The organism is Microbacterium sp. SL62, assembly GCF_026672635.1.
Classification (GTDB): domain Bacteria; phylum Actinomycetota; class Actinomycetes; order Actinomycetales; family Microbacteriaceae; genus Microbacterium; species Microbacterium testaceum_A.
The window spans coordinates 342,309-795,530 of the sequence record NZ_JAPPRM010000001.1 but is presented as its reverse complement, the minus strand read 5'-3'; the positions used below and the strand labels follow the sequence as shown (position 1 = coordinate 795,530).

At 70.0% G+C, this 453,222-nt stretch carries 443 protein-coding genes, 3 tRNA genes and 2 pseudogenes (2 of these 448 running past the window's edge); 258 read left to right on the top strand and 190 right to left on the bottom strand.

Translation table 11 applies throughout. The features are described 5' to 3' along the window. A protein-coding gene (gene nhaA / locus OVA26_RS03725; protein ID WP_268103050.1) for a Na+/H+ antiporter NhaA crosses the window boundary here: on the top strand, positions 1-868 show its 3' portion. It extends 464 nt beyond the left edge of the window; 868 of the gene's 1,332 nt are visible here — the last part of the coding sequence; the start codon falls outside the window, past its left edge; the stop codon is at positions 866-868. A 149-nt stretch (positions 869-1,017) separates the two neighbouring features. Beyond that, a complete protein-coding gene (locus tag OVA26_RS03720; RefSeq protein WP_268103048.1) occupies positions 1,018-1,821 on the top strand; it encodes a MerR family transcriptional regulator in 804 nt (267 codons plus the stop codon). Positions 1,822-1,840: 19 nt separating this feature from the next. Here the strand turns inward: OVA26_RS03720 and OVA26_RS03715 are convergent, their stop codons facing one another. Both OVA26_RS03715 and OVA26_RS03710 read right to left on the bottom strand, forming a co-directional pair. Continuing rightward, entirely contained in the window at positions 1,841-2,431 is a 591-nt protein-coding gene (locus OVA26_RS03715; RefSeq protein WP_268103047.1) for a hypothetical protein, read from the bottom strand. A gap of 173 nt (positions 2,432-2,604) precedes the next feature. Beyond that, on the bottom strand, positions 2,605-5,013 hold the full coding sequence (locus OVA26_RS03710) for a bifunctional lysylphosphatidylglycerol flippase/synthetase MprF (RefSeq protein ID WP_268103045.1): 2,409 nt from the start codon (positions 5,011-5,013) through the stop codon (positions 2,605-2,607). Between the two features lie 273 nt (positions 5,014-5,286). On the opposite strand from OVA26_RS03710, the gene OVA26_RS03705 reads away from it, so the two are divergent. After that, entirely contained in the window at positions 5,287-5,961 is a 675-nt protein-coding gene (locus OVA26_RS03705) for a response regulator (protein ID WP_074696114.1), read from the top strand. Then, positions 5,958-7,043 (top strand): sensor histidine kinase, encoded by a 1,086-nt coding sequence (locus OVA26_RS03700; RefSeq protein WP_056225695.1) that lies wholly within the window; start codon positions 5,958-5,960, stop codon positions 7,041-7,043. Before OVA26_RS03705 ends, OVA26_RS03700 begins: the two co-directional genes overlap by 4 nt. An 8-nt stretch (positions 7,044-7,051) precedes the next feature. Here OVA26_RS03700 and OVA26_RS03695 read toward each other — a convergent pair whose 3' ends face one another. From OVA26_RS03695 to OVA26_RS03670, 6 genes are all read right to left on the bottom strand, one after another. Beyond that, positions 7,052-8,065, bottom strand: coding sequence for a LacI family DNA-binding transcriptional regulator (locus OVA26_RS03695; protein ID WP_074696118.1), 1,014 nt, complete (start codon positions 8,063-8,065; stop codon positions 7,052-7,054). A 259-nt stretch (positions 8,066-8,324) separates the two neighbouring features. Then, positions 8,325-9,932, bottom strand: a complete 1,608-nt coding sequence (locus OVA26_RS03690) for an HNH endonuclease signature motif containing protein (RefSeq protein WP_268103043.1) — start codon at positions 9,930-9,932, stop codon at positions 8,325-8,327. 318 nt (positions 9,933-10,250) lie between these two features. Then, the gene (locus OVA26_RS03685) at positions 10,251-11,705 is read right to left on the bottom strand and encodes a GH1 family beta-glucosidase (protein ID WP_268103041.1); all 1,455 of its coding nucleotides are present in this window, start codon (positions 11,703-11,705) and stop codon (positions 10,251-10,253) included. A gap of 29 nt (positions 11,706-11,734) precedes the next feature. Beyond that, a complete protein-coding gene (locus tag OVA26_RS03680; RefSeq protein WP_268103039.1) occupies positions 11,735-12,640 on the bottom strand; it encodes a carbohydrate ABC transporter permease in 906 nt (301 codons plus the stop codon). After that, positions 12,637-13,722, bottom strand: coding sequence for a carbohydrate ABC transporter permease (locus tag OVA26_RS03675; protein WP_268103037.1), 1,086 nt, complete (start codon positions 13,720-13,722; stop codon positions 12,637-12,639). The genes OVA26_RS03680 and OVA26_RS03675 overlap by 4 nt, the downstream gene beginning before the upstream one ends. Positions 13,723-13,798: 76 nt before the next feature. Beyond that, entirely contained in the window at positions 13,799-15,073 is a 1,275-nt protein-coding gene (locus OVA26_RS03670; protein WP_268103035.1) for an ABC transporter substrate-binding protein, read from the bottom strand. A 243-nt stretch (positions 15,074-15,316) separates the two neighbouring features. Here OVA26_RS03670 and purS point away from each other — a divergent pair, with 243 nt between their 5' ends. The 6 genes from purS (at position 15,317) to OVA26_RS03640 (ending at position 20,093) form a co-directional block, all read left to right on the top strand. Further along, positions 15,317-15,565, top strand: a complete 249-nt coding sequence (gene purS, locus OVA26_RS03665) for a phosphoribosylformylglycinamidine synthase subunit PurS (RefSeq protein WP_243497100.1) — start codon at positions 15,317-15,319, stop codon at positions 15,563-15,565. Next, positions 15,562-16,269, top strand: a complete 708-nt coding sequence (gene purQ / locus OVA26_RS03660) for a phosphoribosylformylglycinamidine synthase subunit PurQ (RefSeq protein ID WP_268103034.1) — start codon at positions 15,562-15,564, stop codon at positions 16,267-16,269. The genes purS and purQ overlap by 4 nt, the downstream gene beginning before the upstream one ends. Positions 16,270-16,391: 122 nt before the next feature. Continuing rightward, complete coding sequence (locus tag OVA26_RS03655; RefSeq protein WP_056225667.1) at positions 16,392-17,096, top strand: GntR family transcriptional regulator; 705 nt, start codon at positions 16,392-16,394, stop codon at positions 17,094-17,096. Positions 17,097-17,197: 101 nt separating this feature from the next. Beyond that, complete coding sequence (locus tag OVA26_RS03650) at positions 17,198-17,692, top strand: ureidoglycolate lyase (RefSeq protein ID WP_268103033.1); 495 nt, start codon at positions 17,198-17,200, stop codon at positions 17,690-17,692. Beyond that, positions 17,689-19,167 carry an FAD-dependent oxidoreductase gene (locus OVA26_RS03645; RefSeq protein ID WP_268103032.1) on the top strand — a complete coding sequence of 493 codons (1,479 nt, stop codon included), beginning with the start codon at positions 17,689-17,691 and terminating at the stop codon, positions 19,165-19,167. The genes OVA26_RS03650 and OVA26_RS03645 overlap by 4 nt, the downstream gene beginning before the upstream one ends. Further along, the gene (locus OVA26_RS03640; protein ID WP_268103031.1) at positions 19,164-20,093 is read left to right on the top strand and encodes a 2-hydroxyacid dehydrogenase; all 930 of its coding nucleotides are present in this window, start codon (positions 19,164-19,166) and stop codon (positions 20,091-20,093) included. The genes OVA26_RS03645 and OVA26_RS03640 overlap by 4 nt, the downstream gene beginning before the upstream one ends. 37 nt (positions 20,094-20,130) lie before the next feature. On the opposite strand, the gene OVA26_RS03635 is transcribed toward OVA26_RS03640, so the two are convergent. From OVA26_RS03635 to OVA26_RS03600, 8 genes are all read right to left on the bottom strand, one after another. After that, on the bottom strand, positions 20,131-20,916 hold the full coding sequence (locus OVA26_RS03635; RefSeq protein WP_268103030.1) for a lytic transglycosylase domain-containing protein: 786 nt from the start codon (positions 20,914-20,916) through the stop codon (positions 20,131-20,133). A 100-nt stretch (positions 20,917-21,016) separates the two neighbouring features. Beyond that, positions 21,017-22,228, bottom strand: a complete 1,212-nt coding sequence (locus OVA26_RS03630; RefSeq protein WP_056225652.1) for an ROK family protein — start codon at positions 22,226-22,228, stop codon at positions 21,017-21,019. A gap of 116 nt (positions 22,229-22,344) precedes the next feature. Then, complete coding sequence (gene mmsB, locus OVA26_RS03625; RefSeq protein ID WP_056225649.1) at positions 22,345-23,565, bottom strand: multiple monosaccharide ABC transporter permease; 1,221 nt, start codon at positions 23,563-23,565, stop codon at positions 22,345-22,347. A 5-nt stretch (positions 23,566-23,570) separates the two neighbouring features. Beyond that, the gene (gene mmsA / locus OVA26_RS03620) at positions 23,571-25,100 is read right to left on the bottom strand and encodes a multiple monosaccharide ABC transporter ATP-binding protein (protein WP_268103029.1); all 1,530 of its coding nucleotides are present in this window, start codon (positions 25,098-25,100) and stop codon (positions 23,571-23,573) included. A 132-nt stretch (positions 25,101-25,232) separates the two neighbouring features. Next, complete coding sequence (gene chvE, locus OVA26_RS03615) at positions 25,233-26,354, bottom strand: multiple monosaccharide ABC transporter substrate-binding protein (RefSeq protein ID WP_268103028.1); 1,122 nt, start codon at positions 26,352-26,354, stop codon at positions 25,233-25,235. Positions 26,355-26,616: 262 nt separating this feature from the next. Continuing rightward, positions 26,617-28,146 (bottom strand): tripartite tricarboxylate transporter permease, encoded by a 1,530-nt coding sequence (locus tag OVA26_RS03610; RefSeq protein WP_268103027.1) that lies wholly within the window; start codon positions 28,144-28,146, stop codon positions 26,617-26,619. 1 nt (position 28,147) lies between these two features. Then, positions 28,148-28,711: a tripartite tricarboxylate transporter TctB family protein gene (locus OVA26_RS03605; protein WP_268103026.1), complete on the bottom strand. Its 564-nt coding sequence runs from the start codon at positions 28,709-28,711 to the stop codon at positions 28,148-28,150. Beyond that, entirely contained in the window at positions 28,711-29,772 is a 1,062-nt protein-coding gene (locus OVA26_RS03600) for a tripartite tricarboxylate transporter substrate binding protein (RefSeq protein WP_268103025.1), read from the bottom strand. The genes OVA26_RS03605 and OVA26_RS03600 overlap by 1 nt, the downstream gene beginning before the upstream one ends. A 119-nt stretch (positions 29,773-29,891) precedes the next feature. On the opposite strand from OVA26_RS03600, the gene OVA26_RS03595 reads away from it, so the two are divergent. Both OVA26_RS03595 and OVA26_RS03590 read left to right on the top strand, forming a co-directional pair. After that, entirely contained in the window at positions 29,892-31,172 is a 1,281-nt protein-coding gene (locus OVA26_RS03595; RefSeq protein ID WP_268103024.1) for an ATP-binding protein, read from the top strand. Then, positions 31,169-31,885 (top strand): response regulator, encoded by a 717-nt coding sequence (locus tag OVA26_RS03590; protein WP_268103023.1) that lies wholly within the window; start codon positions 31,169-31,171, stop codon positions 31,883-31,885. Before OVA26_RS03595 ends, OVA26_RS03590 begins: the two co-directional genes overlap by 4 nt. Before the next feature lie 7 nt (positions 31,886-31,892). Here the strand turns inward: OVA26_RS03590 and OVA26_RS03585 are convergent. After that, a pseudogene (locus tag OVA26_RS03585) lies at positions 31,893-32,354 on the bottom strand (nucleotidyltransferase family protein); the annotation flags it as partial. A 158-nt stretch (positions 32,355-32,512) separates the two neighbouring features. Between OVA26_RS03585 and OVA26_RS03580 the strand changes: the two are divergent. Genes OVA26_RS03580 through OVA26_RS03555 form a run of 6 tightly spaced genes read left to right on the top strand, consistent with a single transcriptional unit; the run spans position 32,513 to position 36,912 of the window. Further along, positions 32,513-33,478 carry an XdhC family protein gene (locus OVA26_RS03580; protein WP_268103022.1) on the top strand — a complete coding sequence of 322 codons (966 nt, stop codon included), beginning with the start codon at positions 32,513-32,515 and terminating at the stop codon, positions 33,476-33,478. Then, positions 33,475-34,773 carry an amidohydrolase family protein gene (locus tag OVA26_RS03575; RefSeq protein ID WP_268103021.1) on the top strand — a complete coding sequence of 433 codons (1,299 nt, stop codon included), beginning with the start codon at positions 33,475-33,477 and terminating at the stop codon, positions 34,771-34,773. The genes OVA26_RS03580 and OVA26_RS03575 overlap by 4 nt, the downstream gene beginning before the upstream one ends. Further along, positions 34,770-35,393 carry a helix-turn-helix domain-containing protein gene (locus OVA26_RS03570; protein WP_268103020.1) on the top strand — a complete coding sequence of 208 codons (624 nt, stop codon included), beginning with the start codon at positions 34,770-34,772 and terminating at the stop codon, positions 35,391-35,393. The genes OVA26_RS03575 and OVA26_RS03570 overlap by 4 nt, the downstream gene beginning before the upstream one ends. Then, a complete protein-coding gene (locus OVA26_RS03565) occupies positions 35,390-36,337 on the top strand; it encodes a PDR/VanB family oxidoreductase (RefSeq protein WP_268103019.1) in 948 nt (315 codons plus the stop codon). The genes OVA26_RS03570 and OVA26_RS03565 overlap by 4 nt, the downstream gene beginning before the upstream one ends. Positions 36,338-36,394: 57 nt before the next feature. Further along, a complete protein-coding gene (locus tag OVA26_RS03560; protein WP_268103018.1) occupies positions 36,395-36,658 on the top strand; it encodes a type II toxin-antitoxin system Phd/YefM family antitoxin in 264 nt (87 codons plus the stop codon). Next, a complete protein-coding gene (locus tag OVA26_RS03555; RefSeq protein ID WP_268103017.1) occupies positions 36,655-36,912 on the top strand; it encodes a type II toxin-antitoxin system RelE family toxin in 258 nt (85 codons plus the stop codon). The genes OVA26_RS03560 and OVA26_RS03555 overlap by 4 nt, the downstream gene beginning before the upstream one ends. Before the next feature lie 6 nt (positions 36,913-36,918). Here the strand turns inward: OVA26_RS03555 and OVA26_RS03550 are convergent, their stop codons facing one another. Beyond that, positions 36,919-38,178, bottom strand: coding sequence for an MFS transporter (locus OVA26_RS03550; protein WP_268103016.1), 1,260 nt, complete (start codon positions 38,176-38,178; stop codon positions 36,919-36,921). A 290-nt stretch (positions 38,179-38,468) separates the two neighbouring features. Here OVA26_RS03550 and OVA26_RS03545 point away from each other — a divergent pair, with 290 nt between their 5' ends. The 7 genes from OVA26_RS03545 to OVA26_RS03515 all read left to right on the top strand — a co-directional run bounded on the left by OVA26_RS03545 (position 38,469) and on the right by OVA26_RS03515 (position 46,458). Then, positions 38,469-39,719: an amidohydrolase family protein gene (locus OVA26_RS03545; protein WP_268103015.1), complete on the top strand. Its 1,251-nt coding sequence runs from the start codon at positions 38,469-38,471 to the stop codon at positions 39,717-39,719. A gap of 27 nt (positions 39,720-39,746) precedes the next feature. Continuing rightward, on the top strand, positions 39,747-40,523 hold the full coding sequence (locus tag OVA26_RS03540) for an ABC transporter ATP-binding protein (protein WP_200914124.1): 777 nt from the start codon (positions 39,747-39,749) through the stop codon (positions 40,521-40,523). Beyond that, positions 40,520-41,410 carry an ABC transporter permease gene (locus OVA26_RS03535; RefSeq protein ID WP_268103014.1) on the top strand — a complete coding sequence of 297 codons (891 nt, stop codon included), beginning with the start codon at positions 40,520-40,522 and terminating at the stop codon, positions 41,408-41,410. The genes OVA26_RS03540 and OVA26_RS03535 overlap by 4 nt, the downstream gene beginning before the upstream one ends. A 122-nt stretch (positions 41,411-41,532) precedes the next feature. Then, positions 41,533-42,708: a hypothetical protein gene (locus tag OVA26_RS03530; protein WP_056225608.1), complete on the top strand. Its 1,176-nt coding sequence runs from the start codon at positions 41,533-41,535 to the stop codon at positions 42,706-42,708. 234 nt (positions 42,709-42,942) lie between these two features. Further along, a complete protein-coding gene (locus OVA26_RS03525; RefSeq protein WP_268103013.1) occupies positions 42,943-44,274 on the top strand; it encodes an FAD-binding oxidoreductase in 1,332 nt (443 codons plus the stop codon). Beyond that, entirely contained in the window at positions 44,271-45,050 is a 780-nt protein-coding gene (locus OVA26_RS03520) for a creatininase family protein (RefSeq protein WP_268103012.1), read from the top strand. The genes OVA26_RS03525 and OVA26_RS03520 overlap by 4 nt, the downstream gene beginning before the upstream one ends. Positions 45,051-45,243: 193 nt before the next feature. Then, positions 45,244-46,458: an MFS transporter gene (locus OVA26_RS03515; RefSeq protein ID WP_268103011.1), complete on the top strand. Its 1,215-nt coding sequence runs from the start codon at positions 45,244-45,246 to the stop codon at positions 46,456-46,458. Between the two features lie 15 nt (positions 46,459-46,473). Here OVA26_RS03515 and OVA26_RS03510 read toward each other — a convergent pair whose 3' ends face one another. The 3 genes from OVA26_RS03510 to OVA26_RS03500 all read right to left on the bottom strand — a co-directional run bounded on the left by OVA26_RS03510 (position 46,474) and on the right by OVA26_RS03500 (position 49,974). Next, on the bottom strand, positions 46,474-47,268 hold the full coding sequence (locus OVA26_RS03510; RefSeq protein WP_268103010.1) for an alpha/beta fold hydrolase: 795 nt from the start codon (positions 47,266-47,268) through the stop codon (positions 46,474-46,476). Between the two features lie 218 nt (positions 47,269-47,486). Continuing rightward, the gene (locus OVA26_RS03505) at positions 47,487-48,863 is read right to left on the bottom strand and encodes an amidohydrolase family protein (protein WP_268103009.1); all 1,377 of its coding nucleotides are present in this window, start codon (positions 48,861-48,863) and stop codon (positions 47,487-47,489) included. Between the two features lie 166 nt (positions 48,864-49,029). Beyond that, on the bottom strand, positions 49,030-49,974 hold the full coding sequence (locus OVA26_RS03500) for an alpha/beta hydrolase (protein WP_268103008.1): 945 nt from the start codon (positions 49,972-49,974) through the stop codon (positions 49,030-49,032). A gap of 173 nt (positions 49,975-50,147) precedes the next feature. On the opposite strand from OVA26_RS03500, the gene OVA26_RS03495 reads away from it, so the two are divergent. Beyond that, positions 50,148-50,855, top strand: a complete 708-nt coding sequence (locus OVA26_RS03495) for an SDR family NAD(P)-dependent oxidoreductase (RefSeq protein WP_268103007.1) — start codon at positions 50,148-50,150, stop codon at positions 50,853-50,855. Between the two features lie 146 nt (positions 50,856-51,001). Here the strand turns inward: OVA26_RS03495 and OVA26_RS03490 are convergent, their stop codons facing one another. Next, positions 51,002-52,024, bottom strand: coding sequence for a methylenetetrahydrofolate reductase C-terminal domain-containing protein (locus OVA26_RS03490; protein ID WP_268103006.1), 1,023 nt, complete (start codon positions 52,022-52,024; stop codon positions 51,002-51,004). Positions 52,025-52,133: 109 nt separating this feature from the next. On the opposite strand from OVA26_RS03490, the gene OVA26_RS03485 reads away from it, so the two are divergent. Genes OVA26_RS03485 through OVA26_RS03470 form a run of 4 tightly spaced genes read left to right on the top strand, consistent with a single transcriptional unit; the run spans position 52,134 to position 56,828 of the window. Then, positions 52,134-52,748, top strand: coding sequence for a pyridoxine/pyridoxamine 5'-phosphate oxidase (locus OVA26_RS03485; protein WP_268103005.1), 615 nt, complete (start codon positions 52,134-52,136; stop codon positions 52,746-52,748). Between the two features lie 3 nt (positions 52,749-52,751). Continuing rightward, positions 52,752-53,585 (top strand): FAD binding domain-containing protein, encoded by an 834-nt coding sequence (locus tag OVA26_RS03480; protein ID WP_268103004.1) that lies wholly within the window; start codon positions 52,752-52,754, stop codon positions 53,583-53,585. Then, a complete protein-coding gene (locus OVA26_RS03475; RefSeq protein WP_268103003.1) occupies positions 53,582-56,461 on the top strand; it encodes a molybdopterin-dependent oxidoreductase in 2,880 nt (959 codons plus the stop codon). The genes OVA26_RS03480 and OVA26_RS03475 overlap by 4 nt, the downstream gene beginning before the upstream one ends. 10 nt (positions 56,462-56,471) lie before the next feature. Next, positions 56,472-56,828, top strand: coding sequence for a DUF6188 family protein (locus OVA26_RS03470; protein WP_268103002.1), 357 nt, complete (start codon positions 56,472-56,474; stop codon positions 56,826-56,828). Between the two features lie 225 nt (positions 56,829-57,053). Here the strand turns inward: OVA26_RS03470 and OVA26_RS03465 are convergent, their stop codons facing one another. The 7 genes from OVA26_RS03465 to OVA26_RS03435 form a co-directional block, all read right to left on the bottom strand. Further along, on the bottom strand, positions 57,054-58,337 hold the full coding sequence (locus tag OVA26_RS03465) for an allantoate amidohydrolase (RefSeq protein WP_268103001.1): 1,284 nt from the start codon (positions 58,335-58,337) through the stop codon (positions 57,054-57,056). A 58-nt stretch (positions 58,338-58,395) separates the two neighbouring features. Further along, positions 58,396-59,628 (bottom strand): pyridoxal-phosphate-dependent aminotransferase family protein, encoded by a 1,233-nt coding sequence (locus tag OVA26_RS03460; protein ID WP_268103000.1) that lies wholly within the window; start codon positions 59,626-59,628, stop codon positions 58,396-58,398. Then, positions 59,628-61,370: an AtzH-like domain-containing protein gene (locus tag OVA26_RS03455; RefSeq protein ID WP_268102999.1), complete on the bottom strand. Its 1,743-nt coding sequence runs from the start codon at positions 61,368-61,370 to the stop codon at positions 59,628-59,630. The genes OVA26_RS03460 and OVA26_RS03455 overlap by 1 nt, the downstream gene beginning before the upstream one ends. A gap of 160 nt (positions 61,371-61,530) precedes the next feature. Then, positions 61,531-62,760 (bottom strand): acetamidase/formamidase family protein, encoded by a 1,230-nt coding sequence (locus OVA26_RS03450; RefSeq protein ID WP_268102998.1) that lies wholly within the window; start codon positions 62,758-62,760, stop codon positions 61,531-61,533. 2 nt (positions 62,761-62,762) lie between these two features. Then, positions 62,763-64,097, bottom strand: a complete 1,335-nt coding sequence (allB, locus tag OVA26_RS03445; protein ID WP_268102997.1) for an allantoinase AllB — start codon at positions 64,095-64,097, stop codon at positions 62,763-62,765. Positions 64,098-64,147: 50 nt separating this feature from the next. Beyond that, entirely contained in the window at positions 64,148-64,918 is a 771-nt protein-coding gene (locus tag OVA26_RS03440) for an aspartate/glutamate racemase family protein (protein ID WP_268102996.1), read from the bottom strand. Continuing rightward, on the bottom strand, positions 64,915-66,570 hold the full coding sequence (locus OVA26_RS03435; RefSeq protein ID WP_268102995.1) for an NCS1 family nucleobase:cation symporter-1: 1,656 nt from the start codon (positions 66,568-66,570) through the stop codon (positions 64,915-64,917). Before OVA26_RS03435 ends, OVA26_RS03440 begins: the two co-directional genes overlap by 4 nt. 159 nt (positions 66,571-66,729) lie before the next feature. Here OVA26_RS03435 and OVA26_RS03430 point away from each other — a divergent pair, with 159 nt between their 5' ends. From OVA26_RS03430 to OVA26_RS03360, 15 genes are all read left to right on the top strand, one after another. Then, a complete protein-coding gene (locus tag OVA26_RS03430) occupies positions 66,730-67,341 on the top strand; it encodes a helix-turn-helix domain-containing protein (RefSeq protein WP_268102994.1) in 612 nt (203 codons plus the stop codon). Between the two features lie 409 nt (positions 67,342-67,750). Continuing rightward, entirely contained in the window at positions 67,751-68,278 is a 528-nt protein-coding gene (gene uraD / locus OVA26_RS03425; RefSeq protein WP_268102993.1) for a 2-oxo-4-hydroxy-4-carboxy-5-ureidoimidazoline decarboxylase, read from the top strand. Further along, the gene (gene uraH / locus OVA26_RS03420) at positions 68,275-68,595 is read left to right on the top strand and encodes a hydroxyisourate hydrolase (RefSeq protein WP_268102992.1); all 321 of its coding nucleotides are present in this window, start codon (positions 68,275-68,277) and stop codon (positions 68,593-68,595) included. The genes uraD and uraH overlap by 4 nt, the downstream gene beginning before the upstream one ends. A gap of 8 nt (positions 68,596-68,603) precedes the next feature. After that, positions 68,604-69,788, top strand: a complete 1,185-nt coding sequence (hpxO, locus tag OVA26_RS03415) for an FAD-dependent urate hydroxylase HpxO (RefSeq protein ID WP_268102991.1) — start codon at positions 68,604-68,606, stop codon at positions 69,786-69,788. Positions 69,789-69,945: 157 nt separating this feature from the next. Further along, the gene (locus OVA26_RS03410; RefSeq protein ID WP_268102990.1) at positions 69,946-70,227 is read left to right on the top strand and encodes a hypothetical protein; all 282 of its coding nucleotides are present in this window, start codon (positions 69,946-69,948) and stop codon (positions 70,225-70,227) included. Continuing rightward, positions 70,224-70,727 carry a putative T7SS-secreted protein gene (locus OVA26_RS03405; RefSeq protein WP_268102989.1) on the top strand — a complete coding sequence of 168 codons (504 nt, stop codon included), beginning with the start codon at positions 70,224-70,226 and terminating at the stop codon, positions 70,725-70,727. Before OVA26_RS03410 ends, OVA26_RS03405 begins: the two co-directional genes overlap by 4 nt. Then, complete coding sequence (locus OVA26_RS03400) at positions 70,724-71,491, top strand: hypothetical protein (RefSeq protein WP_268102988.1); 768 nt, start codon at positions 70,724-70,726, stop codon at positions 71,489-71,491. Before OVA26_RS03405 ends, OVA26_RS03400 begins: the two co-directional genes overlap by 4 nt. A gap of 227 nt (positions 71,492-71,718) precedes the next feature. After that, positions 71,719-71,979: a hypothetical protein gene (locus tag OVA26_RS03395; RefSeq protein ID WP_268102987.1), complete on the top strand. Its 261-nt coding sequence runs from the start codon at positions 71,719-71,721 to the stop codon at positions 71,977-71,979. Continuing rightward, entirely contained in the window at positions 71,976-72,260 is a 285-nt protein-coding gene (locus OVA26_RS03390; protein ID WP_268102986.1) for a WXG100 family type VII secretion target, read from the top strand. The genes OVA26_RS03395 and OVA26_RS03390 overlap by 4 nt, the downstream gene beginning before the upstream one ends. A 165-nt stretch (positions 72,261-72,425) precedes the next feature. Further along, positions 72,426-72,776, top strand: coding sequence for a carboxymuconolactone decarboxylase family protein (locus OVA26_RS03385; RefSeq protein ID WP_056225526.1), 351 nt, complete (start codon positions 72,426-72,428; stop codon positions 72,774-72,776). A 4-nt stretch (positions 72,777-72,780) separates the two neighbouring features. Then, the gene (locus tag OVA26_RS03380; RefSeq protein WP_268102985.1) at positions 72,781-74,124 is read left to right on the top strand and encodes a M20/M25/M40 family metallo-hydrolase; all 1,344 of its coding nucleotides are present in this window, start codon (positions 72,781-72,783) and stop codon (positions 74,122-74,124) included. Between the two features lie 200 nt (positions 74,125-74,324). Continuing rightward, entirely contained in the window at positions 74,325-75,407 is a 1,083-nt protein-coding gene (locus OVA26_RS03375; protein WP_268102984.1) for an amino acid ABC transporter permease, read from the top strand. Beyond that, positions 75,364-76,146 (top strand): amino acid ABC transporter ATP-binding protein, encoded by a 783-nt coding sequence (locus OVA26_RS03370; protein ID WP_268102983.1) that lies wholly within the window; start codon positions 75,364-75,366, stop codon positions 76,144-76,146. Before OVA26_RS03375 ends, OVA26_RS03370 begins: the two co-directional genes overlap by 44 nt. Before the next feature lie 157 nt (positions 76,147-76,303). Then, complete coding sequence (locus OVA26_RS03365; RefSeq protein WP_268102982.1) at positions 76,304-77,284, top strand: ABC transporter substrate-binding protein; 981 nt, start codon at positions 76,304-76,306, stop codon at positions 77,282-77,284. 59 nt (positions 77,285-77,343) lie between these two features. Further along, entirely contained in the window at positions 77,344-77,847 is a 504-nt protein-coding gene (locus OVA26_RS03360; protein WP_268102981.1) for a GNAT family N-acetyltransferase, read from the top strand. A gap of 198 nt (positions 77,848-78,045) precedes the next feature. On the opposite strand, the gene OVA26_RS03355 is transcribed toward OVA26_RS03360, so the two are convergent. Both OVA26_RS03355 and OVA26_RS03350 read right to left on the bottom strand, forming a co-directional pair. Next, complete coding sequence (locus OVA26_RS03355; protein WP_268102980.1) at positions 78,046-78,555, bottom strand: GNAT family N-acetyltransferase; 510 nt, start codon at positions 78,553-78,555, stop codon at positions 78,046-78,048. Then, entirely contained in the window at positions 78,552-79,388 is an 837-nt protein-coding gene (locus OVA26_RS03350; protein WP_268102979.1) for a DUF1684 domain-containing protein, read from the bottom strand. Before OVA26_RS03350 ends, OVA26_RS03355 begins: the two co-directional genes overlap by 4 nt. 139 nt (positions 79,389-79,527) lie before the next feature. Between OVA26_RS03350 and OVA26_RS03345 the strand changes: the two genes are divergently transcribed. Beyond that, positions 79,528-80,544, top strand: a complete 1,017-nt coding sequence (locus OVA26_RS03345; RefSeq protein WP_268102978.1) for an LLM class flavin-dependent oxidoreductase — start codon at positions 79,528-79,530, stop codon at positions 80,542-80,544. Between the two features lie 210 nt (positions 80,545-80,754). Here OVA26_RS03345 and OVA26_RS03340 read toward each other — a convergent pair whose 3' ends face one another. From OVA26_RS03340 to OVA26_RS03315, 6 genes are all read right to left on the bottom strand, one after another. After that, positions 80,755-81,951: an aminotransferase-like domain-containing protein gene (locus OVA26_RS03340; RefSeq protein WP_268102977.1), complete on the bottom strand. Its 1,197-nt coding sequence runs from the start codon at positions 81,949-81,951 to the stop codon at positions 80,755-80,757. Beyond that, complete coding sequence (locus OVA26_RS03335; RefSeq protein WP_268102976.1) at positions 81,948-83,588, bottom strand: dipeptide ABC transporter ATP-binding protein; 1,641 nt, start codon at positions 83,586-83,588, stop codon at positions 81,948-81,950. Before OVA26_RS03335 ends, OVA26_RS03340 begins: the two co-directional genes overlap by 4 nt. Further along, positions 83,585-84,481 (bottom strand): ABC transporter permease, encoded by an 897-nt coding sequence (locus OVA26_RS03330; protein ID WP_268102975.1) that lies wholly within the window; start codon positions 84,479-84,481, stop codon positions 83,585-83,587. The genes OVA26_RS03335 and OVA26_RS03330 overlap by 4 nt, the downstream gene beginning before the upstream one ends. Continuing rightward, a complete protein-coding gene (locus tag OVA26_RS03325; RefSeq protein WP_268102974.1) occupies positions 84,478-85,494 on the bottom strand; it encodes an ABC transporter permease in 1,017 nt (338 codons plus the stop codon). Before OVA26_RS03325 ends, OVA26_RS03330 begins: the two co-directional genes overlap by 4 nt. A gap of 65 nt (positions 85,495-85,559) precedes the next feature. Then, entirely contained in the window at positions 85,560-87,212 is a 1,653-nt protein-coding gene (locus OVA26_RS03320) for an ABC transporter substrate-binding protein (protein ID WP_268102973.1), read from the bottom strand. Positions 87,213-87,238: 26 nt separating this feature from the next. Continuing rightward, the gene (locus OVA26_RS03315; RefSeq protein ID WP_268102972.1) at positions 87,239-88,654 is read right to left on the bottom strand and encodes an FAD-binding oxidoreductase; all 1,416 of its coding nucleotides are present in this window, start codon (positions 88,652-88,654) and stop codon (positions 87,239-87,241) included. Between the two features lie 272 nt (positions 88,655-88,926). Here OVA26_RS03315 and OVA26_RS03310 point away from each other — a divergent pair, with 272 nt between their 5' ends. From OVA26_RS03310 to OVA26_RS03295, 4 genes are all read left to right on the top strand, one after another. After that, positions 88,927-90,108, top strand: a complete 1,182-nt coding sequence (locus tag OVA26_RS03310; RefSeq protein ID WP_268102971.1) for an LLM class flavin-dependent oxidoreductase — start codon at positions 88,927-88,929, stop codon at positions 90,106-90,108. Further along, positions 90,105-91,457 carry an NtaA/DmoA family FMN-dependent monooxygenase gene (locus OVA26_RS03305; RefSeq protein WP_268102970.1) on the top strand — a complete coding sequence of 451 codons (1,353 nt, stop codon included), beginning with the start codon at positions 90,105-90,107 and terminating at the stop codon, positions 91,455-91,457. The genes OVA26_RS03310 and OVA26_RS03305 overlap by 4 nt, the downstream gene beginning before the upstream one ends. Then, a complete protein-coding gene (locus OVA26_RS03300) occupies positions 91,454-93,331 on the top strand; it encodes an FAD/NAD(P)-binding protein (RefSeq protein WP_268102969.1) in 1,878 nt (625 codons plus the stop codon). Before OVA26_RS03305 ends, OVA26_RS03300 begins: the two co-directional genes overlap by 4 nt. Before the next feature lie 66 nt (positions 93,332-93,397). Next, entirely contained in the window at positions 93,398-94,114 is a 717-nt protein-coding gene (locus OVA26_RS03295) for a GNAT family N-acetyltransferase (RefSeq protein WP_268102968.1), read from the top strand. Positions 94,115-94,120: 6 nt separating this feature from the next. Here OVA26_RS03295 and OVA26_RS03290 read toward each other — a convergent pair whose 3' ends face one another. Together OVA26_RS03290 and OVA26_RS03285 are read right to left on the bottom strand one after the other, a co-directional pair. Beyond that, entirely contained in the window at positions 94,121-94,978 is an 858-nt protein-coding gene (locus OVA26_RS03290) for a PhzF family phenazine biosynthesis protein (protein WP_268102967.1), read from the bottom strand. Further along, positions 94,975-95,490 carry a MarR family winged helix-turn-helix transcriptional regulator gene (locus OVA26_RS03285; protein WP_268102966.1) on the bottom strand — a complete coding sequence of 172 codons (516 nt, stop codon included), beginning with the start codon at positions 95,488-95,490 and terminating at the stop codon, positions 94,975-94,977. The genes OVA26_RS03290 and OVA26_RS03285 overlap by 4 nt, the downstream gene beginning before the upstream one ends. A 64-nt stretch (positions 95,491-95,554) precedes the next feature. Here OVA26_RS03285 and OVA26_RS03280 point away from each other — a divergent pair, with 64 nt between their 5' ends. Beyond that, complete coding sequence (locus OVA26_RS03280; RefSeq protein ID WP_268102965.1) at positions 95,555-96,778, top strand: FAD-dependent monooxygenase; 1,224 nt, start codon at positions 95,555-95,557, stop codon at positions 96,776-96,778. 165 nt (positions 96,779-96,943) lie between these two features. Here OVA26_RS03280 and OVA26_RS03275 read toward each other — a convergent pair whose 3' ends face one another. Beyond that, positions 96,944-97,468 (bottom strand): adenine phosphoribosyltransferase, encoded by a 525-nt coding sequence (locus tag OVA26_RS03275; protein ID WP_268102964.1) that lies wholly within the window; start codon positions 97,466-97,468, stop codon positions 96,944-96,946. 225 nt (positions 97,469-97,693) lie between these two features. Between OVA26_RS03275 and OVA26_RS03270 the strand changes: the two genes are divergently transcribed. Both OVA26_RS03270 and OVA26_RS03265 read left to right on the top strand, forming a co-directional pair. Continuing rightward, positions 97,694-99,373: a glycoside hydrolase family 13 protein gene (locus OVA26_RS03270; protein ID WP_268102963.1), complete on the top strand. Its 1,680-nt coding sequence runs from the start codon at positions 97,694-97,696 to the stop codon at positions 99,371-99,373. Positions 99,374-99,399: 26 nt separating this feature from the next. After that, a complete protein-coding gene (locus OVA26_RS03265; protein WP_268102962.1) occupies positions 99,400-100,404 on the top strand; it encodes a LacI family DNA-binding transcriptional regulator in 1,005 nt (334 codons plus the stop codon). Between the two features lie 85 nt (positions 100,405-100,489). Here the strand turns inward: OVA26_RS03265 and OVA26_RS03260 are convergent, their stop codons facing one another. The 4 genes from OVA26_RS03260 to OVA26_RS03245 form a co-directional block, all read right to left on the bottom strand. Continuing rightward, positions 100,490-101,092: a hypothetical protein gene (locus OVA26_RS03260; RefSeq protein ID WP_268102961.1), complete on the bottom strand. Its 603-nt coding sequence runs from the start codon at positions 101,090-101,092 to the stop codon at positions 100,490-100,492. Between the two features lie 152 nt (positions 101,093-101,244). Next, positions 101,245-103,224 (bottom strand): putative Ig domain-containing protein, encoded by a 1,980-nt coding sequence (locus OVA26_RS03255; protein ID WP_268102960.1) that lies wholly within the window; start codon positions 103,222-103,224, stop codon positions 101,245-101,247. A 74-nt stretch (positions 103,225-103,298) separates the two neighbouring features. Then, positions 103,299-105,080 carry a beta strand repeat-containing protein gene (locus OVA26_RS03250; RefSeq protein ID WP_268102959.1) on the bottom strand — a complete coding sequence of 594 codons (1,782 nt, stop codon included), beginning with the start codon at positions 105,078-105,080 and terminating at the stop codon, positions 103,299-103,301. Between the two features lie 102 nt (positions 105,081-105,182). Then, positions 105,183-106,478, bottom strand: coding sequence for a sigma-70 family RNA polymerase sigma factor (locus OVA26_RS03245; RefSeq protein WP_268102958.1), 1,296 nt, complete (start codon positions 106,476-106,478; stop codon positions 105,183-105,185). Between the two features lie 138 nt (positions 106,479-106,616). On the opposite strand from OVA26_RS03245, the gene OVA26_RS03240 reads away from it, so the two are divergent. Beyond that, the gene (locus OVA26_RS03240; RefSeq protein WP_268102957.1) at positions 106,617-107,042 is read left to right on the top strand and encodes a hypothetical protein; all 426 of its coding nucleotides are present in this window, start codon (positions 106,617-106,619) and stop codon (positions 107,040-107,042) included. A gap of 233 nt (positions 107,043-107,275) precedes the next feature. Further along, positions 107,276-107,521 carry a hypothetical protein gene (locus OVA26_RS03235; RefSeq protein WP_268102956.1) on the top strand — a complete coding sequence of 82 codons (246 nt, stop codon included), beginning with the start codon at positions 107,276-107,278 and terminating at the stop codon, positions 107,519-107,521. Between the two features lie 42 nt (positions 107,522-107,563). Here the strand turns inward: OVA26_RS03235 and OVA26_RS03230 are convergent, their stop codons facing one another. Together OVA26_RS03230 and OVA26_RS03225 are read right to left on the bottom strand one after the other, a co-directional pair. After that, on the bottom strand, positions 107,564-107,902 hold the full coding sequence (locus OVA26_RS03230) for a histone-like nucleoid-structuring protein Lsr2 (RefSeq protein ID WP_268102955.1): 339 nt from the start codon (positions 107,900-107,902) through the stop codon (positions 107,564-107,566). A gap of 126 nt (positions 107,903-108,028) precedes the next feature. Then, the gene (locus OVA26_RS03225; protein ID WP_268102954.1) at positions 108,029-109,228 is read right to left on the bottom strand and encodes a sensor histidine kinase; all 1,200 of its coding nucleotides are present in this window, start codon (positions 109,226-109,228) and stop codon (positions 108,029-108,031) included. A 260-nt stretch (positions 109,229-109,488) separates the two neighbouring features. On the opposite strand from OVA26_RS03225, the gene OVA26_RS03220 reads away from it, so the two are divergent. After that, positions 109,489-110,100, top strand: coding sequence for a response regulator transcription factor (locus OVA26_RS03220; RefSeq protein WP_268102953.1), 612 nt, complete (start codon positions 109,489-109,491; stop codon positions 110,098-110,100). Between the two features lie 446 nt (positions 110,101-110,546). Here OVA26_RS03220 and OVA26_RS03215 read toward each other — a convergent pair whose 3' ends face one another. Together OVA26_RS03215 and OVA26_RS03210 are read right to left on the bottom strand one after the other, a co-directional pair. Continuing rightward, on the bottom strand, positions 110,547-111,800 hold the full coding sequence (locus OVA26_RS03215; RefSeq protein ID WP_268102952.1) for a DUF4190 domain-containing protein: 1,254 nt from the start codon (positions 111,798-111,800) through the stop codon (positions 110,547-110,549). Positions 111,801-111,940: 140 nt separating this feature from the next. After that, on the bottom strand, positions 111,941-113,134 hold the full coding sequence (locus OVA26_RS03210; RefSeq protein ID WP_268102951.1) for an NAD(P)/FAD-dependent oxidoreductase: 1,194 nt from the start codon (positions 113,132-113,134) through the stop codon (positions 111,941-111,943). 90 nt (positions 113,135-113,224) lie between these two features. Here OVA26_RS03210 and OVA26_RS03205 point away from each other — a divergent pair, with 90 nt between their 5' ends. From OVA26_RS03205 to ypfJ, 3 genes are all read left to right on the top strand, one after another. Then, entirely contained in the window at positions 113,225-114,439 is a 1,215-nt protein-coding gene (locus tag OVA26_RS03205) for an amidohydrolase (protein ID WP_268102950.1), read from the top strand. A gap of 100 nt (positions 114,440-114,539) precedes the next feature. After that, positions 114,540-115,034: a hypothetical protein gene (locus OVA26_RS03200; protein WP_268102949.1), complete on the top strand. Its 495-nt coding sequence runs from the start codon at positions 114,540-114,542 to the stop codon at positions 115,032-115,034. Positions 115,035-115,161: 127 nt separating this feature from the next. Beyond that, positions 115,162-116,034, top strand: a complete 873-nt coding sequence (ypfJ, locus tag OVA26_RS03195; protein ID WP_268102948.1) for a KPN_02809 family neutral zinc metallopeptidase — start codon at positions 115,162-115,164, stop codon at positions 116,032-116,034. A gap of 153 nt (positions 116,035-116,187) precedes the next feature. Here ypfJ and OVA26_RS03190 read toward each other — a convergent pair whose 3' ends face one another. The 3 genes from OVA26_RS03190 to OVA26_RS03180 all read right to left on the bottom strand — a co-directional run bounded on the left by OVA26_RS03190 (position 116,188) and on the right by OVA26_RS03180 (position 118,204). Then, complete coding sequence (locus OVA26_RS03190; RefSeq protein ID WP_268102947.1) at positions 116,188-116,796, bottom strand: copper resistance CopC family protein; 609 nt, start codon at positions 116,794-116,796, stop codon at positions 116,188-116,190. Between the two features lie 2 nt (positions 116,797-116,798). Then, entirely contained in the window at positions 116,799-117,542 is a 744-nt protein-coding gene (locus OVA26_RS03185; RefSeq protein ID WP_268102946.1) for a YcnI family copper-binding membrane protein, read from the bottom strand. A gap of 71 nt (positions 117,543-117,613) precedes the next feature. Then, positions 117,614-118,204 (bottom strand): hypothetical protein, encoded by a 591-nt coding sequence (locus OVA26_RS03180; RefSeq protein WP_268102945.1) that lies wholly within the window; start codon positions 118,202-118,204, stop codon positions 117,614-117,616. Positions 118,205-118,587: 383 nt separating this feature from the next. Between OVA26_RS03180 and OVA26_RS03175 the strand changes: the two genes are divergently transcribed. Next, positions 118,588-119,133: a hypothetical protein gene (locus OVA26_RS03175; RefSeq protein WP_268102944.1), complete on the top strand. Its 546-nt coding sequence runs from the start codon at positions 118,588-118,590 to the stop codon at positions 119,131-119,133. A gap of 146 nt (positions 119,134-119,279) precedes the next feature. Further along, positions 119,280-119,864, top strand: coding sequence for a GNAT family N-acetyltransferase (locus OVA26_RS03170; RefSeq protein WP_268102943.1), 585 nt, complete (start codon positions 119,280-119,282; stop codon positions 119,862-119,864). An 8-nt stretch (positions 119,865-119,872) separates the two neighbouring features. On the opposite strand, the gene OVA26_RS03165 is transcribed toward OVA26_RS03170, so the two are convergent. From OVA26_RS03165 to OVA26_RS03155, 3 genes are all read right to left on the bottom strand, one after another. Then, the gene (locus tag OVA26_RS03165; RefSeq protein ID WP_268102942.1) at positions 119,873-120,187 is read right to left on the bottom strand and encodes a type II toxin-antitoxin system RelE/ParE family toxin; all 315 of its coding nucleotides are present in this window, start codon (positions 120,185-120,187) and stop codon (positions 119,873-119,875) included. Positions 120,188-120,295: 108 nt separating this feature from the next. Next, complete coding sequence (locus OVA26_RS03160; RefSeq protein WP_268102941.1) at positions 120,296-120,646, bottom strand: DUF4190 domain-containing protein; 351 nt, start codon at positions 120,644-120,646, stop codon at positions 120,296-120,298. A gap of 210 nt (positions 120,647-120,856) precedes the next feature. After that, a complete protein-coding gene (locus OVA26_RS03155; protein WP_268102940.1) occupies positions 120,857-121,948 on the bottom strand; it encodes a VanZ family protein in 1,092 nt (363 codons plus the stop codon). Between the two features lie 241 nt (positions 121,949-122,189). Here OVA26_RS03155 and OVA26_RS03150 point away from each other — a divergent pair, with 241 nt between their 5' ends. Then, positions 122,190-124,283: an APC family permease gene (locus tag OVA26_RS03150; RefSeq protein WP_056225395.1), complete on the top strand. Its 2,094-nt coding sequence runs from the start codon at positions 122,190-122,192 to the stop codon at positions 124,281-124,283. A 210-nt stretch (positions 124,284-124,493) separates the two neighbouring features. Then, positions 124,494-124,859, top strand: coding sequence for a PLD nuclease N-terminal domain-containing protein (locus OVA26_RS03145; RefSeq protein ID WP_268102939.1), 366 nt, complete (start codon positions 124,494-124,496; stop codon positions 124,857-124,859). Positions 124,860-124,910: 51 nt separating this feature from the next. On the opposite strand, the gene arfB is transcribed toward OVA26_RS03145, so the two are convergent. Continuing rightward, positions 124,911-125,330: an alternative ribosome rescue aminoacyl-tRNA hydrolase ArfB gene (gene arfB, locus OVA26_RS03140; protein ID WP_268104857.1), complete on the bottom strand. Its 420-nt coding sequence runs from the start codon at positions 125,328-125,330 to the stop codon at positions 124,911-124,913. A gap of 404 nt (positions 125,331-125,734) precedes the next feature. On the opposite strand from arfB, the gene OVA26_RS03135 reads away from it, so the two are divergent. The 7 genes from OVA26_RS03135 to OVA26_RS03105 all read left to right on the top strand — a co-directional run bounded on the left by OVA26_RS03135 (position 125,735) and on the right by OVA26_RS03105 (position 133,737). Continuing rightward, the gene (locus OVA26_RS03135; protein ID WP_200914118.1) at positions 125,735-125,875 is read left to right on the top strand and encodes a hypothetical protein; all 141 of its coding nucleotides are present in this window, start codon (positions 125,735-125,737) and stop codon (positions 125,873-125,875) included. Next, positions 125,872-125,961 (top strand): K(+)-transporting ATPase subunit F, encoded by a 90-nt coding sequence (gene kdpF, locus OVA26_RS03130; protein WP_103211052.1) that lies wholly within the window; start codon positions 125,872-125,874, stop codon positions 125,959-125,961. The genes OVA26_RS03135 and kdpF overlap by 4 nt, the downstream gene beginning before the upstream one ends. Before the next feature lie 13 nt (positions 125,962-125,974). Continuing rightward, positions 125,975-127,648 (top strand): potassium-transporting ATPase subunit KdpA, encoded by a 1,674-nt coding sequence (kdpA, locus tag OVA26_RS03125; RefSeq protein WP_442786068.1) that lies wholly within the window; start codon positions 125,975-125,977, stop codon positions 127,646-127,648. Next, the gene (kdpB, locus tag OVA26_RS03120; protein WP_268102937.1) at positions 127,648-129,786 is read left to right on the top strand and encodes a potassium-transporting ATPase subunit KdpB; all 2,139 of its coding nucleotides are present in this window, start codon (positions 127,648-127,650) and stop codon (positions 129,784-129,786) included. The genes kdpA and kdpB overlap by 1 nt, the downstream gene beginning before the upstream one ends. Before the next feature lie 11 nt (positions 129,787-129,797). Then, on the top strand, positions 129,798-130,388 hold the full coding sequence (gene kdpC / locus OVA26_RS03115) for a K(+)-transporting ATPase subunit C (RefSeq protein ID WP_268102936.1): 591 nt from the start codon (positions 129,798-129,800) through the stop codon (positions 130,386-130,388). A gap of 158 nt (positions 130,389-130,546) precedes the next feature. Continuing rightward, positions 130,547-133,069: a DUF4118 domain-containing protein gene (locus tag OVA26_RS03110; RefSeq protein WP_268102935.1), complete on the top strand. Its 2,523-nt coding sequence runs from the start codon at positions 130,547-130,549 to the stop codon at positions 133,067-133,069. Beyond that, on the top strand, positions 133,066-133,737 hold the full coding sequence (locus OVA26_RS03105) for a response regulator (RefSeq protein WP_056225375.1): 672 nt from the start codon (positions 133,066-133,068) through the stop codon (positions 133,735-133,737). Before OVA26_RS03110 ends, OVA26_RS03105 begins: the two co-directional genes overlap by 4 nt. Positions 133,738-134,093: 356 nt before the next feature. Here OVA26_RS03105 and OVA26_RS03100 read toward each other — a convergent pair whose 3' ends face one another. Then, positions 134,094-134,570, bottom strand: a complete 477-nt coding sequence (locus OVA26_RS03100) for a hypothetical protein (RefSeq protein ID WP_268102934.1) — start codon at positions 134,568-134,570, stop codon at positions 134,094-134,096. Between the two features lie 176 nt (positions 134,571-134,746). Between OVA26_RS03100 and OVA26_RS03095 the strand changes: the two genes are divergently transcribed. The 3 genes from OVA26_RS03095 (at position 134,747) to OVA26_RS03085 (ending at position 137,025) form a co-directional block, all read left to right on the top strand. Continuing rightward, positions 134,747-135,988, top strand: coding sequence for an aminotransferase class V-fold PLP-dependent enzyme (locus tag OVA26_RS03095; protein ID WP_268102933.1), 1,242 nt, complete (start codon positions 134,747-134,749; stop codon positions 135,986-135,988). Then, positions 135,985-136,440: a Fe-S cluster assembly sulfur transfer protein SufU gene (gene sufU, locus OVA26_RS03090; protein WP_268102932.1), complete on the top strand. Its 456-nt coding sequence runs from the start codon at positions 135,985-135,987 to the stop codon at positions 136,438-136,440. Before OVA26_RS03095 ends, sufU begins: the two co-directional genes overlap by 4 nt. A 141-nt stretch (positions 136,441-136,581) precedes the next feature. Then, positions 136,582-137,025, top strand: a complete 444-nt coding sequence (locus tag OVA26_RS03085) for a hypothetical protein (RefSeq protein ID WP_268102931.1) — start codon at positions 136,582-136,584, stop codon at positions 137,023-137,025. Between the two features lie 19 nt (positions 137,026-137,044). Here the strand turns inward: OVA26_RS03085 and OVA26_RS03080 are convergent, their stop codons facing one another. Genes OVA26_RS03080 through OVA26_RS03070 form a run of 3 tightly spaced genes read right to left on the bottom strand, consistent with a single transcriptional unit; the run spans position 137,045 to position 138,730 of the window. Continuing rightward, on the bottom strand, positions 137,045-138,022 hold the full coding sequence (locus OVA26_RS03080; protein WP_268102930.1) for an SRPBCC family protein: 978 nt from the start codon (positions 138,020-138,022) through the stop codon (positions 137,045-137,047). Positions 138,023-138,040: 18 nt separating this feature from the next. Then, entirely contained in the window at positions 138,041-138,415 is a 375-nt protein-coding gene (locus tag OVA26_RS03075) for an ArsR/SmtB family transcription factor (protein ID WP_268102929.1), read from the bottom strand. 42 nt (positions 138,416-138,457) lie between these two features. Further along, entirely contained in the window at positions 138,458-138,730 is a 273-nt protein-coding gene (locus OVA26_RS03070; protein WP_056225357.1) for a helix-turn-helix transcriptional regulator, read from the bottom strand. Between the two features lie 98 nt (positions 138,731-138,828). Here OVA26_RS03070 and OVA26_RS03065 point away from each other — a divergent pair, with 98 nt between their 5' ends. From OVA26_RS03065 to OVA26_RS03050, 5 genes and pseudogenes are all read left to right on the top strand, one after another. Further along, entirely contained in the window at positions 138,829-140,304 is a 1,476-nt protein-coding gene (locus tag OVA26_RS03065; RefSeq protein ID WP_268102928.1) for a proton-conducting transporter transmembrane domain-containing protein, read from the top strand. Continuing rightward, positions 140,304-141,278 (top strand): annotated as a pseudogene (locus OVA26_RS17415) (putative inorganic carbon transporter subunit DabA); the annotation flags it as partial. The gene OVA26_RS03065 and the pseudogene OVA26_RS17415, both read left to right, overlap by 1 nt. Then, positions 141,254-142,849, top strand: a complete 1,596-nt coding sequence (locus tag OVA26_RS03060; protein WP_442786067.1) for a putative inorganic carbon transporter subunit DabA — start codon at positions 141,254-141,256, stop codon at positions 142,847-142,849. The pseudogene OVA26_RS17415 and the gene OVA26_RS03060, both read left to right, overlap by 25 nt. Beyond that, entirely contained in the window at positions 142,849-143,172 is a 324-nt protein-coding gene (locus tag OVA26_RS03055) for a P-II family nitrogen regulator (protein ID WP_268102926.1), read from the top strand. The genes OVA26_RS03060 and OVA26_RS03055 overlap by 1 nt, the downstream gene beginning before the upstream one ends. Before the next feature lie 235 nt (positions 143,173-143,407). Next, positions 143,408-144,004, top strand: coding sequence for a DUF6671 family protein (locus OVA26_RS03050; RefSeq protein WP_268102925.1), 597 nt, complete (start codon positions 143,408-143,410; stop codon positions 144,002-144,004). A gap of 703 nt (positions 144,005-144,707) precedes the next feature. On the opposite strand, the gene OVA26_RS03045 is transcribed toward OVA26_RS03050, so the two are convergent. After that, the gene (locus tag OVA26_RS03045) at positions 144,708-145,781 is read right to left on the bottom strand and encodes a DUF4241 domain-containing protein (protein ID WP_268102924.1); all 1,074 of its coding nucleotides are present in this window, start codon (positions 145,779-145,781) and stop codon (positions 144,708-144,710) included. A gap of 596 nt (positions 145,782-146,377) precedes the next feature. Here OVA26_RS03045 and OVA26_RS03040 point away from each other — a divergent pair. Next, the gene (locus tag OVA26_RS03040) at positions 146,378-151,432 is read left to right on the top strand and encodes a DUF7507 domain-containing protein (protein ID WP_268102923.1); all 5,055 of its coding nucleotides are present in this window, start codon (positions 146,378-146,380) and stop codon (positions 151,430-151,432) included. 260 nt (positions 151,433-151,692) lie between these two features. Here OVA26_RS03040 and OVA26_RS03035 read toward each other — a convergent pair whose 3' ends face one another. Continuing rightward, positions 151,693-152,442, bottom strand: coding sequence for a DUF429 domain-containing protein (locus tag OVA26_RS03035; protein WP_268102922.1), 750 nt, complete (start codon positions 152,440-152,442; stop codon positions 151,693-151,695). A gap of 81 nt (positions 152,443-152,523) precedes the next feature. On the opposite strand from OVA26_RS03035, the gene OVA26_RS03030 reads away from it, so the two are divergent. Continuing rightward, positions 152,524-152,895: a hypothetical protein gene (locus tag OVA26_RS03030; RefSeq protein ID WP_056225328.1), complete on the top strand. Its 372-nt coding sequence runs from the start codon at positions 152,524-152,526 to the stop codon at positions 152,893-152,895. A gap of 4 nt (positions 152,896-152,899) precedes the next feature. On the opposite strand, the gene OVA26_RS03025 is transcribed toward OVA26_RS03030, so the two are convergent. Beyond that, on the bottom strand, positions 152,900-153,982 hold the full coding sequence (locus tag OVA26_RS03025) for a citrate synthase (protein WP_268102921.1): 1,083 nt from the start codon (positions 153,980-153,982) through the stop codon (positions 152,900-152,902). A 52-nt stretch (positions 153,983-154,034) separates the two neighbouring features. On the opposite strand from OVA26_RS03025, the gene OVA26_RS03020 reads away from it, so the two are divergent. Together OVA26_RS03020 and OVA26_RS03015 are read left to right on the top strand one after the other, a co-directional pair. Continuing rightward, a complete protein-coding gene (locus OVA26_RS03020) occupies positions 154,035-155,216 on the top strand; it encodes a citrate/2-methylcitrate synthase (RefSeq protein WP_268102920.1) in 1,182 nt (393 codons plus the stop codon). Between the two features lie 39 nt (positions 155,217-155,255). Continuing rightward, a complete protein-coding gene (locus tag OVA26_RS03015; RefSeq protein ID WP_268102919.1) occupies positions 155,256-155,717 on the top strand; it encodes a hypothetical protein in 462 nt (153 codons plus the stop codon). A gap of 3 nt (positions 155,718-155,720) precedes the next feature. Here OVA26_RS03015 and OVA26_RS03010 read toward each other — a convergent pair whose 3' ends face one another. Genes OVA26_RS03010 through OVA26_RS03000 form a run of 3 tightly spaced genes read right to left on the bottom strand, consistent with a single transcriptional unit; the run spans position 155,721 to position 158,168 of the window. Continuing rightward, positions 155,721-156,140, bottom strand: coding sequence for a YkvA family protein (locus OVA26_RS03010; RefSeq protein ID WP_268102918.1), 420 nt, complete (start codon positions 156,138-156,140; stop codon positions 155,721-155,723). A gap of 7 nt (positions 156,141-156,147) precedes the next feature. Continuing rightward, complete coding sequence (locus OVA26_RS03005; protein ID WP_268102917.1) at positions 156,148-156,978, bottom strand: DUF6457 domain-containing protein; 831 nt, start codon at positions 156,976-156,978, stop codon at positions 156,148-156,150. Further along, the gene (locus OVA26_RS03000; protein WP_268102916.1) at positions 156,972-158,168 is read right to left on the bottom strand and encodes a molybdopterin molybdotransferase MoeA; all 1,197 of its coding nucleotides are present in this window, start codon (positions 158,166-158,168) and stop codon (positions 156,972-156,974) included. Before OVA26_RS03000 ends, OVA26_RS03005 begins: the two co-directional genes overlap by 7 nt. A gap of 286 nt (positions 158,169-158,454) precedes the next feature. Between OVA26_RS03000 and OVA26_RS02995 the strand changes: the two genes are divergently transcribed. After that, positions 158,455-158,700 (top strand): hypothetical protein, encoded by a 246-nt coding sequence (locus tag OVA26_RS02995; RefSeq protein WP_268102915.1) that lies wholly within the window; start codon positions 158,455-158,457, stop codon positions 158,698-158,700. Between the two features lie 22 nt (positions 158,701-158,722). Further along, on the top strand, positions 158,723-159,217 hold the full coding sequence (locus OVA26_RS02990) for a DUF1990 family protein (RefSeq protein ID WP_268102914.1): 495 nt from the start codon (positions 158,723-158,725) through the stop codon (positions 159,215-159,217). Between the two features lie 201 nt (positions 159,218-159,418). On the opposite strand, the gene OVA26_RS02985 is transcribed toward OVA26_RS02990, so the two are convergent. From OVA26_RS02985 to OVA26_RS02960, 6 genes are read right to left on the bottom strand one after another with little or no spacing between them, the layout of a single operon-like run. Beyond that, positions 159,419-160,306, bottom strand: a complete 888-nt coding sequence (locus OVA26_RS02985; RefSeq protein WP_268102913.1) for an Asp23/Gls24 family envelope stress response protein — start codon at positions 160,304-160,306, stop codon at positions 159,419-159,421. A 20-nt stretch (positions 160,307-160,326) separates the two neighbouring features. After that, entirely contained in the window at positions 160,327-160,914 is a 588-nt protein-coding gene (locus tag OVA26_RS02980; protein WP_056225284.1) for a hypothetical protein, read from the bottom strand. Next, the gene (locus OVA26_RS02975) at positions 160,914-161,492 is read right to left on the bottom strand and encodes a DUF6286 domain-containing protein (RefSeq protein WP_268102912.1); all 579 of its coding nucleotides are present in this window, start codon (positions 161,490-161,492) and stop codon (positions 160,914-160,916) included. Before OVA26_RS02975 ends, OVA26_RS02980 begins: the two co-directional genes overlap by 1 nt. Next, positions 161,492-161,884 carry a hypothetical protein gene (locus OVA26_RS02970; RefSeq protein WP_268102911.1) on the bottom strand — a complete coding sequence of 131 codons (393 nt, stop codon included), beginning with the start codon at positions 161,882-161,884 and terminating at the stop codon, positions 161,492-161,494. Before OVA26_RS02970 ends, OVA26_RS02975 begins: the two co-directional genes overlap by 1 nt. Then, entirely contained in the window at positions 161,881-162,069 is a 189-nt protein-coding gene (locus OVA26_RS02965) for a DUF2273 domain-containing protein (protein ID WP_056225276.1), read from the bottom strand. Before OVA26_RS02965 ends, OVA26_RS02970 begins: the two co-directional genes overlap by 4 nt. Beyond that, positions 162,066-162,545 carry an Asp23/Gls24 family envelope stress response protein gene (locus OVA26_RS02960; protein ID WP_056225274.1) on the bottom strand — a complete coding sequence of 160 codons (480 nt, stop codon included), beginning with the start codon at positions 162,543-162,545 and terminating at the stop codon, positions 162,066-162,068. The genes OVA26_RS02965 and OVA26_RS02960 overlap by 4 nt, the downstream gene beginning before the upstream one ends. A 301-nt stretch (positions 162,546-162,846) precedes the next feature. Between OVA26_RS02960 and fdhD the strand changes: the two genes are divergently transcribed. Further along, positions 162,847-163,725: a formate dehydrogenase accessory sulfurtransferase FdhD gene (gene fdhD, locus OVA26_RS02955; RefSeq protein ID WP_268102910.1), complete on the top strand. Its 879-nt coding sequence runs from the start codon at positions 162,847-162,849 to the stop codon at positions 163,723-163,725. Between the two features lie 61 nt (positions 163,726-163,786). Then, positions 163,787-166,108, top strand: coding sequence for an FdhF/YdeP family oxidoreductase (locus OVA26_RS02950; RefSeq protein ID WP_268102909.1), 2,322 nt, complete (start codon positions 163,787-163,789; stop codon positions 166,106-166,108). A 40-nt stretch (positions 166,109-166,148) separates the two neighbouring features. Here the strand turns inward: OVA26_RS02950 and OVA26_RS02945 are convergent, their stop codons facing one another. Further along, positions 166,149-167,144, bottom strand: a complete 996-nt coding sequence (locus OVA26_RS02945) for a glycerate kinase (RefSeq protein ID WP_268102908.1) — start codon at positions 167,142-167,144, stop codon at positions 166,149-166,151. Between the two features lie 225 nt (positions 167,145-167,369). Here OVA26_RS02945 and purL point away from each other — a divergent pair, with 225 nt between their 5' ends. Beyond that, positions 167,370-169,709 (top strand): phosphoribosylformylglycinamidine synthase subunit PurL, encoded by a 2,340-nt coding sequence (gene purL / locus OVA26_RS02940; protein WP_268102907.1) that lies wholly within the window; start codon positions 167,370-167,372, stop codon positions 169,707-169,709. A 54-nt stretch (positions 169,710-169,763) separates the two neighbouring features. Further along, complete coding sequence (locus OVA26_RS02935; protein WP_164481587.1) at positions 169,764-169,901, top strand: hypothetical protein; 138 nt, start codon at positions 169,764-169,766, stop codon at positions 169,899-169,901. A gap of 71 nt (positions 169,902-169,972) precedes the next feature. Here the strand turns inward: OVA26_RS02935 and OVA26_RS02930 are convergent, their stop codons facing one another. Continuing rightward, positions 169,973-171,043, bottom strand: a complete 1,071-nt coding sequence (locus tag OVA26_RS02930; RefSeq protein ID WP_268102906.1) for an epoxide hydrolase family protein — start codon at positions 171,041-171,043, stop codon at positions 169,973-169,975. Positions 171,044-171,184: 141 nt separating this feature from the next. Here OVA26_RS02930 and OVA26_RS02925 point away from each other — a divergent pair, with 141 nt between their 5' ends. Both OVA26_RS02925 and OVA26_RS02920 read left to right on the top strand, forming a co-directional pair. Then, positions 171,185-172,177 (top strand): hypothetical protein, encoded by a 993-nt coding sequence (locus OVA26_RS02925; protein ID WP_268102905.1) that lies wholly within the window; start codon positions 171,185-171,187, stop codon positions 172,175-172,177. Between the two features lie 33 nt (positions 172,178-172,210). Then, positions 172,211-172,957 (top strand): hypothetical protein, encoded by a 747-nt coding sequence (locus tag OVA26_RS02920; protein WP_268102904.1) that lies wholly within the window; start codon positions 172,211-172,213, stop codon positions 172,955-172,957. 83 nt (positions 172,958-173,040) lie between these two features. Here OVA26_RS02920 and OVA26_RS02915 read toward each other — a convergent pair whose 3' ends face one another. Beyond that, on the bottom strand, positions 173,041-173,268 hold the full coding sequence (locus OVA26_RS02915) for a DUF3253 domain-containing protein (RefSeq protein ID WP_235556924.1): 228 nt from the start codon (positions 173,266-173,268) through the stop codon (positions 173,041-173,043). Between the two features lie 80 nt (positions 173,269-173,348). Here OVA26_RS02915 and OVA26_RS02910 point away from each other — a divergent pair, with 80 nt between their 5' ends. After that, positions 173,349-174,080, top strand: coding sequence for a YqjF family protein (locus OVA26_RS02910; protein WP_268102903.1), 732 nt, complete (start codon positions 173,349-173,351; stop codon positions 174,078-174,080). Between the two features lie 52 nt (positions 174,081-174,132). Here OVA26_RS02910 and OVA26_RS02905 read toward each other — a convergent pair whose 3' ends face one another. From OVA26_RS02905 to OVA26_RS02890, 4 genes are all read right to left on the bottom strand, one after another. Continuing rightward, positions 174,133-175,038, bottom strand: coding sequence for a glycine betaine ABC transporter substrate-binding protein (locus OVA26_RS02905; protein ID WP_268102902.1), 906 nt, complete (start codon positions 175,036-175,038; stop codon positions 174,133-174,135). Positions 175,039-175,170: 132 nt separating this feature from the next. Beyond that, entirely contained in the window at positions 175,171-176,175 is a 1,005-nt protein-coding gene (locus tag OVA26_RS02900) for an ABC transporter permease (protein ID WP_268102901.1), read from the bottom strand. Beyond that, entirely contained in the window at positions 176,172-177,497 is a 1,326-nt protein-coding gene (locus tag OVA26_RS02895) for a quaternary amine ABC transporter ATP-binding protein (RefSeq protein WP_268102900.1), read from the bottom strand. Before OVA26_RS02895 ends, OVA26_RS02900 begins: the two co-directional genes overlap by 4 nt. Before the next feature lie 387 nt (positions 177,498-177,884). Then, positions 177,885-178,190: a chorismate mutase gene (locus OVA26_RS02890; RefSeq protein ID WP_074694465.1), complete on the bottom strand. Its 306-nt coding sequence runs from the start codon at positions 178,188-178,190 to the stop codon at positions 177,885-177,887. An 80-nt stretch (positions 178,191-178,270) separates the two neighbouring features. On the opposite strand from OVA26_RS02890, the gene OVA26_RS02885 reads away from it, so the two are divergent. Then, the gene (locus tag OVA26_RS02885) at positions 178,271-179,395 is read left to right on the top strand and encodes an AI-2E family transporter (protein WP_268102899.1); all 1,125 of its coding nucleotides are present in this window, start codon (positions 178,271-178,273) and stop codon (positions 179,393-179,395) included. Positions 179,396-179,408: 13 nt separating this feature from the next. On the opposite strand, the gene OVA26_RS02880 is transcribed toward OVA26_RS02885, so the two are convergent. The 3 genes from OVA26_RS02880 to OVA26_RS02870 all read right to left on the bottom strand — a co-directional run bounded on the left by OVA26_RS02880 (position 179,409) and on the right by OVA26_RS02870 (position 182,756). After that, complete coding sequence (locus tag OVA26_RS02880) at positions 179,409-180,611, bottom strand: lactonase family protein (protein WP_268102898.1); 1,203 nt, start codon at positions 180,609-180,611, stop codon at positions 179,409-179,411. Then, positions 180,611-181,897: an adenylosuccinate synthase gene (locus tag OVA26_RS02875; protein ID WP_150954110.1), complete on the bottom strand. Its 1,287-nt coding sequence runs from the start codon at positions 181,895-181,897 to the stop codon at positions 180,611-180,613. The genes OVA26_RS02880 and OVA26_RS02875 overlap by 1 nt, the downstream gene beginning before the upstream one ends. A gap of 73 nt (positions 181,898-181,970) precedes the next feature. Beyond that, on the bottom strand, positions 181,971-182,756 hold the full coding sequence (locus OVA26_RS02870) for a hypothetical protein (RefSeq protein WP_268102897.1): 786 nt from the start codon (positions 182,754-182,756) through the stop codon (positions 181,971-181,973). A gap of 103 nt (positions 182,757-182,859) precedes the next feature. Between OVA26_RS02870 and OVA26_RS02865 the strand changes: the two genes are divergently transcribed. The 6 genes from OVA26_RS02865 to OVA26_RS02840 all read left to right on the top strand — a co-directional run bounded on the left by OVA26_RS02865 (position 182,860) and on the right by OVA26_RS02840 (position 189,238). After that, on the top strand, positions 182,860-183,585 hold the full coding sequence (locus tag OVA26_RS02865) for a Pr6Pr family membrane protein (protein WP_056225206.1): 726 nt from the start codon (positions 182,860-182,862) through the stop codon (positions 183,583-183,585). Positions 183,586-183,617: 32 nt separating this feature from the next. Further along, entirely contained in the window at positions 183,618-184,295 is a 678-nt protein-coding gene (locus tag OVA26_RS02860) for a peptidylprolyl isomerase (protein WP_268102896.1), read from the top strand. Positions 184,296-184,376: 81 nt separating this feature from the next. After that, on the top strand, positions 184,377-185,819 hold the full coding sequence (gene argG / locus OVA26_RS02855; protein ID WP_268102895.1) for an argininosuccinate synthase: 1,443 nt from the start codon (positions 184,377-184,379) through the stop codon (positions 185,817-185,819). Positions 185,820-186,087: 268 nt separating this feature from the next. After that, on the top strand, positions 186,088-186,693 hold the full coding sequence (locus tag OVA26_RS02850; protein WP_056225198.1) for a TetR/AcrR family transcriptional regulator: 606 nt from the start codon (positions 186,088-186,090) through the stop codon (positions 186,691-186,693). Beyond that, positions 186,690-187,304, top strand: coding sequence for a hypothetical protein (locus OVA26_RS02845; RefSeq protein WP_268102894.1), 615 nt, complete (start codon positions 186,690-186,692; stop codon positions 187,302-187,304). Before OVA26_RS02850 ends, OVA26_RS02845 begins: the two co-directional genes overlap by 4 nt. Further along, entirely contained in the window at positions 187,301-189,238 is a 1,938-nt protein-coding gene (locus OVA26_RS02840; RefSeq protein WP_268102893.1) for a YhgE/Pip domain-containing protein, read from the top strand. Before OVA26_RS02845 ends, OVA26_RS02840 begins: the two co-directional genes overlap by 4 nt. A gap of 105 nt (positions 189,239-189,343) precedes the next feature. Here OVA26_RS02840 and OVA26_RS02835 read toward each other — a convergent pair whose 3' ends face one another. Further along, complete coding sequence (locus OVA26_RS02835; RefSeq protein ID WP_268102892.1) at positions 189,344-190,780, bottom strand: sensor histidine kinase; 1,437 nt, start codon at positions 190,778-190,780, stop codon at positions 189,344-189,346. After that, positions 190,777-191,499, bottom strand: coding sequence for a response regulator transcription factor (locus tag OVA26_RS02830; RefSeq protein WP_268102891.1), 723 nt, complete (start codon positions 191,497-191,499; stop codon positions 190,777-190,779). The genes OVA26_RS02835 and OVA26_RS02830 overlap by 4 nt, the downstream gene beginning before the upstream one ends. Positions 191,500-191,632: 133 nt before the next feature. On the opposite strand from OVA26_RS02830, the gene OVA26_RS02825 reads away from it, so the two are divergent. The 3 genes from OVA26_RS02825 to OVA26_RS02815 all read left to right on the top strand — a co-directional run bounded on the left by OVA26_RS02825 (position 191,633) and on the right by OVA26_RS02815 (position 194,569). After that, a complete protein-coding gene (locus OVA26_RS02825) occupies positions 191,633-193,096 on the top strand; it encodes an ABC transporter permease (RefSeq protein ID WP_268102890.1) in 1,464 nt (487 codons plus the stop codon). Positions 193,097-193,127: 31 nt separating this feature from the next. After that, the gene (locus tag OVA26_RS02820) at positions 193,128-193,835 is read left to right on the top strand and encodes an ABC transporter ATP-binding protein (RefSeq protein WP_268102889.1); all 708 of its coding nucleotides are present in this window, start codon (positions 193,128-193,130) and stop codon (positions 193,833-193,835) included. 191 nt (positions 193,836-194,026) lie between these two features. Then, complete coding sequence (locus tag OVA26_RS02815) at positions 194,027-194,569, top strand: SRPBCC family protein (RefSeq protein ID WP_268102888.1); 543 nt, start codon at positions 194,027-194,029, stop codon at positions 194,567-194,569. Positions 194,570-194,576: 7 nt separating this feature from the next. On the opposite strand, the gene mnhG is transcribed toward OVA26_RS02815, so the two are convergent. The 7 genes from mnhG to OVA26_RS02780 all read right to left on the bottom strand — a co-directional run bounded on the left by mnhG (position 194,577) and on the right by OVA26_RS02780 (position 202,046). Next, positions 194,577-194,957: a monovalent cation/H(+) antiporter subunit G gene (mnhG, locus tag OVA26_RS02810; RefSeq protein ID WP_056225180.1), complete on the bottom strand. Its 381-nt coding sequence runs from the start codon at positions 194,955-194,957 to the stop codon at positions 194,577-194,579. Then, a complete protein-coding gene (locus OVA26_RS02805; RefSeq protein WP_144783553.1) occupies positions 194,954-195,223 on the bottom strand; it encodes a monovalent cation/H+ antiporter complex subunit F in 270 nt (89 codons plus the stop codon). Before OVA26_RS02805 ends, mnhG begins: the two co-directional genes overlap by 4 nt. Beyond that, positions 195,220-195,834 (bottom strand): Na+/H+ antiporter subunit E, encoded by a 615-nt coding sequence (locus tag OVA26_RS02800; RefSeq protein WP_056225174.1) that lies wholly within the window; start codon positions 195,832-195,834, stop codon positions 195,220-195,222. The genes OVA26_RS02805 and OVA26_RS02800 overlap by 4 nt, the downstream gene beginning before the upstream one ends. Then, complete coding sequence (locus OVA26_RS02795; RefSeq protein WP_056225171.1) at positions 195,831-197,387, bottom strand: Na+/H+ antiporter subunit D; 1,557 nt, start codon at positions 197,385-197,387, stop codon at positions 195,831-195,833. The genes OVA26_RS02800 and OVA26_RS02795 overlap by 4 nt, the downstream gene beginning before the upstream one ends. Then, positions 197,384-197,977, bottom strand: a complete 594-nt coding sequence (locus OVA26_RS02790; RefSeq protein ID WP_268102887.1) for a Na(+)/H(+) antiporter subunit C — start codon at positions 197,975-197,977, stop codon at positions 197,384-197,386. The genes OVA26_RS02795 and OVA26_RS02790 overlap by 4 nt, the downstream gene beginning before the upstream one ends. Next, entirely contained in the window at positions 197,974-200,901 is a 2,928-nt protein-coding gene (locus OVA26_RS02785) for a Na+/H+ antiporter subunit A (protein WP_268102886.1), read from the bottom strand. The genes OVA26_RS02790 and OVA26_RS02785 overlap by 4 nt, the downstream gene beginning before the upstream one ends. A 95-nt stretch (positions 200,902-200,996) precedes the next feature. Further along, positions 200,997-202,046: a LacI family DNA-binding transcriptional regulator gene (locus OVA26_RS02780; protein ID WP_268102885.1), complete on the bottom strand. Its 1,050-nt coding sequence runs from the start codon at positions 202,044-202,046 to the stop codon at positions 200,997-200,999. Between the two features lie 78 nt (positions 202,047-202,124). Between OVA26_RS02780 and OVA26_RS02775 the strand changes: the two genes are divergently transcribed. Genes OVA26_RS02775 through OVA26_RS02755 form a run of 5 tightly spaced genes read left to right on the top strand, consistent with a single transcriptional unit; the run spans position 202,125 to position 208,152 of the window. Then, positions 202,125-203,381: an MFS transporter gene (locus tag OVA26_RS02775; RefSeq protein ID WP_268102884.1), complete on the top strand. Its 1,257-nt coding sequence runs from the start codon at positions 202,125-202,127 to the stop codon at positions 203,379-203,381. Between the two features lie 9 nt (positions 203,382-203,390). After that, positions 203,391-204,089, top strand: coding sequence for an endonuclease NucS (gene nucS / locus OVA26_RS02770; protein WP_074694487.1), 699 nt, complete (start codon positions 203,391-203,393; stop codon positions 204,087-204,089). Positions 204,090-204,136: 47 nt separating this feature from the next. Continuing rightward, entirely contained in the window at positions 204,137-204,841 is a 705-nt protein-coding gene (locus OVA26_RS02765) for an HAD hydrolase-like protein (protein ID WP_268102883.1), read from the top strand. Continuing rightward, the gene (locus tag OVA26_RS02760; RefSeq protein WP_268102882.1) at positions 204,834-206,222 is read left to right on the top strand and encodes a hypothetical protein; all 1,389 of its coding nucleotides are present in this window, start codon (positions 204,834-204,836) and stop codon (positions 206,220-206,222) included. Before OVA26_RS02765 ends, OVA26_RS02760 begins: the two co-directional genes overlap by 8 nt. Then, a complete protein-coding gene (locus OVA26_RS02755; RefSeq protein WP_268104855.1) occupies positions 206,170-208,152 on the top strand; it encodes a bifunctional lysylphosphatidylglycerol flippase/synthetase MprF in 1,983 nt (660 codons plus the stop codon). The genes OVA26_RS02760 and OVA26_RS02755 overlap by 53 nt, the downstream gene beginning before the upstream one ends. Positions 208,153-208,212: 60 nt before the next feature. On the opposite strand, the gene OVA26_RS02750 is transcribed toward OVA26_RS02755, so the two are convergent. Continuing rightward, positions 208,213-208,419 carry a cold-shock protein gene (locus tag OVA26_RS02750; protein ID WP_056225145.1) on the bottom strand — a complete coding sequence of 69 codons (207 nt, stop codon included), beginning with the start codon at positions 208,417-208,419 and terminating at the stop codon, positions 208,213-208,215. Positions 208,420-208,727: 308 nt separating this feature from the next. Between OVA26_RS02750 and OVA26_RS02745 the strand changes: the two genes are divergently transcribed. The 3 genes from OVA26_RS02745 to OVA26_RS02735 all read left to right on the top strand — a co-directional run bounded on the left by OVA26_RS02745 (position 208,728) and on the right by OVA26_RS02735 (position 210,313). Continuing rightward, the gene (locus tag OVA26_RS02745) at positions 208,728-209,336 is read left to right on the top strand and encodes a GntR family transcriptional regulator (protein ID WP_268102881.1); all 609 of its coding nucleotides are present in this window, start codon (positions 208,728-208,730) and stop codon (positions 209,334-209,336) included. Between the two features lie 48 nt (positions 209,337-209,384). Next, the gene (locus tag OVA26_RS02740; RefSeq protein ID WP_268102880.1) at positions 209,385-209,813 is read left to right on the top strand and encodes a GNAT family N-acetyltransferase; all 429 of its coding nucleotides are present in this window, start codon (positions 209,385-209,387) and stop codon (positions 209,811-209,813) included. Positions 209,814-209,983: 170 nt separating this feature from the next. Next, the gene (locus tag OVA26_RS02735) at positions 209,984-210,313 is read left to right on the top strand and encodes a hypothetical protein (protein ID WP_074694493.1); all 330 of its coding nucleotides are present in this window, start codon (positions 209,984-209,986) and stop codon (positions 210,311-210,313) included. A 4-nt stretch (positions 210,314-210,317) separates the two neighbouring features. On the opposite strand, the gene OVA26_RS02730 is transcribed toward OVA26_RS02735, so the two are convergent. Both OVA26_RS02730 and OVA26_RS02725 read right to left on the bottom strand, forming a co-directional pair. Continuing rightward, complete coding sequence (locus OVA26_RS02730) at positions 210,318-211,316, bottom strand: endonuclease/exonuclease/phosphatase family protein (protein WP_268102879.1); 999 nt, start codon at positions 211,314-211,316, stop codon at positions 210,318-210,320. An 83-nt stretch (positions 211,317-211,399) separates the two neighbouring features. Continuing rightward, complete coding sequence (locus OVA26_RS02725; RefSeq protein ID WP_056225127.1) at positions 211,400-211,666, bottom strand: GlsB/YeaQ/YmgE family stress response membrane protein; 267 nt, start codon at positions 211,664-211,666, stop codon at positions 211,400-211,402. Positions 211,667-211,842: 176 nt separating this feature from the next. On the opposite strand from OVA26_RS02725, the gene OVA26_RS02720 reads away from it, so the two are divergent. Both OVA26_RS02720 and OVA26_RS02715 read left to right on the top strand, forming a co-directional pair. After that, positions 211,843-212,766 (top strand): DUF368 domain-containing protein, encoded by a 924-nt coding sequence (locus tag OVA26_RS02720; RefSeq protein WP_268102878.1) that lies wholly within the window; start codon positions 211,843-211,845, stop codon positions 212,764-212,766. A gap of 76 nt (positions 212,767-212,842) precedes the next feature. Continuing rightward, positions 212,843-214,255 (top strand): ferredoxin reductase family protein, encoded by a 1,413-nt coding sequence (locus OVA26_RS02715; protein ID WP_268102877.1) that lies wholly within the window; start codon positions 212,843-212,845, stop codon positions 214,253-214,255. Positions 214,256-214,742: 487 nt separating this feature from the next. Here the strand turns inward: OVA26_RS02715 and OVA26_RS02710 are convergent, their stop codons facing one another. Beyond that, on the bottom strand, positions 214,743-215,534 hold the full coding sequence (locus OVA26_RS02710) for a hypothetical protein (protein WP_268102876.1): 792 nt from the start codon (positions 215,532-215,534) through the stop codon (positions 214,743-214,745). Between the two features lie 177 nt (positions 215,535-215,711). On the opposite strand from OVA26_RS02710, the gene OVA26_RS02705 reads away from it, so the two are divergent. Beyond that, positions 215,712-216,761, top strand: coding sequence for a DUF3800 domain-containing protein (locus OVA26_RS02705; protein ID WP_268102875.1), 1,050 nt, complete (start codon positions 215,712-215,714; stop codon positions 216,759-216,761). 97 nt (positions 216,762-216,858) lie between these two features. On the opposite strand, the gene OVA26_RS02700 is transcribed toward OVA26_RS02705, so the two are convergent. Both OVA26_RS02700 and OVA26_RS17410 read right to left on the bottom strand, forming a co-directional pair. Continuing rightward, positions 216,859-217,098: a hypothetical protein gene (locus tag OVA26_RS02700; RefSeq protein WP_210075596.1), complete on the bottom strand. Its 240-nt coding sequence runs from the start codon at positions 217,096-217,098 to the stop codon at positions 216,859-216,861. Between the two features lie 480 nt (positions 217,099-217,578). Then, complete coding sequence (locus OVA26_RS17410; protein WP_442786066.1) at positions 217,579-217,863, bottom strand: helix-turn-helix domain-containing protein; 285 nt, start codon at positions 217,861-217,863, stop codon at positions 217,579-217,581. 85 nt (positions 217,864-217,948) lie between these two features. On the opposite strand from OVA26_RS17410, the gene OVA26_RS02695 reads away from it, so the two are divergent. From OVA26_RS02695 to OVA26_RS02685, 3 genes are all read left to right on the top strand, one after another. Next, a complete protein-coding gene (locus tag OVA26_RS02695; RefSeq protein WP_268102874.1) occupies positions 217,949-218,917 on the top strand; it encodes an AAA family ATPase in 969 nt (322 codons plus the stop codon). Positions 218,918-218,952: 35 nt separating this feature from the next. After that, positions 218,953-221,340 carry a S8 family serine peptidase gene (locus OVA26_RS02690; protein ID WP_268102873.1) on the top strand — a complete coding sequence of 796 codons (2,388 nt, stop codon included), beginning with the start codon at positions 218,953-218,955 and terminating at the stop codon, positions 221,338-221,340. 316 nt (positions 221,341-221,656) lie between these two features. Beyond that, a complete protein-coding gene (locus OVA26_RS02685; protein WP_268102872.1) occupies positions 221,657-222,160 on the top strand; it encodes a hypothetical protein in 504 nt (167 codons plus the stop codon). 397 nt (positions 222,161-222,557) lie between these two features. On the opposite strand, the gene OVA26_RS02680 is transcribed toward OVA26_RS02685, so the two are convergent. Beyond that, positions 222,558-222,644: transfer RNA gene (locus OVA26_RS02680), tRNA-Leu, on the bottom strand. Positions 222,645-222,796: 152 nt separating this feature from the next. Between OVA26_RS02680 and OVA26_RS02675 the strand changes: the two genes are divergently transcribed. Genes OVA26_RS02675 through pknB form a run of 7 tightly spaced genes read left to right on the top strand, consistent with a single transcriptional unit; the run spans position 222,797 to position 231,728 of the window. Continuing rightward, entirely contained in the window at positions 222,797-223,534 is a 738-nt protein-coding gene (locus OVA26_RS02675) for an FhaA domain-containing protein (RefSeq protein WP_268102871.1), read from the top strand. Next, a complete protein-coding gene (locus tag OVA26_RS02670; RefSeq protein WP_074694498.1) occupies positions 223,531-224,070 on the top strand; it encodes an FHA domain-containing protein FhaB/FipA in 540 nt (179 codons plus the stop codon). The genes OVA26_RS02675 and OVA26_RS02670 overlap by 4 nt, the downstream gene beginning before the upstream one ends. Before the next feature lie 9 nt (positions 224,071-224,079). Further along, a complete protein-coding gene (locus OVA26_RS02665) occupies positions 224,080-225,318 on the top strand; it encodes a PP2C family protein-serine/threonine phosphatase (protein WP_074694499.1) in 1,239 nt (412 codons plus the stop codon). Continuing rightward, entirely contained in the window at positions 225,315-226,718 is a 1,404-nt protein-coding gene (locus OVA26_RS02660) for an FtsW/RodA/SpoVE family cell cycle protein (RefSeq protein WP_144783604.1), read from the top strand. The genes OVA26_RS02665 and OVA26_RS02660 overlap by 4 nt, the downstream gene beginning before the upstream one ends. Positions 226,719-226,767: 49 nt before the next feature. After that, a complete protein-coding gene (locus OVA26_RS02655; protein ID WP_268102870.1) occupies positions 226,768-228,222 on the top strand; it encodes a peptidoglycan D,D-transpeptidase FtsI family protein in 1,455 nt (484 codons plus the stop codon). Next, positions 228,219-229,997: a serine/threonine-protein kinase gene (locus OVA26_RS02650; protein ID WP_268102869.1), complete on the top strand. Its 1,779-nt coding sequence runs from the start codon at positions 228,219-228,221 to the stop codon at positions 229,995-229,997. Before OVA26_RS02655 ends, OVA26_RS02650 begins: the two co-directional genes overlap by 4 nt. Positions 229,998-230,027: 30 nt before the next feature. Further along, entirely contained in the window at positions 230,028-231,728 is a 1,701-nt protein-coding gene (gene pknB, locus OVA26_RS02645; RefSeq protein WP_056225100.1) for a Stk1 family PASTA domain-containing Ser/Thr kinase, read from the top strand. On the opposite strand, the gene OVA26_RS02640 is transcribed toward pknB, so the two are convergent. Genes OVA26_RS02640 through OVA26_RS02630 form a run of 3 tightly spaced genes read right to left on the bottom strand, consistent with a single transcriptional unit; the run spans position 231,700 to position 233,302 of the window. Continuing rightward, a complete protein-coding gene (locus OVA26_RS02640; protein ID WP_268102868.1) occupies positions 231,700-232,356 on the bottom strand; it encodes an anthranilate synthase component II in 657 nt (218 codons plus the stop codon). The genes pknB and OVA26_RS02640 overlap by 29 nt on opposite strands. Then, positions 232,353-232,508 (bottom strand): hypothetical protein, encoded by a 156-nt coding sequence (locus OVA26_RS02635; RefSeq protein ID WP_164481586.1) that lies wholly within the window; start codon positions 232,506-232,508, stop codon positions 232,353-232,355. The genes OVA26_RS02640 and OVA26_RS02635 overlap by 4 nt, the downstream gene beginning before the upstream one ends. After that, positions 232,508-233,302: a class E sortase gene (locus tag OVA26_RS02630; protein WP_268102867.1), complete on the bottom strand. Its 795-nt coding sequence runs from the start codon at positions 233,300-233,302 to the stop codon at positions 232,508-232,510. The genes OVA26_RS02635 and OVA26_RS02630 overlap by 1 nt, the downstream gene beginning before the upstream one ends. 54 nt (positions 233,303-233,356) lie before the next feature. Here OVA26_RS02630 and OVA26_RS02625 point away from each other — a divergent pair, with 54 nt between their 5' ends. Then, entirely contained in the window at positions 233,357-233,596 is a 240-nt protein-coding gene (locus OVA26_RS02625; RefSeq protein ID WP_094735171.1) for a cell division protein CrgA, read from the top strand. A gap of 51 nt (positions 233,597-233,647) precedes the next feature. On the opposite strand, the gene OVA26_RS02620 is transcribed toward OVA26_RS02625, so the two are convergent. Together OVA26_RS02620 and OVA26_RS02615 are read right to left on the bottom strand one after the other, a co-directional pair. Beyond that, positions 233,648-234,574: a rhomboid family intramembrane serine protease gene (locus tag OVA26_RS02620; protein ID WP_268102866.1), complete on the bottom strand. Its 927-nt coding sequence runs from the start codon at positions 234,572-234,574 to the stop codon at positions 233,648-233,650. 18 nt (positions 234,575-234,592) lie between these two features. Beyond that, a complete protein-coding gene (locus OVA26_RS02615; RefSeq protein WP_056225086.1) occupies positions 234,593-235,150 on the bottom strand; it encodes a peptidylprolyl isomerase in 558 nt (185 codons plus the stop codon). A 100-nt stretch (positions 235,151-235,250) separates the two neighbouring features. On the opposite strand from OVA26_RS02615, the gene OVA26_RS02610 reads away from it, so the two are divergent. Then, complete coding sequence (locus OVA26_RS02610; RefSeq protein ID WP_056225083.1) at positions 235,251-235,823, top strand: hypothetical protein; 573 nt, start codon at positions 235,251-235,253, stop codon at positions 235,821-235,823. Further along, positions 235,820-236,293 carry an aminoacyl-tRNA deacylase gene (locus tag OVA26_RS02605; protein WP_268102865.1) on the top strand — a complete coding sequence of 158 codons (474 nt, stop codon included), beginning with the start codon at positions 235,820-235,822 and terminating at the stop codon, positions 236,291-236,293. Before OVA26_RS02610 ends, OVA26_RS02605 begins: the two co-directional genes overlap by 4 nt. A 3-nt stretch (positions 236,294-236,296) precedes the next feature. Here the strand turns inward: OVA26_RS02605 and OVA26_RS02600 are convergent, their stop codons facing one another. Beyond that, complete coding sequence (locus tag OVA26_RS02600) at positions 236,297-236,728, bottom strand: NUDIX hydrolase (RefSeq protein ID WP_074694506.1); 432 nt, start codon at positions 236,726-236,728, stop codon at positions 236,297-236,299. 76 nt (positions 236,729-236,804) lie between these two features. Here OVA26_RS02600 and OVA26_RS02595 point away from each other — a divergent pair, with 76 nt between their 5' ends. Continuing rightward, on the top strand, positions 236,805-238,067 hold the full coding sequence (locus OVA26_RS02595) for an acyltransferase family protein (protein ID WP_268102864.1): 1,263 nt from the start codon (positions 236,805-236,807) through the stop codon (positions 238,065-238,067). 57 nt (positions 238,068-238,124) lie between these two features. Here OVA26_RS02595 and OVA26_RS02590 read toward each other — a convergent pair. The 9 genes from OVA26_RS02590 to dnaA form a co-directional block, all read right to left on the bottom strand. Continuing rightward, a tRNA-Ala gene (locus OVA26_RS02590) sits at positions 238,125-238,197 on the bottom strand. A 13-nt stretch (positions 238,198-238,210) separates the two neighbouring features. Next, positions 238,211-238,284 (bottom strand) — tRNA-Ile (locus OVA26_RS02585). 65 nt (positions 238,285-238,349) lie between these two features. After that, positions 238,350-238,751, bottom strand: a complete 402-nt coding sequence (locus OVA26_RS02580; protein WP_056225075.1) for a DUF3566 domain-containing protein — start codon at positions 238,749-238,751, stop codon at positions 238,350-238,352. Continuing rightward, on the bottom strand, positions 238,748-241,378 hold the full coding sequence (gyrA, locus tag OVA26_RS02575; RefSeq protein ID WP_268102863.1) for a DNA gyrase subunit A: 2,631 nt from the start codon (positions 241,376-241,378) through the stop codon (positions 238,748-238,750). Before gyrA ends, OVA26_RS02580 begins: the two co-directional genes overlap by 4 nt. 47 nt (positions 241,379-241,425) lie before the next feature. Continuing rightward, on the bottom strand, positions 241,426-243,459 hold the full coding sequence (gyrB, locus tag OVA26_RS02570; protein WP_056225069.1) for a DNA topoisomerase (ATP-hydrolyzing) subunit B: 2,034 nt from the start codon (positions 243,457-243,459) through the stop codon (positions 241,426-241,428). A 119-nt stretch (positions 243,460-243,578) separates the two neighbouring features. Beyond that, a complete protein-coding gene (locus tag OVA26_RS02565) occupies positions 243,579-244,067 on the bottom strand; it encodes a DUF721 domain-containing protein (RefSeq protein WP_144783625.1) in 489 nt (162 codons plus the stop codon). Then, positions 244,060-245,214, bottom strand: coding sequence for a DNA replication/repair protein RecF (gene recF, locus OVA26_RS02560; RefSeq protein ID WP_268102862.1), 1,155 nt, complete (start codon positions 245,212-245,214; stop codon positions 244,060-244,062). Before recF ends, OVA26_RS02565 begins: the two co-directional genes overlap by 8 nt. A gap of 45 nt (positions 245,215-245,259) precedes the next feature. Further along, complete coding sequence (gene dnaN / locus OVA26_RS02555) at positions 245,260-246,411, bottom strand: DNA polymerase III subunit beta (protein ID WP_268102861.1); 1,152 nt, start codon at positions 246,409-246,411, stop codon at positions 245,260-245,262. A gap of 451 nt (positions 246,412-246,862) precedes the next feature. Beyond that, complete coding sequence (gene dnaA / locus OVA26_RS02550; RefSeq protein WP_268102860.1) at positions 246,863-248,287, bottom strand: chromosomal replication initiator protein DnaA; 1,425 nt, start codon at positions 248,285-248,287, stop codon at positions 246,863-246,865. A 295-nt stretch (positions 248,288-248,582) separates the two neighbouring features. Here dnaA and rpmH point away from each other — a divergent pair, with 295 nt between their 5' ends. From rpmH to rsmG, 6 genes are read left to right on the top strand one after another with little or no spacing between them, the layout of a single operon-like run. Beyond that, entirely contained in the window at positions 248,583-248,720 is a 138-nt protein-coding gene (gene rpmH / locus OVA26_RS02545; protein ID WP_013584598.1) for a 50S ribosomal protein L34, read from the top strand. A gap of 8 nt (positions 248,721-248,728) precedes the next feature. Continuing rightward, entirely contained in the window at positions 248,729-249,067 is a 339-nt protein-coding gene (rnpA, locus tag OVA26_RS02540) for a ribonuclease P protein component (RefSeq protein WP_056225054.1), read from the top strand. Further along, positions 249,064-249,420 (top strand): membrane protein insertion efficiency factor YidD, encoded by a 357-nt coding sequence (gene yidD / locus OVA26_RS02535; RefSeq protein WP_268102859.1) that lies wholly within the window; start codon positions 249,064-249,066, stop codon positions 249,418-249,420. Before rnpA ends, yidD begins: the two co-directional genes overlap by 4 nt. A gap of 2 nt (positions 249,421-249,422) precedes the next feature. After that, positions 249,423-250,496 carry a membrane protein insertase YidC gene (gene yidC, locus OVA26_RS02530; protein WP_268102858.1) on the top strand — a complete coding sequence of 358 codons (1,074 nt, stop codon included), beginning with the start codon at positions 249,423-249,425 and terminating at the stop codon, positions 250,494-250,496. A gap of 15 nt (positions 250,497-250,511) precedes the next feature. Beyond that, complete coding sequence (locus OVA26_RS02525) at positions 250,512-251,015, top strand: Jag family protein (protein ID WP_268102857.1); 504 nt, start codon at positions 250,512-250,514, stop codon at positions 251,013-251,015. An 8-nt stretch (positions 251,016-251,023) separates the two neighbouring features. Continuing rightward, the gene (gene rsmG / locus OVA26_RS02520; protein WP_268102856.1) at positions 251,024-251,653 is read left to right on the top strand and encodes a 16S rRNA (guanine(527)-N(7))-methyltransferase RsmG; all 630 of its coding nucleotides are present in this window, start codon (positions 251,024-251,026) and stop codon (positions 251,651-251,653) included. A 123-nt stretch (positions 251,654-251,776) separates the two neighbouring features. Here rsmG and OVA26_RS02515 read toward each other — a convergent pair whose 3' ends face one another. Then, entirely contained in the window at positions 251,777-252,355 is a 579-nt protein-coding gene (locus tag OVA26_RS02515; RefSeq protein WP_268102855.1) for a TetR/AcrR family transcriptional regulator, read from the bottom strand. A 325-nt stretch (positions 252,356-252,680) separates the two neighbouring features. Next, complete coding sequence (locus OVA26_RS02510) at positions 252,681-252,878, bottom strand: hypothetical protein (protein ID WP_268102854.1); 198 nt, start codon at positions 252,876-252,878, stop codon at positions 252,681-252,683. A 3,650-nt stretch (positions 252,879-256,528) separates the two neighbouring features. Between OVA26_RS02510 and OVA26_RS02505 the strand changes: the two genes are divergently transcribed. The 3 genes from OVA26_RS02505 (at position 256,529) to OVA26_RS02495 (ending at position 258,860) form a co-directional block, all read left to right on the top strand. Next, positions 256,529-257,455 carry a ParA family protein gene (locus OVA26_RS02505; protein WP_442786049.1) on the top strand — a complete coding sequence of 309 codons (927 nt, stop codon included), beginning with the start codon at positions 256,529-256,531 and terminating at the stop codon, positions 257,453-257,455. Further along, positions 257,455-258,429: a ParB/RepB/Spo0J family partition protein gene (locus OVA26_RS02500; protein WP_268102853.1), complete on the top strand. Its 975-nt coding sequence runs from the start codon at positions 257,455-257,457 to the stop codon at positions 258,427-258,429. The genes OVA26_RS02505 and OVA26_RS02500 overlap by 1 nt, the downstream gene beginning before the upstream one ends. An 83-nt stretch (positions 258,430-258,512) precedes the next feature. Continuing rightward, on the top strand, positions 258,513-258,860 hold the full coding sequence (locus OVA26_RS02495; protein ID WP_268102852.1) for a tryptophan synthase subunit alpha: 348 nt from the start codon (positions 258,513-258,515) through the stop codon (positions 258,858-258,860). A 251-nt stretch (positions 258,861-259,111) separates the two neighbouring features. Here OVA26_RS02495 and trxA read toward each other — a convergent pair whose 3' ends face one another. From trxA to OVA26_RS02475, 4 genes are all read right to left on the bottom strand, one after another. Beyond that, the gene (gene trxA / locus OVA26_RS02490; protein ID WP_056225032.1) at positions 259,112-259,435 is read right to left on the bottom strand and encodes a thioredoxin; all 324 of its coding nucleotides are present in this window, start codon (positions 259,433-259,435) and stop codon (positions 259,112-259,114) included. 61 nt (positions 259,436-259,496) lie between these two features. Further along, positions 259,497-260,483 carry a thioredoxin-disulfide reductase gene (gene trxB / locus OVA26_RS02485; protein WP_074694511.1) on the bottom strand — a complete coding sequence of 329 codons (987 nt, stop codon included), beginning with the start codon at positions 260,481-260,483 and terminating at the stop codon, positions 259,497-259,499. 74 nt (positions 260,484-260,557) lie between these two features. Then, positions 260,558-262,156, bottom strand: a complete 1,599-nt coding sequence (gene murJ, locus OVA26_RS02480; RefSeq protein WP_268102851.1) for a murein biosynthesis integral membrane protein MurJ — start codon at positions 262,154-262,156, stop codon at positions 260,558-260,560. After that, complete coding sequence (locus OVA26_RS02475) at positions 262,153-264,399, bottom strand: DUF6049 family protein (protein WP_268102850.1); 2,247 nt, start codon at positions 264,397-264,399, stop codon at positions 262,153-262,155. The genes murJ and OVA26_RS02475 overlap by 4 nt, the downstream gene beginning before the upstream one ends. Before the next feature lie 107 nt (positions 264,400-264,506). Between OVA26_RS02475 and OVA26_RS02470 the strand changes: the two genes are divergently transcribed. Both OVA26_RS02470 and OVA26_RS02465 read left to right on the top strand, forming a co-directional pair. Beyond that, on the top strand, positions 264,507-266,021 hold the full coding sequence (locus tag OVA26_RS02470; protein ID WP_268102849.1) for a DUF7059 domain-containing protein: 1,515 nt from the start codon (positions 264,507-264,509) through the stop codon (positions 266,019-266,021). A gap of 53 nt (positions 266,022-266,074) precedes the next feature. Next, positions 266,075-267,526, top strand: coding sequence for a CCA tRNA nucleotidyltransferase (locus OVA26_RS02465; protein ID WP_268102848.1), 1,452 nt, complete (start codon positions 266,075-266,077; stop codon positions 267,524-267,526). Between the two features lie 198 nt (positions 267,527-267,724). On the opposite strand, the gene OVA26_RS02460 is transcribed toward OVA26_RS02465, so the two are convergent. Further along, positions 267,725-268,759, bottom strand: a complete 1,035-nt coding sequence (locus OVA26_RS02460) for an NAD(P)-dependent alcohol dehydrogenase (RefSeq protein ID WP_268102847.1) — start codon at positions 268,757-268,759, stop codon at positions 267,725-267,727. Between the two features lie 165 nt (positions 268,760-268,924). On the opposite strand from OVA26_RS02460, the gene OVA26_RS02455 reads away from it, so the two are divergent. From OVA26_RS02455 to OVA26_RS02440, 4 genes are all read left to right on the top strand, one after another. Continuing rightward, positions 268,925-270,211 carry a GAF domain-containing protein gene (locus OVA26_RS02455; protein ID WP_268102846.1) on the top strand — a complete coding sequence of 429 codons (1,287 nt, stop codon included), beginning with the start codon at positions 268,925-268,927 and terminating at the stop codon, positions 270,209-270,211. Positions 270,212-270,290: 79 nt separating this feature from the next. Further along, a complete protein-coding gene (locus OVA26_RS02450) occupies positions 270,291-270,815 on the top strand; it encodes a hypothetical protein (protein WP_268102845.1) in 525 nt (174 codons plus the stop codon). Between the two features lie 300 nt (positions 270,816-271,115). Beyond that, positions 271,116-272,666 carry an acetaldehyde dehydrogenase ExaC gene (gene exaC, locus OVA26_RS02445; RefSeq protein WP_268102844.1) on the top strand — a complete coding sequence of 517 codons (1,551 nt, stop codon included), beginning with the start codon at positions 271,116-271,118 and terminating at the stop codon, positions 272,664-272,666. 111 nt (positions 272,667-272,777) lie between these two features. After that, on the top strand, positions 272,778-273,167 hold the full coding sequence (locus OVA26_RS02440) for a DUF779 domain-containing protein (protein WP_056225001.1): 390 nt from the start codon (positions 272,778-272,780) through the stop codon (positions 273,165-273,167). A 3-nt stretch (positions 273,168-273,170) separates the two neighbouring features. On the opposite strand, the gene OVA26_RS02435 is transcribed toward OVA26_RS02440, so the two are convergent. The 5 genes from OVA26_RS02435 to OVA26_RS02415 form a co-directional block, all read right to left on the bottom strand. Continuing rightward, positions 273,171-273,776, bottom strand: coding sequence for a response regulator transcription factor (locus OVA26_RS02435; RefSeq protein WP_268102843.1), 606 nt, complete (start codon positions 273,774-273,776; stop codon positions 273,171-273,173). Continuing rightward, positions 273,773-274,882, bottom strand: a complete 1,110-nt coding sequence (locus OVA26_RS02430) for a sensor histidine kinase (protein WP_268102842.1) — start codon at positions 274,880-274,882, stop codon at positions 273,773-273,775. Before OVA26_RS02430 ends, OVA26_RS02435 begins: the two co-directional genes overlap by 4 nt. Before the next feature lie 19 nt (positions 274,883-274,901). Further along, complete coding sequence (locus OVA26_RS02425; protein WP_268102841.1) at positions 274,902-275,699, bottom strand: ABC transporter permease; 798 nt, start codon at positions 275,697-275,699, stop codon at positions 274,902-274,904. Continuing rightward, positions 275,696-276,631, bottom strand: a complete 936-nt coding sequence (locus OVA26_RS02420) for an ABC transporter ATP-binding protein (RefSeq protein ID WP_268102840.1) — start codon at positions 276,629-276,631, stop codon at positions 275,696-275,698. Before OVA26_RS02420 ends, OVA26_RS02425 begins: the two co-directional genes overlap by 4 nt. Before the next feature lie 83 nt (positions 276,632-276,714). Beyond that, positions 276,715-277,545: a class I SAM-dependent methyltransferase gene (locus tag OVA26_RS02415; protein WP_268102839.1), complete on the bottom strand. Its 831-nt coding sequence runs from the start codon at positions 277,543-277,545 to the stop codon at positions 276,715-276,717. A gap of 101 nt (positions 277,546-277,646) precedes the next feature. Between OVA26_RS02415 and OVA26_RS02410 the strand changes: the two genes are divergently transcribed. Together OVA26_RS02410 and OVA26_RS02405 are read left to right on the top strand one after the other, a co-directional pair. After that, complete coding sequence (locus tag OVA26_RS02410; protein ID WP_268102838.1) at positions 277,647-278,588, top strand: ATP-grasp domain-containing protein; 942 nt, start codon at positions 277,647-277,649, stop codon at positions 278,586-278,588. Further along, positions 278,581-279,894 (top strand): O-acetylhomoserine aminocarboxypropyltransferase/cysteine synthase family protein, encoded by a 1,314-nt coding sequence (locus OVA26_RS02405; RefSeq protein ID WP_268102837.1) that lies wholly within the window; start codon positions 278,581-278,583, stop codon positions 279,892-279,894. Before OVA26_RS02410 ends, OVA26_RS02405 begins: the two co-directional genes overlap by 8 nt. Positions 279,895-279,934: 40 nt before the next feature. Here the strand turns inward: OVA26_RS02405 and OVA26_RS02400 are convergent, their stop codons facing one another. After that, positions 279,935-280,996 (bottom strand): LLM class flavin-dependent oxidoreductase, encoded by a 1,062-nt coding sequence (locus tag OVA26_RS02400; RefSeq protein WP_268102836.1) that lies wholly within the window; start codon positions 280,994-280,996, stop codon positions 279,935-279,937. Positions 280,997-281,119: 123 nt separating this feature from the next. Between OVA26_RS02400 and sfnG the strand changes: the two genes are divergently transcribed. Together sfnG and OVA26_RS02390 are read left to right on the top strand one after the other, a co-directional pair. Then, entirely contained in the window at positions 281,120-282,253 is a 1,134-nt protein-coding gene (sfnG, locus tag OVA26_RS02395; RefSeq protein ID WP_268102835.1) for a dimethylsulfone monooxygenase SfnG, read from the top strand. Between the two features lie 129 nt (positions 282,254-282,382). Continuing rightward, entirely contained in the window at positions 282,383-283,414 is a 1,032-nt protein-coding gene (locus tag OVA26_RS02390) for a putative FMN-dependent luciferase-like monooxygenase (RefSeq protein ID WP_268102834.1), read from the top strand. A gap of 7 nt (positions 283,415-283,421) precedes the next feature. Here OVA26_RS02390 and OVA26_RS02385 read toward each other — a convergent pair whose 3' ends face one another. After that, the gene (locus tag OVA26_RS02385; protein ID WP_268102833.1) at positions 283,422-284,327 is read right to left on the bottom strand and encodes a LysR family transcriptional regulator; all 906 of its coding nucleotides are present in this window, start codon (positions 284,325-284,327) and stop codon (positions 283,422-283,424) included. 104 nt (positions 284,328-284,431) lie between these two features. On the opposite strand from OVA26_RS02385, the gene OVA26_RS02380 reads away from it, so the two are divergent. From OVA26_RS02380 to OVA26_RS02355, 6 genes are all read left to right on the top strand, one after another. Then, complete coding sequence (locus OVA26_RS02380; protein WP_268102832.1) at positions 284,432-285,826, top strand: MFS transporter; 1,395 nt, start codon at positions 284,432-284,434, stop codon at positions 285,824-285,826. After that, complete coding sequence (locus tag OVA26_RS02375) at positions 285,823-286,572, top strand: 3-hydroxybutyrate dehydrogenase (RefSeq protein ID WP_268102831.1); 750 nt, start codon at positions 285,823-285,825, stop codon at positions 286,570-286,572. The genes OVA26_RS02380 and OVA26_RS02375 overlap by 4 nt, the downstream gene beginning before the upstream one ends. A gap of 266 nt (positions 286,573-286,838) precedes the next feature. Then, positions 286,839-288,470 carry an ABC transporter substrate-binding protein gene (locus OVA26_RS02370; RefSeq protein WP_268102830.1) on the top strand — a complete coding sequence of 544 codons (1,632 nt, stop codon included), beginning with the start codon at positions 286,839-286,841 and terminating at the stop codon, positions 288,468-288,470. 121 nt (positions 288,471-288,591) lie between these two features. Further along, positions 288,592-289,665, top strand: a complete 1,074-nt coding sequence (locus OVA26_RS02365; RefSeq protein ID WP_144783721.1) for an ABC transporter permease — start codon at positions 288,592-288,594, stop codon at positions 289,663-289,665. A gap of 13 nt (positions 289,666-289,678) precedes the next feature. Continuing rightward, a complete protein-coding gene (locus OVA26_RS02360) occupies positions 289,679-290,749 on the top strand; it encodes an ABC transporter permease (protein WP_056228129.1) in 1,071 nt (356 codons plus the stop codon). Then, positions 290,746-292,437 (top strand): dipeptide ABC transporter ATP-binding protein, encoded by a 1,692-nt coding sequence (locus OVA26_RS02355; RefSeq protein WP_268102829.1) that lies wholly within the window; start codon positions 290,746-290,748, stop codon positions 292,435-292,437. The genes OVA26_RS02360 and OVA26_RS02355 overlap by 4 nt, the downstream gene beginning before the upstream one ends. Before the next feature lie 113 nt (positions 292,438-292,550). On the opposite strand, the gene OVA26_RS02350 is transcribed toward OVA26_RS02355, so the two are convergent. Further along, positions 292,551-293,645, bottom strand: a complete 1,095-nt coding sequence (locus tag OVA26_RS02350) for a hypothetical protein (protein WP_268102828.1) — start codon at positions 293,643-293,645, stop codon at positions 292,551-292,553. Positions 293,646-293,647: 2 nt separating this feature from the next. Further along, on the bottom strand, positions 293,648-294,775 hold the full coding sequence (locus OVA26_RS02345; RefSeq protein ID WP_268102827.1) for a hypothetical protein: 1,128 nt from the start codon (positions 294,773-294,775) through the stop codon (positions 293,648-293,650). 223 nt (positions 294,776-294,998) lie between these two features. Between OVA26_RS02345 and rpsF the strand changes: the two genes are divergently transcribed. From rpsF to OVA26_RS02305, 8 genes are all read left to right on the top strand, one after another. Further along, positions 294,999-295,391, top strand: a complete 393-nt coding sequence (gene rpsF, locus OVA26_RS02340; RefSeq protein WP_056224969.1) for a 30S ribosomal protein S6 — start codon at positions 294,999-295,001, stop codon at positions 295,389-295,391. 5 nt (positions 295,392-295,396) lie between these two features. Next, positions 295,397-295,924 carry a single-stranded DNA-binding protein gene (locus OVA26_RS02335; protein ID WP_056224967.1) on the top strand — a complete coding sequence of 176 codons (528 nt, stop codon included), beginning with the start codon at positions 295,397-295,399 and terminating at the stop codon, positions 295,922-295,924. A 101-nt stretch (positions 295,925-296,025) separates the two neighbouring features. Continuing rightward, positions 296,026-296,280: a 30S ribosomal protein S18 gene (gene rpsR, locus OVA26_RS02330; protein ID WP_055832386.1), complete on the top strand. Its 255-nt coding sequence runs from the start codon at positions 296,026-296,028 to the stop codon at positions 296,278-296,280. A gap of 10 nt (positions 296,281-296,290) precedes the next feature. Next, positions 296,291-296,743 carry a 50S ribosomal protein L9 gene (gene rplI / locus OVA26_RS02325; RefSeq protein ID WP_056224965.1) on the top strand — a complete coding sequence of 151 codons (453 nt, stop codon included), beginning with the start codon at positions 296,291-296,293 and terminating at the stop codon, positions 296,741-296,743. 192 nt (positions 296,744-296,935) lie between these two features. Next, a complete protein-coding gene (locus OVA26_RS02320; protein WP_268102826.1) occupies positions 296,936-298,306 on the top strand; it encodes an adenosylhomocysteinase in 1,371 nt (456 codons plus the stop codon). Next, the gene (locus OVA26_RS02315) at positions 298,303-299,607 is read left to right on the top strand and encodes an amidohydrolase family protein (RefSeq protein WP_268102825.1); all 1,305 of its coding nucleotides are present in this window, start codon (positions 298,303-298,305) and stop codon (positions 299,605-299,607) included. Before OVA26_RS02320 ends, OVA26_RS02315 begins: the two co-directional genes overlap by 4 nt. Then, a complete protein-coding gene (locus OVA26_RS02310; RefSeq protein WP_267788756.1) occupies positions 299,597-300,028 on the top strand; it encodes a cupin domain-containing protein in 432 nt (143 codons plus the stop codon). Before OVA26_RS02315 ends, OVA26_RS02310 begins: the two co-directional genes overlap by 11 nt. Before the next feature lie 114 nt (positions 300,029-300,142). Beyond that, positions 300,143-301,009: an ABC transporter substrate-binding protein gene (locus OVA26_RS02305; protein WP_268102824.1), complete on the top strand. Its 867-nt coding sequence runs from the start codon at positions 300,143-300,145 to the stop codon at positions 301,007-301,009. A 75-nt stretch (positions 301,010-301,084) separates the two neighbouring features. Here OVA26_RS02305 and OVA26_RS17345 read toward each other — a convergent pair whose 3' ends face one another. Further along, positions 301,085-301,321 carry a hypothetical protein gene (locus OVA26_RS17345; protein WP_326493349.1) on the bottom strand — a complete coding sequence of 79 codons (237 nt, stop codon included), beginning with the start codon at positions 301,319-301,321 and terminating at the stop codon, positions 301,085-301,087. 32 nt (positions 301,322-301,353) lie between these two features. On the opposite strand from OVA26_RS17345, the gene OVA26_RS17340 reads away from it, so the two are divergent. Both OVA26_RS17340 and OVA26_RS02295 read left to right on the top strand, forming a co-directional pair. Further along, on the top strand, positions 301,354-301,881 hold the full coding sequence (locus OVA26_RS17340; RefSeq protein WP_326493376.1) for an amino acid ABC transporter permease: 528 nt from the start codon (positions 301,354-301,356) through the stop codon (positions 301,879-301,881). Beyond that, complete coding sequence (locus OVA26_RS02295; protein ID WP_268102823.1) at positions 301,878-302,621, top strand: amino acid ABC transporter ATP-binding protein; 744 nt, start codon at positions 301,878-301,880, stop codon at positions 302,619-302,621. Before OVA26_RS17340 ends, OVA26_RS02295 begins: the two co-directional genes overlap by 4 nt. Positions 302,622-303,011: 390 nt before the next feature. On the opposite strand, the gene OVA26_RS02290 is transcribed toward OVA26_RS02295, so the two are convergent. Both OVA26_RS02290 and OVA26_RS02285 read right to left on the bottom strand, forming a co-directional pair. Then, positions 303,012-304,583 carry a chaplin family protein gene (locus tag OVA26_RS02290; RefSeq protein ID WP_268102822.1) on the bottom strand — a complete coding sequence of 524 codons (1,572 nt, stop codon included), beginning with the start codon at positions 304,581-304,583 and terminating at the stop codon, positions 303,012-303,014. A 78-nt stretch (positions 304,584-304,661) separates the two neighbouring features. Next, the gene (locus OVA26_RS02285; RefSeq protein WP_268102821.1) at positions 304,662-305,693 is read right to left on the bottom strand and encodes a hypothetical protein; all 1,032 of its coding nucleotides are present in this window, start codon (positions 305,691-305,693) and stop codon (positions 304,662-304,664) included. 696 nt (positions 305,694-306,389) lie between these two features. On the opposite strand from OVA26_RS02285, the gene dnaB reads away from it, so the two are divergent. After that, positions 306,390-307,685 (top strand): replicative DNA helicase, encoded by a 1,296-nt coding sequence (dnaB, locus tag OVA26_RS02280; protein ID WP_371129313.1) that lies wholly within the window; start codon positions 306,390-306,392, stop codon positions 307,683-307,685. A gap of 1,832 nt (positions 307,686-309,517) precedes the next feature. Here the strand turns inward: dnaB and OVA26_RS02275 are convergent. Together OVA26_RS02275 and OVA26_RS02270 are read right to left on the bottom strand one after the other, a co-directional pair. Beyond that, entirely contained in the window at positions 309,518-309,862 is a 345-nt protein-coding gene (locus tag OVA26_RS02275) for a histone-like nucleoid-structuring protein Lsr2 (protein ID WP_113576077.1), read from the bottom strand. 447 nt (positions 309,863-310,309) lie between these two features. Next, positions 310,310-310,720 carry a hypothetical protein gene (locus OVA26_RS02270; RefSeq protein WP_268102820.1) on the bottom strand — a complete coding sequence of 137 codons (411 nt, stop codon included), beginning with the start codon at positions 310,718-310,720 and terminating at the stop codon, positions 310,310-310,312. Between the two features lie 314 nt (positions 310,721-311,034). Between OVA26_RS02270 and OVA26_RS17405 the strand changes: the two genes are divergently transcribed. The 4 genes from OVA26_RS17405 (at position 311,035) to OVA26_RS02250 (ending at position 313,399) form a co-directional block, all read left to right on the top strand. After that, positions 311,035-311,634 (top strand): RNA polymerase sigma factor, encoded by a 600-nt coding sequence (locus tag OVA26_RS17405; protein WP_369363747.1) that lies wholly within the window; start codon positions 311,035-311,037, stop codon positions 311,632-311,634. 204 nt (positions 311,635-311,838) lie between these two features. Beyond that, the gene (locus OVA26_RS02260; RefSeq protein WP_268102818.1) at positions 311,839-312,003 is read left to right on the top strand and encodes a hypothetical protein; all 165 of its coding nucleotides are present in this window, start codon (positions 311,839-311,841) and stop codon (positions 312,001-312,003) included. Between the two features lie 207 nt (positions 312,004-312,210). Further along, on the top strand, positions 312,211-312,543 hold the full coding sequence (locus tag OVA26_RS02255) for a hypothetical protein (protein ID WP_268102817.1): 333 nt from the start codon (positions 312,211-312,213) through the stop codon (positions 312,541-312,543). A 538-nt stretch (positions 312,544-313,081) separates the two neighbouring features. Then, positions 313,082-313,399, top strand: a complete 318-nt coding sequence (locus tag OVA26_RS02250; RefSeq protein WP_268102816.1) for a hypothetical protein — start codon at positions 313,082-313,084, stop codon at positions 313,397-313,399. Positions 313,400-313,409: 10 nt separating this feature from the next. Here the strand turns inward: OVA26_RS02250 and OVA26_RS02245 are convergent, their stop codons facing one another. Next, positions 313,410-314,243, bottom strand: coding sequence for a GAF and ANTAR domain-containing protein (locus tag OVA26_RS02245; RefSeq protein WP_268102815.1), 834 nt, complete (start codon positions 314,241-314,243; stop codon positions 313,410-313,412). Positions 314,244-314,272: 29 nt separating this feature from the next. Continuing rightward, a complete protein-coding gene (locus OVA26_RS02240) occupies positions 314,273-314,908 on the bottom strand; it encodes a GAF and ANTAR domain-containing protein (RefSeq protein ID WP_268102814.1) in 636 nt (211 codons plus the stop codon). A gap of 207 nt (positions 314,909-315,115) precedes the next feature. Between OVA26_RS02240 and OVA26_RS02235 the strand changes: the two genes are divergently transcribed. Further along, a complete protein-coding gene (locus OVA26_RS02235) occupies positions 315,116-315,466 on the top strand; it encodes a DUF7882 family protein (protein WP_268102813.1) in 351 nt (116 codons plus the stop codon). Positions 315,467-316,292: 826 nt separating this feature from the next. Here OVA26_RS02235 and OVA26_RS02230 read toward each other — a convergent pair. Together OVA26_RS02230 and OVA26_RS02225 are read right to left on the bottom strand one after the other, a co-directional pair. Next, positions 316,293-316,421, bottom strand: a complete 129-nt coding sequence (locus tag OVA26_RS02230; protein WP_268102812.1) for a hypothetical protein — start codon at positions 316,419-316,421, stop codon at positions 316,293-316,295. A gap of 112 nt (positions 316,422-316,533) precedes the next feature. Next, positions 316,534-316,989 carry a VOC family protein gene (locus OVA26_RS02225; protein ID WP_268102811.1) on the bottom strand — a complete coding sequence of 152 codons (456 nt, stop codon included), beginning with the start codon at positions 316,987-316,989 and terminating at the stop codon, positions 316,534-316,536. A 98-nt stretch (positions 316,990-317,087) separates the two neighbouring features. Here OVA26_RS02225 and OVA26_RS02220 point away from each other — a divergent pair, with 98 nt between their 5' ends. Both OVA26_RS02220 and OVA26_RS02215 read left to right on the top strand, forming a co-directional pair. Beyond that, on the top strand, positions 317,088-318,083 hold the full coding sequence (locus OVA26_RS02220; RefSeq protein ID WP_268102810.1) for a helix-turn-helix transcriptional regulator: 996 nt from the start codon (positions 317,088-317,090) through the stop codon (positions 318,081-318,083). A gap of 4 nt (positions 318,084-318,087) precedes the next feature. Continuing rightward, positions 318,088-318,648, top strand: a complete 561-nt coding sequence (locus tag OVA26_RS02215) for a dihydrofolate reductase family protein (protein ID WP_268102809.1) — start codon at positions 318,088-318,090, stop codon at positions 318,646-318,648. Between the two features lie 53 nt (positions 318,649-318,701). On the opposite strand, the gene OVA26_RS02210 is transcribed toward OVA26_RS02215, so the two are convergent. Then, positions 318,702-319,778 (bottom strand): alkene reductase, encoded by a 1,077-nt coding sequence (locus OVA26_RS02210; protein ID WP_268102808.1) that lies wholly within the window; start codon positions 319,776-319,778, stop codon positions 318,702-318,704. A 300-nt stretch (positions 319,779-320,078) separates the two neighbouring features. Between OVA26_RS02210 and OVA26_RS02205 the strand changes: the two genes are divergently transcribed. Both OVA26_RS02205 and OVA26_RS02200 read left to right on the top strand, forming a co-directional pair. Beyond that, a complete protein-coding gene (locus tag OVA26_RS02205; protein WP_268102807.1) occupies positions 320,079-320,465 on the top strand; it encodes a hypothetical protein in 387 nt (128 codons plus the stop codon). 1 nt (position 320,466) lies between these two features. Beyond that, positions 320,467-320,688, top strand: a complete 222-nt coding sequence (locus OVA26_RS02200; RefSeq protein ID WP_268102806.1) for a helix-turn-helix transcriptional regulator — start codon at positions 320,467-320,469, stop codon at positions 320,686-320,688. A 39-nt stretch (positions 320,689-320,727) separates the two neighbouring features. On the opposite strand, the gene OVA26_RS02195 is transcribed toward OVA26_RS02200, so the two are convergent. The 6 genes from OVA26_RS02195 to OVA26_RS02170 all read right to left on the bottom strand — a co-directional run bounded on the left by OVA26_RS02195 (position 320,728) and on the right by OVA26_RS02170 (position 326,474). Further along, positions 320,728-321,342, bottom strand: a complete 615-nt coding sequence (locus OVA26_RS02195) for a hypothetical protein (protein WP_268102805.1) — start codon at positions 321,340-321,342, stop codon at positions 320,728-320,730. A gap of 279 nt (positions 321,343-321,621) precedes the next feature. Next, positions 321,622-323,178 (bottom strand): gamma-glutamyltransferase family protein, encoded by a 1,557-nt coding sequence (locus OVA26_RS02190; protein WP_268102804.1) that lies wholly within the window; start codon positions 323,176-323,178, stop codon positions 321,622-321,624. A 50-nt stretch (positions 323,179-323,228) separates the two neighbouring features. Continuing rightward, on the bottom strand, positions 323,229-323,996 hold the full coding sequence (locus tag OVA26_RS02185; RefSeq protein ID WP_268102803.1) for an amino acid ABC transporter ATP-binding protein: 768 nt from the start codon (positions 323,994-323,996) through the stop codon (positions 323,229-323,231). Then, complete coding sequence (locus OVA26_RS02180; RefSeq protein ID WP_268102802.1) at positions 323,993-324,799, bottom strand: amino acid ABC transporter permease; 807 nt, start codon at positions 324,797-324,799, stop codon at positions 323,993-323,995. Before OVA26_RS02180 ends, OVA26_RS02185 begins: the two co-directional genes overlap by 4 nt. Positions 324,800-324,801: 2 nt before the next feature. Beyond that, positions 324,802-325,668, bottom strand: a complete 867-nt coding sequence (locus tag OVA26_RS02175; RefSeq protein ID WP_268102801.1) for an ABC transporter substrate-binding protein — start codon at positions 325,666-325,668, stop codon at positions 324,802-324,804. 164 nt (positions 325,669-325,832) lie between these two features. Continuing rightward, on the bottom strand, positions 325,833-326,474 hold the full coding sequence (locus tag OVA26_RS02170; RefSeq protein WP_268102800.1) for a TetR/AcrR family transcriptional regulator: 642 nt from the start codon (positions 326,472-326,474) through the stop codon (positions 325,833-325,835). 139 nt (positions 326,475-326,613) lie between these two features. Here OVA26_RS02170 and pdxH point away from each other — a divergent pair, with 139 nt between their 5' ends. Both pdxH and OVA26_RS02160 read left to right on the top strand, forming a co-directional pair. Next, complete coding sequence (pdxH, locus tag OVA26_RS02165) at positions 326,614-327,255, top strand: pyridoxamine 5'-phosphate oxidase (RefSeq protein ID WP_268102799.1); 642 nt, start codon at positions 326,614-326,616, stop codon at positions 327,253-327,255. 122 nt (positions 327,256-327,377) lie between these two features. Next, positions 327,378-328,535: a GTPase family protein gene (locus tag OVA26_RS02160; protein WP_268102798.1), complete on the top strand. Its 1,158-nt coding sequence runs from the start codon at positions 327,378-327,380 to the stop codon at positions 328,533-328,535. 46 nt (positions 328,536-328,581) lie between these two features. Here OVA26_RS02160 and OVA26_RS02155 read toward each other — a convergent pair whose 3' ends face one another. Both OVA26_RS02155 and OVA26_RS02150 read right to left on the bottom strand, forming a co-directional pair. Further along, on the bottom strand, positions 328,582-329,517 hold the full coding sequence (locus OVA26_RS02155; RefSeq protein ID WP_268102797.1) for a nuclear transport factor 2 family protein: 936 nt from the start codon (positions 329,515-329,517) through the stop codon (positions 328,582-328,584). A 236-nt stretch (positions 329,518-329,753) separates the two neighbouring features. Beyond that, positions 329,754-330,107 (bottom strand): SdpI family protein, encoded by a 354-nt coding sequence (locus tag OVA26_RS02150; RefSeq protein ID WP_268102796.1) that lies wholly within the window; start codon positions 330,105-330,107, stop codon positions 329,754-329,756. Positions 330,108-330,155: 48 nt separating this feature from the next. Here OVA26_RS02150 and OVA26_RS02145 point away from each other — a divergent pair, with 48 nt between their 5' ends. Further along, positions 330,156-330,683 carry a hypothetical protein gene (locus tag OVA26_RS02145; RefSeq protein WP_268102795.1) on the top strand — a complete coding sequence of 176 codons (528 nt, stop codon included), beginning with the start codon at positions 330,156-330,158 and terminating at the stop codon, positions 330,681-330,683. A gap of 56 nt (positions 330,684-330,739) precedes the next feature. Further along, on the top strand, positions 330,740-331,399 hold the full coding sequence (locus OVA26_RS02140) for a HEAT repeat domain-containing protein (RefSeq protein WP_268102794.1): 660 nt from the start codon (positions 330,740-330,742) through the stop codon (positions 331,397-331,399). Between the two features lie 7 nt (positions 331,400-331,406). Here the strand turns inward: OVA26_RS02140 and OVA26_RS02135 are convergent, their stop codons facing one another. Both OVA26_RS02135 and OVA26_RS02130 read right to left on the bottom strand, forming a co-directional pair. Then, a complete protein-coding gene (locus tag OVA26_RS02135; protein WP_268102793.1) occupies positions 331,407-332,423 on the bottom strand; it encodes a serine/threonine-protein kinase in 1,017 nt (338 codons plus the stop codon). Between the two features lie 53 nt (positions 332,424-332,476). Beyond that, positions 332,477-332,740: a DUF6458 family protein gene (locus tag OVA26_RS02130; protein WP_056224881.1), complete on the bottom strand. Its 264-nt coding sequence runs from the start codon at positions 332,738-332,740 to the stop codon at positions 332,477-332,479. Between the two features lie 138 nt (positions 332,741-332,878). On the opposite strand from OVA26_RS02130, the gene OVA26_RS02125 reads away from it, so the two are divergent. Beyond that, complete coding sequence (locus OVA26_RS02125) at positions 332,879-333,541, top strand: arsenate reductase/protein-tyrosine-phosphatase family protein (protein ID WP_268102792.1); 663 nt, start codon at positions 332,879-332,881, stop codon at positions 333,539-333,541. A 12-nt stretch (positions 333,542-333,553) separates the two neighbouring features. Here the strand turns inward: OVA26_RS02125 and OVA26_RS02120 are convergent, their stop codons facing one another. The 3 genes from OVA26_RS02120 to OVA26_RS02110 all read right to left on the bottom strand — a co-directional run bounded on the left by OVA26_RS02120 (position 333,554) and on the right by OVA26_RS02110 (position 336,796). Continuing rightward, positions 333,554-334,474 carry a DUF1295 domain-containing protein gene (locus tag OVA26_RS02120; RefSeq protein ID WP_268102791.1) on the bottom strand — a complete coding sequence of 307 codons (921 nt, stop codon included), beginning with the start codon at positions 334,472-334,474 and terminating at the stop codon, positions 333,554-333,556. Then, positions 334,471-336,306, bottom strand: coding sequence for an AMP-dependent synthetase/ligase (locus OVA26_RS02115; RefSeq protein ID WP_268102790.1), 1,836 nt, complete (start codon positions 336,304-336,306; stop codon positions 334,471-334,473). Before OVA26_RS02115 ends, OVA26_RS02120 begins: the two co-directional genes overlap by 4 nt. A 94-nt stretch (positions 336,307-336,400) precedes the next feature. Further along, positions 336,401-336,796, bottom strand: a complete 396-nt coding sequence (locus OVA26_RS02110; protein WP_268102789.1) for a hypothetical protein — start codon at positions 336,794-336,796, stop codon at positions 336,401-336,403. A gap of 251 nt (positions 336,797-337,047) precedes the next feature. Here OVA26_RS02110 and OVA26_RS02105 point away from each other — a divergent pair, with 251 nt between their 5' ends. From OVA26_RS02105 to OVA26_RS02085, 5 genes are all read left to right on the top strand, one after another. After that, positions 337,048-338,241 carry an acyltransferase family protein gene (locus OVA26_RS02105; protein ID WP_268102788.1) on the top strand — a complete coding sequence of 398 codons (1,194 nt, stop codon included), beginning with the start codon at positions 337,048-337,050 and terminating at the stop codon, positions 338,239-338,241. 9 nt (positions 338,242-338,250) lie between these two features. Beyond that, positions 338,251-338,397: a hypothetical protein gene (locus OVA26_RS02100; RefSeq protein WP_186316574.1), complete on the top strand. Its 147-nt coding sequence runs from the start codon at positions 338,251-338,253 to the stop codon at positions 338,395-338,397. A gap of 76 nt (positions 338,398-338,473) precedes the next feature. Then, positions 338,474-339,100 carry a nucleotidyltransferase family protein gene (locus tag OVA26_RS02095; protein WP_268102787.1) on the top strand — a complete coding sequence of 209 codons (627 nt, stop codon included), beginning with the start codon at positions 338,474-338,476 and terminating at the stop codon, positions 339,098-339,100. Then, a complete protein-coding gene (locus tag OVA26_RS02090; RefSeq protein ID WP_268102786.1) occupies positions 339,094-339,510 on the top strand; it encodes a hypothetical protein in 417 nt (138 codons plus the stop codon). Before OVA26_RS02095 ends, OVA26_RS02090 begins: the two co-directional genes overlap by 7 nt. A gap of 58 nt (positions 339,511-339,568) precedes the next feature. Beyond that, positions 339,569-341,056, top strand: coding sequence for an SDR family oxidoreductase (locus OVA26_RS02085; RefSeq protein ID WP_268102785.1), 1,488 nt, complete (start codon positions 339,569-339,571; stop codon positions 341,054-341,056). 36 nt (positions 341,057-341,092) lie between these two features. Here OVA26_RS02085 and OVA26_RS02080 read toward each other — a convergent pair whose 3' ends face one another. The 5 genes from OVA26_RS02080 to OVA26_RS02060 all read right to left on the bottom strand — a co-directional run bounded on the left by OVA26_RS02080 (position 341,093) and on the right by OVA26_RS02060 (position 344,554). Then, positions 341,093-341,503 (bottom strand): NUDIX hydrolase, encoded by a 411-nt coding sequence (locus tag OVA26_RS02080; RefSeq protein WP_056224856.1) that lies wholly within the window; start codon positions 341,501-341,503, stop codon positions 341,093-341,095. A 119-nt stretch (positions 341,504-341,622) separates the two neighbouring features. After that, a complete protein-coding gene (locus tag OVA26_RS02075) occupies positions 341,623-342,951 on the bottom strand; it encodes an FtsX-like permease family protein (protein WP_268102783.1) in 1,329 nt (442 codons plus the stop codon). After that, positions 342,948-343,778, bottom strand: coding sequence for an ABC transporter ATP-binding protein (locus OVA26_RS02070; protein WP_268102782.1), 831 nt, complete (start codon positions 343,776-343,778; stop codon positions 342,948-342,950). Before OVA26_RS02070 ends, OVA26_RS02075 begins: the two co-directional genes overlap by 4 nt. 204 nt (positions 343,779-343,982) lie before the next feature. Further along, the gene (locus OVA26_RS02065) at positions 343,983-344,354 is read right to left on the bottom strand and encodes a type II toxin-antitoxin system death-on-curing family toxin (protein WP_268102780.1); all 372 of its coding nucleotides are present in this window, start codon (positions 344,352-344,354) and stop codon (positions 343,983-343,985) included. After that, positions 344,351-344,554 carry a ribbon-helix-helix protein, CopG family gene (locus tag OVA26_RS02060; RefSeq protein WP_074694575.1) on the bottom strand — a complete coding sequence of 68 codons (204 nt, stop codon included), beginning with the start codon at positions 344,552-344,554 and terminating at the stop codon, positions 344,351-344,353. The genes OVA26_RS02065 and OVA26_RS02060 overlap by 4 nt, the downstream gene beginning before the upstream one ends. 191 nt (positions 344,555-344,745) lie before the next feature. Between OVA26_RS02060 and OVA26_RS02055 the strand changes: the two genes are divergently transcribed. Then, positions 344,746-345,048 carry an LPXTG cell wall anchor domain-containing protein gene (locus OVA26_RS02055; protein ID WP_074694576.1) on the top strand — a complete coding sequence of 101 codons (303 nt, stop codon included), beginning with the start codon at positions 344,746-344,748 and terminating at the stop codon, positions 345,046-345,048. Between the two features lie 265 nt (positions 345,049-345,313). Here the strand turns inward: OVA26_RS02055 and OVA26_RS02050 are convergent, their stop codons facing one another. Next, positions 345,314-345,970, bottom strand: a complete 657-nt coding sequence (locus OVA26_RS02050; protein WP_268102778.1) for a hypothetical protein — start codon at positions 345,968-345,970, stop codon at positions 345,314-345,316. Between the two features lie 124 nt (positions 345,971-346,094). Between OVA26_RS02050 and OVA26_RS02045 the strand changes: the two genes are divergently transcribed. From OVA26_RS02045 to OVA26_RS02035, 3 genes are all read left to right on the top strand, one after another. Next, positions 346,095-347,312, top strand: a complete 1,218-nt coding sequence (locus OVA26_RS02045) for a HupE/UreJ family protein (RefSeq protein WP_268102776.1) — start codon at positions 346,095-346,097, stop codon at positions 347,310-347,312. A gap of 131 nt (positions 347,313-347,443) precedes the next feature. Further along, positions 347,444-349,435, top strand: a complete 1,992-nt coding sequence (locus tag OVA26_RS02040) for a purple acid phosphatase family protein (protein WP_268102774.1) — start codon at positions 347,444-347,446, stop codon at positions 349,433-349,435. 64 nt (positions 349,436-349,499) lie between these two features. After that, positions 349,500-350,561, top strand: coding sequence for a WxL protein peptidoglycan domain-containing protein (locus tag OVA26_RS02035; protein WP_268102772.1), 1,062 nt, complete (start codon positions 349,500-349,502; stop codon positions 350,559-350,561). 272 nt (positions 350,562-350,833) lie between these two features. Here OVA26_RS02035 and OVA26_RS02030 read toward each other — a convergent pair whose 3' ends face one another. Together OVA26_RS02030 and OVA26_RS02025 are read right to left on the bottom strand one after the other, a co-directional pair. Then, positions 350,834-351,019, bottom strand: coding sequence for a hypothetical protein (locus tag OVA26_RS02030; RefSeq protein WP_268102770.1), 186 nt, complete (start codon positions 351,017-351,019; stop codon positions 350,834-350,836). An 85-nt stretch (positions 351,020-351,104) separates the two neighbouring features. Beyond that, positions 351,105-351,740 (bottom strand): TetR/AcrR family transcriptional regulator, encoded by a 636-nt coding sequence (locus OVA26_RS02025; RefSeq protein WP_268102769.1) that lies wholly within the window; start codon positions 351,738-351,740, stop codon positions 351,105-351,107. 74 nt (positions 351,741-351,814) lie between these two features. Here OVA26_RS02025 and OVA26_RS02020 point away from each other — a divergent pair, with 74 nt between their 5' ends. The 3 genes from OVA26_RS02020 to OVA26_RS02010 all read left to right on the top strand — a co-directional run bounded on the left by OVA26_RS02020 (position 351,815) and on the right by OVA26_RS02010 (position 353,546). Next, positions 351,815-352,447, top strand: a complete 633-nt coding sequence (locus OVA26_RS02020) for a GNAT family N-acetyltransferase (protein ID WP_268102768.1) — start codon at positions 351,815-351,817, stop codon at positions 352,445-352,447. A gap of 104 nt (positions 352,448-352,551) precedes the next feature. Beyond that, positions 352,552-353,184: an acyl-CoA synthetase gene (locus tag OVA26_RS02015; protein WP_082450295.1), complete on the top strand. Its 633-nt coding sequence runs from the start codon at positions 352,552-352,554 to the stop codon at positions 353,182-353,184. Next, the gene (locus OVA26_RS02010; RefSeq protein WP_268102766.1) at positions 353,181-353,546 is read left to right on the top strand and encodes an amino acid transporter; all 366 of its coding nucleotides are present in this window, start codon (positions 353,181-353,183) and stop codon (positions 353,544-353,546) included. The genes OVA26_RS02015 and OVA26_RS02010 overlap by 4 nt, the downstream gene beginning before the upstream one ends. Before the next feature lie 21 nt (positions 353,547-353,567). Here the strand turns inward: OVA26_RS02010 and OVA26_RS02005 are convergent, their stop codons facing one another. The 5 genes from OVA26_RS02005 to OVA26_RS01985 all read right to left on the bottom strand — a co-directional run bounded on the left by OVA26_RS02005 (position 353,568) and on the right by OVA26_RS01985 (position 360,746). Then, entirely contained in the window at positions 353,568-354,605 is a 1,038-nt protein-coding gene (locus OVA26_RS02005; protein ID WP_268102765.1) for a zinc-dependent alcohol dehydrogenase family protein, read from the bottom strand. A 151-nt stretch (positions 354,606-354,756) separates the two neighbouring features. Beyond that, positions 354,757-358,068, bottom strand: a complete 3,312-nt coding sequence (locus tag OVA26_RS02000; RefSeq protein WP_268102764.1) for an OmpL47-type beta-barrel domain-containing protein — start codon at positions 358,066-358,068, stop codon at positions 354,757-354,759. A gap of 325 nt (positions 358,069-358,393) precedes the next feature. Further along, positions 358,394-359,773 (bottom strand): adenylosuccinate lyase, encoded by a 1,380-nt coding sequence (gene purB / locus OVA26_RS01995; RefSeq protein ID WP_268102763.1) that lies wholly within the window; start codon positions 359,771-359,773, stop codon positions 358,394-358,396. 27 nt (positions 359,774-359,800) lie between these two features. Then, complete coding sequence (locus OVA26_RS01990) at positions 359,801-360,307, bottom strand: low molecular weight protein-tyrosine-phosphatase (RefSeq protein ID WP_074694583.1); 507 nt, start codon at positions 360,305-360,307, stop codon at positions 359,801-359,803. 34 nt (positions 360,308-360,341) lie between these two features. Continuing rightward, complete coding sequence (locus OVA26_RS01985) at positions 360,342-360,746, bottom strand: phage holin family protein (RefSeq protein WP_268102762.1); 405 nt, start codon at positions 360,744-360,746, stop codon at positions 360,342-360,344. A gap of 146 nt (positions 360,747-360,892) precedes the next feature. Between OVA26_RS01985 and OVA26_RS01980 the strand changes: the two genes are divergently transcribed. The 4 genes from OVA26_RS01980 to OVA26_RS01965 all read left to right on the top strand — a co-directional run bounded on the left by OVA26_RS01980 (position 360,893) and on the right by OVA26_RS01965 (position 365,613). Beyond that, positions 360,893-361,969: a histidinol-phosphate transaminase gene (locus OVA26_RS01980; protein WP_268102761.1), complete on the top strand. Its 1,077-nt coding sequence runs from the start codon at positions 360,893-360,895 to the stop codon at positions 361,967-361,969. A gap of 98 nt (positions 361,970-362,067) precedes the next feature. Next, on the top strand, positions 362,068-363,198 hold the full coding sequence (locus OVA26_RS01975) for a thiamine pyrophosphate-dependent enzyme (RefSeq protein WP_268102759.1): 1,131 nt from the start codon (positions 362,068-362,070) through the stop codon (positions 363,196-363,198). An 8-nt stretch (positions 363,199-363,206) separates the two neighbouring features. Continuing rightward, entirely contained in the window at positions 363,207-364,172 is a 966-nt protein-coding gene (locus OVA26_RS01970; RefSeq protein WP_268104852.1) for an alpha-ketoacid dehydrogenase subunit beta, read from the top strand. 112 nt (positions 364,173-364,284) lie between these two features. Continuing rightward, positions 364,285-365,613 (top strand): dihydrolipoamide acetyltransferase family protein, encoded by a 1,329-nt coding sequence (locus OVA26_RS01965; RefSeq protein WP_268102758.1) that lies wholly within the window; start codon positions 364,285-364,287, stop codon positions 365,611-365,613. Between the two features lie 32 nt (positions 365,614-365,645). Here OVA26_RS01965 and OVA26_RS01960 read toward each other — a convergent pair whose 3' ends face one another. Further along, entirely contained in the window at positions 365,646-367,085 is a 1,440-nt protein-coding gene (locus OVA26_RS01960; protein WP_268102756.1) for an MFS transporter, read from the bottom strand. A 163-nt stretch (positions 367,086-367,248) separates the two neighbouring features. On the opposite strand from OVA26_RS01960, the gene OVA26_RS01955 reads away from it, so the two are divergent. The 5 genes from OVA26_RS01955 (at position 367,249) to OVA26_RS01935 (ending at position 371,906) form a co-directional block, all read left to right on the top strand. Further along, positions 367,249-368,151, top strand: a complete 903-nt coding sequence (locus OVA26_RS01955; protein WP_268102754.1) for a MetQ/NlpA family ABC transporter substrate-binding protein — start codon at positions 367,249-367,251, stop codon at positions 368,149-368,151. Next, positions 368,148-369,173, top strand: coding sequence for a methionine ABC transporter ATP-binding protein (locus OVA26_RS01950; protein ID WP_268102753.1), 1,026 nt, complete (start codon positions 368,148-368,150; stop codon positions 369,171-369,173). The genes OVA26_RS01955 and OVA26_RS01950 overlap by 4 nt, the downstream gene beginning before the upstream one ends. After that, positions 369,170-369,829, top strand: a complete 660-nt coding sequence (locus OVA26_RS01945) for a methionine ABC transporter permease (protein ID WP_143017828.1) — start codon at positions 369,170-369,172, stop codon at positions 369,827-369,829. Before OVA26_RS01950 ends, OVA26_RS01945 begins: the two co-directional genes overlap by 4 nt. Positions 369,830-369,900: 71 nt before the next feature. Next, positions 369,901-370,311, top strand: a complete 411-nt coding sequence (locus OVA26_RS01940) for a DoxX family protein (RefSeq protein ID WP_268102752.1) — start codon at positions 369,901-369,903, stop codon at positions 370,309-370,311. 209 nt (positions 370,312-370,520) lie between these two features. After that, positions 370,521-371,906, top strand: a complete 1,386-nt coding sequence (locus OVA26_RS01935) for a GmrSD restriction endonuclease domain-containing protein (protein WP_268102751.1) — start codon at positions 370,521-370,523, stop codon at positions 371,904-371,906. A 130-nt stretch (positions 371,907-372,036) separates the two neighbouring features. On the opposite strand, the gene OVA26_RS01930 is transcribed toward OVA26_RS01935, so the two are convergent. Together OVA26_RS01930 and OVA26_RS01925 are read right to left on the bottom strand one after the other, a co-directional pair. Next, the gene (locus OVA26_RS01930; RefSeq protein WP_200914111.1) at positions 372,037-372,666 is read right to left on the bottom strand and encodes a TetR/AcrR family transcriptional regulator; all 630 of its coding nucleotides are present in this window, start codon (positions 372,664-372,666) and stop codon (positions 372,037-372,039) included. Positions 372,667-372,676: 10 nt separating this feature from the next. Continuing rightward, positions 372,677-373,438 (bottom strand): acetoacetate decarboxylase, encoded by a 762-nt coding sequence (locus OVA26_RS01925; RefSeq protein WP_268102750.1) that lies wholly within the window; start codon positions 373,436-373,438, stop codon positions 372,677-372,679. A 95-nt stretch (positions 373,439-373,533) separates the two neighbouring features. Here OVA26_RS01925 and OVA26_RS01920 point away from each other — a divergent pair, with 95 nt between their 5' ends. After that, on the top strand, positions 373,534-374,412 hold the full coding sequence (locus OVA26_RS01920; RefSeq protein WP_268102749.1) for a 3-hydroxyacyl-CoA dehydrogenase family protein: 879 nt from the start codon (positions 373,534-373,536) through the stop codon (positions 374,410-374,412). 11 nt (positions 374,413-374,423) lie between these two features. On the opposite strand, the gene OVA26_RS01915 is transcribed toward OVA26_RS01920, so the two are convergent. After that, complete coding sequence (locus tag OVA26_RS01915; protein WP_268102748.1) at positions 374,424-375,749, bottom strand: aspartate aminotransferase family protein; 1,326 nt, start codon at positions 375,747-375,749, stop codon at positions 374,424-374,426. Between the two features lie 84 nt (positions 375,750-375,833). On the opposite strand from OVA26_RS01915, the gene OVA26_RS01910 reads away from it, so the two are divergent. Further along, complete coding sequence (locus tag OVA26_RS01910) at positions 375,834-377,354, top strand: PucR family transcriptional regulator (RefSeq protein WP_268102746.1); 1,521 nt, start codon at positions 375,834-375,836, stop codon at positions 377,352-377,354. Between the two features lie 228 nt (positions 377,355-377,582). Here OVA26_RS01910 and OVA26_RS01905 read toward each other — a convergent pair whose 3' ends face one another. Further along, positions 377,583-379,097: a CoA-acylating methylmalonate-semialdehyde dehydrogenase gene (locus tag OVA26_RS01905; protein WP_268102745.1), complete on the bottom strand. Its 1,515-nt coding sequence runs from the start codon at positions 379,095-379,097 to the stop codon at positions 377,583-377,585. A 159-nt stretch (positions 379,098-379,256) separates the two neighbouring features. Between OVA26_RS01905 and OVA26_RS01900 the strand changes: the two genes are divergently transcribed. Genes OVA26_RS01900 through OVA26_RS01890 form a run of 3 tightly spaced genes read left to right on the top strand, consistent with a single transcriptional unit; the run spans position 379,257 to position 381,927 of the window. Further along, positions 379,257-380,258, top strand: coding sequence for a metal ABC transporter solute-binding protein, Zn/Mn family (locus OVA26_RS01900; RefSeq protein WP_268102744.1), 1,002 nt, complete (start codon positions 379,257-379,259; stop codon positions 380,256-380,258). Further along, entirely contained in the window at positions 380,255-381,070 is an 816-nt protein-coding gene (locus OVA26_RS01895; RefSeq protein WP_268102743.1) for a metal ABC transporter ATP-binding protein, read from the top strand. The genes OVA26_RS01900 and OVA26_RS01895 overlap by 4 nt, the downstream gene beginning before the upstream one ends. Continuing rightward, positions 381,067-381,927 (top strand): metal ABC transporter permease, encoded by an 861-nt coding sequence (locus tag OVA26_RS01890; protein WP_056224793.1) that lies wholly within the window; start codon positions 381,067-381,069, stop codon positions 381,925-381,927. Before OVA26_RS01895 ends, OVA26_RS01890 begins: the two co-directional genes overlap by 4 nt. Before the next feature lie 70 nt (positions 381,928-381,997). Here the strand turns inward: OVA26_RS01890 and OVA26_RS01885 are convergent, their stop codons facing one another. The 4 genes from OVA26_RS01885 to OVA26_RS01870 are packed head-to-tail and all read right to left on the bottom strand — an operon-like array spanning position 381,998 to position 383,912. Then, positions 381,998-382,492: a hypothetical protein gene (locus tag OVA26_RS01885; RefSeq protein ID WP_268102742.1), complete on the bottom strand. Its 495-nt coding sequence runs from the start codon at positions 382,490-382,492 to the stop codon at positions 381,998-382,000. 9 nt (positions 382,493-382,501) lie between these two features. Continuing rightward, positions 382,502-382,918 carry a hypothetical protein gene (locus tag OVA26_RS01880; RefSeq protein ID WP_268102741.1) on the bottom strand — a complete coding sequence of 139 codons (417 nt, stop codon included), beginning with the start codon at positions 382,916-382,918 and terminating at the stop codon, positions 382,502-382,504. After that, complete coding sequence (locus tag OVA26_RS01875; RefSeq protein WP_268102740.1) at positions 382,915-383,703, bottom strand: WXG100 family type VII secretion target; 789 nt, start codon at positions 383,701-383,703, stop codon at positions 382,915-382,917. The genes OVA26_RS01880 and OVA26_RS01875 overlap by 4 nt, the downstream gene beginning before the upstream one ends. Beyond that, positions 383,700-383,912: a hypothetical protein gene (locus OVA26_RS01870; RefSeq protein WP_268102739.1), complete on the bottom strand. Its 213-nt coding sequence runs from the start codon at positions 383,910-383,912 to the stop codon at positions 383,700-383,702. The genes OVA26_RS01875 and OVA26_RS01870 overlap by 4 nt, the downstream gene beginning before the upstream one ends. Positions 383,913-384,154: 242 nt before the next feature. On the opposite strand from OVA26_RS01870, the gene OVA26_RS01865 reads away from it, so the two are divergent. The 8 genes from OVA26_RS01865 to rpsN all read left to right on the top strand — a co-directional run bounded on the left by OVA26_RS01865 (position 384,155) and on the right by rpsN (position 389,472). Then, on the top strand, positions 384,155-384,568 hold the full coding sequence (locus OVA26_RS01865) for a Fur family transcriptional regulator (RefSeq protein WP_056224791.1): 414 nt from the start codon (positions 384,155-384,157) through the stop codon (positions 384,566-384,568). Beyond that, positions 384,549-385,583 (top strand): permease, encoded by a 1,035-nt coding sequence (locus OVA26_RS01860; RefSeq protein ID WP_442786048.1) that lies wholly within the window; start codon positions 384,549-384,551, stop codon positions 385,581-385,583. The genes OVA26_RS01865 and OVA26_RS01860 overlap by 20 nt, the downstream gene beginning before the upstream one ends. Continuing rightward, entirely contained in the window at positions 385,576-386,433 is an 858-nt protein-coding gene (locus tag OVA26_RS01855) for a TIGR03943 family putative permease subunit (protein ID WP_268102737.1), read from the top strand. Before OVA26_RS01860 ends, OVA26_RS01855 begins: the two co-directional genes overlap by 8 nt. Further along, positions 386,423-387,847 carry a hypothetical protein gene (locus OVA26_RS01850; RefSeq protein WP_268102735.1) on the top strand — a complete coding sequence of 475 codons (1,425 nt, stop codon included), beginning with the start codon at positions 386,423-386,425 and terminating at the stop codon, positions 387,845-387,847. Before OVA26_RS01855 ends, OVA26_RS01850 begins: the two co-directional genes overlap by 11 nt. Then, on the top strand, positions 387,847-388,527 hold the full coding sequence (locus tag OVA26_RS01845) for a DNA-3-methyladenine glycosylase (protein WP_268102733.1): 681 nt from the start codon (positions 387,847-387,849) through the stop codon (positions 388,525-388,527). The genes OVA26_RS01850 and OVA26_RS01845 overlap by 1 nt, the downstream gene beginning before the upstream one ends. Positions 388,528-388,755: 228 nt before the next feature. Beyond that, entirely contained in the window at positions 388,756-388,992 is a 237-nt protein-coding gene (gene rpmB, locus OVA26_RS01840; protein ID WP_055832508.1) for a 50S ribosomal protein L28, read from the top strand. Further along, positions 388,992-389,162, top strand: a complete 171-nt coding sequence (gene rpmG / locus OVA26_RS01835) for a 50S ribosomal protein L33 (RefSeq protein WP_013584775.1) — start codon at positions 388,992-388,994, stop codon at positions 389,160-389,162. The genes rpmB and rpmG overlap by 1 nt, the downstream gene beginning before the upstream one ends. Positions 389,163-389,166: 4 nt before the next feature. Beyond that, positions 389,167-389,472 carry a 30S ribosomal protein S14 gene (gene rpsN / locus OVA26_RS01830; RefSeq protein WP_022878196.1) on the top strand — a complete coding sequence of 102 codons (306 nt, stop codon included), beginning with the start codon at positions 389,167-389,169 and terminating at the stop codon, positions 389,470-389,472. 114 nt (positions 389,473-389,586) lie between these two features. On the opposite strand, the gene OVA26_RS01825 is transcribed toward rpsN, so the two are convergent. After that, entirely contained in the window at positions 389,587-391,038 is a 1,452-nt protein-coding gene (locus OVA26_RS01825) for a helix-turn-helix domain-containing protein (RefSeq protein WP_268102731.1), read from the bottom strand. A 413-nt stretch (positions 391,039-391,451) separates the two neighbouring features. On the opposite strand from OVA26_RS01825, the gene OVA26_RS01820 reads away from it, so the two are divergent. Together OVA26_RS01820 and OVA26_RS01815 are read left to right on the top strand one after the other, a co-directional pair. Next, a complete protein-coding gene (locus OVA26_RS01820) occupies positions 391,452-391,739 on the top strand; it encodes an HU family DNA-binding protein (protein WP_013584778.1) in 288 nt (95 codons plus the stop codon). Positions 391,740-391,816: 77 nt separating this feature from the next. After that, entirely contained in the window at positions 391,817-393,799 is a 1,983-nt protein-coding gene (locus OVA26_RS01815) for a cytochrome c oxidase assembly protein (protein ID WP_268102730.1), read from the top strand. 7 nt (positions 393,800-393,806) lie between these two features. Here OVA26_RS01815 and OVA26_RS01810 read toward each other — a convergent pair whose 3' ends face one another. Continuing rightward, a complete protein-coding gene (locus OVA26_RS01810) occupies positions 393,807-394,886 on the bottom strand; it encodes a hypothetical protein (RefSeq protein WP_268102728.1) in 1,080 nt (359 codons plus the stop codon). A gap of 42 nt (positions 394,887-394,928) precedes the next feature. Continuing rightward, positions 394,929-395,762, bottom strand: a complete 834-nt coding sequence (locus OVA26_RS01805) for an NAD(P)/FAD-dependent oxidoreductase (protein ID WP_268102726.1) — start codon at positions 395,760-395,762, stop codon at positions 394,929-394,931. A 51-nt stretch (positions 395,763-395,813) separates the two neighbouring features. Between OVA26_RS01805 and OVA26_RS01800 the strand changes: the two genes are divergently transcribed. Beyond that, the gene (locus tag OVA26_RS01800) at positions 395,814-396,299 is read left to right on the top strand and encodes a helix-turn-helix domain-containing protein (RefSeq protein WP_268102725.1); all 486 of its coding nucleotides are present in this window, start codon (positions 395,814-395,816) and stop codon (positions 396,297-396,299) included. A gap of 9 nt (positions 396,300-396,308) precedes the next feature. Then, positions 396,309-397,682, top strand: coding sequence for an ATP-dependent DNA helicase (locus tag OVA26_RS01795; protein ID WP_268102724.1), 1,374 nt, complete (start codon positions 396,309-396,311; stop codon positions 397,680-397,682). 3 nt (positions 397,683-397,685) lie between these two features. On the opposite strand, the gene OVA26_RS01790 is transcribed toward OVA26_RS01795, so the two are convergent. Continuing rightward, a complete protein-coding gene (locus tag OVA26_RS01790) occupies positions 397,686-398,339 on the bottom strand; it encodes a biliverdin-producing heme oxygenase (protein WP_268102722.1) in 654 nt (217 codons plus the stop codon). Between the two features lie 188 nt (positions 398,340-398,527). Between OVA26_RS01790 and OVA26_RS01785 the strand changes: the two genes are divergently transcribed. The 5 genes from OVA26_RS01785 (at position 398,528) to OVA26_RS01765 (ending at position 403,785) form a co-directional block, all read left to right on the top strand. Beyond that, a complete protein-coding gene (locus OVA26_RS01785; protein ID WP_268102720.1) occupies positions 398,528-399,799 on the top strand; it encodes a serine hydrolase domain-containing protein in 1,272 nt (423 codons plus the stop codon). Positions 399,800-399,806: 7 nt separating this feature from the next. Then, positions 399,807-400,715: an EamA family transporter gene (locus OVA26_RS01780; RefSeq protein WP_268102718.1), complete on the top strand. Its 909-nt coding sequence runs from the start codon at positions 399,807-399,809 to the stop codon at positions 400,713-400,715. A 70-nt stretch (positions 400,716-400,785) separates the two neighbouring features. Then, positions 400,786-401,112 carry a DUF3140 domain-containing protein gene (locus OVA26_RS01775; RefSeq protein WP_268102716.1) on the top strand — a complete coding sequence of 109 codons (327 nt, stop codon included), beginning with the start codon at positions 400,786-400,788 and terminating at the stop codon, positions 401,110-401,112. Between the two features lie 71 nt (positions 401,113-401,183). Beyond that, positions 401,184-402,182: a magnesium/cobalt transporter CorA gene (gene corA, locus OVA26_RS01770; protein ID WP_268102715.1), complete on the top strand. Its 999-nt coding sequence runs from the start codon at positions 401,184-401,186 to the stop codon at positions 402,180-402,182. A 151-nt stretch (positions 402,183-402,333) separates the two neighbouring features. Continuing rightward, on the top strand, positions 402,334-403,785 hold the full coding sequence (locus OVA26_RS01765; protein ID WP_056228097.1) for an amino acid permease: 1,452 nt from the start codon (positions 402,334-402,336) through the stop codon (positions 403,783-403,785). 52 nt (positions 403,786-403,837) lie between these two features. On the opposite strand, the gene OVA26_RS01760 is transcribed toward OVA26_RS01765, so the two are convergent. Continuing rightward, a complete protein-coding gene (locus tag OVA26_RS01760) occupies positions 403,838-405,019 on the bottom strand; it encodes a 4-hydroxybenzoate 3-monooxygenase (RefSeq protein WP_268102713.1) in 1,182 nt (393 codons plus the stop codon). 182 nt (positions 405,020-405,201) lie between these two features. Beyond that, complete coding sequence (locus OVA26_RS01755) at positions 405,202-405,954, bottom strand: IclR family transcriptional regulator (RefSeq protein ID WP_268102712.1); 753 nt, start codon at positions 405,952-405,954, stop codon at positions 405,202-405,204. Positions 405,955-406,044: 90 nt separating this feature from the next. Between OVA26_RS01755 and pcaH the strand changes: the two genes are divergently transcribed. The 7 genes from pcaH (at position 406,045) to OVA26_RS01720 (ending at position 413,002) form a co-directional block, all read left to right on the top strand. Beyond that, positions 406,045-406,857 (top strand): protocatechuate 3,4-dioxygenase subunit beta, encoded by an 813-nt coding sequence (pcaH, locus tag OVA26_RS01750; protein ID WP_268102711.1) that lies wholly within the window; start codon positions 406,045-406,047, stop codon positions 406,855-406,857. Continuing rightward, a complete protein-coding gene (gene pcaG, locus OVA26_RS01745; protein WP_268102710.1) occupies positions 406,854-407,411 on the top strand; it encodes a protocatechuate 3,4-dioxygenase subunit alpha in 558 nt (185 codons plus the stop codon). The genes pcaH and pcaG overlap by 4 nt, the downstream gene beginning before the upstream one ends. Continuing rightward, positions 407,401-408,771, top strand: a complete 1,371-nt coding sequence (locus tag OVA26_RS01740; protein WP_268102709.1) for a lyase family protein — start codon at positions 407,401-407,403, stop codon at positions 408,769-408,771. The genes pcaG and OVA26_RS01740 overlap by 11 nt, the downstream gene beginning before the upstream one ends. Continuing rightward, positions 408,768-409,556, top strand: a complete 789-nt coding sequence (locus tag OVA26_RS01735) for an alpha/beta fold hydrolase (protein ID WP_268102708.1) — start codon at positions 408,768-408,770, stop codon at positions 409,554-409,556. The genes OVA26_RS01740 and OVA26_RS01735 overlap by 4 nt, the downstream gene beginning before the upstream one ends. Continuing rightward, positions 409,556-409,945, top strand: coding sequence for a 4-carboxymuconolactone decarboxylase (gene pcaC, locus OVA26_RS01730; protein ID WP_268102707.1), 390 nt, complete (start codon positions 409,556-409,558; stop codon positions 409,943-409,945). The genes OVA26_RS01735 and pcaC overlap by 1 nt, the downstream gene beginning before the upstream one ends. Before the next feature lie 266 nt (positions 409,946-410,211). Continuing rightward, positions 410,212-411,513, top strand: a complete 1,302-nt coding sequence (locus tag OVA26_RS01725; protein WP_268102706.1) for a C-glycoside deglycosidase beta subunit domain-containing protein — start codon at positions 410,212-410,214, stop codon at positions 411,511-411,513. 10 nt (positions 411,514-411,523) lie between these two features. Beyond that, complete coding sequence (locus tag OVA26_RS01720) at positions 411,524-413,002, top strand: C-glycoside deglycosidase beta subunit domain-containing protein (protein ID WP_268102704.1); 1,479 nt, start codon at positions 411,524-411,526, stop codon at positions 413,000-413,002. Between the two features lie 90 nt (positions 413,003-413,092). Here the strand turns inward: OVA26_RS01720 and OVA26_RS01715 are convergent, their stop codons facing one another. The 4 genes from OVA26_RS01715 to OVA26_RS01700 all read right to left on the bottom strand — a co-directional run bounded on the left by OVA26_RS01715 (position 413,093) and on the right by OVA26_RS01700 (position 417,517). Next, positions 413,093-413,743: a TetR/AcrR family transcriptional regulator gene (locus tag OVA26_RS01715; protein ID WP_268102703.1), complete on the bottom strand. Its 651-nt coding sequence runs from the start codon at positions 413,741-413,743 to the stop codon at positions 413,093-413,095. 34 nt (positions 413,744-413,777) lie between these two features. Further along, positions 413,778-415,217, bottom strand: a complete 1,440-nt coding sequence (locus OVA26_RS01710) for a GH39 family glycosyl hydrolase (RefSeq protein ID WP_268102701.1) — start codon at positions 415,215-415,217, stop codon at positions 413,778-413,780. A 17-nt stretch (positions 415,218-415,234) separates the two neighbouring features. Beyond that, a complete protein-coding gene (locus OVA26_RS01705) occupies positions 415,235-416,398 on the bottom strand; it encodes an FAD-dependent monooxygenase (RefSeq protein WP_268102699.1) in 1,164 nt (387 codons plus the stop codon). Positions 416,399-416,578: 180 nt separating this feature from the next. Beyond that, positions 416,579-417,517, bottom strand: coding sequence for a LysR family transcriptional regulator (locus tag OVA26_RS01700; RefSeq protein ID WP_268104849.1), 939 nt, complete (start codon positions 417,515-417,517; stop codon positions 416,579-416,581). A gap of 227 nt (positions 417,518-417,744) precedes the next feature. Here OVA26_RS01700 and OVA26_RS01695 point away from each other — a divergent pair, with 227 nt between their 5' ends. The 17 genes from OVA26_RS01695 (at position 417,745) to OVA26_RS01615 (ending at position 432,582) form a co-directional block, all read left to right on the top strand. Next, positions 417,745-419,034: an ABC transporter substrate-binding protein gene (locus tag OVA26_RS01695; RefSeq protein ID WP_268102698.1), complete on the top strand. Its 1,290-nt coding sequence runs from the start codon at positions 417,745-417,747 to the stop codon at positions 419,032-419,034. Between the two features lie 69 nt (positions 419,035-419,103). Beyond that, complete coding sequence (locus OVA26_RS01690) at positions 419,104-420,078, top strand: carbohydrate ABC transporter permease (protein WP_268102697.1); 975 nt, start codon at positions 419,104-419,106, stop codon at positions 420,076-420,078. A 1-nt stretch (position 420,079) separates the two neighbouring features. Beyond that, positions 420,080-420,916 carry a carbohydrate ABC transporter permease gene (locus tag OVA26_RS01685; RefSeq protein ID WP_268102696.1) on the top strand — a complete coding sequence of 279 codons (837 nt, stop codon included), beginning with the start codon at positions 420,080-420,082 and terminating at the stop codon, positions 420,914-420,916. A 117-nt stretch (positions 420,917-421,033) separates the two neighbouring features. Beyond that, the gene (locus OVA26_RS01680) at positions 421,034-421,828 is read left to right on the top strand and encodes a TIM barrel protein (RefSeq protein ID WP_268102695.1); all 795 of its coding nucleotides are present in this window, start codon (positions 421,034-421,036) and stop codon (positions 421,826-421,828) included. Next, positions 421,825-423,372, top strand: a complete 1,548-nt coding sequence (locus OVA26_RS01675; protein ID WP_268102694.1) for a GMC oxidoreductase — start codon at positions 421,825-421,827, stop codon at positions 423,370-423,372. Before OVA26_RS01680 ends, OVA26_RS01675 begins: the two co-directional genes overlap by 4 nt. 90 nt (positions 423,373-423,462) lie before the next feature. Then, a complete protein-coding gene (locus OVA26_RS01670) occupies positions 423,463-423,870 on the top strand; it encodes a C-glycoside deglycosidase beta subunit domain-containing protein (RefSeq protein WP_268102693.1) in 408 nt (135 codons plus the stop codon). Further along, positions 423,867-424,976 carry a sugar phosphate isomerase/epimerase family protein gene (locus tag OVA26_RS01665; RefSeq protein ID WP_268102692.1) on the top strand — a complete coding sequence of 370 codons (1,110 nt, stop codon included), beginning with the start codon at positions 423,867-423,869 and terminating at the stop codon, positions 424,974-424,976. Before OVA26_RS01670 ends, OVA26_RS01665 begins: the two co-directional genes overlap by 4 nt. A gap of 18 nt (positions 424,977-424,994) precedes the next feature. Further along, positions 424,995-426,047, top strand: a complete 1,053-nt coding sequence (locus OVA26_RS01660) for a sugar phosphate isomerase/epimerase family protein (RefSeq protein ID WP_268102691.1) — start codon at positions 424,995-424,997, stop codon at positions 426,045-426,047. Positions 426,048-426,072: 25 nt separating this feature from the next. Next, positions 426,073-426,855, top strand: coding sequence for a nuclear transport factor 2 family protein (locus tag OVA26_RS01655; protein ID WP_268102690.1), 783 nt, complete (start codon positions 426,073-426,075; stop codon positions 426,853-426,855). An 8-nt stretch (positions 426,856-426,863) separates the two neighbouring features. Beyond that, a complete protein-coding gene (locus tag OVA26_RS01650) occupies positions 426,864-427,280 on the top strand; it encodes a C-glycoside deglycosidase beta subunit domain-containing protein (protein WP_268102688.1) in 417 nt (138 codons plus the stop codon). Further along, positions 427,277-428,476, top strand: coding sequence for a Gfo/Idh/MocA family protein (locus OVA26_RS01645; protein WP_268102686.1), 1,200 nt, complete (start codon positions 427,277-427,279; stop codon positions 428,474-428,476). The genes OVA26_RS01650 and OVA26_RS01645 overlap by 4 nt, the downstream gene beginning before the upstream one ends. A 14-nt stretch (positions 428,477-428,490) precedes the next feature. Beyond that, the gene (locus OVA26_RS01640) at positions 428,491-429,495 is read left to right on the top strand and encodes a sugar phosphate isomerase/epimerase family protein (RefSeq protein WP_268102685.1); all 1,005 of its coding nucleotides are present in this window, start codon (positions 428,491-428,493) and stop codon (positions 429,493-429,495) included. 3 nt (positions 429,496-429,498) lie between these two features. Beyond that, positions 429,499-430,362, top strand: coding sequence for a ThuA domain-containing protein (locus OVA26_RS01635; RefSeq protein WP_268102684.1), 864 nt, complete (start codon positions 429,499-429,501; stop codon positions 430,360-430,362). Positions 430,363-430,486: 124 nt separating this feature from the next. Continuing rightward, the gene (locus OVA26_RS01630; protein WP_268102683.1) at positions 430,487-431,473 is read left to right on the top strand and encodes a Gfo/Idh/MocA family protein; all 987 of its coding nucleotides are present in this window, start codon (positions 430,487-430,489) and stop codon (positions 431,471-431,473) included. 154 nt (positions 431,474-431,627) lie between these two features. Continuing rightward, positions 431,628-431,891: a type II toxin-antitoxin system prevent-host-death family antitoxin gene (locus tag OVA26_RS01625; RefSeq protein ID WP_268102681.1), complete on the top strand. Its 264-nt coding sequence runs from the start codon at positions 431,628-431,630 to the stop codon at positions 431,889-431,891. Next, entirely contained in the window at positions 431,888-432,148 is a 261-nt protein-coding gene (locus OVA26_RS01620) for a type II toxin-antitoxin system RelE family toxin (protein WP_268102679.1), read from the top strand. The genes OVA26_RS01625 and OVA26_RS01620 overlap by 4 nt, the downstream gene beginning before the upstream one ends. Beyond that, the gene (locus OVA26_RS01615) at positions 432,145-432,582 is read left to right on the top strand and encodes a GNAT family N-acetyltransferase (protein WP_268102678.1); all 438 of its coding nucleotides are present in this window, start codon (positions 432,145-432,147) and stop codon (positions 432,580-432,582) included. Before OVA26_RS01620 ends, OVA26_RS01615 begins: the two co-directional genes overlap by 4 nt. Positions 432,583-432,748: 166 nt before the next feature. On the opposite strand, the gene OVA26_RS01610 is transcribed toward OVA26_RS01615, so the two are convergent. From OVA26_RS01610 to OVA26_RS01590, 5 genes are all read right to left on the bottom strand, one after another. Then, positions 432,749-433,738, bottom strand: coding sequence for a sugar phosphate isomerase/epimerase family protein (locus OVA26_RS01610; RefSeq protein ID WP_268102676.1), 990 nt, complete (start codon positions 433,736-433,738; stop codon positions 432,749-432,751). Next, positions 433,735-434,694: a sugar phosphate isomerase/epimerase family protein gene (locus OVA26_RS01605; RefSeq protein ID WP_268102674.1), complete on the bottom strand. Its 960-nt coding sequence runs from the start codon at positions 434,692-434,694 to the stop codon at positions 433,735-433,737. Before OVA26_RS01605 ends, OVA26_RS01610 begins: the two co-directional genes overlap by 4 nt. Further along, complete coding sequence (locus tag OVA26_RS01600) at positions 434,691-435,701, bottom strand: restriction endonuclease subunit R (protein ID WP_268102673.1); 1,011 nt, start codon at positions 435,699-435,701, stop codon at positions 434,691-434,693. Before OVA26_RS01600 ends, OVA26_RS01605 begins: the two co-directional genes overlap by 4 nt. Then, positions 435,698-436,111 carry a hypothetical protein gene (locus OVA26_RS01595; RefSeq protein ID WP_268102672.1) on the bottom strand — a complete coding sequence of 138 codons (414 nt, stop codon included), beginning with the start codon at positions 436,109-436,111 and terminating at the stop codon, positions 435,698-435,700. Before OVA26_RS01595 ends, OVA26_RS01600 begins: the two co-directional genes overlap by 4 nt. An 83-nt stretch (positions 436,112-436,194) precedes the next feature. Further along, a complete protein-coding gene (locus OVA26_RS01590) occupies positions 436,195-437,463 on the bottom strand; it encodes an ROK family protein (RefSeq protein ID WP_268102671.1) in 1,269 nt (422 codons plus the stop codon). 109 nt (positions 437,464-437,572) lie between these two features. Between OVA26_RS01590 and OVA26_RS01585 the strand changes: the two genes are divergently transcribed. The 11 genes from OVA26_RS01585 to OVA26_RS01535 all read left to right on the top strand — a co-directional run bounded on the left by OVA26_RS01585 (position 437,573) and on the right by OVA26_RS01535 (position 449,815). Continuing rightward, entirely contained in the window at positions 437,573-438,661 is a 1,089-nt protein-coding gene (locus OVA26_RS01585; RefSeq protein WP_268102670.1) for a Gfo/Idh/MocA family protein, read from the top strand. Continuing rightward, complete coding sequence (locus tag OVA26_RS01580) at positions 438,658-439,392, top strand: hypothetical protein (protein WP_268102669.1); 735 nt, start codon at positions 438,658-438,660, stop codon at positions 439,390-439,392. Before OVA26_RS01585 ends, OVA26_RS01580 begins: the two co-directional genes overlap by 4 nt. Positions 439,393-439,667: 275 nt before the next feature. After that, positions 439,668-440,684 carry a VOC family protein gene (locus OVA26_RS01575; protein WP_268102668.1) on the top strand — a complete coding sequence of 339 codons (1,017 nt, stop codon included), beginning with the start codon at positions 439,668-439,670 and terminating at the stop codon, positions 440,682-440,684. Between the two features lie 34 nt (positions 440,685-440,718). Next, on the top strand, positions 440,719-441,675 hold the full coding sequence (locus tag OVA26_RS01570; protein ID WP_268102666.1) for a fumarylacetoacetate hydrolase family protein: 957 nt from the start codon (positions 440,719-440,721) through the stop codon (positions 441,673-441,675). Further along, positions 441,672-442,661, top strand: a complete 990-nt coding sequence (locus OVA26_RS01565; RefSeq protein ID WP_268102665.1) for a cyclase family protein — start codon at positions 441,672-441,674, stop codon at positions 442,659-442,661. Before OVA26_RS01570 ends, OVA26_RS01565 begins: the two co-directional genes overlap by 4 nt. 35 nt (positions 442,662-442,696) lie before the next feature. After that, entirely contained in the window at positions 442,697-443,830 is a 1,134-nt protein-coding gene (locus OVA26_RS01560; protein WP_268102664.1) for an FAD-dependent monooxygenase, read from the top strand. After that, positions 443,827-444,864: an amidohydrolase family protein gene (locus tag OVA26_RS01555; protein WP_268102663.1), complete on the top strand. Its 1,038-nt coding sequence runs from the start codon at positions 443,827-443,829 to the stop codon at positions 444,862-444,864. Before OVA26_RS01560 ends, OVA26_RS01555 begins: the two co-directional genes overlap by 4 nt. Then, a complete protein-coding gene (locus OVA26_RS01550) occupies positions 444,861-445,832 on the top strand; it encodes a fumarylacetoacetate hydrolase family protein (RefSeq protein ID WP_268102662.1) in 972 nt (323 codons plus the stop codon). Before OVA26_RS01555 ends, OVA26_RS01550 begins: the two co-directional genes overlap by 4 nt. Next, positions 445,829-446,581: an SDR family NAD(P)-dependent oxidoreductase gene (locus OVA26_RS01545; protein ID WP_268102660.1), complete on the top strand. Its 753-nt coding sequence runs from the start codon at positions 445,829-445,831 to the stop codon at positions 446,579-446,581. The genes OVA26_RS01550 and OVA26_RS01545 overlap by 4 nt, the downstream gene beginning before the upstream one ends. A 129-nt stretch (positions 446,582-446,710) precedes the next feature. After that, positions 446,711-448,204 carry an MDR family MFS transporter gene (locus OVA26_RS01540; RefSeq protein ID WP_268102659.1) on the top strand — a complete coding sequence of 498 codons (1,494 nt, stop codon included), beginning with the start codon at positions 446,711-446,713 and terminating at the stop codon, positions 448,202-448,204. Between the two features lie 21 nt (positions 448,205-448,225). Continuing rightward, a complete protein-coding gene (locus tag OVA26_RS01535) occupies positions 448,226-449,815 on the top strand; it encodes a GMC oxidoreductase (protein ID WP_268102657.1) in 1,590 nt (529 codons plus the stop codon). A gap of 4 nt (positions 449,816-449,819) precedes the next feature. Here OVA26_RS01535 and OVA26_RS01530 read toward each other — a convergent pair whose 3' ends face one another. Together OVA26_RS01530 and OVA26_RS01525 are read right to left on the bottom strand one after the other, a co-directional pair. Continuing rightward, entirely contained in the window at positions 449,820-450,905 is a 1,086-nt protein-coding gene (locus tag OVA26_RS01530; RefSeq protein WP_268102655.1) for a Gfo/Idh/MocA family protein, read from the bottom strand. After that, positions 450,878-451,585, bottom strand: a complete 708-nt coding sequence (locus OVA26_RS01525) for a ThuA domain-containing protein (RefSeq protein WP_268102654.1) — start codon at positions 451,583-451,585, stop codon at positions 450,878-450,880. The genes OVA26_RS01530 and OVA26_RS01525 overlap by 28 nt, the downstream gene beginning before the upstream one ends. A gap of 131 nt (positions 451,586-451,716) precedes the next feature. Here OVA26_RS01525 and OVA26_RS01520 point away from each other — a divergent pair, with 131 nt between their 5' ends. From OVA26_RS01520 to OVA26_RS01505, 4 genes are all read left to right on the top strand, one after another. Then, a complete protein-coding gene (locus tag OVA26_RS01520) occupies positions 451,717-452,106 on the top strand; it encodes an ester cyclase (protein WP_268102652.1) in 390 nt (129 codons plus the stop codon). A gap of 121 nt (positions 452,107-452,227) precedes the next feature. Further along, positions 452,228-452,512, top strand: a complete 285-nt coding sequence (locus OVA26_RS01515; RefSeq protein WP_268102651.1) for a hypothetical protein — start codon at positions 452,228-452,230, stop codon at positions 452,510-452,512. Next, positions 452,509-452,946, top strand: coding sequence for a BLUF domain-containing protein (locus OVA26_RS01510; RefSeq protein WP_268102650.1), 438 nt, complete (start codon positions 452,509-452,511; stop codon positions 452,944-452,946). Before OVA26_RS01515 ends, OVA26_RS01510 begins: the two co-directional genes overlap by 4 nt. 40 nt (positions 452,947-452,986) lie before the next feature. Continuing rightward, positions 452,987-453,222, top strand: partial view of a Pr6Pr family membrane protein gene (locus tag OVA26_RS01505; protein ID WP_268102648.1) — the 5' end (the start) only. The gene runs 397 nt beyond the window's last position; 236 of the gene's 633 nt are visible here — the first part of the coding sequence; it begins with the start codon at positions 452,987-452,989; its stop codon lies off the right edge, out of view.

Here is a 453,222-nt window from a genome sequence, read left to right as displayed (position 1 = left end):
CCTCGTCGGCTCGCACCTGCCCGGGCCCCTGCGCATCTTCCTGCTGACCCTCGCGGTGGTCGACGACCTCATCGCCATCGCGATCATCGCGATCTTCTACACCAGCGACATCTCGCTGCTTCCCCTGGCCGTCTTCGCGGTGCTCGTGGCGATCTACGGCGTCATCGCGCACCGGGCGCGGGCGTGGTTCTCGCGCCACGCGTGGGGCGCGTGGGTCGTGCTGCTGCCCATCGGCTTCGCCGCGTGGGCCTTCCTGCATGCGTCGGGCGTGCACGCCACGATCGCCGGTGTCGCCCTCGCCTTCACCATTCCCGTCGCCGCCTCGCGCCGCCGGCCCGAGCACCACGGCATGGATCTCGCCGAGCAGTTCGAGCACCGTTTCCGGCCGCTGTCGAGCGGCATCGCGGTGCCGATCTTCGCGTTCTTCGCCGCGGGGGTCGCCGTCGGCGGGGGTGAGGGCATCGTGCGAGCGCTCACCGACCCCGTGACCATCGGCGTCGTCGCCGGCCTCGTTTTCGGAAAGCCGATCGGCATCCTGCTCGGTGTGCGCATCCTGACCCTCGTGACGAAGGTGCGCCTCGACCCGGCGCTGAAGTGGATCGACCTCGCCGGGGTCGGCCTGCTCGCCGGCATCGGATTCACCGTGTCGCTGCTGATCGCCGAGCTGAGCTTCCCCGAGGGCTCCCCGCACACCGACGACGCGAAGATCGCGATCATGGCGGCCTCGCTCCTGGCATCCGTCCTCGCCTCCGCCGTGCTGCTGGTGCGCAACCGCCGCTACAAGCAGCTCGAGCAGGACGAAGAGGTGGATGCCGATGGCGACGACGTCCCCGACGTGTATCAGCAGCCGCTGCCCGACGGGCGCTGAGAGGCGTCTACACCGGACGACGTCACGAGAGCAGGCTTCGCGACCGGAACAGGACGATTTCGGCCGGAACGGCCTGTCCTCGTGACATCTCCTGTTCTCGTGACAGGCGACTTGACCCTGACGCGACGTGAGGGCGCAGCCTTGTCGGCATGATGAACGACATGACACACCAGGGGCTGCCGGTCGGCGAGACCGCCGCGCAGCTCGGCCTCACCGTCCGGACCCTGCACCACTGGGACGAGATCGGCCTGGCCCGACCGGCCGCGCGCTCGGCCGCCGGTTATCGCCTGTACACGGATGCCGACCTCGAGCGCCTGCGCCGCATCGTCGTCTACCGCGAGCTGGGCCTTGATCTCGAGGCCATTCGCGCGGTGCTCGACGAGCCCGGCGACGACGTCTCGGCGCAGTTGCGGGTGCAGCGGGCGCAGCTCGCACAGCGGATCGACCAACTGCGCGAACTCGACGACGACCTCGGACGCATGATCGAGGCTCAGGAGCGCGGCGTGCTGCTCTCGCCCGACGAGCAGAGGACCGTCTTCGGTCCCGACTGGAACACCGACTGTCCGGCCGAGGCGCGCGATGCGCACGGCTCGTCGCCGCAGTGGCAGCAGGCGGCCGAACGGTCCGCCTCGCGCGGTGCTGAAGACTGGGCCGCGGTCACGTCGACGCTGGCCGGGGTGGAGGGCGAGCTGGGTGCGGCGATGGGCGCCGGCATCCGTCCCGATGAGGCGATGGCGGCGGCCCTCGTCGAGCGTCACCGCGAGGCCCTGTCGGCGTTCTACCCGGTCTCGCGGCAGATGCACGTGCACCTCGGGCGCATGTACGTCAGCGACGAGCGTTTCACGGCTCACTACGACCGCGTGCGCCCGGGCCTGGCCACCTGGCTGCGCGACGCGATCGAGGCGAGCGCCCGCGCGCACGGTATCGACCCCGACACCGCCGAGTGGGCGTGACCGCCGTCGACGGAGCCGGTCAGTCCAAGCCCATGCTCGCGAGGACGTTCGTGTGCGTCCGGGTGAACGCGTGCACCTCCGCGTCGCCGTAGCTCTTGTCCGAGGTGGCCGAGAACTCCTCGCTGCGCACTCGTTCACCGAAGAGCGACTCGACAGCGGTCGAGAGCTCAGCGCTGACCAGGCCTCCGTACTCGTTCTTCTGATATCCGGAGACCACGACGACATCCACGCGCTGACTCTCCGCGACCGGAACCACGGCGATCAGCGTCTCGCGCAGCACCTCCTCGGGCACCCATCGGTCGGGATCATCGACGTCGGCGGGCTCGACGCGCACCGCGACGTAGAGATTGCACGGGCCCTCGCAGTTGTCGCTCGCGGACTCCGCCACCAGGTGCCAGCGGTCACCACCGGCACCACTGTCGTCGAGCGCCGCCTGGATCGGGGGGATCGCCTTGTCGATGTCGCTCTCGCTCGAGCCGAAGGGGTCGTCGAACGGGGATCGCCCGTCGACGAGGGGGATCATGAAGCAGCCCGACAGGACGACGGCCATCGTCGCGGCGAGCACTGCGGCGAACGCCCCTCTGATCGGCGCGCGCCCTCTGGTCGGCATCGATGCTCTGTGCACGGCGAGTCCCCCCTCTGAGAAGCGACGGCACCCCCGCGCCGCCCGTTCATTCCGCCCTCAATGTATCGCCGCTCTCCCGTCGCCTCACGCCCCGGCGAGCCCCACCGCGCGGCCTGTTCTCGTGGCATCCCCCTGTCCTCGTGACGAGACGGACAGGGTCATCGCGAGGCGGCCTCCCGCGGCCGACGCAGCTGCGCGGCGAACGAGGCGGCGGAGCGGAGGGTGAGTCCCGGGATGTAGCAGCGGACCAGCGCGATGGCGATGGCGGGGATCTGCGTGGCATCCGGATAGATCATCCACAGCGGCGCGAAGTCGGGCTGGAACTTCTTCTTGAAGTTCGCGAGCGAGCGGAATCCGTACGCCGGCTCGAGGAGGGCGCTGATCACGTCCAACCCGCGGTCGAGGGGGCCGCGCGCACCCTCGTCGCCGACCGAGTGCCGAGCGAGGGGAGAGCCCGACAGGCTCATCACGGTCATGCCGTCCTCGCGCAGTCGTTCGACGGCGTTGCCGATGAGGAATTCCATGACCCCGGGCATGGCGTCGTCGCGTCGACGCATGACGTCGAGGGCGTATCCGGCGATCGCCCCGTCGCGGTGGATCGGGATCCAGCTCGTGAACGCCGTGATGCGCCCCGATCCGTCGCGCGCGACCAGCAGGCGCACCTCGGGGTCGTCGAGCTGGTCCGTCGAGCCGAGAGTGAAGCCCATCTCCGGGATCGTCTTGTCCGAGACCCACGCCTCGGAGATGGCGCGGATCTGCCCGCGGTCGAAGAACGACAGCTCGCTCCACAGCGCCCACCGCGCCGTCAGTCCCTCACGCGCGGCGCGGTTGGTCGCCGTGCGCACGTCCTGACGCTTCTTGCCTGCGGGCGTCCACGTCTGCGGGTCGAGGAAGGCTTCCTCGGCCACCTGCAGCGCCGACCAACCGAGGGGAGCGACCCGCTCGCGCTCGGCGTCGTCGACGCTGTAGAACACCGGCGTCCAGCCCTGCTCTTCGCAGAAGGCGACGAACCCCGCACCGACGGAGGGGTCGTCCCGGTCGGGTCCGAAGGCCCCGCCGAGGGTCACGGCGAACCCTCCGCGTACCCGGTAGGCGATCGCCGCCTCGGCCTCAGCGGCGAACCAGTACACGTTGCCGTCCCAGAGGGTCATATGACCGAGGGTGTCGCCCGAGCCCGCGGCGAGAAGCGCTCGCGCGCGCTCGCGATCCGGAGTGGCCTCGGCAGCACCCGAGCGCACGATGAAGCGCGCGGTCGCGGCGACCGCACTCCCCCAGAACAGCAGCGGCGGCAGGTACCAGACGGCCTGCGCGAAGCCCGTCATGGGCACGAAGACGAGCGCCTCGGGCGGGAGGAGCGAGGGCGGAACGAGGCGCAGAGGCAGCGTCGCGAGCACCGTCGTCACGTTCGGCCACGGACGGAAGTCGGCGGATGCCACGAGGATCCCGACCAGCGCCACGGCCAGGGCCCCGAGGCCGGCGACAGCGACGGACCGCACGAACCCCCGACGCACGGCGGGCGTCGAGCGCACCTGCACGGCCGAGCGGAAACGGATGAGCAACGCGGCGACGAGGAGCGGGAGGGCGGCGCCCACGACCATGCCGACGACCGTCTGCCAGACGTCGGCGACGTCGTAGGCGGCGCGCACGGTCGCGAGCTGCTCGAGCGTGTCGGTCTCGCTCAGCATGAGCAGGATGCTCATCGCGACGAAGGTGAGGGCGTTGACCGCCACGGCCAGGTGGAGGGCACCCCGCCGCCCCCGCAGGATCCCCCAGGCCGCGATCAGCAGCACCAGCTGGGGAAGCGCGGCGATCCACCCCGAGGCGGGCTGGAGCTCGGTGTACGTCGCGACGAAGCTCGGGCACGGGGCGCCCGTCGAACCGATCGCGCAGACGAGCCCGTCGGCCACGTTCAGGGGGTCGTACGACAGCCAGCTGTAGACCGACAGCACGCCGGCCCCCGAACCCCAGAGGGTCGCGACGACCGGTCCGATCGCGGTGATGGCGGTGAGCGCGGCGAGCAGCACGCGCTTCTCGCGGAGAGAGCTGCGCGGGATGCCGACGGCCCGCGTCCCGCCGAGCACGAGGCCGGTCGCCATGCCCACGGGCAAGGCGATGAGCGTGTACAGGTCCGACGCCGACGCGGCGTAGAGGAACATCGTCACGGCGAGGACGGCCCCGCCGATGCGGATGCGACGGCGCCACAGCGGCGAGGCGAAGCAGCTCGCGGCGATCGCGACGCACAGCAGCGCCGCGATGGGCGGCGCTCCGGTGTCGGGGGTGACGTTCAGCGAGACCTCGGGGATGACAGTGTCTTCGAACCACCCGCTGACCTCGCCGATCGCGCAGACGAGAAGGCCGCCGCCCACGAAGGCGGCGAGCAGTCGACGCGTGCCCATCAGCCCCTCGGCCAGACCGCAGACGACGAGGGTCAGCACGACGGTCGCGAGGAGCACGAGCGGGTCGTCGACGCGCACCAGGGCGAGCAGCATGTCGCGCAGGTCGAACGGGCCCGCCTCGAACGTGCTCTGCGTGACGATGGTGATCACGCTGACGACGAGGATCGCCATGGCGACTCCGAGCGTTCCGACACGACGGCGCAGGAGCCCGGGGATGTCCCACCGGGACGCGCTGCGCTCCGGCCGCGGGGACCGAGCCGTCTCTGGCGCCGTCTGCACCTTGTCCATCACCGCGACCATCGGTCCTCCCCGAGCGTGCGCACGCCGACCACCGGCATCCTCTCCATGCTCGCGAGACCCCGTGTGCGGCACATCAGCCGGTCGGCCCCGGCGGCGGGCCGATCGGGTGATCCGGGCGGCCCCCGGAGTGCCTAGCCTGGTCGCATGGCATCAACCGCCTCTCCGGTCATCCGCGTCGCCGTCATCGACGACGAGGCGCTCATCCGCTCGGGCTTCTCGCACATCCTCAGCGCCGCCGGCGACATCGAGGTCGTGGCGACCGCCGACGGCGTCCACGCCATGGAGGTCCTCGCCGAGGCCCGCCCCGATGTGGTCCTGCTCGACATCCGGATGCCGGGACGGAACGGCCTCGACGTGCTCCGCGACATCCGCTCGGCCGGGTGGGACATGACGGTGGCGATCCTGACCACCTTCGACTCCGACGACCACATCGCCTCGGCTCTCGACGCGGGCGCGGCCGGGTTCCTGGTGAAGGACACCGATCCGCGTCAGCTCCCCCAGCTCGTGCGCACCCTCCACGGCGGCGGCGTGGTGTTCTCGCCCACCGTGAGTCGCGCGGTGGTGGCCGGGTATCTCCGTCCCGAGCCCGCCGCCGACACCCACCTGATCGACGCGCTGAGTCCGCGCGAGCGTCAGATCCTCGTGCAGCTGGGTCGGGGGCTGTCGAACATCCAGATCGGGGCGGCGATGTTCCTCAGCCCCGCCACCGTCAAGGCGCACATCAGCACGATCCTGGGCAAGCTCGACGTCGACGGTCGCGTGCAGGCGGCCCTCGTGGCGGAGCGCGCGGGGCTGCTCCGCGACGAGGAGGCGCGATGAAGCGCCGCGATGTGCTGATCGACCTGGGGCTCGTCGCCGTCGCCGCGCTCGACGGGGTGCTCGGGCTCTACACCACCGACATGCTCGAGCTGGTGCTGACGCTCGTGGGGGCCGCGGGCCTGCTGCTGCGCCGGCGGCTGCCGCTGCTCTCGCTCGCCCTGGCCCTGCCCGCCCTCTTCCTCACCGGAGGGCCGATCGCCTCGGTCATCGCCCTGTACACCGTCGCCAGCGCGGCGACGGGGATGATCTGGCTCGTCGCCGCGACCGCCATCACCTTCTTGGGCCTGGGTCTGTCGTGGGACACCTTCACCTCGGTCAACGACCATGTCCTCGCGATCGTCTACGCCACGATGACGTCGGGCGGCGCCGTGGCGCTCGGCCGACTGCGTCGGAACCAGAGTCGGCTTTCCGCCAGCCTCGACGAACTCCGCCGCGCTCGGGCCGACGAGAACCGGCGCGTCGCCCGCGAGGCGGTCGCTGAGGAGCGCGCACACCTCGCGCGCGAGATGCACGACGTCGTCTCGCACCAGGTGAGCCTGATCACCGTGCAGGCGGGCGCTCTGATGGTGCGCGCCGACGATCCCGAGGTAGCCGAGACGGCCGACACGATCCGCACCCTCGCTTCCACGACCCTCGCGGAGTTGCGCCAGATGCTGCTCGTGCTCCGCGCCGACGGCCCGGAGGCCGCCCCGCTCGGGCCGCAGCCGACGCTGCGTCACCTCGACGAGATCTTGCATCCCGTCGATCTCGAGGTCGACGCACGCATCGACCTGCGCGAGGGTCTGCCTCCGGCGACGCAGCGCGCGGTCTACCGCACGATCCAGGAGGGCCTCACGAACGTGCGAAAGCACGCCCCCGGGGCGCGCGTCGAGGTCACAGCCACCAGCACCGACACGGGCGCCGTGCACGTCGCCCTCCGTAACGCCGCCTCTCCCGAGCCCCACCCCGACCCGGCTCCGACGGCGCGGCTCGGACACCTGGGGCTCTCCGAGCGTGCGCACATGCTCGGCGGGTCCTTCCGCGCGGGCCCCCTCGCCGACGGCGGGTACGAGATCGACCTGCGCCTGCCCGCCGCGCACTGATCGCGTCCTCAGGCCGAGGCGCGCTCCACGACCTCGATCGGGAGGATCGTCGCGTGAGCCGCGGGACGCCCGGCGAGGATGTCGAGCAGAACGGATGCCATGTGCCGGCCCTGCGTCAGAGAGGGCTGCCGGACCGTGGTCAGCGCCGGGGTGACGGCGGTCGAGACCGCGGAGTCGTCGAAACCGACGACGGCGACGTCGCGGCCGGGTTCGAGGCCGTTGTCGCGCAGGACGCCGTAGACGCCGCGTGCCATGAGGTCGCTCGCGACGAAGACCGCCTCGGGGACGACCCCGCTCGACAGAATCCGCGTCATCGCGAGGGCGCCTCCCATCTCGGTGAAGTCGCCGTTCTCCACGGCCGCCGGTTCGATGCCCGCCTCCGCCATCGCGTTGCGGAACCCCTGCAGGCGGTCGATGCCCGCGGGCATGTCGGACGGGCCCGAAACCGTCGCCACGCGCCGATGACCGCGCGCGAGCAGGTACGCCGTGGCCACGCGCCCGCCTTCGACGTTGTCGACGTCGACGTAGTAGTCGTCGGCGCGGATACGGGCGGGCCGACCGCCGTAGACGACGGGGACGACGTCGGCCACCCGGTCGAGGAAGGTGTCGCTCGTGTGGTGCGAAGCGACGATCGCCCCGTCGACGCTCCCGCCGCGAAGGTAGCCGAGCGCCTTGGCGCTGGCGTCGTCGCTCGCGATGAGCATGTTCATGATGTAGTCGGACTCCCCGATCACCTCGCCGATGCCCGCGACGATCGAGGCGAAGAACGGGTCGCCGAAGAAGCGATCGGTCTGCTCCGGAATCACCAGGGCGATGGCGCGGGTCTGCCTGCTGGCGAGAGACCGTGCCGCACGATTGGGCACGTACTGCAGCTCGTCGATCGCCCGGCGCACGGACTCGAGGGCGGAGGGCGAGACGGCGGTGGAGCCGTTGACGACACGCGACACCGTCGATCGCGATACTCCGGCACGCGCCGCGACCTCTTCGATCGTGGCGGCACCGCGCACGGATGCGAGATCCATCGCTCCCCTCCTTCGGGACGGCGGTGTTGCACCGCGCTTCGGGTGGCCAGGTGCGCTGCGCGCTGCTGCGAGCGTACTGCGGGCGCTGCGGGCGCACGAGTTCATCGTCGCCCGACCAGGTGCATCGGCGGGTGAATCCCAGGAGCCCACTGCGTCTTTCGATGGGGGCCAAGAGCGGCCGCGCACCCGTTCCCGCCCGGTGGCGGGGAGGGGAGAGGACGAGTCGGTCCCTCACGCGCGGAGCGGGGAGGGCTGCGCTTCAGAAGGGTGGTGGGTCGGTGTTATAGCTGCCGCCGAGAGGAGATATCCAGGCGGTGTCGCCGTCCGGGTGATCGTCGATGTCCCAGCGACTCTCATGTCGGAGGCGGTGGTGATGGCGACACTTGGGGTCGAGATTGTCGTCGTCGGTGGTGCCGCCGTCGGCCCAGGCGGTGAGGTGATCGATGTCGCAGTCGCGTGCGGCGCGGTTGCAGCCGGGGAAGACGCAGGTGGGTGAGGTGATGCCCAGCCACCGCCGCAGGGCGACGGGCACCCGATACGTTCTGCGGTCGAGCACGAGCGGCGCGCCGGTCACGGGGTGGGTGAGCAGCCGGATCCACGAGGTCGCGGTGCCGGCCAGGCGCCGGGCGGTGTCGAGGTCGATCGGTCCGTAGCCCTCGAGGGCGGCGGGTTCGGCGTCGTGGCCGAGGAGGGTGAGGTCCGGGATCGTGACGACGACGGTCGCCGGTGGGGCGGTGCGGAAAGTACGTGGGGTGTCGGGGGTGGACGTGGTCGGCGCGGCGGGCGGGGCGCCTGCGGGCTGGGCCGTCGTCGCCTCTACCGGGACGTCGGTCATCGTCACGAGGTCGGCGAACGCGTCGGCGCGGAGCTGGCCGAGGGTGCGTTCTTCGTCGGGCGCGGCGCGCAGGTGCCGGGCGGCTTTGTCGAGACGCGACATGACGGCCCGAGCCCGGTCAGCGGGGAGCAGCGCGTGGAGGGAGGCCATGCCATCCAGCTCCGCTCTCATCCACACCCCCCGATCCACCGCGGCGCGGCGATGGCGGGCCTCGATCGATTCAGCGTGCACACGTTCGCGGATCGCGCGCGCCGCGACAGCGAGCTTCGCCGGGGTCAGCACCAGCGCCGGCGGGCACGCCTCGTCGTCGAAACGCTCGAACGCGTCGGCGTCACCGGCGGGAAGCGTCGACGCCAACCGGGCCGCGTCGACCGCGTGCTTCTCGGAGAGACGCCCCTCACCGAACGCGGCCCACAGCTTCGGGCACCCCACCGCCAAGGTCTGCGCGTGCGCCGCGCGCGTGCGGACCGTCTGCTCCGACAGGTGAAGCCGCACCGCGATCTCGGCGACCGCGGCGCGTTCGGCGAGATCGACTCGATCCCGCCGCACCGCACTCGGAGTGCGACCCCGGGGGTCATGCCAGGCGCGATCGACCGTGGGGTCGGGCCCGACCCACGGTGTCGGGTCGAACGCGGCGTCCTCGAGGATCGCCAGGATCAGGCGGTACTCCTCAGCGGTGGCACGTTGCCGCTCGGCGACCACGTTCTCCAGGTGACCCACCCGCGCATCGACCTCCGACGCCGCCAGAAACGCGCTGTCGAGCGGTAGTGCGAGAAAGTCCTCCTCCCACCCGTCGACGTCACCGGCACCGTCACGCGGTACAGACTCGCGCGACTCCCCCGTCACAGGAGCGAACGGTCCTTCGCCGGGCGCCGAGGTCTCGGCATCCGTCCCCCATTCGACATCACCGCTCTCACGGAAAGCCGCCCACTCCGCCTCGAACTCGAGCTCGTCATCGCTCGGCCACGGCGCCCCGTCGTACTCTCGCAACACCGGCGTCGGCCGGCGCGCGGAGGGTGCGTTGCGGGTCATGGCAGAACGCTATCGTCGACCTCCGACATCGGATCGGGGGCGATATCGAGGGCAAGCCGTTCGCCAAGGCTCACGCATGATCGAGCCGTCGTCCACGGCTCGGCGACCTCGGCGAGGCCCATCGGACCCCATCACCTGTCCCACCGTTGCGCACGCTCTGAGCCACTCCGCTCACGCTCCTCCGTCCCGGTGGACTCGGCGGGGCGCGCACAGCAGAAGCCGCATGCCCGGTGAGGGGCATGCGGCTTCCGACGCCGCGTGAGGCGTCGCGCAGGGGCAGCTCCGTGACCGGCCCGCGCACTCGAGAAGCGGTGAATGTCAGCCGACGGTCGCCGACTCCAGTGCGCGGTCCGCGATCACCCGCGCGTACGCGAGCCCCGAGTCCTTGATCGTCCGCTCCTGCGTGGCGTAGTCGACGTAGACGATGCCGAAGCGCTTCTCGTAGCCCCAGGCCCACTCGAAGTTGTCCATGAGCGACCAGTAGAAGTAGCCGCGCACGTCGACGCCCTCGTCCACGGCATCCAGAACCGCTCCGAGGTGCGCTTCGACGAACTCCACGCGCTCGACGTCGTGCACGCGGGCCTCGCCGCCGTCGGTGACCAGCTCGTCGTCGTACGACGCGCCGTTCTCGGTGACGTACAGCGCCACGCCCGCGTCGGCCGAGTAGTCCTCGCTCACCCGCTCGAGAAGGCGGGTCAGCCCCTCGGGCTGCACCTCCCAGTGCATGTTGGTGCGGGCGAGGCCGCGGTCGTGCCAGTACAGGTTCTCGTGGGCCGGGAAGGGCTTGCCGACCGGGCGCGGGGTGGGCGCATCCCCCGCGGGCGGGTCGACCTCGGGCGCCGTGCCGCCGACGAACTCGCCGTGGTAGTAGTTCACGCCGAGCGAGTCGATGGGAGTCGAGATGACGTCGAGGTCGCCGGGCTGCACGGCCTCCTGCCAGCGCGCCACCGCCTCGGCATCCGTCTTGCGGAAGTCCTTGATGATGTCGGCCGGGTACTCCCCGCGGAACACCGGGTCGAGGAACCACCGGTTGAACTGCCCGTCGATGCGACGCGCGGCGTCGAGGTCGGCGGGATTCGCCGGGTCGACGGGATCCGCGACCGTGAGGTTCAGGGTGAGTCCGAGGTTGAGCGACGAGTCGCGCGCGCGCAGCTCGCGCACGGTCTGGCCGTGGCCGAGCAGCAGGTGGTGAGCGGCGAGCATGCCCTCGGCCTGCGAGTAGTGGCCCGGGGCGTGGATCCCCGCGGTGTAGCTGAGGAACGACGAGCACCACGGCTCGTTCAGGGTGGTCCACACGTCGACGCGGTCGCCGAGGGCGTCGTGCATGTCGAGCGCGTACTCCGTGAAGCGGTCGCTCGTCTCGCGCACGGTCCACCCGCCCTTGTCCTGCAGCGCCTGCGGAAGGTCCCAGTGATACAGGGTGAGCCAGGGCAGGATGCCGGCATCCAGCAGCTCGTCGACGAGGCGCTTGTAGAAGTCGACGCCCTTCGCGTTGAGCTCTCCCCCGTCGGGGCGCACGCGCGACCACGAGGTCGAGAAGCGGTACGTCTGCAGGCCGAGCTTCTTCATCAGCTGCACGTCACCGGCGTAGCGGTGATAGTGATCGCACGCGACATCACCGTTGTCGGCGTTGATCACCGCATCGGGCACGCGGCTGAACGCGTCCCAGATCGAGGCCGTGCGGCCGTCTTCGAAGGCCGCCCCCTCGATCTGGTAGGCCGCGGTGGCGGCGCCGAAGAGGAAGCCTTCGGGGAACGAACGGGAGTGGGACATGGATCGGGTTCCTTCCGTGGGCGCGAGGGTCATCCCTTGACCGCCCCTTGCATGATGCCACTGACCAGCTGCTTGCCCGCGAAGACGAACAGCACCAGCAGCGGGATCGTCGACAACAGCACGCCCGCGAGGACCTTCGAGTAGTCGACGAAGTAGTTGGACTGCAGGAGCGACAGGGCCACCGGCAGCGTCGGATTCTGGCGATCGAGCACGATGAACGGCCAGAAGAAGTTGTTCCACGCGCTCACGAAGGTGAACAGTCCGAGCATCGCGGCGGCCGGGCGCGCGGCGGGCACGCCCACCGTGAGGAACGTGCGGAACGAGGTCGCCCCGTCGACGCGCGCGGCCTCGATGAGCTCGTCGGGGACGGCCTGGCGCAGGTACTGCGTCATCCAGAACACCCCGAACGCGCTCGTGAGCGCCGGAACGATGATGGCCCCGAGCTGACCGGTCCACCCGAGCTCGCTGAAGAGGATGTACAGCGGCACCACGCCCAGCTGCATGGGCACCGCCATCGTGCCGACCACGAACAGCAGCAGCCACGGGCCGCCGCGGAAGGTCAGCTTCGCGAAGGCCCACCCGGCCAGCGTCGAGAAGAAGACGACGGATGCCGCGATGATCCCGGAACTGATCACCGAGTTCATCAGCGCGGGCCAGAAGTTGACCGCCGGGTCGCCCATGACGGCCGCGGCGTTGGCGAGGAAGTTCCCACCCGGGATCCACGACATGTTCGGGTCGCGGACGGTGGAGGCGTCGCCCGAGCCGATCAGCAGCGACCAGTAGAACGGGAACACGCTGGCTAGCAGCACGGCGCCGAGGGCGGCGTAGACGAACCAGCCGGGGCGCGATCCGCGCACGGCACGCGGACGGCGGCGCCCACGGGCGGGCAGGTCGCGATCGATCACGGGCACGGGGGCCGGGGTCACGGCGGTCATCGACGCGCCTCCTTCGTGGGGGTGGACAGGCGGGCGGCGTCCGCCTCGAGACGTTGCTTTGCGGCGCGCGCCTGTGCGCGTCGCTCTCGACGGGACCGCTGGTCGCGGCCGCCTTCGTCGCGGACGAGCGAGCGGGTCACGAGCATGTTGATCGCGCCGATGACGAGGATGATCAGGAAGAGGATCCACGCGAGCGCAGCCGCCCGGCCGAAGTTCCACTCGCCCCATCCGATGTTGTAGAGCCAGAGCGTCACGGTCAGCCATTGGTTGTCGGCGCCGCCCGTGCCGTACTGGTCGTACATGCGGGGCTCGTCGAAGATCTGCAGTCCGCCGATGGTGGAGGTGATGATGACGAAGATGAGCGTCGGCTTGAGGCTGGGCAGGGTGATCGAGAAGAACTGACGAACCTTGCCGGCACCGTCGACGGTGGCCGCCTCGTAGAACTCCCGAGGAATGGCCTGCATCGCCGCGAGGAGGATCAGGGTGTTGTACCCGGTCCAGCGGAAGTTCACCATCGTCGCGATCGCGACGTGACTCGCGAGCGCGTCGGAGTGCCAGGGCACCGCGGGAAGACCGAGGTTCTGCAGGGTGGTGTTCACGACGCCGTACTGGTCGCCGAACATGTTGCTGAAGATGAGGGCGACGGCGACAGGTGCCATCACGTAGGGGATGAGCACGCTCATGCGCCAGAACGTCTTGGCGCGGATGTTCTGGTCGAGCATCGCCGCGATGAAGATCGCGAGGATCAGCTGCGGAACGCTCGAGAGCAGGAAGATGCTGAAGGTGTTGCGCAGAGCGACCCAGAACTTGGGCTGCGAGAGCACCCACGCGTACTGGTCGAAGCCGATGAAGTGGCCGGAATTGCGGACCAGGTCCCAGTCCATGAACGAGATCACGGCCGTGTACGCGATGGGGAAGAGGCCCGTGATCGCGAACAAAATGAAGAACGGCGAGATGTAGAGGTACGGCGAGAACTTCAGGTCCCACGCGCTGCGGCGCTGGCCGAAGCCGATGCGTCGCGGCTGCCGCGCGCCGGCGGGCGCCGGCGCCGACCGGGTGGGCCGTTCGAGTGTGCTTGTCACGGTGGTGTCTCCTCCTCGAGACGAGGGGCGGATGCCGGGGGCCGGTGCTGCGACCCCCGGTATCCGCCCGCGTCGGTCACTTCAGGGCGTCGACCTCGGTCACCCACTGCTGCCACGAGGTGGCGGCATCCTGGGTTCCGTCTTCCACTCGTGTGAGCGCCTTCTGCATGGCGTCGTTGATCTGGAAGTAGAACGTGCCCTTGTACGGCGACACCTTCACGGCCTCGGCGCGATCGGTGAGGATCTGACCGACCGGGGCGTTGTTGAAGTAGGCGTTGGTGTTGCTCAGGAGCGTGTCGTTCTTGAGCGCGTCGGTCTGGCTGGGGAAGGTCCCCGCGTTCTCGAACGCCTTGATCTGGGTGTCGGGGCTGGTCAGCCAGTCCGCGAGCTCCTGCGCCGCGGCGACGTTCTTGCCGTTCGAGGGGACGGTCAGATACGAGCCGCCCCAGTTGCCGCCGCCGCCGGGGAAGGCGTTGGCGATGTCCCAGCCCTTGACCTCGGGCGCGTTGCCCTCGATGACTCCGAGCATCCAGCCCGGGCAGAGCATGGTCGCGAAGGCGCCGTTGGACAGCCCCGCCATCCAGTCGTCGGACCACTGGCCGAGGTGCGCCGACTGCGTGGCGCTGGCCTTGAGAACCTGGTCGTAGATCTTCTTGACCTCGGGGTTCTTGGTGGCGGTGATCTCGCCGGTGTCGGGGTTCTCGTAGGCGTCCTCGACCTGGTTGATGGCCCCCTGGTAGGTGCCTCCGGCCGAGTCGAAGAACGGCTTGCCGGTCGCGGCGACGTACTTGTCGCCCGCGGCGAAGTACGTCGACCAGTCGCCCTGGAGCATCTTGGCGACCTCTTCGCGGTCGGTGGGCAGGCCCGCGGCGGCGAACAGGTCGGAGCGGTAGCAGACGCCCTCGGGGCCGATGTCAGTGCCGTAGCCGATGAGGTTGCCTTCGGAGCTCGTCGCGGCCTTGACCTTGTAGTCGAGCCAGCGGCTCTTCAGGTCGTCGGGGACGGGGGCGAGCAGGTCGGCGTACTCCATGACCTCGGGGAGCCAGTCGACCTCGATGGCCTCGATGTCGGCGAGGCCGGTCTTCCCGAGCTTCTGGAAGTAGTTGGCACGGGCATCGTTGCTCGTCGCGGCCTTGTTGTGCACGATCTTCACGTTCGGGTGCGCGTCCATGTACTCCTTGAGGAGTGCGTCGGTGTACCCGAAGTCGTTGAAGGTGGCGACGGTGAGCGTCACCGGTCCGTCACCGCCCGAGGCGGAGCCCCCGCCGCCGGAGCAGCCGGCGAGCACGAGGGCGGAGGTGGAGGCGACGGCGGCGACGAGGGCCACACGACGCAGGGCGCGGTTTTTCACAGATCACTCCTTTGTGGTGGGTGCTGACCGGCGCTGCGGAGAACTCCCCCGACATGGCGTGGGAGCGCTCTCACCGATCGGGGTAGACGTTATGGGATCGCTCCCACAAGGTCAAGGAAAAGCATCCGGATCGTTACCTCACGTCACCCGGGGCATCGCCAGAGCCCCGACAGACAGGGCGGAGACGGAGGCGGGCCTCCCGTAGACTGGCCTTCACCACGCCACCCGACTCCTGGAGCTGCAATGCCCACCATCGTCGTCGACGTCATGCCCAAGGCCGAGCTCCTCGACCCCCAGGGAAAGGCCGTGGCCGGCGCCCTCTCGCGCCTGGGTGAGCACCGCTTCTCCGACGTGCGCATCGGCAAGCGCTTCGAGCTCACCGTCGAGGGCGAGGTCGACGAGGCGACTCTCGCCCGCGTCCGCGAGCTCGCGGACGAGATGCTCTCGAACGCCGTCATCGAGGACGTCGTCAACATCGAGGTGGTCGAGTGACCGCTCGCATCGGGGTCATCACCTTCCCCGGTTCCCTCGACGACCGCGACGCCCAGCGCGCCATCCGCCTCGCCGGCGGCGAGCCCGTCGCCCTCTGGCACGGCGAGCACGATCTGAAGGGCGTCGACGCTCTGGTCCTGCCCGGCGGCTTCAGCTACGGGGATTACCTGCGCGCCGGCGCCATCGCGGCCTTCGCGCCGATCATGGCCGAGGTCAAGGACGCCGCGGACAAGGGCATGCCGGTCCTCGGCATCTGCAACGGCTTCCAGATGCTCGTCGAGGCGCACCTGCTGCCCGGCGGCCTCATCCGCAACGCCCACCAGCAGTTCATCCGTCGCGACCAGCGCCTGCGCGTCGAGAACGCCTCGACCGCGTGGACGAGCGACTTCGCCGAGGGTGACGAGATCGTCATCCCGCTGAAGAACGCCGACGGCGGATACATCGCGGATGCCGAGACCCTGGCGCGCGTGAACGGCGAGGGGCTCGTGACCTTCCGGTACGTCGGCGTGAACCCGAACGGTTCGCTCGACGACATCGCGGGGCTGACCAACGAGCGGGGCAACGTCGTGGGCCTCATGCCGCACCCCGAGCACGCCGTCGAGCCCGGCTTCGGCCCGGGAACAACCGCGGCCATGCGTTCGGGTATCGACGGCCTGGGCTTCTTCACCTCGGCGATCGCCGCCGTGGTGGGCGCCGCGGCCTGACGTCACCCGCGACCTCGCCCCCGCACGGGGGCCGGGGATCGTCGCCGGAGGACGGCGCCCCCTCGGACTCCCGCGACGCGCGGGCAGTGATGGACACGGGGTCGATCAGGGAGGATGAGTCCGTGCGCGTACCCGATCCCGACCCGATCATCGAGGGCATCCTGGCCCTCTGGAGCAGCGAGGGGGCGCCCCTCCCCTCCGAACCGCGTCTCGCCGAGATGCTCGGGGCGAGCCGCAACTCGGTGCGCGAGGCGCTGATCCGACTCGAGGAGCGGGGTTACGTCCACCGCACCCAGGGGGCGCGGACCACGTCGAACCGTCGACTCGCGGGCGTCGGCCGCCGCATCGACCAGCAGTTCGATCATTCGCTCTCGATCCGCTCCGCGGGGTACGAGGCGTCTCTCGACCTCGTCTCGTCCGAGCGCCTCGACCTCGCCCCGGGTGCGCACCGCTTCGACGATCTCCCCGACGGCACCCGCGTACTGCGGACGGTGAAGATGTGGCGCGCGGACGGCGCCCCCTACGCCCTGGCGGAAGATCTCGTCCCCGTGGCACGTGACGCCGCGCTCGACCCTCATCGCCCGGTCTTCGATCTCGCCGAGGCGGCGAACGGCGTCCGCGTGGCCTGGGAGACGCTGTGGATGGAGGCGGTCGGATTGGACGCCGAGAGGGCGGGGATCCTGTCGAGCGCACCCGGTACGCCCGTGATCGAGATGACCTACTGCGGGTACGGCGCCGACGACGCGATCGGGTACTGGTCGCGCGAGGTGCAGCTGGCCGCCCCGACGGGCCTGCGCAACGCGCTGATCCGTCGGGTGCGATCGTGAGCGTTTCCCCCGCGTAACAGCGTGGTGAACATGTCGGACAAGTGACATCACCGCTTGTTGGACAAGCGTACGGTCGAGGGAGCCGACGAAAGCGAGCTCCCGTGTCCGACACCCTCACCGTCCACCGCCTCACCGCCGAAACCGTCACCCCCGCGACCTTCGACCCCTTCGGGGTCATCCTGACCCCCATGGAGGACGGCACCCCGTTCACGGCCGAAGAGGCCGTACTCGACGTGTCGAACGGCATCCCCCGCTTCTACCTCATGCACCTCGACGACAAGGCCCCCGAGTTCGTGCGCGTGACGCGCCACCTCGAGACCACCCAGACCCTCATGGCGGTCGGCGACGTCGAGTGGACCATCGCCGTGGCCGCCCCGGGCATCGACGCCCCCGCTCTCGACGACCTGCGCGCGTTCCGCATCCCGCCGCGCACCGCCATCACGATGCGCAAGGGCACGTGGCACGCCGGTCCCTTCTTCGCCGAGCCGAGCATGGACTTCGTCAACCTCGAGCTCGACGACACCAACGTCACCGACCACCACAACCACCGCTTCGACGACACCCTCGGCGTCCGCGTCGTGGTCGACGGGGAATGACCGTGCTGACCCCGCTCCCCGACGCGGCGGCCCGACTCGCCGCGCTCGAACGGGAGGCCGCGCACCAGAGCGCCCTCAGCGCCGGCGACGGACGCTCGTGGGTCGGCCAGCGAGACGGCATCCGTCCCGTGGTCATCGTCGGGGCAGGTCAAGCCGGACTCGTCCTGGCGCGCGGACTGCGTCGGCGCGGGATCGACGACGTCGTGGTGATCGACGCCGCGCCCGCCGATGCGACCGGCCCCTGGAGCACCTACGCGCGCATGCACACGCTGCGCACACCCAAGGACATCGCCTGGCCGACCTGGGGAACGCCCGCGGTGAGCCCGCGCGCCTGGTTCGAGGCCGTCTACGGAACCGACGCGTGGGACGCGATCGAGTACTTCCCCACCGTCGCCTGGCAGGGCTTCCTGCGGTGGTACCGCGAGGTGTCCGCCCTCACGGTCGTCCCCTCCACGCGCGTGCGGTCGCTCACCCCGACCGGAGGGGACGGGCCGATCGAGGTGCACCTCGAGGGCCCGGACGGCGAATGGATGCTGCCCGCTCGGCACGTCGTCCTCGCCACCGGGATCGAGGGAGCCGGGGGGCGGCATGTCCCCGCCCTTCTGCAGGGGCTCCCCGCCGGCCGCGTGCACCACACGCACGACGACATCGACTTCTCCTCCCTCGCGGGTCTGCGCATCGGCGTGCTGGGCGCGGGGACGGGGGCGTTCGACAACGCCGCCACCGCGCTCGAGCACGGCGCCGCGAGCGTCGAGGTGCACATGCGGCGCCCCGCCATGCCCCAGGTCAGCCCCTACCGCTGGATGGAGTTCGCCGGTCTCATCGAGAACTACGGCGCCTTCAGCGACACGCAGAAGTGGGCCTTCAACGTGCACCTGTCGGCGGTCGACCAGCCCGCCACGCAGAACGCCCTCTGGCGCGCCCACGCGTTCGACGCCTTCCGCTTCTTCACGTCGTCGCCGTGGCAGCACGTGCAGTGGACGGGCAGCGACATCGCGGTGACCACGCCGCACGGCATCCATCACTACGACGCCGTCCTGTCGGCGACCGGGATCGTGGCCGACCTGGAGCGGAGGCCGGAGCTGTCGGCCATCGCCGCGGATGCCACGCTGTGGAGCGACCGCCTCACTCCGGAGGCCGCGGCGCAGAACCCCGGGCTCGCCGCGTTCCCCTACCTCGACGACGACTTCGGTCTCGTCAGCCGGAGCGCTCCCGACGCCTCGGCGCTGTCGCGGATCCACATGTTCAACCACGGCGCGCGCCTCAGCCAGGGGATGCTGAGCCACCAGATCCCCGGGCTCGTCGGCGGAGCGACCAAGCTGGCCGCCGCCCTCTCTCGGCGACTGTTCGAGCACGGTTCCGACGAACTGATGCGGGAGTACCTCGCCTACGACGTGCCCGTCGGTGTGCACATCGGGCGCCGCCCGCAACCTCCGCAGCCCGCCGAGGCGACCGGAGTAGCGTCTCTCCGGTGACCACCCCGACCCCCCTCATCGTGTCCGTGCCCACCGACGAACTCCGTGACGACCTCGGCGATCTGCCCGAGGGCGTCGAGGTGGTCGTCTGGGATATGACGGGACCGGCCCCGCGCGACAGGTTCGACATGATCGTCCCGCCGTACATGTCGATGAACGACGTCATCGGGCGCCTCTCCGAGATCGAGGTCGGCCTCGTGCAGGGCCAGTCGATCGGCTACGACAACGTCGAGGGGCGCCTGCCCGAGGGGATCGTCTTCTCCAACGCCTCGAGCGTCCACGAGACCGCCACCTCGGAGCTCGCCGTGGCCCTGGCCCTCGCGGCGCAGCGGCACCTGCCGGACTTCGTCCGCGCGCAGGATCGCGGCGAGTGGACGGGCGGCATGACCCCCGGGCTCGCCGACGCCCGCGTGACCCTTCTCGGTTTCGGCGGCGTCGGCCGCGCGATCGCCGCCCGCCTCGCGCCGTTCGAGGTGACGCTGCGCGCCGTCGCCTCGCACGGACGACTGCAGGACGACGTGGAGGTGTTCCCCCTCGGCAAGCTCGAGGAGGTGCTCGCCGACACCGACATCCTGATCGCGTCCCTTCCCGGCGGCGACGCGACCCGCCACCTCATTGACGACCGCGCGCTCTCGGCGCTCCCCGACGGCGCGCTCGTCGTGAACGTCGGCCGGGGTCCGCTCATCGACACCGACGCCCTCGTCGATCACGTGCGCCGTGGCCGCATCCGCGCGGCCCTCGACGTCACCGACCCCGAGCCCCTCCCCGCGGACCACCCGCTGTGGGCTCTCGACGGGGTGCTCATCGCTCCGCACGTGGGAGGGGCGACGGATGCCATGCGCCCGCGCATCGCCCGACTCGTGCGGCGGCAGATCGAGCGCGTGCACCGCGGCGAGGAGCCGCTGAACGTGGTGCTGGGCGGCTGATCGCCCCCGCTTTCCGCCCGCGCGCCGCGACCCGACGTCAGCCGGCGAGGCGCGCGTAGGCGTTCGCGGTGGCGGCGACGTCGTCGACGTAGCTGTCGAGGTGGTTGTACGAGAAGACGGCCCGCCGCCACCCCGCGGGGCTCGTCATCTCGCCCGCGGCGCACAGGTACCGACCGGCCGCGAGGGCCGCGTCGTCGATCTGATTCGGATCGGCGATTCCGTCGCCGTTCGCGTCGGCACCCCATCGTTCCCAGGTCGCCGGGATGAACTGCAGCGGTCCGACGGCCCGGTCCCAGGTCGCGTCGCCGTCGAAACGGCCGCCGTCGGTGTCGGGGATCACCGCGCTCTGCGATCCGTCGAGCGCGATCCCGCGGATCGGGGGATCCGGGTAGCCCTCCGCATCCAGAGTCCCGCCGGAATGCGTGCCGTGGCCCGACTCGATCGCCCCGAGCCCGGCGAGGGTGTTCCAGCCCAGACCGCACGAGGGCTGCTCCCGCTGGACGGTGAGGGCCGCCGACGCGTACGCCCGCAGAGCCCGTTCCGGGATGCCGATGCGCCCCGCGACCGTGATGCTCCACTGCGCGTCGACCGCGACCGCGGTCGGCGTCCGTCGCTCGGTCTGCGCAGGAACCGCCGGAGCCGCGTCGGCCTCGCTCGACGAGAGGGACGCGGGAGCCGGCCACGGTGCCGCCACGCCGCCGCGCTCGGCGACGCGCGCCATCGCCTGCGCCTGAGTGAACAGGACGCCGACGGCCACCAGCGCCACGAGCAGGGCGAGCACCCACGGCCAGAACGGCCGGCGCGGAGCCTGATCGAGGTCCACGGACACCTCCCGACGCCCGTCGGGTCGAGCGCACCCCGCGACGGTAGACGCGCGCGGCGACGTCGCGGTGAACGGGCGGGATACGACGCGGGGCGCCGCGTCAGCCGCGGAAGCCGGCGGGGTTCGCCAGCAGGTCGGCGAACGCGAGCTCGGCCGGGCCCACGAGCATGAGGCGCGAGCGCAGATGCGCCCTCTCGAGGCGGATCGTGCGCCCCTCGGCACCGAGCGGGTGCACGCGCACCGCGTCGGCGAGGCGCTCGCGACTCACCGACAGCAGGGCTCCGAGATAGCCCGAGAGCACCACGGTCTCGGGCGCGAAGGCGTTGACGAAGTTCGTCAGGGCGAGCGAGAGCATCTCGACCTGGCGGGTCACCTCGGTCATGACCCGGGGGTTGCGGGCGACGCCGAGCTCGACGTCGAGTTCGTCCTCGTCGAGCTTGCGCCGCCCCAGGAGCGGTTCGATCAGGTCGAGGCTGACCTCGGCTTCGAGACACCCGCGCCGCCCGCACACGCACGGCCGGCCGCGGGGGTCGACGACGGTGTGGCCGAGCTCGCCGGCGTAGCCAGACGTCCCGCGCAGGAGCGTGCCGTCGATGATCAGTCCCCCGCCGATGCTGTGCATCGCACCGCCGAGGTACAGCAGATTGCCCACGCCGACACCCACGCCGAACCGCGACTCCGCGAGGGCGCCGATGCTGGCGTCGTTGCCCGCGGCCACCGGCATCCCGAGCTCATCGCTCAGGCGCGCGGCGACGGGATCGCGCTTCCAGCCGAGGGTCGGCGAGACGAGGACGGAGCCGTTGGCGTTGACGAGACCGGGGACCGCGAGGCCCGCCCCGACCACCCGGTAGTGCCGATCGATGTCGGCGCGCATCGCCTCGACCGACGAGGCGACGATCTGCACGAAACGCTTCGGCGACGGAGCGGTCGCGGTGTCGTGGCGGAGTCGCGCGTGGACCACCCCGCCGAGGCCCACGAGAGCCACCGTGACCGCGTGCGGTTCGGCGCGGACGCTGAGCGCGGCCACGTGGTCTTCGGGCTCGAGGTCGAGGGTGGGGCGACCCACCTTGCCCGTGCGCTCCCCGCTCGGCGCTTCGCGGACGAGGCCGAGCTCGGTCAGCTCCATCACGAGACCCGTGACGGTGGAGCGGTTCAGTCCCGTCGTCGCGCCCAATTGCGCGCGCGAGAGGGCACCCCGGGAGTGGAGGAGCGACAGGACGGACGAGAGGTTCTGCTGACGGATCAGATCGTTCGTCGTACGGCCAGCCGGCGGCGCGAGCGGGGTTGCAGGCTCGAACACGGCAGGGGTCATGAGAGGCGCACCTCCCCCATCATCGCATCACGACGCGGCGGGGCCGAAAGCGTGGATCGCGGGTGAAGAAGCGGAGCGGATGGGGAGCGGGCCCCGGGGCCGCGCTCCCCATCCGATCACGCACCGCCGTTGCGCCTCTTGTTGAAGATGTCGAACGCGACCGCCAGGAGCAGCACGATGCCCTTGATGGCCATCTGCCAGGCGGCATCGACGCTGAGGATCGACAGACCCATGTTCAGCACGCCCATGACCAGACCACCGACGACCGCGCCGACGACGGTTCCGATGCCACCCTGGACCGCCGCACCGCCGATGAACACCGCCGCGATGGCATCCAGCTCGTAGTTCTGGCCGGCCGAGGCCACCGCGCCACCGGCGCGGGCGGTGCTGACCACGGCGGCGAGACCGGCGAGAGCACCCATGTTGACGAAGATGAAGAAGTTGACCCACTTCGTCTTCACGCCGCTCATCACGGCCGCGAAGAGGTTGCCGCCCATGGCGTAGATGTGACGACCGAACGTCGTGCGATTCAGCACGAACGTGTAGGCCAGCACGAGCACCGCGAGGATGATCAGCACGATCGGCGTGCCGTTGTACGCGGCGATCGTGAACGCGGTGGCCATGATCGCGATGACCGCGACGAGGTTCTTGGCCCAGAACGACCAGGCGACCTCGCGCGGCAGCTCGAGGCGGCGCAGCGTCGCGCGGGTGCGCAGCTGCTGCACGACCAGCAGCACGCTGGCGATGGCACCGAGCGCGAGCGTCAGGGCGTCCCAGTTGCCGAGGTAGCCGAGGAACGGCGGCAGCCAGCCCGCGCCGATCGCGGTGAAGCCGTCGGGCAGACCGCTGATGGTGCCGCCGGTGAGCAGAACGAGCGTGAGACCGCGGAACAGCAGCATGCCCGCCAGCGTCACGATGAACGCGGGTATGCCGACGAAGGCGACCCAGAAGCCCTGCCAGGCACCGACCACGGCGCCGACGACGAGCGACAGCAGGACCGCCACGTACCAGGGCAGACCCCACTGGTTCATGGCGATCGCCGCGATCGCGCCCACCATCGCCACCACCGAACCGACCGACAGGTCGATGTGTCCGGCGATGATGACCATGACCATGCCGATCGCGAGGATCAGCACGTACGCGTTCTGCTGGATGAGGTTGTTGACGTTTCCGGGCATCAACAGGCGACCGCCGGTGAGCACCTGGAACAGCACGATGATGATGACCAGGGCGGCGAGGATGCCGAACTGCCGGAAGTTGATGCGCGACAGGATGCCGCGACGTCGCGGCCCCGGCTGGGTCGGCGCCTCGACCGTCTGGGTGGATGCGGTGGCCATTGCTGTCAGTTCCTTCCGGCGGTCATGTGCCGCATGAGGTTCTCCTGCGTGGCGTCGTCGCGGCTGACCTCGGCCGTGATGCGTCCCTCGGAGATCGTGTAGATACGGTCGGAGAGGCCGATGACCTCGGGCAGCTCCGACGAGATGACGATGACGGCCTTACCCTGGGCCGCGAGTTCGTTGATGATGCCGTAGATCTCGTACTTCGCCCCCACGTCGATGCCGCGGGTCGGCTCGTCGAGGATCAGCACGTCGGGTCCGGTGAACATCCACTTCGACAGGACGACCTTCTGCTGGTTGCCCCCGGACAGTCGCCCGGTGATCGCGGCGACGCTGGGCGCCTTGATGTTCATCTTGTAGCGGTACGAGTCGGCGACCTTGTACTCGCGGTAGCGGTCGACCACGCCCAGCCGCGCGAGACGGGCGAGGGCGGACGCCGAGACGTTGACCTGGATGTCGCCGATGAGGTTCAGACCGTATTTCTTGCGGTCCTCGGTGGCGTACGCGATGCCGTGCTTGATGGCGGCGTCGACGGTGCGGACGTCGATCTGCTGCCCGTTCTTGTAGACCTCGCCCGAGATGCCGGTGCCGTACATGCGGCCGAAGATGCTCATCGCGAGCTCGGTGCGACCGGCACCCATGAGACCGGCGAAGCCGACGATCTCGCCGGCGCGCACCATGAACGAGGCGTCGTCGATGACCACGCGCTCAGTGTCGACGGGGTGATGCACGGTCCAGTTCTCGACGCGGAAGAGTTCTTCGCCGATGTCGGGTTCGCGCGGCGGGAAGAGGCTGTTGAGATCGCGACCGACCATGGCGCGAATGATGCGCCCTTCGTCGGTGTCGGCGTCGGAGCGGTGCATCGTCTCGATCGTGCGACCGTCGCGGATGATCGTGATGCGGTCCGAGATGCGCAGCACCTCTTTGAGCTTGTGGCTGATGATGATGCAGGTGATGCCCTGGGTGCGCAGCTGGTCGATGAGGTCGAGCAGGTGGGCGGAGTCGTCGTCGTTCAGCGCGGCCGTGGGCTCGTCGAGGATGAGGAGCTTCACCTCTTTCGCGAGGGCCTTGGCGATCTCGACGAGCTGCTGCTTGCCGACGCCGAGCTCGAAGATCTTCGTCGCGGGGTTCTCGCGCAGCCCCACCCGCTTGAGCAGCTCGGCTGCCGCGGTGTTGGTGGCATTCCAGTCGATGACGCCGCGACGCGACTTCTCGTTGCCCAGGAAGATGTTCTCGGCGATCGAGAGGTACGGGCTCAGCGCCAACTCCTGGTGGATGATGACGATGCCGGCGGCCTCGCTGTCGTTGATCGAACGGAACGCCATCTGCTCGCCCTCGAGGGTGATGCTCCCCTCGAAGCTCCCGGCGGGATAGACGCCGCTGAGGACCTTCATCAAGGTCGACTTGCCGGCGCCGTTCTCGCCGCAGATCGCGTGGACCTCGCCGCGGTAGACGTCGATCGACACGTCAGCCAGAGCGGGAACCCCGTTGAACGACTTCGAGATCCCCGACATGCGCAGGATCGGTTCGGTCATGTGTGCTTGTCCCTCCGCCGCCCGTGGGGCGGCATTGTGGCTCCGCCGCCCGCCGGGCGGCATTTCGGCTCGGCCGCCCGGGGCGGCACGTGGAGCGGCGGGGCGGGCGAACCCGCCCCGCCGCAGGGTGGATCAGAGTCCGACGTCGGACGCCTTCAGGAAGCCCGAGTCGATGAGCTTCGACTGCACGTCGCCCTTGGTGACCACCTCGGGGGTCAGCAGGTACGAGGGGACGACCTTCTTGCCGTTGTCGTAGGTCTTCGTGTCGTTGACCTCGACGTCCTTGCCGTCCTTGATCTCCTGGATCATCGTGAAGACGCGGTCACCGAGGGCACGGGTGTCCTTCCAGACCGTCATCGCCTGGGCGCCGTCGAGGATCGCCTTGACGTTGGCCTTGTCGGCGTCCTGACCCGTGATGATCGGGTAGTCGGCGCCGGGGGTGTAGCCGGCCGACTTCAGCGACGCCTCGATACCGATGGCGAGGCTGTCGTTGGGCGAGAGCACCACGTTGACCTTCTTACCGTCGCCGTAGAACGACGAGAGGCGGTTGTCCATCTCGGACTGTGCCTTGTCGGACGCCCAGCCCTGGATGCCGATCGACGCCCATGCGTCGTCGTTGGCGGGCGACTTGCCGCTGGGGACGACCAGCTTGCCGCTGTCGACGTAGGGCTTGAGCACGTCCCAGGCACCGGCGAAGAAGAACTTCGCGTTGTTGTCGTCGGGGCTGCCGGCGAAGGGCTCGAGGTTGAAGGGACCCTTGCCGTCCTTCAGGCCGAGCTGCGACTCGATGTACTGACCCTGCAGGGTGCCGACCTTGTAGTTGTCGAACGTGGCGTAGTAGTCGACGTTCTCGCTGCCGTTGATGAGGCGGTCGTAGGCGATGACCTTGGCGTTCTGCGCCTTGGCCTCCTGCAGCACCGGGCCGAGGGTCGAACCGTCGATCGCGGCGATGACGAGGATCTTCGCGCCACCCGAGATCTGGTTCTGGATCTGGCTGATCTGCTGGTCGGTCTTGTTGTCGGCGTACTGCAGGTCGACGGTGCACCCGGCATCCTGGAGCTTCTTCTGCAGCTGCTCGCCGTCGTTGATCCAGCGCTCGAGGCTGCGGGTGGGCATCGCGATGCCGACGTTGCACTCGGTCGAGCCACCGCCCGCGGCGTCTCCACCGCCGTCTGCCGGACGCGTGGAGCTGCACGCCCCGAGACCGACGGCGAGTGCGGCGATGGCCGCACCGGTCAGGATTTTCTTCAGCATGTGATCTGCGTTCCTCTCTGAACAGCAGGGATCCTCGGATCCGTACCCGCGCCCTCCCCGGCGTCGGATCGGGTACGTCTTCGTTCCCGGCACTCTGGTCCGTCGAATTATGACGGCTCCGAAAAAATATCCATCCGAGAGGGTTTTGTCTATAGCCGCGTCAAAATTACGCACACCGTGACCGGAGCGTGATTTTCCACCCCCCGGGCGCACGAGAACGGGCGGGCCGCCGAAGCGCCCCGCCCGTCACCGACCCCGTCGATCAGACCCCGACGGTCTCTCTCTGCGTCGCCTTCGCCCGGCGACGCGCCACCACGCGATTGCGCCCGGCCGCGACCAGCACCACGAGCAGCACCGCGTAGATGGCGATGACGATCGGCCCCTGGAAGAGCGTCGTCAGGTCGCCGTTCGCGCTCATCGCGGCATCGCGCAGGCTGGTCTCGGCCAGCGGCCCGAGCACCATGCCGATGATGAGCGGTGCCAGCGGGTAGTCGTGCGCCCGCATCACGAAGCCGAGCAGACCGACCGCGAGCAGCAGCACGAGATCGAACGTCGCACCCGAGGTGGCGTAGATGCCGAGCCCGCAGAACACCGCGATCGCGGCGTACAGGTACGGGCGCGGGATGACCAGGAGCTTGGCCCACAGCATCGCGAACGGCAGGTTGAGGATCAGCAGCACGACCATCGCGATGAAGAAGCTCGCGATGAGGGCCCAGACCAGATCGGGTGCCCGCTCGAACAGCAGGGGTCCGGGCTGCAGACCGTACTGGCGGAAGGCGGCGAGCATGATGGCCGCCGTCGCCGACACCGGGAGGCCGAGCGCCAAAAGCGACCCCATCGCCATGCCCGTGGTCGCGTTGCCCGCGGCCTCGGGGGCGGCGAGGCCCCGGATGGCGCCGGTGCCGAAGCGCGGCTTCTTGCGCCGCCCGTCGAGGCGCTTCTCGATGCCGTAGGCGAGGAACGTGGGGATCTCGGAGCCGCCGGCGGGGATCACGCCGAACGGCAGACCGATCGCCGTTCCGCGGAGCCACGCCGGGGTGGCCTCGGCGAACTCGCGGCGGGTCAGCCACGGTCGGCCGGTCGGACGGATCATCTGCTTGTTGCTGATGTGCCGCTCCAGGCACGCGACGTAGATGACCTCGCCGAGGGCCAGGATGCCGACGGTCACGGTGATCAACGAGATGCCATCGAACAGGTTGGGCGAGTCCATCGTGAAGCGCGGGGCGCCGGTGACGCCGTCGATGCCGATCACCGCGATGCCGAGCCCCAGCAGCAGGGACGCGAGGCCCTTGCCCGCGTCATCGGTCACGACCGACGAGGTCGCCGCGAACGCGAAGATCGCGAGCGCGAAGAACTCCGCCGGTCCGAAGCTGCTCGACAGCCCCGCGAGCACGGGCGCGAAGAACACCAGCAGGATGGCGGCGATGATGCCGCCGATGAAGGCGCCGATTGCCGCGGTGGCGAGCGCCTGCGCGGCGCGTCCGTTGAGCGCCATCTTGTGGCCCTCGAAGGTCGACGCGATTGCCGACGCCTGGCCGGGCGTGTTCAGCAGGATGCCGGTGATCGAGTCGCCGAACAGCCCGCCGAAGTACACACCCGAGAACATGATGAACGCGGCGGTCGGGTCGAGCGAGAAGGTCACCGGCAGAAGCAGTGCGACCGCCATCGAGGAGCCGAGGCCGGGCATGACGCCGACCGCGGTTCCGAGCACGCAGCCCACGAGCACCCAGATCAGGTTCTGGGGGGTCAGGGCGCCGGCGAATCCCTCGCCGAGGAGAACGAGAACGTCCATGTCAGAAGGCCCATCCGAGGATTCCGGAGGGCAGGGACAGACCCAACCCCATGTCGAAGGCGATGTAGCTGAGCGAGCTGATGGTCAGCCCGACCAGGAGGGCGAACAGCACCTTGCGCTGGCCGAACCCGCGGGCGATGCCCGTGAACAGCAGGGCAGCGGCGATGATCCAGCCCAGGATGCCGAGCAGGAACGCGAACGCGAGGAACGAGCCCGCGACCCAGGCGAACGAGCGCCAGTCGACGCCCACCGCGCGCTCGCCGGCCTCCTCCTCTTCGACCGAGGGGGTGACCAGCGCCGCGCGCACCGCCTGGATGCCGAGGATGATGGCGAACGTGTAGAGCCCTGCCGCGATGATGCCGGGGAAGAACTGCGGGCCCGGGAAGGCCGCGCTAGGCGGCACCTTCATCACGACGATGCCGTACAGCAGGTACGTCGCGAAGGCGGCGAGGATCGCGGGCATGATCAGCGCCTTCGCGATGCCGCGGGGGCCACTCCCCCGCTGGAACCGCAGGCGGTTGCCGACAGTCGCCGAGACGGAGGTGGGGTTGTTGTTCGACGGCATCACAGGCCCATCTCCTCGTACAGGCGCTCGATGCGCTCGCGCTCGTCGGCGAGGAACACGTCGAGCTCATCGCCGGTGATGACGCGCTCGGTCCAGTGGTAGCGGGCGCGGGCGTCGGCCCACTCGGGCGTCGCGATCGAGTCGAGGACGAGCTCGGTCAGCCCGTCGACCTGCTCGTCGTCGAGCCCGCTCGGGGCGGCCAGCATGCGCCAGTTGGTCAGGCCCACCCGGTAGCCCTGGTCGACCGCGGTGGGGATGTCGATGCCCTCGATCGGCTCGGCCGCGACGAGGGCGAGGGCGCGCAGGCGCCCCGACTCGATCTGGTCGATGTTATCGGGGTAGCCGCCCGCTGCCGCCCGGGCGGTGCCGTTGAGCAGGGCCTGGATGGCCTCGCCGCCACCGTCGGACGAGATGTAGGTCATGTCGACCGGCGCGATGCCCGCGGCGAGCGCGAGCTCGGCCACGACGAGCTGGTCGAACGAGCCGCCGCCGGTCCAGGGCAGGGCGCGCGGGTCCTGCTTCCAGGCCTGCACGAGGTCGTCGAGGCTCTGGTAGGGCGAGTCGGCCGGGACCACGATGACGTCGTACTCCTCGACCATGACGGCCAGCGGAGTGACGTCGTCGAGGGTCGCGGCCGAGTTGAACTGCACGGTCGCGGCGAGGAGCCCCGTGCCGCCGACCAGGAGGTTTCCGGCCTGCCCGTTGAGCACCGAGACATTGCCGAGGGCGATGGTGCCGCCGGCGCCGGGCATGTTGACCACCTGCACGTTGTTGACCAGGCCGTTGGCCTTCTGCGCCTGCTGCAGCTCGCGGGCGACGCCGTCCCAGCCGCCGCCGGCGGCGGCGGGCGCGATGATCGTCATCGACGCGTGGATGTCGTCGCCGGCGGATGCCGAGGTGATCGAGCCGTACGAAGCGACGGCGATCGCGGTTACGGCGACCGCTCCCCCCGCGAGGCGGCCGATCCAACGGCGCCGCGGCCGGTCGACCGGTGCGCTGTCGGTCCGGGCACTGCCGGCCGGCGGATAGTCGGGGACAGATGAAGGCGTAGGCTCCGTCATCACAGCTCCTCCTCGCGGACGTCGTCGTTCCGCGGAATGTGAAGACGCTCCCAGGAGGGGTGGCACGGCGCAGCCCCCGCGCGCTTTGTGCTCATATTGCGTGCGACAGGAAGCCCACCATGCGCGAGTACTCCCCGGCGCTCACCCCGCGAGCGGTGAGGCGCGTGCTCGTGGTACTGCCGAGCGTCATCGTTCTGTTCGCCGTGGGGCTGACCACCGTGATCGCCGCCTCGGTGCAGGAGCGCCGCATCCGCGACGACACCGTGGAGCGCGTGTACGACGTGGCCTCCGGGCTCGCCGAGCTCGACGACGTGCGCCTGGCCGCGGCATCCGTGTCGCGCGCCGGAACGGCGGATGATCTCGCGGATGCCGGAGACCTCTCGCCCGCGACGGGGGTGCTGCAACCGCTGGCCGATCTCGTCGAGCGCACGACCGGGGTGTTCTACGTCGTCATCACCGACGACGAGGGCGTGCGCATCACCCACCCCGAGGTCACGCAACGCGGCGTGCTCGTCGAGACCGCCAACGCGAGCGTGCTGGCGGGGACGCCGTTCGTCGGCATCGAGACGGGACCCTCGGGCAGCACGGTGCGCGCGAAGGTCCCCATCAGCTTCGACGGCACGATCGTCGGCATGGTCGCGGTGGGGGTGCTCGAATCGCGCATGCTGGCGGACCGCGACGAGGCCCTCGGTGCCCTGCTGCCCTGGGCGCTGGGGGCGCTCGTGGCTGGAACCCTGGCGTCGTCGCTGCTGGCCGCCGCGATCGAACGGCGCTTCCGGCAGGCCGACGCGCTCGCAGCGGAGCAGGAGCAGAGCACCCGGACGATGGCGGCCCTGCGCGAGCAGGCGCATGAGTTCGGCACGCGGCTGCACGTGCTGCACGGTCTGGTCTCGCACGGAGACACGCGCGACGCACTGGCCTACATCGCCGACGCCGCCCCGACGCTCACCGCCCGCCCGGCCTCGGACACCCGGCTCGGCCCGTCGGTGGTGGGGGCGAGTCTCGAGGCGCTGCGCGCGGAGGTCGCGGCCCTCGGGGCGCACCTCGAGGTGCAGGTCGACCGCGACCTACCCGTCGATGAAACGGTGCTGGTCGTCCTCGCCAACCTGTGTCGCAACGCCGCCGAGGCGGGTGCCTCGCGCGTGCGCTGCACGCTCTCGCAGATCGGCGACCGGCTGCACGGAGCGGTCGACGATGACGGTCCGGGGCTCGACGCGAACGACGTCGAGCGCGCGTTCTCGATGGGCCACTCCTCGAAGCCCGACGTCACCGGCACCGGGCGCGGACTCGGACTCGGGCTCGTCCGTCGCGCCGTCGCCGAGCGCGGGGGCGAGGTCACCGTCAGCCGATCGGCGTGGGGCGGCGCGAGCTTCTCGTTCGAGATGGCGGTGCCGCGATGACCGACGGTCCGGTGCGGGTGCTCGTCGTCGACGACGACGGCGCGGCGCGCGCGCTGCACGGCCGCTTCGTCGACGAGACACCGGGCTTCCGCGTGATCGGCTCGGCGGCGACCGGGATCGCGGCCGTCGAACGCGCGCGACAGGACGTCGACCTGGTGCTGCTCGACATGCGACTGCCCGACATCAGCGGGGTCGAGGTGCTGCACCGCCTGCGGACGCGGGGGGCCGAGGGGCTCGACGTGCTCGTCATCAGCTCGTCGCAGGACCAGGTGACCGTGCGGCAGGCGCTCGCCGCACACGTCGTGGGCTACCTCGTGAAGCCGTTCACGCAGGAGATGCTGCAGCGTCGCCTCGACACGTACCGCCGCGAGCGGCAGGCGCGCGCCGAGGCCGACCGCGATCGCGCTCTGACGCAGGGCGACATCGATCGCCTGCTCGGAACGGGCACGGTGCGCGTGCCCGAACGCTCGTCTCCGGCGCCGCTGCCGAAGGGCCTCGCCCAGGTCACCCTCGACGGGGTGCGGGCGAGTCTCGACCCGGTCGCCTTCGTCTCGGCATCCGACGTCGCCTCCGCCTGCGGCCTGTCGCGGGCCACGGCTCAGCGCTACCTCGAGCACCTGGTGTCGACAGGGGTCATCGACCTCGCGCACCGGTACGGTGCCCGCGGGCGCCCGCGCATCCTCTACCGACTGGCCCCGTCGCCGCCCGGCTGAGCCCGCGTCAGCGCGCGTCGCGGTCGGCTCCCGACCAGAGGTCGCCGCACTCCACGAGGTCGGCTTCCTGGGCGATGAGGTACGGGCGGGCCCCGATGTCACCCGTCACCGCCGCCGAGATCCCCGCCCAGTGCGCGCGGCCGAGCAGCACCGGGTGACCGGGCGCGCCGTCGTAGGTGGCCTGCGCGAGGGCGCCGGGCTCCACTCGGCGGGCGAGGCGGGCGACGGCTGTCGCCGGGACGTCGGGGGTGTCGACGGGCAGCACCACGACGGCGTCGGAGGACCCGGATGCCACGACCTCGAGCCCCGCGCGCAGCGATGCGGCCACGCCGGTGGCCCACTCGTCGACGCGCACGATCGCCGTACCCGCCGGGACGAGACCCGCGGCCTCGTCGAAGCCGGCGCCGAGCGCGACCGCGACGTCGCGGCATCCCCCCTCCCGCAGGGCCCGAACGGCGAGGGCGAGCCACGGGGTGCCGGCGGAGGTGCGCGCGAGGGCCTTGGGCCCCCGAACCGACGCCCCGCGCCCGCGGCCAGCACGAGACCCGACACGGTTCCGGGAAGGGCGGCGGGCATGGTCACGACAGCGTAGCGTGCGCGAAACACGCCCCGATTACGGTCGCATCCATGCTCGAACTGGCCGCCGACCTGGTGCCGCTGATCGACGCGGGCGTACCCGTGGCAGCCGTCACCGTCACGGCCGTCGTGCGCAGCGCCCCCCGCGGCGTGGGCGCGACGTTGGCCGTCACGCGGGACGCGCGGGTGATCGGATCGATCTCGGGTGGCTGCGTCGAGAGCGACGCGGTCATGCTCGGTCTCGACGCGCTGCGCACCGGGACCGTGCGCCGAGCGCGCTTCGGCTTCGGCGACGACGACGCGATCGCGCCGATCGCCGCCGGGCTCGCGTGCGGCGGAGCCGTCGACGTCGTCGCCTACCGGGTCGACGCCGCGCACCGCGACGCGCTGATCGCGGCGCGAGACGGTCTTGAGGCGTCGCTGCGCCTCGAGCTCGACGGCGAGCCGCTGGTGCTCCACCGCCCCGCTCCCCCGCGGCTGATCATCCTCGGCGCCGGCGAGCACGCCGCGGCCCTGTGCCGAGTGGGCGCGGCGGCCGGCTTCGCGGTGACCGTATGCGACGACTGGGCGCTGCTCGTGACGCGGGACCGCTTCCCCGACGCCACCGACCTCGTCGTCGGAGCACCCCACGAGGTCCTCGCCGCTCTCCCCGCCCCCGACGAACGGACGGCGGTGTGCGTCCTCACCCACGACGAACGCCTCGACGTCCCCGCGATCCGCGTGGCGCTGCGCCTGCCGGTGGGCTTCGTCGGTGCCATGGGAGCCCGAGCCACCGTCTCGCGCCGCGCCGGGCTGCTCCGCGCCGCCGGAGTGACGGATGCCGAGCTCTCCCGCCTCCACTCCCCCCTCGGGCTCGACCTGGGTGGACGCTCCCCCGAAGAGACGGCCCTGTCGGTGATCGCCGAGATCGTGGCATCCCGGAACGCGGCCGACGCCCGCCCGCTCCGCGACGCCGGCGAACGCCGCCTGCACGCGATCGCGGGCGGCAGCGCGTCCTGCGCGGTGAGGAGCGCGTGAGCGTCGTCGTCGTCCGCGGAGCGGTCGCCGTCGTGGAGGGACCCGGTCGCGTGCGCACGGGCGACGTCGTCCTCGTCGACGGGATGGTCGTCGAGGCAGCGGACACGACGGATGCCGAGATCATCGACGCCACCGGCTGCGTCGTCGCACCGGGTCTGGTCAACGCCCACCATCACCTCCTGCAGACGGCGTTCCGGACGTTGCCGGGAACCCGCGGCATCCCGATGCGCGAATGGCTCCCGGCCATGGCCGGGGCCTACGCCGAGGCGCGAGTCGATCCCGAACTGACCGGGCTCGCCGCCCGCGCCGGCCTCGCCGAAGCGCTGCTGAGCGGAGTGACGACCGTCGCCGACCACCACCTGACCTGGCCCGCCGAGGCGGACGGCGTCGGGATGGCCCGAGCGGCGGCCCGCGCGGCGACCGACCTCGGCGCCCGCCTGGTGTTCGTGCGAGGAGCGGCGCGCGACGACCCGCAGACCGCGGCCGCGTCAGCGGAGGCGATCGTCTCGGCCCTCGTCCCCGGCCACCCCGGCGGGATCTCGGCCGACGGCATGCTCCAGGTCGCCGTGGGCCCGGCCGGTGTGCACAGCGACCCCCGCGAGACCTTCACCCTGCTCGGCGAGGTCGCTCGGCGCCACGGGCTCCGTCGGCGCACGCAGGCCAACGAGGTCGTCGACGTCGAGATCGCCCTCGAGCGCTACGGCAGGCGTCCCCTCGATCTGCTCGACGACTGGGGCTGGCTCGCCCCCGACGTCACCCTCGCCCACCTGTGCGACATCTCGGACGACGAGATCGCCCGGGTCGCGGCATCCGGAGCCTCCGCCACCCATGCGCCCGGCTGCGACGTGCCCATGGGGTGGGGGATCGCGCCGGTGCGGCGTCTCCTCGACGCCGGCGTCGCCGTCGGACTCGGGACGAGCGGAGGGGGCAGCAACGATGCGGGGCACCTGCTCGCCGACGCGCGCCTGGCGATGCAGGTGTCGGCCCTCGTCGGTCCGCAGCTCGCGGCATCCGACGTCCTGGCCATGGCCGGCGCGGGCTCGGCCGACGGGCTCGGGCGACCCGAGCTCGGCCGCCTCGTCGCGGGCTCGGCCGCAGACCTCTGCGTGTGGGACGTGTCGGGTGTCGCCGACGCCGGCGTAGCCGATCCGGTCGCGGGGCTGCTCTGGGCGTCACCCGGTCGTCGCCCTCGCACGGTCGTCGTCGGTGGACGCACGGTCGTCAACGACGGGCGACTCGTGCGCGCCGACGAGCGCGAGATCGTCGGCGCACTGTTCGAGAGGGTGGGACGATGACGACCATGGCTCCCGTGATGGACACCCCGAGCAGCGACGAACGCCTGGGCGCGCACCTGCGCGGTCTGCGCAAGGCGCGCGGACTCACCCTCACCCAGCTCGCCGAGGCGGCGACCCTGTCGCACCCCTTCCTCAGCCAGTTGGAGCGGGGCCTGGCCCGGCCCAGCATGGCGAGCCTGGAACGGCTCGCCCGGGCGCTCGGGACCAGCCGCGTCGAGCTGCTCGCGGGATCGGAGCCGCCGCGCGCCGACCACGACGCCGAACCCTCGTTCGTCGCCGCCGACGAGGGCGTCATCGGACCGTACGCCGAGGGCACCGCCCGGCTCCTCGCCGAGGGGCCGCGCCGTTTCGAACCCCTCGAGTTCACCGGATCGAACGCCGCGGCCGGCGACCATTACGTGCACGACGAAGACGAGTTCCTCACGGTCCTCGAGGGGTCGATCGTCATCTCGTTCGGCGGTTTCGGCGAGCGCATTCTGCGCGTCGGCGACTCGGTCTACTGCCGCTCGGGCACCCCGCACCGCTGGCACTCGCCCGACGGTTCGACGTACCGACTGCTCATCGTGAAAGAGCTCGTGCACGGCGGGGCCGACGACCTGATCGAACAGGAGAACACGTGAGCGCAGGCGTCACCTTCGAAGCCGTCGTGCGCCGGCGGCGCGATGCCGCGGACGGTGTCGTCGTCCTCGATCTCGAGCGGTCGACCGGCGCCCTGCCGCACTGGTCGCCCGGGGCGCACATCGACGTCGTCCTGCCCGGCGGGATCGAACGGCAGTACTCGTTGTGCGGCTCGCCGACCGAGCGCGGCACCTGGCGGATCGGCGTCCTGCGGGAGCGCGAGGGATCGGTCTGGCTGCACGAGAACGCCCACGTCGGGTCGGCCCTGCGCGTGCGCGGGCCCGCCAACCACTTCCTGTTCGCCCCCACCGCGGGGCGCTCGTACGTCTTCGTCGCGGGAGGCATCGGCATCACCCCGATCGTGCCGATGATCGAGGCCGCCGCGGCCGCGGGCGCCGAGTGGACCCTGCTCTACGTCGGGCGGTCGCGTTCCACCATGGCCTTCGTCGACGAGCTCGAGGCGCAGTACGGCCCGCGGGTCGAGGTGTACGCCGCGGACGAGGGCCGCCGCCTCGACCTCGCCGCCCGTTTCGAGACGCCCGTGACACGCGCCGTCGTGTACGCGTGCGGACCCGCGCGCCTTCTCGAGGGACTGGATGCCGCGATGTCGGGCTGGCCCCGCGGGAGTCTCCACGTCGAGCGGTTCGAGGCGAAGGTGCTCGGCCCTCCCGTGTGGCAGGAACCGTTCGAGGTCGACCTCATGATGTCGGGACTGACGGTGACGGTGCCGCCTGAGCGGTCGGTGCTCGACGTGATCGAGGAGCAGGGCATCGTCGTCCCCTCGAGCTGCCGCGTGGGCACCTGCGGCACGTGCGAGGTCGCCGTGATCGACGGCGACATCGAGCACCGCGATTCGGTGCTCTCCCCCGAGGAGCAGGATGCCAACCGCTCGATGATGCCGTGCGTCTCGCGCGCCGCCTGCCCGCGGATCACGCTCGAGCTGTAGGCGCTCGCGAGTGAGTACATTCTGTACAATTTGCACATTCGAGACTATGCTGTCGTCATGAGTCAGATCGCCGTGACAGACGCCCGTGCTCGCCTGTCGGCGATCATCGACGACGCCCGTGACGAGCCGGTCTATCTCACTCGTCACAACCGTCCCGTCGCCGCGATCGTCGACGCGGCTCAGTTGGAGCAACTGCTCGAGGACGCCGAAGAACTGGCCGACATCCGGGCCGTGGACGCCGCGTGGGACGAGACGGACCGGCTCGCCGAGACTCCCGTTCCCTGGGATGAGGTCAAACGCGACCTCGGCCTCCTCCCGTGACGTATCGGATCGACGTCCTCCCCGCCGCTGTCCGCGCAATCCGGAAACTGCCGCCCGAGGCGAAGCGGCGCACCCAGGCCGTCATCGACGTCTTGGCCGAAGAGCCCCGGCCGCCCGCGGCGAAGAAGGTGACCGCGCGGCCGGAATGGCGAGTGCGAACAGGTGACTGTCGGGTGCTGTACCGGGTCGAAGACGAGGTGCTGACGATCGTGGTCGTCCACGCCGGTCATCGCCGAGACGTTTACGAGAAGTAGCCACCCTCAGCACCCACCCGCCTCGTTCTCGTCGCCTGACGCCCGCGCCGCGGAGGCCGCGACCGGAGGGGCCCAGACGGCGGCGACCACGAGCGGGACGGCGAGCAGTAGCCAGGCCGCGGCCGGAACCGCGGTCCAGCCGAGCAGCGCGCCGACCGCGACGTTGCCGATGAGCACGGCCACGCCGCCGCACGTCGAGAGCAGACCGAAGAACGACCCCGTCGGCAGCGCCCCGGCGAAGCGGGGGACGAGACCCTGCGCGGTGGGGTTCGTCGTCAGATGCCCGACGATGACGAGACCCGCGGCCGCGAACACGGCGGCGATACGCGCGGGGGCGGCGAGCGGCAGGACGGCACTGACGGCGACCACGACGAATCCGGTGGCCGAAAGTCCGTACCCCACCCGCAGAGCACGGGCCGCGCCCACGCACTGGCACCAGCGCGACACCGGCAGCTGCAGCACGAGCGTGAGGGCTGAGACCCACGCGAACATCGCCGCGACGACCCCCGGGCCCGCGTCCGCCCGCGCGAGCTGGAGGGGAAGCGCGAGGTAGAGCTGATTGAAGGCCAGCAGGTCGGCCGAATGCAGGGCCGAGAACGCCACGAACCGTCGGTCGCGGAGCGACCACCAGCGTCCGTGGATCCCCCGCTCCGTCGCCGCGGGCGTCCGACGCGGCAGAGCGTGGGCGAGGAACACGGCGATCAGCACGAAGAGGGCGGCCCCGGCCAGAGCCACCACCACGAACCCCCACCCGAGCAGAGCGGCTCCCAGCAGCGGGCCGAGCACCGCCCCGAACTCACCCGCGACACTCAACCATGCGAACAGCGAGGCGCGGGACCTCGCATCCGCGCGGGCGCGGCGCTGCTCGGCATCCGCCACGAGGATGTTGACCCCCGGCGAGAAGAGGGCGCCGCCGAGACCCGTGAGCACGGTCCCCCCGATGAAGAGGGCGAGGTGAGGGGTCGGAGCCAGCAGCGACAGGGCGAGCGTGGCGAAGCCGAGCACGCGCACGGCACACCCCGCGAGGATCGTCCGCCGCGCGCCGAAGCGGTCGGCGAGCACCCCGCCGACCAGGAACATGCCCTGCTGCGCGAAGGTGCGCACCCCCAGGATCAGACCGATCGCGGCGGCGGTCAGGCCGAAGTCATCGGTGAGCACGAGCGCGAGGAACGGGACGACGGCGAAGAAGCCGACGTTGAACATCAGCTGGGTTCCCAGCAGCACGGGCGTGCGGGCGGCACGGGGCGGGGCGGGAATGACGGGCACGGCGATCTCCGGGGGTGGGGGCGGTGACCGCCCGGACGATCCTGCCATCCCCGCGGGCATGCTCGCGAACGTGGACGATGAGAACGCACCTCCCGTGAGACCGCAGCCTGTCCGACAACTTTGTCGAGAGGGTCACGCGGGGGAAATACAGCGGAAACGCGCGGTTCCTAGCATCGGAACATCGCCGGATGTTGGTCACACCAACACTGACGCCGCCGCCTCGAGCGGCTCGCCCCGCTGCTGTGGCTCCCGTCTCGACGCCTGTCTTCTCGACTCCTCCGGAGGCCCTCGTGTCTGCCGCTCCACCTGTCTCGATCGCCGCACTGCGCGGCGTGCGCCTGGCCTCGGGCGCCCTCGTCGACATCGCGATCGACGGCGACGAGGTGCTCGCCGTGGTGCCGGCCGGCAGCCCCCTTCCCGAGACCGACGGAGAGATCCTCGACCTCGACGGGTACGTCGTCACGGCCGCGGGAGCGGAACCGCACGCGCACCTCGACAAGTCCCAGACCTGGGATGCCATCGACCCCCCGTTCGGCGACCTCGAGCGCGCGATCGAGAGCTGGCATGCCTTCGCCCTGACCCTCGACGAGGACGACACGCTCGAGCGGGCGCGCGCCACGGCATTGCGGATGCTGGCATCGGGCATCACCGCGATCCGGACGCACGTCGATCTCCTGCGCGGAGAAGACGCGCTGACCGGCGTGCGCGCCCTCGTCCGCCTGAGCGCCGAGCTCGACGGGATCATGGATCTCGAACTCGTCGCCCTCGGCGGACCGACGGTGGCCGACGAGGTCTTCGACGCCGCACTGGACGCGGGAATCGACCTGGTGGGCGGAGCTCCGCACCTCGCCGAGGACCCGATCGCCGATCTCGAACGACTCATCGCCCTGGCTCGCCGCCGCGACGTCGGGCTCGACCTGCACACCGACGAGAGCCTCGCCGGAGCCGACACCCTCGCCGCCTACGCGAGCGCGGTCACCGGGTGGCATCGCCCTCGCACCGCGGGCCACTGCGTGCGCCTGAGCATGATGCCCGCGACCGACCTCGAACCCCTCGCGGCCGCCGTCAGCGCCGCCGACATCGGCATCATCGCCCTCCCCATCACGAACCTTTACCTCCAGGGCTGGGGCGCCGACCACGCCACCCCTCGCGGTATCGCTCCGATCCGCCGCCTCAAAGACGCGGGAGTGCGCGTCGCGGCCGGCGCCGACAACGTGCGCGACCCGTTCAACCCCGTTGGACGGTGCGACCACCTCGAGACCGCCTCCCTGCTGGTCAGCGCCGGTCACCTCGCCCCCGCGGACGCCCTCGACGCCGTGACCGTCGGCGCCCGAGACGTGATGAACCTCCCCTTCGCCGGGCCCGTGGCCGGCGCCCGTGCCGACCTCGTCGCGGTGAAGGCCGACTCGCTCGGCGACACCGTGGCCTTCGCCAGCGCCGACCGCGTGGTGCTGCACCGGGGTCGGCTCGTGAGCCGCACCACGGTATCGACCCGAACCGCCGTCCCCACCCCGACCGCCGCGCCCGCGACGGCCTCCTGACCACCCGAACGGAAAGCGAGCGCCCCCGTGACATTGGCCTCTCCCGCTCCCGCAGACGTCGCGGCATCCACCGCTCCTCTGCTGGACTTCCGCAACGTCGCCATGACGTTCCCCAACGGCACCACCGCGCTCTCCGGCGTCGACCTCACCGTCCAGCGCGGCGAGTTCGTCAGCGTCGTCGGCCCCTCCGGCTGCGGCAAGTCGACCCTGCTGCGCATCGCCTCCGGCCTCGAGACGGCGAGCGAAGGCACCGCCACCGTCGCCACCGACCGCATCGGCTACGTCTTCCAGGACGCGACCCTGCTGCCGTGGCGCGATGTGCGCTCCAACGTCGAGCTGCTCGCCGAGCTCAACTGGCAGCCCAAGCGCGTCCGCGCACCGAAAGCGCAGTGGGCGATCGACCTCGTCGGCCTCAACGGCTTCGAGAAGCACCTGCCCAAGCAGATGTCGGGCGGCATGAAGATGCGCACCTCGCTCGCCCGCTCCCTGACGCTCGACCCCGAACTGTTCCTCTTCGACGAGCCGTTCGGCGCGCTCGACGAGATCACCCGCGAACGCCTGAACGATGAACTGCTGAAGATCTTCGTCGCGCAGAAGTTCGGGGGGCTGTTCATCACCCACTCGGTCTCCGAGGCCGTCTACCTCTCCACCAAGGTCGTCGTGATGTCGGGCCGCCCCGGTCACCTCGTCGACACCTTCGAGGTCCCCTTCGACATGCCCCGCGATCCCGAGATCCGCTACACCGGCGAATTCGCGAAGCTCGTCGGCGAGGTCTCCCACGCCCTCCGGGAAGGACACTCATGAGCACCACCTCCGCAGAGCCCGTCGTCTCCGACACGGCCGAGTCCTCGGCATCCGTTCCCCCCGTCGAGCCGCCCCGCCCCCGCGTGGCGAAGGCCCGACGCGGGTTCGGGGCCCGGGCCGCGCTCCTGGGCCCGCCCCTCGGCGTCCTCGTCGTGCTGCTGGGCATCTGGTACGCGATCTCGCTCACCCTGAGCGCCTCGGGCAAGGGCTTCCTCATGCCCATGCCGCACGAGATGTTCACCTCGGGCTTCTTCGACCCGCAGGTGAGCAGCGACATCTGGGTCGCCCTGTTCCGCACCACGGGTGTCGCCCTCGCCGGCCTCGGCATCGCGATGATCATCGGCATCGGATGGGCCATCGCGATGTCGCTCGCCCGGTGGATCGAGCGCTCCACGTACGCCTACGCGGTGGTGCTCCAGTGCATCCCGATCCTCGCACTCGTGCCCCTGGTGGGCTTCTGGTTCGGCTACGAGTTCCTCGCCCGCGTGATCGTCTGCGTCCTGATCGCCCTGTTCCCGATGGTCTCGAACACGCTCTTCGGTCTGCAGTCGGTCGACAAGTCGCAGCGCGAACTCTTCCGCCTGCAGAAGGCCGACAAGTGGACCGTGCTCACCAAGCTCACCCTCCCGGCCGCGCTCCCCTCGATCTTCGTCGGCATGCGCACCTCCGCGGGACTGTCGGTCATCGGCGCGATCGTCGGCGACTACTTCTTCCGCCGCGGCGAGCCGGGCATCGGCTCGCTCATCGCCAACTACCAGTCGCGCCTGCAGAGCGCCGAACTGTTCGCGGCGATCCTGGCCGCCTGCCTGCTGGGCGTTGCGATCTTCGCCTTCTTCGGCTGGTTGTCGAAGGTGGCCGTCGGTCGCTGGTACGACAGCACCCTCTGACCAGACCATCCGACCTCCGGATGCCACGCCCTCCACTCGCGCCACAGCGCGGGTGGCGGCATCCGGCGTACCCGAAACACCCCGCACCCGAGAGCTCCACCCGTCACAGAAAGCGAACCAGCATGCAGCGCTCCACCCTTCTTCGCGGCACCGCCGTCACCGGCGCCGTCGCGATCGCCCTCACGCTCAGCTCCTGCGCCGGCAGCGCCGCGGAGACCGCTCCCTCGACCGACCTGAAGATCGGCTCCGTCGACCTCTCGGCCGACTGCCCCTCGACGGTCGTCATCCAGACCGACTGGAATCCCGAGGCCGAACACGGTCACCTCTACGAGATGATCAAGGACGACTACACGATCGACGCCAACACCAAGGCGGTCACCGGGCCGCTGATGTCGGACGGCGAGTACACGGGCGTGAACCTCGAGATCCGCGCGGGCGGCCCCGCGATCGGCTTCCAGACGGTCTCGGCGCAGATGTACCAGGACGACAAGATCACCCTCGGCTACGTCAGCACCGACGAGGCGATCCAGCTCTCGGGAACCACGCCCACCAAGGCCGTCTTCGCCCCGCTGGACATCAGCCCGACCATGGTCATGTGGGACCCGGCAACCTACCCCGACGTCAAGACCATCCAGGACGTCAAGCCCGCCCTCGAGAAGAACAAGGGCGTGTGGCGCTACTTCGACGGCTCGGCCTACATCGAGTACCTCAAGAGCTCCGGCCTCGCGTCGTCGGACGTGCTCGACGGTTCGTACGACGGCACCCCGTCGAACTTCGTCGCCGCCGGCGGCAAGGACATGCAGCAGGGCTTCGCCTCGGCCGAGCCGTACGTCTACCAGAACGAGGTCTCGGCCTGGGGCAAGCCGGTGAAGTTCGCCCTCATCCACGACTCCGGATGGCAGACATACCAGTCGTCGGTGTCGGTCAAGGCGGACAAGTTCGACGAGCTCTCGCCCTGCCTGTCGAAGCTGGTCCCCGTCCTGCAGAAGGCCGGCGTCGCGTATTACAAGGACCCGAAGGCCGCGAACGACCTGATCCTCAAGCTCGTCGACGAGTACGCCACCGGCTGGACCTACACGCAGGGCGTGGCGGACTACTCCGACAAGACGCAGGTCGACCTCGGCCTGGTGGGCAACGGCCCCGACTCGACCTACGGCAACTTCGACGACAGCCGCTTCTCGGACTTCTTCACCAAGGCGAGCAAGGTCTACACCGACCTGGGCACCCCGCCCGCGTCGGGCTACACCCCGGCCGACCTCTACACGAACGAGTTCATCGACAAGAGCATCTCGTTCTGACCGACCGGCCCGGTCCGCCTCGTGCGGGCCGGGCCGCTGGGGGCGGTCCGGCCGCACCCGCGCCCCGAAACCCGGTCACCGCTCCGTCGCGGACACAACGCAGGAGATCCGCTGCCCCGCGCCGACTGACACGCGAAATCGGGCCAGCCGGTCGGAGCACTCCTGCGTTGTGCACCGCTGCTCGGCGCCCCCAGCGGCACCCACCCCCGCCCGTTCCACCCGGAGACACACCCCATGAGCGACACCGCCACCCGCGTCCTCTCCCTCGAGGACGAACTGCTCGACCTGCTCGGCCCCGCCGCCGTCAGCACCGAACCGCGCGTGCGTGAACGCGCCAGCGTCGACGGTTCGCCGATGTCGCCGATCATCGCCGCGAAGCTCCCGCTGGGTCTGGCCGACCTCGTCGTCTTCGCCGCGGATGCCGAGCAGATCGCCACGGCCGTCGCCGCGGCATCCCGTCACGGTGTTCCGATCACGGTGCGCGGCAAGGGCACCGGCAACTACGGACAGGGCATTCCGATGCAGGGCGGCCTCGTCATCGACACCACGCGGGCCAAGGCGATCGTCGAGGTCGGCGACGGCTTCATCACCGCCGAGGCCGGCACCCCCATGGTCATGCTCGAGCAGGCCGCGTGGGCGAGCGGCCAGGCGCTGTGGATGTATCCCTCGACCGCGCAGTCGACGATCGGCGGGTTCCTCTCCGGCGGATCCGGGGGCACCGGATCGATCGAGCACGGCTCGAACGACCGCGGTTTCGTCGCCGCCCTCGACGTCGTCCACGCCGACGGCAGCGCCGAGATCCTCCACGTCGAGGGCGACGAGGCCCAGAAGTACGTGCACAACTACGGCACCGCGGGCGTGATCGTGCGCGCGACCGTGCGCCTCGAACCGTTGCGCGAGTGGCGGGGACTCTGGGCGAGCTTCCCCGACTTCGCCGGGACCCTCTCCGTCGTGCAGACGATCGGCAACCTCACCCCCACCCCGCGCCTGGTTTCGGGCGACGGCGTCGAGATCTCGGCGGCCCTCCCCTCCGACGAGGCGATCCCCGAGGGGCGCTCGAGCCTGCGCGCGATCATCGACGCCTCGCTCATCGACGAGGTCACCGCGGTCATCGAGGGTGCGGGCGGCCGCGTCGAAGCGGTGCGGGAGGGCCCGCAGGCGAGCATCCGCCTGTCGATGCTCAGCTACAACCACCCGATCGAGTGGTACCAGAAGAGCCAGGCGCACGAGGTGTTCCACCTCGAGGTCGCGGGCGCCCCGCTGGCCGACGACATCGAAGCCGTCGAGTCGGTGTTCGCGGGCGGCAAGCTCCACATCGAGTCGACGAAGGCGTTCCCCATCGGCATGCTCGCCGCGCCCTACGTGAGCGAAGAGGACGTGTACCGCGGCATCACCGCGCTCAACGCGATCGGCGTCGGCGTGCACAACCCGCACCAGTGGAACGTCGACTTCAACGTCGAGCAGACCGCCGAGACCGCCGCCGTCACCGACCCGAACGGCCTGTTGAACCCCGGAAAGCTCAACCCCGACTACACCGGAGCGCGCAAGGGAGCGATCATCTCATGACCCGTCTGCTGGCCGAACTGAGCGGCCCCGCGGCCGCCGAGGCCCTCACCGAGACCTCCATCCTCGTGCTGCCCACCGGCGCGATCGAGCACCACGGCCCGCACCTGCCCCTCGCGACCGACGCGATCGTCGCCGAGGCCTCCGCTACCGTCGCGGTCGCGCGCGCCGCCGCGCTGGGCCTCGACGTGTGGCAGCTGCCGACCCTGTCGATCACGAAGTCCGACGAGCACTCGTGGGCGCCGGGAACCCTGTGGCTCACCCCCGAGACGATGATGCAGACGATCGTCGACATCGGCCGGTCGCTCTTGACCACCCGGGCCCGCACGCTGGTGTTCCTCAACGGCCACGGCGGAAACGTCGCCCTGCTCAACGTCGCCAACCGCGAGCTGCGTCGCCGCTTCGGCCTGCGGACGTTCTTCATGCCCGCCGCCCGCGTGCCCTCGTTCGACGGCACCGACGGCGGACCCGACGAGCACGGCACCGGCATCCACGCCGGACACGGCGAGACGAGCATGATCATGCACCTGCGGCCCGAGCTCGTGGATGCCACGACGTTCGAGGCCACCGTGCCTGCCCACATCGGCGACTTCCGCCACATCGGCTTCAACGGCAAACCGGTGACCTTCGGGTGGCTGTCGAACGACTTCGGTCCCACCGGCGTGCTCGGCGACCCGACCGGAGCGAACGCCGCGCACGGCGCGCAGCTGTTCGAGGACAGCGTGTCGTTCGTCGTCGAGGCGCTCGAGGAGATCAGCCGATTCGACTACACCGCGTGAGAGCCGAGACAGGGGCTCCCGCTGTAACCGGGCTCGGAGGACGAACGCTCGACGAGCGGGTCATACCGGCGATCCCGGCACAACGCAGGAAGTTCGCTCCTTCACCACCGCCGGCGCGCCGGGCCCCGCGGCTCAGCGGCGACGGACATCGGATGCTCCTGCGTTGTGCCGGCGACCGGCGGGCGGTGCGCGCGTGAGCGTCGCCGCCGAGACGGGCCAGGGCGTCCGCGCCTACGGCCGGGTGCTGCGCCTGCCCGGGGCCCGCAGCTTCGTCGCCGCCGGCATCCTCGCGCGCTTCCCCCGGGCGACGCTGTCGCTCGGCATCATCCTGCTCGTGTCGGCCGCGACCGGCAGCTTCGCCTCGGCCGGGCTGGTCGTCGCGCCCCTCGTCGGGGGCATGGCTATCGCTGCGCCCCTGTGGTCGTCGCGCATGGACCGCCATGGCCAGGCGCGCGTGATCCCGGTGTCTCTCGCGTGCCTCGTGCTCGCGGCATCCGGACTGCTCGCCCTCGTGCTCACGGGTGCACCGTTCTGGACGTGGCTCGTGGCCGCGTTCGTCACGGGGGCGGCGACCCCCGACCTCACCTCGGCCGTCCGCGCGCGGTGGACCGTGCTGGCACCGCCGGCGCAGCGCACCCCCGCTCTGGCTCTCGAGACGATCGCCGACCAGATGGTGTTCATCTCGGGGCCGCCCGCCATCACCGCGGTGGCCGCTGCCCTCGACCCCGCGGTGGCGGTCCTCGGCTCGCTCGGGCTCGGAGTGATCGGCGGCGTGTGGCTCGCATCGCAGCGCGCGACGCAGCCCGCTCCGACACCGCGCCGGCCGCGCCGAGGCCTCGTCCTGCCTCCCGCCGGGGTGATCCCCATCGCGGTGGCCTGCATCGCCTTCGGCGGAGTGTTCGGCGCCTTCGACGTGAGCCTCGTCGGCTGGGCCGAGCTGAGCGAGCGGCCGTGGCTCGCGGGCCCGGCGTTCAGCGCCTTGGCCGTGGCCATCGCGATCGGCTCGGTCATCACCGGAGCGCGGACGTGGAAGCTCTCCCCCGCCGCGCGATACATCCTCTTCGCCGTGCTCGCCTGCGCGGTCGCCCTCGCCCTACCGTTCGCGCAGGGGTCCGCTCCCCTCCTGTTCGGGGTGATCCTCATCCTCGGGCTCGCGCTGTCGCCGGTGATGGTGTCGGGCATCCTGGTGGCATCCGCCCGCGCCCCCGAGGGGCGCGTAACCGAGACCCTCGCCTACCCGACCGCGGCGATGTCACTCGGCGTGCCGATCGGCGGAGTGATCGCCGGAGCCGCCTTGGACTCCACCGGCCCCGCGGCAGCTCTCGTCACCATCGCGGTCTCGCTGGCGTGCGCGGCGGCGATCGCCGCGGTCGGCGAAGCGCTGCTTCGGATCACGCGGCGTCGCTGACGTCTCGCGCGTCGGTCAACGGGAGAGCGCTGCACCCAGGTGGCGCAGCACCGAGATGTGACCGTCGTCGGCGTGCAGGTCGAGCGTCGCGTGCGGGAGGGCGGCCTTGAGCATCCGAGCGTGAGCGGGAGGGATGACGCGATCGCACTCGCCCTGGACGAGCAGAACGGATGCCGACACCTCGCCGAGCGCGAAACCCCAGGGGCGGGTGAAGGCGAGGTCGTCGTCGATGAGCCCCTCGGGTCCGTCGGCTCCGGCCGCGCCGGCGTCGGCTCCGAGAGACGCCCACTCGCCCTCGAGCGCCGCGAAGTCGGCATCCGTGAACTGCTCGGGATCGAACTCGTCGGTCTCGGCGAAGCGGCGACGTGACACTTCTCCGTCGACGGCCGACCGCAGCCCGCCCGGCGCCTGCATTCCTGTGAACCAGGCGTCGTCGCCGGTGAACGGCGCGGGGCTCGCGAAGGTCACGACGCTGCGGACCAGCTCCGGCATCTCCGCCGCGCACGCGAGAGCGTGAGGCCCGCCGCCAGAGGCGCCGACCGAGACGACGGATGCCGCGCCAAGGGCGTCGAGCACCGCAACGAGCCCCGCGGCGACGTCCGCGACGGTGCGGCCCGGCTGTCGCGGCGACCCGGCGTAGGCGGGGCGGGCGACGGAGACCACGGCGAGACCGTGGGCATCGGCCGCACTCTGGACCGGAGCAAGGATCGCCCCGGTCTGCGGCGACCCGTGGTGCCACAACAGCACGTCGCGCCCCGCGACCTCGTCGACGGAGGTGTGGACGTCGAGTTCCGCGATGCGTCTGCGCATGCCTTCACGCTGTCATGGAGTCCCGTCGCGCGCGAGGGCGGGCCGGGATAGCGGGCGCTCTCGAGTCCGTGAGCGTCCAAGAAACCCGGATGATCGCGGCATCCCGTCCGGGTGTTTTGGACACTCAATAGGGATGGGGCCGCGCAGGTTGAGCGTCCGGGAGACGCCACCCCGGCGCGCGGGACGCGGAGTGGACGCTCAGCAGGAAAGACGCGGGGTCAGAGGATGACGCCGAACTCCTCGGCCAACGCCGGGAGCTCCTCGTGCAGCACGCGCGAGGCCTCGACCGCGAGCGGGTTCGTCGAGACGCCCCGGTCGTTTACGAGCTCTCCGCCGACGTAGACCTGCTGCAGATTGCGCAGGCCGCACGCGAGCACGTAGCTGCGCACGGGGTTCCACAGCGGTCCGATGTCGGGCGTGCGCGGGTCGACGACCATGAAGTCGGCGAACTTGCCCACCTCGAGGCTGCCGACGCGGTCGTCGACGCCCATGATCTCGGCCCCGCCGAGGGTATGGAGGCGCAGGACGCGCTCGGGCATCATCGACAGCGGGTCGTGGGTGCGGGCGCGCTGCATGAACATGCCCATGCGCATGTTCTGCCACGGGTCGGCGACGTCGGTGCAGGCCTGGTCGTCGAGGCCCATGCCGACCTTCATGCCCTGCTCGAGCATCTCGGGCACGTGGGCGATGCCCGACGCCAGACGCCCGTTCGACGCGGGCTGCCACGACATGGATGCGCCGCCGGCGGCGGCATCCGCGATGATCTCGGGCGTCGTCTGGATGAAGTGGCCGAACATCATGCCGGGGCGCAGGGCGCCGGCGTTCTTGTACAGCTGGAACTTCGTCTGCTGGTGCTCGATCGCCTCGTACGTCTCGAGGAAGTGCGCCTGGTTGGTGACGCCGAAGCGGTCCATGACCGCGACCTCGATCTCGGCGGCATCCGGACGCGTCGACCACTGCACCTGGCCCATGATCGAGGCCCCGAGGGCGATGTCGGGATCCATCGCGAGCACGTGATCGAGCGAGGCCTCGAAGCGCGCGAAGATCTCTTCGTCGGTACCGACGGTGGCATCGAGGGCGATCGAGTCGACGAAGCGGAGCCCCGCGTCATGGCATCCATCGGCCTGTCGGGTGTGCCAGGCGTGATCGCGCAGGATGCCGCCGCCGTCGGAGCGCTTGCCCTCGACCATCGGCTCCCAGGGCAGGAGCGGGTCGGTGAAGTTGTACGCCGTCGTCACACCGTTGGCGAGGAAGTCGAGCGAGCCGTGCAGCGTCGCCCAATAGATCTGGTCGGGCGAGGCGTTGTTGAGCACGCTGAACATCGACGTGCACCAGCCGTAGAGCGTCTGGTCGACGCCGAGTCCGCGCGACCCGCTCGTGAAGAGGTGGCTGTGACTCGACACGAAGCCGGGGGCGACGAACTTGCCGTCGACGTCGAGGGTCTCGTCGGCGGTCAGGCCCGGATCGGGGTCGCCCGCGCCGATCGCGGCGATGCGGCCGTCGCGGACGAGCATGTATCCGCGCTCGATGTAGCCGGGGTCGTCGGTGCCCGCGGGGACCGTGATGAGACGTGCGTTCGTGACCAGGAGCGACATGTTGATGACGGTAACAATGGCGTGTTTCCGCGGTGTTCCGGGCGTGGGGCCAGTTGTTTGCGGGGCGGCGGGGGCGTATCCATGTCCCAAAAATGGTCACCTGCACGGGTCGCAGACCGCACAAAGTGGGACATGACCCCACCGAAAGTGGGACGAGGTCAGGCCCTCACGCGAACGCCGCGCGCACGGCCGGCGCGATCTGCGCGAGCACCTCGTCGCGCGCGGGCGTCGAGGGGAAGACCAGGAAGAGGTGCGGCACGCCCTCGCGGCGCACGAAGGTCGTCGGAACGTCCGAGGCCGTGAGGCGATCGGCGTACTCCTCCGCTTCGTCCGACAGCGGATCCACCGCCGCGGCGACGATCACGGCGGGGGCCGACCCCGCCACCTCGGGGGCGCGCAGCGGCGCCGCCTCGAGGGGCACCGCGGCCGCGGCATCCGGAACGTAGAGACCCCAGTACCACTCCATTCCGCGCGCGGTCAGCGGCAGGTCGTCGGTGTGCGCGCGATAGCTGGGGCGTGACGGATCGGGGGCGTCGAGCACCGGGCAGAGCAGAACCTGACACCGGATGCCGGGAGCCCGGCCGTCCCGCGCGCGCAGCGCGAGCGCGGCGGCGAGGTTGCCGCCCGCGCTGTGCCCGGCGACACCGAGCAGCGACGGGTCGATGAGCCCGTCGGCACCCGACGCGGCGAAGCGCAGCGCGCGGTCGAGGTCGTCGAGACCCGCCGGGAAGGGGTGCTCGGGCGCGAGGCGGTAGTCGACGCTGAGCACCTGGGTACCGGTGGCGAGAGCGAGGGCACGGCACAGAGCGTCGTTGTTGTCGAGGTTCCCGGCGACCCACCCGCCGCCGTGGGCGAACACGAGGGTTCCCCGGTGCCCGGCGCGCGGGCGGTACAGACGCAGGCCCCGGCCCGCGGCATCCAGGTCGATCGACTCGAGGGTCTCGTCGTCGGGCATTCGGACCCACGACGGGTTCGCGCGCAGCTCGGCGATCCGCGCGGCGTCGTCGCCCTCGGCATCCGTCGCCCCCGAGGGGATCGTGCCGGCCCGCGCCGCGAGTCGTTCGAGGTGCGCGCGCACGGCGGGGTCGGTGATGGCGGGGTGAACGGGCACGTCTCTCCTGGGGCTTCGGGCCGGCGATGAGCCGAGCGTACGACCCCGGATGCCGCCGACCCGGCGCGACCGCAGAAGCGTTACGCCGCGGAAACACGGGCGTCTCCGGAGGGTGCACCCGCCGGGCGTACGGTGCCGCCGAGGGCGACCCGACGCCCCACGGAAGGAGCCTCATGTCTCAGCGCGTGATCGTCACGGGCGGGTCCGGCGGCATCGGCGCCGCCATCGTCGAGCGGTTCGTCTCGGACGGCGCCCGGGTCGCGGTGCTCGATCGTCGTGCTCCCGCCGGGGATACGGCATCCCTCTTCTTCTCCGTCGACCTGCGCGACCCGCTCGACACGCGCCGCGCGGCCGGAGAGGCGATCGAGGCACTCGGGGGCGTCGACGTGCTCGTGAATTGCGCGGGGGTGTTCCAGCACGTCTCGCTGCTCGACATCTCGGTCGACGACTGGGATCTCGTGCTCGACATCAACGCGCGCGCGACGCTCGTGACGATGCAGGCCGTCGCCCCGGTCATGCTCGAGGCGCGCGCGGGCTCGATCGTCAACATCGCCAGCATGGCCGCCAAGCAGGGCGGCGGCGGCGAGGGCCACTACGCCGCGTCGAAGGCCGCTGTCGTCGCGCTCACGCGCGCGGGGGCGCAGGAATGGGGATGCCACGGTGTCCGCGTCAACGCCGTGTGCCCCGGGTACGTGCTCACCGACATGGGCGCCGACACCCGATCCGAGGACGACGTGCGCACGTGGAGCGCGAAGTCGCCGCTCGGGCGACTGGGCGCGCCGGAGGACGTGGCGGGGGTGACGCACTTCCTCGCGTCGCCCGCGGGCGGCTACCTGACCGGTCAGGCGATCAACGTCACCGGCGGGATGATCATGCACTGAGGCGCGCACGGTGATCCACCCGGGGCGCGCGAAACTCCTGAGAAACGCCGGCCGCGCCGGCTCGAGCCGCGGGGACTCGGCGCGCCGAGGCACCCGAACGGCGGAAGCTCAGGAGTACGGCCCGCTCGAGACCCACGGCCGGACCGTCACCGCAGGCGCCGCGCCACCTCGGCGAGCGCCTCGGCGTACGAGTCTTCGGCACCGTCGCGCCCGCCCGAGAGGTTGACGCCGACGACCCCGGGCAGCGCGAGCATCTCCTCTGCGAGAGCGACGGCGAGGGCGATCCCCTCGGCCCGTGGGTCTCGCGCCCCGCGCACGCGCTCGAGGAAACCCTCGGGCAGCACCAGGGTGGTGAACGACTCGAGCAGGTCGGCCGAGGCGTGGTCGACGACGACGGGGACACATGGGATGAACCGGACGACGTCGCCCACCTCGTCGATGAACCGGCGCACGGGCTCGGCACCCCCGGCGTGGTTCACGAAGCAGACGTCGGCCCCGGCCCGCACCTTCTCGCGCAGGCGCGCGGCGCGGCGGTCGACCGGCGGCGCCGCCGGTGAGGCGGCGACCGAGACGACGTGGCCGGCGGCGCGGGCGAGGGCTGTGGCCTCGGTCGAGTCCAGGTCGAAGACGGGCGCGGCGTCGGGGCGGTGACCGGTGCGCGTGTGGTCACCGGTGACGCAGTGCACGCCCGCCACCCCCTCGACCGCGAGAGCGGCGAGCTCCCCCTCGATCGCGACACGGTTGCGGTCGCGCATGTTCAGGCCGGTCCACACGCGCAGCCCTCGCCGCTGCAGCAGGTGTGCGCGGTACGAGGGAGGGAACTGGACCCGCGCGCTTCCCGCGTCGCCGGCGAGGACGGCATCCACTTCTCCGGCGAGGATCTCCGCGCACGTGTCGATCGACGAGACGCTGAGGGCGCGCGCGGGCAGGTCCGCCACCACCCAGGGCCGGGTGTCGAGGGCCGCGAGGGTCTGCGCTGCCGCGGTCGTCCGCGGCGACGGCGCCGGAACCGCCGCACGGTCGACCCCCGCCCACGGCACGGTCGGTCGGTGCAGGAACGCGCAGCGGCGCGTCGCGTCGATCTCGCACGACCCGTCGAAGCCGACCCCGCCGCAGGGTCCGTACTCCATCCGTTTGGGGCAGGCGTCGATCAGCGGCAGCGGGGTCATGACCGGAGTGTAGAAAGCGCGTGTTTCAGCGAATGTTCATGACGGCAACATCGCCGAAACGCGCCGTCCCTACGCTCGGCCCTACCCGCTGCAGCCCCCGGAGGTGGCCATGATCACGGCCGGCACCACGTTCGGTTCCGACGTCGCCGACATCGACGTGCTCGTCGACGACCCGCTCGCGCTGATGCAACGCTGGCTCCCTCCCCACGACGGCGAACTGCGGCCCCTCGCGGCCCTGTCGACCATCGGGCTGGACGGCATCCCCTCGCTCCGTCACGTGCTCATCAGCGACAGGGATGCCGCGGGCCTCACGTTCCACACCGATTCGGCCAGCGCGAAGGTTGCCGAGATCGCCGCGAACCCGGTCGCCGCGATGGCGGTGGCGTGGCCCGAGATCGGTCGACAGCTCGTCGTGCGCGGGATCGTGGAGCGGGTGAGCGCCGCCGAGGCTGCGGCCGTCTATCGCGAACGGTCCCGTTATCTGCAGCTGCTCGCGTGGCTGAACACGCACGAGAACGCCCACCTTCCGCTCGACGCGCGGCACCACCTGTGGGCGGAGTTCTCCGACGCCCACCCCGCGCTCGACCCGCCCGAGCGGTGGGTCGGGTTCCGGCTGCGTCCGGTGACACTGACGTTCTGGCGCGGCGACCCGATCGGGCAGAGCACGCGCCAGCACTACACGCTCGCCGACGGCCGCTGGTCGGGCCGGATCCTGGCGGGCTGAGTCGTGGACATCACCACCGTCACCTCGTACCGCGCCGCGCGGACGCGCTCCGACCTGGCGCTCGCGCCCGGTGAGGTCGTCATCGCCGGCGGCACCTGGATCATGAGCGAGCCGCAGCCCGGCACCACCGGCTTCGTCGACCTGACCACGCTCGGGTGGCCCGACCTCGAGATCACCGACGAGGGCCTGCGGATCGGCGCCACCTGCACGATCGCGCGCCTGCTCGCGTGGGTCGAGACCGAGGCTCCGCCCGCGTGGACCTCGCTCGCTCTCGCCCGCCCCTCGGCCGACGCCCTGCTCGCGTCGTTCAAGATCTGGAACACCGCCACCGTCGGCGGCAACGTCTGCCAGGCCTTCGCGGCCGGCGCGATGATCGCCCTGCTGTCGACCCTGGATGCCACGGCCCTGGTGTGGACGCCCGATGGCGGCGAACGGCGCATCGCGGTCGCGGAGCTCGTCATCGACAACGCCGCGACCTCCCTCGCGCCCGGCGAGGTCGTGCGCGCCCTCGACATTCCCGCGCGGGCCCTGGAGGCGCGGGTCGGGCTGCAGAAGATCGCCCTGGCCGAACTCGGCCGCTCCGGCGCCGTGGTCACGGCCCGGGTCGACCCCGACGGCACCGCGGTGTTCGTCGTGACGGCCGCGGTGCGTCGGCCCCGCGTGCTGCGCTTTCCGCACGTGCCGGGGGCGGGAGAGCTGCGGGATGCCGTGGCCGCCGCTAGCGACTTCTACACCGACCCGCTCGGAAGCGCCGACTGGCGTCGGGGTGTGAGTGTCGTGCTCGCGGAGCGCCTGCGGGCGCGCTTCGTCCGGGAACTGCAGGAAGGCGCGGCGTGAGGTTCGAGGTCAACGGAACCGCCGTCGAGGCCGACCCCCGCCCCGGTCAGAGTGCGCGCACGCTGCTGCGCGAGGCGGGCCACGCCGAGGTGAAGAAGGGGTGCGACGCGGGCGACTGCGGCGCGTGCTCGGTGCTGCTCGACGGCACGCCGACGCACTCGTGCCTCATCCCCGCGATGCGGCTCGAGGGCCGTGCGATCACGACCGCCGCGGGTCTCGCTCCCGGCGACGACCTCCACCCCGTGCAGGAAGCCCTCGCGACCGGCTTCGGCTTCCAGTGCGGGTTCTGCACGCCCGGCATGAGCGTGACGGCCTCGACCCTGACCCCCGACGACCTCGGCGACCTCGACCGGCGTATGAAGGGCAACCTCTGCCGGTGCACGGGATACCGCCCGATCCGCGAGGCGATCCGGGCGTCGGTGCGGGGGCCCGTGCGTGAGACCGGGTCGGCAGCGCCGGCCGCGGCCTCCGCCGGCTGCGGCGGTGCCTGCGCGGGGCACGACACACCCCCTGCAGATCCGTCCCTCACGGCTGCCTCGACGCCCACGCCTGCCGATCTGCAGGAGGTGTGCACACCGACCGGGGCGGCGGCATCCGTCACCGGCCGCGTCGGCACCTCCGCCATCCCCGAGGCCGCACGGCGCATCGTCCAGGGTCGTGAACCGTTCACCTTCGACGAGCCCGTGCCCGGCGGCCCGCCGCTCATCCTGCGGGTCGTGACGTCGCCGCATGCCCACGCCCGAGTCGCGTCGATCGACACCGCGGCCGCGCGGGCGGTACCGGGCGTCGTCGCCGTGTTCACCCACGACGATGTGCCCGACGTGCGCTATTCGACCGGCCGCCACGAGCACCGCACCGACGACCCCGACGACACGCGCATGCTGGACGACGTCGTACGTCACGTCGGTCAGCGGGTCGCCGCGGTCGTCGCCGAGACGGCTGAGGCGGCGGATGCCGGATGTCGTGCCGTGCAGGTCGAGTACGACGTGCTGCCCGCGGTGTTCGATCCCGAAGAGGCGCGCCGGCCCGGAGCCCCGCTGCTGCACCCCGACCGCACGCCCGACGAACGCGTGATGGACGCCGGCCGCAACGTCGTGGCGGGCTTCCACGTCGGCCACGGCGGCGACATCGACGCGGCCCTCGCCGCGAGCCACACCACGATCACGGGCGAGTGGAGCTCGTCGCGCGTGACCCACGCGGCGCTCGAGACGCACGGCGCCGTCGGCTGGATCGATGAGGGCGGTCGCCTCGTGATCCGCTCGTCGACGCAAGTGCCCTTCCTCGTGCGCAACGAGCTCGCGCACGTGTTCGACCTCGAACGAGATCGCGTGCGGGTGTACGCGGCCCGCGTGGGCGGCGGCTTCGGCGGCAAGCAGGAACTCTTCACCGAAGACCTCACCGCGCTCGCGGTGCTGCGCCTCGGCCGGCCCGTCGCCTACGAGTTCTCGCGCACCGACCAGTTCGTCCGGGCTTCTCTGCGGCATCCGATGCGCGTCCGCACGACGCTGGGGGCGGATGCCGACGGCACCCTCACCGCGATGAAGCTCGACGTGTTGAGCGACACCGGCGCCTACGGCAACCACGCGATCGGCGTGCTGTTCCACTCGTGCGCCGAGTCGACGACGCTGTACCGCGTGCCGACGAAGTGGATCGACGCCGAGGCGGTCTATACGAACAACCCGCCCTCTGGGGCGTTCCGCGGATACGGGCTCGGGCAGGTGGTCTTCGCCGTCGAGTCGGCGATGGACGCCCTCGCGCAGGAACTCGACATCGACCCCTTCGACTTGCGCCGCATCAACGCCGTGCGCGAGGGCGACTCCCTGCACCCCGACGACGGCGAGGAGCCCCACGAGGAAGACCTGATCTGGGGCAGCTACGGCCTCGACCAGTGCCTCGACCTCGCGCAGGACGCGCTGCGGCGCGGCAACGACGCCGAGGCCCCGGCGGGCTGGCTCGTCGGAGAGGGCATGGCTGCCGCGATGATCGCGACCATGGCGCCGCGCGGGCACATCGCCCACACCAGCGCGACGCTTCGGCCCGACGGCACGTACCTCCTGCGCGTCGGCACCGCCGAGTTCGGCAACGGCACCGCGACCGTGCACCGCCAGATCGCGGCGACGGTCCTCGACGCCACCCCCGACCGTCTCGAGCTGTGGGCCGCCGACACCGACGCGGTGCGCCACGACACCGGAGCCTTCGCCTCGGCGGGGACGGTCGTCGCCGGCAAGGCGCTGTACGGCGCCTGCCTCTCGCTGAAGCGCCGCATGATCGCCATCGCCGCCGAGCTGTCGCGGGCGGATGCCGCGGGGGCCGAGGTCACGGCATCCGGAATCTCGTTCGCGGGCGAGACCGTGACGTGGGCGCGCATCGTCGAGGCCGGGGGCGCCGACGGCCTCACCGCCGATGGGGCGGAGTTCGGCGAGGTCCGCTCGCTCGCGTTCAACGTGCACGCGGTGCGCGTGGCCGTCGACCCCGAGACGGGGACGGTGAAGGTGCTGCAGTCGGTCCAGTCGGCCGACGCGGGCGTCGTCATCAACCCCGCCCAGTGCCGCGGCCAGATCGAGGGCGGCGCCGCGCAGGCGCTCGGCGGTGCGCTGTACGAAGAGGTGTACCTCGAGGACGGCGTCGTGCAGAACCCGGTGTTCCGCACGTACCGCGTGCCACAGTTCGCCGACGTTCCCGACACCGAGGTGTACTTCGCCGAGACCGACGACACCCTCGGACCCTTCGGCGCCAAGTCGATGAGCGAGTCGCCGTACAACCCGGTGGGCGCGGCGATCGGCAACGCCGTCTCGCGCGCCCTCGGCCGCCGCGGGTACGAGCTGCCGTTCTCGCGCGACCGCGTGTGGAGGCTCGCCGGCGGGGGTGCCGCGTAGGCTGACCGCCGTGTACGGGATCACCGCGGGCGAGACGTTCGGCTTCTTCGAGGGACGGCGCCTGGATGCCGTGACCTACGGCCGCTACAAGGTGTCGCTGTTCTTCGACGAGGGCGTGGGTCTCGACGTCGAGGGGGTGCTCGCCGTGACCGTCACGGGAGGCGACGAGAGATCGGCCGAAGATGCCCGCGACCTCGCCGCGCCGCTCCTCGATCTGCTCTCGCTGACCGTGACGGCGGTGCGAGTCGACGCGCCCTCGAGCCTCGCGCTGGAGTTCGAGAACGGCACGGTCGTCCGCGCGATCGACGACCTCGGCCCGTACGAGTGCTTCGACGTGCACCACGGCGAGCACATCTGGATCATGTGAGGCGCGGCCCGGGCGGCGCCGGTTCGCCGCTGTCACGGTCGCGGTTCGGGCGGTGCGTCAGCCCCTGACCGTTCGTGGCCCCGGGGTCACGAAGCTCGCCCCGGGGCCACGACCGACGCCCCACCTCCGACCGCGCCCGCGCGCACCGCGCCCCGGGGCCACGACCGGCGCCCCGAGACGCCGCGCACCGGGCGGCGGCGTCAGCGTCAACTCCGCGCCCGCGCCTCAGCGCGGCTCAGCGCCCAGGTGCAGCACGGCCTCGGCCAGGGCGCGGATGCCCGCGGCCACATCCGCCCCCGCGACGGCCTCGGCGGGGTGGTGGCTGATGCCGTCGGGGTTGCGCAGGAACAGCATGCCGACGTCGGTGATGGCGCCGATCGCCATGGCGTCGTGTCCGGCGCGGCTGAAGAGCGTGGGGGCGTCGCCGCCGATGCCCGCGCGGACGACGTCCTGCAGCAGCGGAGCGCAGAACACGGCGGGCGCGCTGTGAACCTCGCGAGCGTGCCAGCGCAGGCTCCGGCGCCCCATGATCGCGTCGAGCTCGCGTGAGATCTCGTCCCACACGTGGTCGCGCGTGGCGTCGAACTCCCCGCGCAGGTCGAGCGAGAGGTGCGCCTCGCCGGGCACGACGTTGACCGCGCCGGGGAAGGCCTCGAGCTGACCGACGGTGCCGACGATGTGGTGCTCGCCGCGACAGATGCGCTCGACCGCGAGCGCCGCCTCGCTCGCCCCGAGCAGGGCGTCGCGCCGCATGTCGTAGGGCGTGCCGCCCGCGTGCCGCGCCTCACCCTCGACGACGAGCTGGAACCGCCGCGCCGACGCGATCGACGACACCGCGGCGAGAGCCTGTCCGCTGCGGTGCAGCTCGGGCCCCTGCTCGATGTGCGCCTCGAGATACGCCACGAGCTGGTCGGGCCGACGGGCGGCCTCGCCCACGCGGCCCGGGTCGAGCCCGAAGTCGCGGAAGGCTTCGCGCAGGGTGAGCCCGTCGGCATCCGTCAGATCCCACCACGCGGGATCCCACTGACCGGCCACGGCCGACGAGCCCAGCAGGGCCTTGCCGAACCGCGTGCCCTCCTCATCGCTGAAGGCGATGACCTCGAGGGCGAAGGGGAAGGGGCTGAATGCCGTGCCCTCATCGTCGACGCGGCGCAGCAGCCGCACGACCTCGAGCGCCATCAGCACCCCGACGATGCCGTCGAAGCGTCCCGCGTCGGGCACCGTGTCGAGGTGCGAGCCGAGCAGCAGGGCGGGAGCATCGGGCATCCCGGCCGGAGCGAGGCGCCCGACCTGATTGCCCGCGGCGTCTTGCCGGGTGGTCATGCCGAGCTCGCGCATCCATTCGGCCGCCAGGCGGTTCACCCGCGCGTGCTCGGGCGAGAGGTAGACGCGGGTGATCGAGCCGGGCGTCGAGGTGACGCGCGCGAGCTCTTCGCAGCGACCCATCACGCGGCGCGCCGCCGAGGCGATGCGCTCCTCCGAGACCTGGAGGCGAGTGGATGCCGTCACGCGCGGGCCCCGCCGCCGCCGCAACCCGTCGCAGGGCCGCGCCCGGCGCCGGTCGCCCTCACGCCCTCGCCCCCGCGTACACGCCCTGCGCGGCCTCGACCCCGCCGCCGGACGCGACCGCGGCACCGTGGCGGCGCAGCACCGCCTCGAGGGCGGCGAGGGTGGTGACCACCGCGTCTTTCCGCGCGTTGTAGCCCATCGTGCCGATGCGCCACACGCGGCCGTGCAGCGGTCCGAACGACGTGCCGATCTCGATGCCGAAGTCGCTCAGCAGCTCGCTGCGCACGGCGTCGCCCACGACGGCATCCGGAATCTCCACCGCCACCACGTTCGTCATCTTGTGCGCGATATCGCCGAACACGGTCAGGCCGAGGCCCTCGACCCCCGCGAGCATCGCGTCGCCGTGCAGCCGGTGACGCGCGATGACCTCGTCGCGACCCTCGAGCAGCAGCACTCGGGCGCACTCGCGCGCGCCGTAGAGCATGGTCGTCGCCTCGGTGTGGTGGTTGAGGCGGCGAGGCCCCCAGTAGTCGAGGATCATCGCGAGGTCGAAGTAGTTCGAGCGGATGAAGTCGGATGCCGAGGCGTCGCCCTCTTCGCGGATCCCGGCCTCGACGCGGGCGCGCGAACGCACCACCTCGACGGCGCGGTCCGAGAGGCTCAGCGGCGCGGATCCCGACGGCCCGCCGAGGCATTTCTGCAGGCCGGCGGTCGCGGCATCCAGTCCCCAGGCGTCCATCTCGAAGGGGTTTCCGCCGAGAGAGGCGGTGGCGTCGGTGTAGAACAGGGCGCCGTGCGCGCGGCAGATCTCGCCGATCTCCTCCAGCGGCTGGAGCATCGTGGTCGAGGTGTCGCCCTGCACGCACGCGACGAGGTGCGGCTTCACCCGCTCGATCGCCTCGCGGATCGTCGACACCGGGAACACCTGTCCCCACGGCACCTCGATCGTGTGCACCTCGGCGAGCGCGCGCTCGGCGATCTCGGCCAGCAAGTGGCCGAAGCGGCCGAACACCGGCACGAGCACCCGATCGCCCGGGCGGATAAGCGAGACCATTGCGGCCTCGATGCCCGCGCGCGAGGTGCCGTCGATCAGCAGGGTCGCGTCGTTCTCGGTGCCCCAGACCTGGCGGTACAGCTCTTGCGTCTCGGTCATGGTCGCCGTCATGAACGGGTCGTACTGGCCGACCAGCGGGGCGCCCATGGCGCGCAGGACGCTCGGGTAGGCCGAGATGGGGCCGGGGCCCATCAGCAGGCGCGCGGGCGGGTCGATCGGGCCGGGGAGGTGGGACATCAGGACTCCGTGGTGCGGGGGCGGGTGGATGCGAGCGCGGCGAAGCGCCGAGCCAGACGGACGAGGGCGATGTCGGTGCCGGCGCGCGAGACGAGGCAGACGCCGACCGGGGCGCCGCCGACCCGCAGCAGCGGGACCGACACCGCGGGGAGCCCGCCGATCGCCGCGGGTGCCGTCATGCGCAGGGTCGCGGCGCGCACGGCATCCACGTCTGCCGTGCGCTGGGGAGCGGGACCGGGCACGGTCGGGAAGATCATCACGGCGCCGTCGACGAGTTCGGCGAGATGAGCGGCGATCGGCTCAAGGTGTTCGCGCGCGGCGGCTTCGTCGGTCGCCGTGATGCGCGAGGCGATCTCGAAGCGCTCCGCCACGGCCGGGCCGACGGCGCCGGGGTGCGCCCGCAGCCATTCCCCGTCGTTGCGCCACGCCTCGGCGCCCTGCACCGTGCGGAACGCCGTGAACGCGGCATCCAGGTCTCCGCTCGACACGGCCCGGAAGGGCGGCGGATCATCGGATGCCGCGAGAGCCGCGAGCAGTCGGCTGAATGCCTCACGGGTCGCCGGTTCCACGCAGTCGAGCACCTCTTCGGGCACGACGAAGCGCCACGGCAGGTCGTCTCCCGAGGCGCCGTAGACGTTCTCGGTGGACGTCGAGCCGTCGTAGCTGAGGCACCAATCCGCGACGCGTTGCAGGGTCTCGCCGTCGCGCGTGAGCCAGCCGATCGTGTCGAAGGACTGCGCGAGCGGCAGCATGCCCTGCCGCGGTACGAGGTCGTGGGTCGTGCGCAGGCCCCAGAGACCCTGGTACGACGCCGGCACGCGGATGGAACCGGCGGTGTCGGTGGCGAGCCCGATGTCGGCGTGGCCGAGGGCGACGGCCGAGGCGGGTCCGCTCGATGACCCGCCGGGGAGGGCGCCCACCACCGCACCGTTGGGCGGGGTGCCGTAGTGCACGTTGTCGCCGGCGATCGAGTAGGCGAACTCGTCGGTCCGCGCGATGCCGCGCAGTGACGCTCCCGCGCGCAGCAGGTCGGCGACGGCCGGGGCCGTGGCCTTCTCGGGCCGCGCCTCTTCGAGGTAGGTCGGATTGCCCGCGCCGACGCGGAACCCAGCGATCGCGAACAGGTCCTTCACGGCGACGGTGAGCCCTGCCAGCGGCCCCTCCCACGATCCCTGCAGGAACGGGTCGCCGACGCTGCGCCAGATGGTGCGGTCGAGCGGGGCTGTGCGCGGGGCGACGTGGGCGGCGGTGATGAGCCACCGACCGTCGAGGCGTTGCCACACCTGCGTCTGCAGGCCGCGGCCTCCGCCGTGGAAGCGCGAGACCGACATGAGCAGGGCGGCATCCGGCGAGAGCGGCCGGTAGTGCACCTCGGCGATGTCGCGCGGGGGCACGCCTCCGCGCAGCGAGCGGAACCCGCTGATCGCGTCGTGCCCGACGAGCAGTCCCGCCGGGTCGCCGCGCAGGGTGTCGGGCCCGGGCGCGAAGAAGGCGTCGAGCGCGTCGAGGTCGTTCGCGACGATGGCCCGCTCGTAGGCGTCGAACGCCGCGCGCAGGTCGGCGGGGATCGCCGGGGCGTCCGTCGGCGCCGCGGTGGCGGGCGTGGGCACCGCGGGGGCCGGCATAGCGGGCTCGGGCATTGCGGGCTCGGGAGTTGCGGGCTCGGGCGTCGCCCCCGTGGCATCCGTCATGATCGGCGCCCCTCTCCGCGCTGCGCTGAGCGTCCAAGACACGCGGACCATCCGAGAAATCGTCCGCGTGTTGTGGACACTCGACGGGGAGGGGTCCCCTCGGGAGCGAGCGGCGCACTCGAGGCGTCGGCATCGACGGCCAGACCGAAATCGAAGGCCAGTCCGGCGTCGGCGGCCTCGGCACGGGCCAGTGCGGCGGCGAGGACGGGGCTCATGCGGCGTCTCCTTCTTCGTGCGTCGCCGAACCGTCGACGAGCTCGGGTTCCGCGGCAGCGTCGGGGGCGGATGCCAGCGGCACGGGCTCCATGGCTGCGATCCCCGCGAAGTCGGCCTCGCGGATGCGCGCGTGCACCCCCGAGACGATGTCGACGACCTGCGAGATGTCGAAGTCCGTCGCGGCGGATAGATAGGCGTAAGCGAGGTGCTCGTCCATGCCCCAGCGCCCATTCAGCAGCGCCAGCGACGAGCGCACGCACGCGCGCATCGCGGCGTCGAGGTCGGGGTCCATCCCGGTCGGCACGAGGTAGTCGGGGGTCCGCACCAACGGGCCGGTGACCTCACCGAATGCGGCGCGAGCGGCGTCGGCGGGGATGACCTCGAACCGCAGGGTCGCTCGCAGCGATGCCTCGAGCGCGGTGAGCGCGACCTCGCCGTCGCCCTGGGCGAAGTGCGGGTCGCCGATGTAGGCGAGCGCCCCCTCGACCTGCACGGGGAGGAAGAGGGTCGCGCCCTCGATGAGAAGGTTGATGTCGATGTTGCCGCCGTGGGGGCCCGGCGGGACGGAGTGCGGACGCTCGTCGCCGGCGACGGCCACCCCCATCGTGCCGAGGAACGGCGCGAGCGGGAACGACACCACGGCATCCCCTCCCTCGACGAGGGGAAGCGTGCCGTGCAGGATGCCGTCGCGCTCGGCGACCGCGGCGAACACGCTGACGTTGTGCTCGCCTCGGGGCAGCTCGCCGACCAGGGCGCCCTTGCCGTGGCGGTTCGAGATCACGCCGTACGGCACACGCGGCACGAGGGTCTCGACCGTGATCTTGAGCAGGTCGCCGGGGTGCGCTCCGCGCACGTGCACGGGTCCGACAACCACGTGGGGGCCGTCGGCGAAGGGGTCTCGGGGGGCGGATGCCGCGATTTCGACCGCATCCTCGAGCACCTGCTCGGCGGGCACGCCGTGGTCCGCGAAGAACGCGCGCGGATCCTTGCCCTGGTCGTCGAGGATGCCCTCGTGACTCACGGTGTCGAAGGTGACGCTCTCGCCCGAGGAGATCTCGATCGCGGGGGTGTCGGCCGCGCACGGGAGGCGCCCCCACAGGACGGTGTCGAGGGTCGCGGCGACGTAGCGATCCCCGGGGATCGGCCCGGCGTGGGGCTGCAGGATCGGGAACGGGCGGGTGTCGGCCCCTTCGATGGGCTCAGGAACCTCGACGGGCTCGACCACGCTCACGCCTCCACCACCGCTGTCGCGCGCAGCAGCTCTCGACCCTCGCGCTCGGTGACCGGGGCTCCGCGTCGGTAGACGGATTCTCCGCGGAGCCACGTCTCGCGGACGACGCCGGTGAGGGTCTGCCCGTGCCACGGCGACACGGGGTTGCGATACTCCAGGGCCGCAGCATCCACCGTGAACTGCTCGTCGGGGGCAAAGGCCACCAGGTGCGCGGGGGCCCCCACCTCGATCACACCCAGCCCCTCGAGACCCGCGACGCGAGCGGGGCCGGTCGTCATCAGGGGCAGCAGCGACTCGAACGCGAGGCCCCGCTCGCGGGCCGTGGAGTGGATCGCCGAGAGACCGGTCTGCAGCCCCGCGATTCCGCCCCACGCGAGACCGAAGTCGGGGTCGCCCTTCAACTCGACGGTCGCGGGCGAGTGGTCGCTGACGATCGCATCGATCGTGCCGTCGACGACCCCGGCCCACAGCAGGTCGCGATTGTCTCCCCCGCGGATCGGCGGGCAGCACTTGAACGCCCCCGCGCCATCGGGCACCGCCGAGGCGTCGAGCGTGAGGTAGTGGGGGCACGTCTCGACCGTGAGGCGCACGCCCTCGGCCTTGGCGGCGCGCACCGCGTCGAGCGCTCCCCCGTCGGACACGTGGACGATGTGCGCCCGAGCGCCCGTGCGGCGAGCCGTATCGATGACCCGTTCGATCGCGGCACGCTCGCTCAGCGGCGGACGACTGGCCTCGAAGTCGCGGTAGCGCGGGCCGAGCGCGCCGTCGGCGTGCAGATGGGCCGGGTCTTCGGCATGGACGATGAGCAGTCCGTCGAACGCCGCGAGCTCGGCGAGGCATCGCTTCAGATGCTCGGCGTCGAGGTGGCCGAACTCGTCGATCCCGCTCGGCGACAGGAAGCACTTGAACCCCACGACCCCGGCGTCAGCGAGCTCTCGCAGCGATCCGAGGTTCTCGGGCACCGCGCCGCCCCAGTAGGCGACGTCGACGGCGAGCTTTCCCACGGCGGCCCGGCGCTTGGCATCCAGAGCCTCGACGCTCGTCGTGACCGGGAGGCTGTTCAGGGGCATGTCGACGACGGTCGTCACGCCCCCCGCGGCCGCCGCGGCCGTGCCCGTGGCGAAGCCCTCCCACTCGGTGCGGCCGGGCTCGTCGAGGTGCACGTGCGAGTCCACGAGGCCCGGAAGCAGCACCGCGTCGGCGGGGAGCACCGTGTCGGCCGAGGCGTCGAAGGGCTCGAGCGCGGCGATCACCCCCTCCTCGATGACGACCGTGGCGGGAGCGAAGGCCCCGTCGATGTAGACGCGGCGGGCGGCGATCCGGGTGGTCATGGCGTCACGGTAGGACGCTCGCGTTTCGCGAATGTAACCGTCATCAACATTCATGCGAACACCTCGGCGCCGCGAGCTACGTCGTCGCGGTGGAGGGCGTGACCGGCGGCCGCGGCCGCGAAGTCCCGCGGCGGCCGCGCGTACTCGTCGCGTTTGCTCGTGCCCAGGCCCATTCTCACCATCCCGGATGCCATGCCCACCGCGGCCGCGACCCCGTCGACGACCGGCACCCCGACGCGTGCCGTGAGCTCGGCGCACAGGTCGGCCATGCCCGCGCAGCCGAGCACGATGACGTCGGCGCCGGACGCTGCGGCATCCGCACTGAGTTCGGCGATGGTGGTGACGGCGGCGGATGCCGTGTCCTCGAGGTCGAGCACCGGAATGCCCGTCGCCGCGAGCGAGACGCACGCCCGCTCCATGCCGTACCGCGCGACGAGATCGTGCGCCCGCCCGAGCGTGCGGCTGAGCGTCGTGACGACCCCGAAGTGCCGCCCCGACACCGCCGCCAGGTGCATCGCCGCCTCCGCGATCCCGACCACGGGCACCTCGACCAGCTCACGGGCCGCATCGAGCCCCGGGTCGCCGAAGCACGCGATCACGTAGGCATCCGCCGGGTCGGAGCCGTCACGGTCGGCGGCGATCAGCTCGACCACGGCCGCGGCGGCCGCGATCTCGTCGACGTGGCTCTCGATCGCGGCAGCACCGGCAGAAGGGCATACGGCGTCGATGACGACGTCGGGCCCCGCCACCCCCCGGGCGGCGTCCGCGATCTTCGCGGTCATCGCCCGGGAGGTGTTGGGGTTGATGAGCAGGATCCTCACGCGAGCGCCTCGCGCGGGGGTGCGGCCGGGGTCTCGGCATCCCGAGCCTTCTGAGCGAGCACGGGAACCTGCTCGACGACCGGGGCCTCGGCGACCGCGTCGACCGTGCCGTCGGAGATGCCCTCGGTCTCACCATCGAAGGTCGGGACGCGGGGATCGAGACGCTCGAAGAGCAGGAAGAGCACGTAGCCCAGACCGCATCCGATGAACCAGCTGTAGTCGCTGACCCACGAGACGTTGAACAGCCCCAGGTCGGCGAAGAGCTTCGGGAACACGGCGATCAGCACGGTCGGAACCCCCGCGGCGATGACGGCCTTGACCGCGTTCGGGTTGAAGCCGTTGCGGTACCAGTAAGGCCCGGCGGCATCCATCGTGAACATCGCATCGACCTTCACGCGTTGACGGGCCGCGATGTAGTAGCCGGCGATCAGGATGCCGAAAAGCGGGCCGATCAGCGCGCCCAGCACGCCGAGCGAGTAGTGGATGGCGTCGCTGTTGGAGTACCAGTTCCAGGGCATGAGGAAGGTGGAGCCGACGGCGGCGATCATTCCGCCCGCGCGCCACGAGATCTTCTTCGGGGCGACATTGGAGAAGTCGAACGCCGGCGAGATGAAGTTGGCGACGATGTTGATGCCGACGGTGGCCGTGACGAAGGTGAGCCCGCCCAACAGGATGGCGAAGGGCGTGTCGATCTGCTCGACCGTCTTGATCGGGTCGGTGATGAGGGATCCGAACACGGGGACCGTGGCCGAGGCGGTGATGACGGTGAGCAGCGAGAAGAAGACGAAGTTGATCGGCAGGCCCCAGAGGTTGCCCTTCTTGACCGCGGCGAAGCTCTTGCCGTAGCGGGCGAAGTCGCCGAAGTTCAGCATCGGTCCCGAGAAGTACGACACGACCAGGGCGATCGCGGCGAACATCACCGGGATCGAGGCCCAGAAGTCGAGCTGCACCGTCGACAGGGTGAACGAGATGTTCTGGATACCGGCCTGAGACACGAGGTACACGGCGAGCACGATCATGACGAGGTAGACGGCGGGGCCGGCCCAGTCGATGAAGCGGCGGATGACCTCCATGCCGTTCCAGAAGAGCAGGAACTGCGCGGTCCACAGGATGGCGTACGAGATCCAGCCCAGCGCCGATAGCCCGGCGAACGACACGTCGAGGAGAGCTGCGGAACCCGGGATGAACTTGAGGAACACGATGTTCAGCGACTCGGCCGCGAGGAAGGTCTGCACCCCGTACCAGGCGATCGCGATGAGCCCGCGGATGATCGCGGGGATGTTCGCGCCTCGGATGCCGAAGACCACGCGGTTGATGACAGGGAAGGGCACGCCCGTCTTCTGGCTCGGCTTGGCGACCATGTTGGCGAAGACCTGCACGATGACGATGCCGGCGATCAGCGCCACGAGCACCTGCCACGACTGCAGGCCCAGAGCGAAGAGCGATCCGGCCGTGACGTAGCCGCCGACGGAGTGCACGTCGCTCATCCAGAACGCGAAGATGTTGTAGCTCGACCACTTCTGCTTCCGCAGGGGAGCCAGGTCTTCGTTGGCGAGACGGTCGTCGTAGTGCGGCTTCATGTTGCCGCCCCCGTGCGGGTGGCCGGCGGCCTCCACGAGATCGTGGGGACCGGTGAGCGGGGTGGAAGTCATGTCATTCCTCTCAGGACGATGGATGCCACGACGTGGAGTCCGCGGCCGGAGTGGAGCTCTGATGTGAAGTTATGGGTTCACGCAACGTCGCTGGTTTCGCTCGTGTAACGAGCGTGTGAAGTCGCTCCTTCACGCTTTCCGCCTCCCTAGACTCGGGACATGTCGCAGCCGCCCGTCACCGAAGCCACCGCCGTCGAGCCGGGGTCGGTCGGGGTCGGAGCTCGCATCCGCGACCTGCGCCAGGCGCGCGGCATCTCCGCCCGGGCGCTCGCGAAATCGCTCGGCATCTCCCCCAGCGCCGTGTCGCAGATCGAGCGCGGAGTGATGCAACCGAGCGTCTCGCGCCTGATCGCCATCACCGACGCCCTGGGCGTCCCGCTCGTGGCGGCCTTCGACCCGGCATCCGACCGTCCGATCGAACCCGTCGGGCCCTCGGGCTTCACGCTGCAGCGCGCCGGGCAATCGCCCGACATCGTGCTCGACAGCGGGGTGTCGTTCCGCCGGCTCACCCCCGGTACCTCTCCCGGCGTCGACTACTTCGAGTCGATCTACCCGCCCGGGGCCTCGGCCCACGGCGCCGACGGGCTGTTCCACCACGAGGGCTACGAGGTCGGCACGGTCGTCGCGGGCGAGCTCACGATCGACTTCGAGGCCGAGCGGGTGATCCTGCGGGCGGGCGACGCGATCAGCTACCCCTGCTCGGTGCCCCACCGCCTGCACAACACGGGCGAGGCGGATGCCGTCGCGCACTGGCTGATCGTGCACGCCTGACGCGCAGCGGTTCCGCGCGATCGGCGGACACGACGCAGGAGCTCTGTGCGCAATCGGCTTGCTCGCGCCTCTTCCGGCGCCAGCGCCGGGATGTCTCCTGCGTTGTGTCCTCCGCCGGTGGCGGAAGTGGTGGCGGGACACCCCGCTGCGCGCCCGGCCCAGCTCGGCCCTCCCGCGCGTGGCCGAAGCGGCCCGGACACCGCGCAGGACAAAAGCGGCTCCGCTCGGCGTCGCCCCCGTCACCCCGTCCGCGCCGCCCCACAGGCGCGGGGTTCTCCTGCGTTGTGTCGCAGATCCCGTCGGCAGTCGAGCCCGGCGCCGAAACCGGCGCCGCCGAATGTTCCCCACAGCAACACCGCCGACACATCCCGCCACAGCCCCGTAACGCGGTGCGCTTAGCCTGACCGGCATGCACCTGTACGACTTCAACGCGGCCTCGACGGCGGATTCTGGGGCGGTCGCCCGCGTGTGGGCCGACGTCCCCGGCTGGGTCGACGCGGTCGTCGCCGGCCGGCCCTACGCCGACGTCGACGCCCTCGCCGCGTACGCGGGAGACCTCGCCTCGGCCTGGTCGCCGGACGACCTCGAGGCCGCCCTGCACGCGCACCCGCGCATCGGGGCGAAGGTCGCGGGCGACGGCGCCGAGGCTGCGGCATCCCGTCGTGAGCAGGGATCGATGGCCTCCGCCGCGGACGACGACGTGGCGGCCATCGCGGCCGGCAACGCCGCCTACGAGGAGCGGTTCGGCCGCGTCTTCCTCATCCGCGCGGCGGGCCGCACACCCGGCGAGATGCGCGCCGAGCTCGAACGGCGCCTGTCGAACGACCCCGACAGCGAGACCATCGAGGCCACCCGCCAGCTCGCCGAGATCGCGCTGCTGCGCCTGCGTACGACCTTCGCCGACGACGCTCCCGCCGAACCGGAGGCCGCGGAATGACGCACCTCACCACCCACGTCCTGGATGCCACGGCCGGCGCGCCCGCGGCCGGGGTCACCGTGACACTGGCCCATCTCGACGGCGCGACCATCGACTCGGCGGTCACCGATGCCGACGGGCGTCTCGCCCTCGGACCCGATCTGCTCGCCGACGGGGACTACGCCCTGACGTTCGCGACGGGCGCGTACTTCCGGTCTCGCGGGATCGCCTCGTTCCACCCGGTGGCAACGGTCGCTTTCTCCGTCTCGGGCGAGGCGCACCTGCACGTGCCGCTGCTGCTGAGCCCCTTCGCCTATTCGACCTACCGCGGCAGCTGAGGAGCGACATGAAGGTCATCGTCATCGGCGCGGGAGTCGGCGGCACCTCCGCCGCCCTGGCCCTGCAGAAGCTCGGCCACGAGGTCGTCGTGTACGACCGCATGCGCGAGAACCGCCCGGTCGGCGCGGCGCTGTCGCTGTGGTCGAACGGCGTGAAGGTGCTCAACTGGCTGGGCCTCGGCCCGCAGGTCGCCGCCCTCGGCGGTCGCATGGACGACATGGCCTACTACGACGGACACACCGGCGAGGAGCTCTGCCGCTTCAGCCTCGCCCCTGTGACCGCGCAGACCGGCCAGCGTCCCTACCCCGTGGCGCGAGCCGACCTGCAGCAGCTCATGATGGATGCCGTGGGCACCGAGAACCTCAGGCTCGGGATGCCGCTGACCTCGGTGTCCGAGACCGACGGGGTGGTCACCGCCACCTTCGCCGACGGGTCCGTCGACACCGCCGACCTGCTGATCGGAGCCGACGGCGCCCGGTCGCTCGTGCGGGATTACGTCACCGAGCCCACCGGCATCCGCCCCGAACGTGCCTACTCGGGATACGTCAACTACAACGGCCTGGTGGCTGCCGACGAGCGGATCGGACCGCTCGATCAGTGGACCACCTACGTCGGCGACGGCAAGCGCTGCGCCGTCATGCCCGTTGCGGGCAAGCGTTTCTACTTCTTCGTCGACGTGCCCGGACCATCGGGGGTGGTCGAGGACCGCATGGCGGCTCTCGAGCACGCGTTCGGGTCGTGGGGCGCTCCCGGGGTGCGTGCGCTGCTCGACGGCATCGACCCCGACGAGTCGCTCAACCGCGTCGAGATCTGGGACATCGACCCCTTCGACACCTGGGTGCGGGGGCGCGTGGCGATCCTGGGAGATGCGGCGCACAACACCGCCCCCGACATCGGGCAGGGCGCGTGCTCCGCGCTCGAGGACAGCTTCGCGCTCGGCATCGTGTTCGCGACCTCGACCCTCGGCGTCGAGGACTCGCTGAAGCGCTACGAGCGCATCCGCACCGAGCGGGCGGGCGACCTGGTGCTGCGCGCCCGCAAGCGCGCGCACGAGACGCACGCCTTCGACGTCGCCGCGACCCAGGCCTGGTACGACGGCCTGCGCCGCGAGGACGGGACGGGCGTGATCCGCGGCATCGTCGGCAACATCGAGGGCAGTCCGGTCGAGCTGGGTGCGAGCGTGCTGCGCTGACGGCCTCCGGGGCCGCGATGCCGTTCCGATGGCGGGCCTGGGATGAGGCTGCCCCGGGCGGGAGGGGAGGGGCGCGTTTCACCCGGGTGAATTTCGGAACGAAGAGTCCAAGCACTCCCGCTGACGGCGCTACCCTCATCGGCGAGAGGGGGCTCTCGTGTCGAAATTCTCCGTCGATCCCGAGGCGCTGCGGACGACCGCCGCACACCTCGAGGGCGTGCGCGACTCCGCTGGCGCGTTCATGGAGACGTGTCCGGCAGACGTGGGCCACGCCGACGTGGCACGGTCGGTCTCGCGTCTTGCGGTGGACACGGCGGATTCGTGGAAAAGCGCGGTCGAAGATCTCGCCCATCTCGTCGAGCGGCTCCGACAGAGCGCCGATCTCTACGAGAGGACGGATCGAGATGTCGTCGTGCCCGGCGGGGCGGTCCCGAAGTGAGTGAACTCGGGCAGACGTCCGACCCCGTCGACCTCATCCCCGGATCGGTGAGCGGTCTCGATGAGTTCGTGTGGCAGTGGCGTGAGCGCGCTCGTACTGCTGGCGAGATAGCCGCCCAGCTTACGAGACTCCCCGCGCCGGAAGGCTGGGAAGGGACTGCCGCGGAGGGCTTTGCAGCCCGCCTCCCCGATGTCAGCAGTCAATGGCAACAACTCGGGAAGTCATTGAACACGGCAGCCGACGCGCTCGATGAATACGCAACCGTACTCGGGTGGGCACAGCAGAAGGCGGGCGATGCCATCGCCATGTGGCAGGCCGCGCAAGCGCAAACGGCCGAGGGAATCGAGAGCTACCGGCAGGCAGAACGCCAGGCGGGCGCGACAGGCATCGTTCCTTTTATACAGACGCCGGCGCAGCAACCCGAAGTGACGCGCAAAGCCTGCTCGCCTACGCCCGGTCTGAGGTACGAGACGCGGGCGACACCGCCGCGCATGCGGTGACCGCCATCACGCCGCCGGAAGCTCTCACGTGGGAAGGGGCCGGCGCGCTCTTCTTAGGAGCGCTCGTCGTTCAAGGCCAGATTCACTGGGACCTCCTGGCGAATCTGGTGAACGGTACCGCCTCGGTCGGCAATGCCATCTTGCGCAATCCAGACGCACTCCTCGCTCTCCTGGGTGGCGGGGCGATGATAGTCGGCGGCGGTGCGACAGCTCTCGGTGGTGGAGGGCTGGCCGCGACCGGGGTGGGAAGCGTTCCGGGCGGGGCTGCGGTCGTCGGTGGCGTCGCCGTCGCGGGGACCGGCGGCGCGTTGGCGGCCGCGGGCGCCTCGAAGCTGGCCGGTGAGGCAACCGGCAGCGCCGGTGTCATGCTGATGGAGAAGCAGCGTGGGGTCGACCGTGGCGATGGGCGCGACGATTACGGACACTTCGCGCCCGGGCAAGGCAATAAGCCGTGGGTGGATAAGGAGAAGCAGGGGCTGGACGAGATCGAGAACGAGCTTGGCGAGAAAATTGTCAGGTTGAAGGCTCGCAGTTCTCTCGAGGGGTCTCCCCAGCAGCGATACTTTGACGGCTACTACAAGAACGCTGACGGCAGCTATACGGCCGTCGAAGTCAAGAGCGGCAGCGCGTTGGATAAATATCTGCGAAACGAGGGGAATCAGAAAGCATTTGACGAGGCAATCTCCCCGGAGAACCCGGCGAGCGTGACGTTGAATGGCGAACGAGTCTCAATCACAAACGTGCGCGTGCAGAGAGTGGAGTGAATACGATGGGCTTTTACTACACAGTGGATGGTCAACGCTCGGGCGAATTCGTAGCGGACGTCAGGCCTCCGAGAGCGATGCTCGAGCGGTTGCTGAGCTTGATGAAACCCGGGGGGCGATCGACACTCCTCTTAGCCCCAATCCCTGACGGGAATGACTTCCTCACGTATTTGCATAAGCAGGGCGGCAGTCCCGTCTACCTGCAGTGCGCGGGAACCTCCGACGCTATGACGATCGAATGGCACAAAATCGACGAAGACGGCCAGGACAGGCACTACATCGTTGGCCACGGCGGCGACCACTCCAGAGAGCCCTCCGTCGACATCCCCTTCTTCGACGGCACACGCAAGGCCACCGTGTACCCCGACGAGGTCTTCGCACTCGACGAAGCGACCGACATCTTCTTCCACTACTACGAGACCGGTGAGATCCCGTCCGGCTACGAGCTGCGCTGGTACGACCTCACCTGGCCGAAACCACAGCCATGACCATCCGATTCGATGGCGACCGCCATGCCCAACTCGTCGAGGTGCTTCGCGACGCGACCGAGTCCATCGGACGTCACCTCGAGAGTCTCGACGCAATTGTCGCGGCGGGAAGAGACGAGTGGACCGGGGACGCGAGGACGGCGTACGACACCGCCCATCGACAATGGTCGCAAGCGCTCGAGCGCATGAATGCGAACCTAGACGATGCCGCGTCGGGTATGGACGCGGCGCGCTCGGCGTTTGAGACCGCGGAAGCCTTGGTTACTCGCCTCTGGGGATGAGCATGACGACCGTGCGGGCTGCCCTCCCCGTCCGTCACCTCGGCGAAACCGCCACCCTGAGCGCGACGGTATGTCACCGTGTGACGCGCCCCCGCCTTCCCCGGCGACCCCGCGTGGCACCGTGGAGGCGACGCATCCGTACCGCTCACGCCGCCGGGAGGCCCCATGTCCGAGTATTTCGACCGCACCGCCGACAAGACCTTCACCAAGGTCTATAAGGCGGAGACGCCCGACATCCTCGCCGCGTTCGCCGCGTTCGACCAGGCCGTGTTCGCCCCCGAGGGGCGCGCGATCCCGCTGAAGTACCGCGAGCTCATCGCCCTGGCCGTCGGCATCACGACCCAGTGCGTGTACTGCATCGACGGGCACTCGCAGAACGCCGTGAAGGCGGGAGCCACCGAAGCCGAGCTCGCCGAGGCCGCCTGGGTCGCGACCGCCATCCGCGCGGGCGGCGGCTACGCGCACGGACGCCTGGCGTTCAAGCTCGCCGACGACGCCCGCCCCCACGAGCACTGACCCCGTGACGGAAACGCCGTCGCCCCGGGCCGCCGCGACCGGAGCATCGCAGCCCGGTCCCCTCGAGATCGAGGCGCTCGAGCACATCCGCGCCCTGATCCGCATCGACAGCGTCAACACGGGTGAGGCGGCGACCATCGGCGACGGCGAGACGCGCGCCGCGCTCTACGTCAAGGAGCACCTCGACGAGGTCGGCTACGAGACGGTTCTGGTCGAGCCCCGCCCGGGGCGCGCGAGCGTGGTCGCCCGGTTGGCCGGTTCGGATCCGGATGCCGGAGCCCTCGTCGCCCACGCGCACCTCGACGTCGTGCCGGTCGACGCCGAGGACTGGACGCACCCGCCCTTCGGCGCCGAGATCCACGATGGCCTGCTATACGGTCGCGGGGCCGTCGACATGAAGGACTTCGCCGGCATGCTGCTAGCCATCGCCAGGGTGTTCCGCCGCGACGGGGTCGTGCCGCGGCGCGACCTGATCTTCGCGTTCTTCGCCGACGAAGAAGCCGGGGGCGTCTGGGGCGCGCGATGGCTCGTCGAGAACCGCCCCGAGCTCTTCGCCGGGGCCACCGAGGCGCTCAGCGAGGTCGGCGGCTTCTCGATCCCCCTGCCCGACGACCGCCGCGCGTACCTCGTCGCCACCGCGGAGAAGGGCGTGACGGTCGCCACGCTGACCGCCCGCGGAGCCGCGTCGCACGGCTCCCGCCCCACCGCCGACAACGCAGTCGTGCGCCTCGCGCGGGCCGTGGCCGCGGTCGGCGAGCATCGCTTCCCCGTCGTGCGGACCGCGACGCTCGAGCGCTTCCTCGAGGTCTACGGACGCGCCAGCGGTGACCCCCTCGACGGCGACGATCTGTCTCGCCTGGGGTTCTCGGCATCCGTCATCGATGCGGGAGCACGCAACACGGTCTCGCCGACCGTGCTCACGGCCGGGGGCAAGATCAACGTCATCCCCGCCTCGGCGAGCGCGACGCTCGACGTGCGGGTCGTGCCCGGGCAGGCGGACGCGCTGCGCGAAGAGCTCGCGGACGTCGTCGGCGACGACATCGAGATCGCGTGGTCGCGGTACATCCCGGCGATCGAGGCTCCGGCTGAGGGGCGGCTGGTGGACGTGCTGCAGGATGCCGTGACCGCCGAAGACCCCGACGGCACCGTCGTGCCGTACCTGCTGCCCGCCAGCACCGACAACAAGCACCTCAGTCGTCTCGGCATCCGGGGCTACGGTTTCGTGCCGCTGCGCGTGCCGGCCGACTTCGACGTGTTCGGGCAGTTCCACACGGCCGACGAATGCGTGCCGGTGGAGGCCCTGTTCTTCGGGACGCGCGTGACGGCGCGGATCCTGCGCGACGCCTAGGGCCGGCGTCCGCAACCGGCGACCGTACCGCCCCGAGGGCGTCGACCGCCGACGTGTTACCCCGCGCGGCGGTGGGTTTCGGTGCGTGGCGGGGCGTTTCGACGTGTGAATCGGCGCCTCGCGGGCCGTTCGACCCCGTCATAGCGTTTCGGTCACCCACCGGCACCCCGTGCCGTTTCGGAAAGCCCGAGGAGCACGTCATGACCACCACCGCGCCGGCCCCCGCCGACCGCTCGACAGCGCCCGCGACGGTGCCCGGGTCGACCGCCAAGGTCGATCTCGGCACCATCGCCGTCGTGCCCACCCGTCACTGGTGGCGCTGGATCCTCAGCGCCCTGCTGTTGTTCGTCGTCGCCCAGTTCGCCTGGAGCCTCGTGACGAACGACCGCTACATGTGGGGGACGTTCGCGCAGTACTTCTTCTCGGAGCCGGTGCTGATCGGCATCGGCTACACGCTCTCGCTCACCGTGATCTCGGCCGTCGTCGGCTTCTCGCTCGGCACGCTGCTGGCCCTCGGCCGCCTGTCGGCGTCGCCGCTGCTGGCATCGGTGGCGTGGGGCTACATCTGGTTCTTCCGCTCGGTGCCGCTCGTCGTGCAGATCATCGTCTGGTACAACCTCGGCTACCTCTACCCGACGCTGGGACTCGGCACCCCCTTCACCACCGACTTCTGGATCGTGGAGTTCCCCACGGTCCAGCTCGTCAGCGCGTTCGCCGCCGCGATCCTCGGACTCGGGCTGCACCAGGCCGCGTACTCGGCCGAGATCATCCGCGGCGGGCTCGTCTCGGTCGACCCCGGTCAGCACGAGGCGGCGGCGGCGCTCGGGATCCCGGCATCCCGTCGTCTTTTCCGCATCATCCTGCCGCAGGCGATGCGCTCGATCGTGCCCAACGCCACCAACGAGATCATCGGGCTCGTGAAGGGCGCGTCGGTCGTCTTCGTCATCGCCATCCCCGAGCTGTTCTACGCCGTGCAGGTGATCTACAACCGCAACAGCCGCGTGATCCCGCTGCTGCTGGTCGCGGTGGTCTGGTACACGCTCATCACGACGATCCTGAGCATCGCGCAGTACTACATCGAACGGTATTACGCCCGCGGCTCGGCCCGGGCTCTGCCGCCGACTCCGGCGCAGCGTGCACGCACCTGGGTCAGCACGCAGTGGGCGCGGCTCGGCGACTCGCCCGCTCCCCGAGAGGGCCGGATGCCGAGACCCCCGCCGCCCCGAAGGGAGGCCGGGCATGAGCGCGGTCACCGCCACCCGCGGACTCGTCGAGGTGCATAACGTGCGCAAGAGCTTCCACGGCGTCGAGGTGCTGAAGGGCATCGACCTCACCGTCGAGCCGGGCGAGGTCGTGGCCCTGCTGGGCCCGAGCGGCTCGGGCAAGTCGACGCTGCTGCGCACCATCAACCACCTCGAGACCGTGGATGCCGGCTCGGTCACGGTCGACGGCGAATTCATCGGCTACGAGTTGCGCCACGGGAAGCTGCACGAGCTGCGCGAGCGCGAGATCCTGCAGCGGCGGACCCAGGTGGGGATCGTGTTCCAGAACTTCCACCTCTTTCCGCACCTCACCTCCCTCGAGAACATCACCGAGGCACCGCTCGCGCTCAAGCGCCTGAGCAAGGCCGAGGCCCGCGAGCTCGCCCTCGGCCTGCTCGACCGGGTGGGCCTCGCCGAGAAGGCCGACGCCTACCCTCGCCAACTTTCGGGCGGTCAGCAGCAACGCGTCGCGATCGCCCGCGCCCTCGCGCTGCAGCCGAAGGTGCTGCTGTTCGACGAACCGACGAGCGCCCTCGACCCCGAGCTGGTGGGCGAGGTGCTCGACGTGATCCGCGACCTCGCGAAGCTCGGCACCACGCTGGTCATCGTCACGCACGAGATCGGCTTCGCCCGCGAGGTCGCCGACCGCGTGGTCTTCCTCGACGAGGGCCGCATCGTCGAGGAGGGCACGCCCGACGAGGTGCTCACCCGACCGCGGCACGCGCGCACCCGCGAGTTCGTCGCAAAGGTTCTCGGCTGACGCGTCGGCTCCCCCGGTGGCTTCGACAGGCTCGGCCACCTCGCCACCCAGGTCCCTGAGCCGTCGAAGGGACCGGAACCCGCAGCGCACCGACCCACCAGACCCCGCGACGCGACACCGGCGACGCGGCATCCACACCCTCACAAGGAGACACAGCATGGCACTCAGCAAGAAGCAGGGCATCGCCCTCGGCGTGATCGCCGCAGCCCTCGTCGCCGTCGTCGGCGTCGGCGTCACCATCGGCCTCAATCGACCGGCCGATGCGGTCGCGGCGCCCGAGCCCTCGGCATCCGCCACGAACACCCCTGCGGAATGGGTGCACACCGACGCCGTGCCCGACGCCGTCGCTGCCTTGAAGGCGAGCGGCTTCACCCCCATCGAGCCGGGCAAGCTGACGGTCGCGGTGGGCGCCTTCACCCCGCCGCTCAGCTACGTGCCCGAGGGCGAGACGTTGCCGTCGGGCACCGAGCCCAATATCGGTTCGCTCATCGCCGAGGGCCTCGGCCTCGAGTACAACCCGGTCGTGGTGGCGTGGGCGGACTGGCCCCTCGGCATCCAGTCGGGAAAATACGACCTGATCACCGCCAACGTCACGGTGACCGAGGAGCGCAAGGAGCTGTACGACTTCGCGAGCTACCGGCAGGACCTGCTGGGCTTCGCCGTGCGCGCCGACAGCTCGATCGCGAAGATCGAGACCGCCGACGACATCTCGGGGCTGAAGATCGTGGTCGGCTCGGGCACCAACCAAGAGAAGGTGCTGCTGAGCTGGAACCAGGAGCTCTCCGCCGCCGGCAAGACCCCCGCCGACCTGCAGTACTACGACGACAACGCCGCAGCGACCCTCGCCCTGCTCTCGGGCCGCGTCGACGCGACGTTCGGGCCGAACGCGACCGCCGCGTGGGCGGCGCGCGACACCGGTGAGACGAGGGTCGTCGGCGTGGTTCCGGGCGGGTACCCGCTGCAGGCCGACATCGCCGCGGGTACCAAAAAGGGCAACGGCCTCGTCAAGCCCGTGCAGATCGTGCTGAACGGCCTGATCACGAGCGGAAAGTACGCCGAGGTGCTCAAGGCCTGGAACCTCGACTCCGAGGGCATCTCGACCTCGCAGATCAACCCGCCGGGACTCCCGAAGTCCTGACTCGCCGGGGCCCGGTCTTTCGAGGCCGGGCCCCTCGCACGCCTGATGGAATGGATGCCATGACAACAACCCTCACCGTCCGACTCGTGGCCCCGCACGAGTACGCGGAGGCCGGGCGGATCACCGCCGAGGCCTACCGCGCCAGCTACGACGGGCTGTCGGAGGCGTACCTCGCCTCGCTCGCCGACGTCTCCGGCCGGGTGGAGCAGGGCGAGGTATGGGTCGCGCTCGACGGGGACGGGATCGTCGGCACGGTGTGGACCCCGCGGCCCGGCGAGCGGCTCTCGCCCCTGGCCCGCGAGGGTGAGCTCGACTTCCGCCAGCTCGCGGTGGCACCGTCGGCGCGCGGCCGCGGCGTCGGCGAGCTGCTCACGCGGCACGTGCTCGACCTCGCGCGCGAGCGTGGCGCGACCCGCGTGGTGATGAACATCGGCCCCGAGATGCTCGGCGCGCACGCGCTCTACGCGAAGCTCGGCTTCCGTCGCTTGAGCGAGCGCGAGTATCCGGTCGAGGTGGAGCCCGGGCGGTTCCTCGACCTGCGGGCGTTCGGGTTCGACCTGTAGAGCGCGGCGCACAACCTCCGCGATCTGCACAGACTCCGCCGCCATCCCCCCGATCGGGCTGAGGTTGCGCGGATCGCTGAGCGAGCAAGGGCCCGCGACGCGCGGCGCCGGGCGCGCAACCTCAGCGATCCGCGCACACTCCGTCGGCATCCCCCGATGGAACTGAGGATGCGGGATCGCTGCGCGAGCGCGCGCGGCTCAGTCCGTCAGCACCTTCTCGAAGCACCGAGAGGCCGGGAACCGCAGATATGGCGGATAGATGTCGATCGGGCGGTACCCGAGCCTCACGTACAGGGCGATGGCCTCGGGCTGCCGGTTGCCCGTCTGCAGGATGAGCCGCGCCGCGCCGCGCTCCCGACCGAGGCGTTCGAGCTCGCTCATGAGCGCCTGGCTCGCACCGCGACCGCGCGCGCGGGGGTCGACGAAGACGCGCTTGACCTCAAGCTCGTCGCCGAGCTGACGCAGCGCAGCATGACCGACCGCGACGCCCTCGGCATCCCGGACGAGGATCACCTCGACCATCGTGACCGGGTCGACGGCGAAGTCCTCGGCCAGCAGGGCGCGCGTCTCGTCGTCGAAGGCCGCGTACACCTCGGCGTAGCGCGGGCTGATCTCTTCGTCCATCGCCGCGCGCAGGGCCACGGCCCGCTCGTCCTCCCACGGGACGTTCTCGATCGCCCATGCGCCGATCGTCGTTCGACCCGTCATGAGCGGGCCGCCTGGATGCCGGCATCCGTCGCCACTCCCTCAGCGCGGGACAGCGGCGTCTTCTCGCCCGCCTCGACGGCGAACGGCAGACGGTTCTCGGCCGGCGGCAGGGGGCAGGTCGCGAAGTCGGTGTAGGCGCAGGGGAGGTTCGTCGCGCGGGTGAAGTCGATGACGGTGCGGCCCTCGGCGTCCGGTGCGGTGACCGTGACCGACCGGTTCGCCGCGTACGTCGTGACGCCGCTGGTGGCGTCGGTGAAGAGGACGAGGAGCTCGCCCGGTCGATGACCGGGAAAGGCGACGAGGCGATGAGAGACGCCGTCGAACTCGAAGGCGAGCTCTCCCGGCGCGTCGTAGACGTGCGTCAGACCGTCGACGGCCGCTCCGACTTCGTACGCCCGTGGGTGGGCGTACGCCTCGAACCGCACGTCGATACGCCAGCGGGGATCGGCCGGATAGGCGGGAGTCCCCGCGTACCGCGACAGGTAGGCCGCGTCCGGCCGGCGGGGTCGGAGGAGGTCGCGGCCACCCCGGCGGGCCACCTCGATCACCCCGCCATCGAAGCCGACGGTCACGTCGCCGCGCTCGTCCAGGGGACCGAACGCGAACCGGCCGCGCAGCGTCCCACCCTCGACCTCGAGGGATTCCCCCTCCGCGAGATCGACGACGGGCCCGTCTTCCCCGGTGTGCCAGATGCCCGGAAGGCCCGGGATGCCGGCGGGCCGCTCGCCCAGCCAGTACAGGCCCGTGATGGCCAGGAATCCGTGGGGGTCGGCACGGCGACGCTCGTGCGCCTCGTGCCAAGCGGTCCACTGCTCGGCGAAGTTCTCGGTCATCGTTCTCCCTCGAGGACGGGTCCCCTCCAGCATGCATCGCGACGCCCGTCTCGGGCGCGCGGGGGGAAACGCGGCGTCACCCGCTGTCACGCTTCGTCGCGGTCGCGCCCGGCGTGGCCCGCGGGTCTAGCGTGACGGTGTGACTCGCCCGCTGCGCTCCCTCGGCTTCCTCACCATCGGCCTCTTCGATCGCGACGACCCGCGCACCGGCCACGAGACGACGCTGTCGATCATCGAGCGCGGCGAGCGGCTCGGCTTCGACAGCGCGTGGCTGCGCGATCGGCACCTGCAGTACGGCATCTCCTCCCCCGTCGCGGTGCTCTCCGCGGCCTCGCAACGTACGAGCCGCATCCGTTTGGGGACCGCGGTGATCCCGCTCGGATGGGAGAACCCGCTGCGCCTCGCGGAAGACCTCGCGACCGTCGACGTGCTCTCGGGCGGGCGCCTCGAGCCCGGCTTCTCGGTCGGACCGCCCCGACGTCTCGACGAGATCGCCCCCGCGCTCTACCCCGACACCGCCGACCACGAGGACTTCGGGTACGAGCGGCTGGCCCGACTGCGCCGTCTTCTCGCCGGAGAGCGAGTCAGTCCCTTCGCCGGCAGAGAGGGGATCGAGGAGTACTCCGAGCGGGTCGAGCCGCACTCCGCGGGTCTTGCCGATCGGCTCTGGTACGGCGCAGGAAGTCCCACCTCGACGACCTGGGCGGCCGCGAACGGCTTCCACCTGCTCACCAGCAGCGTCATCCAGTCGGTGCACTCGACCGACTTCGACGCCGAGCAGGACGCGCAGATCCGCCTCTACCGCGAGACGCACCCCCACGGGGAGAACGCGCGGGTGTCGCAGGGGCTCGTCGTGGTACCGACCGACACCGCCACGCCCGAACAGCGCCGACGCTATGAGGCGTACGCCGAGTCGCGGCGCGGGAGGGTCGGCATCCCTCAGGGGCCGCGCGGGCTGCTGTTCGCGGAGGACCTCATCGGCACGTCGGAGCAGATCGCTGAGCGGCTGCTGTCGTCGCGGTCCTTTCCGCAGGTCGACGAGGTCGCGTTCGCGCTGCCGTTCGATTTCGCTGCGGCTGACTACGAGCAGATCCTCGAGGACATCGCGGGGCGCCTCGGGCCGCTGTTGGGGTGGTCGCCGGCGGCCGCGTCATAAACTCAGCGATCTGCGCCGGCTCCGTCGGCACCGTTCGACGGGGCTGACGGGGTGAGGAACGCGGAGGGTATGGGGCGGCGGGCGCGGCGGCAGGGTTCGCGCGCACAAGCTCAGTCATCTGCACAACCTCAGTCACCAAGGCCCCGACTCGACTGAGGTTGCGCGAATCGCGGAGGTTGCGCGAACCGCGGACGAGAGACGCGCCCGGCGTCAGCGCTGCCGCGCCACCGCCCGCCCCAGCCGCGCTGCCGCCTCGCGCAGCCGCTCCTCGGATGTGTCGCCGTATGCCAGGCGCAGGTGGCGGTTGGCATCGGTGCCGGGGCCGGAGGGGAAGAACGAGCCCCTTTGATACTCCACGCCCTCAGCGCTCGCGTCGGCGGCCAGGCGGTCGGGGTCGATGCGGTCGTCGCGCAGGCGTGGCCAGAGGAACAACCCGCCCTCGGGCACGGTGACCTCGAACTCCCCGGGGGCTTCGGCCTCGAGCGCCTCGGCCAATGCGCCGGCGCGGGTCCCGTACAGCGACCGTGCGCGCCCGAGCACGCGGTCGAAGAGCCCCGCGTCGCTGGTCAGCACCTCGGCGATGACGGCCTGCACGAACGTCGATGAGTGCGAATCCTGGCGACTGCGGAGGGCCACGGCATCCGGGATCAAACGCTCCGGCAGCACGACCCAGCCCAACCGCAGGCCGGGGCCGAGGGTCTTGGTGAAGGTGTTGACGTGGATGACGTGATCGGACTCGTGGAACGGCGTGAGCGATCCGGGCTCGCCGGCGAAGCGGAGCTCGCGGTACGGGTCATCGGCGAACACGACGAACCCGTACCGCTCGGCAAGGTCGACCAGCTGGCGCCGACGCGCGGTGGGCAGCGACGACTGCGAAGGGTTGTGGAACTCGGGCACCGTGTAGACCGCGGCCGGGCGCGCACCGGCGCGCAGCTCGGCGGCCAGCGCGTCGACGTCGAGACCCTCGGCACCGACGGGAATGGGCAGCACCCGCGCATCGGCCAACTGCAGACCGCGCAGGAACAGCGGGAACACGGGATTGTCGACCGCGACGAGGTCCCCCCGCTCGAGCACCGCCTGCACGGCGATCGCCAGACCGTGGAAGCCGCCGTTGGTGATGAGCACCCGCTCGACGGCGACCCCCTCGCGCGCGGCGATCCACTCGCGCAGCGCCGGAATGCCCTCGGTCCGCGAGTACTGCAGCGCGGGCGCCCCCGGCTGCGCGAGCACGCGGGCGGTCGCCTCGGCGAGTTCCGCGGTGGGCAGGACGGAAGGATCCGGGATGCCACCGAGCAGCTCGATCGCGTCGGGTCGGCGATCGCGCAGGGTCTGGTCGCCGAATCCGCTCGGGGCGGTGAACGCCTCGATCAGCGCGGGGCGGGCACGGGTCGGGGAGAGCAGGGTCATCGGGGGCTCCGGGGGTGGGGGGACGGGATGGCGTCGACCAGCGCGCGCGTGTCGTCCTCACGCGGGTGCGAGAGCACGTCGGCAACGCGGCCGGCCTCGAGGACACGGCCGTCCTTGAGCACCGAAACGGTGTCGGCGATTTGGCGGACCAGCGCCAGGTCGTGCGAGACGAAGAGGTAGGTGAGGCCGCGCTCGCGCTGCAGCCGGAGGAGCACGTCGAACACCCCCGCCTGCACGGTGACGTCGAGGGCCGAGGTCGGCTCGTCGAGCACGATGACGTCGGGTTCGAGCACGAGGGCGCGGGCGATCGCGACGCGCTGACGCTGGCCGCCCGACAGCGCGTCCGGGCGACGGCGGGCCAGGTGGAGCGGCAAGCCGACGGCATCCAGAGCCTCCGCCACTTTCGCCGCCCGGTCGGCGCGCGTGCCGATCCGGTACTGGTCGAGCGGCTCGCGCACGATCCGCCCCACCCTCCACGAGGGATCGAGTGAGGTGAAGGGGTTCTGGTAGACGAGTTGGAGGTGGCGACGGATGCCGCGGAGCTCAGCGGCCGTGCGCCCGGCGATCTCCGCTCCGTCGATGAGGATCTGCCCACTGTCGGGGGTCTCGAGCCCCAGGAGCACCCGCACCGTCGTGGTCTTGCCGGAGCCCGACTCCCCCACGAGGGCGTGCGTCGTGCCGGCGGGGATGCGGAAGGAGACGTCGGCCACCGCCGGGCGGGCGGCATCGTCGAAGGACTTCGACACCCCGCGCACCTCGATCCGGGACGAGGTGGTGTCGGTGGTCCACGCGTCGACGCCGCGCTCGTCGGCGTCGCGGCGATAGCGATCCGGGTTCAGCGCCGGCGCGTCGGCCTGCAGCTGCCGTGTGTACGCCGAGGCCGGAGCAGCGAACACCGCTCGGGTGGCGCCGGCCTCCTGGATCCGTCCCTCCTTGAGCACCACGATCTCGTCGGTGCGTTCGGCCGCGATCGCGAGGTCGTGCGTGATGAGCAGCAGGCCGATACCGAGTTCTCCGCGCAGCTCGTCGAGGAGGTCGAGGATGCGCTTCTGGATCGTCACGTCGAGGGCGCTCGTCGGCTCGTCCGCGACGAGCAGCTCGGGGCGCGGCAGCACCGCGAGCCCGATCAGCACGCGCTGGAGCATGCCACCCGAGAGCTGATGCGGGTACGAGTCGTACACCCGGACCGGACCGGGCAGACCCACTCGGGCGAAGACGTCGAGGACGGCCGCGCGGCGGTCGGGGGCGTCGGTCAGCGCGGCCGCCTCGAGCGCCTGCGAGCCGACGGTGCGCACCGGGTTGAGCGCGTGCGAGGGGTCCTGCGGCACGAAGCCGATGCGGCGCCCGCGGAACGGGCGGAACCGCGCCTCCGACAGGCCCAGCAGCTCCTGCCCGTCGAACGCGACGCGACCCTGCGCCTTCCCCGCGCCGCGGGGCAGCAACCGCAGCACCGACCGCGCGATCGTCGACTTGCCCGAACCCGACTCGCCGATGAGCGCAAGACTGCCGCCGCGGGGGATCGCGAACGAGACCTCGTGCACCACGGGGGTGCGACCGTACGCGACGGAGAGATCCTCGACCCGCAAGAGGGAGGTCGCCGTCGGAGCGTCGGGGAGCGAGGGAACGGCGAGGGTCATGACGTCCTCCGGAGCCAGCGGCTGATGCGGTTGATTGAGAGCACGGTCGCCACCGCGACCAGCGCGGGCCAGACGACGAGCCACGGCGCGCGCGGGTAGTCCTTGCCCGCCGAGATGAGCAGACCCCAGTCGGATGCCGGGGGCGGATCGCCGTAGCCGAGGAAGGCGAGCCCCGCGATCACGAGGATCGACAGCCCGAACTGCAGCACCGCGAGCGGGATCAGCGAGCGCGAGGCGTTGGGAAGCACGTGCCGGAACAGCACGTGAAGGGTCGACCCGCCCTGGAGACGTGCCGCTTCGACGAACACCGAGGAGCGCACGCGCAGCACCTCTGACCGCATCACGCGGGCGAACACCGCCACGGCCGAGACGCCCGTCGCGATCGCGGCGTTGATGGTCTGGAACCCGAGCGAACTGACGATCACGACCGCGAGCAGGAACGCCGGGATCGCGAGCAGCACGTCGACGAAGCGCGCGAGCACGACGTCGGTCCAGGATCCGAGGTAGCCCGCGAGAAGGCCGATGAGGCCGCCGACGACCACCCCGATCCCCACCGCGACGAGAGCGCTCGTGACCGAGGATTGGGCGCCGAACACGATGCGCGCGAACAGGTCGCGACCGAGGTGATCGGTGCCGAGCAGGTGCGCCGCGCTCGGCGGTTGCAGCTTGTCGGCCGGCACGCCCTGCGCGGGGTTCTGCGACGTGAAGAGGGTCGGTGCGAGAGAGAAGGCCAGCACCACGGCGACCACGGCGAACGACACGAGGACGCTGACCGGAACGGCGAGACGGATGCCGCGGGCCCGGGCGAGCAGTCCCCCCGGGGCGGATCGCGGCGGAGAACTCGGCGGGGCGGGGCGCTCCGTGCGTGCGGCGGCGAGGGGCGCGGAGGTCATACGATGCTCACTTCCTCGCGCAGCAGCGGCGCGGGATCGTCGCGGGGCCCCGCGGTGGCCGTGCGTCCTCGCGCGCCGATCGACACGCGGGGGTCCAGAAGGGGGTAGGCCAGGTCGGCGAGGAGGTTCACGATCACGAACACGATGGCCGCGAGCGAGACCACCGCCTGCAGCACCGGGAGATCCTGTCCCGCCACGGCCTGCTCCACGAGGGTGCCGAGGCCGACCCGACCGAAGATCGCCTCGGTGATGAGAGCGCCACCGAGCAGCTCACCGACGATCAGCGCCAGCACCGTCACCGTCGGCAGCGACGAGGGCTTCACCAGGTGCCGCGCGAACAGCGCGCCCTGGCGCAGGCCGCGCGAGCGGGCGACCGCGACGTACTCCTGCCGCGACTCGTGATCGAGGGAGGCGATCAGCACCTCGGCGAGCTGAGCGGACACCGGGATGCCGAGAGCCACCGCCGCGAAGAAGGTGCCCCACGGCGTCTCGGTGTCGATCATGCTGAACAGCCCGAGACCGAAGGCGAACACGTGGATCAGCAGGAGGCCGATCACGAAGTTCGGCACGGACAGGAACAGCGACGGTAGCGAGCGCAGCACGCCCTGACCGAACCGCGGCGGCAGGAACTGCGTGCCGTAGGCGATCACGACGGCCAGTACGACGGCGACGAGCAGCGCCACCGCCGCGAGGCTGAGCGTGGACCCCAGCGCATCGAACACGAGTGTGCTCACCGGCAGGTTCGACCGCAGCGACACGCCGAGGTCGCCGACCAGGAAGCGCCCGAGCGACGACCCGAGCTGCACCCACCAGGGCTGGTCCAGCCCGTAGTACGCGACGATGCGCGCGATGTCGTCTTCGGTGAAGCCGTTGTCGGGATTGCGCAGGGTGCTCGTGATGGGGTCGCCGGGCAGGATGCTGATCACGACGAACGTGAACAGGTACGCCAGCAGCACGACGACGATCGCCTGACCGGTGCGCCGCAGCGCGAAGCGGCCGTAGGTGCGGAGCATGCTCTCTCCTTTCGTTGACGAGGGCCGGGAGGGATGGATGCCGCGCACCCACCCCTCCTCGGACGTCAGCCGTTGAGCCAGGCGTCCAGGTAGTACGCGTACGCGAGGCCGTTGTAGCTGACGCCGCTCACCTCCGGGGCCTGCACGTACACGCGCTGCACGATCTGCGTCAGCGGGACGAAGTAGGCCTGGTCGAACACGTACGTCTGCAGTTCGTCGGCGACCTTCGCGCGGGCGTCGCGGTCGGTGGCCGTGGCGATGCGCGTCGACAGGTCGTTGAGGGTGGCATCCGAGGTGCCGAGCTTGAACCAGTCCTCGTCGCCCTTCTTCTGTGAGGTGAGGACACCGGCGACGGTTCCGACGTCGACGAAGCTGCGGGTGATCTCGGTCGCCGGCACGGTCGCGTTGCCGATGACCTTCTGGCCGTAGGTGGGGACGTCGTAGGTCTCGAGGTTCACCTCGAAACCCAGGGCGGTGAGCTGCTGGTCGACGAGCTCATCGACCGACTGCGAGGCCTGTAGGTAGGGGTTCGGGTACAGCGTAAACGACAGCTTCTGGCCGTCTTTGGTGCGCACGCCGTCGGCGCCCTTCACCCAGCCGGCATCATCGAGCAGGGCGGCGGCCTTCTCGGGGTCGTACGCGAAATCGGCGGTGTGATCGGTCGCCTCGGGCACGGTGCTCTGGAAGAACGACTCGGCCGCGTGCCAGTCCGAGGTGTAGACGGTCGAGAGGATCTCGTCGCGGTCGATGCCGTGCTGCACCGCTTTCCGCACCTTGATGTCGTCGAACGGGGCGACGGAGGTGTTCAGGGCGTAGCCGTTGACGAATCCGAGGTAGCGGGGCGTCTCGACGGTCAACCCCTCCTGCTTGAGCGCCTCCAGATCCTGCGGACTGGCGTTGTACGCCACCTGGGCCTGGCCCGACTCGACCGAGGCGGTGCGCAGCGTCGGCTCGGCGACCTGCTTGTACGTGATCGTGTCGAGGTAGGCGGCGCCCTCGTGTCCGACGGCTTCGGGGCCCCAGTTGTAGTCGTCGCGCTTCTTCAGGACGACGCTGTCGCCCTCGGCGACCTTCTCGACGACGAACGGGCCGCTGCCGATGTCCTTCGTGAGGTCGGCCTGCTGATCGGCGGGGAGCGCCAGGGTCTCGGGCGAGAGCAGGATCGAGCCGTGGTACGCCAGCGTCGGGATGAAGCTGAGCGTCGGGGCCGAGAACGAGACCGTGACCGTCGTGGCATCCACCGCCTCCGCTCCCTGATAGTTGGCGGAGGGGAACAGACCGATGCGGTTGATGCCCTCGTCGGGGCGTCCCTTCGCCCAGATGTCGAGATTCGCGACGACCGCGGCGGCATCGAGCGGCGTGCCGTCCGAGAACGTGACGCCCGACTTCAGGTGGAGGGTGAACTGCGTCTTGTCGGCGTTCTCGTCCCAGCTCTCGGCGATCCAGGGGCTGAGGTTCCCCTCGGCGTCGACGTAGACGAGCTTGTCGGTGACGTTGCCCCAGATCTGGCCCTGGTAGCTCGAGATCGAGCTGTTGTTCGGGATCCAGGTGGCGCCGAGAGAGTCGATGAGGAAGACGAGGTCGCCGCCGGTCTTCGGCTCGGCGTCGGCGGGAGCTGCTGTCGACGCGGCACCGCATCCGCTGAGCAGGACGGCGCCGACGGTGAGGGCGGAGGCGAGGCCGAGAAGGCGTCGGCGGGGACGGCGGGCGAAGGTCATGGGAATCCTCGGGCTGTGGGGACGGGTTACAGGGCTTTGCCGGGGTTGAACAGACCGGCGGGATCGAGCGCGTTCTTAACGGCGAGCTGCGCCTCGCGCACGCGCACGGAGAGCTCCTCCGCGGCGAGGGCGCGCTTGACGGTGCCGATGCCGTGCTCACCGCTCACGGTGCCGCCAACGGCGAGCGCCGCGCGCACGACCGCGTCGGCGGCGTCGTGGACGGCGGCCGGCACGGCGGTGGGATCGACGCCCGCGGGGATGGGCAGCGAGATGACCGGGTGGAGGTTGCCGTCGCCCGCGTGCGCGACGGCGCTCACGTCGACCCCGAACCGGTCGGCGATCGCGGGGAACCTCGCGAACACCTCCGCGATGCGCGACTTGGGCACGGCGACGTCGCCCCCGGCGAACCACGTGTCCGCGTCGAAACGTCGGCCCGAGCGTCGCAGTTCCCAGAGGGTCTCGGCATCCGTCTCGCTCTCGACCTCGACCCGTGCGCCGGCCGCGACGAGCGCAGCGGTCAGCTCGGCGGTCTGCTCGTCGATGCCGAAGCCGTCGAGTTCGATCAGCAGGAGGGCGGCGCCCCGGGCGCGCAGGCCCGAGTTCTGCGCGGCGTCGATGCCGTCGAGGGTGATCTCATCGAGGAACTCGATGACGCTCGGACGAACGCGCGAGGCCGTGATCGCCCCGATGGCCGCGGCACCCGCGGCCGTGGAATCGAAGAACGCCGTGAGCGTCCGGCGCGCCACCGGGAGCGGGCGGATGCGCACGGTCGCCCCCACAACGATGCCGAGCACCCCCTCGGACCCGACGAACAGCGAGACGAGGTCGAGCCCCGTGACGCCCTTGATCGAGCGGTGTCCGACCGAGACCAGGCTGCCGTCGGCGAGCACGACGTCGAGGGCGAGAACCGACTCGCGCGTGACGCCGTACTTGGCGCACCGCAGGCCCCCGGCGTTGGTCGCGATGTTGCCGCCGATGGTCGAGATACGCCAGCTCGCCGGGTCGGGGGCGTAGAACAGGCCGAGGGGGGCCAGTCGCTCGTTGAGCGAGGCGTTGAGAACGCCGGGTTCGACGACGGCGACCTCGTCGGCGGGCGACACCTCGACGATGCGGTTCAGCCGTTCGGTCGAGACGACGAGCTGCTCGGCACGGGCGGTCGCGCCGCCCGAGAGACCCGTGCCGGCCCCGCGCGGCACGATGCTGACGCCGTGGCGGGCGGCGAGACGCACGAGCTGCCGAACCTCGGTCACCGAGGTGGGGAACGCCACCGCGGGGCCGTCCGTCACGGGGGCGCCCGTTCGTGGAGCGGTGCCGGCGTCGAACGAGAACTCCGCCGTCACCGCGGAGGGTGGGCGAACCTCGATGCCGGGCGCCTCGTCACGCAGATCGTCGAGCAGGGCGAGCACGCCCGTGAACGGGGCGATCGCGGTGGGGACGCTCATGGCAGCACCTTTCAGACGGGACGGGAGTGCAGCCGAAGCTAGGCGGAACCGGACGAGCGCTCATCCCGAGCGACACCGTCCGTCGCGAGACGTCACCGATCGACATCGTGTGTCGCGCGGCGTCACAGTCGAACGATCGGTGAGGCGCGGCCGGTATGTTCCGCCCCCGTCGTCGGTTCATGACGATTCGAGGCGTTTCGTTACGTCACGCATTGAGCCGTGTCGCGGTCCGGGCGACAGTGAGCAGCACTCGCCTGACCGAAGGAGCCCCGATGCCCGACCGCATCCACCTCGCCGTCGCCCTGGACGGGGCCGGCTGGCACCCGGCTGCGTGGCGCGAGCCCACGGCCCGGCCCACCGAGCTGACCTCGGCCGCCTACTGGCGCGCCCTGGCCCGTAGGGCCGACGGAGCGGGACTCGTCCTCGCGACGATCGAAGACGCGCTGAGCCTGGGCGGACGATCGTTCGAGCCGGATGCCGAGACCCGCCGCGACCGCGCCCGCGGGCGTCTCGATGCGGTGCTGCTGGCGTCGTTCCTGGCCCCGGCCACACGCCGGATCGGTCTCGTCCCCACCGCGACGACGACCCACCCCGAGCCCTTCCACCTGGCGACGGGCCTGCAGACGCTCGACCACGTGAGCGGCGGCCGCGCGGGTGTCCGACTCGTCGCGGGCTCGACCGCGCAGGAGCGCCGGAACTTCGGGCGCCGCACCGACGGACCGGCCAGGTTGCCGGCATCCGGTCGCGTCGAAGACGACCCCGCGCTTCTCGCCGCCTTCCGCGAGGCGGGGGAGGTCGCCGACGTCATCCGGCGTCTGGCCGACTCGTGGGAGGACGACGCGATCGTCCGCGACCTCGAGTCGGGGAAGTTCCTCGACCGCGAGCGGGTGCACAACGTCGAGTTCGAGGGGGAGTTCTTCTCGATCACGGGCGCGTCGATCGTGCCGCGGTCGCCGCAGGGACAACCCCTCATCACCGCTCTCGCGCACCAGACGGTCCCCTACCGTTTCGCGGCGGAGCACGCCGACCTCGTGTTCATCACTCCCGCCGACGCGACCGCGGTGGGGGGCATCCTCGGCGACCTCGACGGGGGCGACGACCTGCGCGTCTTCGCCGACCTGCTCGTGCTCGTCGAGGACTCGCGCGCCGAGGCCGAAGCCGTGTGGGCCCGCCTGCAGGAGCGCGCACCGCTCACGACCGACGCCCGGGTGGTGGTGGGGACCGCCGTCGACGTCGTGGGCGAGATCAGGGCCCTCGCCGCGGCCGGCGTCGACGGGGTCCGCCTACGACCGGCCCGGCTTCCGGCCGACCTCGACGCGATAGCCGACCGGGTCGTCCCCGCGGCGGCGGCCGCCGGCATCCTGCTCCCCGACGAGGGGGCGCCCACGCTCCGCGAACGTCTCGGACTCCCCCGTCTCGCCAGTCGCTACGCCCGTCAGGAGGTCGGCGCATGACCCGTCGGCAGATCCACCTCGCCGCGCACTTCCCGGGTGTGAACAACACCACCGTGTGGACCGACCCGAGCGCGGGCAGCCAGATCGACTTCTCGTCGTTCGAGCACTTCGCGCGCACGGCCGAGCGCGGCTTCTTCGACTACCTCTTCCTCGCCGAGGGGTTGCGGCTGCGCGAGCACCGCGGGCAGCTGCACGACCTCGACGTCGCGGGACGCCCGAACACCCTCGCGATCCTCACGGCCCTGGCCGCCGTCACCGAGCACATCGGCCTGGTCGGCACGCTCAACACGACCTTCAACGAGCCGTACGAGCTGGCGCGGCAGCTCGGCACCCTCGACCTCTTGTCGAACGGCCGCGCGGGGTGGAACGCCGTGACCAGTTCGGACGCGTTCCACGGCGCGAACTTCCGCCGCGGCGGCTACCTCGATCACGCCGACCGGTACGTGCGGGCCGCGGAGTTCGCCGCCCTGTCGAAGGCGCTGTGGTCGTCGTGGCGCGACGATGCCATCGAGGCGGATGCCGAGACGGGTGAGTTCCTGCGCGCGGACGCCATCGAGCGCGTCCGGCACGAGTCGCGGTTGTTCGACGTCGACGCGGTGTTCGACGTGCCGCGCTCCCCGCAGGGGCGACCGGTCATCGTGCAGGCGGGCGACTCCCCCGACGGCCGGGACTTCGCCACGCAGCACGCCGACGTGATCTTCTCGCTGCACACCGCGTTCGACGACGCGCAGCAGTTCTACCGCGACGTGAAGGGCCGGCTCGCCGCGAACGGTCGCGACGAGGACTCGCTCAAGATCCTGCCGGCCGCGACCTTCGTGCTCGGCGACACCGCCGACGAGGCCCGCGAGCGCTCGCGGGAGATCGCCCTTGCCCAGGTGCGGCCGCAGACGGCGATCACCTACCTCGAGCAGATCTGGAACCGCGACCTGAGCGGCTACGACCCCGACGGCCCACTCCCCGACCTCGAGCCCGACACGGGCGTCGAGACGGCGCAGGGCTTCGCCGGTCGTCACGCGGCGGTCCGCACCCGCGTGGGTACGCTGCGCGCGCAGGCCGCGGCCGAGGGCCTCAGCATCCGCGAGCTCGTCATCCGCCTGACCGCGACGCACACCTTCGTCGGGACACCGGAGCACGTGGCATCCGAGATCGACCGCTACGTGCAGGAACGCGCCACCGACGGGTTCACCGTCGTCGGTCACGTCACCCCGCACGGCCTCGACGAGTTCACCGACAAGGTCGTGCCGCTGCTGCAGGAGCGCGGGTCGTTCCGCCGTTCGTACGACGAGGGCGCCACGCTGCACGACCTGCTCGGCCTGCCCCCGGTCCCCGCGAACGCCGGGGTGCGATGACCGAGCTCGTGATCGTCGGGGCGGGACCGCGCGCGGTCATGCTCGTCGAGCGCCTGCTCGCGCGGCGGGCACTCGGCCCGCTGCGCATCACCCTCGTCGATCCGTTCCCCCCGGGGGCGGGGCGCATCTGGCGGCGCGAGCAGTCGCCCCTGTTGAAGCTGAACTCGATGGCGCGCGACGTGACCGTCTTCACCGACGAGTCCTGCACGATCGCCGGGCCGATCCGTTCGGGGCCGTCGCTCATCGAGTGGGCCGAGCGGGTGCGCGCGGGCACCCTCCCCGACGTCGCGATCGACGATCCGGAGGTGGATGCCGAGCTGCGCAGCCTCCGCCTCGACTCCTTCCCCACGCGACGACTGCAGAGCGCGTACCTCGACTGGTTCTGGCGTCGTACGGTCGCGATCGCCCCGCCCGGGGTCGAGGTGCGGTGGCACGAGGGGACCGTGCAGTGGGTCGACGACACCCTCGACGGGTATGAGGTCGCTCTCGCCGACGGCATCCGCCTGCCCGCCGACGTGCTCGTCTACGCGATGGGCCACAACGCGCGCGAGCCCGAGGACGCGGTGGTCGTCCTTCGGGACGCCGCCGTGGGCGCGGGGCTGACCTACGTCCCGCCGGCGTTCACCGCCGACGCCGACCTCTCCGTCTTCGCCCCCGGCGACGACGTGATCGTCCGCGGAATGGGATTGGCCGCTGTCGACGCCGTGGTGTTGCTCACCGCCGGCCGGGGCGGGGTCTTCACCCGGCACGCGGACGGACGGCTGCACTACGAACCGTCGGGACTCGAGCCGCGGCTGCACCTCGGATCCCGCCGCGGCGTGCCCTATCGCTCGAAGGTATCGTCGCAGCTGCAGGGCGACCCGCCCGTGCGCGAGGTGCTGACCCCCGCCGCGGTCGCGGAGCTGCTCGCCCGCCCGGGCACCATCGACTTCCTCGACGACGTGTGGCCGCTCATCGCCCGCGAGCTCGTGTGGGGCCACTACCGGGAGCTGTTCACCGGCCACCCCGAGCGCGTCGCCACGACCTGGGAGGTGTTCCGCGAAACCCTTCGAAAGGTGGATGCCGACACCGCGGCCCTCCGCCGCGCCGCGGCCGCGGTGGTACCCGATCCCCTCGACCGCTTCGACGTGCGGGCGCTGGACGTGCCGCTCGGCGACGAGAGCTTCGCGGGTCCCGCCGAGGTGCACGAGAGGGTGCTCCGGCACATCGTCGACGATCTACACCTGCGCACGACCCAGGAGCGCAGTGCGGCGCAGGCGCTGTTCCTCACGATCCTGTCGTCGTTCCTGGGGCTCTCGGACATCCCCACCGAACGGTGGAGCGCGCGGTCCCGCGCCATCGACCTGCCGGTGACCTGGCACGCCTTCTTCAGCTACGTCGCCTCGGGGCCGCCCGCGCACCGGCTGGAAGAGTTCCTCGCTCTCGCCGAGGCCGGGATCGTGCGCTTCCTCGGGCCCGACATCACCGTGCACGTCGACGCGGACCGGGGCTTCGTCGCGTCGTCACCGCGGACCGCGGGTGAGGTGAGCGCGCGCGGACTGATCGACGCGTGGCTGCCCGCGGCCACCGCCTCGGCGAGCGAGAACCCCGCGCTTCGCGAGCTCGCGAGCCGCCACGGCCGCGAGGTGCACGTGTCGGACGAGACGTTCACCGGCTCGCTGGGGCGCATCGACGTCGACGCCGACGGCCGCGTCGTCGCACGGGACGGGCACGCGCGCGCGGCGATGTTCGCGATCGGACCCTTCACCTCGTCGATGGAGGCCGGGGCTTTCACCCGCCCGCGCTCCGACTCGCTGTCGCTGCGACAGACCGACCGGATCGCCGGGGCCGTCGCCGCCGCCCTCGCCGCGCGGGCCCCCGCCGGGGTGCGCTGAGGCCCCGCGGAATGCGCAGCGCCTGACGCTGTTGTCTTACGTGCACCTCCCCCAGAACGGATGCCCATGACCACCACCTCCGCCCTCCCCGTTCCGCACGCCGACGCCACCGTGCTCGACAACGCCGCGTGGCATGCCCTCGCCGGTCCGCACGCGCACTTCGCGATCGGCGGCGACCTCGTCAAGCGCTATCCCGAGGACGTCGCCCCCTTCGTGGCCGTACGCACCTGGGACGATCCGGACGTGTGGGAGGCCCTGCGCGACCTCGTCGGGCCCGGCGCCGACGTGGGCCTCTCGGGCTTCGAGGGCGAGATCCCGACCGGCTGGGAGTGGGTCGGTGGCGGCGAGGGTGTGCAGCTCGTCGAGACGGACGCCCTTCGCACCCGTCCCGACGATGAAGCGATCGAGCTGGGAGCCGACGCCGCCGCCGAGATGATCGACATCGTCGCGCGGAACCAGCCCGGCCCCTTCCGCCCCCGCACCTACGAGCTCGGCCGCTACATCGGCATCCGCCGCGAGGGTCGTCTCGTCGCGATGGCGGGCGAGCGCCTGCACCCCGCCGGCTGGACCGAGATCAGCGCGGTCGCCGTCGACGCCGACCACCGCCGCCAGGGGCTCGCCTCGCGGCTCGTCCTCGACGTCGCGTTCCACATCCAGCAGCGGGGAGACCGCGCGATGATGCACGCCGCCGCGAGCAACGTCGGTGCGATCGCCGCGTACGAGCGTCTGGGCTTCGCCCTGCGTCGGCGCAACCGCTTCGCGGCGGTGCGCACGCCGGCGTGATCGACGTCAGTGCTCGAGCGGCGTCGCCGTCCCGCTGACGCGCACGCCGCCGCTCGCCGGGACGTCGACGCGCAGTTCGCTCGGCCGTCCCACGTGCCGCCCCTGTCGGACGGTGAACGAGAAGGGCGCCGTGCGCCCCACGCGGTCGCGCAGGTACGCCCCGAGCGAGGCCGCCGCCGACCCCGTCGCCGGGTCCTCGGTGATTTCGCCCACGGGGAACAGATTGCGGGCCTCGAACGCCTCGGCATCCGGGCTCTCCGCGTGCACGACCATCACGGTGCCCGCCCATCCGCGTTCGTCCATCAGCGCCCGCAGGGCCGCCGGGTCGAAGTCGAACGAGTCGAAGCGCTCGCGCGAGGCCACCGCTACGACCGGATGCGTGTTGCCCGCGAAAGACTGCGCCAGCGGCAGGCGCACGTCGAGATCGTCCGCGGAGAGATTCAGGATGCCGAGCAGCCGCCGCCCCACCTCGGCATCGAGCTCGCTCTGCACCGGGTCGACGCTCGTGAAGCCGGCCGTCACGCGACCGTCGGCGTCGACAGTGGTCTCGAGGGCGATCTCGCCGGCCGCGGTGTCGAAGACGAAGGGACCGGGGCCCTCCGCCTCGGCCAGGGCCACGGCGGTGGCGATCGTCGCGTGCCCGCAGAACGGCACCTCGGCGCCGGGCGAGAAGTATCGCACCCGCGCGCGCCGATCGTCGCGCGCGGTGATGAAGGCCGTCTCGGGGTAGGCGAGGTCGGTCGCGATCTGCTGCATGCGCGGCTCGTCGAGGCCCGTGGCATCGAGGACGACTCCCGCCGGGTTCCCGCCGCCGGGCTCCGCGGCGAAGGCGAGCAGGTGCAGGATGCCGGGGCGGGTCGTCATGTGTCGATTCTGGTCGATACGGGTTCTTCACGAAGGCGCGTGTTGGCGGCGGCCGCGGCGTGCACCATGCGCCGGAGGAAGGCGTGGATCACGCGCAGCTCGTCGTCGGGCGTCTCGCGGACGGCAGCAGCGATCTCGGCGCCGGCGAAGTCGAGGAAGCGCTCGGTCCCGGCCAGCGCCGCCGCGGTGGGGCGCACGATGACGCGACGGCGGTCGTCGCCCTCCCGATGGCGGGTGACGTACCCGGCGCGCTCGAGACGGTCGATGAGCACGGACACCGCCCCCGACGTCATGCCGATCTGCCGGGCCAGTGAAGCGGGAGACAGCGGGCTGTCGGACTGCGCGGCCCACACGATCTGCCCGAGGGCCTCGGCGTCCGAGACGGGAAGCCCCATCCAGGTCGAGAGGTGCCTGTTGAGCTCGTCGGACGCCATCGTCCAGTCGCGGAGGCCGTGCATGACGCCGACCTCGACATCGGACCAGGACAGGGAGAGAGAGTTCGACGCGGCCACGCAATGACTTTACAGTCAAGTGACTTTGCCGTAAAGGTATATCTACCGACTTCGAGGAGACCCCATGACCGCACCGCACGCCCTCATCACCGGCGCCAGCATCGCCGGGCTCTCCGCCGCCTGGTGGCTGCGTCGGATCGGCTGGGACGTCACCGTCGTCGAGAGAGCACCGGCATTCCGAGACGGCGGTCAGAACGTCGACGTGCGCGGCGTCGCTCGCGCGGTTCTCGAGCGCATGGGCCTGACCGAGGCGATCCGTTCGAAGAACACGACCGAGACCGGCACGGTGATCGTCGACACGAACGACAAGGTGATCGCCGAGCTCCCCTCCAACGGACCCGACGGCGCGACCGCCGAGCTCGAAGTGCTGCGCGGCGACTTCGCGCGCGCGATCCTCGAGGCTCTTCCCGCCGGTGTGCGGTTCGTCTACGGCGAGTCCGTGACCGAGGTCGACGAGTCTCGGCCCGATTGCGTGACGGTCGTCACGACCGCCGGCGACCGTCTCGACGCCGACCTGCTCGTTGTCGCCGAGGGCGTCCGATCCGCCACGCGCGACCTGCTCTTCGCAGAATCCGAGGTGGATGCCGATCCCCTCGGCGTCACGATGGCCTTCGGCACGATCCCGCGGACGGACGACGACGATGATCGGTGGCGGTGGTACAACGCGGTCGGCGGCCGCCAGGTGCACCTACGGCCCGACCCGTACGGCACCACGCGCGCGATCCTGTCGTACGCGGGCGAGGACGACCTGGTGGGACGCGATCGCGACGATGCCCTGCGCGTCCTACGCGAGCGTTACGCCGACGCCGGGTGGCAGGCGGAACGCGTCCTCGACGGCTTCGACTCGTCCGACGACGTGTACATCGACGAACTCACGCAGATCCGGATGCCGGGATGGCACCGCGGTCGCGTGTGCGTGATCGGCGACGCCGCGTGGTGCGTGACACCGATGGGAGGGGGCGGGGCATCTTTGGCCCTGACCGGCGGATACGTGTTGGCGGCGTACCTCTCGCAGGCCGAGGGGCACCCCGACCGCGACCGACTCGATGAGGCCCTCGCCTCTTTCGACGCGTGGATGCGGCCCCTGGTCGACGAGATCCAGGGCTTCCCACGCGGAATGCTGAAGCTCGCGTACCCGCACTCGCGGCTCGGTCTCGCCGCGCGCAACGTGGTCACGAAAGCGATGACCGCGCCGCCACTGTCACACCTCATGGCGAAGATGACGCAGGTCGCGGACACCGATCAGCGGCTGCCGGAGCTGAGAGAGCCGGCGCTCGGCGAGGCGTGACACGTCGTTCCGCGGGGCGGCGACGTGCCGGGATCCGCAAGTTCACGGCATCCGCGCAGCACGGGCTGGGGGCGGCGGGGCTCCGATAAGGCCCCGGATTACCTCTCCTGACGCGACGCACGCCGCGGGAGTCGACGCTGGGTGAGGTCGACCCGGCGGGCCGCGTCAGACGTGAAAGACGGAGTGCAGGTCGCCGCCGAGGGCCTCGCGGCCACCCAGGCCGTCGATCTCGAGCAGCGTCGCGATGCCCACGACCTCGCTGCCCACGGCCTCGAGCAGCTCGCGACCCGCGCCGAGGGTTCCGCCGGTGGCGAGGACGTCGTCGAGCAGCAGCACGCGGGCGCCCTCCGCGGCGTCGTCGTGCATCTCGATCTGCGCCGAGCCGTACTCGAGGTCGTACGAGACGGTGGCCGCGGGGCGGGGAAGCTTGCCGGCCTTGCGGATCGGCATGAGTCCCACGTTCGCGACGATGGCAGCGGCTCCGGCGAGCAGGAAGCCGCGCGCCTCGACTCCGGCGACGGCATCGAAACGGCCGGCGAACGGTTCGATCAGCGCCTCGACCACGTCGCGGAGCGCCGCGGCGTCGGCGAGCAGCGGCGTGATGTCGCGGAACACGATCCCGGGCTTGGGGTAGTCGGGGATGCTCGTGATGAGCGATTCAGCGCGGGCGAGGGCGGAGGCGTCGGGCACCGACCCAGCCTAATCGCGCAGACTCCGCCGCCGGGGGCGGCACGGGAACTCGGAAAGTTCGGCACGGGATCGCCGCGGCGTGCACAGCGGCGGATGTTCCGGCCGACGCGCCGAGGCCGCTCGGATACGACGGGCGTGTCGGCGGAACGCCCCGCAGGTGCGCTCGCGTCCACCGCCGGCACGCCTGTCGACCGAAGTGCAAGCGCTTGCAGTAAGGTCGACGCCATGACTTTCACGCAGGAAGACGCGCGCGCCGATCTCGTCGCCGCTCCCGGCTCGGAGTGGTGGCGCACCGCCGTCATTTACCAGATCTATCCCCGCTCGTTCGCCGATGCCTCGGGCGACGGCCTCGGCGACCTGCCGGGCGTGACCGCCCACCTCGACGACCTGAAGGACCTCGGGGTGGATGCCATCTGGCTGAGCCCCTTCCAGCGCTCCCCGCAGAAGGACGCGGGCTACGACGTCGCCGACTACCGCGACGTCGACCCGATCTTCGGCACGCTCGCCGACTTCGACGCGATGCTCGCGGGCGCGCACGATCGCGGCATCCGGGTCATCGTCGACCTCGTCCCCAACCACTCCAGCGATCAGCACGTGTGGTTCCAGGAGGCGCTGAAGGCCGCTCCCGGCAGCCCCGAGCGCGCGCGGTACATCTTCCGCGACGGCAAAGGTGAGAACGGCGAGCTGCCCCCGAACAACTGGGAGAGCGTCTTCGGCGGCGGCATGTGGAAGCGCGTGACCGAGGCCGACGGCACGCCCGGCCAGTGGTACCTCCACATCTTCGACGAGACCCAGCCCGACTTCGACTGGACCAACGACGAGGTGCGCGCGGAGTTCCGCGACATCCTGCGTTTCTGGCTCGACCGCGGGGTCGACGGATTCCGCGTCGATGTGGCGCACGGCCTCATCAAGGCCGAGGGGCTGCCCGACTTCACGCCCGACCCCGAGGGCGGCTCGATGGGCGGCGACGCCGAAGAGGTGCCGTACTGGGGCCAGCCCGGTGTGCACGAGGTGTGGCGCGAGTGGCACGAGGTGCTCGCCGCGTACGACGGCGACCGCGCCCTCTGCGCCGAGGCGTGGCTGCCCACCGTCGCGCAGACCGCCCTGTGGGTGCGGCCCGACGAGATGCACCAGGCGTTCAACTTCCACTACCTCGAGACCGCCTGGGATGCCGCTGCCCTCCGCGACGTGATCGGCGAGTCGCTCGCCGAGTACGCCGCCGTCGGCGCCCCGAGCACCTGGGTGCTGTCGAACCACGACGTCGTGCGCCATGCCTCGCGCCTCGCACTGACGGCCGAGAACCCGCAGGGTGCGGGCATCGGCCCGAAGACGCCCGGCAAGCCCGACCCCGTGAAGGGTCTGCACCGCGCCCGCGCCGCCACCTCGCTCATGCTGGCCCTGCCGGGCTCGTCGTATCTGTACCAGGGCGAGGAGCTGGGCCTGCCCGAGGTCATCGACCTGCCCGACGACGCACGTCAGGACCCGACCTGGTTCCGCACGAACGGCGAGCGGTACGGGCGCGACGGCTGCCGCGTGCCCATCCCGTGGACCGCCGACGCCCCCGCTTACGGCTTCAACACGACGGGTGAGTCGTGGCTGCCGCAGCCCGCGGAGTGGGCCGACCTCGCTCGCGACGTGCAGGTCGACGACCCCTCGTCGACGCTGACGCTGTACCGGTCGCTGCTCGCCGAGCGCCGCGCACGCAACCTGGGCGCGGGAGAGCTCGAGTGGCTCGACGGCTTCGGCGACGACGTGGTGGCGTTCCGCAACGGCTCGCTGCTGGTGATCGCCAACCTCGGCGACGGCGCGGTCGAGCTGCCCGCGGGCGAGGTTCTCATCGCGAGCGGCCCGCTCGACGGCGAGCGCCTGCCGACCGACACGACCGTCTGGATCGCGGCGGCCTGAGCCGCGGCATCCGGAATCGCGAGACCGTGGCCGGTATCGACGACGTCGCGCGCGCGGCGGGTGTGTCGACGGCCACGGTCTCGCGCGCGTTGAGCGGGCGCGGACCCGTCTCGACCGCCACGCGCGACCGGGTGCTGGCCGCGGCCGACCGGCTCGGCTACGTCGTGTCGGCGGCGGCATCGAGTCTGGCAACCGGGCGGGCGCGCGCGGTGGGCGTGGTGGTGCCGTTCCTCGACCGGTGGTTCTTCAGCACGGTCCTCGCCGGCATCTCCGACGCCCTCGTCCGCGAGGGCTACGACATCACGCTCTACAGCGTCAGCGCCGACCCCGCTGAGCGCCGACGCGTGTTCGACGACCACCTGCGCCGCCGCCGCATCGACGCCGTCATCACGGTCGCCCTCGAATTGGATGCCGAGGAGTCGACGTCCCTGCGCGGCCTCGACGTTCCCATCGTGGCGATCGCCGGCCCGAACCCGCTGTTGACGACTCTGACGGTCGACGATCTCGCCGTGGGCCGCGCGGCCACCGAGCATCTGCTGGGGCTCGGCCACCGCCGCCTGGCTCACATCGGTGCGGACGCCGCGACCGCCGCGGGCTCGACGGTGCCGGGGCTGCGCCGTCGGGGCTTCCTGGAGCAGCTGGCGGCAGCGGGCATCGCGGATGCCGTGGTGGAACCGGCCGACTTCACGATCGAGGGAGGCTCGGCGGCGGCGACCCGGCTGCTCACGGCAGAGCACCGGCCGACCGCGCTGTTCGCCGCGTCAGACGAGATGGCGATCGGTGCGATCCTCGCCGCCCGGGAGCTCGGCCTGCGGGTTCCCGACAACGTCTCGATCATCGGGGTCGACGGCCACGAGCTCGGCCGATGGTTCTCGTTGACCACCATCGACCAGTTCGCGCGGGGTCAGGGGGCGCGTGCAGCCGAGGCCGTTCTCGCCGCTCTCGACGGTGCCGAGCCGGGCCGGGGCCTGGGCACCCTGCCGTTCGAGGTCGTCGACCGGGGCTCGACCGCGGCTCCGCCGCCGCGCTGACGTGCGGGTCGCGGTGATGCTTTCTCAGACCCCCGGGTCCGCATCCTGCTCGAGGATTCTCCCGACCCGGTGTGCACGGGCCGCCCTACAGGGTGAGGAGGCTCACGACCGAGAGAACGAGTCCGAGTCCGAGCGAGACCGCCCATGCGACGGCCGCCGCGCCGTGCCAGGTCTGCCGCTCCTGCCAGCGGAGACGCCGCGGGTCCTGAGCGTCCATGCGCCGGAGGGCGTACCCCGTCACGAAGAGTGCGGGCGCGGCCAGAATGAGACTTACGAGCGTGAGGGCGAGCTGAAACAGGATGCCGTCCCCTCGCGGGCCCACGGACACCGCACCCCAGACACCGGTCACTGCGACGACGATGTCGCGCGGAGCGCACAGGACCATGATCCCGACGCCACCGCAGATCACGAGGAGCGCCCGCAGAAAGCTGTCTCCGCGCGTCGGTCTGGGCGCCGGGACCGGACTCTGGCGGCTCCACATCTCGCGTCGGAGTCGGCGGAGCGCGAGAGGCCACACGACGGTTGCGATGAGGAGGGCGAGAAGCCCCGAGAAGATCTGCTCCGACGACACGGCGAGCCCGAGCCGATCGGCGAGCACGACCCCGCCGATCCACGCGAGCAGCGCGATCGGGACTCCCCCGGCGATCACCAGGACGGCGATGACTGCTCGCAATCGCGCACGGGGCACAGCAGATGGATCCCTTCTCTCTCGTGGTGTTCCGACGGTGCGGGAGGGCACCAGCAGGCGTCCCGCGCGCAAGACCGCGACAGCCGACGCGCCCGGTTCGGTCCGCCCGCCTCGAGGGTGGGCACGGACCGAACCGGACGTGATGTGAGGATTTAGAGCCGACGCCGTCGCGCGCGGGCCAGAGCCCATGAGCCGAGCGCCACGAGTAGGAGCGCACCGCCGAGGAGGACGGGTGCCATCGCGCCGTTCCCGCCGGTGACGGCGAGCTTGCTGCTCCCCGCACCCGCCGCCGTCGTCGGCGTCGCGGACGGGGCGACGGTCACCGGTGCGGCTGCGACCGCCAGCGTGTAGGCGCGCGCGTCGGATCCGGCGGCATTGGCGGCGGCGACGGTGAAGGAGAAGGATCCCGAGACCGTCGGCGTTCCGGAGATGACCCCGGTGGAGGAGTCGAGGGTCAGACCGGCAGGAAGCGCACCGGAGCTGACGGTGAAGGTGATGGGCCCGGAGCCCGACGCGGTGACGGTGTGCGAATAAGCCGTGCCGGCGGTCGCTGCCGGGGGCGTCGGGGAGGTGATGACCGGCGCCGCGAGGACCTGCATCGAATAGTCGGCCGTGTCCGTTCCGTCGGCGTTCGTCGCCGTGACCTGGAAGGAAGACGAGCCCGCCGTGGTCGGGGTGCCGCTGATCACACCGGTGGCCGCGTCGAGGGTCAGGCCCGCCGGCAGCGCTCCGGAGCTGATGGCGTAGAAGATGGGGCCGTTGCCGGTGGCGGCGATCGTCGCGGTGTACGCCGTCCCGCTCGTGCCGTTCGGGACGGCGGTGGTCGTGATGACCGGCGGCTGGGCCACGTAAACCGTGTACGCCTGCGAGTCCGCGCCGGCGACGTTGGTTGCCGTCACCGTGAAGGTGTGGGTCCCTCCCGCCGTGGGGGTGCCGGTGATCGCGCCGGTGGCGCTGTTCAGTGACAGGCCTGGGGGGAGCGCTCCGGCGGAGACCGCGAAGGTCCGCGGCAGCGAGCCGGCGGCATCGATCGTGGCGGAGTACGGAACGCCTGCGGATGCGGCTGGCACGGTGGTGGTGAGGATGTCGACGGCGGTGGCCAGGACGGTGACCTGGCTGTTGGTTGTTCCCGCGTTGTAGATGTACCCGTTTACCTGGTCCACGGCGATGCCACGGTTCAAACCGGTGGGGGCGGCGGCGATCTGGGCCACGGTACCTGCGTTGAGATCGATCAGACGGGGCTTGCTCGCGCTGAGGAAGCCCACGACGAGGTAGTTGGAGCTGTCGATGTAAGAGAGCGCTGCAGCCGAAGTCGACCCGAGTGGGTAGGTGGCCACGGTCGCCAACGTGGACGCGTCGAAAGCTGTCACCTCGCTGCTGCCGCTGCCGGTGGTGACGAAGACCCGGCCACGGGCGCTGTCGATGGCCACGCCATTGGAGTTGTTCCCCCCGGAGGCGAGGGTGGACGCCGTCGCAACGACGACGAAGTCCGAGGTGCGCATGGCTGTAAGCACCCCGTTCGCAGTGCCGTAGAGGAGCCCGCGTGTGGCGTCGACGGCGATCTGCGTGTACGACACGGCCGCTGTCGGATGCTGCGCGATGATCGCACCCGATGCGGGATCCAGTTCGACGATGGAAGAACCGGCGCTGTCCGTAGCGGACACGAACAAGTGACCCGTGGACGGGTCGTACGCCGTGGACGAGAAGGTGGTGCCGGCCGGAGCGGGCCAGAAGACCGACGCCGTCGAGGGGTTCAGCACGTCGAAGACGTCGATACCCGCGGTAGACGTGACGTAGAGCCGCGACCCGTCCGTCTTCTCATCGAGCTCACGGTTGCTCCCGCCCTGACCTGCACGGAGGACCCGCTGCGTGGTGGACGGCGGCGACGCCGACAAGTCGGTGACGTTGAGATTGCCCCCGCCCCCGTTCGCCGAGTAGAGGACGTTGCCCGCGCTCGGCTTCAGAAGAAGGAAGGCGCCGTTCGTGGTGGAGAACTGGTCGACCACCACGGGCGGCGAAGAAACCGCTGAGGCCTGCAGCGCGGGCGCCATCACGAGCGCACCGGCCAGCAGCGCGGCCCCGAGGACCTTCGGGTACCAGCGGCGGGCCGACGGACGGTGAGAGGGAGACATGGACGACTTCTTTCTGAACGGTGCGCGCGGCGCGCAATCGGGAAGGCGGGATGTTCGAGTTTGCGGTGAGCCGCTCAGGACTGATGGCGTCGGCGTGCGCGGATGACGACTCCGGCACCGACGGCGAGGAGCAGCACACCACCGCCCACGAGAACGGGAGCGAGCGCTCCGTCCATGCCGGTGACGGCGAGCTTGCTGCTCCCCGCACCCGCCGCCGTCGTCGGCGTCGCGGACGGGGCGACGGTGACCGGCGCGGCTGCGACCGCCATCGTGTACACGCGAGAGGCGGTCCCGATGGCATTGGTGGCCGTGATCGTGAAGGTGAACGCCCCCGACGCGGCCGGTGTCCCGGAGATGACGCCGGTCGTCGAGTCCAGGGAGAGTCCCGCGGGGAGGGTGGACCCGGCGGCGAGAGCGAAGGTGATCGGGCCGGTTCCGGTGGCGGTGATCGCCTGCGAGTACGGGGCGCCGGCGACCGCGTCGGGAACGCTGTCCGTGGTGATCATCGGCGCCGCAGCGACAGCCATGGAGTAGGTCTTGGTGTCGGAGCCCATGATGTTGGTGGCGCTGACCTGGAACGAGAACGTCCCCGCCGCTGTGGGCGTTCCGCTGATGACGCCGGTGGCGGGGTCCAGGGCGAGACCGGCCGGCAGGCTCGTGCCGTTCGCGAGAGCGAAGGTGATCGGGCCGGTCCCGGATGCCGCGATCGCCTGCGAATACGCGGTCCCCACTGTCCCGTCGACCACGCTCGTCGTGGTGATCTGTGGCGCAACCGCCACCGTGAACACGATCCGCGTCCACGGCCCCTGAGTGGCGGAGCCATCTCGGGTGGTCTGCGTGAATGTCACACCGACCGGGCCGGGCTGCACCGTCTCCGTCGGAGACAGTGCGGCCCCGTTCGCCCCGGACGTGGGAGTGGGGGTTCCCGCACCGATCAGTGTCAGGGTACCGGGGGCGGTGCCTGAGGCCCACTGCGTTCCGATCGCTGCGCCTGCACCCGTGCCGACGCCGTTCACTGCGGCGGACGCGGTCACATCTCCCCCGGAGATGGTGACGTTGGCCCCGCTGCGCCCGCCGCCGATGCCTGCTCCCTGCGTCGACGTCGCGACGACCGTACCGGCCGTGATGGTGACGAATGCCGCGCCCACCATGTCGCTCGAGCCGCCGATACCCGCGGCACTACACGATCCTGTCGCGGTGACCTTGCCTCCGTTGATGGTCACGTTCGTCGGGTCGCTGGCGTTGTCAGCGGCGCCGATACCCGCGCCGCAGTTCGTGGTGAATGCGGTCACATCGCCACCGTTGATCGTCACCGATCCCGTGCCCGACCCGTATTGACCGCCGCCGATGCCAGGACCGTCGTATCCGGTCGAAGCGGTGATCGTGCCGCCGTTGATGATGATCGTCCCGGCGCCTCCGCCTTGAGCGCCGCCGATCGCTGCGGCGCCCGTATCGGTGTACACGGCGAGGCTTCCCCCTCCGGTGGCCTCGATAGTGAGCGTCCTCCCTGTGCTGACGTCGATGACCGCCCGTCCCGGAATGCTGGTGAGACCGTCGGTGGTGGCGGCGCTGAGACGGTGACCGTTCAGGTCGAAGGTGATGTTCGAACCGGCAGGGGAGATAAGCGGGTCGGCCGGCGAGCCCTCGCACGCATGGGTGATGTCGGCACCGAGGCAGATCACACCGCCGCTCGCCGGCGCCGTGGCGAACGCGGCCTGCAGGTCGGGCCAGGTCGTGGGTGTCACCGTGCAGGTCGCGGCCTGGGCGGGCGACGCTGCCAGCGCCCCGAGAGCGACCGGGGAGATGCTCGCTCCGAGCGCGGCGGCTCGTCGGGCGATGGAACGGGTCGAAGGCATGTCGTGGTCCCCCCAAGGGCGCACAGAGATCGTCCCCGGGCCGGGACGTTCCCTGCACAGTAGATGTGGACGAATGCACTCACTCGCCCCGCGAAAGGGTTGTCAACTTTCGGTGACAGACCCGGCGCCAGGCGGAAAATCGCCAGTAGCGGTCCCCTCGAAATCGAACTGGCCCGCCCGCGCATGAACGACGACACGGTAGGCGGGTGAGGCCGTCGTGCCGTCGGAGACGACGGTGAGGACGGCGTCTATCGGTCCCGGGCCGGGGTCGCACACCACAGTGTCGGCACGCGTCTCGCACCTCCATGCGGGAGGCATCTCGCCGAGGCGCCCGCCCTCGATCGTGAGGGCGATTGAGTCGGCCCGCCAGGTCTCCGCGTCGACGGCGAAAGAGAGCGACAGGGTGGTCGATGAGATCGCTTCGGCGGTGAAGTGCGCGGGAGGTTCGGTGGCCGAGGTGAGGAAGAGCGTGACGAGTCCGACCGCGGCCAAGGTCGAGCCGGCAGCGGCGGTCAGCGCACCCGGCGTGAGCCCCGTGAGCGCCCGCGAGATCACGCTCCTCCCGCGCTCCACCACCTGGTCACGACTCCCGCGTTGAGCGGGCGAGAGAGCCGCGGCAGCAGGGGGCTCGCTCACGGATGACGCGACGAGGACGGTCGTGACGCCGAGCGCCGACGTCAGGGTCGCCCACCGCCGCCAGTTGTCTTGGCACGTGCGGCAGCCGCCGATGTGCGCCAGCCCCGGTGCATCGGGTTCGTGCGCCCGCCACTCCGGCTGCGGAGTCCGCGGAATGTGCGCGGCGTTGGCGGCGCAGTCGGCGTGCCCCCGGCGCAGTGTCGACACGAGAGTGGCGCGGCGGAGGGCGAGTTTGGCTCGTCGGAGCAGATTCGAGACGGCGGCGGCGTTTCGACCGAGTTCGCTGGTCAGCTCGGAGGGCTTCCGTCCATGAACGGTGACGGCGTCGAGAACCTTCCGCTGGTCCTCGGGGAGGCTGCGGAAGGCTTCCCGGATGAGCGTGAACTCGCCATCCAGCTCGATTTCGCGCAACGACTCGTCGACCGATTCGTCCGTGGGCGTCCCCTCGAGGCCGAGGGGAACATCTCGGGAACGCGATGCACGGTATTCGTCGACGACGATGTTCCGCATCGTTCGGATGACATACGTGTGCGCGTGGGATCGGGGTCCGGTGCCCTGGTTCCATTTCTGCAGAAGCCGGGAAAGGGCTTCGCTGAGGACGTCGTCGGGGTCGAGGGGCGCCGAGGTGACATGGTTCGCCATCCGTCTCAGGTAGGGAAGCACACTCTGCAAGTACCGGGCCGCCGCGGCTCGGTCTCCGGCGGCCGCACGAGCGGCGAGGCGGTCCGCGTCCCCCGCCGTCGTACTCTCCTCAGCTCTCATCGGCATCCCCTCCTCGAAGGAGCGGAGTTCGCCCGCAGGGGTCGGCGATAGATTCCTGCGCCCCGGGCGTCAACCGATGGAAGGAGTTTCGTTTCCCGCGCTGTCTCATGCGCGGGGCCCGCACATGAAGGAGTCCCGATGAACATCTCCCCCTCCACTCCCGCCGACAGAGGGCCGGCCGTGAAACCCCTGCGGCGCGCGGTGCACGACGCTCTCACCGGACCGCACCGTGTCGTGATCATCACGGGAGCGACGAAACGCCTGCGATCGACCATCGTCGCGGATGCCGTGGAGCAGACGTCCGAGTGGATACGACTGACGGCCCCGACAGCGACCGCCGTCCGCACGGCACTGGATCTGATGCCGTCCGGTGTGGTGTTCGCCGACGACGTCGCCCTGGTCGACCTGTGGGACGTGCTGGCGGAGGCATCGCGCGTCGCGCGAAACGACACTCAGCGCGTCATCATCACCTGGCGGTTCCACCCCGAGATCGCCCAGCTCGCGGCCGCGACCAGCGGAGCACATCACCTCGCTCTCCCGCATCATGGCGGTTCCTCTCACTAGGCCGATGCCCGCTTGTTCCTCGCCGGCGCGGCCGAGCCCGCGCTGGATCTGGTGAGCGGCGGACGAGCCCGCCCCTCTCCGTCGGAGAGTGCCTGGGGCGCGACGCAGGGTGCGATCGGTGGTCAGAAGTTGACAAACGGCGTCGGCGCGCGCCGGGGCCGAGGTGGGCGTTCCTACAGTGATGCGATCACCGGGCATCCCGGGCCCGGCGACCTGATCCCGAGGTGATCGCGATGCCGACATTCTCTGCCCCCGCCGCGCTCCGCGCGTCTCAACGCTCCGCCGGAGCACACCCTCACCCGCTGCGATCGGACGACCCGCCCGGCGACCCGACGATGACGTCGGAGAGTGCGAACGGCCGCGACGCGGGCCGGGCCGAGTCGCTGTCGTTCTTCCGGGGGGCTCTCATCGCCGCTCTTCTCGTCATCCCCGTGTGGGGCGGTGTGATTGCCGTCGTGGCCCTCGCCCTCTCGCGGTAGGCGAACGGCGAGCGCGCCGCCCGTCGTCGGGCGGAGGAACGCTCAGTCCCGGGATGAGGAGTGATTCGCCGCCCGGTAGGCCTCGAGGACGGTATTCGACATCCTGCCCTTGTCACTGACCGCGAAGCCGTTCGCGGTCGCCCATCTCCGGATGGCCTCGACGTCACGGGTCGACGCCGCGCGTCGCGTGCGGGCGGGACCCCCGGAGCGGCGGCCGGCGGCCACGTAAGGGGCGAGAATGTCACGAAGGGTCTGGGCGTTCCGTCTCGAAAGATCCACCTCGTACACACGACCGTCGATCGAGAAGTGGACCGTCTCGCCGTCTTCGATGACTGCCCCGTCGAGGTCGTCGACCATCTGGATGATTTTCCGCTGCGCCACTTGGGAGGCCTTTCGTCTTCTCCGATGCGGCGACAAACGCCGCAATGCGTGCGAATCTAACGACCCGCTGACACGGCTGCGGAGCAATCCCGGTGGGAGATCAACTTTCGGCCACGAGAGCGCGCGCTATTCCGCGGAATGTCCCGACCGGTGGGCCGCGTCCGTCATTTGGTGACCACCGACTTCGTCTAAATCGATGGGCAACATGAGAGTCAAGTACGCACGGGCGTCGTCTGTTGCGAAGGTCACCACTCCCCCGACGGGAACGGCATCTGCCTGGAGGCTTCGAATGCCATTCCCGCTCGAGATGGGGTGTCCCGCCTCATGTTCCTCTGCGCGTGGACTCGCGATGGTGAAGGTCACCGTCGCTGATCGCTCGTCGAACGCGGAAGTGACGTCCGCCCGAGCAGGCCGCGCGTATTTCACGGCGTTCGTCAGTCCCTCGCGGACGGTGCGTACGACGAAGTCGGAATGAGCACCGCTGAGCGGGAGGTCGTCGACGACGTCGATCGACACGGCGAGCCCCGCGCGCTCGACTTCGCGGACGATATCGGCAAGCCTGTCTTCCAGCACAGCCCTGCTCGACGTGGACGTGAGGTCGGTGACGGTATTCGCGAGCGCCCGCGCAGCCGCCCGGTTCTGATCGCGGATGGTGCTGAGCGCTTCTCTGATCTCGCTGTCGGTCAGCCGGGCGGTCTCGATGCTGCTGACGAAAAGGTTGATGAGCGCCAGATTGTGACCGAGTTCGTCGTGGAGCAGGCGGGCGATGCGTGAGCGCTCCGTCTGCGTCGCCTGCTCGGAGATACGAGGCGCCTGCTTCATCGCGTCGAGGAAGAGGTCGGTCACCTCGGCGTTCCGCCGACGCTGGTGGCCGGCAACAATTCCCGCGAAGCCCGCGCCGGCGGTGGTGAGGATCGAGAACACCGCGATGAGAGCGGCGAGGCCGGCGTTGGAGGTATTCGCCCAGCGAATGAGGTAAAGCACGAAAAGTCCGGCGCTCGATGTCATCCCCGCGATGACGAAGCAGATGGTCACCCGTGGGGTGTACCGGAGCCCGAGGAGGAACATCATCGCCCACCCGGCGGGGGCGGCGATGGGTGTCAGGGCGGCGGTGGCGAGGACGATCCCGGCGACGAGACGCGTGCGCTTGTGATTCCAGAGGAGAGCGGTCACCCCGACGGACCCGATCGCGAGGGTGACGAGCAGATTCCACATTTGCAGAGGCGGGGCGGCCAATGCGAAGAGGCCCAACCCGATCGCTCCTGCACCCACAGCGAGTAGTGCGTTTCGCCGATACGACTGGAAGTAGTCGAGGTTGTCTTTCACCAATGCGTCCTCCGCACGGTCGGGTGCTGCATCGCGGCACAACGAGCGGTCCGCCCAACGCCGATCGGGTTCAACGTGAGTGCGTTTCCCGTCTCTCGACGGATTGGACACCGACAGTACCGGATACCGCCCGCCCTCAAGATGCTCCGTGTCAACCGATGTTGATAGTTGTGCTGCATCTCGCCCAGGGAGGACGGAGGTCGGGTGATACGTTTCGTCTCCGGCGCCTGGGGGTGCTCGCGAGGGAGAATCCGATGAACGTGTCTAGCAAGCCGGCTCGCGTGATGGTGATCGATGATGATCCGCTGGTGCGCACCGGCATCAGGCTCCTGTTGCGCGGGAATACGAGCGTCTCGATCGTGGGTGAATTCGCCGGCCATCGGGGGCTCCTGGAGGCCGTGAAAGACCTGCAACCCGACGTTCTTCTCATGGACCTCTTCATGCCCGAGGAATCAGGTCTCTCCGTCGCGCGCCGGGTCCGTCTCATTTACCCGGACCTGCGCATGGTCCTCATGTCGTCGATTGACAACCCGGCGCTGTACGCGGACGCACGCAACGTCGGCGTCAACGCTTTCGTCGCCAAGACGGCTCCCGCAGCCGACTTCATCACGGCGCTCGTCGGCGCAGACTCCTCATCGAAGACCAGCACCACCGTGCTCTCCGACAGAGAGATCCAAGTCGTCGAATTGCTGGCGATGGGGGCGAGCAACGAAGAGATCTCCGCGGCCCTGCATTTGAGTCAGAACACGGTCAAGACGTACGTGTCCCGCGCGATGGACAAAACCGACACCACGAACAGAGTCCAATTGTCCAATTGGTTTCACGGTCTCACCGAGTCACATCTGCTCGGTGATCGGGTGGATACGCCATAACTGCGCGAGCGTCACCTGAAGTGGACAAATTCGCGCTCGGCCCTCCTGGCGGGCGGGTACACGGTCAGGATGTTGTCCGCGCGAGATAGCTCCTCGCGTGGTCAGAGCCTGTGGTGGGCCGCTCGGGGCGGGTGTGGAAGTTCGAGATTCACGCCCGCCTCATCCCACCTTCGACTTGAGCAACCTGTTCTCCCCCTAGAGACTCCCCCGGTTGCTCAAGCGCCGAATGTACCCGATTCGGCGTCGGGCGGGGGGACGCGGCCCACTCTGCGTCTCCCCGCTCACCCCTCCGTGTGCTCCTCCGCCGGTGGGCACGTGCCCACCGTCAGGACACAGACGACTCTCATGGCGCCGTCGGCGAACTCACCACCGTCGCACCCGGCGCGGGGCACCTCCCGCCCCGCGCGCCAAGCAGCGCCTCGCATGGGCTCCGTTCGCGCCCGGCGTCAGCGCGCCGAGCCCACCAGCGACCCGGTGGTCTCCTCGACGGCCGGGTCGTACAGCAGGCACGAGATCTCGCGATCGCCGTCGGCCCACGTACTCTCGGTCGGAGCGACGAACTGGTAATTCAGAGCCGACTGGTCGAAGGGGATGCCGACGAACGACGGGAATGCGGCGTCGCAGCCCTCCTGGGCCGCGGTCGCGATCGCGTCGTCGCCCGGGAACGTCCCCTCCGGCAGGAGGAAGCTGCTGAACACCTCGTACGTGTGCGGGACCGCGCAGTCGACGAGGTTGGACGAGCTGATGAAGCCGCCCGGAACGTCGTCGAGGCAGGCGCCGATGGGCAGCGTGAACGTGTCGCCGTCGCCCGGGGCCGCCTCGCTCGGGCCCACGGTGACGCCGCCGTCCTGCGGGTAGTCCGGGATGTCGAAGGGGTCCGACGAGGACGCCTGCGAACCGACCGCGATCGAGAAGATCACGAGACCGATCACGGCGATGATCGCCAGGACGCTGATGACCGCGCCCGCGACGATGCCGGTGATGGCGAGGCCGCGTCCCTTCTCGCCGGTGCGCTTGATCTGGGCGAGGGCCACGGCACCCGCGATGATGCCGCCGACGGGGAACACGAAGCCGAGGATGATCGCGAGGATCGAGATGCCGTTCGTCTTTCCCGGAGCGGCGGGAGCGGTGCCGTAGGGCGAGGCGCCGTACGCGGGTGCACCCGTCCGGGGGTACTCCGGCGTCGCACCGGAGGCGGGGGCGGCGCTCGAGCCGTCCGCGGCGGCAGCGGCCGCGCCCGGGTACCCGGGCGGCGCCGGCGGAACCGGAGGTGCCCACGTGCCGTCGGTCGCGACCGGCTGCTGCGCGGCGCCCGCGTCGGACGGGGCCGCCGGCACGCCGCCGACGAGCAGGCCCTGCTGAGCCAGGCGCTCACCGGTGAGATGAGCCGCTTGTCGCACGACATCGCCGGCCTTGGCCGCGCCGATCGCGCCGCCCTTGAAGAACCCGCCGACCGCGGAGTGCTCGAACGACGCGAGCGCCCCCTCGGCAGCCTGAGAGAAGTGCACGTCGAAGCGGACGTGCATGTCTTGACCCGCGAAGGCTCCGGCGACGAGGGTGGTGCCCATGCTGCCGCGCGAGACGTCGAGGGAGCCGGATGCCGTCGGTTGCACCGAGAAGCCCTGCTCGGCGAGGGCGTAGCCGACCGCGTCGCGGGCTCGATCGACGGGGACGGACAATCGGAGTTCAGCGGTGGCCATCGGGCGCTCCTGGGGGTCTCTCGCGCCGAAGACTGTCAGCGCGCGTCCAGGTTAGTGCCGCGGAGCCGTCCGCACGAGCGCGGAGCCCGGCGCACGGCGAGGGGCGAGGCCGTCCGCACCTCGCGCCCTCGCCCGCACCGTCAGCGGATTCGCCCGACGAGGTCGTCGCGCGTCAGGGTGTCCGCCTCGGCGAGCACCGCGCGGGCGGCATCCCGCGCCTCTTCGACGTTCCAGAGCAGGACGCCGACGACCCGATCGTCGTCGAGGTAGTAGACGACGCCGCGCTCGGTGTCGATCCAGTCCTCGACCGTCTCGAGAGAGGAGTCGAGGGTTCCGACCGCCTCGTACCGGATGCCGAAGACCGCCGAGTAGTAGTACGGCGTGTGCGTGTAGGGCTCGGCGGCGCCCGCGAGATTGCGTCCGGCCGCCTTGCCCTGCTCGTTGGCGTTGTCGACATGCTCGACGCGGCGGCGCCCGAGCAGGCGGTCGGGGTAGCTGGCGACGTCGCCCGCGGCGTACACGTCGTCGGCCGACGCCCGCAGCTGCGCGTCGACGTGCACGCCGTCGTCCACCGTCAGCCCGGCGTCCTCCGCCAGGTCGGTGGCGACCTCGATACCGAGACCGCTCACGACGGCATCCGCGCGGACCTCGTCACCGTTCTCGAGGTCGAGGCGGGCGCCCGCGGCATCCACTTCTCCTCCCGAGACCTTCGAACCGGCGACGATCTCGACGCCGGCATCACGGAAGAGCTTCTCGAACCGCTCCGCGAGCGCCGGCGGGAACACCGCGTCACCGAGCACCGCACCGGTGTGGATCAGCACGGTCTCGACGTCGTTCTGCACGAGGGCTGCGGCGAGCTCCGAGCCGATGTAGCCCCCGCCGACCACGGCGATGCGGTCGACGTCCTTCGAGAGGGCGCGCAGGCGGCGGTAGTCCTCGGCCGTGCGGAAGGTCAGTGCGCGCTCTCCGTTCGAGCGGTCGTCGACGGGGAGGGGGACGGGCTTGCCGCCGGTGGCGAGCAGGAGCTTGCCGTACGAGAACGTCTGGTCTCCGGCGTCCACTTCGTGCTCGTCGGGGCGGATCGCCGCGGCGCGCGTGCGCAGCCGGATGTCGGCGCCGGTGTCGTCGGCGGTGCCGAGGGGCACCTTCTCCCACGTGAACTCGTCATCGGTCCACAGCTTCTTGCTCAGGGCGGGGCGCGTGTACGGCTCGTCGACGTCGTCGCTCAGGATCCCGATGGATCCGTCGGCGTCGATCTCGCGGATGCCGCGGGCGGCGGTGTCGGCGACCATTCCGCCGCCGACGATGAGGTAGTCGAAGTGTGTGGTGGTCATGGCGCCAGCGTCGCCGCTCAACCTGACCGAAGCGGATGGGTTGCGGGGGTGAGCGGCATCCGGTAGCGCCCCGCTGACTAGGCTCGGGGCATGAGCGTCGACCTCGAAAGCCTCTACACCGACCTGCACGCCCACCCCGAGCTGTCGTTCCAGGAGACGAGAACGGCCGGTGTCATCGCCCGCCACCTCGCCGATCTCGGGCTCGACGTCGAAGAGGGCGTCGGCCGCACCGGCCTCGTCACGACCATCGCCAACGGCGAGGGTCCCGTCGTGTGGTTGCGCGCCGACATGGACGGCCTTCCCGTCGAGGAGCAGACGGGCCTCGCGTACGCCAGCACCGCGCGCGGCACCGACCCGGCCGGCAACGCCGTCCCCGTGATGCACGCGTGCGGCCACGACATGCACGTCACCGCCCTGATCGGCGCCCTCGAGCGCCTCGTCGCCACTCGCCACGAGTGGGCGGGGACGGTCGTCGCCGTCTTCCAGCCCGCCGAGGAGTACGGGGCGGGCTCGAAGGCGATGATCGCCGACGGCGTGCTCGACCGGTACCCGAAGCCCGACATCGTGCTCGGCCAGCACGTCACGCCCCTTCCCGCCGGCATGATCGGCGTGCGATCGGGCACGCAGATGGCGGCATCCGACGGCCTCACCGTCGTGCTCCACGGCCGCGGGGGTCACGGCTCGCGCCCGCACTCCACGATCGACCCCGTCGTCATGGCCGCCGCCACCGTCATGCGCCTGCAGACCGTCGTCTCGCGCGAGGTCGACCCCCGCGACGTCGCCGTCGTGACCGTCGGATCGATCCACGCCGGGCTGAAGAACAACATCATCCCCGCCGAGGCCAGGCTCGAGCTGAGCCTGCGCTACCCCGACGACGCCGCGCGCGAGCGCGTGATGACGAAGGTCGAGCGCATCATCCGCGCCGAGGCCGAGGCATCGGGGGCCGAGCAGACGCCCACCATCACCACCGATCACACCCTGCCGCCGACCATCAACGACACGGATGCCACGGCCCGCCTCACCTCGGCGTTCCAGCGCTCGTTCGGTGAGGGCTCGGTCGTCGACCCCGGTATGTTCACCGGGAGCGAGGACGTGTCGTGGTTCGCGCGCGAGTCGGGCGCCCCCCTGGTGTTCTGGTTCTGGGGCGGTGTCGATCCCGAGACGTTCCAGAAGGCCTTCGCGGGAGGCACCATCGAGCGCGACATCCCGACGAACCACTCGCCGTACTTCGCCCCGGTGATGCAGCCGACGATCGACCGCGGCGTGGAGAATCTCGTCGTGGCGGCGCGGGAGTTCTTGGGCTGAGGGCGTCCTGCCTCCGGCAGGAACCGCGAGGCCGGTAGCCCTCGCGCCTCGCCGCGATCCGTGTGAGGGTGGGATCTCGCCCCTTCCCCCGGAGGACGCTGTGACCACGACAGAGAACACGACGCCGCTCCTTCCCGGAGCGGCGCTCCTCGTCGGCATCCGCTCCCTGCTCGTCTGGGCCATCGTCGCGTCGGCCGTGTCGGCGATGTTCCTCCGCGGCACGCACCAGAGCTGCTCGGGCGGCCTCGCCGCGAACGGACAGGGGTTCATCGATGCCGGCGGCGCTCCGACCGCCATCGAGCCGCGGTGCGGGTTGATCGAGTTGAGTCCGAGCCCCCTCCTTTTCGCCCTCCTCGCGGTGGTCGTGATCGGAACGATCACCCGCATCCTCCGCCGAGCCGGTGACGAAGATCACGCCTTCCGCATGCTGAACAACGCGCGGATGGCGATCGTCGTCCTCACGCTGGTGGCCCTGGCCGTCGGCTGGATCGCGATCATGACAGTGCACGTCGACGACTGGAGCTCGTTCTCGCTGTACTCGCCGTTGCCGTTCGGGCAGTTCGACATCGAGACGTGGCCGATCACACAGCGGTAACCGGGGACGGGACACGGAGCAGAGTCACACCGCGGGGTGTGCCGACGGACGACGCCGACGCGAACCCCTCCCTCACGCGAAGTCCAGCCCCTCGGCGACGGTCCGGTCGGCGCGTAGCGTGATCGCCGTGACGTTCAACGACAATGCCCGCGTCGGCGGCAACTCGGCCAAGCGCCGAGGAGGAACCGTGGCGGCCGTCGGCGGTGGGGCAGTGGGCCTCGGCGCCGTGGTGGTGCTGCTCATCTCGATGTTCACCGGGACCGACCTCACCGGCCTGCTCGGCTCGGGCGGCGGTGCGGCACCCGGCAGCGGCGGCGAACAGGTCGCAAGCTGCGAGACGGGTCGGGATGCCAACACCGACGACGCCTGCCGCCTGGCCGCGGCATCGCTCGACATCGACCAGTTCTGGGCGGAACGCCTCGACGGCTACCGCAAGCCCCAGCTCGTCATCGTCGACCAGCAGACGGGGAGCTCGTGCGGCACGGCCTCGAACGCGACCGGTCCGTTCTACTGCCCGCCCGACGAGACCGTGTTCGTCGACCCGACCTTCTTCTCGATCCTGCGCGCGCAATACGACACCACCGCGGGCCCTCTCGCCCAGCTCTACGTGCTCGCGCACGAGTACGGCCACCACGTCCAGAACCTCACCGGCGTGATGGAGCGGTACCCGAACAACGGAACCGGAGCCGACAGCAACGGCGTCCGCACCGAATTGCAGGCGGACTGCTTCGCGGGGGCCTGGGTCGCCGCAGCCTCCGAGCAGGTGGACGAGAACGGCACCCCCTACCTGCAGCCTCCGACCGAGCAGCAGATCCTCGACGCCCTGTCGGCCGCGTCCGCCGTGGGCGACGACCACATCCAGGCCGAGGCGGGTCAGATCTCGAACCCCGACAGCTTCACGCACGGATCGAGCGCGCAGCGCACCCGGTGGTTCGACGAGGGCCGCCAGGGCGGCGTCAACGCCTGCGACACGTTCTCGGTGCCCGGCGGCAGCCTCTAGGCCTCCGCCGGCGCCGCCTCGCGAGAGTCGATCAGCGTCGTCCCCCGCCTCCCAGGACTGCCCGTTCGACTCGGGATGCCGAAACCCGGCGCACCCACCCCGACCCCGCGGAACGGGACTCGGGGTGGACGCGCCGGGTCATGGCATCCGGAATCACTCGGTGTCGGGCGACTCCTGTTCTTCGCGGGGACGGCGGCTGAGGATGACGACGACGATCACGCCGACGAGCACGACCGCTCCGCCACCCACGAGCAGGCCCACGGTCAGGCCCGACATCCCGCCCGAGGTCGAGGGTGCGGCCACCGGGGTCTCCGCCGGGGCGGCGCCCTGAGCGCTCACGCACGGGGAGGCGTCGGCACCGGGCGACATGCTCTCACCCGTGTACGTGAACGGGATCTCACCCGAGACGGGATGCCCGTCGGACGAGACCGCTCGCCACTCCACCGTGTACCCACCGGGCGCTCCGAGAGCCACCGGGAGGGTCAGGGTCGGCCCCGCGAGGGCCACGCACTCGCTCTCGTAGTGCTTGCCGTCGGGCCCGATCACGATGATGATGTTCCCCCCGTCGTAGCCGAGCAGGTTGGCGCTGAAATCGAGGGTGACCTCCGACAGCGACGAGACGCTTCCGCCCTCGGCGGGCGTCGACGACACGAGGCTGTCGTGCGCAGAGGCCGCCGACGCCCCGCCGAGGGCGGCGGTCATCGCCGCAGCGACGACCACCGCTCCGACCAGGGCCCGGCGCAGAGCGTTCCGGGAGCCCATGCTCAGCTGCGCTTCGGGCGACGCGACACGGCGATGGCGCCGAGAACGGCGCCGGCGATCGCGATCACGAGAGCGGCGATGCTGACACCCAGCGACAGTCCCGAGGAGTCGCTCGACTGAGCCGCGGCCTCCATCGAGTGGTCGTCCATCGTCGGCGCGGCCGATGCCCCGCCGTGACCGCCGTGGCCGCTCGCGGGCGGGGTGTCGTTGATGTACAGCACGGGTGCGGGCTCAAGCGTGTCGTCAGCCGCGACCTGCTCGGGGGTGTTCGTCCAGTCGACGACAGAGCCGTCCGAGTACGTCTGCACGGCGGGGAGCACGAGGTGACCCGTGTCGGGGATCGGCCCGAGGACCGCCGAGAAGATCTGGAACTGGTCCTGACCGATGCCCACACCGGGGTCGGCCTGCCACACGATCTTGAGCGGGCCGTCCGAGATGGTGTTGCCGTCGACCTCGACGGGGGCGGGCAGGGCCCCCTTCTCGACGGTGGCGGTCCAGCCCGGGACGGGCTCGACGAGAACCGAGGTCAGCGGGGTGTCGGTCGGCAGAGTCACCTCGACCTTGACGGTCGACGCGGTCTTCGACTCGGTGGGGACGCGGAAGTTCACGGTGGCGTAGCTGCCGGCCGTGGCGGTGTTGGGGTTGACGGTGACGTGGGCCGACGCCGCGAGGGGGACGGCGATCGCCAGGGCCGCGCCGGCGGCGAGGCCGACGAGAGCACGACGAAGAGTGGTCTTTCGAGACATGGTGCTGCTTTCTGAGAAGTGCGCACGCCGATGAGGCGTTTCTGTCGCGCGAAGGATGAGGGGGGTCGGGATCAGGCCGCGAGCGGCGGACCCCGGTGCCTCATCGACGACAGCACGGTCATCGCCGTCGTCAGCAGCAGCGGCTCGGGCGCCGAGAGAACGGCATCCGTCCGCGGAGGAAGACCACGCACGGGGCGCAGCACGGAGAGCACCGCGACGAAGAACCGGGCGATCGCCTGCACCGCTCGCTCGCCACGGCCGAGCGCGACGACCGTCACCAGAGCGGCGACGGCGTGTGCCGCCCACATCCACGGCGACTCCGTGCCGTGAGCGGATGCGCTGTGCGCTCCGGCGGCGCTGAAGACGGATGCCGCGCCGTGGTGAGCGACCGGGACGAACCCGCCCTGCAGATCGAGCACGAGCAACGCGTGGAACAGCGCCTGGCTGAGCACGACCGCGAGCGACAGTCGCGTCCACGACAGCGCGCGGCCCGCGAGCAGGACGCAGACGGGAGCCGCGAGACACAGGGCCAGCACGATGTTGACGACGGGCGGTCGCTCGGCTGACACGGCCGAGTGCGACAGGGTCGCCACGAACGTCGCGACCGCGGCTGCGGCCATGCCGCGCCCCGCTCGCTGCGCGCGCCCTGCTCTCGACGACATCGAATCCTCCGGGTCAAGCCTAGGCGGCGGGGCTGCAGGGAGCGGCGAGGGGTGGTCCGGCGTCGAGACACCGGGCTCGGTCCGCGCAGGTGCAGCCGGCGCCGCGCGCCGCACGACGGGACCGGAGGCGCACGGCCCTCGACGCGCCGACGGCGATCTTGTACGGTGCAGGGGTGAAGAGGGCGGCGGCGATCACAACGGGGATCTCGATCCTGGTGGTCGGCGGTCTCGTGGCCCTCGCCGCGCCGGCCGTAGCCGGGGCGTACACGCAGGTGTCGTCCTGGCGGCTCCCAGAAGCGTCACCCGCCGCTGCTTCCGACGCGGAGCCCGCCGCGACGGCATCCGAAGCTTCATCGACCTCGCCGCCCGACGATCACGTCGACGTGGGCGACGGCGTCTCGATCCACGCAAACGATCCCGAGGGCTGCGACAAGCCCGCATCGCTGCATCTCGGGCGGGCGAGCGCGGTTCTGAGCCGAGATCTCGTCGACCGAGGTCCTCGCGATTTTGCGGAAGGCACAGTGGGCCGCGACGGCCAGGGGCGCGTCGTGACGTACACCGTCGCGGCGGGTGATGCCCTTGACGCGATCGGCGATCGGTTCTGCCTGGCGAACCCCACAGTCGTCGCGACCTTGAACCACACGCGGGTGATTCAGCCCGGTGAGCTGCTGCTCCTGCGACCGGACAGCACGCTCCCCTGGATTCCCTACTTCAATCCGAACAGCGCGACGCAGGGGTACCTTCAGATCCCCTATCAGCGCGCCGTCGAGAAGATGAGCGCCGCCGCCCACGCGGGCGACCTGGATGCTCTCCGCTCGATCTTCGCGAACGACCTCGAGGCGCTGTTCCCCGATCCCGCCGAGGCCGATGTCATTCGTGACGCCCTCGCAGCCGGCGATCTCACGGCGCTGCGTCAGATGTTCGCCTGAGACCGATCACGATGCCGCGCCGGGGCTGCCGGCTTCACGCGGATCCCGCGCGCAGCGCCTCCCACGGCGTCGTGCGCGGCGTCGGCGAACGGCTCGTTCGTTCCGCGACGGTGGCGGGCGCGGCTGTCTTGGGTAGCGTCGGGGACATGGCCGACGACGCGATCCACGACACCGACACCGCCCTGGCATACGGTTCCGCCCTGCTGGGCGGCGAGCGCGTGCGGCTCCGCGCGCTGACCGACGCCGACCTCGACCCGCTCGTCGACTGGTGGCTGCGGAGCGACAGCGCCGTGCTGCAGCAGAACAGCGTGAGCCCGCGCCCGGCGGCATCCGTTCGCGAGATGTTTCAGGCGTGGAGCCGCAATGACTCCCCCGGCGGGGCGGGCTTCAGCATCGACGACGAGACCGGGCAGCTCATCGGTCACGCCACGATGTGGGGAGCCGCCCTCCCGGCCCGCATCGCGACCTTCGCGATCATCCTCGGCCCGGATGCCGTCGGCCGCGGATACGGCGCGGATGCCACGCGCACCATGCTGCGGTTCGCCTTCGACGAGCTCGGGGTGCACAAGGTCGAGCTCCGCGTGTGGGCCTTCAACGACCGCGCCATCCGGGCCTACGAGAAGGCGGGATTCCTGCGCGAGGGCGTGAGACGCGCGGTGGCGTTCCACGGCGGGCGGTTCCACGACGAGGTCCTCATGGGCGTGCTCGCCGAGGAGTTCCGCGCGGGCTGACCGGCGCCTCAGCCGGCGAAGGCGCCCCCCACATCGCGGCGCGCGTGCAGCACGCGGTGAACCCGGACGACATCGTCATCGTGCGTATACAGGAGCTGATACGGGAACCTCTCGACCGCCAGACTGCAGAGTCCCAGGATTCCGGTGAGGGCTTCGGCCGACATCGATCCCACCGAGGGCAAGGCCGCGATGCGGCGAACGCACTGTTCGATCGCGTCGACGAACCGCTCGGCCGTCGCCGCGTCGGCGGTCTGTCGGTAGACCTCCACGGCGTCGGTGAGGTCATCGTCGGCGGCGTGGGAGGAGACGACGCGGCGCGTCACCGGGATTCGGTGCCGCGCGCCCGCAGTCGATCGAGGTAGGCGGCATCCATTTCCGAACCGTCGCCCGAACGGATGCCGTCGAGGACGGCGTCGCGGAGGCTGCGGAGGTCAGCGGCCGCTGTAGAGAAGTCCGGTGCCGAGAACACCGGCGAAGCTGAGGAGCAGGAAGAGGCCGATAGCGATGGCACCGACGAGCACAAGACCGTTCAGGATGACACCCGCGATGGCCATGCCGTGTCCGGAGGGCTCCTTTCGGAAACCGACGAATCCGAGGATGAGACCGGTGAGGGGGACGATGAAGGTGAAGCCGAAGAAGATCGACACGATTCCCAGGACCATGCTGGCCACGCTGAGCCCGCGCGGAGGAGCGGGCTGATAGCCGACGTACACCTGCGTGGGCGGCGTCCCGGAGGGCTGCGCGGGGGCGTGGTCACGGTAGGGCTGCTGCGGGTTGGTCATAACGGTGTCCCTTTCACTGACGAGACGAGGATCCCCCGATCTGCGGGAGTCTTCCTCGGTCGGGGCTGGCTCGGCTCCACCGTAGCGAGGGCCCGATTGCGGAGATGACACCCAGAGTGGACTGTGCGAACTGACCTGCTCACCCGCGAACGCCCGCGGCGCATCCGGCTCGTGGCCACGAGCGAAGGTCACTCCCTCCGGCAGTCCGTGTCATCGGGCTCGAGCGCCCCGGTCCACCGTCGGGCTGACCACCCCCGCACGGTCGTCGACAAGGCGGCGCCGGCCGATCCACCCGGTGAGCCCGCGACCGTCGGGCCACACGAGCAGAAGGGCCGCGGTGGCCAGCGCCAGGAGGAACGCCGTCAGCGACCACGGCGTCGGAAGCTCGGCGAGGACCGTGTACATCCCGGCTCCGGTCGCGAAGCGCAGGGGTCGTGCAACCCAGGCCGGCAGCGCGCCGTTCGTGAACCGCACGCGCGTGGCCAGGTCGCCGATCGAGCGACCCGTCGTCAGGATCACCGCGAGCCAGAGCCCCGCCGCCGCGACCACGCCCGCGAGCGAGGCGACGCGATCGGTCGAGAACGACGACGTCTCGCGAACGAGCAGTACGAGCACGGCCTGCGCCACCACGGCGACGGCGACGCCGACCAGCCAGACGCCCACGACGTCGCACACCAGCCCCAGCAGGCGGCGGCGACGGGTCACGGGGCGCGGGGTCTCGACATCCGGAGCCCTCTCCACCCCGCGGTGCTGCGCCGGGACGACGAACGCGAGGATCGACCCGAGCAGCGCACCACTCGTGTTCGCGAGAAGGTCGTCGACGTCGAAGACGCGGTACGCGCAGGGGAAGATCCCCCACGCACCGGTCAGTTGCGTGGTCTCGATGATCCCCGAGGTCGCGAAGCCGACGAGACCCGCGATCAGGATGCCGCGACCTCCGAGCACGCGCAGGAAGAAGCCGAGAGGCGCGAACAACAGCACGTTCAACGCCACCTGCAGGACCACGGGGTCGGTGAGGTAGCGCCCCGACACGGCGACGGCGGCGCGCACCTCGTCGACGAAGGCGAAGGGATGCAGGTTGACGCCCGCGCAGCGGTAGACCTCGGAGTCGGGGAGCGGGATGAGCGTGTACGTCCAGATCGCCCAGAAGTACACGGCCGCCGCCGCCCACAGCAGGGCGCGTCCGAGCGTGAGTCGGCCGCGGCGCCGGTAGCTGACCGCGACGAACGGCACGAAGGCGAGGACGGCGACCAGCGCCCCCGCGACGACGGCCAACAGCCCCGAGCGCACGATGTTGTCCACCTCGCGAGCCTAGGCGGCCCGCGGCGAGACCATCGGGCCGCTCAAGACGTGCGTCGGTGGCATCATCGCGACGGTGACCTCGCACGATCACGAGGGGGCGGAAATCATCGGGAATATCGCGTCGCCGCGAGCGTTTCCTGCCCTGCAGGAATCATTTCCCCCGCCACCACCAGGTCACGGTCCGGCGACCATGCGCTGAACGGTGTGCGCGTCAGATTGCGCATGGCGTCCAGTGCGCGTAATGTCGCGCGCCGTGACTGACGAAAGTCGCGTTGACGGCGAAGAGACGCCGATCGCGAAACGCATCCTGATCGGCGAGCCCCTCACGTCGGAGAAACTCGACGAGCAGCTCCTCCCGAAGAAGATGGCGCTGCCGATCTTCGCCTCCGACGCGCTCTCCTCCGTGGCCTACGCCCCGCAGGAGCTGCTGATGATCCTGCTCATCGGCGGAACGGCCCTGCTGACCCTCAGCCCGTGGGTCGCGGTCGCGGTCGTGACACTCCTGGTCGTGGTCGTGCTGAGCTACCGCCAGCTCATCAAGGCGTACCCCTCGGGCGGCGGTGACTATGAGGTCGCGAGCAAGAATCTGGGCGAGGTGCCCGGGGTGGTCGTCGCCGCAGCTCTCCTGGTGGACTACGTGCTCACGGTCGCCGTGTCAGTGGCATCCGGAGTCGACAACATCATCTCGGCATTGCCCGAATTGAATCCTTTCCGCGTCGAGATCGCGGTCGGGTTCGTGATCCTCATCGTGATCGTCAATCTCCGCGGCGTGCGCGAGGCGTCGAGCGTCTTCGCGATCCCGACGTACCTCTTCATCGGCTCGGTCGGCGTCATGATCGTCGTGGGTCTCGGGCGCACGCTCCTCGGCGATGCCCCCGTCGCCGAGAGCGCCCAGTACGCCGTGCAGGCCGAGTCGCTCACGCAAGCGGCGCTCATCCTGCTCGTGCTGCGCGCCTTCTCGAGCGGCTGCTCGGCCCTCACGGGCGTCGAGGCCGTGTCCAACGGCGTGCCCGCGTTCCGCATGCCGAAGATTCGCAACGCGCAGACGACGCTCACCATGATGGGCGGCATCGCCATCGTGCTGTTCGCCGGTCTGACGATCCTCGCCCTCATCTCGGGCGTGCACTACGCCGAGAACCCCTGCCACCTGATCGGCTTCGACTGCGCCAACAACCCGCAGCCGAGCCTCATGGCCCAGGTCGCCGCCGCCACCTTCGGCATGGGAAGCATCCCGTTCTTCATCATCCAGGCCGCCACCGCGTGCGTGCTGCTGCTGGCCGCCAACACCGCCTTCAACGGCTTCCCCCTGCTGGGTGCCGTGCTCGCCCGCGACGGCTACGCCCCGAAGGCCCTGAACACCCGCGGCGACCGCCTCGTGTACTCGAACGGCATGATCATCCTCGGCATCGTCGCCATCGGCGTGCTGATCGTCTACCAGGCCAACCTCACGACGCTGATCCAGCTCTACATCATCGGTGTGTTCGTCTCGTTCTCGCTCGGTCAGATCGGCATGGTCAGGCACTGGCGCCGCGCACTGCGCGGGCTGAAGGACCTGCCGCCCGAGGCGGCGAAGCAGCAGTCGGCCGCGATCGAGCGCCGCTCGGCGATCTCGGGCCTGTGGATCAACTCCGTCGGCGCGGCGATGACCGTCCTCGTGCTGTTGATCGTCACGATCACGAAGTTCACCCACGGCGCGTGGCTCGTGTTCATCGCGATCCCGATCCTCGCGGTGCTGATGATCGGCGTGAACCGCTACTACCGCGACGTCGAGCACGAGATCCGCATGGACGACACCGTGCACTTCGGCTCGTCGGGAGACGTCGCGATCGTCCTCGTGAACCGCCTGCAGAAGCCCGTCATGAAGGCGATCGACTACGCCCTCGCGGCCAACCATCAGAAGACCCTCGCGGTCCATGTCGCCATCACCGACGAAGACGCGGCGAGACTGCAGAAGGAATGGGCCGACCACGAGATGCCCATTCCGCTGGTCATCATCGACTCGCCGTACCGCACGTACACCTCGCCGGTGTCGGCCTTCATCAAGAAGTACCGCGAGAACAACGGCTCCGCCGTCGTGACCGTGTACCTCCCCCAGTTCATCGTCGGACACTGGTGGGAGTCGATCCTGCACAACCGCCGCTCGCGCCGTCTCGCGCACCAGCTGATGCTCGTGCACGGCGTCTCGATCACCCTCGTGCCGTGGCTGCTCGACTCGTCCGAGGTGATCTACGGCCGCCGGTCGCGTCCGCTCCCCGGTCAGCAGCGCGGTGGTCAGCCCGTGGCCGAGGCCCCGGCCCACAAGGCGCGGAAGACGCCCACCGACTCGGCATCCTGAGCCCCTCTCGAACGCCCCCGCCCCTCCGGCGGGGGCGTTCGGCGTTTCGGCGCGCGACGGGCGGGCGGCGGCGGGCCGAACTCCTGATGAACGCGCGGTTCAGCCGGTGGAATCAGCCCCGCAGACGCCGCGCGCGCGAAGAGGCAGGAGTTCGGCCCGCTCGCGAAGCGGCGGTGGACGCCGCCGGGAGTCTCCGCCAGGGTGGATGCCATGCCCGTCCTCGCCCTGCTGACCCTCGTCGTGATGGTGATCGCCCTCATCGATGCCATCACCCGCCGCGAGGACCAGGTGAAGCACCTGCCGAAGTTCGCGTGGATCTTCTTCATCGTGCTGCTGCCGCTGATCGGCTCGATCCTGTGGTTCGCCCTCGGCCGCGAGTACGAGGCACGGTCGACCCCGATGTCGTTCGGCGACCCACGGCGCTGGCAGAAGGACGCGCAGCCCGCTCCCCCACCCGCCCCGCGCGAGAGCCGCACCACCGAGCAGCAGATCGCCGACCTCGAGCGCGAGATGCACCTCGCCGACCTCGAGGAGCAGGTGCGCCGCCGCCGGGCCGAGGGCGGCGCGACCAGCTGACTCCCCGCGCCGCCGTCGCCATGTTGAGTGACGGGACCGGACGGTCCTGCGTCAGTCGGTCGGGCGCCGACGCATCTTCTTCACGTCGGTGCGGCGCTGCTTGGCCTGCAGGCGGCGCTCCTTCGACCCGCGCGTGGGTTTCGTCGCGCGGCGGGGCGGGGCGGGCGGGCGAACCGCCTCGGCGACGAGGGCCGCGAGCCGGGCGCGCGCGGCGTCGCGATTGCGCAGCTGCGCCCGATGCTCCGAGGCCGCGATCGTCAGCACCCCGTCGACCAGCCGGTCGCCGAGCCGCTCGAGCACGCGCTCACGCTGAACCCGTGAGAGAACGGCGGATGCCGTGGCATCCCACATCACCTCCGCCCGGGAGTCGGCGGTGTTCACGCCCTGACCGCCCGGGCCCGACGAGCGTGAGAACCGCCACGACAGCTCGGCCGCCGGGATGGTGAGCCCCGCGGTCACGCGCACGTCCATGTCGGCCATGCCTCCATCATGCGTCGGTGGGCCCTGTGAAGAGGTAGCCCTCGTGACACAACGCAGGACATTCGGCCCTTACGGTCCCGATCCCGCACGGCCGACGGCATCCGACGGCCGATACTCCTGCGTTGTGTCGTCCCCTCCGCGGCGAACCATCCCGGACGGCTCCGGCATCCGGGACAGCGCTCCGGCTCCGTTGCGTCCACCTCACCCCGTACGAGTAAGCACCCCGTGCGCGTGAGAGCTCCTTCCCCGTAAGCACCCCGTATGCGTCCGTCAGGGACCCGTAGGGAAAGCGTTAGGACGCCGGGATGCCGCGGGCTCGAGGAGTTGTATCGACAGACGTGCCGCCCCGCGGCGCCCGCGGCCCGCCCGCGGTCAGACCCGAATCTGGAGTCGTCGTGCTCGATGTCGTCTTCCTCGCCGTGACCGTCGCGATCTTCGCGCTGGTCGCGCTCGTCGCCAAGGGGGTCGAGAAGATGGGCCCCGAGGCCCGCCCCTCGTCCGCCCGTCCCACCGGTCGAGGCGGTGAGCGCTCGTGATCGTCTTCTCGATCCTGGCCGCCGTGCTCGCGGTCGCCGCCGTCGTGTACCTCGTGGTCGCGCTCGTCCGACCGGAGAAGTTCTGAGATGGATTCCGGCATGATCTGGTCGATCGTCCTGACCAGCCTCACCCTCATCGTCGCCCTGGGCTTGGCGTATCGCCCCCTCGGTGACTACATCGCCCGCATCTACACCGGCGAGCGCGATCTCGCGGTCGAGCGCGGCACCTACCGCCTGATCGGCGTCGACCCCCGCAGCGCCCAGACCTGGCAGGCCTACCTGCGCTCGGTGCTGCTGTTCTCGTTCGTCGGCGTCGTGTTCGTGTACGCGATCATGCGCCTGCAGGCGGTGCTGCCGCTGTCGCTCGGCTTCGATTCCCCCGGCGAGGCACTGTCGTTCAACACGGCGGTGTCGTTCGTGACGAACACCAACTGGCAGTCGTACTCGGGTGAGCTGACCCTCGGGTACACCGTGCAGTTCGCCGCCCTCACCGTGCAGAACTTCGTGTCGGCCGCCGTCGGCATCGCGGTGGCCGTGGCGCTCGTCCGCGGCTTCGCCTATCGCCGCAGCGGTGTGATCGGCAACTTCTGGGTCGACCTCGTGCGCGGCACCTACCGTCTGCTGCTGCCCATCGCGATCATCGCGGCGATCGTGCTGCTCGCCGGTGGCGTCATCCAGAACCTCTCGGGATTCACGGATGCCACAACGGTGGCGGGCGCCGCCCAGTCGATCCCCGGCGGGCCGGTCGCCTCGCAGGAAGCCATCAAGCTGCTCGGCACTAACGGTGGCGGGTTCTTCAACACGAACTCGGCTCACCCCTTCGAGAACCCCACGCCGTGGACGAACCTCTTCGAGATCTTCCTCATGCTGGTGATCCCGTTCTCGCTCCCCCGCGCCTTCGGTCGGATCGTCGGTGACAACCGCCAGGGCTACACGATCCTCGGTGTGATGGGCGCGATCTTCGTGGCATCCGCGGCCCTTCTGACCTGGGCCGAGGTGGCCGGCAACGGCACGGCTCCGATGCTCGCGGGCGGCGCGATGGAGGGCAAGGAGGTGCGCTTCGGCATCTTCGGGTCGACCCTCTTCAGCACCACCAGCACCCTCACCTCGACCGGTGCCGTCAACTCCATGCACGACAGCTACACCGCTCTCGGCGGCATGATGCCGATGATCAACATGATGCTCGGCGAGATCGCCCCCGGCGGTGTCGGATCGGGCCTCTACGGCATGCTGATCCTCGCCGTGATCGCGGTCTTCGTCGGTGGTCTGCTGATCGGCCGCACGCCCGAATACCTCGGCAAGAAGATCGGGCCGAAGGAGATCAAGCTCGCGAGCCTGTACATCCTCGTCACCCCGACCCTCGTGCTGGCCGGGACCGCGTTGAGCTTCGGCGTCCCCGCGATCCGCTCCGATGTCGAGACCACCTCGATCTGGAATCCGGGCGTCCACGGCCTGAGCGAAGTGCTCTACGCCTTCACCTCGGCCGCGAACAACAACGGTTCGGCGTTCGCGGGCCTCACCGCCAACACCCCGTGGTTCAACACCGCACTCGGTGTGGCGATGCTGCTCGGCCGGTTCCTGCCGATCGTGTTCGTGCTGGCCCTCGCCGGTTCGCTCGCTGCTCAGGATGCCGTGCCCTCCACCGCCGGCACCCTGCCGACGCACCGCCCGCAGTTCGCCGGCCTCCTGGGCGGCGTCGCGGTGATCGTGACGGCCCTCACCTATTTCCCGGTCCTCACCCTCGGACCCCTCGCTGAAGGACTTACCCGCTGATGTCCACCCTCACCCACGCCCCGGCCCCCGAAGCCGAACCGGCGGCGACCGCCCCGCGCCGCGCGTTCAGCGCCGCGCAGGTCGTGGCCGCCCTGCCGGGCGCGGCCAAGAAGCTCAACCCCGCCGCGCAGTGGCGCAACCCCGTGATGTTCCTCGTCTGGGTGGGTGCCGCCTTGACGACGCTCATCGCGATCGCCGAGCCCTTCCTCGGCGGCAGCGACGACAGCCTCCCCTTCGGCTTCACCTGGGGCATCGCCGTCTGGCTATGGCTCACGGTGTTCTTCGCGAACATCGCCGAGTCGGTCGCCGAGGGCCGCGGCAAGGCCCAGGCCGCGACCCTGCGCAAGACGCGCACGACGACCTCGGCCCGCCGCGTCGTCTCGTACGACGAGAAGGCCGACCCCTCGGCATCCGGTGCCACCACCGAAGACGTCCCCTCGGGCGACCTCCGCGTCGGCGACATCGTGCTGGTCGAGACCGGGGAGCTCATCCCCGGCGACGGCGACATCGTGTCGGGCATCGCGACGGTCGACGAGTCGGCCATCACGGGCGAGTCCGCCCCGGTCGTGCGCGAGTCGGGTGGTGACCGCAGCGCCGTCACCGGCGGCACGCGCGTGCTCAGCGACCGCATCGTGGTGAAGATCACCTCGAAGCCGGGCGAGACGTTCGTCGACCGCATGATCGCCCTGGTCGAGGGCGCGTCGCGTCAGCGCACGCCCAACGAGATCGCGCTGAACATCCTGCTCGCGAGCCTGTCGATCGTCTTCGTCGTCGTGGTGCTCGTGCTCAACCCGATCGCCTCGTACGCGGCATCGCCCGTCTCGATCCCCGTGCTGGTCGCGCTGCTCGTCTGCCTGATCCCGACGACCATCGGTGCCCTGCTCAGCGCGATCGGCATCGCGGGCATGGACCGTCTCGTGCAGCGCAACGTGCTCGCGATGTCGGGTCGCGCGGTCGAGGCCGCGGGAGATGTCACCACCCTGCTGCTGGATAAGACCGGCACCATCACCTACGGCAACCGTCGCGCGTCGGCCTTCGTGCCGATGAAGGGCGTCGGGAGCCCCGAGCTCGCCGAGTACGCCTCGCTGTCGTCGCAGGCCGACCCCACACCCGAGGGCGTCTCGGTGGTCGAGCTGGCCGCAGCTCAAGGCATCGTCGCCGACATGCCGCGCGGTGCCGAGCCCGTACCGTTCACCGCCCAGACCCGCATGAGCGGCCTCGACCTCGTCGATGGCACGCAGGTGCGCAAGGGCGCGAGCGCGGCCGTGCTCGCGTGGCTCGAGGCCTCGGGCAGCCCGGTCGCCCCGGCGCTGCGCGCGCAGCTGATGAGCGAGACGGATGCCATCGCCCAGTCCGGCGGCACGCCCCTGGTCGTCGCGACCCTGTCGAAGGGCGCGGGTCAGGTGCTCGGCGTCATCCACCTCAAGGACGTCGTCAAGGACGGCCTGCGCGAGCGCTTCGGCGAGCTGCGCGCGATGGGGATCCGCACCGTCATGATCACGGGCGACAACCCCCTCACCGCCAAGGCCATCGCCGCCGAGGCGGGTGTCGACGACTTCCTCGCCGAGGCCACGCCCGAAGACAAGCTCGCCCTCATCCAGCGCGAGCAGGAGGGCGGCAACCTCGTCGCGATGACCGGTGACGGCACGAACGACGCCCCCGCCCTGGCGCAGGCCGACGTGGGTGTCGCGATGAACACGGGCACCTCGGCCGCGAAAGAGGCCGGCAACATGGTCGACCTCGATTCCGACCCGACCAAGCTGATCGACATCGTCCGCATCGGAAAGCAGCTGCTCATCACGCGCGGCGCCCTGACCACGTTCTCGCTCGCCAACGACATCGCGAAGTACTTCGCGATCATCCCGGCGATGTTCATGGGCGTGTTCCCGGGCCTCGCGGCGCTGAACATCATGGGTCTGCACTCCCCGGCATCCGCCGTGACGAGCGCGATCATCTTCAACGCGATCGTCATCATCGTGCTGATCCCCCTGGCCCTGCGCGGAGTGAAGTACCGCGCGGCGAGCGCGTCGAGCATCCTCAGCCGCAACCTGCTCGTCTACGGGCTCGGCGGCGTCATCGTCCCCTTCATCGGCATCAAGCTCATCGACCTCGTCGTGAGCCTGCTCCCCGGCTTCTGAAAGGCCCCGTCATGCGCACCACCCTGCGTACCACCGGCGTCGCCGTCCGCGCGATGGTCGTCTTCACCCTCCTCCTCGGCGTGGCCTACATGCTGCTGATCACCGCGGTCGGCCAGGTCGCCCTGCCGTTCCAGGCGAACGGTTCACTGATCACGACTGCCGACGGGCAGGTCTCGGGCTCGCAGCTGATCGGGCAGTCCTTCGCGGATGCCGATGGCAACGCGCTCCCGCAGTACTTCCAGTCCCGTCCCTCGGCCGCGGGCGACGGCTACGACTCCACCGCGTCGAGCGGATCGAACTGGGGCCCTGAGAACGAAGACCTGATCGCCGCGATCGAGGAGCGCAAGGCCGCCTCGGTCGAGCTCGACGGGTCGGGGCAGATCTCCGCCGACGCGCTCACCGCCTCGGCCTCCGGCCTCGACCCCGACATCTCGGTGGAGAACGCCGAGCGACAGGTCGCCCGCGTCGCTGAGGCCCGCGGCATCTCGGCATCCGAGGTCGAATCCCTCGTCAGCGCGCACACCATCCCGCGCGACCTGGGGTACCTCGGCGACCCGCGCGTGAACGTGGTCGAACTCAATCGCGCGCTCGACGCCCTCTGAGAGACGAGAATCAGGGACATGCCTCTGTCACCCGCCGCCGCCGCGCCTCTCGCGCGGCGGCGGCGCCGTGCGTTCGAGCGAGCGGTCGCTGAGCCCGTCGAGGCGTACGCGCGGGTCCCTTCGACAAGCGCAGCGACCTGGGCTCCGAGGAGCGCCTCGTGAAGCGCGGACGCCTGCGCGTGCTGCTGGGCATGGCGCCCGGTGTCGGCAAGACGTACGAGATGCTCGAAGAGGGCCGGCGCCTGCGCGACGAGGGCCATGACGTCATCATCGCGATCGTCGAGACCCACGGCCGCGTCGCGACCGCAGCGCAAGCCGAGGGCCTCGAGGTGATCCCCCGCCGCGCCGTCGCCCACCGGGGGGTCGCGCTCGACGAGATGGACCTCGATGCGGTGCTCGAACGGCATCCGCGCATCGCCCTCGTCGACGAGCTCGCGCACACGAACGTCCCGGGCTCGCGCAACGAGAAGCGCTGGACCGATGTCGAAGAGTTGCTCGACGCCGGCATCGACGTGATCACGACCGTGAACGTCCAGCACATCGAATCTCTCAACGACGTGGTCGAGAAGATCACGGGGGTCGTCCAGCGGGAGACGGTTCCGGATGCCGTCGTCCGCTCCGCCGATCAGATCGAGGTCGTCGACCTGGCACCGCAGTCTCTGCGTGATCGCCTCGCCGCAGGTTCGGTGTACCCCGCCGAGCGCATCGACGCGGCCCTGTCGAACTACTTCCGCCTCGGCAACCTGACGGCGCTGCGCGAGCTCGCTCTGCTGTGGCTGGCCGACGAGGTCGACTCGGCCCTGCAGCGCTACCGCACCGAGCACGGCATCGAGGGTTCGTGGCAGGCGCGCGAGCGCGTGGTCGTCGCCCTCACCGGCGGCCCCGAGGGCGAGACGCTCCTGCGCCGCGGAGCCCGGATCGCGGCCCGCTCGGCCGGCGGCGAACTGCTCGCCGTGCACGTGTCGAGCCAGGACGGCCTGCGCACGAGCGCCCCGGCCACCCTCGCCGAGCAGCGCGCCCTCGTCGAGTCGCTGGGCGGGTCGTACCACCAGGTGGTGGGCGACGATCCCGCCACCGCCCTCGTCGACTTCGCGCGATCGGTCAACGCCTCGCAGCTGGTCATCGGCGTGAGCCGTCGCGGCCGTCTCGCCGCCGCCCTCACCGGCCCCGGCATCGGCGCGACCGTCATCCGCCTCTCGGGCGACATCGACGTGCACATCGTCAGTCACGCGCGCGCGGGCGGGCGGTTCGCCCTCCCCCGCCTCAGCGGCCCCGCGCTGAGCGCGAAGCGTCGCATCCTGGGCTTCGTCGTCGCCGTCCTCGGGGGACCGCTGATCTCGCTGCTGCTGATCTCGACGGGCTCCGACGACTCGATCGCCGCCGACGTGCTCGTCTACCAGCTGCTCGTCGTGGTCGTGGCGCTGATCGGTGGGATCTGGCCGGCCCTGTTCGCTGCGGTGCTGTCGGGCTTCACGCTCAACTTCCTGTTCATCGAGCCGCTGTACACCGTGACCATCAGCAACCCCGCGAACACGATCGCGCTGGTGTTGTACGTGGTCATCGCGATGCTCGTGAGCACCGTCGTCGACCAGGCTGCCCGTCGGGCCCGCTCCGCCCGCCGCGCCACGGCTGAGGCCGAGCTGCTCGCCACGGTCGCGGGCAGCGTGCTCCGCGGCGAGAGCACGGTGCCCGCCCTGGTCACCCGTGCCCGAGAAGCCTTCGGCCTGGCCGGGGTGCGTCTCGTCGCCGCGGACGGCGCGGTTCTCGCCACCGACGGCGAGCCCGTGCGCGACGGTCGCTCGGTCTCGGTCCCGGTCGGCGACGGTCGCGCGACCCTCGAGCTGCACGGCGGCGATCTCGACGCCTCGGAGCGTCGCCTGCTCGACGTCGTCGTCGCGCAGCTCGCGGCCGCCCTCGAGCGCACCGATCTCGCCGAGACGGCCGCCGAGGCCGGAGCCCTCGCCGAGACCGACCAGGTGCGCAGCGCCCTGCTCTCGGCGGTCAGCCACGACCTGCGCCGACCCCTCGCCGCCGCCGTCGCCTCGCTCGGGGGCCTCCGCGCCGCGGGCGACCAGCTGTCCGACGACGATCGCCGCGAGCTGCTCGAGACCGCCGACGAGAGCCTCGCGACCCTGTCGGTGCTCGTCACCGACCTGCTCGATGTCAGTCGCGTGCAGGCGGGGGTGCTCGCCGTCTCGCTCACGCCGACCGATGCCGCGGGCGTCGTGCTCATGGCCCTCGACGAGCTCGACCTGGGGCCCGACGACGTCGAGCTCGCCCTCGACCCCGACCTGCCGATGCTCAACGCCGACCCGGTGCTGCTGCAGCGCGTGCTCGTCAATGTGCTCACCAACGCCCAGCGGTACACGCCCGACGGCGAGCGCGTCCGCATCGCCACGAGCCGCCTCGGCGGCACCGCCGAGATCCGCGTGATCGATCACGGGCCGGGCATCGCCGCCGAGCGTCGCGAAGACATGTTCTCGCCGTTCCAACGCCTCGGCGACACCGACAACACCGCGGGTCTCGGCCTCGGGCTCGCGCTCTCGCGCGGCTTCGCCGAGGGCATGGGCGGCACTCTCACCCCCGAAGACACCCCCGGCGGCGGGCTCACCATGGTCGTGGCGCTTCCCGTCGCGGGCGCGGATGCCGTGGCATCCGGAATCTCCAGGAGGACGCCGTGAAGGTACTCATCGCCGACGACGACCCGCAGCTGGTCCGCGCTCTGCGGATCACGCTCGCCGCCCACGGTTACGACGTGGTGGCCGCGGCCGACGGCGCCGCAGCGATCACGCTCGCCGCCCAAGCCCATCCCGACATCGTGCTGCTCGATCTCGGGATGCCGCACCTCGACGGCGTGCAGGTGATCCACGCGTTGCGCGGGTGGACGACCGCGCCGATCATCGTCGTCTCGGGCCGCACGGGTTCCGCCGACAAGGTGGAGGCGCTCGATGCCGGCGCCGACGACTTCGTGACCAAGCCCTTCCAGATCGACGAGCTGCTCGCGCGTCTGCGCGTGCACGCCCGACGTTCGGTGCCCTCGGCGGGCGACGCCGTCGTGCGCTTCGGCGAGATCGAGGTCGACCTGTCGGCCAAGGCGGTACTGCGCGCGGGCACCCGCGTGCACCTCACCCCGACCGAGTGGCGGATGCTCGAGTTCCTCGCCCGCAACCCCGGCTCGCTCGTCACGCGCCAGACGCTGCTGAAGGAGATCTGGGCGAGCGAGCAGGTCGCTGACAGCGGCTACCTGCGGCTGTACATGTCGCAGCTGCGCAAGAAGCTCGAGGCCGACCCGTCGAACCCCGTGCACCTGCTGACGGAGCAGGGGATGGGGTATCGGCTGGTCGTGTGATCGGCCCTCGGCGTGCACAACGCAGGAGTTCCGGGGGGAGCATGGCCATCTGGTCCCTCCTGCGTCGCGTCGCCGGGTGGTCCTCCTGCGTCGCGTCAGCACCCCGGGCAGCGCCCTCGGCACGTTTCCCGTCGGGGTGTGCGGACAGGGCGAACGGACACAACGCAGGACGCCGGCCCGTTCACACGCGATCCGACCGGCGTGGACCACCGCCAGACCCCGATCTCCTGCGTCCTGTCCGCCCGGACGCGGTCACTCGGCGCCGGACGGGTCCTCATCCGCCTCAGACTCCGCCGCCACGTATTCGGCGTGCACCCGGGCGCAGCGCGAGGCGAAGACGATCGAGTGGAGCAGCATCAGCGCAGTTCCCCGACCGTGTGGCATCCGGGACAGGGGAAGGCGATGCGGTCGCCCGCGCGGACGTCACCAGGGAGCACGACGGTTGCGCACGAATCCTCCCCGTGGGCGTCGAAGACGGCGAAGGGTTCGTCGTAGGCGTGCGAGACGCGTCCGATGAGCCGGGCTTCGCGCCAGACGGCCTCGAGTCCCGCGACGCACGCGTCGAGGCGCAGGGTGTCGGGCGTGGCCTCGGTCACCGTCGCCACCACGACGGTCGTCGACAGAATCGCGGATGCCACCCCGCCCGACGCCGGGATTACCGCAGGCCCCGTGCAGACGCAGGGTGTGCCGCAGATGTCGGCGTAGCGGCCGACCGACATCGCCCGCACCGTGACGTCGTCGAGCGTGGGTGCCGAGCCGGCGGGCCACGCCGCGGCGTCGAAGGGCGCCGGGATGCTGGCGCGGAGGGTGGGGAGCAGGGCCGTGAGGGTCATGGCATCCGGTCTACGCCGCGTCGGGCGGCGGATCCGCGGCCCTCACGGTTCGCGAACGGGCGTCGGCGCTTTCCTCACTCTTCGCTCGCGGGGCGGGGGCGCCGCGGCTCTCGCGCGTCGAGACTGCATCTCGCTGACACGGCACCCATTCACCCGGCGCGACGTAGCCTGGAGGGGTGAGCCTCCCCTTCGACGTCGCCGCCGTGCGCGCCGACTTCCCGATCCTCGAGACCGAGATCGACGGTCGCCCCCTCGTGTACCTCGACTCCGGAGCGACGAGCCAGAAGCCTCGTGCCGTGCTCGACGCCGAACGTGAGTTCCTCGAGCGGGCGAACTCCGCCGTACACCGCGGCGCTCACACCCTCGCGGCCGAGGCCACCGAACTGTTCGAAGACGCGCGCGTCACCGTCGCCGAGTACGTGGGCGCCGAGCCCGAACAGCTCGTGTGGACAAGCGGCGCGACGGCCGGTCTCAACCTCGTGGCGGGTTCGCTCGGCTACGCCGGGCGCCTGCGCGAGGGCGACGAGATCGTCGTCACCGAGGCCGAGCACCACGCGAACCTCATCCCCTGGCAGGAGCTCGCCGCCCGCACCGGGGCGCGCCTGCGTCACATCCCCGTGCTCGACGACGGCGTGCTCGACCTGCACGCCGCAGCCGACCTCATCGGCGAGCGCACCAAGGTCGTCGCCTTCCCGCACGTGTCGAACGTGCTCGGCATCGTGAACCCCGTCGCGAAGCTCGTCACCCTCGCCCGCGGCGTCGGCGCGCTGACCGTGCTCGACGCGTGCCAGTCGGCACCTCATCTGCGCCTTGACCTGCCGGCCTCCGGAGTCGACCTCGCCGTCTTCTCGGGCCACAAGGTCTACGGGCCCTACGGCATCGGAGCGCTCTGGGGGCGCGACGAGGTGCTCGAGTCGCTGCCGCCGTTCACGACGGGTGGCTCGATGATCACCACCGTCACGCTCGACACGGCCGAGTACCTGCCCCCGCCGCAGCGCTTCGAGCCCGGCACGCAGCCGGTGTCGCAGGCCGTCGCCCTCGCCGCCGCCGTCCGCTGGCTCGGCGAGCACGATCTCGCCGCCGCGCACGCGCACGAGGCCGCGCTCGAGAAGCGCATGCGTGAGGGGCTCCGCTCGATCGACGGCATCCGGCTGCTCGGAGACACGGATGCCGCGGAGCGCGTCGCCCTGCAGGCCTTCGAGGTGCAGGGCGTGCACGCGCACGACGTGGGCCAGTTCCTCGACTCGCGCGGCGTCGCCGTGCGCGTCGGACACCACTGCGCACAGCCCCTGCACCGCCGCTTCGGGATGACGGCGTCGGTGCGCGCGAGCGCCGCGATCCACACCACGGAGGACGAGATCGACACCTTCCTCGACGCCGTCTCGGGCGTGCGCGGCTTCTTCGGTGCCGGCGCATGAGCGGGCTCGAGTCGCTGTACCAGGAGCTCATCCTCGACCACGCGAAGAACCGCCGCGGCTTCGGACTGGCCGCCCCCGGCGCGCGCAGCGCCACCGTGCACCAGCGCAACCCCATCTGCGGCGACGAGATCACCCTGCGCGTCTCCGTCGACGGTGACCGTGTCAGCTCCGTCACCTGGGAGGGAGCGGGCTGCTCGATCTCGCAGTCGTCCGCGTCGATGCTCGTCGCCCTGCTGCAGGAAGACGGCGGCGACGAGGGCATGGCGAAGGCCGACGTTGACGCGCTGATCGCGCAGTTCCGCGAGGCGCTACGCTCCCGCGGCAAGATCCCCCTCGACGAGGAGACCTTCGCCGACGCCGCCGCCCTCTCCGGGGTCTCGAAGTTCACCGCGCGCGTGAAATGCGCGATGCTCGCGTGGGTCGCGCTCGAAGAGGGGCTGCGGCAGGCCTGAGCGCCTCGGCGCGCAAGCTCGGCGATACGCGCAAGCTCAGTCGGCATCCGCCGATTCGGGCTGAGAATGCGCGGATCGCGGAGGATACGACCGGGCCGACGCGCGCTAGCCTTCCGTCAGACGAACGAGAGGGCGGATGCCATGGCCACCGGCGGAGCAGGATTCAGCGACGAAGAACGCGCGGCGATCAAGCAGCGCGCCGAAGAGCTCAAGGCCATGAAGGGCCTGAAGGGCGCGGCGAAGCTCGAGAAGGAGAACGAGGCCTGCCTCGAGGCGATCGACAAGCTCGAGGGCGTCGACCGGGCGGTGGCCGAGCGCCTGCACGTCATCGTGCTCGAAGAGGCCGCGCACCTGAACCCGAAGACGTTCTACGGCTTCCCGGCGTACGCGAAGGACGGCAAGGTCGTCGTCTTCTACCAGCCGGCGTCGAAGTTCAAGACGCGCTACGGCACGGTGAGCTTCGACGACAGCGCGCAGCTCGACGACGGCCCCATGTGGCCGGTGTCGTTCGCGGTCGTCGAGGTGACGGACGCGGTCGAGCAGCGCATTCGCGAGGCCGTGCGCCGGGCGGCGCCCGCGGCCTGAGCCGGCGCCACCCGCCCCCTCACCCGAGGACGACCCGCTCCATCCGCCGGAAGCTCTGCTCCATCCCCTCGACCATCCCCGTGGCGAGCACGGCGTCGCGGGTCTCGGCATCCGGATACTCGATCAGCAGGGTGACCAGCGTCGCCCCGTCCTCTTCGTAGAGGGACAGGTCGTTGATCGTCGAGGGGTAGTCGGTGCCGGTCATGTGCTCGGTCTGCACCATGCGGCGCGGCTCGTCGAGCAGCAGGATCTCGCCGTCGAATCCGAAGGGCTCCCCCTCGGTGCCAGGTTCGGGCTCCCACGCGATGCGGTACGCGCCGCCCTCGCGCCGGTCGACCTCGCGGTGGGTCATGCGCCATCCGTCGGGCCCGAGCATCCACTGTCGCATCAGCTCGGGGTCGACGTGGGCCCGCCAGACGAGCTCGCGCGGCCCGTCGATGAGCCGCGTGATGCGCACGTGCTGGTCGTCGAGGATCTCGAGCTGCGTGCCCTTGCCCTGCGCGAACTCCCGTAGCCCCTGCAGCACCGCGTCGAGCTGGTTGATGGCGAGGGTCGACCCCTCGACGGCGCCCATGGCGAGCACCGTTTCGAGACCCTCGAGGGAGTCGAAGTACGTCACGTTCGTCAGCCGCGAGCCGCCCTCGGTCTCGTCGAACGCGAAGGTCATGCGCATCGCGGGCATGCCGGGGATCGCCTCGCCGTTCTCGTCGACGAACGAGTCGACGACCTCGAAGCCGCGCGGAGCGTCGATGCCGAGGAACTCCCAGCTCCCGCGTGCGATCTCGCCGCTCGCGCTGGCCATCGCGTATCGGGCGCGACCGCCGACCTCGAAGGCGAACGATGCGAACGTCGCCGGCCATCCGGGGGGACCCCAGAAGCGTTCGAGCTGCCGCGGGTCGGTGAAGACCGTCCATAACCGTTCGGCGCCCACGGGGAAGTCGGCGACCAGGGTCATGGTGAGCGCTTCGGCGTCGCTCTCGACGGATGTGACGGGCATGACGACTCCTTCGTCGGTTCAGTTCTCGGCGGGTTCGGAGGGCGGGAGGGATGCCGGCACCCCGGCGTCTTCGAGCAGGATCGCGTCGAGTCGGTCGATGCGTCCCCGCCAGAGGTCTTCGTACGAGCGCAGCAGGTCCTGCGCCCGGGCGAGCGCGGTGGGGTCGGCGGACACGAGTCGCACCCTCCCCTCCGCGCGTTTGGTGATGAGCCGCGCGTCGGCGAGCACGGCGATGTGCTTCGACACGGCGGCGAACGACATCGCGTAGGCCGCGGCGAGCTGCGTCACCGACTGCTCGGCGACGAGCGTGCGCCGCACGATGTCGCGACGGGTCGCGTCGGCGAGGGCGTGGAAGACCCGGTCGATGTCGGCGTCGCTCTGTTGTTCAACCATTTGGTTGCACGTTAGCGCGAAGGGCCGTGACCCGCAAGGGTGTCAGCCGCGCAACGCCTGCAGCAACGCGCCGACCGGGTGGTCGCTCTCGATCGGATGACGCAGCGGCAGGTCCTCGACACACTCGTAGCGGTTGCGTCGACCCTCCTTCTCGCGCTTGAGATAGCCGGCATCGACGAGATCGGCCAGGATGCCGTGCGCCGTGCGCTCGGTGATGCCCACGGCATCCGCGATCTCGCGCACGCGGGCCCCGGGGTCGCGGGAGACGTAGATGAACACGTGGGCGTGATTCGTGAGGAACGTCCAGGTGGTCATCGCCACAGCATAGTGACCCGAGGTACCGGAATCCAAGTACCGGTTATTCGTTACCTGCGTTTTGACACACGCAATTTGTTGCATGTAACGTGCTGCGCATGTCGCTTCTCGCCCCGCTCACGATCGCCGCGCTGCTCGCCGCGGTCGTCGCCGCCCTCCTCCCGGATGTCGCGCGTCGGCGCACCCCGGGCTCTCTCGCCGTGTGGCCCGCCGGCGCCGCCACGGTCCTCGCCACGGTCGCTCTGGCCTCGACCCTCGCCGCCGGCGACGATGTGGCAGGTGCCGCGCTGTCGCTGCTCGTGGTCGCCCTCACCGTGGTCGTGCAGTCCTACGCCAGCCGCAACCTGCGCGGCGACCCGCGTTCGCGCAGCTTCTTCGCGTTATCGTCGCTCGCGGCCGTCGGGACGACCACCGCCATTGCGGCCGGGGACGTCGTCTTCCTCGCCGCGGGGTGGACGCTCGGCACGGTCAGCATGATCGCGCTCATCGGCACGGGCGGCGCGGGTCCGCAGACGCGCGTTGCCGTGTCGCGGAGCGCGGTGGCCCTGCTGCTCGGAGACGCGGCGCTCTGGACGGCCGTCATCATCGCGGTCGCCTCGACCGGATCGGTGTCGCTGGCCGCTCTCGGGAGCGTCGACGCGATCTCGGCGGCGGTGGTGAGCGCGCTCGTCGCCCTCGCGGCGGTCGCCCGCGCCGGCGCCTTCCCCCTGCACGGGTGGCTCCCCGCCACCGCGGCCACGACCACTCCCGTGTCGGCCCTGCTGCACGCGGGCTTCGTGAACGCCGGCGCCCTGCTCCTCCTCCGTTACGCGGCCGTCCCCTCCGTCGTGGGCCCCTGGATCGTGGCCGCCGCCGGTGCGATCACGATGATCGTCGCGGGGCTCGCGATGCTCACGCGCCCCGACGTGAAGGGCCGCCTCGTGCAGTCCACGGCCGCGCAGATGGGCTTCCTCCTCTTGGCCTGCGGTCTCGGCGCCTTCGGCGTCGCCCTGGTCCACGCGATCGGTCACGCGCTCTACAAGGCGAGCCTTTTCCTCGGCGCCGGCTCCGCGGTCGAGCACGCGCTGAAGGCGCGGGGCGTCGCGCACCCGGCTCGGTCGACCACGGGAGCGATCGTGGGCGCGGTGATCATCCTCCTGACCGGGGTCGCGGCGATCGCGGCATCCGGCGCGTGGGAGCACAGCGCGGCAGTCCTCCTGCTCTTCGCCGGGGCCACCGCGGTGGTCGCCGGGGCGCGGATCGGCGCAAGCTCCCGGTCGGTCGCCGCGCGCGCGGCCCAGCTCGCGGGCCTGGCCGCCCTCACGGCCGCCTACCTCGCGGTGGTCTTCCCCGCGGCCGAGGCCCTCGCGCCGGTCACGGCGGCAGACCCGGTCCCCGCCGTGTTCGCGGTGGCCGTCTTCGTCCTCGCCGCCGCCTCGGGCCTGGCCGCCCGCGGCTCCGGTCCCCTCGCGGATCGACTGTTCGCCTCCGCCTTCTCGTGGGGCCGACCGCCCCTCCCTCCGACCGCATCCCGCATCGACACGCCCTGGACCCCGGCACCCGCCGACGGCCCCCTCGAGTACCGGAGATTCTGATGACCACCCCCGCCTCCCCTCCCTCTCCCGCCGTCATCCGGGGCTGGATCGCCGCCGCCGGCCGCGCCATCTCGCCCCACTTCCCCCTCGAGACCTTCATCGCCCGCAACCCCGTCGCCGGGTACGAGAATCTCGACTGGGAAGAGGCGATCGGACTGATCGCCCGGGATCACGGCGTCCTGCTCTCCCTTCCGGAACAGCGCTTCCGCGACCTGTACGCGCAGGGGCGGATCAGCCCCGCCGACCTGCAGGCGGCCCTGCGGTTCACCGTGCCCGAGGCGGGCGCCCCGCGCTCTCTCGACATCGGCGGCACGCGCGTCACCGTGGGCGAGATCCTCGGCCACGACCTGCTCGTCGCTCCCCCGCTGACCGCGGCCGCGCCCGAACCCACCCCCGCCGCACGGCTGTCGCCGCGGATCCACGCGCGCATCGACGACCTCACCGCACGCTGGATCGCCGCATCGCTCGGGACCGCCCCGTGGTCGCCGACGAACGACGAGAGCATGTGGGTGGCGTGGCGGCGCCTGACCGCGCTCGACCCGACCCTGTCGCGGAAGGTGCGCAGCGGCATCCGGCATTCCTCCGACGACCCGGCCGCGGCCATCGGCGACGCGCTCGCCCGGTGGGAGCTCGACGGGCCGGCCGCGGAATCGTTCCTCCGCGCCCACGTGCTCGCGTTGCCGGGGTGGGCGGCGCTCGTCCGGCACACGGTCGCGACCGGCGTCGATCTGACCTCGCTCGTCGCGATCCGCGCGACGCTCGAACGGCTCCTTCTACCCGCCGACGTCGCCCTGCCGGCGGCACCCCCGGCCGAGAAGGGCCTGGCCGAGGAGGCCGCGCGGATCGGCACGGTCGCCCTCGCTCTCGGCGTCGACCCCGCCGACGCGGCGGTGCGGACCGCCCTTCGCCCCGTGCTCTCGCTGATCGCCCCGGCCGCGCGGCTCGCGGTCTGGCAGGAGGCGTACGAGCGGGGATCGCGCGCGAACTCGCCCCCGCGACCGCACCTGTCCTCCGCGAGAGCACGGCGCCGCAGCGGCCGCTCGCGCAGGCGGTCTTCTGCATCGACACGCGGTCCGAGAGCTTCCGCCGGCACCTCGAGGCCGCCGGAGCCGTCGAGACCCTCGGTTTCGCGGGATTCTTCGCGGCGCCCATCTCGTTCCGGCCCGCCGACGGGTCGGCCGAGGTCGCCTCGTGCCCGGTGCTTCTCACGCCCCGCGTGGCGATCACCGAGTCGTCCGTGGAGCGCGACGCGATCGCGCGGTGGAAGCGTCAGCACGAGACGAGCGTGGAGCGGGATGCCACCATCGACGCACTCAAGGAGTCCGCCGTGGCCCCCTACGCCTTCGCCGAGACAGCCGGGTGGGTGCTGGGAGCGGCGAGCGCCGCGCGGACCCTCGCGCCGGAGGCCTGGCGGACGACGGTGTCGCGCATGCGGCCGAGCAAGCCGTCCACGCACGTCGATGCGAACGTCGTCTTCACGCTCGAGGAGCGCGTGCTGTACGCCGAGACCGCGCTGCGCATGATGGGCCTGGTCGAGGGATTCGCCCCGATCGTGCTGCTGTGCGGTCACGGCGCCACCGTCGCCAACAACCCCTTCGCATCGTCGCTGCAGTGCGGCGCGTGCGGCGGCCACGAGGGCGAACCGAACGCGCGGGCGGCGGCGATGATCTTCAACGACCCCGAGACGCGCGACGCCCTGGCCGGGCGGGGGATCTCGATCCCCGCCGACACGCTCTTCGTCGCGGCGCAGATGGACACCGTCACCGACGAGGTCACCCTGCTCGAGCCCTGGGCCATTCCGGCGACGCACGAAACCGTCGCGCTCGAGGTGACCCGGCTGCTCGAGACCGCGCGCGCGGCGAACGCCGCCGAGCGCAGCGCGAGCCTGCCCGGGTCGGGAGGGCGGCACGGCGCCGTCTGCGACACCGAGCGCCGGTCCGCGGACTGGGCCGAGTCGTACGCGGAGTGGGGTCTCGTCGGCAACGCCGCGTTCATCGTGGGTCCACGCTCGATCACCGCGGGCACCGACCTCGGTCGCCGCGCCTTCCTGCACAGCTACGACGCCGCCGCCGACCCCGACGGCGCGGGCCTCGAGACGATCCTGACCGCGCCGATGATCGTGGCGCAGTGGATCAACGCGCAGTACTCGGCCTCGACCGTCGCCCCCGACCGGTTCGGCGCCGGCCCCAAGCCCCTGCACAACGTGGTCGGCACCGTCGGCGTGCTGTCGGGCTACGGCGGCGACCTGCGGCTCGGCCTGCCCTGGCAGTCCGTGGGCGTCGGCCGCGCGAGTCGGCACGAGCCGATCCGGCTGCAGGTGTTCGTCGAGGCCCCGCTCGCGCGGGTGAACGACATCATCGACGCCTCCGAGGCCGTCCGCACCCTGGTCGCCAACCGGTGGATCACCCTCCGCGTCCGCGAGCACGACAGCGCCCGCTGGATGCGGTGGGGACGCTACGGCTGGCAGGCCGACGACCTGGACACCCCCGCCCCCACCGGCATCCCCGCCGCCACCGAAGAATCCACCACGAAGGAGAACCGCTGATGAGCCCGTCCGAACTGACCCCCATGACCAAGATCGAGGTGGTCGTCGCGAGCGACGACGTCGCCGAGGTGTCCGCCCTCATGCAATCCCTCGGCGCGCGCGGGTACACCGCGATCACCGGCGTGGCCGGGGTGGGCCACCACGGCCCCCGCGGCGGCCGCCTGCTCTTCAACGACCACGACACCCTGACCCTCCTCGTGACGGTCGTGGCGCCCGAGAAAGCGGACGCGATCATCGCCGGCATCCGTCCGGTCCTCGACCACGCCTCGGGCGTGATGTTCGTCTCGCCGACCTCGGTCAGCCGCGCGGACTACTTCGCCTGATGACCATCGTGACGAGTCACTCGGGGTCGCCCTACGCCGGCGAGACGACCGCCGTCGGCACCCTGCACGGCAAGGAGGCCGCGTTCGCCCCGGCCTTCGCCCGATGGCTCGACGCGGGCGTCGCGCCGACGGCGCAGCTCGACACAGACTCCCTCGGCACGTTCACCCGCGACGTGCCGAGGGCGGGCACCGCCGAGCACGCGGCCACGGCCAAGGCCCGGGGGCGGCGCTCGAGTTGGGGACGGCCACCGGTCTGGCCACCGAAGCGTCGTACGCCCCGGCGCTGGGCGGCTTCGGACCCATGGTGCACGAGGAGCTCGCCGTCTTCATCGACCTCGAGCGCGGCATCCGCGTACGTCACGGCATCCGCCAGTACACGCACGTCGCCCCGGCTCGCACCGTGCGAACGTCGGCAGAAGCACGGCGCTACCTCGCCCGCGCCGGATTTCCGCACCACGGCGTCGTCGCACGCACCGCCGACGGTGTGCAGAAGGGCATCCAGGATGCCGCGGTCATCGACGCCCTGCTGCGCCGCGGCCCCGTCGAGCTCGAGCCCGACCTCCGCGCGCACATGAACCCCACCCGGCGGCGGGTCCTGCGCCGCCTGTCGTGGCTGCTCGCCGCCCGACTCACCCAGCTGTGCCCGGGGTGCGGATGTCCGGGTTTCGGGGCGGTGGGCGTGGTGCGGGGTCTCCCGTGCGCAGCGTGCGGCAACGCGACCTCGCAGGTGCGTCTCGACGTCGACGGCTGCCCCGCCTGCGACGAGCAGCGCGAGCGCCCGCGGCCCGAGCGGGAGGCCGATCCGGCGACGTGTGACGCCTGCAACCCGTAAGGCTGCCGCGAGGAGGGGGAGGAGAAAAGGACGCGCCGCGGTTGTGCCGCCCGCCGCAACCGACCGTGGCGCGTCGGCCTCGGCCTGGACACGACACGATCCGCCTGGACTTTCTTCGCCGCGACCGAACGGGTGATTTTCACGCACCACCGGGGTGAAACTCATCGGTGCGCTCAGCGGGTGCGCAACAGCGGCGAGTGTGGCCGCTGTGGACGAGACCCTGGACGTGTACGGCGCGAAGGCGGTCGCGCAGTCGATGGAGAACGAGCTAGGGCATCCTCCTGAGTTGCGGCCCTGACGGCGTGTACCAATGGACGGGACACAACTACCTGCCCCTTTCTCGTCCGGTCGATGTGCAGCAGCTAGTGGACGAAATAGTGCAGACGTACGAACATAGAGCGTCTTTTGCGGCGCGAGTCGAGATGACGCAGGACGGTGTACCTCGGGCACGGGTGGTCGGCCCGGCGGGCTCTTCTTATTCGCTCACTCTCAGCGTTGATCGCTCCCGCATCGAGATCTTCTCGTTCTCGCCGTGCTTCCGGCTGCCCGATGACATGAGCCGGCGCGCAGACTACTGATCCGGAAGATCCTCAGGGGCTCTGCGATGAGGCCATCAGTACCGGCACCCTCACTCCACCCGGCCCCGAGGACCATACACTGACGGCCGCGCAGAGCGCCCACCCGCAGGATCACGGCCCTGATGTCACAGGTGCCGCCAGTTCCCCTCGTCATCCGCGGTGACGAGCACCAGGAAGTCGACGACGAGCTGGGCGACCGCACCCGTCTCGTCGAGCCCCCAGTACACCGGGTACTGGCCGTCGCCGTACCCGGATTCCGCGACGATCCCCACGTCGCGGGCACCGAGCGCGACCTCCTGCACGCTCGGTGACGGCGCGTACATGTAGTCCGTGAACGCCGCGGCCTTGGCCCGGCGGCTCATCGTCGCGTACGCGGGCAGGTCGACGATGCAGGCGGAGCCGGCGTCGACGCCGAAGAAGTGCCCCGGTCCGGACGGCAGATCGGCGGGATGCCAGGTCACCGGCATCCGTTCGCTGAAAAGCACCCGCAGGGCGGCGTTGCGACCGAAACCGGTCACGCGTTCGACCGGATACGACCCCGGAGCCACGCGGCGGGCGAGCGGACGCGCGTCGCCGTTGTCGTAGCCGAAATCGAGCACCGCGATGACTCCCGACGAGGTGACCAGCGTCCCCGCCGGCGAGACGCGCACCTCCGACGACTCCCCGCTGCGGCGGTGCACGACCGTGCGCTCGGTGAAGTTGCGGACCTCGTCGAGGCCGCGCTGCTCGTCGGGCACGTCGTCGAGGCGAGCGTCCGGCATCGCGTCGGCGGCGAGGGCGCGTGCCTGCTCCGCACCCGAGAACGGGGCCCGCGGATCGTCGAAGTGCTGCTCGATCGCGGTGATCCTCCACCCGCGCCCATCGCGCTCGAGAACGTATTCGTGCTTCTTGCGCGTCTGCGATTCGAACACCTCGGTCAGCACGAACGCGCGGTCGCCCTCGACCTCCGGCCGCACGATCCGTTCGACGGCCACCCCGTACTGCGGCGGCGTCCCGAACGACGAGTCCAGCCGAGCGTGGTCTCCCGCGACGTGATCTCGCATCAGGGGAATCGTGAGATCCCGCCACTCGGCGAACGCATCGCGCCCCGTGCCACGGTCCTCGAAAGCGGGCGCCGCCCGCCGCCACTGCGCGTCGTAATCCTCGAGGAAACGCTGCACGCGCTTCTCGGCCGCCTTCGCCCCGCGATCGCCCCACATGCCGCCAGCCTTACGAGTTGAAACTGAAGGTCGAGGGCGCCAAGAGCGGCCTCGAGAGAGGTTTTGCCACACTCTCCTGTCGGGCTCCGGTGCACGGGCTCTCTCTCAATTTGAACCCGTAGCCAGAAGTTGATCCTTTTCCGTTTCTCATGATGAAGACCGCTGGCCGCGCCAATGATCAGCTCTGGGCGCATCATCCGAGAACTCCCTATTCTCGCAGCCCCCGCCTTCCAGCAGCCGGACAGCTTGCTCCTCCGAAAGGTCAGCGCATGCGTGCATCCCTCCGTCCTCGTACCCGACGCCGCCGTCTCGCGATGGTGATTGCCGCTGCCGTCACGGTAGGGGCGCTTCTGACCGCCCCTCTTACGAATGCCGTGGCCGCTACCGCCGCGACGCCCGACCCCGGGGTATCTGATACCACCGTGCCTGCATCTCCCAGCGCCGGGCAGCCGATCGCGCCCGCAGCGCCGTCGACGCAGTCAGACGTATCGGCCCTGTCAGCGACATCGAACACAGCCGTCTCGATTTCGCAGCTCACACCCGCGTCGCAGCAATCCGGCAATGCGTTTCAGTATCAGATCGCGTACTCGTGTTCCGTGACCTCCGCGACCTCGTGCGGAACCGGACCGACCATTCGAATCCCCCTGGGAGCCGCCGCGACCTTCCCGTACACGATCGCCCAGAGCGCTGCGGTGATCGGCTCTCAGATCGTCAACGGTGACCTCGTCATCACTCTCGCCGACTTCACCCAGTCCACCTCGGGCACCATCGGGCTGAGCCTGACAGCGCCGAACGGAACCACCGTGAACGGCACCACCTGGACACTGCAGCCCACCCTGACCTTCAGCGACGGCGTGACGCCGTCCGCGACCGCGCCCGCGGCCGTGACGAGCACTGCAACGTCTTCTACCTTCCTCAACGCCCTCAACAAGTCCGCCGACAAGGACTTCTACCGCGTGGGCGAGACAGTGAAGTACTCGATCTACTACGCCTGCTTCCAGCTCGGCACCGGATTCCAGAACGCGGAATTGGTCACCATCGTCGACACCCTCCCCGCGGGCCTCACGTACGTCTCGAGCACCCCGGCCGCCGTCGTGAACGGGAACACGGTCACGTGGACGCTGACCGGCAACGACATCGGCTTCTACTGCAAGGTTCGCGGACCCGGCCCGTCGACGCTGACGGTCAACGCCACCGTCGACAACGGTGTCGCTTCGGGAACACGGCTGACCAACACCGTCAACGCGACCGTCGACCCGATCGGTAACGACCCGGTCTCCACCGGCACGACCTCGATGGATGTCACCGTCACCGACCAGCAGATCCCGATGGGATCCGTGGGAAAGACCGCGACGGGCCCTCTGCGCGGCGGCTCCGCCACCTCGACCGACGGCACCTATCCGGGGCCGTGGACTTCCGGGACCCCCAGCGTCCCGGCGGACGTTCTTGCCGGAGCCGGCACCGGACTCCTCGCCGCCGCCTATCGGGTCGAGATCCGAAACCCCGTCCAGGGCATGCAGTGGACAGCGATCGATCCGATGCCGTGCAACAGCAATGCCTCCGGCGTCCAGTACGACAGCTACTCCTCCTCGAGCGGGACACTCTGCACCAACCCCGCCTTCAACCCCACGTACGTCACGGTCGGCACCAGCCCCATCAACTCGAGCGATACCGCCGTCGGAGTACCGAGCGGATTCGTGCCCTCCGCCCGCCTCATCGATGGCACCACCGTGCCACTGACCGTGGTGTCGAACGACGGGACGCCGCTCGCGAACGGGCCGCGGGCGGTGCTGTACCAGGTCCCCACCGCTGTCGTCGGGCAGGTCGCCGAGCTGATCTTCCCCCGCACGGCAGGGATGGACTCTCGCTTCACCGCGATCGACATCGGGGGATACGTCTCCGACTCCCGTGCCGGAGGCGACATTCTCCGCAACCGTGCGAATGTGGCGTTCTTCGCGCCGGGCAGTGACCCGAGATCCGCAAGCATCGGAGCAACCGATTCGCCCTTTGCGGCGCTGTACGTCAAGGGCGAAGCTCAGATCGGCGTCCGCAAGAGCGTCAACTACGCCGCCATCGGCAACATCACGTGGGGCGTTCAGGGCTCCCTCGCGACGCGGGCCCCCATCGGGGGTGGCTATTCCATCACCGACACCTTCCCTGCCGACCTGCCTAACCTGACGATCCAGAACGTGACCATCACCCGTCCCGGTCAAGCCAGCACAACCCTGCCTTACACGGTCACCGCCGGCACCAACCCCGTCACGGGTCAGCAGACTCGCACCGTCACGTTCACCGCTGCGGACATCAACTCCCTTCTCACCGCCCGCGGCGGTCGCCTCACCGTCGCGTTCACCGTCGCCGGCGCACCCGACTACGCCGGCACCTATACCAACACCGTCGCAGCCTCCCTGGCGGGAACCCCCGTGGACAACGGGGTCTGCCTGGACGGCGCGACGCCCAGGACCGGCAACCCGTACTCCTGCGTCACCTCCGCCACCGCCACCATTCAGCCGCCGCTGACCTCCGACGCGGTGCAGCTGACCAAGGCGGTGCAGGGCAGCTCCGACACCGTCTTCAAGACCTACCCCGCGATCGGCGTGGTGCCCGCCACGGGCGGAACAGCGACCTACAGGCTGAACTGGACGAACAAGAGCGCGTCCCCTATGGCCGGCGTCACTCTCTACGACCTCCTCCCGCGCCCGGGTGACCACGGCACCCTCGCCTCGAACGCCACCGCACCCCGGGGCAGCAGCTTCCAGCCTGCCCTCACCGCCATCGGCGCCATCCCGACCGGCGTGACCCTGTCCTACTCGACCGCGACGAACCCCTGCCGCGACGAGGTCTTCCCCGACGCGCAGAACAGCGGCTGCGTCAACGACTGGTCCACCACCGCGCCCGCCAATCTCGCCGACGTCACCGCCCTGAAGCTGGCGTCTTCTGCCAGTTACAACTTCACCGAGGGCATCGAGTTCACCTACGACGTGACCACCCCGATGATCACGCCCACCCAGATCGCCTGGAACACGGTCGCGTCCGCGCAGACCAACCAGCGCACTGGCTCCACCGTCGCCCCGATCGAGTCCTCCAAAGTCGGGGTCGCTCAGGCCGGGCTCACGCACCTCCGCATCAATAAGACCCTCAACACCGCACCCGAGGCCGTCGTGCCCAACGGGGTCCTCGACTACACCGTCACGGTCACCAACGACGGCACCACCGACCTCCACGACGTGGTCGCCACCGACACGATTCCCGCGGGCACCACCATCTGGTACGTGCCGCAGGCGACCTCGACGACAGCGACCACCGCGACCTGGAACGTGGGCACCCTCGCCGTGGGTCAGCAGGTCAGCTACGACATCCAGGTGCAGCTCCCCGTCGGACCTCAGGTCAAGACTGGCGACACGTACGTCAACCGACTCGCCGTCGTCAGCAGCGACAACCCGCCGACCGACGCCGGAAACCCCTGCCCGGACAATTCCAGCCAATCCTGTGTCCCCGCCGTGATCACGCCCCATCCGCAACTGGTGCACACGAAGACCGTCGACAAGGCCACCGCGCTGCCCGGCGACACCCTCACCTACACAATCGCCGTCACCAACATCGGCGACGCCCCCGGCGGGTTCAATCGCGGTACCGACACACTCCCCGTCGGCGTCACGTTCGTCTCCGGAAGTTCGGACAGTCCGACCGGGTTCGTCTCCGGCGGTCCTCTCAATCGCAATGTCGTCTATTCCGGCGCGTCCGGTTCGAGCGCGATCCAGCCTGGCCAGTCGATCCACTACACGATCGTGGTGAAGGTCAACGCCGACGCGTGGGGCAAGCGCCTGATCAACTACGAGCGCATGCTTGGCGCAGCCAACTTCTCCGCCAAGCCGTGCACGGACGAGCAGCGGGTCGCCTCCGGCAGCACCGCGACCTCCGCGATCTTCACCACCTACTTCTCGTGTGCAGAAACCGTGATCCCTGTCGCCCAGCCCGGCATCGGGCTCGTCAAGACCGCGTCCGCGCCCGCCAACGGGCAGGGCTTCGTCGCGGGCGAGAAGGTCACGTACACGTTCCGGGCCACGAACACCGGCAACACGCCCCTCGCCAGCGTCACCGTCACCGACACCGCCTTCACCAACGGTGCCGGCACCACGGTCCAGCTGGACGGTGCCCCCACGGCACCAGTCGGCTTCGACGGCACGCTCACTCCGGGAGGAAGCGTCGACTTCACCGCCACCTATACGGTGACTGCCACCGACGCGCAAGCGGGCGGAACACTGACCAACACGGCCACGGCCACCGCCACCGTGCCCCGCAGTGTCAACTACGCAGGAGCCCCACCGACGGCGACGTCTTCCAGCCAGGCGCCGGTCGGGAAGGCACAGATCAGCCTGGTGAAGACCGCATCGCCGGTCGCCGGCGCGAAGGCGGGCGACGTCGTCACCTACCGGTTCGTCGCCACCAACACCGGCAACCTGACGCTGACGGACGTCGCCCTCACCGAGCGCTCGTTCACCAACGGAGCCGGTGACGTCCTCCACCTCGACGCCGCACCCACCGTCGAGACGCCGGCGGGATGGAACGGAAGCCTCACCCCGGGCCAGAGCGTGACCTGGACCGCGCCCTACACCGTCACCACCGCCGATGTCCGAGCCGCGGGCAGCATTCAGAACCTCGCTGAGGTCTCGGGCAATCCGCCGCGCCGAAACCCGACCGATCCGGTCACGCCCGTGACCGGGCAGGACGTCGCCATCATCACGCCCGCCGCGGCGGTCCCTTCCATCGCTCTGGAGAAGACGGTCTCTCTTCCCGCCAACGGTGAGGCCTTCGTCGAGGGAGAGACTGCGTCGTTCTCCTTCCGGGTCACCAACACCGGAGACACGATGTTGACCGGTGTGAACGTGCGCGAGAAGGAGTTCACGGACGCCAACGGCCGTGCGCTGACCCTCACCACGGGACCGACGGCTCCCTCCAGGTTCTCAGGGAGCCTGAACCCGGGTGAGAGCGTGACCTTCACCGGCACCTACCTGATCACCGCGGCCGACCTCGGCGCGGGGCCCCTGACCAACATCGCAACCGCGACCGGCACACCCCCTACCGGGCCCGACGTCCGCAGCGACGGAGACGTCAGCGTCCCCACCGCTGCACCCCGGCTGGCGTTGCTGAAGACCAGTGACGTCGCCACGGCTCAGCCCGGACAAGTCGTCACGTACACCTTCGCGATCACCAACACCGGGAACATCACGGCCACAGACGTGACGGTCAGCGAGGACTCCTTCATCGACGCGAGCGGACACGCGATCGCGCTGGACACGCCCCCGCTTGCCACCGACGCCGACCGTGCCGCAACCCTCAGGCCGGGACAGACGGTGACGTTCCTCGGCCGACACACCGTCGCTGCCCAGGAGGCCACCGGGGCCCTCATCAACACCGCGACAGCTCGGGCCACCCTTGGTGGACGTCCTGTCAGCTCTCCGCCGAGTTCGGCCGTAGTGACCGTGAATCCCCTGCCGTCACCAGCTGACAATCCGGTCGCGCAGGTCTGGCTCGCGGTGACAGGCACCCCGGGTATTCCCCTCGCGGTAGCCGGTGTGGGTACCCTCCTGTTCAGTCTCGGGATCGCGCTCCTCTTCTGGCGACGCCGAACCGCCCGTCTCCGCAGCTGAGACCCGTGGGCGGGGCGGACGCCGTCCCGCCCACGGGGGAGCGAGAAGGGGCAACGCGGACAGCTGACGTGCGCACGGTGCCCGCACCCGCGATATCTCGCAGCTCGCCCGGGAGTGATCCGATGTCGGACCACGACCGGGGTCACCTCCAGGGACCGCGCGCGCGGGACAACACAGAGAGACTCCGACCGGCCGACGCCACGGCACCGAACCGGCCGTGCCGCGATGTCGTTCACGCCTAGCCTGTAGACGCGCACGGACTAGGTCGCCGCAAGCGCCTCGAAAGGTCCGTCCGGCAACACGACCCAGCCCTCGCGTCGGGCGACGGAGAGCTTCGCGGGTGCCGGGCGCGCGAACGACCCGAGCGCTCCGGCGCGCGTGGCGAGGGCGGCGATGACGGCGTCGAAAGCGTCGGCCTTCGCAATGGCGAGGTCTTCGAACCCGCCGAGGTCGAGCCACGCCGCGCGCCGGGTCAGTGCGTCGAGCAGGACGGCCCGGCGGGTGGCATCCACTCGGTATCCGCTCGTGTCGAAGCCCCACAGGCGCAGCGACCCACCGGGGTAGACCTCGAACAGGCGCCCCTCAGCGGCGCGGTCGACGGGGAATCCCGCTGCGGCCAGGCGGCGCAGCAGACCCGCGCCACGCAGAGCGGTGACCCCCAACCGGTCGGTCGAGACGCTCAGCGGCCAGCGGCCGATGCGCTCGCGCACGACGTGGTCGGTGTGGCGGTAGACGAGCGTGCGACGCCAGTCGGCTCCCCCGTCGACCGGCCCGAGCCGCGGGTCGACATCGGCGTGGTGGGCCTGCACGAAATCGACGAACGCGTCGGGCCAGCCGAGCGGACAGTCCACCCCGAGCCACGCCTCGCCTGCCGAGACGGACGCCACGATGTCGGCATCCTGCATCCCGATCTCGAGCCGCGTCAGCCGCGCCGTACCGCCCGACCAGACGATCTCGGCGAGGGCGGTGCCGGGGGCTCCCGCGGCAAGGTCGACTCCGACGGTTCTCACCCCACGAGCCTAGGTGTGGTGGCGGGACGCGCGGCCCGTCAAGACCTGCCGAATGCAGCCGCGACCTGGGAGGATCGAGGCATGGCAGATGACGACCTCCCCGATTCGCTCGAACCGGCCGTCGACATCCCGCCGCGCGAAGAGCCGCCGGCACCCCCGACGCCGAAGGGCGATCTCCGCGCCGTGTCGATCGTCGCGATCGTCACCGGCGTGATCGTCATCGCCTGGTACCTCTTCATCGCCACGGCGAGCGCGATCGCCGAGATCGACAACCTCCCGTTCATCCAGATCGGCATGTGGGTGCTCGCGGTGGTCTCGTTCGTGTGCGGAATCCTGAGCCTGAACGCGCGCATGGCGCGCGAGCTCGCCGCCGCGGGGTTCATCGCCGGGGTCGCCGCGGGTCTGCTGTCGGTGACGATCGGTCTGTTCAGCGGTCTCGAGCTGCTGGGCTGACGGCTCAGCCCCCGAACAACGGCCCCACGTACCGTGCGGCCGGGCGGATGATCTTCGGGTCGACCGCCTGCTCGAGCACGTGCGCGGTCCAGCCGATCGTGCGGGCGAGGGCGAAGGTGGGTGTGAACATCGCGCGCGGGATGCCGCACTGCTCCATCACCACGGCCGCGTAGAACTCGACGTTGGCGTGCAGCGGGCGCTCGGGGCGTCGCTCCGCGAGGTGCCGCTCCGCCTCGCGTTGGAAAGCGAGCGCCTGGGCGACGCGGTCTCCTCCGAGTCGTTCGGCAACGCCGCGGAGCAGCTCGGAGCGCGGGTCGCTCGTGCGGTACACCGCGTGCCCGAAGCCCATCAGACGGCGACCTGCGGCGAGCTCCCCCGCGATCCAGGCGGCCGGGTCGTCGCCGGCGCGGTCGAGGCTGTCGAGGGCGCGGGCCGGAGCCCCGCCGTGCAGGGGCCCCGCCAGCGCCCCGAGCGCGCCGGACAGGCATGAGGCCATGTCGGCCCCGGTCGAGGCGATCACGCGGGCCGTGAAGGTTGAGGCGTTGAAACCGTGGTCCATCGCCGCGACGAGGTAGGCCGACAGCGCCCGCACGTGCTCCTCGCCGGGCTCGCGGCCGGTCACCCGCTCGAGGTAGTCGGCGACGACCCCCCGGCCGCTCGGACTCCCGGGAGCCAACGCGAGCGGCGCCACCGCGGCGAACGTGATCGCCTCGTCGAGCCGCCCGGCGGGAGCGAGGTCGTACAGCGGCGCGGAAGAGCGGGCGGATGCCGCGAGCGTCCACACCGCGCGCAGCGCCGCGAGGGGCTGGTCGGTGCGGGCCGTAACCGCGGCGACCAGCTCGGGCAGGGTCGGATCGGCCTGGGCGGATGAGACGCGCGCGGCGAAGGCGGCCCGGGTCACGGCATCCGGGAGCTCTCCGACGACCAGTAGGTGCCAGACATCCTCGAACGACCGGGTGCGCGCGAGGTCGACGGCGGAGAATCCTCGGTAGTGGTAGACGCCGGCGTCGCCGTCGACGTCGCTGATGGTCGTCTCGGCCGCGACGACGCCGTTCAGGCCGCGCGGCACATCGATCAGGTCGCTCATGCGCTCAGTGTGCGAACATGACGACGACAGCGTCAACGTTGATCGGATCAAGATGAGCGCGCCTCTCCCCCGTCTTTCCGCCGCTCAGGTGGCCGCCCGGCTCGGCGTCAAACCCGAGACCGTGTACGCCTACGTGTCGCGCGGCCTCCTCACCCGCGAGCGCGACGCCCGCGGCTCGACCTTCGACGCGCTCGAGGTGGAGGCCTTCGCCGCCGGTCGCCGTCGCGCGGCCGTCCGGACGCCCACCCACCCCACGACCGGCATGCCCCTCGGGGTCGTGCAGACCGACGTGGCCGATATCGAAGACGACGAGCTGCTCTACCGCGGGCGCCGCGCCCGCGACCTGATCCCTCAGCCGTTCGCCGAGGTCGTCGCCTGGCTGTGGAACGCGGAGCGCATCGACGCCCCGGACCCCGCGATCGGCAGCGCCCGCGCGATGGTCGAGGCGCTCCCGCTCCCGGCCGGATCGATGGATCGCCTACGCGCCGCCCTCACCGGATTCGCCGCCGACGACCCTCTGCGTTACGACGCCTCGGCGGACACCGCCCACCGCATCGGCTGGACCCTTCTCACGGGCCTGCCCGTCGCCCTCGGCGGGCGCCCGCACCCCGATCTCGCGCGTTCGCTCGCGAGCACGTGGACTGCGACCGCCGACGACGCGACGATCACCGCCGTCAACGCCGCGCTGGTCCTCGCCATCGACCACGACCTGGCGGTCTCGACGTTCGCCGCGCGTGTCGCGGCCTCGGCGCGCGCCGACGGTTACGCCGCCGTCAGCGCTGCGCTCGGTGCGGCCGACTCCCCGCTGCACATCTCCGCCGCGACCCGCACAGCGCGACTGCTCACGCGCGTGAACCGCGGTCAGGAACCCGAGCGGGCACTGACCGACGCGCTTCAGGAGGGCAACGGCATCCCGGGCTTCGGTCATCCGCTCTACACCGGGGGCGACGACCGGGCCACGGCGCTGTTCCCCCTTCTGTCCGCGCTGCCCGACGGAGACCGGACGATGGATGCCGTACGTCGGTTGTCCGAGGTCGTCGCCGCCCGGACGGGGTTGCTGCCCAACGTGGACCTCGCGCTGGCGGCGCTGGTTTCGGGCGCCCGCCTGCCCGACGATGCCGCGAGCACGATCTTCGTGCTGGGGCGGATCGCGGGATGGATCGCGCACATCGCCGCGGAGTACGCCGAACCCGCGATGCGACTGCGCCCGCGCGGGGAGTACGTGGGGCCGTGAGGGGTGAACCTCGCCATGTTTCTGGCTAGGGTGCACGGCATGATGCGCCGCACCGCAGCCCTCGTCATCGCCGCCCTCTGCGTCTCGCTCTCCGCTTGCTCCGCCCCCGCGCCCGAGCCGCCGACCGCGGCGAAGCACAGCGACGGGCGCCTCCGCACCGACCTCGCCCCCCTCGCCGAGAGATTCCCGCAGCTCGCGGCCGCTGAGTCGGTCGAGTGGATGGGCGGCACGCTCGGCTCGAGCGATGTCGGCCCCTCGACGTACTGGGTCGACGCGATCGCGGTCATGCCGGAGTCCGAGATCGACGTCTACCGATCGACCGCGGACCTCGTGAAGGTCGATCCGCCCACCCTCGTCGAAGACCTCGCGCCGAAGCTCCCGACCGGTCCGTTCGAAGGAAGCCCGGAGCTCGACGACCTGTTCTCGTCGGGCGGTCACGGGGCGACGGTCGTCATCGATCCGCAAGCGCGCACGGTGGTGCTGTCGGGGGTCTTCGGCTGACCCTCAGTCCCTCGCCGCGCCGACGAGCGTGAGGACGCTGCTCAACCCCTCGGGCGTTCCCGGCCAGTGGCGCTCGATGGCCGGCATCCCGGCATGACGGATGGCGAAGCGCAGCGCGATCGCGACCACGATCGCGTCGTCGGCGTAGCCGATCACCGGCAGGAAGTCGGGCACGAGGTCGATCGGCGAGATCAGGTAGGCGAGTAACCCGATCAGCCACCACCGCGTCGCCCGCGGCACGGCCGGATCGACGGCGAGGCGGCGCACCAGGCGGATCACATCGGGCGCCAGGCGCAGCACGGCCCGCCAGTCGACGTCGCCACCCGAACGCCGTTGCTGCCACCGCAGCACGGCGATGAGCGCCCCCCACACGAGCACGAAGCCCGCCCCGACGCCCAGGGCGACGATCAACCACTCGGGCATGGCCCGCTCAGTCGTTCTTCCACCCGCGGGCCATCTCGACGACCGCGGCGACAGCGGCCTCGGTGTCGGCGGGTGAGCCACCGGCACGACCGGCGACCAGACCTGCGACGAACGCGCTGAGCGGAGCGGCTGGACGGGCGACCCCGTTCGCGACGTCGCGCGCGAGGTCGAGGATCAGCGAGATGGGGATGTCGCCCTCCGCCAGGCCGAAGCGTTCGGCGAGCGCGGCGCTCCAGTCGTTCAGCGCCTCGGGCGGCAGGGTGCGGGAATCGGTCATGGCTCCTCCTCGGGCTATCCGGAGATCGTCCCACGTGTCGATGTCGCGCGTCAGGGACGCGTCCGCGGCGATCGCCCTCACCCGCAGCCCGCCCAGCAGTGCGCGCATCGAGGCGTCGCGCCCTTTCTCGCGGAGGCCGGATGCTGCTGCCCGCAGCGCCGCGGCACGGTAGCGACCGATGAGCCACTGTCGGCGGCCATCGTCCAGGCAGGCGCCGTCGATGTCCACGGCCAGTTCGTCGGGCAAGAGACCGACCGCAGCGCGAGCGGTCAGCAGGTCGCTCGCGAGCACGAAGACCTCGTCGGCGCGTACGCGGGTCAGGGCGGCGACGATGGCCGCGACCGGTCCACCGAAGGGCGGGTCTTCGCGCACCCACTCGACGTCGAGGTCGTCGGCGAGCGCGGGTGCGGCCACGACGATCCGTTGCGCACCACGGGAGCGCACGGCCCCGATCGCCGCGTCCAGCAGGGTGATTCCGTGCACCTCGAACAACGGCTTCGTCGCCCCGTCGACGCGCGAGGCGCGTCCACCGGCGAGCAGGATCGCGTCCACGCTCACCACAGCAGCACCTCGACGGGATCTCCCGAGCCGGTCGCGCGCGTCCCCGGGGGGATCACGGCGAGGCCGTTCGCGTCGCCGAAGCCGCGCGTGCCACGCTCGACCGGCTCGGCCACCGGGTGCGCGGGGTCGGACCAGTCGATCCGAACAGGCACGTACTGCGTCCGCTCGGGCCGCGAGCGCCAGTCGACGGCGAACGGCACGACGGCCTTCTCACGGCCGAGCTCGCGGTCGCCCTCGAGCGCGCGCAGGGCGGGACGCACGAAGAGCTCGAACGACACCGCCGCGCTCACCGGGTTGCCCGGCAGCCCGAACAGCAGCGTCCCCGCCTCGGAACGACCGAAGCCCTGCGGCTTGCCCGGCTGCATGCGCACGGGCTCGAACCGCATGAGATCGCCGAGGGTGTTCTTGACGACCTCGTATGCGCCCGCGCTCACCCCGCCCGAGAACACGACGACGTCGGCGCCCGCGGCTTCGGCGGCGGCGATCGCCCGGCGCGGGCCGTCGCCACTGTCGTCGACGCTGGAGCGCAGCACGACCTCTGCCCCCGCCTCTTCGGCGAGCCCGGCCAGCAGCACGCTGTTCGACTCGGGGATCTGCCCGCGTCGCAGCGGCGTTCCGGCGGGTCGCAGTTCGGACCCCGTCGACACGATCGCGACCCGTGCGGCGCGAGCGACGGAGACGGTCCCGACCCCGGATGCCGCGATCGCACCGACCCGCCCGGCGGTGAGCCGTACACCGGCGGCGACGACGAGGGACCCCTCCCGCACGTCGGACCCGCGACGACGGATATGCGCGCCGGGTCCGCGGGGCACCGTGAGCACCGTCACCGGACCGAGTCCGCCCGCGAGCCCGTCGGCGGTGTCTTCGAACGGCACCACGGCGTTCGCGTGCGTCGGCACGGGGGCTCCGGTCATGATGCGCACCGCCTCGCCAGCCGCGATCGGCGGGTCGAGGTCAGCGCCGGCGGGCAGGTCGGCGACCACGCGCAGGGTCGTCGGCACCCCCGTGACGTCCTCGGCACGCACGGCGAAGCCGTCCATCGCGGAGCAATCGAACCCCGGCACGTCGACAGCGGCGTGCACGGCGACGGGCAGCACCCGGCCGCGCGCGGCCGCGACGTCACGCGGCTCGGGCTCGAGCGGCACGACCGCCTCGAGGATCGCGGCGAGGTGCTCGGCGACGTCGATCACGCGAGCGGACCGGGGACTGTCGACACCATGCCCTCAGCGTAAGCGCGCGTCAGAGGTCGTAGCGGTGCGGGATCGCGCCGTCCGTCTCCCGGTAGGGGACGAAGCCCGTCGCCCGGTAGGAGGCCAGGGCGGGCTCGCTGTCGGCGCCGATCGTGGCATCGATGTGCCGCAGCCCCGCGTCGTGCGCCGCGGCGACCGATCGCGCGAAGAGGCTCCGCGGTCCTGGACCCCGCCTGCGGGCCGCGCAGGAGGAAGTCCGCGAGACCCCTTCATCTCATTCAGTCGAATGGGTACCCTCGTTGTCGATCCCGAGTTTTCCCGCGTCGGTTGTGTGGAGGAGCACGAGAACGTGATGAAAACGTACGTCGCCAGAGCCGTGGACAAAGTCTTGAGCGAGAGGCCCCACGTCGAGGTCAGATTCACGTCGGCAATCCACCCGGCGTGCCACTTCGAGAGCCCGACCGCCCTCTACCTGCACCCTGCTCACCGGGAGCTGATCGTCGGGATCCGCAAGACCTACCCACCGCACTGACGGCCCCCGATAGCGTGAGGCCATGGGCGAGCTGACGTACGACGAGGTCGGCGCGACCGCCGGGCAGATGCCCGCGGGCTACCACCACGTGCGCGCCCGTCGCGTGATCGGTCGGGGCCCCGAGGACTTCGCCAGGGCAGCCGACGCCCTGCTCGCGGGAGAAGCGCAGCGCCGCGCCGGTGCGCGGATCGACCTGTCCGACACCCCGATGCGCACGGGCACGCGCGTGACGATGCGCCTGGGTATCGGCATCCTGAGCTTCCGCATTCCGTGTCTGGTGGTGTGGGCCGACCGCACCGAGACCCTCGCGGGTTTCGCCTATGGCACCCTGCCCGGTCACCCCGAACGCGGGGAAGAGCGGTTCACCCTGACCCTCACGCCATCTGGTGAGGTGGTGTTCGACATCGCCGCGTTCTCCTCGCCCGGGCGCTGGTTCACGCGTCTCGGTGCTCCCGTCGGCCGGCGGGTGCAGTCCTGGATGACGCGGCGGTACCTCCGCGCACTCGACGGGCGCTGACGCCGCGTGATCGACTCCGGCTCACGGGCACCGAAGGGAAATGCTGCCCATCATGCAGGCATGTCGCTTCTCGGGGTGGGATACCTGCCCGAGCGACAACTTCCGGTGACGTGTCCGGGACGTGTCGGGTGGGGTGCGTCTGCCGCGGCACGCGAGAGGGCGCCCCGGCCGAAGCCGGGGCGCCCTCTCGAATCTCGCGGTTCAGGCGCGGGGGCGCTCGTCCTCCACGACCGACTGCACACTGTCGGTCGCCGGGGTCTTGTCGTCGGCGCGCACCTCGTCGGCGGCGATCGCGATGTCGATCGCAGCGTCTTCGAGCGCCTCGGCGACGACGTCGCTCACGTCTCCACGATCATCCGCGGCGGGCGACGTGCGCTCGGGCTCCAGGCCCTCGGTCACGCGATCCGCGGCGTCGATGTCGGACTCCGCGTCGGCCGCGACCACGCGCTCGCGTGCCTGACGAACGGTCTCGTCCTCGGCAGCCGCTGCGCCGGCGGCGACGTCCTTCGTCCTGGAGACGGCGGTGTCGATCGTCTCCGAGGCGCTGGCCGCGAGGTCCTTCGACCGCGACCGCACATCATCGGCCACCTCCGAGGCCCGGGACTTCGCGTCGTCGGCCACGGCCGATGCCCGGTCCGCGACGTCCTTCGCCTTGGCCTTCGCGACGTCGGTCACCTCGGATGCGCGGGCGGCGACGGCATCCGCCCGCTCTTCGGCCTCGGCCACGACGTCACGGTCGAACGGTCCGAACACGCCCGTCACCACCACGTCGACGTCGACCCGACCGCGGCCCAGCGGCTCGAGCGCGGTGCGCACGGCCCGGCGGACCTCGTCCGACACCTCGCGCAGTTTGTGCGGGTAGTCGACGACGAGCGAGATGGTCGCGGTGACCGCGTCGGCCCGATCGGTGTCGATCTTCACGCCCGGAGCGGTGCTTGCGAGACCGACACGCTCGCGCACGGCATCCGACGCCCGTCCGATCAGGCTGCCGAGCGCGTGAACGCCCGGGACGGCGCCTGCGGCGGTCGCCGCCAGGGTCGCCGCGGCGTCGAGGTCGGGCGGGTCGATGGTCGCATCGATGGTGGACATCACGTCTCCTCGTGGGGGTGTCAGTGGACGCGGGTGTTGTCGCGTGCGAGCTTCGCGCGCAGACCCGAGTGGATGGAGATGTAGGCGCGCAGGTTCTGACCCGTGAGAGCGGCCAGGTTGGTGACCAGCGTGTCGACGTGCTCGGCGACGTCGCGGGGCGAGGTGTTCTGGCGCGGGGTAACGGCCACGTGCAGGACCGACTCCTTGCCGACCTCGCCGGCGCTGACGCGGGACGAGAGGATCTCGTCGCGCTCGCCCAGGGCGTTCTTGAGGGCTTCGGACGCGAACCCGTCGGTGACGGTGATGCGTCCTTCGTCGTTCGCACTGCCGGTCGACTGCAGCGGAGCCTGGCGGCGCCCGCGCACGGCGGCCGAGGCGATCAGGATCAGGATGATCGCCAGGACCACGATGGCCGCGACGGCGCCCCAGCCGGCGGACTCACGGCCCAGCGACTCGAGCCAGCCCTGGAAGCCGCCCATGACGGAGGTCCAGGTGTCGGTCCCGCCCGGGAGCAGACCCACGGCGAGCGCAAGGGCTCCCAGGCCCAGCAGCACCACGGCCACCAGGAAGAGGAGGAAGCGGTTCAGACCGCGTCGCGTCGCGTTCATCAGGACTCCTTGGTGTCGGGACGCTGTACGCGCAGGTGGGTGCGCACGGCGGGCGAGAGCTTGTACGAGCTGACTTCCTCATCGACGATGCGGCGCAGCTGCGCCTCGTCGACGGGGATGCCGACCGGGGGCCGCACCGTCACGTCGACGGAGCGGTGGGCGACGCCCACGACGATGTCCTCCCGAGCGATCCCCGACTCGTTGCTGAGGTGCTGGGCGAGGGCGGATGCCACGACGCCGTTGTCCACGACGACGGCCCGCTCCCCCCACGACATCTCGTGGCGCGAGAGGCGGCCGGGCTTGAGGGCCAGGACCAGGACGATGAGCCCGACGATGGCGAGCACGACCCCGCCGACGACGAAGGCGACCGGCATGAGAGCGGTGGGCGCCGCGACGACGGCATTGAGGGCCTCGCCCGGGGCGACCAGCAACGGCTGAGCTCCGGACAGGTCGAGGATGATCTCGACCGCGGCGTACGCGAGGGCGAGCAGCAGCAGCACGACCACGACGAGCATGGCCACGGTGCGGGGCGAGTGGGTCTCGCGACGCACGACGGTGCGGAGCACGGTGTCAGTCATCACAGCACTCGCTTTCGCTGAGGGGCGGTGGCGCCCGAGATGGTGAGGTCGACGCGCGAGATCTCGCGGCCGAACAGACGGGTCAGACGCGAGCGCAGCTCGGTCTGGGCGACGCGCGCGGCCTCCAGCACGGGAGTCGCGGCGTGCACGGCCTCGGTGTCGTCGAGGCGGGGGACGGGGAACGCGGTCGTCACACGCACGGCGGCGGTCTGACGGGCCGAGACGATCTCGACGCGGACGCTCTTGGCATCCACTCCGATGATGTCGGCGGCGGCCCGCTCCGCCGTCTTCTGCAGCACGCGGTCCGAGATGGTCACCCGGCCGGCGGGGAGGCCGGGGCCGGCAACCGTGGTGCGGTTGCCGACCCCGGGGGAAGCGGTGACGGTGGTCACGATGTGCTCCGACCCTTGAAGGCGTTGACGATGTTGCCGAAGTCGAGTTCACCCGCCGTGATGCGGGCGACGACCACGCCGATCGCCATGAAGAGGGCGACGAGGATGAATCCCCAGAAACCGAAGATCAGGGCGCTGAGGGCCAGGACGAGGCCGACCAGGGCGCCCTTCGTGGTGGCGCTCACTGGACGCGCTTCTCGGACTCGGCGTCGTTGTTCTCGTCGCCCGGGATGTGGACGTCGTTCACGTCGACGTTGACCTCGACGACCTCGAGGCCGACGAGACGGTTGATGGCACCGGCCACGCGGGCGCGGACCTGGTCGGCGACCTCCTGGATGGGGGCGCCGTACTCGACGACGATGGTGACGTCGGCGGCGGCCTGGGTCTCGCCGACCTCGACCTTGACGCCCTGCGTCAGGTCGGTGGCGTTGATGGCGTCGCGGATGGCACCGAGGGCGCGGGCTCCGCCGCCGCCGAGGGCGTAGACGCCGTTGACCTCGCGGGCCGCGATGCCGGCGACCTTCGCGACGACGCCTTCGGCGATCGTGGTCTTGCCCTCGGTGTGGGCTTCCTGACCGCGACCGGCGAGGGGACGGTTCACGCGCGACGCCGCCTGGGGGACGTTCTGCGCAGCGGGGGTGGTGGGGGCGTTCTCAGCCATGTCCGTGCCTTTCGAATGTCTGGACCCGGGTGTCCGGGGTGGGCGCTTCGGCCTACAGGACTAAGACGTACCGGGTGGGGGAATCGTCACGTCGGACTTGAAAAACTTCTGCGGATCTGTATTCGCATGAATGCGGATGGCCGGAAACCGCAGAATTTCGCGACTGTGCACGTTCCCATGGCGACCGGGTGTCGGCATCCCCTCGATCGGTCACTTCGTCGCGGAAGAGCGCGCCGCGGTGTCGGAGGCCCGGCGTACGCTCGACCCATGTCCCCCTCCAGCTCTCGGATTCGGTCCTGACATGGGCCGCCTGACCGCGTCGCGTCGCGTGACGCGCCTCACCCTCGACGGCGTGAACAGACAGCGGCCGGATGCCGTGGCCGTCGAAGAACCGCTCGAGATCCGCGTCGCCGGTACGCCCCTGTCGGTGACGATGCGCACCCCCGGGCACGACGTCGAGCTGGCGGCCGGCTTCCTCGTGTCGGAGGGCGTCATCAGTCGCGGCGACGAGTTCGCCCGGGCGATCCACTGCGGCGGTCCCGGAACGGGCGGAGCCGACGGCAACACCTACAACGTGCTCGACCTCACGCTCGCACCCGGCGTGGAACTCCCCTCCCCCGACATCGCGCGCTCCTTCTACACGACGAGCTCGTGCGGAGTGTGCGGAACGGCGTCGATCGACGCGGTCGAGAAGGTGTCGAGCTACGACGTCGCCTCCGACGGCATCCAGGTCTCGGCGCACGACCTCGCCGCCTTCCCCGATCGTCTGCGCGAGCAGCAGAAAACCTTCGATAAGACCGGCGGTCTGCACGGCGCAGCGCTCTTCGATGTCGCCAGCGGCGATCTTCTCGTCGCCCGCGAAGACGTCGGCCGGCACAACGCCGTCGACAAGGTCGTCGGCTGGGCCCTGCTGAACGACCGACTGCCCCTGCGCGGCACCGTGCTGCAGGTGTCGGGCCGCGTGAGCTTCGAGCTCGTGCAGAAGGCCGTGATGGCCGGCATCCCGATGCTCTCCGCCGTGTCGGCGCCCTCATCGCTCGCGATCGAGCTCGCCGAGCGCGCGGGTCTCACCCTCGCCGCCTTCGTGCGGGGCAACAGCATGAACCTGTACACGCGGACGGATCGCATCATCGCGCCGTCCACAACCCCCGCGACGACCGATCTCGCGAGCGTACGCTGACGACCGAGTGCAGGGCGTGTGGATGCCACCACCCCTGCGCCGCAATCCACGGAGGGTGAACATGGGTGAATCGTTCGGGCTGATGACCGAGGAACCGCGACAGGGAGGCCTCGGCCCGCAGGTCGAGGGAGAGTGGTCGAGCACCGGCCCCTACGAGCACCCCGCCGCCGGCTGGGGCGCCGCCCTCACCGTCGGCAAGGTGCTCTACCAGCAGCGCCAGCCGGTCGCCGGCACCAGGGCGATGTTCACGATGAACCACCCGAAGAGCGGTTTCGACTGCCCCGGGTGCGCCTGGCCCGACGACAAGGGCGTCACCCTCGACATCTGCGAGAACGGCATCAAGCACGTCACGTGGGAGATGACGCACAAGAGGGTCGGCAAGGAGTTCTTCGCCGAGCACTCGGTGACCGAGCTGTCGCGATGGAGCGACTTCGAGCTCGAGGACGCCGGCCGTCTCGTCGGCCCGATGGTCTACGACGCCGAGACCGACCACTACGTGCCGATCTCGTGGAACGACGCGTTCCGCACGATCGCGCAGCACCTCACCGCGCTCGACTCCCCCGACCAGGCCGCCTTCTACACCTCGGGCCGCCTCAGCAACGAGGCGTCGTTCCTCTACCAGCTGTTCGCGCGCGAGCTCGGGACCAACAACCTCCCCGACTGCTCGAACATGTGCCACGAGGGCTCCGGCCGTGGACTCACGGCATCCCTCGCCACCGGCAAGGGCACCGCCGACCTCGAGGACTGGGAGAACGCCGACGCGCTGTTCATCCTCGGCGTCAACGCGGCTTCGAACGCGCCGCGCATGCTCACCAGCCTCGCCGAGGCGATCGACCGCGGCGCCCAGGTCGTGCACGTGAACCCGCTGCGAGAGGTCGCCGGCACCCGCACGATCGTGCCGCACGAGATCGTCGACATGGCGACCTTCCACTCCACCCCGACCAGCACGATGAACCTGCAGGTGCGCCCCGGCGGCGACCTCGCCCTCATCCGCGGCATGGCCAAGGTGGTCTTCGAAGCCTCGATGACCGACCCCACCGCGATCGATCAGGCGTTCCTCGACCAGTACACCAGCGGACTCGACGAGTACCGCGCGATGGTCGAGGCGACGACGTGGGCCGAGCTGGTCGAGCAGGCGGGACTGACCGAGGCCGAGATCCGCGGAGCCGCGGCGGTGTACCTCGCCTCGGAGCGCTGCGTCATCAGTTGGTGCCTCGGCGTCAGCCAGCACCAGCACGGCGTCGACACCGTGCGCGAGATCGTCAACCTGCTGCTGCTGCGTGGAAACGTCGGGCGCAAGGGCACCGGCCCCTCGCCCGTGCGCGGACACAGCAACGTGCAGGGCAACCGCACGTGCGGCATCAACCACAAGCCCACCGAGGACTGGCTCGCGAAGCTCGACGAGGTCTGCGGCATCACCTCGCCCCGCGAGCCCGGCCTCGACACCGTGCACACGGTGGCGGCGCTGCACCGCGGCGACCTCAAGGTCTTCCTCGGCATGGGCGGCAACTTCGTGCGGGCCGCTCCCGACACCACGCTCACCGCCGAGGGCATGGGCCGGTGCGAGCTGACGGTGCACGTGAGCACCAAGCTCAACCGCAGCCACCTCACCCACGGCAAGCAGGCGCTGATCCTCCCGTGCATCGGCCGCACCGAGCGCGACGAGCAGGAGTCGGGACCTCAGTCGATCTCGACCGAAGACGCCATGAGCTCGGTCATGCTCTCGCTGGGGTCGCGCAAACCCGCCTCGCCGCACCTGCTCAGCGAGCCCGAGATCATCGCGCGCATCGCCCGGGCCACCATGCCCGAGTCGGCGACGCCGTGGGAGTGGTACGTCGGCGACTACGACCGCATCCGCGACACGATGGCGAAGGTGCTGCCCGGCTTCGAGGACTTCAACCAGCTCGTGCGCCAGCACTACGGCTTCCGCATCCCGCAGCCCGCGCGCGAGCGCGACTTCCAGACACCGTCGGGCAAGGCCGAGTTCTCGCACGCCGATCTGCCCAACGTCATCCCCGAAGAGGCCGACGTGCTCGTGCTGCAGACCATGCGTTCGCACGACCAGTGGAACACCACGATCTACTCGGCCGACGACCGCTACCGCGGCGTGCGCAATATCCGCGAGCTCGTCTTCATGAACCGGCGCGACATGAAGCAGCGCGGCATCGCCGAGGGCGACCTCGTCGACATCGTGGCCACCTCGCGCGACGGTTCGGTGCGCAGCGTCACGGCGTTCCGCGCCCTGGAGTACGACACCCCGCGCGGCAGCGCCGCGGGCTACTTCCCCGAGCTGAACGTGCTGCTCGGCCCCGACGACTACAGCCGTCAGAGCGACCAGCCGCTGATGAAGGACATCCGGGTGCGCATCGCGAAGACGGCCTGACGCCGGGAAGAGTCGAGACCCCCACGGAGGCGGCGACCCCTCAGAGGTCGAGCTGCCAGAGGGCCTGCGTCGTCGTGACGCGCAGGGCGTCGGCGGCGTCGGCGAGTGCGCGCTCGGCGCCCACGACCTCGCTCATCGAGAAGACGCGCGAGCCGACGGCGTCGGCGGCGACGATCCCCGCGATGACGACCGCCGGCACCCGGTGGCGCGCGGCGACCGAGAGCACGTGCCCCGGCCCCTTGCCCGCGAGGCTCGTGGCGTCGAACGCGCCCTCCCCGGTGAGGACCAGATCCGACTCGGCGAGCGCCTCGCTCAGCTCGAGCGCCTGCGCGACGTAGGCCGCGCCGTCGACCACCTCGGCGCCGGCCGCGAGCAACGCGCCGGAGAGACCACCGGCGGCGCCCGATCTCGGCATGACCAAGACGTCGAGCCCGAAGCGCTCGGCCCAGTCCGCGGCATCCGCCCGCAGGCGCTCCGTCAGGCGCTCGACAAGCTCGGCGTCGGCGCCCTTCTGCGGACCGAACACCTCGGCCGCGTGGATGAACGTCGTGGTCGTGTCGGTGAGCACCGTCACCTGCCCGGGAGCGAACGGCACGTGGGCGCCGAGCGCCTCGATCGCCCCGCGTCCACCGTCGGTCGCGGCGACGCCGCCGGTGCCCACCACGATGCGGACCGATCCCGAGTCGAGGGCGAGTCCGATGAGCTCGCCGACGCCCCGTGTCGTCGCGTCCCAGGGGTCGTTGGCCTCCGCTCCCCCGGCGAGGACGAGTCCGGATGCCGCTGCCGACTCGATCACGGCGGCTCGACCGTCGAGGCGCCAGGCCGCGCGCACGGGTGCGCCGAGCGGTCCCGTCACCTCGTCGTGCACGTTGGCCCCGCCGAGGGCGTCGAGCGTTCCGTCTCCGCCGTCGGCCATCGGCACGATGGCGATCTCGGCGCCCGGCCATCGGTCGCGCACGGCCAGGGCCATGGCACCCGCCGCCTCCCGCGCGGTCAGGGTGCCCTTGAACTTGTCGGGGGCGATGACGATGCGCAAGCTTCTCCCTCCGCGGACTGCGGACGGCGCCGCACCGACCATCTTGCCCCGAGCCGCCGCACGGGCACGGCGATCCGCACATCCTCAGCCCGGATGCCGGGAACCCGGCCGACGTTCCGCGGATCACCGAGGTTGCGCTCTCACGCTGTCGTCGACCCCGGGCATGTCGGCGCGCCCAACTAGACTGACTGGCGTCCGGCCCCTGCGATCTTGGAGCTCAGCCGCGTGACCACCCCGAACCCCGCCGCCCGTACCGCTCTTGCGGACACCGTCGACAACGCGATCGCCACTCCCGAGAAGGAGCAGCCGTACGGCGCCCTCGGTCTCAAGAGCGACGAGTACGCGAAGATCCGCGAGATCCTCGGCCGCCGCCCCACCAGCGGCGAGCTGGCGATGTACTCGGTCATGTGGAGCGAGCACTGCTCCTACAAGTCGAGCAAGATCTATCTCCGTCAGTTCGGCCAGAAGGTCAGCGACGAGATGAAGACGCGCCTCATGGTCGGCATGGGCCAGAACGCCGGCGTGGTCGACGTGGGCGACGGCTGGGCGGTCACCTTCAAGGTCGAGTCGCACAACCACCCGAGCTACATCGAGCCCTTCCAGGGCGCGGCCACCGGCGTCGGCGGCATCGTGCGCGACATCATCTCGATGGGCGCGCGCCCGGTCGCGGTCATGGACCAGCTGCGCTTCGGCGCGATCGACCACCCCGACACCCCGCGCGTCGTGCACGGCGTCACCAGCGGCATCTCGTTCTACGGCAACTGCCTGGGCCTGCCGAACATCGGCGGCGAGACCGTGTTCGACGCGGTCTACCAGGGCAACCCGCTCGTCAACGCCCTCGCGGTGGGCGTCATGCGCCACGAAGACATCAAGCTCGCCAACGCCACCGGCGTGGGCAACAAGGTCGTGCTGTTCGGCGCCCGCACGGGTGGCGACGGCATCGGTGGCGCGAGCATCCTGGCATCCGACACCTTCGCCGACGGCGGACCCACCAAGCGCCCCGCGGTTCAGGTGGGAGACCCGTTCGCCGAGAAGGTGCTCATCGAGTGCTGCCTCGAGCTGTACCGCGACGACCTCGTCGAGGCCATTCAAGACCTCGGGGCCGCCGGCATCTCGTGCGCCACGAGCGAGCTCGCCGCCAACGGCGACAGCGGCATGAAGGTCGAACTGTCGAAGGTGCTGCTGCGCGACCCCTCGCTGACGCCCGAAGAGATCCTCATGTCGGAGTCGCAGGAGCGCATGATGGCGATCGTCGCGCCCGAGAAGCTCGACGCGTTCCTCGCCGTCGTCGGCAAGTGGGACGTCGAGACCAGCGTCCTCGGCGAGGTCACCGGAGACGGCCGCCTCGTCATCGACTGGTACGGCGAGCGCATCGTCGACGTCGACCCCTCGACCGTCGCGGTCGACGGCCCCGTCTACGAGCGCCCTGTCGCGTACCCCACGTGGATCGACGCCCTTCAGGCCGACTCCGCAACGAAACTGCCTCGCACGACCGACAACGACGTGTTGCGCGACCAGTTCACGACCCTCGTCGCGAGCCCGAACCTCGCCGACACCTCGTGGATCACCAACCAATACGACTACTACGTGCTCGGCAACACGGCGCTGAGCTTCCCCGACGACGCCGGCATGATCCGCGTCGACGAGGAGACCGGCCTCGGCTTCGCGATCGCGACCGACTGCAATGGCCGCTACAACCAGCTCGATCCCTACAACGGTGCGAAGCTCGCCCTCGCGGAGGCGTACCGCAACGTCGCCGTCACGGGAGCGGTGCCCACGGCCGTCACCGACTGCCTCAACTTCGGCAGCCCCGAGAACCCCGAGGTCATGTGGCAGTTCAGTCAGGCCGTCGAGGGTCTGAGCGACGGCTGCCTCGAACTCGGCATCCCGGTCACGGGCGGCAACGTCTCGTTCTACAACCAGACCGGCGACCAGCCGATCCACCCGACCCCGGTCGTGGGCGTTCTGGGCATCATCGACGACGTCGCCGCCCGCATCCCCAGCGGATGGCAGGACGCCGGCGAGAACCTGTACCTGCTCGGCGTCACGGCCGATGAGCTCGACGGCTCGCAGTGGGCCGGCACGATCCACGACCACCTCGGCGGCCGCCCGCCGAAGGTCGACCTCGGCATGGAGCGCAAGCTCGCCGAGCTGCTGCAGGCCGCAGGCTCCCAGTCGCTCGTCTCGAGCGCGCACGACCTGTCGTCGGGTGGTCTCGCGCAGACCCTCGCCGAGGGGGTCATGCGCTTCGGCGTCGGCGCGCGCGTCTGGCTGACCGAGCTCATGGAGCGCGACGGCGTGGATGCCACGGCCGCCCTGTTCAGCGAGTCGACCGGCCGCGTGCTGGTGAGCGTGCCCCGCGAAGAAGACGTGAAGTTCCGCGGACTCTGCGACGGTCGCGGCTACCCGGTGCTGCGCATCGGCGTGACCGACGTCGAGCCCGGCACCGAGGCCACCCTCGAGATCCAGGACGTCTTCACCGTCCCCGTCTCGGAGCTGCGCCGCCTGTCGAACGAGACGCTGCCCGCGGTCTTCGGGCCGACCGTCTCGGAGCCGGTGGCCTGAGGCCCGGGCTCCGGCCCCGCACCGCACCCCCGCACCGACGAGAGGAGACGCGCGATGACCGATGAAGACGACGACATGACCGTGTTCAGCGACAAGCGTCAGAAGCGCGTCAAGATCACCGCGTGGGTCGTGATCGGCGCGCTCGTGCTCACCGGCGGCGGTGCGACGGTCATCTCGCTGATCCTCGGCTGAACCCCGCGATCCCCGCGTGAAGGGTCATCTCCTGTCGCCTGGCGAGCGCCTCGGCGACAGAAGATGACCCCTCATGCGTTCTCGAGCAGGGCGCGGAGGTCGGCGGCGAGCATCGCCGGGTGCTCCATCGCGCCGAAATGCCCGCCCGACGGGAAGCGCGTGAACCGCACGGTCGGGTACCAGCGGCGGGCGAACGACTCGACCCCGTGGTCGAGGTCGTGGGGGAAGAGCCCGAACGCCGTCGGCACGCTCACCCGGCCGGTCGGTGGGAAGCGCCGCCGGTCGAAGTACACGCGGGCGGCGCTGCCGGCCGTGCGGGTGAACCAGTGCAGCGACAGGTTCTCGAGGATCAGCTCGAGGGGGATGCGCCCGAACACGTCGCCCTCGCCCCAGGCCTGGAACTTCTCGAAGTACCAGCTCGCGAGTCCCGCCGGTGAGTCCGTCAGCGCGGCGGCCAGCGTCTGGGGCTTGGTGCGCTGCTCGGCGGCGTAGGCACCCTCCGCGACCTCCCAGGCGGCAGCGGCATCCGCCCATTCCTTCTCTTCGACCGACAGATCGTCGTCGTCGATCGTGTGCCAGAGCGGCACGTCCGAGAGGTGCAGGGCCGTCACGCGCTCGGGGGCGAGCGTGGCGATCTGATCGGCGATGGCGGTGCCCAGGTCGCCGCCGTTCACCGCGAAGGACCGCACGCCGATCTCTTCGAGCGCGGCGAGGAGGCGCGCGGCGTTCCATCGCGGACCGCCCTCGTCGCGCCCCGCCGGGTCACTGAACCCGAACCCCGGGATGCTGGGCACGATCACATCGAGGTCCGCCAGGTGCTCGGCCACTCCGCGAAAGCGCACGAAGCTGTCGGGCCACCCGTGGATGAGCACGATCGCGGGAGCACCGGGCGTGCCGGAGCGCCACAGGTGCACGCGGCGGCCCGGGTCGCCCACGAGCAGGTGCTGCTCGTCGCGCAGCCGCCGCTCGACGCGGCTCCAGTCGAACTCCGCCCAGGCATCGAGCACGCGACGAAGCGCCGAGGGACGTGTCCCGCGCGACCAGTCGTCGCCCACGTCGTCGGGCCACCGCGTCGCGGCGATGCGCCGTCGCAGGTCGTCGATCTCGTCAGCCGAGGTGCGCGGGTCGAGGCGGGTGATCATGGGGTCCACCCTGGCACGGCAGCCGCCGGTGCCGCAGAGGGAGGAACAGGGTCCGTGAGGGCTGCGCCCGCAGGTGCCGCGGCTGCGGATTCCGGCTCGACACCCAGCCGCGTGTCGGACCCCCGGCATAGCATGGGGACCGTGGAACCGCTGATGGCCCTTCTGGTCGACTGGTGGTGGATCGGCCCGGCTGCGGCCGGTGCGGGCACCGTCGGCTGGCTCGGCGTGCGTCGTTCCCGCCACCGGGCTCTTCCGGCGGGCAGCACGACCACCACAGATCGCGCCGTTCGCGCCTGGTCGTCACGCCCCCTCGGCAAGGCGGCCGCACGCCGCCTCGAGCTCGACGCCGCCGTGCTCGATCTCCAGACCGCGCGCCATGCCGTCACCCGCGGCCGCGCCGATGTGAAGGTCGCCGACGCCGAAGTCGTGCGCGCCCAGGCCGAGCGGGCGGCATCCCGCCTCCCGTCCGACGCGGTCGCGGCCGCGCGGGGGCGGTTGACCGACGCCCAGCGCGACCTTCGCGCCGCCCTGGCCGAGGTGCGCGCACGCCGCGCCGGGGTGAAGGCCGCGAAGGCGATGCTCCCCGCGATCCGCTCGGGCAGCGCGCCGTTGCCGGTCGCCCGCCTGCTGGCGGAGCACGACGCGATCCTCGCGCGCTGGATGGCCTACGAGACCGACCCCGGGCTCGCGATCGACTACCCGCAGATGAGCGACTCCCGCTCCCCCCTGCTCGCGGAGTTCCTCCGCGCGCACGAGAAAGCGCAGTGGCTGCGGCCGTCCTCGGTGCAGACGCGCCTCTCTCCCGCCGATTTCCTCGCCTACCGCGACGCCGTGCGCCGCACCGCTCACGCCTTCGACCGCGCCGAGCGGGCGGCCCGCCGCGGTGCCGGCGAGCATCCGAGCGTCGAGGGCAACGACGCGTGGAGCCGTGTGGCATCCGACCTCGCCGAAACCGCCCAGCGCGCCCTCGCCCGCTCGATGGAGTCGGTGGGGCGTGCTGCCGCCCGCAACTGGAGCGAGCGGGGCGCGAAGCGTGCCCAGAAGAAGGCCCCGGATGCCGGGAGCCCGCCGCCGCCGAGCGGTCCGGTCTGGCCGCCGCCCGCACGCGACCGGCCGCCGACGTCGTCTTCCTGAGGACCGCTTGAGGCAGCGGCGTAGCATGACGCTGTGACGGAGCTGTTGAACTTCCTCGGCCACTACTGGTGGTTGGCCTTCCCCGTGTTCGGGATGACGATGGGAGCCGTCAACGCGCGCGTGAAGCGTCGGGAGCTCGCCGCCCGCCGTCGCCACCGTGAGCAGCTCGAGCTGATCCGCGCTCAGGGTGGTTCGATCGAGACATCGGGTGCGGCGCCGATGCCCCTCGCCGCACCGACCGACGGTCAGCAGCGTCTGATCGCCGCGCAGGACGCCGTCACGCACCGCTGGCTCGAGTACGAACTCGACGCGACGAAGCTCATCACCTATCCCGCGATGAGCGATGGCCGCCAGCCGCTCACCGCCGCGTTCCTTCGGGCGAAGAAAGCCGCCGACAACCTGCGCCCGGCCGAGGGCGAGACTCTTTCGCCCGAGCGACTGCGGGAGTACCGCGACGCGGTCACCGACTACGAGGTCGCCTTCGACGTGGCCGAGCGCGACGCGCGACGCGTGAAGGACGCGGCGTTCACGGCCGACGAGCGCAAGCGCCTCGACACCGCCAAGCAGTTGCTGACCGTCGCGACCGATCAGGCTGCCACCCCGAACGAGCGCCAGCTCGCCTACAGGCGGGTCCGGGAGGAGCTCGACGGGCTGATCCTGCTGTCGGATGAAGCCGTCGATGTGCTCGAGAAGAAGGTCGCGCTCGAGCTTCCCCGCGAGCGCACCGCACCTCCGGCATCCGGGCCCTCTGCCGAGGCGGCGCCCGGCTCCGCCGCCTGACCGCGCGGGCTCCGTAGGATCCGACTCAGGAAGCCCTCCGCGAGCCCACCCAGCCCCGGTTCACCGGCTGAACACGCGCGCCTTCAGCCCACCCGACGGATGCGCACCGGCCCGCGGGCGGTGGTCACATCGACCACCTCGCCCCTCTGCGTCACCTCGACCTCGCCCCGCTCGACCAGCGCGTGCGCGGCGTCGCGTGCGGGCTGCATGAGGTCGCGCCAGTCGTCGCCGCCGACCGCGCGCGCGGCCTCGGAGGGGCAGATCGTCTTTCCGGCGTCGCGCGCCGCGAGCAGCTCGCGAATGGATGCCACGAGCCGAGGGTCTGCACCAGATGACGGGGCCATCTGTCCAGTGTCCCTCCGCGCCGAGGCGACGGGGCCAGAATGACCCGGTGATCACCGAGCGACACGCCCCCGACCTCCCTGGACGAGCCGTCATCGCGCAGCGATGGAACCGCGCGGTCTTCGTGCATTGGCGCGTCGACCCCGCCGAGGTCGCTCCGCTGCTTCCCCGGGGTACGCGTCCCGACGTGCATGACGGCTCCGCCTGGGTGGGGCTGGTGCCGTTCGTGCTGAGCGAGTTCCGGTTCCTGCCGTTGCCGCCGGTGCCGCTGCTGGGCACCTTCACCGAGATCAACGTGCGCACGTACGCCGTCGACGATGAGGGGCGCCGTGGGGTCGTCTTCCGCACGCTCGAGGCCGAGCACCTCGCCCCGGTGCTTGCGGCGCAGGCTCTGTTCGGACTCCCCTACCGCTGGGCGCGCGCCGGGGTGCGCACCGACGGCGCGCGGATCGAGTTCCGGTCGCGGCGCCACGGGGGTCGACATCCGGGCACTCACGTGCGCGCCACGCTCGGTACGACACCGGTCGATACCCCGCTGTCGCGGTTCTTGACGGCGCGCTGGGGCTTCCACGAGCACCACCTCGGTCGCACGATCTGGGCGGCGAACGCGCACGAGCCATGGCCGCTCGTGAGCGCGGAGCTCGATGCACTCGACGACGACCTGGTCGCCGACTCCGGCTTTCCCCAACTCGCCGGTCGCACGCCCGACTCCGTGCTGGCGATGCCCGCCGATCACCCCGGTTTCATCACACGTTTCACGGGCGCGCACGCGATCGCCTGACACGACGAAGCCCCCTCCGCGCGGCGGCGGAGAGGGCTTCGGGCGAAACGCGTCAGTCGCGCTGCGTCGAGAACGCCGAAGGGTTCTTCTCGAGCCAGGCGTCCACGGCCTCGGCCTCGCGGCCCTCGCCGTACTCGTTCACCACGAGGTCCTCGAGCGAGCCGTACTGCTCGTCGTCGAGCTGGATACCCTTGATGAGCTCAGCGGCATCCGGGTGCTTCTCGGCGAAGCCGGACGTACCGAGGAAGTGCAGCGCCTCGGGGTCGCCCATCAGACCCTGGGGGTCTTCAAGGTCCTTCACGTCGTAGGTGTCGTTGGCCCAGAACGGACGCCACAGCGTGACGGCGATGTCCTTCTGCGCCGCGATGGCGTTGTCGAGCTCGGTGAGCATCGCCGCGGTCGAAGAGGTGACGAGCTCGAAATCGCCGTCCAGCCCGTAGCCGGGCATCATGGTCTCCTGCGTCTGCTTGGTGAGACCGGCGCCCGGCTCGATGCCGTAGATGCGACCGTCGAACCGCGCGGCGTTGGCCTTGAGCTCTTCAATGGAGTCGATGTCGACGTAGCTGGGGACCGCGATGGTCAGCTTGGCGTTGTCGTAGTAGGCGCCGAGGTCTTCGATCTTGTCGCCGTAGCGGTCCATGTACGACTTGTGCGTCAGCTCGGGCCAGGCCGAGGGGTAGATGTCGACATCGCCCTGAGCGAGGCCCGTGTAGAGGGGACCCGCCTCGGTGAGCGTCTGCATCTCGACGTTGTAGCCGAGCTTCTCGAGCTGGTCTTCGAGGAGGTACGCCGTGCTGAGGCCGTCCGTCCACGAGGGCAGGAAGCCGAGCGTGATCGTGCCCTTGTCGCCGCCGCCGCCGTTGCCGCCTTCGGCCTGGTTGCCGCTGGCGCAGCCGGCGAGGGCGAGGGCGCCCACGGCGCCGAGGGCGAGGGCAGAGGTGAGGTGTCGCGTGTTCATTGCTGTGTTCTCTTCCTTTTCGTATGTGATTCCGTAGGTGCCTTCCCGCGGGAGGGGTCGATTTGTGGCGCCTGGCGCGAGCCGGAGCGACCGGAAGCGACCCTCACGCGGAGGAGGGAGGGATGCCGGGACTCAGCGCCCCGTCGACACCGGCGCTCGACGCGGCGAGGCCTTCTCGCGCTCGGCCTCGCTCGCGGCATCCGACGAAGACGTGTCGGCGTGCGGCGCAGCGGTGGATCCGGCCGTGACGGCGGTCGCGGAGCGCGCGGCGCGGCGACGCGAGAGCAGGCCCAGCAGCGAACCGCGGTTGTCGGCACGGTTGCCGAGGGCCGCGGTCAACCGGTCGAGGTAGACGGCGAGCACCACGACACTCAGACCCGCCTCGACGCCCTTGGGCAGGTTGACGGTCGAGATCGACTGCACGACCTCCTTGCCCAGGCCGTCCGCGCCGACGATGCCGGCGACGACCGCCATCGACAGTGCGAGCATGATGACCTGGTTGACGCCCGCCATGATCGTGGGCATCGCGAGCGGCAGCTGGATGCCGCGGAGGATCTGACCGGGGGTCGCACCGAACGCGTGCCCGGCTTCGACCGTCTCGGAGTCCACCCCGCGGATGCCGAGCTCGGTCAGTCGCACACCCGGCGGCAGCGCGAAGATGACGGTCGAGACGACACCGGGAACGACGCCGATGGAGAAGAAGGTGATCGCCGGGATCAGGTAGACGAAGGCCGGCATCGTCTGCATGAAGTCGAGGATCGGCTTGAGGATCGCGCGGACCGTGGGGTTGCGAGCCGACCAGATGCCGAGAGGCACCGAGATGGCGACCGCCACGATGGTCGCCACGAGCACCAGGGCGAGAGTCTGCATCGCGGTGACCCACTGGCCCATCGCCAGGATCAACGCGAAGCCGATGACCGTGCCGAGCGCGAGCTTCCACGAACGCAGCAGCCACGCGAGGGCGGCCGCGACCACGATGACCACGATGATGGGCGCTGCCAGCAGCACGTCGCTGAGGCCGCCGACGAGGAAGCGCACCACGAGGGCGATCACGTCGAACAAGCCGGAGAGGTTGTCGCGGAGCCAGTCGACTCCGGAGTCGACCCAGACGCCGACGGGAATGCGGAAACCGTTCATCGAGCCACCTCCTGGTTGTCGAGCGACGTGGCATCCGAAGCATCGAGGGCCGCGTCGATCTCGGCGGAGGGAAGGGGCTGGGGCAACACGGTGAGCTCCTCGGTCGCGGTGGGGCCGGGGCCGAGAGCCGCGAGCAGGGTCACGCGAGGGATGACCCCGGCGAGGCGCCCGTCGGCGTCGAGGACGGCGAGGGGAAGGGGCGATTCGACCGACGGCACGAAGAGGTTCATCAGCACGTCGTCGACGCCCACGCTCTGCGGCAGCGGCCTGAGCGTGCCGAGCAGCGAGTTCTCGCCGGCGCGCACGAGCTTGATGGCATCCCGATCGGTGATGATGCCGAGCGGCTTGCGATCGCGGTCGGTCACGTAGACCGCGGACATGTAGGCGTCGCGCATCTGACGGAGCGCGGTGCGGGGACCGGCGGAGGCGTCGACGCGGGGACGCGCACGCTCCATGACGTTGCCGGCGGTGAGCACGCGGGCGCGGTCGACGTCCTGCACGAACTGCTCGACGTAGTCGTTCGCCGGGTCGGTGAGGATGTCCTCGGGGGTGCCGATCTGCACGATGCGACCGTCGCGCATGACGGCGATGCGGTCACCGAGGAACATGGCCTCGTTGAGGTCGTGGGTGATGAAGACGATGGTCTTCTTCAGGGTGCGCTGGAGTTCCAGCAGCTGCTCCTGCATCTCGCGACGGATGAGCGGATCGAGGGCGCTGAACGCCTCGTCCATCAGCAGGATGTCGGTGTCGGCAGCGAGGGCGCGGGCGATGCCGACGCGCTGCTGCATGCCGCCCGAGAGGGCAGAGGGGAGCTTGTCGCCCCACCCGTCGAGACCGACGAGGGCGAGGATCTCGTTCGCTTTCGCGAGGCGCTCGGTTTTGCCGACGCCGCGGAGCTCGAGCGGGTACGCGACGTTCGCCGCGACCGTGCGGTGCGGGAGGAGCGCGAAGTGCTGGAAGACCATCGCGAGGCGATCGCGGCGCAGGGACCGCAGGCGCGCGGCGCCGACGCCGGTGAGGGCGTCGCCCTTCACCTCGACGGTGCCGGCGGTCGCCTCGTGCAGGCCGTTCAGCATGCGGATGATGGTGGACTTGCCCGAGCCGGAGAGGCCCATGATGACGAAGATCTCGCCGGGCTGGACGTCGAAGCTGGCATCGATGACGGCGGCGGTTCCGTCGTCGGCCACGTCTTCGCGTCGGGCACCGGAGCGGAGCTTGTCGACGGCGGCCTGAGGGGCGCGGCCGAAGACCTTGAACAGGTTCTTGGCGGAGAGAGCGGGCGCCGCGGTTGCGGGCGGCGCGGAGGCAGGCGGATGGGTCACTGTGTGCACCTCGGCGGCCTTCGGGTGGCCGCAGCGGTCACGCCCGGGTGGCAGCCGTCGGCGCTCTCCGGGGGTGGAGCGCGTCAGCGCCGGATATCGGATCCGGCGCTCAGGCCGCCGACCGTACGCTCACCGGCTCGACTCCCCCGAGTCGTCACCGGCGACCGCGGACTGGTCGGGTGGGCGGCCCGAGAACGGGCCTCCACAAAGGTTTCACGCTGATGGAATCCCTGGCAAATCGCCCACGGCCTTGCGATCCCGGATGCCGTGTGTGACGCGTGCGCGTGTGGATGAGGTGCCCGCGCAGCCGTCTCCGACCACATCGCCGATGTCAGCCCGGGCGTGTCGCCGCCCCCGTGCGCGGGAACGGGACGGTGTGGCGACGCCTCAGTCGACGGCGGGTTGCGCCGCGGCGGAGCGGTGGTGACGGATGACCTCGGCCACGACGAAGTTGAACCACTTCTCCGCGAAAGCCGGATCGAGGTCGGCCTGCTCGGCGAGCTGCATGAGCCGGGCGATCTGCTGCTCTTCGCGCGAGGGGTCGGATGCCGGCATCCCGTGCTTCGCCTTGAGCACGCCCACCTGCTTGGTACAGCGGAAACGTTCTGCCAGCAGGAAGATCAGGGCGGCGTCGATGTTGTCGATGCTGCCTCGGAGCCCCTGCAGAATCGTCGAAGGATCGGCCTCGGTCATGTGTCCTCCTCAATCGCTCCGACCCTACCGGTCGAGGCCGACGCCCGAGCACGACTCTCAGCGAGTCCTACAGTGTGAGCATGAGCCGATCCACGCGCCCCGACCCCACCGCCGAAGGCGCAGACGCCGGGGCCACCACCTCGCGCGACAAGCCGGTCTGGTCCGCCCTGGCCCGCCCGTATGCGGCCGGGTTCTTCCTCACCCTGGGCGGACTCACGGCGATCCTGCTCGCGCTCGCTCTGTCGAACCTCTCGACGGTGCTCATCTACATCGCCATCGCGCTGTTCATCGCGCTCGCCCTCGACCCCCTCGTGCGTCTGCTCGTGCGGCGCGGGCTCTCCCGCGCGTGGTCGATCGTCATCGTGTTCGGCGGGCTCGCGGTGATCCTCGCCGGCGCCCTGTGGCTGCTCATCCCTCCGGTGGTGCGCCAGATCGAACAGTTCGTCGGCGACATCCCGACGTTCGTGAACGACCTCATCGACAGCGAGGCCGTGCGCTGGGTCGAGACGAACTTCGGCGACAGCCTCGGCGACGTGCTGAAAGAGGTGCAGGGCTTCGTCACCAACCCCGCCAACATCGCCGCGATCGGCGGCGGGCTGCTCCAGGTGGGAATCAGCATCGGCACCTTCATCTCGGGCGCGATCATCGTGCTCGTCCTGAGCTTGTACTTCTTGGCATCCCTGCCGAAGATGAAGAACTCGCTCGTGCGCCTCACCCCCGCCCGCAGCCGCGAGACCGTCGCCGACATGACGGGCCAGATCACCGACTCGGTCGGCGGCTATCTGGCTGGAATGGTCGTGCTGGCCCTGTGCAACGCGGTCTTCGCGTTCATCGTGCTGACGATCCTGCAGCAGCCGTTCGCCGCGCTGCTCGCCGCGCTCGCGTTCGGCATCACCCTCATCCCGCTGGTCGGATCAGTGCTGTTCTGGGCGACCGCGACGGTGTTCACGCTTATCGTCAGCCCGAGCGCCGGCCTGATCTTTGCGATCGTCTACCTCGTCTACATGCAGATCGAGGCATACGTCCTGACGCCTCGGGTGATGAACCGCACGATCTCGGTCCCCGGCGCTCTCGTCGTCATCGGCGCACTGGTCGGCGGCACGCTCCTCGGCCTTCTCGGAGCGCTCGTGGCGATCCCCGTGACCGCGTCGGTGCTGCTGATCGTCAAGCAGGTCGTGATCCCGCGACAGGATGCCAAGAAGTAGGGCCCGAGGCGTTTCAGCGCATCGGCAGCAGGCGCGTCGGAGACGGAGACGGGGTGCGGTGGCGCACCTTGCCGGGGATGCCGGTGCGGCCATCGAGCGGCAGCGAGACGATCTCGTGCGCCAGCTGACCCGCGACGAGCAGAGTGTCGTCGACGACGACGTGATGTCGCGGCCAACGGGTGCCCGTCTCGGCGAGAGCGAGCAGCTGCAGCTCTTCGCCGTGCCCGCGCACCGAGAGCACGCCCACGGTGTCGCTGCCGCGCACGCCGGCGTACAGCGTCGACCCGTCGCGACTGCTCGACAGCTCGGCGGCGGCGTCGGTGTCGAGGGTGCCGAGCAGCGGCTGACCCGAGACGAGGTGCCACCGTCCCGCGCGGTCGGGCGCGAGGACGAAGACCTCGCAGCTCAGCTCGGTCACCACGTAGAGATGACCCGAGGGATGCCACAGACCGTGGCGCGGTCCGCTGCCCTGGGGGAGGGCGACCTCTTGCGTGAGCCGCAGCTTGCCCTCGTGCGTGCGCCAGAACCGCACGAGGTCGAAGCCCATGTCGGTCGTCGCGATCAGGCCGCCGGGCAGGAACACCGCCTGGTGAGCACGCGACACGCGGGCTCCCGCGACGGCCTCTTCCGACTCGGCGTCGGTGACGGGGACATCGTCGTACGCGGGCACGAGGTGGGAGTACTCCTCCCCGGCTGCGTCGCGAAGAGCCCGTGCCGCGGCGGCCAGGTCGGGCACCACCGCGCCCGAGACTCGGGCGCCGGTCGAGACGGTGCCCTCATCCGAGGCCGCCCCGTACGGGTCCGCGGCCTCGGCGGCGACGACCGGGCGCGACGGCCGACCCTGGGCGTCGAGCGCGATGCGGACGATCCGGCCGTCCCCCCAGCAGCTCGCCACGAGGAACGAGGCGTCGGACGCGACCGCGATGTGGCAGACGGCACCACCCGCCTCGACGGGCGGTGCGAGAGGTGTCAGGCGGGTCTCGGCGGTCCGTCGGAACGCCTGCACCGTCCCGTCGAACTCGACAGCGGCGTAGACGATGTCGTCGTTCGACGGGTGCGCGGCCACCCACGAGGCGGAGCCCGGCACGGCGGCGGCGGTCGCGACCATGCCGAGGGGGCCGCCGGCCCCGAGCGAGTCGGGCTCGCCCGCCTGCAGGATGCCGATGCCCTCGGCCGCCCCGGTGTCGGGGGCGTAGGCGCCGACCCAGAAACGCATCAGTCGATCAGGTCGTGGCGCACGATCACCTGATCGCGGGCCGGGCCCACGCCGATGACCGAGATCCGCGTGCCACTCATCTTCTCGAGCGCGAGCACGTAATCCTGTGCGTTCTGGGGCAGGTCCTCGAAGGTCCGCGCGGTCGAGATGTCCTCGCTCCAGCCCGGGTAGTACTCGAGGATCGGCTTCGCGTGGTGGAAGTCCGTCTGGTTGACGGGCAGGTCGTCGAAGCGCTCACCGTCGACGTCGTAGGCGACGCAGACGGGGATCTGCTCGAGCCCGCCGAGGATGTCGAGCTTGGTCAGCACGAGGTCGGTGATGCCGTTGATCCGCGTCGCGTACCGCGTGATGGGCGCGTCGTACCAGCCGACGCGACGGGGGCGTCCGGTGGTCGTGCCGAACTCGAAGCCGCGCGAGCGCAGCCAATCGCCGCTCTCGTCGAACAGCTCGGTCGGGAAGGGACCCGAGCCGACGCGCGTCGTGTACGCCTTGACGATGCCGACGATGCGGTCGAGACGGTTGGGACCGACGCCCGAACCCGTCGAGGCGCCGCCGGCCGTCGCCGACGACGACGTCACGAACGGGTAGGTGCCGTGGTCGACGTCGAGCATGGTGGCCTGGCCGCCCTCGAAGACGACGACGTCGCCGGCCTCGAGCGCGTCGTTCAGCAGGAGCGAGGTGTCGGCGACCATCGGGCGCACGCGCTCGGCGTACGAAAGCAGGTCGTCGACGATCTCGTCGGCCGTGATGGAGCGGCGGTTGAAGATCTTCACCAGCAGGTGGTTCTTCTGGTCGAGGGCACCCTCGACCTTCTGGCGCAGGATGTTCTCGTCGAAAAGGTCCTGCACGCGGATGCCGACGCGGTTGATCTTGTCGGCGTAGGCCGGGCCGATGCCGCGACCGGTGGTGCCGATCATGCGCTTTCCGAGGAAGCGCTCGGTGACCTTGTCGAGCGTGCGGTGGTACTGCGTGATGATGTGCGCGTTGGCGCTGATCTTGAGGCGGCTCGTGTCGAGGCCACGGGCGTTGAGGGCCTCGAGCTCGTTGAAGAGCACCTCGAGGTCGACCACGACGCCGTTGCCGATCACGGGGGTGACCCCCGGAGACAGGATGCCGCTGGGCAGCAGGTGCAGCGCGTACTTCTCGTCGCCGATGACGACGGTGTGCCCGGCGTTGTTGCCGCCGTTGAACTTCACCACCCAGTCGGTGCGCTCACCGAGCAAGTCGGTGGCCTTGCCCTTGCCTTCGTCGCCCCACTGGACGCCGACGATCACGATTCCGGGCATGTGCGCTCCTCGCGTCTGATTCCGGCGGTACACCCCATCCTATCGAGCGGGTCCGATACGGCCCGCGCGCGCCCTATGAGCCGAACGTGCTCGTGATGTCGTGCCAGGCGATCGACGCCGGGACGCTCGCGCCCTGCGCCGATGCGAGCACCAGGGTCACGGCATCCGGAGCCGACAGGACCTCGTTCGGCAGGACGCGGAACGAGCGCGTCGCGCCCGTGAGATCGACGAGGTCGCCCGCGGTGCTGGCCGAGGTGGCGGCGACCGTGTGCCGAAACCCGGGCGGGGTGGCTGCTGGCGTGCGCCTCTCCACGGTGAGACCGTCGCGCCCACCCGCGTACTGGACGTAGTCGTCCTCGCCGAGGGTGAGGATCGCGAATGCAGGCCCGCGGTGGTCGGCGATCCAGTCGACCGACGCCGCCAGCAGCGCGGGGCTCGGATCGGCATGGGTTCCCCCGTTCTCGACCGTCAGGCTCGCTCCCACCAGGGGGGTGGGATCGACCCGGCGCTCCGGATCCGGACGCCAGAGCATTCCGTCCCTCACGCTGACGTCGTCGAAGCCCCATCCGTGCTCCGTGGCAAGACGGTGGACGACGGCGGTGAGGTCTTCGGCGTCGTACCACGGCGCTGAGAGGGACAGGAGCGCACCCTCAGGTGCGTAGTCGGCGAAGTGCTCCCCCTTCGTCAGGGTGTCAGGGGCCTCGGACAGGGGCCGATAGAACTGCTGCAGGACACCGACGGCCCGGGTGATGAGCGCGCTGGGCTGCTCGTCGCGGGCGGGTCCAGCGAGCCATGCCCGCAGCGCCTCTCGTCCGATGGGGGCGGCGGCGGGGTCGAACACGCGGATGTCGTAGCTCACGGCGCACTCCTGGATCGGGGTGCGACCACCATAGCGGCCCGCTCGCACGAGCCGCCCGCCGCAACCCCTGCCCCCGCGTGCGGCCACTCACTAGCCTGGGGCGATGCAGACATCGCGCGGGTGGACGACCGGGTGGAACGCGGCACGCGTGGCGATCGCGGTGCTCATCCTCGTCGCGGTGGGGGCGCAGTTCTCGTCGTCGGTGGCCGAGGCGGTGGCACGCGACCGCGACGTGGCGACCGTGACCGCGAACTTCTTCAGCTTCTTCACGATCCTGTCCAACGTCTCGTCGGCCGTCGTGCTGGTGCTTCTGGGCGTGCGGTTCTTCGCACGCGGCCGCCGGGTCGAGGTCGATCCGCCGGCCCTCGCGACCGCTCTCGCCTTCGTCTCCACGTACATGATCGTGACCGGCATCGTCTACAACCTGCTGCTGCGCGGCATCCCCCTCCAGCCTGAGACTGTGCCCTGGTCGAACGAGATCATGCACGTCTGGGGTCCGCTCTTCCTCCTGCTCGACGTGCTGCTCGGGCCGACGCGACGCCGCTTGCCCTGGTCGGCGGCGTTCGCCGCGGCGATCTTCCCCATCGTGTGGATCGTCTACACGCTCCTGCGCGCGCCCCTGATCACGAACCCGACCACGGGGGCGCCGTTCTGGTACCCGTACCCCTTCCTCGACCCGAACACCGGCGGGTGGGGCAGCGTCGCGGTCTACATCGTCGTCATCGCCGTGGCCATCATCGCCCTCGCGGTCGGTGTCGTCGCGATCGGTCGGGCACGTGGCATCCGGATGCCGATCGACCCGACGCCCGCGACGCGCGCACGGCCCTGACGAGTCGACGTCGACGCCCTACCCTGGAACCCGTGCGCACTCGACTGATGTCTGCGGCCCTCGCCGCTTCCGCCCTGCTCCTGCTCGCCGGCTGCGCCGGTGGCACGTCGTCCGCCCCCGCCCCCGCGGCGAGCGCATCGAGCGCGAGCACCGCCGCGGGCGAGTGTTCGTACCCCGCCTCGGGACAGCCGTCCGTCGACGTGACTCCCCCCGCGGCGGGCACCGAGCGTCCCACGGGCACCGTCGACGCGACGCTCGAGACCTCGGCAGGGGCAATCCCGATGACCCTCAGCGGCGAGCGCACCCCCTGCACGGTCGAGAGCTTCGTCTCGCTGGCCCAGCAGCAGTACTTCAGCAACACCGAGTGCCACCGCCTCACCACCCAGGGCATCTTCGTTCTGCAGTGCGGCGACCCGACCGGCACGGGCCGCGGTGGCCCCGGGTACCGCTTCGCCGACGAGCTCGACGGCAGCGAGACCTACCCCGCGGGCACGGTCGCGATGGCGAACGCGGGCCCCGGCACGAACGGCTCGCAGTTCTTCCTGGTTTACGCCGACTCCCAGCTGCCCCCGGACTACACGGTGTTCGGAACGATGTCGCCCGAGGGGCTGCAGGTCGTGAAGAACATCGCCGCGGCGGGTACGGCCGGCGGCTCGCCCGACGGCGCCCCCGCCACCCCGGTGACGATCAGCGCCGTGACGATCGGCTGACGCTCCTCCCCATCCCCTCGCGGGCGCCCGATCCTCCCCCGGAGTCGGGGCTCCGCATCCCTCCGCTCTAGAATCGAGGGCATGTCCAAGGTCTTGCAGTCCCTTCCCATCGGCGAGCGCGTCGGCATCGCCTTCTCGGGTGGTCTCGATACTTCGGTGGCCGTCGCGTGGATGCGCGACAAGGGCGCCGTCCCCTGCACATACACGGGCGACCTCGGGCAGTACGACGAAGACGACATCGCCTCGATCCCGGGCCGCGCGACGCAGTACGGCGCCGAGGTCTCGCGCCTGGTCGACTGCAAGACGGCGCTCGTCGAAGAGGGCTTCGTCGCCCTCGCGTGCGGCGCGTTCCACATCCGCTCGGGCGGACGCACCTACTTCAACACCACGCCGCTCGGTCGCGCCGTCACCGGCACCCTGCTCGTGCGCGCGATGAAAGAAGACGGCGTCGACATCTGGGGCGACGGCTCCACCTACAAGGGCAACGACATCGAGCGGTTCTACCGCTACGGCCTGCTCGCCAACCCCGCGCTGCGCATCTACAAGCCCTGGCTCGACGCCGACTTCGTCACCGAGCTGGGCGGGCGCAAAGAGATGAGCGAGTGGCTCGTCGCGCACGACTTCCCCTACCGCGACAGCGTCGAGAAGGCGTACTCGACGGATGCCAACATCTGGGGCGCCACGCACGAGGCCAAGACCCTCGAGCACCTCGACGTCTCGCTCGAGATCGTCGAGCCCATCATGGGCGTGCGCTTCTGGGACCCCGAGGTCGAGATCGAGACCGAAGACGTCACCGTCGAGTTCGAGGCCGGTCGCCCCGTCGCCGTCAACGGCACGCGCTTCGCCGACCCCGTCGAGCTCGTGCGCGAGGTCAACACCATCGGTGGCCGCCACGGCCTGGGCATGAGCGACCAGATCGAGAACCGCATCATCGAGGCGAAGTCGCGCGGCGTCTACGAGGCCCCGGGCATGGCCCTGCTGTTCCTGACCTACGAGCGCCTGGTCAACAGCATCCTGAACGAAGACACCCTCGCCACGTACCACGAGCAGGGTCGCCGCCTCGGTCGCCTCATGTACGAGGGCCGTTGGCTCGAGCCGCAGTCGCTCATGCTGCGCGAGTCGATCCAGAAGTGGGTCGGGTCGACCATCACCGGGTCGGTCACCGTGCGCCTGCGCCGCGGTGAGGACTACACGATCCTGAACACCGTGGCATCCGGAATGTCGTACTCGCCCGAGAAGCTCTCGATGGAGCGCGTGGGCGACGCCGCGTTCGGCCCGGTCGACCGCATCGGTCAGCTCACCATGCGCAACCTCGACATCGCCGACTCGCGCGCGCGCCTCGAGCAGTACGCCGCGATGGGCCTGCTCGGCGGACCGACCGGCGAGCTCGTCGGCGACGTCGCCGCCGGTGGCGCGCAGGACATCATCGAGTCGGCCTCGCCGCTCGACGCCGCGGGCGAGCGCCTCGCCGACGCGACGGATGCCGCGGGCGAGGGCGCCGCGTTCGACGCCGGCACCGACTGACGCTTCCTTCGACGAGAGCCCGCGACGCCCCTCCGGCGCCGCGGGCTCCGTCGTTGCGCGGCGCACGCTCTCCCGCGCGCGCCCCGCACCCGCGCGCCCCTCTCCCGCGCCGCCGCCTCTCCCGCGCTCCGCGCGCGCGTGAGTCGCCACTTTCTGTCGCTTGCCGCGGTCTCGAAGCGACAATTCCTGGCGACTCACACGCGACGAGGTCGACGGGACGGCAAGAAGTTGCACACAAGCGTGCACTTTCGGCGTACACTGGTCACCCGTGAGTACCCCCACCCGCCGCGACGCCGTCGAGAACCGCGCCGGCATCCTCGACGCCGCCACCGCGGCCATCGGCCACGACCCGCGCGCCTCGATCGACACGATCGCCCGCCGCGCCGGCCTCTCGCGCCGCGCCCTCTACGGCCACTTCGACGACCGCAACGCCATCGTGCGCGAGGTCATCGCCGCCGGAGCGACCCGCTTCAACGCCATCGCCGCCCGCGTCGACGACCAGGACTCCCGCGTCGCGCTCGCCCGCCTGGCATCCGAACTCTGGCGCGAAGCCGCCCACGTGCAGGCCGCCGCCGCGCTCGCCCTCGACGATGCGCACCTCGCCGAGACCTCCGACGCGCTCGCCCCGCTCCGCCGCCGCATCGACCAGATCGTACGCCGCGGGCAAGAAGCGGGAGAGCTACGGACGGACCTTCCCGCGCCGACCCTCGCCCGCCTGCTCGAAGAGACCGGCCGCATGGTCGTCGCCCGAGTGGATGCCGGCTCCTCGACGGCCCGATCGATCGCGGTGTGCGCGGTTCTGAGCATCGCCGGCCTGTCGTGGATCGAAGCGCGAGCCCTGCTGGAACAGCACCCCGACCTGGAGGCTCAGTGAGAATCGTCCTGAACGCCGTCGCCAAGGGCCGCGCGCAGAGCGCCCTGCCCGAGACGTCCACCGCGTATGAAACCGGCGGCGCGACCCTGGTGGTCGCCGAGACCGAGCAGCGTCCTACGGTGCTGGGCCTGGTGGCATCCGGTCGCATGAAAGTCGACAGCGGAACGGTCACGATCGACGGCCGCGCCGACGCGTCGGCCATCCGTCGACGTGTCGCCCTCGTGGACGCCCCTGTCGTGTCGGAGCCCGAGTCGAACGTCACCGTGACCGGTGTCGTCGCCGAAGAGCTGATGTTCGCCGGCCACGCCCCCAACCCGTTCGCCGCCGCGCGTTGGCTCGAGGGCGTCGGGCTCGAGTCGCTCGCCACCACGGCGATCGGCAACGTCGAGCCGGCCGCCCGCGTGCGTCTGCTGCTCGAGCTCGCGGCGCTCCGAAAGGACGTCGAGGGGCTCGTCCTGGTCGCCCCCGATCGCCACGGCGGAGAACCCCTCGCCTGGTGGCGGATCGCGCAGGAGTTCGCCGAGCGCGGCTACGCGGTGCTGGTGATCGCCGGCCACGCGTCGAAGACGACGATCGACGCCCTCGACGAGACGGTGGAGGCCGCCCGATGAAGATCCCGCAGATGATCACGGCCGAACTGCGCCGACTCACCTCGACGCGCATGTCGGTGATCGCGTTGATCGCGCTGCTCGCCGTGCCGATCCTGTACGGCGGCCTGTACCTCTGGGCCAACCAGGACCCCTACGGCAACCTCTCGAGCGTGCCGGTCGCTCTCGTGGTCGACGACCAGGGCGCCGACGTGAACGGTCAACAACGCAACCTCGGAGACGAAGCCGCCGAGCAGCTTCTCGACAGCGACACCTTCGAGTGGCACCGAGTCTCGTCCGACCAGGCCGACGCCGGTCTGCAGGCGGGCGACTTCGACTTCATCGTGACGCTGCCGGCCGACTTCTCCGAGGCCGTCGCGACGCTGTCGAGCAACGCTCCTCGCCAGGCCGACATCGAGCTGCGTACCAACGACGCGAACAACTACCTCGCCTCGACGATCGGCACGCAGGCGGTGGCGAAGATCCAGGAGTCGGTGGCGAAGAAGGTCGTCAACGAGGCGGGTCTGTCGCTTCTCGACGCCCTGCACACCATCCGCGTGAAGCTCGTGGATGCCACGAACGGGGCGACCCAGCTCGTCGACGGCCTCGCGACCGCGAAGAACGGGTCGTCGCAGCTCGCGAGCGGCTCGACCACCCTCGCCGACGGCGCCGCGACCCTCGCCGACGGCAACGCGCGACTGGCGGCGGGCGCCGATCAATTGCGCGACGGAACCGCTCAGCTCCGCGACGGCTCGGCCCGTGTGGCTGACGGCGCCCAGCAGGTCGCCGGTGGCGTGGACCGCCTCGACGCCGCGGCCCGTCAGGTGGGCTCGGTCGCGGGCGATGCCGCATCGCAGCTACCGCAGGCCCGAACGGACATCGCGAAGGCGCTGGCCGACGCCGGACTCGACCAGTCCCGCATCGACGAGATCCTCTCGCGCCTCGACCCGGTGGGCGAGCGCCTCACGACCGCGAACTCGCGCGTGCAGGACACGGTGAAGCAGATCGATCAGCTCGACGACGGCGCCCGCCAGGTCGCCTCGGGAAGCGCCGCCCTGGCCACCGGCGCCGCCACCGCGGCCGATGGCGCATCGGCCCTCGCCGACGGCGCCGCCACCGCGGCATCCGGGGCCTTCCAGCTCCGCGACGGATCCGCTCAGCTGCGCGACGGAGCGACCCAGCTGGATGACGGCATCGGGCAGCTCTCGACCGGCGCCACCCAGCTGCGCGACGGTCTCAGCGCGGGCGTCCAGCAGATCCCCGACTCCGACGACGCCACGCGCCAGGCGCAGGCCTCGGCCATCTCGGACCCCGTCGCCGTGGGCACGAGTTCGGTCACGAAGGCGCAGAACTACGGCGCGGGGCTGGCCCCGTTCTTCGCCGCGCTGGCCGGATGGATCGGCATCTACGCGCTGTTCCTCATCGTCAAGCCGGTGTCGAAGCGCGCCGTGACGGCGCTGCGCTCGCCCTTCCGCGTCACCCTCGCCGGGTGGCTCACGCCCGCGGGCCTGGGGGCCCTGCAGATGGTGGGGCTGTTCACGATCCTCGCGTTCGCGCTGCAGTTCTCGTTCGCGAACCCGTGGGCAGCGCTCGGCATCCTGCTCTTCGCCTCGGCGACGTACGCGGCGATCGTCCTCGCGCTGAACGTCTGGCTCGGCTCGGTGGGTCAGTTCCTCGGCCTCGTGCTGATGGTGCTCCAGCTCGTCACCGCCGGGGGCACCTTCCCCTGGCAGACCCTGCCCGGGCCCCTCGCGGCGCTGCACCACGTGCTGCCCATGGGTTACGTGGTGGATGCCATGCGCCAGGTCATGTACGGCGGAGACGTCTCGAGGGTCGGTCAGGACCTGCTGGTGCTGGGCGCGTGGATGGTCGGCGGCGTGCTGGTCGCGGCGATCGGCGTGACGCGCATGACGCACCACCGCACCCTGCGCGACCTGCAGCCGAGCCTGATCGGCTGAGGCGGCATCCACGAGTCGCGTGAGTCGCCAAGAACTGTCGCTTCAGGCAGGCCGGAAGCGACAGTTCTTGGCGACTCATGCAGCAGGCGCCCGCCGGGGCGCCCCTCACGCCGGCAGCCGCACCTCGAACACTGTCCGCCCCGGCACGCTGTCGACCGTGATCGAACCGCCATGGGCGGTCACGATCGCCTGGGCGATCGAGAGGCCGAGGCCCGTGCTGCCCTCGTCGCGGTTGCGCGCGTCGTCGGCGCGGGCGAAGCCATCGAACAGGCGCTCTGCGACGCCGGGGTCGATCCCGGGTCCGGTGTCGGTCACCCGCAGCACGGCCTCGGCGCCGTCGCGCGCGAGCGAGAGCGTCACCCTGGTGCCGGGCGGGGTGTGCACCTGGGCGTTCCGCAGCAGGTTGGCGACGACCTGGCGCAGGCGGTTCTCATCGCCCGTGACCGAGATGAGGTCCTCGCTGACGTCGAGCCGCCACTCATGCGCCGTCGCCGCCGCCTGCCCGTCGCTCACGGCGTCGACGGCGAGCAGCGTCAGCTCGACCTCTTCGCGGCGCAGGGGCTGACCGGCATCCAGGCGGGCCAGCAACAGCAGATCGTCGACGAGCGAGGCCATCCGTTGCGCCTCGGACTCGATGCGGTCGAACGAACGCGCCTGGGTCGGCGTCATCGGGGCGTCCTCGCCCAGCGAGAGCTGCGCGTAGCCGCGGATGCTGGCCAGGGGCGTGCGCAACTCGTGACTGGCGTCCGCGATGAAGCGTCGCAGTCGATCCTCACTGTGCTGACGCGCGGCGAGCGAGGACTGCACGTGCCCGAGCAGGTCGTTGAGCGATGACCCGACCCTCCCCACCTCGGTGTCGGGATCGGTGTCGACGGTCGCGACCCGATCGGGGATCTCGACGGCCCCCGCCCCGAGCGAGAGGGTCGACACGCGCCCGGCGACGGCGGCGACGCGGTCGAGGGGGCGAAGACTCCTGCGGACGAACACCGACAACCCGACCACCGCGGCGAGCAGGACGAGAGCGCCGACTCCCGCCAGGATGACCGTGAGCGCGGTCGTCGTGGCGCTGACATCGGCCTCGGACTCCCCTGCGAACACGGTCGTGCCGGAGTTCTCGGCGGCGGCCACGCGGAAGACGCCGAGGTCGCCGCCCAGATCGACCGTGGTCGGCTGCCGGTCGGTCGACACCGAGGAGCGCAGCAGGGCGGTCTGGTCGGTCGAGAGCGACACCTGCGTGCCGTCGGAGCGCGTGTATCCCGAGCGCTGCACCGACCCGTCACCGGCGAGGACGAGCTGCAACGACCCGATCCGCCCCGCCGGACGATCGGTGTTCGACCCCGGAGGGCGCGTGGCGCCGCCGTCGCGCCCGGCGAATCCCGCCGAGAAGCTCAGGCCCTCGCGCACCTGGGCGTCGAGTCGGTCGAGAGCGAACGAGCGCAGGGCGACGATCGTGACGATGCTCATGACGACGAAGGCCAGCGCCACCAGCACGCTCGTGCCGACGACCAGGGTGCGACGTAGCGTCCACCGCCCGCGGGTCATGACGCCTTGATCGAGTAGCCCACGCCCCGCACCGTGTGGATCAGCGGATCACCGAGGGTGTCGACCTTCTTGCGCAGGTACGAGATGTAGATCTCGACGACACTGCCGTCGCCCCCGAAGTCGTAGCTCCACACCTGGTCGAGGATCTGCGCCTTGCTGAGCACGCGGCGCGGGTTCTGCATCAGATAGCGGAGCAGCTCGAACTCCCTCGCGGTGAGTTTGATGGGGATGCCGCCGCGCTCGACCTCGTACGACTCCTCGTCGAGCGTGAGGTCGCCCACGCGCAGACGGGGGTCGGCGTCGGCGGCCGCGGCGACGTGGCGGCGGGCCATCCCGCGCAGCCGGACGACGACCTCCTCGAGGTTGAAGGGCTTGGTCACGTAGTCGTCGGCTCCGGCGGAGATCCCGGCGATGCGGTCCTCCACGGCATCCTTCGCCGTGAGGAACAGCACGGGGGCGTCGTTGCCGGCCTCGCGGATGCGGGTCAGCAGTTCCATGCCGTCGAGCCCGGGCATCATGATGTCGAGCACGAGCAGGTCGGGACCGAACTCGCGGATGGCTCCCAGAGCCTCGTACCCGTTGGCGGCGGTGCGGGCCTCCCACCCCTCGTTCTGCAGGGCCATGCGCAGCAGGTCGCTCAGGTTGGCCTCGTCGTCGACGATGAGCGCGCGGACGGGGGAGCCGTCGGGGCGGGTGAGGGGGGCGGGGCGGGATGCCATGACAGCCAGCATGCCCTGTCGATGAGGCGCCCGTCACCCGGCATACACGCTTCATAGGAACGGTGAGGGAGCGGTGAGGGTGCCGTTCCTACGGTCGGTCCGACGGCCGCACCCCGCGTCCGGAAGGAGAAGCATGTACGGCACCTACCTGCGGCGCGAACTCGCCGGCCGCACCAAACAGACCGTGATCGTCGCGGTCGGCCTCGCGATCGCCATCGCGCTCGTGATCGTCGTGAACGCCCTCTCGACCGGGGTGCGCGATGCGCAGTCGCAGGCGCTGTCGTCGGTCTACGGCGTCGGCACCGACCTGACCGTGACCGGCGCGCAGACCGAACCCGGACAGGGCGGCGGCGCGCGCTTCGACTTCGGCGCGGAAGACGGAGCGACCCAGGACGGCACGACCTCGCTCAGCCAGTCGCGGCTTATGACCGACATGCGACGCGGCACGCTCGAGGCGTCGACCGTCTCGACGATCGCGGGCCTCGACGGCGTGACCGCCGCGACCGGCGCGCTGTCGCTGACGAACACGACCTTCTCGGGCGAGGTCCCGGATCGCAGCGCTCAGTCCGGCACGGGCGAGGGCGGGCAGATGGGAGAGCCGCCGGCCGGCGGCGGCGGTCCCGGCGGAGACGGCGGAAGCGCCTTCGGCGTCGACTCGTTCACCGTCCTCGGCGTCGACCCCTCGGCATCCGTCGGTCCCCTCTCGTCCGTCACCGTCAGCGAGGGACGCGCCCTCACCGCGTCGGACGCCGGCACGGATGTCGCCGTCATCGACGCGACCTACGCGACGAGCGCTTCCCTCGCGGTCGGGGGCACGCTCGACGTGGGCGGCACCGCGATGCAGATCGTCGGGATCGTCGCCTCGACGTCGTCCGACGCCGACACCGCCGCGAACGTCTACCTCCCCCTCGATACCGCTCAGACCCTCGCGGGAGTGGGCAGCGTGGTCTCCACGGTCTACGTCCAGGCCGATTCCGCGGATGCCATCGGCTCCGTGCAGAGCGAGATCACGGCCGCGCTTCCGGACGCCACCGTCAGCTCGCAGTCCGAGCTCGCCTCCACCGTGTCGGGTTCGCTCTCGAGCGCCTCGGCGTTGATCTCGAACCTCGGGACCTGGCTCTCGGCGGTCGTGCTGCTGGTGGCACTCTCGCTCGCGGTCCTCTTCACGATCTCGGGCGTCGCACGCCGCACCCGCGAGTTCGGCACCCTCAAGGCCATCGGCTGGTCGAACGGTCGCATCGTGCGCCAGGTCGCGGGCGAGTCGCTGACGCAAGGGCTTCTCGGCGGGGTCGCGGGGCTGGTCCTCGGGCTCGGCGGCATCCTGCTCGTCAACGTCATCTCGCCGACGGTCTCGGTCAGCAGCGGGGCTTCGGGCCGTGGCGAGGGCGGTCCCAGTGGGGGCGGCATGGGCGGCCCGGGCGGATTCGGCCAGGCCGCCGCCCAGGCCACCGACATCGTGCTGCACGCACCGGTGACCCCCGTGATCATCGTCGCCGCGGTCGGGATCGCCGTCCTCGGCGGGGTCCTCGCGGGTGCCTTCGGCGGGTGGCGTGCCGCTCGTCTCAGCCCGGCCGCCGCCCTCCGTTCCGTCGCGTGAGCGGCATCCCCCATCCTCCGAAGGAGACATCATGACCCTCACCGCTCCCCCGTCCGCCACCACCGCGTACCGCCTCGAGGGCGTCACCCGCACTTACCGCCAGCGCGACCGCACGGTCCAGGCGTTGGCGGGCGTCGACCTCGAGATCGCCGCGGGCGACTTCGTCACCATCCAGGGCCCGACCGGCGGCGGCAAATCGACGCTGCTGCAGATGCTCGGCGCCCTCGACCGCCCGTCCGCCGGGTCGGTGGTGCTGGGTGACCTCGATGTCGCCCGGGCCTCGAACGCGCAGCTCGCCCGGCTGCGCGCCGAGGAGATCGGCTTCGTCTTTCAAGGGTTCAACCTCATCCCCACCCTGACCGCCGCCGAGAACGTCGACATGGGGCTCGAACCCCTCGGACTGGACCGCGACGAACGCCGCCGCCGGGTGACCGAGGCGCTCACCCGCGTCGGGCTCGCCGACCGCGCCGACCACCGACCCGGCGAGCTCTCGGGCGGACAGCAGCAGCGCGTCGCGATCGCCCGCGCCGTCGCCAAGCAACCGCGGGTACTGCTCGCCGACGAGCCCACCGGAAACCTCGACGAACGCATGCGCGACGAGATCCTCGACGTGCTCGAGGCGCTGAACACCGAGGGGCTCACCCTCATCGTGGTCACCCACGATTCGGCGGTGGCGCGCCGCGCGCGCCGTCGCCTGCGCCTCGACAAGGGGATCGTGACCGACATCACCCGCGGCTGAGCGGGTGCCTCCCGCCCGCTCCGGGCCGTGCGTGGCGCCACACGCGTGAGGGGTCAGTTTCTGTCGCCTCGGGCACCTCCCAGGCGTCATTTCTCGACCCCTCACGCGAGGAGGAGGGGCAGTGCGTCAAGGGGCGCGGGCGGGATCGAGGCCGCGGAATAGGGTCGGAGCACGCCGACCGGAGGGATGCCATGGCCGCCCGCAACACGAGACTGATGCGCTGCACGCCCGACGACCTGTTCGCCGTCCTCTCGGACGGGTGGCTCTACCCGGTCTGGGTGGTCGGTGCGGCGCGCATGCGCGACGTCGACGAGCAGTGGCCGCGAGAGGGCTCGCGCATCCACCACTCCCTCGGTGTGTGGCCCGTGATGATCCACGACGAGACCGAGATCGTCGAGTGGGATCCCCCGCGCCGGATGCGGCTGAGGCCCGAGGCCGGCATCCTGGGTCGCGGCGTGATCCGCATCGACGCCCGCCCCCACGCCGGCGGCACGGCGGTCACGATCGTCGAAGAACCGGTCTCGGGAGCCGCCTCGCTTCTGCCCCGACTGGCCTGGAAGCCGATGCTCGTGGCCCGCAACCACGAGTGCCTGAACCGCCTGGCCTTCCTCGCAGAGGGGCGACGGGAAGAACGCGAAGCACGCGAACTCGACCACCGGACCTCGACACCCGACCCGGCCGAGGGCACCGCCTCACCGCAGGCGCAGGAGGACGTGCGCGAAGCGGGGATCTGAGCGCGGGTCAGCTCTCGGGTCGCGACTGCGCCCCGGTGGAGCCGGGTTGCTCGGTGCTGTGGTGGAGTTCGTCGATGAAGAGGTTCTCTTCGTCGGTCGTCCGGTTGCGGTACGCGGCCCGCCCGACCATGTGCGCGGCGAGCGGCGCGGTCGCGAACTGGATGAGGATGATCGGGATGCCGAAGGCCAGGGCCTCCCACGTGCGCGTCGACAGCGCGACCGCCGCGACGATGAGCAGCACACCCAGCACCTGCGGCTTGGTCGCCGCGTGCAGGCGAGTGGGCACGTCCCGCCACCGGAGCAGTCCGATCGTCGCGGTCAGGCAGAGGATCGCGCCGAGCAGGACGAGCACGAGCGCGACCGTGTCGAGAACGTCGTCGAGGGTCATCTCGGGTTCTCCTTCCGCGCGACGAAGCGGGCCACGGCGATCGAGCCGAACACCCCGACGGCGGCGATGATGAGCATCGCCGGCAACGAGCGCGTGTGGTGGTTGATGACCATGTCGGCGCCGAGGATGCAGAGCACCTCGGTGAGCAGCACGTCGGCGGCCACGGCGCGGTCGAGGATCGAGGGGCCGATGACCAGACGGATCAGGGCCAGCACGGCGGCGACGGCGAAGACGACAAGGATGACGGCGACGAGGGCGGTGTTCACAGCAGGGTCCTCCCGTCGCGCGGCGTCTCGGCGCCGTGACGTGCATCGGCGTCGGACTCGGCGATCTTGGCCCGCAGCTCCTGCAACTCTTCCTTCGAGCCCACGGCACGCGTGATGCGGGCTTCCCACCCGAGCACGACGCGGCGCTGGTGTTCGGCATCCGCGTCGCTTCTGACGCCGATGGTGTGCAGGAACAGGGTGCGGTTCTCGCGGTCGACGTCGACGATGAGCGATCCCGGAATGAGGGATGCCGTGACGGCGGTGTGCGCCATGATCACGTCGTCGTCGACGCGCAGCGGGACGGCGATGATGGCGGCGCCGGGCTGACGGCGGACGTCGATCACCTGCCACGCGACGATGAGCGATCCCTTGATGACTGCGCCCAGGAAGGTGACGACGAACACGAGGCCGTACCAGAGGTTGATGCGACCCGAGAGTTCGACCGGCGGCAGGCGGAAGACGCGCGTGACGAAGACCGCCATGACCAGACCGGTGAGGAACGCCAGCCAGGTGAACTGGCCCCACAGCAGCATCCACAGAGCGACCAGCCACACCAGGAACGGCAGCTGGTGCAAGAACAGCGACACCTGCGATCGGCGGGAGGGGCTCATCCTTGACCCGCCTGTTCCTGGATCTGCACGAGGCTCACGCCGTCGGTGATGTCGACGCCCGCCCGCAGGCACATGTCGAGCAGGGGTCCCGCGAACACGGTGAGCGACACCGTGACGGCCACCATGCCGACGGTGGCGAGCGTCATGATCTTCGGCGTCGTGCGACGCTCGGTCGAGATGGTCGCGGCCGGGGCGTTGCCGAGGTAGGCGATGCGCTCGGTCGTCTCGGCGGAGTCGTCGTCTTCGCGCCAGAACGACAGGTTCCACGCGCGCATCAGGGCGTAGAGCGTGAGGATCGAGGTGACGACGCCGCCGACGATCAGCACCATCATCACGGGGGTGCCCACCTGCGCCGCCGCGTCGAACAGGGCGTACTTGCCGATGAAGCCCGAGAACGGGGGCAGACCGCCGAGGTTGATCGCCGGGATGAAGTACAGCACCGCGAGCAGGGGCGCCGCGCGCATGAGGCCCTTCACCTTGAGGATCGAGGTGCTGCCCGCTCGGCGCTCGATGAGACCGACGGCCAGGAACAGGGTCGTCTGCACGATGATGTGGTGGACGATGTAGTAGATCGTCGCCCCCACCGCGAGCGGCGTGTTGATCGCCAGCCCGAAGATCATGTAGCCGATGTGGCTCACCAGCGTGAACGACAGGATGCGCTTGAGCTCGGCCTGCGCGACGGCACCCAGGATGCCGACGATCATCGTCGACAGAGCGACCATCATCAGAAGGAAGTTGAGGTCGTTGGCGACGAAGAGCTGCGTCTCGGTGCGGATGATCGCGTAGACGCCGACCTTGGTCAGCAGACCCGCGAACACCGCCGTGACGGGTGCGGGAGCCGTCGGATACGAGTCGGGCAGCCAGAACGACAGCGGGAACACCGCCGCCTTGATCGCGAAGGCGAGCAGCAGCATGAGGTGCAGGATCGTCTGCGTGTCCTGCGGGAGCAGGGCCATCCGTTCGCTGATCTGGACCATGTTGACCGTGCCGAGCGCCCCATAGACCATGGCGATCGCCGCGAGGAACAGGATCGACGACACCAGCGAGACGACGATGTAGACGACGCCGGTGCGGATGCGCGACTCGGTGCCGCCCAGGGTGATCAGCACGTACGAGGCGACGAGCAGGATCTCGAAGCCCACGTAGAGGTTGAAGAGGTCACCGGCGATGAAGGCGTTGAAGATGCCCGCGCCCAGGATCAGGTACGCCGGGTAGAAGATCGAGACCGGGGTGTCCTCATCGTTGTCGGCCGCGCCCTGCCCGATCGAGAAGAGCAGGACCGCGAGTAGCACGATGCTCGTGACGACGACGAGAAGAGCCGCGAGCACGTCGACGTAGAGCACGATGCCGAACGGGATGTCCCACGCGGCGATCGCCACCGCGATGGGCCCACTCGTGTCGACGGTGACGAGAAGGATCGCGCCCAGCACGAGCACAGCGGCGAGGGAGGCGACCGACACGACGATCTGCGTCTTCTTGCGCCGACCGAAGATGAGGTTGATCGCGGCACCGATGAGAGGGATGCCGACGAGCAGGGGCACGAGGGCGCTCACGAGCGATCACCGTCCTGGGGGTCGCGGGGGGCGTCGGTGTCGTCGTCACGCTCCGGGTCGGACTCGCGCGAGACGGCGACGCGATCGACCGGGGCGTCGTCGACGAGCTGCGACAGGTCGCCCTGGTGCAGCACGCGGATGGGCGAGGCGACGTCGCCGACGAAGTCGGTGGTGACGTCCTCGTCGTCGGAGCGGGACTCTTCGTCCATCGCGTCCTCCGGCTCGTTCGCCGTGCGGGCGCGCAGCGCCACGTCGTCCGCGTCGTCGATGACCGTGTCGGCCTGACCGAGCTGCCAGGAGCGGTAGATGAGGGCGAGCAGGAACGCCGAGATGCCGAACGTGATGACGATCGCGGTGAGCGTCAGGGCCTGGGGAAGAGCGTCGGACATGTCCGCGGCATCCGTCTGCCCTCCGTCGTAGAACGGGGCCCGACCGGGCGCGCCCATGACGATGAGGAGCAGCAGGTTGGCGGCGTTCCCGAGCAGAAGGAAGCCGATCAGCACGCGGGTGAGACTGCGCTCGAGCATGGCGTAGACACCGCAGGCGAAGAGGATCGCCATGACGATCACGAGGACGAGGGAGATGGTCATGAGGCCGCCATCTCCGCATCTTCGGGGTGCAGCGACTGGCGGTCGACCTCGGCGCCGAGGCTGCGCAGCACGTCGAGCACGAGACCGATCACCACGAGATAGACGCCGACGTCGAAGATCGTGCTCGTGACGAACTCCCAGTGACCGATGAGGGGCAGTTCGCCCTCGAAGGTGAAGCTCTGCAGCGGCGCGAAGCCGAAGAACATCGGTACCAGGGCACACAGCACCGCGATCGCCATGCCCGCGCCGAGCAGGCGACCCGCATCGGTGGGTGCTGCGGCGCCGAGCTCCCAGCGGCCGCCCGCGATGTAGCGCATGACCAGGCCCATCCCGGCGACCAGGCCACCGGCGAACCCTCCGCCGGGCAGGTTGTGGCCCGCGAAAAGCAGGTAGAGCGAGACGATCATGATCGAGTGGAACAGCACCCGGATGATGATCTCGAGGAGGATCGAGCGATTCTCGGGCTGCACCTTCGAGCCCGAGATGAGCCAGGCGCGCGGAGCGTCGGTCTCGCCCACGCGCTGCGCGCGCACGCCACTGTCGGTCTCGACGAGGGGCCGGCGACGGCCGAGTCCCACCCGTGCGCGGGCGGTGCCCGACCGACGTGCGAGGTTGTCACTGCGATTGGTGATGAAGACGAGGGATGCCACGCCGGTGGCGGCGAGGACCAGCACCGAGAGCTCGCCCATGGTGTCCCAGCCGCGGAGGTCGACGAGAGCGACGTTGACGACGTTGCGACCGTGACCGATCTCGTAGGCGAGGGGCGGCCACTCGAGCGAGACGGGGAGGTCCTGCCGCGCGCCGGTCGCCACGATCGCCACGAGGGCCATCGTGAGGCCCACGCCCGCGCCGAGCACGGCACGCGCGAGAGGGGCGACCGACTCGTTCTGCTCGCCCATGCGGGCCGGCAGACGCCGGAGCACCAGCGCGAACACCACGAGGGTCACGGTCTCGATGAGCACCTGCGTGAGGGCGAGGTCGGGCGCGCCGCTGGTGGCGAAGAGCACCACCATGCCCAGGCCCGTCACCGAGACGAGGGCGACACCGGTGTACCGCTTGCGGGCGCGGACGGCCAGGATGCCGGCGGCGATCATGATCGGTGCCGAGATCAGCTGCGCCGGCGACTGCCACGCGGCGAGCTGGGCGCGCCACGCGCTCGAGGCGAGCAGCGCCGTGCCTTCGGCGACGACGAGCACGACGAAGATCGTTCCGACGTAGAACGGCAGAGAACCGCGCTGGAAGCGGGCGGTCACCCACTCGGACGAGTGGTCGATCCCGCGCAGGGCCACGTTGTAGGCGTCGTTCGCGGTGAAGGGAAGGACACGACGACGCTTGTGCAGCTGCGTCTTGCGCACGACCCAGAAGATGCCGGCGCCGAGTGCGAGCGTGCCGAGCGAGATGAACAGCGCCGGCTCGAGACCGTGCCAGAGCGCCAGGTGGTACGGGTATGCGGGAGCGGAGACGCCCGAGGTCGCTTCGGGCAGGCCGTCCGCGTAGGGCGCGAGCCAGTGGTCGACGATCGGGGCGAGGAATCCGAGCCCCAGTGACGTCGCCGCGAGGAGCACCGGCGCCGACAGGAAGCCGATCGGCGGGTCGGGCCACTCGGTGGTCTCGACGTCGCGCTTGGTCCAATACGCCCCCCACAGGAAGCGGATGCCGTACGCCGCCGTCAGCGCCGAGCCCAGCACGACGCCGACCAGGGCGACCCATCCCCACGCCGCTCCGCCTTCGGCTTCATGCAGCAGGGCCGTCAGCGCGGTCTCTTTCGCGACGAAACCGAGGGTGGGGATGACCCCCGCCATCGAGAAGATCGCGATGAACGACGCGGTGGCCATGACCGGCGCCTGTCGGCCGAGGCCGGAGAGCTGACCGATGTCACGGGTGTTCAGCTGACGGTCGATCACACCGACGACGAGGAAGAGACACGACTTGAACAGCGCGTGGCTGAGCAGGAGCGCGACGCCGGCGAGAGCGGCATCCCTCGTCCCGTATCCGAGCATCACGGTGAGGAAGCCGAGCTGGCTCACCGTGCCGAAGGCGAGGATGCGCTTGAGGTCGCGCTCGCGCAGAGCCTGGAACCCGCCGAGCAGCATCGTGAAGACACCGAGGGCGATGAGGGTAGGCCGCCAGAACGGCGTATCGGCGAAGCCGGGGGCGAGGCGGGCGACCAGGTAGATTCCGGCCTTGACCATCGCAGCGGCGTGCAGGTACGCACTGACCGGGGTGGGGGCGGCCATGGCCCCGGGAAGCCAGAAGTGGAACGGGAAGATCGCCGACTTGCTGAGCGCTCCCACCAGCAGCAGCAGGACGGCGATGTCGACGATGGCGCCAGTGGGCGGGTCGGCGAGGATCGTCGACAGGCTCGAGGTGCCCGCCTGGACGACGAGCAGAACCACGCCGATGAGCATGACGAGTCCGCCGAGCGTGGTGACGAGCAGCGCCTGCAGGGCGGCTCGGCGGCTCGCGGAACGGCTGTGGTAGTACCCGATGAGCAGGTACGACAGCACGCTCGTCGCTTCCCACAGCATGACGAGGACGACGATGTCGTCGGTGAGGACGAGGCCGTACATGGCGCCAGCGAAGCCGAGCAGCACGGCGGAGAACTGCCCGACCCCGGCCGTCTTGCCGCGGAAGTACCACCGGCAGTAGAGCATCACCAGCGCACCGACGCCGGTCACGACGAGGGTGAGCAACCAGCCGAGCACGTCCATGCGCATCGACAGCGAGACGTTGATCGCCGGAATCCAGCGATATTCCTCGAAGGGAATGTCCCCCGCGAACACCGCAGGGGCGAGGACGATGGCGTGCGCGAAAGCGAGAGCCGGGAGCACCGCCGCCACGTAGAAGGCGCGGGCACCGATGCGCGAGACGAGCCACGGCAGAAGAAGGGGCACGGCCGCGAAGGCGCCGAGGAAGATCAGCACGGTCGGGCCTCCTCGGGGTCGACGGGCGGGTGCCCGGGCTCTCGGGGTGTCGTCCCTATTCTATGCGGAGCATGAGAGTCCCAGCACCCGTCGACTCATGTGGTACGCGGCGGAGCGGTCGTGGTCCCCTCGCGGAAGGTGCACCGCAGGTCGAGCCCCGAGGGCGTCTCGTCCTCGAGCATCGCGGCGACCGCCTCACCGGCCGCCCGACCCTTGGCGGTGGCGGGTTGGACGAGCGTGGTCAGCACGTGCGGGGCGAGGCCGTCGACGACCACGCCGTCGAATCCGGTGACGCTCACGTCGTCCGGGACGCGGAGCCCCGCCTCTTCGGCCGCACGGATCACCCCGGCCGCGAGCAGATCGCTCTGGGCGATGACGGCGGTCGGGCGGTGGTCGGGATCGGCGAAGATCGCCCGACCGGCGATGGTGCCCTCGTCGATAGAACTGGACGCGGCGGCCACCGCGGGCGCGTCGGGGAACACCGCGCGGGCTCCGGACAGACGGTCGGCGGTCACGTCGACGCGAACCTCGGCGTCGTCGGTGATCCAGCCGCGGCGACGAGCGGTGTCGGTGGGGAGGGTGACGATGACGACGTCGTGATGGCCGAGCGCCGACAGGTGACGCGCGGCCGCGCGCTGGGCCGCGGTGTTGTCGAGCAGCACCTGCGGCACGCCCTCACCCGCGTCGCCCTCCACGACCACGACCGGGATGCCGCGACCTCGGACGATCTCGAGCGAATCGCGCATGCGCGGGCTGCAGCCGATCAGCACGGCGGCATCGATGGGGGCGGTGTGCAACGACGGTTCGCTCACCGTTTCGCCGTCGTCGCGCAGCAGCAGGAGCGCGGCACCCAGGCGCGAGACGCCGTCGGCCAGTCCGTCCATCATGTGGGTGGTCACGGGATCGAGGAACGCGGTCCCGAGGTGCTGGTCGAAGACCACGCCGACGATGCCCGAGCGTCCGCGACGCAGCGAGGCCGCGCGCGGATCCGGTCCGGTGTAGCCCAGGCTCTCGGCGGCGGCCAGCACGCGGGCCCGGGTCGCCTGCGAGGTGGGCGTCTTGCCGCTGAACACCACCGAGGCGGTCGACGCCGAGACGCCGGCCTCACGGGCGACATCGCTGATGGTCGCGCGACGGGTGCTCACGGGCCGATCGTACCTGCCGACCGGGCGCCTTGCCGAATCGATTCGATATGCGTCGAATCGATTCGGTACAGTGTCGACATGCACTCGACGCTCACCCGATCCCAGCTCGTCCGCTGGCACATCGCGATCTGCGCCATCTTCCTCGCGAGCGGGCTCAGCATCTCCACCTGGGCGTCGCGGGTGCCCGCGATCCGCGAATCGCTCGGCATCGAGAACTCCGGCGTCGGGCTCCTGCTGTTGGGCATGGGCGTGGCATCCATCATCGGCCTGTCGATCGCCCCGGCCGTGATGGCGCGCATCGGCGCGCGCCGCGGAATGCTCGTGGCCCTGCTGCTCGTCGGCATCGGGCTCATGATCATCGGCTTCGGGGCGGACTCCCTGCAGCTGTTCGCCGTCGCCCTGGTGGGCCTCGCGCTCTTCGGATTCGGCAACGGCGCCGTCGACGTGATGATGAACGTCGAGGGAGCGGCACTCGAGAAGGCCACCGGGCGCACGATCATGCCCTTGCTGCACGCCTTCTTCAGCTTCGGCACCGTCATCGGAGCGGGCCTCGGCTTCGTCGCGGTAAGCCTCGGCATCCCGGTGATCGCCCACTGTGTCGCGATGGGGGTCGTGATCATCGTCGTCGCCTTCGTGTCGGTCGCGAACGTGCCGCGGGCAGAGGTCGCGATGGACGCCCCCGCCGACGAGGAGCGCGCCCACTGGCGCGAGCGCCTCTCGGTGTCGTTGCAGGCCTGGCGCGAGCCGCGCACCTACACGCTCGGCGTCATCATGCTCGGCATGGCCTTCGCCGAGGGCAGCGCGAACGACTGGCTGCCCTCGGCGGTCGTCTACGGCCACGGCGCGCCCGAAGAGGCGGGGCCGGCGGTCCTGGCGGTGTTCTCCGTCGCCATGACGGTAGGCCGCATCGCGGGCGGTCCCGTCGTCGATCGCCTCGGGCGCGTGCTCGTCCTGCGGGTGCTCGCCGGCACCGCCGCCGCGGGCCTGCTGCTGTTCATCCTCGCTCCGTACGGCCCGCTCGTCTTCGTGGGCGCCGCCCTGTGGGGCCTCGGCGCCTCGCTCGGCTTCCCGATCGGCATGTCCGCCGCCGCCGACGACCCCGCCAAGGCCGCCTCCCGCGTGGCCGCGGCCGCCACCATCGGCTACGTCGCCTTCCTCTGCGGTCCCCCGATCCTCGGATGGATCGGCGACCACATCGGCCTGCTCAACACCCTGCTCATCGTGGTCGGCCTGATCGTGGCATCCGGACTCTTCTCCGGCGCGGCCAAGCCGCTGGTCGCCGCCGAGAAGGCGGAGGCCGAGCCCGCGCGACGCGACGCGGCGGGGCGCAATTAGGCTGAGTGGGTGCGTCTCGTCATCGCCCGTTGCTCCGTCGATTACACCGGCCGCCTCAACGCGCATCTCCCCCTCGCCACCCGCCTGCTCGTCCACAAGAACGACGGCAGTCTGCTGGTGCACTCCGACGGCGGCTCGTACAAGCCGCTGAACTGGATGAGCCCGCCGTGCTCGCTCACCCTCGAGCAGCCCGACGAGGTCGACGTCGAAGACGGCGTGATCGAGCGGTGGCGCGTCACCCACGCGAAAACAGGTGATGCGCTTCTCGTGCGCATCCACGAGGTCATCCACGACACCGCCCACGACCTCGGCGTCGACCCGGGCCTGATCAAGGACGGCGTCGAGGCCGACCTGCAGCGGCTGCTGGCCGAACAGGTCTCGGTCGTCGGCGAGAACCTCACCCTCGTGCGCCGCGAGTACCCCACCGCGATCGGACCCGTCGACCTGCTCTTGCGCAACGACGACGGCAAGGGAACGGTGGCGATCGAGGTCAAGCGTCGCGGCGACATCGACGGCGTCGAGCAGCTCACGCGCTACCTCGAACTCCTCAACCGCGACCCCCTGCTGGCACCCGTCACGGGCGTCTACGCCGCGCAGGAGATCAAGCCGCAGGCCCGCGTCCTCGCCACCGATCGCGGCATCCGGTGCCTGGTCCTCGACTACGACGAGATGAAGGGCGTGCAGTCGGGCGCTCCGCGCCTGTTCTGACCGCGCCGGATCGAGCCGGGCGGATGCCGCGCCGGTAGCGTGGACGCATGTCTGCACGCTCTCCCTTCTCCTGCGTCCTGTGGGACGTCGACGGAACCCTCGTCGACGCATCGGAGGGCATCCTCCGCCGATTGACGATCACGCTGGAGCACTTCGGGCGGACGCCCCCGGTGCGCGGAGAGCTGTCGCGCTGGATCGGTCCGCCGATGTACGAGTCGTTCCAGGTGAACGTGGGCATGACACCCGAGCAGGCGACCGAGGCCGTCACCTTCTATCGCGGGCTGAACAAGAGCGAGGGCTACACGGTCAGCGCGCGCCTGTATCCGGGTGTCGGCGATCTGGTGCACGAGCTGCACGCGGCGGGCATCCCGCAGTCGACGGCGAGCTCGAAGCCCGAGGTGCAGGTCGTCGCCCTCATGGACCACTTCGGTCTCGCCCCCTCCCTCGAGGCCATGGTCGGCGCCACCCTCGACGAGCGCACCCTGAGCACCAAGGCCGACGTCGTGCGCGAGGCGCTGCGTCGCCTCGAGGCCGCCGGGGCCGACACCTCGCGCCCCATCCTCATCGGCGATCGACACCACGACGTCGAGGGAGGGGCGGATGCCGGGGTGCCGGTGATCTTCGTGCGCTGGGGCTTCAGCTGGCCCCACGAGGCGGACGGCGCTCAGGCCGCCGTCGACGACGTCGACCAGCTCCGCGCCCTTCTGCTGATCGACGACTCGTCGGAATCGGACGCCCCCGCCGGTGTCTGAGCTCGAGGGGGTGATCCCCGCGGCGGTCGCCCTGCTCGTGGCGGCCCTGATCGTCGCGGTGATCGTGACCGCCGCGCGGTTCTCTCGTCGCTCCCCGCGGGCTCGCGCGACGGCTGCGCGGGCCGTGACCGCAGCGGGCGAGGGGCTCCTGCGCCTGGATGACGCTGTGTCCCGGCTCGACGTGGCCTTCCGGGCCGTCGATGCGATGGATGCCGCGGACGAGCCGGCCGATCTCCGCCGAGCCCGCGCGGCGGCCGTCCGGGCGCGCGACCGTGGATTCGCCGACCTCTCGCGGCTCGAGGGCGACACGGGCGTCGCGGCCCGGCGTGCCGACGACGCGCGCAGACTGCGCGTCGGGTTCGACGATCAGATCCGACGAGTCGAGCGCACTCGGGAGCAGCTGCAGGAGTGGGCGCGGGCGCACCGTACCCCGGCCGACCTCCTGGAGCTCACCCGCCGTCGACGGGACGAGCTGATCGAGACGACGGGCGACCCCGAGCCGTTGGTGGCCGCTCTGCGCGATCGCTTCACGCGCGAAGACCGGGACGATGCCGAGACGGCCGCGCGGGCGGCATCCGACGCCCTCCGTGAGGTCGACGACGCCCTCGGGCGCGCGGCGTCCGAGCCCGATGAGGGCCACCTCGTCGTGGCCACCGCCGCGCTCCTGCGCGCCGAACGGCAGCTGCGCGCCGTCGAAGACGCGCATCGCATCGCCCTGCAGGCGGCCGAGAACGCGGACGCCGAACTCGTTGCCGCGCGGGCCGAGATCGAGGCGGCTACAGCGTCGGCATCCCGCCGCCCGGCCGAAGCGGCACCCGACGCCCTCGACCGTCTGCGCGCCGCGGCGCGCGACCTCGACCTGGCCGCGGCGGAAGCCGCCCGTCGGCCGCGGTGGGCGATCGCGACCGTCGCCCGGGTCCGCGAGACGCGCGACGACGCCCTCGGCGACGCGATGAGCCCCCGCGAGCGTCTCGAGGCCGCTCGTGCCGCCCTCCCCGGCACCCTCGCGTGCGCGCGCGCCGCTCGCCGCCGCCGAGGCCCGCGGGTCCACCGCCGCGATCGGCGAACGCCTGCGCCTCGAGGACGCGCGTCGGCAGTTGGCCGCGGCTCGGGCGGCGACCGATGCGGAGCAGGCCCTCGCCCACGCGCGTGCCGGGTGGCACGCCGTCTCCGATCCCGTGGCCTGAGCCGCCGCCCGCCGCACCTGCTCCCCGCGGGCGCAACGACCGTGCCCTATCGTGAGCGGCATGGCGGAGAACTCGACGTTCCGACGGGCGACGCAGCTCGCGCGCCGACTACCGGCCACGCTCGTCCTGGTCGGCGTCCTCGTGGTCGTCGGCGTCGCCACCGGCGCCCTGTGGAGCCCGTTCACGGCCTCTGACGCCTTCGCCTTGCTCGCCTACGGTCTTCCCGCCCTCGAGGCCGGTCGCTGGTGGACGCCGGTCACCGGCACGTTCGTGGTCGGTGCGCCCTGGCTGTACCTCGTCGGCATCCCGACGCTCGTGGGGATGGGCTTCCTCGAGGTGCGCCGCGGCACCCGCGTCGCCGCCGCGTACTTCACCGTGGGGCAGCTCTTCTCGATCCTCGCGGCGTCGCTGCTCCTCTGGGTGGCGGCCTTCCTGCCGTGGCCGTGGGCTCAGCAGCAGGCCATGGCCCTCGACGTCGGTCCGTCCGGCGGCGTCTTCGCGTGTCTCGCCGCGGCTCTCGCCCTGCTCCCCTCTCCGTGGCGGCTGCGCGCTTGGACGGTCCTGATCGCGGGCCTGGCCCTCACCTTCCTCTACTACGGCTCGCTTCCCGACCTCGAGCGCGTCCTCGCCGTCGCCCTCGTGCTCGGTGTCGACCGGTCGTTGCGACCTCAGCGCGTGAGCGTCCGCGAGCAGCGCCTGATCGCTTTCGTGGTGCTGTGCGCCCTCGGCGCGTTCGAGATCCTCGGATACGTCGCCCCGATGACCGGTCCGTTCGGCTCGTCGGCGGCGACCTCGGGCTCGTGGATCGACGTCGCCGTCAACACGCTCGTCGTTCTCGTGGTGGCAACCGCTCTGCGCCGCGGCCGCCGCTGGGCGTGGGTCGTCGTGATGCTCTACAGCGCCCTGAACCTCCTGCTCGTGGTCCTCCTCTGCGCCGTCCTGCTCCTGGTGGGCCTCACCGGGATCGAAGCGGATCTGGATGCCGATTTCACCAGCGTTCTGGCCTCGTCGGCGCTGTGGCTCGTGGCATCCGTGTACTTCTTCCTGGTGCGGGCCGCGTTCCGCGCCCGGCCGCGCGCGGCGCTCGGGGAAACGCCTGCGCCGACCGTGGAGGACGTGAAGAAAGAGCTGCACGCGAGCGGCGGGGGCACACTGTCGTGGATGACGACGTGGGACGGCATGTCGTACGCCCGCTTCGGCCGCGGGATTGTGGCCTACCAGCGACGCTCCGGGGTGGCCCTGGCGCTCGGGGATCCGCTCGGTCCCCCGTCCTCCCGCGATCGGACCGTCCGCTCGTTCATCGACGCCGCCGAGGCCGCGGGTCTCGCGCCGTGCTTCTTCAGCGCCGGAGACGCGACGGCCGACGCCGTCCCGGGCGACTGGCGGCGCATCGTCGTCGCCGACGACACCGTGGTCGATCTTCCGGGATTGCAGTTCACCGGAAAGGCGTGGGGCGCGGTGCGCACCTCGCTCAACCGCGGCGAGCGCGAGGGCATGACCTTCCGCCTGTCGAGACTCTCCGACGAGACCTGGGGCGTGCGCCAGCAGCTTCGCGCGATCTCCGAGAGCTGGGTGGGCGATAAGGGGCTGCCCGAGATGGGCTTCACCCTGGGCACGCTGCAGGAGGCGGCCGATCCCGAGGTGCGCCTCGCGTTGGCGGTGTCGCCGCAGGGCGACGTCGACGGTTTCCTGTCGTGGCTCCCGATCTACGGCGAGGGCGGGATCCGCGGGTGGACGCTCGACCTGATGCGCCGGCGCGACGGCGGTTTCGGGCCCGTGATGGAGTTCCTGATCGGTGCGTCCGCCCGGGAGTTCTCCGCGGAGGGGGCGCAGATCATGTCCCTGTCGGGTGCTCCGCTGGCCCATGAGTACCCCGCGGATGCTGGCGCCATCGCCGATCTGCAGGAGCGTATGGCCGCGATGCTCGAGCCCGTCTACGGCTTCGCCTCGCTGCACCGGTTCAAGCAGAAGTTCCACCCGCGCTACGAGACGATGTACCTGCTCTACCGCGACGAGGTGGATCTGACCCGCATCGGCGCCGCCCTCACGCGAGCGTTCCTTCCGCACGCGACGCTGGGCCAGTTCGCCGCTGCGGGGGTCGACCTCGTGCGCCACGAACGCTGAAAGCCCCGGCCGACGCGAAGAACGCGCGACCGGGGCCCGACCGGCCGGAGCCGGAGAAGATCAGAGGGGGCGGATGTTCTCCGCCTGCAGGCCCTTGGGGCCCTGGGCGACCTCGAACTCGACGCGCTGGTTCTCTTCGAGCGAGCGGTAACCGCCCGACTGGATCGCGCTGTAGTGCGCGAAGACGTCCTGGCTGCCGTCATCGGGGGCGATGAAGCCGAAGCCCTTTTCGGAGTTGAACCACTTGACCGTGCCCTGCGTGCTCATTCGTTGTGCCGTTTTCCGCTTGAGCCGGCGCCGAGCGCGCCGGTCTGTGCCTTCACGGTAACGGCCGGACTCTTCTCGCGCACGGGTCCGTGACACAAACGTTGCGCGGCGTCATACGCCGTAAGCCCATACGACGCCCGGGCTGAGCAAGCTCGAAGCCCGGGCGTCGACGGATCCCCCCGGATATGTCACGCGAGGCGTGACGGCGATCACTTTACCGGCGCAGAGGCCCGCGCGCGACACGAAAACGAAGAATCAGCAAGTTCTGGCCATGTGCTGTGGTAACCGAGGGCCGTAAAATCCGGCTGATGGATAGTCGTCGGCGTGCTTCCGCCCTCGTCGACGAGGCCTATAGGGCCCTCGGCGAGGCGATCGTCGACGGTCGGCTCCAGGCGGGTGACCGGTTGCGGGATGTCGAACTGGCAACGCTCATGGGCATTTCCCGCACTCCGGTGCGCGAGGCCCTGCAGAGGCTGGAGCGCATCGGGCTGGTCGAAGTCGCGGCGAACCGGTACACCCGCGTGGCCGCCCTGACCGATCGCGCTCGCAACGACATGCGCGAGTACGCCGCGCACACGATCGCCGCCGTCCTGCACGTGGCCCTGCCACGCTGCTCCGACGACGAACTCGTCGAAACGGCGCGCATCGTCGAAGAGCTGCATTCCGCCGAGAACTCACCCGACTACGTGAGCGCGATGATGGCCCTGGCTTCGCACCTCGTGGCCATTTCGCGCAATGTCGTCTTCCAGAAGACCTTCGTGCAGATCGATCTCGTGCTGCGTCGCAATCTCGAGGGCTGGATGAGCGTCGACGACGGCACGCGCGACACCCTGTTCCGCCATCTGCACGAGCAGATCGCCCGTCGCGACACGAACGGCGCCACGTGGACCTTCCTCGCCCTGCACGGTTTCGCCTGAGCGCACAAGGGCGGTGGCCCGCTCCCCCGCTCCCGTTAGCGTGACGCCATGCCCCACATCGAGCTGCGAGCCCTTCAGGACGACGACCGGGATCCCGCTTTTCGCGCGGTGTCGGCGAGCACCTCCGCGTGGCCGCGCGCCACGTTCGACGATCGGGCGGCCTTCGACCGCTGGAGCGACGACGCGAAGGTCGACGCGCACGTCATCGTCGAGGACGACGCCGTGGTCGGGCTCGCCGCCGCTCTCGACGTCGACGGCGAGCGCGAGATCCTGCTCGCGGTCTCGCCCTCAGCGCACGACGACGCCCCGACCGAAGCGCTGCGGCTGCTCACGTCGCACGAAGCGGAGCGGCCCCTCTACGCGTGCGTCTCCGTCGACGATCAGCCCTCGCACGCGGTCCTGGCCCGCATCGGTTTCGTCGAGCACGAGCGCGACGGCGACGACGTGGTCTACGTGTTGCCGCCGACGTTGGAGTGACGCGGTGCCGACGAGTGACGAAGAACCGACCCCCCGCACGGCGGATGCCGAGGGTTTCACCCGCATCCTGAGCCGTCCGCGCGGGGTCGGGGTATGGCGGGCGGCCCCGCGCGGCAGGCGCCCGCGGCTGCCCGGTTGACCGCTCTGATCATCCGTGTTGGGCTGAGGGCATGACGAGCGAATGGGCGTGGAGCATTCTCGTCGTCATCGGCGCCGCGCTCTGGTTCTGGTCGATCCGTCTAACGCTGCGGGCTTATGCCGGTGAGCGCCTGCCGATGTGGGCGAATCCGCGTAAAGCGCCGGGCCGCGCCGTCGCCGCCCGCGCGTTCGGTATCGGCGCGGCGATCCTCGGCGTCGGCATGACGAGCAGGGCCATCGACAGCGAGCCCTGGATAGCTGCGGTCGTCTCGGCGACCGTGATCGCCGCGGTCTTCTTCGTGCCGTTGATCGTGTCCGTCGCAGCGCACAACGCTCGCGTCGACATCACCCGCACGACCTGACTTGTCAGTTGCGGCTGAGCGTCGCGACGATGGGGCGGTGATCGCTGCCCGCAGCGTCGTAACCGTCGAGCACGGCGAAGCCGTTCACGCGCCACGCGGAGCCGACCAGCACGTGGTCGATCGGCGATGCCAGCCCCACGGGCATCCGGACGGGCCAGGTCCCCGCGGCGGCCGAGCCCGCGTCGGCGGCGGCGTCGCGGCATCCGCCGATCTGCCCTCCCCCGCGTCCGAGGCCGCTGAAGTGATCGACCGTGGAGTTGAGGTCGCCCGCGACGATGACCTGGCTCTCGGCGCAGCGTCCGGCGATCCACTCGAGCCCGAGTTCCCAGCGGTCGGTGACGCCCGGGAGCGGCGGCAGGGGGTGCGCGGCCACGAGGATCGGTCCTGAGCCGTCGACCGGTCTCCACACGCCGCTCGGGAGGCCGACGGTCGAACCGATCCCGGCGTCGAGTGCGTAGTCGCCGAGTTCGCGCGAGATGAGGATCGACGTCGGGATGGACTCGCCGTCCGGCGCGGCGGCCACGGTGTCGTGAGTCATCGGAATGCCCTCCCGATCCAGGATGCCGACGACCTCGGCCGCCGCGATCGCATCGGTCTCGGGAAGGCTGACGACATCGGCCTCGGTCTCGCGCACCATCCGGGCGATCGTCTCGGGAGAGACCGATCCTCCGTACGTGTTCCAGGCGGCGATCGTGAGCTCACCCGGCTGCACGGGCGCTCCCCCTCCGCGGGTCAGCAGCACGGCGCCGTTGCCCACGGATGCCGCGGCGAGCGCGAGCGCGAGAGCCGCGGCCACTCCCCATCGGCGGCGCCACACGGCCACACCGGCGACCAGTAGCGCGAGAACCCCGAATCCGAGGGCCAGCAGCGCACGGAGCGAGATCGCATTCGCGATGAGGGGAAGACGATGGATGCCGACACCTTGCGGCCACACCACGAGGAACGCCGCCACCGATCCCCCCGCGAGAACGAGGAGGAAACGGAGGCGGCGGTGTTTCGGCATCCTGCCCAGTAAAGCGGGTGAACGACCGAAGACAGGGAAAGGCCCGGGACGCGGTCCAATCGCCCCGGGCCTTCCGTCGTCGATCAGCGCGCGGCGCGACGACCCACGATGAGGCCGTAGATCAGCAGAACGATGATCGAACCACCGATGGCGAGGAGCCAGGTCTGGAGCGAGAAGAAGTCCTGCAGCGGAGCGTTGAACAGGACACTGCCGAGGAATCCGCCGAGCAGAGCGCCGACGACGCCGAGCACCAGCGTGATGAGCCAGCCGCCACCCTGCTTTCCGGGGAGGATCAGCTTGGCGATGGCGCCGGCGATGAGGCCGAGGAGAAGAAATCCGAAGAATCCCATGATGTGTTCCTTTCGCGAGTGTGAACCGATGCCCGCTCGAGGCGGGACTCTCGTTGCATCCAGCTTCCTCTCAGGAACGACATTTGCGGGGTGGGTTGCATAAGCCGCTCATTTCTGGTGCGATCACGCGTCCGCGCGAATCGCATTCCCGAGCGGTCTCGCATAGCGTTGTCCGAATGGCCGACACCCTTGCCGACCGACGTTCACCTCTGCGCCCCCTGGGAAACCTCGTGCGCGGCACGCTGATCGGGGCGGTGGAAGTCGTCCCCGGGGTCAGCGGCGGCACGGTCGCCCTCACCGTCGGGGTGTACGCGACGTTGATCGACGCGGCCAGCCACATCGTGCGCGGGCTCGTCGCGAGCGCCGACGTCGTGCGCGGTCGAGGCATGACACGAACCGCCGCGCACTTCCGGGCCGTGCGCTGGAGTGTCGTCGCCCCGGTGCTGCTCGGAATGGTGGTCGCCGTCGTCGTGGGGGCCCGGGTCCTGGCGCCGCTGGTGTCCGCGTATCCGACCGAGACGAGAGCCGTGTTCGGCGGGATGATCGCGGCATCCCTCCTCATCCCCGTCCGTATGCTCGGCCGAGGCTGGACGTGGCGTCTCGGTCTCATCGCGCTCGTCGCGAGCGCCGCGGCGTTCGCCCTGACCGGTCTGCCGACGGCCACCGTCGCGGAGCCGCCGCTGGTGATCGTCGCCCTCGCGGCCTCGGTCGCGGTGTGCGCCCTCGTCCTGCCCGGCCTGTCGGGCGCTTTCCTTCTGCTGGTGTTCGGCCTCTACGAGACGACACTCGTGGCCCTCAATGAACGCGACCTGCCGTACATCGCGGCCTTCGCCCTGGGCGCCGTCGTGGGCCTCAGCCTCTTCGTCAACCTGCTTCGCGTGATGCTGCGCCGGTACCACGCCCTCATGCTCGCGCTGATGACCGGGCTCATGTTGGGCTCGCTCCGCGCGCTCTGGCCCTGGCAGGACGAGTTCGGTCAGGCGTCCGCTCCGGGCGCCGACGCCGGTGCGATCGCCCTTCTCGCGGCGGCCGGGGCGGCGGTCGTTCTTTTTGTCGTGGCGCTGCAGGCGGGGGTGGCGCGCGGTCGTCGCGCGACCTGACGAGCCGGGTCCCGCCCGGGCGGGGGTGCGAAACTGGGAGAGGCCCGCTCCACGTCTGCGGGTTGAAGGGCATCCCGTGAGCAGCACGATCCGATCGAACGGCCCCTCGCCGTCCGTGCGCGAGGCGACCGCGCAACGGGATCGCGTTCGTTCCCTCCGCCGACGAGAACGGGCCGAGGTCGTCCTGGTCGCGGCCTGCTGGGTCTCGGTGATCGTGGCGGTGATGCTGTTCCTGACGTCGGGGCGACCGGCTCAGATCACCGACCTCGCCAGCGCAGTCACCGCCGCAGGGATTGTGACGGGCCTCGTCGGCTCCGACTTCCTGCTGCTGATGCTCGTGCTCGCCGCGCGAATCCCGTGGGTGGATCGCACATTCGGCCAGGACGCTGCGATCCGGCTTCACCGGCGCCTCGGCAAACCCGCGGTGTATCTCATCCTGGGTCACGGCGCCCTGATCATCGTCGGATACTCCCTGCGAGACGGTCTGTCACTCTGGCACCAGACACTGTCGTTGTTCTCCGGCGCCGACATGCTGCTCGCGTGGCTGGGTACGGGTCTGCTGGTCGTCGTCGTCGTGACCTCTCTCGTCGTCTTGCGTCGCCGTCTCGCCCATGAGGTGTGGCACGCGATCCATCTGCTCAGTTACGTCGCTGTTCTCGTCGCCATTCCGCATCAGCTCTCGGCGGGGCAGGTGCTCTCCGGCAGCACACCGCAGACCTTCTACTGGATCTGTCTCTACGTCCTGGCATTCGGATCGATCGCGTGGTTCCGCTTCGCCGCGCCGCTGCTCGCCACCGACGAACACCAGCTCCGCGTGACCGCTGTCGAGCCGCTGAGCCCCGGTGTGTTCTCGATCCACCTCTCGGGCCGCGACCTGTCGCGCCTCGGTGTGCGCGGGGGCCAGTACGCGATCTGGCGGTTCTGGAGTCGCCGCACCTGGTGGCACGCGCACCCGATCTCGTTCTCCGCGGTGCCGACCGACACGGAGGCCCGCCTCACTGTGCGCGCACTCGGTGCGGGAACGGAGCGTCTTGCGCGACTGAAGCCAGGAGCGAAGGTCTCGTTCGCGGGCCCCTACGGGATCTTCACGGATGCCGTGCGCGCGGCGCCGCACCTCTCCGTCGTCGCAGCCGGGGTCGGTGTCGCCCCCGCGCGGGCCCTGCTGGAGGACAGCGACCTGCGCCCGGGCGAAGCCACCGTCGTCCTGCGCGCGAGCGACCCCTCGCAGACCGCCCTGTGGGGCGAGACGAAAGACCTGGTCGGGGACGGTGCGGTGATCGAGATGATCGGTCGTCGGCCCACCGAGAAGACGTCATGGATGACGGAGGAGGCGGTCGCCCGCGGGGCGACGATCGGCTCCGTCCTGCCCGACCTGCTCGACTCGGACCTTTTCGTCTGCGGTCCCGAGGAGTGGATCGACCTCGTCGTCCGCGATGCGAGGGCCGCGGGCCTTCCCGACCGACGGATCCACGTCGAGAGGTTCGTGTGACGGCAAGACCCGCCCGGTCTGCGAGGCTTCCCCTTGCGGGAAACGACAAAGACCCCCGGGATGCACCCGGGGGTCTTTGTCACCTGTGCGCCTCCTGCGTTCCCACTGCAATCGAGAGCGGGCGACAACGCACCTGAGCAAACTGCGAACGCGAGCGCGCGCTGAGCGCGCGTCTCGGCCTTCGACAACCGTTCACGTGGGCAGTCCGTCACCGAAGCGGTTGAGCGTGGAAGTCAACGCAGCCATCGTCGCCGACTACTCTGCCAAGATGTCGGCCCGGGCCATCGCTCGGAAATACGGCGTCAACGAGGGCACGGTCCACCACAGGCTGAAGCGGGCAGGTGTCACGAAGCGTCCGTCTTCGATCCAACTGGACAGGATCGAAGAGATACTGCGCCTTCACGCCAAGGGACGCACAAACGTCGCCAGCGCCCACTCAGTGAGCGTCTCAGAGTCATCTGTCCACAACGTGCTCAGGAGGCATGACCTACAGCTGTAGGCGGCCTGCGGGGAACCCTTTGAGCGGCAGCGGAGCTTTCGCTCTCACGGCGAGGAGATACGGGTTGGTCTTCCCGCCGTAGTCGAACGGAAACGCGGCTTTGGCTACGGCGCCGACCTGGTCCGCGATGACGTCAAGGATACGAAGAGTGTGCAGCTGGGTCAGCCGCACTCCTCGAGTCATGTACGGCGCATCAGTGACGAGACCGAGGGCTGCCTCGTCGGGTGTCGCGGGGGCGTCGATACCGAGACGAGTGACGTACGCCTGAAACTCGCTCTCCCCGGCGGGCGTCCGAAGGTCTCCGCGAAGGTGCGTTAGTTTGTTCCTAATCCAAAGCACCGCCCTGATGTCCGGTGGGGCGACATCGATGCCGATGTAGTGACGGTAGAACAGCTCACACTCCGGCCACTTCCAAGAGTTCTCGGTTCCGCGGGAACTAAGGGAAGCGCCGAAGCGCCGAAGAACCGCATTCGCCATGGCGTCCAGGAAGACCTCGTAGAGCGCGCAGGCATCCTTGATGACAGCGCTGGACAGCTGCCAAAAGTACTCGTCGGGCCACACACCGACGGCTTCCTGGAAGAGTTCAGCTACCAGCCCCTCATCGTGCTGCTCGGGGTCGAAGATCGCAACAGCACGCGCATCGGCCGCAGCCCACTGAGCGTCGAGCCACTCGCTCATACCGTGGTTCGTAGCAATCAGGAACGCTCGAACCTCCTCCTCCGGCATTCGCCACATGGAGTACTCCGCGGAGACGTCGTGCGAGGGGATGTACGTGACCATGACAGGCAGCGTACGTCTCGGCTGTGATCCCGCGCAGCTATTGTCGCGGTACGCACCTCGAGCCTGCTCCCCGGGGTCATCAACGTCAGGGCCCACGACTCCGGCCCGACGTACCCGCATGGGCAAGCTACCAAGCTGGAGCAGCGCTCGGATCATCATCCGACCATGATGAGTGGCATGGATCAGTCATCGCAGACCACCGTCATCGCGTGTGACGAGTCCGGTTCCGAAGGGGACAATCTACTCGACGCTCGTGATCCCGCTTTCGTGCTGGCGAGCACCAGTCTGAGCATCGCTGACGCAGACGCACTCATGGATCGACTGCGTTACGATATGCCGAGCCAGGCGCCCGAGTTCAAGTCGAAGATCGCATTGCGCCAGAGGCACAGACCCGCACTCCTAAACGCCCTCGACAGTCTGGCTGACGCAGGGAACATCCATCTGGTGGACAAGTCCTACTTCGTCACTGCAAAGCTCGCTGATGTTCTGCTCGCAGGTGACTTCGTGGACATCGGCCTGCATGGCCGCGCACGCGCCGACTATCTAGCCAGCAACGCTGCGGTCGCAGTGGGTAGTCAACGCTGGTATGCCCTGCTCGGGTCGTTCGCGACGCTGCTAAGAGGCTATCGGCGCGCTGGGAGGGAACGGCCAGCGCCGGATACGTTCTTCACCGCCCTACATGACGCACGCGCGAATTGCCAGGACGGAACGACCGGCGTGATGCTGCATCGCATGTGGGCCGGCTGCCACAAGGTTGTCGAGCTGGCTGCCGCGCCTGCCTCAGCGATGAGAGAGATCGATCCCATGTGGCCCTCATTGGTAGCCGTCGCCCAGACCTGGACGGTCCGTCTTGGGGATGTGCCGCTTGAGTTCGTCGCCGACAATTGCGGCAGCATCGGCCCGGACTCAGTTGACGAGCTGATAGCTGCTGCTGGGCGCCCGTTCCCGGTGCTCGGTCTTTGGCATCCCGGAGCAGAGTTGCGCGGCATCAGGTTCGTCGACTCGCGGAGCGATTCACGAGTGCAGGTCGCAGACATACTCGCCGGCGTAGGAGGGGAGATTTCCCGACTAGCATTTGCCGGCGTGTTTGACGATCCGCTGCAGATCCACGCGCACCCACTCTTGGACGCGAACTTAATGTGCGCCACTGGCTCACCCATCGACGCGCTATCTGAGCGCCGAGATTTCCCCTACCTGGAACAGTACCTGCGCCAGAGGGGAGGCTAGTGAAGGTCGATACCTACGGCTGAAATCCCAGATGCTCTAGGAAGTTTCTCTTCCACACCACCATCGCCGCGGACGCTCGGACGGTCTCGAAGCTGGCCTATTCCTCGACTTCCACGATCTCGTACTCGGGATCTTCCTCTCCGTCTTGCGGGTAGTCACCGGGGTTAGAAAGGTGGAGAACTTCGGCGCCGGTGTGGAAGTTGTTGAGCTGGTCGGCAGCGTAGGCCTCAGCTTCGGCCTCCGTCTCAAAGATGGCGTCCTCGTCATCGAAGCCGTCATCGTCCCATTGAACCCTGAAGCCCATCTGACACCCTCCAGTCCTCAGCGAAGACGACATGCGTTATGCGTTGCCATCCTCACGTCAACGTAGGGCCCCGAGACAGGCCACAGCAACTGGCGGCAGTTTCACACAGCTTGCTCCATCAGGATCCGGGTCTGCTGCACGGATAGGTGACATCTGATCTGGCTTGCCTGGGAATGCGGGCCTGGAAGGATGCGATCGTGCCCAAAGCCTTTCGAAGGAGCGCCGCGACGACGTAGTGCGCGTCGCGGAGAACCGTGAGCCCGGCGTGACAATCGAGCGGATCGCCGCCGTGCAACAGACCCACACTCCGGCGCATGTATTCGGCCTGCTCCGGATGGCGCGTCAGCAGGCTGACCGCCCAGCCAGGACGAGTCCGCGCCGCTGATCCTGATCAGTTGCGCGAGCGTCTCGGACGTCTGGCAGGTCACGCGGCTCGGATCCGTCGCGGCCAGCACAGACGTCACCACCCCGAACTAATCGGGGCTATCCGCGGAGGCAAGGCGCCAGGGTCCCTCACCGAGCGTCCGGGTCCGACTTCGGTTCAACCGAACTCAATCTCGCCGTCCTCAGGCGACCCGTCCGACGACGGACGACGTCGCTGATGTCAAGGTCGAGGGCTACGGCCAAGGCCGCGACCGTGAAGACGCCTGGGTTGGCGCTGCGTCCGTCCTCGATCTTCTGGATGGTCGACGCGTTCACCCCGGACCGCGCCGCCAGTTCCGCACGGGATAATTTGGCTTGCTCGCGTGCTCTGCGCAGTGCCGCACATAGATGCTCCGAGCGATGCAAATTGAGCATCTCTTCACGTCGAAGGCGGCCGGACACGTACGCAATATTAGTACTTTTTTCCCATACGGTGAACCAAAAGTGTTAGACTGCAAGCATGGCTGGGCGTCACCTGAGGGACATGATCTCCGCATATGGGGAGAGGGACGATCTAAAGTTCCGTCGCGCCGCCCAGGCGATAATTCAGGAAGAGGAAGCCAAGCGGCACAACGTCCTCGCCCGAGAGCTGCGAGGGATCCTCGCAGCCAACAGCGCGCTAGCCGTCACCGAAGAACCGGCACTTCCTGAGGTACCCGTCGACCGCGATTCATCACTGCCACTCGCCTACACCAGCCGGCCGGACGCCATGCTGACTGACCTCGTCCTCGGTGATCAGCCAGCAACATCGCTGAAGGCGCTTCTGAACGAGGTACGACAGTGGTCTCGGCTAGACAAGATGGGCCTCCCTCGCCGAAACCGTCTTCTGCTGTCGGGGCCGCCGGGCTGCGGGAAGACAAGCACGGTCGAGGCGCTCGCGGGTGAACTCGGTCGCCCACTCGTCACCGCGCGTGTAGAAGGGCTCATCTCCAGCTACCTCGGCGAGACCGCAGCCAACCTCAACAACCTGTTCGAGTTCGCCAGCTCCGGCCCGTACGTTCTCTTCCTGGATGAGTTCGACAGTCTGGGCAAGCGACGCGACGACCCGAGCGACCACGGCGAACTTCGCCGCGTCGTGAATGCAGTCCTGCAACAGATTGACCGTTACGCCGGTCCGTCACTAATTGTGGCGGCCACGAACCATTCCGGCGTCCTCGACTCGGCCCTGTGGCGGCGATTTGACACCATCGTCGAACTTCCTCTGCCCACCGCAACTGAGATCACCGAGCTACTCAGCCGGCTCCTCCCCGAGCTGCCCTTCGACGAAATACGCGGATTGGCGAACGAGTTGAACGGCCGTCCTCATGCTGCGGTCGAGTACTTCGCGTACTGGGTCCGCCGTTCTGCCGCCCTTGACGATGCAAGCACCCCCGACCCCGTGCACCTCCACCGCGCCCTATCTGAAACGCTTTCGCGGCCGTGGATGTAACCCACGGCGACCGAGGGATGCCATAGCATCCTGGCGTGGCCGACCATCTCCCGCTTCCTCCTCCGCTGACCCTCGACGGTGCCAAACGCCGCGAGGGCTTCCCTGACGGCGGCGGAGACTTGAGCCGCCGCGGACAGGCCACGACCCTGCGAGGAATCCTCGAGGGGCTCGAGTCACATTCGCCGGGGCTGTTCTCATTGAGCACCGATGACGATGTCGAAGACGACGGTATCGACGCTGACGATCTCGGCCGCCACGTGTTCAAGATCACCGGCAAGATGCCGTTCTCGACATCCGGGCTCGGAGGATGGGAGCACAAGTTCGTACAACTTGCCTTTGCCCACGACCGCGCCTTCTTCGCACTGAGCGATGCGGACTCCCGCGCGATACTCCGCACACTCATCGAGGGATACAACGAGGACCCCGAAGACTTCACCACGTCCTCCAAGGCGTGGCTGGACGCACTGGACAACATCACCGGCATCGAGCTGTACGGACGCGAAGACCGTACCGCGCCAGACCTTCGCTTCCCCGAGGTCGACGACGTGACCACCGTCGACGTCAGCATCTGGCCCACGTCCGTCGCCTCCCGTGGAGCACTGAAGGTCGCCAAAGAGCGCCTCGACGAGGTCGAGGCGCTGATCACCTCCGACACCGACGGACGCGTCCGCGTACTGCTCAGCGACGCGTCGAACCCGGATCGGATCCATCTGCGCGCGCAGGTGGATCGGGCGACCCTGGACGCTCTGCTTAATCACCCGCTCGTCGAGCGCGTCCGAGGCCCATTGGCCATCGACGTGCGCGCGGAAGATCTCAGCGCGGCGCCCCGCCCGACGGACAGCATCACCCCCGCCGGGGCGCCCATCGGCGTGATCGACGACCTCGTGTCGACCGCGAACCCCTGGATGCACAATGTCGTGCGGGCGACCCGTGACTTCCCTTCCTCAGGCGCGCTCGGCACCCCGACCACCCACGGCACGCACGTCGCTGCCATTGCCGCATGGGGACGGGTGGCCGACCTCCTCGGTGGCACCGTGGACCGTGACCCGCGACCGATCTATGCAGCCCGGGTAGCTCACAGCAACGCGCAGGGACAAGCGGAACTCGCCGACGAGCCGACCCTGCAAGTCGAAAGTGCCATGCGCTGGCTCGCCTCCGAGAACGTACGCATTGTGGTCTTCGCGTACGCGCAGGCGTACGCCGACTCAGGGGCACTCCCGGCGGACCTCTCCGCAGTCATCGACATGCTCGCCCGAGAGCTCGACATGGTGGTCATCGTCAGCGCCGGCAACCTCACCGCACTGCCCTCTGGGACGCACTGGAAGACCGACTACCCCCAGTACCTGGAAGACGAGAACGCGCGTATCGCCGCGCCGGGAACGGCCGCGCTGGCGCTTACGGTCGGGTCGATTGCCCACACTGACCAGGTCGACGTGTCGCGCTTCCCGGGCGGCGTCGGCATTGCCCCCGCAGGGAAGGGCGCACCCTTCTCCCGCACCGGGCCTACCGGCACAGGCCAGCAGAAACCTGAGTTCGGCGGGTACGGCGGCAGCTGGGCATGGAACCACGACACCGACGCCCTCCTCATCAACGACGCAAACGTCTCCGCCATCTCGCTTACGCCCGCCAGTGGAGGCCGCCTCTTCAGCACCGTGGCGGGCACGAGTTACGCTGCGCCGCACGTTGCGAACGAGGTCGCGAAGATCGCCACGCGCTATCCGGCGGCCGGAGCCAATCTGTTGAGGGCGCTGACCGCTCTCTCCGCCGAGCCGCCGCACCACATGCCCAACGTGCAGCACGCCGCGTACGGTGTCCCGCGCGCGGAGAACGTGCTCGAAAGCGAGGGCAGTCGCGCAATCCTCGTGCACGAAGGAATCATCGACGGAAACACCTACCAAGTGATCGAGCTGCCCGTCCCGGAGCAGTTCGCGTCGGGTGCCTGGGAACGGGAGCTGCGGGTGGCGCTCGCCTTCGACCCCGCGGTCCGCCGCAGCCGACGCGAGTACATCTCGTGCCACATCGACGTCGATTTCGTGCGCAACATCTCCCTCGATGAGATCAAGGAGATTTGGCGCCGCCAACCCACACGCGCGGATCGCCTGCGAGGTGCGGCGTTCCGAGACCTGCCCACGGGCCGGGAGCGACCAGGCCTTCTGCCCGGGGTGCAGTCAGTCAACTCCGATACCGTCTTCTGTCGCAGGTACCGTACGGTGGGGAACGCGTGGAGTGTGGACGACGAGACGTACTACCTCGTGTTGAGCCATACCTACAGTCCCTGGACGGAAGCTCAGAAGAAGGAGTACCCGACACAGGACTACGCCCTCGCGGTCGAGTTCCTGGCCGTCGGACAGCCACATCTGGACTTGCACTCCCTGACGCAGGCTCAGCTGAACGCGCGAGTGCGGGGACGGGCTCGCTCTTGACTCATCAGGCCACCCCCTGGGGCTCGGATCCGTCCGCGTCCTTCAACGATCACACCGCAGGCGACTATTCGGTGAGGGAGAGTGCCCGAGGTAAGCGGCTCACCTTCCGCGGGACGTGCCCGTGGTGCGCTGGCTCCGTCGAGTGCCCCGTCGATCTTCAGCTGGTCCCGTCCAACGACGCCGGAGCATTCGTCGCTCAGGGTGCGAGCGAGTTGGTCCTCGTGATCGAATGCACGTGCACCGAACCCCACCCAGGACGACCCGATGGGCAGACGGGCTGTGGGCAGAGCTGGAGCGTCGTGGTGGAGAAGGCAGCATGACCTATCGGGTGGTCAACGTGCGCCGCGCTACCGCAGATGAACTGGCCGCACGGAAACGGCTGAAGGAGATGGCGGCTAACCAGTTGCCGTCCGTCCGCAGCGCCGCCGAGAAGTGGCGTAACGGTGTCGGACTATCCGGCGGAGCCATCACATTCGCGGGACTGATAGCTGCGCCTGAGATCGTGAAGGACGCCACCGCAACGCAACTGCAGCAAGGCGTCTGGCTCCTCGGCGCCGCCGTCGGCCTCGTGTTGGTGGCGATGGCGTGCGGCCTGCGTGCCTCATTCGGGTGGCCGGCGTTGCGCAACATCGCCACCGCCGACGCGTTACGAGAGTGGGAGCTCCGCGAGGTCACACGAAGTATCTGGTATCTGCGTGCCTCGATGATCGTCATTATCGGGGCGGTGGTGGTGATCGCTCTTGCGGGCGCCGTCCTGCTGTTCGGTCTGGACTTGGCGACCTTCCACCTCACCGAGCCGGCTCCTGCACCAACGCCCTAACTCATCAGACCTGATGAAGTTTGGTCACGTGTTCTCGTGAGTGAACGCGGTGAGTCAGCGAGGTGAGACCTCCGGTCAACTCAGCGAGTGTCCATGCCTCTTCTATGCCTATCGCGAGTTCATCGATCGAGTCGAATTCGTCGCACTCCCACGCATCAGCGAGTCTCGCCGGCAGATCGTTCCTTCCGAGGGTGCCTCTGATCTCACCCCACGTGGGCATTGGCGCTACAAGCCGGACCGAGCCTCGAAACGGCGCTGGTTGGGGCAAGAGTCGAACAGGCCCGCAAAAGCCCGGACACAGCCGAAAAGGCCACCCCGAAGGGTGACCTTTTCGTTGGAGCCGTAGGTGACTTACTTACCGCCCTGCAAAGCCAGGGTGATTGCAGTAAGCCTCCTATGGTGCGCGAGGGGGGACTTGAACCCCCACGCCCTTGCGGGCACTGGCACCTGAAGCCAGCGCGTCTACCTATTCCGCCACTCGCGCGTTGCGTGACACAGGATGCCACGCGACCAACTTCCCGAGAATATCACGGCCGCGACCGCGTCACGAAACGCGGCTCCGAAGCCCGCGTCCATGACCTCCCCAGCCGCGCTGACTACGATGTGCCTACTGGTCTGCCTGCCTGAAGGAGTCTCGTGGGGCTACTCGACAGTTTCGAGAAGGGTCTCGAACGCGCCGTCAACGGTGCGTTCGCGAAGACCTTCCGCAGTGGCATCCAGCCGGTGGAGATCGCGTCCGCTCTGCGCAGCGAACTCGACAAGAAAGCCGTGGTCGTCACGCGTGAGCGCATCCTCGCGCCGAACACGTTCGCGGTGCGCCTCTCGCCCGCCGACGACGAGAAGATGAGCGCGCTGGGCTCGACCCTGGTGTCCGAGCTCGACACCCTGGTCAAGAAGCACGCCCGTACGCAGGGCTACTCCTTCGCCGGTCCGGTCGCTATCACGATCGAACGCGACGGGTCGCTGTCGACAGGCACGCTCCGTGTCGACTCGCAGACCACCGAGGGGCAGGTCGCGTGGCGCGGGGTCGTCGACATCGACGGCACTCGTCACCCTCTGACCGCTGCCCGCACGGTGATCGGCCGCGGCAGCGACGCCGACATCACCATCCCCGACGCCGGCACGAGCCGCAAGCACGTCGAGATCCTGTGGGACGGCGAGCGCGCGATGGTCCGCGACCTCGGTTCGACCAACGGCACCACCCTCAACGGCCGCAAGGTCTCGGAGGCCGCTCTTCCGCCCGATTCGACGATCTCGATCGGCCGCACCAATATCGTGTTCCGTGTGGTCGCCCAGGCGCAGCCGCCGCGACGCCCTTCGGCGTCCGACGCCACGAGCATCTTCGACGTCCGGGAACGGGGACCCCTCTCATGAGTCAGCTGACTCTCCTTCTTCTTCAGGGCGGCTTCCTCGTCCTGCTGTGGTTTTTCGTGTTCGGTGTCGTCTATTCGCTGCGCGCCGACCTGTTCGGCGTCAAGGTGCGCAAGCTCCCCGAGCCCACGGCATCCCCCGCTCCGGCGGCAGCCGCCCCCACCTCATCGCCCGACGCCGTGACCACGCAGGTCAAGCGCCCCGCCCCTCCGGCCCCGGCGCCCGCGGGGGGTCTGGCGACCACGTCGGCCGTCTCGCGCATCGTCATCACGAGCGGTCCCAAGGCCGGCCTCGAGCTGCCCCTGGGCACCGAGCCGCTGACGATCGGTCGCTCCAGCGAGTCGGGTCTGGTCATCCGCGATGACTACACCTCGAGCCACCACGCCCGACTCGTCCTCTGGGGCGAGCAGTGGATGCTGCAGGACCTCGACTCCACGAACGGCACCTCGCACGACGGCGTCCGCGTCGCCGCACCGGTTCAGGTCAAGGTGGGGGCTCCGATCAAGGTCGGCGCGACGACGTTCGAGTTGAGGAAGTAGCCCTCCTCCATGGTCTTCCAGGGCTCGAGCGCCGCCATCTCCCACACGGGCAAGGTGCGCTCCAACAACCAGGACTCCGGCTACGCCGGGTCCAACTTGTTCGTGGTCGCCGACGGCATGGGCGGGCACGCGGGCGGTGACGTCGCCTCGAGCCTGGCGATCCGCCGCCTCACCGAGCTCGACCAGCCCTTCGGCTCCCCCGCCCAGGCCGAGCACGCCATCCGCGACTCCCTCGCCGACACGGCGGCGGAGCTCATCGACACCGTGGCCCGCCGCCCCGAGCTGGCCGGCATGGGAACGACGGTGAGCGCTCTCGTCATGGTCGACGACTACGCCGTCATCGGCCACATCGGCGACTCGCGCATCTACCTGTACCGCGACGACACGCTCACGCAGATCACCGCCGACCACACGTTCGTCCAGCGTCTGGTCGACTCGGGCCGCATCACGCCCGAAGAGGCCCGGTACCACCCGCGGCGCTCGGTGCTCATGCGAGTACTCGGCGACATGGATCCCGACCCCGAGGTCGACAGCTTCATCATGCCGACGCAGGACGGCGACCGCTGGCTGCTGTGCTCCGACGGCCTCTCGGGCGTCGTCGACGACGCCCACACCGCCAAGACGCTGGCCCTCGGCATGCCCCCGGCGCGCACGGCCGACGCTCTGCTCAAGCAGGCGCTCGACGGCGGCGCTCCCGACAACGTGACGGTCGTGCTCGTCGACGTCGGCGGCCAGCACCCGGTCTTCATCGGAACCCCCACGATCGTCGGCTCCGCGTCCACCCCCAGCGGCGTGGTCGTGCCCGCCGCCCGTCCCAGCCGGTCGGGGTGGCTGCACCACGCCCGCCAGGTCGCGAACGAGCCCACCCACTTCGAGCCGGCGGCCGAGTTCCTCGAGGAGCTCATCGAAGAAGACCGTCGCCGCGCCCGCCGCCGCCGCTTCGGCTGGCTCGCCGCGCTGATCCTGGTACTTGCCGGCATCGGCGTCGGCCTGTTCGCCGGCTACAACTGGACGCAGACGCTCTACTACGTCGGCGCCGACAGCGACTCGGTCGTGATCTACCGCGGCATCCAGCAGTCCATCGGTCCGATCTCGCTGTCGACGGTCTACCAGGACACGAACATCCCCCTGTCCGAGCTGTCCGATTTCGATCGGCAGACCGTCCAGGCCACCATCTCCGCGCCGTCGTTGAACGACGCGGAGAAGATCGTCGAACGCCTGCGTCCCGCGGCGGAGGGAAGCGGATGACCGACCAGAAGCTCACCCGATCGGGCGACGCCGTGTCCACCGACACGGCTGTGATGCGCGCGCTCAAGAAGATCCGCGTCCCCGCGAAGCAGCGCAACCGCGAGCTCGGCCTGCTCCTGTTCGCGATCGCCGTCTACGGCGGCGCCATCGTCCTCGTGCAGCTCGGCGTGAACAACACCGTCGAAGCCGGTTACCTCTCGGTCGCCGCAATCCCGGCGGTCCTCGCGCTGATCATGCACGTGGTGCTGCGCCTGCGCGCCCGCGATGCCGACCCGTTCGTGCTTCCCATCGCCACCGTCCTCACGGGCCTGGGCATCGCGATGATCTATCGCATCGACCTCGCTGACAAGGCGAGCGGATGGGATGCCACGGGCAACCGCCAGATCGCCTGGGCGGCCATCGCGATGGTCGCAGCCCTCGCCGTGCTGATCTTCGTGCGCAATTACCGGGTGCTCTTCCGCTACACGTACCTGTTCGGCCTCGTCGGCATCCTGCTGCTCCTGCTGCCCTTCGTCCCGGGCCTTGGAACCGACCAGAACGCCGACGTGTGGGTGTCGCTGGGCTTCGTGTCGTTCCAGCCCGGTGAGCTCGCCAAGATCTGTTTGGCGATCTTCTTCGCCGGCTATCTGGTCCGCACCCGAGAGAGCCTCACCTCGACCGGCACGCGGTTCCTGTTCATGACGTGGCCGCGCGCCCGTGAACTCGGCCCGGTGCTGATCATCTGGCTCGTCTCGCTCGGCATCATCGTGCTGCAGCGCGACCTCGGCACGGGCCTGCTGATCTTCGGCATGTTCGTCGCGATGCTCTACGTCGCCACCGGCAAGACGAGCTGGGTGCTCATCGGCCTGGTGCTGGTCGCGAGCGGTGCCTTCTTGGCATCCCGGGTCCTCCCCTACGTCAACGGGCGCTTCGCCAACTGGCTGAGCGCCTTCGACCCCGAGGTCATCAACCGCGACGGCGGCAGCTACCAGCTGGTGCAGGGCATCTTCGGCCTCGCGCACGGCGGCCTCTTCGGCACCGGTCTCGGTCAGGGACGGCCGTACATCACCCCGCTATCGCAGAGCGACTACATCGTGCCGAGCCTCGGCGAAGAGCTCGGTCTCGTGGGCCTGTTCGCGATCCTCGCGCTCTACATGGTCTTCACCAGCCGTGGCATCCGCATCGGTCTCGCGGGGCAGGACGACTTCGGCAAGCTGCTCGCGACGGGCTTCTCGTTCACGATCGCCCTGCAGGTGTTCATCATGGTCGGCGGCGTCACTCGCGTGATCCCGCTGACCGGCCTCACCACCCCGTTCCTCGCGGCCGGTGGATCGTCGCTCATCGCGAACTGGATCATCGTCGCGTTCCTGCTGCGGATCTCCGACGCGGTGCGCAGCCGCCCCCGGGTGGTGATCGGCTGATGACCCGCCAATTCGCCCCCGTCGACGCCCCGATTCCCGAGGAGGCACCGTGACCAAAGAGCTCCGACGCCTCAGCATCGTCATGCTGGCGATGTTCCTGGCCCTGTTCGCCTCGACGAGCATCATCCAGGTCGCCCAGGCCAACTCGTTGACCAACACCACCGGCAACACGCGTGCGCTGTACGACTCGTACCAGATCCAGCGCGGATCGATCATCGCCGGCGGCACCGCGATCGCCTCATCGGTTCCCTCGAACGACGTCTACAGCTGGCAGCGTCAGTACACGGATGCCGACATGTGGGCGCCCGTGACCGGTTACATGAACCCGGTGCTCGACGCGAAGACCCAGATCGAGGCCGCCGAGAACAGCGTGCTGAGCGGGTCCGATTCGAACCAGTTTTTCTCGCGCATCGACCGCGCCATCACGGGCCAGGCGCCGCGGGGTTCGAACGTCGAGCTCTCGGTCGACCCGAATGTGCAGAAAGCCGCGTGGGACGCCCTCGGCGACCTGCAGGGCGCCGTCGTGGCGATCGAGCCCTCGACCGGGCGCATCCTGGCGATGGTGTCCAAGCCCAGCTACGACACCAACATCCTCGCCTCACACGACACGGATGCCGTCAACGCGGCGTACGACCAGCTGATCGCCGACCCGTCGAAGCCGATGGACAACCGCGCGATCGGCGGCAACCTCAACCCTCCGGGCTCGACCTTCAAGCTCGTCGTCGCCTCGGCGGCGCTGGCATCCGGTCGTTACACGCCGGACTCGGCCTTCCCGAACCTCGCCGCGTACACGCTGCCCCAGTCCACGAACGTCGTGAGCAACGCCGGCGGCGGCACCTGCGGCGGCGGCGACACCGTGACCATCGCGACGGCGCTGCGGCTGAGCTGCAACATCCCGATGGCCGAGCTCGCGGTCGAGCTCGGCGACGACGCGATCCGCGCCGAGGCCGAGAAGTACGGGTTCAACACCTCGTTCAGCCTGCCGCTCGAGTCCACGCCCTCGATCTACCCGACCTCGCCGAACGCTCCGCAGACCGCCCTCAGCGGCTTCGGTCAGGGCGACGTCCGCGCGACCCCGCTGCAGATGGCGATGGTGTCGGCCGGCATCGCGAACGATGGCGTGGTGATGAACCCGCGGATGGTCGATCGGGTGATCGAGCCCAACCTCTCGGTGAAGGACGAGGCGAGCAGCAGCGAGTTCGGACGTGCTCTGGACTCCTCGATCGCCGCCCAGATGGTCACCATGATGACGGCGAACGTCCAGGACGGCGCAGCATCGAATGCAAGAATAGACGGGGTCGCGGTGGCGGGTAAGACCGGCACGGCGGAGAACGATTCCCGTCCCTACACTCTCTGGTTCACCGGCTTCGCACCGGCGGAAGACCCCAAGGTCGCCGTCGCCGTGGTCGTCGAAAACGGTGGAGGCCAGGGGCAGAACGGGAGCGGCAACGAGATCGCCGCCCCGATAGCGAAGAAGGTCATGGAGGCGGTGCTGGGTAAATGAGACCGACGCAAGGTGTGACCTTCGGAGGACGCTACGAGCTCGATTCGCGGATCGCGATCGGCGGTATGGGCGAGGTCTGGGAGGCGACGGATCACGTCATCGGACGAACCGTTGCCATCAAGATCCTCAAAGACGAGTACATGGGCGACCCGGGCTTCCTCGAGCGCTTCCGCGCCGAGGCGCGCCACGCCGCCCTCGTCAACCACGAAGGCATCGCCAGCGTGTTCGACTACGGCGAGGAGGACGGCAGCGCCTTCCTCGTGATGGAGCTCGTCCCGGGTGAAGCCCTGTCGACGATCCTCGAGCGCGACGGGTCGCTCTCCACCGACAAGACCCTCGACATCGTCGCCCAGACGGCCGCCGCGCTCCAGGCGGCGCACGCCGCGGGCCTCGTGCACCGCGACATCAAGCCGGGCAACTTGCTGATCACGCCCGACGGTCGCGTCAAGATCACCGACTTCGGCATCGCCCGTATCGCCGACCAGGTGCCGCTGACCGCGACCGGTCAGGTCATGGGAACGGTGCAGTACCTCTCGCCCGAGCAGGCGTCGGGTCACCCCGCGTCGCCCGCGACCGACACCTACTCGCTCGGCATCGTCGCGTACGAGTGCCTGGCCGGCAAGCGTCCCTTCACGGGCGAGTCGCAGGTCGCGATCGCCATGGCGCAGATCAACGAGCAGCCCGCTCCCCTGCCCCCCACGGTGGCGCAGCCCGTCCAGAACCTCGTGATGGCGATGATCGCCAAGAAGCCCGACGACCGTCCGGCCTCGTCGGCCGCCGTCTCGCGCGCCGCAACCGCTCTGCGTCGCGGCGACCTCGCGGCCGCGGCCGCCGCCGTCCCCGCGATCGCGGCGGGTGCCGCTCTCGCCGATGACGCGACCCAGCTGCTCACGGCCGGCGGGCAGACCTCGGCCACCACGCGACTCATGCCGACTCCGGCGGCGGCGACCTCGCTCCTCACCGAGGAGCACACCGAAGAAGACCCCGCGCCGCAGAAGAAGAAGCGCAGTCCCTGGACCTGGCCGCTCATCGCGCTGATCGCCCTGCTCGCGCTGGTGCTGATCGGCACGCTCGTCACGCTGCTGACGAACCAGGGCGACTCGAACGCGGCTCCCGCGAGCCCCTCCGCGTCCTCGTCGACGCCGGCTCCGGCGCCGTCCTCGCCGTCACCCGTCCCGACCCCGTCTAACACCCTCGTCGACGTCGATGCGCTCAACCTCATCGGAAAGACCTGCGACGAAGCGCGCTCCGCCCTCCGCACCGCGAACCTCGGCGCCACCTGCACCACCGGGAACGCGGCCGCCAGCGCCGACCAGGTCGGCAAGGTCTACGTCGTCAATCCGACGGGAAGCAACCCGCGGGGGACGAACATCGAGGTCACGGTCTACGGCGAAGAGACGCCGCTCTCGACGCCCGGCACGCCGACCCTCCCCGGCACCTCGGTGACGGCGGGCAGCGACATCCAGGTCTCGTGGCAGCAGTACTCGTGCCCCTCGGGCACCGGGTCGGTCACGTCGTACAACTTCACCGCCACCAATGGCACCTTCGACGCCACGGGACAGTCGACCGCGGTGTTCGCGCCCGACGCGCGCAACGCGAAGCTGACGGTCAACAACGCCGCCGGTCAGACCCTGCGGGTGACGTACACCGTCAGCTGCTCGGGCGCCGGCGACCGGACGGCCGGTCCCTCGGGCGAGGCGTCGGCGACGATCACGGGCGGCAGCTCGTCTTCGCCGTCGGCGACGCCCGCGGCGGTTCCCACCGTCAAGCCCTGATCCCCATCCCCCACGCCAGGAGCTCCACCCGTGACCACTGAGACGCGCGTCCTTTCCGGGCGCTACCGCGTCGACGACCTCATCGGTCGCGGCGGCATGGCCAGCGTCTATCGCGGGTACGACCAGACGCTCGGGCGCACGGTCGCGATCAAGGTCCTGAAGGCCGATCTGGCGGGCGACGCCGCTTTCCGCACGCGGTTCCGGCTCGAGGCGCAGGCGGCCTCGCGCATGGCCCACCCCACGATCGTGCGGGTCTTCGACGCGGGTGAGGACGTCGAGACGGGCGTCGACGGCCACGAGCGCCCGGTTCCGTACATCGTCATGGAACTCGTGCACGGCCGTCTGCTCAAGGACGTCATCGCCGAGGGGCCCGTGCCCACCGATGACGCGCTGCGGTACGTCGACGGCATCCTGGAGGCTCTGGAGTACTCGCACCGTGCCGGCGTCGTGCACCGCGACATCAAGCCCGGAAACGTGATGATCACCGACTCCGGACGCGTCAAGGTGATGGACTTCGGCATCGCCCGCGCGGTGTCCGACTCCTCGTCCACGGTCGCCGAGACCACGGCCATCGTCGGCACGGCGGCGTACTTCTCGCCCGAGCAGGCCAAGGGCGAGTCCGTCGACGCCCGCGCCGACCTCTACTCCACGGGCGTCGTGCTGTACGAGCTCCTCACGGGTCGACCCCCGTTCCGCGGCGACACCCCCGTGGCCGTCGCCTACCAGCACGTCAGCGAGGCCCCGGTCCCGCCCAGCGAGATCGTCGAGACGGTACCTCGCGCGCTCGACGCCATCGTCCTCCGCGCCCTCGCGAAGGACCCGTTCCAGCGCCCGCAGGACGCCGCGAGTTTCCGCGAAGCCCTCGACGAGACCGTCGACGGCAAGGGCCCCACCAAGCGCCAGATGTCGGCGCTGTCGAACGAACTGTACGGTCCGAACCCGCGTCAAGCGGCTGAGACCGCGCGTTCGCTGCGGCAGCTCAGCACCGACACCACGATGCGCCGCACGCAGCCCGGCCCCCCGGTGGCCTGGATCTGGGCGGGCGTGACCGTGCTCGCCGTGCTCCTCGTGGCCGTCCTCATCTGGGTCATGCAGATCCAGCCGAGCAACGACGTGCCCACCAGCGCATACACGGTCCCCAACGTCGTCGACATGTCGTACGACCGCGCGGTCGAGACGCTCGAGGGCCAGCAGCTGACCACCAGTCGCGTGAACGAGTCCGACGAGAAGGTCGCCGCCGGAAATGTCGTGAGCACGGTCCCCGAGGCCGGGACGAATGTCACCGCCGGGCAGAGGATCACGGTCTACGTCTCGACCGGACCCGATACGGCCACGGTTCCGACCCTCGACGGGATCACCGAGAGCGAGGCGCGGACAGCGCTGCAGAACGCGGGACTGTCGGTCGGCTCGATCCGCCGCCAGGATGATCCCGCTCTCGCCGCCGGAACGATCATCTCCTCGAGCGTCGAGTCGGGTGCCGAGGTCGCGAAGGGCACCACGGTGAACCTCGTGGTCGCCAGCGGACAGGTGGTCATCGTCGACTACACCGGCTACACCCTCGAGGCGGCCCAGCGCGAGCTGGAGTCCGACGCGAAGCAATTGACGGTCAAGACGCAGCAGGATCCCGGCTGCAAGGCCGCGACGCCCCCGACGGTCAAGACGCAGTCTCTCGCCCCGGGTGAGGTCCCGGTGCACAGCGAGATCACGCTGACGGTGTGTTCGGGCGCCTGACACCGCGCGGGTGAAGTCGGGAGCCGCGTGCAGCGGCGCCCGAAAGTCCGGCGTTCTCGAGCCAGCGGCCGAGCAGCACATGTCCGCCCTCGGTCAGCACGCTCTCGGGGTGGAATTGCACGCCCTCGATCGGCGCGGTCCGGTGCCGGAGGCCCATCACCACTCCTGCGTCGGTCCGCGCCGTCACCTCCAGCTCCGCCGGGAGCGACTCCGCGTCGACGGAGAGCGAGTGGTAGCGGGTGGCGACGAAGCCGTCGGGAAGATCGGCGAACACCCCGTCTCCCCCGTGCCGGATGACGCTCGTGATCCCGTGCAGCAGTTCCGGCGCGTGTCCGACGCGTCCGCCGAACGCCGTCGCGATGGCCTGATGTCCGAGACAAACTCCCAGGAGAGGGATGCCGGCACCCAGCGCCGCGTGCACCACGGCGACCGAGTGCCCGGCGTCGTCGGGGTGACCGGGGCCGGGTGAGACGAGGATCGCCTGTGCGTCACGCACGGCGAGATCCGGCAGCCCGGGATCGTCCGCTTCGATCAGGACGGTATCGGCTCCGAGGTCTCGGACGTAGCCGGCGAGGGTGTGGACGAAGCTGTCGCGATTGTCGACGACGACGACGCGCCAGGGACTCACTCGACCGTGACCTCTTGGGGATAGACGAGGTCGCTCACCCAGGGGAAGACGTAGAAGAACAGACCGTACAGAACGGCCGCGAGCAGCACCAGGACGATCAGCAGACGCACCCACCACGGACCGGGGAGGACGCGCCACAGGGCTCCGTACATCAGGCTGCTCCAGAGGTCAGAGACGTCGGCGGACCGGCGTCGGTCCGCGGGGTGAAGGACTCGAACACGCCGTAGCCGATCGCTCTCTCCGAGAAGCCGTAGCGCGGGCTGCAGGTGGTCATCGTGATGACGCGGTCCGTCGCCTCGATCTGCGGCTGCTGGGGTGTCGGCAGGAGGACGTTCACGCCGTCGGGACGCACGTATTCGATGTTGCGGAACCGGTAGGTGTACCACCCGCCCTCGGTCTCGACGACGATGGCATCGCCGATGCGCAACGACGGCAGGTCCGCGAACGGCGCCCCGTGGCTGCCGCGGTGGCCGGCGATGGCGAAATTGCCCACCTGCCCGGGCATGGCGGAGTCAGGGTAGTGACCGAGGCCGATCGGATCGAGGGTGCGGGACGAGCTGACTCCCCCGGCGACCGGGAAGTGGTAGTCAGGGCCGAGGCGCGGGATGTAGACGACGCCGAAGATCTGCGCGTCTTCCGCTTGCTCGAGGGCGGGCGGGTCGGCCGTGGGGGGTGCCGCCGGCTGAGCGGGAGCGGTCGTCGTGGGCAGGGGCGCCGACGGCGGCGGATTGGTGGCCCACTGCTCGCTGATCTCTCTGCCCTGATCCTTGAACTGCGCGCCGATGATGGCGTCGCCGATCCAGAGCTGCCAGACGACGAAGAGCAGGACGAGAACGCCCGCGGTGACCAGCAGATCACCGATGACCCCGATCACGGACACCCGCCGGCGCGGAGCGCGACCGCGCCGTGATCCCCGGCGGGTCTGCGGCTGGTCGACGGTCTGCACGGGGGCAGTCTAGTTCCGCGGGATCACGCGCACCTGACCGTTAGACTGTCCGGCATGGCTCGAACTGGCAAAGGCGAAGACCCGATCGCTGAGCGCAACGAAGGCGGATCGGCTCCGAACCCGGTGTGGTTCCTGCCCATCATGATCGGCCTCATGCTCATCGGCCTCGTGTGGGTGTTGGTGTTCTATCTCAGCAACTCGCAGTTCCCGATCCCCGGCATCGGTCCGTGGAACCTCGTGATCGGCTTCGGCATCGCGTTCGTCGGGTTCCTCATGACCACGAAATGGCGCTGACTTACACCCGTGTAATTCATCCCCACCTGTGGATGAGGCTGTGGATAACTCTCAGACGTAGAACACAGCCGGGATCGCGAGCAGTGCGATCAGGAGCACGCTGATAACGACGAGCAGGACGATCTGCACCCGCTTCTGCGTCGCCGCGCGCGTTCGCGCGTAGATCAGCCCGACGCCGGCGCCGGTGATCAGTCCGCCCAGGTGCGCCTGCCACGAGATCCCCACCGCGGCGAGCGAGCCCGCGAAGTCGCCCGACCCGATCGCGTTGATGCCGGCGATCGCGAACGGCCACGCGAAGTTGATGGTGATCAGCACGGCGATGACGCGGATGTCCGCGCCGATGTGGCGTCCGATCACGAGCAGGGCACCGAAGAGCGCGAAGATCGCGCCGGACGCACCCACGGTCCACACCCCGGGGGCGAGGAGCGCGACGGCGACCGAGCCGCCGAGGGCACCGATCAGGTAGAGCGCCAGGAACCGCGCGCGACCGAGGAGCGGCTCGAGGCTGCGCCCGATGAACCAGAGCGCGAGCATGTTCAGGCCCACATGGAAGAACCCGCTGTGGACGAGGGCCACGGTGAACAAGCGCCACGGCTCGATGAAACCGGCCTGCGGCAGCACGTAGAGGCTGTTGAACGCGAGCAGGTTCGATACGACGCCGCCCACGCCCGGGATGAGCCCGATGATGTAGACCAGGCCCGTGACGGCGATGATGCCGAGGGTCATCTGCGGTCGGCCGGACGAGACGACCGACATGGGACGAGAGGCCCAGCGGCGCTGAGCTTTCTTCTGCGCCGGGGTCTGCGCGGCACGTTGCTGCGCCATGCACTCCGGGCAGATGACGCCGACGGCGGCGGGTGTGCGGCACTCCGAACACACGGTGCGCATGCACCGCTGGCACAGCACGAAGCTCTGCCGGTCGGGATGCCGGTAACAGAAGTTGTCGCTGTTGCGACGGAATTCCTCAGTCGTGGACACCCGCCGCCGCCTGAGAGGTCAGACCGAGACGACGTCGACCGACTGGAGCACGACGGGCTCGATCGGACGGTCGCCCGCGGCGGTGGGGACGGAGGCGATCTTGTCGACGACGGCCTTGGACGCGTCGTCGGCGACCTCGCCGAAGATCGTGTGCTTGCCCTGGAGCCACGGGGTCGGATCGGTCGTGATGAAGAACTGCGAGCCGTTGGTGCCCTCGGCCTGGCCGGTGATGGCGTTGCGGCGCAGACCGGCGTTGGCCATGGCCAGCTTGTAGGGCTGGGTGAAGTCGAGCTCGGGGCTGATCTCGTCGTTGAAGTTGTATCCGGGGCCACCGATGCCCTGACCGAGGGGGTCGCCGCCCTGGATCATGAAGTTGGGGATGATGCGGTGGAAGATGACGTCCTTGTACAGAGGACCCTCACCCTTGGCGCCCGTAGCCGGGTTCGTCCACTCCTGGGTTCCGTCGGAGAGCCCGACGAAGTTACGGACGGTGCGCGGAGCGTGGTCTCCGAACAGGTTGACGACGATGTCGCCGTGGTTGGTGTGCAGGGTCGCGACGGCGGTGTGGTTGGCCATGAGTACATTCTCTCAGAGTTATCTGCAAGGGTCGGCGGCGTCAGCGACCCGTTCTGGCAAGATGAACGAACGTACATCCCATCGACAGGGAGGATGAGCCGTGGGCCTCAGCCGCAAGAGCAAGAAGGAACTGCGCAAGCTCCAGAAGCACGCCGCGAAGGTGTGGGAGTCGCAGCAGGTGCTGCTGGGCGAGAGCGGGAAGGTCGCTCGTGAAGCCGGCCACCAGCTCGGTCGCTTCAGCCGCGAAGACCTCGTCCCCGCCGTGCAGGACGGGTACAACAAGTACGCCGCTCCGTACGTCGACAAGAGCGTGAAGTACAGCAACCGCTTCCTCAGCCACAAGGTGGTCCCCGCGGCCGGTGCCGTGGTCGGCGGAGCGATGTCGGTGTGGGACGCCGCGGGCGACACCCGTGACCGTCTCGCCAAGGGTCGCGGCTTCGAGCTCGACACCCACAAGTACGCCAAGCGTGCCGAGAAGTACGGCAAGCAGGCGTCGAAGCGTCTCGCCAAGAAGCTTCCCTCGCAGCACGACGGCATCGGCGCCGGCGGCGTCATCGCCATCATCCTGGGCGTGGTCGCCGCTGCCGGCGTCGCGTACGCCGCGTGGCAGACGCTGCGCGCCGACGACGAGCTGTGGGTGGCGGACGACCCGCTGCGCGCGCCGGACGCGTGAGCGATCCCACCATAAGAGTCAGAGAGGCCGCGCGAGAGCGCGGCCTCTCCGTCGATGTGCGCGAGCGTCGCGCGGCGTCGAGCCTCGACGAGGCGGCCGAGTTGCTCGGCATCCCCTCTGCCTCGATCGTGAAGACGCTGGTCGTCAAGCGTTCGGACGACACCTATCTGTTCGCGCTGGTCCCGGGCGATCGCGCCATCTCGTGGCCGAAGCTGCGCGCGGTGGTCGGCGTGAACAAGCTGCGCCTGCCCGAGCCCGAGCTGGCCCTCGCCGCGACGGGTTATGAACGGGGCACCATCGTTCCGATCGGCAGCTCGACCAACTGGCCCGTGTACGCCGACGAACGCATCGTCGGGTCGCGGATCGCCATGGGCGCGGGAGCGCACGGATACAGCTTGTTCGTCGACGCGGACGATCTGATCGCCGCCTACGGCGCGACGGTCGCCGACATCACCGCAGAACGCGCCTGAGGCTCACGAGCCGAGGATGCCGGCCATCCGCAGAGCCACGTCGACGAGCTGAACCCGCCGCAGCTTGCGGGTCGCGGCGAGGGTGAACCACTCCGCGCGATCGGTCGAACCGTCCTTCTCGAACCGCAGGCGACCGCCCACGACGCGAGCCCGATAGACGATCCGGAGCGCGTGCAGAGGGCCTGTGGCGCCGTCGGCGAGCCGCGCCTCGGCGGGGATGACCCGGGAGTGGATGCCGAGCAGCTCGTCGACCACGACACGGAACCCCGTCTCCTCGCGCACCTCCCGGCGCACCGCCTGGGCGGGGTCTTCACCGTCCTCGAGGCCGCCACCCGGCAGGGTCCACGCTCCCCGTCGTCCGTCGATCCAGTGGGCGAGCAGCACGCGGTCGTCTGCGTCGGTCACGACGGCGTACGCGGCCACGCGCATGTCCATGACCGAACTCTAGCGACGGGTTTCACCCGCGTGTCGGAGGTGACGACAGACGTCCGGGTCGCGCCACGATGGTCCCATGCGCACTGAGCTCTCTCCGTCGACGCCCGACGTCTCGCGCCGCGACCTCACGCTGGATCTCGCCCGCGTCACGGCCGTGTGCTTCGTGGTCGTCGTGCACCTGCTCCAGGTGGGCGTCGGTCGGGGTCCCGACGGCGCCATCGTGACCTCGCGACCCGCCGAGATGCAGCCGTGGTTCGACACCGCGACCTGGTTCGGGCAGATCATGCCGCTCTTCTTCGTCGTGGGCGGTTTCGCCTCCGCCGCCGGCTGGGCGACGTGGACGAGTCGGGGTGGCGACGCGCGCGGCTTCATCCGCTCCCGCGCTCTGCGCCTCGCGCAACCGGCGCTTCCGCTGTTCCTCGTCGTCGCGGCCGTCCTCGTGGTGGCCGCCCTCGTCGGGGTGGATCCGTCGCTCGTCGATGCCGCGGTGGTGGGAGTGGGGATGCCGCTGTGGTTCCTCGCGGCGTACCTGCTCTGCCAGGCCGTGGTTCCTCTCACGACGCACTGGCACGAGGTCGCGCCCCGCCGCACGCTCATGGCCTTTCTGGTCGCGGTGATCGCGGTCGACGCGCTGCGCTTCGCCTCGGGGGTCCAAGAGCTGGGGTACGCGAACCTGTTGTTCGTCTGGCCCCTGATCCAACAGCTGGGCTACTGGTACCGGGACGGATGGTTCGACCGCCGTTCGTCGCTGTCTCTTCTCGGTCTCGCGGCCGGCAGTTATCTCGTCGTCGGTGCCATCGTGGTCTGGGGGCCCTACTCGAACAACATGCTCGCCAACCTCAACCCGCCGACGCTCCCGCTCGTGCTGTTCGGTCTCGCGCAGGCCTGCCTGCTGCGTCTGGCCAAGCCCGTTCTCACCGCCCTGATGCGCACGAGGGTCGCCCAGGCAGTCGTGTTCGTGATCGGCTCCCGGCTGATGACGGTGTACCTGTGGCACCTGCCCGTCATCCTCATCGTCTCGGGTGTGGCCCTGCTGATCCCCGGCGCCGCACCGACCCCGGCGAGCCCGGAGTGGTGGGCGACCCGCCCTCTCGTCTTCGTCGCGACGGCCGTGGTGCTGTGGCTGCTCTCGCTGGTCCTCGTGCGGTTCGAGGCACTGGGGGAGCTGCCCCCGCCTCCGGGCGCTGTGTTGCTCGCGATCGCGTGGGTGTGTGCGTTCCTCCCGCCGTTCGCCGTCACGCTGGAGGGCATGAACACGGTGCTGGCGGTATCGGGAGCCGTGCTCTACGCGGTATCGGTGACTCTTCTCCGTGCCGGGCGACGTCGCGCCGCCGGCTGAGCCACGGGGGAAAGGCGAAGAGCCGGTCCTGAGGGACCGGCTCTTCGTTCTCGATTGTGGAGCCTAGGAGATTCGAACTCCTGACATCCTGCTTGCAAAGCAGGCGCTCTACCAGCTGAGCTAAGGCCCCGCGAGGGAAGGGGTGGGGCTACCAGGACTTGAACCTGGGACCTCTTCATTATCAGTGAAGCGCTCTAACCGCCTGAGCTATAGCCCCGTCTCGCTGACGTGATGTCAACCTCGAAGACTTTACCGGACTCGCGAGGTTTTGACGAATCGGCGTCAGTTCGAGGTGAACCCGACGAGAAGGCCACCGGTGACCTTCACCGCCAGGTTGTAGATACCCGCCATCACGGCGCCGAGCACGGTGACGATGACGAGGTTGAGGATGGCGACGATGGCGGCGAACGCCATCACCTGCGGCAGGCCCACGTACTGCGACAGGGTCGCCCCACCGTCGGTGAAGCTCGTGAAGAACTCATCGAGCTTCGTCAGCAGCGTCGCCGAGACGACGAGGTAGATGAGGAAGTACGACACGACGGTGACGATGGCCAGAGCGACCGCCGCCAGGAACGACAGCTTCACCGCCGACCAGAAGTCGATGTACACCAGACGCAGGCGGACCTGCTTGGCGGGGGTCTTGTGAGTCGACTTCTTGGCGAGCTTGTCGGCTACCGTGCTCATGCGTCAGTACTTTCCTCGGGGGTCTCGGAAGAGGAGGCGTCGGCCTCATCCGCGGAAGAAGCGGTGGGCTCCGTGATCGTCTCCGTCGTCTCGGTCAGGTTCCGCTCTGCGTTGCGGGCGATGGCGATGATCCTGTCATCACCTCCGGCTCGTGCGAACACGACACCCATGGTGTCGCGCCCCTTGGCGGGGACCTCGGCCACGGCAGAGCGTACCACCTTGCCGCTGGCAAGAACCACGAGGACCTCGTCGCCCTCCGACACCATCATTCCGCCCGCGAGCACCCCGCGGTCGTCGGTCAGACGGGCCACCTTGATGCCCAGACCGCCGCGATTCTGCATCCGGTATTCGGTGACGGCGGTGCGCTTGGCATAGCCTCCCTCGGTCACGACGAACACGAACTCGTCGTCCTTGGCGACGGATGCCGAGAGCAGGCTGTCGCCCTCGCGGAAGTCCATACCCTTCACGCCCGACGTCGACCGGCCCATGGGGCGCAACGCGCTGTCGGTGGCGGAGAAGCGCAGCGACTGCCCCAGGCGACTGATCAGGAGGATGTCGTCGCCCTCGTCGACCAGCATCGCGCTGACCAGCTCGTCGGCACCGCCCTGCTCGGCGTCGTCTGCGTCGTCCGCGACCTGGCCGCGGAGCTTGATGGCGATGACGCCGCCCTGGCGGTTCGTGTCGTACTCGTCGAGGCGGGTCTTCTTGACCAGACCGTTGCGCGTGGCGAGCACGAGGTACGTGGCGACGCTGTAGTCGCGGATGTCGAGGATCTGCGCGATCTCTTCGTCGGGCTGCAGCGCAAGCAGGTTCGCGACGTGCTGACCCTTCGCATCGCGCCCGGCCTCGGGGACCTCGTACGCCTTGGAGCGGTACACGCGGCCCTTGTTCGTGAAGAACAGCAGCCAGTGGTGGGTCGTGGTGACGAAGAAGTGCTCGACCACGTCGTCGGCGCGCAGCTGCGCACCCTTCACGCCCTTGCCGCCGCGGTGCTGCGAGCGATAGTTGTCGCTGCGCGTGCGCTTGATGTAGCCGTCGCGGGTGACGGTGACGACCATCTCTTCTTCGGCGATGAGGTCTTCGATCGAGACGTCGCCGTCGAACCCGTGCAGGATCTCGGTGCGACGGTCGTCGCCGAACCGGTCGACGATCGCCGTGAGCTCGTCGCGGATGATGGTGCGCTGGCGGGCGGGCGTGGCGAGGATGTCGTTGTAGTCCGCGATGCGGGCTTCGAGCTCGGTCGCCTCGTCGACGATCTTCTGGCGCTCGAGGGCGGCGAGACGACGCAGCTGCATGTCGAGGATCGCCTGCGCCTGGATGTCGTCGATGTCGAGGAGCTTCTGCAGCCCCTCGTTGGCATCCTGAGCAGTCGGCGAGCGACGGATGAGCGCGATGACCTCGTCGAGCGCGTCGAGCGCCTTGAGGTAGCCGCGCAGGATGTGCATGCGTTCTTCGGCCTTGCGCAGGCGGTAACGCGTGCGGCGGACGATGACTTCGACCTGGTGGTCGATCCACAGGCTGATGAAGCCGTCGAGCGAGAGCGTGCGCGGCACGCCGTCGACGATCGCCAGCATGTTGGCGCCGAAGTTCTCCTGCAGCTGGGTGTGCTTGTAGAGGTTGTTCAGCACGACCTTCGCGACCGCATCGCGCTTGAGCACGACGACCAGGCGCTGACCGGTGCGACCCGAGCTCTCGTCGCGGATGTCGGCGACGCCCGTGATCTTGCCCTCGCGGGCGAGGTCGCCGATCTTGACGGCGACGTTGTCGGGGTTGACCTGGTAGGGCAGCTCGGTGATCACGAGGCACGTGCGGCCCTGGATCTCTTCGATGTTGACCACGGCGCGCATCGTGATCGAGCCGCGCCCGGTGCGGTACGCGTCCTTGATGCCACGGGTACCGAGGATCTGGGCGTGCGTGGGGAAGTCGGGGCCGGGGATGCGCTCCATGAGCGCCTCGAGCAGCTCTTCGCGCGTGGCATCCGGGTTCTCGAGGGCCCAGAGGGCGCCGGCCGCGACCTCGCGCAGGTTGTGCGGCGGGATGTTCGTGGCCATGCCGACGGCGATGCCGACCGAGCCGTTGACCAGCAGGTTCGGGAAGCGCGCCGGCAGGACCGTGGGCTCCTGCGTCTGGCCGTCGTAGTTGTCCTCGAAGTCGACGGTCTCTTCTTCGATGTCGCGCACCATCTCGAGCGCGAGGGGGGCCATCTTGGTCTCGGTGTAACGCGGGGCGGCCGCGCCCTGGTTGCCGGGTGAGCCGAAGTTGCCCTGGCCGAGGGCCAGCGGGTAGCGCAGCGACCACGGTTGCACGAGACGCACGAGGGCGTCGTAGATCGGCGCGTCACCGTGCGGGTGGTAGTGCCCCATGACCTCGCCGACCACACGGGCGCACTTCGAGAACGACTTGTCGGGGCGGAAACCCCCGTCGTACATGCCGTAGATCACACGGCGGTGCACCGGCTTCAGACCGTCGCGGACGTCGGGAAGCGCGCGCCCGACGATGACGCTCATCGCGTAGTCGAGGTAGCTCCGCTGCATCTCGAGCTGCAGGTCGACCTGGTCGATCTTGCCGTGGTTGTGAGCGCTTTCTTCGCGCGCGTCGGCGGGCCCGGGAGTGGTGTCGTCAGCCATGTCTTCTCAGTTTCGTGAATACGTCGGAGCGAGATCTGTCGTGCGGATCAGATGTCGAGGAAGCGGACGTCTTTGGCGTTGCGCTGGATGAAGCTGCGACGCGACTCGACGTCTTCTCCCATCAGCACCGAGAAGATCTCGTCGGCCGATGCGGCGTCGTCGATGGTGACCTGCTTCAGCGTGCGGGTCTCGGGGTCCATCGTGGTCTCCCACAGCTCGTGATCGTTCATCTCGCCGAGACCCTTGTAGCGCTGGATGCCGTTGTCCTTGGGGATGCGGCGTCCGGAGGCCTGACCGTCGACGAGCATCGCGTCGCGCTCGCGGTCGCTGTACGCGTACTCGTGCGGGTGGTTCGACCACTTCAGGCGGTACAGCGGGGGTTGCGCGAGATAGACGAAGCCCGCCTCGATGAGTCCGCGCATGTAGCGGAAGAGCAGGGTCAGCAGCAGCGTGGTGATGTGCTGGCCGTCGACGTCGGCATCGGCCATGAGCACGATCTTGTGGTACCGGGCCTTGGCCATGTCGAAGTCTTCGCCGATGCCCGTGCCGAAGGCCTGGATCATCGCCTGCACTTCTTTGTTGCCCAGTGCGCGGTCGAGGCGCGCGCGCTCGACGTTGAGGATCTTGCCGCGCAGCGCCAGGATCGCCTGCGTGTGCGGGTCGCGACCCTGCACGGCGGAGCCGCCGGCCGAGTCACCCTCGACGAGGAAGATCTCGCTGATCGAGGGGTCTTTCGAGGTGCAGTCCTTGAGCTTGTCGGGCATCGCGGCCGACTCGAAGACGCTCTTGCGACGAGCGGTCTCGCGCGCTTTACGGGCGGCGAGGCGAGCCGTGGCGGCGTCGATCGCCTTGCGGATGATGTTCTTCGCCTGCGCCGGGTTGCGGTCGAACCAGTCGCCGAGCTTGTCGCCGACGACCTTCTGCACGTAGGCGCGGGCCTCGGTGTTGCCGAGCTTGGTCTTGGTCTGGCCCTCGAACTGCGGCTCCGACAGCTTCACCGAGATGACGGCGGTGAGACCTTCGCGGATGTCGTCGCCGGTGAGGTTGTCGTCTTTCTCTTTGAGTAGGTTGTTCGCGCGCGCGTAGCGGTTGACGAGAGTCGTCAGCGCGGCGCGGAAGCCCTCTTCGTGCGTTCCACCCTCGTGGGTGTTGATGGTGTTCGCGTAGGTGAAGACGTTCTCGGTGTACGCCGTCGTCCACTGCATGGCCAGCTCGAGCGCGATCTTGCGCTCGGTGTCCTCGGACTCGACCTCGATGATCTCGTCGTTGACCACGTCGGCCTTGCGCACGCGGTTGAGGTGCTCGACGTAGTCGACGAGGCCGCGCTCGTAGAGGAACGTGTCGTGGCGGGCGTCGGTGACCTCTTCACCCGGCTCGCCCTCGGTGATCAGCGACTGGGGGCGCTCGTCGCGCAGGCTGATGCGCAGACCCTTGTTGAGGAAGGCCATCTGCTGGAAGCGCGTGCGCAGCGTGTCGTAGTCGAAGTCGATGGTGTCGAAGATCGTGGCATCCGGCCAGAAGGTGATCGTCGTGCCGGTCGCGTCGCTCTCTTCGCCCTGCGCGAGGGGAGCGAGGGGCACGCCGCCGTCGCGGAACGACTGACGCCACACGTGACCCTGACGCTTGACCTCGACCTCGAGGCGCGTCGAGAGGGCGTTGACGACGGACGAGCCGACACCGTGCAGACCGCCCGAGACCGCGTAGCCGCCGCCGCCGAACTTGCCGCCGGCGTGCAGGACGGTGAGGACGACCTCGACGGTCGACTTGCCCTCGGTGCGGTGCATGTCAACCGGGATGCCGCGACCGTTGTCGACCACGCGCACAGCGCCATCGCTGAGGATCGTCACCTCGATGGTGTCGCAGTAGCCGGCGAGGGCCTCGTCGACGGAGTTGTCGACGATCTCCTGCACGAGGTGGTGCAGGCCGCGCTCACCGGTGGAGCCGATGTACATGCCCGGTCGCTTGCGGACCGCCTCGAGACCTTCGAGCACCTGGATGGCGTCTGCCCCGTACTCGTTGGGAACCTTCTTGCTGGTCGCTTCGGGTTCCTCGGAAACGCTGTCGGGGTTTTCGGACGTCATGGGTACGCGCGCTCCAGATCGGTTCGTCGGAACCTCCATCCTATCGCGGAAGGGCCTTCGAAATGGCTTGTACGCCCCAATGCGGGGATAAATCACGTCAAGCCGGGATCGACCATGGCTCAGCCGTAGGTATCGCGCGGACCGCGGCCTGGAACGGCTCTGGGCCCCCATTTCCAAGAGGGGACGTCGGGGCCCACGAACCGGATCGCCTCGACACCGGCATCGGGGAAGCGGCGGAGGATCTCCGAGAGGATCTGCGCGCGCATGAACTGCAGTTGCTTGGCCCACGCCGTGGAATCGGCCTGGACGGTGAGGGTTCCGCCGTCCAGGGCGACGGGACGTGTGTGCGCCGCGGTGTCGGCTCCGGCGACTTCGTCCCACGTGCGCACGAGGTCTTCGCGCGAGAGCTGGGGGTCCCATCCAGCGGACTTGGTGAGCGAGGACAGCACATCGCCCAACCCGCGCGGGTCCCGCCCCGGGGTGAACGGGGCGTTCTCGCCGTCGTCGGCGCGGCGTCGACGCTTCTTCTTGCGATACGGCGACGGCTCGAGACCGCGCAGACGCAGATACGTCGACATGGTCTCGGGGATCTCGGCGTCGTCACTCATCGTCGATGTCCCGAATGCGCCCGGCGTCGACGCGCACGACATGGGCGCGCAGCCCGTCGGGGACGTCTTCTTCGACGGCGGCGGTCACGATGACCTGCTCGTACCCGCCGGCGAGCTCCGCCAATCGCGTCCGGCGTCCGGCGTCGAGCTCGGCGAAGACGTCGTCGAGGATGAGGACGGGGTCTCCCAGCCGCGACTCCGCGCGCAGGATCTCAGCCGAGGCCAACCGCAGCGCGAGCGCGACGGACCACGATTCGCCGTGCGAGGCGTACCCCTTCACCGGTAGACCGCGCACGCGCAGCACGAGATCGTCGCGGTGGGGTCCGACCAGCGTGAGTCCGCGCTCGAGCTCGGCCGGTCGCTTCGCGGCAAGGGCCGCGCGGAACTGGTCGGCCAGCGGCTCGCTCGAGCCCGCACCATCGACCGCGTCGCCCTCTTCGGGGTCGCCCCCGCCGACCGAGAGCACCCACGACAGGCGCGGTTCGTGATCGGCGCCGGCGATCGCGGCGTACGCCCGGGCGACAGGATCGGAGAGATCGGATGCCAACGCGCTCCGCGCCTCGATCACCTCGGTGCCGAGGGTGACCAGCTTGTCGTCCCACACGTCGAGGGTGCTGAGCGCGTCACCGCGAAGACCGCGGGCGCGCGCCGACTTGAGCAGGGCGCTGCGCTGGCGCAGGACCCGCTCGTAGTCGCCGAGGACGGCGGCCATGCGCGGGGTGCGCTGCACGATCAGCTGATCCGCGAAGCGACGACGAGCGGACGGATCTCCGCGGACGATCTGCAGGTCCTCGGGAGCGAACAGGACCACCTGCGCGTAGCGGGGAAGCTCCGATGTGCGCACAGTGACGCCGTTGACCCGCGCCTTGTTGGCGCCCTGGCGATTGAGCTGCAGCTCCAGGAGCACGCTCCGCTCGCCGTGGGCCAGTCGCGCGCGCACGATCGCGGCATCCGTTCCGTCTTTGACGAGGGGCGCGTCGTTCGAGACGCGATGCGAGCCGAGGGTGGCCAGATACGCGACAGCTTCGACGAGATTCGTCTTGCCCTGACCGTTGCGACCGACGAAGACGTTCGCTCCCGGAGAGAGCGAGACGTCGGCTTCCGCGTAATTGCGGAAGTCCTTCAGTCCCAGCTGCTCCACGATCACCGAGTCAGACTACCCGCCACCTCCGACACGGCAGCGAGACGCAGCTCAGCGGAGGAGGAGGTTGGGCTGCAGGAGGTACTTGAAGGTCCCCTCGCCGCCCTTCTCGACCGACGTCTGCGGAGTGACCAGCACGGGACTGAGCTTGTTCGCGTTGTCGCTCGAGGTGAAGGTGATGCGCGTGAACTCGCTGCGCACGGCACCCAGCGACTCGATCAGGTACTGCGGGTTGAGACCGAGGGTGACCTCGTCGCCGACGAGCGTCGCGTCGACCGACTCGGTGGCGCGAGCCTGCTCGGTGCCGGACGCATCCATCGAGACGCCGTCGGGACCGAACGTGAAGCGCAGCGGCGCAGAGCGGTCGAGAACGAGCGCGACGCGACGGACGGCTTCGATCAGCTCCGCGGTGTTGACCACGCTGTGGTGCTCGGTCTGCGCGGGGAACAGGCGACGGACCGGCGGGAAGTTGCCCTTGATCAGCAGCGAGGTGACGGTCTTGTTGCCCGACGAGAAGGCGATGATCTCGCGATCTCCCGAACCCGAGAACGCGATCGAGATGTCGCCACCGTGGGCGAAGGTCTTACCGACCTCCTGGAGAGTACGGGCCGGCACGAGGGCCGAGGTGGGCTCCTCGGATGCCGCGGCACCGCCGTCCCACGGGATCTCGCGCAGGGCGACGCGGTAGCGGTCGGTCGCGACCAGGCTCAGCCGCGTGCCGGAGACCTCGAGCTGCACACCCGTGAGGACGGGCGTGACGTCGTCGCGCGACGCCGCGAAGGCGACCTGGGCGATGGCCGTGGCGAACTCGTCGGCCGGCACGAGGCCGGATTCTCCGGTGACCTCGGGGATGGCGGGGTATTCCTGCACCGGCATGGAGGCGAGCGTGAATCGCGCCGATCCGCACGTGAGCAGGATGCCACCGTCGTCGTCGACGGCGATCTGGATGGGTGCGTTCGGCAGACGGCTGGCGATGTCGCTGAGGAGGCGGCCGTGGACCAGGATCGTGCCCGGCTCGTCGACGGTCGCTTCGATCGTCGTCCGCGCGGATGCTTCGTAGTCGAAGGCGGCGAGGGTGAGGCCCTGCTCGTTGGCCTCGATCAGCACACCGGCCAGGATCGGCTGCGGATTGCGCTGCGGCAGGAGCTTGACCACGAACGAGACGGCTTCGCTGAACACATCGCGATTGACGTGGAACTTCACGGGTGCTCCCTTGACGGCGGGTATGGCTTACCCATGCTAGTGCCCACGTCCGACCGAGCCTGTCGACCGACGTCTCCACGGCGAGGTCATCGAATCTCTCTTAACAATGATTTGGAATCTTCATCTTGTTAACAGCTGTGGAGAGTGTGGATAACTCTCGACACGCCTGTTAACAGCAGGGATGTCGGGCTCTGTTAACTGTGGAGGAGCTGCGGACAGCCTGGGCACTTAACGCGTCGGGGTCGCGGGGGCGGTCGCCCGTCTTCCACAGTGTTAACAGCGCAGTGCACAGATCATCCCGAGGAAAACAGAGTTATCCACAGGTTTTCCACACTGTGCAGAACCTCGGTGAAAACTGCCGCTGAGCACCCTGCAGGACCTGATCAGGGGCCGAAAAAGAGAAAGGGGCCCGAACCACGATCGTGGTCGGACCCCTTCCGCAGACGGGCGCTCAGCGCATGCGTCCGAGTTGACTCGTGATCTCGGACACCTGGTTGAAGATCGATCGGCGCTCCTTCATGAGGTCGCTGATCTTCTTGTAGGCGTACATCACGGTCGTGTGGTCGCGGTTGCCGAAGAGCTGACCGATCTTCGGCAGTGACAGGCTCGTGCGCTCGCGGCACAGGTACATGGCGATCTGGCGGGCGGTGGCCACGGCCTGGGAGCGGCTCGATCCGTACAGGTCGTCCACCGACAGCTTGAAGTACTGAGCGGTCGCCGTGATGATGTCGGTCGGCGAGATCACGTTCGCGTCGTCCTGATCGATGATGTCGCGCAGCACCGTCTGCGCCAGGGACATGTCGAGCGTCGAGCGGTTGAGGCTCGCGAACGCCGAGACACGGATGAGGGCGCCCTCGAGTTCACGGATGTTCGACGACACCACCGTGGCGATGTATTCGAGCACGTCGTCCGGGATCAGCAGGCGCTCGCTCTGGGCCTTCTTACGCAGGATCGCGATGCGGGTCTCGAGGTCGGGTGCCTGCACGTCGGTGATCAGGCCCCACTCGAAGCGACTCCGCATGCGGTCTTCGAAGCCGGTGAGCTGCTTCGGCGGGAGGTCGCTGGTGATGACGACCTGCTTGTCGTGATCGTGCAGCGTGTTGAAGGTGTGGAAGAACGCTTCCTGCGTCTCGGCGCGACCCTGCAGGAACTGGATGTCGTCGATCAGGAGGATGTCGACGTCGCGGTAGCGCGCTTGGAACGCAGAGCCTCGGTTGTTGGCGATCGAGTTGATGAAGTCGTTCGTGAACTCCTCGCTCGACACGTAGCGGACACGGATGCCGGCATACATGCTCGCGGCGTAGTCGCCGATTGCGTGGAGGAGGTGGGTCTTGCCGAGCCCGGAGTCCCCGTAGATGAACAGCGGGTTGTACGCCTTCGCCGGAGCCTCGGCCACGGCGACCGCGGCGGCGTGGGCGAAGCGGTTGGACTGGCCGATGACGAAATTGTCGAAGGTGTACTTCGGGTTGAGGCGCGTGTCGTTGCGGGACGCGGGAACGATCGGCTCGGGTGCCTGCTCTGTGAGGGCGGCGTGCGTGGGGGCGGCCGGTATCGCGCGCTCTTCACTCGGCGCCGCCGACGAGCTGCGCTGGGTCTCGATGACGTCGGGGTTGACGACGACTCGGAACGTGCCGATCTGCGGGTCGTCTCCCTGTACTTGGGCGAGCGCCTCGAGGATGGGGGCGCGCATGCGTTTGTTGAACTGCGCCGCGGTCAGATCGTTCGGCACGTCGAGATAGAGCGTCCCGCCCATCACACCCTGCGGAACGGCGAGGTTCAAGAAGCCGTGGAGTTGCGGGGTGACGCGATCATCGGTGAGAAGCTGGTCCAGCACGGACGACCAGACGGGCACATCCGGTGCTTCGTGCAGAGACATATCCCCTCCGGGATCTTGACGCGACGGGAGATCGACGTGTCGCGTCGAACCTGTGGATAACTTCCGGGGCCACGCTAGTTCGCGGCTCAGTCGGAGCAAAATCCACTGTAGGACTCGGTCGCGTGTCTTTGCCACGCTTGTGGACAACGCCTGGGGATAATGGGCGGTCGCGTTCTCGGTTTGAGTTAACGCCGCTCGCGACGTAGCCTTAGTCGGTTGACTTATGCCTATACGGCAGTCCCGACCCCCGTCCCCGGCAGAAGAGCATCGGGCGACATCACCTCCGGAGTGACCCATGAGCAAGCGCACCTTCCAGCCCAACAACCGCCGCCGCGCCAAGAAGCACGGCTTCCGCGCCCGTATGCGTACGCGCGCCGGCCGTGGCATCCTCGCGGCCCGTCGCGCCAAGGGCCGCACCGAGCTCTCGGCCTGACAGCCCCGGTGCTCGCGAAGCCGAACCGACTCACCCGCGGATCGGACTACAAAGCCACGGTCCGACGGGGCACTCGCTGTGCCGGAGCGCACACCGTGACCTACGTCGGAACCTCGGCCGAAAGTGGTTCGCCCCGGTTCGGCTTCATCGTGAGCCGCCAGGTCGGCTCCGCGGTCACCCGCAACACCATTCGCCGCCGCCTCAAGGCGGTGTGCGCCGAGGCGCTCCCGTCTGTTCGCGGGGGCGCCTCGATTGTCATCCGTGCGCTGCCTTCGGCGGCGACCGTCGACTATCCGACGCTTCGCGCCGATGTGGTGCGGTGCCTCGAACGAAAAGCATCGGTATGAGCGCTTCGACTCTCCCGACCTCCGCCACGGGGGCTGGCCGTCTCTCGGCCGACGGTGTCGTGGCATCCATCCCGCTCCTCCCCCGCAACGCGGGGCTGGCGTTGTTGCACGCGTATCGAGCGACCATCTCGCACGTCTACGGCGACGTGTGCAAGTACTACCCGTCCTGCTCCGCCTATTCGGTGGGCGCCGTGCAGCAGCATGGACTCGTGAAGGGCATCGCGTTCACCGCGGCCCGTCTCGCACGCTGCCATCCCTGGGCTCAGGGTGGCATCGACGACGTCCGTCCTCATCGGGCCTTCCGCCACGAACTCACTCGGCACGGATTCGTCGTGCCCTCCCGAAAGGACTGATCGTGCAATTCGATCTCATTGGGACCATCCTCTGGCCATTGAAATGGATGGTCGAACTCGTGCTGGTCGGATGGCACGCGCTCTTCACCGCGCTGGGCATGGCCCCGGCTGCGGGTCTGACCTGGGTGTTGTCGATCATCGGCCTGGTGCTGATCGTGCGCGCCGCCCTGATTCCGCTGTTCGTGAAGCAGATCAAGAGCCAGCGCAAGATGATGGAGATCGCTCCGGAGCTGCGCAAGGTCCAGGAGAAGTACAAGGGCAAGCGCGACCAGCTCTCTCGCGAGGCCATGAGCCGCGAGACGATGGCGCTGTACAAGAAGCACGGGACGACGCCCGTCTCGAGCTGCCTCCCGCTGCTCGTGCAGATGCCGATCTTCTTCGCCCTCTTCAGCGTGCTGAACGACGTCTCGAAGCACGCGGCGAGCGGTATCGGTGGCGTGGGCCTGCTCACGCCCGAGCTCACGACCGAGTTCTACGACGCGCGCCTGTTCGACGTGGCATCCATGCACGTCAACCTCGTCACGGCGTGGAGCCAGCCCGACGGGCAGGTCACCGTCGCGATCCTGCTCACGCTCGTCGTGCTCATGATCGGTTCGCAGTTCTTCACGCAGTTGCAGATCATCTCGAAGAACCTGTCGCCCGAGGCCAAGACCGGTCAGGCGTACCAGATGCAGAAGATCATGCTCTACATCCTGCCGCTGGCATTCATCTTCTCGGGCGTCTTCTTCCCGCTCGGTGTCGTCATCTACTGGTTCGTCAGCAACCTGTGGACGATGGTGCAGCAGTTCGTGGTCATCCGTGAGATGCCGACGCCCGGTTCCGACGCCGCCAAGGCTCGCGAGGAGCGCTTGGCGCGCAAGGGCAAGGCCATCGACTCGTCGGGCAAGGTCGTCCCGGTCGAGAAGTATCGCGCCGAGCAGGAGCGCCTCCTCGAAGAGGCCGAGAAGGCTCGCGCAGCCCAGCCGAAGCGTCAGCAGCCGGTCGGAAAGCAGCGCGCGAAGAAGCAGCAGTCCACCAAGAACACCGGTGCCGCGGGTGGATCCGCCGGCAACGCCGGCTCCGCACCCGCCTCCTGAGAACCGGAGATCACGATGACGACGTCCGATCAGATCGCCCCCGACCAGACCGCCGCCACCGAGGAGCAGCTCGAGCAGGAGGGCGACATCGCGGCCGACTACCTCGAGGGTCTCCTGGACATCGCCGACATCGACGGCGACCTCGCCATGGACGTACGCGCCGGCCGCGCGTACGTCTCGGTGGAGGCCGAGGATGCCACGGCGCTGTCCACCCTGTCGCACCCTGACACCGTTCAGGCGCTGCAGGAGCTGACGCGTCTGGCCGTGCAGAACTCGACGGGACGGTTCTCGCGCCTGATCCTCGACATCGGCGGATCGCGCGACGCCCGTCAGCGGCAGCTCGAGAACCTCGTCGACCGGGCCATCGCCCGTCTCGACGAGGGAGCCTCGCAGGCGTCGCTGCCGGCCATGTCGAGCTACGAGCGCAAGCTGGTCCACGACATCGCCGCCGACCGCGGGTTCACCTCCGAGTCGTTCGGTGAGGGTGCCGACCGCCACACCGTGATCCGTCGCGGCTGAGTGATCGGATGCCGGAACAGCTCGAGGCCGAGCCGAGCGCGGCGCTGACGCTGTTCGGCGATCACATCGAGAATGCCCGTCGTTTCACGCGGAATCTCGCCGTTCACGGGGAGGAACGCGGGCTCATCGGCCCGCTCGAGGTGCCGCGACTGTGGACACGCCACATTCTGAACAGCGCGATCGCCGCACCGTACTTCTCGGGGCGCGCCGTCGACGTGGGATCGGGTGCGGGTCTGCCGGGTCTCGTGCTCGCGATCGCTCGTCCGGACGTGGAGTGGACGCTCATCGAGCCGATGGAGCGCCGTACCGCGTGGCTGTCGGAGCAGGTTGCGGAGCTCGAACTTGAAAATGTGACCGTCGCGCGTATGCGTGGCGAGGAGTGGTCCGAGGGACGGGTGTTCGACGTGGCGACGGCCCGGGCGGTCAGCGCTCTGCGCACGCTTCTGCCGTTCACCGCTCCCCTGGTTCGACCAGGTGGCAGACTCGTCTTCTTGAAGGGCGCCAATGTGGGCGCCGAGGTAGACGCGGCAGCGAAGCAGGTGCGGAAGTTCGGGTTGACGGACGTCGCGATCGAGGTCGTCGGCGAGGGAGTGCTCGACGAACCCACGCGCGTGTTCGTGGCCACTGTTTCGCGCTGAGAGACCTGCGCGTCGCACTGACGGTCGCGAGCGAGCCGGATCACACGGCATCCCGATCTCACGGGTCGTCGTCGACGAGCGCGCGAGGTCCTCGTGGACTGCCGGGCGGGGTGTCCGTGCGAGCTACGGTTGATGCGGGCGTGACACCTCGGGTGCACCCGGGTCGATGCTTCGGAGGAACATGGTGAAGGCCTGATCGACGCGGCGGAAGTCCGCCGTCGCATCCAGGTCCATGATCAATCCGCGGATGACGGCGAGGACCAGCGATGCGGACGGTGGCGGGTCGATCGTCGACAGACCCTGGGTGAGCAGCGGGAGCCAGTCGGTGGTCGCTCGTGCGCGAAAGCCCGGCCACAGCGAGTTCTCGCGCTGCTCACGGAGCTGCGTGAACATCCGCAAGAAGGACTGGCCCTCGGGTTCGGTCATGCCCACCCAGGCTGTGGCCAGCGTGTGCGTGTAGCTCGTCCCCGGGACGACGCGGAGGAGCTCGCCGAAGGATGCGAGGTGCATCTCGCGTGCTCGACGCAGCACGGCGCGGAACAATTCGTCGCGGGTGCCGAAGTGGTAAAGCAGCATTCGTGCGGATGTGCCCGTCGCCTGGGCGAACGGCTCGAGTCGATCGGGGAGCCCGTGCGCGAGGGCATGTTCGGCGCACTGATCCAGCAGGTCTTCTGCGATTACTGGCTGCCTCTGTCTTCCCACGGCGTGATCATTTCATGTAATTGTTGTTACGTCTAACCTTGACGGGTCAGCACGAAAGGCCGTGGCCGTGGAGGTCGTATTTGCGCACGGAGCATTGGTGCGGGATGGCGCGTGGTGGTGGAAACCGACGGCTGATCTCCTACGGGACCGGACCGGGATCGTGAGCCGCGCTGTCGCGCTTCCTTCGTGCGGTGAGACGGCTGAGCCCGCGTCTGGAGGTCTGGTGGCGGATGCCGCGGCCCTGCGTCTCGCCCTGGATCGGGCGGCGACTCCTGCAAGACGCCGATGCCGCCCTCCAGTCCGAAGCCTGGGGCCGAGATACGTTTCAATCCACGGCGGCTTTCGCGACCCCGGTCTCGTGCGCGGGCTGGCACGGGGTGGATTCGGCGTACATCGGGTGCCAAGAGGACCGCAGTGCGCCTGTCGTCCTGCACGCGTTCATGCTGCTCGCGCGCGATGGTTCGGCGAGCTTCGGACCGGCCACCATCCCTTCGTCTCGCGTCCCGATCTCGTCGTCGATCATCTCGAGCTGCTGCTGTGAGACGCGAACGTGAAGCCTTCCCAATCGGCAGGATCGAGCGCGCGTACCTTGCAGTGGTGGGACGGTGAGCACCAAGGAACGAGACGCGGGCGTTTCACGTGAAACGGGCGCTGAGCAAGGCCGGTGGGGAGGTTGTCGCGACGTGGCGGTTGTGTGGAGCGAACCGGGATCCAGGTGCCCGCGCCTGGTCATTGGGTAGGCCCTCGCGTCGGGCGGGGTGGGCTGGCCTTCGCGCTGAGAGTGGTCCGCGTTAGCTCGGCGTTCCATGGGTATGGATCTCGTGCGCTCTCTTATGGCGGTGATCGAACGACTGTCCTGGTCCGCGTGGGTGTTTTAGGCGATCGGGGACACTACTTTTCGGCTGGGCTCGGGGAGGACGTTACGTGTCCCGAGCCTTTCAGCGAGCCGCCAGTGGGCCGCTCGTGGTTTCGTCGTCGATGGGTATGTGTCGGCCTCGGGTGGGGTGTGATGCCGGGCTTTGGTCGCACAACGAATGCTGCTCTCCCCCGGCCGGCGGCAGTGCGAACGCCCCGCTGCTATCGCAATGTTTCACGTGAAACCTTTGACGCTCGCGGATGGTGCGGGAGCTGGGCGTCCTGCAGAGGATCTCGAGCTTGTCGAGTGGCGGAGATCATCCTGGCGCCGTGGGTCTGCCAGCTCGGTCTGTGTGGAGAGGTGTGGAAAGAGTGGATCGCCTTCGCGACGGGTGATCTGTTCTGCTCCGCCGGCCTTCGCGCTCGTTCGCGGCCACCCAGCGCCTATCGGTGGGCCGATTTCGTCGTCTTCCGAGCTCTGGCGCGATGCCATCCGCGACGGCGGCACGAGGCCCTCCTTGGGGCTGGGCTGGGTCTCGAAGGGCGGACTAGCTAGCGTTTGGCGGTCCGATGCGTCCTCGAATGTCGAGGGCGCTGCGTCAGAGCTCGGAATCATCTCTGGTCGCTGTGCTCGTGTTCGGTTGGCGAGCGCGGGGTGTCGCAGTGGTGCCGTCCTCTTCCCTGAAGTTCTGTCCGCCACGGAGGAGCGACACAGACCGCGCTCTTACTCGAGCGCGCAGCCCCTCCCCCACATCGCTTCGTGTAGCCCTCGAGCCGCCACCTGAAGACGACCGCTCCCGCCGTGGACGCCATGCACTGAGAAGCGGGAATCCCCTCCCCCGGAACCCGTCGTGATGGAGTGGGTGTCACGACCGGGCGCTGGAGCCGTGCGCGATTGATCACGCAGAGCCGGTAATTTTGCAGCGCCAGAAGGTCAGCCATGACCCACCTGGTTGCTTGGTGCGGAACGTGCGGGGATATGTTTCACGTGAAACATGTCGCTGGTGATGTCTCGCGGGACGAGCCGAAAGGCAGCAAGACCCTCTTCTCTTGACAACATGAACCGCGGCTTAATCGCGGTCCGGTTACACCCACGAATATGACCGCGCCCGTCGGGATGGCACCACGGTGAAAGGCGCGCCCGGTAGTCTCGCGCCTGTTTCCAGGGGTGGAGCGATCTGGACTGGTGACCAGCACCTCTTTGGGAGCCGGCTCCGCGCAGACGGAGCGCGTGCGGTTGCTCTCCTTCGGGTGTCGGCATGCAATGGGTGTGACAAAGCCATTGCGCGCTGGCGGTCGATCTCCTCTCGCTCCTGCACTGGTCCTTCTGGGCACGGAACAGGGCTGCTGGTGTGCGAGCGCGAGGCGCACGGCCTGATTCTGTCGAGGACCGGGAAGTGCAGGGCACGCCGGACTAGCGGACCATTCGACTGCCAACGCGTGGAAGAAGGCCGACCCCTGCATGGGATCAACTCACCCGACGTTTCACGTGAAACATCCCACCGCGCGGGTCGCGCGTAAAGCTGGCAGGCCCACGTCGGACGCGCGTGCCTATACCGACGCGTCGCGCTGTGGCCACATGGTGGCGGAGCTCGGCGCCTGGATGGCCGTGCACATAACCCCTGAGTACCCCGCGCTGACGTGAACGCCCCAGGTGTCATCCGAACGCGCATGTATCGCGGACGGTACGACAATCGAGCGAAGCTGTCGCGCCGCAGTCTGGCGGCTCTGCCGGTGAGTCTCCGGTATCCACCGAATCGAGCCTGGAAACCGGTGAGATCGCAAGGCTTCTGGCTCGTCTCGAGAGTGGCCTCAGTCCCCGGCCAAAGGACGAAGGTGACTCAGGTCTGCCATTGCCCGTCTGCGTGAGGTGCGCGCGTCCGATCACCGCGCAGGCCTCGCGGACGGACTGGTGGCGGGCGCGACCGGCGGAGTGCGCTCTACGCACGGCGGCCGCGGATTCATGCCGTTGTGGTGCGAACTCTTCTCCCCCGCCGCCCATCGCTCACGTCGGCATTGAGCGACTCGCTGTTATTGCTGGCTGGCGGTCGTTTTGTGGCGGTGCTGCCCACGCGTCCTCATACCGGTCCGCTCCCCTGCGTCGTGCCCTGGCATTACGCCGGCGTGACTCGCACCGGACTCGCGGTCGTCGTCTGACGGAACTGCTCAACCCCGCGTGGTTTCGGTCCACCCCTGTGCCGCGCGCGGCTCTTACGAAGGCGTGGCTCGCACCGGATCGGTGCTCGTCGTTGGACGGAGCTGCTCAACTCGGCGGGATTCCGGCCGACCCCCCGGGCCGTGCCCGGCTCTTGCGGAGGCGTGGATCCCATCGGACTGGCGCCCGCCGTCTGGAACTGCCCAACTCCGTCTGATTCCGGTCCGATCCCCTTCGCCGTGCGTGATGCCCGCGGCGGCGCGGCTCGCATCGCACGTGCTGAATCCGCTGCCGTGTGATCTACCAGGGCGATCACCGGTTCGGAGGTCCGAGGACGTGCGCCGCCAGCAGCCGTATGAGTGCTCTCGGGCGATTGCATCGCGCGCACCGATGCGTCACACGCCCAGGTTGTGAGGCCAGCCCGAAGACTTTGCCCTGGCGCGAGTGACAAGAACGTGAACGCCTCCCGGAGACGCGGGCTGGCTGGTCGCGCTCGCGACAAGACTCGGAGTTCCCTGTTGTCACCAGGAGTGGGCGTCATCCTGTATGGCTGAGGCGTGTCGACATTGGCTGACGATAGCGGTCAGTTTTTCGCGCCGCGATGGGCTACGTCCTCCCCCGTCCTGGGTGGGGTGGCTGCAGAAATCGCGAGACTGCTTAACCTCTCGAGGTTAGTCGCGGAAACATTAGCTCCCCATCCGAACGAACGCATGGCCGCGCTCAAGGCGTCGGCGCTAAGTCGACCCAGCGTAAGGAGGCGAAGAGCAAGCCGCGGCACGGCATGTTTCACGTGAAACATCCTGCCGCTCAGCTCGAGCAGACAACAGCTGCTATCGCAAAGCGCCATACGCTCGAAATCGGTTGCGTAGCGACCTTCTTCTGCGCATTTTCGCCAGGACCTCAATTCTCCGCATACGTTTCACGTGAAACATCCCCCACAGGCCGACTAGTGCTCAACTCGGCGGCGCGAGATGAGGACCGCCCCACAGTCAGATCAGAACCGGACGTTTCACGTGAAACGAACACAGAGGTCCTGTCCGGGGGTGCGACCCCTTGTGAGTCGGGCTGGGCCCCCGGCCCTCAGTTGCACGTGATCGAATGCATCCGCCCATCAGGAATGTCAGCACCCGCGGGTAGACTGATCGGGTTGGCGACGGGAAGGTGTGTTTCACGTGAAACAGTCCGATGAGGCAGCCACGCCGTCATCCTTCGAGGACTCCCCCATTGCACGTGAGATCGCGAATCTCTCGGCGCGGAGGCGTGTGCTCGACGAGACCACCGTCGAGTTGTCCGGTCGAACCCGTGTCTTCACGGTGTCTAACCAGAAGGGCGGAGTGGGGAAGACCACGACCGCTGTTAACATCGCTGCCGCACTCGTCTCGGTCGGTGCTCGCGTCCTCGTCATCGATCTCGACCCCCAGGGAAATGCGTCGACCGCCCTGGGTGTCCCCCACAACGCTGATACATCCAGCGTCTACGACGTGCTCATCGATGAGTTCCCTCTCGCGGATATCGTGCAGATCAGCCCCGAATCCCCCAACCTGCTCTGTGCTCCGAGCACCATCCACCTGGCCGGCGCCGAGATTGAACTGGTGTCGCAGGTCGCGCGTGAACATCGGCTTCGGGGGGCGCTGCGGGATTACCTCGCGATCGAGGGCAATCACCTCGATTTCGTCATCATCGACTGCCCTCCCTCGCTGGGACTGCTGACGATCAACGCGTTCACCGCGGCCGACGAGGTCATGATCCCCATCCAGTGCGAGTACTACGCGCTCGAGGGGCTGAGCCAGTTGCTCGGCAGTGTGCAGATGATCCAGAAGCACCTGAACCCCGGTCTTCACGTATCGACGATCCTCTTGACCATGTACGACGGGCGTACGCGTCTCGCACAGCAGGTCGCGGAGGAGGTTCGTTCGCACTTCACGGACGAGGTGCTCGACACCGTCATTCCTCGATCCGTCCGTGTGTCCGAGGCGCCGAGCTTCGGGCAGACCGTCATCGCGTACGATGGCCAGTCAGCGGGCGCCATCGCCTACCGCGAGGCAGCAGTAGAGATCGTCGCTCGCGACACCACCAAGAAGGGCTCCTGATGGCCAAGAGGACCGGTCTGGGGCGCGGTATCGGCGCCCTCATCCCCACGATGGAGCCGTCGGAGGCACGTCCCGTCGATGTCTTCTTCCCCGACGGGGTCGCGGCGGCGAAGGACGCGGCGGCGAAGACCGAGGCGGATCGCGCCGATGACGACGCGGCGCTGGTGACGGTGCCGGGTGCACGCCTCGTGCACATCGACCCGAAGACCATCGTCCCCAACCCTCGTCAGCCTCGTATGCACTTCGATGCGGATGACCTCGCAGAGCTCGTCCACTCGGTCCGCGAGTTCGGTGTCCTTCAGCCCGTGGTCGTTCGCGACAAGGGCGACGGCACCTACGAGCTGATCATGGGTGAGCGACGCACGCGTGCCTCCCGCGAGGCCGGGCTCGAGAGCATCCCGGCGGTGGTCCGCGAGACCGATGACGAGTACCTCCTTCGCGACGCGCTGCTCGAGAACCTTCATCGTTCTCAGCTGAACCCCCTCGAAGAGGCATCCGCGTATCAGCAGCTGCTCGAGGACTTCGGCATCACTCAGGAAGAGTTGGCGACGCGCATCGGTCGCTCGCGTCCGCAGATCAGCAACACGATCCGCCTGCTGAAGCTGCCCGTCCCGGTGCAACAGCGCGTTGCTGCCGGCGTTCTCAGCGCCGGGCATGCTCGCGCGATCCTCTCTCTGGACGACCCCAAAGAGATGCAGAAGCTCGCGGACAAGATCGTCAACGAGGATCTGTCGGTTCGCGCTGCTGAGGCTGCCGCCAAGATGCCGGGTGTCGCCCCGGTTCGTCAGAAGCCGAAGGCCGGATCGCGCCGGTCGGGACTCGACGACATCGCGGATCGTCTCGGCGACAGGTTCGACACCAAGGTCCGCGTGTCTCTCAACGCCAAAAAAGGCCAGATCAGCATAGATTTTGCCAGCATCCAGGACCTCAATCGCATCCTCGCGACGCTGGGTGAAGAGGGCTACACCGGCTGAAGCGGGACCGCCGGCAAGCTGATCTCGCGGCGATCGAACGCGGCCCCGCGCCCGGTGTCGGTAGGTCGACGTACGCTGGAACGGTGACAGCGAACGACGATACCCCGCGCCGTCGCGCCAGCCTCGAGCTCTTGCGCGCGGAAGCCTCCGACGAACTCGCGGTCCTCGTTCACGAACGTCTGCGCGGCGGTGAAGATCCGTGGGACTTCATGGAAGACCTGCCCAGTGTCGACGAACTCGTCGTCCTCACTCTGCGCGCCGACAACATCTTCGAGAACGGTGGAGTTCGCCCCAACCGCTCGCGCAACTACCGCGTGCTTCGCCAGATCGCGCTCGACTACCCCCCGCTCACGAAAGCCGTGTGGAGGATCCTGGGCGAGGAAGAACCCCACCGCCGGTGGGACGCCAACGTCAGGCTCGACGCCTCCTGAGTCCCTCGGTCGCCCCCCGGGCACTCCGGGGTCGAAACAGCGTCGAACGGCCCTCAGATCGCCGGTGAGCGCTCGCACGGCGGGCGTCTGTGTGATCGACGCCGTCTTGCGCCTCGTCAATCAGATCCGTCGTCAGCGCCGTCGCCGGGAGTGATGGCATCCTGAGTCGGCTTTTCTGCCTCAGCGGGGCTCGCCCGCACATGCGAACGTCCCCGGCGCCCTGAGGCACCGGGGACGTTTCGTGAGAGGTCTCAGCCGAGGAACGCGGCGAGGTCCTGCTCGAGCGCGTACTTGGGCTTCGCGCCGATGATGGTCGTCTTGACCTCACCGCCCTGGAAGACCTTCATCGCGGGGATGGAGGTGATCTGGTACTTCATCGCGAGGTCCGGGTTCTCGTCGACGTTGAGCTTGAGGACGGTGATCTTTCCCGCGTTCTCGTTCTGGATCTCGTCGAGGACGGGGGCGACCATGCGACACGGTCCGCACCACTCAGCCCAGAAGTCCACGAGAACGGGTCCGTCGGCCTGCAGGACGTCCTGCTCGAACGTTGCGGAGGTCGTCGCCTTGGCAGTCATTGCATTTCTCCTTAGTGAAAGCGTCAATTGATGAAAACGCCGGTGAACCGGGTTTTGTTCCTCAGACGACCGCGGCGTCGGGGAGGCCCTCGATGGGGCTCTCGGCGACAGCGGGCTCGCCGGCCTCGCCGCGGGCGGCGAGGAAGTGCTCCACGTCGAGGGCGGCGACGGTTCCACTGCCCGCGGCCGTGATGGCCTGGCGGTAGGTGGGGTCGATGACGTCACCGGCGGCGAAGACACCCTCCACCGACGTGCGCGACGAACGGCCGTCGACCCAGATGGTGCCCTGGTCGGTCAGCTGCAGCTTGTCGTGGACGAGGTGCGTGCGGGGGTCGTTGCCGATCGCCACGAACAGACCGTCCAGCGGCAGTTCACGCGTCGAGTCGTCGACCGTGGAGCGCAGGCGTACACCGTTCACGGCCTCGTCTCCGAGGATCTCGTCGACGGCGCTGTTCCAGATGAACTCGATCTTCGGGTTCGCGAAGGCGCGCTCCTGCATGATCTTCGACGCGCGGAGCGAGTCCTTGCGGTGGATGATGTAGACCTTCGACGCGAACTTGGTGAGGAAGTTCGCCTCTTCCATCGCGGAGTCGCCGCCGCCGACCACGGCGATCGTGCGGTCGCGGAAGAAGAAGCCGTCGCACGTCGCGCACCACGAGACACCGCGGCCGGACAGGCGCTCCTCGCCCTCGAGACCGAGCTTGCGGTAGGCGGAACCGGTCGCGTAGATGACCGAGACGGCCTCTTCGACCTTCCCGCTTCCGAGCGTGACCTTCTTGACGGGACCGTCGAGCTCCAGCGACACGACGTCGTCGTAGAGCACCTGGGCGCCGAAGCGCTCGGCCTGGGCCTGCATCTTGGCCATGAGGTCGGGTCCCTGGATGCCGTCGGGGAACCCGGGGAAGTTCTCGACCTCGGTCGTGTTCATGAGGTCGCCACCGGCTTCGACGGAGCTCGCGACGACGAGGGGCTCGAGGTTGGCTCGGGCAGCGTAGATGGCGGCCGTGTATCCAGCCGGGCCCGATCCGATGATGATGACGTGACGCACGTTTGCGCCTCCCTCTCGTTGATTCCGTCGGATGAAACCCATGGTAGCCGCGGGGTATTCCACGGCCCCGGGGGCTAGCGCTGGGGGAGGAACCGCCGGCCGAGCGCGAGCGCCGGGGCGAGTTCGGGAGTACGGAACAGGGCCAGGATGCCGATGTACACGGCGAGGACGACCAGACCCAGCACCGCGGCACCGGCGATCCCGGCCGCGACGCTGCTCGTCATCCATCCTTCGGGGCCGCCCAGCAGGATCAGGACGCCCCACCCGGCCGCGGCGGCGGGGATCGCGGCGAGGGCGAAACGTCCGAGTGCCGACAGCCAGGAGCCCGTGCCGATGCCGGAGAGGCGGCGGCGCAGCAGCACCGTCGCCACGACCACCTGCACGATGCTCGCGAACGACTGGGTCAGGGCGACGCCGGCGGCCAGGTCGGACCGATCGACGAACGCGCCGGCCGCGATGGCCCCTCCTGCGACGAGCGCGCACTGCAGCAGGGTGAAGAAGAAGGGGGTGCGAGTGTCGTTGTAGGCGTAGAAGGTGCGCTGGATGACGAAGAGCACGGCGAGGGGCACGAGGCAGACCAGGAAGCACCACAGGACGGGAGCGGCGGCGAGGGCCTGCTCCGATCCGTTCGTGAAGATCCGGCTGGCGGGGACGGCGGCCACGGCGAGGGCGGCGGTGGCCGCGACGATGAAGAACCCCAGGGTGCGGATGCTGCGAGCGATGTCGGCTCGTACCTCGTCGTCGCGTCCCGCGGCGGCGTGCTCGCTGAGCTGCGTGAAGTAGGGCGTTCCGATCGACAGCACGATGATCGAGTACGGCAGCATGAACAGCAGCCAGGCGTTCTGCGAGGCGAAGATCGCGGGATCGTTGCCGGAGGCGCCCGAGAGCACGTTCGACTGCACGATTCCGGCGAGCTGGCCGGCGACGACCATCAGGAAGGTCCAGCCCGCGAGGCGGCTGATGTGTCGGAGCCCCACGCCTCGCCATTGGAAGTCGGGACGCAGGGTCAGTCCCGCGCGGCGCCAGAAGAACATCAGCACCGCCGTCTGCACGACGATACCGCCGGTCGCGGTGGCGGCGAGAACGGCGATCATCGAGGGCGTCCACGCGTCGACGCGCACCTGCTGTCCCCCGAAGAGCAGGATGAACGCACCGAAGCCCGCGATCGACACGATGTTGTTGACGATCGGCGCCCACGTGTACGGACCGAAGACGCGACGGGCGTTGAGGATCTCGCCGAGCAGGGCGTAGAGACCGTAGAAGAAGATCTGCGGCAGGCACCAGTAGGCGAATGCGGTGGAGAGGGCCAGCTGATCGTCGGTGAACTTGCCCGCGTACACATGCACCAGGAGTGGTGCGGCGATCATCGCGAGAGCGGTGGCCCCGAGCAGGCCCACCGTGCCGAGGGTGAACAGCTTCGAGATGAACGCCTGTCCCCCGTCCGCGTGCGCGGCGGCCTTCACGATCTGCGGGACGACGACGGCGGTCAGCAGGCCGGTCGAGATGATCGCGTAGATGTTGTTCGGCAACTGGTTGGCGACGGCGAAGGCGTCACCCGCGCTGCTGATTGACCCGATGGCGGCCACGAGCACGATGGTGCGCAGCACCCCGCTGACGCGCGACACGATGGTCCCGGCCCCGATGAGCACACTGGCCCGTCCGATGCTGCTCACGGGCGTGTCTCCTGCTCGATGTCCGAAGGGTTCTCGTGGGGGGCGTGCTCGTCGGTGAGGGGATCGTCGGCGTCCTCGGCGGGGCTGCGCCCGTCGGCATCCGGATCCTTCACGCCGATCCCATCCACGGGCTCGTCGTCATCGGAGACCGGGGACGACGCCTCCTCGGCGCGCAGCCGGCGACGGCGCGCGACCGTGCGGACGACCCCGAGGCTCAGGAAGCCCACGATGAGGGCGATGACGACGACGATGCCGATGTTCTCCCACTCCGCGCGCACCTCGACGTCGACCGCCTGGGGTGATCCGATCGGCACGCCCGAGGGGCTGTACAGCTGCAGGTCGACGCTGACCTCGCCGTTGGCGATACGCGCCTCGACGGGCACCTCGACGCGTGTGTTGGCCGAGGCCTGGGCATCGATCGTAGTGCGGTCCTGTACGCGCAGGCGGACGTCGTTGGTGCGGACGGACATCACGACGGTCACCGGCCACGGCAGGTCGTTGCGCACCCACGGGCGCAGCGGCGCGCTCGAACTGACCAGACGGAAGTCTGATGACAGGATGCCGACGGAGTCGAGCGTCGTGCGCGTGGCGGCGCGGTGGTCGGCGACGGCCTGGCGGGCGGCATCCCCCGTCCACGACACGTTCGTGACCTGGAGGAGCTCCGCGCGTTCGCGTCCGGTGAGCAGCTCGGGCTGATCGAGGATCGACGCGAACCGATCGACGTTCTGTTCGTCGCTCACGAGGTTGCGGACCTCGTCGACGCGAGCCGCGTCGACGTCGGGAGCCTCGAGCGAGATGTCGGATGCCGGCACCGAGGCGACGGCGCGCAGGGTCGACGCCGTGTACCCCGGCGCGGTGGCGGCGAGGCCGAGGGTCGCGCGCAGGCTCACGCGCGAACGATCGGTGCCCCGGTCGAGGACGGCGAGGACCGGCTGGTCGGCGGTGACGGTGCGGGCGATGGAGAGGTAGGCCTGGGCGGCCGCCAGCGAGGCTCCGCGACGGGTGCTGTCGTTCTGACCGGCCGCGTCGGCGAGGGCGCGCGAGACCTCCGCGTCGTAGACCGGCGTCGAGACCCCTCCGACGCGGGCGGAGGCTTGCCGCCCCCCGCCGGAGACGCTGGTCGACGGGATGAGCACGTGGGTGGGGTCGTCGGCGCTGCCGAGCGCGCCGAGGGTGGCGACGGTGTCCGCTCCCGCGGTTCCGGTCGCGGGCCAGTACACGTTGGGGGTCGCGACCCCGATGTCGAGCAGCGTCGAGAGGGACGGATACGAGGGCTGGCCGGGCGTCGTGCTGGACGCCGGTTCGGGCGTCGACACGGCGGACACCGCCGGGGCGGGCTGCACGAAGTCAGCCGCGGCCATGTAGTTCTGCAGTGAGGTGGGGCCGAGCGGGGCCGTGAGCCCGGCGTGCAGCTGCGCGGCGACGTCGGAGTCGCCGAACTGGAGGGCGAACCGGTCGTTCGGCAGGGCCAGAAGTCGCTGGAGCCACGCCACCGCGGTGGGCGGGGCGGCCGAGCCGAGCACCCGGATCGCCGCGGGGATCGCGGGATCGACGGCCAGGGTGGCCGCGGTGCCGTCCACCGCGTCGAGCTGCGCGGACAGACCGCCGTCGACCGCGGTCAACTCGGCCAGCTCGTTCGCGGTGAGAAGACCGCGCGTCAGGGGGGCCGCCGTGATCGGGACGACGAGGGCGATCGGCGTTTGCGCCCCCGCGTCAGCCGGAACGACGACCACGCTCGATGCCGTCAGCCCGCCGCTCGTCGCGAGGACCGGGTAGACGCCGGTGGCGCGGTTCGCGAGGGCCGGGTCGGTCCCCGGTGCCGTGAGGGTGGTGATCGACTGGGCGCCGGAGGCGGTGGCATCCAGGGTTCCCGTCGCGACCTGCTGGAGGGCGATGCCGGAGGCGTCACCGCTGAGCCATCGATCGATGGAGGCGTCGTCGGCCAGGGGGGCGGAACCGATCGACAGGGCGACGGGGCCGGCGGGCGCAGCCGATGACCCGGCCGCGAGACTCACGACGACCGACAGGGCGTCACCGGGACGCAGGATGCCGTTCGCCGAGGGAGCCGCGATGAGCACGGACGGCGAGCTCGAGGCCGACGGCGAAGGGCTGGGCGTCGCAGCGGAGGCCGCCGAGACCGGCAGTGCCACGCCCGCGACGATGGCCCCGGCGGCGAGGGTCGCCAGGAGCCGGCGCGTGAAGGAGCGCCGCGGCACGGGTGCGCCCGAAGGCAGGGAGGTCACGGTCATACGAGCGTCGGTGGAACGAGGGGGCCTCGCACCGCCTGCGAGTCTAGGCCCGCCTCCCTCCAAGCCCCCCGATAGCCTCGCGCAGACGGTTGAATGGACCGGTGCTTCCCGAACCCGATCCCCAGCTGTGCCAGGCCCTCGCCGATGATCTCCGCACCGCGGACTACACGAGCGCCGCCCTCCGCGCCGCCTGGGGACCCCAGGCCGACGACGCCGTCGCGAGGGGGCTCCGCCGCCCGGCCACGCGCGCGTTGGGTGAGCGCGGCGATGCGCTCGCCGTGCTGGGTCGTCTGTGGGGGCTCGGGCTGCCCGTCCCCCGCGGTGACGCCGAGGCGGCGCTGCCGACGTTGCGCGTCGACGGAGCGGCCGCGCTCGGACTGCTGGAGATCTCGGGGGATGCCGTGACCCCCGCCGTGCTCGTGAGGCCTCAGTCCTTCGCCGACGACGAGGGGGAGGTCGAGTGGTGGATCGCCAGTGACCTCGACGAAGCGGCCCTCGAGGGTCCGCTCCCCGAGGACCACGTGCTCGGCGTCGGCGGGGCCTCCCAGACCCTCGCGCGCCTGCAACTCACCCGCCGAGCGCGCACGGCCCTCGACATCGGCACGGGCTGCGGCATCCAGGCCCTCCGGCTGCGCCGTCTCGTCGACCACGTGGTCGCGACCGACATCTCCGAGCGCGCGCTGCGCTTCACCCGCCTCAACGCCTTCGTGAACGGCGTGGACGGGATCGAGACCCGCCTGGGCTCGCTGTTCGAGCCCGTCGCCGGCGAGACGTTCGACCGAGTGGCATCCAATCCCCCGTTCGTCATCACGCCGCGCGTCGCGGGGGTTCCGGCGTACGAGTACCGCGACGGCGGAATGGAGGGCGACTCCCTCGTCGCCGCGGTCATCTCGGGCGTGGGGGAACATCTCGCGCCCGGGGCGGTGGCGCAGTCGCTGGGCAACTGGGAGTACCGGTGGGGAGAGTCGGGGCTCGATCGCGTGCGCGAATGGGTCGGCTCGTCGCTCGACGCGTGGGTGATCGAACGTGAAGTGCTCGACCCCCTCGCGTACGCCGAGCTGTGGGTGCGCGACGGCGGAACGGTCCCCGGCACACCCGAGTACGCGCGGCTCGTCGACGCGTGGCTCGACGACTTCGCCGCACGGGGAGTGACCGGCGTCGGGTTCGGGTACGTGCTGCTGCGGCGACCTCTCGCGGGCGGGCCGACCCTCGCGCGGTACGAACGCGTCTCGGGCGGCGGCGAATCGGCGTTCGGACCGCACCTGTCGGCATCCCTCGCCGCCCATGACCGGGCCGCCCTGCTCGACGATGACGGACTGGCCTCGAGCGTGCTGCGCGTGGCCCCCGACGTCACCGAGGCGCGCCATCACCGCCCGGGCGAGGAGGACCCCTCGGTCATCGAACTCCGACAGGGCGGCGGCTTCGCGCGCACGCTTGAGGTCGACCCGGGGCTCGCGGCCCTCGTCGGCGCCTGCGACGGCGACCTGGCCGTGGGAGCCCTCGTCGATGCGATCGCCCAGCTCATGGAGGTGGGCGCCGAGGCCCTGCGCGCCGACCTGCTGCCGCGGGTGCGCGAGTTGCTGGTGACGGGGTTCCTGGGCTTTGCCGACGACTGACGCGTCGTTCCTGCCCGACGGAGCCGTCGGCGGCCCCGGATAGGCTCGAAGGCATGCTGAACATGGCTGAGGGTCTCGCGCGCCTCGAGGAGCTCGCCGCGCATCCCGTGGTCGCCACGCTCGCCCGGGTCTTCGCCGATGCCGGTCGCGATCTGGCGATCGTGGGCGGTCCCGTGCGCGACGCCCTGCTGGGGCGCGTGACCCACGATTTCGACTTCACCACCGACGCTCGCCCCGACGAGATCCTCGCGCTCGTGAAACCCGTCTCGAGCGTGCAGTGGGACGTCGGACGGGCGTTCGGCACCATCGGCGCCCGGGTGAAGGGCGAACAGGTCGAGATCACCACGTACCGCGCGGACAGCTACGACGGGGTCACCCGCAAGCCCACCGTCGAGTTCGGCGACACCCTCGAGGCCGACCTCAGCCGCCGTGATTTCACCGTGAACGCCATGGCGCTCCGCGTTCCCGCCCGCACACTCGTGGACCCCACCGGCGGTGTGGAAGACCTCATCGCCGGCCGCCTGCGCACGCCCATCGACCCCGCCGTGAGCTTCGGCGACGACCCCCTGCGCATGCTGCGCGGAGCCCGCTTCGCGTCGCAACTCGACTTCGTCGTCGACCCCGACACCCTCGACGCGATCCGCGAGTTGCGCAGCTCGCTCGCCATCGTCAGTCCCGAGCGGGTGCAGGCCGAGCTCGTGCGCCTCCTGCAGACGGATGATCCCGTCCGCGGCATCCGGGTTCTCGTCGAGACCGGTCTGATCGAGGAGTTCCTCCCCGAAGTCCCCGCCCTGCGCCTCGAAGTCGACGAGCACCACCACCACAAGGACGTCTACGAGCACTCGCTGACGGTGCTGCGCCAGGCGATCGCGCTCGAGAAGCAGCGACACCCGGATACCGCCCCCGATGTGCCCCTGCGGCTGGCGGCGCTCCTGCACGACATCGGCAAGCCCGCCACCCGACGCCTCGAAGCGGGCGGGGGCGTCACCTTCCACCACCACGACATCAAGGGCGCGCGCATGGCGCGCAAGCGCCTGCAGGCCCTGCGGTTCGATGCGGCCACGACCACCGTCGTCACCCGACTGGTCGAGCTGCACCTGCGCTTCTTCGGCTACGCCGAGGGAGCGTGGACGGATGCCGCGGTCCGGCGCTACGTGCGCGACGCCGGCGACGAGCTCGAACGCCTGCACATCTTGACCCGGGCCGACGTGACCACGCGCAACAAGCGCAAGGCGCAGCGCCTGGCATCCGCGTACGACGACATCGAGGCCCGCATCGCCGCGCTCCGCGAGCAGCGCGGCGATGCGGGCCTCGAGCAGGAGGAGATCGACTCGATCCGCCCCGAGCTCGACGGCAACCGCATTCAGGAGGTCCTCGGCCTCACGCCCGGTCGCGAGGTCGGCGAGGCCTACCGCTTCTTGCTCGAGCTGCGCCTCGACGAGGGCGTGCTGGGCGAAGAAGAGGCCGAGAAGCGCCTGCGCGAATGGTGGGCGGCGCGGGGCTGAGGTCCGCGGCTTCGGGGCGACGGGGCTCGGGGCGCCCGGCGAGGGGGCGACACTCCCCGGTATCGGGCACGGGCGTGGTCCGGTGATGCTGGCATCGGGGCGTCGTTCGTGGACCCGGGGCGTGGTTCGCGGCCCCGGGGCCACGAACGCGCAGGGGGTGGCATCCTTGATCCGGATGCCACCCCCTCGAGGTTCGCGTCAGGGCACGACGACGGCGCGGCCGCGCACCTGCCCCTTGTGCAGCTTCGCGTACGCCTCGACGGCACCGTCGAAGCCGTAGCGCTCGACGTGGACGCCGACCGCGCCGCTGCGCGCGAGGTCGAGCACCTCGATGAGCTCGCTGCGGGTGCCCCAATAGGGAGCACGGACTGCGGCGCCCATCGGCGTGGAGAAGAACCCGGCCGGCATGATGCCTCCGCCGATGCCGACGATGTGGATGAAGCTGTCCATCCCGGCGACCGCGCGCGCGAGGTCGATCGTGGGCTGCACGCCGACGAAGTCGAAGACCGCGGTGGCGCCGAGTCCGTTCGTGAGCTCGCGGATGCGTTCGGCCGCGTGCTCGTCGGAGTTCACCGTGTGGTGCGCACCCACCTCGCGAGCCAGGTCCAGCTTGTCTTCGCCGAGGTCGACGGCGATGACGGTGGCCTGGGTGATCGCGCGGAGGATCTGCACACCGACGTGACCGAGACCGCCGACGCCGATGACGACGGCCGTCGCACCGGGGTACAGCTTCTCTTTCGCGGACACGATCGCGTGGTACGGGGTGAGTCCGGCATCCGTCAGCGAAACCGTCTCGACCGGGTCGAGGTCGCCCAGCGGGGCGAGGTGACGCGGATCGTCGACGATCACGTATTCGGCCATCGCTCCCGGGCTGCCGAGTCCCGGAGGGGTGATGCCCATCTCGGCCGCGTACGGGCAGTAGTTCTCGGCGCCCTGCGCGCACGCGTGGCAGCGCCCACAGCCCCACGGTCCGTAGATCGCGTACGCCGCACCGATCTCTACGCCCTCGACGCCCTCGCCGAGTTCGTCGACGATCCCCGCGCCCTCGTGGCCGAGGGTGAGCGGCAGGCCGTAGGTGTACTGGTCTTCGGGGAGGTCCATCACGAACCAGTCGGAGTGGCACAGCCCCGCCGCGGTCACCTTCAGACGCACCTGTCCCGGGCCCGCGTGGGGCTCCTCGATGTCGACGACCTCGGGTCCCTTGCCGATCTCGCGGTACTGCACAGCCTTCATGGCGTTCCTTTCTGTCGGTCCTTCCACCGTGCGCTCGCCAGCCGTGGACGGCAACGGGGGTTGACGGCGTTCGACGAGGGCCGCACCCCGGTCGAACGAACCCTCCCGCCGGCACCCGGCCCGACCTACACTGGACGCACCTCCGTCACCGCCGATGGGAGTCCCGTGCCCTCTCCATGGTCGCGACCGACTGTTTCCCCCGAGACCTCGGGGCTGTTGATCGCGCGTGCTCACGAGGAGCTCATCGCCGGCAACGACGACCGCCGACTCGACGACGTGCGACCGCTCGTGCAGGAGTCGTGGCGGAGGTCCTTGGCATCCCTCGTCGGCCCCGAAGGTCTTCCTCCGCTCGACCTGCCCAGCGGCGAGCTGGAGGCGTACCGCCGCGCTCACCCGCTCGCCGGGGTCATGGACATGGTGCGTTCTCTGCTCCTGCCCGGAACCGCGGAGGAATCGGGCGTGGTCGTGGCGGTCGGCGACGCCGCGGGCCGTCTGCTGTGGGTCGAAGGCGATCGTCACATCCGCGCCCTGACCGGCGACATGGGGTTCGTGGCGGGGGCGAATTGGGCGGAGGATGCCGTGGGCACGTCCGCTCCCGGAACTGCGCTGACACTCGACAGGTCGGTGCAGATCCGCGGTGCCGAACACTTCAATCGCCTTGTGCAGCCGTGGTCCTGCACCGCGGCGCCCGTGCACGATCCCGAGACGCGGCGTCTGCTCGGTGTGATCGATGTCACCGGAGGGCCCGAGGCCGTGACCCCTCAAGCCCAGTTGTTGGTGGATGCCACGGCCCGGGCGATCGAGAGCGAGATCCTCGTGGGGCGGCTGCGCGCTCAGCAGGCTCCTCCCCCGCGGCGGTCCGCGCCGGCCCGGGCTCTGCTGCGCATCCTCGGACGGGATCGCGCGCTGCTCGAGGTCGGGGGTGCGGCGGTCGAGTTGAGCGCCCGGCACGCGGAGATCCTTCTGCTGCTCGCCGTGCACCGGGAGGGGCTGTCGGCCGAGGCCCTGAGCGAGGCGGTGTACGGCCACGCCGCCGTCGAGACGCTGCGCCCCGAGATGGTGCGGCTTCGGCGCGCGCTCGTGCCGGTGGCGCCGCGTCTCGTTCCGGCATCCCGTCCTTATCGACTGCCCGTGGGCCTCGAGACCGACGCCCAGCACGTGCTGTCGCTGCTGGACAGGGGTGCGCATCGCGTGGCGCTCGCCGCGTACGCCGGACCGGTGCTGCCGGAGTCGGAGGCACCGGGAGTGGTCGAGGTACGCGAATCGGTGCGCTCGACCCTGCGAGAGGCCCTCATCGAAGAGGCGGGGGTCGACGTCCTGCTCGCCTACGCCGAGACAGCCGATGCGCGCGATGACGAAGAGGTGCTGCGGCTCTGCCTCGAGCTCGTTCCCGCCCGCTCCCCCAAGCGAGCGGGACTGGTTGCTCGACTGGAGCGTCTCGCTCGGGGGTGACACTCCGCGCTCGCCCGGCGCCACCAGGGGATTTCCCGAGAGCGTCCCCGATGTCGGAGGCCCTCGTTACGCTGAACATATGGACGAAAACGCGCTCGACATCTTCTCGGCAGCACGCGCCCGTCGCGACGTGGGGCGTATCCGCGAGGCCCTCGCCGAGGTCAAGGCGGGTGACGTCGCGCGCGTCATCGTCCGCTCCCCGCGCTACGGCCTGTACGCGCTCGAGGGCACCGTGCGCATCGGCGTGGGCGGGCAGCCGCTCTTGGGCGACGTCATCCTCGCCACGAGCGCCGAGATCCAGCGCATCGACCTCGGCATCGAGGCTCCCCAGCCCGCGCTCGAGGCCGACGTTGTCGATCCCTCGACCCTCCCCCACGGAACGCCCGTGCGCGTGACCTTCCTCACGCCGACGCACCAGACCTTCGCCCTCACCGGCCCGATCACGGCGGGCAACGACCGCTTCCTGCTCGTCGGCAGCTGGATCGTTGCCGACGACCGCGCGATCGCGCCGCGCGTGCAGAGCATCGAGCGCCTCGACGGCGTCGACCTGCACGAGGTCAACGTGCCCCCGCTGCGCTCGGTGCTCGCCGACGCCGACGCGTAGACAGCGTTCGCTCGAACGGATGCCGCGGCCCGAGGGTCGCGGCATCCGTCGTTCTGTCCGGCCGTCCTGCCCGCGTCGGCGTCGGGCTTCTGGCGCGGTCACCGCGCCCGCGTCGAAGCCGCATTCGTTCGTCGACGACGCACCCGTTTCGCGTCGAACTGGTGCGGTCTCGTCGAACGAATGCGTCCTGAGCGCACGACCGCTCGCCCGTGCAACCCGATGCAACCTCCTGCGGCGTACCGTCGGCGCATCGCCGCCCGAAGCCGACGCGGCGACTCATGACCGTCGAAGGAGACCCGCATGACCATCGTCGAAGAAGGCGTATCCAGCGTCTACGCCGCCCCCGGAACCCGCGGGGCCGTCGCCGAGTACCGCTCGCGGTACGGGCACTACATCGGCGGCGAATGGGTCGAGCCCCACAGCGGGGAGTACTTCGAGAACATCACCCCCGTCACCGGCAAGCCGTTCTGCGAGGTCGCCCGCGGTGACGCGCACGACATCGATCGCGCTGTCGAGGCCGGGTGGAAGGCGTTCGCGTCGTGGAAGAAGACCACTCCGGCCGAGCGCAGCGTCATCTTGAACAAGATCGCCGACCGCATCGAAGAGAATCTCGAGAAGATCGCCGTCGCCGAGACGTGGGAGAACGGCAAGCCGGTGCGCGAGACGCTCGCCGCCGACATTCCGCTCACGGTCGACCACTTCCGCTACTTCGCGGGCGTGCTGCGGGCGCAGGAGGGCTCGCTCAGCCAGCTCGACGAGAACACCGTGGCGTACCACTTCAACGAGCCGCTCGGTGTGGTGGGTCAGATCATCCCGTGGAACTTCCCGATCCTCATGGCCGCGTGGAAGCTCGCTCCGGCCCTCGCCGCGGGCAACTGCGTCGTGATCAAGCCGGCCGAGCAGACGCCGGCGTCGCTGCTCTTCCTGTTCGACATCATCGGTGACCTGCTCCCCGCGGGCGTGGTGAACATCGTCAACGGCTTCGGCATCGAGGCGGGTGCACCGCTCGCGCAGCACAAGCGGATCCGCAAGATCGCCTTCACGGGCGAGACCACGACCGGTCGCCTCATCATGCAGTACGCGTCGCAGAACCTCATCCCGGTGACGCTCGAACTCGGTGGCAAGAGCCCCAACGTCTTCTTCGAGGACGTCGCCCTGCACCACGACGACGCGTACTACGACAAGGCGCTCGAGGGCTTCACGATGTTCGCGCTGAACCAGGGCGAGGTCTGCACGTGCCCCTCGCGGTCGCTGATCCAGCGGTCGATCTACGACCAGTTCCTCGGCGACGGGCTCGAGCGCGTGAAGAAGGTGCGCCAGGGCAACCCGCTCGACCCCGAGACGATGATCGGCGCGCAGGCCTCGAACGACCAGCTGGAGAAGATCCTGTCGTACATCGACATTGGTAAGCAGGGCGGAGCGAAGCTGCTCACGGGCGGTGAGCGCGTCGACCTCGGCGGCGACCTGTCGGGCGGCTACTACGTCGCCCCGACGGTGTTCGAGGGCACGAACGACATGCGCATCTTCCAGGAGGAGATCTTCGGCCCCGTGCTGTCGGTCACGTCGTTCGACGACTTCGACGACGCCATCTCGATCGCCAACGACACGCTCTATGGCCTGGGTGCCGGCGTGTGGAGCCGCAGCGGCGACACCGCCTACCGCGCTGGCCGCGCGATCGAGGCGGGCCGCGTCTGGACGAACACGTACCACCAGTACCCCGCGCACGCGGCGTTCGGTGGGTACAAGCAGTCGGGCATCGGTCGCGAGAACCACCTCAAGATGCTCGATCACTACCAGCAGACGAAGAACCTGCTCGTGTCGTACGCCGACGGGGCGATGGGCTTCTTCTGAGTCGCAGCGGCGCCGGGGCTTTCCCGGCGCCGCCTCGCCATGTCACACAAATGGTCGTCTGAGCACCGCTCAGGCGACCGATAGTGGGACATCGTTCGAAAGGAACGGGACATGGCCGAGTTCTCTCGCGTCGATGTGACGGATGCCGCGGCCGCGCTGCTGCGCGAGCTGACGGCCACGCACGGGCCGCTGATGTTCCACCAGTCCGGCGGGTGCTGCGATGGCAGCTCCCCCATGTGTTACCCCGTGGGCATGTTCATCACGGGGCCTAGCGACGTGCACCTCGGCGACATCGATGCGGGTCTCGACGACCCGATCGAGGTCTACATGTCGGAGTCGCAGTTCGAGTACTGGAAGTTCACGCACCTGACGATCGACGTCGTCCCCGGTCGTGGCGCGGGCTTCTCGGTCGAGGGACCGACGGGCATGCGCTTCCTCATCCGCTCCCGGATGCTGACCGAGGAGGAGGCGGAGGCGTTCGGGGTGGGCGCCGACCGCTGACCGCTAGAGCCACCCGCGCTCGACGGCCACCCGCACGGCATCCGCCCGATTCCGTCCGCCGGTCTTGCCGATCGCGCTCGACAGGTGGTTCTTCACGGTGCCCTCCGAGAGGTGGACGGTTCGCGCGATGTCGGCGATCGAGCCGCCGTCGCGGGCAGCGGCGAGCACGTCGGTCTCCCGCTCGGTCAGGGGCGAGTCGCCCTGCGCCAACGACTCGGCTGCGAGAGCGGGGTCGACCACGCGCAGTCCCTGGGAGACCCGCCGCACCGCGTCGGCCAGCTCGGCCGCGGGCGTGTCCTTCACCACGAAGCCCGAGGCGCCGGCCTGCATCGCCCGCGCCAGGTAACCGGGGCGTCCGAAGGTCGTGACGATGAGGGCACGGCATCCGGGAACCTCCGCACGCACCCGCGCGGCGGCGGCGATCCCGTCGATCCCGGGCATCTCGATGTCGAGCAGGGCGACCGTGGCCCCCGACGTGCGCGCCGCTTCGACCACCTCGTCTCCGCGTCCGACCTGCGCGACGACCTCGATGTCGGCCTCGAGTCCGAGCAGGGCGGCGAGGGCGCCGCGCACGAGGGCCTGATCGTCGGCGATGAGCAGTCGGATCACCACGCCACCTTCACTTTGAATCCGCCGAGGTCGCTGCGACCGATGGTCAACCGTGCTCCCGAGGTCTCGACGCGTTCACGGAGTCCCGTGAGTCCTGAGCCGGTGGATGCCGCGGCGGCCGGGCCGCATCCGTCGTCGGCGACCTCGATCGAGCGGTTGTCGAGTCGCACGCGGCAGGCGCTCGCGCCCGAGTGGCGCACCACGTTGGTCACGGCTTCGCGAATAACCCATCCGGCGAGCTCGCGCCGATCGGCGGGCACCTGGTCGGTGGAGCCGGGGAGGTCGGCCGAGACGCCGGCGCTCTCGAGCGCGGCGCGGGCTGCGGCCAGCTCGCCGCTGATGCTCACGCCGCGATACCCGTGCACGGTCGCGCGCACGTCGGCCAGGGCTCCGCGGGAGAGGCCTTCGATCTGGGCGATTTCGTCGCGGGCGGCCGGGGAGCCGGCATCCATCAGTCGTCCCGCCAATTCGGCCTTGACGGTGATCACCGTGAGCGAGTGTCCGAGGATGTCGTGCACGTCGCGGGCGACGCGACCGCGCTCGCGTTCGGCGGCGAGATCGGCGATCTGCTCTTGAGCGGCGCGCAGGCGCTCGAGTGTCGAGATGTTCTCGACGAAGCTGAACATCATGATCGAGATCGAGAGGATGATCGCCGAGTTCACGACATTCGAGAACGCGTCGGCCCCCATGGCGTCGCCGACCACGAACGACAGGGCGCTCAGGGCCGGGACGAAGAGCCACGTGGTTCTGCGGCCCATCTCCGAGACGGCGAACGCGACGCCGACGAAGGTCCACATCCAACGGATGTCGGTGCCGAGCCAGGGCAGCAAGGTGAGGCTCAGTGCGAAGAGCACGACCGTCGGCAGCAGTCGACGCAGCCGCGACGAGGTGACGCGGGCGTAAGGAACCGTCGCCATGAACACGGCGGCGAACACGACGATGATCCCGGTGCCGACGACGTTGCCCGTCACGCTCGGGCCCTGCCACAGCTCGTCGAGCACGGGGAAGGTCCAGATCAGCGAGATCGACGCCCCGATGAACCAGCCGCGGCGGAACGGACGGCGGCCCGGAACGCGGGTGCGCTCCGGGCCGGTCGTCGTGCTCACGTCGTTCACCCTAGGCGTGTCAGCCGCGACGCGTGTCGCGACGGAAGAAGGACACGGTGCCGGCCACGAACACCGCGAGCCAGACCACCGCGTTGACGAGGGCGCCGAGGTCGAATCCGTCGCCGGTGAGGGGCGAGCGGGCGAGCTCACCGATGCCATAGACCGGCGTCAGCTTGCCGATCACCTGCAGGAAGTCGGGCATCGACGACAGGGGGAAGAACAGCCCGCCGAGGAACGACAGCAGCACCACCGCGAGGCTCGTGATCTGCGCCGCGTTCTCGCCCGGCACCATGTACCCGACCATCAGGCCGAGGGTGGTGAAGACGGCTCCGGCGAGCACCCACGCCGCGAGGCCCGTGACGATCCACTGCACCGGGGCGAGCTGCACGCCCGCGCCGGCGGCCACCGCGTAGGTCGCGATGACCGCGATCAGGCCGAACATCATGCCCGCGAGCATCTTGACGACGACGTTCGAGATGGGGTTGAGAGGGGTGAGCCGCAGCTGCCGCGACCAGCCCTGTGCGCGCTCGACCGCGACCGACGCCCCGGTCTGGGTCGCCGACATCATGGTTCCGTACATCGCCATCGAGACCATGATGTACGCGGCCACCGACACTCCCCCGGATGCCAACGGCGTATCGGTCAGCGGGACGTCGAGGGTCTGGAACCCGACGATGAAGAACATCAGCACGGGGAACGCGACGGTGAAGAAGATGCTGCGCGGATTGCGCAGCTTGCGCACCAGTTCGATGCGCAGATAGGTCAGCGTGAAGCCGCCCATGGCGGGAAGCGGGCGGTCGAGGGCGATGGCGGTCATCGAAGTGCTCCTGTCGAGACGAGGTCGGATGCCGAGGGCTCGGCGGTGAGCGTCAGGAACACGCTCTCGAGGTTCTGGGCGGTGATCTCGAGATCCCGCGCCGAGGTGGAGGTGAGCAGGTGACGCGCGAGAGCGTCGGAATCCCGCGTGTGCACGGTGATGCGCTCGCCGGCGGCCTCCACCGAGTCGACGCCTGGAACAGCTGCGAGGGCCGTGAGATCGGCATCCGGAAGCGTCACCTGAACGACCCGCCCCGACACGAGGTTCTTGATCTCGGTGGTGCTGCCGTCGGCCACGATCTGCCCGCCGCGCATCAGCACGATGCGGTCGGCGTACTCGTCGGCTTCGTCGAGGTAGTGCGTCGCGAACATCACGGTGCGTCCGCGCGCGGCATCCGCTCGAATGGCGCTCCAGAACGAGCGGCGCGCCTCGACGTCCATGCCGGTGGTGGGCTCGTCGAGGATCAGCAGCGCCGGGTCGCTCACGAGCGCCATCGCGAAACGCAGTCGCTGCTGCTCGCCGCCCGAGCACAGGCCCACCTTGCGGCGGGCGAGGTTCAGGATGCCAGCACGCTCGAGCGCCTCGTCGACGGGACGCTTCTCGGCGAACAAGCTCGCCGTCAGCTCCACCGTTTCGCGCACGGTCAGGTCTTTCAGCAGGCCCCCCGACTGGAGGACGGCCGAGACGAGGCCGCGGGCGACGGCTCCGCGCGCGCTGTGGCCGAACACCTCGATGCTGCCGGCGTCGGGGTTCGTGAGGCCCAGGATCATGTCGATCGTGGTGGTCTTGCCCGCGCCGTTCGGGCCGAGGAAGGCCACGATCTCGCCCGGTCGGACGGTGAGGTCGACGCCGCGGACGGCGTGGACGGAGCCGAAGCTCTTGACGACGCCCCGCGCGTCAATTGCGGCGGGGGTGGGGGTGGAGGAGGTCATGTGTTCATGCTGGCCTCGGTGCGCTCGCCGCACATCGGACGGCTGTCACCATTCAGAGGTGACGTTCGTCATGGGTGAATCCGTTACGCCACCTTCGTCGCCCTGATCGTGTAGCTGAGCGGCACGACAGACGGCTGCTCGGCCAGCGCGTATTCGCCGTTGTCGCGAAGCGTCATGCGGCCGGGCAGCGCTTCCCATGGCACGCTGTCGTGCTCGACCAGCGTGTCGAGGCGCAGCCCGCGCTCGAGCAGGGCCGTGACGATCTCGCCGAGACCGTGGTTCCATTCGTACGTCCGCGTCGATTTCAGGGGCGCGGCCACCTCGACGTACGTGCCGTCGTCGTCCCACTCCAACGGGGTGGTCTGCTCGAAGTACGGAAATGCCAGGGACAAGCCCGGCAGGTCCTCATTCATGGCCCACAGGACGGGATGCCCCTCGCGGATGTGCAGCGTCCCTCCCGGTGCGAGCAGCCCGGCCACGACGCCGGCCCACTCCGAGATCGATGGCAGCCAGCACAGGGCGCCGATGCCGGTGTAGACGAGGTCGAAGGCTCCGCGGGGCAGGGTGTTGGCGGCATCCCGAACATCCGCCTGGACGAACTCGATGTCGACGCCCGCGTCGGCAGCGAGTCGGCGGGCCTCGGCGACGGCGTTCTCGGAGAAGTCCAGACCGGTCACCTTCGCGCCGAGACGGGCCAGAGACAGGGTGTCTGTGCCGATGTGGCACTGCAGGTGCGCAGTGCGCTTGCCCGCGATGTCGCCCAGCAGCGGCCGGTCGAAACGCACCACGTCCGAGAGCGCGTCGGCGTCGTCGATGTAGCGCGCGATTCCGTATCCCGATCCGTCCCGGGCGGCGTGCAGCGTCGCGCGCTCGTTCCAGTTGGCGCGGTTGGCGTCGATGTAGTCGGAGGTCATGGCATTCCTTTCCGGGAATCGAGCCTAGGGATGCCATGACCCGGTGTCGCCACGTGACGCGGGGCGGGCGCGATGTCGGAGGTGCGGGTTAGCCTGGCGGCATGTCGGGCAAGGTCTATGTCATCCACGAGAACCCCCAGTGGATTCCGCCGTTCGCGGCGGCGTTCGAGGCGGAGGGCGTGCCGTTCGAGGAGTGGCTGCTCACCGACGGATCGATCGACCTCGCGGTCGAGCCTCCCGAGGGAGTGTTCTGGTCGCGGTTGAGCGCATCGGCGCACACGCGCGATCACGCGCACAGCAAGGAGTTCGGTCGAGCCGTGCTGCGATGGCTGGCGTCGTGGGGGCGAACGGTCATCAACGGTGCCGACGTCCTCGAGCTCGAGGTCAGCAAGGTGGCGCAGCACGCCGCGCTGCGTCACGCGGGGATCGACGTTCCGCGCACGGTGGCCGTCTTCGGCACCGACGATCTCGTCGGCAAGGCGCGGGAGTTCGGGGCGCCCTTCATCAGCAAGCACAACCAGGGCGGAAAGGGCCTCGGCGTGCGCCGCTGGGACTCCGTCGACGAATTCTCGTCGTGGGTGGCGAGCGCGGACTTCGAGCCCTCCCCCGACGGCATCACCCTCCTGCAGGAACTGCTGATCGCGCAGGCGCCGTTCATCACGCGCGCCGAGTTCGTCGCCGGCGATTTCGTCTACGCGGTGCGCGTCGACACGAGCGCGGGCAGCTTCGAGCTCTGCCCGGCCGAGGCCTGCGCGATCCCGGGCGCCGACGGGGTCGAGCCCGAGCCGCTGTTCCGTCGTCGCGACGACGTCGATCCGGCACTCATCGACCGCTACCTGGCCTTCCTCGCGGCAGAGGGCGTGGGCATCGCGGGCATCGAGTTCATCGAGACGCGTGACGGCCGGACCGTCACCTACGACGTGAACACCAACACGAATTACAACCCCGACGTCGAGGCGACCGCGCCGCGCTCCGGGCCGCGCGAGATCGCTCGCTGGCTCGGCTCGCTGCTGCCGAAAGAGGCGGTCGGTCTCCGTGGCTGAGGCTTCTCCCCCGCACTCTGATTGGCGGGGCTTCGGCTTCGCCACGCGCCAGGTTCACGCGGGCGAGGTCGAAGACCTGACGCACGGCTCGCGCATCACACCGGTGCACCTGTCGGCCGCCTACCGGTTCGACTCTTTCCAAGAGGCGACCGACCGGTTCGCGGGAGCCGATCTCGGCCACCTCTATTCACGCAACGCCAACCCCACCAACCAGGTGGCCGAAGCGCGGCTGGCGTCGCTCGAAGGCGGTTCGGGCGCGATCGTCGTCGGCTCGGGCCAGGCGGCGATCACCATCGCCCTGCTCGGTCTCGCCGGCAGCGGCGAGCACATCGTCTCGACCGCGAGCATCTACAGCGGAACGCGCGTGCTCTTCGACCGCACCTTCGCGCGCATGGGCGTGACCGTCGAGTACGTCTGGGATCCCGCGGACGACGCCGAGTGGGACGCCCTAATCCGCCCCGAGACGAAGGCGATCTTCACCGAGACGCTCCCGAACCCCAAGAACGACGTCGTCGACATCGACGCCGTCGCGCGCGTCGCGCATCGGCACGGCATCCCTCTGGTCGTCGACAACACCATCGCGACGCCGTTCCTCATCCGCCCGATCGAGCACGGAGCCGACATCGTCGTGCACTCGGCTACGAAGTTCCTCTCGGGACACGGTGCGAACCTCGCGGGTGCCGTGGTCGACGGCGGGACGTTCGACTGGGCGGCATCCGACCGGACCTATCCCTCCCTCACCGACACCGCGATCGCCGGGCATGTCTCGTTCGTCGAGGCGTTCGGACCGCGCGCATTCGAGCTGTCGCTGCGGTTCGGCATCGCGAACGACACCGGGCCGGCGCTCTCGCCGCTCAACGGCTTCTTGCTGCAGCAGGGCATGGAGACCCTGTCGGTGCGCATGCGCCAGCACCTCGCGAGCGCCCGCACGGTCGCTGAGTGGCTGGAGGGGCACGCCGCCGTCGAGAGCGTCGACTACGCGGGTCTGCCCTCGCACCCGCAGCACGCGCTCGCGGTGCGCGATTACGGCGGTCTCTCGGGCTCGGTGTTCTCGTTCACGGTGCGCGGGGGCCGTCCCGCAGCCGAGCGGTTCTTCGACGCCCTGCGCTTGTTCAGCCGCATGACCAACATCGGCGACACCCGATCGATGGCCCTGCACCCCGCGACCACGACGCACCTCGGCTTCACGCAAGAGACGCGCGATCGCCTCGGCATCGGCGATGGCCTCATCCGGTTGTCGATCGGCCTCGAAGACGCCGAAGACCTCATCGCCGATCTGGATCAGGCGCTCCGCGCGGCGCCCTAGCATCCGCGCGCGGGGTGAGTCCCCGTGATGCGGCGCGCGATCAGGCGTCGCGCCGCGCCTCCAGGCGCCGGACGCGCGGGATCACCTCGGCGGCGAAGCGCTGCAGCTCGGGCAGGTGCGGCGAGAACTGCAGCATCAGGGTCGAGACGCCGACGTTTGCGAAGGCGACGATACGTTCCGTCACCTGATCAGGGGTTCCGACGAGATTGGGCCGCAGGCCGCGGTTCGAGACCGAGTACTCCTTGAGGTCGACCTGGGTGTCGAGCTTCGACTTGCTGACGAAGTCCTGGTACGAGCCGTAGGCCGCTCCCCCGCGCACATCGGTGATGCGGTCGATCTCGGCCTGCGCCTCGTCTTCGGTGTCGCGCACGACGGCGTACGCCGCCATTCCGAACGCCTCGAACGGCGTGGCCCCGGCCTCGGCCCGGCGCCGGCGCATGTTGGCGACCTTCGTCTCGAGCTCCTCGAGGGTGCCGCCGTGCGTCAGATATGCGTCGGCGAAGCGCGTGATCGCGTTGCGTCCCGCCTCGCTCTCGCCGCCCGCGTACAGGCGCGGCCGCACCTGCGGCTTCGGCTCGAGGTACGTCCCCTCGGTGCGGTAGTACTCCCCCTCGTACGCGAACGGCGTCTCGGACCACAGGCCGCGCAGCACCTCGACCCACTCGATCGTGCGGGCGTAGCGGTCGTCGTGGGCGCTGAAGAGGCCGTCGTACTGCTTGGCCTCTTCGGCCCACCACGCCGACACGACGTTGAGGGTGAAGCGCCCCCCGCTGATCTCGTCGATGGTCGCCGCCTGCTTGGCGGTGTGGAAGGGGTTGTGGAAGCCCGGGCGCACGGCCGCGAGCAGCTCGAGGTTCGAGGTCACGGCGGCGAGTCCCGCGGTCACCGCCCAGGCGTCGAGCGACGGCGCCTCGACGCCCTTGATGTCGTTGAGGTTCAGCTCGGGGATGAGCGTCAGATCGAATCCGCCCTCTTCGGCGGCCCGGGCGATCTCGGCGATGTGGGCGAACGACACGGGCGTCTGCTCGTCGTCGACGTTGCGCAGCCACCCGCCGAAGATGGGGGTCCAGTAGCCGAAACGCACGCGCTGGGGGGAGGTCATGGCTCCATCCTCACCCGGTGGGCGTCGCCCGGCGTCACGGAGCGAAACGGTCCGTCACATGTCGTTGACCGATGACCAAAGCGGTGCGAAGTTTGCCGGGTTCCGATCCGCGAGGAGAACCCCATGACCGACTTTCCGCCCACCCACGAGCCGCTGAAATTCGCCTACTGGGTGCCCAACGTCAGCGGCGGGCTCGTCATCAGCTCGATCGAACAGCGCACCGACTGGGACTACGACTACAACGTGGAGCTGGCTCGCACGGCCGAGCGGGTCGGGTTCGAGTACGCCCTGAGCCAGGTGCGGTACGCCTCCAGCTATGGCGCCGCGCAGCAGCACGAGTCCACCTCGATCAGCCTGGCCCTGCTGCTGGCCACCGAGAAGCTCAAGGTCATCGCCGCCATCCACCCCGGCATCTGGCATCCGGCCGTCCTGGCGAAGTTCATCAACACGGCGGATCAGTTCTCGCACGGGCGTGCGGCGGTCAACGTCGTCAGCGGGTGGTTCAAGGACGAGTACACGGACTTGGGCCTGGAGTGGCTCGAGCACGACGAGCGCTACGAGCGCGCGGCCGAGTTCATCCAGGTGCTGCGCGGTCTGTGGACGCAGGAGAAGTTCTCGTTCCACGGCAAGTACTACGACATCACCGACTTCACGCTGCGCCCGTTCCCGTTCGAGGTGCCGGGGCGGGCGCACCCCGACATCTTCCAGGGCGGCAACTCCACGGCAGCGCGCTTCAACGGCGGGGCTTTCTCGGACTGGTACTTCTCCAACGGCAAGGACTTCGACGGCTTCACCGAGCAGTACGACGACGTCACCCGCGTGGCGGCGGAGCACGGTCGACGCACCCGCTTCGGGCTGAACGGCTTCGTCATCCAGCGCGACAGTCGCGCCGAGGCCGAGGCGCAGTTGCGCGAGATCATCGCCCACGCCGACTCGGGCGCCGTCGAGGGCTTCCGCAAGAGCGTGCAGGAGGCGGGCAATTCCACGGCCGACAAGAAGGGCATGTGGGCGGATTCTTCGCTCGAGGACCTCGTGCAGTACAACGACGGGTTCCGCACCCAGCTGTTCGGAGATGCGCAGCAGATCGCCGAGCGCATCATCGAGTACAAGAAGCGCGGGGTCGACCTCTTCTTGCTCGGCTTCCTGCACTTCCAGGAGGAGCTGGAGCTCTTCGGCGAGACGGTGATCCCGATCGTCCGCGAACTCGAGGCGGATCTCGCGCGAAGGGGCGATCCGATCAGGGTAGCCGCGCGCTGAGTTCGTGCTGAACGGCTCCCAAGATCGGTCCCGGCGCGCGTATCCAGGCCTAGCCTGGAGTATCGGGGTATTCCACTCCGTGCATACGTCGAGAAGGGGCCGCGCGGCGGCCCGGGAGGGACAGGTCGCATGAGCGGCGCACGCCTCGGATTCTTCACGCGGATCTTGGATGCCGGCACCGACGGCGACCGCTATCGGAAGGCGCTCGAGCAGGTCCGTTCCGCCGATCAGCTCGGATTCGCCTCGCTATGGGTGGCTCAGCATCACTTCGACCGCGACGAGGGCGGCTTGCCGTCGCCATTCCCGTTCCTCGCGGCGGCGGCCGTGCAGACCGAGCGCATCGCGCTGGGAACCGGGGTCGTGACCCTCCCCATCGACGACCCCGTGCGCGTAGCCGAAGACGCCGCGTTCGTCGACGCCCTCAGCAGCGGGCGCGTGCAGCTGGGCATCGGGACGGGCGGTACACCCTCATCGTTCGCGGCGTTCGAGCGGTCGTCCGACGACCGCCGGACCATTCAGGCGGCGCACGTCGAGGTGCTGTGCGACGCCTTCGCCGGGCGCGGCATCCGGAACACCGATCTGCGACTCAACCCCCCGGCGCCGAACCTGGGCGGCCGACTCTGGCAGGCGACGTTCTCCGTCGAGGGCGGCCGCCGTGCGGGTGCCGCCGGTGATGGACTGCTGCTCTCTCGCACGCAGCCGCGCGATGACGGTCACGACCTGCATGAGGTGCAGGTGCCGATCGTCGAGGCGTACCTCGCGGCACTCCCCCGCGGCGTCGCTCCGCGTGTCCTGGCGTCACGCACCGCCGTGGTCGTCGACGCCGATCGTCGCGAGGAGGTGTGGGCGGGGGCGGATGCCGGCATCCGGCGCCTCGCGCGTACATTCCTCCAGCGGAATGCCGACGGTGACCTGCGCGATCTGGCTGCGCTCACCAACACCCACCTGGGCACGGTCGACGAAGTCGTCGCGTCACTCCAGAAAGATCGCACCCTGCAGCTCGCGACCGATGTGGCGTTCCAGGTGCACTCCGTCGATCCGGTCCACGAGGTGACACTCCGGTCGATCGAGCTCCTGGCAACCGAGGTCGCGCCTCAGCTCGGCCTGCGGACGGGCGCCGAGGCTGCGGACGAGCTCCGCGCGCTGGGCACTGCGACCTGAGGGCGCCTCATCCCACGCCGTCGAGCATCGCCTTCGACCGCGCCGTCTGCTCGCGCAGCGCGTCGGCCAGGGCAACCACGGCGGGGATGCGCATCGAGTCGGCGCGCACGATCATCCAGTACGGCAGCCGCTCGGTCATCGTCTCGGGCAGCAGGCGCTCCAGGTCGGCGTGACGGTCGGCGACGAAGCACGGCAGCATGCCGATGCCGGCCCCGGCGCGCGTCGCCTCGACCTGCACGAGCACGTTCGTCGAGGTGACCCCGTCGCGCATGCGGGGCACCACGCGGCGGGGCAGATCGAGGGCCTCGACCTGCAACATCGCGTCAACGAAGTAGACGAGGCCGTGCGTCTGCAGCTCGTCGAGATCGCGTGGGCGCCCGTGGCGTTCGAGGTACGAGCGCGAGGCGTACATGCCGAGAGCGTACGAGCCGAGCTCGACGGTCGTCCCGCGCGAGGTCTGGGGCTGACCAACGACCACCTCGAGATCGAGGCCGGGGCGGTGCAGGGCGGCTCGGCGTTGGGCGGCGACGACCTCGACGACGAGATCCGGATGCCGTTCACGCAGGCTCGCGATAGCGGGAGCGGCGATGTAGGCGCTGAACCCGTCGGTGGCCGACATGCGGACGACCCCCGACACCGGGTCGGGCTCCACTCCCCCGGCGGTGAGCTGCGACATCGCCGCCTCGATGCGCCCGGCGGTCTCGGCGGCGTGCGCACCCAGCGTCGTGAGCTCCCACCCGCGGCCCGATTGCGCGACGAGCCTGCCGCCCAGGGCTTCTTCCAAGGCGGCGATCCGCCGCGCGACGGTGGTGTGATCGACACCGCGCAGTTGGGCGGCCGCGGTGTACCGACCCGTGCGGGCCACGGCCAACAGCATCAGCAAGTCATCTGCGCGCACGTTTCCGGCATCCATGTGTGCAATTCTGCACAGTGGGGGAGTGGGACTGGGCATTGTCGCGCGCAGCGGACCACCTCAGACTGAGGCGCGGTCGTCATCGTCGACACCGAAGGAGCAGCATGGAACCCCCCACCGCCGCGTCGCGCCGCAGCGCAGACGCCCCCGCCTCGAACCGCATCCGTCGGGTCGTCGCCGCCTCGATGGCCGGCACGGTCGTCGAGTGGTACGAATTCTTCCTCTACGCCACGGCCGCGAGCCTGGTCTTCGGCACGTTCTTCTTCCCCTCGTCCGGCTCGCCGCTCGACGGCATCATCGCCGCGTTCGTCACCTACGCGGTCGGCTTCATCGCGCGCCCGCTCGGCGGCATCGTGTTCGGCCAGATCGGCGACCGCTTCGGCCGCAAGCCCACGCTGCAGGCGACGATCATCATCGTCGGCGTCGCGACCTTCCTCATGGGCTGCCTGCCCGGCTTCGCGAGCGTCGGCTACTGGGCCCCCGCGATGCTCGTCGCCCTGCGCTTCCTCCAGGGCTTCGCGGTCGGCGGGGAGTGGGGCGGCGCCGTGCTGCTCGTGGCCGAGCAGAGTCCCGACCGTCGTCGCGCGTTCTGGTCGAGCTGGCCGCAGGCCGCCGTTCCGGTGGGCAATCTGCTGGCGACCCTCGTGCTGCTGATCACCTCATTCGTGCTCAGCCCCGCCGCGTTCCTCGACTGGGGGTGGCGCATCGCCTTCTGGCTGTCGGCCGTGATCGTGCTGGTCGGCTTCTGGATCCGCCGCCACGTCGAAGAGGCGCCGATCTTCCTCGAGGCCAAGGCGCAGGTCGAGAAAGAGAAGGCGACCTCGTTCGGTGTCGTCGAGGTGCTACGCCGTTACCCGAAGGGCGTCGTGCAGGCGATGGGCGTGCGCTTCGCCGAGAACATCGTCTACTACATCGTCGTCAGCTTCTCGATCGTCTACCTGAAGATCGTGCACTCGTACGACACCAGTCAGCTGCTGCTGGCCCTGCTGATCGCCCACATCGTGCACTTCGCCGTGATTCCGCCGCTCGGCCGCCTGTCCGACCGCGTCGGTCGCCGCCCGGTGTACCTCGCGGGGGCGATTCTCAGCGCGACCTGGGCGTTCTTCGCCTTCCCGATGTTCGACACGCTCAACCCCGTGATGATCGTGCTCGCCGTGACGATCGGTCTGGTCTTCCACGCCGGGATGTACGCGCCGCAGCCCGCGGTCATGGCCGAGCTGTTCCCGACCCGCATGCGCTACTCGGGCGTCTCGCTGGGCGCGCAGGTCACGGCGATCCTCGCGGGTTCGCTCGCCCCGATCCTGGCGACGCAGTGGCTGCGCGACTTCGGCTCGTGGCTGCCCATCGCGATCTACATCGTCGTGGCGTGCATCGTGACCTCGATCGCCGTGCTGTCGTTGAAGGAGACGCGGGGCATCTCGCTGCGCGACATCGACGCCGCCGACGCCGCACGCACCGCGGCGGCCCCGGCGACGACGGGGGTGAAGGGAGCCCGATGAGCACCGACCTGACCGGCCGCCGCGCCCTCGTCACTGGGGGAGCGAGCGGGATCGGCAAAGCGATCGTCCGCGCCTTCGCCGGCGCCGGGGCCCACGTCACCGTCGCCGACGTCAACGGCGAGCAGGCGGAGCGCGTGGCGGCCGAGGTCGGGGGAGAGGCCTGGCACGTCGACCTCTCCGACACCGCGGCCCTGCACGAGCTGCACCTCGACGTCGACATCCTCGTCAACAACGCCGGCATCCAGCACGTCAGCCCCATCGAGGAGTTCGACCCCGCGCGGTTCTCATTCATGCTGCGGCTCATGCTCGAGGCGCCGTTCCTGCTGATCCGCGCCGCCCTGCCCGGCATGTACGAGCGCGGGTTCGGGCGGGTGCTGAACGTCTCGAGCGTGCACGGCATCCGCGCTTCGGAGTACAAGTCGGCGTACGTCACCGCCAAGCACGGCCTCGAGGGGCTGTCCAAGACCACCGCGCTCGAGGGCGGCCCGCACGGGGTGACGAGCGTGTGCATCGATCCCGGATACGTGCGCTCGACGCTGGTCGAGAAGCAGATCGCCGATCAGGCCCGCACGCACGGCATCGCCGAGGAGCAGGTGCTCGAGACGATCCTGTTGAAGGATGCCGCGATCAAGCGCCTCGTCGAACCGGCGGAGGTCGCCTCTCTCGCCCTGTGGCTGGCGGGTCCGGATGCCGCGATGGTCACCGGCTCGAGCTACCTCATGGACGGCGGGTGGTCGGCGCACTGACGGTCGGAGACGCCCCGGGGCCCGCAGCGGGTGAATTCTCTGTCCGCGGTCATCGCGAGAAGGCTTCCCGAACAGGAATATTTCCGCCGCTGTGGGGCTGAACACCGGAACGAATCCGACGGGAATCGGTACCCGGTGCCGTCTCCGGCGGGTTTCGGTCTCGTAAATATGCGCGGATCGGGTTTACCGTTGACACTTCCCCGGTCAAGGATGTCCGAGGGACTACGGCGCTTGTCGCAGTCGACACTTCACAGCAGAGGTAATTCATGACACTGCACATCAGTGGGCGGGGCCGCCTCGGCCTCGTCATCGGCGCCTTCGGCGCCTCGGCCCTTGTTCTGGCAGGTTGCACGACCACCACAGGAGGCGGCGCCTCCGACGGCGGCTCGACCGACCCCCTCGTCATCGGCACCACCGACAAGATCACCTCGATCGACCCGGCCGGCTCGTACGACAACGGTTCGTTCGCTGTCATGACGCAGATCTACCCCTTCCTCATGAACAGCCAGTACGGCACGTCCGAGGTCACCCCCGACATCGCCGAGTCGGCCGAGTTCACCTCGCCGACCGAGTACACGGTGAAGCTCAAGTCGGGCCTGAAGTTCGCGAACGGCCACGACCTTACGTCGTCCGACGTGAAGTTCTCGTTCGACCGCCAGGTTGCGATCAACGACCCGAACGGCCCCGCGTCGCTGCTGGGCAACCTCGACAGTGTCGCCGCTCCCGACGACACGACGGTCGTGTTCACCCTGAAGAACGGCAACGACCAGGTCTGGCCCCAGATCCTCTCGAGCCCCGCCGCCCCGATCGTCGACGAAGAGGTCTTCTCGGCCACCGCCGTCACCTCGGACGACGCGATCGTCGAGGGCAAGGCCTTCGCCGGTCAGTACACGATCGACTCGTACAAGCCGAACGAGCTCATCTCGTACAAGCCGTACGCCGACTACATGGGGTCGCTCCCCAAGGCGGCCAACGGCGGCATCTCGACCAAGTACTACGCCGACTCGTCGAACCTCAAGCTCGACGTGCAGTCGGGTGCGATCGACGTCGCCTACCGCAGCCTGAGCGCGACCGATGTCGCCGACCTGCAGAAGGACGACGCGGTCAAGGTCGTCGACGGCCCCGGCGGCGAGATCCGCTACATCGTCTTCAACTTCGACACCATGCCCTACGGCACGAAGACCCCCGATGCCGACGCCGCGAAGTCGCTCGCGATCCGTCAGGCCGCGGCCGACCTCGTCGACCGTCAGGCCATCGCGACCGATGTCTACAAGGACACCTACTCGCCGCTGTACTCCTACGTGCCGCAGGGTCTCGCGGGTGCCAACGAGGCGCTCAAGGACATGTACGGCGACGGCAGCGGCAAGCCCGACGCCGCCAAGGCCAAGGCGACCCTCGAGGCGGCCGGTCTGTCGACCCCCGTCACGCTGAACCTGCAGTACAACGGCGACCACTACGGCCCCTCGTCGGGTGACGAGTACGCCGCGGTCAAGGCGCAGCTCGAGAAGGACGGCCTGTTCACGGTCAACCTCGCGCAGACCGAGTGGGTGCAGTACACCAAGGACCGCAAGGCCGACGCGTACCCCGCGTACCAGCTCGGCTGGTTCCCGGATTACTCGGATGCCGACAACTACCTCTCCCCGTTCTTCGCGAAGGACAACTTCCTGCTGAACCACTACGACAACGCCGAGGTCCAGAAGCTGCTCGTCGACCAGGCGACGCAGACCGACAAGACCACGCGTGAGCAGGAGATCGGCCAGATCCAGGACAAGGTGGCCGCCGACCTCTCGACGCTGCCGCTGCTCCAGGGCAAGCAGGTCGCGATCGTGGGCTCGAGCGTCGAGGGCGCCGTCCTCGACGGGTCGTTCAAGTTCCGTTACGCACCGCTGCACAAGTAAGACCGAATCGGCGCCTCGCGCGATTCCGCTCACCCGACGACCGGGGGTCACGTACCCTCGGTCGTCGGGTGAGAGCGGAGCGATGAGGCGCCGTTCCCCCGTTGAGTGAGGTCTCTCCCGTATGGTCACCGCCGTCGACGCTGCCGACATCGCCAAACCCGTCTCTCCCAAGGGCGGAGGACTGTGGCGTTACATCCTGGTCCGTCTGCTCCTGATCATCCCGACGGTGTTCATCCTCGTCACCGTGGTGTTCGTGCTCATGCGCATCACGGGCGACCCGATCACCGCCGCCCTCGGCGGCCGCCTTCCCCCCGATCAGCTGGCTGCGCGCATCGCGCAGGCCGGTTACGACCGACCACTGATCGTGCAGTACTTCGAGTACATCGGCGGCATCCTCCGCGGTGACTTCGGCACGACGCTCACCGACAACCGTCCGGTGATCGAGATCCTGCTGCAGTACGGCTCCGCCACCCTCGAGCTCGCGATCTACGCGCTCTTCGTCGCGCTGCTCATCGGCATCCCGTTCGGTCTGATCGCCGCGTACAAGCGCGACCGCTGGCCCGACGCGACCCTGCGCATCGGGGCGATCCTCGGCTACGCGACGCCCATCTTCTTCGTCGGTCTGCTCCTCAAGCTCGTCTTCTCGGTGTGGCTGAGCGTCCTGCCGGTCGCCGGGCGCGCGAGCACCCGCACCGAGTTGAAGTTCGCCTCGATCGAGAACCCGACGGGCATCTACCTGCTCGATGCGATCCGCCTGGGCGACGGGGCGGCCGCGGGTGACGTCCTGATCCACGCGATCCTGCCCGGTGTGGCTCTCGGCATCCTGACGGCGGGGATCTTCCTGCGTCTGGTGCGCACGAACGTCATCGGCACCCTGGGCGCCCAGTACGTCACCTCGGCGCGCTCGCGCGGCGTGGGGGAGTACCGCCTGGTCACCAAGCACGCGTATCGCCCCGCGCTGATCCCGATCATCACCGTGATCGGCCTGCAGATCGCCCTGCTGCTGTCGGGTGCGGTGCTGACCGAGACCACGTTCGAGTGGAAGGGACTCGGGTTCATGCTCAGCGAGTACCTCAAGGCCCGTGACTTCGTGGCGGTGCAGGGCATCGTCGTGATCATCGCCGTGCTGGTCGCCTTCACCAACTTCCTGGTCGACGTCATCGCGGCGATCATCGACCCGCGAGTGAGGTACTGACATGTCGGATGCCATGACCCCCGCCCTCTCCGACGACAGCGTGACGGTGCGCAAGGTGCCGCTTCGCGACCGCCTGCCGGTGATCTCGCACCTGCGCCGGAGCGTCGGCCTGCAGCGCACCATGCTGGTGCTCGGCCTCGTGATCACCACGGTGTTCCTGTTGACGGCTCTGTTCGCCCCTCTTCTCGCGCCCTACGGGTTCGCGCAGCAGGAGGCCGACGGTGTGAAGTTCGGCACCCAGCAGGCGCCCAGCGCGATGAACCTGCTCGGCACGACCGTCGGCGGGTACGACGTCCTCTCGCGCGTGATCTGGGGAGCGCAGACCGCGCTGCTCGTGATCCTCTGCGCGATCGCGTTCTCGATCTTCCTCGGCATCTTCCTGGGTCTCGTCGGCGGCTACTTCGGCGGCTGGCTCGACCGGATCCTCGTGGTGCTGTGCGACGCGATCTACGCGTTCCCCTCGCTGCTGCTCGCCATCGTCATGTCGATCGCGATCACCAAGGGGCAGTCGACCCTGTGGGGTGGCATCCTGGCCACCGCCATCTCGATCACCGTGGTGTTCGTGCCGCAGTACTTCCGCGTGATCCGCGCCGAGGTGGTGCGCGTGAAGGCCGAGCCCTTCGTCGAGTCGGCGCGCGTGATCGGTGTGCCCACGGCGCGCATCCTGCTGCGTCACGTGCTGCGCAACTCGACGCGCTCGCTGCCGGTCGTGGTCACGCTGAACGCCTCCGAGGCGCTGCTGACCCTGGCGGGCCTCGGCTTCCTCGGCTTCGGCATCGAGGCCACCGCCGCCGCCGAGTGGGGCTACGACCTCAACCGCTCGGTGAGCGACGTGACCAGCGGCATCTGGTGGACGGCGATCCCGCCCGGAGTCGCGATCGTGCTCGCCGTGCTCGGCATCACCCTCGTCGGCGAGAGCCTCAACGACCTGAGCGACCCGCGTCTGCGCACGCGCCGCCGCGCGGGTCGCGCTCCCGCTCCCGTCACCGCGGTCGATCCGTCGACGTCTCCGGCCGAAGCCTCGGCCACCGCGTCCCCCGCCGGGTCCCCGGCATCCGCCCCCTCCGATGGGAGCCCCTCATGACCGGCACCACCGCCCCCGTCGCCCGGATCGACGACCTGCGCGTCGCCTTCGCCACCGATGGCGAGCCGGTCGCGGCGATCAATGGGATCTCGCTCGAGGCGCACGCCGGAGAGGTGCTCGCGATCGTCGGCGAGTCGGGCTCGGGCAAGACCGTCACCGCCAACACCCTGTTGGGGCTGCTGCCCGAGACGGCGACGCTGTCGGGTGCGGTCATCGTGCGCGGTCGCGACGGCGACCAGACCGACATCGTGCACGCCACCCGCGCCCAGTTGCGCGAGATGCGCGGGCGCGATGCGGCGATGGTGTTCCAGGAGCCGTCGACCGCCCTCAACCCGGTCTACACGGTCGGGTGGCAGATCGCCGAGGGCCTGCGTGCGCACGAGAAGCTGTCGAAGTCCGAGGCGAAGACCAAGGCCGTCGACATCCTGCGCCGGGTCGGCATCCCCGATCCCGAGAAGCGCGTCGACGACTACCCGCACCAGTTCTCGGGCGGGCAGAAGCAGCGCGTGGTCATCGCGATGGCCCTCGTGCTGAACGCCGGCCTGATCATCGCCGACGAGCCGACCACGGCGCTGGATGTCACGGTGCAGGCCGAGATCCTCGACCTGCTGCGCACGTGCCGCGACGAGTTCGGCGCGACGATCGTGCTCATCACGCACAACATGGGTGTCGTCGCCGACCTCGCCGACCGCGTGATCGTGATGTACCGCGGTGACATCGTCGAGCAGGCGCCCGTGCGCGAGCTGTTCGCCGCCCCGCGCGAGGAGTACACGCGCGAACTGCTCGCGGCCGTGCCGCACGTGGGTCGCGGCAAGAGCTCGCGGCAGTCGCTCGCCGATGCGGCACCCACCTCGCCGCCGGCGGGAAGCCTCGTCGTGGCCGACAAGGTCGAGATCGGGTACCCCGGTCGCTTCGGGTCGCCGGGGGTCGTCGCCGTGAAGGGCGTGGACTTCTGGATCGGTCCCGGCGAAGTGCTCGGCCTGGTGGGGGAGTCCGGCTCGGGAAAGACCACGATCGGTCGCGCGATGGTCGGTCTCACCTCGGTCGTCGGGGGATCGCTCACGGTCCTCGGCACCGAGATGAACGGCGCGAAGCCCCGCACCCTCGCCAAGACGCGCCCTGACATCGGCTTCGTCTTCCAGGACCCGGCGACGAGCTTCAACCCGCTGCTCACGATCGCGGAGTGCATCGCCGAGCCGCTCGTGGTGCACCGTCGCGTCTCGGGAGCCCGCGCCGCCCGCCAGCGCGTGAACGAGCTGCTGGATGCCGTGCAGCTGCCGACCGCGTTCGGCGACCGCTACCCGCACGAGCTGTCGGGTGGTCAGCGCCAGCGCGCTTCGCTCGCTCGAGCCCTCGCCCTGGACCCGAAGCTGCTCATCGCCGATGAGCCGACCTCGGCGCTCGACGTGTCGGTGCAGGCGCGCGTGCTGCAGCTGTTCGCGCAGTTGCAGGCGGAGTTCGGGTTCGCGTGCCTGTTCATCAGCCACGACCTCGCCGTCGTCGACGAGGTGGCCGACCGCGTGGTCGTGCTGCAGCGGGGCGTGATCCGCGAGCAGGGCACGACCGTGCAGGTGCTCACCGAGCCGCGCGACGACTACACCAAGCGCCTGCTCGTGTCGCTGCCGGTGCCCGACCCGGTCGAGCAGGAGGCCCGCCGCGAACTGTGGCGGTCGACCCGCGGGGTCTGACAACCTCGGGGCCCTCGCGCGTGGTGCGTGGGGCCCCGAGTCGTATCGGCTGACATTGCGCAGGGTCAGTGATTCAGCGCGATGGGCCGGACGCCGGCGGAGCGTGCCCCGCGTCAGCGCCCTAAGACCGTCGTGAGGATCCACCACGCGCCGAAACCGGCGATCACGACGAACGACCACACGGGGATTCCCCGCTTCAGTCGCCGTCCCTCGCGGGCCACGCCCGCGGGCGGCGGGGTGAGCAGGGGAGCGCCCTGGACGGTGGCCCCCGGGATCCCGGATGCCACGGCCCCGGCCGTCGCTCGGGTCAGGCGGTCGTCGCGCCAGCGCGCCCACTGCGCGAGCTTGTCGTCGATCGCGGCGACCGTGGCGAACAGCCATTCCCAGGTCGCGGGGTCGAGGGTCGCCAGGTCGCGCTTGGCGTAGAGGAACAGCCAGTCGTCGACGATCTCGACGTCGAGGGCCGCGGCGTTGTCGACGAATCGGGCCATGACGTCGGGGGTGAAGAGGTACAGCGCGTCGCGCTCGTAGCCCTCGGGGCAGTACAGCGCGAAGTGCTGGTCGAAGTCGCCCTCGAGGCTCAGGCGCTGGTCGCGTCCGAACGTGATCGGCAGGTTCGAGCCGCCGAACAGACCGTTGTTGCCCACGGCATCCAGCACGATGTGGGGCAGAGGGGTGTCGAGCCGCAACGCCACGTATCCCCAGCGGTGGGTCTGCTTGTTCTTGCCCGACCCGGTCTCGTACGTGTAGTTGGCCACCTCGAGGGTGCGCGGCTTCGTCCGCCGCATCACGTCGTGCAGCTCCTGGTTGCGGCCGAGGTCGAAGATCATGCCCGGGAGTCGGGGGTTCGAATATCCCGGATGCCACGTCATGCCGTTCGCGCTCGCGAACAGGCTCAGCCGGTAGCGGCGTGCCGCGGCGCCGCCGACCCCGCGGATGACTGCCCACGCGATGAGCCCCGCGATGACGAGCATGATCGCGAAGGGCAGGAGCCCGAAGACGCTGCCGCTGCTGCCCGTGAACGCGATCGCCATGAACGAGACGAAGGTCGGAACGACGATGAACAGGGCCGCGAGGCCCACGAACGCGAACACGATGATCGTGAACGCGCGGCTCTGCAGCATTCCCTTCTCGCGCAGCGCCTTGCTGAAGGCGCGGACCTTCGCGCGGTCGATCGGTTGGGTCAGGGCGGTGGTGTCGAGAGTCATGTTCACTGTGCCAAGAAGAAGAGGAAGCCGGCCGCGAAGACGACGAGCGGGATGACGACGAGGGACCCGGCCACGACGAGCAGGGCGATGAGCCAGGCGTTGCTGCGTTTGAGCCTCTGACCGGGAGGGGCGACTCCGACCGGCGCGGGGGTGAACGTCATCGGCAGGGGCGCGGGTGTCGGCGCCGCGGATCCCGGTGCCGCGGGGCCGGGCGCGGCGGTGACCGGAACGGGTCGCGGCGCGGAAGCCCCCTCCCGCAGCCGGTCGTCGCGCCACCGTCCCCACTGCTCGAGCTTGTCGAGCAGCGCCGAGACGACCGCGAACGCCCACGCCCACCGGGCCGGGTCGAGGGTCGAGAGCTCGTCGGGCGAGTAGAGGAACATCCAGTCGTCGACGATCTCGACCTCGAGCGCCGAGGCGTTGTCGATGAAACGCGCCATGACGTCGGGGGTGAAGAGGTACAGCGCGTCGCGCTCGTAGCCCTGGGGGCACGACAGGTGGAAGTACCGGTCGAAGTCGCCCTCGAGGCTCAACCGCTGCCCGCGCTCCCACAGGCCGAGTTTCACGCCGTTGCCCACGGCATCCAGCACGATGTGGGGGAGGGGGACGTCGAGGCGGATCGCGATGTAGCCCCAGCGCGAGGTATGCGTGTTCTTGCCGTCGCTCGTCGTGTACGAGTAGTTGCCGATCTCGACGAACCGCGGCTCGCGCCCGCGCAAGATGTCGTAGCCCGTGCGATCTCCGCCGACCCCGAACAGCACCCCCGGAAGCGGGGGAGTCGGCACCGCGGGCACGTACTCCATGCCCACGTCGCGGCTGAATCCCGCGAGTCGCCAGCGGCGGTCCTCCTGGGTGCGCTGGGCCCTCTGGCCGAGGAACCACGCCAGCGCCAGCCCGCCGAGACCCAGCACGATCGGGAAGAGGAACAGGATGCCGAGGATGAACGACCCTTCGCGCAGCACCGGCGCCAGCAGCACCGCCGCGACGATGATGACGACGCCGATCCCGCCGATGAGCGCGAACGCGATGGCGAAGGTGACCACGGCCGCGCCCGTGCCCGGGAGCCGACCCCTTTTGCGCAGGTCGGCGGTGAATGCCTTCGCGGCCCGGGGGTCGGGCGGCGTCAGCAACGCTCGTGCGTCGAATGGTCGAATCCCTGCCATGCGGCCCCCCGCCGTCGTCTGGTCACGTCCACGCTACCGATCTCCGATTCCCCGAGGCGAGCGGCATCCGTTAGACTACGAAGGTTGTCCGGCGACGCCCATGCGCGTGTGAGCCCGTGACGACGTGCAACACACCCTCCTGCTGCCGGGAAATGCCCGTCAGCCGTTCTAGTCCGAAGGAGGTGGGTTAGTGACGCACCAGTACGAACTCATGGTCATCTTCGATCCCGAGATCGACGAGCGCCAGGTCGCTCCGAAGCTCGACGGATTCCTCAAGGTCATCACGGCCGATGGAGGAACCATCGACAAGATCGACATCTGGGGCCGCCGTCGTCTCGCCTACGAGATCCGCAAGAAGAACGAGGGCATCTACGCCGTCGTCAACTTCGTCGCGACCAGCGAGGCCACGAACGAGCTCGACCGTCAGCTGAAGCTGAACGAGCAGATCATGCGCACCAAGGTCCTGCGCGCCGAAGAAGCGATCGCCCAGGTCGCCGCCGAGGCCAAGCGCTCCGAGGAGAAGGCCGCCCGCAAGGCCGCCGCTCCCCGCAAGGTCGAGTCCGCCGAGAAGGCTGCGAAGTAACGACGATGGCCGGCGAAACCGTCATCACCGTCGTGGGTAACCTCACGGCCGACCCCGAGCTGCGGTACACGCAGAACGGGCTCCCGGTCGCGAACTTCACCATCGCGTCGACCCCCCGCACGTTCGACCGTCAGGCGAACGAGTGGAAGGACGGCGAGGCGCTCTTCCTGCGTGCCTCGGTGTGGCGCGAATTCGCCGAGCACGTCGCCGGTTCGCTGACGAAGGGCAGCCGTGTCATCGCGACCGGTCGCCTCAAGCAGCGTTCGTACCAGGACCGCGAGGGAAACAACCGCACCTCCATCGAACTCGAAGTCGATGAGATCGGTCCCTCGCTCCGCTACGCGACCGCCCAGGTCACCCGTGCCGCCGGTGGCGGTAACGGTGGCGGCGGCGGTGGCGGTCAGCGCGCGCAGGTGCAGCAGTCGAACGACGAGCCGTGGTCGACGCCCGGTTCGAACAACGGCGGCGGCAACAACGGCGGCGCAGACGCGTGGAGCACTCCTGGTTCCTACGGAGACGACACCCCGTTCTGAACTTCGCCCCGCTCTCGAGCGAGACGACCCCTGAAATTCCGGATGCCATGTCCCGGTCCGCGTGACCGACTCGGCGTCCGAACCACACGAAAGAAGGAAGCATGGCTGGAAAGGCCACTGGCGACCGCCGCAAGCCGCGGAAGGGCGCGAAGAACGCAGCCCCCGCGAAGGCGATCCGCGTCGGCGTCATCGACTACAAGGACGTCCCCACCCTCCGCAAGTTCATCTCGGAGCGCGGCAAGATCCGCGCCCGTCGTATCACCGGTGTCTCCGTGCAGGAGCAGCGTCTGATCGCCCGCGCCATCAAGAACGCGCGCGAGATGGCTCTTCTGCCCTACGCCGGCGCCGGCCGCTAAGGAGCACCCGATGGCAAAGCTGATTCTCACGAATGAGGTCACCGGGCTCGGTAGCGCCGGTGATGTTGTCGAGGTCAAGAACGGGTACGCCCGTAACTACCTCATCCCGCAGGGCTTCGCCGTGTCGTGGAGCCGTGGTGGCGAGAAGCAGGTCGCGTCGATCCGCGCTGCTCGCGAGACCCGCGCGATCCACGACCACGAAGAGGCCGTGTCGCTGAAGAACACGCTCGAGTCGAACACCGTCAAGCTGGCCGTCAAGGCCGGCAACGAGGGTCGCCTCTTCGGTTCGGTCAAGCCCGCCGATGTCGCCGACGCCGTCAAGGCCGCCGGTCTGGGCGAGCTCGACAAGCGCAAGATCCAGATCACCTCTTCGATCAAGTCGGTCGGCGAGCACGAGGCGACCGTTCGCCTGCGTGACGACGTCACCGCCGTGATCACCCTCCAGGTGGTCGCCGCGAAGTAATTCGCGACGCACGATTCGGCCCCGCTCCTGCTTCGGCAGGGCGGGGCCTTTTCGCGTTCGCCCTCATCGGTTCGGGGCGGATTTTCGCGGTTGGGGCGTGAATTGTCCGCCCCGACGTGCGGGATGCGCCCCGAACCCGCCCGCCGCGGGGGTCGTCGGGGGGAGGGATGCCGTGACCCTAGGCTGAGTGCCGTGACCGACCATCGCGCACCCGAGCGCATCGTCCGCCGCTTCGCGCGCGCGTCGAACCTCATGATCGCCGGACGCCCGTTCGCGGCGACCGGGACCGGCGCTGATGCCCTGACGGAGTTGCTGGCGGGACTGGGCGGCATCCCGAGTCCCTCTCCGAGTGCGGGGCGCGTCGAGTTCGACCTGGATGCCGACCGGGTGCTGCTCGACGGAAGGCCCCTGCCCGAGCGGGGCGACGCGGCGGGGCGGATCGCTTTCGCGCGAGAACACATGCCCGTTGCCGCGGCCCTCGCTCAGCGTCTCGATCTGACCGGTCTGCGGGTGGGCGTGGCGATGGTGCTCGAGCCCAAGACGGCCGTGCTGTCGCTGCTGCTGCGAGAGCGCGGCGCCGAGGTGTCGGTGTACGCGCATCCGGACGAGACCGACGTCGCGGTCGCCGATGACCTGCGCGAGCGAGGCTTCGCGGTGACGGCGGATCCGTCGCTCGCGGGTGCCGAGGAGCGCGCGGCGGCCCTGGGGTTCCTCCGCGCGGGGCTCGACGTGCTGCTCGACGACGGGGCGCACCTGATCCGCCTGGCGCACGAGGCCGATCCCGCGCTCGTTGACGGCTGGATCGGAGCCTGCGAAGAGACGACGAGCGGGCTGACCCCGCTCCGCCGCATGCAGGATGCCGGTCTGCTGCGCTGCGCCGTGATGGCGGTGAACGACGCGCGCACCAAGACCATGTTCGACAACCGCTACGGCACGGGGCAGTCGTGCGTCTTCGCGATCGCGGATCTGCTCGAGGAGCGGGGGATCGCGCTGACGGATCAGCCGGCCCTCGTCATCGGCTACGGGCCGGTCGGGCAGGGGGTGGCAGCGTACCTCCGCGCCCTCGGGGCAGAGGTACGCGTCGCCGAGATCGACCCCGTGCGGGCGCTCGAGGCGCGGCACGACGGGTACCGCACGGGCAGGGCGCTCGAGCTGGCCGAGGGAGCCCTGGTGGTCTCGGCGACCGGCGTCCCCGCGACCGTGACGCCCGACATCGCCGCCGTGGCCCGCGTGGTCGCGGTCGCCGGGGGCGTGCCGGGCGAGGTCGTCGAGGCGGGGTCCGCGTTGCTGCTGGGCGGCGGGGGAGCGGTGAACATCACGGCGGCCGAGGGCAACCCCATCGAGATCATGGACCTGTCGTTCTCGGTGCAGCTCGCGGCCCTCGGGGAGCTGATCGAGCGGCGGCCCGCGCCGGGCGTCCACGCCCTGGGATCCGAGGTCGACGACCTCGTCGCCCGCACGGCACTCGCTGTGCGGGGAGCGGCGGTCGACATCCGACGTGACCTCGACCCCGAAGGCCTCGACGACTGGCGGTCGCCGCGCTTCGCGGGCGGTGACGCATGAGCGTCGTGGTGTATTCGGCATCCCTCGTCGTGCCCGTGACGGCACCGCCCATCCCGGGTGGGGCGATCGCCGTGGCCGGGGGCCGCATCCGGCACGTCGGGGATCGCGAATGGGTGCGTCACGAACTGCGGGCGCGCGGGGTCGCGTTCGACGAGGTGCACTGGCCGGGCATCCTCACCCCCGGACTCGTCAACGCCCACTCGCACCTGCAGTACACCGGCATGGCCGAGGTCGGCCGGGGCTCGTACGTGGGCTTCGACGACTGGGACGACGCGTTCACCCCCGTCTATCGCGCCGGTCACGACTGGGCGGCGGATGCCAGGGACGGAGCACTCGCGATGATCGCCGCGGGGACCACGGCGGTGGCCGACATCGTCACCGACGTCGAGGCGGCGTCGGCGTTGCACGACGCGCGGCTGCACGGCATCACCTACTGGGAGGTGATGAGCTGGACGAACGCGGCGTGGGCCGAGCGCGGCCGCGCCGAGGTGGAGGCGCGCCTCGACGCGCTGCCCGCTCCTCCCGGGACCGGGCTCTCTCCGCACGCGCCGTACTCGCTCGACGTGGAGCCGCTGCTCGAGATCCCCGACATCGTGCGCGAGCGCGGCAGCCGCCTGCACCTTCACCTGGGTGAGGCCGCCTTCGAACGCGAGCACGGCGAGGCCGTACCCTGGCAGCTGCACCGGCCGACGAGCTTCCGCGCGCTCCGCGACGAGGGCTTCGGCACCGGGGCGACCGAGTTCGTCGACGAGCTCGGCGTGCTCGGCCCCGATTGCCACATCGCCCACGGGGTCTACATGACGGCGCGCGATCGGGCGATCCTGCGCGCGCGGGGGACGACCGTGGCTCTCTGCCCGCGCTCGAACGCGGTCATCGGTCTCGACGAGCCGCCGGTCGCCGCGTACCTGCTCGAGGGCAACGCGCTCGCCGTGGGCACCGACTCGTTGGCATCCAGTCCCTCGCTCGATCTGCTCGCCGACGTGTCGGCGCTTCACCGTCTGGCGCGGGCTCAGGGGTACGCGAACCGCGACCTCTCGGAGCTGCTGCTGCGCGCGGCGACCCTGGGCGGAGCGCACGCGATGGGGCTCGACACCGGACCCGCCCGCACGGGGTATCTCGCGGTGGGGGCCGTGGCCGATCTCGCGTTCTTCGACGTGCCGGTGTCGGAGGTCGATGACACCATCGAGCACCTCGTCGTCGACGGCGAGGGGCGTGCCGCCGCGACGTTCATCGACGGCGAAGTGCGCTCGGCATCCGCCGCCTTCACCCGAGAGACCGGAGTATCCGCCGATGACCGCTGAGCGTCCCGCCACCGCCGTCCTGCTCGATCTCGAACCGCACGCCGAGGGCGGCTGGTTCCGCCGCATGTGGACCGGCAGCGTCGAGGTCGAGACCCCCGCGGGCACGCGGCCCGCGGCCACGTGCATCCACTACCTCCTGACCCCGGGCGAAGAGAGCGCGTGGCACGTCGTGACCAGCGACGAGGTGTGGCTCTGGCACGGCCCGGGAGCCCTCGAGCTCTCGCTCGGGGGCGACGGAGAGCAGCCCGGGGCCGCGCGCACCGTGACCCTCGGGCCCGACCTCGCCGCGGGGCACGTGCTGCAGCACACCGTGCCCGCGGGGGTCTGGCAGGCGGCCCGACCGGCAGGCGACGCCGAGGTCGTGGTCAGTTGCGTGGTCTCTCCCGGCTTCAGCTTCGCCGACTGGCGCCTCGCCGAGTAGCCGCGTCCCGTGTCGCCAGGTTTCACCGGCGACATCCCCTGAAACATGCGCTCGGTACGCTGTGCACATCACAGCACTCCGGGGATGACCCCGATACGTCCACGAGGAGACATCGTGACCGCTTCCGCACGCCTGCGCCGCGCCGCCGCCCTGACCGCCGTGGCCGCCGCCACGTTCGTCACGCTGACGGCCTGCGCCTTCGCCCCGACCGGATCCGACGCCGGCTCCGCCCCCGCCACCGAGGGCGATCTGCAGACCGTCGCCGCCGGCAAGCTCACCATCGCCACCGGCGAGCCCGCGTTCTCGCCGTGGGTCGAGAACGACGACCCCGCCTCGTGCCAGGGCTTCGAGGCGGCCGTCTCGTGCGCCGTCGCCGAGAAGCTCGGCTTCACGAAGGACGACATCGTCTGGGTGCGCTCCAACTTCGACAGCGCGATCGCCCCGGGCCCCAAGGACTGGGACATGAACGTCCAGCAGTTCTCGATCACCGACCAGCGCAAGCAGGCCGTCGACTTCTCGTCGCCGTACTACACGACCACCCAGGCGATCGTCACGACGGGCACCTCGCCCGCCGCGTCGGCCACGACCGTCGCAGAGCTCAAGAACATCCCCGTGGGTGTCATGAGCGCCACGACCAGCTACCAGGTGGCCGCCGACCAGCTCGGCACCGGCAACCTCAGCGTCTTCAACTCCAACGACGACGCCGTCGCCGCTCTCCAGTCGGGCCAGGTCGATGCGATCGTCGTCGACCTGCCGACCGCGTTCTACCTCGCCGGGGCCGTGCTCGACAACGGCAAGGTCGTGGGCCAGCTGCCCGACTCCTCCGCCGGTGGCGACGAGCTCGCCTACGTCCTGCCCAAGGGCTCGGCCCTGACCACCCCCGTCAGCGACGCGGTCGATGCCCTGAAGGCCGACGGCACCCTCGACCAGCTGCAGCAGGAGTGGCTCGGTGGCACGGCCGCCGCGCCCGTGCTGAAGTAACTCCGTGGCATCCACGTCTTCCGACACCGCGTGGCGCCCGAGCGAGCTCGAGCTCGGTCGGCGCGCCACGCGGCGTCAGCAGTCGACGAAGTCGGTGCTGATCGCGCTGGTCAGCTCGGTCGTCTTCGTCGTGGTCGTCGGCTGGGCGATCCTCTCGAGCCCCGGCTGGGAAGACGTGCGCCGCAGCTTCTTCGACCTCGACATCGCGGTCAAGAGCTTCCCCTCGATCCTCGCGGGGCTGTGGGTCAACATCCAGGTGCTCATCGTCGCCGCGCTGGCCGTGGCGGTGCTCGGCACGACCCTCGCGGTCATGCGCTCGCTGCGGGGGCCGGTGTTCTTTCCTCCTGCGCGCCCTGGCCACGATCTACACCGACCTGTTCCGCGGCATCCCTCTGCTGATCGTGCTGTACCTGGTGGGCTTCGGCCTGCCGGCGCTCGGGATCTTCGGGCGCGTGCCGGTCGTGCTGTGGGGGACCATCGCGATCGTGCTGACCTACTCGGCGTACATCGCCGAGGTGCTGCGCGCGGGCATGGAGGCCGTGCACCCCTCGCAGCGCGTCGCCGCCCGGTCGATGGGGCTGACGCACGGGCAGACGCTGCGGATCGTCGTGATCCCCCAGGGCGTGCGCAAGGTCGTGCCGGCGCTCATGAACGACTTCGTGTCGATGCAGAAAGACGTCGGGCTCATCTCGGTGCTCGGAGCGGTGGATGCCGTGCGCGCGGCGCAGATCGCCGCGGCCGAGTACTACAACTTCACGCCGTACATCGTGGCGGCGCTGCTGTTCGTCGCGATGGCGCTGCCGATGATCCGCCTGACCGACTACGTCTCGGCGCGGCTGGCGAAGCGCGAGCAGATGGGCGGGATCGTATGAGCGTGCTCGATGTCCGCGCGGTGCGGAAGGCGTTCGGCGATCACGTCGTGCTCGACGGCATCGACCTCGACATCGCGAAGCACGAGGTCGTCGTGCTGATCGGTGCCTCGGGCTCGGGCAAGTCGACCCTGCTGCGCACCATCAACCTCATCGAGCGCGTCGACGACGGCCAGATCCTGCTGAACGGCGACGATCTGACCGACCCGACCATCGATCAGGATTCCGCCCGGTCGCGCATCGGCGTGGTGTTCCAGCACTTCAACCTCTTTCCGCACCTGCGCGTGATCGACAACGTCACGCTGGCCGCGCGCAAAGTGCACGGGATGCCGAAGGCCGAGGCCTACGCCCGCGGCACCGAACTGCTCGAGCAGCTGGATCTCGGTGCGAAGGCACGCGAGTTCCCCGACCGGCTGTCGGGCGGTCAGCAGCAGCGCGTCGCGATCGTGCGCGCCGTCATGACCGACCCCGAGCTGCTGCTGCTCGACGAGATCACCTCGGCCCTCGACCCCCAGCTGGTGGGCGAGGTGCTCGACCTGGTGCGGGTGCTGCGCGACCGCGGGTCGACCATGCTCATGGCCACGCACGAGATGTCGTTCGCGCGCGAGGTGGCCGACCGCATCGTGTTCATGAAGGGCGGCAAGATCGTCGAGCAGGGCACGCCCGCGCAGATCTTCGACGCCCCACAGAAGCCCGAGACGATAGCGTTCCTCGAGCGCGAGAGGCGCGGCGGGGCGCTGTAACGCGTCGGGGTCGCGGCGCGCGGGTGCGGTGGCTCGGCGTGTGGGGCGGGTTTCGTCCTTCGGGGCGCGAATTGCACGCCCCAAAGTGCAAAGTTCGCCCCAAACGCCGGCGCAGGCCGGTGCGGTGGCCCTGCGCGCGGTGGCGGAGCGCAAGTGCCGGGGTCGCCGCGCGGGGCGCGGTGGCTCGGCGTTTGGGGCGCGTCTTGCGCTTCGGGGCGAGATTCGCGCGCCCCGAACGGCGAGATCCGCCCCGAACCCCCGCGTAAGGCGCCGCTCGCACTGAATCGGGTCGGCTACCGTCCGTGAGTCACGTCCGGGCACGCCGCGACACCGGATGCCGGCCCGAGGGCGTGGCATCCGGTGTCGCGTTCTGTGGGCGAACGCTCCGGGTCAGGCGACCGAGCGGCGGCGACGCAGCAGCAGACCGGCTCCGAGGAGCAGGGTCAGCAGACCGGCGATGCCGAGACCGGCGGCCATCGAGCCGTCGGTGCCCGTCACGGCGAGGGTGCCGCGGGTGGAGCCCATGCCGGTGGCGGCCACGGAGCCGACCGACGCGACCTTAGCGGTCACGGCGGGGGCGCCGTTGGTGCCGTTGGTGCCGTTCGTTCCGTTCGTTCCCGGGGTTCCCGGGGTTCCGGGGGTTCCCGGGGTACCGGGGGTGCCGGGCGTTCCGGGGGTGCCGGGCGTTCCGGGCGTTCCGGGGGTGCCAGGCGTTCCGGGGGTACCGGGGGTGCCGGGCGTTCCCGGGGTACCGGGCGTTCCGGTGGTCGAGCCGGTGGTGGTGCTGTCACCGATCACCGAGACCGCGTTGCCCCCGATGGTGACGGGGATGTTGATCGGCAGACCGATGATGTTGCCGCCGCCGATGCTGCCCGTGCCGTCGGTGCTGGAACCGCCGGTCGAGCCGGTGGTGCCGCCGGTGGTGGTGGCGTTCTCGGAGGTGCTGTCGCCGATACCCGAGACGGCGTTGCCGCCGATGGTGACGGGGGCGTTGATCGGCAGGCCGATCACGTTGCCGCCGCCGATGGCGTCGGTTCCGTCGGTGACGGTGGTGTCGGTTCCGCCGGTGGAGCTGTTGCCGCCGGTGGTGGTGGAGCCGTCGGTGACGCTGTCGCCGATGCCCGAGACGGCGTTGCCGCCGACCGTGATGGGCACGCCCACCGGGAGGCCGATGACGTTGCCGCCGAGGATGCCGTCGGTGCCGTCGGTCACGGTGCCGCCGGTCGAGCCGGTGCCGCCCGTGGTGCCGCCGGTGGTGTCGGCGTCGTTCGAGACGCTGTCACCGATCACCGAGACGGCGTTGCCGCCGATGGTGACGGGCAGGCCGACCGGAGCGTCCACGACGTTGCCGCCGAGAATCCCGTCGGTGCCGTCGGTGACGGTGCTGCCGCCCGTCGAGCCGGAGGTGCTGCCGCCGGTGGTTCCGGCGTTGTCGGTGCTGCTGTCGCCGATCACCGAGACCGCGTTGCCACCGATGGTGACCGGAGCCTCGACCGAGATGACGCCCTGGTTGCCGCCGGCGACGCTGTCGCTGCCGTCGGTGCTGCTATCAGCCGCGGGGGCCGCGGCCTCGGGCGCGGGCGCCGAGGTGTCGGCATCCGTGCTCTGGCTGTCTCCGATGACCGAGACGGCGTTGCCGCCGACCGTCACGGGAACGTTGACCGACACGAGGCCCTGGTTTCCCGAGCCCACGCCGTCGCTGCCGTCGGTGATGGTGACGGGTGCGGGGGCGGGGGCTGCGGGGGCCGAGGTGTCGGCGCCGTCGCTGGTGCTGTCTCCGATCAGCGAGACGGCGTTGCCGCCGACGGTGACCGGGAGGTTCACCGAGACACCGACCTGGTCGCCCGAGAGCAGACCGTCGACGCCTGAGGTGTCTGCGGCATTGGCGATGCCGGCTCCGAGGACGGCGAGGCCGCCTCCGACGAGCGTGCCCAGAAGGACACGCGAGTAGATCTTGCGCATGAGAGTTTCTCCTGTAGATGAATGAGGGTGCGCGAAAGCGCGGGGTCGTCTGCCGTGCGATGCACGGTGCGACCGTCCTCAGTCAGGAGAGACGTCGGTGCCGAAGACCGGGGTGCCGGGCAGGTCGTCGTTGACGACGTTCCGGCGGTCGAGAAGAAGTGCGGCGCTGAAGAGCGTGGCGTTGCCGGCGGTGGCAGCGCCGACGCCGCCCGAGCCGGAGTTTCCGGATGCCGACGAGCTCGTGCCCGTGCTGGCGCCGAAGGTCGTGAGGGGTTCGTCGGATCCCCGCGGCCCGGATGGGGCGCTCTGCGCACCGGCGACGGCGGCAGAGACCTCTCCCGTCGAGGGGGCGCTGAAGACCGTCGCCGCCCCGCTCGAGGGGGCCGTGCGGGACGACGACGGAACGAGGGAGGGATCCGTCGAGAGGATGCCGGTGACGACCGCCGTGGCATCGCTCGCGGCCGCTGCCGAGAGGATCTCGGCAGGCACGATGTCGATGATCGGGGTGGTGATGTCGCCACCGGGAACCGTCGGAACGCCCGGAATCGTGGGGATGACGGGGGAGATCGGGGGGAGGGTGCCGACGATGACGGGCAGGGCCGCGTCGACGGCGTCGGTGACGCCCGAAATGAGGTCTCCGAGGCCGATCGAGCTGACCATGTCGCCCACGACGGGGACCGTCTGGACGGTGTCGACCACGGGGGCGACGACCTCGCCCACGACACCCGAGCCGGCGACGTCGGTGACGACGTCTCCCACCGTGTCGACGGTGCTGCCGACGGTGGAATCGGCGGTGTCGACGACCTCGGACACCGTGTTCGAAACGGTCTCGGTGGTGGTCGTCACGACCTCGGACACGGGGGCGGGTGCGACGTCGGTGACGACCTGCGTCACGGGAGCGACCGTCTCGGTGACGTGCTCGAGCGTGGGCGAGACGACCGTTCCGACGACCTCGTCGACCGTGTCGGTGACCTGGTTCACGGTGGAGCCGATGGTGCCGAGCAGCCCGCCCGAGCCGTCGTCCGCAGAGGCGGGAGAGGCCGAGAGAGCGACGGAGAGAGCAGCTGCTCCGAGGGCGGTGGACACGCCGACGAGGAGCATCCGCAGCATGTGCGGTGCCCCCCGACCGGACGCGTTCTCCATGATTCGCCCCCCAAAGGTGAATCTCCGAAACCTGTGGGCGGCGACGTTACGCCCGGATTCACCCGGGCGGAAGAGGTCGGGTGAAATCTAAGTAGTTGGAGGGTGACGAGCGGGTGAAAGGCGACACGCCGGAGGGTGAAGAAAATTTGACACGGAGGGCTCCGGGTCGGTAGGCGGACGACAAGTTATCCCCCGAGTTGTACACATGTGAATGCTCCTAGCAGGAACCTTCAACGTCCACTTCACACGGGATTTCCCCAGGAAAACTGTGGACAAATAAAGCCCAGATCAACAGCCTATACACGCCCGATATTTGCATCCATCCACGGAGTTCTCCACAGCACTTGTGCACAGCCCTGGCGGCGTTTCCCGCAGTCTCTCCACAGAGTTATCCACAGGGTCATTTGCGTGTGGAGGAAGCGGTATCTAGCGTGGGTGCAGCCCCTCGGGCAGCTGGATCGCGTTGCCGCGCGCGTCGATGTCGGACGTCGGTGATTTCATGCTGCCGAGGCCGCCCCGAGCCCCGTTTCCGCGTCGTTCTACACGCGCGCGAGGCCCGGCCAGGGGTGCCCGAGAACCGAAGGAGAGCCCGTGTCGATCGCCGATATCGCCGAAGAACGTCTCGGAAAGGCGCCGCGCCCCGAGCGCACGCCCCCGCACGACATGCTCGCCGAGCAGAGCGCTCTAGGCGGCATGCTGCTGTCGAAGGACGCCGTGGCCGATGTCATCGAGTCGCTCCGCGGACCCGACTTCTACGTGCCGAAGCATGAGCTGATCTTCGAGGCCATCCTCACCCTCTACTCGCACGGCGAGCCGACCGACGTCGTCGCCGTCACCGACGAGCTGATCAAGACGGGCGAGCTGCAGCGCGCCGGGGGAGCGGACTACCTCCACACGCTCACCTCGATCGTGCCGACCGCCGCCAACGCCGGCTACTACGCCTCGATCGTGGCCGAGCGCGCGATGCTGCGTCGCCTGGTCGAGGCCGGCACGCGCATCGTGCAGATGGGCTACGCGGGCGAGGGCGACCCGGTCGAGCTCGTCAACAGCGCCCAGGCCGAGATCTACAACGTCTCGGGCGATGACAGCGCCGAGGACTACATCCCCCTGACGACGGCGGTGGATGCCGCGGTCGAAGAGATCGAGGCCGCTCGCGGCCGCGACGGGTCGATGACGGGCATTCCCACCGGCTTCGCCGGTCTCGACCAGCTCACCAACGGTCTGCACCCTGGCCAGATGATCGTGCTCGCGGCGCGCCCCGCCATGGGTAAGTCGACGCTCGCGCTCGACTTCGCCCGCGCCGCCGCGATCCGCGCCAACGCGCCCTGCATCTTCTTCTCGCTCGAAATGGGTCGCAGCGAGATCGCCATGCGCCTGCTGAGCGCCGAGGGTCAGATCCCCCTGCAGAGCATGCGCAAGGGAACGCTCGACTCTCGCGACTGGACCACGGTGGCCTCCACCCGCGGCCGCATCAACGACGCGCCCCTCTACATCGACGACAGCCCCAACATGACGCTCGTCGAGATCCGCGCGAAGTGCCGTCGCCTCAAGCAGCGTGAGGGTCTGAAGATGGTCGTCATCGACTACCTGCAGCTGCTCACCAGCGGTAAGCGCGTCGAGTCGCGTCAGCAGGAGGTCAGTGAGTTCTCGCGAGCGCTCAAGCTGATGGCGAAGGAGCTGCAGGTTCCGGTCATCGCCCTGTCGCAGCTAAACCGTGGCGCCGAGCAGCGCGCCGACAAGAAGCCCGCCCTGTCGGACCTGCGTGAGTCGGGCTCGATCGAGCAGGACGCCGACATGGTGGTGCTGCTGCACCGCGAGGCCGCGTACGAGAAGGACTCACCGCGCGCCGGCGAGGCCGACCTGATCGTCGCGAAGCACCGTAACGGCCCGACCGACACGATCACGGTCGCGTTCCAGGGGCACTACTCGCGGTTCACGGATATGGCGCCGGGGATGTAGTCCATCTGTAGGTTCCACGTGCACTTGGCGGTTTCCACGTCTATTTGACGTACGAATGGCGGATCCGCCAACTGCCGTGGAAGTCGATGCAGTATCAGGGAAGGGCCGCAGTAGCGTGCCAAGAATCGCGCGGGAGCCCGCCCCCGCGTCAGCGGGGGCTTGCGTGGAGCTCGGAGTCTGCAACGACCGCATCGCAGCGCGGAGAGAACTGCCGAAGGCCGCGCGGCAAAAGTGACGCCCCGCAGGGGCGCCGATTATGCCGGCGTCGACGGCTTCCGCTCGGGGAAGGGCGCAGGCCTGTCCGGGGGTGTTTAAGGGGCGCACGCCCCTCGTTGTGGGCGGGCGAGGTGTCCAGGTCAGCGTTCGAGCGGAAGCTGCTGCCGATGGTGGAGTAGTTGAACTGCTTCGTTGGTGGTGTTCCACGCGAGGGTGATCGCTTCGGAGGTCCATCTGAACGACGGCGTGAGCTGAGCGCGGAAGGTTCCGCCTGGGGGCTTCCGGGGAGTGGAGTCAGCTACAGCTGGTTGCTGTCGCAACCATTGTCTCGGCAGCGTTCTGCCCGAAGCGCGTTTTTCTGGACGTGGTGTTGCTGACCCGCGACGCCCGACAGCGAATTTACCTCTGCGCTTAAAGTCCGGCGCCGTCCCGAGGCGTTACCCCACCTTTCGCGCGTACTCGCGTCGCTCTTGAAGGACTGGGATCCGGCGAGCGTGCAGGGGTTCATCGCGGCCCCAAGCAAGACCTGACATCTCGCGCGGCCACGGAAGCCGCCGCCGCGCGGCACGCACTCGAGGAATCGGTCGCGGCTGAAGCGATCGCCATCGGGGAAAAGCGCTGGACCAGTGACTACGCCACCGTTGAACGAGCCGAAGCGGCCGCGACGTCGGCGTCCGTGTTCCGGCGCAGTGCCGCCCAGCGCGAAATAGAAGCCGCCCGAGCACACTTCCAGGCGCGTCATAACGCTGCGCCGACGCCCACACCTACAGCGGCCCGAAAGTCCGCGTGGGCGCGTGCCGCAACCACCCCGGGGGCTCATAGCGGCCTGGATGCCGCGCGCACGAGGGAGCAGGCTGCTATTGCGCACCACGCGCGCCTGACCATGAATCCCGCGCCCGGCGAGAGACCAATCGCCCCGCGCCCGGGCACCCTGGACCAGGAGGCCCGGAAGGACGCAATCTACGCGGCACAGCGCGCCGGTCAGACGGCGCGGCAAGAAGCCGCAGCTGAGCACGCCCGAACAAAGCAGCCGCTGAAAGCGCCGGACCGGTCGACCACGCCGGAACGATAGAGGCCAGCCGCACCTATTTGTAGACCTCTAAGTTTCAGCTCACCCCTGCACGTGAACACTGCTGAGCCGAAACCGATCTCTTGCGGTTCGAGCCTCGTGTATCGAAGGTGATTGCCCTCGCCCCCACGCCTGGCTGGTTCCAAGCGCCCGGCGATCTCGATCAACTCGACGTTCCGGTCACCGCCATGACGGGAGCAGCCGACACGGTGACACCGGCGGCAACCGCGGAAATCCTCCGTGCGGCTCCCGCCACCATCAGCGTACGAACGTCTGAGGGCGTAGGTCACCTTGATGTCCTCAGCGCGTCCTCCCACCGGGATCCCCGCTCTCGGCCCTGACCACGAAATGTTCATCGCCACGTTGGCTCGCCACTTCGTCGACACGAGGCCCGTTCACTCCGGGTTAGAGCTGGGATCGGTCAGCCGGAGGAGTACCGCGGCACCACGACAATTCTTCCCGGGGAGATGCGCGCGCGAAAATTCTCGAGAGGTGCGTGGGTGCGCGGAAGATGGGCGCCGCCTATGTCGCGCCTGAGTTCATTGCGTTACGCGTTTGCACTCTTATACGCATCAACGATGTTGGCGGGGACACGACCGCGATCGCTCACCGTGTGCCCGTTTTTGCGCGCCCATTCGCGGACCGCACGCAGATCTACGTCGCTCCCGCGCTGCGCTGCACGGCGGTTCCGCCCTGCACCGCCAGCCCCCACCGATCGAGCGGCGTCCACGAAAGGTGCCAACGCTGCGAAAAACTTGTCCGCATTCTCCCGGGACAGATCGATCTCGTATACCCGACCATCAACAGAGAAATTCAGCTGTTTCCCGTTGCCATCCTCAAGAATTGTGCCATCGATGTCATCGATAAAATGCGATACACGCTTAATTGCCATAAAGCCATCCTCTCACTGCACGTCGTTAGACACGAACCTTCATGGCACGAAGAGGTTGAATCGGCGGAGCCGCCCGAGTGGTGGAAGGCCCTGCTAGTACGGCTCCAGCCACTGTCATTTTTCGCTGGTGCCAGCAGTGCGAGTCTCCTGCGCAATTTCCGCGTCCCGACGCGTCTGTGTCTCAGAGGAAGGGTTGTACCCCTGCCAATGTTCGCTGGTCGCCGCGTCCCATCGATCTTGGCGTTGATGGCTTTTCCGGGTGAGGGGGATTGAAGTTCCCCCGTCGTCGGCCCAGTGTTCGGCGGCGATGTTGTCGTCATCTTCTGTGTGTGTATCGCCCATAACCGGACTCTACGCGCGGGTCGGACCGCCCGATAGGTGGGTTCTGCACCGTCCCCTGGCGCGCGATCTCGGTGCCTCAATGGCACACGGGATACGAGGTCGATCTCAACGGTCTCGCGCGGATGCGGGGGGTTCTGGTGACGGGGGCGGAAAGGCGTCTGCGGGGGTGAAAGCGACGGCGCCGGCCAGGCGGGCGACGGCGTTGGCGCGCGTCACCTCGTGTTCAGCGATCTCGGATGAGCGAATCGCTGCGGCCAGGTCTCGTGCCCGGACGGCGGCGGAGATGTCAGCGAGTCGAGAGGCTAATACGTGTGCGAGACCGTCTCGCAGTTCCTCCAGGTGCGTATTGGCGATCTCAAGCCGACGATCAGCCACCGTCAAAATGACGGTGGGGTAGCCCGTCCGCGCGAGATACCTCGCCGTCTCGGTGCTGAGGATCTCGTTCAGCTCATCTCTTAGGGGCCGTCGAGTGAAGGCAACCTCGACCGTGTACCTATCCGGGGCCATGTCGGTCATCAACGTCACCGGGAGAGAGCTCACGAGAACGGACACCAGCCCCAAAGGGCTAAAGCTGTCGGTGCTACGTCCCCCCGTGTGCGCTGCGGCGCTCATCGGGCCATTCCTCGCGACGGAAAGACCTTGTTGACCAGCAACACGTGGACGCGCTGGCGCGTATTCAAGATGGGGTGGGGAGCCGATTGTGTCGGTGACATAGGTGTGCCCTTTATCTCGTGTCGGAGCAGATCACAACCGCGCTGACACGCTGACCGTGGAGGCGGAGAGTTCGCTTATACGTAAGAGGGCTGCGAAACCGGTTCCGTCACAAACACATGCGAGCGTGGCCCATGCCAGCGTCAAACTCATCCGCACCCCCCTTCTTGAACCTGCATCTCGCGCTGGTAGCGACTGACGAAGATCTGTTCGGACGCGCCGTCGATGGCGACGGGGCCGCATTCCGGGCCCTCATGGATAGGCACAGTCCCGCGATGAGCCGTGCGGCAACCCGAATCGTTGGCAGCCCTCTCGCTGCAGACGACGCCGTCCAGGAGACCCGTGTCATCGCGTGGAAACGTCTCGCGCAGGTTCAAGAGCCCGAGCACGTGCGGGGGTGGTTGATCCGCATCGCCACCCGGCAAGCCCTCACCCATCTGCGCCTCCGTCGCGTGGAACAGCCGCTTCCTCGAGGGCTCCCCGATTCTGAGCGCAACGCACCGGAAGTTGTCGCGGCCCGCAACGCTCAGCTCGAGGACCTCGTTCACGCCGTCAACGCTCTGACAACGATCCAACGGCAGTGCTGGGTGCTGCGCGAGATAGAACAGATGCGGTACTCGGACATCGCCAGAGCCACTTCACTCACACCCGGCCAGGTCCGCGGGAACATCGCCCGTGCTCGCCTCCACGTCAGAGTGCGCATGCAGGGATGGCAGTAGCCCGCGGTGAAGGGCAACCCGGTTTCGGCCGCCGGCGGCAAACACGACCCGGGACGACACGGAAATCGGTCTAGCCAACGGTGCATCCAGAGATGGTGCGTTTTCGGGAATTTTGAATAATTTGAGCCAATTTCTGTCACATCAAATTGCTGTGCAAAATTTTCCCCACTAGTTATTTTTGAGAATGAGCGTACAGTCGCGAATATGTGGATAACTCTTCTCGTCTTGCTCGTCATTTGGGTGGTGCTGGCGATCGTGGGATTCACGTTCCAGGGTCTGCTCTGGCTCGCCATTATCGGCATCGTGCTGTTCGTTGCCACCCTCATCTTCGGCATCATCCGCAGCCGCAACGGCCGCCGATCCGCCTGAGACCAAGACCACCGGCCAACCCGACCCTGAGGCACAACCAGAAAGGGGTCTAACGGGCCCATGAATACCTTCGCTCCAGCCGCAACTGACAGCCACCCGACTACGTCTGCGTATCCGAACCCGCTCGGACTCACTTCCGTGCTGTCCGGGTCCCTCCCTCCCAGCCTTGGCACCCTCACAGCACCCGATCTGTACCAGGTCGACGCCGTGTTCGACCGTCGCCCCCAATCAGAGGAAGTAGCGGCGCTTCACTCGCTCGAAACCCTCAACGCGCTGAGCGCGGCAGGGTATCCCTCCGTCACGTTGCACGTGTCCGACCGCCGTCTCGAGATCAAGAACACCAACCTCGACCAGCTGAAGAGAGGCCTCGCAACCTTCCTCGCTGACCACCTCGCCGCGATTACTGAGGAAATCCAGAAGGCCCGCGCATCGGCTCAATCCAGGCTGGCGTCCGCGGCAGAGGCCGAAGGTTCACGCGCCGCCGCGATCGCTACGAAAGCCGAACAGATCACCTTCATCCGCACGTCCACAACCCCATAGGTCGTGATGATCAACCGGCCACACGACTGGCCGGGCGAGGCGTAAACGGCGAGGAAGCAGAACTCTCTGACGAGCTGACACCGCCGTCACGTCGCATGACGTGCCCTCGCGCACCTACCGCGGTCATCCTCACACGAGTGCGCTGTGGTGAAGATTCCTGCTACCCCGGAGCTTCGACATAAGCACCGGGGCGGTACACACGGTCGACCTTCACGCGAGGTGCAGGGTTCGCGGCTGGTACACCGGCCGCGAACCCGTCACGCTCAGCCCGGCCCGGGCGATACACCGGCGAAGATGAGGGCATTCGGTTCAGGTTGGCGCAGGCGGAATTTGTGGCGTGAGTTCTCGTCACGAACACGTGACAGTAAACGCACGATTTGGTCGGCCCACTTTCGCTCGGCACGTATTTACGGTTCGCTAGGCGCCCTACGGTGTGTCGGCGTCAAGTTCGGGGGATGCTGCGACGCCGAAAGGGGATGAGTTCGACGCCGCTGCGCAACCGTCGTGGGCTTCCGAGCCCGCGACCGGAGGTTGATAGATGACTGCCAAGTACCCCACCGTCACCGCTGAACAATTCGAGGCGGCCTGCGAACGCGCGGCGGAAGCTCTCGCGCTGTACATTGACGCCCGCAACCGAGCTCGGCTCGCTGAGCAAGAACTGGCGGAGTTGAAGCTGCGCAACGCTACCGCGCGTGCCGTTGATTTGCGCGACCAGTGGCAAGGAGCCGAGGCAGACGTGGATTCGTTGCGGTGCAACGATGACGGCGACAGTTCTATCCCTTGCGTGGCCAGGATTGGTCACTCCGGAGAACACGAGCACCCGACCGAGGCGCGTCCGTTACGACTCACCGTTTGATGAAGGCGTTTCACCCCTCCGTCGCGTCGTCCGAACTTTCTTTCCGCTGGTCGGAGAGCGCCTGATCATTCCATGCCCGCTGTTGTTCCACGAGGCGGCGAGCTTGCTCATTCACTTGCCGCCCCGTGGGACGGCCGACGGTCACGTCGTTGACGACGTGACGAGCCACATCGGAGAGCTTTTCCTGATTGCTTCGGGCGCGCTCGCGGAGCAGCAAAAACGCCGCATCCATATCGACGTTGTGAACGTGGGACAAAATTCCCTTGGCTTGTTCTATGACCACGCGACTGTTCAGAGCATGCTGTAGCTGTTGCCGAGCGAGATCCGCTTCCCGGAACGCCCGTTCGTGCAGAATCCCGATTGTCGCAATATCGGCTAGGCCGCGAGCGGCCAGCGCGTCGTCGGGAGTCAACGCGTCCGGCTGATCACCGAAAAGATTCAGGGAGCCGATGACATCCTCGCGCAGTCGGAGGGGGATGGCATGCATCCATCGGTAGCCGAGTTCCCCGGCAGCTCCCGCGAATCTCGGCCACCGTTCCCGTATCCCGGCGATATCGCTGACTGTGACGGGCTCACCTAGGCGGTACGCGTCCAGACAGGGCCCCTGGTCCTCACTTAACTGGAGGAGGCTGATCAGCTGGCTGCGCTCACTGGTGGAGGCGACCACCTCTAGCGTTCCATCCGCATCCGGGATGAGGATGCCCACACCTGCGACATTGAGGGTGTGAGCGCACCGGGTCACGAGTCGGTGAAGAAGGTCCACAATGTCGTAGCCGGTGACCATCGTGTCAGCGAGTTCGACGAATGTCTCGACGAGCTCTTTCTCTCGCGATACATCCGTCATAGGGGCAATGTACTTTCATTCACGTCGGACTACGCCGAAAAATCGATGTCGCGTCGGATGATGGCCTCCACCACATCGGGGATCGATGTACCGGTTGCGAAAGCGTGAGCCCGAATTACGACCATCGCATCGTCAGACGGTACCCCGAGTTGCGCCATCACCATCCCCGTCGCCTGATGGAGGAACCTCCTCGGTGAGCCCATGGACGCAGGCGACTCCACCTCACTGAGAACTTGGTCCACCACGCGGACCGCGGCAACATCTGCCATCGCCCATGCATTCTGCACCTCGTGCGGGCCCAGAGCATGCGTCGTCGTTGCGTACAAGTCCACAACCCCCACATCGATCGCGCCCACCGCCATCGGGAACGCGTAGGTCGAACGCACCCCACGAGACTCGGCCGCCGTCAGCAGCGCCGGCCAAGACAGCTTGGACGCCTGCCGCAAGTCATGCACCAAGACCGGTGTGCCGGCTGCTTTGGCCTCCCAACAGGGACCCACCCCAAAGTCGAGCTGCGTCTGCTCGAGCTCGGCGGCAACGGCGTCGCTCACGCTCACGGTGTCCAGCTCAAACGGGTCTCCCAGAGTGGAAATTGCCGCATGGCGTATCGGTAGCGTCGACACGAACCAGTCACACAGGGACGAAAAAGCAGGAAATTCCAACATGATGCTCCTGACCTAGGGACAAATCAGCGGCCTAGGTCTAGGGGACGCCGCTCCCCACTGTAGAGCCCTTCCCCGCCGACGCTCGTCACCGTGTCCAGTTGAGGGACGCGGGCCCACTCTTGATCTTGGGCGGGCAGGGCCATACCCTGAACCAACATTGCCCTAGACCTCGGCAGGCTTACTCGCCAGCACAGATCGGGGCATGTTTTGGGAACACTTTTCTACGGTTCAGTCCGCGAACCGATACGACTTCCAGACGTTCTCCTCGCCTACCTGCAGGTCATCACGGTCGCAAAACTGCGGCGAAATGAGGCGTTCTTCGCGTCATGGCGAACGTTGCAAGAAGCGAACGACGAGCGTCTTCATCTCTGGTTGCATCCCTCGATACCTCTGAGGTTCGTCATCGACGTTGAAGACGGCATCGCGTTGCAATCCGCCGTTGTGGAACAACTGATGCGAACGGCCGCCACCTCAACAGTGGGAATCGACCTCGACATCATCCCGCAGACCTCCGCCGACGCCTCCGTTCGACTCTCCCCGGCATCACCGGGATCATGAGACCAATTCGCTCCCGTGCGCCCCTGGCCGCCGCCTGGTACCTCGAAGAGCCCGGCCATTACGTCCTCACCGTCGGTGGGTCTGTCCTTGGTCACGTCATCGAGGCCCCCGACGCCACCTTCATCTCATTCGACGCCCAGGCGAAACCGATCGCACGGCACGACACCCTTACTGACGCGCAGACTCAGACCTCCCACCTCGCGGGAGGGGGCGTCGCCGGCTCACGCGGCATTCCCGCCAAGACCCTAGCCCTCACAGTCGCAGGATCCTTGCTCATGGGCCTTCTCGTCGCCGGCTCTGTTCTTTCGCGGTGACGTCACCTCAGCGGGAGCTAAGGGCAGAACACGGTCGGAGCAGCCGGCACGAAAAACACAGAGAGAAACGTCTCAGTCTGCGAGACGTCCAGGGCCCGAGCTCGGGCATCGTGCGGTGTTCCGCACCTTTCGGGGAGCTACGTCGAGACGGGCAGCGCAGGTGGGGGACCGGAGCCCGCCCCGACCCTCATAAGGTACGGATGGGCCTCGCCCTATTGAGCGTGCTTGACAGGGCGGTTTCGTGAGTCGACCGGGCAGCGAGTGTGGTGCCTGCTACACGTCGGGGGGGTGAATGTATGGCTGAGCAAGTGATTGTGGCCAGTCCCCGGGCGCTGCAAGAACAACCGAACATCGACACGCAGGTCATCGAGGCAATCCCCGGACCGCGGCAACCGGGCAATCGCCACCCAGGTTCTGCGTCCCACGCATCATCTTCCTGTCGACGAGTTGCGTTCGCGCGACAGCTGAAAGGTGAGCGACCGGATGAACGACGAACGAAAGCACGCGCTGACTCAACGGCGGGTCTTCTTTGTCTGCCTGGGGGTGACGAGGTCGGGGTTGGCGATCGCAGGGCGACCGACGGCGACCAGGCCGGCGATGTTCTCGTCGACGGCCGTGGCGGCATCGTCGTGCGTGGTCATGCGCGAGAGGCCGGGGTTGGTGATGAGGGTGCGGCGCCGGGACGGGGCCGGCCTCCGATAGGACCGGTCGGCGGTCGCGACGCGCAGCGAATGCGCGCCGCGACCGCACACGTCACTCCGCGGTGACCGACGCGCTCCACGTCACGCCGAAGCGATCGGTCAGCATCCCGAACCCGGCGCTCCACGCCGACGCTGCGAGGGGCTCGACGATGGTGGCATCCACCGCCAGGGCGTCCCAGTAGCCCCGCAGCTCGTCGAGCGAGGGCGAACTAATCGAGACGAACAGCGACTGGTCGGTGACCGTGGTGTTGTTCTCGCGGTGGGTGGAGCCGGGTGCGGCGATGCCGCCCTCGGTGCGGCCGGGGATGTCGTAGCCCATGATGCGGAAGCCGTTCTCGCCGGCGACGAGGCCGAAGACGACCTTGTCGGAGCCGGGGATCTCGGCCGGCATGCCGAAGTCGGCGTAGGTGTTGACGACGAGGTGGCCGCCGAAGACGGACTGGTAGAGCTCGAGCGCCTGACGGGCATCGCCGCGGAAGTTCAGGTGGGTGGTGGTCTGCACGGGCATGTCTGCTCCTCGATGAATCGGCCGGGATCGGCTCGTGACATCACGTTCCCACCCGTATAGGTCGGTTTCTGTCCTAGACCGCGAGTACCGTCGGATGCATGGCCACGACGTCGCGATTGCTCACCCTGCTGTCGCTGCTGCAGGCCCGGCGGGACTGGCCGGGGTCGGTGCTGGCCTCGCGGCTGGACGTCAGCGATCGCACGGTGCGGCGCGACATCGATCGCCTGCGCGAGATGGGCTACCGGATCGAGACGACGATGGGCCCCGACGGGGGATACCGCCTCGACGCGGGCGCCGAGATGCCGCCGCTGCTGTTCGACGACGATCAGGCGCTCGCGGTCGCGATCGCGCTGCGCGCGGCTCCCGCGTTGGGTGCGGACATCGGCGAGGCGGCGGTGCGTGCTCTCGCGACGATGCGGCAGGTGCTGCCGTCGCGGCTGCGGCATCGGCTTGACGCTGTGGAGGTGACGACGGTGGGCCGCCCGGGGGAAGCGCCAGTCGCTGCCGTTCCGCTGGAGGTGCTGCTGACGCTTGCGCAGGCGGTGCGCGATCGCGTGTCGATCCGCTTCGACTACCTAACGCGGGAAGGGGACGGCGCCGAGGCCGGTCCGACGCGGCGGGCGGAGCCCCATCACCTCGTGGCATCCCATGGTCGGTGGTACCTGCTCGGGTGGGACCTCGAGCGCGAGGACTGGCGGCTCTTCTCGGCGGACCGCGTGCGACCCCGGGTGCCGCACGGTGCTCCCTTCGTGCCGCGGGTCGTGCCGGGCGGGGACGTCGACGCGTTCGTATCCGCGCGGTTCAAGGGGTCGGACACGAACGAGTGGCCGTGCCGAGGGACCGTGCTGTTGCACACGCCGGCGCGAGACGTGCTGCCGTTCGCGGGCGACGGCATCGTCACCGCCGTCGACGACGAGCGCTGCACCCTCGAGGCGGGATCATGGTCGTGGGGTGCGCTCGCCGCATCGTTCGGGCGATTCGAGGTGGCGATGGAGGTCGTCGGGCCGCCGGAGTTGGCGGAGGCGTTCGCGGTGCAGGCTGGCCGGTTTGCGGCGGCGGGCTCTTCCGCGGAGGAGCCGCCGCGAGGAAGCTAGCGGCATGACCCAGCCTCTCCGCTACGCCATCAACGTCACCCTCGACGGCTGCGTCCACCACGAAGCGGGCCTGCCGCCGGATGCCGAGTCCATGGCGTTCTGGACCGACGAGCTGCGCCGCTCCGACACCCTCCTCTACGGCCGCGTCACCTACGAGTTGATGGAGGGTGCGTGGCGCCGACCGGAATCGGGGGAGTGGCCGGACTGGATGGATGCCAGTGAGGTGGCGTTTTCGGAAGTGATGGATCCGATGCGGAAGGTCGTGGCATCCGGAACTCTCGACTCTGTCGACTGGAACGCCGAGCTTGTCCGGGGGGATGTGGTCGAGGCTGTTCGGCGGCTCAAGAAGGAACCGGGGCGAGGGATCGCGCTCGGTGGGGTGAAGCTTCCTGCGGCGCTCGCGGCGGAGGGGCTCATCGACGAGTTCACCTTCGTGGTGCATCCGGTGATTGCGGGGCGGGGGCCGCGGTTGCTTGAAAGCGTGCGGGATCAGATGAAGCTCGAGCTCGTGGAGCGGCGAGAGTTCCGGTCGGGCGCCAGCGTGCAGCGCTACCGACCGGTGTAGAGCGAAAAGGCCCCGCGCGAACGAGTCGCGCGGGGCCCTTGAAGCGGGACTGATCAGCCCTGCAGGAACGGGTAGTCCGTGTAGCCGCGCTCGTCGCCGCCGTAGACGGAGGCCTGGTCGACCTCGTTCTCGTCGGCGCCCTTCTCCCAACGGGTGACGAGGTCGGGGTTGGCGATGGCGGGGCGGCCGACGGCGACCAGGTCGGCGAGGTCCTTCTCGACCACCGAGACGGCCTCGTCGCGCGTGGTGACGCTCGAGAAGCCCGAGTTGATGATGAAAGTGCCGTCGAAGGTGCGGCGGAGGTCCTGGATCAGGTCGCCGGCGGGGTCGGCGTGCAGCACGCTCAGGTACGCCAGGCCCAGGGGAGCGAGGCCCGACACGAGCGCCTCGTAGGTGGCGCGGGTCTCGGCGTCGTCGGTCTCCCAGACGTCCTGGATGTTGTGCGCGGGCGAGATGCGGATGCCGACGCGCGTCGCGCCGACCTCGGCCACGACGGCCTGCGCGACCTCGATGACGAAGCGGGCGCGGGCCTCGGGGGATCCGCCGTACTCGTCGGTGCGCTGGTTCGACGCGGGCGAGAGGAACTCGTGCAGCAGGTAGCCGTTGGCACCGTGCAGCTCGACGCCGTCGAAGCCGGCATCCACGGCCTTGCGGGCAGCGGCGACGAACTCGTCGCGAACCGTGGCGAGCTCAGCGGTCTCGAGTGCGTGCGGCACCGCGTAGGCGACCTTCGTGCCGTCGGCGAGGCGCGTGTCACCCTCGATCGCGATCGCCGAGGGGGCGACGATACGGTCGGTGCCCGTGATCTCGGGGTGCGTGACGCGTCCGCCGTTCATGAGCTGCATGAAGACGGTGCCGCCCTCGGCGTGCACCGCGTCGGCGACCTTGGCCCAGCCCGCGGCCTGAGGGTCGGTCACGATGCCGGGCTGACCCGGGTACGCGCGCGACTCGTCGCTCGGGAAGACACCCTCGGTGACCAGCAGGCCGATGCCGGCGCGCTGCGCGTAGTACTTCGCGACGATCGGTCCGGGGACTCCGTCGGCGCCGGCGCGCAGGCGGGTCATCGGGGCGAGCGAGACGCGATTGCGGACGCCGATCTCTCCGACGGTGGTGGGGGCGAACAGGCTCATGGGTGTCCTTTCGTGGGGGAACAGGGCCGTGCCTTCCAACCCGCCGCGCGCAACCGGTATTCCGTGCACGCAGAGTGGCGGCGTGTCGACGTGCGCGCGGGTGCGTGTCTGATCGCTCGCCCGGGTTGGAGCCTGGGAGCATCGCCTCCCGTTCGCGGCTCACGGGGGCCGAGGTCTGTGTGTCCCTCGGCGGGTGTCGCGCGACGGTCGCGTTGCTTCGCGGAGGCAGCTTCTTGCAAATGTCGGATCGATGCGACATCGTGGAATGACAAGCACGTCTGACATTTGAGGGGATGCCCTATGAAACGCTTCGCACCCGTGGTGGTTCTCGCCATCGGTATTGCCCTGATCGCCGTTCTTATCGGTGTGGGGGAGGCCACTGGCGCAGAATGGTTGCGGTACGCCGCTTTCGCTGTCATCCCTGTGGCGGGGCTAGCCATCGTGGCCGTCCGGAAGAAGCGAGAAGCCGCGACTCAATCTTTCGCCGAGGAGGGGATCGAAGCCGATTTGGATCGTAAAGCACGGGCATCGGCTTTTCGCGATGTGCTGGTCGCGGCACCGATTCTTCTCCTCGCCGCGGTCCTGCTGGCAGGCATCGCGAGCTGGGTCTGGCTCGCGGGTCTCCTGATCATCGCCCTCGGGGACTACTGGATCCGCATCGCCGCGACTCGGCCGAGGAGAGCGTGAGGTGAAGACCGTCAACACCGTGCGAGCTACTCGCCGAGAGCGTGGGCTCACCCAGGAGGCCCTCGCCGCCCTCTGCCTCGTCTCTCGCCAGACCATCGTGTCGCTCGAGGCGGGTCAACACGATCCCTCTCTAGTTCTCGCCCTGCGCATCAGCGAAGCGCTCGGCGCCTCCGTCCACGACGTATTCCGTCTCAACGACGGAGCCGAGCATCGTGTCGTCTGACACGATGCTCGGCCCGGACGGCTTCCGACGAAATGGCGCTTAGGTCACGCAGGCGTACTGCGGTTCGTCCCGAGCGCGATTCAGATAGATGCGGAACTCGCCCTTGCATTTTCCGTTGTGTGCAAGAGCGACCGCGGCAATCGTCAATGCAGCGGTGATCGCGGCGCAGCTGACCCATCCCACGGCCGGGATCGCGCACGCGGCCAGCCCGATAGCGGCAGCGCCACCACTGATGACCAGATCTTGATCGAACTGGTTCAGGTCCAGATAAGGGCCGTGCTGGTTGGAGCCGCCAGCCAGCATCGGCACGATGGCTCCATCGTCACGCACCTCCACCGTGTAATCCATCACGTACCCCGTGGGTACGCCCTCGCCCTGAGGCGTGAGCTCGAACGAGTAGCGGGTGACGCCGTCCTGTTCGGTGACGGACCGGGGCAGATCGCTAGCAACGAGGGATTCGATCTCCGCTTCCCATTCCGCTTGCGTGGCTCCGACGGACTCAAGCACGGTCCCGCCGGAGATTGTCGATATCGCCGGCGATAAATCGATCTCCGAGGGGGACGCGGCGGTTGCAGGCGCCGCTGACAGGAAAGAGGCGACGAGTACGGTGAGCATTGCGCCACCCGAAACGGATAGCAACGATTTCTTCTTCATGAATGATCTTTCACTTCGGTCTCAATAGATGGGTGTTGCGAACGGCCCGGGGGCAGGTACGCGTTTCGTCACCGTATGCGAGGGGGCCGCGACGCGTAAGCGAAGTTCGCGATCCGGCTCTTGCGCGCATCGCGTCTGATTGCGCCACTGCAGGCGCGGTGACGGTGGTTGTCGCGCGATTTCGGACTTGTTTCTCGCTGCCGTCGCTGTCGCTATCTGTCCCCGACCGGCGCTCGGCTGTGGTCTCGCTCGTCAACAGCGGCAGATCGGGGCGTCGCCTCAGCCCCCATACCCCCGCACGCTCGCCGCGCCATCCGATCGCGGGTCGCTGCCGGCGTCCAGGCCACCGTCGGCGGCCACGATGACGAGGTTGGCGTGGCCGACGAGCTCGTCGGCATCCGGAGTCTCGATGATGTGCAGCCGCGTCGCCTCGAGCGAATCGCGGGCGGGGGTGGGCAGGTCGCTTTCGACGTAGATGTCGGAGGGGCTGTCGCCGTCGCGCTGCGGGCCCACGATGGCGCGCGGAGCCGACACCGCCTCTTGAGCGGTGGCTCCCGCCATCGCCCGGAGCAACGTCTGGGCGTGGATCTGCGGCTGACCCTGGCCGCCCATCGTCGCCGAGACGAACCGCAGGCCCTTCGCGTCGTCGACCATGACCGGCATGAGGGTGTGGAGCGGGCGTTTTCCGGGTGCGAGGGCGTTCGGCGACGAGGGGTCGAGCGAGAATCCGGTGCCGCGGTTGTGCAGCAGAATGCCGGTGCTGGGCTCCACGACGGCGGCTCCGAACGCGTGGTAAACGCTCTGGATGAGCGACACCGACCACCCCGACGAGTCCGACACCGCGATGCCGACCGTGTCGCCGCGGGGGCGGCGGAAGCCGGGCAGCACGGGCTCGTCGCCGTGTGCGGTCGCGTCGCCGCTGAGCAGTTCGGTGACGTCTCCCGAGGTGACCCGCGGGTCGGCGAGCAGCTCGTCGCGCACGAGGTTCGCGGCGAAGAAGCGCTCCATCATGCGGCCGAAGTCCGTCCCCAGGGGGTCGGTGATGCCCTGCCGCTCCAGCTCGCCGAGCACCCGCAACAGCACGAAACCGTGCGTGTTGGGCGGGCTCGTCAGCACGCGATACGTGCCGAACGAGGTGGTCAGCGGCTCGACGACCTCGGGGTGGAAGAGCAGGAGGTCGGCCGCACCGATGCGCGAGCCGAGGCGCGCGAGGCCGTCGACGAACCCGGCGGTGAGCTCGCCGTCGTACAGGGCCGCGGCGCCCCCGTCGCGGATCGCCTCGAGAGTGCGGGCCAGCACGGGCTGCACGAGGGCATCGCCCTGAACGGGCGGGCCCTGCGCGAGGAACGTGTCGCGGAAGCCCGCGTCGAACCCGATCGCGGCCTCTTCTTCGCGGAAGGCGGCGGCGAGCGAGCGCGACACCGGCACTCCGTCGCGGGCTGCAGCCACGGCATCCGTGAAGATCTCTCCCCACTCGCGCTGACCGCCCATGCGCCGCAGCACCTCCCACCCGCGGACCGCCCCCGGCACCGTCACCGTGTCGATGCCCCGATACGGCAGCACCTCGCCGTGCGCTTCGCGCATCGCCGCACGATCGACAGCGGATGCCGCGGGGCCCGACGCGTTCACACAGCGCGTGCGCCCCGAGGGGTCGCGCACGAGAGCGATCAGGTCGCCGCCGATGCTGACGTTGTGCGGGTAGACCACGCTGAGGGTGGCAGCGGCCGCGAGGGCGGCATCGATCGCGTTGCCGCCGCGGGCGAATGCCTGCTCCGCGGAGCGGGTGGCGTCGACGTGCGGGGTGGCGATGGCGCCGGTCAGGGGCGTGCGAGACATGGGTGTTCCTCGATCGGTCGTGCGGGGAGATGCGGGTGCGGGGGAGGGCGTCACAGGATCTTCGAGAGGAACGCCTGCGTGCGTGGATGCTCGGGCGCGGCGAACAGCTGGCTGGGCGGGGCGACCTCGATGATCGCTCCGGCATCCATCACCACGACGCGATCGGCCACCTCGCGGGCGAAGCCCATCTCGTGCGTGACCACGACCATGGTCATGTGGTCGGCAGCGAGCTCGCGCATGACGTCGAGCACCTCGCCGATCATCTCGGGATCGAGGGCGCTGGTCGGCTCGTCGAACAGCATCAGCCGCGGCTTCATCGCCAGAGCCCGTGCGATCGCGACGCGCTGCTGCTGACCGCCCGAGAGCTTGCTCGGCCGCGCGTCGCTCTTGTCGCCCAGCCCGACGCGCTCGAGCAGGGCCTGCGCCTGGGCGACGGCCTCGCGCTTGTCGACACCGCGGACGCGCACGGGCGCGTGCCAAATATTCTCGAGCGCGGTCATGTGCGGAAAGAGGTTGAAGTGCTGAAAGACGAACCCGGTCTCCTGCCGCTGCTGCCGCAGGGCCGACTTCGTCGCGGGCATGCGACGACCGTTCGGCGCGATCCGGTAGCCCATCGGCTGGCCCGCGACCGTCAGGTCGCCGCCGTCGATGCTCTCGAGGCCGTTCATCGTGCGGAGGAACGTCGTCTTGCCGGCACCCGAGGGACCGACGAGCACGACGACCTCGCCCGGCTGCACGTCCAACGACACGTTGTCGAGCACCTGACGCCCGCCGAGTTCGCGGGTGACGTTCTTCGCGCTGACGAGGGGATCGTTCATTTCAGGACTCCCGAGTCGGAGAGGGCGGTGACGGGGGTGAGGGGCGCCGACCGACGGCCCCCGAACAGCCGCTGCCACGGAGACGCCGTGGTCACGATGCCGACGCGGGCGTTGAGTTTCTTCTCGATCGCGCTCTGGATCACCGTCCAGATCGTGGTGAGGGCGAGGTAGTAGATCGCGACGACCGCGAAGATCTCGAAGGTGCGGAAACTCGCCGCGCTGATGCTCTGGGTGACCAGGAACATCTCCGAGACGCCGATGACGCTCAGGATCGACGTGCTCTTCATGAGCCCGTTGAACGAGTTACCGAGCGGGGGAACCATCAGCCGCAGCGACTGGGGCAGGATGATCCACCGCATCGCCGACATGCCCGACATGCCGAGGGCCTGCGCCGCCTCGGTCTGACCGATCGGCACCGAATCGAGGCCCGCGCGGATGATCTCGGAGATGTACGCGCTCTCGTTCATGATCAGCCCGACGATCGCGGCCTGGATGGCGGCTTTGACCAGGATGCCGCCGAGATCGACGTCCTGGAAGCGGAACACGTTCGCCGCCGCGAAGCCCGTGTAGATGATCACGAGCTGCACGAGCAGCGGTGTTCCGCGGATCAACCAGATGTAGAGGCTGGCGATCACGCGCAACGGCGCGAACGTCGAGCGCCGCATCATCGCGATCACGAGACCGACGACGAGCGCGCCGGCCATCGCGAGCACCGAGATGAGCACCGTCAGCGCGAGACCCTGCAGGAAGGGCGCGCCCGGGGTGAGCAGGTTCTTCCAGAAGAAGCCCCAGTCGAAGTTCATCGTCAGTTGCTTCCGTTGTACGCGAGGGCCTCTTGTCCCCAGGTGCTGAGGATGTTCTCGTAGTCGCCCGTCGAGACGAGGTCGTCGAAGGCCTTCTGGATCGCGTCGTGCAGCGCGGTGTTGTCCTTGAGGGTGGCCGCGCCGATGTCGATCGCGTCGGTCGGGTCGCCCACCATCTCGATGCCCGCGGTGCCCTGCTTCTGGTAGTACCCGATCAGCTCGGCCGCATCGAGGTACGCGTCGAGCTGCCCGCTGACCAGCTGCTGGAAGCCCACCGTGGCCTGGTTGTTCGTGCTGATGTCGAGGGGCTTCTTGCCCTCGGAGGTGCAGGTCGTCGACTGCTTCTCTGCGAGATCCTGAGCGGTGGTTCCGACGGTCACCATGACCTTCTTGCCGCAGAGCGAGTCGTCGAGGCCGGTAATGCCGGCATCCGCTCCCTGCTTCACCGCGACGCCGGTGGCGGAGGTGAGGTACGGCACGAAGTCGACGACCTCTTTGCGCTCGGGCTTGATGTAGAGCGAGGCCATGATGACGTCGCACTGCGTGGCCTGCAGGCTCGGGATGAGCGCCGAGAAGTCGACCGTGACGAAATCGGGCGTGAGGCCGAGGCGACCCGCGACCGCTTTGGCCAGGTCGATCTCGCTGCCGACGAGGTTGCCGGACTCGTCGGTGCTGATGTTCGGGGGCGACCCCAGGTTGGTGGTGCAGATCGACAACGTGTCGGCCGACCGCAGGGCGGTGGGAGCGACGGTCGTGATGGCGGATGCCGTGTCTGCTGCCGGCGCCGGGCTCGAGGAGCACGCGGCCAGGCCGAGGGCGGCGATACCGGCGACCGCGGCGACAGCGGCGATGCGAGTGGTGGTGTGCATGGAAATCTCCGTCGATGCTCAATGCTCCGCCACCTCGGGAGTGACCTGCGGAGCAGGCTATCAAGTGATAGGTAATGCGTCTATCAATTGATAGAGGGCGCGTGTTGCGCCCGCATTTCGCGACAGTGTCACCCCCGAGAAAAGTCAGGGGGAAGGGGCTGGGACTACTGCGAGAAAGAGACCGCGCCCTCGAGGCGCGATTGGGTCGCAGAACGCACATCGTCGAGACGGAAAGGATCGACGAGCACCGCGCGAAGAATGAAATCCGACACCTGAAGGGGGCGGTGGGCGACCGGCGCCGACGCATTCGTCTCGCGCTCGCGCATGCCCTCGAATTGCAGGCCGGTGATCGCGCGCTGCACGAACTCGGCATCCATCGCCATGAACTCGCCCGCCGTCATGCCGTGCCCGACGAGGGCGCGCACCTCGTCGTGGAAGCGCGAGATCTCGCCGCGCTGGGTCTCGAATTCCGGCTCGGTGAAGATCGCATCGCTGTAATACCCCCGCGCGTCGTACGGCAGCGTCAGATAGTCGTGCGAACTGATCGTCAAGAAGTAGTGGAAGCGCTCCGCCCACGACGCGTCGAGATCGCGGGCCTCTTGCAACCGACCGAACGTCTGCGCGAGGTCGGCGTCGACCAGCTCGGCGAGAATGACGTGCTTCGCAGAGAAGTGATAAAACAACGACGGCTGTCGGATGCCGACGGCATCGGCGATCTCTCGCGTGGTGGTGCCGTGATACCCGTGACGGCCGAACAGGCGGGCCGCGTGCACGAGAATCTGCTGCCGCGTTCCCCCCTCTTCCATGCGGCGATTCTATCGGCCGCTAGGCCGGGGCCTCGGACGCGGAGGGTCACCGGGGGCCGATATGTCCCTGTTGTCGGCGATCCGGTCTCCGCCGCGCAGCCATACGCTGGGGTCCCAGCCACTCACCGGAGGACCCGCGATGACCGAGAACCCCCTCGCCCACCGGCTCGACTACACGCTCGCCGAGCTGGATGACGACGCCCTCTCGGCCTCGCCTTTCGAGTTGCTGCAGCAGTGGCTGACGGATGCCGCGGACCAGCCCGAGCCGAACGCGATGGTCGTCTCGACGGTGGATGCCGAGGGCCGGCCCACGTCGCGGACGGTCCTGCTGCGCGGGATCGACGACGACGGCGCCCTGTGGTTCTTCACCAACCGGCAGTCGCGGAAGGGCCGCGCGCTCGCCGGGAACCCGGCGGTGTCGATCCTGTTCCCCTGGTACGCGCTGCAGCGACAGGTCATCGTGCTCGGCGCGGCCACGCCGCTGCCGCCGGAGCGCGACGACGCGTACTTCGCCTCGCGGCCGCGCGGATCGCAACTGTCGGCCTGGGCGAGCCGTCAGTCGGAGCCGGTGGCATCCCGAGCCGCTCTCGAAGAGCAGATGGCGGAGGTCACCGCCCGGTTCGCCGACGATGAGGTCGTGCCGCGGCCTCCGCACTGGGGCGGGTACCGGGTCGAGCCGCGCGAGATCGAGTTCTGGCAGGGCCGGCGGTCGCGGCTGCACGATCGGGTCGTGTTCACGCGGGATGACGACGGGTGGGTGGGGCAGCGGCGGCAACCGTGACCTGTACCGGGTCGTCGCGCAAGGGGCGCTCCCGAAAGTCCCTCGCGCCGCCTCGCCCCGTAGATTCGATCCATCCCGCACACGCGGGTCGCGACGCGAATCATCGGGGGTAGGGCCAGATCATGGCGAAGAAGAACACCGACGCGCGTCAGTTCGACGACAAGGCGTTCGTCCAGGCGACGTCCGAGGCGAAGTCGCGGTACGGCCGGTTCAACCTCGCGATCGTCGGCGCTTCGGGCGTGGGCAAGTCGTCGCTCGTCAACGCGGTGTTCGGGCGCGACTGGGCGAAGGTCGGGCGCGGCTTGCCGGTCACGCGCGGCGTGCACTTCTACAGCGACGACTCGCTCGGTATCTGGGACGTCGAGGGGTTCGAGATCGGCTCGCCCGTTCCGCCGGATCAGCAGCTGCGCACCCACCTCCACGCGATCGCCGCCCACCCCGGCGACCACCAGATCTCGGTCGTCTGGTACTGCGTGCGGGCCGCCGACGATCGGCTGACCCCGGCCGACATCGCGATGATCCGCGAGCTCGACGCGCGGGGGTTGCCGGTGATCCTGGTGTTGACGAAGGTCGACTGGATCAAGAACCCCCTCACCGGGCACCAGGGCATCGCGAAGGATCTGGAGGCGTTCGTCGAGTGGCTCAACGACCCCGTCGACCCGAACACCGGTGAACGACTGCGCATCCCCTACCGGCAGGTCGTCCTCACCTCGACCCGCGACAAGAACGGGAAGGGCAAGGGGCACGGCCTCGGTGACCTTGTCACGCAGACCCTCGAGCTCGCCCCCGAGCGCGACAAGGACGCGTTTCGCATCGCACAGCGGCTCAACCTCCCGTGGAAGAGGGAGATGGCGCGGCCGATCATCGCCGCGGCGGCCGCGGCCGCAGCGGGGGCTGCGACCGTTCCGCTTCCTGTCTCGGATGCTGTCACGCTGGCGCCGATCCAGCTGACGATGATGGGCCGCATCGCCGCGATCTACGACCTCGAGGTCAAGACGATGCTCTCGGCCGGCGCGCTCGCGCAGTTCGGCGTGCAGGTCGCGGGGCGGGCGCTCGCGACGAGCTTCCTCAAGCTGATCCCGGGCGCCGGGATCGTCGTGAACGCGGCGGTCGCGGGTGCGCTGACGGCGGCGACGGGCGAGAGCTGGCTGAAGATCTGCGAGCTGCTGCACACCGGCAAGATCGACGTGCGCAAGCTCGACCAGGAGTGGGCGAAGTACGCGCCCAGCTTCATGGACGTGGCACGCAAGCTCGTGGAGCGGCGCGTCACGAAGCGCTGACCCTCGGGCGGCAGGCCCCCGACGGGGCCCACCACCCGAGGGTTTCTCAGCTCGTCGGAACTACGTCCCAGTGCTCGCGGATCAGACCGCCGTCGACGCGGAACAGGTCGGCCGCCAGCAGCGGGTCGTCGGGCTTGGCGCCCACGGCCTGCGAGAACGTCCAGACGATGTCGCCGTCCGACAGCGAGATGACCGACTGCTGCGCCGGGAAGGCGACGCCGCTCCCGAAGAGCTGCTTCAGCGCGGCCGTCCCGTTCGGGGCGATGGAGTTGTGCTGCAGGTACGCGGGGTCGAACGCCCGGTCGAGGATCGACACGTCCTTGTCGCGGAACAGCGTGTTGTAGGCCGAGACGGCGAAGACGCGGTTCTTCTCCTCCTGCTGCTCGGTCGGGGGCGGGGTGGGCTGCGACGGGCGGTAGAGGTCGCTGAACATCGTGTTCGTGTTCCCGCTGGCCGGGGTGCCGGTCGGTATCGCCTGGTCGAGCGACCAGTGTTCGACGATCTTGCCGTCCTGCAGGCGGAACAGATCGACGGCCGCGTCACCGCGGCGCTCATCGCTCGGGTCGGGGGCGATCTGCCAGTGCACCGCGACCAGGTCTCCGTCGGACGCGAGGTGTTTGATCACGGCCTGAGCGCCGGGGAGGCGTTCCCGGTCGGCCGCGAACTGGGCGAGGAGCCCCTGCGGGCCCGATGCCGTTCCGCTGCCGTGGGCGATGGCATCCGGAGCCACGAGCTGACCCGCGATCGCCTGCGCGAACGGGCTGTCGGGATCGGCGAACGTCGTGGCGAAGAGCGTGCGGATGAGGCAGGCGTTGAACTCCTCGGCGCCGACGTTCTGCCGGTCGTCGGAGGAGGCCGCGGACGCGGGCGATCCGGTCGTGGGTGCGGCGTTGGCGGGTGCGGCGACGACGAGTCCGGCGACGATGGCCGCCCCGGCGACCAGGGCGGCCGCGCGGGTGATTCGGGGGGTGAAGGGGGGCATGGTGTTCTCCTACGCAGTGCGGATCTTCGAGTCACCGTTCCGTCGACTCGTGGTCCTCTCGGCGACGGTGACCGGTGGAGACACGAGCACGCGATCGGCGGCTCGTGGAGTACCGGCAGGATCGCAAGATCCCGTCGCGCGCACACGTACGCACCTGATCGTTAGGTACTGACCTCGAGGTCGGATTCGTGGCGACGGCGGTCGACGCTGGGCGGATTCATAAGCCCGCCGGCCGCTCAGGCGTCGCGCAGATCGGGGTCCGACGCCACCCGGTCGGCCGCGCGACTGCCGACGATGCCGCCCGCGACGAGTCCGGCGATGATGACCACCGCGGTCAGGGCGGGATCGGCGTCCGACAGGGCCGGAACCGCCAGCGGCAGGACCGCGACACCGACCGCCACGAGAGCGAACACGGCATAGGGGAGCACTGCGGCGCGGTGCCCGGCCCGCCACGCCGCGTCGCTCTGCTGGATGGCGGGAAGCCGGATGCCGACTCCCCAGCCCCTCGGGATGACCCCGCGCCCGCACAGGGCGAGGATGGGGATGAAAGCGAGACCGACGACGGCGAGGATGATCGCTCCTGTGCTCATGGCGAGAGGATACGCCTGACATACGCTCGCCGTCGTACGCTCCACGTGATGTCCTCGTCAGATCGCGCCCCGCGGCTTCCACGTGTGTTCCGGGAACGCCGGGGCCTGCTGTTGGCGATCGTGGTGCTCGTGATCGCGGTCGTCGCGGGGGCGAGTCTCACCAGCGCCAAAGATCACGCGGTGCGCGATTCCGTCGCTCCCGTCGAATGGCGCGGGGCCTTGGACGGAGCCGCGCCCGGGAGCGAGATGCGCATCCGGCTGCAGCGAGACGGTACGGCGGAGGTCATCGATGCCCCGCGCGGAGACGTGACGCGTCAGGACCGCGACGAGGCCCGGCAGAACCGCAACGGCCGCCGGCACCTCTGCTTCGCGCCCGCGGGGACGGGCGTCTACACCGGGCCCGCCACCTGGGAGGTCGTCGGCGAGTGGGGGATCCGGGTGCAGTTCGACGATTCGTCGCTCATCCTGCGCGCGGGCAAGGGCGGCTCGGTGCTGCGCGACCCCGACTGGAACAGCCCGCGCATGCCCGAGTGCGGCGAGAACGGCAAGAGCTGGCGGTTCACGCGCGTCGACTGAGCACGGCCCACCCCGCCCCGGGCCGTGAAACGCTGGATCCGAAGGAGGGATCGACCATGACCGACCCCACACCCGCCGACCGGCTGCGCGCGGCCCTCGAGCACTCCGACGCCTCGGCCCGGCTGCAGGCCGCGCTCGCCGCGGGAACGCGACCCGATGATCGCTACGTCGACGTTCTCGTGGCGCGGTGCGCGGTCGAATCCGACTTCTTCGTGCGCGACATGCTCACGTGGGCGCTCACGCGCCACGACCCCGCGCGCACCGTGCCCGCTTTGCTCCCCGAGGTGGGGTCCGAGATCCCCCAGGCGCGGAGCCAGGCCCTGCACACCCTGTCGAAGATCGGCGACCCGGTCGCCTACACGGCGATCACGCCCGCGGTGCTGCGCGACAGACACCCCGAGGTGGCCCGGGCGGCCTGGCGGACGGCATCCGGACTCGTTCCCGACGACCAGCACGAGAGCCTCGCCGACGAGCTGTCGACGCAGTTCGGCCGGGGCGATCACGACACGCAGCGGAGCCTCAGCCGGGCGTTCGCCGCGATCGGCTGGCGCGCCGAGCCCACCGTCGAACGCGCCGCGGCCTCGCCGTACGACGTCGTCAGCGCGCACGCGCGGGCCACCGCGATCATCATGGACGACCCGGATGCCGACTTCGCCGCCGCCGCGGTCGAGGCGCGGCGCCTGGTCGCTCAGCGCGCGCTGCCCGCGGAGGACTGAACTCGGCTCAGTGGTAGTGCGTGACCCAGGCCCACAGCGGGGGTCGGCGGCGTCGCGCCGACGTCGCCCGGGCCTGGTTCACGGCGCGGAGCGCGGTGACCGGCTCGGCATCGGCGGTGACGGCGGCCACGGCGGTGGAGTCCGCCGAGACCGCGGCGACGGCCGGTGAATCCTCCGGCACGGGCCCGCTCCGCAGCTCGCGCGCGAGATCGGCCACCTCGCCGGCGGTCGGACGCCCCGCGGGGTTCGGGTCGGTCATGGCCGTGAGCAGCACCTCCCAGCCGTAGCCGAAGCCCTGCGGCACCTCGGGGTCGTAGTCCAGGGGTCCGAGCACGAGTTCCTGCATCGCACCGCCGCTCAACGGACCCTCGGCCGTGAGCATCTCCTGCGCCAACAAGCCCAGGGCGTAGATGTCGGATGCCGGTGTCGCGGGCTCTCCGTGCAGTCGCTCGGGCGGGAGGTATTCGGCATCCGGGTGCGTCTGCGCGGTGGCGGGCCGAGCGCCGAGCACCTGCGTCACGCCGAAGTCCGCGAGGACGGCGGTGAAGGGGCGGGGCGCGGCGCGCTCGGGGCGCAACAGCACGTTCGACGATTCGAGGTGCTGGTGGACGATGCCGACCTCGTGGATCGCGGCGAGGCCCTCGGCCACATCTTGGAGCAGTCCCGCGGCGACGTCGGGAGCCAGCGCGCCGTGGTCGTCGAGATGCTGGCGCAGGGTCGGACCCGGGATGAGCTCCATGACCAGGTATCCGTGCCCCTCGCGCGTGAGGTGCGCGTCGTACAGCGTCACGAGCGACGGGTGATCGAGGGCGGTGAGGATGCGCGCGGCCGCGAGTCGCCGGCGGGGATGAGCGACCTCGTCGGGGTCGAGAGGAAAGACCTTCACCGCCACATCGCGCGCGAGCACGTCGTCGCGCGCCCGGTACACGGTGCCCTCGCGGTCGGAGCCGAGGGGCTCGATCAGCCGGTAGCGCCCCGCGAAGGCACCCCCGAGCGACGGGAGCGTCGCGTCGGGGGTGCTCATCGGATCTTCGTGGAGAGGCCGGTCGCCGTGCGGGTGGAGCTCGGACGGGGTCGTCACACGAGGGGGTCGCCGTTGTCGCTGGTGCGACGGGTGGTGACGCTCTGGCCGCTGGCCGGGTCGACCGTGGAACGGGTCGTGGACTCGACCGAACGACGACGGAACATGAAGACCAGGCTGATCAAGAAGATGACGACGCCCGCGGCCATCAGGATGTATCCGATGGTCTGAAGGTTCGCCACGCCACCGAGGTCGAGATTGACCGCGAAGGCCAGGATGGCGCCGATCACGAAAAGGGCGATGCCGCTGCCGATACCCATGGGAAACTCCCTCGTTGCTGTGCTTGTCTAGGGATCGCAACCGGTGACTTGGACCTTCACCGGTCGCGATCGCTCAAACGTTACTGAGCGAAAAGCGTTTGCCGCGACCGATGGCGCGGCGCATTCCCGGGGTGCATAATGGACGACCTTCAGCGCAGAGTCGACGCTTTTGCGGCGCTCGGGGATCGCGGTCGCCTGCGCATCGTCGATCTTCTGGCGGTCGGTGACATGTCGTCGAGCGAGATCGCCGCCGCCCTCGGGATGAAATCGAACCTCGTGGCGTTCCACACCAATGTGCTGCACGAGAGGGGAATCGTGCGGCGGGTGCGTTCCGAGTTCGACGGGCGCCGCACCTACCTGCAATTGATTCCCGAAGCGTTCTCGGCGCTCGGGGCCGTGCCCACCCCGGTCGCGGGTCGTGTCGTCTTCGTCTGCACGGCCAATTCCGCGCGTTCGCAGCTCGCCCAGGCGATCTGGGCGGACCACAGCGACATTCCCGCCGCCTCCGCCGGAATGCACCCCGCCGACCGCGTGAATCCCGGAGCGATCGATGCGGCCACCCGACATCGCATTCCCCTCGATCCGGATGCCGTGCCCCGATCACTCGACCAGGTGGCGCGTCCCGGCGATTTCCTGATCAGCGTCTGCGACCAGGCGCACGAGCAGATGCGCGGTCGCGACGACGTGCACTGGTCCATCCGCGACCCGGCGAAAAGCGGCAGCGCGGAGGCCTTCGACACGACCGTCTCCGAGCTGCGCTCGCGGATCGCGACGGTGGCCGCGCAGCTCGTGGCCGCCTGAGCGCCGCGCCCGTCAGGACCGCGCGGTCAGCGCGGGGATCAGCACCGGGGTGCGATCGCGGTAGGCGCGGTAGTCGGCCCGGTCGCCCCAGCGCTCGTCGGCGCGCTTCTCGAGCAGAGGGATGCCGCTGACCCGGGTCAGCAACAGCACCACGAACAGCGGCGACAGGACGGCGACCCACTGCGAGCCCTGCAGCACGGGCACGGCGACGACGAAGACGCCGACCCACACGAGGATCTCGCCGAAGTAGTTGGGGTGGCGCGACCGCGACCACAGGCCCGTGCGGATGAACTCGCCCTTGTTCGCGGGGTCGGCGCGGAAGGCCTGCTTCTGCAGGTCGGCGACGACCTCGAACACCATCCCGGCGAGCCACACGACGACCCCCGCGACCGCGAACCCGTCGAGGGGCGCCCGGTCGGCGGCATCCGCGCTCATGGCGATCCACGCGGCCGAGGCGGTGAGGGCCACCCAGAGCCCCTGGATGCACCACACCTGGAAGAAGCGCAGCGGGTTCGTCTTGATCTCGTCGAAGCGTCCGTCGGTGCCCGCGCGGTGCACGCGCGCGAAGAGGAACGAGCCGAGACGCGCCGCCCACACGACGACCATCGCGGCGAGGATCCACCCGCGGGCGTCCTGCGCGGGGGCGAGCAGGGCGAGGGCGATCGAGACGGCGATGAAGGTGAGGCTGCCGGTCAGGTCGAAGAACCGCTCGGTGCGACGCAGGGCCGAGGGGATGAAGACGAGGAACTGGATGACGAAGGCCGCCGTCACGGCGATCGCGAACACCGGGATGCCACCGACCTGCGCCCCACGGAAGCTTCCGGCGACAGCGAGGCCCGCGCCGACGATGAGGGCCACCACGACCGCGATGAGCGCCGTGCGGTTCTGGGTCGCGGGGGATCGTTCCGAGGTGGAGGGGACGGGTGCGGTCATGATGCGGCTCCTCGGTACAGGGTGTCGATCGTCTCGGCGGCGCGGTGCAGGACCTCGCGGCGCTTGATCTTGAGAGTGGGGGTGACGAGCTCGCGATCGTCGAGATCGGCGAGCACGAGGGTGAAGCGGCGCACCTGTTCGCTGCGCGACACGAGGGCGTTCGCCGCGTCGACGGCGGTCTGCAGGTGAGCGGTCAGGCGCGGATCGTCGACCGCGCGCAGGGCCCCGGGAGTGCCGGGCTCGAGCGCCGAACCGTTCGCGGCCAGCCACGCGGCCGACTGCTCGGGATCGAGGATCAACAGGGCCGAGAGGTAGGGCTTGCCCTCGCCGACCATGACGGCGTGCTGCACGAGCGGGCTCGCCTCGACCGCGCCCTCCCAGCGGGCGGGCACCACCGTCTTGCCGTTCGAGGTGACGATGACGTCTTTCAGCCGCCCCTCGAGGATCAGGCGCCCTGCGTCGTCGATGCGCCCGAGGTCACCCGTGCGGAAGAAGCCGTCCACGAACGCCTCGGCGTCGTGCCGCGGATCGCGGTACCCCGAGAACACGCCCACGCCCCGGGCGAGCACCTCGCCCTGCGGGCTGATGCGCACCGTCGAGCCGGGGAGCGGGAGTCCCACGGTGCCCGAGGCGATCCGTCCCGGGAGGTTGCCGGTGAGCGGCGCGGTCGTCTCGGTGAGCCCGTAGCCCTCGATGACTGGAACGCCGATACCCCGGAAGAACAGCGACAGGTCGCGGTCGAGGGTCGCCCCTCCCGACAGGATGTACCCGACGCGGCCACCCATCACCGCGCGCAAGCGCGAGTAGAACAGGGCGTCGAAGACGGCCTGACGCACGCGGAAGCCGAACGGAACGCGGCGCGGGAAGCCGGCATCCTGGAATTCGGCGAAGCGACCCCCGCGGATCGCGGTCGAGACCGCGCGGGCCCAGACCCGGTCGAGGTTCTTCTCGGCGGCCTTGTCGGCGGCAGCGGACTGGATCTTCTGCAGGACCCGCGGAACCGCCACGAGGAAGGTGGGTCGCAGCACCGCGAGAGCGGGGACGACCTGCGCCGGCTCGGACAGGTGCGCGATGCGCATGCCGCTCGCGATGCAGATGAGCTGCAGGCCGCGGGCGAGAACGTGCGCGAGCGGCAGGAAGATGATCGTGTTGCCCTGCGGATTGACGACCTCGCGGTACGCGGCGGCGATGTTGAGCACCTGGCCGAGGAAGTTCGCGTGCGTGAGCACCGCCCCCTTGGGCTCACCCGTGGTGCCCGAGGTGTAGACGATCGTCGCCGGGTCGTCGTGGCCGGCGAGGGTGCGTCGGCCCTCGAGCTCGGCATCCGAGACGTCCGAACCTCGAGCGCTGAGCTCGTCGAGCGAGGGGACGCCGTCGACGCCCGCCATCGCCCAGGTGCCGAGCGTCTCGCCGTCGGCCTGCGCGAGCGCGTCGATGAGAAGGTCGGCGTGCGCGCGCGTTCCGGCGACGGCCAGGCGCACGCGGGCATCGCGCACGATCGCCTCGACCTGCGAGGCCGACGACGAGTCGTACACGGGAACGACCACACCCCCGGCGAACCAGGCGGCGAGGTCGGCAACGGCCCACTCGTAGCGCGTCGGCGCCATGATGGCCACGGTGTCGCCGGGCTGGAGCCCCGCACCCACCATCCCCTTCGCCAGGGCGCGGACCGCGTCGAGGAACGCGACGGTGGTGACCGGCTGCCACCCTCCGGCGGCCGGCACCTCGAAGGCGACGTGATCGGGCGCCTCCTCCGTGCGGCGGACGAGCAGATCGGTCACGTTGGTGAACGCGTCCAGGCTCGCCAAAGCGGGCGTGTGCGTCTCGAACATCAATCCTCCGGGCGAGTGCACGGCCCTCGAAGGGGGGACCGTCACGCATTTTTCGGAGGAGTGAGCGATTCGGATTGCCGACGCGCGAGCGGGGTCAGGTGCTGTGCACCTCGACGGCGCGCGAGAACATGTGGACCAGGAAGGCTTCACCCGCCAGGATGGCGGCCAATCCGAACAGGGATGCCACTGCCGAGCCGCCGTCGGTCGCCGACGACGTGAAGGCGATGGCGGCCCCGCCCGCGACGGCGAGGACGGCCACGCCGATCGAGAGGGCCCGGATCGCGGCGGACGCGCGGGAGACGGCGAGGATCATGATCGCTGCCTGAACGATCGTGGCGCTCCCGCCCAGGAGGAAGAGGGGGGTGTCGCCCGAGAACGACAGGAAGAGGATCCCGAACGCCGTGAAGACCACGGCCGAGGCGATGGCCATGATCCGCGCTCGGCGGACCCGCGTCGCGGGCGGCAGATCGCCCCGATAGCCCGTGCTCATCGGCATCCCTCTCGCTCTTCCCGGCTCAGGGCCGGGAACCGCCAGCGTAGCCACGACGCCCCGCGGGGACCAGGATCGCGGCCCATTCCGCCACGAGAAGGGATGCCGTCGCCGTCAAGCCCCGGCCCCTTCCAGGCATTTCTTGACACTCGACCGGTAACTTCTCCCGGGTCGGTGTGGACTCGTGCGCCCCGCACGGGTCGCTCATTGCCGGCGCGAGAGACGACACGGAGGCGACGACCATCAGCACCATGACGGCACCCGTGCCTCGCGTGACGGCCGCACCGACGGCATCCCGCCCCGCGAATCCCGCCCGTCACCTGCCCTCTCTGACGGGGCTCCGCTGGGCGACGGCGATGCTGATCTTCGGGCACCACCTCATGGCGGTCGAGTACTTCGGCGGCACCGCCGGAACCGTCTGGGCCTTCGTCTTCGAGGCCGGCAAGACCGGCGTCACCCTGTTCTTCATCCTGTCGGGCTTCGTGCTCGCCTGGGGCCACAAACCGCATCAGAGCGCCGGGTCGTTCTACTGGCACCGCTTCGCCCGTATCTACCCCCTGCACCTCGTCGGGGTGGGGCTCGCCCTCGTCGCCGCGGCGACCCTCGTGCCCGAGATCCAGACCGCGGGACGAGCGCCCCTGGTCGCGAACGTCTTCCTCGTCAACGGCTGGGTGCCCGACTGGTGGCAGGCGGGCAACCCCGCCAGCTGGTCGCTCGTGTGCGAGGCGTTCTTCTACCTGAGCTTCCCGATCCTCATCCGCCCCCTCGTGCGCCTGTCGAACCGCGCGCGCGTCGGCGTGGTCGTGGCAGCGCTCGTGCTCGTCGCCCTGGCCCCCCAGATCGCCGCGATCTCGCCGGTGCCGATGTCGGCGGCATCCACTCCGCTGCTTCGCCTGCCCGAGTTCGTGCTGGGCGTCACCCTCGCGCTGCTCATGAAGAGCGGAGGCTGGATGCCGTGGAAGCTGCGCTACACGCTTCCCCTCGCGGTCGCGGGGTACGCCCTGTCGGAGGCGCCCCCGATCCCCGGCACCGATATCCACCCGGGCCTCGCCGCCACCGTCGGGTCGTTCGCGCTGCTGGTCGCCTCGCTCGCCGCGGCCGACGCGCACGGTCGCTCGAGCTTCCTCGCCCGGCCGCTCTGGCAGGAACTCGGACGCGTGTCGTTCGCCTTCTACCTCGTGCACCTGCTCGTGATCGCATCGGTGTCGTCGTCGTGGCCCGAGGGGCACCCGCAGCTGCCGTGGCGGCATGCCCTGCTGCTCGCGCTCGCCGCCTTCGCCATCGCCCTCGCGATCGCGTGGGTGTTGCACCGGGCCGTCGAGATCCCCGCTCAGAAGTGGCTGCTGCGCTACGACCGCTCGCGGCGGGTGTCCGAGGGCACGGGTGCCGCGGTCGGCGGAGAGACGCCGGGCGCGTCGATGGCCGCTCGCGCTGCCTCTCGATAGGCTCGCGGGATGTTCGGAGCCCACTTCCTCTACCTCCTGCTCGTGTGGGGCGTGGCCCTGGTCGCCGTCGGGGCGGTGCTGTACGTCGCGGTGCGCCTCGCCGTCCTGCACGCGCTCAAGTCGCACACGCGCTGGGTCGAGTCCGGCCAGCGCTGACGCGGACCGCGCCCGGCTGCCGACTTGCCCGGAGCGGGTTGTTTCACTATCAACTCAAATGAGTCAAAATTGAGACATGAACCTCTCGGAGCCCCTCGAGAGCCTCGTCGGCCCCGTCCCCGCTGCCGTCCTGCGCGTGCTCAGTCGAACGGACGCCGGTCTATCCGGTCGGCAAGTCCACGCCGTGGCCCATGCAGGGTCGGCGTCGGGGGTGAATCGTACGCTCGGAGCGCTAGCTCGCGTCGGGCTCGTCTCCGTCGAATCTCGACCCCCATCCCTTATCTACCGGCCCAACCGCACCCACGTTCTCTGGGCGGCCGTGGAGTCGGCGTTGGGAGCGCGCGACCGCGCGCTCGATGGAATCCGGCTCTTTCTCGCTGAAGATGCCCCCGATGAGGTGCCCGCGGAATGGCGGGTCACCGCCATTCTCTACGGGTCGGTCGCGCGCCGGACCTCTACGGAGGATTCCGATGTCGACGTACTTCTCGTCTTCCCCGATGGGTACGACGATGATTCACGTGCGCGGTTGATCCTGGGTCTCGCTGAGCGCATCGAAGAACTCACCGGAAGCGCCGCTCAGGTCAACCCGATGGATCGCGGCGAGTTCGCGCGACGAGAGATGGACGGTGACGATTTCCTCGCTAACGTGCTGCGCGACGGCATCTATCTGTGCGGTCCGAGACCCGAAGAGTGGGCGTGCTGATGAGTCCTCGAATCAGCCCGCGGCGTCAGGCGATGGACGCCGCTGCCGTGAGCATTCGGATGAGGGACGCCCAGATCCGATTGGACTCCGCGGAGCTGCAACTGGGCGGTGACAGCCCGCGTGAATGGAAACATGCAGCCGAGATCGCGGTGAGTGCGGGGATAGCGGCGAGCGACGCCGCCTGCGGTCGCGTGCTCGGGTACAAGATCGCCGCGGAATCTCACCGCGACGCGGTGAATGCGTCGCGGGAGGCATCGAGTGCATCGGTCGCGAAACATCTCGAGGTTCTGATCGGGGCGAAGTCGACGCAGTCCTACGGCGATCGCTTACCGACGCATGCCGACGCCGAGCGTCTGGTGCGTCACGCTCGTCGACTCGTCGAAGCAGCCGAAGCGATCCTGAAGTCATGAGGAGGGGTGGCGCGGCCCGGCCCACCGATCGTTCAGAGTCGCCTCGGTACACTTCCCTGTGCCCGAAACACCCCTGAGCCCCGATCGAGACGCCGCGTCGGCGGCATCCATCGATCCGACCGAGCTCGAGATCGCGCTGCGCGTCATCGACGCCGCCTCCTCGCTCGACCCCGAAGACCCCGCCTACATCGCCCTGCGTCGCCAGACCGGCAAGCTCTACAAGGACGTCAAGCGCCAGTCGCGCAAAGAGAAGCGCCAGCGCATCGCCGACGCGGATCGCGCCGTCGTCGCCGCCACCGCGACCGGAGCCGCCGACCGCATCGACGACGAGACGCGCGGCATTCCACTCGCCACGCGCACAACCACGCCGTTCGCCGGAGAGCTCATCAAGGCCCGCGCCTGCTACATCTGCAAGCAGGACTACACGCTCGTCGACGCGTTCTACCACCAGCTCTGCCCCGACTGCGCGGCCATGAGCCATGCCAAGCGCGACGCCCGCACCGACCTCACCGGCAAGCGCGCCCTGCTCACCGGCGGCCGCGCCAAAATCGGCATGTACATCGCCCTGCGCCTGCTGCGCGACGGCGCGCACACCACCATCACCACGCGCTTCCCGCGCGACGCGGTGCGCCGCTTCTCGTCGCTGCCCGACAGCGCCGACTGGCTCCACCGGCTCAAGGTCGTCGGCATCGACCTGCGCGACCCGGCCCAGGTGATCGGGTTGGCGGAGTCCGTGGCATCCGACGGTCCTCTCGACATCCTCATCAACAACGCCGCGCAGACGGTCCGGCGGTCCCCTGGGGCGTACAAACCCCTGGTGGATGCCGAACTCGCACCGCTCCCGGACGGCCCCCTGCCCGAGCTGGTCACGTTCGGCCACACGAACGACGCCCACCCGCTGGCGCTGGCGCAGTCGGTCTCGGCGCACCCGATCCTCGCCGCGGCCGCGCGCACCGCCGACGAACTGACCGCCGAGGCGATGGCCGCAGGATCCTCGTCGCTCGAGCGCCTGGCCGCGGGCACCGCGATCGACGCGGGCGGTCTCGTGCCCGACGAGGACCGCATCAACAGCTGGACGCAGCACGTCGACCAGGTCGAGCCCCTCGAGATGCTCGAGGTGCAGCTCGCCAACATGACCGCGCCGTTCCTGCTCGTGAGCCGGCTGCGCCCCGCGATGGCCGCGTCGGCCGCGCGCCGGAAGTACATCGTCAACGTCTCGGCGATGGAGGGTGTGTTCGGCCGCGGGTACAAGGGCCCCGGCCACCCGCACACGAACATGGCGAAGGCCGCTCTGAACATGCTGACGCGCACGAGCGCGCGCGAGATGTTCGAGACCGACGGCATCCTCATGACCGCCGTCGACACCGGCTGGATCACCGACGAGCGCCCGCACTTCACCAAGGTGCGCCTGGCCGAAGAGGGCTTCCACGCCCCGCTCGACCTCGTCGACGGCGCGGCCCGCGTGTACGACCCGATCGTGCGCGGCGAGGCCGGCGAGGACCTGTTCGGCATCTTCCTGAAGGACTACAGCAAGGGCAGCTGGTAGGTCGAAGCGCGACGCGGCGGCAGGCCGGGCAGCGGGTCAGCCCGCGGGCAGGAAGTACTCGCGAGCGAGGGGCGCGATCTCGAGACCGGATGCCGTGGCCGCGGTGACCCAGCGGAGCTCGGCGATCTCGGCATCCGGGATCGGCTGCTGGTCGCCGATGTCGACGCGGAAGACCTCGGCCACGACTTCGAACCCCGGTTCGTTCGCGGCGCTCGCGGCGTACGAGCCGAGGGGCTCGAGCTCGTCGGCGCGAACGCGCAGACCGACCTCTTCGGCCAGCTCGCGCGCGAGGGTCTCGGCGGGCGTCTCGCCGGCCTCGGGCTTGCCGCCGGGCTGCATGAACGCCGTCGTGCCGGCCTTGCGTACGAGCAGCAGGCGCCCGTCGGCGTCGGTGATGACCGCGGCCGAGACGTGGATGCGGCGCGGGGGAGGGGCATCCGGGATCACTTGGGCACGGTAGCACTCGGGCGGGGGAGGGCTCGAGCGCGTCGAGCGTCCAGAACACCCGGACGTCTCTCGAAATCGTCCGGGTGCCGTGGACACTCACGCGGAAGGGTGACCCCGGCTCAGAGCGCGCCGTGCCGGATGCCGGTCACGATCGGCCGCGTCGAGGCCAGGGCCGCGGCGACCAGCGCGAAGCCCGTGGCGAAGGTCAGCGCGATCGTCAGCACCGACAGGGGCGCCACGATCAGGCTGATCCCGACGATCGGGAACGCGAGCATCAGGCCGAGTGCGGCGCCGCCCACCGAGGCCCATCGCAGCGGCACCATCACGGTGATGCGGCGGGCGCGGCGGAGTTCGGCATCCGGGATGCCGAGCCGGTCGAGACCCACGATCAGCTCGCGCTCCTCGAGCACCGACGACGCCTGCGTCACCCCCACCGCGCACGCGAGCAGCACGAAGGCGATGCCGAGGGTCACGAGCACCCCCGTGCGGATGTCGGACATCAGCGGCCCGGCGTCGCCCGCGACATCCGCGATCGCGAGCCCGCACCCGGCCACGACGGCGATGAACGACACGAGCGCCATGCCCGACACCCGGCGCCACGCCGGTGCGGCGTGCGCGGCGAGCTCGCGACCGGCGACCAGCTGGGCGGCGGTGCGGGCGTGACGGGCGATCGCCCGACCGCGAGCGGCGACGATCGGCGCGCCGATGAGGTTGAGCAGCGCGAGGGCCCCGGCGAACAGCCCGAGGAGCACGGCGATGGTCACGGCGGGCCCGAGCAGTTGACCGAGGGCTCCGAGGTTCGACACGAGCACCACGACCCCGACGATCAAGATGCCGCCGACGACGAACGCGGTCGTCCTCTTCGCGGGGGCCTCGCTGCGGGTGCGCACACCGAGCGGGGTCACGGCGACCTTGCGCAGGCTCGCGGCCGCGCTGACCGCACCGATGAGCACGACGGATGCCACCACCCCGGCGCCCAGCAGCGGGTCGACGACCACGGCCCCGACGCCCACCGGGCCGCCGAAGAACGGCAGCAACCCGACGAGGGGGAGGAGGGCAGCGTAGAGGGCGACCCCCGCGACGGCTCCGGCGGCGGCGATCGCGGTGGCCTCGAGCACGGTGAGCGACCACAGCTCGCGCGTGCTCGCACCGAGCAGGCGGAGGGTCGCGAGCCGGTCGTTGCGGCGGCGACTCGTCAGACGGGCCGCCGCTGCGCCCAGGGTGACCAGGGGCACGGCGAGCAGCACCAGGGCGAGGACGGCCAGGATGCCGTAGAGCCCGCCCTCGGCTCCGGCCCGGGGATCCACGAGGAACATGCGCGCGCCCCCGGCGACGACCATCAGCAGTGCGGTGGTGACGGCGAACGCGACGACGGGGAGGGCGATCGCCGCCCGGCCCTGGCGCGCAGGGCGCGAGAGCAGGCGGGCGAGGGGCAGGACGGTGCTCATCGGGCCGCCTCCGTCGAGGTGGCGGTGGGGGTGGGGGCGGAGGCAGGGGCCTGGGCCGAGGTCGCGGCGGGGGCGGGCCAGAGCGGAGCCGCCTCCGGCGTCGCGCTCGCCGGACGCGCCGGCTCCGCGGCATCCCGAGCCGAATCGCCCACGATCCGCCCGTCGCTCACCCGCACGATCCGCGAGCAGCGGCGGGCGACGTCGGCATCGTGCGTGACCATCACCAGGGTGCGGCCCTGGCCCGTGGTCGCGCGCAGCAGGGCGTCGAGCACGTCGGACGAGGTGGCCGAGTCGAGGGCCCCGGTGGGCTCGTCGGCGAACACGACGGGAGCACCGGTCACCTGGGCGCGCGCGATCGCGACGCGCTGCGCCTGACCACCCGACAGCTGCCCGATGCGCCGGCCCTCGAGGCCCGCGAGCCCCAGGGCGGCGAGCCAGACGGCCGCGTGCCGCTCGGCATCCGGTCGGCGCATGCCCTTCAACAGCAGGGGCAGCGCCGCGTTCTCGACTGCGGTGAGCTCGGGCAGCAGCAGGTGCTCCTGGAAGACGAATCCGAGCGACTCGCGGCGCACCCGAGCCCGCTCGCCCTCGCTCAGTCCGACGAGCTCGCGCGGGGCCGTGCCGGGGGCGCTCAACACGATCGAGCCCGCGTCGGGGGCGATGACCGCCGCGAGGCAGTGCAGCAGGGTGGTCTTGCCCGAGCCCGAGGCGCCCATCACGGCGACGGACTCGCCGGCGCGGATCGTGAGCGAGACGTCGTCGAGGGCGCGCAGCTCGCCGTACTGCTTGACGAGGCCGGAGGCGGTGAGCACAGGTGAGGAGGTCATGGTTCCATCCCAGCGATCCGGGCCACCCGGGGCGTCCGTCCCGCGAGGTATCCGCGTCGTCCTCGGGATCGATCTGTCGTTCACTCTCCGAGTTGGTCTTTCGCCCGCAGAGATCGCACGCATGAGGTCCGCTCGAGCGTGCTCGGCGCCGGGCAGCGGAGGACGGCCGCCCCTCTTTGGTCGGCTGGCTCAGATCCCTGGGTGTCAGCCCGTGCGGAGGGTGTGTTCCTCGAACCACTGCTGGACATTGCTGAGTGAGGGCGGATTCTCGCCAGCGGCCGTCCGAACGAAGCGGTCGCCCTCGTCGGGGTCGGCCGTCAGGGTGTACCCGTTGAAGTCGTAGAACACTGCGGTGAGGTACCAGCTCAGCCGTTTGTTGCCGTCCAGGAGTGGATGGTTGTGGTTGATCGCGGTGAAGAGCACGGCGGCTTTGCGGTGGATGCCTTCGTGGACCTCTTCGCCGAAAACCGGCATGGGGGCGGCGAGGGCGGAGAGCAGGCCGCCCCGATCTCGGTAGTGGAAGCCTTTATCCGCGATGAGCTCGTCGACGTCCTCGGGATGGAGGTATTCGGTCACTGGGAGAGTCGGTCGAGGAGCTCGGCGTCTCGGTTGTCCACCTGGGCGATGGCGTCGCGGAACCGGCGGCGCCGTTCGGCGCGTTCGTCCATGTGCAGGACTGCCTGCTCGATAACGGCGTTCTTGCTCATCTGCATCACGGCGGCGAGGTGTTCGAGGCGCGCTTCCGCCTCGTCTGACAGGCGAACCGTCATGACCATGGTGGCGTCCTCCCTCTCTGGTTGCATCATGATACCGCGAGGGTCGCGGAGGGGGTGGCGCCAGCGGTTCAGTGCCCCGTCTGGGCGGCGATCGCAGAGAACCCTGACAGATACGGCAAGGGCTCGATACGCGGTCCGCCGTTCACTCTCCGGTCGCCTCGCGCTCACCCGCGGCCGCCACACTGGGCTCCGTGATCCCCTTCAAGGCGACGGCGGCGGTGCTCGTGGCATCCGCCGTCTGGCTCCCCCTGGCCGCGGACGGCGCCGCGCCGAGCGATGACTCGATGGTCATCCAGGTGCAGGTGCCCGCGCGCACGGGCGCCCCGACCACTCCCACGCCGACGCCCGCCTCGAGCGCGGTTCCGGATGCCACGACCCCCCGCCCCGGCGCGCTTCCCGCCACGGGGGCCGAGGTTGCGCTGTGGGGTGCGGCCCTGGCCGTCGCGGCCGTGGTGGCGGGCGTGGCCATCCGCTCGCGGCGGCGCCGCGCCTGAGGCCCTGCGACGCGCGGCATCCCCGCCCCCAGGCTCGGTGATTCGCGCAACCTCAGCCCGAATCAGGCTCCGGCAACGGAGGTTGTGCGAATCCTTGAGCCTGTGCTCCCGGTCGCACCCGCAGCGCGGGGTTCGACCGGCGGCCGCGACGCACCCGATCTCAGCGATTCGCACAACCTCAGCCCTGGCCCGGCGCCGGCGACAGAGGTTCGGAGGATTCCTGAGCGTGTGCCACGGAGCGCGAACGCCGGAGCGGGGCGCCCGCTCAGTCGATCCAGAGCACGATGCCGCGGAGACCCGTGAGCACGGCCGCGACTCCCGCGCGCACCGCCGCCCCCGCGCGCTCGGGCGTGAACGTCGACGGATCGTACGCGGCGGCGGTGCCCAGACCCTCGCCGCGGTAGGCGGCCCCGGTCCAGTCCGCCGCGGTGACGTTCTCGGTCGGCTCGGCGAGCTCGGCGCCGACGATGAGGAACTGGCGGTCGAGGTGATTCGCGGTCACCGTCGCGAGCGGGTCGACGAGGGCGTCTCCCGCGCTGATGATCAGGTCGGGATTGAGCTCCATCGCGCGCACGGCCCCGTCGATCATGTCGTCGTCGGCGTGCACGACGCGCAGGTCGGCGTGGGTCTCTTCCGCCCAGTCGCGCACCGCGGCGACGAGGGTCGCGGTGGGAGCGTCATCGCCCACGGTGAGCAGGGCGACCCGGTACCCCGCGGGGGCGGACACCCCGTTCCACGAGCCGGGGGTGGGAGCGTGCGTCGACTCGGGCGCCGGAGCGGTCGCGGGGGCGAAGCCCGGCGCGGGGGACCCCACGGCCGCGGGAGCGGGACGCATCGCCGACCAGCCCTCGTCGCTCGCGCAGCCCGCCAGGACCGCCACCATCGCCGCCGCCGACACCGCGGCCAGGACCCGTCGCTTCACCCCCTCACCCTGAACCGTGCAGGTGGCGCGCAGGAGAACACCGCCCGCACGTTTCGTTTCCGTTCGCCCCACCGCGGGCAACCGTTCACGACGAGCGCGCACGATCTCCGACGGAAAGGTGCACATGTCTGACTCTGTTCGACGCGTCCTCTCGCGCGTCCTGCTCGTGGCCGCGGGGATCGCGGCGCTGCTGTCCCTGGCGGCTCCGGCCTCGGCCCACGGCATCCTGTCGGTCGTCTACGCGAACCTCGAGAGCGGCGGCACCGGCGTCGTGCGCGCCGAGCTGCAGCTCGAGTACGACCTGCTCGTCGTCTCGGCCGCCGACGCCGAGAAGGACGACCCGCTCTACCGGGAGGGGATGGCCGCGTTCCAGGACGGCGACGCGACAGCGCAGGCCGCCGTGCTCATCTCGCACCGCGACACGATCGCCCGCTACGTCAGCGAGCGGTTCCGGATCACCGCGGCGGGAGCGGCGTGCACCGCACGCATGGACGACGACATCTCGATGACGCGGCAGGACGGAGTGCCCTACGCCGTCGTCACCCTCGAAGACGCCTGCCCGCCGTCCGAGAACGGGCACGAGATCGCGGCCTCGCTCTTCCCCGACGCCGAGGGCTACGTCACCGACACCAAGACGATCCTCACCTACAACCTCGACCTGCACGAGGGCAGCACGGTGCTGGATGCCGAGCACCCCTCGTTCACCACCGCGCAGTCGCCGCTCCAACGCTTCTGGGAGTTCTTCCGCCTCGGCGCCGAGCACCTGCTGACCGGGATCGACCACATCCTCTTCCTGCTCGCGCTGATCGTCGGATCCCGGCGCCTGCGCGAGATCGTGATCGCCGCGACGACGTTCACCATCGCGCACTCGGTGACGTTCATCCTCGCCGCGACCGGGGTGATCGCCGCTCCCCCCGAGGTGGTGGAGCCGACCATCGCCCTCTCGATCGCGGTCGTCGCAGCGTGGTACCTCTGGCGTCTCGTCCGCCGCGATCAGGCCGACGAAGACCTGTCGAAGGCCCACGGCTTCCTGCGGCTCGACCGCGCGGGCTGGCTGCGCGTTGCGGTCGTGTTCGTCTTCGGTCTCGTGCACGGTCTCGGCTTCGCCTCGGCGCTCGGCATCGACGAGCCCTGGTCGTGGACGCTGTTGTGGTCGCTGCTCGTGTTCAACGTGGGCATCGAGGCCGTGCAGATCGGCATCATCGTGATCGTCTTCCCCCTGCTGGTGCTGCTGCGCCATCGCGCCCCGCGCGTGGGGATGTGGGTCAGCGCCGCGATCGCGGTCGTGGTCACCGTCGCGGGACTCGTCTGGTTCGTGCAGCGCATCCTCGGCATCGAGTGACGGGTGTTGGCGCAGCCGATACGTGTGCTGAGTCAACAATTCACTCGGACGACACCCGGCGGGCGGAGCGTGGGATGCGCTCGCCATCGGTGAGTGTGCACCAGAGACCCCCTCGAAAGAAACGGACAGCCATGTTCCTCACCGCATCGACGTCGCACGGGACGCGCACGCGTCGCCGTGTCTCGTGGATCGCAACCGCCGCGGTCGGCGCCTCCCTCGTCCTCACGGGCGTGGCGAGCGTCCCGGCGGCGATGGCCGACACCACAGCCACCCTCACCGGCGTCATCCTCGGCGTCGGTGCCGACCAGTCGCAGCGCATCGTGACCTGGTACTCCTCGGCCGACACCGCCCAGACGGTGCAGCTCGCGCCCACCTCGGCGCTGACGGGCGGCCAGTTCCCGGCGTCGGCGACGACCTTCGCGGCATCCGGAACGGCGAACATCGCCTCGAGCGGCGGCTTCAACCGTCACGCCACGATCACGGGCCTCGCCGAGAATGCGGCGTACTCGTACCGCGTCGGTTCCGAGGGCAACTGGTCGAACACCTACGCCTTCAAGACGCAGTCGTTCGAGGGCGACTACGACTTCCTCTTCTTCGGCGACCCGCAGATCGGGTCGTCCGGCAACCTCGCCAAGGACCAGGCCGGCTGGCAGGACACGATGAACGTCGCGGTGGGTGCCAACCCGAACGCCGAGCTCCTCGTCTCGGGCGGCGACCAGGTCGAGACCGCGAACACCGAGTCGCACTGGGACTCGTTCCTCGCCCCCGACCAGCTGCGCCAGTACCCCTGGGTCGCCACGATCGGAAACCACGACGTGGGCGGCAAGGCCTACGAGCAGCACCTGTACACCCCCAACACCGATCGTTCCGGCGCCTACTACCGCAAGGGCTCGGGCAGCATCGGCACCGAGTCGGGCGGTGACTACTGGTTCATCTACAAGGACGTGCTGTACATCGACCTGAACAGCAACAGCTACGCCACCTCGCAGGGCGGCGGCGGCGACGACGCGCACATCTCGTACGTCACCGACGTCGTCAACAAGCACGGAGCGGATGCCAAGTACACGGTGCTCGTGTACCACCACGCGATCTACTCGCCGGCCGACCACGCGAAGGACGCCGACAACAAGGTCCGTCGTACCGACTTCCCGACCGCGTTCTCGAAGCTCGGCGTCGACCTGGTGCTCCAGGGCCACGACCACAGCTACTCGCGCTCGTACGAGATCAAGAACGGGGCGAAGGCCAACGCCGACGAGAAGCCCGGTCAGGACGAGGTCTTCGAGGGCCCCGGCGGCGTCGTCTACGTCACTGCGAACTCGGCATCCGGCTCGAAGTACTACGACATCACCACGCCCGACAGCAGCGGAACGAGCGGTGCCGGCAACGGCGCCGACCCGCTGAACCCGGCGAACTACTGGTACAACTCCGTGCAGAACCAGGAGCACGTGCGCTCGTACGTCAAGGTCCAGGTGAAGAAGGACCAGCTAGTCGTGCAGAACATCCGCTCCGGAACCTGCGATGCGCCCAACGCGGCCGTCGAGCTGAAGAAGGTGCTCTGGTGCGGCCCCGAGAACGGCTCGAAGCCCGCCGAAGCCGTGGGCACGATCCAGGACGAGGTCACCATCCACCCCAACCACGGCGACGGCCAGGACATCCAGGTCGACGTCCCCACGGGCGCTCCCGGTGAGTTCGGGTGGACCATCAACGGCCACAACGGCCTGGTCGACATGGGCACCGCGCAGGAGAAGAACTTGCAGTACTTCGAGGCCACCGGTCAGATCAACCCGATCACCGTCACCGACACCCGCGCGAGCAAGTCGCCGTGGTCGGTCTCGGCGTCGGTGGGCGACTTCGTCGACGACGGCAAGACCTTCAAGGGCTCGTTCCTCGGATGGGCGCCGAAGGTCGTCACCCCGGGTGCCGGAGCCGTCGCGGGTGCCGCGGTGAACTCCGGGTACGACGGCGGCGACGGTCTGTCGGTCTCTCGTTTGCTCGGCTCGGCTCCCACCGGTCACGACCGCAGCGCCGGAGTCGTCGGCGCCGACCTCGACCTGAAGATCCCCAACACCATCGACAAGGGAAGCTACCGCGCGACCCTGACCCTCACCGCCCTGGCCGGCTGACCAGAGCGAACAGCGCCGGCGGGGAGCGCGTCTCCCCGCCGGCGACCCTCTCGAAGGATCCTCCATGACTCGACTGCCCTCCCTGTCGCGGTTCGCCGCCCTCGCCCTCGTCGCCGCTGTGGTCGCCGGGGGTGCGTGGAGTGCCGCGCCCGCCCTGGCCGCGACCGACGACGTGACCTGGACCGTGCGGACCGCCTCGAACGCGCTCGGCGCCGATCGCACGAACTACAGCTATGCGCTGAACCCCGGCGCCCACCTCGACGACGCCCTCGTCGTGGCGAACCGCGGTGCCGAGGCCGTCGAGCTCGACGTGTACGCCGCCGACGGCTACACGACCTCGACCGGCGCTCTCGATCTGCGCGTTGCGGGCGAGAAGTCGGTGGGCGTGGGGGCGTGGGTCACCGTGCCGCAGCGTCACGTGACCGTCCCGGCCGGTCAGACGGTCGAGGTGCCGTTCGCGGTCGACGTGCCCCAGAACGCCACCCCGGGCGACTACGCGGGCGGGGTCGTCACCTCGCTCACGGTCGCCGACGCCTCCGCGAACGTCAACGTCGATCGTCGCCTCGGCATCCGCACCGGCATCCGTGTCGGGGGAGACCTCGCCCCGGCGCTCGCGGTCGACGACCTGCGCGTCGGGTGGGAGGGCGGTTTCGTGCCCTTCCTGTTCGGTGACGCGACCGTGCACTACCGCCTGCACAACACCGGCAACGTCTCGCTCGCGGCCGAAGAGACCGACGCCGTCACGGGTCCGTTCGGGCTCGGGCGTCTCGACTCCGCGCCCGACGACGCGGCGCCCACCCTGCTGCCCGGCGAGAGCTGGGAGCGCGACGTGCGGGTTCCCGCGGTGGCCGCGATGGGTGTGTTGATCGCGTCGGTGTCGGCGACCCCGATCGTGACGGATGCCGCGGGCTCCATCTCGACCCTCGATCCGATCGAGGTGTCGACGTTCGGGTGGGCGGTTCCGTGGCCGCTGCTGCTCCTGGTCGCGCTGATCGTCGCGGGGGCGGTCTTCGGACCCCGTCTGCTGCGCGAGCGCCGTCGCCGGGCCCAGCAGGCGGAGGACGAACGCGTGGCCGCCGCCGTCGAGCGCACCCTGGCCGAGAAGGAACGACAGCTCGTCGAGTGACCGGCGGGTCATCGACCTCGTCATGGGGATCGATGTCGGTGACCCGCCGGAGCTTCAGTTGTACCCGAGGATCACGCCCGATTCGAGGTCGACGTCCGAGGACGCGAGGGCGGGGTGATCGGAACCGTCTGCTTCACTCACCCGGCGATTCTGTCGCGGACCCCGGGGCGGGGCGAGGGTTCCTCACGGAACGCACACGGGAACGATCCGCGACGGAGGACGACGAAGGGACCGGGCCCCTCGGCTCGGTCCCTCGGTCGTGCGTCGGGCGGTCAGAAATGGATGGACGGCCCGTGCGCGATCGGTGTCGCGGGCCGGTAGTGGATGACCTCCGCCTGGACGGTGGCGGGGACGACCGCGGCGGTGACGGCGGGTCCGACGGTCAGCAACGCCCCGAGGGCGACGGCGACGACGGCGAGACGGGATGATCGGGTGCGGCTCACGGACGGGGGGATCACGGCTTCTCCTTCGATCGGTTCGGCAAGACGATCGTATGGTGAAAAACGTACGCGAAGGTGAGCAATCGGCTGGGAACGCCGTCGGCTACGCGCTCGGCGCGGGCGTCCGGCCGGCTTCCCGGCCCTCGAAGGCGGACGCCACGACATCCGCCACGTCGTCGAGGGCCGCGTCGTCGCGACTGCTCAGCCACCACTCGACCAGCCCGTCCACGCTCGCGCGCAGGGCGGCGGCGACGATGGGGATCGGGGTCTCGAGGGTGCGCCCGGTCGCCGTCGACCAGCGCTCGATGCTGTCCGAGATGGCGCGGACGCTCGCTTCGATCTCGCTCTGTGCGGCGGCCCGCAGGTCGGGATGAGAGCGGGCGGATGCCGTCAGCTCGCTCACCACGCGGTACTCGCTCTCGTGTCGGCGCAGGTCGCGCGCGAGTCCGCGCAGTGCGAGGCGCACGGCCGAGGCGAAGTCGTCGAGGGCGAGGTCGTCGGCCCACACGGCCTCGAGGGTGCGCTGCGATGCGCGGTGGAGCACGGCCTCGACGAGGGCGGTCTTGGACCCGAAGGCGTAGGTCACCACGCGATGCGCGACGCCCGCGCGCTCGGCGACGCGGCGCAGGCTCAGCGCCGACGCGCCCGCATCGGCCACGACCGCGAGCGCGGTGTCGAGCAGGCGTTCGCGGCGCTCCTCGAGAGGGAGGTAATCACGGGCGGGGGCCTCGGCGTTCACGGCGTTCTCCAAGCGATCGGGGCGGTCGAGTCTCGCATACTGAATATATCCACCTGGACCAATTGGAGGACGAGATGACCGACCTGCACATCACCCCCGCTCGAGAGGCCGACCTCCCCGCCGCCGCGAGCGTGCTCGCCGAGGCCTTCCGCGACGACCCCGTGATGGCTGCGATCCTTCCGGGTGGCCGCCGCATCGAGCGGCTCACGACCCTGTTCACCGCGCTGCTGCGCGGTGCCGCCTTCGAGACCGGCAGCGTCGACCTTGCTCGTCACGCCGACGGGGACGAGATCCTCGGGGTGGCCGCGTGGGAAGGCCCCGGCGCGGCATCCCTCCCCTGGCGTCAGCTCCCCGGCTATCTGTCGGCCCTCGGCGTCGCCGGCATCGTCCGGGCGGCGGCCCTGTCGTCGCGGCTGGCGCGTCACCGCCCGCGGTCGCCGCACTGGTACCTCGCCCAGATCGGCGTCTCGCCCGCCGCGCGCGGACTCGGCGTGGGCGGTGCTCTCCTGCGCTCCCGCCTCGAGACGCTCGACGTCACGCGCACGACCGCCTACCTCGAGTCGTCGACCCCCGACAACCGCCGCCTCTACGGCCGCCTCGGCTTCGAAGAGATCGCGCCGATCCGGGGGATCCGCGGGGCCGCGCCGATGGCCATGCTCCGCCCGCCCGTACCCGCGCGGCACGCGGTGCCCGCCCGAGCGGTCTGAGGGGGCGTCCCGGGCGGGCATCTCGACGTCGAGCGTCCACAAAGTCCGCTCAGGCGCCGAGGAATAGACTGGGCGACATCGACATCGTCTCTCCGGGACCCTCCGTGACCACTCCTTCTTCCGAGCGCGCCTTCGACGTTCGCCACGTGCAGCTCGCGCGCGCCCTTTTCGCGGCGCTGGCCGCCGTCATGGTCACCTTCTCGTCCGACCACTCCGCCCCCCTCGGCCTGGGGGTGTTCAGCGGCTTCGCGCTCGCGACCGGGCTCGTCTTCGCCCTGTCGGTGTGGCTCGTCCACCCGCGCGGCCAGCGCCTGATCCCGGCGCTCCTCGCGATCGTCTCGATCGTCGCGGGCATGGTCGCCAGCGTCGGCACCTGGCGCACGACCGGCGTCTTCTTCGGCGTCGTGATCGCGTGGGCTCTCGTCTCGGGCGCGATCGAGCTGATCGGCGCCCTGCGCCAGCGCAAGACGGTCGGGGCCGCGGGTGCGCGAGACGGCGTGCTCATCGGCATCCTGAGTCTCGTCCTCGGGGTCGTGCTGCTGCTCCCGATCCAGCAGTACGCGCTCGACTACAGCATCGCCGGGGCGGGTTCGTTCACGCTGACCGGCATCACCATCGCCGTGGGACTCTTCGGCGGGTACGCGGCGGTCGTCGCCGTGTTCCTCGCGATCGCGGGGTTCTCTCCGCGCCGCACCGAGCCCGTTCCGGCCGTACCCTCCGAGGAGGCCGCGTCATGACCGACAAGCCCACCACCCGCCGCGACCTGATGAAGCCCGTCCAGCTTCTCGGTCTGGCCTTCATCGCCGCCCTGTTCGCCGGGTTCGTCACGCTCATGTCGATGGGCTTCTTCCAGACGCGGCCCGCCGACCAGATCCAGCGCGCGCTGATCGTGGGCCTGGTCGCCGCGGGAGCGACGTTCATCGTCACTCTCGTCTCGCTGGCGCTGCTGCTGCTGGCCGTCGACCCCTCCAAGGTCACCGCGACGGTGGACCGTCCGCTGCTTCTTCCGAAGAACGCTCCGGATGCCGAGTCCGCCGAGGCCGCGGCCGCGCCCGAGTCTCCGCGCGCCGACGACGGCCCCACCGAGCCGCGCGCCTGACGCGCCGCCCGCGCCCCGCGACTACCGGCGCGGGTCGATCATCGTCATCCCCGCGGGTGACGCCGAGTCCATCGTCGGCAGCAGGTCGGCCGCCTCGGCGAGTCCCACCACGCGCTCGATGAGCTCCTGCGGTCGCAGGGCGCCACTCTCGATGAGCGAGAGCATCTCGGGATAGTCCACCGCGGCCATGCCGTGGCTGCCGAGCAGGTCGAGTTCCCACGCGATCACGCGGGCCATGGGCATCGAGGTCATGCCGTCGGCGGTCGGGAGCAGCCCGATCTGCACGTGCCGCCCGCGTCGACGCAGGCTCAGCACGGCGTCGCGCGCCGTCTGGGCGCTGCCGACCGCGTCGACCGAGACGTGGCTGCCGCCCCCGGTGATCTCGTGCACGGCCGCGGCGATGTCCGAACCGTCGGCGACCAGCGTGTGCTCGGCCCCGAGCCGCTTCGCCGCGTCGAGGGCCGCCGGGGTGCGATCCACCGCGATGACGCGCGCGCCCAGGGCGGCGCCGATCATCACGGCGCTGAGGCCCACGCCGCCCGCGCCGACGACGGTGATCCACTCGCCCGCCTGCACGCGCGCCCGCCCCGTGAGCGCGCGGTAGGCGGTGGCGAAGCGGCAGCCGAGGGCGGCCGCGGCCTCGAACGAGACGTCGTCGGGGATGCGTACGACGTTCGTGTCGGCAGCGCGCAGCACGACGTGCTCGGCGAAGCTCCCCCATTGGGTGAAGCCCGGCTGCTGCTGGTCGGGGCAGACCTGTGCGTTGCCGCCGAGGCACCACTCGCAGGTCCCGCAGCCCATCACGAAGGGCACCGTCACGCGGTCGCCCACGCTCCAGCGCTGCACGCCCTCACCGACCTCGACGATCACGCCCGCCAGCTCGTGCCCCGGAATGTGGGGGAGTGAGACGTCATCGTGCCCGACCCACGCGTGCCAGTCGCTCTTGCACAGGCCCGTCGCGTGCACCTCGACGACGACCCCGCCGGTGGGGGCGCTCGGGGCCTCGACCTCGCGCACCTCGAGGGGTTCGGCCAGGGCATCCATGATCATCGCGCGCATGGCATCCATTCTTCCGCTCCGCATGCGCGGCCCGCGCGCGGTGCGGTGGGCCGCGACGGCGAGGTGCTCATCCGTCGCGTGTCCAGAACACGCGGACGCTCTGGGATGTCGTCCGGGTGTTCTGGACACTCCCGTCGCGTGAGCGGCGACGTCAGGCCTGCCGGCGGCGGCGCAGAAGGAGCAGTCCCGCGCCGAGACCCCCGAAGGCCAGGGCCAGGATGCCGAGGGCCAGAGGCATCTCGGAGCCGGTGGCGGCCAGACCGCTGCCGCCCGCCGCGGTCCCGCCCGATCCGCCGATGCTGCCCGCCGGGGTGCCGGGGGTGCCGGTGCCCGTTCCGGAGCCGTCGCCCACTCCCGCGCCATCGCCGGGCGCGGCCCCCGCCACGACCGTGACGGTCGCGGACCGCGTCTGCTCGACGTTGCCGGCCACGTCGGTGGAGCGGAACTGCACGAGGTGGTCGCCGGCGCCGGTGAGCGTCACGCTCGAGCCCGCGGTCCACGTCGTCCCGCCGTCAAGCGAGTACTCGGTCAGGGCGACGCCCGAGGTGGCATCCGTCGCCTGGAACACCACCGTCGCCTCGGCCGGAGCCAGAGCCTGGAACACCGCGGCCGGCTTCATCAGGCGCACCAGCGTCGAGGGCTTCGCGGTAGAGGCCTCGGTGGTCGGGGCGGTCGTGTCGATGCGGATGGGCAGCGATCCGGCGACCTCGGGCACCTCGACGCCGTTCCACAGGGCGCGATAGTCGACGGTGTGGTCGCCGTCGGTGGTGACGTCGAAGTCCGGTCCCGTCTGCCACGCCCCGCCGTCGATGCGGTATTGCACCTCGACGTCGGTGTTGCCGTCGTGCGACAGGCTCACCGGGACGGGAGCGGCGGTGTACCAGCCGGCGGCGTTGGGCTGCTTCCGCAGGAACGGCTCGATGTGCGCGATCCCGCCGGCCTCGGCCACGAAGAACTCGGGGATCTTCAGGTACGACCCGGGGGTCGCGAAGGTGAAGCGCAGGCCCGTCGCCAGGACCTTCTGGAACGACAACGTCGTCTCGACGCCGTTCGTCACCGTGGGCGCGTCACCGGTGAGGGGCAGCGGCTTCCACTGGTTGTCGTGGTAGTCCCGGTACTCGAGCGAGACACCCGCGATCGAGCCTTCGAGGTTCGTGAAGCGCACCTCGTTCAGACGGTGGATCTCGAACGTCTCCATCGTGAAGGTCGCGGAGTCCTTGTAGCCCGCGTCGGTCCAGGTCGACCACGCCGTGCCGAGTCGGCCGTCGCACGCGTTGGAGGCGGGCATCGTGGCCCACTTCGTCTGGTGGAAGGATGCCGACACCGTCGTGCCCATATCGCGGCACACGTTCACGGCCGAGGCGTTGCCCCACACGTCGACCTCAGAGATCGACTGCCACGTGTTCGCCTGGCTCGTCAGCCGGAGCCGCAGGGCGCTGGCCGCCGGAAGCGTGCGGGCGTCGATCACGGCCGTGGGCGCCGGGGTGCTGGCATCCTGAGCGAGGGTCGCCTCGACCGCGGTGTCCTTCCATGCGCCCGAGGCGTCGCGGTACTGCACCTGGATGCGCGAGGGCCAGGTCGCCGTCGCCCCGTCCTTGTAGGTGTGCACGACGATCGAGTCGAACGTGCGGTCGGTGCCCCAGTCGAACTGCAGCCAGCTGTCGCGCGGGTAGCCGTTTCCGGTCCAGTCGTCCCAGCCCTTGGCCGTGGGGTTGCCGTCGGTGAGGGTGGCGACGAGGTCGGAGCGGCTCGACGCGGTCACGGTCGCCTCGGGGGCGATGTCGGCGATGCCGGGCTCGGCGACCGTGATCGTGCGCTGGAACGAGCGACCGGCGGTGAAGGTCGCGTCGGCGGCGAGGGTGCCGGTGATCGTCTGCGGGCCGAGCACGCTCGTGTCGATCGTCGACCAGGTGACGGCGACCGGGGCGGTGCCGGCGGAGGTGTCGACGGGGACGCTGGTGGGCAGCTGCGGGGTGGCGCCGCGGCGGACGGTCTCGGGCAGACCGGTGGTCACGGCGCGCCAGGTGCCGTGGCCGAAGCCCTTGTCATCCCAGTACGAGGCGTCCCATCCCTTGCCGTAGCGTGCGGGGTCCTCGGCGGCGGGGTTGTGCATCTCGAGGCGTCCGTTCTCGCCCACCGTGAGCGGGAGCCAGACGTAGGTCGAGTCGGACTTGCCCTCGTTCCAGCGGTCGCCCATGTAGACGAACTTGCCCGGCTCGAGCTCGAACACGTTCGTCGTCTGCGAGCCGAACGTCGAACGGCGCACGTCGCCGATCGAGAGCAGGCCGTCACCCCCGTCGGGGATGGCGTTGTACGAGACGGTCTCGTTCACGTCGTTCGCGTCGACACCGCGGATCCACGTGCCCATCAGGTTCTTCGTCGTGTAGTACGTCTGTGGGTTGGGCGCCCAGCCGGTCGCGCCCGAGGTGACGACGCTGTACGTGCCGTCGCGCTCGAAGATCGCGGGCGCCTCGAGGTGGCCGCACTCCTTGACGATCTGGAAGTCCTTCCCCCGTTCGGGCGCCGCGGGGGTCCCGTCGGCGAAGACGTAGGGGTAGCGGCCGTCCTCGGAGTACTGGTTGACGTCGAGGGTGTCGCGATCGGTGGTGTGGGTGACGTTCGTGTAGGTGTCGTCGAGGGCGGCGACGTAGAGGCTGTAGTTCTCCTCCGACGAGTACGAGATGTAGGCTTTGCCGTCGTCGTCCTGGAACACCGTCATGTCGCGCGCCTGACCGGGGACCGCGTACTGCGTGCAGGCCTGGTAGTCGGTGCGGTTGGGCATGCGGAAGGCGCCCGTCATGCGGAACGGGCCCGCGGGCGAGTCCGATACGGCGACCGCCGCCATCGACCGCGCGTAGGTGCTGCCGCCGGGCTCGGTGCGCCCGTCGGCGTGCCACCACATGACCCACTTGCCGGTCTTGGCGTTGTGCAGCACCTTGGGGCGCTCGAAGATCGCAGTGTCATCCGAGTTCTGCGTCGAATTGAGGTGGTAAGCGAGGGCATCGATTTTCTCGGTGCGCGGCTGGCCGTTCTCGTCGACGGTGTCGTACAGGTCCTCGAAGTAGGGCGTGAGCAGGTCGTCGCGCGTCGAGATGCTGCGGAGCGCGTCTCCGAGGTTCGTCCAGTTCGTGGCATCCGTCGATCGATACACCGCGACGCCGGGGCTGTTCCAGTAGCCGTTCGTGCGGTCTTCGCCGTACCAGTAGTAGACGGTCTGGCCGTTCTCCTCGGTCGTGACGACCTGCCCGCCGTGCGCCTGGATGTGCCGGCCGTCGGTGTCGTACCAGGCCGGTTGGAAGTAGTCGGCCGCGCCGAGGCCGGGGTCGGCGAGCGGCTGGAAGTTCGTGTAGGTGACGGGCGGGTCGATCCGGGGCACGCCGTCGTTCGGATCGGTCGGCACGCCGCCCGCGGCGCTCGCCGCGAGGGGGGATGCCAGGGCTCCGGCGACCACGGCAGCGGTCACGGCCGCGAGGAGCTTTCGCACGAAAGAGGAAGAGGGGCGTCGAGGCGTCATCGCGTCTGTTCCGATCTGCGCCGCGACGGTGCGGCGCACGACGGCCCGGGGGCCGCGGTGGGGGATGTTGACGTCAACACTATGGGGCACCGGTGCGCGACGTCCAGGGGAAGTTCGCGGTCGGGTGCTCGCCGACGCCCGCGCCGCGCCGGCGCGACGCGGGCGCGAGAACACGTCGAGTGTCCAGAACACCCGGACGTTTCCGAAGATCGTCCGGGTGTTCTGGACACTCACGGAGGGGGCGGGCGGCGGCGCGTACCGCGCCCGCAGCGCGTTACAGCGCGTCGACCACCTGCGACGCGAGGCCCGCGTACGCGGCGGGGGTCAGCGCGAGCAGGCGCTCTTTCGCGGCGTCGCCGATGTCGAGGCCGCGCACGAACTCCGCGAGCTCGGGGCCGCCGACGCGGCGTCCGCGCGTGAGGTCCTTCAGCAGCGCGTAGGGGTCGGTGATCTGCGAGCGACCCGCGGCGATCTCCGCGCGCACGACGGTCTGGATCGCCTCGGCGAGCACTTCCCAGTTCACGTCGAGGTCGGCCAGCAGCACGTCTTCGGCGAGCGAGATCTCGGTCAGGCCCCGCTGCAGGTTGTCGAGCGCGAGCAGCGAGTGTCCGAAGGCGACGCCGATGTTGCGCTGCGTGGTCGAGTCGGTGAGGTCGCGCTGCATGCGGCTGGTGACGAGGGTGGATGCCAGGGTGCTGAACAACCCGCCGGCGATCTCGAGATTCGCCTCGGCGTTCTCGAAGCGGATCGGGTTGATCTTGTGCGGCATCGTCGACGAACCGGTGGCTCCCGCGACGGGGATCTGCGTGAAGTAGCCCAGCGAGATGTAGGTCCAGATGTCGGTGGCGAGGTTGTGCAGGATGCCGCCCGCGTGACGCGCGCGGTCGTACAGCTCGACCTGCCAGTCGTGCGACTCGATCTGCGTGGTGACCGGGTTGAAGCCCAGCCCGAGCGACTCGATGAACGCGCGCGTCAGCTCGGGCCAGTCGACGTCGGGCTCGGCCGCGACGTGCGCCGACCAGGTGCCGGTGGCCCCCGAGAACTTGGCGAGGTACTCCCCGGCATCCAGCTGACGGATGACGCGCTCGAGGCGCCATGCGAACACGCCGACCTCTTTGCCCATGGTCGTCGGCGTGGCGGGCTGCCCGTGCGTGCGCGAGAGCATCGCGGCGTCGCGGTGCTGCTTCGCGAGCTCGGCGAGGGCGGCGGTGACCGAGCGGAGCTTCGGCAGCCACACGCGCTCGACCGCGCGCTGCACGGTGAGGGCGTAGGCGGTGGAGTTGATGTCTTCGCTGGTGCACGCGAAGTGGGTCAGCTCGGCGAGGGCGGTGAGGCCCAGGGTGTCGAGGCGGTCGCGCACGAGGTACTCGACGGCCTTGACGTCGTGGCGGGTGACCGCCTCTTTGTCTTTCAGCCACGCGATCTCGTCGGCGCCGAACTCCTCGTAGAGGGCGCGCAGGCGCGCGCGGTCGGCGTCGGAGACGGGGGAGGTGCCGAACAGCGAGCGATCGGTCAGGGCGAGCAGCCACTCGACCTCGACCTCGACGCGGGCGCGGTTGAGACCGGCCTCCGACAGGTAGTCGCCGAGTTCCGCGACGGTGGCGAAGTACCGGCCGTCGAGCGGGCTGAGGGGCTGCGGGGGCAGAGAGGACACGGGTCTCCCGGGGGTTGCGCGAACGGGTCAGCCCGCGGAACGGATGGCGGGCTCGAGCTGTCGGAACAGGGCCCTGCTGGCGCGTTCGATCATACCGAGCACCTCGTCGAACATCGGGGCCCCGGCGTAGTACGGGTCGGGGACGTCGAGGGTCTCGGCATCCGGAAGGAAGGACTGCAGCAGAGCGATCTTGTCGGCGTCGTCGTCGTCGCGCGCCCACCCGCGCAGCACGCGCTCGTGACTGCGGTCGAGGGCGACGACGAGGTCGTTGCGCTCGAAGTCGGCGTACTGGAACTGCCGGGCGCGGTGCGAGGAGCCGTCGTAGCCCAGGCGGTCGAGAGCCGCGAGGGTGCGGTGATCGGCGCGCTCACCGACGTGCCAGTCGCCGGTGCCGGCCGAACTCGACGCGATGTGCGCCCCGAGGCCCGAGGTGTCGGCGATACGGCGGAACACGACGTCGGCCATCGGCGAGCGGCAGATGTTGCCACTGCATACGAACACGACGCGGAACGGCGCGTCGGGGTTCGCGGTCATCCCCCCATCATGGCGGTGATGGGCCTCGAACGCATCAGCGGCGTTCGCGCTCCTCCCGCCGCGGACGCAGGATGCCGCCCAGGACGGCGTTGATGATCCCGATGAGCAGCGCCGCCACGACCGTCAACCAGAACTCGCCGGTGCGCAGGCCCCAGTCCCAATTCTCGGTGATGACGCCCGTGAGCCATAGCAAGAAACCGTTGATGATCAGCGAGAAGAGCCCGAGCGTCAGGATGTAGAGCGGGATCGCGACGATCTTGACGACGGTGCCGATGATCGTGTTGACCAGCGCGAAGATGAGCCCGACCACGAGCAGCGTGAGCAGGACCTGGAACCACTCGCCCGGGGCGAAGGGGATGAGCCGCACCTGCAGGGCGGGCAGCAGAGTGACGATCCAGATGGCGAAGGCGTTGACGGCGACGCGGACGACGAAGCGCATGCCCCCATCGTGGCACGCACCCGCCGTCGCGCCACGGGGTTGTGGAGAACGCCCCGCGCGCTCGAGGCCTGGGGAGGACTTGCCGGGGGATAGGCCGCCCAAAGTGGGACTGACGCGCACGGCGGGCCCCCGGTTAGGCTCGCGGGGTGAGTGAAGAGCCGGTCCTGCCCCGTATCCGCCCCGAGATCGCCGCGCTGCCCGCGTACCGGCAGGGACGACAGGCCAGCCCCGACGCCTTCAAGCTCTCGAGCAACGAGAACCCCTTCGAACCGCTTCCCGGCGTCCTCGATGCGGTCGCCGCCGCGGGAGCCTTCAACAGATACCCGGATGCCACGGCCGCCCGCCTGCGCGAACGCCTGGCCGCACGGTACGGCGTCTCGCCCGACGAGGTGCACGTCGGCGCCGGCAGCGTCTCGGTGCTGGCGCAGCTCCTGCTGGCGACCTCGGGTCCCGGCGACGAGGTCGTCTACGCCTGGCGCTCGTTCGAGGCCTACCCCTCGCTCGTCGCGGTCGCGGGGGCGAAGAGCGTGCAGGTGCCGTTGACCGCTGACTCGCGTCACGACCTCCCCGCGATGGCCGCCGCCGTCACCGAGCGCACGCGCCTGGTGATCGTGTGCAGCCCCAACAACCCCACGGGGCCGACCGTCGGTTACGACGAGTTCGCCGCGTTCGTCGACGCCGTGCCGCGCGACGTGCTCATCGTCCTCGACGAGGCCTACGCCGAATTCGTGACCGACCCCGCGTCAGTCGAGGGCAGTCGGGTGCGCGCGGTGCTCGGTCGCCCGAACGTCGTCGTCCTGCGCACCTTCTCGAAGGCCTACGGGCTCGCGGGTCTGCGTATCGGCTACGCGATCGGCCACACCGGGGTGCTCGATGCCTCGCGCAGCACCGCCATCCCGCTGTCGGTCACGGCGGCCGGAGAGGCCGCGGCGATCGCGAGCCTCGATGCCGAGAGTGAGCTGCTGCACCGCGTGAAGGTCATCGCCGAGCGACGCGACCGCCTCGTCGGCCGCCTTCGCGAGGCCGGGTGGGACGTCCCCGACGCCCAGGGCAACTTCGTGTGGCTCGCCGCCGGCGATCGCACGGTCGAGGTCGCCACCGCTTTCGAAGAGGCCGGGCTCATCGTGCGTCCGTTCCCGGGCGACGGCATCCGCATCTCGATCGGCGAAGAGGAGTCGCTCGACCGCGTGGTCGAGGTCGCCGCGGCCACCGCCCCGCACTGATCCGCGGCGGCGCCTTTGTCGACAACGAACGCCGAATCACGGCATCCGTTGTGCACCTCATGCGGTCTCGCGCATGGGTCGCGCGTTAGCGTGGGACCATGACCCCGCTCGACGATCCCGCTCTCGTGCGCGTTCTGGCAGCCGACGGCACCCTGGCGCCCACGCCCGCGGCCGAGCGCTACCTGCCGCTCATCGACGCCCTGACCGACGCCGAACTTGAGACCTTCTACCGCGACATGGTCTCGATCCGCGCGTTCGACGTGCAGGCCACCAACCTGCAGCGCCAGGGGCAGCTCGCCCTGTGGCCGCCGTCTTTCGGGCAGGAGGCGGCCCAGGTCGGCTCGGCCCGCGCGGCCCGCGCGCAGGACCACATCTTCCCCTCGTACCGCGAGCACGTGGTCACCCGCATCCGCGGCGTCGACCCGCTCGACATCATCCGGCTCATGCGCGGACTCACGCACGGCGGGTGGGACCCGACCGACCCGAAGAACGGCAACACGCACATCTACACGCTGGTCCTGGGCGCGCAGACGCTGCACGCCACGGGTCTTGCGATGGGCCTGGTGTTCGACGGCAAGAGCGGCAGCGGCGACCCCGAGCGCGACGAAGCCGTGATCGTCTACTACGGCGACGGCGCCTCGAGCCAGGGCGACGTGCACGAGGCGATGGTCTTCGCCGCGAGCTTCCAGACCCCCGAGGTGTTCTTCCTGCAGAACAACCAGTGGGCCATCTCGGTGCCGGTCGCGACGCAGTCGCGCTCGCCGCTGTACAAGCGCGGTGAGGGCTACGGCATCCCGAGCCTCCAGGTCGACGGAAACGACGTGCTCGCGAGCTACGCCGTGTCGAAGGTCGCCCTCGACGAGGCGCGCGCAGGCGGCGGCCCCCGCGCGATCGAGGCGATGACGTACCGCATGGGCGCGCACACGACCAGCGACGACCCCACCAAGTACCGCACCTCCGACGAAGAGAAGGCGTGGGCCGGGCGCGACCCGATCGCCCGCATGCGCGCCTACCTCGAGGGACGCGGCGCCTCGCAGCAGTTCTTCGACGACGCGGATGCCGAGGGAGCAGCCCTCGCCGACGACGTGCGCGTACGCACGAACGAGCTCGGCGGCATCCCGCGCGTGCACATGTTCGAGAGCGTCTATTCCGAAGCCCACGCGTTGATCGCCGAGGAGCAGCGCTGGCTCGACGACTACGAGAACTCGATGGAAGGGGGCGCGCAGTGACCGACAACATGCCGATCAGCCGCGCGCTGAACGCCGGACTCCGTCGCGCGCTCGAGACCGACGACCGCGTGCTGCTCATGGGTGAGGACATCGGCCCGCTCGGCGGCGTCTTCCGTGTGACCGAGGGCCTGCAGAAGGACTTCGGTCCGCGCCGGGTCATCGACTCCCCGCTCGCGGAGTCGGGGATCGTCGGCACCGCGATCGGTCTCGCGATGGGCGGCTTCACGCCCGTGCTCGAGATCCAGTTCGACGGCTTCGTCTTCCCCGCCTTCGACCAGATCACCTCGCAGCTCGCGAAGATCACGAACCGCCACGAGGGCGCGGTACGCATGCCCGTCGTCATCCGCATCCCCTACGGCGGACACATCGGCGCGGTCGAGCACCACCAGGAGAGCCCCGAGGCGTACTTCACGCACACGGCAGGGCTCCGGGTGGTCAGCCCCTCGAACGCGAACGACGCCTACTGGATGATCCAGCAGGCCATCGACTCGCCCGACCCCGTCGTCTTCCTCGAGCCGAAGGCCAAGTACTGGCAGAAGGGCGAGGTCGACCTCGAGGCCCCTGCGCTGCCGCTGCACGCGAGCCGCATCGTGCGCCGCGGCACCGACGTCACGCTCGTCGGACACGGCGCGATGGTGACGACCCTGCTGCAGGCCGCCGCTCTCGCCGAGAGCGAGGGCACGAGCTGCGAGGTCATCGACCTTCGTTCTCTCTCGCCCGTCGACTACGGCCCCCTGCTCGACTCGGTGCGCCGCACCGGCCGCATGGTCTACGCGCAGGAGGCGCCGGGCTTCACCTCCCTCGGCTCCGAGATCGCCGCGACCGTCATGGAGAAGGCCTTCTTCGCCCTCGAGGCACCCGTGCTGCGGGTGTCGGGGTTCGACGTGCCCTTCCCGCCCGCGAAGCTCGAGGGCACCTATCTGCCCGACGCCGATCGCATTCTCGAGGCCGTCGACCGGTCTCTTGCCTACTGACCCTTCCCGCTTCCCACCCGTGGACCGCGAGACTGCACCCCGCTGACGAGTCGGTGACATTCCGTCGCCGACTCGTCAGTGAGATGCTGTTTCGCGAGCAAAGGACACCATCGTGACCGAGCAGACCTTCGTTCTCCCCGACGTCGGAGAAGGCCTCACCGAGGCCGAGATCGTGCAGTGGCGCGTCGCCCCGGGTGACACCGTCGCCGTCAACGACGTGATCGTCGAAATCGAGACGGCCAAGTCGCTCGTCGAGCTGCCCTCGCCCTACGCGGGCACGGTCGGTGAGCTCCTGGCATCCGAGGGCTCCACCGTCGAGGTCGGTGCGCCGATCATCACGATCGGAGCAGCGGATGCCGCCACCCCGGCGGCCGCGCAGCCGACCACGGTTCCCGAGCCCAGCGACCCCGGCGGGGCCGTGCTCGTCGGCTACGGCACGGGCGGTGCGGTGTCGTCGCGGCGGCGGAAGCCCGCCGAGCGCCCCGTGAAGGCGTCGGTCGGCGTCGTCGCCAAGCCCCCGATCCGCAAGCTCGCGCGCGACCTCGGTGTCGACCTCTCGGCCGTCACGCCCAGCGGACCCGCCGGCGAGGTGACCCGCGACGACGTCGTGAAGCACGCCGAGCAGGCCAGTGTCTTCCGCAACATCGAGACGCCCGCGTGGGGTGCCGTCCGCGAGGAGACGATCGCCGTGGCCCCTCCCGCGACGCCCGCCCCCGTGGCATCCGCTCCCTCCTCCGACGCCCGCGAGGAGTCGATCCCCGTCCGCGGCGTCCGCAAGGCGACCGCCAACGCGATGACCTCGAGCGCGTACTCGGCGCCGCACGTGTCGGTGTGGGTCGACGTCGACGCCTCGCGCACGATGGAGCTCGTCAAGCGCCTCAAGGCCTCGCCCGACTTCGCCGACGTGAAGATCTCGCCGCTGCTGATCATGGCGCGCGCCGTGATCTGGGCCCTGCGCCGCACCCCGATGATCAACGCCGCGTGGGTCGACACCGAAGACGGCGCGCAGATCTCGGTGCGCCACTACGTCAACCTCGGCATCGCCGCGGCGACCCCGCGTGGCTTACTCGTGCCGAACATCAAGGAAGCGCAGTCGATGAACACGCGCGAACTCGCCAAGGCGCTCGAGCACCTCACGCTCACCGCGCGCGAGGGCAAGACCAGCCCCGCCGACCAGACCGGTGGCACGTTCACGATCACGAACATCGGTGTGTTCGGAGTGGATGCCGGGACCCCGATCATCAACCCCGGTGAGGCCGGCATCATCGCGCTCGGCGCCATCCGTCAGAAGCCGTGGGTCGTCGACGGCGAGGTGCGTCCCCGCTGGGTGACCACGGTCTCGGGCTCGTTCGATCACCGCGTGGTCGACGGCGACGGGATCTCGCGGTTCATCGCGGACGTGGCATCCGTGTTGGAGGAGCCGGCGCTGCTGCTCGACTGAGCGGCGCGCGCCACTGCCGGCGCGCAGGGGACTCAGGGCAGCGAAGGGTGCTTTTCAACCGGCGTCGACCGCGTGGGGATCAACAGGGCCAGCACCAGCGCGATCGCCGCGGCCCCGATTCCCATCAGGAACGACACCTGGAACGCCTGCGAGGTCGGGACGCGCGTCTCGCCCGAGCCGGTCGACAGCGTCGCGAGCACGACCCCGACGATTGCGGCGGCGGTGCTCGTCCCGAGGGAACGCGCGAGGGCGTTGAGGCCGTTCGAGGCGCCGGTCTCGCTCGGCGGCACGGCGCGCATGATGAGCATGGGCATGGCGGCGTACCCGAACCCGATGCCGAAGCCGATCAGGATGTTCGCGACGACGAAGTGCCAGACCTCGGTCGAGAAGATCAGGCTGAAGCCGTAGGCGAGGATGAGCGAGATCGAGCCGGCCACGAGCAGCACACGGGGTCCGATCGTCCGGGCCAGGGTGCCCGAGATGGGCGAGAGCACCATCATCACCAGGCCCGAGGGCATGACCACGAGGCTCGCGGCCAGCAGCGACAGGCCGAGTCCGACGCCGGTGGCGACGGGAAGCTCGAGCATCTGCGGGTACGCGACGTTCGAGGTGAACAGGGCGAAGCCCATGGCGACGGATGCCAGGTTGGTGAGCAGCACGGGGCGGCGCGCGGCGACGCGGAGGTCGAGCAGCGGGTTCTCGACGCGCAGCTCGTACCAGCCCCACACGAGCAGAACGAGGATGCCGCCGATGGCGAGGCCGAGCGTCAGCGGCGAGGTCCAGCCCCACGAGTTGCCGCGCGAGACCGCGAGCAGCACGCCGATCAGGCCGATCGCGAGGCCGACGGCGCCCAGGTAGTCGAAGCGCCCGGCGGTGCGCAGCACGCTGACGGGGACGATCCAGAGGATCAGCACGAAGACGATCGCGCCGAGGGCGCCGGCGATCCAGAACAGCCAGTGCCAGTCGGTGTTCTCGGCCACGAGCGCGCTGATCGGCAGGCCGAGAGCACCGCCGACGCCGAGCGTCGCGCTCATGAGGGCGATCGCGCTGTCGACGCGGTTCTCGTGCAGCACGTCGCGCATGATCGAGATGCCCAGCGGCACGACGCCGACCACGGCGCCCTGCAGCGCGCGGCCGATGATCATGCCGATGATCCCGGTCGACAGTGCGGCCACGACCGAGCCGAGCATCATCACGATCAGAAGGACGAGCACGATGCGGCGCTTGCCGTACATGTCGCCCAGGCGGCCCGCGATGGGGGTGATGACAGCCGCGGCCAGCAGGGTCGAGGTCACGACCCACGCGGTGTCGTCGCGCGAGGCGTTCAGCAGCTGCGGCAACTGCGACTGGATGGGCACCACGAGGGTGAACATGAACGACGAGCACAGGCCCGCGAGGGCCAGGATCGCGACGACCAGACCCTGAGGGCTGTTCCGGGACAATCTCTTACGCGCGTTTTCATCCCGTGACATCACTGTCCAGGCTACGCCTCCGCTGTGAGCCCGCGGGTCGGCGAGATGCGCGATCTTCGCCCACTCTGCGGCATCCACCCAATCCATTACCCCCCGTGACAGCCCGTTACCGGCCGTAACGACTGGAATTCCGATCCCGGATGCCGCGTGCTGACGTGGTCTCATGACTACTCGCCGCACCGCACGCCTGGCCACGATCCTCAGTGCTTCCGCCGCTGCCCTGATGCTGACCCTCACCGGTTGCGCCGGGGGTGCGGCATCCGGAGACGACTCCTCGCGGATCGTCCTCGGCGCCGACGACGGCAACGAGGCGCACTGGACGGTGCTGAAGCAGAAGCTCGCCGACGAGGGCATCGACCTCGAGGTGCGCACCATCAACGATGGCGTGCAGCTCAACCAGGGCGTGCAGGACGGCGAGCTCGATGTGAACCTCTTCCAGCACCTCATCTACCTGTCGCAGTTCAACGTCGAGAACAACGGCTCGCTCGTGCCGGTCGGCGCGACCGCGGTGTACCCGCTCGCGCTGTACTCCGAGAAGTACCAGGACGTGAAGGACCTGCCCGAGGGCGCGAAGGTCGCGATCCCCAACAACCCGACCAACCTCGCCCGCGGTCTGCTCAACCTGCAGACGGCGGGGCTGTTGACGCTCAAGGACGGCGGCACGGCCTTCTCGACGCCGGCCGACATCGTCTCGACCAAGGTCGAGCTGCTGCCCGTCGACACGAACCAGACCGTCACCGCGCTCAAGGACGGCAGTGCCCAGGCCGCGATCGTCAACAACACGCAGGCGCAGAAGGGCGGGCTCGGCGACGAGCTCATCATCTTCAAGGAAGACCTGAACAACCCGCAGCTCGCTCCGTACATCAACGCGTTCGTCACGCGCGACGACAAGAAGGACGACCCGCGCTGGGCCAAGCTCGTCGAGGCGTACCACTCGACCGAGGTCGAGGCGGCGGTCACCGAGCTGAACCAGGGCAACCTGCAGTTCAAGACCGAGTGGACCGGCGCGCAACTGCAGGACGAGCTGACGAGCCTCGAAGACGCCCTCAAGGCCCAGAAGGGATGACCGCGGTCATCGAGCTGCGGGGCGTCACGAAGAGCTTCCGCACCGATCGCCGCACCTCCACCACCGCCGTCGACGACGTGTCGCTGTCGGTCGAGGAGGGGTCGATCGTCGGGGTGATCGGATACTCCGGCGCCGGCAAGTCCACCCTCGTCCGGCTGCTCAACGGGCTCGAGCAGCCGACGTCCGGCGCCGTCGAGGTGCTGGGAGTGAACGTGGGGGATGCCACGGAGGCGAAGCTCCGCGACCTGCGACGCCGCGTGGGCATGATCTTCCAGCAATTCAACCTGTTCACCTCGCGCACGGTGGCGGCGAACGTCGCCTACCCGCTCAAGGTGGCGGGCTGGAAGAAGGCGGACCGCGACAAGCGCGTCACCGAGCTGCTCGACTTCGTCGGCATCGGCGACAAGGCGAAGCAGTATCCGCGGCGCCTGTCGGGCGGGCAGAAGCAGCGCGTCGGCATCGCCCGCGCGATCGCCACGGACCCCCGGATCCTGCTCGCCGACGAGGCCACCAGCGCCCTCGACCCGCAGACCACGGCCGAGGTGCTCGACCTGTTGCGCGAGATCAATCGCCGCTTGGGCATCACCATCGTCGTCATCACGCACCAGATCTCGATCGTGCACGAGCTGTGCGATCAGGTGATCGTCATGGACGGCGGACGGGTCGTGGACAGCGGGGACACGTACCGCGTATTCGCCCACCCCCGCGCCGAGCTCACGAAGCGCTTCGTGGCCGCCGTGACGCAGGGCGTGCCCTCGGGCGAGGCCCTGGCGGCGCTCGCCGCGGGCGGGGGAGAGCTCGTGAGCGTCGAGGTCAACGAGTTCTCGAGCGAGGACGTCTCGGCGGTGTTCCACCGCCATGGCGTCCGTCATTCCGTCGTCTACGGCGGGGTGACCGACGTCCTCGGCCGACAGCTCGGCACCCTGACCTACCGCGTGCACGCCGACGACCTCGATGCGGTGGTCGCCGAACTGCGTGCGCACACCGACGTCGTCCTGCCGGCGAGGGAGGTGCGCTCGTGAACAAGTGGGACACCCTGACCCCGGTGCTGATCCAGTCGATCGGCGAGACCGTCTACATGGTGGCCGTCTCGCTGCTGATCTCGGGCGTCGCGGGACTTGTCATCGGGGCGCTGCTGTACGCGACGCGTCCCGGGAATCTCTTCGCGAACCGGGCGGTCTTCGCAGTCGCGAACCTCGTGATCAACCTCATCCGGCCGATCCCGTTCATCATCTTCCTCACCGCCGTGGCCCCGGTCACGCGCGCGGTGACGGGGACGACCCTGGGAACGGATGCCGCGATCGTGCCCATCACGATTATGGCCACGGTCGTGATCGCCCGCGTCGTCGAACAGAACCTCGTGGCCGTCGATCCCGGGACCGTCGAGGCGGCCCGGGCCGTGGGCGCGCGCCGCATCGGCGTGCTCTTCGGCGTGGTCATCCCCGAGGCCCTCGCCCCGCTGATCCTCGGCTACACGTTCATGTTCATCGCGGTCGTCGACATGTCGGCGATGGCCGGGTACATCGGCGGCGGCGGACTCGGAAACTTCGCGATCATCTACGGCTATCAGCAGTTCAACCAGCAGGCGACGTGGGTGACGGTGGCGATCATCGTCGTCATCGTGCAGGCGGGCCAGCTGATCGGCAACGCACTGGCGCACCGCATTCTGCGCCGCTGACGGGGGCGGCGGGGGTGGCGCGTCCGCCCCCGCGCTCCGCGCGTGCCGAACAGCCCGCCTACCCTCGGAGGATGAGCCTCCCCCGCTTACTCGCTCGCTGGCTGCTCGGTGCCGCACTCGTGTTCACCGGCACCGCGCATCTGACCTTCGCCCGCGACGCGTTCGTCGCTCAGGTGCCGTCGTGGCTTCCGCATCCGGTCGACGTGACGGTCGTGGCATCCGGGGTCGTCGAGATCGCCCTCGGACTCGCCCTCCTCGTCCTCGGCCGCTGGCGCGTCGCGGTCGGCTGGATCGTCGCTGCCTTCTTCGTCGCGATCTTCCCCGGCAACCTCGAGCAGTTCGTCCGGGGCACCGACGCCTTCGGCCTCGACACCGACCTCGCCCGCGGCATCCGCCTGCTCTTCCAGCCCGTGCTGGTGATCTGGGCGCTGTGGTCGACCGGGGCGTGGAAGGCCTGGCGCACGCGCCGACGAGCCCGCTGAGTCGCGAACCGGCCGGGGCGCACCCGGTATCGATTTCGTCTCGGCATTTCCCGCCCGCGCATCCTGCATTCGTAATCCGTCCAGGTGCATTCGGTGCGGTCGGGCGACCTGCATTCCCCTGAATAGACTCGCGAGGTTGTCCAAACGGGGGAAGGGGAATCCATGCGATTCCGGAATGCAGTGGTCCGAGCGAAGGCGGCGGTGGCCGCGTGACGAATGCGACGCCGGGGTGGTACCCCGACACCGAGACTCCCGGTCGCCTGCGGTGGTGGGACGGCCGCCAGTGGACGAACGACTTCACCCCACTGCCGCCCGCGCCGACCGTGACCACCGCCCCTCCGCCGGCGGCTCCGGGCGAGGCGCGCCCCTGGTTCTCGCGCATTCCGATGTGGGGCCGGGTCGTGGCCGGCCTCGGCCTGCTCGTGGCGCTGTGGCTTCTCGCCCCGTTCGTCGCGATGGTCGCCCTCGTGGTGCTCGTCACCGGGATCGTCTCGCTCGCGCGCAACACCCCGACCTGGCTGCGGTTCCGCTCGCGCTCGAGCGCGGCGATCTGGACGGTCGCCGCCGTCGTCGCCTTCGCGGTCGCGGGAGGCATCACGGGGGCCACCTCGCCGAAGACCGCGTCTTCCGTCGCCCAGGCGGTGCCGGCCGCCACGGCTTCTCCGACGCCGTCGCCCACTCTCACGGCATCCGCCACCCCCTTCGCCGACGATCAGGCCGCCCTCGCCGCATTCGCGGGACAGCCGGGTACCGTCGCCGACGCCTCGGCGACCACCGACAAGACAGCGCTCTCCGTGCTCGACACCCTCGCCGTGAAGGGACGCGCGCCCAAGACCGGGTACGACCGCGCCCAGTTCGGTCAGCGCTGGCTCGACGTCGACCGCAACGGATGCGACACCCGCAACGACATCCTCGGCCGCGACCTGAAGGATGCCGTGCGCTCCGGAACCTGCCGAGTGACCGGCGGCACGCTCGCCGATCCGTACACGGGGCGGAGCATCGCCTTCGTCCGCGGCCAGGGCACCTCGGAGCTCGTGCAGATTGATCACGTCGTCGCACTGTCCGACGCGTGGCAGAAGGGCGCTCAGCAGCTCACCGCCGACCAGCGCGCCAGCTTCGCCAACGACCCGCTGAACCTGCTCGCCGTCGACGGCGCGGCCAACGCGCAGAAGAGCGACGGCGATGCCGCCACCTGGCTCCCCGCGCAGAAGAGCTACCGCTGCACCTACGTCGCGGCGCAGATCGCGGTGAAGGCGACCTACGGCCTGTGGGTGACCGAGGCGGAGCGCGACGCCATGAAGCGCGTGCTCGAGAGCTGCCCCGAGCAGGTCGTGCCGACCTCGGCATTCGCGGCGCCCGCTCCGGTCGCCGCACCCGAGCCCGAGCCGGTGGTCGCTCCGGTCGTCGCGCCCGAGCCGGCTCCGGCGCAGCCTCAGCCCGCTCCCGCCGAGCCCGCGCCGGCGCCGCCCGCCGAGGACGCCTACTACGCCAACTGCGACGCCGTTCGCGCGGCGGGCAAGGCGCCCCTGTATCGGGACCAGCCGGGTTACCGGTCGAAGCTGGACCGCGACAACGACGGAGTGGCCTGCGAGTGATGAGCGCGCCGCTCACCCCCTGAACGCCTGAGACGCGCCGCTCCTCATCGGGGCGGCGCGTCTCGCACAGTCGGCAGAGGCGCGGATGCCATGGCCCCGGGCCGGGCGAGACCGGCCATGGTCCCCTCGCTCAGGCGGATGCGGCCCCGCGCGTCAGCCCGAGGATGCAGCCCTCGACCGCCGCGACCCGCACCCGCTGGGTGTCGGCGTGCAACACGCTCTGGCTCACCGCCCCGACGTGAGCGGCGACGACCGCGCGCGTGAACAGGGCGGGGTCGATCACCGGGTGCAGGCCGATACGCGAGAGGCACTCGACGAGCAGCGGCTGCAGCGTGTCGTGGAAGTGATCGGTGTGCGCGGTGAGCAGCATCCGGACCTCCTCGTCGTGACGCGCCCGCGTGATCAGCACCGAGCGGATCGCGTACCACTTCTCCTCGGGAGGGAGCCCCTCGACGACGCCGCGCACGATGTCGTCGAGGGTCGGCTGCTCGCTGCTGCGCGCGTCGCCGAGCATGTCGCTCAGCAGCTCGAACACCAGCTCCGCCTGTTGCTCGTAGACGGCGAAGAATACCTCGTCGACCGAGCGGAAGTTCGAGTAGAACGCCCCGCGCGTGTATCCCGCGCGGCGCGTGATGGCCTCGACGCTCACCGAGGTGCTGCCGGTCTCGTCGAAGATCGCCTCGGCGGCCGCGATCAGCGCCGTGCGGGTGCTGCTGCGGCGTCGCACGGGCTTCGGCGCCTCTGCGGGGGTGGTCGTCACGGGCTCCACGTTACGCAGCGGCGGCGCGGTTCACCTCGTCGAGGTAATCGACGACCGGGCGGACGGGGGCGAGGGTGAGGTCGGTGACGATGTGCGAGGCGCTGACGATCTCGCGCACGGGGAGGTCGGCCATCGGGGCGAGCGCGTGCTCGAAGAGCTGCAGGCGGGCGGGCCCGGTCCACGCCTCCTTCACCACGATGTCGGTGATCTCGGTGCGCACGAGGTGCGCCGCGCGCAGGCCCTGCGTGAAGACGTCGGGTACGAGCTTGACCATGAAGGTCGGCACGGTGATCTGCGCCTTCGCCTCGTCGAGGTCGAGCGGCTCCCACTTGTAGCCCATGGTGGCGGTGGCCACACGCTCGCCGCCGCGGTCGAGGGTGCCGACGAGGGCGCCCTGGTCGACGCGCAGGTCGGGGGTTCCGGTCACCTTCGGGTAGGCGCTGAGCTCTCGCCCCGACACGGTGGCGGCGAAGTTGTCGAGGTACATCGCGTGCAGGTACTCGCCGCGCTCGCCGTCGAGGGTGACGGGGATCGCCTGTCCCGACTCGACGTAGGGACCGTAGCCGTCGACCTCGCCCATCTTCATGACCTCGAAGCGCACGAGCGGCTCGTCGATCTCGAGCGGCTCCGGAACCACGGCTCGCAACGCCTCGGCATCCGTTCGATAGACGACGTTGAAGTACTCGCGGTTGAGGAAGCGCGTGACCCGCAGCGGGTAGACGGGGGCGGTCAGCGGCGTGGTGCCGCGGCGGAGGATCTCGAGAGGGTTCATCGGTCATCACCTGTTCAGTACGAAGTGTATTGAGTACAGTGTGTATCGAGAGGTTCGCGTTCGCAAGCGACCCTCGCCCGCACGAGAGGAATGACATGAGCGTCCAGCTGCCCCAGAACATCGACACCCGACCCGTCACCGTGATCGGGGGTGGCACGCTCGGTCGTCGCATCGCGCTGATGTTCGCCAGCGGAGGGGCCGACGTGCGCATCTTCGATCTCGCGGATGCCGTGCGCTCCGCCGCCGTCGCCTACGTCGAGCAGACGCTGCCCTCGGTGGTGGCCGCCCGCGAGGGAGCCGCCGCCGGAACCGTGCACGGCGCCGATGAGTTGGCATCCGCCGTCTCGAACGCCTGGCTCGTCGTCGAGGCCGTGCCCGAGCGCATCGAGCTCAAGACGTCGGTGTTCGGCGACCTCGACCGCCTCGCGCCGGCGGACGCCATCCTCGCCAGCAACTCGTCGTCGTTCGCGTCGCGCTTGATGATCGACGAGGTCTCGGCACCCGAGCGCGTGCTCAACATGCACTTCTACATGCCGCCGCAGCAGAACGCGGTCGACCTCATGAGCGATGGACAGACCGCGCCGGAGGTCATCGCCTTCCTGCAGGAGCAGCTCCCGAACTTCGGGGTGTTTCCATTCGTCGCCCGTCAGGAGTCGACCGGCTTCATCTTCAACCGCATCTGGGCCGCCATCAAGCGCGAGGCCCTCGCGGTCGTCGCCGACGGCGTCTCGACCCCCGAAGACGTCGACGCCATGTGGCGGGTCAACTCCGGCGCCCCCGCGGGCCCGTTCCAGATGATGGACCAGGTCGGCCTCGACGTCGTGCTCGACATCGAGCAGCACTACGCCGACGAGAACCCGCACCTGCCCGAGGGTCCGCGCGAGCTGTTGAAGGGCTACGTGGATGCCGGCAACCTGGGCGTGAAGTCGGGCCGCGGCTTCTACGACTACAGCGGGAAGGCCGCCGCCGCCTGACCCGCGGGGCGTCAGGCGCGCGCGGCCTCGGCCTGCAGAACCTCGACCAGCACGTCGAGGCCGCGGTGGGCGTCGGCATCGCCGATCACGGCGGGCGGCACCACGTGCACGCGGTTGTCGGCGGTGAAGCCGAGCAGGCCCTTCTCGAGCATCGCGGCCTTGATCGCGCCGATGCGTGCGGCGGCCAGGGGCTCGCGCGTGGCCTGGTCGGATACGAGTTCCACGGCCCAGAACACGCCGCGGCCGCGCACCTCTCCGACGAGCGGCGAGTCCTCGGCCAGCTGGCGCAGGCGCGGGCCGATGACCTCCTCGCCGATGCGGCGAGCGTTCTCGATCACGCCCTCATCGGCCATCGCCTGTTGGGCGGCGACGATGGATGCCGCGGCGAGCGGATGACCCGAGTACGTCAAGCCACCGGGGAAGACGCGGTCGTCGAATACCGAGGCCACGGCATCCGAGATCGCCACTCCGCCCACGGGCACGTATCCCGAGTTCACGCCCTTCGCGAAGGTGATGAGGTCGGGCCGCACGTCGAACGCATCGAACGCGAACCACTCACCCGTGCGGGCGAAGCCGGCCATGACCTCGTCGAGGATCAGCAGGATGCCGTAGCGGTCGGCGATCGCGCGGACGCCCTCGAGGTATCCGGGCGGGGGTACGAGCACGCCCGCGGTGCCGGGGATCGTCTCGAACAGGAACGCCGCGATCGTGTCGGGACCCTCGGCCTGCACGGTGCGCTCGAGGTGGCGGAGGGCGCGCTCGCACTCCTGCTCGGGGGTCTCGGCCCAGAACTCCGACCGGTAGAGGTAGGGGCCGAACACGTGCACGTGCCCGCGCGAGTACTCGTTCGGCATGCGGCGCCAGTCGCCGGTCGCGACGATCGCCGACCCGGTGTTGCCGTGGTACGAGCGGTAGTGCGACACGATCTTGTCGCGGCCCGTGGTCAGGCGGGCCAGGCGGATGGCGTTCTCGTTGGCATCCGCCCCGCCATTGGTGAAGAAGACCTTCGAGAAACCCTCGGGGGTCCGCTCGAGGATGAGCTCGGCCGCGTGCGCGCGCGTCTCGTTCGCGTGCGCGGGAGCGACGGTGGTCAGCTGCGCCGCCTGCTCTTGGATCGCGGCGACGACCCGCGGATGCTGGTGCCCGATGTTGACGTTGACGAGCATGCTCGAGAAGTCGAGGTAGCGGCGGCCGTCGGCATCCCAGACCTCCACTCCTGAGCCCCCGGCGAGGGGGAGCGGCGCGAGCGAGCCCTGCGCCGACCACGAGTGGAAGACGCTCGTGCGGTCGCGGTCGCTGATCTCGGCGTTGCGGGGAGTCGAGAGGGGTGTCGGCATGCCTCCAGTGTGAAAGCGTCGCGTCGTGCCGGGGAGCGCCGATCTGTCGGTAATCTCGACGGACGATCGACAGTTTGGCCCGCCATGCCCGCGACGCTCCGCACCCTCCTCGACGACCCGTCGTTCCCCCTGCGCGTGCTGACCCGACTCGACGATGACGCGCTCGACCGGCCCCTGTCGTGGGTGCACAGCTCCGACCTGCCCGATCCGACCCCGTACCTCGAGGCCGGCAACCTGCTTCTGACCAACGGGGCGCAGTTCTCTCCGGATCCGGATGCCGATGAGGCACGGGCCTATTGCCGACGCCTCCGTGAGCTCGGGGTGGCGGGCCTCGGCTTCGCGACCGACATCATCCACGACCGCGTGCCCGAGGCCGTGGTGCGCGCGGGCGAGGCCGCCGACCTGCCGATCGTCGAGATCGCGGATCGTGCGCCGTTCATCCGGATCATCCGTTTCGTCGCCGACATCATCGCCGCTGAGGGTGCCGCGCGCCTGTCGTGGCTGCTCGACGCCCAGCGCGCGGTGGCCCGAGCCGCGGTGCGCGACGACGGCCTGCGCGAGATCCTCGCCACCCTCTCGCGCCTGCTCGACGCCTGGGTCGAGCTGTACGACGCGGTCGGCGGTCGTCTGTCGTCGCCGGGTCTGCGGGCCGCGCCGGCCGAGGTCGAGGCCGAGGTCGGTCGCGACGTGCGGCGCCTGCTCGAGCGGCGGACCGCGGCGAGCCTCGTCGTGCCGTCGGCCGGTCACGCGCTGGTGCAGACGATCGGGCAGAGCGGGCGACTGCGCGGCGTGCTCGCGGTCGGTGGACCCGAGCCGCTCGACCCCGCGGGCCGGGATCTCGTGGCCTCGGTCGTGGCGCTGGCGAGCATCGCGCTCGAGCAGCAGCGCGGACTGCAGTCGGCCCTGCGCGGCGTGCGCGCGGGGGTCATCGACCTGCTCGTCGACGGACACGGCGACACGGCGCGGCGCGTGGCCGCGTCTGCGCTCGGGGGTCTGCCCGCGGCGCCGTACCTGGTCGGGGTCGTGCGCGGGGCGGCAGCGCGTGCGGGACTGCACGACGAGCTCGACCTCGTCTCGAGCGACCCCGCCCGCATGTTCTCTGCCGAGCGCGAGGACGACATCATCGTGCTCGTGGCGGACGACGCGGCCCCCGCGCTCACGGCGCTCGCCGCGCGACGGTCGCTGCGCGTCGGAACCGTCCGTCACACTGACGACGACGACCTCGCCGAGGATCTGCGACGAGCGGACCACGCGGCGCGCGACGCTGCGGCCGGCACCGTCCGCGCCTACGACGAGCTCGCGGGCCGCGGTCTGGTGGGGGCGCTCCGCGAACGGGGCGGCGCGGTGCTCGCCCGCTCCCTGCTGCAGCCTCTCGAGGTGCTCCCGGCGCTCGAGCGGGAGCGACTGATCGCGGCGGCGCGGGTCTGGCTCGACGCCAACGGCGCCTGGGATCCCGCGGCGCGGATTCTCGGCATCCATCGCCACACCCTGAGGGCGCGCATGGCGCAGCTCGAGCAGGTTCTCGAGCTCGACCTGTCGAGCTTCGCCGCCCGCGCCGAGCTGTGGGCCGCCCTGGAGCTGGCAGGCCCTCCCGCCCGCGCGTGAGGGGTCGGTTTCTGTCGCTTCAGCGCGCTCCAGGTGACACTGTTCGACCCCTCACGCGCGATCCGGCGCGGCGTCGCACCAGCCCGCGTGAGGGGTCGGCTTCTGTCGCTTCAGCGCTCGCCAGGCGACACATTCTGACCCCTCACGCGAAGCGCGGGAAGGAACGACGGATGCCGCGACCCGAGGCTCGCGAAGAGCCCGGGGGCGCGGCATCCGGCGCGAAACGACTCAGCTGTTCTGGGGGAAGCCGAGGTTGATGCCGCCGTGGGTGGCGGGGTCGAGCCAGCGGCTGGTGACGGCCTTCTCGCGGGTGAAGAAGTCGAAGCCGTGCACGCCGTAGGCCTTCGCGTCGCCGAACAGGCTCTTCTTCCACCCGCCGAACGAGTGGTAGGCCACCGGCACGGGGATGGGCACGTTGATGCCGATCATGCCGACCTGCACCTCGTGCTGGAAGCGGCGGGCGGCTCCGCCGTCGTTGGTGAAGATCGCCGTGCCGTTGCCGAACTCGCCGCCGTTGATGAGGGCGAGGCCCTCTTCGTACGTCTTCACGCGCACGACCGAGAGCACGGGGCCGAAGATCTCCTCGGTGTAGGCGCGCGAGGTGGTCGGCACCTCGTCGAGCAGGGTGGGGCCGAAGAAGAAGCCCTCCTCGTGTCCGTCGACCGAGAATCCGCGGCCGTCGACGACGATGGTCGCGCCGTCGGCTTCAGCGATGTCGACGTACGAGGCCACCTTCTCGCGGTGCGCGCCCGAGATGAGGGGGCCCATGTCGGGCTCGTCGGCATCCGCTCCGTTTCCGATGCGGAGCTTCGTGATCCGCTCGGTGATCTTGGCGATCAGCTCGTCGGCGACCGGCTCGACGGCCAGCACCACCGAGACGGCCATGCAGCGCTCGCCCGCGGCACCGAAGCCGGCGTTGACGGCGGAGTCGGCCACGAGGTCGAGGTCGGCGTCGGGGAGCACCAGCATGTGGTTCTTGGCGCCGCCCAGGGCCTGCACGCGCTTGCCGTTCTTCGACGCGGTCTCGTAGATGTACTGCGCGATGGGGGTGGAGCCGACGAACGAGATCGACTGCACCTCGGGGGCGGCGAGCAGCCCGTCGACGGCGACCTTGTCGCCCTGCAGCACGGTGAAGGCGCCGGCGGGAAGGCCCGCCTCCTTCCACAGGCGCGCGAGCCAGAGCGAGGCGGAGGGGTCCTTCTCGCTCGGCTTCAGCACGACGGCGTTGCCGGCGGCCAGGGCGATGGGGAAGAACCACATCGGCACCATGGCGGGGAAGTTGAAGGGGCTGATGATGCCGACGACGCCGAGCGGCTGCTTGAGCGAGTACACGTCGACGCCGCTGGAGGCGTTCTCGCTGTAGGCGCCCTTGATGAGGTGCGGGAAGCCGGTCGCGAGCTCGACGACCTCCTGGCCGCGGGCGATCTCGCCCATCGCGTCGGAGAGCACCTTGCCGTGCTCGGCGGTGAGGATCTCGGCCAGCTCGCCCTTGCGCGCGTTCAACAGCTCGCGGAACGCGAACAGCACGCTCTGGCGCTTCGCGATGGAGGAGCCGCTCCACTCGGCGAAGCCGCGGCTGGCCGAGGCGATCGCGGCCTGGATGTCGGCCTCGCCGGCCAGCGCGACGTGCGCCTGCACCGCGCCGGTGGCGGGGTTGTAGACGGGGGCGGTGCGTCCACCCGTCGGGGCGCTCTCGGCGCCGTCGATCCAGTGCGCGATGACGGGGAGGTCGTGGTCGGTCATGGATCCCAGTAAAGAGATCCCGACCCGGGTCCGCCGTCGACAATCGGGCGACCGCACCCGTGAGGGGAGGACAGATCGGCAGGATGCCGGATCCTGAGAACCTCGTATGCGGTACACCCTGAGTTTGAGAACGATTATCAACGGCGATACGGTTTCCCTATGACCCGCCGTATTCTCGCCCCCGTCGTCCTCGGGGCCGTCTCCGTTCTCGCGCTCGCCGGCTGCGCCGGAGGCACCGCCTCGCCCGCTTCGTCGGACTCGTCCGGAAAGGTCAAGGTCGTGGCATCCACCGACGTCTACGGCTCGATCGCCCAGGCGGTCGGCGGTGAGTACGTCGACGTGGCCTCGATCATCACCTCGCCCAGCCAGGACCCGCACGAGTACGAGGCGAGCGCGCAAGACCAGCTGACGCTGAAGAACGCCGGTCTCGTGATCGAGAACGGCGCCGGTTACGACGCGTTCATGGAGTCCCTCATCCAGGCCAGCGGCACGTCGGCTCCCGTGCTCACCGCCGTGGAGTACAACCACGACTACCCTGGGTCGAAGGGTCACTCCGACGACGACGCGAGCCCCGCCCCGAGCGAGAGCGCCGACGACCACGCGCACGCCGAGGGCGACGGCCACGACCACATCGAGGGCTTCAACGAGCACGTCTGGTACGACCCCCACACCATCGAAGACCTCACCGAGGCCATCGCCGACGAGCTGGGCAAGATCGCGCCCGACCACGTCGCCGACTTCAACGCCAACGCCGAGGCCTTCACCCAGCAGATCGCCGGCCTCGAGGACTCCCTCGACGCGATCAAGGCGAAGGATGCCGCCAAGAAGATCTTCGTGACAGAGCCGGTGCCGGTGTACCTGACCACGACCGCAGGCCTCGACAACGCGACCCCCAACGAGTTCAGCGAGGCGGTCGAAGAGGGCCAGGACGTCCCGCCCGCGACCCTGCTCGAATCGCTTCAGCTGTTGGATTCGGGTCAGATCACCGTCATGATCGTCAACCCGCAGACCGGCGGCGCCGAGGTCACACAGGTGCAGAACGAAGCGAAGACCAAGAACATCCCCGTGATCGAGTTCACGGAAACGCTCCCCGAGGGACAGACTTACATCTCGTGGATGCAGAGCAACATCACGGCGCTGTCCGACGCGCTGGCGGCGTGAGCGCGACCGCACCGCTGCGCATCCGCGGAGCCGCCCTCGAAAGAGGGGGCCGGGAGCTCTGGGCCGGGCTCGACCTCGAGGTCGAGCCCGGCGAGCTCGTCGCCGTGCTCGGACCCAGCGGCTCGGGCAAGACCACGCTGCTGCGCGCGATCCTCGGGCTCGAACGCCTCAGCGGGGGATCGATCGAGGCGCTCGGAGCCCCGGTGCGCCGCGCCGGCAACCGCCGCATCGGCTACATCCCCCAGCAGCGCCCCCTGCCGCGCGAGACGCCCCTCCGCGGCCGCGACATCATCGGTCTCGGGGTCGACGGGCACCGTCTCGGTCTGCCCCTGTCGCGCAAGAAGGATCGCGCGCGCATCGACGGACTGCTCGAGGCCGTGGGGGCCACCGCGTTCGGCGACCGCCCCGTGGGGCTCCTCTCCGGCGGAGAGCAGCAGCGACTGCGCGTGGGCCAAGCGCTCGCCGACGACCCCGCCCTCCTGCTCTGCGACGAGCCGCTGACGAGCCTCGACCTCGCCAACCAGCAAGCCGTCGTGCGGCTCATCGACCGCCACCGTCGCGAGCGCGACGCCGCCGTGCTGCTGGTCACCCACGACATCAATCCCGTGCTGTCGCGCGTCGACAGCATCCTCTACATCGCCAACGGCCGCTTCACCCTCGGGACTCCCGACGAGGTGCTCACGACCGAGACCCTCTCGGCCCTGTACGGCGCCCCCGTGTTCGTCGTCCGCGCCGGCGACCAGCTCATCGTCGTCGGAGCCCCGGATGCCGAGGACGCCCACCACCATCACCACGACGAGGACGACGCATGAACTGGTCCGACGTCGGCACCGCCCTCTTCGGCGGGGTGAGCCAGTACGGCGCGATCCTCGAGCTGGTGCAGAACTCCGTCTACGCGGGTGCGGTCCTGGGCCTGGTGGGCGGCCTCATCGGCGTCTTCGTCATGCAGCGCGACATGGCCTTCGCCGTGCACGGGATCAGCGAGCTGTCCTTCGCCGGTGCCGCGGTGGCCCTGCTCATCGGCGTCGACGTCGTGTCGGGCTCGATCGTGGGCTCCCTGATCGCCGCCGCACTGATTGGGGTGCTGGGCGCCCGCGCGCGCGATCGCAACTCGATCATCGGCGTGCTCATGCCGTTCGGCCTGGGTGTCGGCATCCTGTGCCTTTCGCTCTACAACGGGCGCAGCGCGACGCGCTTCAGCCTGCTGACCGGGCAGATCGTGTCGGTGCAGAGCGAGCAGCTCGGGTGGCTCGTGGTGATCGGCGTCGCGGTGTTGGTCGCCCTGCTGCTCATCTGGCGCCCGCTGCGCTTCGACTCCCTCGACCCGCAGTCGGCGGCCGCGCGAGGCGTGCCCACCACCGCCGTGTCGCTGGCGTTCATGCTGCTGCTCGGCCTGATCGTCGCCGTGGCGGTGCACATCATCGGCGCACTGCTGGTGATGGCGCTGTTGGTCACGCCCGCCGCGGCGGCGATGCGCGTGGCATCCGGTCCCCTCTCGGTGCCGCTGCTGGCCGCGCTATTCGGCTTCGTCTCGGCCGTGGGCGGAGTGCTGCTCGCCGTGGCCGGAACGCTGCCGGTGAGCCCGTACATCACGACCATCTCGTTCGCGATCTACCTCGTGTGCCGCCTGGTCGGCGCCCGCCGCGATCGCACGACCCGGGCGGTCTGAGGGGGGTTCTTCGCGGATGCCGCGCGGTGCGGTGCCGTCGCGCGCGACGCCCGTGCGAGGCCGACGACCTTCAGCTCGCGCTGCCGCGTTGGTCTTCGAACGGAGCATCCAGGTCGAACAGGCGGAGCACGTACTTATCGGGAACGCGCTCGGTCTGAAAGTAGGCGAAGAAGATGTCGCCGGCTTCGGTGGCGTCGAAGACTTCGTCGGGGTAGACCAGGGTGTGGTTCTGGCCGCCGTTGAACTCAATCCGGACTGCGGGTTCCCCGTTCCGGGGGCCGCCGTGGCCGAGCGAGTAGAGGCGTTCCTCGCCGTCGTCGTCGAGGCGACGCCATTCGATCGTCATCGCTTCGGCGGTGCCTGCGGCTTGAAGGAAGGTCCCGGGAAGATTGGGGGTCCTTACTCGTGAGAAATCGGCGGAATCTGGGATGGCCCACATGGAGAGAGCGGAGCGATGTTCCGTTCCGAGTAAGGATGTCAATCGATGAATAAATGCTTGGTTCTCTTTGGCGGTGCCAGGTAGATCCGAGTAGATCCCTGGGGTGAAGTGATACCCGAACTGCATGACCTTCTCCTAATCCACGGTTCGCGTGAACACTCTGACGATCGAGATCTCCTGACCATTCAGGATCGCGCGCGCCGGGGATCCGCCGTTTATAAGGCCATCGAAGAGTCTCTGTTCCCTGGTAAGGCCGCCCGTTCCGCTCTTAACCTCTAATGCGCTGTATGTTCCATCTGGATTTCTGAATAAACCATCGAAGTATCGCCCATGGGGATTTCCCCCATCGACCAGAGCACGCACCTTTTGGGGGATCATCTTCACGCCGCGTTCGGCCTCGAACATCGCAATACCTAATTTCTCCTTATCCACCCATGGTCGACCGCCCCGCCCGGTGAAGCGGCCTTTCGCGTCCCTCCCGTCGGCGCGGTCCTCCCGGCTGCTCGGCGACGATACCCCGCTGTCTCCCGCCGCGTGCGCCGCGGCGTTCATGATTCCCGCGCCGGCGAGAGCGGCACCGCTTGCCACGACGGCCGCGCCGGCGACGTTGGCGGGAACCCCGACGGTCGCGCCCGCCACGGTGACGTCCGCGGCGAGTCCCCGCCGAACAGTGCCGCGCCGCCGGCCATCAACGCGGCCCCGCCGACGATCTGCTGCAGCGCGTCGGGGTGCTCCAGCAGGGCGTTACCGACGCTGGCCAGCGCGGTCGTCGAGGCTCCGTCCGCGGGTGCCGGGGCGATGTCACGCAACACCGCGGCGGCTTCGGCCGCGGCATCGGCAACGGATTCGCGCGCGTACGCGAGCAGCGCCCGCGCATCGCCCCGCGGGCCCGAACCGGGGTCGGGAAACGCGCGTGTACCCGGCCCCGTGTCGCCACGCGGCCCGAGCGGCGCCGGCGATTCCGCGGCCGCCCCAGCGGTCAGGGCCGCGGCGTGGGCGAACATCGCGATCGCATCGCCCGCCTTCTGCTGCCCCCACCCCAGCACGGTCGCGTACTGCTCCCACGCCCCGGCGGCGGCGCCCATCTTCTCGGCGAGGTCGTCCCACGCCGTGACCATGTTGGTGACGCGTTGGGCGAAGGCACCCGCGCTCTCGCCCTCCCACCCGTCGACCTGACGTAACCCGGCCAGCTCGTTCGCGGCTCGCTCGCACCCCGACGCCGCGTCGCGATACTGCTGCGCACACGCGAACAACGCCCCCGGGTCGCCGGGCACGAGCGCTGTCGGATCGTCGGTGTCTCCGAGTTCGGCGCGGTGGGGCCCGACCGGAGACCTCACCGCGGACCCGCCGTCGGGCTCGCATCGCCGAGGCTCGCGTCGATGCCGTCGAGAAGCGACACCATCGCTCGTTCGTGCTCCTGCCACAGCGCCACGGTCTGTCGCACACCCGTGGCGAGGGTCTCGAGATCGGCCCGCCGTGCGTTCAACGACAGTCGCAGCGCGCCGGCGGCGTCGCTCCCCGCTCGCGCCAGATCGTCGTCGTGCACCGATGGGGGTGTCGAGACCCCGCTCGGAGCCTGGTATCGAACTCCGTCCACCCGACGCGCCACGTCAGTGAGTGCATCGCCACTCATCGAGATCCGCCCCCGTGAATCCATGAGCGGCATGTTAACGAGTGCCGTGAGACGCACTCCACCCTCCCGGTCGGATTTCACCCGCAGATTCACCCGCGGGGCGCACCCGCCCCGCGCCCAGCCGATTCACCGATCCCCTCGCTAGACTCGCGGCCATGGTCCAGCGCAACACGTGGCAGCGCGAACGCGTGCGGGAGGCTCTGTCCGGAGCTCCCGGCTTCGTCAGCGCCCAGTCGCTGCACGCGACCCTGCGCGACGAGAACACCGGCATCGGCCTCGCGACCGTCTACCGCACCCTCGCGGGTCTCGCGGCCCGCGGCGATGCCGACTCCCTGCAGAGCCCCGACGGCGAGAACCTGTTCCGCGCCTGCGAGACGCGCGGTCACCACCACCACCTGATCTGCCGTTCGTGCGGCAAGGCGGTCGAGATCGCCGCGACCGACGTCGAAGAGTGGGCGCAGCGCACCGCCGCGCAGCACGGCTTCAGCGAGGCCGAGCACGTGGTCGACATCTTCGGCATCTGCACCGATTGCGCCCACGCCCGGGCTCGTGAGCGTGGCGACGAGTAGTCGCACCACGGCACCCTCGCCGCAACGCTCGGGCGCCCCCCGCACCCTCGTCGCGCTCGGCCTGGGTGTCGTCGTGATCACGGCCCTGTTCCTCGTCGACGCCTTCGCCCCCACGTTCTTCGCGCAACCGCTCCCCACCCGCGCGCAGGACGGCCTCACGCTCGCGCTCAGCGTGCTGATCGAGTCGCTGCCGTTCGTGGTCCTCGGCGTCGTGCTGTCGATCATCGTGCAGGTCTGGGTGCCCCCGGGGGCGATCGAGAGATGGATGCCACGCGCGCCGTGGGCGCGCCGGGCCGTCCTTTCGCTGCTGGGCATGTTCATCCCGGTCTGCGAGTGCGGCAACGTGCCCTTCGCCCGCGGCCTGCTGATGCGCGGTTTCGGGGTGAGCGACACGCTGACCTTCCTGGTCGCCGCTCCCATCGTCAACCCGATCGTCATCATCAGCACGCACGCCGCCTTCGGCTTCAGCGACGGCATCCTGGTGGCGCGTCTGATCGGCGGCTACCTCGTCGCCAACCTCATCGGCTGGCTGTACAGCCGGCATCCCGATCCCGACAAGCTGCTCACCGAGCGCTTCCTCGAGACGTGCGAGATCGTCGTCCAGGAGCGCGGCGACCGCGGCCGGCGCACCCTCGCCCAGTTCGTCGTCGAGCTGCGCTCGGTCATGCCGGCGCTCATCATCGGTTCGCTCCTCGCGGGGGCCGTGCAGGTGCTCGTGCCGCGCAGCGCCCTGCTGGCGATCGGATCCGACCCTGCGCTGTCGATCGCCGCGATGATGGCGCTCGCGATCGTGGTGTCGCTGTGCTCGAACGTCGACGCCTTCTTCGCGCTGTCGTTCGCCTCGACGTTCACGCCCGGCTCGATCGTGGCCTTCCTTGTGGTGGGGCCGATCATTGACCTCAAGATGATGGCGCTGCTGCGCACGACCTTCTCGTCACGGGTGCTGGTGGGCATGACGGTGGTCGTCGTGCTCTTCGCCTTCACGCTCGGAACGGTGGTGAACCTTCTTGTCTAAAACGGGTGCTCTCGCCACGCGCTGGCTCGGGGTGGGCCTGACCGCGTGCCTGTCCATCACGACGATCACGCTGTGGGCGACCGGGCGGATGGCGCTTTATATCAATCCCGATTCGGCGTGGTTCGCCGTCGGCATGGCCTTCGTCGCGCTGATCGGCGCGATCGCCTCGTTCGCGCTGCCGCTCGGAGCCGAGGCCGATCACGGCCACGACCACGAGCACGGGCATTCGCCCGCCGCGGCATCCGCCCCCCGCGAGGCGTTCGCTCACGCCGACCACGCTCACGCCGACCGGTTCGACGAGCATGATCACGCCGCGCACGACCACCTGGCGGCCCGTCCGCGCCTGACACCCGGCGGGATCGCCGCCTTCACCGGGGGCGTGTTGGCCTCGGGGGCGGTGATCGCCGTGCTGCTCACCCCCGCGGCCTCGCTGTCGACCGAGCTGGCGGTGTCGCGCGACGTGGGTGCGCCTCCGTTGTTCGCCGGCTCCGACGCGGTGACCCTGGCCGCCTCGGGCGACACCTCCACGTTCGGCATCGGCGACTGGTCGGCGGTGTTCGCGCACGCCACCAACCCCGAGACCTTCGACGGCAAGCCCGTCACCCTCACCGGGTTCATCACCCCGGCGAACGACGGCTCGAGCTTCGATCTCACCCGGCTCGTGATCACGCACTGCGTGATCGATGCACAGACCGCGCGTCTGCCCATCGCCGCGACGACCGGTGCCCCCTCGACCGGCCAGTGGGTGACCGTCACCGGGACGGTGCGCTCGAGCGGAGACGGCAAGCTCGCGGTGCACGCGGATCAGGTCGCCGCGATCGACGAGCCCTCGGACCCGTATGAGTACTGACTCCCGTCGCGGCGGCGACTCCCGCCGTTCGCGCGCCCGCCGCCGGCGCGGGCGTGGATTCGCGATCGCGTTCGCCGCCGTCCTCGTCGGTCTCGTGGTCGTCGGCGGCCTCGGCGGAGTGATCGCGGTGGCGCAGGGGCCACGCGTCACGGACGTGCAGGTCGATCCCGCCGCGGCCGTCGCGGCATCCGGGTCGCGCGTGATCCTCACCACGACGCAGTCGCTGCAGAAGGTCGACCCCTCGCAGGTCGAGGTCGACCCGGCGACGCCGTTCACGGTCGACACCTCGGGGCGCAGCGTCGGCGTGCGTTTCACGCTGCCGTTGCGCGACGACACCGACTACCGCATCACCGTCAACGGGGTGAACGGCCTGGGTGCGGGTCCGGCCTCGACGCTTACCGAGACGTTCCGCACCCCTCCGCTGCAGGCCTACCTGATGCAGCGCGGCACTCCCGAGGGCGACACGATCTTCCGCACCGACCTGCAGGGCCAGGCGGGGCTCCCGGTGTTCGTGAACCCCCACATCGAGGATTTCCGCGCCACCGCCAACCACCTCGTCATCTCGGTGCGCGACGGCGACACCCCGCGCGTGATCGTGACCGACCCCGACGGCAAGAATCAGCGCGACATCGCCCTCCCCGGCCCCGGGTACGTGACCAATCTGCAGTCGGCCGACCGGGGGGAGCGCATCGGATTCACCTTCTCGGATGCCGACCTGGGCGCCGCCGGAGGCCGCGAGAGCCGCCTGTTCACGGCGTCGGCGGCCGACGACTCCCCGCCCGTCGAGGTGGGGCTGAACGGCGGCGACGTGCGCATCGCCGACTATCGCTTCGTGCCCGACACCGACAGCATGCTGGTGCTCACCTTCGACTCTCGCCTGCTCCTGACCGACGCGCAGGGCGGCAACGCCGCGCCCCTCGGCAGCGCCGTGTCGATCGACGGCATTGCCCGCGGTTCTTCGGTCGCGATCGTCGAGAGGCTCGAGGGCATCCGCGAGATCGATCTGACCGACGGCTCAGAGCAGGGGCTCGTCGAGCCCGTCGACCCGCCGGGGATGGCGGGACGGGCGACGCCGATGCCCGGGGCGGGGGCGGGGACGATCCGTTCGTTCGCCGACATCAGCTCCGACGGGGTCTCGCGATCGACGATCGTCTCGCACGTCGACACCGACGGCACCGTCCGCCAGCTGTTGAGCGTGCCGGGCTCCGACACCGTGCTGCAGACCTGCGTGTCGCCGAGCGGGCGCTACGCCGCGGTGCTGGTCGCGCCGCGCGCGGTCGACAATCCCTTCGACCGCTACCAGCTGCCCCTTCCGCAGCGCCTGCTCACCCACCTCGTCGAGGTCGACACCGGCCAGGAGGTCGTCGCGCTGCAGGGCTTCGACCTGTCGTGGTGCCAGGTGCCCCCGCAGTGATGCGCCCCGCGACCCGCGCCGACCTCGTCGATCTGCCGGTCGAGGTCGCTCCCCGGCTGCTGGGCGCCCTGCTCGAGACCGAGGTCGCCGGAGAACGGGTCGTCGCGCGCCTCACCGAGGTCGAGGCGTACCACGGCCTCGGCACCGGAGAGCGCCCCGATCCGGGTTCGCACGCCCGCATGGGGCCGACGGCGCGCAACGCCACGATGTGGGGGGAGCCGGGGCACCTCTACGTCTACCTGAGTCACGGCATCCATTCGTGCGTGAACGTCGTGTGCGGCCCCGAGGGTGTCGCGGGCGGAGTGCTGCTGCGCGGCGGCGAGATCGTCGAGGGGGTTGACATCGCAGAGCGGCGGCGGCTCGAGCGCCGCGGGGCGGTGCGGGCGTCGCGGGATCTCGCTCGCGGTCCCGGACGATTCGGCGACGCGGTGGGTCTTCGGCATCCGATCCACGACGGCATCGACGCGGTCACCGGCGCGGAGCGGGCCGGGGCTCGAGCGCGGCTGCTCTTGCCCGAGGCGCCGCCGCCGGTCGTGGCGACGGGGCCGCGCGTGGGGGTCGCGGGCATCGCCGGCACCGACGCGTTCCCGTGGCGCTTCTGGATCGAGGGGGATGCCACGGTCTCGGCGTTCCGCTGGGGCCGGGGCGCGGCGGAGGCGGGTGGGGCGCGAGGGGGCTGACCCCGCCGAAGCCCCGGTGCCTTCGACGGGCTCGGGGCCCTCGCGTTCGATGACCTGATCAGGTCAAGGCGACACGCCGTGCTAGACTGACCCCTTGTCTGCGCGCACTCCAGCACGCAGTTCGCATCCCTCCTCTCGATCCCGGCCTTCCGCCGTGCTCGAACGGGGTGCAGACAAGGGATCTTGGGTGACACCGTCCGGTGTCACGGTACAGAAGGAGACATCACCATGGCAGCAGTGTGCCAGGTGACTGGAGCGGTTCCCGGCTTCGGTCACAACATCTCGCACTCGCACCGCCGGACGAAGCGCCGCTTCGACCCGAACGTGCAGAAGAAGACCTACTTCGTTCCGTCGCTGGGTCGCAACATCAAGCTCAACGTTTCGGCGAAGGGCATCAAGGTCATCGACGCTCGCGGCATCGAGTCCGTCGTCCGTGACCTGCAGGCGAAGGGCGTGAAGCTGTAATGGCGAAGAAGGCTCAGGACGTTCGTCCGATCATCAAGCTGCGTTCGACCGCCGGCACGGGATACACCTACGTGACGCGCAAGAACCGCCGCAACAACCCCGACCGCATCGTGCTCAAGAAGTACGACCCCGTGGTCCGTAAGCACGTCGACTTCCGAGAGGAGCGCTAAGCACATGGCTAAGAAGAGCAAGATCGCGCGCAACGAGCAGCGCAAGGTCGTCGTCGAGCGCTACGCCGCGAAGCGCGCCGAGCTGAAGAAGACCCTGGTCGACCCCAACGCGACCGACGAGGCCCGCGAGGCCGCCCGCGTGGGTCTGCAGAAGCTCCCCCGCAACGCGTCGCCCGCGCGCGTGCGCAGCCGCGACGTCATCGACGGCCGCCCCCGTGGCGTCCTCACGAAGTTCGGCGTCTCGCGCGTCCGCTTCCGTGACATGGCCCACCGTGGCGAGCTGCCCGGTGTGACCAAGTCGTCCTGGTAAGCACCAGACACCGTACGAGAGGCGGGGGCCCCAGCGGGGCCCTCGCCTCTCGTCGTTGACGGCGTCGATCGGCGGCGGCTCCATCAGGGTCCGGAGCGCGGCGCTGCACGACGCTCATTTGTCGAGGGCGGCGAGCATCTCGACGGCGTCGGTCCGACCGCGCACGCCCAGTTTCTGGTAGATCGAGCGCACCTGGCTCTTGACCGTGTTGAGCGAGACGCCGCGCTCGCGGGCGATCTCGACGAGGCTCAGCGACTGCCGCAACAGGTCGGCCGTCGCCCTCTCGGTCGGGGTGAGACGAGCCGCCGCGACCGGCGAGTGGGCGTCGCAGCCGGACGTGGCGACGCGCGCGAGTGTCGCCTGCAGGTGCGGGAGGGCCGCGGCGAGCACGGTGTCATCGTCGGCCACGGCGTCCATCAGCGCCCGGGTCTCGTCGTGCGGCAGAGCGAGGAACGGCGTCGCCGAGGAGCCGGTGCGCACGATCAGATGCAGGGCCGCCTGCATGCTCTGGCGTGCACGCCGGGTGTAACCCAGCCGGTTCTGCGCCAGCGCCCGTCTCACCAGGGCGGGGGTCAGGGTGCGCAGGCAATGGTTCGATCCGGGTGCGACGCAGGCGTCGGTCTCGAGCAGCAGCTCGCGCTCGCGGCCCAGACCGAGCAACGCGCCGGTCCGTTGCATCGCGAAACAGGAGCCGTGACCCTCGGGGGACTCGAAGGGATCCAGCGTGGTCAACGCCTCCCGGTGCTCGCCCTGCGCGACGAGGATGTCGGCGAGCATGCAGACGAGGAGATGCCGGACCATGCGTTGGCTGCTGAGTCGGCGGCTGCCGTGCAGGAGTCGTTGACATTCGGCGCGGCCGGTGCCCAGGTCACGGTCCAGTACCATCGCCATCACCTCGACGACGCGCGCCGCGTACCCCGCGTAGGGGTCGTCCGGATGCGCGCATCGCATCATCCCCGCCACACCCCGCAGTCGCGAGACGTTCAGATCGGCGGCGGCGATGAGAGCCTCGGCGAGCTGAAGCAGGGAGGAGATGTCGGCGGCAGCCCATTCCCGAGCCGTGAACAGCTCGGCGGCCTCGGCTCGGGCGCTTTCGGCCGCGAGGTATTCGCCGTTCAGTGCGTGTCCCAGGGCGCTCACCGACAGCGCCCGGTACCTGGTCGCGTCGGTGTCGGCGAACAGGAGAGCCTCGACTCCGAAGCGTGCGCCCACCTGCGGCCAGCCGATGGCGGTGCCGTACTCGCCGGCGGAGGCGTACAACTGGGACCGCGCGCCGGACGACAGCATGGCCGGTCGCCGCAGGCGGACCTCGTCGAAGTAGCGGGAGAGGGCGGCGGTGCCCTCGGTGAGGGCGTCGCGGCGGGCACGGGCGGCCAGGAGGGCTGCCAGCGGCAGAGCCGTGGAGTCGGTCCAGACCGCGGGCGGCTCGGGAAGCTCCGCCTCCGAGAGCAGTGCGAGGTGGCGGGGTGCGGGGACTCCGTGACCGGGCAGCAATCGCAGGGCCGTCGTCGTGGCGGCCGCGCGGAGTACGGCGCGTGCCTCCATCGAGGCGGGTGAACCTGGCATCTCTCCCCCTTCGTCGCTGCCCAGCGGGTGGAGTGCGCGCGGAGCGCAATCCGGCCGAATGTACTTCGGGTGGGTCTCGCCGACCGCGTGAGCGGGGCATGCTGTCAACAACGCGTGACAGCGTGTCGCGGCGTCGCGGACGGCCAGCGACGGGGCACGCACGGACGAGCGCGGACTCTCACTCCGGGCCCGGGGCTGCGCGGTGCCGCGGGCGGGCTCACCCGACCCATCCGCCTCATGCGTCCCATGGGTCGCACGACACGCCGGTCGAGAATGGGTCGAAATCCGTCAGAATCCCCGTAATTCCGCGGTTCGGTTGATACTGTCGAGGCGGTCTCCCGACCACCGAGGAGGATTCCCCCCTCGTCCGCGTAACGAGAGGCGACCTACGTCGTCGCCTGGAGGACAACCACATGGCTGACAAGTCCATCACCAAGACCGAGCTCGTCGCGAGCATCGCCAGCGCGACCGGGCAGAGCCAGTCCGCCGTGTCGGGCGTGCTCGACTCCCTCTTCTCCACCGTCTCCGAGGCGGTCGCCAAGGGCAGCAAGGTTTCGATCCCCGGTTGGATCGCCTTCGAGCAGGTCGCGACGTCGGCTCGCACGGGCCGCAACCCCCAGACGGGCGAGGAGATCTCGATCCCCGCCGGCAAGCGCGTCAAGGTGACCGCGGGCTCCAAGCTGAAGGCCGCCGTCAAGTAAGACGACGTCGAACGACAGAGGGGGGATGCCACACGGCATCCCCCCTCTGTCGTTCTCTCGCGACGTAGGCTGAGGGGGTGAATCCCCGCCTGCTCCGCGTCGCGGGACCCGTCATCCTGGTCGTGGTCTCGCTGATCGCCGTCGCGGTGGGGCTCGCGTACGGAGGCGGAGCGGCTCCCACGCAGCTCGCCGACCCCGGCCCGGTTGTCCGGTGGGGTTTGCCGATCGCCACCGTCGTCGTCAACCTCGCCGCCGCCACGATGGTCGGTTCGCTGGTCCTGGCGCTGTTCGCCCTGACGGCGGGGGAGCGACCCTTCGAGATCGCCCTGGACACGGCATCCATCGGCGCCGCCGTGTTCACCGTCTCGGCGGCCACCACGGGGTACCTGACCTTCCTCAACGTCCTCAACGCGAAGCCGACGCTCGACGCGGTGTTCGGGCAGCAGCTCGGCCGCTTCCTCGTCGAGAGCTCGATCGGGCAGGCGTGGCTGATCACCACCATCGCCGGCGCCGTGCTGACCGTGCTCACCTTCGCCGTCCGCTCGTGGATCCCCACGCTCGTCGTCGCGATCCTCGCCCTCGCCTCGCTCATCCCCATGGGCACGCAGGGGCACGCGGGCGAAGAGGCCAGCCACAACGCGGCCGTGACCTCGCTCGTCCTGCACATCATGGCCGCGGCCGTGTGGCTCGGCGGACTGATCCTGCTGGTGGTCGTCCGCCCCGCGATGTCGCGCGGGCACCTGCAGACCGCGCTCCTGCGCTACTCGTCGATCGCCCTCGTCGCCTTCATCGTCGTCGCGATCTCGGGAACCGTCCGCGCCTCGATCGGCCTCCTGGGCCTCCAGAACCTCTGGTCGGCCTACGGCGTCCTCGTGCTCGTCAAGGTGGGCGCGCTGATCGCCATGGGCGTCCTGGGCGCCTGGTACCGCCGTCGACTGATCTCGGGCATGGCCGACGAGCCCGGCTCCCGCCGCTTCTGGGGCGTCATCACCCTCGAGCTGGCGTTCATGGGCATCGCCAGCGGTGTCGCCGCAGCCCTCGCGCGCACGCCCCCGCCGGTGCAGCCCCCGCTGGTGGGACAGACCCCGGCCGAGGTGCTGACCGGCGCGCCGCTGCCTCCCGATCTGACCATCGAGCGCTGGTTCACCGCGTGGGACGTGGATCTGCTCTGGACCCTCGTGGTCGCGTTCGGGATCTTCTTCTACCTCGCCGGCGTCTGGCGTCTGCTCCGCCGCGGCGACTCGTGGCCGATCTACCGGACGGTGCTGTGGGTCCTCGGCATGCTGAGCGTGTTCTGGGTCACGTCCGGTCCGATCAACGTGTACCAGGACTACCTGTTCAGCATGCACATGATCGGCCACATGCTGCTGTCGATGGCGATCCCGCTCATGCTCGTGGCGGGGGCCCCGGTCTCGCTCGCGGCGCGCGCCATCCGCAAGCGCACCGACGGGACGCGCGGCGGCCGCGAGTGGATCCTCTGGGCGGTGCACAACCCGGTCGCGAAGGTGCTGACCAACCCCTACGTGGCGGCGGGCCTGTTCATCGGCTCGCTCTGGGCGTTCTACTACACCGACCTGTTCCGCTGGTCGCTGTACGACCACGTCGGGCACATCTGGATGGTCGCGCACTTCCTGGTGACGGGTTACCTCTTCGTGCTGAGCCTCATCGGCATCGATCCCGTTCCGTACCGCCTGCCCTACCCCATGCGCCTGCTCGTGCTCATCGCGATCATGGCGATGCACGCCTTCTTCGGCATCGCCATCATGATGAACTCGGGTCTGATGGTCGCTGAGTGGTTCGGCGCGATGGGCAGGACCTGGGGGGCGACACCTCTTCAAGACCAGTACGTCGGCGGCGGTGTGGCGTGGTCGGTCGGCGAGATCCCCACGCTCATCCTGGCGATCGCGGTGGCCATCCAGTGGAGCCGGAGCGACGAGCGTCAGCAGCGCCGCCGCGACCGTCACGTCGACCGCGTCGGCGATCTCGAGCTCGACGCGTACAACGAGGAGCTCGCTCGCCTCGCCGAGCGCGACGCCCGGGTCGCATCCCGCGGCACCTAGGCGGGACTCAGTCGGACGACCCGCCGACGAGGATCGAGGCGGTGCCGTCCGGCAGCACCGTGATCTCGCCGTCGACGCGGAACGCGACGTCTTCATCAACCGTGCGGACGCTGCCGTCGAAGATCGAGCGGATGTCGACGACGATATGCGCGACGGCCTTCGCCGAGGGGATGCGCCACCCGGCGCCGTCGGGGACCACGGTCACCTCGGGTTGCTGCACGATCGACCAGGTGGGCGCGTCGTCGATGCGGTTGCGCACCGTGAAACCGAAGGGGCAGCCGGTGGGTTGCAGCACCTTCTGCTGGGCGCACGTGGTCAAGAAGTCCTCGACGCGCGACTGCACGACCGAGATGAACTCGTCGGTCGGCTGCGCCTGCACGTCGACCGGGATGCCGGCCAGCGGCGCGTCGGCGAGCACGGCGACACCGGGGGTCGCCGAGATCGCCGTGTCGACGTCGACCGAGTAGAGCCCCGGCGAGAACACCAGGAGCGGGACAGCGGCCGTGGGATCGACGTCGGCCCCGTCGACCGAGACCTGTCGCTTGTCGACCTCGAACCCGTTCACAGCGAACCGCATCGATCCCTCGACCGTGAGCTTCATCACCGACAGCGGGCTGCGGGCGAACCGCCACCGGGGGAGCAGGCCCTCGTTCGTGTCGTGCTGCACCGAGAAGGTCGTCTTTCCGGCGTACCCGCCCGCGGTGTACGAGACCGTGACCTGCGTCTCGTCGCCGTCGGCGCTCTCGCCGGTGATCTCGGCATCCGTCAAGGACGTCAGGGCATCGGGGCGCAGCAACGCCTCGGATGCCGTGGCCGGCAGGCCCGCCGACTGCAGCTCGGCGGAGTCGACGGCCACGCCCGGAACCGCGAGAGCCTCCGCCGTGCGGCGCTCCTGCAGGAGCTCGAGGTAGTGCTGGACGAAGGCGCGGGGGCTGTAGAACTCGCGGTACAGCGAGGCGGCTCCCGCCCCGAGCGCGGCGATCAGCAGCACGCCGACCAGGACGATCCCGGTGATCGTAGCCGCGGGGCGTGCGCGCGCGCCGCGAACGCCTTCGGGCGTCGCGGGGCCCCCGCCTGCGGTGTCCACGCCTCCAGTGTAGGAAAAGCTCCTGTGGAGGCGCCGCGCGCGTCAGTCCATGACGAGCGATTGCACGATCGCGACCGCCGCCAGCTGCCCGCCGGCGATGGCTGCGGCGAGCGAGAACAGGGGTCCCGGCAGGTGATCGGGGTGCGCCAGGTCGCCCACCGCGTAGACGTTCTCGATGCTCGTGCGCCCGAAGGGATCGGTGCGCACGGCCCCCGACTCCTGCAGCTCCACGCCGAGCCCCTCGACGAAGCCGGCCCGTGAGCTCCACGTCGGGGCGACGAACGCCCCGGCGACCTCGAGCGCCGAGCCGTCGGTGCGCTCGAGCGCGAGACCGTCGGTCGTCCCGGCGACGCGCACGACCTCGACGGGGTCGACGAGATGGACCTCGGATGCCACGGGCTCGAGCATGCGTCCGAGGGCTGCGGCGTGGGCACTGCCGTTGACGATCGCCACCGGTCGGCCCGCGAACTCGTGACCGTGGCAGAACGGGCAGTTGGCGACGCGGTCGCCCCACTGCGCGGCGAGGCCGGGGATATCGGGCAGCCGGTCGGCGACCCCCGTGGCGAGGATGACGGCGTGGGCGCGGAGGATCTCGTCGCCCACCGTGACGGTCACGGCGTCGGTCTCTCGGGCGACGGCCGAGACGGCGGCATCCCGGATCTCGACGTCGGGGTAGGCGGCGATCTCCTCCCGGCCGAGGCGGCGGAGCTCGGCGGGGTCGCGCCCGTCGTTCGTCAGCAGGTTGTGCGCGTGGCGCACGGTGCCGTTGCGGTAGTCGCCCGAGTCGAGCAGCAGGGTCCGGCGGTGCATGCGCCCGAGGGTGAGGCCCGCCTGCAGGCCCGCGGGGCCGCCTCCGATGATGATCGCGTCGTACACGATGAGCTCCTTCCGTTTGCGTTCTCGTCCATCCTGTGACTTCATGTCGACATGAAGTCAAGCGCGGTGAAGGACGGCGAGTCGATCGGCGAGGCGGCGGCGCGGTTCGGGCTCGAGACGCATGTCCTGCGGCACTGGGAGGACGCGGGACTCCTGGATCCGGCTCGGGATGCCGCGGGCCGACGCCGCTACGCCGAGGGCGACAGCGTGCGCATCGCGGTGATTTTGCGGAACAAGGCCGCGGGGCTCTCGCTCGACCAGGTCCGGGTGCTGCTCGACGACGGAGCCCCCGACCGGCATCGCGTGCTCGAGGAGCACGTCGCGGAGTTGGACCGACGTGCGGCCGACATCGCCCAGGCCCGCGCCATGACCGAGCACGCCCTGCGCTGCCGCTCGCACGACATCACCGAGTGCCCGCGCTTCCGCAGCCACGTCGCCGACGTGCTGTCGGGGGAGGCGCGGTGGCTGCTCGTCCACACCGAGCCGATGGGCGGGCCCATCCCCAGCTCGCCGTCCGAGGCGACCTGCGCGAACTAGCATGGGCCGGTGACCACGCCGCCCCTTTCCGCCGAGCAGCAGGCGCTGTTCCGGCTGATCGAGGACACCCGCGAGCACGTCTTCGTCACCGGGCGCGCGGGCACGGGCAAGTCGACCCTCCTGCAGCACCTGGCGTGGAACACCAAGAAGCAGATCGCGGTCTGCGCACCCACGGGGGTGGCCGCGCTCAACGTCGAGGGACAGACGATCCACTCGCTGTTCCGCCTGCCGATCGGGCTCATCGCGAACGGCGACATCGACCAGAACGACGCCACGCGCAAGATCCTGAACGCCATCGACACCCTGGTGATCGACGAGATCTCGATGGTCAACGCCGACCTGATGGATGCCATCGACCGCTCGCTCCGCCAGGCTCGCGGTCGACGGTCGGAGCCGTTCGGCGGCACCCAGATCGTCATGTTCGGCGACCCGTACCAGCTGGCGCCCGTGCCGCCGCGGGGCGACGAGGCGCGCTACATCCGCGACCACTACCGCTCGTTCTGGTTCTTCGACGCGAAGGTGTGGTCGGGCGAGGCCGCCAGCGACGGTCTCATCGACATCGGCCGCCACGGGGCCGACCTGCACGTGAACGAGCTCGTCGAGATCCACCGGCAATCCGATCCCGGGTTCAAGCATCTGCTGAACGCCGTGCGGTACGGCCGGGTCACCGCCGAGATGGCCGGGGTGCTGAACACCGCGGGTGCGCGCACGCCCCCGCACCCGGCCGATGGCGAGCACCCGATCATCACGCTCGCGACCCGGAACGACCGCGTCAACACGATCAACCGCAAGCACCTCGACGAGCTCATCGGCCGCACGCAGACCGCGAACGCCGAGATCTCGGGCGACTTCGGGCGCGGCGAAGCGAACTACCCGGCCGAGATGGAGCTGACGCTCAAGGTCGGTGCGCAGGTGATGTTCCTGCGCAACGACGGCGCGCAGTTCGGCGAGGCTCCGCGCTGGGTCAACGGCACGATCGGCACCGTGACCCGCATCGCGGGCGACAGCGTGCGCGTCGAGGTCGACGGTATCCCGCACGATGTCGAGCCGGCCGTGTGGGAGAGGTACCGCTACGCGTACGACCCGGGGACCAAGAACCTCTCGCGCGAGATCGTCGCGGAGTTCACGCAGTTCCCGTTGCGCCTGGCGTGGGCCGTGACGATCCACAAGTCTCAGGGCAAGACCTACGACCGGGCGGTCGTCGACCTCGGGGCGGGGGCCTTCGCCCCGGGGCAGACCTACGTCGCCCTCAGCCGCCTGACCTCGCTCGACGGCCTCTACCTCACGCGGCCGCTCAAGCCGAGTGACATCCGGGTCGACGAGGACGTCCGACGCTTCATGAAGCAGGCGTGGCTCGCGCGGCAGGACGCCGCGAAGGCGTGAGCCTCACGCGACCTGGTGGGCCTTCGCGCGGGTGAGGTCGGCGAACAGCTCGGTGGTGAACCGGTACGCGACGAGCACCTCGGCGATCACCCGCTCCTTCTCGCGGTCGTCCCACGGCGCGGCGTCGAGCTGTTCGCGATAGACGGTCTTGAACGCCTTGGGATCGGCGATGTCGCCGAACAGCAGGAAGCCGATGCCGTTGGTCTCGAAACCGAACCGGCGCCGCATCAGGCGGCCGATCGACGGACCGCCCGACAGATCGCCGAGCAGGCGGGTGTAGTGGTGGGCGACGAAACCGCCGGGCCAGGTGGCGGCCACGCGGCGGATACGCGACACGTAGGCCTGCGTCGTGGGAAGAGGGGCGATGCGCTCGCGCCAGTCGGCACCGATCAAGAAGGCCAGGTCGGCCTCGAGAGCGGGAAGACGCGAGAGTCGGCCCTGGAGGAACACGGATGCCACGGGATCGGTCCGCATGCGGGCGGCCGCCTCTTCGAGGGCCGCGTAGATGAACCAGTGCTGGGCGATGAGGGCGATGTAGTCGTCGCGCGTGCCGGCGCCCGTGAGCAGGTCGGTCATGAAACCGTCGCACTCGCTGGGCGAGTGCGCGTCGCTGGAACGCTCGCGCAGAGCTGTCGAGAACGGGACGACGGCGTTCATGCGGCCATCTTACGCACAGAGTTAGGTTCCCCTAACCCCTATTTCCCTCCGAGCTTGCTCGGCGTCAGCCGCGTCGTGATGCAGACGTGACGGTAACGGGAGCGCAAGCGGCCCTTTCGTTCAGGTGCCGTGTGTTTGAATCTTCGGAGCGGGCGCTTCGTCGCGCGCGGAAGTGCTGGGGGTTTCACATGCGGGCATGGCGTCGTTCCGCGGCCATCGCGATCGCGGGCGCGAGCGTGCTCGCCGTCATCCTGAGCGGCTGCGCGCCGGAAGGCTCGGTGTCGGTCAACGTCCCCGCGCAGGTCGACGCGCCGCTGCCCGAGGCGACGGTGACCGAACTGCAGAACGCCGTGACCGCGGCCATGACCGCGACGGGCTCCACCGGCGCGATCGTGGGCGTCTGGGCGCCGTGGAGCGGCACATGGGTGTCGGGCATGGGAACCCAGGGACCCGGCGGCGCAGAGGTCACCGCGGACCTCGGATTCCGCGCGGGCGATGTCACCGCCGCGATGACGTGCGATGTGCTCTACCGCCTGGCCGCAGACGGCAAGGCGTCGCTGAGCGATCCCGTCACCAACTGGGTCAGCAACCTCCCCGGGTACGAGGACATCACACTCCGTCAACTCTGCGACGGCACCTCGGGCCTCGCGTCCTACACCTCGGTGCTCGACGGCCAGGTGGCGAAGAACCCCGAGCGCGTGTGGAACCCGCGCGAGCTCATGACCTACGGCATCGCGAGCCCCCGGACCAACGCCCCCGGTGTGGCCTTCTCCGACTCGGCGACCGACTACGTGCTCGCGGGTCTCGCCGCCGAGCGCATCGCCAACGAGCCGCTCTCCCAGCTCATCGCCGAGCGCGTCACCGAGCCCCTGGGCCTCGGCGCGACCGGACTCCCCGACCCCGCCCCGGCCGATCCGGCAGCGGCCTCCCTCTCGGGCTACTGGTCTCAGCAGAACGCCGAGGGCGCCTGGAACTGCACCGACCCGGGCGACTACACCGACATGTCCTCGAGCTACGGCGGCGCCGCGGCGGGAGCCGTGACGAATATCGCCGATCTGGGGCGGTACGCGCAGGCGCTCGCCACGGGTGCGCTCCTGCCGGCCGGGAACGACCGATTCGCCGCCCCCGTGCCCGTCGGCGGCGATCAGCCCACGTGGTTCACCGCCGCGGGCGGCGCCTTCCAGGCAGGGTCGCTCATCGGCCAGTACGGATCGGCCCCGGGGTACCTGGTCGGCGCCTTCGCCGACCCGACGACGGGGATGTCCATCGCGGTCGTGCTGAACAACTCCGGCGGCAACAAGACCACCGGCGCCTGGTTGGCCTGGGAGCTCGCGGCGATCGCGTCGAAGGCTCCGGCCGCTCAGGGGCAGACGGCTCCGCAGGCGGGGCTGCCGTGGACCGCCGAGCAGATGCGCGACAACATCGCCGGCAACGCGATCTGCGCTCCTCCCGCGGGATGACCTCGCGATGACCGCGCGCGGCGGGCAGGGGTCGGCGGCCTCGCTCGTGCTCGTCGGACTGGCGTGCCAGGAGGTCGGCGCGTCGTTCGCCGTGATGCTGTTCCCCGAGACCGGGCCGCTCGGCATCGTCATGCTGCGGCTGCTCTTCTCGGCCGTCCTGCTGCTCATCATCGCCCGGCCGCGTCTGCGCGGACACACGGGCTCCGCGTGGCGCTCCGTGGTCGGGTTCGGCGTGGTGCTGGCATCCATGAACGGACTGTTCTACCTCGCACTGGAGCGGCTGCCGCTGGGCGTGACCGTGACCATCGAGGTGCTCGGGCCCCTCACGCTGTCGATCCTCACCGCGACGGGTGTCGCCCGCTGGGTGTGGGCCGGACTCGCGCTGGGCGGCGTCGTCGCCCTCGGAGCCGGAGGATGGGACCGCCTCGACGCCCTCGGCGTGCTCTTCGCCTTGGGCGCGGCGGTGAGCTGGGCCCTGTACATCCTCGCCTCTGCGCGGGTGGGTCGGGAGTTCCCGCGACTCGACGGCCTCGCGCTCGCGATGGCCGTGGGGGCCGTCATCGCCCTGCCGTTCGGCATCGCCCAGGCCGGATCGGCCCTGTTGCGCCCCGACATCCTGGCCCTCGGCGCCGCTGTCGCTCTGCTGTCATCGACCATCCCCTACGCCCTGGAACTCATCGCCCTCCGCCGTCTGGCGGCGTCGGCCTTCGCGATCCTGATGAGCCTCGGTCCGGCCACCGCCTCGATCGCCGGGTTCCTGCTGCTCGGTCAGCACCTGTCGTGGCTCGAGCTCGTCGGAATCGCCCTGGTGATCACGGCCAGCATCGGCGCCGTGCTCGCCGCCGCCCGCCGCAGCGCCGGGGCACGGCATCCGGGACCGGACGCCGAAGAACCCCTCAGCGAGCCGATTGGCTGAGCGGATGCCATGACCCCGGCGACTCCGCAAGGGGTCTCTCGCGCACCCGGGCGGTGGCGAGGATGACCGGATGAGCGACGACGATCAGACGAAGAGGGATTTCGACGAGGCGGTCAACATGACCGCGAGCGAGCTGAAGAAGTGGCTCGACACCGACGAGTCGAAGTCCGTCGGCCAGAAGAAGGACGGCGGGGAGTCGACCGGGCACGAGAGCGGGCGGCACATCGTGCGCATCCTCGAGAAGAAGAAGGCCGACCTCACCGACGACGACTACGCGCACATGCGCAAGGTCGTCGGCTACGTCAAACGGCACAGCGCACAGAAGCCCAAGGGCGACATCACCGACACCGACTGGCGGTACTCGCTCATGAACTGGGGCAACGACCCGAAGAAGTGACCCCGTAAGGACTTCGTGAGGGTCGGCGCGACGGGGCCCGGGCGCATAGGCATCCGGGGTACAATGGACTCATGCCCATCATCGACAGCGCCGTGTACGTCGACGGTCACCGCATCGAGAACCCGGCCAGCCTCGACCAGACCTTCGAGTACATGGAGGCCCACGGCGGTATGGCGTGGATCGGCCTGTTGCGGCCCTCGCCCGAGGAGCTCGAGCGCGTCGCCGCCGAGTTCTCGCTGCACCCGCTCGCGGTCGAGGACGCTCTCGCCGGCCACCAGCGCGCGAAGCTCGAGCGCTACGGGGGCAACCTCTTCGCGGTACTCCGACCCGCGCGCTACATCGACGAGACCGAGACGGTGGAGTTCGGCGAGCTCCACGTCTTCATCGGCCCCGACTACGTCGTGACCGTGCGTCACGCCGAGGTTCCCGACCTCTCGCAAGTGCGGCGGAGACTCGAGAAGAACCCCGACCTGCTCGCGCGCGGTCCCGAGGCGGTGCTCTACGCGATCCTCGACGAGGTCGTCGACCAGTACGACCCCGTGGCCCGCGGCCTGCAGAACGACGTCGACGAGATCGAGGACCAGCTGTTCGGCGAGGGCGGCGCGGATCTCACGCAGCGCATCTACGAGCTCGCGCGCGAGGTCATCCACTTCCAGCGGGCGACCGAACCCCTGCGCGACATGCTCGAAGCCCTGCTGCGCGGGGCCGACAAGTACGGCGTCGACCTCGAGCTGCAGCGCTCGCTGCGCGACGTGCTCGATCACGTCCTGCGACAGTGCGAGAAGCTCACGGCGCTCCGGGCGATCCTCGACAACGCCCTCACCGTCAACGCGACGCTGGTGACGCAGCGACAGACCGAGACCTCGCTGAAGCAGAACGAAGAGGTCAAGAAGATCTCGGGGTGGGCGGCCATCCTGTTCGCGCCGTCCCTCGTGGGCGGCATCTACGGCATGAACTTCAAGAACATGCCCGAGCTCGATTGGACCTTCGGGTACCCCATGGCCCTCGCCCTGATGGCCGCCACTTCGATCGGACTGTGGTTCGCGTTCAAGCGCAAGCAGTGGCTCTGAGCGCTCCCGCCGGGGCACGGCATCCGGTCCGGGATGCCGACACTGCGGCGCGCTTGCTGGACAGACGCTGCGCAATTCGCACGATGGGTACGTGACCGACTCCTCCCCCCGCTCGAGCGACGCCGCAGAGCCGCCCCGCACCACCTCGACCGTGCAGCTCGAGGACGACGGGTACCACAAGCGCCTGACGTCGCGTCAGGTGCAGATGATCGCGATCGGCGGTGCGATCGGAACGGGCCTGTTCCTCGGCGCCGGCGGACGCCTCGCGCAGGCCGGCCCCGCGATCGTGCTCTCCTACGCCGTGTGCGGGTTGTTCGCGTTCTTCATCCTGCGCGCGCTCGGCGAGCTCGTGCTGCACCGCCCCACGTCGGGGTCGTTCGTGTCGTACGCGCGGGAGTTCTTCGGCGAGAAGGCGGCGTTTGTCTCGGGCTGGTTCTACTGGATCAACTGGGCCACGACGACCATGGTCGACATCACCGCCGCCGCGCTCTACATGAACTTCTTCGGCAAGTACGTGCCGTGGATCGGCGCCGTCCCGCAGTGGGTGTGGGCGCTCGCCGCCCTCGTGACGGTCCTCGCCGTCAACCTCGTCTCGGTGAAGGTGTTCGGCGAGCTGGAGTTCTGGTTCGCGCTCATCAAGGTCGCCGCCCTCGTGGCGTTCCTACTCGTCGGCATCTACTTCGTCGTGTTCGGCACCCCCACGGGTGCGCCCACCGGGTTCTCGCTGATCGCCGACAACGGCGGGTTCTTCCCCAACGGCATCCTGCCCGCCATCATCCTCATGCAGGGCGTGGTGTTCGCGTACGCCTCGATCGAACTGGTCGGCACCGCCGCCGGCGAGACCAAGAACCCCGAGAAGGTCATGCCCCGCGCGATCAACTCGGTGATCTTCCGCGTCGCGGTCTTCTACGTCGGCTCGGTGCTGCTGCTGTCGCTCCTGCTGCCCTTCACCGCGTACTCGAAGGACGAGAGCCCCTTCGTGACCTTCTTCGCCTCCATCGGCGTTCCCGGCGTCGACGTGATCATGAACCTCGTCGTGCTGACCGCCGCGCTGTCGTCGCTGAACGCGGGGCTGTACTCCACCGGCCGCATCCTGCGCTCGATGGCGGTCGCGGGCTCGGCGCCGAAGTTCGCCGCGCGCATGAACAAGGCGGGCGTGCCCTACGGCGGCATCGCGATCACCGCGTTCGTGGCCCTCTTCGGTGTCGTGATCAACTTCGTGGCCCCGAGCGACGCGTTCGAGACCGTGCTGAACGTCGCCGCCGTCGGCATCCTGGTCACGTGGGCGACCATCATGCTCTGCCAGATGAAGTTCAAGCGCCTCACCGACCGCGGCGAGCTGGTGCGCCCGGCCTTCCGACTGTTCTGGGCGCCGTACACGGGCTACGCGACGCTGCTGTTCCTCGCCATCGTGCTCGTGCTGGTGTTCATCGACTCGCCCGCGACCCTGCTCGTGGCCGTCATCGCGAGCATCGCCATCACGATCGGGTGGTTCGCGTGCCGCAAGCGCATCGCGGAGCTGGCGGCCGAGCGCGAGGGGTACACGGGCACGGTGCCGGTGGTGCCGAGCCCCTTCCCGAAGCCGCGCGACAAGAAGGACTGAGCCCGCGGGTTCTCGGTGCGGCGCTCGGGCTTCGGCTCGGGCGCCGCGCTCGTCAGTCGGTGAACGGCCAGCCGCAGTAGGCCTCGGCGAGGGAGGCGCGGCCATGCGCCGACTCCACGACGGTGCGCAGTTCGCCGACCTGGCGTCGGCGGTCGAAGTCGGTGGCATCCGGAGCCACGTGCAGCAGGCTGGTCATCCACCACGAGAAGTGCTGCGCCTTCCAGATGCGGCGCAGGGCCTTCTCGGGGTACGCGTCGAGGCCGCGCTCGTCGCCCTCGAGCAGCAGGCGCCGCAGGGCGTCGGCCAGCAGACGTACGTCGGCGATCGCGAGGTTCATGCCCTTCGCGCCCGTGGGCGGCACGGTGTGCGCGGCGTCTCCGACGAGGGCGACGCGCCCGCGGCGCAGTTCGTGCGCGACGAAGCTGCGGAACCGCAGCACGTCGCGCTGGAAGATCGGGCCCTGCCTCAGCGTCGTTCCGGGCACGCGCTTCTGCAGTTCGTTCCACAGCTGCTCCTCGCTGTACGCCGCGGTGTCGGTGTCGGGGTCGCACTGGAAATACATGCGCTGCACGGTGTCGGAGCGCTGGCTGACCAGCGCGAAGCCCTCGGGGGAGTTGCTGTAGATGAGCTCGTCGGCGCTCGGCGGGGCCTCGCACAGGATGCCGAACCACGCGAACGGGTACTCGCGGAAGTAGCCGCCCTGGCGCGATCCCGACACGGTGGCCCGGGCGACGCTGCGCGACCCGTCGGAGCCCACGACGAACTCCGCCTCGATCTCGAACGGCCGCCCGTCGGCGTCGCGCGCGATCACGCGAGGGGTCGAGGTCTCGGCATCCGCGATGCCCTCGGCGGTGACGCCGAAGCGCAGGTCTTGACCGGCCGCGAGGCGCGCGGCGATCAGGTCTTTCAGCACCTCGTGCTGCGGGTACAGCCACACGGCACGGCCGACGGATGCCGCGAAGTCGATGCGGTGGCCCTCTCCCTCGAAGCGCAGCTCGATGCCGTCGTGTCGGTGGCCCACGGTGCGGGCGCGCGAGTGCTCGCCGAGGGTGTCGAGCAGTTCGACGGTGCCCTGCTCGAGGATTCCGGCTCGGATCGTGCTCTCGATCTCGTCGCGCGAGCGCTGGTCGATGACGACCGAGGCGATGCCGGCCTCATCGAGCAGGTGCGAGAGCAGGAGCCCCGCGGGGCCGGCGCCGATGATGGCGACGCGGGTGCGGACGGTGGTGGTCATGGCGTCTCCTTCGACGGTGGCTGTGTCGATGGTGCGCGCCGCCCGCGCTCCCCGTCGCCGCATTCCCGTTGATCAGGAACCCGCGTGATCCGCGTGAGGTGCCAATATTTGTCGCTTGCGGGGCCTCTAAGCGACATATATTGGCGCCTCACGCGGGAAGGTGGCGGAGGGGCGGGGAGGGGTCAGCGGCGGAAGCCGAGGGCGCGCTCGGTGTCGCGGGCGGCGCGGTGCAGCTCGACCAGGGCGAACTGGGTCTCGGCGTCGCGCGGGAGCACGGCCGACAGCGCGGCGATGACCGCTCCGGTTTCGTCGCGCACGGGCACTGCGACGCCGGTGGAGACCTCGTCGACGTAGCCGGGGGCCACGACCCGACCGAGCGTGCGGATCTCGGCGAGGGTGCGGCGCAGTGCCGCCGGGTCGACGATCGTGTCGGCCGTGACCCGGGCAAGGGGGCCGTCGAGCACGCGCTCCTGCAGGTCGCGCGGGGCGAAGGCGAGCAGCACGAGTCCCGACGACGACGCATGCAGGGGAAGGCGCCCGGCGACGCGGGTGATGTTCGCGCCGGAGTCGGGGGCGCTGAGGCGCTCGAGGAACAGCGCCTCGTCCTGCTCGAGGATCGCGAGCTGGGTGTGCTCGCGCACGCGCTGTTGCACGCGTTCCATGTACGGCAGGGCCGCTTGGCGCAGGCGCAGCGCGTGCGAGGACCGGGTCGCGAGTTCCCACAGGCGCATCCCGACGCGGACGCGGCGCTCGTCGTCACGCTCGAGCAAGCCGGCATCCACCAGCTCGTTCACGATCCGGTGCGCCGACGAGCTCGGCAGACCCCCCCGGCGGCCGATGTCGGCCGTTGTCTGCGCGGTGCGCGTGGGGGTGAAGGTCTCGAGGATGCGTACGAGGCGGTCGGTCACCGAATCGCCGGAGGGGGAGTTCGCCACGGGTCCACCCTGGCACGACTCCCATTCAGCGGGAACGCCTAGCCACGATACGAGGTGGTGACGGAGCATGGAGGGGTCGAAGGAGACCCCATGACAAACGCCCCCGCCGCGGCCCCCGAATCGCTGCTGGCCGCTCCCGACCAGGCGACGCAGGACGAGATCGTCCGCGAGATCCGTGCCCGCCACGCCGAGCTCGATGCCCTCGACGCCGCGGGCGAGCGCATCGCCGCGACCGCCCACGACTTTCCGGCCTATCGGTCGAGCGTGCTGCGGCATCCGACCAAGAATCCGAAGCTCGTCGACCCCGAGACCATCGAGCTGTTCTCGCCCGCGTTCGGGCAGCGCGACGTCGCGGCGATCGAGTCGGACCTCACCCTTCAGCACGCGGGGGAGCCGCTCGGTGAGCGCATGACGGTGCAGGGCCGTCTGCTCGACTCGTGGGGGCGCCCGGTGGCGAACCAGCTCATCGAGATCTGGCAGGCGAACTCGGCCGGCCGCTACATCCACCAGCGCGACCAGCACCCCGCGCCCCTCGACCCGAACTTCACGGGAGCCGGCCGCGCGATCACGAACGAGAACGGCGAGTACCGCTTCACGACCATCAAGCCCGGCCCGTACCCGTGGAAGAACCACCGCAACGCGTGGCGTCCGGCGCACATCCATTTCTCGGTGTTCGGGTCGTCGTTCACGCAGCGGCTGGTGACGCAGATGTACTTCCCGGGCGACCCGCTGTTCGCGCTCGACCCGATCTACAACTCCATCCACCGCCAGAAGGACCGCGACGCCCTCGTCGGCGTCTACGACCACGATCTCACCTCGCCCGAGTGGGCGACGGGGTACCGGTTCGACATCGTGGTCGACGGGCCGGACGCCACGTACTTCGAGCAGGAGGGCGACGAGTGATCCCCGCCAAGACGCACCGCGCCACCCCCGGCCAGACGGTCGGGCCGTTCTTCGCCTACGGCTTGGAGTACCCGAAGCAGCACGAGGTGGTGTTCCCGCACTCACCGGGCGCGATCGTGCTCTCGGGCACCGTGTACGACGGTGCGGGAGCGCCGATCCCCGACGCCGTCGTGGAGATCTTCGGGGCGGATGCCGACGGCTCGGTGCCCCGCGCGCGGGGCGCGTTCCGCCGTGACGACCACACCTTCACCGGGTTCGGACGCGCCTTCACCGACGACGAGGGGCGCTACTCGTTCTGGACGCGCGAGCCGGGCGGCATCCGGGGTCGGGCGGGGTTCTTCGCCGCGATCGTGTTCGCCCGCGGCCTGCCCGACAAGCTGCACACGCGCATCTATTCGCCGGCCGACGACGACGCTCTCGCCGCCGATCCGCTGCTCTCCACCCTGACGTCGGAGGAGCGCGCTAGCCTCGTCGCGACCCGTACGCCCGACGGGTACCTGTCGCACGACATCCGGTTGCAGGGCGAGAACGAGACGGTGTTCCTTGCCTTCTGAACCCCTTCCGCGCATCGACCTCGGGCTGCTCTCGCCGGTGAGCGTCGGCCAGGACGCCCTGCTGTCGGACGAGTTCGTGCTGGCCACGATGATCCGCGTCGAATGCGCCCTGGTCGCGGCCTACGTCGCCGTCGGGGTCGCCCCCCGCGAGGCGCGAGCCGACATCGACCACCTCTTCGGCATCGACGAGAAGGGCGGCGCGTCCGCGCGCGTGCTCGACGTCGACGCCCTCGTGCGTGACGCCGTCGCCGGGGGCAACCCCGTGATCCCCCTCGTGGGCGCGCTCAAGGCCCAGGTGCCGGCGGAGCACCGCGGGTGGATCCACCGCGGGGCGACGAGTCAGGACGTGCTCGACACCGCGCTCATGGTGGTCGCGCAGCGCGCGGTCGAGCAGACGCGACGCTCGGTCGCGAATGCGGCGGTCTGGGCGCGACAGCTCGCCACCGCGCACGCCGACGAGGTGGCCGCCGCCCGCACGCTCACCCAGCACGCCGTGCCCACGACGATCGGGGCGCGCGCCGCGACCTGGGCGCGCGGTCTCGAACGGGCGGTCGGGCGACTCGACGCCCTGGTCTTCCCCGCGCAGCTCGCGGGTGCGGGCGGGACGCTTGCCTCGTTCGTCGAGATCACGGGATCGACGGATGCCGCCGACGCCCTGCCCGCGGCCTTCGCCCGGGTGCTCGAGCTCGACGCCCCCGAGGCTCCGTGGCACGTGACGCGCTGGCCCGTGACCGAGATCGGCGACGCCCTCGTGCAGGCGATCGATGCGCTCGGCAAGATGGCCGCCGACGTCGCGACCCTCAGCCGCACCGAGATCGGCGAGGTGTCGGAGGGCGTGGGCGGCGGATCGTCGGCGATGCCCCAGAAGCAGAACCCCGCCGAAGCGGTGCTCATCCGCTCGGCCGCCCTTCGCGCGCCTCAGCTGGGCGCGACCTTGCACCTGGCATCGGCCCTCGCTGTCGACGAGCGCCCCGACGGCGCCTGGCACGCCGAGTGGCCGACGTTGCGCGAGTTGCTGCGCCTCGCGGTCGGCGCCGCGGCGCACGGGTCGTCGTTGCTCGCTCACCTGCGTGTCGATGCCGGGGCCGGGACTGCCAACGCTGCTCTGACCGGAGGGCGCCTCGTCAGCGAGCGTCTGCGGGGCGTGCTCGTGCCCCTCATCGGCGCCGAGCGCTTCGCGGCCCTGCTCGACGGCGACGCCGACCTCGCCCCGCGCCTGCGGGCGCTGCCCGAGGCGGCCGGCCTCGACGTCGACGCGCTGCTCGATCCGGCCGCCTACGTCGGTCTCGCCCCCCGCCTCGCTCGCGACACCCGCCACGCCGGCGGAGGCACCGCGCACGACGAAGGAGCCGATGCATGAGCCTCATCTCGCTGACCGCACCCGTGGGTCCCGCCGACGCACCCCTCGTCGTGCTGGGGCCCTCGCTCGGCACCTCGACCATCCTGTGGGACGACGTCGCGCCCCTGCTCGCCGACGATTACCGCGTCGCTGCGTGGGACCTCCCCGGGCACGGGGCCGGGCCGATCGCACGCGAGGCGTTCACCGTCGCCGATCTCGCGGATGCCGTGGCCGCCGCCGTCCCCGATGACACGTTCCTGTACGCCGGGGTGTCCCTCGGCGGGGCGACGGGCCTCGAGCTCGCGCGGCGTCATGGCACCCGCCTGCGGGGCGCCGCCATCGTGGCATCCGGAGCCGTCCTCGGCGAGCCCGCGTCGTGGCACGAGCGGGCCGCCCAGGCGCGGTCGCAGAGCACCTCGAGCCTCATCGTCGGCTCGGCCCAGCGCTGGTTCGCGCCGGAGTCGATGGCGCGCCGCCCCGAGCTGAGCGGCCGCCTGCTGCACGCACTGCAGGACGCCGACGACGACAGCTACGCCCGCTGCTGCGAGGCGCTCGCCGCGTACGACGTGCGCGCGACGCTGGGCGAGATCGCCGTGCCGGTGCTCGCCGTCTGGGGATTCTTCGACCAGGTCGCCCCCGAGCCCAAGGCCGTCGAGATCGCCGAGGGCGTGCAGCGCGGCAGCGTCGCGCGCATCGACGACGCCGGCCACCTTCCCCCGGTCGAACAACCCGAGGCCGTGGCGGCTCTGCTGCGGTCGTTCTTCGCCTCCGCTTCGACGACGACGTCTTTCCGAAAGGACGCCTGATGCCCACCGATCAGGAACGCCACGACCAGGGCATGACCGTGCGCCGCGCCGTGCTGGGCGACGCGCACGTCGACCGCTCGATCGCCGCGACCACCGACCTCACCGCCGACTGGCAGGACTTCATCACGCGCGTCGCGTGGGGAGACGTGTGGTCACGGCCCGGCCTCGACCGTCGCTCGCGCTCGATCGCGGTGCTGAGCTCGCTCATCGCGCACGGTCACCACGAAGAGCTCGCGATGCACCTGCGCGCGGCGTTGCGCAACGGGCTGAGCGTCGAGGAGATCCGCGAGGTCATCCTGCAGTCGGCGATCTACTCCGGCGTGCCGGCGGCCAATTCGGCCTTCCGGATCGCGTCGGAGGTTTTCGCGGCGCCGGATACGGCTGACTGAGATCCGCGGCAGTCTGTGTGCGCTGCTGCGGGACGGCATTCGTCTTAGACCACGTCCCCTTCGTGCTGCCTGGAGATGCTCTGGGCGACGGTGCGTGGGACTTCCTCACTGCACAAGCGGGACGAGGGGTCTCGGAAGGGGTCGGGGGTGTCGCGGGCCGGGAAGCCGGGGTCCCGGTGGGTGATGCGGGAGATCAGAAACGCTTATGTCTGAATCCGGCATAAGCGGGTAGCGTCAGAGGCGAACCCCAGAGAGAGTGAGCGACGATGCTTCTCGAAAGAGACCTCATCCAGTCCGTCGGATTCCGCAACGTCCGCGAGGGCGGCGAGATCACCGGCTTCCAGTTCCGGGTGCGGATGCCGTCGTATCGCGGCATGTCCGCCTCGCTGATCGACGGCATCGGGGTGCAGATCCCCGGCCTCGTCGACGTCGCACCCGACGTGCCGCGGTGGACCCTGCAGGGGCGGCAGTACTCCCTCGCCGAGCTCTGGGACGGCGACGGCGTGCGGTGGCCTCTCGAAGATGCCGCGATCATCACGGTTCCCCTCGCCGGCGGCCTTCCCGATGGCGTGCACGAGCTCTCGATCGAGCTGCGCCTGCGCATGTCGTACATCCCCCAGGAACACCAGCCGAGCACCTACCGCGTCACCAAGAGCGTGACGCTCGCCCCCGAGGCATCCGGAGTCCCCTTCCGTTACGGCGTCTCGCTCTACAGCTACATGACCGACTTCGGCACCGTCATGGACCTCGAGACCGCGATGGCCTCGATCGCCGACCTCGGCGCGACCGGCCTCGAGATCCTCGGCGAGGCGCACATCCCGAACTACCCGAACCCCTCGCAGGAGTGGGTCGACGACTGGTTCGCCTTGCTCGAGAAGTACGGCCTCGAGCCCACGAACTACGGCTCGTGGATCGACACGCGCCTGCACTCGAGCGGCCCGAACGGTCGCGACATGACGGTCGACGAGGGTGCCGCAGCCCTCCAGCGCGACCTGCGGCTCGCAAAGCGCCTCGGCTTCCGCTTCGTGCGGCCCAAGATCGGTGTCGTCTCGAGCGACCTGATCCCGCACCCGATCTGGACCGAGGTCGTCGAGGCGTCGCTGCCGCTCGCCGAAGAGCTCGACGTGATCATCTGCCCCGAGATTCACTCGCCGACCCCCATCAAGCACGAGGTCGTCGACGACTACATCGCGTTGATCCGCCGCACGGGTACGAAGCACTTCGGCCTGCTGCTCGACACCGGCATCTTCCAGGACCGCCCCATCCCGCTGAAGCCCGGCGAGCTGCCAGGGCACCGCCCGGCGTTCCTCGACGGCATCCATGTCGATCCGAACGACGTGTTCGACGTGATCGAGAACGTCGTGTTCATCCAGGCGAAGTTCCACGACATCGACGAGAACCTCGAAGACCAGCAGATCCCGTGGGAGCCGGTATTGAAGGCCCTGAAGGACGCGGGCTACACCGGTTACCTCTCCAGCGAATACGAGGGCGAGCGCGAGCCGTGGCGCTCGATCGAACAGGTCCGCCGTCAGCACTCGCTGATGCGTCAGATCGCCGACCGGATCTGAGGCGTACGACATGCCCAACGGACTCATCCACGACGACAGCCTGCGCGCGCACCCCGACGGGCTCGCGCTGCGCCTGACGATCCCCTGGTACCGCAGCCTCTGGCTCTCGTCGGTGACGACTCTCGCGCTCACCGTCGACGGAGAGGAGGTGGATGCCGCCGACCTCCGCGTCGCGTTCGGCGACACCTCGTACGGCCTCGACGAGCTGCCCGAGCAGAGCGAACGACTCTGGTTCCTGCAGGAGCACCCGCTGCTGGTCGCCCGGCGCGAACACCCCGTCGCGCTCGACGAGACGCACGACGTCGTGTTGCACGGCGAGCTGCGTCTGCCCTACATGCAGATCGCGCCCGGCCAGGACGGCGGCCCCGGCCTGTACGTGCCGAACGTGGTGCACGATGTGAAGACCCTGACGGTCGTCGACGCGGATGCCGAGATCCCGGCCCTCGTGTCGGACGTCACGCCCCCGTCGCCGGCGGCCGAGGCCGACCCGTTCCAGCTGGGTCTGACGCTGTACTCGGCGAGCGCGGAGTTCCGCGCCGGGTATTTCGACTTCGACGGTCTGCTCGACCGGGTTGCCGAGCTCGGCATCGGTCCGGGGATCGAGATCGTGGCATCGCAGACGGTGCCGACCTACCCGGTCGTCGGCGACGACTTCGTGCGCACGTGGCGCGCGGCGTTCGACCGGCACGGGTTCGTCGAGAGTTCGTTCGGCGCCAACCTCGACATGGGTCGTCGGCGTGATCGCGATATGACCCCCGACGAGGAGTTCGCCTTCTCGAAGCTCATGTTCGAGGGGGCGAAGAAGCTCGGCTTCCCGCTCGTGCGCATCCAGAGCGCCAAGCCCGAGCTGCTGCGCCGGCTGCTGCCGATCGCCGAAGACCTCGAGCTGAAGCTCGCGTACGAGATCCACGCGCCGATGGGCCCGAACTCCGACGCGATCCTGCGCGTGCGCGAGACATACGCCGAGCTCGATTCGCCGCTGCTGGGCTTCGTCGCCGACTTCTCGTCCACCATGCACGCGATGTCGCCGACTCTGCTGCGCGCCGTCAGTCGCGCCGGCCTCGACGACGATGCGGTCGCGACGCTGCAGCGGATCTGGGCGACGGATGCCACGATGCAGGAGCGCCAGCAGGAGTTTCTCGGCTACCTGCGCGGCCGCGATTTCGACCCGGGTCGCCTCGGTTCGTTCGCGCACCTGGCCTTCAACATGCACGGGCACGTCGATCCGCGCGAGTGGGCCGACATCATGCCGCAGATCCTGCACGTGCACGCGAAGTTCTACGACATCGACGAGTCGGGGCAAGAGCCGGCGATCGACTATCCCGAGCTCGTGCGGGTGTTCGTCGAGGGCGGGTACCGCGGGTTCTGGTCGAGCGAGTGGGAGGGCCACGCCTTCGCCGAACTCGGCGAGGTCGACCCCCTTCTGCTGGTGCGTCGTCAGCACGACCTCATCCGCTCGGCGATGCGTTCGGTGACCGCGGGGGTATGACTCAGGCGGGTCGGCTGTGCGCGACGTGCGCCTCGCCGGCCCGCGCCGTCAGGAGCGACGGGATGCCGACTTCTCGACGCCTCAGGAAGCTCACTCCGGCGCGGTCATGAGGAACACCGTGTGCGCCAGGCGCTCGAGCAGCTCCCGCCAGCCGTACGCGTCGTGCGGGCTCGCCGTCGCCGTCACGCCCAGACCGAGATAGCGCACGCTCAGGCTGTAGAACACCTCGAACGCCCACCGCGCTTTCGCGTCTGGCAGGTCGACCCCGTGTTCCTCGGCGGCGGCGATCAGCGCTCGCAGGAACACCTGTTGCCCGGCATCGCCCGACTGCCGCCCCCGGTCGAGGAGGGCCGCGTCCTCGACGCCGAGAAGGAAGAACGGCGCCAACAGGTCGCGGTTCTCGCGAAGGAGTTCGGCGTAGGCGGTGACGATCGCGGTCGTCGCGCCGGCGAAGTCGGTCGCCCCCGCCGCGGCGATCGAGACGCGCTGCGCGGTCTCGAGGTCGAGGCGGTCGAACTCCTGGCTCTGGACGGCGCGCAGCAGTTCGGCCTTGCCTGCCACGCGGCCGTAGATCGACCCGATGGACACCCCGGCCCGCGCGCTGACCTCCGCGAGCGAGAACTGTCCCGTTCCGCGCTCGTGCAGGAGGTCGAGCACCGCCGCGCACACCTTGGCGAACGAGTCGCGGCTTCGCTGCTGCTTGGGCTCCGACACCCCGCTCACCGTCGGTCGCGCTTCCATCGGCTCCTGCTCTCCAACCCGTCGGACGGCGCCCTCAGGCGGTCAGCTCGACGAGGACCGCGGACTGCGGGGTGACGTCGACGTCCACCTGGAGGGTACCGGTGGCGGACACCGTCATCGGGCGGGGATCGTCGACCTCCCCGGTCAGGGACCTGATCACGACGTTCACCACGGCATCCGGCCAGGGGAGGTTCCGCAGCTCGAGGCGGGCGGATTCCACGCGCGCGGAGGCCAGGTCACGGCGCTGCGGGGGAAGGGTCAGTCCCAGCTCGATCCGCTGCTCGCCGATCGGGATGCGGAAGACGAAGCGGTCTTCCTCGCGCTCGGCCAGAGCCGTGTCGGGTGCCACGTAGTTCGCCACCAAGACGCGGACGTGGTCCCCGTCCCGCCCGGCGATGACGGCGAAGCCCGATTCGTTGCCCCCGGTGACGGCCAGACGTCGCCCGGTGAGAGCCTGACCGGCCAGGGCGAGGGCGCGCGAGCGCTCGTCGGGTCGTCCGTCCGAGTGGCCGACGCCGCCGGGGTCGACGAAGCCGTAGTGCGGGTCGAGGCCGCTGTCGGCTCGGAAGAAGAACGCGTGGTCGATGGCCGTGTCCTGCAGGTAGATCGCGGTGGCGGCCTGGAACGCCGCCTTCTCCGCGGCGGGAGCGGTGGAGCTCGGGACCGCGAGGTAGTTCCAATAGCTCAGGGTCAGATCGGTGTCGGTGAAACCGTACTCGTCGAGAAGGGCACGCAGCTCACGCGAGACGTACCGGTAGTCGAGCGGGTCACGGCTGCCGTCGGTGAACCAGAGGAACGAGTAGAAGTCGAGAGGAAGATCGTTCTCTCGGACGAAGGCGAGGAAACCCTCGCGGTACGCGGCGTCCTTCTCGAGGGGGAAAGCGGTCGCGGGTCCGCCGATCGTCAGGGTCGTGTCGACGCGCCGCACGGCCTCGCAGAAAGCTCGGTACATCGCGTAGAACTCCTGCGGCCTCCCGTCGAAGTGCAGGGGCCCGAAGTCGGGCTGGTCGCCGAACTCGTAGAGGCGGATCGGCTTCGCGGGTCCGCCCGCCCACCCCTGCGAGTAGTGACGCACGATGTGCTCGACCACCCGGCCGTAGACATCGACGTCCTCCGCGGGGAGCTTGTTGCGGGGGATCGAGCTGGCCACGGTGAACATCACCTCGGCGCCGATGGCGTGCACCGCCTCCACCCACTGATCGGTCGCGGCGAAGTTGTAGCTCGCGGGATCGTCGACGTCGGCGCTCCAGTCGGGGAACAGGCTCGTGGGGTTGTTCCGGGTGTCGAGGCGGGAAACCCAGTCGAAGGAGCGGACGACCGTGACCCCTGCTTGTCTCCACAGGGGTGTCATGTCGGGGAACTGCGGGTGCGCGTCGACGGGGCCGGGCACGCCCCCGACCCCGTTCAGGGGGCGGAAGGCGCTCTCAGCGGCGGCGTCGACGATAAGGGTTCGGGTGGGGGAAAGGTGCGACACGTTCGTCTCCTCGAGGGTCAGTAGGGCATCCGCAGGAGGCGGTTCGCGTATTCGTTGGCGATGGGTTCGTCGTGACGGAGGTGCTCGATGCGCGCCCGGTAGGTCTCGTCGGTGACGGAGTCGAACTCCTCGAGCATCGACTCGATCGAGCGGTCGTGCACGGCGCGCACGCGAGGGAGGCGGCGCTTCATGAAGTCGAGCTGGGCGTCGAGCACCGAGGAGTTCTTCGCGAGCTCCTGAGCGAGGACGACCCCGTCTTCGATGCTCATCGCCGCTCCCGATCCGAGGTACGGGGTCATGGTGTGGGCCGCGTCTCCCAGGATCATCACGCGGCCGCGGAACCACGGGTAGGGCACCCACACGGTCGAGTAGGGGGTGTAGGCGACGTTCTCGGCGTGGCGAACGTCGTCGAGCGCGTCGGCGAGGAACGCCGACCCGCGGGTCAGGGCCGCCGCGCGATCGTGCATGATCTCGGCCATCTTGCTCGCGTCGTAGCGGGGTCGCCCCTCTTCGGCGACGGTGAGCACCATGTACATGGTGTCCTCCGACAGCGGGGTCAGCATGATCTTGCCGCCGTAGCCCTGGCAGATGATGGGCTGCATGATCTTGCGACGGTTGGGAAGGCCCACGCGCCACGCCACCCCGCCGACCGGGCGCGGAGCGTACTTCTCGCCGAAGTAGTCCTGGCGGATCTGCGAGTGGAGGCCGTCGAAGCCGAGCACGAGGTCGTAATCGGCCCGGTCGCCGCTGCTGAAAGTGACGGTGGCGGTGTCCTCGTGCTGCGCGATGCCGGCGACCGTCGTGCTCATGCGGAATGTGCAGCCGTTGTCGCGGGCGTGCCGGGCGGCGAGCTCGAGGAACGCGATCCGCGACATCGTCACGCATCCCGGAAGACCCTCGTCCCGGGTGCCGTAGCTCATGGTGCTGAGGAGGTTGCCGTCGGCGTCGTAGTTGTCGATTCCCGGCGCGGGGTGGCCGATGTCGAGGACTTCCTCGAGCAGACCGATGTCGCGCACCGCCCGCAGGCCGTTGATGCGCAGCCCGAAGCCGACGCCGGCGACACTGATCTCGGGTTTGTCGTCGATGACGTCGACTTTCGCGCCGATACGGGCGAGAGCCGAGGCGGCACTCAGCCCGCCGATTCCGGCGCCGACGATCAGGATGCGCAAGGGCTCTGCCACGGGGTGCTCCTCACTGAGCGGTCATCGGACCGCGACGGCGCGGTGGGAGGCGTCGGGTTCCGAATCAATACGTTGGTTCGGATTTGGACGATACCGAGGCTCTCGGCGGACGGCAAGGAGAAACGGACGCGGCGGGCTGATGCCGCGCATCGGGGCGCCTGATGACGGGTGCGGGGGCCGTCAGTGCGGCGCGTGGCCCGCGGCGATCACGCGGCCTGCCTCGGCGAACAGCCCGCGCATCCACTCGTGCTCGGGGTCGCGATTGTGCGAGGGGTGCCACCACAGCGCACTCACGATCGGGGTTGCAGCGAAGGGGAGCGGCACGACGCGGATGCCCCCGATGCGGAGCAGGTGGGGGGCGAGGGCCGACTGCACGAGACCGACGCGACGGGTGCCGCTGACGAAGTGGCCGACCGAGAGGAAGCTCTCGAGCACGACCTCGATGTGCGGTTCCACGCCGAGCTGTTGGATCTGGCGCGCGGCGGAGGTGAAGGCCGATCGCGACTGGAAGGTGAGCACCCACGGCATGTCGGCGAGGTTCTGCATGGTGAGAGCCTCACCCACCTCGTGGTTGTCGTCGGCGACGACGGCAAGCCAGTCGTCCTGCCAGAGGTCGAGGTAGGGCAACTCCGAGACGGGTCCGTGCGGGATCACCATGGCGTCTGCCGAGCGGAGGCGGTTGGCCGCGTCTTCGACGATGCCGGGGTTGTGCAGCATGTAGCGGAACCGCACCCCGGGCGCTTGCTCCGCGGCCAATTGCGACACGACCGTGCCGACGGTGACGAAGCCGTAGTCGGACCCGTAGATCGAGAATTCGCGCGTCGACTCGGCCGGCGACCACGACGCCTGGCTCTCGAACACGCGCCGGGCCGCCTCGAGGGCGGTGCTGGTGTGGTCGGTCAGACGCACCGCGAAGGGCGTGAGTTCGTAGGTGTTGCCGCGACGAGCGAGGATCTGGTCGTTGAAGTGGGTCCGCAATCGCGCGAGCGAGGCGCTCAGTGCGGGTTGACTGAGATGCAGGCTCTCGGCCGCGCGGGTGACGCTGCGCTCGGTGAGAAGAGCGTCGAGGGCGACGAGAAGGTTGAGGTCCAGGCGCGACAGCGTCGCATGTTCGGTCACCACGTCGTGATCCTTCGCTCGGGAAAGCTGTCCGTGGATCGTATCAACGCCGTCTATACGGTGGCTAGTTTCCATATGCGAGGGCGATGGTCGGAGGGGGTCCGCGCCTTATGTGCCGCATCGCGAAGACTTATGTGCGTTTTCTGCGCAACGCGCCGATACTGAGTCACACAGCACAGGCGCTCCCACCGAAGGGCTCGCCGACAACGTCGTCAGAAAGGCTGGCCATGACTCAGCATCGCCGCGTCACGCGGATCGCAGGTCTTCTCGCTCTTCCCGTCACCGCCGCTCTCGTCCTCGCCGGTTGCTCCGGTTCGGGTTCGGGGGACGCCGGGGGCGATTCGAACTCCTTCACCTTCACGTTCGCCACCTCCAACAACCTGGAGAGCCCGTACGAGACGCTCGCCAAGGAGTACATGCAGCAGCACTCGGGCGTGACGATCACCACCAACCCGACCCCCAACGACAAGTACGGCGAGACGATCCGCACCCAGTTGCAGGCCGGCAACGCCTCGGACGTCATCCAGACCACTCCCGGCTCGGGCGACGCGCGCGGCATCATCCCCCTCGCCCAGGCCGGCTTCCTCGAGCCCCTCGGCGACACCGCGACGAAGCTCATCATCCCCGGGAGCGAGAGCGTCTACACGATCGACGACAAGGTCTACGGCCAGCCCCTGGACTTCACGATCGGCTCCGTCGTCGCCAGCCTGGGCACCCTGAAGATGAAGGGACTCACCGAGTTCCCGACCACCATGAGCGACCTCGACTCCGCATGCTCGTCGCTGCAGGGGCAGGGCGCTTCGCTCCTGGCTCTCGCGGGCGCCGCCGGTCCGAACGTCGGTCTGACCATCCAGGGCATCTCCGCCACTCGTGTCTACGCCGACACTCCCGACTGGAACGAGCAGCGCGCCGAGAACAAGGTGACCTTCGCCGACAGCCAGGGTTGGAAAGACACCCTCCAGGCCTTCGTCGACCTGAAGCAGGCGGGCTGCTTCCAGCCCGGAGCCGAGGGTGGAGGCTTCGACGCCATCACCAACGGACTCGCACAGGGCACATCGGTGGGCAGCTTCATCCCCTCGGGTGCTGCGGTCGAGATCGCCAAGGCGGCTCCGGCGGAGGCCGAGTTCGCGGTCGAGCCCTTCCCCGCTGCCAAGAGCGGCAAGGAGATGATCCTCGGCAGCTCGAACTACACGCTTTCGATCAACGCCAAGGCGAAGAACAAGCAGGGCGCCGAGGACTTCCTCGCCTGGATGGCCGAGCCCGCTCAGCAGCAGCGCTACTACGAGCTCTCGGGCGAGCTGCCCGTGTCGGCCTTCGACTCCCTCGACCTGACGGGCACCATCTACGCGCCGGTGGCCGACCTGCTCAAGGAGAAGAAGTACACCCCGCTGCCCAACAACATCTGGCCGAACCCCTCGGTCTACGAGGCGCTGCAGACCGGTGGTCAGGGTCTGCTGACCGGCCAGACCAGCATCGACCAGGTGCTCCAGAGCATGGATGCGGCCTGGGGCAACTGAATGAATCCGCCGCCCGGGCCCCTGGACCCGGGCGGCGGAGCCGCACCCATCGAGGATGACGAGGACGCGATGAGCACCACATTCCGAGCCGGCGAGATTGCCGCTACCGAGACCGAGCGCGTGGTCTTGCCGCGTCGCGGCGGACGCCGACGCTCCGCGCCCCGCCCGCGCCGTAAGGGCCTGTTGACGTTCGGATATTGGTGGTGGGCTCTGCCCGGCATCCTCTTCGTCATCGGCATCCACTACGTCGCCACCAGCGTCGGCGGCTTCTTCGCCTTCACGAACTGGACCGGCATCGGGGCCTTCGAACTCATCGGGCTCGACAACTTCGCGCGGATCTTCCAGGATCCGACCAAGCTCGGGGCCCTGTGGAACACCCTGTTCCTCGCCTTCGGCTCGGTCATCCTCAGTAACGTCTTGGGCCTCGGCATCGCGCTCGGCCTCAACCGCGGACTGAAGACCCGCTACATCCTGCGCACGCTCTTCTTCATGCCCGTCGTGCTCAGTCCGCTGGCCACCTCGTACATCTGGAAGTTCATCTTCGATTACAACGGCCCGCTCAACCTCGTGCTGCGCGGGGTCGGTCTGGATTCGGTGGCCCGAGCGTGGATCGCCGACCCCACCTGGGCGATCTGGACGATCCTCGTCGTGCTCGTCTGGCAGAACATCGGCTTCTCGATGGTCATCTACATGGCGGGTCTCGCCGCCGTGCCGGTGGAGATCGAGGAGGCCGCCGCCATCGACGGGGCCAACCTGTGGCAGCGCTTCTGGCACGTGACGCTTCCGTCCATCCGCCCCGCCGTCGCGATCGCGACCACGCTCGGCTTGGTCAACGGCCTGCGCGTCTTCGACCAGATCATGGCGCTCACCGGCGGCGGGCCCGCCGCCGCCACCGAGACCCTGGCGACGCAGGTCTACAAGCAGTCGTTCGCCCTCGGAAACTTCGGCTACGGCGCCGCCCTGGCGTTGTTGCTGACCCTCATCATTTTGGTCTTCGCGGTCATCCAACAGCGCGTCACCGCCGACCGTTCGGAGGAGAACTGACATGTTCCGCTACACGAAGCTCACGGGGCTCCGAGAGTTCCTCTTCTGGATCGCCGCGCTCGTCTTCCTGCTGCCGTTCTACTTCCTGATCACCACATCGCTGAAGTCGGATCGCGAGGTCATCACGAGCTCGACGCTGGCTCCGCCGACGTCTCCGGACTTCGGCAACTTCCTCAAGGTGCTCACCGCCACCGGCAACTCGAACGTCGTCATGGGGCTGGTCAACAGCATCATCATCACGGCCGGCAGCATCGTGCTCCTGGTTCTGCTTGGCTCACTCACGGGCTACGTGCTCGCACGCAGTACGCGCCGCTGGAGCCGCGTCGTCTACTACCTGTTCCTGGTCGCGATCGTTCTGCCGACACAGCTCGGCACGGTTCCTCTGTACATCGGAGCCCGTTCGCTGGGGCTCACCGGATCGGCGTGGGGCATGATCGTCCTCTACACGGGCATGCTCCTGCCGCTGGCGATCTTCCTCTACGCCGGCTTCTTCCGCGGGCTCGGCACCGAGTACGAAGAGGCCGCGACGATCGACGGTGCGAGCAGGACGCAGATCTTCTTCCGCATCGTCCTCCCGCTCATGTCGCCCGCGACGGGAACCGTGGCGATCCTCGCCGGCCTCATCGTCTGGAACGACTTCTTCACCTCGCTGATCTTCCTCGGCGGATCGGCGAACCAGACCCTCCCTGTGGCCATGTACTACTACATCGGATCGCTGGTCTCGGCGTGGAACCAGATCTTCGCGATCGTGATCGTCTCGATGATCCCCATCCTCGCTTTCTACCTCTTCGCCCAGAAGCGCTTCATCCAGGGCTTCGCCGGCGGACTGAAGGGCTGACGCCTTCTCCACACCGATGCCGGTTCACCGGCCTCACGGGCTGAGTCTGCCCAGATGGATGCCGGGACTCGCGGCATCCGTCGACCGTCGCGTTCGCGCGGCCGAAAGGACACCGAAATGTATCAACTCGCCCCCAACATCGAGCTCCTCTTCACCGAGGCCGGCGACTACCACGACCGCGTGCGCGCGGCGGCGGCAGCGGGCTTCGACGCCGTGGAGATGTGGGGTCCGACCGGCGTCGACGCGCCGTCGACCCCGAAGGACCTGCTCGCCCTCAAGGCGGCGCTGCAGGAGACCGGCGTGCAGCTCACCGCGCAGCTGGCCGAGCCCCGCACGCAGTTCATGATCCCGCCGTGGGACCACTCGGAGTTCTTCCGCAAGCTCGACGAGGGCGTCGAGATCGCCCGCGACCTCGACTGCCCCCGTATCGTCGTGGGCAGTGGCACCGGCTTCGGCGGGTGGAAGCGGCAGGTGCAGCTCGACAAGCTCATCGAGATCTACACGAAGGCGATCGCGCAGATCGATGGATCGGGCGTCGGCCTCGTGCTCGAGCCCGTGAACGTGCGCGTGGATCACCCGGGCTCGCTGCTGGACCGCACGTCGGAGGGGGTTTACGTCGCTCGCGGCGTCGCCTCGCCCCAGTTCGGTGTGCTGTACGACATCTACCACTCGGCGGTCGAGGGTGAGGACATGGAGGCCGAGCTCGCGAACGCCGGCGACCTCATCCACTACGTGCAGCTCGCAGACGCCCCCGGTCGCGGTGAGCCCGGCACGGGGGACCTCGACTGGACCGAGCGCTTCCGCCTGCTCCGCGACAGCGGCTACCACGGGCCGGTGGGGCTGGAGTACTACCCGACCACCGCCTCGGCGGCATCGGTCGCCCACGTCGTCGAGATCGCGCGCGCAGCATGAGCGCCCGGCAGTACCCGACTCAGGTCGACGTCGCGATCGTGGGCAGTGGGCCGACCGGCTCCGCCTATGCGCGAATCCTGTCGGAGCGCGCTCCGGGGGCGACGATCGCGATGTTCGAGGTCGGTCCGACGGTGTCGAACCCGCCCGGCGCGCACGTGAAGAACATCGCCGATCCCGCTGAGCGCGCTCGCGCGCAGGTGGCATCGGAGGGCCCGGGCGAGCGCGGCGAGAAGGTCGCGAGTCCCGGTGCCGCCAAGGCCGGGGTGCGCGGAGCCCGCCCCGGCACCTTCCTGCTCGAGGACGGCTTCGCGTTCGAGGGTGAGGACGGCCTGCCCGTCGTCGCGATGTCGAGCAACGTCGGCGGTATGGCCGCGCACTGGACCGGCGCGTGCCCCCGCCCCAATGACAGCGAGCGCATCGCCTTCGTCCCCGACCTCGACGAGCTGCTCGACGAGGCCGACCGCCTGCTGGGTGTGACCACCGACGCCTTCGACTCCGCTCCCTTCGGCGAGATCGTGCGGGAGCGCCTCTCGGCCGCGGTCGATGAGGGTCGTGTCGATGCGACGAAGGTGCAGCGGATGCCGTTGGCCGCCCACCGCCGCGAGGACGGCCGTCTCGTGTGGTCGGGGTCCGACGTCGTGTTGGGAGAGGTGACGCGCGAGAACCCGCGCTTCTCGCTCTTCGACGAGTCGCTCGCGGTCCGTGTGATCGTGGAGGGCGGCCGCGCCTCGGGCGTGGTCGTGCGCGACCTGCGCTCGGGCGAGGAGCACACCGTCTCGGCCCGCTTCGTGGTGGTGGCGGCCGATGCGCTGCGCACCCCGCAGCTGCTGTGGGCGTCGGGCGTCCGGCCCGAAGCGCTCGGGCGGTACCTGAACGACCAGGCGCAGATCGTCTTCGCCTCGCGGTTGCGCGACATGCCCCCGCTCGCCGCCGACGACCCCACCGCCGGCCTCGCGGAGTACAGCGGAGTGAGCTGGGTGCCGTTCACCGACGACATGCCGTTCCACGGGCAGATCATGCAGCTCGACGCCTCGCCGATCCCCGTCGCCGAGGACGATCCGGTGGTGCCGGGCTCGATCGTGGGGCTGGGTCTGTTCTGCGCGAAAGACGTGCAGGCCGACGACCGCGTCGTCTTCGACGCCGAGCACCTCGACGGATACGGCATGCCTGCTCCCCGCATCCACTACCGGCTCACCGCCCGCGATCACGAGGTGATGGAGCGCGCTCGTCACGAGATCGTGCGCCTGGCCGAGGCCATCGGCGACCCGGTGGGCGACCGTCCCTTCACCCTGCCGCTCGGCTCGTCGCTGCACTACCAGGGCTCGACCCGGATGGGCGTGGCCGACGACGGCACGAGCGTGTGCGACGTCGACAGCGAGGTGTGGGGAGTCCCCGACCTCTTCGTCGGCGGCAACGGCGTCATCCCCACCGCAACGGCGTGCAACCCGACCCTCACCTCGGTCGCGCTCGCGGTGCGAGGCGCCGGCAAGATCGCCGCGGTGCTCTCTCGCGAGCAGGTCGTGACGGGCTCGGCATCCGCCTGATCTTCTTGCTTATGCAGGAATCAGACATTAGAGTGTAGAAATCAAGACAAAGTGGTCTGCGGCCCCGGCCGCACCGACGAGGAGGTCATCGTGATCCCGGATCGCATCATCGAACAGGGCACGCTCCGCGCCCACGACGGGCGGGTCTCGGTGGAGGTGCGACTGCCCTGGTACCGCGCCCTGCCTGCGTCGTGCATCTCGGGCGCGAAGCTCACCGTCGACGGCGTCGAGGCACCCGCCGACTCGCTGCGCTGGGGGATGAACGGCGAGGAGTTCACCTTCGCCGACATGGGGACCGACACCGAGCAGTGGTGGTTCCCGACCGACTCGGCCGTGCTGTCGGGAGAGATCGGGGCGGATGCCGGGGAGCACGAGGTGCGCGTCGACCTCGAGCTCTACATCCCGTACATCATCATCGACGACGACCAGGTGCTGCACATCGAAGAGCACGACACCAAGACGATGATCGTCCGCCAGGTCGAGGAGGTCCGCGCATGACCGCCTCGACCGCACCCGGAACCCCCATCCAGGGCGTCACGCTCTACAGCTTCACCCGCGCCTTTCACGGCCGCGAGTACGACCTCGACCAGCTCATCCGCAAGACCGCGGCCGAGGGCTTCGGGCCGGGCCTCGAGATCATCGGATTCTCGAGCTTCCGCGGATTCCCCGAGATCGACGACCACTTCGCCGGGCGCTTCTCCGACCTCATCGACGAGGTCGGGCTCGTGCGCACCTCGCTCGCGGTCAACGCCGACATCGGCCTGCGCCCCGACAAGCTCATGAACCAGGACGAGCTCCTCGCCTACATGCGCAAGCAGATCGCGGCGGCGGCGAAACTGGGCTTCCCCATCGCGCGCGTGCAGATCTCGATCACTCCCGACTCGATGGAGGCCCTCGCCCCCATCGCCGAAGAGCACGGCGTCACGCTCGCCCTCGAGGTGCACGCCGACCAGTACGCCTCGCACCCGCGCATCCTCGCGCTGCGCGACCGCTACGAGAAGGTCGGCTCGCCCTTCCTCGGCTTCACGATGGACTGGGGCGCCACCGTCACCGGCTTCGCGCCCTCGCTCATCGAGGCCTACCGCCGGCGCGGTGCGTCGGAGGAGCTGTTGGCCGCGGTCGTGCAGCTCTGGGACGACTTCTACGAACAGGGCCCTCCCGCCGACCAGGCCGACCACGGCCAGCGCTTCGGCCGCTTCATCGGCCTCGCACATCAGCACGGTCGCCCCGACCTCGGCATCGACTTCGGCATCAACGGCACGGGCCTGTTCGGTCCGGCGCGCGTGGACGACTGGCTCGAGATCATGCCGTGGGTGAAGCACGTGCACGGCAAGTTCTTCGGCATCGACGAGAACGGGAACGAGCCCTCGGTGCCCGTCGCCGACCTCATCACCCTGCTCGTCGACAACGGCTACAGCGGAGCCGTCTCGAGCGAGTACGAGGGCTGGCACTGGAACCACTGGCAGAGCCCCTTCGAGATCATCCGCGGTGAGCAGGTCATCCAGCGCACCGCGGCCGAGGCCGCCGGCTCCCGCATGATCACGGATGCCGCGGAGGCGCGCCGCGCCCTCGACGCCCACCTCGCGCACGCCGTGCGCGCCTGACCCTTGCAGGACGAGGACATGACCGACACCAACGGCATCGCCGGAACCGGCATCAAGCTCGGCACGACGCTCTACTCGATGACGAGCGAGTTCGCCGCGGGGCAGTACACCCCCGAGACCCTCATCAAAGAGGTGCACGACCAGGGCATCGGCCCCGGCGTGGAGTTCAACTTCGCGCAACTGCTGCGCTCGTACCCCGACGTCGACGACGCCTTCGTGAAGGTGTGGTTCGACTCGCTCGAGAAGTACGGCCTCGAGGCGAGCGCCGTCGGCACCAACCTCGACATGGGCCGCCGCACAGACCGCGACATGACGCCCGACGAGGAGCACGAGTTCCTCGCCCGGCAGTTGAAGTCCGCTCACACGCTGGGCTTCACGAAGATCGTTATCCGTTCCGCCGGAAAGGAGCTGCTCCGCAGCCTTCTGCCACTGGCGGAGAAGTACGACCAGAAGCTGGGCTACGAGATCCACGCCCCCGAAGGCCCGAACAGCCCGAAGGTGCAGCAGATCCGCGAGCTGTACGCCGAGCTCGACAGCGACCGCCTCGGGTTCACCGCCGACTTCTCCTCGACGATGCATTCGCTCTCGCCCACGCTGCTGCGCACGCTCGGACAGATGGGCATGGACGAGAAGCACTTCCCCGTCATGGAGGAGATCTGGCACGAGCCGACGCCGATGCACGTGCGCAACCAGAAGTTCGAGGACTACCTGTCGGGCGAGGGCGTCGACTTCCTGCGCTTCGGGCCCTTCACGCGTCTCGCGTTCAACATGCACGGCCTCGTCGCCCCCGAGGAGTGGCTCGACATCATGCCGCAGATCTTCCACGTGCACGCGAAGTTCTACGCCATCGACGACGACGGGAACGAGCCCGCGATGGACATCCCGCGCATCGTCCGCCAGTTCGTCGAGGGCGGGTACACCGGCTACCTCTCCAGCGAGTGGGAGGGGCACGCCTTCGCCGACCTGGGCGAGGGCGACCCCATCGACCTCGTCAAGAAACAGCACGCGCTCATGCGCACAGCCATCGAAGACACGGTCGCAGAGAACACGGGCGCGGCGCAGCCCGCCTGACCCCCATCACCACGAAGGAGTGAACATGTCGAACACCACCGCCACGGCATCCGTCGAAGATCTCATCGCCGAGGTCACCCGCCTGCGCGAGCAGGTCGAGGCCGCACACGCCCTCGCGCAGCGCGCCGAAGACCGCGGACAGGTCGAGAACCTCTTCAACCGCTACATGTATCTGCACAACGCCTTCGAGGACGAGCAGATCATCCCGCTGTGGGTGAAGGAGGGCACCGAGGGCATCCGCGCCCGCTACACCAACGCCGGGCAGTACACGACGTGGCAGAGCGTCACCGACTACCACCGCGGTCGCCCCCACCCCGAGGGCAAGCTCATCCTGCACGCCACCAACACCCCGGTGATCGAGGTCGCCGGCGACGGCAAGACCGCGACGGGGGTGTGGATGATGGCCGGCACCGAGTCGGGTCTGACCGACCCGAAGGTGGCCGAGGAGTTCCCCGACATGTACTCGCCCGAAGAGGTGCTCGGCAAGAAGGTCTGGGCGCACTGGGTGTGGTGCAAGTACGCGATCGACTTCCTCAAGCAGGACGGCGAGTGGAAGTTCTGGAAGTTCCGCTGCTACGAGCTCGCGCGCGCGCCGTTCGAAGAGAACTGGGTGAGCTTCGGTCTGAAGAACCAGGGCGCGTTCGACCTCGACCTCATGTACTTCGGCGACGACGGCAAGCCCGTGTTCATGCCCCCGGCCGACGAGCCGGTGCCGTCGAAGAACTACCCGTACAGCCCCGAGACCACCCAGAAGCTCGAGCCCGCGCCCCCGGTCGCGCACGACAGCTTCGTCGACAACTACGCCTGAGAGACACCATGGCCACCCACAACTCCCTCTTCGCCGAGAAGGACGTCCGTCGGACCGACGACGGCCTCGCGGTCTCGGTGCAGCTGCCCTGGTACCGCAGCCTCTGGCTGTCGGCCGTCGACGACGTCGCCGTCACCGTGAACGGGGTCGCCGTGCCGAAGGGCGACCTGCGCTTCTCGCTCGAGGGGCGCGATTACCGCGTCGACGAGCTGCCCGAGCAGTCCGAGACGCTGTGGTTCGTCGCCGACCGCCCCGACGTGCTGATCCACCTCGACACCCCGCCGGCCGCGGGCGAGAAGATCACCGTCGAGGTCGTGTTGACCATGCGTCTGCTCTACATGCAGATCATGCCGGGCGCCGACGGTGGCCCCGGTCGCTACGTCACCAACCGGGTTCCGGTCGAGCGCGAGCTGGTGCTGGCATGACGACCCCCACGCGGCCGCTCCGCGTCGCGATGATCGGCTACGGCTTCATGGGGGCGGCGCACTCCGTGGGCTGGCGTCAGGCGCCGCGCATGTTCGATCTGCCCCGCGCGGTCGAGATGACCGTGGTGGTGGGACGGAACGCGGATGCCGTCGCATCCGCCGCCGAGAAATGGGGCTGGGCCGAGTCGGCCACCGATTGGCGTGACGTCGTCGCGCGCGACGACATCGACATCGTCGACATCGTGACCCCCGGTGAGTCCCACGCCGAGATCGCGATCGCCGCCCTCGAGGCGGGCAAGCACGTACTGTGCGAGAAGCCGTTGGCCAACACCGTGGCAGAGGCCGAAGCGATGGCCGAAGCGGCCGAGCGGGCTCGGGCCCGCGGCATCCGGTCGATGGTGGGATTCACCTACCGTCGTGTTCCGGCGGTCACGCTGCTTCGCGACATGATCGCCGAGGGTGCCGTCGGAACGGTGCAGCAGGTGCGGGCCGCCTACCGACAGGACTGGCTCGTCGACCCCGAGATGCCGCTGGCGTGGCGTCTGCAGAAGGAGCACGCAGGCTCCGGAGCCCTCGGCGACATCGGCGCGCACATCATCGACATGACCCAGTTCGTGACGGGCCTGGGCGTGGAGCGCGTCTCGGGCACGATCGACACGATCGTGACGGAGCGCCCGCTGCCGTCCGACGGGTCGATGGGCCTGTCGAAGGGAAGCGGCGCGACCGAGAAAGGTGCGGTCACGGTGGACGACGTCGCGATCTTCACGGGTCGTCTCGCCAACCGAGCCCTGGCCTCGTTCGAGGCCACCCGCTTCGCCACCGGCCGCAAGAACGCGCTCACCATCGAGGTCTCGGGCGACCGGGGCGCTCTCGCCTTCGACCTCGAAGACCTCAACAGCCTGCGCTTCTACGACCGCACGGCGCCCGACGGCCGCCAGGGGTTCACGCAGATCCTCGTGACCGAACCCCAGCATCCGTACGTCTCGGCGTGGTGGCCCGCGGGGCACATGCTCGGCTACGAGCACGGCTTCACCCACCAGGTCGTCGACCTCGTGGGCGCGATCGCCGACGGCACCGACCCCCACCCCTCGTTCGACGAGGGGCTGCGCGTGCAGCGCGTGCTCGATGCGGTCGAGCGCAGCAGTGAGAACGATTCGGCCTGGACCGGCGTCGCCGCCGGCGTCCCGGTCGCCTGACGCGAAGGAGCAAAATGGCACGCCCGATCACCCTGTTCACCGGCCAGTGGGCCGACCTGCCCTTCGAAGAGGTCGCCCGCCTCGCGGGGGAGTGGGGCTACGACGGCCTCGAGATCGCCTGCTGGGGCGACCACATCGACGTCTCGCGCTGGGACGACGCCGACTACGTGCAGTCGCGGCACGACATCCTCGAGCGCAACGGTCTGAAGGTCTGGACGATCTCCAACCACCTCGTCGGCCAGGCGGTCTGCGACGACCCCATCGACGAGCGGCACCACGACATCGTGCCGCCGCGGGTGTGGGGCGACGGCGATGCCGAGGGCGTGCGCCAGCGTGCGGCCGACGACCTGAAGAACACTGCGCGGTTCGCCGCGAAGCTCGGCGTGAAGACGGTCACCGGCTTCACCGGCTCGAGCATCTGGAAGTACGTCGCGATGTTCCCGCCCGCCTCCGACGCGATGATCGAGCGAGGCTACGCGGACTTCGCCGCCCGCTGGCATCCGATCCTCGACGTCTTCGAAGAGGTCGGCGTGCGCTTCGCTCTCGAGGTGCACCCCTCCGAGATCGCGTACGACTACTGGACGGCGAAGAAGACGCTGGAGGCCATCGGGCACCGCGAGAGCTTCGGGTTCAACTTCGACCCCTCGCACTTCGTGTGGCAGCAGCTCGACTCGGTGGCCTTCGTGCTGGATTTCGCCGACCACATCTTCCACGTGCACTGCAAGGAGTCGACCACCAACCTCGACGGACGCAACGGCGTGCTCGGCTCGCACCTGTCGTGGGACAACCCGCGCCGCGGCTGGACCTTCGTCTCGACCGGTCACGGCGACGTGCCGTGGGAGCCGCTCTTCCGCGCGCTGAATGCGATCGGCTACGACGGCCCCACGAGCGTGGAGTGGGAGGACGCCGGCATGGACCGCCTGGTCGGCGGCCCCGAGGCGCTCGCGTTCGTCCGCAAACTCGGCGAGATCACCCCGCCGCACCAGCTGTTCGACGCGGCGTTCTCGCAGAAGGGCTGAGCCGTGCTGAACGTTCTCATCCTCTCGGGTCACATGACCATCGAGCACGACAACGCCCACCGCAGCTTCCGACTGCACAACCAATGGATCACGACGCTGCTGGAGGACACCGGTCGCTTCACGGTCCGCGTGGTCGAAGACCCCCGGGGCCTCCCGGCCAGCGTCATCGACAAGTACGACGTGCTCATCGTCATCTTCGAGGGCCGCGACGGCTACCACGACATGGCGACCGGGTTCGGAGCGGAGACGGATGCCGCGATCCTCCGCTTCGTGCACGACGAGGGCAAAGGCATCGTCTGGTTCCACGGCTCCGCCGCCCAAGAGGACCGCTGGGGCTACCCCGAGGAGTACAACGTCATGCGCGGCGCCAAGCTCAGCGCGTGGGAGACGGGCCTGCGCCCCCGCCCGTGGGGCGAGGCGCAGCTGCACACGGCCGAGCCGCGGCATCCGATCACCGAGGGCATCAACGCCACCTGGACCGTCACCGGAGACGACATCCTCGTCGGCGTGCAGATGTACGAGGGCGCTCAGGTGCTGCTGACGACGTTCGACGACCTCGAGGCGTACGAGAAGGCGCCCGTGTGGCCGATGTCTCACTACCCGGTCGACATCCCGCCCGAGGGAATCGCCGCCCTGCCCGGGATCAACACCGAGCAGCCCCTGGCGTGGATCAATGAGTACGGCGCGGGCCGCTCGTTCACCATCACGATCGGCCACGACATCGACACGTTCCGCCGTATCGAGTTCATCCGCCTGTTCCCGCGCGGCGTGGAGTGGGCGGCCACCGGCGAGGTGACGCTGACCGGCCCCGACCGCCGCGGCGACCGCCGCATCAACCCCTGGCCGTACTACAACGGCGAGGGGTGATGCGGCCGGCCCTCGCTCGCGCCGGCGCCCGCACCGGCACCTGCGTCGAGAAACGCCCTGCGTGTCGGGAAACGCGGTGTCGCACCGTGTCTCGACAGGGACGGCGTTTATCAGCGGGGTGCGCATGATCGGCGTCGGCATCCTCGGCGCGGGCGGCATCGCGGAGCGCGCGATGGTCGAGCCGGCACGCGGCGTCGACGGCGTCGAGGTCGTCGCCATCGGGGCGCGTGACCCCGAGCGCGCGCGGGCGTTCGCCGACCGGCTCGACCTGCCCGCCTGGGGTGACTACGACGCCGTGCTGAGCGACCCGCGCGTCCACCTCGTCTACCTCGCGCTGCCGCCCATCGTGCACGCCGAATGGGCGACGCGGGCGCTCGCCGCGGGGAAGCACGTGCTGTGCGAGAAGCCCCTGTCGGCGAACGGCACGACCGCGCAGGCCATCGCCGACGCAGCGGATGCCGCGGGCCGGCGCGCGTTCGTCGGGTTCCACTTCCGCCGGCACAGCTTCATCCGCGACCTGCTCGACACGATCGCCTCGGGCGTGCTCGGGGAGGTGAAGCTCGTCGAGATCGACTTCAGCATCCCGCACTTCGTCGTGCAGTCCGGCAACATTCGCTTGGACGGCGATCTCGCGGGAGGCGCGGTGATGGACGTCGGCTGCTACGCCGTCGACGTGCTGCGCGCGGCGTTCGGGGAGCCCGAGGTGATCTCGGCCACGGCGCAGACGTACGACGAGGATCCCCGGATCGACCTGCAGACCGACGCGGAGCTGCGCCTGCCCGGTGGCATCCCGGCGCTTCTCCGCGCCTCCTTCCTCGGCGACGACCAGGGCGCGATGTGGGTGCGCGTCGACGGTGCGGCCGCCTCGCTGCTCGCGACGAGCGTGATCGTGCCGCAGTGGGGAGCGACGCTCACCGTGATAGCCGCCGACGGCACAATGCTGCGTGAGACCGCCGCCGATCCCGTGGAGAACAGTTACGCGAGGCAGCTCGAGCACCTCGTCGCGGCTCTCGGCGACGGGTCCGAGAGCGTGCTCGAGGCCCGCCGAGGCGTGGGGACCATGCGGGTCGTCGACGCCATCTACCGGGCCGCGGGGTTGGAGCCGCGCTGACGGCGCGTGCCTCTCCGACATCCCCTCCGTCGCGAGTCCACGACGCGCGGAAGCGCGCGCGATCCAGCGCGAGCGTCGTGGACACTCAGCCGGGAAGTCGGGCCGGGTCATCCTCAACTGTGTACACAACCGCGTGAATTGCTACACTTGCGTCATGGATACCGTCACGACCGAACTCTCCACCCGCGAACTCCGCAGCCAGCTGTCGGACGTTCTGGGTCGGGCGATGTACGCGGGCGAGCGTATCGGTGTGACCCGCAACGGCAAGCTCGCCGCGGTGGTCGTGAGTGTCGCCGACGTCGAAGCCCTCGAAGAGTTCGAGATGGCCCAGGACATCGCCGCCTACCGTCAGGCGAAGATTGACGATGACGGTACCCGCGTGACGCTCGACGAGCTGCGCGCTGACGTCACCTCGTGATCTACCGCGTCGAGCTCACCACGGCGGCAGCTCGCCAGGTGAGGAAACTGCCGCGACCCGCACGCGATCGGGTCGTAGAGGCGATCAGCGGTTTGCAGGAGGAGCCTCGTCCACCCGCGGCGAAGAAGCTCGTCGGCGAGCAGACCGCCTGGCGTCTTCGTGTCGGCGACTACCGGGTGATCTACGACGTCTTCGACGGCGACCTGCTCGTCACCGTCGTCCGGGCCGCCCACCGGCGAGAGGTCTACGACCGGTGACCGGGCGATCGCACGCGCCGGTGGTCGAGACCGTGACGGCCGCCGATGTCGATGCGCTTCTGGCGTTCTGGGCGATCGCGGGCGAGAACGACGCGCGACCGAGCGACTCCGCCTCGGTCGTCGAGGCGCTGCTCCGCCGTGACCCCGACGCGGTGCTCGTCGTCCGCGCCGAGGGCCGGATCGTCGGCACCGTCATCGCGGGCTGGGATGGGTGGCGCGCTCATCTCTACCGCCTCGCCGTGCACCCCGACCACCGCCGACAGGGGATCGCCCGGGCTCTCCTCGACGCGGCCGAAGCCCGTCTTCGCGCGCTCGGCGCCGGACGCTTCGACGCGATGGTGCTCGAGGGCAACGACCTCGGCGCATCCGCCTGGGCGGCCCGCGGGTACGCGCCGCAGCCGGAGTGGCGACGCTGGGTGCGTTCCGCGCGCTGACGTCGCGGGCGAGAACAGGGGATCGCCCGAGAACACGCCGGTGCGCCTGCGGACGTCCGGTTCTCGCACGATCTCCTGTCGTCGTGCGCCCTGCAGGCATGCACGCGCTCGCGAACGGCGCACGGGGGCGGCGGCCGCACGCCACCGCCCCCTCGATCGCGCGCGTTCAGGCCGGAACCCGCGCGCCCTCCAGGATCGGCCGCAGCACCTTCTGCACGTACCAGCCGGCGACCATCGTGCTCTCGGCGGGGTGGGGGCTCTGGTCGGACTCGACGACGATCCAGCCGCGGTAGCCGTGCTCGGCCAGCGCGCCGACGAAGCCCTCGAAGTCGACGAGCGCGCGCTCGTCGCTCGGCTCGAAGAACCAGCGCAGGATGCGACGGGCCCCGCCCTCCGTGCGGATGAACTGCTCGGCGTGGGGCGTCGACGCCTCGGCGTCGTCGACCGTCTCGCGCGCGTCCTTCAGCTGCACGTGCACGACGCGGTCGGCGTACTGCCGGTAGAGCGCGACGGGGTCGATCCTCGCGATCGCGAGCTCGGCGGTGTCGATCGCGAGGCTGACGGTTGCCGGATCGGTCGCGGCGAGCAGGCGATGGATGCCGTCGTCGAGTCGCAGCGCGGAGAGGAAGTCGACGTGGAGCCCGAGCGCGACGCCGTCACCGGCGACGGCCGCACCGACCGCGTTCCACAGGTGCGCGAGCACCTCGATCTGTGCGGAGGACAACGCGCCCGTCTGCCACGCGGAGGGCGCGGCGCGCACGACGAGCACGCTCCCGCCCAGGCGGCGGACGGCATCCGCGAACCACCGGGCGGTGCGCACGATCTGCTCGACCGAGGCCGGGTCGAGCGGGTCGGGCCCGCGTCCCATCTCGACCTCGAAGCCGACGGACGGGTCGTAGACGTAGCTGCTGACGGCCTCGATGGCGCACGAGGCGAGGAACTCCCCGAAGCCCTCGACCGAGCCGTACAGGTCGGCGAGCTGTTGGGGGGTGCCGAGCGGCTCCCACGGCCCGAAGCTCACGGCCGTCAGCTCGATGCCGGAGAAGCCGCTGATGGATGCCGTCTTGAACGCGCGCTCGTGCTCGCGCTTCCGCACGAACGAGTCGATGTTGGTGTCCCACTGGTTGATGGCGTAGGCCCAGCGCACGTCGCTCATCGCGCGACCTCCTCGGTGTAGATGCCGTCGAGCACGTTCTTGGCGTACCACCGGGCGATCGCGGTGCTCTCGGCGTAATCGCCGCCGAGCTTGTCGGCCTTGTCGTGCTCGACGCTGATCCAACCGGTGTAGCCGTGGTCGCGGACCGAGCGCATCATCGCCTCGAAGTCGACGAGGCCCTCGTCGGTGCCCATCTCGTAGAACCACTTCTCCGTCGTGGTCGCCGAGACTTCGGCATCCGGGAACATCCGGTAGTCGTCGTTGACGTCTTTGTGCCGGGTGTCTTTGAAGTGGAAGCCCGTCACCCTCTCGTGGTGCTTCTCGTACACGTCGACGGGGTCGACGTCGGCGATGCAGTGCTGCGCGGTGTCGACGAAGAACTTCACGTACCGCGGGTCGGCGTGGGAGTAGAAACGGTCGATCTGATCGCGCGTGCGGATGCCGGCGTAGAACTCGTGGTGGCAGGTGAGGTTGACGCCGTACTGCTGCGTGAGCTCGCCGACCTTGCCCCAGATGTCGGTCGCGTGCTTGAGGCCGTCGTCCGAGACGCCCGCCTCGTCGAAGTAGCGGGATCCGGGCATGACGATGATGTTGTCGAGCTGGATGCCCGACCACATGTCCATCGTGCGCTGGAAGTCGTCGATGATCGTCGCGTGCGTCGCGGGCACCTCGGGGGCGTAGCGGTCGGGCGAGTAGTAGACGCCGTGGAAGGTGTTCACGATCCGCTCGAGGCCCTGCTCCTGCACGAACTCCTGGTAGTTCGCGACCGAGCCGTACTGCTCGAAGATCTGCCAGATGCGGAAGTCGAAGGTGTCGATCGCGTCGAAGCCGACGGCAGCGACCTGCTGCAGGAAGCGCTTCATCGCCAGGCGCGACTGCCACTGGTCGTAGGGTCCGGCGGGGCCTTGGGCCCGCCAGTGGTCCATGTAGCTCCATTTGATGGGGCGGTCGGTCATGGGGTGCTCGCTTTCTGCGGGGGTGCGGAGGGGTGACGGTCGGAGAGGAGAGCGCCGGCCAGCGCGAGGTGACGCGAGGTCATCTCCCACGGGTCGTCGTCGAGCCACTCCTGGCCGCCCCACTCGCTGCAGAGCGTGCCGGTGAAGCCCGTCGCGGCGAGGGTCGAGCCCACGTCGCGAAGGGGGTCGGAAAGTCGATGATCGGCGTCGTCCAGGTCCCAGAACTTCAGGTGCACCGCACCGAGGAGGGGGAGGACGGATGCCAGGTCGTCGACGTGCGCGCGGCCGAAGCGCACGAGCAGGTTCATGTAAAGCGTGTGCACGGGTCCGGGCACCTGCCCAGAGCGCAGCGCGTCGATGACGGCGTCGTGGGTCGCGGGATCGCGCCACTCGTCGCGCAGCCGCCGAAGAAGAGCAGGATGGATGCCGCCCCGCTCGAGCTGCTCGAGGTAGCTCACCGGCAGTGCCGGCATGAGCATGCTGATGTCGAGCAGCAGGCGCAGGTGCGGGGTGTCGAGCTCGGCGATGCGCGCGTACGCCTCCGGGCGCGCGGCGGGCGTCTCGTGGCCCTGCGCCTCCTCGTAGAGCACGAGGTCGAGCTCTTCGAGGAGCGGCACGAGGTCGTCGAGCAGTGCCCCGGCCTGTCCGATCGGCAGGCGCACGCCCGCGGCGCCGACCGCGGCGGCCGCGCGCAGCTGCGGTTCGAGGAACGCTCGGCGCTCGGTGTCCGTGCGTCGTCGACCTCGATCGAACTCGTCGATGCTGACGCCGACGATGCTGACGTGTCCGCCCGCGGCGGCCAGTCGGTCGCGGAAGGCCTCGGCGTCGGCGGTGGGCGGGGCGGGGAAGCCGCGCCACATCTGGCCGAGCTCGATCTCGATCGCCGTCGCGATCTCGCGCTCGACGAGGGTGAGGGCCAGCTCGGGGGCGGAGCGCTCCGCGCGGATGACCTCGGGGGTGAGGTTGAAGGCGCTGGCCGACAGGGTCCAGCCGGTGGGCAGGCTCACGCGGCGCTCCCCACATCGGCCGAGACGCTCATGACCGTGGCGTTCGTCTCCAGCTCGCGTGTGAATCGGAACGGCAGGCGCAGGGGCTCGTCGGGGCCGCCGGGCAGGTAGGGGATCTCCAGGCGGAATGAGACCGAGACCTGATGGACGCCGGGGGCCACGGCATCCGGAATCTCGAACACCACGCGATCCTGCAGATACCACCACGCGTCCTCGGCGGACGGGGCGTCGACCTCGACCCGCCGGGGACCGAGCGCGATCAGCGGCTCGCGCTGTTCGCCGTCCAGATGCAGGGTCGCGTCGAGGAGGCTCGCGAGGGGCAGGGCGCGGATCCAGGGCAGCGACAACCGCACCTCGGTGCGGCCGTCGCGCACGCGAAGGGCATCGTCGCGCAGGGCGGTCAGGGTCATGGCGGGCACGTCCTCGTGTCGCGCGCACCGAACGGCACGCTTCCGCTCACAACATACCGACTAAAGTCGGAAAAAGGAAGAAGTTAGCCGGGGAGGCCGTGCACCGCGGCCACGGTGGGCCGACCCTCGGCGAACCAGCGGGGAAGGCTCACCTCGAACAGCTGCTCCTGCGCGAGGTCCACTCCGCCGCGGACCGGTTCGCGCGTGTCGTTCTCGCTCGTCTTGATGACCAGGTCGCGCGTGGCGAGAGGCAGCGAGAGCTCGTACACGCGGTGGCGCACCTCGGCGAGGAACAGCTCCCCCGTCGAGGCGACGGCGCCGCCGATGACGATGAGGCTCGGGTTGAACATGTTGACCAGGGCGGCGACGGCTTCGCCGACCTGCCGGGCCGAGGCCTGCACGAGCGAGATGGCGAGGGAGTCGCCCCGCGCCGCGGCCAGGGTGATGCTCTCGAGGGTGAGGTCGCCGCCCGCGCCCACGCCGTCGGCGAGGACGCCGGTCGCGCCGCCGTCGATCGCGGCGCGCGCGTCGCGTACCAGGGCCCATCCGCCGGCCACGGCCTCGAGGCACCCGACCTTGCCGCAGCGGCACACCTGCTCGGCGCCGGGGACGCGCACGTGGCCCATGTCGCCCGCCGCGCCGTTGGCTCCGCGGTGCAGGCGGCCGTGCGAGACGAGGCCCGCGCCGATCCCCGTGCCGACCTTGCAGTAGATGAGGTCGGTGTTCTCGTCGCGCCGCCGCGCCCTCTCGCCGGCCGCGAGGAGGTTCACGTCGTTGTCGACCCAGACGGGAGCGTCGTAGCGCTGCTCGAACGCGTGCCGCACGTCGAACCCGTTCCAGCCGGGCATGATCGGCGGGGCGACCGGGCGTCCCGTCTCGAAATCGACGGGGCCGGGGAGTCCGACCACGATGGCCCACACGGGGGTTCCGTCTCCGGATGCCAGCAGGTCGTCGACCATCGCCGTCGCCGTCGCGATCGTCTGGTCGGGGCCGCTCGCGATGTCCCACGCGCGGTGCGCCTCGTTCAGGATCGTGCCGTCGAGGTCGGTGACGCCGACGTGGATGTGCTGACCACCGAGCGCGCAGACGACAAGGCGACCCCGATCGGCGCGGAACCGCAGGGTGCGGGGGGCTCGTCCCCCGGACGACGGCGCGTACTCCGCGTCTTCGAGGAAGCCCATCTCGACCGCGCGGTCGACCCGCTGCGCGACGACGCCCCGACCGAGGCCGGTCACGCGCCCGATCTCGGGGCGGGTCACGGCCTCGCCCGATCGCACCATGTTGACGATGCGCAGCAGGCTCGTGACCTCGTCGGTCTGCGCGCCGAAGCGGAGGGTGGACACGTTCGCCATGCGTTGATCTTCACACAGGAGCCGTCGCACGCTGCCGGAATCGCGAGATCTATGGTTCATTAGTTCCTAACTTCGGCGCATTTCGTACTGAAGTGGCGAGGGGGCCGGCATGACGTGGGGCGTGGGCATCATCGGCTCGGGGCCGGGAGTGGCGGCGCTGCACGCCCCTACCCTCGCCCGCACCGACGGGGATTTCCGGCTCGTTCACGTCAGCGACGCGGGGAGCGGGCGCGCCGCGCTCATCGCGGGGCGCTTCGGTGCGCGGGCATCGTCGGGCGTCGACGAGCTGCTCGCCGATCCCGATGTCGACGTCGTGGCCGTGTGCAGCCCGCCGTCGCTGCACGCCGAGCACGTCCGCGCGAGCCTGGCCGCGGGGCGCCGGGCGATCTTCTGCGAGAAACCGCTCGCCGACACCGCCGACGAGGCCGATCGTCTGGTCGCCGAGTGCGCCGCGGTCGGCGCGCTGCTCGTCGTCGGCACGAACCACCTGTTCGATCCCGCGTGGGTGCGGGCGACGCATCACCTGAGTGCGCTCGACGGGCGGATCTCGGCGGTGACGGTGACCCTGTGCCTCTCGCCGAACGATCGGTACCACGCGGTGACGATGGGCGAGCCGCTCCCCGCGGGTGCACCCGCGCGCCGCCCGCCGATCGACCTCGACGACCCGGAGCAGAGCGCCGCGATCGTGCGCCAGCTGGTCGCCGGTCTCGGCGTGCACGATCTGCCCCTCGTGCGCGATCTCGTGCCGGGTTCGACCGAGCTGGTCTGGGCGCGACCCGTGTCGCCCGTGGGCTTCGACCTCGCGGTGCGCGCCGACGGCGCCCTCGTGCGCTTCACGACCGTGATGCTCACCGAGGGGGCGGACTCGCTGTGGCGTGTCACCGTTCTGACCGCCGGCGCCGGGGTCGAGGTCGAGTTCCCCCCGCCGTTCGTGCACGTCGGCGGGGCGCGCACGACGGTGCGCGACGCGCAGGGCGTGCAGACCGTGTACCCGATCGATCGTCGCGACGGCTACGAGGCGGAGTGGCGCGCGCTCGCGGCGCTGCTGCGCGGAGAGGCGGCGATGGAGTACGACGAGCTGCGCGCCGACGCCGCGTTCGTGCTGGCGATCGCCGACGGGGCGGCGTCGGCCGTGCGGGCGGGGGCGCGCGAGGGGGACGCGCGGGACGGTGCCGAGCGCGAGGGGGCCGCACGATGAGCGCGCTCGAGGTGCGGACCGACCTCGCCGCGTACCGCGCGGCGGTGGCCGAGCTCGCGCCGCTCGTCCGGCTCGGCCGGGGCGCCGACGCCATCCGTGTGGTCGAGGGGCGCGGCGCCTGGTGGGAGCGCCTGGTCGACGCGGCGGCGTTCGTCGTCGACGAGCCCGACCCGGCCCCCGCCGAGGTCCATGCGCGAGTGGCGGCGATCGGCGTTCCGGTCGCCGTCGTGCGCCGACGCCTGCGCCCCGACATCGTGGCGGATGCCGGCGCCGAGCCCCTCGCCCCACGGCACATCGTGGTCGACGCCTGGGGAGGGCGAACGGATGCCGCGGCCCTTCTCCGCGACGCGCTCGGGTGGGCGCGGGTGCTGGCCGGCGGCCCGCTGAGCGTCGTCGATCGCGCCGACACGGCGGCGGCCACGACCCTGGCCCTGCGCGGGGCGGACGGCATCGGCGCGAGTGTCACCCTCGCGATCGGCGGCGGGGTGGGCGGCGCGCTGGTCGCCTCGGCGCTGGGCCCGCGCCGTCTCGAGGTCCGCGTCGACAGCGCCTCGCCGCTCGCCGAAGTGGCGTTCGACGACGAGAACGGCCGCCGCATCCGGCCTGCCCGACGGGAGTCGCCCGAGCGTCTCGCGCTCCGGCGAGTCTTCGATGTCGTCGCGGAGGGCGCCGTTCTGAGCGACCTCCAGGAGCTGTCGGCGGACGACGCGGTCATCTCACCGTCTTCCTGATGAACCGCTCGCGCCGACCGGCCGCTCGCGCCGGACCATGTCCCACTTATGGCGGGTTGCAGGCTCCTCAACCGACCATAAGTGGGACATGCACTACCAAAAGTGGGACGAGCCATGCGCGAACCCGCGTTCGGGCCCTCCGCGCTCGCGGCGAGCGGCGGGCAGATAACTCACGCCGATGCCCGGCATCCACAGAATCGGATTCCCTGATATCGACTTCAGTCGGATAGTGGAAGAAGAGCCGGAACGACCCGTCTCACCCGAAAGGATCGAAGATGATCAAGCTTCTCTCTCATCTGTCGTTCGTCGCGATCACGACTCCGGATGTCGAGGCGTCGGTGGACTTCTACGTCAACCAGGTCGGACTGACCGAGGTCGCTCGCGAAGACGGCCGCGTCTACCTGCGCTGCTGGGGTGACTACTACGCGTACTCCGTGGTCGTCGCGCAGGGCGACGAGCCCTCGCTCGAGACCATGGCCTGGCGCACCTCGTCGGCCGAGGCGCTCGAAGAGGCCGCGAAGCGCGTGCAGGCCGCCGGCATCGAGGGCGAGTGGTTCGAGGGCCGCGGCATCGGCCGTGCGTTCCGCTTCACCGGACCCCAGGGTCACAACATGACCCTGCACTGGGACGTCGAGCGTCACCGCGCCGAGCCGCACACCGCCTCGATCTACCCCGACCGTCCCGAGAAGCGCAGCCCCGTCGCCGGTGCCCCGCGCCAGCTCGACCACGTTACGGTCGCAGCCAAAGACGTCGACGCGTTCGTGCAGTGGTACGTCGACACGCTCGGTTTCCGCTTCATGGCCCGCACGGTGCTCGACGAGGCGCCCATCTCGGTCTTCTCGGTGCTCACCACCAACGAGAAGTCGCACGACCTCGGCGTCGTGCTCGACGGCTCGAGCCGCGCCGGCCGCATCAACCACTACGCGTTCTGGGTCGACACCCGCGAAGAGCTGCTCATCGCCGCCGACACCCTCATGGAGAACGGCGTGCCGATCGAGTACGGCCCCAACATCCACGGCATCGGCGAGCAGACCTTCCTCTACTACCGCGAGCCTTCGAGCCTGCGCATCGAGCTGAACACCGGCGGGTACCGCAACTACGTGCCCGACTGGGAGGCGAACACCTGGAAGCCCTCGCTCGGCTCGAACAACATGTATCGCAACGGCGCCATGCCGATGTCGATGACCGAGTCGTTCCCGCCCGCCGATGGCCCCAGTGCCACCGAAGAGGGTGTGCCCGACGAGATCAAGGACGCCCTGCTCAACCCCTACGCCGTCCAGGGCCGGGGCTGAGCGTCGATCCCGGTCGGGGAAAGTGAGCACCATCATGACGACCGCACCCTTCGCGCTCGCGCGCTTTCGAGAGGCGGATGCCGTGCGCATCGGCCTCGTCGCCGGAGACCGCATTCGCGCGCTCACCGCTGACGAACTGGGTGGGGGTCTGAACGCGTTCCTCGCCGACCCCGACTGGGATCGCCTCGAAGCCCTCGCCTCGGCTCAGGACGAGGCGCCGGGGGAGTGGCGTCCGCTCTCGGACGTCACCCTCACGGCGCCCGTCGAGCCGCGGCAGGTGCTGCAGACCGGGGCCAACTACCGCGAGCACGTCATCCAGCTCGTGGCGGCGGGCCTGACGCAGAACACCGACCGCACGCCCGAAGAAGCCCACGCGTTCGCTGCCGAGATGATGGACGAGCGCGCCCGCAGCGGCGAGCCGTACTTCTTCATCGGGCTCACCGCGTGCGTGGTCGGCGACGACGTGCCGCTGGTTCTGCCCGCCTACAGCGAGGTGCACGACTGGGAGCTCGAGCTCGCCGTCGTCATCGGTCGCGAGGCGTTCCGCGTCTCGCGTGAGGAGGCGCTCGACCATGTCGCCGGCTACACGATGGTCAACGACATCACCACGCGCGACCTCGTGTTCCGAAAGGACATGAAGGAGATCGGCACCGACTGGTATCGGGCGAAGAACGCCCCCGGCTTCTTACCGACCGGTCCGCTGCTGGTGCCCGCGCGCTTCGTCGACCCCGCCGACACCGCGGTGCGCCTCGAGCTGAACGGGCAGGTGATGCAGGATGCCAACACCTCCGACCTTCTGTTCGGCGTCGCGGCCCTCATCTCGGCGGCGTCGCAGACCCACCCGCTGCTTCCCGGCGACCTGCTGCTGACCGGCAGCCCCGCCGGCAACGGACAGCACTGGAAGAAGTTCCTGCGCGACGGCGACGTCATGACCGGGACCATCGGCGCGCTCGGCACGCAGGTCGTGCGGTGCGTCGGGGAGGGGTCGTGACCGCTCCCTCCGAGAACCCCGCCGACCTGGACCGACAGAACCCCGAAGCCGAGATCGCGCTGCGGGCCGAGGCGTTCCGCAACTGGGGGCGCTGGGGCGACGACGACGTGCTCGGCACGCTCAACTTCATCGACGACGACATCCGTCGCGCCGCCGCGGCCCTCGTGCGCGAGGGGCGGTCGATCTCGCTGTCGCAGCCGTTCGACACCGACGGCCCGCAGAAGGGCTGGCGCCGCCGCACCAACCCCGTGCACACGATGACCGACACCGGAACCGACGCCGAGCGCGGCAACCAGGGCTTCCCGCACGGCATCGGCGGCGCCGACGACGTCATCGCGATGCCCCTGCAGTGCTCGACGCAGTGGGACGGCCTCGGCCACATCTTCGACCACGGCTACGCGTGGAACGGCCGGCGCGCGGGCGACGTCGTCACCAGTGACGGCGACCTGATCACGGGTATCGAGCACGCGGCATCCGTCATCGTCTCGCGCGGCGTGCTGCTCGACGTCGGCCGTCACCTCTCGCCCGAGGGCGAGCTCGCCGACGGTCACGCCGTCACCGTCGCCGACCTCGAGGCGTGCGCCGCCGCGCAGGGCGTCGAGGTGCGCCGCGGCGACATCGTGCTCGTGCGCACCGGCGCCTACACCCGCGCTCGCCGCGACGGCTGGGGCGATTACGCAGGAGGCCCCGCGCCCGGTCTCTCGCTCACGACCGCCGGCTGGCTGCACCGCACCGAGATCGCCGCGATCGCCACCGACACCTGGGGCTTCGAGGTGCGGCCGAACGAGTTCGACGTGCCGGCGTTCCAACCGCTGCACCAGGTCGTCATCCCGAACCTGGGCCTCACGATCGGCGAGATGTGGGACCTCGACGAGCTGGCCGAGGCGTGCGCCGCGGCCGGTCGCTGGGAGTTCCTTCTCTCGGCTCCGCCGCTGCCCATCACCGGAGCGGTGGGTTCGCCGGTGAACCCCGTCGCTCTGCTGTAATTCCTTCACCGTCCCCAGAACAGAGAGGTTCTGACATGACCGCCGTTCAGAAAGTCGCGATCGCCGGAGCCGGCGTCGCGGGCCTGGCCACCGCCATCTTCCTCGCGAAGGAGGGCGTCGAGGTCGATCTCTACGACGCGCAGCCCGCGCTGTCGACGCGCGGCTCGGGCATCACCCTGCAGGGCAACGCCCTGCGCGTCTTCGACGAGCTCGGCGTGTGGGACGAGGTCGCCGCCGCCGGCAAGGCGTTCGAGGGGCTCAACCTGCGTGCCCCCGGTCCCGGCGCCCCCGTCGTCGCGGCCCTGCCCGACCTCAAGACCGGCGGCCCCGACTACCCCTCCACGATGGGCATGTCCCGCCCCGACCTCGCCCGCATCCTGCTCGCGGCTGCCGAGGGCCACGGTGCCCGCGTGCACTTCGGTACGCGCGTGACCGGCGTCACCCAGACCGACGACGGCGTCGCCGTCGAGGTCGATGGAGAGCCCGCGGGCACCTTCGACCTGCTGGTCGGCGCCGACGGCCTGCACTCGGCCGTGCGCGAGATGATCGGCATCCACGTCGACCCCGAGCAGACCGGCATGGGCATCTGGCGCACCTTCGTGTCGCTTCCGCCCGACGTCGACCGCAGCGAGCTGTACTACGGCGGACCGATGTACATCGCGGGCTACACGCCCACGGGCGACGACACGATGTACGCGTTCCTCGTCGAGGCGGCGCAGGACCGCTCGCACGTCTCGCCCGAAGAGGCTCGACGCATCATGGTGGAGCAGTCGCGCGCCTACGACGGTCCATGGAACCACATCCGTGCCGACATCGAGGCGGGAGCCGACGCGAACTACACCTGGTTCACCCGCCACCTCGTCGACGCCCCGTGGAACCGCGGCCGCGTCGTCGTCATCGGCGACGCGGCGCACAGCTGCCCCCCGACGATCGCCCAGGGCGCGGCTCAAGGACTCGAAGACGCGGCGGTGCTGAGCGAGCTCCTCGTGACTCGGGATGCCGTGAACCAGGCGCTGTGGGACGAGTTCCACGAACGCCGCGTGGCACGCGCCAAGGCGATCGTCGACGCCTCGGTGCAGCTCGGCCAGTGGCAGCTCGACGGCGTCCGCGACGCCGACATGGGCGGCCTGATGTTCGGTGTCGCACAGCTGACGGCGGCCCGAGCATGAGCCTCTCGACAGGCGGCTCCGCCCGCGCCGAGGTCACCGACGTCCACGCCCACCTGCTCATGCCGGGGCTGCACGCCGAGGTCGAGCGGCGCGTGCCCGACGAGGTGCAGGCCGCGGCCGACCTCGAACTCCGTCGCAACGGACTCGCGAGCCTGCAGGCCTCGGGTCGCATGATCGGCGAGCGCTTCCCGAAGCTGACGTCGGTCGAGGCGCGCCTGGCCGCGATGGACGAGCAGGGCGTCGACCGGCAGTGGGTGAGCCCCTCGCCGAACCACTTCTACCCGTGGGCGAACGAGGGGCTCGCGACCTGGACGACCGGCGAGGCCAATCGCCTCATCGCCGAGCACGTCGCGCACGCGCCCGACCGGCTCGTCGGTCTCGGCACCGTCCCGTTGCAGCACCCGCACCTCGTGGTCGACGCGCTCGACGACGCGGTGCTCGGTCGCGGGCTCGCCGGGGTCGAGATCTCGTCGTTCGCCGGCGATGTCGAACTCAGCGACGAGCGGCTCGAACCCTTCTGGGCGCGGGCGGCGGAGTTGCGCGCGTTGGTGTTCCTGCACCCCTTCGGGTGCTCGCTCGACGAGCGCCTCGACCGGTTCTACCTCTCGAACACGGTCGGCCAGCCCACCGAGAACGCCGTCGCGCTGTCGCACCTCATCTTCGCGGGCGTGCTCGATCGGCATCCGGGACTCCGCCTGATCGCGGCGCACGGGGGCGGATATCTGCCGACGGCGATCGGTCGCTCGGACCGGGCGTGGAAGGTGCGCCCCGAGGCGCACGGCTGCTCTCACGCACCCTCGAGCTACCTCTCGAAGATCTGGTTCGACACGGTCGTGCACGACGAGCGGGCGCTGCGCTGGCTGGTCGAGGCGGTGGGCGCCGACCGGGTGCTGCTCGGCAGCGACTTCCCCTTCGACATGGGCCTCGACGACCCCGTGGCCTTCGTGCGCGGCGCGGGTCTGGCCGAGTCCGAGGTCACCGGCATCTTGGGCGCGAACGCCGCGGAGCTTCTGCGAACTCGGGTGCACGCGTGAGGATCGCGCGCTGGGCCGATGGTGCCGACATCGGCGAGGGGTTCGTCGACGCGGATGCCGTGGTGCCCTTCCCCGATGGGCTGCGCGTAGCCGAGGTGCTGGCGCAGGGGCTGACCGCGCTCCCGGCCCTGTTCGCCCGACGCGCCACCGACGCCGCGCGGCCTCTCGCCGAGGTGCGCCTGCTCGCGCCGCTCGTGCCCGCCTCGATCCGCGACTTCGTGGCCTTCGAGGAGCACGTCGAGGGCGTCAGCGCCTCCGTCGACGGCAAGAGCGAGGTCGTGCCCGAGTGGTACGAGGCGCCGACCTTCTACTTCACCAACCCGCACACCGTGCGGGCGACGGGCGACGTGATCGCGATCCCCGAGACGCAGCGCCTCGACGTCGAGCTCGAGCTCGCCGTCGTGATCGGCGGGGTGGCCGGTTCGGCTGGAGAGAACCTGGATGCCGCGACCGCGGCGACCCACATCTTCGGCTACACCGTCATGAACGACTGGTCGGCCCGCGACCTGCAGTCGCGTGAGATGAAGGTGCGGCTGGGGCCCGCCAAGGGCAAGGACTTCGCGATGACGCTCGGGCCGTGGATCGTCACGGCCGACGAACTCGAGCCCTTCCTCGACGCCGACGGCTTCCTCGCGGTGCGGGCCGAGCTGTTCATCAACGGCGAGCTGATCGGTCACGACCTCGTGTCGAACATGGGGTGGCCCTTCCCCGAGCTGGTCGCCTACGCGGCCCGCAACTCAGTGGTCGTCCCGGGCGATGTGCTCGGCTCGGGCACGGTGGGCAACGGCGGGTGCCTCGGCGAGCTGTGGGGCCGCCGCGGCGGGCTCGACCCGCGGCCCCTCGAGCCCGGCGACGAGGTGCGCCTGGTCATCGAGGGCGTGGGCGCGGTCGTCAACGTCGTCGGCGAGCGCGTTCCCGCCCCGCCGATCCCGCGCGCGCGGGTGAGGTCGAGGGCGCGCTCGCGATGAGCACGCCCGGGATCACCGGGAACCTCTTCGTCGTCACCGGCGCCGCGGGCGGGCAGGGGGCGGCGGAGGCGCGGACGATCGCCCGGCAGGGCGGTCGGGTGATCGCGGTCGACCTCGCCGACGAGGCCCCGGAGCTGCACGGGGTCGAGGCGATCGCCTCCCGCCGACTCGACGTGACGTCCGAGGCCGACTGGGCGGCCCTCGCCGCCGATCTCGCGGGCGAGCCCGTACGCGGTCTCGTCAACAACGCGGGCATCACGCACCGCGCGCGCATCGGCGCGATCGAGCGCGCCGATTGGGACCGCGTCTTCGCGGTCAACGTCACGGGGGCGATGCTCGGCATCCAGGCGCTGCTTCCCCTGATGCATGCCGGCTCCTCGATCGTCAACATCGGCTCGGTGGCGGGACTCACGGGGCACTACACGGCGGCGTACACGGCGAGCAAGTGGGCGCTGCGGGGACTCACTCACGCGAGCGTCACGGAGCTCGGGCCCCGCGGCATCCGGGTCAATCTCGTGCACCCCGGCTTCATCGACACGGCGATGACGGCGAGTGCTCCGCCGGCCTTCCCGGCGGCGAACGAGGGCGTCATCCCCCTCGGCCGCGCGGGAGAGGTCGACGAGGTGGCGGGCATCGTCGCGTTCTTGCTATCGGATGCCGCGGCCTTCATCACCGGAGCGGAGATCGGCGTCGACGGGGGCCAGGCGTTGTCGGGGGCGGCGACGGTGGTCTCCCGAGCCCTTCTCTAATGTTGATTATCGACATAAGTCGGGTAGAATGAGAGCGACGTCGGGGCCCTCGGGTCCGTTCGCCCGGTGAGGGAGCCGGAGCGGCACACACGGTCGCGTCGATCGCTCGGTCGTACGAGCGCCCCACGCATGACTCTCTCTCCCGCGCGGCTGCGGATCCTCGTCGCCGCCCTCCTGTCGGTTTCGTTCCTCGGTGCGCTCGATCACACGGTGGTCTCGACCTCGCTCGCCACGATCGCCGGCGACCTTGGCGCGCTCGAGCAGATGAGCTGGATCATGGTCGGGTACACGCTCGCCGCGACCGCGATGCTCCCCGTGCTCGGCAAGCTCGGCGACGTCGTCGGGCCCCGGCGCGTGTTCCTCGTGTCGCTCGTGACCTTCCTCGCGGCCTCGCTCGTGTGCGGCTTCGCTCCCGACCTCGGCTGGCTGATCGCGGCGCGTGTGCTGCAGGGGCTGGGGTCTGCGGGCCTGCAGTTGATGTCGCAGACGATCATCGCGCGCGTCACCAGCCCGCGGCAGCGTCCGCGCTACATGGCGATCATCGGGGCCGCGTTTCCGGTCGCCATCGTCGTGGGGCCCGTCGTCGGCGGTCTCATCACCGACTTCTGGGGCTGGTCCTGGGTGTTCTGGATCAACCTCCCGGTCGGGGTGGTGGCGCTCGCCCTCGCGATGATCGCCGTGCCGCGCCTGCCCGGTGGAGCGCATCCGCGTTTCGACATCCCCGGGGCCGTCGTCTTCACGGCCACGCTGCTCGCCCTCGTGCTCGCGGTGACCTGGGCGGGCGACGAGACGCTGCGCCCCGCGGCGATCGTCTGCGCGGTCGCGGTGGTCGTCGGCATCCCGGTCCTCGTCGTGATCGAGCGGCGGGCGGCCGAGCCGATCCTGCCGCCGCGCATTCTGCGGCACCGCACGATCCTCGTGTGCCTCGGGCTCTCGCTCGTCGTCGGTGCGGGACTCTTCGCAATCGTCGCGTACGTGCCCACCTACATCCAGATGGCCTATCGCGCCACGGCGACCGTCTCGGGGCTCGTCCCCATCGCGACCGTGCTCGGCATGCTCGTCAGCAGCCTGCTGACCGGCTGGCTCGTGAGCCGCTCGGGCCGCTATCGCGCCTATCCCGTGATCGGAACGGCCCTCGGTGCCGCCGGTCTCGCCGCGATGGCCGTGCTGCCGGTGGGAATGCCGCTGTGGGTGCCGATGCTCGTCATGGCGCTCGTCGGCGTCGGCACGGGGTCGTTCACGAACCTCATCTTCGCGGTGGTGCAGAGCGCGGCCGCGCGCTCCGACCTCGGGGCCGTCACCGCCACCACCAACCTCATGCGTCAGATCGGCTCGACCGTGGGCACCGCCGTCGTCGGCGGGATCGTCGGCTTCGGCGTCGCCGCAGCGCTCCCCGCGGGGCTCGACGCGGCCACCCTCACCCCGGCACTCGCGCGTGTAGCCGATCCCGCTGTGCAGAACGAGATCGCCGTCGTCTACCACGACGTCTTCGCGCCCGTCTTCCTCGGCCTCGCCGCCGTCTACGTGTGCGGCGTCGTCATCGCCCTGCTGCTGCCCCCGGGGCGCCTGTCGGACGACACGCCCGCGCCCGCGGTATCCGCCCCCGCCCGTCAACCCGCCTGAGCGGCTTTCGAAGGAGAGACCATGACCGCCACCCCCACCATCGCCGTCGTCGGCAGCGGGCCCATCGGTTCGACCTATGCCCGGCTGCTGCTCGAGGCGCTCCCCGACGCGCGCGTGATCATGTTCGAGGCAGGACCTCAGGTGACCGAGCGCCCGGGCGAGAGCGTGCGCAACATCACCGACCCCGACGAGAAGGCCCGCGCCCGCGAGAGGTCGCAGGGCCCGCAGGCCGGCTCGTTCCGCGAGTCGCTCGGCATCCCCGCAGGGGTGGTCGTGGAGGGGATGTTCACCGCGCGACAGGGCACGCACCTGCTCGACTTCGGGGGGCCGGGTTCGGCGCACGCCGAAGCCTTCCCCGCCGCGGCCTCCGCCACCAACGTCGGCGGCCAGGGCGCGCACTGGACCTGCGCGATCCCGCGTCCGGCGTTCAGCGAGAAGCTGCCCTTCCTCGCCGACGACGAGTGGGAAGACCTCATCGGCACCGCCGAAGGCCTGCTGCACAAGCAGAGCGCGGCCTTCTCGGACTCGCCGGTCGGGGCGGCGATCCGCACCCTGCTCGACCGCGAGTTCGGCGCCGAGCTGCCCGAGGGCTACGGCGTGAGCACCCTGCCGGTCGCGGGCGACCCGCAGCCCGACGGCACCATGCGTTGGGCCGGGGCCGACACCGTGCTCGGCCCGCTCATCGAGCCCGGAACCGACACCGCGGCGCGCTTCGAGCTGCGCGATCTCACGCTCGTGCGCCGCGTCGAGCACGACGGGGCGCGCGTGCGCGGGGTGGTGGTCGAAGACCTCCGCACCCGCGAGGAGTCGTTCGTCGAGGCGGATGCCGTGGTGGTGGCCGCCGACGCGTTCCGCTCCCCGCAGTTGCTGTGGGCCTCCGGCATCCGTCCCGCCCCTCTCGGGCGCTACCTGACCGAGCATCACGTGGTGATCAGCACCGTCGCCCTCGACGCCGAGCGCATGAGCGCGCTGGTCTCCGACGAGGAGTTGGAGGCGGAGCTCGCCCGCCGCGCCACCAACCCCGCCGACCCCGTGGCCGCGGTCAACCGCATCCCCTTCTCGGAGCCCGGCCACCCCTACTCGGCGCAGATCATGTACGCCGAGACCCCGCCGTTCCCGCTCCCCGTCGACCACCCCGCGGCAGCGAGCCGGTGGGGATACGTCAACATGGGCTTCGGCACGCGCAAGTTCCCGCGCGTCGAAGACGGCGCCGTCTTCAGCGACGACGAGCTCGACTACCGCGGCATGCCGAACTTCACGATCGAGTACGCCCTCACCGACCGCGAGAACGCCGAGATCGCCGAGGCCACCGAGCGCCTGCGCCGCGCCGGCCAGGCGCTGGGCTCGTTCATCGCCGAGCCACGCCTGCTGCCCAACGGCTCGAGCCTGCACTTCATGGGCACGATGCGCGCGGGCACCGACCCCGCGACCTCGGTGGCCGATCCGTACTCGCGCGTGTGGGGCTTCGAGAACCTCGTGGTCGGCGGCAATGCGCTCATCCCCACCGCGAACACGATGAACCCCACGCTCACGAGCGTCGCGATCGCCGTGCGCGGCGCGCGGCAGCTGGCCGAGCAGCTGCGTGCGGTGCGCAGTGGGGCGCGCGTCTGATCGTTCAGCGCCAGCGGTCGCGCGGCGTCAACGGCACGAGCGGTGGAATGGCGGGCGTCGTGCGCAGGTCGATCCGTCGACCCTCGCGTGCCGACAGCGGGAGCGCCGTCACGATCTCGGTGACGTGCAGGGCGATCTCGCCGCTCGCCCGCCCGTGGCCCCGCACCATGTCGACGAGGCCGACCCCTCGCCCCGCCCCCACGTACCCCGCGGTCACCGGCAGGGCGACCCACCCGTCCGAGCCGACGGCGTGATGACGCACCTCGCCGTCGAAATCGTTCGGGTCGGGGACGGCCAGCGACCCGGCTTCGCCGTGCACCTCGATCGGTGCCGCCGTGGTCCCGCCCGCGTCGAAGCTGAACGTCACGCTCGACAGGGCGCCGTTGGCGTGCCGGAGGGTGCCGGTGACGTGGGTGTCGACCTCGACGGGGATGCGCTCGCCCGCGCGCGGCCCCGACCCGATCTCGCGTTCGATGCGGCCACGGGACACTTCTCCGCTGACCGACACGACCGGACCGAGCAGGTGCACGAGAGAGGTCAGGTAGTACGGCCCCATGTCGAAGTGCGGCCCTCCGCCCTCGCGGTAATAGAAGTCGGGATTCGGATGCCAGTGCTCATGGCCCGGCGAGACCCAGGTCGCGCTGGCCGCCGTCGGCCGACCGATGAGGCCGCTCTCGATGGCCGCCCGGGCCGTCTGGACCCCCGTGCCGAGCACCGTGTCGGGGGCGCTCCCGACGGCGACGTGGGCGGCCGTGGCATCCGCCATCACGCGCTCCGCGTCGGCGAGCGTCGTGGCGAGCGGCTTCTCACCGAACACGCCCTTGCCCGCGGCGATCGCGGCGCGAGCGATCTCGGCGTGCGCGGCGGGGACGGTGAGGTTGATGACCACGTCGACGTCGTCCGCGGCGAGCAACTCGTCGACGCTGAGCGCGCGGGCCGAGGGGAGCGCCTCGGCGACCCCGGCCGCGCGATCGGCGCGCAGGTCGGCGACGGCGACGATCCGGACGGCGGGATGATCCCTCAGGGTGCGGAGGTATTGGTCGCTGATGACCCCGAGGCCGATCAGCCCGATGCGCGTCGGCTCGTCCACAGCAGTCCCCTCTCGATGATGGTTCGCACGTGCGGGTCGTTCAGAACGCCGGGGTCGTGACCGGGCGTCGCGACGAAGACGCGCCCCCGCCCCCATTCGCGCGTCCAGACCGCGGGCGAGACGACCGGGCGGTGCCACGGCTCGTCGACGCGCACCGGATTCGTGGTCGTGGCCAGCACGTCGTTCAGGTCGTCGTGCAGCACCCAGTACTGCTCTGTGACGAGGGGGAAGGCGTCGATCCCGCTCGTGATCTCGTGCGTGCGCCCGAGGTCGGTGATCTCGATACGGTGCTCGACGAAGGCGTCGGTCGCCGGATCGGTGCGATCCCCCGGGTCTTTCCGGGGGTGCGCGGCGAACTGCCCGCCCACCAGCTGCAGGTACGCGGCGTCGTGGCGGTACGAGTCGACGATGCCGCCGTGCCACCCGGCCAGACCCGTGCCCGCGGCCACCGCCGCGCGGAGACCTTCGATGCTCTCGGCGTCGGCCTCGCTCATCGTCACGGCCTGGACGACGAGGTCGACACCGCTCATGACGTCGGCGTCGGCGTAGATGCGGGGGGAGTCCTCGATCCGCACCTCGAAGCCGTTGCTCCGCAGGAACGGCAGGAACATCTCGGTCGTCTCGACGGGGTGGTGGCCGTCCCACCCGCCGCGCACGATCAGCGCCGTTCGTGACGTCATCGTCCCTCCTCCGCTCCGGACGCCGGCCCCGGCTTCCGCATCGACGCCTCACGCTACCGTCGGGCGCCGACATCGCCCAGGGCTCTGCGCGAACGGGCCGAGCCCGTGGCATCCCGTCCGATAATGGAGCTGTGGAGGTCTGGGAGACGCGCGAGTGGTTCGCCGACTACCTCGAGGCGCTCAACCGCCACGACCTCGAAGCGGTCCGCGAGCTGCTGCACCCGGCCGTGCGTCGTGCGCACCTTCCCGCGGGCGCGGAGGCCTGGATCGCCGACCTCGCCGAGCTGTGGCACGGCTTTCCGGATTGGCAGTGGAAACGCATCCAGCTGATCGTCGAGGACGACCGTCTGGCGGTGCACCTGCGGGGCGGGGGAGCGCACACGGGTTCGTTCGGCCACGTGAGCCCGACCCGTCGGCGGGTGAACATCGCGTCCTTCGCCATGTACCGCCTCGAGCGGGGCCGGATCGTCGAGGCGAGCGGTACCGACGATCCCGCGCAGATCCTTCTCGCTCTCGACTGAGTCGGAGCGCGTGCGGTCGGCTCTATCGTGGCGAGCGATCTGTCAAGGGCGGCCGCATGTCGGGGGGTCCGGGTACGGTCGCTCTCGCCCGTTTCCATCCCGGGTAGAGAGAGGGGCGACCATGGTGTCTCACGACCGCCCCGGCGCCGGAGTCGTCTGGGCTCGCGTCGAAGACGGCTTCCACGTCGGCAGCAGGAACGGTGTGTTCCTGGGGTACATCGACCGCCAGACCGGCGGCGCGTTCCTCGCGTACGACGGTCGTTCGCGCCTCGTCGGCCGCTTCGACGCGCTCACCGCCGCCATGGCCGCCGTGACCAATGATCAGCCCCCGCAGGACGCCGAGATCACCCTCCGCGAGGTGCGGGTCCCCGCGCCGCGGTCGATCGACGGCGAGAAGGCCTCATGAGCTCCGACCTCGTCTCCATCTCGTACGTCAGCGCGGCCGCCGAGCCGTTCGACGACGACCGGCTGCACGACCTGCTAGCGCAGAGCCGCCGCTCGAATCACGAGCACGACCTCACCGGCATGCTGCTGTATCGTCGCGGACGCTTCTTCCAGGTGCTCGAAGGGCCGCAGGATGCCGTGGACGAACTCATGACGAAGATCCGTCGCGACCCGCGCCACACCGATGTTCGCGTGCTGCTCACGGAGCACATCGACGACCGTCGATTCACCGAGTGGACGATGGGGTACGAGCCGATCGGGATCCCCACCGCGCCTGCTCCCGAGGGCTTCCGCGACACCTTCGACGATCTCGAGGCTGACGACGAGGACGCGAGCATCCGCGCCGTGCGCGAGCTCACCGTGTGGTTCCGCGCGCGCACCGCGGGCGACGACTGACGCAGAGGCTTCCACGGGTCGGGCGCGGTAGCGTCGCGGGGTGACCTCCCACCCCGCAGACTCTCGCCGACGCGCCCGCTCGGTCGCCCGCGTCGTGGCCGGCGTGGGCGTGCTCGGGGTCGTGCTGTTCGCGTACGGGCTGCGCATCGCCGCGGGCGACCCCGACTTCTTCGACTTCTTCGGGTACTTCACCAACCAGACGAGCAGCCTGACGGCGCTCGTGCTGATCACCGTGGGTGCCCGGGGCGCGATGGATCGGGCCGTCCCCGTCGTGCT

Excerpts from the sequence above, each read along its gene's own strand:
- yidD (WP_268102859.1), top strand. The coding sequence starts at position 249,064 with ATGAGCGCTTCGACTCTCCCGACCTCCGCCACGGGGGCTGGCCGTCTC.
- OVA26_RS02005 (WP_268102765.1), bottom strand. The coding sequence starts at position 354,605 with ATGCGCGCGATGATCATGGATGCCCTGGCCGAACCCCTCGAGGTGCGC.
- arfB (WP_268104857.1), bottom strand. The coding sequence starts at position 125,330 with ATGGACGTGCGCGTGACCGCGGGGCTCACCATCCCGGCGGCCGAGCTG.
- OVA26_RS02120 (WP_268102791.1), bottom strand. The coding sequence starts at position 334,474 with ATGACCGCACCCGTCCCCTCCACCTCGGAACGATCCCCCGCGACCCAG.
- sfnG (WP_268102835.1), top strand. The coding sequence starts at position 281,120 with ATGACCGACTTTCCGCCCACCCACGAGCCGCTGAAATTCGCCTACTGG.
- OVA26_RS01960 (WP_268102756.1), bottom strand. The coding sequence starts at position 367,085 with ATGTCACGGGATGAAAACGCGCGTAAGAGATTGTCCCGGAACAGCCCT.
- corA (WP_268102715.1), top strand. The coding sequence starts at position 401,184 with ATGCCCATCATCGACAGCGCCGTGTACGTCGACGGTCACCGCATCGAG.
- OVA26_RS03530 (WP_056225608.1), top strand. The coding sequence starts at position 41,533 with ATGCAGCGCTCCACCCTTCTTCGCGGCACCGCCGTCACCGGCGCCGTC.
- OVA26_RS02155 (WP_268102797.1), bottom strand. The coding sequence starts at position 329,517 with ATGCCCCCCTTCACCCCCCGAATCACCCGCGCGGCCGCCCTGGTCGCC.
- OVA26_RS03270 (WP_268102963.1), top strand. The coding sequence starts at position 97,694 with ATGACTTTCACGCAGGAAGACGCGCGCGCCGATCTCGTCGCCGCTCCC.
- OVA26_RS03235 (WP_268102956.1), top strand. The coding sequence starts at position 107,276 with ATGCCGACATTCTCTGCCCCCGCCGCGCTCCGCGCGTCTCAACGCTCC.
- OVA26_RS02660 (WP_144783604.1), top strand. The coding sequence starts at position 225,315 with ATGACCGACCAGAAGCTCACCCGATCGGGCGACGCCGTGTCCACCGAC.
- OVA26_RS01850 (WP_268102735.1), top strand. The coding sequence starts at position 386,423 with ATGAGTACTGACTCCCGTCGCGGCGGCGACTCCCGCCGTTCGCGCGCC.
- OVA26_RS02730 (WP_268102879.1), bottom strand. The coding sequence starts at position 211,316 with ATGCCGAAACACCGCCGCCTCCGTTTCCTCCTCGTTCTCGCGGGGGGA.
- OVA26_RS02190 (WP_268102804.1), bottom strand. The coding sequence starts at position 323,178 with ATGTCTCGCACGCCCCTGACCGGCGCCATCGCCACCCCGCACGTCGAC.
- fdhD (WP_268102910.1), top strand. The coding sequence starts at position 162,847 with ATGGGCCGCCTGACCGCGTCGCGTCGCGTGACGCGCCTCACCCTCGAC.
- OVA26_RS02995 (WP_268102915.1), top strand. The coding sequence starts at position 158,455 with ATGGGTACCCTCGTTGTCGATCCCGAGTTTTCCCGCGTCGGTTGTGTG.
- OVA26_RS02635 (WP_164481586.1), bottom strand. The coding sequence starts at position 232,508 with ATGTACGGAGCCCTGTGGCGCGTCCTCCCCGGTCCGTGGTGGGTGCGT.
- OVA26_RS02110 (WP_268102789.1), bottom strand. The coding sequence starts at position 336,796 with ATGAGCACGGGCTATCGGGGCGATCTGCCGCCCGCGACGCGGGTCCGC.
- OVA26_RS17405 (WP_369363747.1), top strand. The coding sequence starts at position 311,035 with ATGCGAGCGTGGCCCATGCCAGCGTCAAACTCATCCGCACCCCCCTTC.
- OVA26_RS03320 (WP_268102973.1), bottom strand. The coding sequence starts at position 87,212 with ATGACCTTCGCCCGCCGTCCCCGCCGACGCCTTCTCGGCCTCGCCTCC.
- kdpB (WP_268102937.1), top strand. The coding sequence starts at position 127,648 with ATGTCCACCCTCACCCACGCCCCGGCCCCCGAAGCCGAACCGGCGGCG.
- OVA26_RS03150 (WP_056225395.1), top strand. The coding sequence starts at position 122,190 with ATGTCGCGCGCCGTGACTGACGAAAGTCGCGTTGACGGCGAAGAGACG.
- OVA26_RS03350 (WP_268102979.1), bottom strand. The coding sequence starts at position 79,388 with ATGACCGAGAACTTCGCCGAGCAGTGGACCGCTTGGCACGAGGCGCAC.
- OVA26_RS01650 (WP_268102688.1), top strand. The coding sequence starts at position 426,864 with ATGGCCACCCACAACTCCCTCTTCGCCGAGAAGGACGTCCGTCGGACC.
- OVA26_RS03395 (WP_268102987.1), top strand. The coding sequence starts at position 71,719 with ATGACGATCGAATGGCACAAAATCGACGAAGACGGCCAGGACAGGCAC.
- OVA26_RS03600 (WP_268103025.1), bottom strand. The coding sequence starts at position 29,772 with ATGACGGAGCCTACGCCTTCATCTGTCCCCGACTATCCGCCGGCCGGC.
- OVA26_RS02830 (WP_268102891.1), bottom strand. The coding sequence starts at position 191,499 with ATGGCATCCCGCCCCGCCCCCCTCACCCGCCCCGACGGCTCCCCCGTC.
- OVA26_RS03300 (WP_268102969.1), top strand. The coding sequence starts at position 91,454 with ATGACCGAGCTCGTGATCGTCGGGGCGGGACCGCGCGCGGTCATGCTC.
- OVA26_RS01925 (WP_268102750.1), bottom strand. The coding sequence starts at position 373,438 with ATGAACCCTCTCGAGATCCTCCGCCGCGGCACCACGCCGCTGACCGCC.
- OVA26_RS01545 (WP_268102660.1), top strand. The coding sequence starts at position 445,829 with ATGAGCACGCCCGGGATCACCGGGAACCTCTTCGTCGTCACCGGCGCC.
- OVA26_RS03245 (WP_268102958.1), bottom strand. The coding sequence starts at position 106,478 with ATGAGAGCTGAGGAGAGTACGACGGCGGGGGACGCGGACCGCCTCGCC.
- trxA (WP_056225032.1), bottom strand. The coding sequence starts at position 259,435 with ATGACTGCCAAGGCGACGACCTCCGCAACGTTCGAGCAGGACGTCCTG.
- OVA26_RS03190 (WP_268102947.1), bottom strand. The coding sequence starts at position 116,796 with ATGGGCTCCCGGAACGCTCTGCGCCGGGCCCTGGTCGGAGCGGTGGTC.
- OVA26_RS03160 (WP_268102941.1), bottom strand. The coding sequence starts at position 120,646 with ATGACCAACCCGCAGCAGCCCTACCGTGACCACGCCCCCGCGCAGCCC.
- OVA26_RS02710 (WP_268102876.1), bottom strand. The coding sequence starts at position 215,534 with ATGGTCACGTACATCCCCTCGCACGACGTCTCCGCGGAGTACTCCATG.
- OVA26_RS03490 (WP_268103006.1), bottom strand. The coding sequence starts at position 52,024 with ATGACCCCGCTGCCGCTGATCGACGCCTGCCCCAAACGGATGGAGTAC.
- OVA26_RS02705 (WP_268102875.1), top strand. The coding sequence starts at position 215,712 with ATGGATCAGTCATCGCAGACCACCGTCATCGCGTGTGACGAGTCCGGT.
- OVA26_RS01915 (WP_268102748.1), bottom strand. The coding sequence starts at position 375,749 with ATGCCGACACCCCTCTCGACTCCCCGCAACGCCGAGATCAGCGACCGC.
- sufU (WP_268102932.1), top strand. The coding sequence starts at position 135,985 with ATGAGCGGGCTCGAGTCGCTGTACCAGGAGCTCATCCTCGACCACGCG.
- OVA26_RS01660 (WP_268102691.1), top strand. The coding sequence starts at position 424,995 with ATGACCGACACCAACGGCATCGCCGGAACCGGCATCAAGCTCGGCACG.
- OVA26_RS02105 (WP_268102788.1), top strand. The coding sequence starts at position 337,048 with ATGACGGCACCCGTGCCTCGCGTGACGGCCGCACCGACGGCATCCCGC.
- OVA26_RS02115 (WP_268102790.1), bottom strand. The coding sequence starts at position 336,306 with ATGTTCGAGACGCACACGCCCGCTTTGGCGAGCCTGGACGCGTTCACC.
- OVA26_RS03630 (WP_056225652.1), bottom strand. The coding sequence starts at position 22,228 with ATGACCCCTGCCGTGTTCGAGCCTGCAACCCCGCTCGCGCCGCCGGCT.
- OVA26_RS02885 (WP_268102899.1), top strand. The coding sequence starts at position 178,271 with ATGAGCCGATCCACGCGCCCCGACCCCACCGCCGAAGGCGCAGACGCC.
- OVA26_RS03010 (WP_268102918.1), bottom strand. The coding sequence starts at position 156,140 with ATGCCCGAGTGGTTGATCGTCGCCCTGGGCGTCGGGGCGGGCTTCGTG.
- OVA26_RS03240 (WP_268102957.1), top strand. The coding sequence starts at position 106,617 with ATGAACATCTCCCCCTCCACTCCCGCCGACAGAGGGCCGGCCGTGAAA.
- OVA26_RS01690 (WP_268102697.1), top strand. The coding sequence starts at position 419,104 with ATGAGCACCACATTCCGAGCCGGCGAGATTGCCGCTACCGAGACCGAG.
- OVA26_RS03560 (WP_268103018.1), top strand. The coding sequence starts at position 36,395 with ATGAGTCAGATCGCCGTGACAGACGCCCGTGCTCGCCTGTCGGCGATC.
- OVA26_RS02980 (WP_056225284.1), bottom strand. The coding sequence starts at position 160,914 with ATGAACGCGACGCGACGCGGTCTGAACCGCTTCCTCCTCTTCCTGGTG.
- OVA26_RS02700 (WP_210075596.1), bottom strand. The coding sequence starts at position 217,098 with ATGTCGTCTTCGCTGAGGACTGGAGGGTGTCAGATGGGCTTCAGGGTT.
- OVA26_RS03080 (WP_268102930.1), bottom strand. The coding sequence starts at position 138,022 with ATGCCCGTCACATCCGTCGAGAGCGACGCCGAAGCGCTCACCATGACC.
- allB (WP_268102997.1), bottom strand. The coding sequence starts at position 64,097 with ATGACCACCCGGATCGCCGCCCGCCGCGTCTACATCGACGGGGCCTTC.
- OVA26_RS03170 (WP_268102943.1), top strand. The coding sequence starts at position 119,280 with ATGGCCGACGACGCGATCCACGACACCGACACCGCCCTGGCATACGGT.
- OVA26_RS03610 (WP_268103027.1), bottom strand. The coding sequence starts at position 28,146 with ATGGACGTTCTCGTTCTCCTCGGCGAGGGATTCGCCGGCGCCCTGACC.
- OVA26_RS02595 (WP_268102864.1), top strand. The coding sequence starts at position 236,805 with ATGCGCACTGAGCTCTCTCCGTCGACGCCCGACGTCTCGCGCCGCGAC.
- OVA26_RS03720 (WP_268103048.1), top strand. The coding sequence starts at position 1,018 with ATGATGAACGACATGACACACCAGGGGCTGCCGGTCGGCGAGACCGCC.
- OVA26_RS02275 (WP_113576077.1), bottom strand. The coding sequence starts at position 309,862 with ATGGCAATTAAGCGTGTATCGCATTTTATCGATGACATCGATGGCACA.
- OVA26_RS03680 (WP_268103039.1), bottom strand. The coding sequence starts at position 12,640 with ATGACCGCCGTGACCCCGGCCCCCGTGCCCGTGATCGATCGCGACCTG.
- OVA26_RS03290 (WP_268102967.1), bottom strand. The coding sequence starts at position 94,978 with ATGACGACCCGCCCCGGCATCCTGCACCTGCTCGCCTTCGCCGCGGAG.
- OVA26_RS02685 (WP_268102872.1), top strand. The coding sequence starts at position 221,657 with ATGACCTATCGGGTGGTCAACGTGCGCCGCGCTACCGCAGATGAACTG.
- OVA26_RS02720 (WP_268102878.1), top strand. The coding sequence starts at position 211,843 with ATGGCCGACACCCTTGCCGACCGACGTTCACCTCTGCGCCCCCTGGGA.
- OVA26_RS02670 (WP_074694498.1), top strand. The coding sequence starts at position 223,531 with ATGAGTCAGCTGACTCTCCTTCTTCTTCAGGGCGGCTTCCTCGTCCTG.
- OVA26_RS02735 (WP_074694493.1), top strand. The coding sequence starts at position 209,984 with ATGACGAGCGAATGGGCGTGGAGCATTCTCGTCGTCATCGGCGCCGCG.
- OVA26_RS03460 (WP_268103000.1), bottom strand. The coding sequence starts at position 59,628 with ATGTCCCACCTCCCCGGCCCGATCGACCCGCCCGCGCGCCTGCTGATG.
- OVA26_RS03695 (WP_074696118.1), bottom strand. The coding sequence starts at position 8,065 with ATGGATCTCGCATCCGTGCGCGGTGCCGCCACGATCGAAGAGGTCGCG.
- OVA26_RS02130 (WP_056224881.1), bottom strand. The coding sequence starts at position 332,740 with ATGGGTATCGGCAGCGGCATCGCCCTTTTCGTGATCGGCGCCATCCTG.
- OVA26_RS03365 (WP_268102982.1), top strand. The coding sequence starts at position 76,304 with ATGGCACTCAGCAAGAAGCAGGGCATCGCCCTCGGCGTGATCGCCGCA.
- OVA26_RS03085 (WP_268102931.1), top strand. The coding sequence starts at position 136,582 with ATGGCCACCGGCGGAGCAGGATTCAGCGACGAAGAACGCGCGGCGATC.
- OVA26_RS03645 (WP_268103032.1), top strand. The coding sequence starts at position 17,689 with ATGACCGTGCTGACCCCGCTCCCCGACGCGGCGGCCCGACTCGCCGCG.
- OVA26_RS01640 (WP_268102685.1), top strand. The coding sequence starts at position 428,491 with ATGGCACGCCCGATCACCCTGTTCACCGGCCAGTGGGCCGACCTGCCC.
- OVA26_RS03710 (WP_268103045.1), bottom strand. The coding sequence starts at position 5,013 with ATGGCGATCCTCGTCGTCAGCGTGATCACCATCGTCACGCAGAGCACG.
- OVA26_RS02175 (WP_268102801.1), bottom strand. The coding sequence starts at position 325,668 with ATGCACACCACCACTCGCATCGCCGCTGTCGCCGCGGTCGCCGGTATC.
- OVA26_RS02230 (WP_268102812.1), bottom strand. The coding sequence starts at position 316,421 with ATGACCACGCACGACGATGCCGCCACGGCCGTCGACGAGAACATCGCC.
- OVA26_RS01955 (WP_268102754.1), top strand. The coding sequence starts at position 367,249 with ATGACTACTCGCCGCACCGCACGCCTGGCCACGATCCTCAGTGCTTCC.
- OVA26_RS03100 (WP_268102934.1), bottom strand. The coding sequence starts at position 134,570 with ATGACCCTCACGGCCCTGCTCCCCACCCTCCGCGCCAGCATCCCGGCG.
- OVA26_RS01735 (WP_268102708.1), top strand. The coding sequence starts at position 408,768 with ATGAGCCTCATCTCGCTGACCGCACCCGTGGGTCCCGCCGACGCACCC.
- OVA26_RS01780 (WP_268102718.1), top strand. The coding sequence starts at position 399,807 with ATGACCGCGCGCGGCGGGCAGGGGTCGGCGGCCTCGCTCGTGCTCGTC.
- OVA26_RS01585 (WP_268102670.1), top strand. The coding sequence starts at position 437,573 with ATGACGTGGGGCGTGGGCATCATCGGCTCGGGGCCGGGAGTGGCGGCG.
- OVA26_RS03020 (WP_268102920.1), top strand. The coding sequence starts at position 154,035 with ATGAGCGCGCCTCTCCCCCGTCTTTCCGCCGCTCAGGTGGCCGCCCGG.
- OVA26_RS01625 (WP_268102681.1), top strand. The coding sequence starts at position 431,628 with ATGGATACCGTCACGACCGAACTCTCCACCCGCGAACTCCGCAGCCAG.
- OVA26_RS02565 (WP_144783625.1), bottom strand. The coding sequence starts at position 244,067 with ATGAGTGACGACGCCGAGATCCCCGAGACCATGTCGACGTATCTGCGT.
- OVA26_RS01820 (WP_013584778.1), top strand. The coding sequence starts at position 391,452 with ATGGCTGACAAGTCCATCACCAAGACCGAGCTCGTCGCGAGCATCGCC.
- OVA26_RS01595 (WP_268102672.1), bottom strand. The coding sequence starts at position 436,111 with ATGACCCTGACCGCCCTGCGCGACGATGCCCTTCGCGTGCGCGACGGC.
- OVA26_RS03340 (WP_268102977.1), bottom strand. The coding sequence starts at position 81,951 with ATGACCCTGCTCTCCCCGACCCGTGCCCGCCCCGCGCTGATCGAGGCG.
- rpsN (WP_022878196.1), top strand. The coding sequence starts at position 389,167 with ATGGCTAAGAAGAGCAAGATCGCGCGCAACGAGCAGCGCAAGGTCGTC.
- OVA26_RS03055 (WP_268102926.1), top strand. The coding sequence starts at position 142,849 with ATGAGCCCGTCCGAACTGACCCCCATGACCAAGATCGAGGTGGTCGTC.
- OVA26_RS02250 (WP_268102816.1), top strand. The coding sequence starts at position 313,082 with ATGACTGCCAAGTACCCCACCGTCACCGCTGAACAATTCGAGGCGGCC.
- OVA26_RS02600 (WP_074694506.1), bottom strand. The coding sequence starts at position 236,728 with ATGGACATGCGCGTGGCCGCGTACGCCGTCGTGACCGACGCAGACGAC.
- OVA26_RS01555 (WP_268102663.1), top strand. The coding sequence starts at position 443,827 with ATGAGCCTCTCGACAGGCGGCTCCGCCCGCGCCGAGGTCACCGACGTC.
- OVA26_RS03390 (WP_268102986.1), top strand. The coding sequence starts at position 71,976 with ATGACCATCCGATTCGATGGCGACCGCCATGCCCAACTCGTCGAGGTG.
- OVA26_RS01890 (WP_056224793.1), top strand. The coding sequence starts at position 381,067 with ATGAACTGGTCCGACGTCGGCACCGCCCTCTTCGGCGGGGTGAGCCAG.
- OVA26_RS02100 (WP_186316574.1), top strand. The coding sequence starts at position 338,251 with ATGTTCGGAGCCCACTTCCTCTACCTCCTGCTCGTGTGGGGCGTGGCC.
- rpsR (WP_055832386.1), top strand. The coding sequence starts at position 296,026 with ATGGCTGGAAAGGCCACTGGCGACCGCCGCAAGCCGCGGAAGGGCGCG.
- rpmG (WP_013584775.1), top strand. The coding sequence starts at position 388,992 with ATGGCGAAGAAGGCTCAGGACGTTCGTCCGATCATCAAGCTGCGTTCG.
- OVA26_RS02900 (WP_268102901.1), bottom strand. The coding sequence starts at position 176,175 with ATGAACGGTTTCCGCATTCCCGTCGGCGTCTGGGTCGACTCCGGAGTC.
- OVA26_RS02170 (WP_268102800.1), bottom strand. The coding sequence starts at position 326,474 with ATGGAAGAGGGGGGAACGCGGCAGCAGATTCTCGTGCACGCGGCCCGC.
- OVA26_RS02295 (WP_268102823.1), top strand. The coding sequence starts at position 301,878 with ATGAGCGTGCTCGATGTCCGCGCGGTGCGGAAGGCGTTCGGCGATCAC.
- OVA26_RS02135 (WP_268102793.1), bottom strand. The coding sequence starts at position 332,423 with ATGAGCACCCCCGACGCGACGCTCCCGTCGCTCGGGGGTGCCTTCGCG.
- OVA26_RS01560 (WP_268102664.1), top strand. The coding sequence starts at position 442,697 with ATGACCGCCGTTCAGAAAGTCGCGATCGCCGGAGCCGGCGTCGCGGGC.
- OVA26_RS03310 (WP_268102971.1), top strand. The coding sequence starts at position 88,927 with ATGCCCGACCGCATCCACCTCGCCGTCGCCCTGGACGGGGCCGGCTGG.
- OVA26_RS02905 (WP_268102902.1), bottom strand. The coding sequence starts at position 175,038 with ATGAACACGCGACACCTCACCTCTGCCCTCGCCCTCGGCGCCGTGGGC.
- OVA26_RS02790 (WP_268102887.1), bottom strand. The coding sequence starts at position 197,977 with ATGACCATCTCCCTCGTCCTCGTGATCGTCATGGCGATCCTCTTCGCC.
- OVA26_RS03025 (WP_268102921.1), bottom strand. The coding sequence starts at position 153,982 with ATGAGCGACCTGATCGATGTGCCGCGCGGCCTGAACGGCGTCGTCGCG.
- OVA26_RS02210 (WP_268102808.1), bottom strand. The coding sequence starts at position 319,778 with ATGAGCCTGTTCGCCCCCACCACCGTCGGAGAGATCGGCGTCCGCAAT.
- OVA26_RS02060 (WP_074694575.1), bottom strand. The coding sequence starts at position 344,554 with ATGGTCATGACGGTTCGCCTGTCAGACGAGGCGGAAGCGCGCCTCGAA.
- OVA26_RS02665 (WP_074694499.1), top strand. The coding sequence starts at position 224,080 with ATGGTCTTCCAGGGCTCGAGCGCCGCCATCTCCCACACGGGCAAGGTG.
- pcaC (WP_268102707.1), top strand. The coding sequence starts at position 409,556 with ATGCCCACCGATCAGGAACGCCACGACCAGGGCATGACCGTGCGCCGC.
- OVA26_RS03570 (WP_268103020.1), top strand. The coding sequence starts at position 34,770 with ATGACGACCATGGCTCCCGTGATGGACACCCCGAGCAGCGACGAACGC.
- OVA26_RS02220 (WP_268102810.1), top strand. The coding sequence starts at position 317,088 with ATGGCCACGACGTCGCGATTGCTCACCCTGCTGTCGCTGCTGCAGGCC.
- OVA26_RS01905 (WP_268102745.1), bottom strand. The coding sequence starts at position 379,097 with ATGACCGACCACGACCTCCCCGTCATCGCGCACTGGATCGACGGCGCC.
- gyrB (WP_056225069.1), bottom strand. The coding sequence starts at position 243,459 with ATGACGTCCGAAAACCCCGACAGCGTTTCCGAGGAACCCGAAGCGACC.
- OVA26_RS02985 (WP_268102913.1), bottom strand. The coding sequence starts at position 160,306 with ATGTCCACCATCGATGCGACCATCGACCCGCCCGACCTCGACGCCGCG.
- OVA26_RS03325 (WP_268102974.1), bottom strand. The coding sequence starts at position 85,494 with ATGCTCCGCACCTACGGCCGCTTCGCGCTGCGGCGCACCGGTCAGGCG.
- OVA26_RS02750 (WP_056225145.1), bottom strand. The coding sequence starts at position 208,419 with ATGAGCACGCAGGGCACGGTCAAGTGGTTCAACTCCGAAAAGGGCTTC.
- OVA26_RS02725 (WP_056225127.1), bottom strand. The coding sequence starts at position 211,666 with ATGGGATTCTTCGGATTTCTTCTCCTCGGCCTCATCGCCGGCGCCATC.
- OVA26_RS03535 (WP_268103014.1), top strand. The coding sequence starts at position 40,520 with ATGAGCACCACCTCCGCAGAGCCCGTCGTCTCCGACACGGCCGAGTCC.
- kdpA (WP_442786068.1), top strand. The coding sequence starts at position 125,975 with ATGATCTGGTCGATCGTCCTGACCAGCCTCACCCTCATCGTCGCCCTG.
- OVA26_RS01685 (WP_268102696.1), top strand. The coding sequence starts at position 420,080 with ATGTTCCGCTACACGAAGCTCACGGGGCTCCGAGAGTTCCTCTTCTGG.
- OVA26_RS01845 (WP_268102733.1), top strand. The coding sequence starts at position 387,847 with ATGCGCCCCGCGACCCGCGCCGACCTCGTCGATCTGCCGGTCGAGGTC.
- OVA26_RS02260 (WP_268102818.1), top strand. The coding sequence starts at position 311,839 with ATGTGGATAACTCTTCTCGTCTTGCTCGTCATTTGGGTGGTGCTGGCG.
- OVA26_RS03315 (WP_268102972.1), bottom strand. The coding sequence starts at position 88,654 with ATGAGCGTCCCCACCGCGATCGCCCCGTTCACGGGCGTGCTCGCCCTG.
- rplI (WP_056224965.1), top strand. The coding sequence starts at position 296,291 with ATGGCAAAGCTGATTCTCACGAATGAGGTCACCGGGCTCGGTAGCGCC.
- OVA26_RS01885 (WP_268102742.1), bottom strand. The coding sequence starts at position 382,492 with ATGCAGTTCGGGTATCACTTCACCCCAGGGATCTACTCGGATCTACCT.
- OVA26_RS02370 (WP_268102830.1), top strand. The coding sequence starts at position 286,839 with ATGACACTGCACATCAGTGGGCGGGGCCGCCTCGGCCTCGTCATCGGC.
- OVA26_RS02825 (WP_268102890.1), top strand. The coding sequence starts at position 191,633 with ATGTACGGCACCTACCTGCGGCGCGAACTCGCCGGCCGCACCAAACAG.
- OVA26_RS02865 (WP_056225206.1), top strand. The coding sequence starts at position 182,860 with ATGCAGACATCGCGCGGGTGGACGACCGGGTGGAACGCGGCACGCGTG.
- OVA26_RS02400 (WP_268102836.1), bottom strand. The coding sequence starts at position 280,996 with ATGACCTCCCCCCAGCGCGTGCGTTTCGGCTACTGGACCCCCATCTTC.
- OVA26_RS01785 (WP_268102720.1), top strand. The coding sequence starts at position 398,528 with ATGCGGGCATGGCGTCGTTCCGCGGCCATCGCGATCGCGGGCGCGAGC.
- OVA26_RS02935 (WP_164481587.1), top strand. The coding sequence starts at position 169,764 with ATGACCGATGAAGACGACGACATGACCGTGTTCAGCGACAAGCGTCAG.
- OVA26_RS01695 (WP_268102698.1), top strand. The coding sequence starts at position 417,745 with ATGACTCAGCATCGCCGCGTCACGCGGATCGCAGGTCTTCTCGCTCTT.
- OVA26_RS03295 (WP_268102968.1), top strand. The coding sequence starts at position 93,398 with ATGACCACCACCTCCGCCCTCCCCGTTCCGCACGCCGACGCCACCGTG.
- OVA26_RS03030 (WP_056225328.1), top strand. The coding sequence starts at position 152,524 with ATGGCAGATGACGACCTCCCCGATTCGCTCGAACCGGCCGTCGACATC.
- OVA26_RS01825 (WP_268102731.1), bottom strand. The coding sequence starts at position 391,038 with ATGCCAGGTTCACCCGCCTCGATGGAGGCACGCGCCGTACTCCGCGCG.
- OVA26_RS02775 (WP_268102884.1), top strand. The coding sequence starts at position 202,125 with ATGCACTCGACGCTCACCCGATCCCAGCTCGTCCGCTGGCACATCGCG.
- chvE (WP_268103028.1), bottom strand. The coding sequence starts at position 26,354 with ATGCTGAAGAAAATCCTGACCGGTGCGGCCATCGCCGCACTCGCCGTC.
- OVA26_RS02245 (WP_268102815.1), bottom strand. The coding sequence starts at position 314,243 with ATGACGGATGTATCGCGAGAGAAAGAGCTCGTCGAGACATTCGTCGAA.
- OVA26_RS03305 (WP_268102970.1), top strand. The coding sequence starts at position 90,105 with ATGACCCGTCGGCAGATCCACCTCGCCGCGCACTTCCCGGGTGTGAAC.
- OVA26_RS03075 (WP_268102929.1), bottom strand. The coding sequence starts at position 138,415 with ATGGTTGAACAACAGAGCGACGCCGACATCGACCGGGTCTTCCACGCC.
- OVA26_RS03070 (WP_056225357.1), bottom strand. The coding sequence starts at position 138,730 with ATGACCACCTGGACGTTCCTCACGAATCACGCCCACGTGTTCATCTAC.
- OVA26_RS03525 (WP_268103013.1), top strand. The coding sequence starts at position 42,943 with ATGAGCGACACCGCCACCCGCGTCCTCTCCCTCGAGGACGAACTGCTC.
- OVA26_RS02440 (WP_056225001.1), top strand. The coding sequence starts at position 272,778 with ATGGCCGAGTTCTCTCGCGTCGATGTGACGGATGCCGCGGCCGCGCTG.
- OVA26_RS01665 (WP_268102692.1), top strand. The coding sequence starts at position 423,867 with ATGACCGCCTCGACCGCACCCGGAACCCCCATCCAGGGCGTCACGCTC.
- OVA26_RS02185 (WP_268102803.1), bottom strand. The coding sequence starts at position 323,996 with ATGAACGATCCCCTCGTCAGCGCGAAGAACGTCACCCGCGAACTCGGC.
- OVA26_RS02270 (WP_268102820.1), bottom strand. The coding sequence starts at position 310,720 with ATGACCGACATGGCCCCGGATAGGTACACGGTCGAGGTTGCCTTCACT.
- OVA26_RS02930 (WP_268102906.1), bottom strand. The coding sequence starts at position 171,043 with ATGATCACCCGCCTCGACCCGCGCACCTCGGCTGACGAGATCGACGAC.
- OVA26_RS02840 (WP_268102893.1), top strand. The coding sequence starts at position 187,301 with ATGAAGATCCCGCAGATGATCACGGCCGAACTGCGCCGACTCACCTCG.
- OVA26_RS02580 (WP_056225075.1), bottom strand. The coding sequence starts at position 238,751 with ATGAGCACGGTAGCCGACAAGCTCGCCAAGAAGTCGACTCACAAGACC.
- OVA26_RS02075 (WP_268102783.1), bottom strand. The coding sequence starts at position 342,951 with ATGAGCACCGTCCTGCCCCTCGCCCGCCTGCTCTCGCGCCCTGCGCGC.
- OVA26_RS01575 (WP_268102668.1), top strand. The coding sequence starts at position 439,668 with ATGATCAAGCTTCTCTCTCATCTGTCGTTCGTCGCGATCACGACTCCG.
- OVA26_RS02745 (WP_268102881.1), top strand. The coding sequence starts at position 208,728 with ATGGATAGTCGTCGGCGTGCTTCCGCCCTCGTCGACGAGGCCTATAGG.
- OVA26_RS02800 (WP_056225174.1), bottom strand. The coding sequence starts at position 195,834 with ATGAGCCCCTCCCGCCGATCGCAGGTGTCGCTGTTCTTGCACCAGCTG.
- uraH (WP_268102992.1), top strand. The coding sequence starts at position 68,275 with ATGACGCACCTCACCACCCACGTCCTGGATGCCACGGCCGGCGCGCCC.
- OVA26_RS02150 (WP_268102796.1), bottom strand. The coding sequence starts at position 330,107 with ATGAGCACAGGAGCGATCATCCTCGCCGTCGTCGGTCTCGCTTTCATC.
- OVA26_RS01535 (WP_268102657.1), top strand. The coding sequence starts at position 448,226 with ATGACCGCCACCCCCACCATCGCCGTCGTCGGCAGCGGGCCCATCGGT.
- hpxO (WP_268102991.1), top strand. The coding sequence starts at position 68,604 with ATGAAGGTCATCGTCATCGGCGCGGGAGTCGGCGGCACCTCCGCCGCC.
- OVA26_RS01540 (WP_268102659.1), top strand. The coding sequence starts at position 446,711 with ATGACTCTCTCTCCCGCGCGGCTGCGGATCCTCGTCGCCGCCCTCCTG.
- OVA26_RS02035 (WP_268102772.1), top strand. The coding sequence starts at position 349,500 with ATGACTCGACTGCCCTCCCTGTCGCGGTTCGCCGCCCTCGCCCTCGTC.
- OVA26_RS01910 (WP_268102746.1), top strand. The coding sequence starts at position 375,834 with ATGCCCGCGACGCTCCGCACCCTCCTCGACGACCCGTCGTTCCCCCTG.
- OVA26_RS02095 (WP_268102787.1), top strand. The coding sequence starts at position 338,474 with ATGAACCTCTCGGAGCCCCTCGAGAGCCTCGTCGGCCCCGTCCCCGCT.
- OVA26_RS03065 (WP_268102928.1), top strand. The coding sequence starts at position 138,829 with ATGTCGCTTCTCGCCCCGCTCACGATCGCCGCGCTGCTCGCCGCGGTC.
- OVA26_RS01975 (WP_268102759.1), top strand. The coding sequence starts at position 362,068 with ATGACCCCGCTCGACGATCCCGCTCTCGTGCGCGTTCTGGCAGCCGAC.
- OVA26_RS02125 (WP_268102792.1), top strand. The coding sequence starts at position 332,879 with ATGGACGACCTTCAGCGCAGAGTCGACGCTTTTGCGGCGCTCGGGGAT.
- OVA26_RS02360 (WP_056228129.1), top strand. The coding sequence starts at position 289,679 with ATGACCCCCGCCCTCTCCGACGACAGCGTGACGGTGCGCAAGGTGCCG.
- OVA26_RS03485 (WP_268103005.1), top strand. The coding sequence starts at position 52,134 with ATGATCACGGCCGGCACCACGTTCGGTTCCGACGTCGCCGACATCGAC.
- OVA26_RS01510 (WP_268102650.1), top strand. The coding sequence starts at position 452,509 with ATGAGCTCCGACCTCGTCTCCATCTCGTACGTCAGCGCGGCCGCCGAG.
- OVA26_RS03505 (WP_268103009.1), bottom strand. The coding sequence starts at position 48,863 with ATGTCGCTCCTGGTCACGAACGCACGTCTCATCACGGTCCCCGCGGGC.
- OVA26_RS02390 (WP_268102834.1), top strand. The coding sequence starts at position 282,383 with ATGAGCGGCGCACGCCTCGGATTCTTCACGCGGATCTTGGATGCCGGC.
- OVA26_RS02160 (WP_268102798.1), top strand. The coding sequence starts at position 327,378 with ATGGCGAAGAAGAACACCGACGCGCGTCAGTTCGACGACAAGGCGTTC.
- OVA26_RS02215 (WP_268102809.1), top strand. The coding sequence starts at position 318,088 with ATGACCCAGCCTCTCCGCTACGCCATCAACGTCACCCTCGACGGCTGC.
- OVA26_RS03255 (WP_268102960.1), bottom strand. The coding sequence starts at position 103,224 with ATGTCTCCCTCTCACCGTCCGTCGGCCCGCCGCTGGTACCCGAAGGTC.
- OVA26_RS01515 (WP_268102651.1), top strand. The coding sequence starts at position 452,228 with ATGGTGTCTCACGACCGCCCCGGCGCCGGAGTCGTCTGGGCTCGCGTC.
- rpmB (WP_055832508.1), top strand. The coding sequence starts at position 388,756 with ATGGCAGCAGTGTGCCAGGTGACTGGAGCGGTTCCCGGCTTCGGTCAC.
- OVA26_RS03375 (WP_268102984.1), top strand. The coding sequence starts at position 74,325 with ATGACCACCACCGCGCCGGCCCCCGCCGACCGCTCGACAGCGCCCGCG.
- OVA26_RS01790 (WP_268102722.1), bottom strand. The coding sequence starts at position 398,339 with ATGAACGCCGTCGTCCCGTTCTCGACAGCTCTGCGCGAGCGTTCCAGC.
- OVA26_RS02975 (WP_268102912.1), bottom strand. The coding sequence starts at position 161,492 with ATGACTGACACCGTGCTCCGCACCGTCGTGCGTCGCGAGACCCACTCG.
- OVA26_RS03250 (WP_268102959.1), bottom strand. The coding sequence starts at position 105,080 with ATGCCTTCGACCCGTTCCATCGCCCGACGAGCCGCCGCGCTCGGAGCG.
- rsmG (WP_268102856.1), top strand. The coding sequence starts at position 251,024 with ATGCCGGAACAGCTCGAGGCCGAGCCGAGCGCGGCGCTGACGCTGTTC.
- OVA26_RS03205 (WP_268102950.1), top strand. The coding sequence starts at position 113,225 with ATGAGCGTCGACCTCGAAAGCCTCTACACCGACCTGCACGCCCACCCC.
- OVA26_RS03145 (WP_268102939.1), top strand. The coding sequence starts at position 124,494 with ATGCCCGTCCTCGCCCTGCTGACCCTCGTCGTGATGGTGATCGCCCTC.
- mmsB (WP_056225649.1), bottom strand. The coding sequence starts at position 23,565 with ATGGCCACCGCATCCACCCAGACGGTCGAGGCGCCGACCCAGCCGGGG.
- OVA26_RS01525 (WP_268102654.1), bottom strand. The coding sequence starts at position 451,585 with ATGACGTCACGAACGGCGCTGATCGTGCGCGGCGGGTGGGACGGCCAC.
- OVA26_RS02375 (WP_268102831.1), top strand. The coding sequence starts at position 285,823 with ATGAGCACCGACCTGACCGGCCGCCGCGCCCTCGTCACTGGGGGAGCG.
- OVA26_RS01610 (WP_268102676.1), bottom strand. The coding sequence starts at position 433,738 with ATGAGCGACGTGCGCTGGGCCTACGCCATCAACCAGTGGGACACCAAC.
- OVA26_RS01760 (WP_268102713.1), bottom strand. The coding sequence starts at position 405,019 with ATGACCACCACCGTCCGCACCCGCGTCGCCATCATCGGCGCCGGCCCC.
- OVA26_RS02420 (WP_268102840.1), bottom strand. The coding sequence starts at position 276,631 with ATGACCTCCTCCACCCCCACCCCCGCCGCAATTGACGCGCGGGGCGTC.
- OVA26_RS03045 (WP_268102924.1), bottom strand. The coding sequence starts at position 145,781 with ATGTGGGGCGATCGCGGGGCGAAGGCGGCCGAGAAGCGCGTGCAGCGT.
- exaC (WP_268102844.1), top strand. The coding sequence starts at position 271,116 with ATGACCATCGTCGAAGAAGGCGTATCCAGCGTCTACGCCGCCCCCGGA.
- OVA26_RS03215 (WP_268102952.1), bottom strand. The coding sequence starts at position 111,800 with ATGGCCACCGCTGAACTCCGATTGTCCGTCCCCGTCGATCGAGCCCGC.
- kdpC (WP_268102936.1), top strand. The coding sequence starts at position 129,798 with ATGCGCACCACCCTGCGTACCACCGGCGTCGCCGTCCGCGCGATGGTC.
- OVA26_RS02290 (WP_268102822.1), bottom strand. The coding sequence starts at position 304,583 with ATGCGCAAGATCTACTCGCGTGTCCTTCTGGGCACGCTCGTCGGAGGC.
- OVA26_RS01680 (WP_268102695.1), top strand. The coding sequence starts at position 421,034 with ATGTATCAACTCGCCCCCAACATCGAGCTCCTCTTCACCGAGGCCGGC.
- OVA26_RS02525 (WP_268102857.1), top strand. The coding sequence starts at position 250,512 with ATGACGACGTCCGATCAGATCGCCCCCGACCAGACCGCCGCCACCGAG.
- OVA26_RS02615 (WP_056225086.1), bottom strand. The coding sequence starts at position 235,150 with ATGGCCAACCACACCGCCGTCGCGACCCTGCACACCAACCACGGCGAC.
- OVA26_RS02180 (WP_268102802.1), bottom strand. The coding sequence starts at position 324,799 with ATGAACTTCGACTGGGGCTTCTTCTGGAAGAACCTGCTCACCCCGGGC.
- OVA26_RS03705 (WP_074696114.1), top strand. The coding sequence starts at position 5,287 with ATGGCATCAACCGCCTCTCCGGTCATCCGCGTCGCCGTCATCGACGAC.
- OVA26_RS02285 (WP_268102821.1), bottom strand. The coding sequence starts at position 305,693 with ATGCTGCGGATGCTCCTCGTCGGCGTGTCCACCGCCCTCGGAGCAGCT.
- OVA26_RS01630 (WP_268102683.1), top strand. The coding sequence starts at position 430,487 with ATGATCGGCGTCGGCATCCTCGGCGCGGGCGGCATCGCGGAGCGCGCG.
- OVA26_RS02880 (WP_268102898.1), bottom strand. The coding sequence starts at position 180,611 with ATGCGTTTCTGGGTCGGCGCCTACGCCCCCGACACCGGGGCGGCCGAG.
- OVA26_RS03455 (WP_268102999.1), bottom strand. The coding sequence starts at position 61,370 with ATGGTCCGCGTGTCTTGGACGCTCAGCGCAGCGCGGAGAGGGGCGCCG.
- OVA26_RS03435 (WP_268102995.1), bottom strand. The coding sequence starts at position 66,570 with ATGACTTCCACCCCGCTCACCGGTCCCCACGATCTCGTGGAGGCCGCC.
- OVA26_RS03370 (WP_268102983.1), top strand. The coding sequence starts at position 75,364 with ATGAGCGCGGTCACCGCCACCCGCGGACTCGTCGAGGTGCATAACGTG.
- OVA26_RS03430 (WP_268102994.1), top strand. The coding sequence starts at position 66,730 with ATGTCGCAGCCGCCCGTCACCGAAGCCACCGCCGTCGAGCCGGGGTCG.
- OVA26_RS02425 (WP_268102841.1), bottom strand. The coding sequence starts at position 275,699 with ATGACCGCCATCGCCCTCGACCGCCCGCTTCCCGCCATGGGCGGCTTC.
- OVA26_RS02355 (WP_268102829.1), top strand. The coding sequence starts at position 290,746 with ATGACCGGCACCACCGCCCCCGTCGCCCGGATCGACGACCTGCGCGTC.
- OVA26_RS01570 (WP_268102666.1), top strand. The coding sequence starts at position 440,719 with ATGACGACCGCACCCTTCGCGCTCGCGCGCTTTCGAGAGGCGGATGCC.
- OVA26_RS02410 (WP_268102838.1), top strand. The coding sequence starts at position 277,647 with ATGTCGGGCAAGGTCTATGTCATCCACGAGAACCCCCAGTGGATTCCG.
- OVA26_RS03015 (WP_268102919.1), top strand. The coding sequence starts at position 155,256 with ATGATGCGCCGCACCGCAGCCCTCGTCATCGCCGCCCTCTGCGTCTCG.
- OVA26_RS03385 (WP_056225526.1), top strand. The coding sequence starts at position 72,426 with ATGTCCGAGTATTTCGACCGCACCGCCGACAAGACCTTCACCAAGGTC.
- OVA26_RS03715 (WP_268103047.1), bottom strand. The coding sequence starts at position 2,431 with ATGCCGACCAGAGGGCGCGCGCCGATCAGAGGGGCGTTCGCCGCAGTG.
- argG (WP_268102895.1), top strand. The coding sequence starts at position 184,377 with ATGTCCAAGGTCTTGCAGTCCCTTCCCATCGGCGAGCGCGTCGGCATC.
- OVA26_RS02315 (WP_268102825.1), top strand. The coding sequence starts at position 298,303 with ATGAGCGTCGTGGTGTATTCGGCATCCCTCGTCGTGCCCGTGACGGCA.
- OVA26_RS03595 (WP_268103024.1), top strand. The coding sequence starts at position 29,892 with ATGCGCGAGTACTCCCCGGCGCTCACCCCGCGAGCGGTGAGGCGCGTG.
- OVA26_RS03605 (WP_268103026.1), bottom strand. The coding sequence starts at position 28,711 with ATGCCGTCGAACAACAACCCCACCTCCGTCTCGGCGACTGTCGGCAAC.
- OVA26_RS02070 (WP_268102782.1), bottom strand. The coding sequence starts at position 343,778 with ATGACCTCCTCACCTGTGCTCACCGCCTCCGGCCTCGTCAAGCAGTAC.
- OVA26_RS02695 (WP_268102874.1), top strand. The coding sequence starts at position 217,949 with ATGGCTGGGCGTCACCTGAGGGACATGATCTCCGCATATGGGGAGAGG.
- OVA26_RS02835 (WP_268102892.1), bottom strand. The coding sequence starts at position 190,780 with ATGACCCGCGGGCGGTGGACGCTACGTCGCACCCTGGTCGTCGGCACG.
- OVA26_RS02450 (WP_268102845.1), top strand. The coding sequence starts at position 270,291 with ATGGACGAAAACGCGCTCGACATCTTCTCGGCAGCACGCGCCCGTCGC.
- OVA26_RS01865 (WP_056224791.1), top strand. The coding sequence starts at position 384,155 with ATGGTCCAGCGCAACACGTGGCAGCGCGAACGCGTGCGGGAGGCTCTG.
- OVA26_RS01645 (WP_268102686.1), top strand. The coding sequence starts at position 427,277 with ATGACGACCCCCACGCGGCCGCTCCGCGTCGCGATGATCGGCTACGGC.
- OVA26_RS03330 (WP_268102975.1), bottom strand. The coding sequence starts at position 84,481 with ATGACCTCCGCGCCCCTCGCCGCCGCACGCACGGAGCGCCCCGCCCCG.
- OVA26_RS02415 (WP_268102839.1), bottom strand. The coding sequence starts at position 277,545 with ATGACCTCCGACTACATCGACGCCAACCGCGCCAACTGGAACGAGCGC.
- OVA26_RS03590 (WP_268103023.1), top strand. The coding sequence starts at position 31,169 with ATGACCGACGGTCCGGTGCGGGTGCTCGTCGTCGACGACGACGGCGCG.
- OVA26_RS02205 (WP_268102807.1), top strand. The coding sequence starts at position 320,079 with ATGAAACGCTTCGCACCCGTGGTGGTTCTCGCCATCGGTATTGCCCTG.
- OVA26_RS01590 (WP_268102671.1), bottom strand. The coding sequence starts at position 437,463 with ATGGCGAACGTGTCCACCCTCCGCTTCGGCGCGCAGACCGACGAGGTC.
- OVA26_RS01880 (WP_268102741.1), bottom strand. The coding sequence starts at position 382,918 with ATGAACGCCGCGGCGCACGCGGCGGGAGACAGCGGGGTATCGTCGCCG.
- OVA26_RS03520 (WP_268103012.1), top strand. The coding sequence starts at position 44,271 with ATGACCCGTCTGCTGGCCGAACTGAGCGGCCCCGCGGCCGCCGAGGCC.
- OVA26_RS02815 (WP_268102888.1), top strand. The coding sequence starts at position 194,027 with ATGGCCGCCCGCAACACGAGACTGATGCGCTGCACGCCCGACGACCTG.
- rpmH (WP_013584598.1), top strand. The coding sequence starts at position 248,583 with ATGAGCAAGCGCACCTTCCAGCCCAACAACCGCCGCCGCGCCAAGAAG.
- OVA26_RS02335 (WP_056224967.1), top strand. The coding sequence starts at position 295,397 with ATGGCCGGCGAAACCGTCATCACCGTCGTGGGTAACCTCACGGCCGAC.
- OVA26_RS02510 (WP_268102854.1), bottom strand. The coding sequence starts at position 252,878 with ATGATCGACGACGAGATCGGGACGCGAGACGAAGGGATGGTGGCCGGT.
- OVA26_RS02145 (WP_268102795.1), top strand. The coding sequence starts at position 330,156 with ATGTCCTCGTCAGATCGCGCCCCGCGGCTTCCACGTGTGTTCCGGGAA.
- OVA26_RS02465 (WP_268102848.1), top strand. The coding sequence starts at position 266,075 with ATGCTGAACATGGCTGAGGGTCTCGCGCGCCTCGAGGAGCTCGCCGCG.
- dnaB (WP_371129313.1), top strand. The coding sequence starts at position 306,390 with ATGCTCGCCGAGCAGAGCGCTCTAGGCGGCATGCTGCTGTCGAAGGAC.
- OVA26_RS01775 (WP_268102716.1), top strand. The coding sequence starts at position 400,786 with ATGAGCGACGACGATCAGACGAAGAGGGATTTCGACGAGGCGGTCAAC.
- OVA26_RS02020 (WP_268102768.1), top strand. The coding sequence starts at position 351,815 with ATGACCGACCTGCACATCACCCCCGCTCGAGAGGCCGACCTCCCCGCC.
- OVA26_RS03495 (WP_268103007.1), top strand. The coding sequence starts at position 50,148 with ATGTCTCAGCGCGTGATCGTCACGGGCGGGTCCGGCGGCATCGGCGCC.
- pcaH (WP_268102711.1), top strand. The coding sequence starts at position 406,045 with ATGACAAACGCCCCCGCCGCGGCCCCCGAATCGCTGCTGGCCGCTCCC.
- OVA26_RS02875 (WP_150954110.1), bottom strand. The coding sequence starts at position 181,897 with ATGCCCGGAATCGTGATCGTCGGCGTCCAGTGGGGCGACGAAGGCAAG.
- OVA26_RS01715 (WP_268102703.1), bottom strand. The coding sequence starts at position 413,743 with ATGGAAGCGCGACCGACGGTGAGCGGGGTGTCGGAGCCCAAGCAGCAG.
- OVA26_RS03360 (WP_268102981.1), top strand. The coding sequence starts at position 77,344 with ATGACAACAACCCTCACCGTCCGACTCGTGGCCCCGCACGAGTACGCG.
- OVA26_RS03280 (WP_268102965.1), top strand. The coding sequence starts at position 95,555 with ATGACCGCACCGCACGCCCTCATCACCGGCGCCAGCATCGCCGGGCTC.
- OVA26_RS03685 (WP_268103041.1), bottom strand. The coding sequence starts at position 11,705 with ATGTCCCACTCCCGTTCGTTCCCCGAAGGCTTCCTCTTCGGCGCCGCC.
- OVA26_RS01800 (WP_268102725.1), top strand. The coding sequence starts at position 395,814 with ATGAAGTCAAGCGCGGTGAAGGACGGCGAGTCGATCGGCGAGGCGGCG.
- OVA26_RS17345 (WP_326493349.1), bottom strand. The coding sequence starts at position 301,321 with ATGACCGCGAGGGTCGTGCCGAGCACCGCCACGGCCAGCGCGGCGACG.
- OVA26_RS03210 (WP_268102951.1), bottom strand. The coding sequence starts at position 113,134 with ATGACCACCACACACTTCGACTACCTCATCGTCGGCGGCGGAATGGTC.
- OVA26_RS03690 (WP_268103043.1), bottom strand. The coding sequence starts at position 9,932 with ATGACCCGCAACGCACCCTCCGCGCGCCGGCCGACGCCGGTGTTGCGA.
- OVA26_RS02225 (WP_268102811.1), bottom strand. The coding sequence starts at position 316,989 with ATGCCCGTGCAGACCACCACCCACCTGAACTTCCGCGGCGATGCCCGT.
- OVA26_RS02310 (WP_267788756.1), top strand. The coding sequence starts at position 299,597 with ATGACCGCTGAGCGTCCCGCCACCGCCGTCCTGCTCGATCTCGAACCG.
- OVA26_RS01900 (WP_268102744.1), top strand. The coding sequence starts at position 379,257 with ATGACCCGCCGTATTCTCGCCCCCGTCGTCCTCGGGGCCGTCTCCGTT.
- OVA26_RS02625 (WP_094735171.1), top strand. The coding sequence starts at position 233,357 with ATGGCTCGAACTGGCAAAGGCGAAGACCCGATCGCTGAGCGCAACGAA.
- OVA26_RS02500 (WP_268102853.1), top strand. The coding sequence starts at position 257,455 with ATGGCCAAGAGGACCGGTCTGGGGCGCGGTATCGGCGCCCTCATCCCC.
- OVA26_RS01720 (WP_268102704.1), top strand. The coding sequence starts at position 411,524 with ATGCCCAACGGACTCATCCACGACGACAGCCTGCGCGCGCACCCCGAC.
- OVA26_RS02890 (WP_074694465.1), bottom strand. The coding sequence starts at position 178,190 with ATGACCGAGGCCGATCCTTCGACGATTCTGCAGGGGCTCCGAGGCAGC.
- OVA26_RS01605 (WP_268102674.1), bottom strand. The coding sequence starts at position 434,694 with ATGACCGACCGCCCCATCAAATGGAGCTACATGGACCACTGGCGGGCC.
- OVA26_RS02140 (WP_268102794.1), top strand. The coding sequence starts at position 330,740 with ATGACCGACCCCACACCCGCCGACCGGCTGCGCGCGGCCCTCGAGCAC.
- OVA26_RS02740 (WP_268102880.1), top strand. The coding sequence starts at position 209,385 with ATGCCCCACATCGAGCTGCGAGCCCTTCAGGACGACGACCGGGATCCC.
- OVA26_RS02045 (WP_268102776.1), top strand. The coding sequence starts at position 346,095 with ATGTCTGACTCTGTTCGACGCGTCCTCTCGCGCGTCCTGCTCGTGGCC.
- OVA26_RS01985 (WP_268102762.1), bottom strand. The coding sequence starts at position 360,746 with ATGCGCTTCGTCGTCCGCGTCGCCGTCAACGCCTTCGCCATCTGGATC.
- pdxH (WP_268102799.1), top strand. The coding sequence starts at position 326,614 with ATGACCGAGAACCCCCTCGCCCACCGGCTCGACTACACGCTCGCCGAG.
- OVA26_RS02950 (WP_268102909.1), top strand. The coding sequence starts at position 163,787 with ATGGGTGAATCGTTCGGGCTGATGACCGAGGAACCGCGACAGGGAGGC.
- gyrA (WP_268102863.1), bottom strand. The coding sequence starts at position 241,378 with ATGGCTGACGACACCACTCCCGGGCCCGCCGACGCGCGCGAAGAAAGC.
- OVA26_RS02960 (WP_056225274.1), bottom strand. The coding sequence starts at position 162,545 with ATGGCTGAGAACGCCCCCACCACCCCCGCTGCGCAGAACGTCCCCCAG.
- OVA26_RS03185 (WP_268102946.1), bottom strand. The coding sequence starts at position 117,542 with ATGTCTCGAAAGACCACTCTTCGTCGTGCTCTCGTCGGCCTCGCCGCC.
- OVA26_RS02650 (WP_268102869.1), top strand. The coding sequence starts at position 228,219 with ATGAGACCGACGCAAGGTGTGACCTTCGGAGGACGCTACGAGCTCGAT.
- OVA26_RS01655 (WP_268102690.1), top strand. The coding sequence starts at position 426,073 with ATGTCGAACACCACCGCCACGGCATCCGTCGAAGATCTCATCGCCGAG.
- OVA26_RS01580 (WP_268102669.1), top strand. The coding sequence starts at position 438,658 with ATGAGCGCGCTCGAGGTGCGGACCGACCTCGCCGCGTACCGCGCGGCG.
- OVA26_RS01990 (WP_074694583.1), bottom strand. The coding sequence starts at position 360,307 with ATGACCGCGAACCCCGACGCGCCGTTCCGCGTCGTGTTCGTATGCAGT.
- mnhG (WP_056225180.1), bottom strand. The coding sequence starts at position 194,957 with ATGACCCTCGACGACGTTCTCGACACGGTCGCGCTCGTGCTCGTCCTG.
- OVA26_RS02040 (WP_268102774.1), top strand. The coding sequence starts at position 347,444 with ATGTTCCTCACCGCATCGACGTCGCACGGGACGCGCACGCGTCGCCGT.
- OVA26_RS02195 (WP_268102805.1), bottom strand. The coding sequence starts at position 321,342 with ATGAAGAAGAAATCGTTGCTATCCGTTTCGGGTGGCGCAATGCTCACC.
- OVA26_RS17410 (WP_442786066.1), bottom strand. The coding sequence starts at position 217,863 with ATGCTCAATTTGCATCGCTCGGAGCATCTATGTGCGGCACTGCGCAGA.
- OVA26_RS02010 (WP_268102766.1), top strand. The coding sequence starts at position 353,181 with ATGACCGACAAGCCCACCACCCGCCGCGACCTGATGAAGCCCGTCCAG.
- OVA26_RS01970 (WP_268104852.1), top strand. The coding sequence starts at position 363,207 with ATGCCGATCAGCCGCGCGCTGAACGCCGGACTCCGTCGCGCGCTCGAG.
- OVA26_RS03355 (WP_268102980.1), bottom strand. The coding sequence starts at position 78,555 with ATGACGGGTCGAACGACGATCGGCGCATGGGCGATCGAGAACGTCCCG.
- uraD (WP_268102993.1), top strand. The coding sequence starts at position 67,751 with ATGCACCTGTACGACTTCAACGCGGCCTCGACGGCGGATTCTGGGGCG.
- dnaA (WP_268102860.1), bottom strand. The coding sequence starts at position 248,287 with ATGTCTCTGCACGAAGCACCGGATGTGCCCGTCTGGTCGTCCGTGCTG.
- OVA26_RS03700 (WP_056225695.1), top strand. The coding sequence starts at position 5,958 with ATGAAGCGCCGCGATGTGCTGATCGACCTGGGGCTCGTCGCCGTCGCC.
- OVA26_RS01940 (WP_268102752.1), top strand. The coding sequence starts at position 369,901 with ATGAGCCTCCCCCGCTTACTCGCTCGCTGGCTGCTCGGTGCCGCACTC.
- OVA26_RS02765 (WP_268102883.1), top strand. The coding sequence starts at position 204,137 with ATGTCTGCACGCTCTCCCTTCTCCTGCGTCCTGTGGGACGTCGACGGA.
- OVA26_RS02990 (WP_268102914.1), top strand. The coding sequence starts at position 158,723 with ATGGGCGAGCTGACGTACGACGAGGTCGGCGCGACCGCCGGGCAGATG.
- OVA26_RS02380 (WP_268102832.1), top strand. The coding sequence starts at position 284,432 with ATGGAACCCCCCACCGCCGCGTCGCGCCGCAGCGCAGACGCCCCCGCC.
- OVA26_RS03510 (WP_268103010.1), bottom strand. The coding sequence starts at position 47,268 with ATGCGCAGACGCATCGCGGAACTCGACGTCCACACCTCCGTCGACGAG.
- OVA26_RS02460 (WP_268102847.1), bottom strand. The coding sequence starts at position 268,759 with ATGAAGGCTGTGCAGTACCGCGAGATCGGCAAGGGACCCGAGGTCGTC.
- OVA26_RS01950 (WP_268102753.1), top strand. The coding sequence starts at position 368,148 with ATGACCGCGGTCATCGAGCTGCGGGGCGTCACGAAGAGCTTCCGCACC.
- OVA26_RS02385 (WP_268102833.1), bottom strand. The coding sequence starts at position 284,327 with ATGGATGCCGGAAACGTGCGCGCAGATGACTTGCTGATGCTGTTGGCC.
- purS (WP_243497100.1), top strand. The coding sequence starts at position 15,317 with ATGCCCACCATCGTCGTCGACGTCATGCCCAAGGCCGAGCTCCTCGAC.
- OVA26_RS02365 (WP_144783721.1), top strand. The coding sequence starts at position 288,592 with ATGGTCACCGCCGTCGACGCTGCCGACATCGCCAAACCCGTCTCTCCC.
- OVA26_RS03335 (WP_268102976.1), bottom strand. The coding sequence starts at position 83,588 with ATGACCCTCGCCGTTCCCTCGCTCCCCGACGCTCCGACGGCGACCTCC.
- OVA26_RS03580 (WP_268103022.1), top strand. The coding sequence starts at position 32,513 with ATGCTCGAACTGGCCGCCGACCTGGTGCCGCTGATCGACGCGGGCGTA.
- OVA26_RS02240 (WP_268102814.1), bottom strand. The coding sequence starts at position 314,908 with ATGTTGGAATTTCCTGCTTTTTCGTCCCTGTGTGACTGGTTCGTGTCG.
- OVA26_RS03180 (WP_268102945.1), bottom strand. The coding sequence starts at position 118,204 with ATGTCGTCGAGAGCAGGGCGCGCGCAGCGAGCGGGGCGCGGCATGGCC.
- OVA26_RS02820 (WP_268102889.1), top strand. The coding sequence starts at position 193,128 with ATGACCCTCACCGCTCCCCCGTCCGCCACCACCGCGTACCGCCTCGAG.
- OVA26_RS01920 (WP_268102749.1), top strand. The coding sequence starts at position 373,534 with ATGAGCGTCCAGCTGCCCCAGAACATCGACACCCGACCCGTCACCGTG.
- OVA26_RS01725 (WP_268102706.1), top strand. The coding sequence starts at position 410,212 with ATGCTTCTCGAAAGAGACCTCATCCAGTCCGTCGGATTCCGCAACGTC.
- OVA26_RS02350 (WP_268102828.1), bottom strand. The coding sequence starts at position 293,645 with ATGACTCTCGACACCACCGCCCTGACCCAACCGATCGACCGCGCGAAG.
- mmsA (WP_268103029.1), bottom strand. The coding sequence starts at position 25,100 with ATGACCGAACCGATCCTGCGCATGTCGGGGATCTCGAAGTCGTTCAAC.
- OVA26_RS01675 (WP_268102694.1), top strand. The coding sequence starts at position 421,825 with ATGAGCGCCCGGCAGTACCCGACTCAGGTCGACGTCGCGATCGTGGGC.